This window comes from Sphingomonas sp. FG14, assembly GCF_057809675.1.
Window position 1 is genome coordinate 683,365 of the sequence record NZ_JBMDKK010000001.1, and the last position, 450,782, is coordinate 1,134,146.

Annotated in this window: 448 protein-coding genes, 3 tRNA genes, 1 other RNA gene and 3 pseudogenes (2 of these 455 only partly in view); 233 read left to right on the forward strand and 222 right to left on the reverse strand. The window is 64.3% G+C overall.

Annotated elements, in window-relative coordinates:
• From ACODTA_RS03145 to dapA, 4 genes are all read right to left on the reverse strand, one after another.
• Nucleotides 1-2,072, reverse strand: partial view of a hybrid sensor histidine kinase/response regulator gene (locus tag ACODTA_RS03145; protein WP_489064346.1) — the 5' portion only. It extends 334 nt beyond the left edge of the window; only the first 2,072 of its 2,406 coding nucleotides appear in the window; its start codon is at nt 2,070-2,072; its stop codon lies off the left edge, out of view.
• Nucleotides 2,073-2,137: 65 nt separating this feature from the next.
• The gene (locus ACODTA_RS03150; protein ID WP_489064347.1) at nt 2,138-2,719 is read right to left on the reverse strand and encodes a DUF2062 domain-containing protein; all 582 of its coding nucleotides are present in this window, start codon (nt 2,717-2,719) and stop codon (nt 2,138-2,140) included.
• Entirely contained in the window at nt 2,712-3,194 is a 483-nt protein-coding gene (gene smpB / locus ACODTA_RS03155; protein ID WP_489064348.1) for an SsrA-binding protein SmpB, read from the reverse strand. Before smpB ends, ACODTA_RS03150 begins: the two co-directional genes overlap by 8 nt.
• On the reverse strand, nt 3,194-4,069 hold the full coding sequence (gene dapA, locus ACODTA_RS03160; protein ID WP_489064349.1) for a 4-hydroxy-tetrahydrodipicolinate synthase: 876 nt from the start codon (nt 4,067-4,069) through the stop codon (nt 3,194-3,196). Before dapA ends, smpB begins: the two co-directional genes overlap by 1 nt.
• A gap of 98 nt (nt 4,070-4,167) precedes the next feature.
• Between dapA and ACODTA_RS03165 the strand changes: the two genes are divergently transcribed.
• Nucleotides 4,168-6,183 (forward strand): lytic transglycosylase domain-containing protein, encoded by a 2,016-nt coding sequence (locus ACODTA_RS03165; RefSeq protein WP_489064350.1) that lies wholly within the window; start codon nt 4,168-4,170, stop codon nt 6,181-6,183.
• 57 nt (nt 6,184-6,240) lie between these two features.
• The gene (gene greB, locus ACODTA_RS03170; protein ID WP_489064351.1) at nt 6,241-6,723 is read left to right on the forward strand and encodes a transcription elongation factor GreB; all 483 of its coding nucleotides are present in this window, start codon (nt 6,241-6,243) and stop codon (nt 6,721-6,723) included.
• Nucleotides 6,724-6,738: 15 nt separating this feature from the next.
• On the opposite strand, the gene ACODTA_RS03175 is transcribed toward greB, so the two are convergent.
• Nucleotides 6,739-7,539: a polyphosphate kinase 2 family protein gene (locus ACODTA_RS03175; protein WP_489064352.1), complete on the reverse strand. Its 801-nt coding sequence runs from the start codon at nt 7,537-7,539 to the stop codon at nt 6,739-6,741.
• Nucleotides 7,540-7,629: 90 nt separating this feature from the next.
• Nucleotides 7,630-9,408, reverse strand: coding sequence for an aspartate--tRNA ligase (gene aspS, locus ACODTA_RS03180; RefSeq protein WP_489064353.1), 1,779 nt, complete (start codon nt 9,406-9,408; stop codon nt 7,630-7,632).
• Nucleotides 9,409-9,511: 103 nt separating this feature from the next.
• Here aspS and rnd point away from each other — a divergent pair, with 103 nt between their 5' ends.
• A complete protein-coding gene (rnd, locus tag ACODTA_RS03185; RefSeq protein ID WP_489064354.1) occupies nt 9,512-10,693 on the forward strand; it encodes a ribonuclease D in 1,182 nt (393 codons plus the stop codon).
• A complete protein-coding gene (locus tag ACODTA_RS03190) occupies nt 10,690-10,971 on the forward strand; it encodes an I78 family peptidase inhibitor (RefSeq protein WP_489064355.1) in 282 nt (93 codons plus the stop codon). The genes rnd and ACODTA_RS03190 overlap by 4 nt, the downstream gene beginning before the upstream one ends.
• A gap of 15 nt (nt 10,972-10,986) precedes the next feature.
• Here ACODTA_RS03190 and ACODTA_RS03195 read toward each other — a convergent pair whose 3' ends face one another.
• From ACODTA_RS03195 to ACODTA_RS03210, 4 genes are all read right to left on the reverse strand, one after another.
• Nucleotides 10,987-12,459, reverse strand: a complete 1,473-nt coding sequence (locus ACODTA_RS03195; protein WP_489064356.1) for a Ppx/GppA phosphatase family protein — start codon at nt 12,457-12,459, stop codon at nt 10,987-10,989.
• 123 nt (nt 12,460-12,582) lie between these two features.
• Nucleotides 12,583-14,754, reverse strand: coding sequence for an RNA degradosome polyphosphate kinase (locus tag ACODTA_RS03200; protein WP_489064357.1), 2,172 nt, complete (start codon nt 14,752-14,754; stop codon nt 12,583-12,585).
• Between the two features lie 9 nt (nt 14,755-14,763).
• On the reverse strand, nt 14,764-15,384 hold the full coding sequence (locus tag ACODTA_RS03205; protein ID WP_489064358.1) for a P-loop NTPase family protein: 621 nt from the start codon (nt 15,382-15,384) through the stop codon (nt 14,764-14,766).
• 10 nt (nt 15,385-15,394) lie between these two features.
• The gene (locus tag ACODTA_RS03210; RefSeq protein WP_489064359.1) at nt 15,395-16,657 is read right to left on the reverse strand and encodes a heavy-metal-associated domain-containing protein; all 1,263 of its coding nucleotides are present in this window, start codon (nt 16,655-16,657) and stop codon (nt 15,395-15,397) included.
• A 114-nt stretch (nt 16,658-16,771) separates the two neighbouring features.
• Between ACODTA_RS03210 and purM the strand changes: the two genes are divergently transcribed.
• Nucleotides 16,772-17,863 carry a phosphoribosylformylglycinamidine cyclo-ligase gene (gene purM / locus ACODTA_RS03215; RefSeq protein ID WP_489064360.1) on the forward strand — a complete coding sequence of 364 codons (1,092 nt, stop codon included), beginning with the start codon at nt 16,772-16,774 and terminating at the stop codon, nt 17,861-17,863.
• Nucleotides 17,856-18,818: a phosphoribosylglycinamide formyltransferase gene (purN, locus tag ACODTA_RS03220; protein ID WP_489064361.1), complete on the forward strand. Its 963-nt coding sequence runs from the start codon at nt 17,856-17,858 to the stop codon at nt 18,816-18,818. Before purM ends, purN begins: the two co-directional genes overlap by 8 nt.
• Before the next feature lie 57 nt (nt 18,819-18,875).
• On the opposite strand, the gene ndk is transcribed toward purN, so the two are convergent.
• The 3 genes from ndk to ACODTA_RS03235 all read right to left on the reverse strand — a co-directional run bounded on the left by ndk (nt 18,876) and on the right by ACODTA_RS03235 (nt 21,294).
• Nucleotides 18,876-19,298, reverse strand: a complete 423-nt coding sequence (gene ndk / locus ACODTA_RS03225; RefSeq protein ID WP_222988444.1) for a nucleoside-diphosphate kinase — start codon at nt 19,296-19,298, stop codon at nt 18,876-18,878.
• 80 nt (nt 19,299-19,378) lie between these two features.
• A complete protein-coding gene (locus tag ACODTA_RS03230) occupies nt 19,379-19,819 on the reverse strand; it encodes a DNA polymerase III subunit chi (RefSeq protein ID WP_489064362.1) in 441 nt (146 codons plus the stop codon).
• Nucleotides 19,819-21,294: a leucyl aminopeptidase gene (locus tag ACODTA_RS03235; protein ID WP_489065382.1), complete on the reverse strand. Its 1,476-nt coding sequence runs from the start codon at nt 21,292-21,294 to the stop codon at nt 19,819-19,821. The genes ACODTA_RS03230 and ACODTA_RS03235 overlap by 1 nt, the downstream gene beginning before the upstream one ends.
• A gap of 167 nt (nt 21,295-21,461) precedes the next feature.
• Here ACODTA_RS03235 and ACODTA_RS03240 point away from each other — a divergent pair, with 167 nt between their 5' ends.
• The 4 genes from ACODTA_RS03240 (at nt 21,462) to rsmA (ending at nt 26,972) form a co-directional block, all read left to right on the forward strand.
• Nucleotides 21,462-23,702, forward strand: a complete 2,241-nt coding sequence (locus ACODTA_RS03240; RefSeq protein ID WP_489064363.1) for an LPS-assembly protein LptD — start codon at nt 21,462-21,464, stop codon at nt 23,700-23,702.
• Nucleotides 23,703-23,763: 61 nt separating this feature from the next.
• Nucleotides 23,764-25,125, forward strand: coding sequence for a peptidylprolyl isomerase (locus tag ACODTA_RS03245; protein WP_489064364.1), 1,362 nt, complete (start codon nt 23,764-23,766; stop codon nt 25,123-25,125).
• A gap of 13 nt (nt 25,126-25,138) precedes the next feature.
• Nucleotides 25,139-26,131 (forward strand): 4-hydroxythreonine-4-phosphate dehydrogenase PdxA, encoded by a 993-nt coding sequence (gene pdxA, locus ACODTA_RS03250; protein ID WP_489064365.1) that lies wholly within the window; start codon nt 25,139-25,141, stop codon nt 26,129-26,131.
• A gap of 10 nt (nt 26,132-26,141) precedes the next feature.
• Nucleotides 26,142-26,972 (forward strand): 16S rRNA (adenine(1518)-N(6)/adenine(1519)-N(6))-dimethyltransferase RsmA, encoded by an 831-nt coding sequence (gene rsmA, locus ACODTA_RS03255; RefSeq protein WP_489064366.1) that lies wholly within the window; start codon nt 26,142-26,144, stop codon nt 26,970-26,972.
• Nucleotides 26,973-27,010: 38 nt separating this feature from the next.
• Here the strand turns inward: rsmA and ACODTA_RS03260 are convergent, their stop codons facing one another.
• The 5 genes from ACODTA_RS03260 to ACODTA_RS03280 all read right to left on the reverse strand — a co-directional run bounded on the left by ACODTA_RS03260 (nt 27,011) and on the right by ACODTA_RS03280 (nt 31,738).
• Nucleotides 27,011-27,406: a hypothetical protein gene (locus ACODTA_RS03260; RefSeq protein ID WP_489064367.1), complete on the reverse strand. Its 396-nt coding sequence runs from the start codon at nt 27,404-27,406 to the stop codon at nt 27,011-27,013.
• Nucleotides 27,407-27,581: 175 nt separating this feature from the next.
• A complete protein-coding gene (locus ACODTA_RS03265) occupies nt 27,582-28,100 on the reverse strand; it encodes a tetratricopeptide repeat protein (RefSeq protein ID WP_489064368.1) in 519 nt (172 codons plus the stop codon).
• Nucleotides 28,101-28,126: 26 nt separating this feature from the next.
• The gene (locus ACODTA_RS03270) at nt 28,127-29,299 is read right to left on the reverse strand and encodes an RsmB/NOP family class I SAM-dependent RNA methyltransferase (protein WP_489064369.1); all 1,173 of its coding nucleotides are present in this window, start codon (nt 29,297-29,299) and stop codon (nt 28,127-28,129) included.
• Between the two features lie 48 nt (nt 29,300-29,347).
• Entirely contained in the window at nt 29,348-30,805 is a 1,458-nt protein-coding gene (gene guaB, locus ACODTA_RS03275; RefSeq protein ID WP_489064370.1) for an IMP dehydrogenase, read from the reverse strand.
• Between the two features lie 120 nt (nt 30,806-30,925).
• Nucleotides 30,926-31,738 carry an HpcH/HpaI aldolase/citrate lyase family protein gene (locus ACODTA_RS03280; RefSeq protein WP_489064371.1) on the reverse strand — a complete coding sequence of 271 codons (813 nt, stop codon included), beginning with the start codon at nt 31,736-31,738 and terminating at the stop codon, nt 30,926-30,928.
• A 113-nt stretch (nt 31,739-31,851) separates the two neighbouring features.
• Here ACODTA_RS03280 and ACODTA_RS03285 point away from each other — a divergent pair, with 113 nt between their 5' ends.
• Genes ACODTA_RS03285 through ACODTA_RS03300 form a run of 4 tightly spaced genes read left to right on the forward strand, consistent with a single transcriptional unit; the run spans nt 31,852 to nt 35,443 of the window.
• Nucleotides 31,852-32,799 (forward strand): SPFH domain-containing protein, encoded by a 948-nt coding sequence (locus ACODTA_RS03285; RefSeq protein ID WP_489064372.1) that lies wholly within the window; start codon nt 31,852-31,854, stop codon nt 32,797-32,799.
• Nucleotides 32,800-32,812: 13 nt separating this feature from the next.
• A complete protein-coding gene (locus tag ACODTA_RS03290; RefSeq protein WP_489064373.1) occupies nt 32,813-33,259 on the forward strand; it encodes an NfeD family protein in 447 nt (148 codons plus the stop codon).
• Between the two features lie 46 nt (nt 33,260-33,305).
• Nucleotides 33,306-35,126 (forward strand): DUF885 domain-containing protein, encoded by a 1,821-nt coding sequence (locus ACODTA_RS03295; RefSeq protein ID WP_489064374.1) that lies wholly within the window; start codon nt 33,306-33,308, stop codon nt 35,124-35,126.
• Nucleotides 35,123-35,443 (forward strand): hypothetical protein, encoded by a 321-nt coding sequence (locus tag ACODTA_RS03300; protein WP_489064375.1) that lies wholly within the window; start codon nt 35,123-35,125, stop codon nt 35,441-35,443. The genes ACODTA_RS03295 and ACODTA_RS03300 overlap by 4 nt, the downstream gene beginning before the upstream one ends.
• On the opposite strand, the gene ACODTA_RS03305 is transcribed toward ACODTA_RS03300, so the two are convergent.
• The 5 genes from ACODTA_RS03305 to ACODTA_RS03325 form a co-directional block, all read right to left on the reverse strand.
• Entirely contained in the window at nt 35,444-35,797 is a 354-nt protein-coding gene (locus ACODTA_RS03305) for a hypothetical protein (RefSeq protein ID WP_489064376.1), read from the reverse strand.
• 65 nt (nt 35,798-35,862) lie between these two features.
• Complete coding sequence (locus ACODTA_RS03310; RefSeq protein ID WP_489064377.1) at nt 35,863-36,672, reverse strand: ferredoxin--NADP reductase; 810 nt, start codon at nt 36,670-36,672, stop codon at nt 35,863-35,865.
• Nucleotides 36,669-37,115, reverse strand: a complete 447-nt coding sequence (locus ACODTA_RS03315; RefSeq protein WP_489064378.1) for a hypothetical protein — start codon at nt 37,113-37,115, stop codon at nt 36,669-36,671. The genes ACODTA_RS03310 and ACODTA_RS03315 overlap by 4 nt, the downstream gene beginning before the upstream one ends.
• Before the next feature lie 65 nt (nt 37,116-37,180).
• On the reverse strand, nt 37,181-37,645 hold the full coding sequence (locus tag ACODTA_RS03320) for a hypothetical protein (RefSeq protein WP_489064379.1): 465 nt from the start codon (nt 37,643-37,645) through the stop codon (nt 37,181-37,183).
• Between the two features lie 42 nt (nt 37,646-37,687).
• On the reverse strand, nt 37,688-39,298 hold the full coding sequence (locus ACODTA_RS03325) for a phosphoenolpyruvate carboxykinase (RefSeq protein WP_489064380.1): 1,611 nt from the start codon (nt 39,296-39,298) through the stop codon (nt 37,688-37,690).
• Between the two features lie 204 nt (nt 39,299-39,502).
• On the opposite strand from ACODTA_RS03325, the gene ACODTA_RS03330 reads away from it, so the two are divergent.
• Genes ACODTA_RS03330 through ACODTA_RS03365 form a run of 8 tightly spaced genes read left to right on the forward strand, consistent with a single transcriptional unit; the run spans nt 39,503 to nt 45,417 of the window.
• A complete protein-coding gene (locus ACODTA_RS03330; protein WP_489064381.1) occupies nt 39,503-40,207 on the forward strand; it encodes a response regulator transcription factor in 705 nt (234 codons plus the stop codon).
• Entirely contained in the window at nt 40,182-41,759 is a 1,578-nt protein-coding gene (locus ACODTA_RS03335; protein ID WP_489064382.1) for a sensor histidine kinase, read from the forward strand. Before ACODTA_RS03330 ends, ACODTA_RS03335 begins: the two co-directional genes overlap by 26 nt.
• Nucleotides 41,756-42,190 carry an HPr kinase/phosphorylase gene (locus ACODTA_RS03340; RefSeq protein WP_489064383.1) on the forward strand — a complete coding sequence of 145 codons (435 nt, stop codon included), beginning with the start codon at nt 41,756-41,758 and terminating at the stop codon, nt 42,188-42,190. The genes ACODTA_RS03335 and ACODTA_RS03340 overlap by 4 nt, the downstream gene beginning before the upstream one ends.
• Nucleotides 42,187-43,113 carry an RNase adapter RapZ gene (rapZ, locus tag ACODTA_RS03345; protein WP_489064384.1) on the forward strand — a complete coding sequence of 309 codons (927 nt, stop codon included), beginning with the start codon at nt 42,187-42,189 and terminating at the stop codon, nt 43,111-43,113. The genes ACODTA_RS03340 and rapZ overlap by 4 nt, the downstream gene beginning before the upstream one ends.
• 23 nt (nt 43,114-43,136) lie before the next feature.
• A complete protein-coding gene (locus ACODTA_RS03350; protein WP_222988423.1) occupies nt 43,137-43,541 on the forward strand; it encodes a PTS sugar transporter subunit IIA in 405 nt (134 codons plus the stop codon).
• A complete protein-coding gene (locus ACODTA_RS03355) occupies nt 43,538-43,810 on the forward strand; it encodes an HPr family phosphocarrier protein (RefSeq protein ID WP_222988422.1) in 273 nt (90 codons plus the stop codon). Before ACODTA_RS03350 ends, ACODTA_RS03355 begins: the two co-directional genes overlap by 4 nt.
• A 42-nt stretch (nt 43,811-43,852) precedes the next feature.
• Entirely contained in the window at nt 43,853-44,656 is an 804-nt protein-coding gene (locus tag ACODTA_RS03360; RefSeq protein ID WP_489064385.1) for a TrmH family RNA methyltransferase, read from the forward strand.
• Nucleotides 44,657-44,703: 47 nt separating this feature from the next.
• Entirely contained in the window at nt 44,704-45,417 is a 714-nt protein-coding gene (locus ACODTA_RS03365; protein WP_489064386.1) for an META domain-containing protein, read from the forward strand.
• Between the two features lie 28 nt (nt 45,418-45,445).
• Here the strand turns inward: ACODTA_RS03365 and ACODTA_RS03370 are convergent, their stop codons facing one another.
• Nucleotides 45,446-46,837 carry a DNA recombination protein RmuC gene (locus ACODTA_RS03370; RefSeq protein WP_489064387.1) on the reverse strand — a complete coding sequence of 464 codons (1,392 nt, stop codon included), beginning with the start codon at nt 46,835-46,837 and terminating at the stop codon, nt 45,446-45,448.
• A gap of 110 nt (nt 46,838-46,947) precedes the next feature.
• Between ACODTA_RS03370 and ACODTA_RS03375 the strand changes: the two genes are divergently transcribed.
• Nucleotides 46,948-47,421 (forward strand): hypothetical protein, encoded by a 474-nt coding sequence (locus tag ACODTA_RS03375; protein WP_489064388.1) that lies wholly within the window; start codon nt 46,948-46,950, stop codon nt 47,419-47,421.
• A 13-nt stretch (nt 47,422-47,434) separates the two neighbouring features.
• On the opposite strand, the gene def is transcribed toward ACODTA_RS03375, so the two are convergent.
• Nucleotides 47,435-47,968: a peptide deformylase gene (gene def / locus ACODTA_RS03380; RefSeq protein WP_489064389.1), complete on the reverse strand. Its 534-nt coding sequence runs from the start codon at nt 47,966-47,968 to the stop codon at nt 47,435-47,437.
• Between the two features lie 152 nt (nt 47,969-48,120).
• Nucleotides 48,121-48,717 (reverse strand): recombination mediator RecR, encoded by a 597-nt coding sequence (gene recR / locus ACODTA_RS03385; RefSeq protein ID WP_489064390.1) that lies wholly within the window; start codon nt 48,715-48,717, stop codon nt 48,121-48,123.
• 53 nt (nt 48,718-48,770) lie between these two features.
• Between recR and fmt the strand changes: the two genes are divergently transcribed.
• Together fmt and truA are read left to right on the forward strand one after the other, a co-directional pair.
• Nucleotides 48,771-49,673 (forward strand): methionyl-tRNA formyltransferase, encoded by a 903-nt coding sequence (gene fmt / locus ACODTA_RS03390; RefSeq protein ID WP_489064391.1) that lies wholly within the window; start codon nt 48,771-48,773, stop codon nt 49,671-49,673.
• A complete protein-coding gene (gene truA, locus ACODTA_RS03395) occupies nt 49,670-50,410 on the forward strand; it encodes a tRNA pseudouridine(38-40) synthase TruA (RefSeq protein ID WP_489064392.1) in 741 nt (246 codons plus the stop codon). Before fmt ends, truA begins: the two co-directional genes overlap by 4 nt.
• 42 nt (nt 50,411-50,452) lie before the next feature.
• Here truA and ACODTA_RS03400 read toward each other — a convergent pair whose 3' ends face one another.
• The 12 genes from ACODTA_RS03400 to ACODTA_RS03455 all read right to left on the reverse strand — a co-directional run bounded on the left by ACODTA_RS03400 (nt 50,453) and on the right by ACODTA_RS03455 (nt 65,916).
• The gene (locus tag ACODTA_RS03400) at nt 50,453-52,354 is read right to left on the reverse strand and encodes an XrtA/PEP-CTERM system amidotransferase (protein ID WP_489064393.1); all 1,902 of its coding nucleotides are present in this window, start codon (nt 52,352-52,354) and stop codon (nt 50,453-50,455) included.
• Between the two features lie 9 nt (nt 52,355-52,363).
• Nucleotides 52,364-53,905 carry an exosortase A gene (gene xrtA / locus ACODTA_RS03405; protein ID WP_489064394.1) on the reverse strand — a complete coding sequence of 514 codons (1,542 nt, stop codon included), beginning with the start codon at nt 53,903-53,905 and terminating at the stop codon, nt 52,364-52,366.
• Nucleotides 53,902-55,128, reverse strand: coding sequence for a TIGR03087 family PEP-CTERM/XrtA system glycosyltransferase (locus ACODTA_RS03410; RefSeq protein WP_489064395.1), 1,227 nt, complete (start codon nt 55,126-55,128; stop codon nt 53,902-53,904). Before ACODTA_RS03410 ends, xrtA begins: the two co-directional genes overlap by 4 nt.
• The gene (locus tag ACODTA_RS03415; protein ID WP_489064396.1) at nt 55,125-56,198 is read right to left on the reverse strand and encodes a FemAB family XrtA/PEP-CTERM system-associated protein; all 1,074 of its coding nucleotides are present in this window, start codon (nt 56,196-56,198) and stop codon (nt 55,125-55,127) included. The genes ACODTA_RS03410 and ACODTA_RS03415 overlap by 4 nt, the downstream gene beginning before the upstream one ends.
• The gene (locus tag ACODTA_RS03420) at nt 56,195-57,037 is read right to left on the reverse strand and encodes an XrtA system polysaccharide deacetylase (protein WP_489064397.1); all 843 of its coding nucleotides are present in this window, start codon (nt 57,035-57,037) and stop codon (nt 56,195-56,197) included. Before ACODTA_RS03420 ends, ACODTA_RS03415 begins: the two co-directional genes overlap by 4 nt.
• 26 nt (nt 57,038-57,063) lie before the next feature.
• Complete coding sequence (locus ACODTA_RS03425; protein WP_489064398.1) at nt 57,064-58,092, reverse strand: XrtA/PEP-CTERM system-associated ATPase; 1,029 nt, start codon at nt 58,090-58,092, stop codon at nt 57,064-57,066.
• Between the two features lie 19 nt (nt 58,093-58,111).
• On the reverse strand, nt 58,112-59,722 hold the full coding sequence (locus ACODTA_RS03430; RefSeq protein ID WP_489064399.1) for a hypothetical protein: 1,611 nt from the start codon (nt 59,720-59,722) through the stop codon (nt 58,112-58,114).
• A 2-nt stretch (nt 59,723-59,724) separates the two neighbouring features.
• Nucleotides 59,725-60,762 carry a P-loop NTPase family protein gene (locus ACODTA_RS03435; RefSeq protein WP_489064400.1) on the reverse strand — a complete coding sequence of 346 codons (1,038 nt, stop codon included), beginning with the start codon at nt 60,760-60,762 and terminating at the stop codon, nt 59,725-59,727.
• A 10-nt stretch (nt 60,763-60,772) separates the two neighbouring features.
• Nucleotides 60,773-62,323, reverse strand: coding sequence for an XrtA system polysaccharide chain length determinant (locus ACODTA_RS03440; protein ID WP_489064401.1), 1,551 nt, complete (start codon nt 62,321-62,323; stop codon nt 60,773-60,775).
• A 30-nt stretch (nt 62,324-62,353) separates the two neighbouring features.
• On the reverse strand, nt 62,354-62,959 hold the full coding sequence (locus ACODTA_RS03445; RefSeq protein ID WP_489065383.1) for an XrtA/PEP-CTERM system exopolysaccharide export protein: 606 nt from the start codon (nt 62,957-62,959) through the stop codon (nt 62,354-62,356).
• A gap of 183 nt (nt 62,960-63,142) precedes the next feature.
• The gene (locus ACODTA_RS03450) at nt 63,143-64,375 is read right to left on the reverse strand and encodes a pyridoxal-dependent decarboxylase, exosortase A system-associated (RefSeq protein ID WP_489064402.1); all 1,233 of its coding nucleotides are present in this window, start codon (nt 64,373-64,375) and stop codon (nt 63,143-63,145) included.
• Nucleotides 64,372-65,916 carry an acyl-CoA ligase (AMP-forming), exosortase A system-associated gene (locus ACODTA_RS03455; RefSeq protein WP_489064403.1) on the reverse strand — a complete coding sequence of 515 codons (1,545 nt, stop codon included), beginning with the start codon at nt 65,914-65,916 and terminating at the stop codon, nt 64,372-64,374. Before ACODTA_RS03455 ends, ACODTA_RS03450 begins: the two co-directional genes overlap by 4 nt.
• A 164-nt stretch (nt 65,917-66,080) precedes the next feature.
• On the opposite strand from ACODTA_RS03455, the gene ACODTA_RS03460 reads away from it, so the two are divergent.
• The 4 genes from ACODTA_RS03460 (at nt 66,081) to ACODTA_RS03475 (ending at nt 68,866) form a co-directional block, all read left to right on the forward strand.
• Nucleotides 66,081-66,956, forward strand: a complete 876-nt coding sequence (locus tag ACODTA_RS03460) for a GNAT family N-acetyltransferase (protein ID WP_489064404.1) — start codon at nt 66,081-66,083, stop codon at nt 66,954-66,956.
• A 154-nt stretch (nt 66,957-67,110) separates the two neighbouring features.
• Nucleotides 67,111-67,383: an acyl carrier protein gene (locus ACODTA_RS03465; RefSeq protein ID WP_489064405.1), complete on the forward strand. Its 273-nt coding sequence runs from the start codon at nt 67,111-67,113 to the stop codon at nt 67,381-67,383.
• On the forward strand, nt 67,380-68,099 hold the full coding sequence (locus tag ACODTA_RS03470) for an alpha/beta hydrolase family protein (RefSeq protein ID WP_489064406.1): 720 nt from the start codon (nt 67,380-67,382) through the stop codon (nt 68,097-68,099). Before ACODTA_RS03465 ends, ACODTA_RS03470 begins: the two co-directional genes overlap by 4 nt.
• The gene (locus ACODTA_RS03475; protein ID WP_489064407.1) at nt 68,084-68,866 is read left to right on the forward strand and encodes a hydrolase 1, exosortase A system-associated; all 783 of its coding nucleotides are present in this window, start codon (nt 68,084-68,086) and stop codon (nt 68,864-68,866) included. The genes ACODTA_RS03470 and ACODTA_RS03475 overlap by 16 nt, the downstream gene beginning before the upstream one ends.
• A gap of 15 nt (nt 68,867-68,881) precedes the next feature.
• Here ACODTA_RS03475 and ACODTA_RS03480 read toward each other — a convergent pair whose 3' ends face one another.
• The 8 genes from ACODTA_RS03480 to ACODTA_RS03515 form a co-directional block, all read right to left on the reverse strand.
• Nucleotides 68,882-69,307, reverse strand: a complete 426-nt coding sequence (locus ACODTA_RS03480; protein WP_489064408.1) for a TadE/TadG family type IV pilus assembly protein — start codon at nt 69,305-69,307, stop codon at nt 68,882-68,884.
• Nucleotides 69,304-69,807: a TadE/TadG family type IV pilus assembly protein gene (locus ACODTA_RS03485; RefSeq protein ID WP_489064409.1), complete on the reverse strand. Its 504-nt coding sequence runs from the start codon at nt 69,805-69,807 to the stop codon at nt 69,304-69,306. The genes ACODTA_RS03480 and ACODTA_RS03485 overlap by 4 nt, the downstream gene beginning before the upstream one ends.
• A complete protein-coding gene (locus ACODTA_RS03490) occupies nt 69,804-71,582 on the reverse strand; it encodes a hypothetical protein (RefSeq protein ID WP_489064410.1) in 1,779 nt (592 codons plus the stop codon). The genes ACODTA_RS03485 and ACODTA_RS03490 overlap by 4 nt, the downstream gene beginning before the upstream one ends.
• Nucleotides 71,583-71,785: 203 nt before the next feature.
• Nucleotides 71,786-72,745, reverse strand: a complete 960-nt coding sequence (gene trxB, locus ACODTA_RS03495; protein WP_489064411.1) for a thioredoxin-disulfide reductase — start codon at nt 72,743-72,745, stop codon at nt 71,786-71,788.
• Between the two features lie 97 nt (nt 72,746-72,842).
• Nucleotides 72,843-74,909 carry a TonB-dependent receptor gene (locus tag ACODTA_RS03500; protein WP_489064412.1) on the reverse strand — a complete coding sequence of 689 codons (2,067 nt, stop codon included), beginning with the start codon at nt 74,907-74,909 and terminating at the stop codon, nt 72,843-72,845.
• Between the two features lie 147 nt (nt 74,910-75,056).
• The gene (gene sorB / locus ACODTA_RS03505; protein ID WP_489064413.1) at nt 75,057-75,362 is read right to left on the reverse strand and encodes a SorB family sulfite dehydrogenase c-type cytochrome subunit; all 306 of its coding nucleotides are present in this window, start codon (nt 75,360-75,362) and stop codon (nt 75,057-75,059) included.
• Nucleotides 75,359-76,564, reverse strand: a complete 1,206-nt coding sequence (gene sorA / locus ACODTA_RS03510; protein WP_489064414.1) for a SorA family sulfite dehydrogenase catalytic subunit — start codon at nt 76,562-76,564, stop codon at nt 75,359-75,361. The genes sorB and sorA overlap by 4 nt, the downstream gene beginning before the upstream one ends.
• Before the next feature lie 45 nt (nt 76,565-76,609).
• Nucleotides 76,610-78,892 (reverse strand): ribonuclease R family protein, encoded by a 2,283-nt coding sequence (locus ACODTA_RS03515; RefSeq protein ID WP_489064415.1) that lies wholly within the window; start codon nt 78,890-78,892, stop codon nt 76,610-76,612.
• Between the two features lie 129 nt (nt 78,893-79,021).
• Here ACODTA_RS03515 and glpD point away from each other — a divergent pair, with 129 nt between their 5' ends.
• A complete protein-coding gene (gene glpD, locus ACODTA_RS03520; protein WP_489064416.1) occupies nt 79,022-80,485 on the forward strand; it encodes a glycerol-3-phosphate dehydrogenase in 1,464 nt (487 codons plus the stop codon).
• Between the two features lie 218 nt (nt 80,486-80,703).
• On the opposite strand, the gene ACODTA_RS03525 is transcribed toward glpD, so the two are convergent.
• The 7 genes from ACODTA_RS03525 to ACODTA_RS03555 all read right to left on the reverse strand — a co-directional run bounded on the left by ACODTA_RS03525 (nt 80,704) and on the right by ACODTA_RS03555 (nt 91,222).
• A complete protein-coding gene (locus tag ACODTA_RS03525) occupies nt 80,704-83,601 on the reverse strand; it encodes a TonB-dependent receptor domain-containing protein (protein ID WP_489064417.1) in 2,898 nt (965 codons plus the stop codon).
• Nucleotides 83,602-83,902: 301 nt separating this feature from the next.
• Nucleotides 83,903-85,474, reverse strand: coding sequence for an N-acyl-D-amino-acid deacylase family protein (locus tag ACODTA_RS03530; RefSeq protein ID WP_489064418.1), 1,572 nt, complete (start codon nt 85,472-85,474; stop codon nt 83,903-83,905).
• Nucleotides 85,471-86,457, reverse strand: a complete 987-nt coding sequence (locus ACODTA_RS03535) for a D-cysteine desulfhydrase family protein (RefSeq protein ID WP_489064419.1) — start codon at nt 86,455-86,457, stop codon at nt 85,471-85,473. The genes ACODTA_RS03530 and ACODTA_RS03535 overlap by 4 nt, the downstream gene beginning before the upstream one ends.
• Before the next feature lie 32 nt (nt 86,458-86,489).
• Nucleotides 86,490-87,869 (reverse strand): alanine/glycine:cation symporter family protein, encoded by a 1,380-nt coding sequence (locus ACODTA_RS03540; protein ID WP_489064420.1) that lies wholly within the window; start codon nt 87,867-87,869, stop codon nt 86,490-86,492.
• A 3-nt stretch (nt 87,870-87,872) separates the two neighbouring features.
• Nucleotides 87,873-89,060, reverse strand: a complete 1,188-nt coding sequence (locus tag ACODTA_RS03545; protein ID WP_489064421.1) for a serine hydrolase domain-containing protein — start codon at nt 89,058-89,060, stop codon at nt 87,873-87,875.
• Nucleotides 89,057-90,154: a membrane dipeptidase gene (locus ACODTA_RS03550; RefSeq protein ID WP_489064422.1), complete on the reverse strand. Its 1,098-nt coding sequence runs from the start codon at nt 90,152-90,154 to the stop codon at nt 89,057-89,059. Before ACODTA_RS03550 ends, ACODTA_RS03545 begins: the two co-directional genes overlap by 4 nt.
• A 246-nt stretch (nt 90,155-90,400) precedes the next feature.
• Nucleotides 90,401-91,222, reverse strand: coding sequence for a GntR family transcriptional regulator (locus ACODTA_RS03555; RefSeq protein WP_489064423.1), 822 nt, complete (start codon nt 91,220-91,222; stop codon nt 90,401-90,403).
• Here ACODTA_RS03555 and ACODTA_RS03560 point away from each other — a divergent pair.
• Together ACODTA_RS03560 and pdxY are read left to right on the forward strand one after the other, a co-directional pair.
• Nucleotides 91,221-91,970 (forward strand): MOSC domain-containing protein, encoded by a 750-nt coding sequence (locus ACODTA_RS03560; RefSeq protein ID WP_489064424.1) that lies wholly within the window; start codon nt 91,221-91,223, stop codon nt 91,968-91,970. The genes ACODTA_RS03555 and ACODTA_RS03560 overlap by 2 nt on opposite strands.
• A gap of 25 nt (nt 91,971-91,995) precedes the next feature.
• The gene (gene pdxY, locus ACODTA_RS03565) at nt 91,996-92,850 is read left to right on the forward strand and encodes a pyridoxal kinase (protein ID WP_489064425.1); all 855 of its coding nucleotides are present in this window, start codon (nt 91,996-91,998) and stop codon (nt 92,848-92,850) included.
• Between the two features lie 6 nt (nt 92,851-92,856).
• On the opposite strand, the gene ACODTA_RS03570 is transcribed toward pdxY, so the two are convergent.
• Both ACODTA_RS03570 and ACODTA_RS03575 read right to left on the reverse strand, forming a co-directional pair.
• Nucleotides 92,857-93,585 carry an oxygen-binding di-iron domain-containing protein gene (locus ACODTA_RS03570; protein ID WP_489064426.1) on the reverse strand — a complete coding sequence of 243 codons (729 nt, stop codon included), beginning with the start codon at nt 93,583-93,585 and terminating at the stop codon, nt 92,857-92,859.
• A gap of 79 nt (nt 93,586-93,664) precedes the next feature.
• Entirely contained in the window at nt 93,665-94,636 is a 972-nt protein-coding gene (locus tag ACODTA_RS03575; RefSeq protein WP_489064427.1) for a threo-3-hydroxy-L-aspartate ammonia-lyase, read from the reverse strand.
• Nucleotides 94,637-94,757: 121 nt separating this feature from the next.
• On the opposite strand from ACODTA_RS03575, the gene ACODTA_RS03580 reads away from it, so the two are divergent.
• From ACODTA_RS03580 to dacB, 3 genes are read left to right on the forward strand one after another with little or no spacing between them, the layout of a single operon-like run.
• Complete coding sequence (locus ACODTA_RS03580; RefSeq protein ID WP_489064428.1) at nt 94,758-95,441, forward strand: helix-turn-helix transcriptional regulator; 684 nt, start codon at nt 94,758-94,760, stop codon at nt 95,439-95,441.
• Nucleotides 95,438-95,899, forward strand: coding sequence for a RidA family protein (locus ACODTA_RS03585; RefSeq protein ID WP_489064429.1), 462 nt, complete (start codon nt 95,438-95,440; stop codon nt 95,897-95,899). The genes ACODTA_RS03580 and ACODTA_RS03585 overlap by 4 nt, the downstream gene beginning before the upstream one ends.
• 29 nt (nt 95,900-95,928) lie before the next feature.
• The gene (gene dacB / locus ACODTA_RS03590; protein ID WP_489064430.1) at nt 95,929-97,551 is read left to right on the forward strand and encodes a D-alanyl-D-alanine carboxypeptidase/D-alanyl-D-alanine endopeptidase; all 1,623 of its coding nucleotides are present in this window, start codon (nt 95,929-95,931) and stop codon (nt 97,549-97,551) included.
• Between the two features lie 104 nt (nt 97,552-97,655).
• On the opposite strand, the gene ACODTA_RS03595 is transcribed toward dacB, so the two are convergent.
• Entirely contained in the window at nt 97,656-99,188 is a 1,533-nt protein-coding gene (locus ACODTA_RS03595; protein ID WP_489064431.1) for an aminoacyl--tRNA ligase-related protein, read from the reverse strand.
• 135 nt (nt 99,189-99,323) lie between these two features.
• Here ACODTA_RS03595 and ACODTA_RS03600 point away from each other — a divergent pair, with 135 nt between their 5' ends.
• The 4 genes from ACODTA_RS03600 to rplI all read left to right on the forward strand — a co-directional run bounded on the left by ACODTA_RS03600 (nt 99,324) and on the right by rplI (nt 101,658).
• On the forward strand, nt 99,324-100,241 hold the full coding sequence (locus tag ACODTA_RS03600; RefSeq protein ID WP_489064432.1) for a DMT family transporter: 918 nt from the start codon (nt 99,324-99,326) through the stop codon (nt 100,239-100,241).
• Between the two features lie 155 nt (nt 100,242-100,396).
• Nucleotides 100,397-100,819 carry a 30S ribosomal protein S6 gene (rpsF, locus tag ACODTA_RS03605; RefSeq protein ID WP_489064433.1) on the forward strand — a complete coding sequence of 141 codons (423 nt, stop codon included), beginning with the start codon at nt 100,397-100,399 and terminating at the stop codon, nt 100,817-100,819.
• 12 nt (nt 100,820-100,831) lie between these two features.
• Nucleotides 100,832-101,056 (forward strand): 30S ribosomal protein S18, encoded by a 225-nt coding sequence (gene rpsR / locus ACODTA_RS03610; protein ID WP_010125005.1) that lies wholly within the window; start codon nt 100,832-100,834, stop codon nt 101,054-101,056.
• A gap of 14 nt (nt 101,057-101,070) precedes the next feature.
• On the forward strand, nt 101,071-101,658 hold the full coding sequence (gene rplI, locus ACODTA_RS03615) for a 50S ribosomal protein L9 (RefSeq protein ID WP_489064434.1): 588 nt from the start codon (nt 101,071-101,073) through the stop codon (nt 101,656-101,658).
• Nucleotides 101,659-101,752: 94 nt separating this feature from the next.
• On the opposite strand, the gene yczR is transcribed toward rplI, so the two are convergent.
• Nucleotides 101,753-103,207, reverse strand: coding sequence for a MocR-like transcription factor YczR (gene yczR / locus ACODTA_RS03620; RefSeq protein WP_489064435.1), 1,455 nt, complete (start codon nt 103,205-103,207; stop codon nt 101,753-101,755).
• 63 nt (nt 103,208-103,270) lie between these two features.
• Here yczR and yczE point away from each other — a divergent pair, with 63 nt between their 5' ends.
• Together yczE and ACODTA_RS03630 are read left to right on the forward strand one after the other, a co-directional pair.
• Nucleotides 103,271-103,870, forward strand: coding sequence for a membrane protein YczE (gene yczE / locus ACODTA_RS03625; RefSeq protein ID WP_489064436.1), 600 nt, complete (start codon nt 103,271-103,273; stop codon nt 103,868-103,870).
• 17 nt (nt 103,871-103,887) lie between these two features.
• Entirely contained in the window at nt 103,888-104,727 is an 840-nt protein-coding gene (locus ACODTA_RS03630; RefSeq protein WP_489064437.1) for a PhzF family phenazine biosynthesis protein, read from the forward strand.
• On the opposite strand, the gene folE is transcribed toward ACODTA_RS03630, so the two are convergent.
• Complete coding sequence (gene folE / locus ACODTA_RS03635; RefSeq protein ID WP_222988393.1) at nt 104,724-105,308, reverse strand: GTP cyclohydrolase I FolE; 585 nt, start codon at nt 105,306-105,308, stop codon at nt 104,724-104,726. The genes ACODTA_RS03630 and folE overlap by 4 nt on opposite strands.
• Nucleotides 105,309-105,630: 322 nt before the next feature.
• Between folE and ACODTA_RS03640 the strand changes: the two genes are divergently transcribed.
• Complete coding sequence (locus ACODTA_RS03640; protein WP_489064438.1) at nt 105,631-108,582, forward strand: TonB-dependent receptor; 2,952 nt, start codon at nt 105,631-105,633, stop codon at nt 108,580-108,582.
• Nucleotides 108,583-108,781: 199 nt separating this feature from the next.
• On the opposite strand, the gene ACODTA_RS03645 is transcribed toward ACODTA_RS03640, so the two are convergent.
• Entirely contained in the window at nt 108,782-109,018 is a 237-nt protein-coding gene (locus tag ACODTA_RS03645; RefSeq protein ID WP_489064439.1) for a DUF1488 family protein, read from the reverse strand.
• 394 nt (nt 109,019-109,412) lie between these two features.
• Nucleotides 109,413-109,652 (reverse strand): tyrosine-type recombinase/integrase, encoded by a 240-nt coding sequence (locus ACODTA_RS03650; RefSeq protein WP_489064440.1) that lies wholly within the window; start codon nt 109,650-109,652, stop codon nt 109,413-109,415.
• Here ACODTA_RS03650 and ACODTA_RS03655 point away from each other — a divergent pair.
• On the forward strand, nt 109,651-109,989 hold the full coding sequence (locus ACODTA_RS03655; RefSeq protein ID WP_489064441.1) for a hypothetical protein: 339 nt from the start codon (nt 109,651-109,653) through the stop codon (nt 109,987-109,989). The two genes, ACODTA_RS03650 and ACODTA_RS03655, sit on opposite strands and share 2 nt — an antisense overlap.
• Before the next feature lie 19 nt (nt 109,990-110,008).
• Nucleotides 110,009-111,058: a tyrosine-type recombinase/integrase gene (locus tag ACODTA_RS03660; RefSeq protein ID WP_489064442.1), complete on the forward strand. Its 1,050-nt coding sequence runs from the start codon at nt 110,009-110,011 to the stop codon at nt 111,056-111,058.
• A gap of 185 nt (nt 111,059-111,243) precedes the next feature.
• Here ACODTA_RS03660 and ACODTA_RS03665 read toward each other — a convergent pair.
• From ACODTA_RS03665 to ACODTA_RS03685, 5 genes are all read right to left on the reverse strand, one after another.
• A tRNA-Arg gene (locus ACODTA_RS03665) sits at nt 111,244-111,320 on the reverse strand.
• Nucleotides 111,321-111,383: 63 nt separating this feature from the next.
• Complete coding sequence (locus tag ACODTA_RS03670) at nt 111,384-111,857, reverse strand: DUF1178 family protein (RefSeq protein WP_489064443.1); 474 nt, start codon at nt 111,855-111,857, stop codon at nt 111,384-111,386.
• Nucleotides 111,854-112,684, reverse strand: a complete 831-nt coding sequence (locus tag ACODTA_RS03675; protein ID WP_489064444.1) for a carbon-nitrogen hydrolase family protein — start codon at nt 112,682-112,684, stop codon at nt 111,854-111,856. Before ACODTA_RS03675 ends, ACODTA_RS03670 begins: the two co-directional genes overlap by 4 nt.
• The gene (gene grxC, locus ACODTA_RS03680; protein ID WP_489064445.1) at nt 112,684-112,941 is read right to left on the reverse strand and encodes a glutaredoxin 3; all 258 of its coding nucleotides are present in this window, start codon (nt 112,939-112,941) and stop codon (nt 112,684-112,686) included. Before grxC ends, ACODTA_RS03675 begins: the two co-directional genes overlap by 1 nt.
• A gap of 31 nt (nt 112,942-112,972) precedes the next feature.
• The gene (locus ACODTA_RS03685) at nt 112,973-113,695 is read right to left on the reverse strand and encodes a ComF family protein (protein ID WP_489065384.1); all 723 of its coding nucleotides are present in this window, start codon (nt 113,693-113,695) and stop codon (nt 112,973-112,975) included.
• A gap of 57 nt (nt 113,696-113,752) precedes the next feature.
• On the opposite strand from ACODTA_RS03685, the gene ACODTA_RS03690 reads away from it, so the two are divergent.
• Entirely contained in the window at nt 113,753-114,634 is an 882-nt protein-coding gene (locus ACODTA_RS03690) for a class I SAM-dependent methyltransferase (protein WP_489064446.1), read from the forward strand.
• A 10-nt stretch (nt 114,635-114,644) separates the two neighbouring features.
• Here the strand turns inward: ACODTA_RS03690 and ACODTA_RS03695 are convergent, their stop codons facing one another.
• On the reverse strand, nt 114,645-115,055 hold the full coding sequence (locus ACODTA_RS03695) for a (deoxy)nucleoside triphosphate pyrophosphohydrolase (RefSeq protein ID WP_489065385.1): 411 nt from the start codon (nt 115,053-115,055) through the stop codon (nt 114,645-114,647).
• A 181-nt stretch (nt 115,056-115,236) separates the two neighbouring features.
• On the opposite strand from ACODTA_RS03695, the gene ACODTA_RS03700 reads away from it, so the two are divergent.
• Complete coding sequence (locus tag ACODTA_RS03700; RefSeq protein ID WP_489065386.1) at nt 115,237-115,317, forward strand: hypothetical protein; 81 nt, start codon at nt 115,237-115,239, stop codon at nt 115,315-115,317.
• 120 nt (nt 115,318-115,437) lie between these two features.
• Nucleotides 115,438-115,605 (forward strand): Flp family type IVb pilin, encoded by a 168-nt coding sequence (locus ACODTA_RS03705; protein ID WP_489064447.1) that lies wholly within the window; start codon nt 115,438-115,440, stop codon nt 115,603-115,605.
• A gap of 126 nt (nt 115,606-115,731) precedes the next feature.
• On the opposite strand, the gene ACODTA_RS03710 is transcribed toward ACODTA_RS03705, so the two are convergent.
• From ACODTA_RS03710 to ACODTA_RS03725, 4 genes are read right to left on the reverse strand one after another with little or no spacing between them, the layout of a single operon-like run.
• Nucleotides 115,732-116,679: an acetyl-CoA carboxylase carboxyltransferase subunit alpha gene (locus tag ACODTA_RS03710; protein ID WP_489064448.1), complete on the reverse strand. Its 948-nt coding sequence runs from the start codon at nt 116,677-116,679 to the stop codon at nt 115,732-115,734.
• A gap of 12 nt (nt 116,680-116,691) precedes the next feature.
• Complete coding sequence (locus tag ACODTA_RS03715; protein ID WP_489064449.1) at nt 116,692-117,621, reverse strand: tyrosine-type recombinase/integrase; 930 nt, start codon at nt 117,619-117,621, stop codon at nt 116,692-116,694.
• Nucleotides 117,618-119,444: a hypothetical protein gene (locus ACODTA_RS03720; protein ID WP_489064450.1), complete on the reverse strand. Its 1,827-nt coding sequence runs from the start codon at nt 119,442-119,444 to the stop codon at nt 117,618-117,620. The genes ACODTA_RS03715 and ACODTA_RS03720 overlap by 4 nt, the downstream gene beginning before the upstream one ends.
• Nucleotides 119,425-119,661, reverse strand: coding sequence for a hypothetical protein (locus ACODTA_RS03725; RefSeq protein ID WP_489064451.1), 237 nt, complete (start codon nt 119,659-119,661; stop codon nt 119,425-119,427). The genes ACODTA_RS03720 and ACODTA_RS03725 overlap by 20 nt, the downstream gene beginning before the upstream one ends.
• Here ACODTA_RS03725 and ACODTA_RS03730 point away from each other — a divergent pair.
• The 6 genes from ACODTA_RS03730 (at nt 119,660) to ACODTA_RS03755 (ending at nt 126,490) form a co-directional block, all read left to right on the forward strand.
• Nucleotides 119,660-120,211 carry a shikimate kinase gene (locus tag ACODTA_RS03730; protein WP_489064452.1) on the forward strand — a complete coding sequence of 184 codons (552 nt, stop codon included), beginning with the start codon at nt 119,660-119,662 and terminating at the stop codon, nt 120,209-120,211. The genes ACODTA_RS03725 and ACODTA_RS03730 overlap by 2 nt on opposite strands.
• Nucleotides 120,208-121,314 carry a 3-dehydroquinate synthase gene (gene aroB / locus ACODTA_RS03735; protein WP_489064453.1) on the forward strand — a complete coding sequence of 369 codons (1,107 nt, stop codon included), beginning with the start codon at nt 120,208-120,210 and terminating at the stop codon, nt 121,312-121,314. Before ACODTA_RS03730 ends, aroB begins: the two co-directional genes overlap by 4 nt.
• Nucleotides 121,315-121,407: 93 nt before the next feature.
• Nucleotides 121,408-122,922 (forward strand): flavin-containing monooxygenase, encoded by a 1,515-nt coding sequence (locus ACODTA_RS03740; protein ID WP_489064454.1) that lies wholly within the window; start codon nt 121,408-121,410, stop codon nt 122,920-122,922.
• Nucleotides 122,915-123,706, forward strand: coding sequence for an SDR family oxidoreductase (locus ACODTA_RS03745; protein ID WP_489064455.1), 792 nt, complete (start codon nt 122,915-122,917; stop codon nt 123,704-123,706). Before ACODTA_RS03740 ends, ACODTA_RS03745 begins: the two co-directional genes overlap by 8 nt.
• Nucleotides 123,706-125,298, forward strand: coding sequence for a phytoene desaturase family protein (locus tag ACODTA_RS03750; RefSeq protein WP_489064456.1), 1,593 nt, complete (start codon nt 123,706-123,708; stop codon nt 125,296-125,298). The genes ACODTA_RS03745 and ACODTA_RS03750 overlap by 1 nt, the downstream gene beginning before the upstream one ends.
• 13 nt (nt 125,299-125,311) lie before the next feature.
• Entirely contained in the window at nt 125,312-126,490 is a 1,179-nt protein-coding gene (locus tag ACODTA_RS03755; protein WP_489064457.1) for an MFS transporter, read from the forward strand.
• Here ACODTA_RS03755 and ACODTA_RS03760 read toward each other — a convergent pair.
• From ACODTA_RS03760 to ACODTA_RS03775, 4 genes are all read right to left on the reverse strand, one after another.
• The gene (locus ACODTA_RS03760) at nt 126,487-127,470 is read right to left on the reverse strand and encodes an AraC family transcriptional regulator (protein ID WP_489064458.1); all 984 of its coding nucleotides are present in this window, start codon (nt 127,468-127,470) and stop codon (nt 126,487-126,489) included. The genes ACODTA_RS03755 and ACODTA_RS03760 overlap by 4 nt on opposite strands.
• 84 nt (nt 127,471-127,554) lie before the next feature.
• On the reverse strand, nt 127,555-129,018 hold the full coding sequence (locus ACODTA_RS03765) for a xylulokinase (RefSeq protein WP_489064459.1): 1,464 nt from the start codon (nt 129,016-129,018) through the stop codon (nt 127,555-127,557).
• Nucleotides 129,011-129,775 (reverse strand): tryptophan synthase subunit alpha, encoded by a 765-nt coding sequence (locus ACODTA_RS03770; protein WP_489064460.1) that lies wholly within the window; start codon nt 129,773-129,775, stop codon nt 129,011-129,013. The genes ACODTA_RS03765 and ACODTA_RS03770 overlap by 8 nt, the downstream gene beginning before the upstream one ends.
• 26 nt (nt 129,776-129,801) lie before the next feature.
• Nucleotides 129,802-132,075, reverse strand: a complete 2,274-nt coding sequence (locus tag ACODTA_RS03775) for a TonB-dependent receptor (RefSeq protein WP_489064461.1) — start codon at nt 132,073-132,075, stop codon at nt 129,802-129,804.
• A 209-nt stretch (nt 132,076-132,284) separates the two neighbouring features.
• On the opposite strand from ACODTA_RS03775, the gene ACODTA_RS03780 reads away from it, so the two are divergent.
• The 3 genes from ACODTA_RS03780 (at nt 132,285) to ACODTA_RS03790 (ending at nt 134,565) form a co-directional block, all read left to right on the forward strand.
• Complete coding sequence (locus ACODTA_RS03780) at nt 132,285-132,662, forward strand: BlaI/MecI/CopY family transcriptional regulator (RefSeq protein ID WP_489064462.1); 378 nt, start codon at nt 132,285-132,287, stop codon at nt 132,660-132,662.
• Entirely contained in the window at nt 132,659-134,119 is a 1,461-nt protein-coding gene (locus tag ACODTA_RS03785; protein WP_489064463.1) for a M56 family metallopeptidase, read from the forward strand. Before ACODTA_RS03780 ends, ACODTA_RS03785 begins: the two co-directional genes overlap by 4 nt.
• Before the next feature lie 110 nt (nt 134,120-134,229).
• Complete coding sequence (locus ACODTA_RS03790) at nt 134,230-134,565, forward strand: UrcA family protein (protein ID WP_489064464.1); 336 nt, start codon at nt 134,230-134,232, stop codon at nt 134,563-134,565.
• A gap of 22 nt (nt 134,566-134,587) precedes the next feature.
• Here the strand turns inward: ACODTA_RS03790 and ACODTA_RS03795 are convergent, their stop codons facing one another.
• From ACODTA_RS03795 to ACODTA_RS03815, 5 genes are all read right to left on the reverse strand, one after another.
• Nucleotides 134,588-136,771, reverse strand: coding sequence for a TonB-dependent receptor (locus tag ACODTA_RS03795; protein ID WP_489064465.1), 2,184 nt, complete (start codon nt 136,769-136,771; stop codon nt 134,588-134,590).
• Between the two features lie 110 nt (nt 136,772-136,881).
• Complete coding sequence (locus ACODTA_RS03800) at nt 136,882-138,255, reverse strand: spinster family MFS transporter (RefSeq protein ID WP_489064466.1); 1,374 nt, start codon at nt 138,253-138,255, stop codon at nt 136,882-136,884.
• A gap of 53 nt (nt 138,256-138,308) precedes the next feature.
• Entirely contained in the window at nt 138,309-139,292 is a 984-nt protein-coding gene (locus ACODTA_RS03805; protein WP_489064467.1) for an NAD(P)H-quinone oxidoreductase, read from the reverse strand.
• Nucleotides 139,289-140,932, reverse strand: a complete 1,644-nt coding sequence (locus ACODTA_RS03810) for an AMP-binding protein (RefSeq protein WP_489064468.1) — start codon at nt 140,930-140,932, stop codon at nt 139,289-139,291. Before ACODTA_RS03810 ends, ACODTA_RS03805 begins: the two co-directional genes overlap by 4 nt.
• An 81-nt stretch (nt 140,933-141,013) precedes the next feature.
• Nucleotides 141,014-141,790 (reverse strand): AraC family transcriptional regulator, encoded by a 777-nt coding sequence (locus ACODTA_RS03815; RefSeq protein WP_489064469.1) that lies wholly within the window; start codon nt 141,788-141,790, stop codon nt 141,014-141,016.
• 89 nt (nt 141,791-141,879) lie between these two features.
• Between ACODTA_RS03815 and ACODTA_RS03820 the strand changes: the two genes are divergently transcribed.
• The gene (locus tag ACODTA_RS03820) at nt 141,880-142,494 is read left to right on the forward strand and encodes a pyridoxamine 5'-phosphate oxidase family protein (RefSeq protein WP_489064470.1); all 615 of its coding nucleotides are present in this window, start codon (nt 141,880-141,882) and stop codon (nt 142,492-142,494) included.
• Between the two features lie 40 nt (nt 142,495-142,534).
• Here the strand turns inward: ACODTA_RS03820 and ACODTA_RS03825 are convergent, their stop codons facing one another.
• The 9 genes from ACODTA_RS03825 to radA form a co-directional block, all read right to left on the reverse strand.
• Entirely contained in the window at nt 142,535-144,859 is a 2,325-nt protein-coding gene (locus ACODTA_RS03825; RefSeq protein ID WP_489064471.1) for a TonB-dependent receptor, read from the reverse strand.
• A 79-nt stretch (nt 144,860-144,938) separates the two neighbouring features.
• On the reverse strand, nt 144,939-145,904 hold the full coding sequence (locus ACODTA_RS03830) for a FecR family protein (RefSeq protein ID WP_489064472.1): 966 nt from the start codon (nt 145,902-145,904) through the stop codon (nt 144,939-144,941).
• Nucleotides 145,901-146,473 carry an RNA polymerase sigma factor gene (locus ACODTA_RS03835; RefSeq protein WP_489064473.1) on the reverse strand — a complete coding sequence of 191 codons (573 nt, stop codon included), beginning with the start codon at nt 146,471-146,473 and terminating at the stop codon, nt 145,901-145,903. Before ACODTA_RS03835 ends, ACODTA_RS03830 begins: the two co-directional genes overlap by 4 nt.
• Before the next feature lie 100 nt (nt 146,474-146,573).
• Complete coding sequence (locus ACODTA_RS03840; RefSeq protein ID WP_489064474.1) at nt 146,574-148,640, reverse strand: TonB-dependent receptor plug domain-containing protein; 2,067 nt, start codon at nt 148,638-148,640, stop codon at nt 146,574-146,576.
• A gap of 74 nt (nt 148,641-148,714) precedes the next feature.
• Nucleotides 148,715-149,047 carry a DUF423 domain-containing protein gene (locus ACODTA_RS03845; RefSeq protein WP_489064475.1) on the reverse strand — a complete coding sequence of 111 codons (333 nt, stop codon included), beginning with the start codon at nt 149,045-149,047 and terminating at the stop codon, nt 148,715-148,717.
• A complete protein-coding gene (locus tag ACODTA_RS03850) occupies nt 149,044-150,813 on the reverse strand; it encodes a cation:proton antiporter domain-containing protein (protein WP_489064476.1) in 1,770 nt (589 codons plus the stop codon). Before ACODTA_RS03850 ends, ACODTA_RS03845 begins: the two co-directional genes overlap by 4 nt.
• Nucleotides 150,813-151,241: an iron-sulfur cluster assembly scaffold protein gene (locus ACODTA_RS03855; protein WP_489064477.1), complete on the reverse strand. Its 429-nt coding sequence runs from the start codon at nt 151,239-151,241 to the stop codon at nt 150,813-150,815. Before ACODTA_RS03855 ends, ACODTA_RS03850 begins: the two co-directional genes overlap by 1 nt.
• Nucleotides 151,238-151,789 carry a CvpA family protein gene (locus tag ACODTA_RS03860; RefSeq protein WP_489064478.1) on the reverse strand — a complete coding sequence of 184 codons (552 nt, stop codon included), beginning with the start codon at nt 151,787-151,789 and terminating at the stop codon, nt 151,238-151,240. The genes ACODTA_RS03855 and ACODTA_RS03860 overlap by 4 nt, the downstream gene beginning before the upstream one ends.
• A 159-nt stretch (nt 151,790-151,948) precedes the next feature.
• Nucleotides 151,949-153,328 (reverse strand): DNA repair protein RadA, encoded by a 1,380-nt coding sequence (radA, locus tag ACODTA_RS03865; RefSeq protein ID WP_489064479.1) that lies wholly within the window; start codon nt 153,326-153,328, stop codon nt 151,949-151,951.
• A gap of 115 nt (nt 153,329-153,443) precedes the next feature.
• On the opposite strand from radA, the gene ACODTA_RS03870 reads away from it, so the two are divergent.
• The gene (locus tag ACODTA_RS03870) at nt 153,444-154,142 is read left to right on the forward strand and encodes an endonuclease/exonuclease/phosphatase family protein (RefSeq protein ID WP_489064480.1); all 699 of its coding nucleotides are present in this window, start codon (nt 153,444-153,446) and stop codon (nt 154,140-154,142) included.
• On the opposite strand, the gene ACODTA_RS03875 is transcribed toward ACODTA_RS03870, so the two are convergent.
• From ACODTA_RS03875 to ACODTA_RS03885, 3 genes are all read right to left on the reverse strand, one after another.
• Nucleotides 154,123-155,679, reverse strand: coding sequence for a sensor histidine kinase (locus ACODTA_RS03875; RefSeq protein WP_489064481.1), 1,557 nt, complete (start codon nt 155,677-155,679; stop codon nt 154,123-154,125). The two genes, ACODTA_RS03870 and ACODTA_RS03875, sit on opposite strands and share 20 nt — an antisense overlap.
• A gap of 103 nt (nt 155,680-155,782) precedes the next feature.
• Nucleotides 155,783-156,487: a response regulator transcription factor gene (locus ACODTA_RS03880; protein WP_489064482.1), complete on the reverse strand. Its 705-nt coding sequence runs from the start codon at nt 156,485-156,487 to the stop codon at nt 155,783-155,785.
• A gap of 14 nt (nt 156,488-156,501) precedes the next feature.
• Nucleotides 156,502-158,115, reverse strand: coding sequence for a DUF4153 domain-containing protein (locus ACODTA_RS03885; protein WP_489064483.1), 1,614 nt, complete (start codon nt 158,113-158,115; stop codon nt 156,502-156,504).
• A gap of 523 nt (nt 158,116-158,638) precedes the next feature.
• Here ACODTA_RS03885 and ACODTA_RS03890 point away from each other — a divergent pair.
• The 12 genes from ACODTA_RS03890 to ACODTA_RS03945 all read left to right on the forward strand — a co-directional run bounded on the left by ACODTA_RS03890 (nt 158,639) and on the right by ACODTA_RS03945 (nt 171,465).
• Nucleotides 158,639-159,685 (forward strand): ABC transporter substrate-binding protein, encoded by a 1,047-nt coding sequence (locus ACODTA_RS03890; protein ID WP_489064484.1) that lies wholly within the window; start codon nt 158,639-158,641, stop codon nt 159,683-159,685.
• A gap of 88 nt (nt 159,686-159,773) precedes the next feature.
• On the forward strand, nt 159,774-162,203 hold the full coding sequence (locus ACODTA_RS03895) for a TonB-dependent receptor (RefSeq protein ID WP_489064485.1): 2,430 nt from the start codon (nt 159,774-159,776) through the stop codon (nt 162,201-162,203).
• A 14-nt stretch (nt 162,204-162,217) separates the two neighbouring features.
• Nucleotides 162,218-163,276 (forward strand): ABC transporter substrate-binding protein, encoded by a 1,059-nt coding sequence (locus ACODTA_RS03900; protein ID WP_489064486.1) that lies wholly within the window; start codon nt 162,218-162,220, stop codon nt 163,274-163,276.
• 21 nt (nt 163,277-163,297) lie between these two features.
• Nucleotides 163,298-164,413, forward strand: coding sequence for an ABC transporter substrate-binding protein (locus ACODTA_RS03905; protein ID WP_489064487.1), 1,116 nt, complete (start codon nt 163,298-163,300; stop codon nt 164,411-164,413).
• Complete coding sequence (locus tag ACODTA_RS03910; protein ID WP_489064488.1) at nt 164,410-165,612, forward strand: MFS transporter; 1,203 nt, start codon at nt 164,410-164,412, stop codon at nt 165,610-165,612. The genes ACODTA_RS03905 and ACODTA_RS03910 overlap by 4 nt, the downstream gene beginning before the upstream one ends.
• 2 nt (nt 165,613-165,614) lie before the next feature.
• Nucleotides 165,615-166,373: an ABC transporter permease gene (locus tag ACODTA_RS03915; protein WP_489064489.1), complete on the forward strand. Its 759-nt coding sequence runs from the start codon at nt 165,615-165,617 to the stop codon at nt 166,371-166,373.
• Complete coding sequence (locus tag ACODTA_RS03920) at nt 166,370-167,137, forward strand: ABC transporter permease (protein ID WP_489064490.1); 768 nt, start codon at nt 166,370-166,372, stop codon at nt 167,135-167,137. The genes ACODTA_RS03915 and ACODTA_RS03920 overlap by 4 nt, the downstream gene beginning before the upstream one ends.
• 14 nt (nt 167,138-167,151) lie before the next feature.
• Nucleotides 167,152-168,000: an ABC transporter ATP-binding protein gene (locus ACODTA_RS03925; RefSeq protein WP_489064491.1), complete on the forward strand. Its 849-nt coding sequence runs from the start codon at nt 167,152-167,154 to the stop codon at nt 167,998-168,000.
• Nucleotides 167,997-168,599, forward strand: a complete 603-nt coding sequence (locus ACODTA_RS03930) for a nitroreductase family protein (protein ID WP_489064492.1) — start codon at nt 167,997-167,999, stop codon at nt 168,597-168,599. Before ACODTA_RS03925 ends, ACODTA_RS03930 begins: the two co-directional genes overlap by 4 nt.
• 14 nt (nt 168,600-168,613) lie before the next feature.
• On the forward strand, nt 168,614-169,555 hold the full coding sequence (locus ACODTA_RS03935; RefSeq protein ID WP_489064493.1) for an LLM class flavin-dependent oxidoreductase: 942 nt from the start codon (nt 168,614-168,616) through the stop codon (nt 169,553-169,555).
• A gap of 13 nt (nt 169,556-169,568) precedes the next feature.
• On the forward strand, nt 169,569-170,726 hold the full coding sequence (locus ACODTA_RS03940; RefSeq protein WP_489064494.1) for an LLM class flavin-dependent oxidoreductase: 1,158 nt from the start codon (nt 169,569-169,571) through the stop codon (nt 170,724-170,726).
• Nucleotides 170,727-170,754: 28 nt separating this feature from the next.
• A complete protein-coding gene (locus ACODTA_RS03945; RefSeq protein WP_489064495.1) occupies nt 170,755-171,465 on the forward strand; it encodes a class II aldolase/adducin family protein in 711 nt (236 codons plus the stop codon).
• Between the two features lie 46 nt (nt 171,466-171,511).
• Here ACODTA_RS03945 and ACODTA_RS03950 read toward each other — a convergent pair whose 3' ends face one another.
• A complete protein-coding gene (locus ACODTA_RS03950) occupies nt 171,512-172,726 on the reverse strand; it encodes a hypothetical protein (protein ID WP_489064496.1) in 1,215 nt (404 codons plus the stop codon).
• A gap of 209 nt (nt 172,727-172,935) precedes the next feature.
• Between ACODTA_RS03950 and ACODTA_RS03955 the strand changes: the two genes are divergently transcribed.
• Together ACODTA_RS03955 and ACODTA_RS03960 are read left to right on the forward strand one after the other, a co-directional pair.
• A complete protein-coding gene (locus ACODTA_RS03955; protein WP_489064497.1) occupies nt 172,936-173,865 on the forward strand; it encodes an AraC family transcriptional regulator in 930 nt (309 codons plus the stop codon).
• Between the two features lie 157 nt (nt 173,866-174,022).
• Nucleotides 174,023-174,808 carry a DUF2189 domain-containing protein gene (locus ACODTA_RS03960; protein ID WP_489064498.1) on the forward strand — a complete coding sequence of 262 codons (786 nt, stop codon included), beginning with the start codon at nt 174,023-174,025 and terminating at the stop codon, nt 174,806-174,808.
• Nucleotides 174,809-174,826: 18 nt separating this feature from the next.
• Here ACODTA_RS03960 and ACODTA_RS03965 read toward each other — a convergent pair whose 3' ends face one another.
• Nucleotides 174,827-175,396, reverse strand: a complete 570-nt coding sequence (locus ACODTA_RS03965) for an ArsR/SmtB family transcription factor (RefSeq protein WP_489064499.1) — start codon at nt 175,394-175,396, stop codon at nt 174,827-174,829.
• Nucleotides 175,397-175,573: 177 nt separating this feature from the next.
• On the opposite strand from ACODTA_RS03965, the gene ACODTA_RS03970 reads away from it, so the two are divergent.
• Both ACODTA_RS03970 and ACODTA_RS03975 read left to right on the forward strand, forming a co-directional pair.
• A complete protein-coding gene (locus tag ACODTA_RS03970) occupies nt 175,574-176,674 on the forward strand; it encodes a serine hydrolase domain-containing protein (protein ID WP_489065388.1) in 1,101 nt (366 codons plus the stop codon).
• A 386-nt stretch (nt 176,675-177,060) separates the two neighbouring features.
• The gene (locus ACODTA_RS03975; RefSeq protein ID WP_489064500.1) at nt 177,061-178,176 is read left to right on the forward strand and encodes a diguanylate cyclase domain-containing protein; all 1,116 of its coding nucleotides are present in this window, start codon (nt 177,061-177,063) and stop codon (nt 178,174-178,176) included.
• Between the two features lie 12 nt (nt 178,177-178,188).
• Here ACODTA_RS03975 and ACODTA_RS03980 read toward each other — a convergent pair whose 3' ends face one another.
• Both ACODTA_RS03980 and ACODTA_RS03985 read right to left on the reverse strand, forming a co-directional pair.
• Entirely contained in the window at nt 178,189-178,911 is a 723-nt protein-coding gene (locus ACODTA_RS03980; RefSeq protein ID WP_489064501.1) for an SRPBCC family protein, read from the reverse strand.
• 10 nt (nt 178,912-178,921) lie between these two features.
• The gene (locus ACODTA_RS03985; RefSeq protein ID WP_489064502.1) at nt 178,922-179,545 is read right to left on the reverse strand and encodes an ArsR/SmtB family transcription factor; all 624 of its coding nucleotides are present in this window, start codon (nt 179,543-179,545) and stop codon (nt 178,922-178,924) included.
• A gap of 126 nt (nt 179,546-179,671) precedes the next feature.
• Between ACODTA_RS03985 and ACODTA_RS03990 the strand changes: the two genes are divergently transcribed.
• From ACODTA_RS03990 to ACODTA_RS04020, 7 genes are all read left to right on the forward strand, one after another.
• The gene (locus tag ACODTA_RS03990) at nt 179,672-181,981 is read left to right on the forward strand and encodes a patatin-like protein (protein WP_489064503.1); all 2,310 of its coding nucleotides are present in this window, start codon (nt 179,672-179,674) and stop codon (nt 181,979-181,981) included.
• Between the two features lie 107 nt (nt 181,982-182,088).
• On the forward strand, nt 182,089-182,421 hold the full coding sequence (locus ACODTA_RS03995) for a LapA family protein (RefSeq protein ID WP_489064504.1): 333 nt from the start codon (nt 182,089-182,091) through the stop codon (nt 182,419-182,421).
• Entirely contained in the window at nt 182,418-183,092 is a 675-nt protein-coding gene (gene pyrF, locus ACODTA_RS04000; RefSeq protein WP_489064505.1) for an orotidine-5'-phosphate decarboxylase, read from the forward strand. The genes ACODTA_RS03995 and pyrF overlap by 4 nt, the downstream gene beginning before the upstream one ends.
• Nucleotides 183,093-183,186: 94 nt before the next feature.
• Nucleotides 183,187-183,585 carry a hypothetical protein gene (locus tag ACODTA_RS04005; RefSeq protein ID WP_489064506.1) on the forward strand — a complete coding sequence of 133 codons (399 nt, stop codon included), beginning with the start codon at nt 183,187-183,189 and terminating at the stop codon, nt 183,583-183,585.
• Between the two features lie 106 nt (nt 183,586-183,691).
• Nucleotides 183,692-183,859, forward strand: a complete 168-nt coding sequence (locus ACODTA_RS04010) for a hypothetical protein (RefSeq protein ID WP_489064507.1) — start codon at nt 183,692-183,694, stop codon at nt 183,857-183,859.
• Nucleotides 183,856-184,332, forward strand: a complete 477-nt coding sequence (locus ACODTA_RS04015; RefSeq protein WP_489064508.1) for a copper chaperone PCu(A)C — start codon at nt 183,856-183,858, stop codon at nt 184,330-184,332. The genes ACODTA_RS04010 and ACODTA_RS04015 overlap by 4 nt, the downstream gene beginning before the upstream one ends.
• 55 nt (nt 184,333-184,387) lie before the next feature.
• Nucleotides 184,388-184,972: an SCO family protein gene (locus tag ACODTA_RS04020; RefSeq protein ID WP_489064509.1), complete on the forward strand. Its 585-nt coding sequence runs from the start codon at nt 184,388-184,390 to the stop codon at nt 184,970-184,972.
• A gap of 55 nt (nt 184,973-185,027) precedes the next feature.
• Here the strand turns inward: ACODTA_RS04020 and ACODTA_RS04025 are convergent, their stop codons facing one another.
• Nucleotides 185,028-185,594 (reverse strand): nucleotidyltransferase family protein, encoded by a 567-nt coding sequence (locus ACODTA_RS04025; RefSeq protein WP_489064510.1) that lies wholly within the window; start codon nt 185,592-185,594, stop codon nt 185,028-185,030.
• A 106-nt stretch (nt 185,595-185,700) separates the two neighbouring features.
• Here ACODTA_RS04025 and ACODTA_RS04030 point away from each other — a divergent pair, with 106 nt between their 5' ends.
• The gene (locus ACODTA_RS04030; protein ID WP_489064511.1) at nt 185,701-186,522 is read left to right on the forward strand and encodes an alpha/beta fold hydrolase; all 822 of its coding nucleotides are present in this window, start codon (nt 185,701-185,703) and stop codon (nt 186,520-186,522) included.
• Between the two features lie 34 nt (nt 186,523-186,556).
• Here ACODTA_RS04030 and arr read toward each other — a convergent pair whose 3' ends face one another.
• Together arr and ACODTA_RS04040 are read right to left on the reverse strand one after the other, a co-directional pair.
• The gene (gene arr / locus ACODTA_RS04035) at nt 186,557-186,976 is read right to left on the reverse strand and encodes an NAD(+)--rifampin ADP-ribosyltransferase (RefSeq protein WP_489064512.1); all 420 of its coding nucleotides are present in this window, start codon (nt 186,974-186,976) and stop codon (nt 186,557-186,559) included.
• Between the two features lie 115 nt (nt 186,977-187,091).
• A complete protein-coding gene (locus tag ACODTA_RS04040) occupies nt 187,092-188,195 on the reverse strand; it encodes an alpha/beta fold hydrolase (protein ID WP_489064513.1) in 1,104 nt (367 codons plus the stop codon).
• 136 nt (nt 188,196-188,331) lie between these two features.
• Between ACODTA_RS04040 and ACODTA_RS04045 the strand changes: the two genes are divergently transcribed.
• The 10 genes from ACODTA_RS04045 to ACODTA_RS04090 all read left to right on the forward strand — a co-directional run bounded on the left by ACODTA_RS04045 (nt 188,332) and on the right by ACODTA_RS04090 (nt 196,762).
• A complete protein-coding gene (locus ACODTA_RS04045) occupies nt 188,332-188,847 on the forward strand; it encodes a GNAT family N-acetyltransferase (RefSeq protein ID WP_489064514.1) in 516 nt (171 codons plus the stop codon).
• Nucleotides 188,848-188,854: 7 nt separating this feature from the next.
• The gene (locus ACODTA_RS04050) at nt 188,855-189,493 is read left to right on the forward strand and encodes a phosphoribosylanthranilate isomerase (protein ID WP_489064515.1); all 639 of its coding nucleotides are present in this window, start codon (nt 188,855-188,857) and stop codon (nt 189,491-189,493) included.
• A complete protein-coding gene (trpB, locus tag ACODTA_RS04055) occupies nt 189,490-190,722 on the forward strand; it encodes a tryptophan synthase subunit beta (protein WP_489064516.1) in 1,233 nt (410 codons plus the stop codon). Before ACODTA_RS04050 ends, trpB begins: the two co-directional genes overlap by 4 nt.
• Complete coding sequence (gene trpA, locus ACODTA_RS04060; protein ID WP_489064517.1) at nt 190,719-191,534, forward strand: tryptophan synthase subunit alpha; 816 nt, start codon at nt 190,719-190,721, stop codon at nt 191,532-191,534. Before trpB ends, trpA begins: the two co-directional genes overlap by 4 nt.
• Nucleotides 191,531-192,385 (forward strand): acetyl-CoA carboxylase, carboxyltransferase subunit beta, encoded by an 855-nt coding sequence (accD, locus tag ACODTA_RS04065; RefSeq protein WP_489064518.1) that lies wholly within the window; start codon nt 191,531-191,533, stop codon nt 192,383-192,385. The genes trpA and accD overlap by 4 nt, the downstream gene beginning before the upstream one ends.
• 25 nt (nt 192,386-192,410) lie before the next feature.
• Nucleotides 192,411-193,727: a bifunctional folylpolyglutamate synthase/dihydrofolate synthase gene (locus ACODTA_RS04070; protein WP_489064519.1), complete on the forward strand. Its 1,317-nt coding sequence runs from the start codon at nt 192,411-192,413 to the stop codon at nt 193,725-193,727.
• A gap of 124 nt (nt 193,728-193,851) precedes the next feature.
• Nucleotides 193,852-194,334 carry a DUF6628 family protein gene (locus ACODTA_RS04075; RefSeq protein ID WP_489064520.1) on the forward strand — a complete coding sequence of 161 codons (483 nt, stop codon included), beginning with the start codon at nt 193,852-193,854 and terminating at the stop codon, nt 194,332-194,334.
• Nucleotides 194,335-194,380: 46 nt separating this feature from the next.
• A complete protein-coding gene (locus tag ACODTA_RS04080) occupies nt 194,381-195,388 on the forward strand; it encodes an LLM class flavin-dependent oxidoreductase (RefSeq protein WP_489064521.1) in 1,008 nt (335 codons plus the stop codon).
• Between the two features lie 10 nt (nt 195,389-195,398).
• Nucleotides 195,399-196,403 carry an aldo/keto reductase gene (locus ACODTA_RS04085; protein ID WP_489064522.1) on the forward strand — a complete coding sequence of 335 codons (1,005 nt, stop codon included), beginning with the start codon at nt 195,399-195,401 and terminating at the stop codon, nt 196,401-196,403.
• Entirely contained in the window at nt 196,400-196,762 is a 363-nt protein-coding gene (locus ACODTA_RS04090) for a DUF983 domain-containing protein (protein ID WP_489064523.1), read from the forward strand. Before ACODTA_RS04085 ends, ACODTA_RS04090 begins: the two co-directional genes overlap by 4 nt.
• Nucleotides 196,763-196,772: 10 nt before the next feature.
• Here ACODTA_RS04090 and ACODTA_RS04095 read toward each other — a convergent pair whose 3' ends face one another.
• The 3 genes from ACODTA_RS04095 to ACODTA_RS04105 are packed head-to-tail and all read right to left on the reverse strand — an operon-like array spanning nt 196,773 to nt 199,855.
• A complete protein-coding gene (locus ACODTA_RS04095) occupies nt 196,773-198,269 on the reverse strand; it encodes a serine hydrolase domain-containing protein (protein WP_489064524.1) in 1,497 nt (498 codons plus the stop codon).
• Nucleotides 198,270-198,290: 21 nt separating this feature from the next.
• Nucleotides 198,291-198,683 carry a RidA family protein gene (locus ACODTA_RS04100; RefSeq protein WP_489064525.1) on the reverse strand — a complete coding sequence of 131 codons (393 nt, stop codon included), beginning with the start codon at nt 198,681-198,683 and terminating at the stop codon, nt 198,291-198,293.
• On the reverse strand, nt 198,683-199,855 hold the full coding sequence (locus tag ACODTA_RS04105) for an alanine racemase (RefSeq protein WP_489064526.1): 1,173 nt from the start codon (nt 199,853-199,855) through the stop codon (nt 198,683-198,685). Before ACODTA_RS04105 ends, ACODTA_RS04100 begins: the two co-directional genes overlap by 1 nt.
• Nucleotides 199,856-199,936: 81 nt before the next feature.
• On the opposite strand from ACODTA_RS04105, the gene ACODTA_RS04110 reads away from it, so the two are divergent.
• Nucleotides 199,937-200,851 (forward strand): LysR family transcriptional regulator, encoded by a 915-nt coding sequence (locus ACODTA_RS04110; protein ID WP_489064527.1) that lies wholly within the window; start codon nt 199,937-199,939, stop codon nt 200,849-200,851.
• On the opposite strand, the gene ACODTA_RS04115 is transcribed toward ACODTA_RS04110, so the two are convergent.
• From ACODTA_RS04115 to ACODTA_RS04140, 6 genes and pseudogenes are all read right to left on the reverse strand, one after another.
• Nucleotides 200,841-201,566 carry a DUF4377 domain-containing protein gene (locus tag ACODTA_RS04115; protein WP_489064528.1) on the reverse strand — a complete coding sequence of 242 codons (726 nt, stop codon included), beginning with the start codon at nt 201,564-201,566 and terminating at the stop codon, nt 200,841-200,843. The two genes, ACODTA_RS04110 and ACODTA_RS04115, sit on opposite strands and share 11 nt — an antisense overlap.
• 158 nt (nt 201,567-201,724) lie before the next feature.
• A tRNA-Leu gene (locus ACODTA_RS04120) sits at nt 201,725-201,809 on the reverse strand.
• Nucleotides 201,810-201,851: 42 nt separating this feature from the next.
• Nucleotides 201,852-202,229 (reverse strand): annotated as a pseudogene (locus ACODTA_RS04125) (magnesium chelatase subunit ChlI family protein); the annotation flags it as partial.
• A 39-nt stretch (nt 202,230-202,268) separates the two neighbouring features.
• Nucleotides 202,269-202,733 (reverse strand): hypothetical protein, encoded by a 465-nt coding sequence (locus ACODTA_RS04130; RefSeq protein WP_489064529.1) that lies wholly within the window; start codon nt 202,731-202,733, stop codon nt 202,269-202,271.
• A gap of 76 nt (nt 202,734-202,809) precedes the next feature.
• Nucleotides 202,810-203,286 carry a hypothetical protein gene (locus ACODTA_RS04135; protein ID WP_489064530.1) on the reverse strand — a complete coding sequence of 159 codons (477 nt, stop codon included), beginning with the start codon at nt 203,284-203,286 and terminating at the stop codon, nt 202,810-202,812.
• Entirely contained in the window at nt 203,286-203,561 is a 276-nt protein-coding gene (locus ACODTA_RS04140) for an ECs_2282 family putative zinc-binding protein (RefSeq protein WP_350026472.1), read from the reverse strand. The genes ACODTA_RS04135 and ACODTA_RS04140 overlap by 1 nt, the downstream gene beginning before the upstream one ends.
• A 71-nt stretch (nt 203,562-203,632) precedes the next feature.
• Between ACODTA_RS04140 and ACODTA_RS04145 the strand changes: the two genes are divergently transcribed.
• The 4 genes from ACODTA_RS04145 (at nt 203,633) to ACODTA_RS04160 (ending at nt 205,816) form a co-directional block, all read left to right on the forward strand.
• Complete coding sequence (locus ACODTA_RS04145; protein WP_489064531.1) at nt 203,633-204,115, forward strand: hypothetical protein; 483 nt, start codon at nt 203,633-203,635, stop codon at nt 204,113-204,115.
• On the forward strand, nt 204,115-204,801 hold the full coding sequence (locus tag ACODTA_RS04150) for a hypothetical protein (protein ID WP_489064532.1): 687 nt from the start codon (nt 204,115-204,117) through the stop codon (nt 204,799-204,801). Before ACODTA_RS04145 ends, ACODTA_RS04150 begins: the two co-directional genes overlap by 1 nt.
• Nucleotides 204,801-205,067, forward strand: coding sequence for a hypothetical protein (locus tag ACODTA_RS04155; RefSeq protein WP_489064533.1), 267 nt, complete (start codon nt 204,801-204,803; stop codon nt 205,065-205,067). The genes ACODTA_RS04150 and ACODTA_RS04155 overlap by 1 nt, the downstream gene beginning before the upstream one ends.
• A 257-nt stretch (nt 205,068-205,324) precedes the next feature.
• Nucleotides 205,325-205,816, forward strand: coding sequence for a TIGR02594 family protein (locus ACODTA_RS04160; protein ID WP_489064534.1), 492 nt, complete (start codon nt 205,325-205,327; stop codon nt 205,814-205,816).
• A 46-nt stretch (nt 205,817-205,862) separates the two neighbouring features.
• On the opposite strand, the gene ACODTA_RS04165 is transcribed toward ACODTA_RS04160, so the two are convergent.
• The gene (locus ACODTA_RS04165; RefSeq protein WP_350026477.1) at nt 205,863-206,156 is read right to left on the reverse strand and encodes a hypothetical protein; all 294 of its coding nucleotides are present in this window, start codon (nt 206,154-206,156) and stop codon (nt 205,863-205,865) included.
• 271 nt (nt 206,157-206,427) lie between these two features.
• Here ACODTA_RS04165 and ACODTA_RS04170 point away from each other — a divergent pair, with 271 nt between their 5' ends.
• From ACODTA_RS04170 to ACODTA_RS04195, 6 genes are all read left to right on the forward strand, one after another.
• The gene (locus ACODTA_RS04170) at nt 206,428-207,942 is read left to right on the forward strand and encodes a VapE domain-containing protein (protein ID WP_489064535.1); all 1,515 of its coding nucleotides are present in this window, start codon (nt 206,428-206,430) and stop codon (nt 207,940-207,942) included.
• 281 nt (nt 207,943-208,223) lie between these two features.
• Nucleotides 208,224-208,490: a hypothetical protein gene (locus ACODTA_RS04175; protein WP_489064536.1), complete on the forward strand. Its 267-nt coding sequence runs from the start codon at nt 208,224-208,226 to the stop codon at nt 208,488-208,490.
• The gene (locus ACODTA_RS04180; RefSeq protein ID WP_489064537.1) at nt 208,487-208,723 is read left to right on the forward strand and encodes a hypothetical protein; all 237 of its coding nucleotides are present in this window, start codon (nt 208,487-208,489) and stop codon (nt 208,721-208,723) included. Before ACODTA_RS04175 ends, ACODTA_RS04180 begins: the two co-directional genes overlap by 4 nt.
• A gap of 4 nt (nt 208,724-208,727) precedes the next feature.
• The gene (locus ACODTA_RS04185) at nt 208,728-208,943 is read left to right on the forward strand and encodes a hypothetical protein (RefSeq protein ID WP_489064538.1); all 216 of its coding nucleotides are present in this window, start codon (nt 208,728-208,730) and stop codon (nt 208,941-208,943) included.
• Between the two features lie 4 nt (nt 208,944-208,947).
• The gene (locus ACODTA_RS04190) at nt 208,948-209,271 is read left to right on the forward strand and encodes a hypothetical protein (protein WP_489064539.1); all 324 of its coding nucleotides are present in this window, start codon (nt 208,948-208,950) and stop codon (nt 209,269-209,271) included.
• Between the two features lie 4 nt (nt 209,272-209,275).
• Nucleotides 209,276-210,919 carry a phage tail fiber repeat family protein gene (locus ACODTA_RS04195; protein ID WP_489064540.1) on the forward strand — a complete coding sequence of 548 codons (1,644 nt, stop codon included), beginning with the start codon at nt 209,276-209,278 and terminating at the stop codon, nt 210,917-210,919.
• Here ACODTA_RS04195 and ACODTA_RS04200 read toward each other — a convergent pair.
• Nucleotides 210,906-211,115, reverse strand: coding sequence for a hypothetical protein (locus ACODTA_RS04200; RefSeq protein ID WP_489064541.1), 210 nt, complete (start codon nt 211,113-211,115; stop codon nt 210,906-210,908). The two genes, ACODTA_RS04195 and ACODTA_RS04200, sit on opposite strands and share 14 nt — an antisense overlap.
• A 79-nt stretch (nt 211,116-211,194) precedes the next feature.
• On the opposite strand from ACODTA_RS04200, the gene ACODTA_RS04205 reads away from it, so the two are divergent.
• The 9 genes from ACODTA_RS04205 to ACODTA_RS04245 are packed head-to-tail and all read left to right on the forward strand — an operon-like array spanning nt 211,195 to nt 214,154.
• Nucleotides 211,195-211,944: a hypothetical protein gene (locus tag ACODTA_RS04205; protein ID WP_489064542.1), complete on the forward strand. Its 750-nt coding sequence runs from the start codon at nt 211,195-211,197 to the stop codon at nt 211,942-211,944.
• Between the two features lie 2 nt (nt 211,945-211,946).
• Nucleotides 211,947-212,204, forward strand: a complete 258-nt coding sequence (locus tag ACODTA_RS04210) for a hypothetical protein (protein ID WP_489064543.1) — start codon at nt 211,947-211,949, stop codon at nt 212,202-212,204.
• A complete protein-coding gene (locus ACODTA_RS04215; RefSeq protein ID WP_489064544.1) occupies nt 212,201-212,545 on the forward strand; it encodes a hypothetical protein in 345 nt (114 codons plus the stop codon). The genes ACODTA_RS04210 and ACODTA_RS04215 overlap by 4 nt, the downstream gene beginning before the upstream one ends.
• Nucleotides 212,542-212,886 (forward strand): hypothetical protein, encoded by a 345-nt coding sequence (locus ACODTA_RS04220; protein ID WP_489064545.1) that lies wholly within the window; start codon nt 212,542-212,544, stop codon nt 212,884-212,886. The genes ACODTA_RS04215 and ACODTA_RS04220 overlap by 4 nt, the downstream gene beginning before the upstream one ends.
• Nucleotides 212,883-213,167, forward strand: a complete 285-nt coding sequence (locus ACODTA_RS04225; protein ID WP_489064546.1) for a hypothetical protein — start codon at nt 212,883-212,885, stop codon at nt 213,165-213,167. The genes ACODTA_RS04220 and ACODTA_RS04225 overlap by 4 nt, the downstream gene beginning before the upstream one ends.
• A gap of 39 nt (nt 213,168-213,206) precedes the next feature.
• Complete coding sequence (locus ACODTA_RS04230) at nt 213,207-213,404, forward strand: hypothetical protein (protein WP_489064547.1); 198 nt, start codon at nt 213,207-213,209, stop codon at nt 213,402-213,404.
• Nucleotides 213,401-213,607 carry a hypothetical protein gene (locus ACODTA_RS04235; protein WP_489064548.1) on the forward strand — a complete coding sequence of 69 codons (207 nt, stop codon included), beginning with the start codon at nt 213,401-213,403 and terminating at the stop codon, nt 213,605-213,607. The genes ACODTA_RS04230 and ACODTA_RS04235 overlap by 4 nt, the downstream gene beginning before the upstream one ends.
• Nucleotides 213,607-213,927 carry an HNH endonuclease gene (locus tag ACODTA_RS04240; RefSeq protein WP_489064549.1) on the forward strand — a complete coding sequence of 107 codons (321 nt, stop codon included), beginning with the start codon at nt 213,607-213,609 and terminating at the stop codon, nt 213,925-213,927. The genes ACODTA_RS04235 and ACODTA_RS04240 overlap by 1 nt, the downstream gene beginning before the upstream one ends.
• 29 nt (nt 213,928-213,956) lie before the next feature.
• Nucleotides 213,957-214,154 carry a hypothetical protein gene (locus tag ACODTA_RS04245; RefSeq protein WP_489064550.1) on the forward strand — a complete coding sequence of 66 codons (198 nt, stop codon included), beginning with the start codon at nt 213,957-213,959 and terminating at the stop codon, nt 214,152-214,154.
• A gap of 3 nt (nt 214,155-214,157) precedes the next feature.
• Here ACODTA_RS04245 and ACODTA_RS04250 read toward each other — a convergent pair whose 3' ends face one another.
• Together ACODTA_RS04250 and ACODTA_RS04255 are read right to left on the reverse strand one after the other, a co-directional pair.
• The gene (locus ACODTA_RS04250; RefSeq protein WP_489064551.1) at nt 214,158-214,331 is read right to left on the reverse strand and encodes a hypothetical protein; all 174 of its coding nucleotides are present in this window, start codon (nt 214,329-214,331) and stop codon (nt 214,158-214,160) included.
• Nucleotides 214,331-215,341, reverse strand: a complete 1,011-nt coding sequence (locus tag ACODTA_RS04255; protein WP_489064552.1) for a DNA-methyltransferase — start codon at nt 215,339-215,341, stop codon at nt 214,331-214,333. The genes ACODTA_RS04250 and ACODTA_RS04255 overlap by 1 nt, the downstream gene beginning before the upstream one ends.
• A 68-nt stretch (nt 215,342-215,409) precedes the next feature.
• Here ACODTA_RS04255 and ACODTA_RS04260 point away from each other — a divergent pair, with 68 nt between their 5' ends.
• Both ACODTA_RS04260 and ACODTA_RS04265 read left to right on the forward strand, forming a co-directional pair.
• The gene (locus tag ACODTA_RS04260) at nt 215,410-215,631 is read left to right on the forward strand and encodes a helix-turn-helix domain-containing protein (protein WP_489064553.1); all 222 of its coding nucleotides are present in this window, start codon (nt 215,410-215,412) and stop codon (nt 215,629-215,631) included.
• On the forward strand, nt 215,631-216,278 hold the full coding sequence (locus ACODTA_RS04265; protein ID WP_489064554.1) for a hypothetical protein: 648 nt from the start codon (nt 215,631-215,633) through the stop codon (nt 216,276-216,278). Before ACODTA_RS04260 ends, ACODTA_RS04265 begins: the two co-directional genes overlap by 1 nt.
• On the opposite strand, the gene ACODTA_RS04270 is transcribed toward ACODTA_RS04265, so the two are convergent.
• Entirely contained in the window at nt 216,275-216,766 is a 492-nt protein-coding gene (locus ACODTA_RS04270) for a hypothetical protein (RefSeq protein WP_489064555.1), read from the reverse strand. The genes ACODTA_RS04265 and ACODTA_RS04270 overlap by 4 nt on opposite strands.
• A gap of 130 nt (nt 216,767-216,896) precedes the next feature.
• On the opposite strand from ACODTA_RS04270, the gene ACODTA_RS04275 reads away from it, so the two are divergent.
• Entirely contained in the window at nt 216,897-217,709 is an 813-nt protein-coding gene (locus tag ACODTA_RS04275) for a DNA-methyltransferase (RefSeq protein WP_489064556.1), read from the forward strand.
• Between the two features lie 406 nt (nt 217,710-218,115).
• On the opposite strand, the gene ACODTA_RS04280 is transcribed toward ACODTA_RS04275, so the two are convergent.
• Complete coding sequence (locus ACODTA_RS04280) at nt 218,116-218,775, reverse strand: hypothetical protein (protein WP_489064557.1); 660 nt, start codon at nt 218,773-218,775, stop codon at nt 218,116-218,118.
• Nucleotides 218,776-218,960: 185 nt separating this feature from the next.
• Here ACODTA_RS04280 and ACODTA_RS04285 point away from each other — a divergent pair, with 185 nt between their 5' ends.
• From ACODTA_RS04285 to ACODTA_RS04380, 20 genes are all read left to right on the forward strand, one after another.
• The gene (locus tag ACODTA_RS04285) at nt 218,961-219,476 is read left to right on the forward strand and encodes a hypothetical protein (protein WP_489064558.1); all 516 of its coding nucleotides are present in this window, start codon (nt 218,961-218,963) and stop codon (nt 219,474-219,476) included.
• Between the two features lie 140 nt (nt 219,477-219,616).
• Nucleotides 219,617-219,952, forward strand: a complete 336-nt coding sequence (locus ACODTA_RS04290; protein WP_489064559.1) for a P27 family phage terminase small subunit — start codon at nt 219,617-219,619, stop codon at nt 219,950-219,952.
• Entirely contained in the window at nt 219,952-221,619 is a 1,668-nt protein-coding gene (locus ACODTA_RS04295; protein ID WP_489064560.1) for a terminase large subunit, read from the forward strand. Before ACODTA_RS04290 ends, ACODTA_RS04295 begins: the two co-directional genes overlap by 1 nt.
• A gap of 38 nt (nt 221,620-221,657) precedes the next feature.
• The gene (locus tag ACODTA_RS04300; protein WP_489064561.1) at nt 221,658-222,962 is read left to right on the forward strand and encodes a phage portal protein; all 1,305 of its coding nucleotides are present in this window, start codon (nt 221,658-221,660) and stop codon (nt 222,960-222,962) included.
• Nucleotides 222,943-223,551, forward strand: coding sequence for an HK97 family phage prohead protease (locus tag ACODTA_RS04305; protein WP_489064562.1), 609 nt, complete (start codon nt 222,943-222,945; stop codon nt 223,549-223,551). Before ACODTA_RS04300 ends, ACODTA_RS04305 begins: the two co-directional genes overlap by 20 nt.
• A gap of 83 nt (nt 223,552-223,634) precedes the next feature.
• Nucleotides 223,635-224,798: a phage major capsid protein gene (locus ACODTA_RS04310; RefSeq protein WP_489064563.1), complete on the forward strand. Its 1,164-nt coding sequence runs from the start codon at nt 223,635-223,637 to the stop codon at nt 224,796-224,798.
• 74 nt (nt 224,799-224,872) lie between these two features.
• A complete protein-coding gene (locus ACODTA_RS04315; RefSeq protein WP_489064564.1) occupies nt 224,873-225,076 on the forward strand; it encodes a hypothetical protein in 204 nt (67 codons plus the stop codon).
• 8 nt (nt 225,077-225,084) lie between these two features.
• A complete protein-coding gene (locus tag ACODTA_RS04320; protein WP_489064565.1) occupies nt 225,085-225,648 on the forward strand; it encodes a head-tail connector protein in 564 nt (187 codons plus the stop codon).
• 15 nt (nt 225,649-225,663) lie between these two features.
• A complete protein-coding gene (locus ACODTA_RS04325) occupies nt 225,664-225,945 on the forward strand; it encodes a hypothetical protein (protein ID WP_350026508.1) in 282 nt (93 codons plus the stop codon).
• Nucleotides 225,945-226,307 (forward strand): head-tail adaptor protein, encoded by a 363-nt coding sequence (locus tag ACODTA_RS04330; RefSeq protein ID WP_489064566.1) that lies wholly within the window; start codon nt 225,945-225,947, stop codon nt 226,305-226,307. Before ACODTA_RS04325 ends, ACODTA_RS04330 begins: the two co-directional genes overlap by 1 nt.
• Nucleotides 226,297-226,707, forward strand: a complete 411-nt coding sequence (locus ACODTA_RS04335; RefSeq protein ID WP_489064567.1) for a hypothetical protein — start codon at nt 226,297-226,299, stop codon at nt 226,705-226,707. Before ACODTA_RS04330 ends, ACODTA_RS04335 begins: the two co-directional genes overlap by 11 nt.
• The gene (locus ACODTA_RS04340; protein ID WP_489064568.1) at nt 226,704-227,126 is read left to right on the forward strand and encodes a DUF3168 domain-containing protein; all 423 of its coding nucleotides are present in this window, start codon (nt 226,704-226,706) and stop codon (nt 227,124-227,126) included. Before ACODTA_RS04335 ends, ACODTA_RS04340 begins: the two co-directional genes overlap by 4 nt.
• A 59-nt stretch (nt 227,127-227,185) precedes the next feature.
• Nucleotides 227,186-227,626: a phage tail tube protein gene (locus ACODTA_RS04345; RefSeq protein WP_489064569.1), complete on the forward strand. Its 441-nt coding sequence runs from the start codon at nt 227,186-227,188 to the stop codon at nt 227,624-227,626.
• Nucleotides 227,627-227,661: 35 nt separating this feature from the next.
• Nucleotides 227,662-228,222, forward strand: a complete 561-nt coding sequence (locus ACODTA_RS04350) for a GTA-gp10 family protein (protein WP_489064570.1) — start codon at nt 227,662-227,664, stop codon at nt 228,220-228,222.
• 178 nt (nt 228,223-228,400) lie between these two features.
• Nucleotides 228,401-231,403, forward strand: coding sequence for a tape measure protein (locus ACODTA_RS04355; RefSeq protein WP_489064571.1), 3,003 nt, complete (start codon nt 228,401-228,403; stop codon nt 231,401-231,403).
• Between the two features lie 16 nt (nt 231,404-231,419).
• Nucleotides 231,420-231,989, forward strand: a complete 570-nt coding sequence (locus ACODTA_RS04360; protein WP_489064572.1) for a hypothetical protein — start codon at nt 231,420-231,422, stop codon at nt 231,987-231,989.
• Between the two features lies 1 nt (nt 231,990).
• A complete protein-coding gene (locus tag ACODTA_RS04365; RefSeq protein WP_489064573.1) occupies nt 231,991-232,674 on the forward strand; it encodes a hypothetical protein in 684 nt (227 codons plus the stop codon).
• 21 nt (nt 232,675-232,695) lie between these two features.
• Nucleotides 232,696-233,121: a DUF6950 family protein gene (locus ACODTA_RS04370; RefSeq protein WP_489064574.1), complete on the forward strand. Its 426-nt coding sequence runs from the start codon at nt 232,696-232,698 to the stop codon at nt 233,119-233,121.
• Between the two features lies 1 nt (nt 233,122).
• Nucleotides 233,123-239,587: a hypothetical protein gene (locus tag ACODTA_RS04375; protein WP_489064575.1), complete on the forward strand. Its 6,465-nt coding sequence runs from the start codon at nt 233,123-233,125 to the stop codon at nt 239,585-239,587.
• 34 nt (nt 239,588-239,621) lie between these two features.
• Nucleotides 239,622-240,254 carry a DUF4376 domain-containing protein gene (locus ACODTA_RS04380; protein ID WP_489064576.1) on the forward strand — a complete coding sequence of 211 codons (633 nt, stop codon included), beginning with the start codon at nt 239,622-239,624 and terminating at the stop codon, nt 240,252-240,254.
• On the opposite strand, the gene ACODTA_RS04385 is transcribed toward ACODTA_RS04380, so the two are convergent.
• The 8 genes from ACODTA_RS04385 to ACODTA_RS04420 are packed head-to-tail and all read right to left on the reverse strand — an operon-like array spanning nt 240,244 to nt 245,202.
• A complete protein-coding gene (locus ACODTA_RS04385; RefSeq protein ID WP_350026520.1) occupies nt 240,244-240,438 on the reverse strand; it encodes a hypothetical protein in 195 nt (64 codons plus the stop codon). The genes ACODTA_RS04380 and ACODTA_RS04385 overlap by 11 nt on opposite strands.
• The gene (locus tag ACODTA_RS04390; protein ID WP_350026521.1) at nt 240,438-240,623 is read right to left on the reverse strand and encodes a hypothetical protein; all 186 of its coding nucleotides are present in this window, start codon (nt 240,621-240,623) and stop codon (nt 240,438-240,440) included. Before ACODTA_RS04390 ends, ACODTA_RS04385 begins: the two co-directional genes overlap by 1 nt.
• A gap of 58 nt (nt 240,624-240,681) precedes the next feature.
• Nucleotides 240,682-240,882: a hypothetical protein gene (locus tag ACODTA_RS04395; protein ID WP_489064577.1), complete on the reverse strand. Its 201-nt coding sequence runs from the start codon at nt 240,880-240,882 to the stop codon at nt 240,682-240,684.
• Between the two features lie 17 nt (nt 240,883-240,899).
• Nucleotides 240,900-241,280 carry a hypothetical protein gene (locus ACODTA_RS04400; RefSeq protein WP_489064578.1) on the reverse strand — a complete coding sequence of 127 codons (381 nt, stop codon included), beginning with the start codon at nt 241,278-241,280 and terminating at the stop codon, nt 240,900-240,902.
• Between the two features lie 26 nt (nt 241,281-241,306).
• Nucleotides 241,307-241,645: a hypothetical protein gene (locus ACODTA_RS04405; RefSeq protein ID WP_489064579.1), complete on the reverse strand. Its 339-nt coding sequence runs from the start codon at nt 241,643-241,645 to the stop codon at nt 241,307-241,309.
• Nucleotides 241,646-241,685: 40 nt separating this feature from the next.
• Nucleotides 241,686-241,922 (reverse strand): hypothetical protein, encoded by a 237-nt coding sequence (locus ACODTA_RS04410; RefSeq protein ID WP_489064580.1) that lies wholly within the window; start codon nt 241,920-241,922, stop codon nt 241,686-241,688.
• Nucleotides 241,919-243,736, reverse strand: coding sequence for a recombinase family protein (locus ACODTA_RS04415; RefSeq protein WP_489064581.1), 1,818 nt, complete (start codon nt 243,734-243,736; stop codon nt 241,919-241,921). The genes ACODTA_RS04410 and ACODTA_RS04415 overlap by 4 nt, the downstream gene beginning before the upstream one ends.
• Before the next feature lie 35 nt (nt 243,737-243,771).
• A complete protein-coding gene (locus tag ACODTA_RS04420) occupies nt 243,772-245,202 on the reverse strand; it encodes a YifB family Mg chelatase-like AAA ATPase (protein WP_489064582.1) in 1,431 nt (476 codons plus the stop codon).
• A gap of 110 nt (nt 245,203-245,312) precedes the next feature.
• On the opposite strand from ACODTA_RS04420, the gene ACODTA_RS04425 reads away from it, so the two are divergent.
• From ACODTA_RS04425 to mtgA, 7 genes are all read left to right on the forward strand, one after another.
• Entirely contained in the window at nt 245,313-245,621 is a 309-nt protein-coding gene (locus ACODTA_RS04425; protein ID WP_489064583.1) for a hypothetical protein, read from the forward strand.
• Nucleotides 245,622-245,710: 89 nt separating this feature from the next.
• The gene (gene rpmH / locus ACODTA_RS04430) at nt 245,711-245,845 is read left to right on the forward strand and encodes a 50S ribosomal protein L34 (protein WP_489064584.1); all 135 of its coding nucleotides are present in this window, start codon (nt 245,711-245,713) and stop codon (nt 245,843-245,845) included.
• Between the two features lie 20 nt (nt 245,846-245,865).
• A complete protein-coding gene (gene rnpA / locus ACODTA_RS04435; protein ID WP_489064585.1) occupies nt 245,866-246,183 on the forward strand; it encodes a ribonuclease P protein component in 318 nt (105 codons plus the stop codon).
• On the forward strand, nt 246,180-246,392 hold the full coding sequence (gene yidD / locus ACODTA_RS04440) for a membrane protein insertion efficiency factor YidD (RefSeq protein ID WP_489064586.1): 213 nt from the start codon (nt 246,180-246,182) through the stop codon (nt 246,390-246,392). Before rnpA ends, yidD begins: the two co-directional genes overlap by 4 nt.
• A 33-nt stretch (nt 246,393-246,425) precedes the next feature.
• Nucleotides 246,426-248,135, forward strand: coding sequence for a membrane protein insertase YidC (gene yidC, locus ACODTA_RS04445; RefSeq protein ID WP_489064587.1), 1,710 nt, complete (start codon nt 246,426-246,428; stop codon nt 248,133-248,135).
• Between the two features lie 13 nt (nt 248,136-248,148).
• On the forward strand, nt 248,149-248,790 hold the full coding sequence (yihA, locus tag ACODTA_RS04450) for a ribosome biogenesis GTP-binding protein YihA/YsxC (RefSeq protein WP_489064588.1): 642 nt from the start codon (nt 248,149-248,151) through the stop codon (nt 248,788-248,790).
• 64 nt (nt 248,791-248,854) lie between these two features.
• Nucleotides 248,855-249,562 carry a monofunctional biosynthetic peptidoglycan transglycosylase gene (gene mtgA / locus ACODTA_RS04455; RefSeq protein ID WP_489064589.1) on the forward strand — a complete coding sequence of 236 codons (708 nt, stop codon included), beginning with the start codon at nt 248,855-248,857 and terminating at the stop codon, nt 249,560-249,562.
• Between the two features lie 12 nt (nt 249,563-249,574).
• On the opposite strand, the gene ACODTA_RS04460 is transcribed toward mtgA, so the two are convergent.
• From ACODTA_RS04460 to ACODTA_RS04490, 7 genes are all read right to left on the reverse strand, one after another.
• Entirely contained in the window at nt 249,575-249,880 is a 306-nt protein-coding gene (locus ACODTA_RS04460; RefSeq protein ID WP_489064590.1) for a hypothetical protein, read from the reverse strand.
• Nucleotides 249,881-249,959: 79 nt separating this feature from the next.
• Complete coding sequence (locus ACODTA_RS04465; RefSeq protein ID WP_222988239.1) at nt 249,960-250,283, reverse strand: YbaB/EbfC family nucleoid-associated protein; 324 nt, start codon at nt 250,281-250,283, stop codon at nt 249,960-249,962.
• Nucleotides 250,284-250,356: 73 nt separating this feature from the next.
• Entirely contained in the window at nt 250,357-251,949 is a 1,593-nt protein-coding gene (locus ACODTA_RS04470; protein ID WP_489064591.1) for a DNA polymerase III subunit gamma/tau, read from the reverse strand.
• A 41-nt stretch (nt 251,950-251,990) separates the two neighbouring features.
• An RNA gene (ffs, locus tag ACODTA_RS04475) (signal recognition particle sRNA small type) lies at nt 251,991-252,088 on the reverse strand.
• Between the two features lie 28 nt (nt 252,089-252,116).
• On the reverse strand, nt 252,117-252,452 hold the full coding sequence (locus ACODTA_RS04480) for a 2Fe-2S iron-sulfur cluster-binding protein (RefSeq protein ID WP_489064592.1): 336 nt from the start codon (nt 252,450-252,452) through the stop codon (nt 252,117-252,119).
• Nucleotides 252,449-253,576: a cysteine desulfurase family protein gene (locus ACODTA_RS04485; protein ID WP_489064593.1), complete on the reverse strand. Its 1,128-nt coding sequence runs from the start codon at nt 253,574-253,576 to the stop codon at nt 252,449-252,451. Before ACODTA_RS04485 ends, ACODTA_RS04480 begins: the two co-directional genes overlap by 4 nt.
• Nucleotides 253,573-254,649 carry a cysteine desulfurase family protein gene (locus tag ACODTA_RS04490; RefSeq protein ID WP_489064594.1) on the reverse strand — a complete coding sequence of 359 codons (1,077 nt, stop codon included), beginning with the start codon at nt 254,647-254,649 and terminating at the stop codon, nt 253,573-253,575. The genes ACODTA_RS04485 and ACODTA_RS04490 overlap by 4 nt, the downstream gene beginning before the upstream one ends.
• Before the next feature lie 122 nt (nt 254,650-254,771).
• On the opposite strand from ACODTA_RS04490, the gene ACODTA_RS04495 reads away from it, so the two are divergent.
• On the forward strand, nt 254,772-255,428 hold the full coding sequence (locus ACODTA_RS04495; RefSeq protein WP_489064595.1) for an alpha/beta hydrolase: 657 nt from the start codon (nt 254,772-254,774) through the stop codon (nt 255,426-255,428).
• A gap of 52 nt (nt 255,429-255,480) precedes the next feature.
• Here the strand turns inward: ACODTA_RS04495 and ACODTA_RS04500 are convergent, their stop codons facing one another.
• From ACODTA_RS04500 to ACODTA_RS04510, 3 genes are read right to left on the reverse strand one after another with little or no spacing between them, the layout of a single operon-like run.
• Nucleotides 255,481-256,272, reverse strand: a complete 792-nt coding sequence (locus ACODTA_RS04500; RefSeq protein WP_489064596.1) for a dimethylarginine dimethylaminohydrolase family protein — start codon at nt 256,270-256,272, stop codon at nt 255,481-255,483.
• Nucleotides 256,269-256,457 carry a hypothetical protein gene (locus ACODTA_RS04505; protein WP_489064597.1) on the reverse strand — a complete coding sequence of 63 codons (189 nt, stop codon included), beginning with the start codon at nt 256,455-256,457 and terminating at the stop codon, nt 256,269-256,271. The genes ACODTA_RS04500 and ACODTA_RS04505 overlap by 4 nt, the downstream gene beginning before the upstream one ends.
• Complete coding sequence (locus tag ACODTA_RS04510) at nt 256,454-257,407, reverse strand: threonine ammonia-lyase (protein ID WP_489064598.1); 954 nt, start codon at nt 257,405-257,407, stop codon at nt 256,454-256,456. Before ACODTA_RS04510 ends, ACODTA_RS04505 begins: the two co-directional genes overlap by 4 nt.
• Nucleotides 257,408-257,527: 120 nt before the next feature.
• On the opposite strand from ACODTA_RS04510, the gene ACODTA_RS04515 reads away from it, so the two are divergent.
• From ACODTA_RS04515 to ACODTA_RS04530, 4 genes are all read left to right on the forward strand, one after another.
• On the forward strand, nt 257,528-258,733 hold the full coding sequence (locus ACODTA_RS04515) for a saccharopine dehydrogenase family protein (protein WP_489064599.1): 1,206 nt from the start codon (nt 257,528-257,530) through the stop codon (nt 258,731-258,733).
• Nucleotides 258,734-258,823: 90 nt separating this feature from the next.
• Nucleotides 258,824-259,996, forward strand: coding sequence for a carboxynorspermidine decarboxylase (locus ACODTA_RS04520; RefSeq protein WP_489064600.1), 1,173 nt, complete (start codon nt 258,824-258,826; stop codon nt 259,994-259,996).
• 194 nt (nt 259,997-260,190) lie between these two features.
• Nucleotides 260,191-261,384 carry a type III PLP-dependent enzyme gene (locus ACODTA_RS04525; RefSeq protein ID WP_489064601.1) on the forward strand — a complete coding sequence of 398 codons (1,194 nt, stop codon included), beginning with the start codon at nt 260,191-260,193 and terminating at the stop codon, nt 261,382-261,384.
• A gap of 68 nt (nt 261,385-261,452) precedes the next feature.
• Nucleotides 261,453-261,872, forward strand: a complete 420-nt coding sequence (locus tag ACODTA_RS04530; protein ID WP_489064602.1) for an MAPEG family protein — start codon at nt 261,453-261,455, stop codon at nt 261,870-261,872.
• A gap of 15 nt (nt 261,873-261,887) precedes the next feature.
• Here ACODTA_RS04530 and ACODTA_RS04535 read toward each other — a convergent pair whose 3' ends face one another.
• The 8 genes from ACODTA_RS04535 to ACODTA_RS04570 form a co-directional block, all read right to left on the reverse strand.
• Entirely contained in the window at nt 261,888-263,096 is a 1,209-nt protein-coding gene (locus tag ACODTA_RS04535) for a class I SAM-dependent RNA methyltransferase (protein WP_489064603.1), read from the reverse strand.
• On the reverse strand, nt 263,087-264,481 hold the full coding sequence (locus ACODTA_RS04540; protein ID WP_489064604.1) for an NAD(P)H-hydrate dehydratase: 1,395 nt from the start codon (nt 264,479-264,481) through the stop codon (nt 263,087-263,089). Before ACODTA_RS04540 ends, ACODTA_RS04535 begins: the two co-directional genes overlap by 10 nt.
• Nucleotides 264,478-264,915, reverse strand: a complete 438-nt coding sequence (locus ACODTA_RS04545) for a hypothetical protein (protein ID WP_489064605.1) — start codon at nt 264,913-264,915, stop codon at nt 264,478-264,480. The genes ACODTA_RS04540 and ACODTA_RS04545 overlap by 4 nt, the downstream gene beginning before the upstream one ends.
• An 85-nt stretch (nt 264,916-265,000) precedes the next feature.
• Nucleotides 265,001-265,723 carry an N-formylglutamate amidohydrolase gene (locus ACODTA_RS04550; protein ID WP_489064606.1) on the reverse strand — a complete coding sequence of 241 codons (723 nt, stop codon included), beginning with the start codon at nt 265,721-265,723 and terminating at the stop codon, nt 265,001-265,003.
• Nucleotides 265,720-266,478, reverse strand: coding sequence for an enoyl-CoA hydratase/isomerase family protein (locus ACODTA_RS04555; protein ID WP_489064607.1), 759 nt, complete (start codon nt 266,476-266,478; stop codon nt 265,720-265,722). The genes ACODTA_RS04550 and ACODTA_RS04555 overlap by 4 nt, the downstream gene beginning before the upstream one ends.
• Nucleotides 266,479-266,514: 36 nt before the next feature.
• Nucleotides 266,515-267,351: a 4-(cytidine 5'-diphospho)-2-C-methyl-D-erythritol kinase gene (locus tag ACODTA_RS04560; RefSeq protein ID WP_489064608.1), complete on the reverse strand. Its 837-nt coding sequence runs from the start codon at nt 267,349-267,351 to the stop codon at nt 266,515-266,517.
• Between the two features lie 24 nt (nt 267,352-267,375).
• Nucleotides 267,376-268,980 (reverse strand): tetratricopeptide repeat protein, encoded by a 1,605-nt coding sequence (locus tag ACODTA_RS04565; protein ID WP_489064609.1) that lies wholly within the window; start codon nt 268,978-268,980, stop codon nt 267,376-267,378.
• A gap of 28 nt (nt 268,981-269,008) precedes the next feature.
• Nucleotides 269,009-270,658: an electron transfer flavoprotein-ubiquinone oxidoreductase gene (locus tag ACODTA_RS04570; RefSeq protein ID WP_489064610.1), complete on the reverse strand. Its 1,650-nt coding sequence runs from the start codon at nt 270,656-270,658 to the stop codon at nt 269,009-269,011.
• Between the two features lie 115 nt (nt 270,659-270,773).
• On the opposite strand from ACODTA_RS04570, the gene ACODTA_RS04575 reads away from it, so the two are divergent.
• The 4 genes from ACODTA_RS04575 to ACODTA_RS04590 all read left to right on the forward strand — a co-directional run bounded on the left by ACODTA_RS04575 (nt 270,774) and on the right by ACODTA_RS04590 (nt 274,920).
• Complete coding sequence (locus ACODTA_RS04575) at nt 270,774-271,502, forward strand: uracil-DNA glycosylase family protein (RefSeq protein WP_489064611.1); 729 nt, start codon at nt 270,774-270,776, stop codon at nt 271,500-271,502.
• The gene (locus ACODTA_RS04580; protein ID WP_489064612.1) at nt 271,499-273,262 is read left to right on the forward strand and encodes a lytic transglycosylase domain-containing protein; all 1,764 of its coding nucleotides are present in this window, start codon (nt 271,499-271,501) and stop codon (nt 273,260-273,262) included. Before ACODTA_RS04575 ends, ACODTA_RS04580 begins: the two co-directional genes overlap by 4 nt.
• Nucleotides 273,252-273,779 carry a molybdenum cofactor biosynthesis protein B gene (moaB, locus tag ACODTA_RS04585; protein ID WP_489064613.1) on the forward strand — a complete coding sequence of 176 codons (528 nt, stop codon included), beginning with the start codon at nt 273,252-273,254 and terminating at the stop codon, nt 273,777-273,779. The genes ACODTA_RS04580 and moaB overlap by 11 nt, the downstream gene beginning before the upstream one ends.
• A gap of 64 nt (nt 273,780-273,843) precedes the next feature.
• Nucleotides 273,844-274,920: a PA0069 family radical SAM protein gene (locus tag ACODTA_RS04590; protein WP_489064614.1), complete on the forward strand. Its 1,077-nt coding sequence runs from the start codon at nt 273,844-273,846 to the stop codon at nt 274,918-274,920.
• Between the two features lie 45 nt (nt 274,921-274,965).
• Here ACODTA_RS04590 and ACODTA_RS04595 read toward each other — a convergent pair whose 3' ends face one another.
• Complete coding sequence (locus tag ACODTA_RS04595; RefSeq protein ID WP_489064615.1) at nt 274,966-276,561, reverse strand: long-chain fatty acid--CoA ligase; 1,596 nt, start codon at nt 276,559-276,561, stop codon at nt 274,966-274,968.
• Between the two features lie 102 nt (nt 276,562-276,663).
• On the opposite strand from ACODTA_RS04595, the gene ACODTA_RS04600 reads away from it, so the two are divergent.
• Nucleotides 276,664-276,906, forward strand: coding sequence for a hypothetical protein (locus ACODTA_RS04600; RefSeq protein WP_489064616.1), 243 nt, complete (start codon nt 276,664-276,666; stop codon nt 276,904-276,906).
• Here the strand turns inward: ACODTA_RS04600 and ACODTA_RS04605 are convergent, their stop codons facing one another.
• The 7 genes from ACODTA_RS04605 to ACODTA_RS04635 form a co-directional block, all read right to left on the reverse strand.
• The gene (locus ACODTA_RS04605; RefSeq protein ID WP_489064617.1) at nt 276,907-277,518 is read right to left on the reverse strand and encodes a hypothetical protein; all 612 of its coding nucleotides are present in this window, start codon (nt 277,516-277,518) and stop codon (nt 276,907-276,909) included.
• On the reverse strand, nt 277,518-278,678 hold the full coding sequence (locus ACODTA_RS04610) for a M48 family metallopeptidase (RefSeq protein ID WP_489064618.1): 1,161 nt from the start codon (nt 278,676-278,678) through the stop codon (nt 277,518-277,520). Before ACODTA_RS04610 ends, ACODTA_RS04605 begins: the two co-directional genes overlap by 1 nt.
• Nucleotides 278,675-279,280: a hypothetical protein gene (locus ACODTA_RS04615; RefSeq protein ID WP_489064619.1), complete on the reverse strand. Its 606-nt coding sequence runs from the start codon at nt 279,278-279,280 to the stop codon at nt 278,675-278,677. Before ACODTA_RS04615 ends, ACODTA_RS04610 begins: the two co-directional genes overlap by 4 nt.
• Before the next feature lie 197 nt (nt 279,281-279,477).
• The gene (gene gatB, locus ACODTA_RS04620) at nt 279,478-280,962 is read right to left on the reverse strand and encodes an Asp-tRNA(Asn)/Glu-tRNA(Gln) amidotransferase subunit GatB (protein ID WP_489064620.1); all 1,485 of its coding nucleotides are present in this window, start codon (nt 280,960-280,962) and stop codon (nt 279,478-279,480) included.
• 155 nt (nt 280,963-281,117) lie between these two features.
• Nucleotides 281,118-282,599 carry an Asp-tRNA(Asn)/Glu-tRNA(Gln) amidotransferase subunit GatA gene (gene gatA, locus ACODTA_RS04625; RefSeq protein WP_489064621.1) on the reverse strand — a complete coding sequence of 494 codons (1,482 nt, stop codon included), beginning with the start codon at nt 282,597-282,599 and terminating at the stop codon, nt 281,118-281,120.
• Nucleotides 282,599-282,886, reverse strand: coding sequence for an Asp-tRNA(Asn)/Glu-tRNA(Gln) amidotransferase subunit GatC (gene gatC, locus ACODTA_RS04630; RefSeq protein WP_222988211.1), 288 nt, complete (start codon nt 282,884-282,886; stop codon nt 282,599-282,601). Before gatC ends, gatA begins: the two co-directional genes overlap by 1 nt.
• Before the next feature lie 77 nt (nt 282,887-282,963).
• The gene (locus ACODTA_RS04635; protein ID WP_489064622.1) at nt 282,964-284,700 is read right to left on the reverse strand and encodes a DUF4153 domain-containing protein; all 1,737 of its coding nucleotides are present in this window, start codon (nt 284,698-284,700) and stop codon (nt 282,964-282,966) included.
• Between the two features lie 174 nt (nt 284,701-284,874).
• Between ACODTA_RS04635 and ACODTA_RS04640 the strand changes: the two genes are divergently transcribed.
• Complete coding sequence (locus ACODTA_RS04640) at nt 284,875-285,984, forward strand: DUF3089 domain-containing protein (protein WP_489064623.1); 1,110 nt, start codon at nt 284,875-284,877, stop codon at nt 285,982-285,984.
• Nucleotides 285,981-286,457 (forward strand): Holliday junction resolvase RuvX, encoded by a 477-nt coding sequence (gene ruvX / locus ACODTA_RS04645; RefSeq protein WP_489064624.1) that lies wholly within the window; start codon nt 285,981-285,983, stop codon nt 286,455-286,457. The genes ACODTA_RS04640 and ruvX overlap by 4 nt, the downstream gene beginning before the upstream one ends.
• Nucleotides 286,458-286,463: 6 nt before the next feature.
• Here the strand turns inward: ruvX and ACODTA_RS04650 are convergent, their stop codons facing one another.
• Nucleotides 286,464-286,706: a DUF6894 family protein gene (locus ACODTA_RS04650; protein WP_489064625.1), complete on the reverse strand. Its 243-nt coding sequence runs from the start codon at nt 286,704-286,706 to the stop codon at nt 286,464-286,466.
• A 123-nt stretch (nt 286,707-286,829) separates the two neighbouring features.
• Here ACODTA_RS04650 and ACODTA_RS04655 point away from each other — a divergent pair, with 123 nt between their 5' ends.
• From ACODTA_RS04655 to ACODTA_RS04665, 3 genes are read left to right on the forward strand one after another with little or no spacing between them, the layout of a single operon-like run.
• The gene (locus ACODTA_RS04655) at nt 286,830-287,114 is read left to right on the forward strand and encodes a DUF1294 domain-containing protein (RefSeq protein WP_489064626.1); all 285 of its coding nucleotides are present in this window, start codon (nt 286,830-286,832) and stop codon (nt 287,112-287,114) included.
• 34 nt (nt 287,115-287,148) lie between these two features.
• Nucleotides 287,149-288,138, forward strand: coding sequence for an aspartate carbamoyltransferase catalytic subunit (locus ACODTA_RS04660; protein WP_489064627.1), 990 nt, complete (start codon nt 287,149-287,151; stop codon nt 288,136-288,138).
• Nucleotides 288,135-289,370: a dihydroorotase gene (locus tag ACODTA_RS04665; protein WP_489064628.1), complete on the forward strand. Its 1,236-nt coding sequence runs from the start codon at nt 288,135-288,137 to the stop codon at nt 289,368-289,370. The genes ACODTA_RS04660 and ACODTA_RS04665 overlap by 4 nt, the downstream gene beginning before the upstream one ends.
• A gap of 46 nt (nt 289,371-289,416) precedes the next feature.
• On the opposite strand, the gene ACODTA_RS04670 is transcribed toward ACODTA_RS04665, so the two are convergent.
• From ACODTA_RS04670 to ACODTA_RS04680, 3 genes are read right to left on the reverse strand one after another with little or no spacing between them, the layout of a single operon-like run.
• Nucleotides 289,417-290,730 (reverse strand): SPOR domain-containing protein, encoded by a 1,314-nt coding sequence (locus tag ACODTA_RS04670; RefSeq protein WP_489064629.1) that lies wholly within the window; start codon nt 290,728-290,730, stop codon nt 289,417-289,419.
• Nucleotides 290,731-290,750: 20 nt separating this feature from the next.
• Nucleotides 290,751-291,416 carry a hypothetical protein gene (locus ACODTA_RS04675; protein WP_489064630.1) on the reverse strand — a complete coding sequence of 222 codons (666 nt, stop codon included), beginning with the start codon at nt 291,414-291,416 and terminating at the stop codon, nt 290,751-290,753.
• Nucleotides 291,417-291,426: 10 nt separating this feature from the next.
• Entirely contained in the window at nt 291,427-292,143 is a 717-nt protein-coding gene (locus ACODTA_RS04680) for an AAA family ATPase (RefSeq protein ID WP_489064631.1), read from the reverse strand.
• Between the two features lie 184 nt (nt 292,144-292,327).
• Here ACODTA_RS04680 and ACODTA_RS04685 point away from each other — a divergent pair, with 184 nt between their 5' ends.
• Nucleotides 292,328-293,329: an SPOR domain-containing protein gene (locus ACODTA_RS04685; protein WP_489064632.1), complete on the forward strand. Its 1,002-nt coding sequence runs from the start codon at nt 292,328-292,330 to the stop codon at nt 293,327-293,329.
• A gap of 63 nt (nt 293,330-293,392) precedes the next feature.
• On the opposite strand, the gene serB is transcribed toward ACODTA_RS04685, so the two are convergent.
• On the reverse strand, nt 293,393-294,268 hold the full coding sequence (gene serB / locus ACODTA_RS04690; RefSeq protein ID WP_489064633.1) for a phosphoserine phosphatase SerB: 876 nt from the start codon (nt 294,266-294,268) through the stop codon (nt 293,393-293,395).
• On the opposite strand from serB, the gene miaA reads away from it, so the two are divergent.
• The 7 genes from miaA (at nt 294,261) to ACODTA_RS04725 (ending at nt 302,017) form a co-directional block, all read left to right on the forward strand.
• Complete coding sequence (gene miaA / locus ACODTA_RS04695; protein ID WP_489064634.1) at nt 294,261-295,211, forward strand: tRNA (adenosine(37)-N6)-dimethylallyltransferase MiaA; 951 nt, start codon at nt 294,261-294,263, stop codon at nt 295,209-295,211. The two genes, serB and miaA, sit on opposite strands and share 8 nt — an antisense overlap.
• A 75-nt stretch (nt 295,212-295,286) precedes the next feature.
• Nucleotides 295,287-297,035, forward strand: a complete 1,749-nt coding sequence (locus ACODTA_RS04700) for an acetolactate synthase 3 large subunit (RefSeq protein ID WP_489064635.1) — start codon at nt 295,287-295,289, stop codon at nt 297,033-297,035.
• Nucleotides 297,035-297,550: an acetolactate synthase small subunit gene (gene ilvN, locus ACODTA_RS04705; protein ID WP_489064636.1), complete on the forward strand. Its 516-nt coding sequence runs from the start codon at nt 297,035-297,037 to the stop codon at nt 297,548-297,550. The genes ACODTA_RS04700 and ilvN overlap by 1 nt, the downstream gene beginning before the upstream one ends.
• Nucleotides 297,551-297,646: 96 nt before the next feature.
• The gene (ilvC, locus tag ACODTA_RS04710; RefSeq protein ID WP_222988195.1) at nt 297,647-298,666 is read left to right on the forward strand and encodes a ketol-acid reductoisomerase; all 1,020 of its coding nucleotides are present in this window, start codon (nt 297,647-297,649) and stop codon (nt 298,664-298,666) included.
• A 206-nt stretch (nt 298,667-298,872) separates the two neighbouring features.
• Entirely contained in the window at nt 298,873-300,009 is a 1,137-nt protein-coding gene (locus ACODTA_RS04715) for an 8-amino-7-oxononanoate synthase (protein ID WP_489065389.1), read from the forward strand.
• Nucleotides 300,006-300,773, forward strand: coding sequence for an ATP-dependent dethiobiotin synthetase BioD (bioD, locus tag ACODTA_RS04720; RefSeq protein ID WP_489064637.1), 768 nt, complete (start codon nt 300,006-300,008; stop codon nt 300,771-300,773). The genes ACODTA_RS04715 and bioD overlap by 4 nt, the downstream gene beginning before the upstream one ends.
• The gene (locus ACODTA_RS04725; protein ID WP_489064638.1) at nt 300,770-302,017 is read left to right on the forward strand and encodes an adenosylmethionine--8-amino-7-oxononanoate transaminase; all 1,248 of its coding nucleotides are present in this window, start codon (nt 300,770-300,772) and stop codon (nt 302,015-302,017) included. Before bioD ends, ACODTA_RS04725 begins: the two co-directional genes overlap by 4 nt.
• A 33-nt stretch (nt 302,018-302,050) precedes the next feature.
• Here the strand turns inward: ACODTA_RS04725 and amaB are convergent, their stop codons facing one another.
• The 10 genes from amaB to ACODTA_RS04775 are packed head-to-tail and all read right to left on the reverse strand — an operon-like array spanning nt 302,051 to nt 314,642.
• Nucleotides 302,051-303,568, reverse strand: coding sequence for an L-piperidine-6-carboxylate dehydrogenase (amaB, locus tag ACODTA_RS04730; protein WP_489064639.1), 1,518 nt, complete (start codon nt 303,566-303,568; stop codon nt 302,051-302,053).
• Nucleotides 303,565-304,881 (reverse strand): NAD(P)/FAD-dependent oxidoreductase, encoded by a 1,317-nt coding sequence (locus ACODTA_RS04735; protein WP_489064640.1) that lies wholly within the window; start codon nt 304,879-304,881, stop codon nt 303,565-303,567. Before ACODTA_RS04735 ends, amaB begins: the two co-directional genes overlap by 4 nt.
• Nucleotides 304,866-305,807 carry a hypothetical protein gene (locus ACODTA_RS04740; protein WP_489064641.1) on the reverse strand — a complete coding sequence of 314 codons (942 nt, stop codon included), beginning with the start codon at nt 305,805-305,807 and terminating at the stop codon, nt 304,866-304,868. Before ACODTA_RS04740 ends, ACODTA_RS04735 begins: the two co-directional genes overlap by 16 nt.
• Nucleotides 305,804-306,400: a peptidylprolyl isomerase gene (locus ACODTA_RS04745; RefSeq protein ID WP_489064642.1), complete on the reverse strand. Its 597-nt coding sequence runs from the start codon at nt 306,398-306,400 to the stop codon at nt 305,804-305,806. Before ACODTA_RS04745 ends, ACODTA_RS04740 begins: the two co-directional genes overlap by 4 nt.
• Nucleotides 306,397-307,620: a metal-dependent hydrolase family protein gene (locus tag ACODTA_RS04750; RefSeq protein WP_489064643.1), complete on the reverse strand. Its 1,224-nt coding sequence runs from the start codon at nt 307,618-307,620 to the stop codon at nt 306,397-306,399. Before ACODTA_RS04750 ends, ACODTA_RS04745 begins: the two co-directional genes overlap by 4 nt.
• Nucleotides 307,621-307,631: 11 nt before the next feature.
• Nucleotides 307,632-309,305, reverse strand: coding sequence for a hydantoinase B/oxoprolinase family protein (locus ACODTA_RS04755; protein WP_489064645.1), 1,674 nt, complete (start codon nt 309,303-309,305; stop codon nt 307,632-307,634).
• 11 nt (nt 309,306-309,316) lie between these two features.
• The gene (locus tag ACODTA_RS04760; protein WP_489064647.1) at nt 309,317-311,383 is read right to left on the reverse strand and encodes a hydantoinase/oxoprolinase family protein; all 2,067 of its coding nucleotides are present in this window, start codon (nt 311,381-311,383) and stop codon (nt 309,317-309,319) included.
• A 31-nt stretch (nt 311,384-311,414) separates the two neighbouring features.
• The gene (locus ACODTA_RS04765) at nt 311,415-311,720 is read right to left on the reverse strand and encodes a cupin domain-containing protein (protein ID WP_489064649.1); all 306 of its coding nucleotides are present in this window, start codon (nt 311,718-311,720) and stop codon (nt 311,415-311,417) included.
• The gene (locus ACODTA_RS04770; RefSeq protein WP_489064650.1) at nt 311,717-312,322 is read right to left on the reverse strand and encodes a helix-turn-helix domain-containing protein; all 606 of its coding nucleotides are present in this window, start codon (nt 312,320-312,322) and stop codon (nt 311,717-311,719) included. Before ACODTA_RS04770 ends, ACODTA_RS04765 begins: the two co-directional genes overlap by 4 nt.
• Nucleotides 312,323-312,368: 46 nt before the next feature.
• Entirely contained in the window at nt 312,369-314,642 is a 2,274-nt protein-coding gene (locus tag ACODTA_RS04775) for a TonB-dependent receptor (protein WP_489064651.1), read from the reverse strand.
• A gap of 364 nt (nt 314,643-315,006) precedes the next feature.
• On the opposite strand from ACODTA_RS04775, the gene ACODTA_RS04780 reads away from it, so the two are divergent.
• The gene (locus tag ACODTA_RS04780; RefSeq protein ID WP_489064652.1) at nt 315,007-315,648 is read left to right on the forward strand and encodes a YceI family protein; all 642 of its coding nucleotides are present in this window, start codon (nt 315,007-315,009) and stop codon (nt 315,646-315,648) included.
• Between the two features lie 235 nt (nt 315,649-315,883).
• Nucleotides 315,884-317,548 carry a 2-isopropylmalate synthase gene (gene leuA, locus ACODTA_RS04785; RefSeq protein WP_489064653.1) on the forward strand — a complete coding sequence of 555 codons (1,665 nt, stop codon included), beginning with the start codon at nt 315,884-315,886 and terminating at the stop codon, nt 317,546-317,548.
• A gap of 117 nt (nt 317,549-317,665) precedes the next feature.
• Here the strand turns inward: leuA and ACODTA_RS04790 are convergent, their stop codons facing one another.
• From ACODTA_RS04790 to mutL, 3 genes are all read right to left on the reverse strand, one after another.
• Entirely contained in the window at nt 317,666-319,387 is a 1,722-nt protein-coding gene (locus ACODTA_RS04790; protein ID WP_489064654.1) for a serine hydrolase domain-containing protein, read from the reverse strand.
• Nucleotides 319,388-319,635: 248 nt separating this feature from the next.
• Nucleotides 319,636-320,100, reverse strand: coding sequence for a homogentisate 1,2-dioxygenase (locus ACODTA_RS04795; protein ID WP_489064655.1), 465 nt, complete (start codon nt 320,098-320,100; stop codon nt 319,636-319,638).
• Between the two features lies 1 nt (nt 320,101).
• On the reverse strand, nt 320,102-321,904 hold the full coding sequence (gene mutL, locus ACODTA_RS04800; RefSeq protein ID WP_489064656.1) for a DNA mismatch repair endonuclease MutL: 1,803 nt from the start codon (nt 321,902-321,904) through the stop codon (nt 320,102-320,104).
• A gap of 146 nt (nt 321,905-322,050) precedes the next feature.
• Between mutL and ACODTA_RS04805 the strand changes: the two genes are divergently transcribed.
• The 6 genes from ACODTA_RS04805 (at nt 322,051) to ACODTA_RS04830 (ending at nt 327,929) form a co-directional block, all read left to right on the forward strand.
• Complete coding sequence (locus tag ACODTA_RS04805; protein ID WP_222988187.1) at nt 322,051-323,094, forward strand: rod shape-determining protein; 1,044 nt, start codon at nt 322,051-322,053, stop codon at nt 323,092-323,094.
• A gap of 14 nt (nt 323,095-323,108) precedes the next feature.
• Complete coding sequence (gene mreC / locus ACODTA_RS04810; protein WP_489064657.1) at nt 323,109-323,987, forward strand: rod shape-determining protein MreC; 879 nt, start codon at nt 323,109-323,111, stop codon at nt 323,985-323,987.
• A 10-nt stretch (nt 323,988-323,997) separates the two neighbouring features.
• Nucleotides 323,998-324,510 carry a rod shape-determining protein MreD gene (mreD, locus tag ACODTA_RS04815; protein WP_489064658.1) on the forward strand — a complete coding sequence of 171 codons (513 nt, stop codon included), beginning with the start codon at nt 323,998-324,000 and terminating at the stop codon, nt 324,508-324,510.
• A 76-nt stretch (nt 324,511-324,586) separates the two neighbouring features.
• On the forward strand, nt 324,587-326,572 hold the full coding sequence (gene mrdA, locus ACODTA_RS04820; RefSeq protein WP_489065390.1) for a penicillin-binding protein 2: 1,986 nt from the start codon (nt 324,587-324,589) through the stop codon (nt 326,570-326,572).
• The gene (rodA, locus tag ACODTA_RS04825) at nt 326,569-327,684 is read left to right on the forward strand and encodes a rod shape-determining protein RodA (RefSeq protein ID WP_489064659.1); all 1,116 of its coding nucleotides are present in this window, start codon (nt 326,569-326,571) and stop codon (nt 327,682-327,684) included. Before mrdA ends, rodA begins: the two co-directional genes overlap by 4 nt.
• Nucleotides 327,685-327,853: 169 nt before the next feature.
• Nucleotides 327,854-327,929 (forward strand) — tRNA-Lys (locus ACODTA_RS04830).
• 93 nt (nt 327,930-328,022) lie between these two features.
• Here ACODTA_RS04830 and ACODTA_RS04835 read toward each other — a convergent pair.
• A complete protein-coding gene (locus ACODTA_RS04835) occupies nt 328,023-329,246 on the reverse strand; it encodes a sulfotransferase (protein ID WP_489064660.1) in 1,224 nt (407 codons plus the stop codon).
• Nucleotides 329,247-329,338: 92 nt separating this feature from the next.
• Between ACODTA_RS04835 and ACODTA_RS04840 the strand changes: the two genes are divergently transcribed.
• A complete protein-coding gene (locus ACODTA_RS04840) occupies nt 329,339-329,938 on the forward strand; it encodes an aspartyl/asparaginyl beta-hydroxylase domain-containing protein (protein ID WP_489064661.1) in 600 nt (199 codons plus the stop codon).
• A gap of 6 nt (nt 329,939-329,944) precedes the next feature.
• On the opposite strand, the gene ACODTA_RS04845 is transcribed toward ACODTA_RS04840, so the two are convergent.
• Entirely contained in the window at nt 329,945-331,111 is a 1,167-nt protein-coding gene (locus ACODTA_RS04845) for a hypothetical protein (RefSeq protein ID WP_489064662.1), read from the reverse strand.
• A 22-nt stretch (nt 331,112-331,133) separates the two neighbouring features.
• The gene (locus ACODTA_RS04850) at nt 331,134-331,829 is read right to left on the reverse strand and encodes a helix-turn-helix domain-containing protein (RefSeq protein ID WP_489064663.1); all 696 of its coding nucleotides are present in this window, start codon (nt 331,827-331,829) and stop codon (nt 331,134-331,136) included.
• 125 nt (nt 331,830-331,954) lie between these two features.
• Between ACODTA_RS04850 and acnA the strand changes: the two genes are divergently transcribed.
• The 4 genes from acnA to ACODTA_RS04870 all read left to right on the forward strand — a co-directional run bounded on the left by acnA (nt 331,955) and on the right by ACODTA_RS04870 (nt 339,025).
• A complete protein-coding gene (gene acnA / locus ACODTA_RS04855; RefSeq protein ID WP_489064664.1) occupies nt 331,955-334,504 on the forward strand; it encodes an aconitate hydratase AcnA in 2,550 nt (849 codons plus the stop codon).
• Between the two features lie 77 nt (nt 334,505-334,581).
• Nucleotides 334,582-336,153 (forward strand): serine hydrolase domain-containing protein, encoded by a 1,572-nt coding sequence (locus ACODTA_RS04860; protein ID WP_489064665.1) that lies wholly within the window; start codon nt 334,582-334,584, stop codon nt 336,151-336,153.
• Nucleotides 336,154-336,168: 15 nt separating this feature from the next.
• Complete coding sequence (locus ACODTA_RS04865) at nt 336,169-336,963, forward strand: hypothetical protein (RefSeq protein ID WP_489064666.1); 795 nt, start codon at nt 336,169-336,171, stop codon at nt 336,961-336,963.
• Nucleotides 336,964-336,967: 4 nt separating this feature from the next.
• Nucleotides 336,968-339,025, forward strand: coding sequence for a PepSY domain-containing protein (locus ACODTA_RS04870; protein ID WP_489064667.1), 2,058 nt, complete (start codon nt 336,968-336,970; stop codon nt 339,023-339,025).
• Nucleotides 339,026-339,065: 40 nt separating this feature from the next.
• On the opposite strand, the gene ACODTA_RS04875 is transcribed toward ACODTA_RS04870, so the two are convergent.
• Genes ACODTA_RS04875 through ACODTA_RS04885 form a run of 3 tightly spaced genes read right to left on the reverse strand, consistent with a single transcriptional unit; the run spans nt 339,066 to nt 341,856 of the window.
• On the reverse strand, nt 339,066-339,473 hold the full coding sequence (locus ACODTA_RS04875; protein WP_489064668.1) for a cupin domain-containing protein: 408 nt from the start codon (nt 339,471-339,473) through the stop codon (nt 339,066-339,068).
• Nucleotides 339,470-340,798 (reverse strand): NAD-dependent succinate-semialdehyde dehydrogenase, encoded by a 1,329-nt coding sequence (locus ACODTA_RS04880; protein ID WP_489064669.1) that lies wholly within the window; start codon nt 340,796-340,798, stop codon nt 339,470-339,472. Before ACODTA_RS04880 ends, ACODTA_RS04875 begins: the two co-directional genes overlap by 4 nt.
• Nucleotides 340,799-340,800: 2 nt before the next feature.
• Nucleotides 340,801-341,856: an isocitrate/isopropylmalate dehydrogenase family protein gene (locus ACODTA_RS04885; protein ID WP_489064670.1), complete on the reverse strand. Its 1,056-nt coding sequence runs from the start codon at nt 341,854-341,856 to the stop codon at nt 340,801-340,803.
• A 123-nt stretch (nt 341,857-341,979) separates the two neighbouring features.
• Here ACODTA_RS04885 and ACODTA_RS04890 point away from each other — a divergent pair, with 123 nt between their 5' ends.
• Together ACODTA_RS04890 and ACODTA_RS04895 are read left to right on the forward strand one after the other, a co-directional pair.
• Nucleotides 341,980-342,873 carry a GntR family transcriptional regulator gene (locus tag ACODTA_RS04890; protein ID WP_489064671.1) on the forward strand — a complete coding sequence of 298 codons (894 nt, stop codon included), beginning with the start codon at nt 341,980-341,982 and terminating at the stop codon, nt 342,871-342,873.
• Between the two features lie 106 nt (nt 342,874-342,979).
• Nucleotides 342,980-344,293, forward strand: coding sequence for a CitMHS family transporter (locus ACODTA_RS04895; RefSeq protein WP_489064672.1), 1,314 nt, complete (start codon nt 342,980-342,982; stop codon nt 344,291-344,293).
• Nucleotides 344,294-344,346: 53 nt separating this feature from the next.
• Here the strand turns inward: ACODTA_RS04895 and ACODTA_RS04900 are convergent, their stop codons facing one another.
• The gene (locus ACODTA_RS04900) at nt 344,347-345,441 is read right to left on the reverse strand and encodes an ABC transporter substrate-binding protein (protein WP_489064673.1); all 1,095 of its coding nucleotides are present in this window, start codon (nt 345,439-345,441) and stop codon (nt 344,347-344,349) included.
• A gap of 147 nt (nt 345,442-345,588) precedes the next feature.
• Between ACODTA_RS04900 and ACODTA_RS04905 the strand changes: the two genes are divergently transcribed.
• From ACODTA_RS04905 to ACODTA_RS04915, 3 genes are all read left to right on the forward strand, one after another.
• A complete protein-coding gene (locus ACODTA_RS04905) occupies nt 345,589-346,257 on the forward strand; it encodes a response regulator transcription factor (RefSeq protein WP_489064674.1) in 669 nt (222 codons plus the stop codon).
• 3 nt (nt 346,258-346,260) lie between these two features.
• Nucleotides 346,261-347,655 carry a sensor histidine kinase gene (locus ACODTA_RS04910; protein WP_489064675.1) on the forward strand — a complete coding sequence of 465 codons (1,395 nt, stop codon included), beginning with the start codon at nt 346,261-346,263 and terminating at the stop codon, nt 347,653-347,655.
• A 97-nt stretch (nt 347,656-347,752) separates the two neighbouring features.
• Nucleotides 347,753-348,802: a YncE family protein gene (locus ACODTA_RS04915; protein WP_489064676.1), complete on the forward strand. Its 1,050-nt coding sequence runs from the start codon at nt 347,753-347,755 to the stop codon at nt 348,800-348,802.
• A gap of 31 nt (nt 348,803-348,833) precedes the next feature.
• Here ACODTA_RS04915 and ACODTA_RS04920 read toward each other — a convergent pair whose 3' ends face one another.
• The 7 genes from ACODTA_RS04920 to ACODTA_RS04950 form a co-directional block, all read right to left on the reverse strand.
• Complete coding sequence (locus ACODTA_RS04920) at nt 348,834-349,970, reverse strand: carbohydrate porin (protein ID WP_489064677.1); 1,137 nt, start codon at nt 349,968-349,970, stop codon at nt 348,834-348,836.
• 21 nt (nt 349,971-349,991) lie between these two features.
• Nucleotides 349,992-351,026 carry an arginine N-succinyltransferase gene (locus ACODTA_RS04925; protein ID WP_489064678.1) on the reverse strand — a complete coding sequence of 345 codons (1,035 nt, stop codon included), beginning with the start codon at nt 351,024-351,026 and terminating at the stop codon, nt 349,992-349,994.
• Nucleotides 351,026-352,429, reverse strand: a complete 1,404-nt coding sequence (locus ACODTA_RS04930; protein WP_489064679.1) for a M20/M25/M40 family metallo-hydrolase — start codon at nt 352,427-352,429, stop codon at nt 351,026-351,028. Before ACODTA_RS04930 ends, ACODTA_RS04925 begins: the two co-directional genes overlap by 1 nt.
• A gap of 89 nt (nt 352,430-352,518) precedes the next feature.
• Nucleotides 352,519-353,538, reverse strand: coding sequence for an alpha/beta fold hydrolase (locus ACODTA_RS04935; RefSeq protein ID WP_489064681.1), 1,020 nt, complete (start codon nt 353,536-353,538; stop codon nt 352,519-352,521).
• Between the two features lie 158 nt (nt 353,539-353,696).
• On the reverse strand, nt 353,697-355,049 hold the full coding sequence (locus ACODTA_RS04940; protein ID WP_489064683.1) for an ATP-binding protein: 1,353 nt from the start codon (nt 355,047-355,049) through the stop codon (nt 353,697-353,699).
• Nucleotides 355,046-355,711, reverse strand: coding sequence for a response regulator transcription factor (locus ACODTA_RS04945; RefSeq protein WP_489064685.1), 666 nt, complete (start codon nt 355,709-355,711; stop codon nt 355,046-355,048). The genes ACODTA_RS04940 and ACODTA_RS04945 overlap by 4 nt, the downstream gene beginning before the upstream one ends.
• A complete protein-coding gene (locus tag ACODTA_RS04950) occupies nt 355,711-356,067 on the reverse strand; it encodes a PepSY domain-containing protein (protein WP_489064686.1) in 357 nt (118 codons plus the stop codon). The genes ACODTA_RS04945 and ACODTA_RS04950 overlap by 1 nt, the downstream gene beginning before the upstream one ends.
• Before the next feature lie 108 nt (nt 356,068-356,175).
• On the opposite strand from ACODTA_RS04950, the gene ACODTA_RS04955 reads away from it, so the two are divergent.
• Nucleotides 356,176-358,212 (forward strand): TonB-dependent receptor plug domain-containing protein, encoded by a 2,037-nt coding sequence (locus ACODTA_RS04955; RefSeq protein WP_489064687.1) that lies wholly within the window; start codon nt 356,176-356,178, stop codon nt 358,210-358,212.
• A gap of 77 nt (nt 358,213-358,289) precedes the next feature.
• Nucleotides 358,290-359,327, forward strand: a complete 1,038-nt coding sequence (locus ACODTA_RS04960) for an alpha/beta hydrolase family protein (RefSeq protein ID WP_489064688.1) — start codon at nt 358,290-358,292, stop codon at nt 359,325-359,327.
• 3 nt (nt 359,328-359,330) lie between these two features.
• Here ACODTA_RS04960 and ACODTA_RS04965 read toward each other — a convergent pair whose 3' ends face one another.
• A complete protein-coding gene (locus ACODTA_RS04965; RefSeq protein WP_489064689.1) occupies nt 359,331-360,293 on the reverse strand; it encodes a threonine/serine dehydratase in 963 nt (320 codons plus the stop codon).
• A 69-nt stretch (nt 360,294-360,362) separates the two neighbouring features.
• Between ACODTA_RS04965 and ACODTA_RS04970 the strand changes: the two genes are divergently transcribed.
• On the forward strand, nt 360,363-360,995 hold the full coding sequence (locus tag ACODTA_RS04970) for a helix-turn-helix transcriptional regulator (protein ID WP_489064690.1): 633 nt from the start codon (nt 360,363-360,365) through the stop codon (nt 360,993-360,995).
• Nucleotides 360,992-361,915 (forward strand): Rossmann-fold NAD(P)-binding domain-containing protein, encoded by a 924-nt coding sequence (locus ACODTA_RS04975; protein WP_489064691.1) that lies wholly within the window; start codon nt 360,992-360,994, stop codon nt 361,913-361,915. The genes ACODTA_RS04970 and ACODTA_RS04975 overlap by 4 nt, the downstream gene beginning before the upstream one ends.
• A gap of 64 nt (nt 361,916-361,979) precedes the next feature.
• On the opposite strand, the gene ACODTA_RS04980 is transcribed toward ACODTA_RS04975, so the two are convergent.
• Genes ACODTA_RS04980 through aptA form a run of 4 tightly spaced genes read right to left on the reverse strand, consistent with a single transcriptional unit; the run spans nt 361,980 to nt 366,708 of the window.
• A complete protein-coding gene (locus tag ACODTA_RS04980) occupies nt 361,980-362,999 on the reverse strand; it encodes an alpha/beta hydrolase family protein (protein WP_489064692.1) in 1,020 nt (339 codons plus the stop codon).
• Nucleotides 363,000-363,004: 5 nt separating this feature from the next.
• A complete protein-coding gene (locus ACODTA_RS04985) occupies nt 363,005-363,946 on the reverse strand; it encodes a GntR family transcriptional regulator (RefSeq protein ID WP_489064693.1) in 942 nt (313 codons plus the stop codon).
• Nucleotides 363,947-365,383, reverse strand: a complete 1,437-nt coding sequence (locus ACODTA_RS04990; protein ID WP_489064694.1) for an NAD-dependent succinate-semialdehyde dehydrogenase — start codon at nt 365,381-365,383, stop codon at nt 363,947-363,949.
• Nucleotides 365,384-365,385: 2 nt separating this feature from the next.
• Nucleotides 365,386-366,708, reverse strand: coding sequence for an omega-aminotransferase AptA (aptA, locus tag ACODTA_RS04995; protein ID WP_489064695.1), 1,323 nt, complete (start codon nt 366,706-366,708; stop codon nt 365,386-365,388).
• A gap of 95 nt (nt 366,709-366,803) precedes the next feature.
• Between aptA and ACODTA_RS05000 the strand changes: the two genes are divergently transcribed.
• From ACODTA_RS05000 to ACODTA_RS05035, 8 genes are all read left to right on the forward strand, one after another.
• Nucleotides 366,804-368,555, forward strand: a complete 1,752-nt coding sequence (locus tag ACODTA_RS05000) for an amidohydrolase (protein ID WP_489064696.1) — start codon at nt 366,804-366,806, stop codon at nt 368,553-368,555.
• Nucleotides 368,556-368,620: 65 nt separating this feature from the next.
• Complete coding sequence (locus tag ACODTA_RS05005) at nt 368,621-369,757, forward strand: C45 family autoproteolytic acyltransferase/hydrolase (RefSeq protein WP_489064697.1); 1,137 nt, start codon at nt 368,621-368,623, stop codon at nt 369,755-369,757.
• On the forward strand, nt 369,750-371,306 hold the full coding sequence (locus tag ACODTA_RS05010; RefSeq protein ID WP_489064698.1) for an ABC transporter substrate-binding protein: 1,557 nt from the start codon (nt 369,750-369,752) through the stop codon (nt 371,304-371,306). The genes ACODTA_RS05005 and ACODTA_RS05010 overlap by 8 nt, the downstream gene beginning before the upstream one ends.
• Nucleotides 371,303-372,262 (forward strand): ABC transporter permease, encoded by a 960-nt coding sequence (locus tag ACODTA_RS05015; protein ID WP_489064699.1) that lies wholly within the window; start codon nt 371,303-371,305, stop codon nt 372,260-372,262. Before ACODTA_RS05010 ends, ACODTA_RS05015 begins: the two co-directional genes overlap by 4 nt.
• The gene (locus ACODTA_RS05020; protein WP_489064700.1) at nt 372,259-373,077 is read left to right on the forward strand and encodes an ABC transporter permease; all 819 of its coding nucleotides are present in this window, start codon (nt 372,259-372,261) and stop codon (nt 373,075-373,077) included. Before ACODTA_RS05015 ends, ACODTA_RS05020 begins: the two co-directional genes overlap by 4 nt.
• Nucleotides 373,074-374,660: a dipeptide ABC transporter ATP-binding protein gene (locus tag ACODTA_RS05025; RefSeq protein ID WP_489064701.1), complete on the forward strand. Its 1,587-nt coding sequence runs from the start codon at nt 373,074-373,076 to the stop codon at nt 374,658-374,660. The genes ACODTA_RS05020 and ACODTA_RS05025 overlap by 4 nt, the downstream gene beginning before the upstream one ends.
• Nucleotides 374,657-375,460, forward strand: a complete 804-nt coding sequence (locus tag ACODTA_RS05030; protein ID WP_489064702.1) for a hypothetical protein — start codon at nt 374,657-374,659, stop codon at nt 375,458-375,460. The genes ACODTA_RS05025 and ACODTA_RS05030 overlap by 4 nt, the downstream gene beginning before the upstream one ends.
• A 146-nt stretch (nt 375,461-375,606) precedes the next feature.
• Complete coding sequence (locus ACODTA_RS05035; protein WP_489064703.1) at nt 375,607-377,790, forward strand: TonB-dependent siderophore receptor; 2,184 nt, start codon at nt 375,607-375,609, stop codon at nt 377,788-377,790.
• 56 nt (nt 377,791-377,846) lie between these two features.
• On the opposite strand, the gene ACODTA_RS05040 is transcribed toward ACODTA_RS05035, so the two are convergent.
• Entirely contained in the window at nt 377,847-379,451 is a 1,605-nt protein-coding gene (locus ACODTA_RS05040) for a FadD3 family acyl-CoA ligase (protein ID WP_489064704.1), read from the reverse strand.
• 43 nt (nt 379,452-379,494) lie between these two features.
• Nucleotides 379,495-380,289, reverse strand: coding sequence for an SDR family oxidoreductase (locus tag ACODTA_RS05045; RefSeq protein ID WP_489064705.1), 795 nt, complete (start codon nt 380,287-380,289; stop codon nt 379,495-379,497).
• 95 nt (nt 380,290-380,384) lie between these two features.
• Here ACODTA_RS05045 and ACODTA_RS05050 point away from each other — a divergent pair, with 95 nt between their 5' ends.
• The 13 genes from ACODTA_RS05050 to ACODTA_RS05110 are packed head-to-tail and all read left to right on the forward strand — an operon-like array spanning nt 380,385 to nt 392,496.
• Nucleotides 380,385-381,260, forward strand: a complete 876-nt coding sequence (locus tag ACODTA_RS05050) for a CoA transferase subunit A (RefSeq protein ID WP_489064706.1) — start codon at nt 380,385-380,387, stop codon at nt 381,258-381,260.
• A 13-nt stretch (nt 381,261-381,273) separates the two neighbouring features.
• On the forward strand, nt 381,274-382,074 hold the full coding sequence (locus ACODTA_RS05055) for a CoA-transferase subunit beta (protein ID WP_489064707.1): 801 nt from the start codon (nt 381,274-381,276) through the stop codon (nt 382,072-382,074).
• Nucleotides 382,075-382,076: 2 nt separating this feature from the next.
• Complete coding sequence (locus tag ACODTA_RS05060; protein ID WP_489064708.1) at nt 382,077-382,964, forward strand: enoyl-CoA hydratase; 888 nt, start codon at nt 382,077-382,079, stop codon at nt 382,962-382,964.
• Nucleotides 382,964-384,043 (forward strand): NAD(P)H-dependent flavin oxidoreductase, encoded by a 1,080-nt coding sequence (locus tag ACODTA_RS05065; RefSeq protein WP_489064709.1) that lies wholly within the window; start codon nt 382,964-382,966, stop codon nt 384,041-384,043. The genes ACODTA_RS05060 and ACODTA_RS05065 overlap by 1 nt, the downstream gene beginning before the upstream one ends.
• Nucleotides 384,044-384,046: 3 nt before the next feature.
• Nucleotides 384,047-384,796 carry an enoyl-CoA hydratase family protein gene (locus tag ACODTA_RS05070; RefSeq protein ID WP_489064710.1) on the forward strand — a complete coding sequence of 250 codons (750 nt, stop codon included), beginning with the start codon at nt 384,047-384,049 and terminating at the stop codon, nt 384,794-384,796.
• Nucleotides 384,796-385,947, forward strand: a complete 1,152-nt coding sequence (locus ACODTA_RS05075; protein WP_489064711.1) for an acyl-CoA dehydrogenase family protein — start codon at nt 384,796-384,798, stop codon at nt 385,945-385,947. Before ACODTA_RS05070 ends, ACODTA_RS05075 begins: the two co-directional genes overlap by 1 nt.
• A 5-nt stretch (nt 385,948-385,952) precedes the next feature.
• Nucleotides 385,953-386,966, forward strand: coding sequence for an acyl-CoA dehydrogenase family protein (locus ACODTA_RS05080; RefSeq protein WP_489064712.1), 1,014 nt, complete (start codon nt 385,953-385,955; stop codon nt 386,964-386,966).
• 10 nt (nt 386,967-386,976) lie between these two features.
• A complete protein-coding gene (locus ACODTA_RS05085) occupies nt 386,977-388,128 on the forward strand; it encodes an acetyl-CoA C-acetyltransferase (protein WP_489064713.1) in 1,152 nt (383 codons plus the stop codon).
• A gap of 5 nt (nt 388,129-388,133) precedes the next feature.
• Nucleotides 388,134-389,036: an SDR family oxidoreductase gene (locus ACODTA_RS05090; RefSeq protein WP_489064714.1), complete on the forward strand. Its 903-nt coding sequence runs from the start codon at nt 388,134-388,136 to the stop codon at nt 389,034-389,036.
• 1 nt (nt 389,037) lies between these two features.
• On the forward strand, nt 389,038-390,066 hold the full coding sequence (locus tag ACODTA_RS05095) for an acyl-CoA dehydrogenase family protein (RefSeq protein WP_489064715.1): 1,029 nt from the start codon (nt 389,038-389,040) through the stop codon (nt 390,064-390,066).
• The gene (locus tag ACODTA_RS05100) at nt 390,063-391,244 is read left to right on the forward strand and encodes an acyl-CoA dehydrogenase family protein (protein ID WP_489064716.1); all 1,182 of its coding nucleotides are present in this window, start codon (nt 390,063-390,065) and stop codon (nt 391,242-391,244) included. The genes ACODTA_RS05095 and ACODTA_RS05100 overlap by 4 nt, the downstream gene beginning before the upstream one ends.
• Nucleotides 391,245-391,255: 11 nt before the next feature.
• A complete protein-coding gene (locus tag ACODTA_RS05105) occupies nt 391,256-392,038 on the forward strand; it encodes an SDR family oxidoreductase (RefSeq protein ID WP_489064717.1) in 783 nt (260 codons plus the stop codon).
• Nucleotides 392,035-392,496 carry a MaoC family dehydratase gene (locus ACODTA_RS05110; protein ID WP_489064718.1) on the forward strand — a complete coding sequence of 154 codons (462 nt, stop codon included), beginning with the start codon at nt 392,035-392,037 and terminating at the stop codon, nt 392,494-392,496. Before ACODTA_RS05105 ends, ACODTA_RS05110 begins: the two co-directional genes overlap by 4 nt.
• A 49-nt stretch (nt 392,497-392,545) precedes the next feature.
• Here the strand turns inward: ACODTA_RS05110 and ACODTA_RS05115 are convergent, their stop codons facing one another.
• Both ACODTA_RS05115 and ACODTA_RS05120 read right to left on the reverse strand, forming a co-directional pair.
• Nucleotides 392,546-393,319 carry an SDR family NAD(P)-dependent oxidoreductase gene (locus ACODTA_RS05115; protein ID WP_489064719.1) on the reverse strand — a complete coding sequence of 258 codons (774 nt, stop codon included), beginning with the start codon at nt 393,317-393,319 and terminating at the stop codon, nt 392,546-392,548.
• A gap of 13 nt (nt 393,320-393,332) precedes the next feature.
• Nucleotides 393,333-395,534 carry a TonB-dependent receptor gene (locus tag ACODTA_RS05120; RefSeq protein ID WP_489064720.1) on the reverse strand — a complete coding sequence of 734 codons (2,202 nt, stop codon included), beginning with the start codon at nt 395,532-395,534 and terminating at the stop codon, nt 393,333-393,335.
• Between the two features lie 252 nt (nt 395,535-395,786).
• Between ACODTA_RS05120 and ACODTA_RS05125 the strand changes: the two genes are divergently transcribed.
• From ACODTA_RS05125 to ACODTA_RS05145, 5 genes are all read left to right on the forward strand, one after another.
• Nucleotides 395,787-396,944, forward strand: a complete 1,158-nt coding sequence (locus ACODTA_RS05125; protein ID WP_489064721.1) for an amidohydrolase family protein — start codon at nt 395,787-395,789, stop codon at nt 396,942-396,944.
• Between the two features lie 90 nt (nt 396,945-397,034).
• Entirely contained in the window at nt 397,035-398,213 is a 1,179-nt protein-coding gene (locus ACODTA_RS05130; RefSeq protein ID WP_489064722.1) for an MFS transporter, read from the forward strand.
• Nucleotides 398,210-400,309, forward strand: a complete 2,100-nt coding sequence (locus ACODTA_RS05135) for an acetate--CoA ligase family protein (RefSeq protein ID WP_489064723.1) — start codon at nt 398,210-398,212, stop codon at nt 400,307-400,309. Before ACODTA_RS05130 ends, ACODTA_RS05135 begins: the two co-directional genes overlap by 4 nt.
• A complete protein-coding gene (locus ACODTA_RS05140; protein WP_489064724.1) occupies nt 400,306-401,487 on the forward strand; it encodes a thiolase family protein in 1,182 nt (393 codons plus the stop codon). Before ACODTA_RS05135 ends, ACODTA_RS05140 begins: the two co-directional genes overlap by 4 nt.
• A 2-nt stretch (nt 401,488-401,489) precedes the next feature.
• A complete protein-coding gene (locus ACODTA_RS05145; RefSeq protein WP_489064725.1) occupies nt 401,490-401,897 on the forward strand; it encodes a Zn-ribbon domain-containing OB-fold protein in 408 nt (135 codons plus the stop codon).
• A gap of 71 nt (nt 401,898-401,968) precedes the next feature.
• Here ACODTA_RS05145 and ACODTA_RS05150 read toward each other — a convergent pair whose 3' ends face one another.
• Both ACODTA_RS05150 and ACODTA_RS05155 read right to left on the reverse strand, forming a co-directional pair.
• Nucleotides 401,969-403,204, reverse strand: a complete 1,236-nt coding sequence (locus ACODTA_RS05150; RefSeq protein ID WP_489064726.1) for a CaiB/BaiF CoA transferase family protein — start codon at nt 403,202-403,204, stop codon at nt 401,969-401,971.
• Nucleotides 403,201-404,130 (reverse strand): LysR substrate-binding domain-containing protein, encoded by a 930-nt coding sequence (locus ACODTA_RS05155; protein ID WP_489064727.1) that lies wholly within the window; start codon nt 404,128-404,130, stop codon nt 403,201-403,203. The genes ACODTA_RS05150 and ACODTA_RS05155 overlap by 4 nt, the downstream gene beginning before the upstream one ends.
• Before the next feature lie 151 nt (nt 404,131-404,281).
• Between ACODTA_RS05155 and ACODTA_RS05160 the strand changes: the two genes are divergently transcribed.
• Genes ACODTA_RS05160 through ACODTA_RS05170 form a run of 3 tightly spaced genes read left to right on the forward strand, consistent with a single transcriptional unit; the run spans nt 404,282 to nt 407,083 of the window.
• Nucleotides 404,282-405,442 (forward strand): amidohydrolase family protein, encoded by a 1,161-nt coding sequence (locus ACODTA_RS05160; RefSeq protein ID WP_489064728.1) that lies wholly within the window; start codon nt 404,282-404,284, stop codon nt 405,440-405,442.
• Nucleotides 405,442-406,299, forward strand: coding sequence for an amidohydrolase family protein (locus tag ACODTA_RS05165; RefSeq protein ID WP_489064729.1), 858 nt, complete (start codon nt 405,442-405,444; stop codon nt 406,297-406,299). The genes ACODTA_RS05160 and ACODTA_RS05165 overlap by 1 nt, the downstream gene beginning before the upstream one ends.
• A gap of 4 nt (nt 406,300-406,303) precedes the next feature.
• Entirely contained in the window at nt 406,304-407,083 is a 780-nt protein-coding gene (locus ACODTA_RS05170) for an enoyl-CoA hydratase/isomerase family protein (protein ID WP_489064730.1), read from the forward strand.
• Here ACODTA_RS05170 and ACODTA_RS05175 read toward each other — a convergent pair whose 3' ends face one another.
• Nucleotides 407,084-407,530 carry a MarR family winged helix-turn-helix transcriptional regulator gene (locus tag ACODTA_RS05175; protein ID WP_489064731.1) on the reverse strand — a complete coding sequence of 149 codons (447 nt, stop codon included), beginning with the start codon at nt 407,528-407,530 and terminating at the stop codon, nt 407,084-407,086.
• A 38-nt stretch (nt 407,531-407,568) separates the two neighbouring features.
• On the opposite strand from ACODTA_RS05175, the gene ACODTA_RS05180 reads away from it, so the two are divergent.
• Complete coding sequence (locus tag ACODTA_RS05180; protein WP_489064732.1) at nt 407,569-408,270, forward strand: GNAT family N-acetyltransferase; 702 nt, start codon at nt 407,569-407,571, stop codon at nt 408,268-408,270.
• A 2-nt stretch (nt 408,271-408,272) separates the two neighbouring features.
• On the opposite strand, the gene ACODTA_RS05185 is transcribed toward ACODTA_RS05180, so the two are convergent.
• The 16 genes from ACODTA_RS05185 to ACODTA_RS05260 form a co-directional block, all read right to left on the reverse strand.
• Nucleotides 408,273-408,743, reverse strand: a complete 471-nt coding sequence (locus ACODTA_RS05185) for an EF-hand domain-containing protein (protein WP_489064733.1) — start codon at nt 408,741-408,743, stop codon at nt 408,273-408,275.
• Nucleotides 408,744-408,784: 41 nt separating this feature from the next.
• Nucleotides 408,785-409,810: a tRNA preQ1(34) S-adenosylmethionine ribosyltransferase-isomerase QueA gene (gene queA / locus ACODTA_RS05190; RefSeq protein WP_489064734.1), complete on the reverse strand. Its 1,026-nt coding sequence runs from the start codon at nt 409,808-409,810 to the stop codon at nt 408,785-408,787.
• Entirely contained in the window at nt 409,810-410,559 is a 750-nt protein-coding gene (locus ACODTA_RS05195; protein ID WP_489064735.1) for a peptidylprolyl isomerase, read from the reverse strand. Before ACODTA_RS05195 ends, queA begins: the two co-directional genes overlap by 1 nt.
• A gap of 66 nt (nt 410,560-410,625) precedes the next feature.
• Entirely contained in the window at nt 410,626-411,132 is a 507-nt protein-coding gene (coaD, locus tag ACODTA_RS05200; protein ID WP_222988096.1) for a pantetheine-phosphate adenylyltransferase, read from the reverse strand.
• Nucleotides 411,132-412,031 (reverse strand): polyprenyl synthetase family protein, encoded by a 900-nt coding sequence (locus ACODTA_RS05205; RefSeq protein WP_489064736.1) that lies wholly within the window; start codon nt 412,029-412,031, stop codon nt 411,132-411,134. Before ACODTA_RS05205 ends, coaD begins: the two co-directional genes overlap by 1 nt.
• A 7-nt stretch (nt 412,032-412,038) precedes the next feature.
• A complete protein-coding gene (locus ACODTA_RS05210; RefSeq protein WP_222988095.1) occupies nt 412,039-412,290 on the reverse strand; it encodes an exodeoxyribonuclease VII small subunit in 252 nt (83 codons plus the stop codon).
• A 95-nt stretch (nt 412,291-412,385) separates the two neighbouring features.
• Complete coding sequence (locus tag ACODTA_RS05215; RefSeq protein WP_489064737.1) at nt 412,386-412,682, reverse strand: DUF1330 domain-containing protein; 297 nt, start codon at nt 412,680-412,682, stop codon at nt 412,386-412,388.
• On the reverse strand, nt 412,679-414,364 hold the full coding sequence (locus ACODTA_RS05220; RefSeq protein WP_489064738.1) for a long-chain-fatty-acid--CoA ligase: 1,686 nt from the start codon (nt 414,362-414,364) through the stop codon (nt 412,679-412,681). The genes ACODTA_RS05215 and ACODTA_RS05220 overlap by 4 nt, the downstream gene beginning before the upstream one ends.
• A gap of 31 nt (nt 414,365-414,395) precedes the next feature.
• Complete coding sequence (locus ACODTA_RS05225) at nt 414,396-415,496, reverse strand: MBL fold metallo-hydrolase (protein WP_489064739.1); 1,101 nt, start codon at nt 415,494-415,496, stop codon at nt 414,396-414,398.
• Nucleotides 415,474-416,145 carry a DUF1013 domain-containing protein gene (locus ACODTA_RS05230; RefSeq protein ID WP_489064740.1) on the reverse strand — a complete coding sequence of 224 codons (672 nt, stop codon included), beginning with the start codon at nt 416,143-416,145 and terminating at the stop codon, nt 415,474-415,476. The genes ACODTA_RS05225 and ACODTA_RS05230 overlap by 23 nt, the downstream gene beginning before the upstream one ends.
• Nucleotides 416,146-416,283: 138 nt before the next feature.
• Complete coding sequence (locus tag ACODTA_RS05235; protein WP_489064741.1) at nt 416,284-416,907, reverse strand: LysE family translocator; 624 nt, start codon at nt 416,905-416,907, stop codon at nt 416,284-416,286.
• Nucleotides 416,908-416,955: 48 nt separating this feature from the next.
• Entirely contained in the window at nt 416,956-417,984 is a 1,029-nt protein-coding gene (locus tag ACODTA_RS05240) for a glycosyltransferase family 4 protein (RefSeq protein ID WP_489064742.1), read from the reverse strand.
• Entirely contained in the window at nt 417,981-418,850 is an 870-nt protein-coding gene (locus ACODTA_RS05245) for a UDP-2,3-diacylglucosamine diphosphatase (protein WP_489064743.1), read from the reverse strand. Before ACODTA_RS05245 ends, ACODTA_RS05240 begins: the two co-directional genes overlap by 4 nt.
• Before the next feature lie 74 nt (nt 418,851-418,924).
• Nucleotides 418,925-419,545 (reverse strand): glutathione S-transferase family protein, encoded by a 621-nt coding sequence (locus ACODTA_RS05250; protein ID WP_489064744.1) that lies wholly within the window; start codon nt 419,543-419,545, stop codon nt 418,925-418,927.
• Nucleotides 419,545-420,012 (reverse strand): hypothetical protein, encoded by a 468-nt coding sequence (locus ACODTA_RS05255; RefSeq protein WP_489064745.1) that lies wholly within the window; start codon nt 420,010-420,012, stop codon nt 419,545-419,547. The genes ACODTA_RS05250 and ACODTA_RS05255 overlap by 1 nt, the downstream gene beginning before the upstream one ends.
• A gap of 2 nt (nt 420,013-420,014) precedes the next feature.
• Entirely contained in the window at nt 420,015-421,019 is a 1,005-nt protein-coding gene (locus ACODTA_RS05260) for an NAD(P)H-quinone oxidoreductase (protein WP_489064746.1), read from the reverse strand.
• Between the two features lie 86 nt (nt 421,020-421,105).
• Here ACODTA_RS05260 and ACODTA_RS05265 point away from each other — a divergent pair, with 86 nt between their 5' ends.
• The 3 genes from ACODTA_RS05265 to ACODTA_RS05275 all read left to right on the forward strand — a co-directional run bounded on the left by ACODTA_RS05265 (nt 421,106) and on the right by ACODTA_RS05275 (nt 424,214).
• Nucleotides 421,106-421,303 (forward strand): DUF1192 domain-containing protein, encoded by a 198-nt coding sequence (locus ACODTA_RS05265; RefSeq protein ID WP_489064747.1) that lies wholly within the window; start codon nt 421,106-421,108, stop codon nt 421,301-421,303.
• Nucleotides 421,304-421,395: 92 nt separating this feature from the next.
• On the forward strand, nt 421,396-423,711 hold the full coding sequence (gene clpA / locus ACODTA_RS05270; protein WP_489064748.1) for an ATP-dependent Clp protease ATP-binding subunit ClpA: 2,316 nt from the start codon (nt 421,396-421,398) through the stop codon (nt 423,709-423,711).
• 2 nt (nt 423,712-423,713) lie between these two features.
• Nucleotides 423,714-424,214 carry a SixA phosphatase family protein gene (locus tag ACODTA_RS05275; protein ID WP_489064749.1) on the forward strand — a complete coding sequence of 167 codons (501 nt, stop codon included), beginning with the start codon at nt 423,714-423,716 and terminating at the stop codon, nt 424,212-424,214.
• Between the two features lie 77 nt (nt 424,215-424,291).
• On the opposite strand, the gene ACODTA_RS05280 is transcribed toward ACODTA_RS05275, so the two are convergent.
• Nucleotides 424,292-424,858: an OmpA family protein gene (locus tag ACODTA_RS05280; protein WP_489064750.1), complete on the reverse strand. Its 567-nt coding sequence runs from the start codon at nt 424,856-424,858 to the stop codon at nt 424,292-424,294.
• A gap of 173 nt (nt 424,859-425,031) precedes the next feature.
• Between ACODTA_RS05280 and ACODTA_RS05285 the strand changes: the two genes are divergently transcribed.
• On the forward strand, nt 425,032-427,098 hold the full coding sequence (locus ACODTA_RS05285; RefSeq protein WP_489064751.1) for a S9 family peptidase: 2,067 nt from the start codon (nt 425,032-425,034) through the stop codon (nt 427,096-427,098).
• Between the two features lie 121 nt (nt 427,099-427,219).
• Here the strand turns inward: ACODTA_RS05285 and ACODTA_RS05290 are convergent, their stop codons facing one another.
• The 5 genes from ACODTA_RS05290 to ACODTA_RS05310 are packed head-to-tail and all read right to left on the reverse strand — an operon-like array spanning nt 427,220 to nt 430,631.
• Nucleotides 427,220-429,022 (reverse strand): acyl-CoA dehydrogenase C-terminal domain-containing protein, encoded by a 1,803-nt coding sequence (locus ACODTA_RS05290; RefSeq protein ID WP_489064752.1) that lies wholly within the window; start codon nt 429,020-429,022, stop codon nt 427,220-427,222.
• Between the two features lie 31 nt (nt 429,023-429,053).
• Nucleotides 429,054-429,488, reverse strand: a complete 435-nt coding sequence (locus tag ACODTA_RS05295; protein ID WP_489064753.1) for a MerR family transcriptional regulator — start codon at nt 429,486-429,488, stop codon at nt 429,054-429,056.
• A 32-nt stretch (nt 429,489-429,520) separates the two neighbouring features.
• Nucleotides 429,521-430,042 carry a hypothetical protein gene (locus tag ACODTA_RS05300; protein ID WP_489064754.1) on the reverse strand — a complete coding sequence of 174 codons (522 nt, stop codon included), beginning with the start codon at nt 430,040-430,042 and terminating at the stop codon, nt 429,521-429,523.
• The gene (gene hisI / locus ACODTA_RS05305) at nt 430,039-430,398 is read right to left on the reverse strand and encodes a phosphoribosyl-AMP cyclohydrolase (protein WP_489064755.1); all 360 of its coding nucleotides are present in this window, start codon (nt 430,396-430,398) and stop codon (nt 430,039-430,041) included. The genes ACODTA_RS05300 and hisI overlap by 4 nt, the downstream gene beginning before the upstream one ends.
• A gap of 59 nt (nt 430,399-430,457) precedes the next feature.
• Nucleotides 430,458-430,631 (reverse strand): hypothetical protein, encoded by a 174-nt coding sequence (locus tag ACODTA_RS05310; protein WP_489064756.1) that lies wholly within the window; start codon nt 430,629-430,631, stop codon nt 430,458-430,460.
• Between the two features lie 128 nt (nt 430,632-430,759).
• Here ACODTA_RS05310 and purF point away from each other — a divergent pair, with 128 nt between their 5' ends.
• The 3 genes from purF to ACODTA_RS05325 all read left to right on the forward strand — a co-directional run bounded on the left by purF (nt 430,760) and on the right by ACODTA_RS05325 (nt 433,435).
• Nucleotides 430,760-432,229 (forward strand): amidophosphoribosyltransferase, encoded by a 1,470-nt coding sequence (purF, locus tag ACODTA_RS05315; RefSeq protein WP_489064757.1) that lies wholly within the window; start codon nt 430,760-430,762, stop codon nt 432,227-432,229.
• An 88-nt stretch (nt 432,230-432,317) separates the two neighbouring features.
• Nucleotides 432,318-433,034 (forward strand): SDR family NAD(P)-dependent oxidoreductase, encoded by a 717-nt coding sequence (locus ACODTA_RS05320; protein WP_489064758.1) that lies wholly within the window; start codon nt 432,318-432,320, stop codon nt 433,032-433,034.
• A 68-nt stretch (nt 433,035-433,102) separates the two neighbouring features.
• A complete protein-coding gene (locus ACODTA_RS05325; protein WP_489064759.1) occupies nt 433,103-433,435 on the forward strand; it encodes a PilZ domain-containing protein in 333 nt (110 codons plus the stop codon).
• A gap of 4 nt (nt 433,436-433,439) precedes the next feature.
• Here the strand turns inward: ACODTA_RS05325 and ACODTA_RS05330 are convergent, their stop codons facing one another.
• From ACODTA_RS05330 to ACODTA_RS05355, 6 genes are all read right to left on the reverse strand, one after another.
• Nucleotides 433,440-434,621, reverse strand: coding sequence for a serine hydrolase domain-containing protein (locus ACODTA_RS05330; RefSeq protein ID WP_489064760.1), 1,182 nt, complete (start codon nt 434,619-434,621; stop codon nt 433,440-433,442).
• Between the two features lie 17 nt (nt 434,622-434,638).
• Nucleotides 434,639-435,889, reverse strand: coding sequence for a class I SAM-dependent methyltransferase (locus ACODTA_RS05335; protein ID WP_489064761.1), 1,251 nt, complete (start codon nt 435,887-435,889; stop codon nt 434,639-434,641).
• A 69-nt stretch (nt 435,890-435,958) separates the two neighbouring features.
• Nucleotides 435,959-437,314 carry a cryptochrome/photolyase family protein gene (locus tag ACODTA_RS05340; protein WP_489064762.1) on the reverse strand — a complete coding sequence of 452 codons (1,356 nt, stop codon included), beginning with the start codon at nt 437,312-437,314 and terminating at the stop codon, nt 435,959-435,961.
• A gap of 57 nt (nt 437,315-437,371) precedes the next feature.
• The gene (locus ACODTA_RS05345) at nt 437,372-438,400 is read right to left on the reverse strand and encodes a 2-oxoacid:ferredoxin oxidoreductase subunit beta (RefSeq protein WP_489064763.1); all 1,029 of its coding nucleotides are present in this window, start codon (nt 438,398-438,400) and stop codon (nt 437,372-437,374) included.
• Between the two features lie 22 nt (nt 438,401-438,422).
• Nucleotides 438,423-440,297 (reverse strand): 2-oxoacid:acceptor oxidoreductase subunit alpha, encoded by a 1,875-nt coding sequence (locus ACODTA_RS05350; protein ID WP_489064764.1) that lies wholly within the window; start codon nt 440,295-440,297, stop codon nt 438,423-438,425.
• 133 nt (nt 440,298-440,430) lie between these two features.
• The gene (locus ACODTA_RS05355) at nt 440,431-441,333 is read right to left on the reverse strand and encodes a histone deacetylase family protein (RefSeq protein ID WP_489064765.1); all 903 of its coding nucleotides are present in this window, start codon (nt 441,331-441,333) and stop codon (nt 440,431-440,433) included.
• Nucleotides 441,334-441,432: 99 nt separating this feature from the next.
• Here ACODTA_RS05355 and ACODTA_RS05360 point away from each other — a divergent pair, with 99 nt between their 5' ends.
• The 5 genes and pseudogenes from ACODTA_RS05360 (at nt 441,433) to tuf (ending at nt 446,263) form a co-directional block, all read left to right on the forward strand.
• Nucleotides 441,433-442,362 carry an alpha/beta hydrolase gene (locus ACODTA_RS05360; protein ID WP_489065391.1) on the forward strand — a complete coding sequence of 310 codons (930 nt, stop codon included), beginning with the start codon at nt 441,433-441,435 and terminating at the stop codon, nt 442,360-442,362.
• A gap of 64 nt (nt 442,363-442,426) precedes the next feature.
• Nucleotides 442,427-442,918 (forward strand): RNA pyrophosphohydrolase, encoded by a 492-nt coding sequence (locus tag ACODTA_RS05365; RefSeq protein ID WP_489064766.1) that lies wholly within the window; start codon nt 442,427-442,429, stop codon nt 442,916-442,918.
• 47 nt (nt 442,919-442,965) lie between these two features.
• Entirely contained in the window at nt 442,966-444,501 is a 1,536-nt protein-coding gene (locus tag ACODTA_RS05370) for a PAS domain-containing protein (protein WP_489064767.1), read from the forward strand.
• A 208-nt stretch (nt 444,502-444,709) separates the two neighbouring features.
• On the forward strand, nt 444,710-444,901 hold the full coding sequence (locus ACODTA_RS05375) for a hypothetical protein (RefSeq protein WP_489064768.1): 192 nt from the start codon (nt 444,710-444,712) through the stop codon (nt 444,899-444,901).
• 176 nt (nt 444,902-445,077) lie between these two features.
• A pseudogene (gene tuf, locus ACODTA_RS05380) lies at nt 445,078-446,263 on the forward strand (elongation factor Tu).
• A 105-nt stretch (nt 446,264-446,368) separates the two neighbouring features.
• On the opposite strand, the gene ACODTA_RS05385 reads toward tuf, so the two are convergent.
• The 3 genes and pseudogenes from ACODTA_RS05385 to ACODTA_RS05395 form a co-directional block, all read right to left on the reverse strand.
• Nucleotides 446,369-446,773, reverse strand: a complete 405-nt coding sequence (locus ACODTA_RS05385) for a response regulator (RefSeq protein WP_489064770.1) — start codon at nt 446,771-446,773, stop codon at nt 446,369-446,371.
• Nucleotides 446,774-446,899: 126 nt separating this feature from the next.
• Entirely contained in the window at nt 446,900-447,241 is a 342-nt protein-coding gene (locus ACODTA_RS05390) for a 2-keto-3-deoxygluconate permease (RefSeq protein WP_489064771.1), read from the reverse strand.
• Between the two features lie 52 nt (nt 447,242-447,293).
• Nucleotides 447,294-447,398 (reverse strand): annotated as a pseudogene (locus tag ACODTA_RS05395) (UxaA family hydrolase); the annotation flags it as partial.
• 231 nt (nt 447,399-447,629) lie between these two features.
• Here ACODTA_RS05395 and ACODTA_RS05400 point away from each other — a divergent pair.
• The 4 genes from ACODTA_RS05400 to ACODTA_RS05415 form a co-directional block, all read left to right on the forward strand.
• Nucleotides 447,630-448,838, forward strand: coding sequence for a hydrolase (locus tag ACODTA_RS05400; RefSeq protein WP_489064772.1), 1,209 nt, complete (start codon nt 447,630-447,632; stop codon nt 448,836-448,838).
• On the forward strand, nt 448,835-449,848 hold the full coding sequence (locus tag ACODTA_RS05405; RefSeq protein ID WP_489064773.1) for an arginine N-succinyltransferase: 1,014 nt from the start codon (nt 448,835-448,837) through the stop codon (nt 449,846-449,848). Before ACODTA_RS05400 ends, ACODTA_RS05405 begins: the two co-directional genes overlap by 4 nt.
• Before the next feature lie 123 nt (nt 449,849-449,971).
• Nucleotides 449,972-450,229 carry a hypothetical protein gene (locus ACODTA_RS05410; protein ID WP_489064774.1) on the forward strand — a complete coding sequence of 86 codons (258 nt, stop codon included), beginning with the start codon at nt 449,972-449,974 and terminating at the stop codon, nt 450,227-450,229.
• Nucleotides 450,230-450,281: 52 nt separating this feature from the next.
• On the forward strand, nt 450,282-450,782 hold the 5' portion of the coding sequence (locus ACODTA_RS05415; RefSeq protein ID WP_489064775.1) for an NAD(P)H-dependent flavin oxidoreductase. It continues 474 nt past the right edge of the window; the window shows 501 of its 975 coding nt (coding positions 1-501); the start codon lies at nt 450,282-450,284; its stop codon lies off the right edge, out of view.

Genomic DNA, 450,782 nt, shown 5'->3' on the forward strand with positions numbered 1-450,782 from the left:
TCATCCTCGACGAGCAGGATCGTGCCCGATCCCCAAAGTTCGCCCTGCTTCAACTTCGCGGGCTTCACAGTCTCCACGGCCGGATCGACATGATGGACCGGCAGATAGATTGTGAACCGTGTTCCTTCGCCCGGTTTCGAATCCGCGAAGATGAAGCCGCCGGACTGTTTGACGATTCCGTAGACCGTCGAAAGCCCAAGCCCGGTCCCCTTGCCCACTTCCTTGGTGGTAAAGAAGGGTTCGAAGATCTTGGGCAGGATCTCGGGCGGGATGCCGGTTCCCGTGTCCGAAATGCTGAACGCCGTGTAATCGACGATCGGCAGCAATTCGCTGCCCATCTGCCGCACTTCCGATGCCGGTACGGCGAATGTCTGGATGGTCACGGTGCCACCGCCACGCGCCTGCATCGCGTCGCGCGCATTGACGGCGAGATTGACGATCACCTGTTCGAGCTGACCGGGATCGGCACGCACCGCTCCCAGATCGCGGCCATGGCTGACCTCCAGCACAACGGTTTCGCCCAGCAGCCGCTTGAGCAGGTTCGACACCTCAGAGATCACATCGGGAAGCTGCAGGATCTGAGGGCGGAGCGTCTGCTGCCGCGAAAAGGCGAGGAGTTGGCGTGTCAGGCTTGCCGCGCGATTCGAATTGCTGCGAATCTGCTGGATGTCATCATAGTCGCTATCACCCGGCGCGTGGCGCATCAGCATCAGGTCGCAATGGCCGATGATCGCTGTCAGAATATTGTTGAAGTCATGCGCCACACCGCCGGCAAGCTGGCCGACCGCCTGCATCTTTGTCGCCTGTTCCGCCTGCCGCTTGAGCTTCGATTCCTCGCTGGTGTCCTTCAGGCTCAGCAGCACTGCCGCTTCGCCCAACCCTCGTGCACCCGCGATGGTCAGTGCCACCGGCTCTTCCGGATTGGCGCGCAGCCGGACCGCGATATCGCCCGACAACGCCTGCTGGCCCGTGCCAAAGCGCCGCACCGTATCGGCCACCGCCGCCTTGTCCTCGCGCACGACCAGATCGCCCGGATAGACTGGCATGGTGCCGGGCTCGATCGTCGCGGCGCGCGCGAACGCCTCGTTGATGAACAGGAAGCGCCCGTCGCGATCGGTGAGCGCCAGGCCCAGCGGCAACATCGACAGCAAGGTCTGGAGATGCCGGCCGGTTCCGCTCTTTCCCGCGAAACGCTCGGGCTGCGCCGCATCATCATCGATCAGGAAGATCAATGTCGGGCTCTCGATCATGCCGGCCTCAAGCGGCATCTGCATCAGCCTGAGCGGATTGCCCTTCGGTCCCTCCTCGGCGAAGCGCAGCACGCCTTCGCGGTCGGATGTCAGCATGGTGACGAAGTCGCGCCCCTCGATGGCAGCATCGGGGCGCCCTGCCGCACGGACGATAAAGGCGCGGTTGGCAGTTCGCACGCGCCCTTCCCCGCCGACCAGCGCGACCATGATCCCGGCCTCACCCAACCGATCGCCGCCGTCACCCTCGATCAAGCGGCGTGCCTCTGCGCGCAGGTCGAGCGTGCGATGCCGGGTGAAGCGCCAGAGCAGGTGATCCTCGGCGCGACCGCTGCGGATGACTCGTGCGGCCAGGCGCGCCCCATTGGCTTCGATCAGGTCGACGCTGCCCAACCCGTCGCGCCAGGCCTCACGGCCCGCCGCTGTCAGTTGCGTTACGCCGCCCTGCCCGATCGGCAAGCTCGGCGGCGTCGCGAAACCCTGAAACCATTCTCCATAGAGATTATTGGCGCAGACCAATCGTCCCGCGCGATCGGTGATCGCGATCGCGGCACCGTCATTGTCCGCAGCCTCGCGCGTCAGCGACCAGTCGATTCCCCCCACCTGCGTATCCACGGGCGGGTAGAGCCGGCGGAAAACGATCATCAGCGTACCCGCCGTCACGATCGCGGCGGCGAAAGCGGCCGCCATGACGCTGTTCGCCGCAGCATAGAGGATCAGCAGCGCCGATACGAACGCGCCGCCGCCGATCATCGCCCAGAGCATGCGATCCGGTGCATTGGGCAACGGATCAGGGCGGTTGGTGAGGAGCGGCGGTGCGGACATGCGTGATCTCCGTCTTCGCCGTGGTTCAGCCGGGCGTCAAGCGCTCCGCAAGCGCGCCCCGAAGATCAGGGTGTATGCACCGGCACATCGATATGACCGTGCCCGCGTCTCCGCCATTTCGCGCCGATCCACCAGCGCCAGAACAACGCGGCGATGACATAGCCGAGCGCCGCCGCGATCACCGAGATGATGAAGAGCCCCGCCAGCAGCGCGGGCGCCGCGTCTGAGAAGAACCAGGCAGCCCAATCCGCCAGGCTCGCGCCTTCGGAAAACAGCGTGGACAGCGTCGTCACATCGGCATGCAGCCCGAAGGCGCGGTTGCCGACGAAGATCGACGCCGCCAGCAGGAACGGCGTGGTCGCCGGATTGCTGAGGAACGTCATGGCCGCACCGATCGGAATGTTCGCGCGGCACGGCAGCGCCAGCATTGCGACACCGATAATCTGGATGCCCGGAATCAGCAGGAAGATGCCGACGAACAGCCCCAGCGACACACCGCGCGGCACCGATCGGCGGGTGAAACGCCACAATTCGCTATGCGCGATGCGATGTGCGAACGGGCGCAGCCAGCGGCTTTCAATCAGCTCCTCGCGACGCGGGCTGTTGCGACGCACCCAGGCGCCGAATTTTCCGGGTTCCCTAGCCACGGTCGCGCAATATCCTCGCTTGGTCGCGCTTCCAGTCACGCGCGCGCTCGGTTTCGCGCTTGTCGTGCATCTTCTTGCCCTTGGCGAGCGCGAGTTCGACTTTCGCGCGGCCTCGACCGTTGAAATAGATGGAGAGCGGGATGAGCGTCATGCCCTCACGCTGAACGCCCGCGCGCAGCTTGTTGATCTGGCGTTCGTGCAGCAACAGCTTGCGTGGCCGCTTCGGCTCGTGATTGAAGCGATTACCGTGGCTGAACTCGGGGACATTGGCGTTGACGAGCCAGACCTGGTCGTCACGAACCTCCGCGTAGCTTTCCGCGATCGATCCTTCACCAAATCGCAGCGACTTCACTTCCGTACCGGTCAGCGCGATCCCCGCCTCGAAGAACTCCTCGAGGAAATATTCATATCGCGCCCGCCGATTCTCGGCGACCGTCTTGACCTTGTCGAATTCGGTGGGGCGCGGACGTGCCATCAGGTGAGACCAGCAATCTCCATCGCCGCGTCCACCGCCGCGCGGCTCGCGGCGGACGGAAGCGTCATCGGCAGACGGACATCGGGGGAGAAATCGTTGCGCATCCGGTTGAGCGCGTATTTCACCGGGCCAGGTGAAGCGTCGCTGAACAGCGCGGCGTGGAGCGGATAAAGCCGGTCCTGAAGCTGAAGAGCGATATCCCAGTCACCAGCGGCGCAGGCGGCCTGGAATTCGGCGCACAACCGGGGCGCGACATTGGCGGTGACAGAAATACAGCCGACGCCGCCCATCGCCATGAATCCCAGCGCCATATCGTCATTGCCCGAAAGCTGACAAAAATCGGCACCGCAAGCCAGGCGCTGCGCCGTCACGCGTGCGACATTGCCGCAGGCGTCCTTGACCCCGATCACCGTCGGCAGCTCGGCCAGCCGCGCCATCGTAGGTGTCTCGATATCGGTGATCGTTCGGCTTGGAACATTATAAAGGACCATCGGGAGATCGCAGCGCTCCGCCAGATAGGCGAAATGCGCGTAAACGCCTTCCTGATTGGGCTTGTTGTAATAAGGCGCGACGACCAGTGCGGCAGCGGCGCCCGCAGCCTTCGCGACCTTCATATGCTCGAGCGCGACCACGGTATCGTTCGATCCGCAGCCGGCGATCACGGGCACCCGGCCCGCCGCCTGTTCGATCGTGACTTCGATGACGCGATTATGCTCTTCGATCGTCATCGTCGCGGATTCGCCGGTGGTTCCACAGGGCACGAGTCCCTTGCTTCCCTCGACGATTTGCCAGTCGATAAAGGCACGAAAGGCGTGCTCATCGAACACCCCGTCGCGAAACGGCGTCGCCAGAGCCGGAATCGACCCGGAAAACATGCCTTTGCTCCTTCAATTCGTCGCAGGACCGCGTCTATAGATCGCGCATGCCACATAGGTTTCGTTGTTCAGCGCCTGATAAGGACCGCACTGCCAAAATGTCCAGCATGGTTCTACGATTGATTTCAGCCGGATTGATGCTTTCGGCGTCGAGCATGGCGATGGCGGAGACGCTGAGCCCCGATCAGCGGAGCTGGTACCAGGCGCAGCTCCAGGGCGTGAGCACCGGCGCGCTGCGCCCTGCGCGCACCGATCCGGTGGCCGACGCCGTCGTGACATGGAACAGGTTGCGCCAGTCGGACAATTATTCCTTCTCCGACTATGCAAGTTTTCTTGTCGCCAATCCCGGCTGGCCCGGCGAATCCGCGATGCGGAAAACAGCGGAACGCGCGATCAATCCCAATAATTATTCGCCGCCACAAGTGGCCGCCTATTTCGAGCGCATGCCGGCGCTGACCACGACTGGTGAGGCCCGCCATGCGATTGCATTGCTGGCGATGGGGCGGACCGAGCAGGCCCGCGCCGTGGCGCGCCGCGCCTGGACTGGCGGTACGCTCTCGCCCGAGGATGAAGCGCGGATCATCGGTGCCTTCGGCGGCATATTGACCGGCGCCGACCATGATCTCCGCATGGAGCGCCTGCTCTGGTCGAACGCGAGCAATGCGGCCGTCCGCCAGCTTTCCTTCATTTCTCCCGACAGGCGTCCCTTGTTCGAAGCGCGAATCGCGATGCAGACAAAAGCGGCCGACGCTGCGACCAAGGCTGCAGCGCTCGACGACCGGTTCCGGAACGACCCCGGTTATATCGTCGATCGCGCCGGCTGGCTGCGCACCTCCGGAAACAGTCCGGCGGCGCGCGCCTATCTCGCCGGGCCGCGCAGCCTGACGGTGCCGCCGCTCGATGCCGAGGAATGGTTCGAGACGCTTCTGACCAATGCGCGCGCCGCCGCGAACGATACGCAATGGACGCTCGCCTATAATATCGCGAGCCGGATCGACGATGCCTATGCGCCGGGCGTCGACATCCGCGACCGCCCGATCGGCGAGCGCGACGATTACACCAGCCTGGCATGGCTGGCAGGCACCACCGCGATGCAGAAGCTCGCCCGCCCGGCCGATGCGATCGGCATGTTCGAGCGCTATGCGCTCGCCGCACGTTCGCCGCAGACCCAGTCCAAGGGCTTCTACTGGGCGGGCCGTGCCGCGCTCTCCGCCGGGCAGGCGGAACGCGCCACTGGCTTTTTCCAGCGCGCCTCCGAATTCAACGACCAATTCTACGGACAGCTCGCGCTCGAACGACTTGGCATGCCGATCCCGCCGCCTTCGACCGGGCCGACAATCACGCCGTCCGCCGCAGAACGCTCGGCCTTTTTCGATCGCAGCGTCGTGCGCGCGGCGCGCATGCTCGGCGAAATGGGCGACTGGCGCGACCAGACCCAGTTCCTGCGCACAATCTCGAACGACGCGAAGAGCGATCTCGACCATCATTTCGCCGCCGAACTGGCGAGCCAGATCCGGCGTCCCGATCTGGGGGTGATGATCGCGCGCAGCGCCCGGATCAACGGCCATAACGATTATGTCCGTACCGGCTTTCCGGTGGTGACGCTGCCCAGTGGACACGAATCGAACTTCACGATGGTCCATGCGATCACGCGCCAGGAAAGCCAGTTCGACCGTGAAGCCGTCAGCCATGCCGGCGCGCGTGGCCTGATGCAGCTTATGCCGGGTACTGCGCGCGAAACCGCGGGCAAGATCGGCGAAAGCTATAATCTCGCCAATCTCACCGGCGATCCGCTTTATAACATCCGGCTGGGATCGACCTATTTCCAGTCGATGCTCAACTATTTCGGCGGCAGCTATCCGCTGGCGGTTGCCGCCTATAATGCCGGGCCGGGCAATGTGAACAAATGGCTGCGCGCCAATGGCGACCCGCGCACACCGGGCATCGACATGATCGACTGGATCGAACAGATTCCGATCTTCGAGACACGCAACTATGTTCAGCGCGTACTCGAAAATGCGGTGGTCTACGATGCGATCAACCCGGAGCGCGCTCGTAGCAAGGGGGCTCGCACGCCCCTGTCCTGGTATCTGGGCAAGCGCAGCGCCGGGTAACCGCCGGGACGAGCGGTAGAGATGGTCTATCCTGGCCCGGCAAGCTAATGCCCCGGCATGAGCTTCGATCGCCCGAACTATATCACCCCAACCGGCTATTCCCGGCTGCATGCCGAATATCAGCAATTGCTGTCCGACGAGCGGCCCAAGCTGGTCGAAGTCATCTCATGGGCTGCGGGCAATGGCGACCGATCCGAGAATGGCGACTATATTTACGGGCGCAAGCGCCTGCGCGAGATCGACCGGCGCCTGGGCTGGCTGGCCAAGCGCATGAAGGCCGCGAAAGTGATCGATCCGGCGCAACAGGAGGATCGTGGCCGCATTTTCTTTGGTGCGACGGTGACGATCGCCGACGAAGAGGATCGCTCGCGAACATTCACCCTGGTGGGTGATGACGAAGCGGATGCCGGCAAGGGTCTGGTCGGCTGGAACGCGCCGCTTGCCCGCGCCCTGCGCGGTGCCGCTGTCGGCGACCTGCGGCGCGTGGAATTGCCGGCGGGCACGATCGAATATGAAGTGACCGAGATCGCGTATCCATAAGCGGCCGCGCTTCGATCAATCCTCTTCGACGATCTTGTCGGGCTTATAGCCGAAGGCCTTGTGCGCGAGCTTCACGACCTCCGGATCCAGGGCCGGCGGCTCCATCTTCACGCCCGCTTCGAGCCGGTCGGCGACATGCATCATCGTGGCGATACGCGCGGCCTTCTTGTTGTTGGCGTCGATCGCCTTCCAAGGCGCCCAACGCGTATCGGTGATCGCGAACATGTCGTGCATCGCCTTGAGATAATCCGCCCGGCGCGCGCGATTTCGGAAATCCTCTTCGCCGGTCTTCCAGCGCTTCCAGGGATGGTCGAGCCGGCTGGCCAAACGCTTGTCCTGCTCGTGCTGGGTGATGTGAAGGAACAGCTTCACGATCGTCGTGCCGGCGTCCTTCTGCTGCGCCTCGAACTCGTTGATCTCGTCATAGCCGCGCCGCCATTCGGATTCCCTTGCGAACCCTTCGACACGCTCGACAAGCACGCGACCGTACCAGGAGCGGTCGAAGACGGCGATCTCGCGCGCACGCGGCAGGCGCCGCCAGAAGCGCCAGAGGAAATGGCGCTCCTTCTCCTCGGGCGTGGGCGCCGAAATCGGCCATACCTCGAAGTAACGGGGGTCGAGTTCGGCGGTCATCCGGCTGATCGCCCCGCCCTTGCCCGCCGCGTCCCAGCCTTCGAACAGGATGATCGCGCGAGCGCCATGGCAGATATAGGCGGCCTGCACGCGCGCGAGCCGTTCCTGCGCCGCCTTCAGCGCCTCGTCATAATCGCCTTCGAACTTCTCGCCTTTTTCATAGTCGCTGAGGTCGATGGGCATGGCAGGCTCCTTGATCCCGCACAGAACGGATGCGGGATATCCTGACATGCCCTCCCCCGGCCCCTCCCGCAAGCGGGAGGGGAGATGGGTTCAGTTCTTCGAAGGTTCGACGATCCGGATGTTGAGTTCGCGCAGTTGCTTGGCGGTCACCGCGCTCGGTGCGCCCATCATCAGGTCTTCGGCCTTCTGGTTCATCGGGAAGACGATGACCTCGCGGATATTGGGCTCGTCGGCCAGCAGCATGACGATGCGGTCGATGCCCGGCGCCGATCCGCCATGCGGCGGCGCGCCGAACTTGAACGCGTTGATCATGCCCGCGAAATTGGTGTCGACCTCTTCCTGGCTATAGCCGGCGATCTCGAACGCCTTGTACATGATCTCCGGTCGGTGGTTCCGGATCGCGCCCGAGCTCAATTCTATGCCGTTGCAGACGATGTCGTACTGATAAGCGAGGATATCGAGCGGATCCTTGGTCTCCAACGCTTCCAGTTCGCCCTGCGGCATCGAGAAGGGGTTGTGACTGAAATCGACCTTCTTGTTATCCTCGTCCCACTCGAACATCGGGAAATCGACGATCCAGCAGAATGCGAAGGCGTTGGCGTCGATCAGGCCGAGCTGCTCGCCGGCCCGCGTCCGCGCCAGACCCGCCAGCTTCGCGGCGTCGGCTTCCTTGCCGGCGGCGAAGAACACGCCGTCGTCGGGGCCCAGGCCAAGCGCCTCGATCAGCTTCGCGGTCGCCTCGGGTCCGTGATTCTTGGCGATCGGGCCCCCGGCCTCACCACCCTTGATGTTGATATAGCCGAGCCCCGAATAGCCTTCGGTGCGCGACCAATCGTTCATCTCGTCAAAGAATTTGCGGCTGCGCTCGCCCGCCCTGGGCGCCGGGATCGCACGGATCGTACCGCCACCCGCGACGATACCGGCGAAGATGCCAAAGCCCGAGTCGCGAAAATGCTCGGTGACGTCGACAATCTCGATCGGGTTGCGCAGATCGGGTTTGTCGTTGCCGTATTTCAGCATCGATTCGCGGTAGGGGATACGCGGGAACGGCGCGGGGGTGACACTGCGACCGTTAGCGAATTCCTCGAACACGCCGTGCAGCACCGGTTCGATCGCGGCGAACACATCGTCCTGTGTGACGAAGCTCATCTCGAAATCGAGCTGGTAAAATTCACCCGGGCTGCGATCGGCGCGTGCGTCCTCGTCGCGGAAGCAGGGCGCGATCTGGAAATAGCGATCGAAACCGGCGACCATCAGCAGCTGCTTGAACATCTGCGGCGCCTGCGGCAGCGCGTAGAATTTGCCGGGATGAACACGGCTGGGCACCAGATAGTCCCGCGCGCCCTCGGGGCTCGACGCGGTCAGGATCGGCGTCTGGAACTCGGTGAAGCCCTGGCCGATCATGCGCTGGCGGATCGACGCGATCACCTGGCTGCGCAGCACGATATTGGCGTGGATGCGTTCACGGCGCAGATCGAGGAAGCGATAGCGCAGGCGGATATCCTCGGGATATTCGGCATCTCCGAACACCGGCAGCGGCAATTCCTGCGCCTGCGACTGGATCGCCACGTCGCGGGCGCGGATCTCGATCTCGCCGGTCGGCAGATTGGGGTTCACCGTCTCGGGCGAACGGGCGACCACATCGCCCGTCACCGTGATCACTGATTCGGCGCGCGCCTTATCGATCACCTTGAACGCTTCCGAATCCACGTCGGTCACGATCTGGGTGATGCCGTAATGATCGCGCAGATCGACGAACAGCAATCCGCCGTGATCGCGCTTGCGATGGATCCAGCCTGAGAGGCGAACGCTCTCTCCAACCTGTGCGGCGCGCAATTCCGCGCATTTATGGGTGCGATAGGCGTGCATGATGCTCGTTTTTCCGGTTGTTCGTCGGCTATGCCGGTGAAAGGCCGCTAACACAGGGGCGAAGCGGCTTTGTCAACCCGCGAGACGGGTATAAGGGGGCGCGATGCACGTTCATCCGCTCATCACCGACTCGAAGACCCTCTCCGATCTCTGTTCCCGCCTCGCGCGATCGCCCTTCGTGGCGGTCGATACCGAGTTCATGCGCGAGAACAGCTATTGGCCGGATCTCTGCCTGATCCAGATCGCCGACGAAAGCGAGGCGGCCGCGATCGATCCCAAGGCCGAAGGCATGGATCTGTCGCCGCTGCTCGAATTGCTGGTCTATAACGAGGATGTCCTGAAGGTCTTCCATGCCGGCGGGCAGGATATCGAGATCGTCCATAATCTGACTGGCAAGACACCGCATCCACTGTTCGATACGCAGATCGCGGCGATGGCGCTGGGGCAAGGCGATCAGGTCGGCTATTCCAATCTTGTCGATAGCTGGCTGGGCATCACGCTCGACAAGGGCGCCCGTTTTACTGACTGGAGCCGACGCCCACTCGACCAGCGCCAGATCGACTATGCGATCGGCGACGTCACGCATCTGGTGAAGATCTTTCCCAGGATGCTCGCGAAACTGCGCAAGACCGGTCGCGGCGACTGGCTGGATCAGGAAATGGAACGCATCGCCGATCCCGACAATTATGTCACCATTCCCGAACAGGCATGGCAACGGATCAAGGTTCCCAGCCGCAAGCCGGAAGTGCTTGGCCGGCTGAAGGCGTTGGCCGCATGGCGCGAGCGTGAAGCGCAGAACAAGAATCTGCCGCGCGGGCGCATCGCCAAGGACGAGACGCTGGCCGACATCGCCGCGCATCCGCCGCGCGTCCAGTCCGATCTCGCCAAGGTGCGCGGGCTTTCCGGGAGCTGGGCGGGAAACGATATCGGCGCACGCATGATCGCCGCGCTCGCCGCCGCCACCCCGCTGCCCGCAGCCGAAATGCCAGTCCGTGAAGATCGCACGCCGGGCCTGGGCAAGGACGGAACACTGGTCGCAGATCTTCTCAAGCTGCTGCTCAAGATCCGTGCGCGAGAATCGAGCGTGGCACCGCGTCTGCTGGCGCGGACCGACGAACTCGAATTGCTCGCCGCCGGCCGACGCGATGGTCTGGCGATCCTGGAAGGCTGGCGATTCGAGCAGTTCGGCCGCGATGCCCTGGCGCTCGTCGAAGGGCGGCTTGCCTTCGCCGTACGTGGTGGCAAGCTGATGATGACGATGGCGGATACGGAGGGCACGGCATGATGCGTTTCGGGCTGATCGGATGCGCGCTGCTGGCCGGGTGCGCGACGGTTCCGGCGGAGACTGCCGCGGGCGGCGGCGAATGCCGCAATGACGGGCTGGCCACCTATGTCGGACGGACGGTGAGCGCCGAACTGGGCGCGGAACTGCTCAAGACGTCTGGAGCACGCACCTTGCGCTGGGGGCCGCCAGATAGCGCGATGACGATGGATTTTCGGGTCGACCGGCTGACCGTCAGCTATGATCGCGACAGCAAGATCATTTCGGTGAGTTGCGGCTGAACTGTCGTTTCGAACTCAGACCAGCGTCATCGTGCTGCTGAGCCCCATCGCGACGGCGAGTTGGCGATGGCGGCGCTCGACCGCTTCGCCATAAAGTTCGGCATCCGAAGTCTTGATCGCCAGTTGCAACCGATCACCGATGACCGACAAGCGGCTCTGCCGAAGCGGCGCGGCGACGCCGCCACTGAAACGCTGGCCCAGCCGCATCGCGAGGCCCCAGAGCGCAGCCTTTCTCAAGGCATCGGGGCGAGCCAATGCCGCGAGTTGCGCCAGCGGTGCGCTCCCCGCTCCGAAACTGGTGGCGAGCGCCTGCCCCATCATCGCGCGGCCGGTGGCATCGACGGCGGCCCAATTGCCATGCAGTGCGATCTCCAGTCCGCGTTCCGCCCGAAACTCGGGATTCGCGTGCCAACCCACATCGGCGAGCAGGCAGGCGGCATGTCGCAGCCGCGCCACGGTCGGCGGTTCATCCCCGAACAGGGGTGAAATCCAGCGATCGAGCAAATCGCCATGCTCCGGGAAACGGCTGAGTCGCGCCCCTTCCATCCGCGTCGCCGCGATCAATGGATCGATACGCCGTGTCTCCGCGTCGAGCCTGCCGAACATCAGTCCCTCACGGAGTCCCGAGGCCGAAACGATCAATTCACTTGAGCCGAGATGCGCGACGACGGCAGACAGCAATGCTGCGGCGTCGCCCAATGTGGGTATACGCGATGTCGAAAGGGTCGCGAGGTCCTGCAGTTTCTTGCGATCGACCTTCGCAAGCGATCGCACCAGATGCGCCGCCCTGTCCGGCGGCATGCGATAATGATGAATGATCGGCAGCGGATAGCCGGTAAGATACATGTCGAGCCGTGCGAGTGCGCGCCACGATCCGCCGACCAGATAAAAGGGCAGCCCTTCCGCCTGATCCAGCCAGCGCTGCTTCCGGATCATCTTGCCAAGCGTCGCGCGCAGCACCGATTTGCCTTTGGCGCGGATCGCGCTCAGCCGCAGCACGCCCAGCGGAAGCGAGATCGATTCGTGCGTCACACCATCGCGGACACGAATAAGTTCCAGGCTGCCACCGCCGAGATCGCCAACAATGCCATTTGCGTCCGGAATCGCCGATAGTACGCCGAGTCCCGCCGCTTCGGCCTCCTGTTCGCCGGACAGCAATTCCACGTCCAGGCCGAGTTCGGCGATACGCGCAAGAATCTCCGCTGAATTCGCGGCTTCGCGGATAGCGGCGGTGGCGACGGTGCGCAGTCTCGCCACATCCATCTCGTCCGCCAGACGCCGGAAGCGCCGCAATGCGCGCAGCATGACCTCGATCGAGGCCGAATCGATAACGCCATCGCGCGACAGGTTACGCCCCAGCCCGGCCATCACCTTTTCGTTGAAGTAGATGTCGGGCAACCGTTCGGGACCGTCGAAAACCACCAGGCGGATCGAGTTCGACCCGATATCGATGATGGCGCGGCGCGGGATGCTCGTCTTGCCGCTCACCTCAATCTGAACCCCATTTCCATCGCCCGGACGAAGCCGGGGTCCATCCGATCCATGGCGACGCGATGCGACGCCCGCCTCTGCATAAGCTCCGCGATCCGCCGGATCGACAAAAAAGTGCGGCTATTTGCGCCTGCGCCTGAGGCTGAGCTTGGGCACCGCATCGCTGTTGTGCAGCGACGCACCACGCCCCGAAAGCGACGGGTTCGTCATGAAATAGCGATGAAGATTGAACGGCCGGTCGTCGGGAACGATGCGGTCGTAATCGCCATCGGCGTTCAACTCCCAGCTCTGCTCATTGTCGAGCAGGTTGGCGAGCATCACCTGATCGAGCACCTGATCATGGACGGTGCGGTTCTCGATCGGCAGCATATATTCGACACGCCGGTCGAAATTTCGCGGCATCCAGTCGGCCGAGGAGATGAAGACCTTCGCGCCGTCATTGGGCAGCGCCTTGCCGTTGCCGAATGCCCAGATGCGGCTGTGCTCCAGGAAGCGTCCGATCACCGATTTCACGCGGATATTCTCCGACATACCCGGAACGCCCGGGCGCAGGCAGCAGATGCCGCGCACGATCAGGTCAATCTCGACGCCCGCATTGCTGGCTTCATACAGCTTCTCGATAATGTCCGGATCGACGAGCGAGTTCATCTTCGCCCAAAGCGCACCGGGACGGCCGGCACGGACATGATCGATCTCCGCATCGATCAGCGCGCAGAGCGACGAGCGGAGATTCTTGGGCGACATCGTCACCACTTCCAGCCCCGGCGGATCGACATAGCCGGTGATGTAATTGAAGATCTGCGCGGCATCGCGGCCCACGCGCGGATCGGCGGTGAAGAAGCTGAGATCGGTGTAGATACGCGCGGTGACGGGGTGATAATTGCCCGTCCCGAAATGGCAGTAGGTGCGATAGGTGCCGGCCTCGCGGCGGACCACCATCGAGATCTTGGCGTGCGTCTTCCAGTCGATGAAGCCGTAGACCACCTGGACACCGGCACGTTCGAGCTGCGCCGCCCAGAGCAGATTCTGCTCCTCGTCGAAACGCGCCTTCAGTTCGACCACCGCGGTAACGGACTTGCCCGCTTCCGCCGCGTCGATCAATGCGCGGATCACCGCCGACTGCTTGCCCGCGCGGTACAGCGTCTGCTTGATCGCCACCACGTCCGGATCGTCCGCCGCCTGCTTGAGGAAAGCCAGCACGACATCGAACGTCTCGTAGGGGTGGTGGATGACGATATCCTTGTCGCGGATCGCCGCGAAACAGTCACCCCCATGTTCCCGGATCCGCTCTGGAAAGCGCGGCGCATAGGCGGTGAACTTCAGATCGGGGCGATCCTCGTCGACCAGTTGTTCCAGTTCGCCGATACCCAGGAATCCCGCGGTTTCGGTGATCAGCGCATCCTCGCCGCCCAGTTCCTGCTTCACCAGCTTCTCGACATCGGGCGTCATGCCGCTTTCGAGCTTGAGGCGGATCACCCTGCCCCGCCGCCGGCGCTTGATCGCACTACGGAAATAGCGGACCAGATCCTCCGCTTCTTCCTCGATCTCGATATCGCTGTCACGGATGATGCGGAACGCGCCAGAGCCGACGACGTCGTATCCGGGAAAGAGCTGGCCTGCCGAATGGCGGATCACCGTTTCGAGCGAGACATAGCAGGCCGTGTCCCCGCCAGGCACGCGAACGAAGCGAGGCACCGCCGCTGGCAACATCAGCAGTTCGCGAATCGATTCGCCATCGGAGCGCCGCTTGAGATCGAAGACGACGCTCAGTCCCTTGTTCGGAATGAACGGAAAGGGGTGCGCCGGATCCAGCGCCTGCGGGGTCAGGATGGGGAAAATCTGCTCGCGGAAATGGACGGCGAGCCAATCCGAAACAGCCTCCCCGATTTCATCGACTCCGAGTACGCGAATGCCCGCCTGACGCAATTCACCCCGGATCTCACGCCAGATCGCCTGTTGTTCGGCCATCAGCCGATCCGCCTGTCGCGCGATTTCGGCCAGTTGCTGCGAAATCGTCATGCCATCCGCGGAGCGCTGCTCGACCGCCTGGAGCTGCTGCCCCTTCAACCCAGCGACGCGGACCATGAAGAATTCGTCGAGATTGTTGCCAGAGATCGACAGGAAGCGCAGCCGTTCGAGCAAAGGGTGCGCCCGGTTCGTCGCCTCCTCCAGCACGCGACGATTAAAGGCGAGCCAGCTCAGTTCCCGGTTGAAATAACGAGCGCCGGGCTGGACCGGCACGTCGGGTTCATCGTCATTGCCGAAGGGGATGGGGGCTGGTCTGCTGCTCATGCCACTAGCCTAACCGCTGGAATGTGACTCGTCGATGACACCCATTTCCGAAAGCACCTGTCGTGCGAGCGTGATGTTGATGCGGCGGCGACGGGCGAGTGCCGCCTGATCGATCAGGTCGACGAACCGCAGCACGGCGATGAAGCTGCGTTCGATCCGCGCCACCACGAACGCGCGGAACTCGGGCGTCGTCAGGATGCCCCGCGCGCCAAGCTGCTTTTCGATCAGCATGTCGATCAGCCCGTCGTCCGGATCCTCGAGTCGGATGATCGGCGTCGCCGCCAATCTGGACCGCAAATCCGCCAGTCGTGGACGCCAGTCACTCGGCGTCCGGTCGGTGACGATCAGCAAAGGCTTGCGGATTTCCTGCGCGGCATTCCAGGCGTGGAAGATCTTTTCCTCGGATTGCTCCTCGGCATTGTCGATCAAAATGCCCTTGGATTTCAGCGTGAAGATACGGCCCAACAGGCTACGCCCGGACTTTCGCGGCCCGTTCAGAACCGTCGCCCAGACCGGCCAGGTCCCGACATGCTCCAGATGGCGGACCGCCGCCGCATTGGATGCACTGACAAGGAAATCGGCATCGGTCTCGTCCGCCGGCCAGTCGAGCGGAAGAGCGATCTGGCTCACATGCAAGCCCTCATTGGCGCGCCGTGACCTGATCTTCGGGCGGCGGCGGCGCCGTGGCGCGGCGGATGCGCAGTACTCCGCCTCCTTCGTCGACGCGCCAACCGCGCGCGGCAAGCGCCGTGCGCAACGTCGCGATATCGCCGGCATAGACAACGCGCATCACCGAGATGCCGCCGAGCGCCAGGCTGGTGGTCGATGCGCTCGACACGCCAGGAACGGCGCGGAGCGCACCTTCGGCGCGCGTGACCGAGCCGACATCGGGGGTATCGAACTGGATGGTTACGTTGAGCGCGCCAGTTGGAACTGACAGGTCCGTGGCGGCACCCGCGGCATCCTCCGTCGGCAACGCCTCTTCGAGCGCGCTCGCATCCACGGGTTCCTCGATGATCAGTGTCGGATCCGGCCGGAGCATGCCGAATGCCTGTGCACGCGAATAGACCTGGTCGAGCCGGCGCACGCCTTCGTCGAGCATCTTTTCGAGCGCCGCCGAATTCTCGGCCCGCAAGGTGAACTGGTCAAGAATGCGGCTGTCCGGGCCGAACGCAGCGGTGAAGCGGCCGATCACCGGGCCGCCTGGCCATTGGCGCTCAAGCTTCACGGTCGGAATCAGCACATCCGCCGCGCCATATTGATCGAGCAGCAGGCGCCACCAGTTGCGGTTGCGCCGTCCGGCCTGCGCGGCATTGAGCAGCAGCGGATCGGCACCTGTGCCCGTCGCGCGGACATAGTCGATCGGGCCGGATCCGGTGCGGAAGCGCGCCCAGGCCTTTTGCCATTCGGTGCGATGCTCGAAGCTTTCGGGGCGTCCGCCCGACCATTGCACGGGAATGACCAGCATTGGCAGCGAACGCGCGACACCACCGCTCACGCCCAGGATCTGCCCGGCGCGGGCACGATCGAACAACACGCCCAGCCGCGCGATATAGCGATTGGAGCTGATCTGCTCATCCTCGACGACAATGCTCGAAACCATCGAATCGAGCGTACCGTCCGGCAGCGTCGGCGCACCGGTACCGGGGTGATACTTGCCCCAGAGTTCGCGCCAGGCCTTGCGCTGCGCCAGCCGCCAACCGCCGAGTCGGGCCGCATCGGCGGTCTTGGCGTACACATCCACCGTTACGCCCGGAACCTCCAGGCTACCGCTGGTATCGATGGGAATCACGCCGCGATCGCCGCTCTCGATCTGCGCGAACACCGCCGCCGCAAGCCCGGCCAGCATGAGCAGCGCGAGGAGCAGCGGCAAGGGCTGATAAATGCGATTGGCGAGCGTCACGGCGCTCTTTTGGCGAGTTGAAGAGCGAAATCCAAGTGGGATGGGATCGGTTTCGCAAATTCTTCGGTAAAAACCGGTTCCCACTTGCCCATGAAAATGCTGTAGGCGCGGCCCATGACCGATGAATCCTATACCTACGCCAAGGCAGGCGTTTCGATCGCCGCCGGCAATGCCCTCGTCAAAGCGATCGGTCCGCTCGCGCGCTCGACGCGTCGACCCGGCGCCGACGCAGATCTTGGCGGCTTCGGCGGCTTCTTCGATCCCAAGGCGGCGGGCTATCGCGATCCGCTGCTCGTCGCCGCCAATGACGGGGTCGGCACGAAGCTGAAGCTCGCGATCGACAGTGGCCGGCATGACGGAGTCGGCGTCGATCTGGTCGCGATGTGCGCGAACGACCTGATCGTCCAAGGCGCGGAGCCGCTGTTCTTCCTCGATTATTACGCCTGTGGCCGGCTGGAAAGCGGCGTCGCCGAAACCGTGATCGCTTCCATCGCCGAAGGATGCCGTCAGGCGGGCTGTGCGCTGATCGGTGGCGAGACCGCCGAAATGCCCGGCATGTATGCCGATGGCGATTATGATCTGGCCGGTTTCTGCGTCGGCGCGGTCGAGCGTGGCGAAGCGCTGACCGGCGATCGCGTCGCGGCGGGCCAAGTGCTGCTCGGGCTCGCATCGTCGGGCGTACATTCCAACGGCTTCTCGCTGGTGCGCAGGCTTGCGGCGGACAAGGGCTGGAAGCTCGACCGCCCTGCCCTGTTCGACCAGGAAATGCTGCTGATCGACGCGCTGATGGCGCCGACGCGTATCTATGTACGTTCGCTGCTGCCGCAGATTCGCGCCGGCCGCATCGCCGCGCTCGCGCATATCACGGGCGGCGGCCTGCTTGAGAACATCCCGCGCGTGTTGCCCGAGGGGCTGCACGCGCATGTCGATGCCGATGCCTGGACGCAGCCTCGATTGATGGCGTTCCTGCAAGCGCAGGGCAATATCGAGCCCGAGGAAATGGCGCGCACCTTCAACTGCGGCGTCGGCATGGTCCTGGCCGTCAATGAAGCCGATGTGGTCCAACTGACCGCGGCACTCGAAGCAGCCGGCGAAACCGTATTGCGGATCGGCCGGATCGAAGCGGGCAAGCGCGGCTGCACCGTATCCGGCAGCGCCGAGACATGGAGCGCGCGTGCCGACTGGACCGCGACCCATCATGGCTAAGGCAAGGATCGGCGTCCTGATCTCCGGGCGCGGATCGAACATGGCCGCGCTGGTCTATGCGGCGAAACGCGCCGATTGCCCGTTCGAGATCGTGCTGGTCGCCGCCAACGATCCCGAGGCAGGTGGACTGGCGCTGGCCGAAGCCGAAGGCATCACGACCTGGGCGCAGAGCCACAAGGGCCTAAAACGGGCGGAGTTCGATGCGCTGGTCGACGCCCAGCTTCGCGCCGCGCGCGTCGATTATGTAGCGCTCGCCGGCTATATGCGGCTTCTGTCGCCAGAATTCGTTGCGCGCTGGGCGGGACGGATGCTCAATATCCACCCGTCGCTGCTGCCCAAATACAAGGGGCTCGACATCCATGAACGAGCGATCGAAGCGGGCGATCGGGTGACGGGCTGTTCGGTCCATGTCGTGACCGCCGAACTCGACGACGGCCCCGTGCTGGGCCAGACCGAAGTCGCGATCGTCGCCGATGATACGCCCGACACGCTTGCCGCACGCGTGCTGATCGCCGAGCATCAACTCTATTCGCGCGTGCTCGCTGATTACGTCGCCCGCGAAACCACACCCGAGTGGATCGTCGCCAAGGTCGGCGAACTCGCGCTCGCGCTCCCCGAAACCGATGCGCGCACCTCTCACGGTTCGCCGGGCTGGCGCGTGGGGGGAGACAAGTCGGGCAAATTCTTCGCCTATGTCTCGATCCACCATCATGGTGAGGAGGCGATCGCGCTGCTCGTCAAGACGAGCGGACAGGACGAAATGGCGGCGCTGATCGAAGCCGAGCCCGATCTCTATTATCGTCCGGCCTATTATGGCGCGGCTAGCTGGATCGCGATCCGGCTCGATACCGGCGATACCGACTGGGACCATGTCGCCGAATGGCTGGACAAGAGCTGGCGCGCCGTCGCGCCCAAGCGGCTCACCAAATTGATGGATATCGCCGCGAGCTTCTGAACGAAAAAGGGCCGCCGGATGATCCGGCGGCCCTTCTTGCGTGTCCTGATCGAAGGATCAGCCGACAATCTCTTCGGGCTTGAAGAAATAGGCGATCTCGATCGCGGCATTCTCGTCGCTGTCCGAGCCATGGACCGAATTGGCTTCGATCGACTCGGCCAGTTCCTTGCGGATCGTGCCGGGTTCGGCGTTCTCGGGGTTGGTGGCGCCCATGATGTCGCGGTTGCGCTGGACGGCGTTTTCGCCTTCCAGCACCTGGACCACGACCGGACCGGAAACCATGAAGCTGACCAGGTCGTTGAAGAAGGGGCGTTCCTTGTGGACCGCGTAGAAACCCTCGGCCTGCTCCTGCGTCATCTGGATGCGCTTCGAAGCGACGACGCGCAGGCCGGCCTCCTCGAGCATCTTGGTGACCGCACCGGTCAGGTTGCGGCGGGTTGCGTCGGGCTTGATGATCGAAAAAGTGCGATTTGCGGCCATGGCCGTCACAGCTCCAATAGTCTGTAGAGTGGGAATGCGCGCCCCTTAGCCGCGAGCGCGCATAACCGCAAGCGGAGCCCTTAGGCCATCCGACTCCATTTGCCGGCTTCGTTCTGCACCCAGTAGCGCCGCTCGACGCCGTCCCGGCCATTGAGCCCTCGCCATGCCGCGCGCGCGGCATCAACCGATTCGGTATCGAAGAAGTGAAACACGCGATCGAAGCCCAGTGCCTCGTCGCGCCAGGCGCCATCGGCCAGCGCGACATTGCGTGCCGCATTTGCCGCGTCGATCGCGCCCGAAATCAGGATCGGCTGCACCGCATCCTCGTCCGCGCCCGCACGCGCATGAGGCAGGAAGGAATCTGGCCGCGCCGTCCACAGCGCGACATCGATGCGGCCCTGTTGCGCTTCGTCCGAGGTCACCACCAGCAGGCGCGCGGCCGAGTCGATCAGCCGCTGCGCGATCGCCGGCAGCACCTGTTCGACCGGCCGTCCGCCAAGCTGGTAGAAATCGACCTGCATCAGCCTTCAAGCGTGTCCGCAACGAACCGGTCGAGCAGGCGCACACCATAGCCGGTCGCCCCCTTCTCCCAGGTCGGCCCCGCCTTGTCGGCCCATACCATGCCGGCGATATCGAGATGCGCCCATTTAACGCCGTCATCGACGAAACGCTGGATGAACTGCGCCGCGGTGATCGATCCGGCGCCGCGCGGTCCGACATTCTTCATGTCGGCGATCGGCGAGTCGATCAGCTTGTTGTAGGCATCGCCCAACGGGAAGCGCCACAGCGGATCGCCCGCCGCCTTGCCCGCCGCGATGAGTTGATCGGCGAGGCCGTCGTCGTTCGCGAAGATGCCACCATGCTCGTTGCCCAGCGCGATGATCATCGCGCCGGTCAGCGTGGCGAGGTCGACGATCGTCTTCGGCGCATATTTGCGCTGCACCCAGGTGATGGCGTCGCAAAGCACCAGCCGGCCTTCGGCATCGGTGTTGATCACTTCGATGGTCTGGCCCGACATCGAGGTGACGACGTCGCCCGGCCGCTGCGCCAGCCCGTCGGGCATATTCTCCACCAGCCCACACACGCCGACGACATGCGCCTTCGCCTTGCGCAGCGCCAGCGCCTTCATCGCGCCCGCGACGGCACCGGCGCCGCCCATGTCCCACTTCATGTCCTCCATGCCCGCGGCAGGCTTGATAGAGATGCCGCCGGTGTCGAATGTCACGCCCTTGCCCACCAATGCGGTCGGCTCTTTTTGCGCACCGTTCGTCCCGTCCCAGCGCAGAACCAGCAGTTGCGGCGCCCGGGCCGAACCTTGCGCCACGCCCAGCAGCGCCCCCATGCCCAGTTTTTCCATGGCGGCGCGGTCGAGCACTTCGATCTCGATGCCCAGATCGGCAAGATGCCGGCAGCGTTCGACGAAGCTTTCCGGATAGATGATGTTCGCGGGCTCGGACACGAGCGTACGCGTGAAGGCCACGCCCTCGGCCACGGCTTCCTGCGTGGTCCATGCTGCTTCGGCGCCATCCGCCGCACCGACGATCACGGCTTCACTGAGGGTCGGCTTCGACTTTTCGGGCAGGCGGGTCCGGTATACATCGTGGCGCCAGCTCCGGAGCACGGTGCCAAGCGCCAATGCCGCCGCATCGGATGCGCGCGACACGCTGCCCGACAGATCGATAACGAGTCGCGTTTCACCCGAGGTCAGCAGGCGCGCGGCCAGCGCACCACCGGCGCGTTCCCATGCCACGCTGTCGTCGCGGTCGCCCAGCCCGAACAGCACGACGCGGCGCGCGCCCTGCCCCTGCGCCACCACCAGTTCGGCGGTTGCTCCCACTTCCCCCTCGAAGCGGGCCGCGACGGCGGCCGCCTTGGCAAGCGCCACGCCCGCCGCATCGAGCCCCGGCAGAGCCGCCGGGAAATCGGCGCCCTTGCGAATGGGGAGAGCCAGCGCGTGGTCACCTTCGGGCTGGGCGGCGGCGAAACGGATGCGGATGGACATAGGGGCCTTTCGCTGAGTTGCGGTGATAAGAAACGAAGTGCCTGTTAGGCCAGTCCGCCGCCTCTGGCAAAAGGCGAAGTGGCGGCGCGGGGCGGCCCCGGTTGCAGCGGGCTTCGTCCGGTGCGATATGCGGCACCCTGTCGCCGGATTGTGGAGCCCAAGTGACGCGTAAGACCTTCCTGCTCTCGGCGGCCCTGCCGTGCGCCTTGCTGGCCTCGCCGGCGAGCGCGCAGGATCTCAAGCCACGGCCCGTATCGCCGCCGCCGCTCCCCGCCGCCGGTCAGACGCCGGCCAATGACGAGGAGATCACCTTCACCGCCGGCAATCTGGAATATGATTCCAACACGCAGGTCGTGACCGCGAGCGGCGACGTGCGTATGTTCCGCGAAGGCAACCGGCTGCGCGCGGACAAGATCGTCTGGAATCGCGACACCGGCAAGGTCATGGCCGAAGGCAATGTCGCCGTCGTCAATCCGGGCGGAGACACCGCCTATGGCGACAAGGTGGACCTGACCGACACGCTGCGCGACGGCGTCGTCGAGAATCTGCTGGTCGTTCTGGACGAGGGTGGCCGGCTGGCCGCGGTCAAGGGATCGCGCAGCGGCGACATCTACAAGCTTGACCGGGCCGCCTACTCACCCTGCCCGATCACCGATGCCGAAGGCTGCCCACGCGAACCGACCTGGAAGATCACCGCAGTCAACGTCACCTACGACGCGGGACGAAAGCGCGTCCGCTACAAGGGTGCGCGGCTGGAACTGTTCGGCATGCCGCTCATTCCGCTGCCCGGCCTTACCCACAGCGTTGGCGATCAGCCGGCGTCGGGCATTCTTGTGCCCGACATCCGGTACGACCGGGTCAACGGCTTCGAGATCGCGTTGCCCTACTACATGCGGCTGGCATCCGACCGCGATCTGACGCTGACACCGCATGTCTATACCAACGCGCTGCCGATGATGGAGGCGCAGTTCCGGGCGCTCACCGATCTCGGCGCCTTCCAGATCACGGGATACGGCACCTATGGGCGGCGCCAGCCCATCCTGCCAGCCGTGCCCGGAACCGCCGGACAGAAGGATTTTCGCGGCTATCTGGACGTCAGCGGAAAGCTGCAGTTCGATCCCTATTGGAGCCTGACCGGTTCCGGAAGACTGGCGAGCGACAAGACCTTCCTGCGGCGCTACGACATCACGCGCGAGGACCGGCTGCGGTCCACGATCAACCTCGAACGAATCGATACCGACAGCTATTTCTCGATCGCTGGCTGGGCGACGCAGACTTTGCGCGCCGGCGGCGTACAGGGTCAGCAGCCGATCGCCTTGCCCGTGATCGACTATCGCCAGCGATTCCGCGAGGGCTTGCTGGGCGGCACATTCGAGATCCAGGGCAATACGCTGTTCCTGACCCGGACCGCCGGCCAGGATACGCAGCGCGCCTTCGCGAGTGCGCGATGGGACCTGCGCAAGTTGACCCCACTCGGCCAGGAAGTGACCTTCACTGCCTTTGCGCGCAGCGACGCCTACCATACCGACGAAGTGCTCAGGACGGTGACGCCCGCCTATCGCGGCGATCCCGGCTGGTCGTTCCGATCGGTCGCCTCATTCGCGGTCGACGTCAAATGGCCTTTTGTAGGCGAGGCTTTCGGCGGCACCCAGCGGCTGACCCCGCGCGTGCAGTTCGTCGCCTCTCCCGTCGAGGGGAATCTCGCCATTCCCAACGAGGATGCGCGCGCCGTCGACCTGGAAGACAGCAACCTGTTCGCGATCAATCGTTTTCCGGGTTATGATCGCTATGAGGACGGCACCCGGGTCACCTATGGCGTGGAATGGTCGCTCGATCGTCCAGGGCTCTCGATCAACACCATCGTCGGCCAGAGCTATCGCCTCTCGGCGCGGCCGGGCCTGTTCCCCGACGGAACCGGCCTGACCAACCGCACATCGGATATCGTCGGCCGCACCACCGTCCGCTTCAAGCGCTTCGTCAGCCTGACGCATCGCTATCGGCTGGACAAGGATAGCCTGGCGATCCGTCGCAACGAGATCGACGCCACCATCGGTGGCCGCAACACCTATGCGATGATCGGCTATCTCCGGCTCGACCGGAATATCGGCCCGCAACTGGAAGATCTGCGCGATCGCGAGGAGATCCGGCTGGGCGGCCGCGTCCAGGTCGCGAAATACTGGTCGGTCTTCGGATCGACCACGATCGACCTGACCGGTGCGCGGGAGGATCCGCTGACCACGGCGGACGGATATGAACCCGTCCGCCATCGCCTGGGCCTCTCCTATGAGGACGAATGCCTTGAACTCGGGGTGACGTGGCGACGCGATTATGCGAACACTGGTGACGCACGTCGCGGTAACACCTATCTGTTGCGGGTAGCTTTCAAGCAATTGGGCCTGTAAGCCCTAGTTCATGCGTCCATCTTTATGGACGTTGGCGGGATTCTTTGGAGATAGCCACAGGATGATGGCAGGTTTTTCCGGCATTGGGCGCATTGCGCGAGCCGGCCTTTTGCTTTCGAGCACGATCGCCGCGGGCGTGGCGGTGGCGCAAACGGTGCGTGACGATGCGAGCGTGCCCAGCGCGCCGCTCAACGTGCCCGCAAATCCGCAATTCTTCGGAAAGACCGAGCCGAACGTCTACAAGGCGACTGCGCGTGTGAACGGCGAAGTCATCACCGCGACCGATGTCGATCAACGGTTGGCGCTGGTGCTGCTCGCAAACCAGGGGTCGAAGATTCCCGACGAGGAGAAGCAACGGCTGCGCGTGCAGGTGCTGCGCAACCTGATCGACGAGACGCTCCAGATCCAGGAAGCCAAGGCCGCAGAGGTCGAGGTGAAAGCCGAGGAAGTCAATCAGCGCTACGCTGCAGTCGCGCAGAACTTCAAGCGCACGCCGCAGCAGATGGCGGAATTCCTGAAAGCCAATGGCTCTTCGGAACGCTCCATAAAGCGTCAGATCGAAGGCGAGCTTGCCTGGAATCGTGTTCTCGGCCGCAAGATCACCCCCTTCGTCAACGTCGCGCAGGAAGAGGTCCAGTCGATCATCGACCGGCTCAACGCCACCAAGGGCAGCGCCGAATATCATATGGGCGAGATTTATCTGTCCAGCACGCCCGAGACGATCAACGAAACCGCAGCCAATGCGCAGCGGATCATGGAGCAGATCCAGCAGGGTGGTTCCTTTGCCGCGTATGCGCGGCAGTTCTCCGAAGCGTCGACCGCCGCCGTCGGCGGCGATCTTGGCTGGCTTCGCGCCGAACAGCTTCCCGGGCCGCTGGCCGAGGCGTCGCAGCGCATGACCGTGGGCCAGGTAGCCGGTCCGATCCAGGTGCCGGGCGGTATCTCGATCCTCGTCAAGATCGACCAGCGCCAGGTGCTGACCGCCGATCCGCGCGACGCCGTGATGAGCCTGAAGCAGGTCGCGATCAGCTTCCCCAAGGGCTCTACACAGGCACAGGCGACACCGCAGGTCGAGAAGTTCGCCACGGCGACGCGTGCGATCAGCGGTTGCGGTACGGTGCAGGCTACAGCGGCGCAGTTCGGCGCGGAAGTCGTCGACAATGATCAGGTGAAGGTCCGCGATCTTCCCCCGCAGCTTCAGGATATCCTGCTCAAGCTCCAGATCGGCCAGGCGACACCGCCCTTTGGCTCGCTTGAGGAAGGTGTGCGCGTGCTGGTGCTGTGCGGACGCGACGATCCCCAGAACGCCAGCGGCCCGTCGTTCGACGCGATCATGGCGCAGATCGAAGAGGAACGGATCAACCGTCGTGCCCGACGCTATCTGCGCGATCTGAGGCGCGACGCGGTCGTCGATTATCAGTGAGAGGACGCGACGCGTGACCCCGCTCGCAATCTCGCTTGGTGATCCGGCAGGAATAGGCCCTGAAATCGCAGCCAAAGCCTGGGCGGAACGCCATGCCCACGGGCTGCATCCCTTCTTTGTCGTCGGCGACGCGCGTTCGGTGTGCGCGGTGTGGGATGGACGGATCGAGCGGATCGGCGATCCCGCCGAAGCGATCGCGGCTTTCGATCGCGGCCTGCCGTTACTCAATATCGAGGACGGCGGAACGATCACGCCGGGCGTGCCCGATGTGGAAGGCGCCCGCTGCTCGCTCGATTCGCTCGAACTCGCGTCAGGACTGGCGCGATCGGGTGCGGCCGGCGCGCTGGTGACCGGCCCGGTTTCGAAGGCGCAGCTCTACGCTATCGGTTTCACTCATCCCGGACAGACCGAGTTCGTGGCGGAGCGCTGTGGCATCGCCAAGGAAAACGCGGTGATGCTGCTCGCCGGGCCGACGCTGAAAGTCGTGCCGATCACCACCCACCTGCCGCTGCGCGCGGTTTCAGACTTGCTGTCGATCGATCTGATCGTCACGCGGTCGGTCGCGACCGCGAAGGGCCTGACACGCAACTTCGGCATTGCCAGTCCTCGGCTCGCCTTTGCTGGTTTCAATCCTCATGCCGGAGAAAATGGCGCGCTGGGCCGGGAAGAAATCGATATCCTGATCCCGGCGATCGAACGGCTGCGCGAATTGGGGATCGACGCCAAGGGGCCGCTTGCCGCTGACACGATGTTTCACCCGCGCGCGCGCGCCGAATATGACGTCGCCATGTGCCTGTATCACGATCAGGCGCTGATCCCGCTCAAGACGCTGCATTTCGACGAAGGCGTCAACATGACGCTCGGCCTGCCCTTTGTCCGCACATCGCCCGATCATGGCACCGCGTTCGCGATCGCGGGGAAGGACAAAGCCGAGCCCGGTGCGATGATCGCGGCGATCAGGATGGCGGCGGAAGCGATGCGTCACCGCGAAGTCTCTCCCCTGTGACGTATCGGACATGAGCGAATTACCGCCGCTGCGCACGGTGATCGCGCGGCACGGCCTGGATGCGAGCAAGGCCCTGGGCCAGAATTTCCTGCTCGACGAACAATTGCTCGATCGGATCGCGCGCATCCCCGGGGCGCTGGCCGGTGAAACCGCCTATGAAGTCGGCCCCGGCCCCGGCGGGCTGACGCGCGCGCTGCTGCGCGCGGACGCCAATGTCGTGGCCGTCGAACGTGATCGCCGCTGCATTCCCGCGCTGGCCGAACTCGAAGCCTGGAAGCCCGGCATGCTGCGCGTGATCGAAGGCGACGCACTGGAAATCGACGAACCCCGAACCGTGCCCGGCGCTCATGTCGTCGCCAACCTGCCCTATAATGTCGGCACGGCGCTGCTTGTACGCTGGCTGACGACGGCGGACTGGGCGCCATGGTGGAAATCGCTGACGCTGATGTTCCAGAAGGAAGTGGCGGAGCGCGTCGTCGCCAAGCCCGGCACCAGCGCCTATGGCCGTCTTGCCGTGCTCAGCCAGTGGCGCAGCGACGCCCGGCTGTCGATGACCGTCCATCGCTCCGCCTTCACGCCGCCGCCCAAGGTGATGTCCGCCGTGGTCCATCTGACACCGCGCGAGGCGCCAACGGGCGTTTCGGTCCGCGCGCTTGAGGTGCTGACCGCCGCCGCATTCGGGCAAAGGCGCAAGATGCTGCGCCAGAGCGTTAAGGGGTTGCCGGGCGCGATCGAGGCGCTCTCGTCAGTGGGCATAGAGGCCACGCGACGAGCCGAGACGCTGAGCGTCGATGAATTCGTCGCTGTCGCGCGCGCCATGCGATCCGATCCCGGTTCATAACAGCAGCGGCCTCGCAGTTTCGGCGGGCAGATCGCTCATCAACGCCTGATCCGCTTCTCCAGAGCCGCGCAGATCGCGCCGCCGGTCCACACAACACTCCCGACACACACGCCAACTCCGCCCAATATGAAAAGCATCGTCTGCCGTTGCATCAAGCCGAGATTGTTCAGGCGATCCGGCAGGATATCCGAGCCGGCAAAGGGCGTTTCCAGGCTCGGATCGAAGATGAACGCGGCATACCCCATGACACACAAACCGAGCATAAACATGATGATGCCAAGGCTTCGCATCATTCCGTGGCCTGTGCCTTGATCTGTCTCCAAAGGACGCGAACTGGCGGTACCGTCGGGCACTTTACCCGCAAAACTATATCCACAAGAGCAAGTGGAGGCGCTGTTTTCGGCATCATTGCCGCACATCGGGCAACTCTTCATCGATATCCCCTCCCCGGCGCGGTCAACACACCGCTTGCGCGACCTTAGCCCGAGCGACAGCGACGCTGGAAGCCCAGTTCTGACCAGAATGGATTGAAATCAGCCAGCCATCAACTCGGACCCAAAGGCCAGTGGCTGAACTCTGAGCAGAAAATAATATTCTAAATCAAAATCTTCAGTTCGATTCCTTCGGTGTCACCACCGGCTTTGGCGTCACCGATTTCACCGTCAGCATCGTCGGCGCGGGTCCCTTTTCGATCGCCGCGGCAAGTTGGCTCTGTTCCGCGCAGCGCGCGACGCACAACTTCTCGATCCGCGCCAGATTCTCACGCGCCTTCTCTACCGCCCCTTTGGCGACCATCGCCTCGCCCTGTCCCGCAAGCGCGTTGAGGTCATTCGGATCGATCTTCAGCGCCTCGCGATAGAAACGAATAGCCTTGCCGTTCAGATCCTGCTTCTTCGCCACGTCCGCCAGCGCGACATAGGCCTGCCGATTGCGCGGATCCGCGACGAGCGCACTTTCGAGCGCGTCGTTGGCACCCTGGAGGTTGCCTGCAGCGGCAAGCGCCTGCCCCTCCTGCAGCAGCGCGAGCGATTGCGGCGAAATCTCGGCATCGGGCCGCTGCCCGCTCACCGCGCTGGAAACGCAGGCAAGCACAAGGGCAAGAGCGCACGTTGCAGGCGTGTAACGCATGATCGTCTCCAATATCGGCGATCGGGTCATGGCTGGTCCGCCCGTGTCAGTCTCGCGACGAAAAATCCGTCGGTGCGATCCCTTGCGGGGGTTAGCATGACCCCATCGCCCCTCATCCGCCCAACATGGGGTATCGGGGTTTCCGCCGTCAAGCAGGAATGGCGGGAAAGCGCGGCCGCAACCTGATCCCGCCCTTCGGCGTCGATCAGGGAACACACGGCATAGACAAGCGATCCGCCGGGCTTGAGCAAAGGCATCGCAAGATCGACGATCCGTGCCTGCAACGCCGTGATCGCATCCAGCCGCTGCGGCGTCAGCCGCCAGCGCGCCTCCGGATTGCGCCGCCATGTGCCGCTGCCCGAACAGGGCGCGTCGACGAGCACGATATCCGCCTGTCCGACCAGGTCAGCCAATGCCGCGCTCTCGTGCCCGCCATCCAACAGCCGGCTCTCGATCCCCGCCGCGCCCGCGCGCTCGGCACGTGGGGCCAGACGATCGAGCCGGGCCTTGACCACATCGCAGGCGATCAATCGCCCTCCACCTGCCATGTCGGCTGCCAAAGCGAGCGTCTTGCCTCCAGCCCCCGCGCACAGATCGACCACGGTCATGCCGGGCGCCGCGCGGCAAGCGAGAGCGATGAGCTGGCTGCCCTCGTCCTGAACTTCGACGGCGCCGGATTGCCAGAGCGGATGTGCTTCCACCGCGAACCCTTCCGGAAGCCTGATGCCGTCCGGCGCATGACCGGTCGCTGCCGCCTGCGGCAGCGCGGCCAGCGCCGCGTCCCGGGTCGATTTCAAGCGATTGACGCGCAAGTCGAGCGGTGCGCGTTCGAGCAGCGCCACCAGTTCGGCCAGATCCGATACCGCCAGTCGATCGACGAGCCAGCCAGGAACCGGCGTGGCGCTGGCGATCGCTTCGCCCGGCGCGATCGGCATCGGCCCATGCGCCGATCCATCGAACAATCCGTGGTCCGCAACGCCGAGCATGGCCGCTCGCCCGGTTTCAGGGCGCTCGCCCGAACGGCGGATCGCCGCATAGACAAGATCGCGCACCGCGCGCCGATCCTTGGATCCCGCATAGCGGCGCGACTTGAAATATCGCGCGATCAACGTGTCCGCCGCCGCGCCACCTTCACGTGCTGCGGCGATGATCTCGTCGAGCAGATCGATCGCTGCCTGGACTCTCGCCTGGGGCGTCATCCTTCGACCTCATTCACCCAACCTGAAAGAGCGTCAGCTCAATCAGGTTTACCGTGTCGGATAGTTGGGCGCCTCACGCGTGATGCTCACGTCGTGGACATGGCTTTCGCGCAGACCCGCATTGGTGATGCGTACGAAACGCGCCCGGCTCTGCAACTCCTCGATCGTCTTCGAGCCAGTATAGCCCATCGCCGCCTTCACGCCGCCGACAAGCTGATGGATAACGTCCTTGGCCGGCCCCTTGAACGGTACCTGCCCCTCGATGCCCTCGGGCACGAGTTTGAGCTGATCCTTGATGTCCTGCTGGAAATAGCGGTCGGCCGATCCACGCGCCATCGCGCCGACCGAACCCATGCCGCGATAGGATTTATAGACACGCCCCTGATACAGGAAGCTTTCGCCCGGCGCTTCCTCGGTCCCCGCGAGCAACGACCCGACCATCACGCTCGATGCGCCGCCCGCCAAGGCCTTGGCAATGTCGCCCGAGGTGCGCAGGCCGCCATCGGCGATCACCGGCACGCCCGACTTGGCGGCTTCCTCCGCCGATTCCATCACAGCGGTCAATTGCGGCACGCCGACGCCGGCGACGACGCGGGTGGTGCAGATCGATCCCGGGCCGATGCCGACCTTGATGCCGTCCGCTCCCGCACCGATCAGCGCGCGCGTCGCTTCAGCTGTAGCGACATTGCCGGCGACGATCTGGACCGAATTGGAGAGCCGCTTGATCCGCTCTACCGCGGCCGAGACCATCTTCGAATGACCATGCGCGGTATCGACGACGATCAGGTCGCACTCCGCGTCGATCAGCGCCTCGGTGCGCTCGAAACCCTTGTCGCCCACCGTCGTCGCCGCCGCCACGCGCAGGCGGCCCGAGCCGTCCTTGGTGGCGTTGGGATAGGTCACCGCCTTTTCGATATCCTTGACGGTGATCAGGCCGACGCAATGATAGGAATCGTCCACCACCAGCAGCTTTTCGATGCGGCGCTGGTGCAGCAGCCGGCGTGCTTCCTCCTGGCTGACGCCCAGCTTCACCGTCGCCAGATTTTCGTGCGTCATCAGCTCGGATACGGGCTGATTGGGATTCTCGGCGAAACGCACGTCACGATGGGTGAGGATGCCAACCAGCCGTCCGCCGGCTTCGACCACTGGAATGCCGGAGATGCGATGGCGCGCCATCAGATCCTGTGCCTCGGCCAGCGGCCGATCGGGCGCGATGGTGATCGGGTTGACGACCATGCCCGATTCGAAGCGCTTCACCGCGCGAACGGCGTCCGCCTGTTCCTCGATGCTCAGATTGCGGTGGAGCACGCCGATCCCGCCAAGCTGCGCCATCACGATCGCCATGTCGGCCTCGGTGACCGTATCCATCGCAGAGGACAGGATCGGGATGTTCAGCCCGATATCACGCGTGATCCGGGTCCGCGTATCCGCCTGACTGGGCAGAACGTCGGATTCACCGGGGCGCAGCAGAACGTCGTCGAAAGTGAGGCCGAGGGCGATATCCATGGTCAGCAGCAGGCTCCGTCGCTGGGGCCGCCCGGAATACATTTCGCCCACCCGCGCGAAACGCGGCAGTGACTGGCGATGAAGGAATCGAGCGGCGCTCTCATGGAGAGCCACTGACAGCTAATCGGTCCGGCGTAAACCCTCCGCCTGCCCGATCAGTCGCCGCGCGGCATCCACATGCATGGATTCGATCATCCGATCTCGGAATCGCACGGCCCCACCATCGAACGCGGCGATCAACGCACGCGCATCCTCCAGTTCCGCTGCGTCAGGCCCGAACAGCCGATTGGCGATCTCGATCTGAGCGGGGTGGATCACCGTCTTGCCGTCGAAGCCGAACGCCCTGCCCTGCCGGCACTCCTCTTCCAGCCCCGCAGGATCGTCCAGCCGGTTCCAGACGCCGTCGAGCGCGATGATGCCTGCGCCGCGCGCCGCCAGCACGATCGTCTGCAACGCGAGCACCAGCCCCTCTCGTCCCGCGCCCGATGGGATGCGGAGTTCCGCCTTCAGGTCGTTGGTGCCGGCGATCAGCCCGGCGACGCCCGGCTGACGCGCGATCGTCGCTGCTGCCTGCACACCGTCCGGAGTCTCGATCATCGCCAGCAAGGGCTTGCCGGACGCCGCCAGCGCCTTCGGCGATTCGACCTTGGGCAAGACCATATAGTCGGCGCGCGAGTGCGCCACTGCATCGAGATCGGCGGTGTGCCATTCGCTGCCGATCGCATTGATCCGTATCGCGACCGGACAACCAAAGCCCGTTTCCACGGCGGCGACAGCAGCGGCGCGCGCCTCGTCCTTGCGATCAGGCGGCACGGCATCCTCGAGATCGAGCATGATCATGTCCGCATCGAGCCCCCGCGCCTTCTCGATCGCACGAGCGTTGGAAGCCGGGAGATAAAGCGCGCTGCGCGGAGAAAATGTCGAATGGGTCATGGCCACGCTCTTCGCCCGATTATGCTTGGCGGGCAAGCGCTGGCGGGGCAGTATCCCGCCATTGGCCTTCGGAGGGGGATGCCGTGGAATATTTCCTGCTTTTTCTCATTGTCATGGTCGTCGCGTTCGTCGTCGCGGGCGTCACGGTGGTCCGGCAGGGCTATCAATATACGATCGAGCGGTTCGGCCGCTTCACCCATGTCGCGCATCCCGGCTTCAACCTGATCGTGCCGTTCGTCGATCGGGTCGGCCGCAAGGTCAACATGATGGAACAGGTGCTCGACATTCCGGGCCAGGAGATCATCACGAAGGACAATGCGATGGTCGCGGTCGACGGCGTCGTGTTCTTCCAGGTGCTGGAGCCCGCCAAGGCTGCCTATGAGGTCTCCGAACTCTATGTCGCGATCCTCCAATTGACCACGACCAACCTGCGCACGGTGATGGGATCGATGGACCTGGACGAGCTGCTGTCCAAGCGCGACGAGATCAACGCCCGCCTGCTCAACGTCGTCGATCACGCGACCGGCCCCTGGGGCATCAAGATCACGCGCGTCGAGGTGAAGGATATCCGCCCGCCTCAGGATATTTCGAATGCAATGGCGCGCCAGATGAAGGCTGAGCGCGAGAAACGCGCCGCGATCCTCGAATCCGAAGGACTGCGCGCATCCGAGATCCTGCGCGCCGAAGGCGAGAAACAGGCGCAGATCCTGCAGGCGGAGGGCCGGCGCGAAGCCGCGTTCCGCGATGCCGAGGCGCGCGAGCGCGAGGCGGAGGCCGAAGCCAAGGCGACGCAGATGGTGTCGGATGCGATCGCCAACGGCAATGCGCAGGCGATCAATTATTTCATCGCGCAGAAATATGTCGAGGCTGTGGGGCAATTCGCCACCTCCCCCAATGCCAAGACCATCCTGTTCCCGGTGGAAGCGACGCAGTTGATCGGCACGCTGGGCGGCATCGGCGAACTGGCGAAGGACGCGCTGGGCGGCAATACCACCCCGCCTGCGGCACCGCCCCCGCCGGCGACACGCAAGCGGCCCGGGCCGTTCGAACAACAGGGCTGAAGGGGTCGGCGCGATGATGGACGTCTTTCCGCTGGAACCGCAATGGGTATGGCTGATCCTGGCGGCGATACTCGGCACGGCCGAAATCATACTGCCAGGCTTCTTCCTGTTGTGGATCGGCGGCGCCGCCCTGCTCACCGGCATCGCGACGCTGATCTTCGGCCTGAACGAACCGGCGCAGTTCGCGGCATTCGCGGTGCTCGCGATCGTCGCGGTCTTCGCCGGGCGGCGCTGGTTCGCGCTCAACCCGATCGAAAGCGCCGATCCGTTGCTCAACGATCGCGCCGCCAGGCTGGTCGGAGAGATCGTGACCGCCGTCGAGCCTTTCGAATCGGGTATCGGCCGCGTCCGGGTCGGCGATGGCGTCTGGAGCGCGAAGGGCGGCGATTTCGCACAAGGCGCACGGCTGCGCGTGACCGGGGTGGATCGCGGCATCCTGCTCGTCGAGCCCATCGCCTGACGCCCTATCGTTACCCATCGATATCGAGACCACGGAGTCGCGTACAATGACGACCGAATTTTCCCGCCGCGACATGCTCGCCGGCACCGCCGCCATCGGCGCGCTGGCCATGTTTCCGGCCGATGCACACGCGCAATCCGGCGATGCGGCGGCAAACGCGCTGCTCGATTCGATCGCGGAGAATCTGCTGCGGCTCAATCCCGAGTCCGCGACCTCGTTGGGCATCGACAAAGGCGCGCGCGCCGCGCTCCACTCCCAACTCATGGACAGGTCCCAGGCGGGTCAACAGCGCATCGCGGACCAGGCGCGCGCCGATCTCGCCCGGCTCGACAGGATCGATGCGGCCACACTCTCGCATGGGACGCGCACCAGCATCGACGTCGTGCGCAGCGCGTTCAGGCTCGCATTGGATGGTTTCGCGCAGCCCTATGGCGACGTGGCGGTCGGCGGCTGGCGGAATACGCCTTATGTCGTGATCCAGAATGTCGGCGCCTATCTAGACACCCCCCGGTTCCTCGACAGCGAGCACCAGATCGCCGACGCCGGGGATGCGGAAGCCTATATCGCACGACTGGAAAGCTATCCGAACCAGCTCGACGGCGAACTGGCGCGACTGAAGGCGGCAGGCGCAAAGGGCCTGGTCGCCCCGTCCTTCCTGATCGACAAGGCGCTGGGCCAGCTTCGGCTTGCCGCCAAGGGCGCGCGCGAGGGCGGCGGGCTGGTCGCATCGATCGAACGGCGTACGGGCTCGATCCCGGGGGATTGGGCGGCGCGCGCGCGCCGGATCGCGGTCGAACGCGTAGCCCCCGCGCTCGATCGCCAGATCGCGGAGCTTACCGCACAGCGCGCGCGTGCCACCGCCGACGCCGGCATGTGGGCCCGTCCGGAGGGCGCCGCCTTTTATGCCTGGTCATTGCGTGCGGCGACCACGACACGGATGACACCCGAAGAGGTCCACCAGATGGGCCTCGACGAACTGCGGACATTACAGGGCGAAATGGACGGCATCCTGCGCGGCCTGGGCTACAGCAAGGGCAGTGTGGGCGAGCGCATGACCGCATTGGGCAAGGATCCGCGCTTCCTCTTTCCCGAGGGAGATCCGGGCAGGGCCGAGATCATGGCCTTCATCCAGCAGCATCTCGCCACCATCCGCGCCAGGATGCCTCAGGCATTCAACACATTGGTGCGCGGCAATGTCGAGGTGAAGCGCCTGCCGCCCGAGGAGGAGCCCGGCGCGCCCGGTGCCTATGGCGGCCCCGGATCGATCGACGGCACCGTGCCAGGCAAATTCTGGATCAACCTGCACACGACCGGCCTGCACAATCGCTACAGCCTGCCGACCTTGACGCATCACGAGGCGATCCCCGGCCATGTCTGGCAGGGTGAATATGCCTATAAACTGCCGCTGATCCGCTCGATCCTCGCATTCAACGCCTATTCGGAAGGCTGGGCGCTCTATGCTGAGCAACTGGCGGCCGAACTCGGTGTCTATGCCGATGACCCTGTCGGCCGGCTCGGTTACCTCCAGTCGATCGCTTTCCGCGCCTGCCGGCTGGTCGTCGATACCGGCCTTCACGCCAAGCGCTGGACGCGCGAGCAGGCGGTCAAATGGTTCTCGGAGACCAACGGCTCGTCCATCGACGAAGTGTCGAGCGAAGTCGACCGCTATTGTTCCTGGCCGGGCCAGGCCTGCGGCTACAAGGTTGGGCATAGCGAGATCAACCGCCAGCGCCGCCGCGCCGAAGCAGCGCTCGGCAAGGCCTATGACTTCAAGGCATTCAACGACACCGTGGTGCTGGGTGGCAATGTTCCGCTCGACGTGCTGGCGACCAATGTCGACGCCTATATCAAGGACAAGAGATCATGATCCTGCGCCGCTGGAGGGGCCTGATCCGCACGGCGGAGCGAGACGCCTATCGGACGTATATCGAGGGAACGGGCGGTACCGACTATACCTCGACCCCCGGCAATCTCGGCTTCCAGATGCTGTTTCGCGATCTGGGCGACGGCACCAGCGAAGTGACGACGCTGAGCTGGTGGCGTTCGCTCGACGATATCCGGGGCTTCGCGGGCGACGACATCACCATCGCCCGCTATTATCCCGACGACGATCATTATCTGCTCGATCGCCCCTTGCACGTCGAGCATCACGACGTGGCCGCGAGCAGCCTCTCGCTGCCCTGATCAGCTTTTTCCGCCGAAAAAGCCCTTGGCCAAGTCGGTCAGATCGTCGATCGCGCTGCCGTCGCCATCCTTATCGAGAAAACCGGTGACCTGACCAAACAGGTCGCCATTAGGATCGAGCCCCAGTTTCTCCAGCGCACCGGTGCCGCCCAATTCGGCCAGCACGCCCTGCAGCTTTTCCAGCGACAATCCATGCTCACCGGCCGCGTCGGCAATCGCCTGGGTCTGGCCCACGCCACCCTGCAAATTCGCCCCGATCGTTTCGGTGACCGACCGGATCTGGTCGGGGGAGACCCCGAAACGCGCGCCCAGTTCTTCGAGATTTGCGCCCAGGCCATCCAATATGCCGCTCATCGATCGTCTCCTTATTGGTTGATCGAGGTTAAGCCCGATCGGGAGAGCCGTCACCTGCAAAAGGATCAACCGACAAAGGCGCGCTCGATAACATAATGCCCCGGTGCCGCGTTCGAGCCTTCCGAGAAACCAAGCCCCTCGAAGCGCGCGGCAAGATCGCGGATCATCGCCATCGAACCGCACATCATGATCCGGTCGGTCTGGGGATCGAGTATGCGCGGGCCGGTGCAGCGGCCGCCGAACAGCCCGCCATTGTCGATCAGGGCATCTATGCGGCCCATCGTGTGGAAAGTCTCGCGCGTCACCGTCGGCACATATTCGAGCTGGAGCAGCGCCTGGTCCTGTACGAGCGGATCGCCGGCGAGCTGACTTTCCAGTTCCTGGCGGAATGCAAGATCGCTGATGCTCCGCACCGAATGAACGAGCACGATCTGGCCGAAGCGGTCGTAGAGATCGGGATCGCGGATCAGGCTGAGGAACGGCGCAAGGCCGGTACCGGTCGAAAGCAGGAACAGCCGGCTGCCGGGGAGCAGTGCATCCGCGACGAGGGTGCCAGTCGGCTTTCGCCCAAGGAAAAGTCGATCGCCCGGCTGGATCTGCTGGAGGCGCGAGGTCAACGGGCCATCAAGCACCTTGATCGACAGGAACTCCAGCTCGTCGGCATAAGATGGGCTGGCGATCGAATAGGCACGCAGCAGCGGCCGCCCTTCTCCCGGCAGCCCGATCATAACGAACTCGCCGGAACGGAAGCGGAAGCTGGGCGGGCGCGTGATCGTGAAGCTGAACAGATGCGCGTTCCAATGACGCACCGAACGCACCTCTTCAACGGTCAGCGCTGTCGAAGGTGCCAGCATTTCGGGTTTGCGATCGCTCATCGTGTTTCACTCGCGGTAGAATGGGGTGTTTCAGGGATCAGTCCGGCATCAGCCAGGCGCATGGCGAGCGCGGTCAGGGCAGTCAGCAGCGGCGCCACGCTGTCTTCGTCGACAATCAGGCCGAGCGTTTCGGTGACGCGATCGGGCGTATCGTCTCGCATCGCGCGGAACAGGCCGAGCATCAGCGCTTCGTCCTCGCGCACGCGGCCACAGGGCAACGGCGCGAACGAGATCGGATGATGCGCGTGACGCGCCAGCACTGTCATCGCCATCGCGAAATGCGGCAGCGCTTCGATCATGCCCCATTTGACGAAAGCCGGCCCGAGCGCCGCTGCAGGGCAGCGCCCCTCGCCATAGGTCGCCAGCCAGGACCGCATCGACCAGATCAGGAAGCGGCCGCCACGGTCGAGCGATGTCACGCGCCGATCGACGAAATCATACATGTCCACCTGCCGTTTAATTGCGACTGAATATCAATAGCAGCAGTTAATCGGACGCGGCGGATGCGTCAACCGCCCTTCTCCCATTCCGGCAATGGCTCGAGATCCGGCGCGACGAATGCCCGTCGCGCCGCGACGGAGAACAGCAGATCTCTCGAATAATGGTTGAGCGGCCAATCCCGCATACCGCGCGGCGAGACCAGCAATGCGTTGACCGATTCGACCAGTCGCTCACCCGGCGGGCGTTCGGCGAGATGTACACGGACGGCGGCGATAAAGGCCTGGGTGATGGTCTCGTGATAGCCCTGATGATCGTCATTCACGCCGCCGACGCTTTCATTGTAACGGCGAATGATGACGGGCAGGTCACGTTCGGGCAGCAGATCCGCCCGGTCGCGGACGATATGGAGGCAGGCGGCCAGATGCGCCTCGTGCGTCCATTCCGGACGCGGCAGCGTGCACGCGATCAGGCCGTCGCCCACATGGACGACGGCGGCATCGGTTTCGAACAGTCGGATTTCATGGTCGGTCATTTCGGGCTTCCTTGCGGAATGGCCCGGAATGACCGGGCCGGATCAGGCGGCGGGTTCGAGGGCCAGCGGCGCGGCTTGCCTCACACCGTCATCGACATGGCTTTCGAATTGCTCGAAATTGTCGATGAACTGGCGAACCAGCTTTTGTGCGGTGGCGTCGTAGGCGTCCTTGTCCGCCCAGGTCGAGCGCGGATCGAGGATCGTGCTGTCGACACCCGGCACGGCGATGGGCACCTGGAAACCGAAATTGGGATCGGTGCGGAACTCGGCGTCGTTCAGGCTGCCGTCGAGCGCGGCATTGAGCAGCGCGCGCGTCGCCTTGATCGGCATGCGGTTGCCGGTGCCATAGGACCCGCCGGTCCAGCCGGTGTTGACCAGCCAGCAATCGACATTGCCCTTCGCGATCCGCTCCTTGAGCAGATTGCCGTAGACCGACGGGTGACGCGGCATGAACGGTGCGCCAAAGCAGGTGGAGAAGGTGGCGGTCGGTTCGGTCACGCCGATCTCGGTGCCGGCGACACGCGCGGTATAACCCGACAGGAAGTGGTACATCGCCTGATCGGGCGTCAGCTTCGCGATCGGCGGCAGCACGCCGTAAGCGTCCGCCGTAAGCATCACGATGTTGCGCGGCACCGGCCCCATATTCTGCTCGGACGCATTGGGAATGAATTCGATCGGATACGAACCGCGGCTGTTTTCGGCCAGGCTGTCGTCGTCCAGATCGATCTCACGCGAGACCGGATCTATCACGACATTTTCGAGCACGGTACCGAAACGCTTGGTCGTCGCGAAGATTTCGGGCTCCGCCTCGGGCGAGAGCCGGATCATCTTGGCATAGCAGCCGCCTTCGAAATTGAAGACCGCCGTGTCCGACCAGCCATGCTCGTCGTCGCCGATCAGCGTGCGCGAGGCGTCGGCCGAAAGCGTCGTCTTGCCCGTGCCCGACAGGCCGAAGAACACCGCCGTATCGCCCTTAGGGCCGATATTGGCGGAACAGTGCATCGGCATGATGCCATCGACGGGCAGCTTGTAGTTGAGGATGCCGAACACCGACTTCTTCATCTCACCGGCATAGGCGGTGCCGCCGATCAGGATCAGTTTCTCGGTGAAATTGACCGCGATCACGGTTTCCGAACGGCAGCCATGGCGCTCCGGATCCGCACGGAAGCTCGGCAGGTCGATGATCGTGAATTCGGGCACGAAGCCGCTGAGCGACTCGGCGCCAGGACGCACCAGCAGGGTGCGGATGAACAGGCTGTGCCAGGCGAATTCGGTGACGACGCGCACGTTCACGCGATGTTCGGGCTGCGAACCACCGAACAGATCCTGGACGAACAGCGTTTCCTTGGCGTCGACGGCAGCGAGAAAATCCGCCTTCAGCGCCGCGAAATGCTCGGGCGTCATGCCGCGATTGGTGTCGCCCCACCACACCGTGGCTTCGGTCTCGGCATCCCTGACAATGAACTTGTCCTTGGCCGAACGCCCCGTATGCTTGCCGGTCTCGACGACCAGCGGACCATCCTTGGCAAGAACGCCCTCACCACGGCGGACAGCCAATTCGACCAGCGGCGCGGTACCCAGATTCCAATGGAGTTGGGCGCCCGTCCTGATCCCCTGTGCATCGAGCGAGAATTCGGGGGTGCGGTCGGTCAACGCGTGTCTCCTGATACGATAATGCCGCGCCCGTTATCCGGGCGCCGGCGGTCAATGCCCCGCGCATATCGGCTGTGGATGGCAGGGTCAAACACCGGCCGGCATGACAACGCAGTCATGTGCGATTTGCGGGACGACGCGGCTTGCTCTACACCGCGACCGGCTGAATCCTGACGGGTCAGGGGCCAGGGAGTCTGTTCTGGAATGTCCGCCACGATCGCGCTCGTCGATGACGATCGGAATATCCTGACTTCGGTGTCGATCGCGTTGCAGGCCGAAGGCTTCGTCACGCGCCTCTACACCGATGGTGAGAACGCGTTGAAGGCGCTCACCGAAAACCCGCCGGACCTTTGCGTGTTCGATATCAAGATGCCCAAGATGGACGGGCTCGAACTGCTTCGACGGCTGCGCGAGAAAAGCAATGTTCCGGTAATCTTCCTGACGTCGAAAGATGACGAACTGGATGAAGCGCTGGGCCTTGCGATGGGTGCCGACGATTATATCGCGAAGCCATTCTCTCAGCGTCTGCTGATCGCGCGGATCCGCGCGATCCTGCGGCGGACGGAACTGGCGGCACAGCCACAGGGCGATGAGGAAGAGCCCGCCGAAATGCTCGTGCGCGGCCGGCTGGAGATGGATCCGGCGCGCCACCGTGTCGTCTGGGCCAGCCGCGAAGTCACGCTGACCGTGACCGAGTTCCTGATCCTCGAATCGCTCGCCCGTCGCCCCGGCGTGGTCAAGTCGCGCGACCAGTTGATGGATGCCGCCTATCAGGAAGACATGTATGTCGATGATCGCACCATCGACAGCCATATCAAGCGCCTGCGCCGCAAGTTCCGCCAGGTAGACGACGCATTCGACGCCATCGATACACTCTACGGCCGTGGCTACCGATTTACCGAGGAATAGCGAGGGCGACCTGTCGCTCGTCTGGTCGGGTCGGCTGTCGCTGACCCGCCGGATCCTTGCGGTCAACATCTTCGCGCTCGCCCTGCTCGCGGGCGGCTTCTTCTATCTCGACAGCTATCGCGCCCGGTTGGTCGACAGCCGCCGCGAACAGATCTCGCGAGAGATCGAACTGATGGCGCGCGCGCTCGACATCGCGCGGCCCGCTGATCGCGATAGCCTGCTGCTGTCGTTGGCGCGCGAAGGCAATGGCCGGCTGCGGCTTTACGCGCCAAACGGCGCCTTGGTCGCCGATAGCTGGGCGCTCGGTAGCCCCAATTACACATTGCGCGATCCCGATGCGGAACCATGGGAGCGCCATGCCGCCCGCTTCCTCGATCGCGCGATCGATGCGGTGGCCGGCGCCGACCGCCCCGCCCCCTATGTCGAACCGCGCCCCGACAATGGCCTGGCCTGGCGCGAGATCGCCAGCGCAAACGCCAACCGCGGCGCCGATACGGCGGTGCGACTGGCCCCCGACCGCACGCTGATGATCTCCGCCGCTATCCCCCTGCCCCATGCCGAGCGCGGCACCTTGCTCTATGTCGAGAATGCGCGCGACATCACGCGGATCGTGCGGGCCGAGCGCTTCCGCCTGGGGGTGGTGATCGCGGTGGTCGCGTTGGTATCGGTGCTGCTTTCGTTGTTCCTGGCGCGCACCATCGTTCGGCCACTCAGGCGACTGGCCTGGGCGGCGGTCCGCGTCCGGCTAGGACGTGCGCGCGACGTGGAAGTCCCCCGCCTGCCATCGCGCCGCGACGAGATTGGCATGCTCGCGCGTGCGCTTGCCGATATGAGCCATGCACTCAACATGCGGATCGACGCGATCGAGGCATTCGCCGCCGATGTGACGCATGAGCTCAAGAACCCGCTCGCCTCGCTGCGGTCCGCGGTCGAAGGCTTGCAGACCGTCAAGGATCCCGCGCTCCAGGCCCAATTGCTGGCGATCGTGCAAGACGATGTCCTGCGGCTCGATCGGCTGATCACGGACGTGGCCGAAGCGTCACGGCTTGATGCGCAACTGTCGCGCGCCGCGTTCGAACCCGTGGACCTGGGCATCCTGATCGAAACCATCCTGAAGAGCCGCGAGGCGCGCGGCACTGATGGCGCCATTCCGATCGCCTTCGCACGACCGCGCAAGGGCAGCGCAATCGTGCGCGGCGACGGGTCGAAGCTGGCGCGTGTCGTCGAGAACCTGCTCGACAACGCGGTCTCCTTTTCGCCACCGGGCGGGCTGGTGCGGATCGACGCCACCCATTCGGGCGAACATATCCTGATTTCGGTCGAGGACGAGGGGCCGGGCGTACCTGAAAGCGCGCGCGAGACGATCTTCCGCCGATTCCACAGCGATCGCCCGGAAGATGACGGCTTCGGGCGCCATTCCGGACTTGGGCTCTCGATAGCCAATACGATCGTGGAAGGGCATAGTGGCACGATCATCGTCCAGGACCGGCCCGATTCCGGCCCGGGCGCGCGTTTCGTCGTCACCCTGCCTGCCGTGGAGACTCCGGCTTGACCCCGCTCTCGACCGAATTGCTCCATGCCTCGACCGTCGCGATCGCCGGCCGCGCCGTGCTGATCGAAGGAGTGTCAGGATCGGGGAAATCCGATCTGGCATTACGACTGATCGATCGCGGCGCCGAACTGGTGAGCGACGATTATACGCTGGTGAAGCGGCTGCCGCAGGGCCTGGCCGCGGCCGCCGCACCCAATATAGCGGGCAAGATCGAAGTGCGCGGCATCGGCATCGTCGAGCTGCCCTATCGTGAAGATATGCCGATCGCACTGTTCGTATCCCTGAGCGCACCGCCCGAACGGCTACCGGAGCCGGGGCGCAGTCGCTCGATCATGGGCGTGGAGATACCATGTATGGTTCTCGCAGGGCTGGAAGCATCGGCACCGATCAAGGTGGAACTGGCGCTCCAGCAGATTGGCGCGAACCGATGAACGATCCCGCGCGCCCGAAACGCATATTGCTTGTCACCGGCATGTCCGGCGCGGGCAAATCGACGGTGATGAATTGCCTGGAGGATATGGGCTGGGAAGGCGTCGAGAATCTGCCGCTCGGCCTGCTCGACCGGCTGCTTGCCGCCCCCCAGGCGCTCGACGCTCAGGGCGACGACAGACCGCTGGCGCTGGGCATCGATAGTCGAACGCGCGGTTTCGATCCCGATCGGATCATCATGCGCATCAGGCAATTGCGCGAACTGCACGGCCACGACGTCGAGACGCTTTTCCTCGATTGCGCGGGGACGGAACTGGAACGCCGATTCTCCGAGACGCGCCGCCGACATCCCATGGCGCAGGACCGACCGGTTTCCGACGGAATCGCGCGCGAGCGCGAATTGATGGGGCCGCTGCGCCATTGGGCGGAACATGTCATCGACACGACCGAGACGCTTTCCAACGAACTGCAGCAACAGGTCCGCGCCCGATTCGGCGGCGCCCGACCGGAAGAACCGACGATCACCGTGATGTCCTTCGGCTATTCGCGCGGCGTTCCGCGCAGCGCCGATCTGTTGTTCGACATGCGATTCCTGCGCAATCCGCATTGGGATCTGGCGCTGCGCCCAAAAACCGGCCTGGATGAGGCAGTGGGCGCCTATGTCGCCAAGGATCCGGCATATGATCAGGCGCTGCGGCAGATCGAATCGCTGCTCCTTCTCCTCCTGCCCCGCTATGCGCAGGAAGGAAAATCCTATCTTACCATTGCCTTCGGCTGCACGGGCGGGCGCCATCGTTCCGTTCATGTCGCTGAGCGTGTGGCGGCAAGGTTGCGCTATGCGGGTTTTTCCCTCACGGTCGCCCACCGCGATCTGGCCTCTAAACCGCTGGACGCGATGGAGGGAGCGCCGAAAGCAGGCTCATGAATTTCAGAAGCAGGTCTGGATAGATGATCGGATTGGTGTTGGTTACCCATGGGCTTCTCGCGAAGGAGTTCGTGGTCGCCATGGAGCATGTCGTCGGGCCGCAGGAGGCGATTCAGCCAATCTGCATCGGCCCGGACGATGACATGGATCTGCGCCGCAAGGATATTGCGCGCGCGATCGCGGAGGTCGATCGCGGCCATGGTGTGATCCTGCTGACCGACCTGTTCGGCGGCACGCCATCGAACCTGGCCATTTCGCTGATGAAGACGGGTCACACCGAAGTGATCGCCGGCGTCAACCTGCCGATGCTGATTCGACTCGAGGGGGCAAGACGGACGATGAAGGTCAAGGATGCGGTGGCGGCCGCGCGCGAGGCGGGCCGCAAATATATCAGCGTTGCTTCCGAAGTGCTGGGCGAATCGGTGTGACCGCGATCGCGCGCACGGTGCTGATCACCAACCGTCGCGGACTGCACGCACGCGCCAGCGCCAAGTTCGTAACGCTAGCCAGCCAGCAGAGCGCCTCGGTAGAGGTTGAGAAGGACGGATCGGCCGTCACCGGCACGTCGATCATGGGCCTGATGATGCTGGGCGCCGCCATGGGCGACAGCGTCACCATCCGCGCCAGGGGCGACGGCGCGGAAAAGGCGGTGCAGTTGCTCGCCGAACTCGTCGAAGCGAAGTTCGGCGAAGACTGACGGCCCCGCCCTTTCCCGATAGCGAGGGGTTCAGGAGATAAAATGCCCCGCGAGATCACCGGGTTTTCCAACGAGACCGTCAAGCGCGTCCGTTCGCTTCGCGACAAGAAGCATCGCCGGCAGGAAGGCCTGTTCCTGGCGGAAGGACTGCGCATCCTGGCCGAGGCCGAGGAAGCCGGCTTCCTGCCCGAAATGCTGTTCTACGCGCGCGATTCGGCCAATCATCCTATCGTCATGCGATTGATCGCAGCCACCGAGGCCACGGGTGGCGACGTGATCGAGACGATTCCAGACATCCTCCACAAACTCTCCGGCAAGGAGAATCCGCAGGCGGTGATCGGCGTCTATCGCGAGCGGGCGACGCCGCTCAACGCGATCGATCGCAGCAGCGCGGATATCTGGCTGGTCGCGCAGGCGATGCGCGACCCAGGCAATCTCGGCACCATGCTGCGCACCGGCGACGCCGTGGGCGCCGGCGGACTGATCCTGATCGACGATTGCGTCGATCCCTTCTCTGTCGAAGCGGTGCGGGCAAGCATGGGCGCATTGTTCACGCAGACGATCGCGACGGCGCGCTGGGCGGAATTCATCGCCTGGCTGCGCGCTGGGCCCGGTACGCTGGTCGGCACCAGCCTGAACGCGACCCATGATTATCAGGAACCGCACTATCCTCGCCCGACCTTCATCCTGACCGGCAACGAAGCGCGCGGGCTGCCGGTCGACTACGAAGCCGAATGCGACCTGCTGGTGAAGATGCCGATGTTGGGCAAGGCGGACAGCCTGAATGCGGCGGTCGCAACCGCGGTCATGGCCTATGAGGTGCTCAACCAGCATCGAAAGGCCTGAGTGCGCCGCAAGCGGGAACTTAGGCCGAAGCTTGTTGTTCAAGCGATATGAAACATCTGTTGCCGCTCACCCTCGCCCTCCTCGCGGGCTGCACCGTTATTCCCAGGGCAGAGGCGCCACCGGCACCGCCGCAACCGCCGGGTCCGGACAACTATAGCGCGCTGGGCACCGAGCCCGGCTGGACGCTGAAGGTCACGCCCGGCAGGCTCCATTATGAGGGCGATTATGGCGCGACCAGGATCGACGTCCTGCGGCCTGAACCACGCACGACATTCAACGGACACCGCTACGAAACCGCCCGGCTGACCGTCGATGTGACCCACAGCCAGTGCAGCGACGGGATGAGCGACCGACTTTACGAGGACAGCGTGACCGTGACGGCGGATGGCAAAACGGTGAAGGGTTGTGGTGGCGCGATCCTGTCGCCGCGGACGCTGGAGGGCACCGACTGGACGATCCTGCGCGTCGGCGAGATGGATGCGCTGGCCGATCGACCGGCGAACATCGTGTTTACGAACGGCCGCGTTTCCGGCACCACTGGCTGCAACCGCTTTTCCGGCGGCTATGACGTCAACACCACCGCGCTTACGCTCGGGCCACTTGCCGCGACCAAGATGGCCTGCCCGGGCACCGCGATGGATCAGGAGAACAAACTACTCGCGATCCTCAAGGGCACGATAGGCATGACGTTCCGGAACGGTGATACGTTGATCCTGACTGGTGCGAATGGACGGACAATCGTGCTCCGCCGCAAGATCTGAATCTTCACCAGCGCGGCAGGAGGTCCGTTCACTCCGCCGCTTCCGCCCGATCGTCATTCTCGGGGTTGGGCAGCATGTCGAGCGGCTCGCGCGCCAGCGTGTCGACGCTCTCGATGTCTTCAATCTCGCGAGATCCGGTCTCGATATTCAGGTCGCGGAACTTGCGGCCCGTGACCAGCACCCGCCCCTCGAAGCTGGCGACGAACTTGTTGTAATTATCGACGGCGCTGTTGAGGCCGCCGCCGACCCGGCGGAGGTGCGACGCGGCGATCGAAAGCCGCTCGTACATCTCCTTGCCAAGCGCGCCGATCTGCTGGGCTTCCTCCGCCAGCTTTTCCTGCCGCCAGACGCTGGCAACGGTGCGGGCGATCGCGACGAGGTTGGTGGGCGTCGCCAGTAGCACGCGGCGATCGAACGCCCAGTCCCATAATCCGTCATCCTGTTCGAGCGCGGCCGACAGGAAATGCTCGCCGGGAATATACATCACCACATAATCGGCGGCCTTGCCGAACCGCTCCCAATAGCTCTTTTCGCCGAGCTGGCGAGCATGGTTGCGGATCGATGCGGCGTGCAGTTTCAGATGATGCGCGCGAGCACTCTCATCCACCTCATCGCTCGCGTCGAGATAGGCGTTCAGAGAGCATTTCGCGTCGATCACCAGTTCGCGCCCGCCCGGCAGACTCACGATGACATCGGGCCGGAGACGCCCATCATCGGTATCGATCGAAACCTCTGACCGGAAATCGGCATGCGGCGACAATCCGGCCTGTTCAAGCACGTTGCGCAGCGATTGTTCGCCCCAGCGCCCCCGCGCCTTGGGGCTCGACCGCAGCGCGTTAACCAGCCGCGCCGCTTCGTCCTTCACCTGCCCCTGGCCGACGCGCACCTGCTCGACCGCCTCGCGCAGTTCGCGATAACTGCCAACACGTTCCTTCTCGACCTGCGCCAGCCCGTCCTCATAGCGCTTGAGGGTGGTCTCGACCGGCTGGAGCAATTGCTTCAGACGCTCCTCGCTCTTCTCGCCCGCCTGGTGGAAGCGCTGGTCGGCGCGTTCGAGGAAAACGCGCTGCGCATCCTGCAGCAGCCGGCCACCAACCTCGCTGAACTGCGCGGACAATGCCTCCTTCGCTTCGACCAGCGCCTTGATCTGATCCTGCAATGCGCGTTCGCGGGCATCGCGCTCGGCGCGCAACCCTGCCGCCTCTGCCTGGGCATGCGCCAGCGATTCACGCAATTGGGGTACGTCGCGCGCGCGTTCCTCCATGCCCGCCAGATCGGCGACGGCGCGACGGGAATCCTCAAGATAACGGTCACGCTCAGCGCGCACGGCGGCGCCGCCACGGCTGCCCAGCCACCAGCCGGTCAGCACGCCGATCAGGATCGCGGCGACGATCAGGACCAGAATGACGGCTTCGCTCATATTTGCCTCAACAAGAACATTCAGCGAACTTTGCCCGTTCGTTCCGGCTTTGGCAATGGCCACGCTTGGTGGGTAGAGGAAACAAGATGCGGTTCGACCGTTAAATGCCCATGCGTCCGATAATCCTGCTGCCGATCACCACCACGTTGTTCATGCTTGCCGCTTGCGAACCGGATTCATCACGGCAGGCCGCGTCCAATGACGCCGTCACCGTCGATATAGCCGGCCCATCAGCGCAGGCGCCGTCGATCAACACCTCGACTTCAGCCGAAAAACCGCGCGCTGCGCCGATCGCAACGCCGCAAACCGGTTTTGCGGGCCTATGGGCGATCGATCAGGCGGCCTGCAAATCGCCGCCTTGGCACTTCACCGAACGCGACCTGACGACAAAGGGCGAAGTCTATTGCAGCTTCAAGCAAATCAAGCCCGTCGCGGACGGCTATGATATCGACGCGGTCTGCGCCGCCGAAGGCGACGAAGTGGCGGAAACCATGCGATTAAGGCTCAAGAACGCCGGCAGCACGATGACAGTCTCCAGCGACCAGACCTACAAACCGATCGATCTGATCCGCTGCGAACGCTGAAACCGCAACTCGGTCAAGCCGCGCGACGTTCCTTGCGGGCCTTGGTCAGCTTCTTGAGGATCATGTCGCGCTTCAGCCGCGAAAGATGATCGATGAACAGCACACCCTCGAGATGGTCCATCTCGTGCTGGAGGCATGTGGCCAAAAGGCCCTCCAGCCGCTCCTCATGCGGCTTGCCGTCATAATCGAGCCAGCGCGCGGTGATCGTCGCAGGGCGCTCCACATCGGCATATTGATCGGGAACCGAAAGGCAGCCCTCGGTATAGACCGACAGGTCCGCGCTGGGATCGACGATCTCGGGATTGACGAAAACCATCGGCCGGCGAACCGGCGGCCCCTCTTCCTCCTCTGGCTCCTGCAGGTCGATCACCAGCACGCGCTTGGGCACGCCAACCTGGATCGCGGCCAGGCCGATGCCGGGCGCGTCGTACATCGTCTCGAACATATCGTCGATCAGCGCGCGCAGTTCGTCATCGACCGCCTCGACCGGTTTGGAAACGACACGCAGACGCGGATCGGGCGTCTCTAGGATAGGAAGAATAGCCATTTCGCCGATGTAGAGCCTGATATCGGCATTTTCAATCACCGTGTCGCGGCACCAAGACCGCCAAACAAGCCGCTGATAAGCCGATTGAACCAGACGATAAATCGACTGACAATCAACCCCTTACATCCCAAACATCATAACGAGGAGATCGATCAGCTTACCGGCCGGCGCGCGCGCAGCGCCTGCGCCAATGTCCCCTCGTCAAGATAGTCAAGTTCGCCGCCGACGGGCAGGCCATGGGCAAGCTGGGTCAGCCGGATTGGAAAGCGCTCCAATCGTTCGGCGATATAATGGGCGGTTGTCTGCCCCTCCAGCGTTGCATTCATCGCCAGCACGACCTCGTCGATGCCGCCAGCTTCGACGCGCCGGAGCAGCTTGTCGATCGACAGATCTTCCGGCCGGACTCCCTCCAATGCTGAAAGCCGACCGCCAAGCACATGAAATTTACCGGGAAAAAGTCGCGACCGATCGAGCGCCCAAAGATCCGATACTTCCTCGACGACGCAGAGCGCGCGCACATCGCGGCGCGGATCTGCGCAGACGCTGCATGGATTGCTGGTATCGACATTGCCGCATGTATCGCAGGTCGACAGCCGCTCACTTACCGCTTCCAGCGCACGCAGCAGCGGCAGCATCGCCGCTTCACGCCGCTTCATCAGGTGCAGCACGGCGCGGCGCGCCGAGCGCGGCCCGAAACCGGGAAGCCGTGCCAGCGCCTGCGCCAATGTTTCGATCTCTTGAGAGGCCATGGCGGACACATAAGGGCTTGCGCTGCCAACTGCCAAGCGGTTGAGAGACATTCATGCGTATCGCTTTCATGGGAACTCCCGATTTCGCCGTGCCGACGCTGGACGCGCTGGCTGCGGCCGGCCATCAGGTCGTCGCCGTCTATAGCCAGCCGCCCCGCCCCGCCGGCCGTGGAAAGACGCTGCAGCCCTCCCCCGTGCAGCGCCGCGCCGAGACGCTGGGCATCGAAGTGAGGACGCCGCAGTCGCTGAAAGGCGATGAGGAACAGTCGGCATTCGCGGCGCTAGACCTCGATGTCGCGGTGGTCGCCGCCTATGGCCTGATCCTGCCGCGCGCGATCCTCGCGGCACCCCGGCTTGGCTGCCTGAATGTCCATGGCTCGCTGCTGCCGCGCTGGCGGGGCGCCGCCCCTGTCCAGCGAGCGATCCTGGCCGGCGATACGGTGACCGGCGTCACGATCATGGAGATGGAAGCCGGGCTGGACACGGGGCCGATGCGCGCGACGATCGAAACCATGATCGACGGCAAGACCGCCGGCGCACTGACCGACGAACTCGCCACCAAGGGCGCGGCGCTGATGGTGCGCGTCCTGGCCGACCCCGCCGCATATCCGGCGATCGCCCAGCCCGAAGATGGCGTCACCTATGCCCGGAAGATCGAAAAGGCCGAGGCACGGCTCGATTTCGCCGACGCGGCGGCAGCCGAACGCCAGGTCCGTGCGTTCAATCCCGCGCCCGGTGCATTTTTCGAGCTTGGCGGCGAACGGGTCCGGATCCTCGCGGCGTCGGCCGAGCCAGGATCGGGGGAACCCGGAACGATCATCGACGATGCGCTCGGCATCGCCTGTGCGAACGGCATTCTCCGCCCCCTGCTCGTCCAGCGTGCGGGCAAGGCGGCGATGGCGCCCGTCGAATTGTTGCGCGGCTATCGGATTCCCGCGGGAACGCGGCTCGGATGACGCGTTTCGCGCTCACGGTGGAATTCGACGGCCGCCCGTTCATGGGCTGGCAGCGCCAGGCGCACGGCCCCAGCGTGCAGCAGGCGATCGAGGATGCGGCATTCGCGGTAACGGGCGAGAGCATCGCGGTCCATGCCGCTGGCCGCACCGACGCCGGCGTCCATGCGTTGGCGATGCGGGCGCATCTCGATATCGAAAAGCCGATCACATCCTTTCGCCTGATGGAAGCGCTCAACGCGCGTGTCCGGCCCAATCCGGTGGCGATCCTGGCATGCGAGCCGGTGGCCGACGACTGGCATGCCCGCTTTTCGTGCACCGGGCGGCGCTATGTCTATCGCATCGTCACACGTCGCGCCCAGCTCGCGCTCGATGCCGGGCGGGCTTGGCGAATCGCGCCGCCGCTCGATGCCGAGGCGATGCACGATGCCGCGCAAATCCTGGTGGGACAGCACGATTTCACGACCTTCCGGTCGGTCCATTGCCAGTCCGAAAGCCCGGTCAAGACGCTCGACCGGCTCGATGTGGTGCGCACGGGCGACCGCGTCGAGGTGCACGCGGCGGCGCGCTCCTTCCTGCACCATCAGGTGCGGTCGATGGTTGGCTGCCTGGCGCTGGTCGGCCAGGGCAGATGGACCGCACAGGATCTGCGCGATGCGCTGGAGGCCAAGGATCGTGCGGAATTGGGCCTGAACGCGCCTCCCGACGGGCTTTACTTCGCCGAAGCGGTCTATCCCTAACCTTCGCTGGCATGACGAAGGTTGGGAAGGTCTCAACGCCTGTCAGCGCCCCATGCCAAATAACCGGGTCAGCGACTTGTCGAGCATCATGAGCTGCCACAGCAGCCGGCCGTGATCGCTGCGACCTGACAGATGCGCGCGCACGATGTTTTCCAGTGCGACGCGATCGAACCAACCGGTTTCGGCAAGTGCGGCCCCACGCGCGATCCGTTCCGCCTCACTTGACAAGGCGCCGCGAAACCACGCGCTGATCGGGGTCACAAAACCCATTTTTCGACGATATAGGATATCGTCGGGCAGATAGCGGCGCATCGCCCGTTTCATCAGCCATTTGCCTTCGCCGCCGCGCAGCCGCATCGAGACCGGCAGCGACGCTGCGAACTCGATCAGGCGATGGTCGAGCAATGGCTCGCGCGCTTCCAGGCTCACCGCCATGCTGGTCCGGTCGACCTTGGTCAGGATATCGCCCGGCAACCAGATCTTGAGATCGGCGTACTGCGCACGGTCGAGCGGTTCGCGCGCCGGGGCGCCGCGCATCGCAGCTTCGATTCGCGCCTCCGCGCGGTGGCCGTCCAGCAGACGACGGGTCTCGTCGGCATAGAGGCGCTGGCGCAGCGCGGGCGTGGTGACGCCCACCGCCAGTGCATAGGCCTCCTCGCCTGACCGGGCGAGCCCCAGCAATGTCGATTTGGCGCGCAGCGGGCGCGGTGCCCAATCGGCCTTGGGATAGATCGCCCCCAGCCCGCCAAGGATATGGGTGCGCAACGCACCCGGCAGGAAACCGCGGATCCGTTCCTCGGCATGCTGGAAGCGGTGACGGCGATAACCGGCAAAGGCCTCGTCCGCACCGTCCCCGGACAAGGCGACCGTCACCGTTTCGCGCGCCAGTTCGCAAACGCGGTAGGTCGGCAGCGCCGATGCGTCGGCAAAGGGCTCGTCGAACGCGTCGGCCAAGCGATCCGCCAGCGCGAAATCGTCGGCGGCGACGATCCGCTTGCGGTGATCGGTGGCGAAACGCGCCGCAACCTGATCGGCGTGCCGGGTTTCGTCGAGATCGGCCTGATCGAAGCCGATCGAGCAGGTTTTGACCGCCTGGGTGCTCGCTTCCGCCATCAGCGCCACCACCGAGGAACTGTCGACGCCCCCCGACAGAAAGGCGCCCAGCGGTACGTCCGCGACCATGCGCGACCGCACCGCCTGGCGCAGTCGCTCGGTCAATTCCTCTTCCAGCGCACGCGCGGACCCGCTGGCTCGGCGGCTGAAATCCACATCCCACCAGCATATGGGCGCGGCCATACCCTTGCCGCGTTCGAGCAGCAGATAATGCCCGGCCGGCAGTTTCTCGACCCCGGCGACGATGCAGCTATCGTCGGGCACATAGCCGAGGCCCAGGAAATCCTCGACGGCGCGGACATCCGGCGCACGGCGCAGCAGCGGATGCGCCAGCAATCCCTTGAGTTCGGAAGCGAAGATCAGGCTGCCGTCGGACAGCCGCGCATGGTGGAGCGGCTTCACGCCCAGACGGTCGCGCGCAAGAAACAGGCATTGCCGCCCCGAATCGAACAGCGCGAAAGCGAACATGCCGTGAAACCGCTGAAGGCACTGCGCGCCCCATTGCCGCCAGCCATGCAGGATCACTTCGGTATCGCTGTCGGTGCGGAAGACATGGCCGAGCGCCTGCAATTCGGTGCGCAGCTCCGCGAAATTGTAGATCTCGCCATTATAGGTGACGGCGATCCGGCCATCCTCGCTGATCATCGGCTGTGCGCCGCCACCCAGATCGATGATCGAAAGTCGGCGATGCCCCAGCCCGACACCCGGCGCCGTCCAGACGCCAGATCCGTCGGGGCCCCGATGCGCGAGCACATCGGTCATCATCGTCACCCGCGCCGGATCGACCGGCTTGGGTGTATCGAGATGGAAGATACCGGCAATCCCGCACATAAGGCCCGACTATCGGCCGCGTGCGTCAGCGGCAAGTGCGTCGGTCACACGATCGACCGGCCCGAGATCGGCAAGGAAGCGATCAATGGCGGGCCGCGCGCTACGCCCCTGCCGTTCTTCCGCCGAAACCAGCACGGCAGCCGCGATCTGCGATCCGCCGAACAGGCGCGTTTTCAAGGTTTCGAGCTTGACGCGCATCGCACTGCCGGTGGTGATGCCGCCAAGTCGATAGAAACTGACCACTTCGCGGGTTATCGGCCCCGGCCCGGTGATGCGTTCCGCCATGCCGTCGGCCGGATTGCGCGCCTGTGTCGTCCACGCCCAGCCGCTTTCAGGGCCGACCGCACCCTGGCCATAACCGATCAGTTCACGGCTTTCGTCCTGATGGCCGTAAAGGATGATGGCGAGATCGACGGCATCGCCCCGCGCATTCACATAGCGACCTAGGAGTCGATGATCGGCGCCGGTGAAATGCGGCGTCCAGGGCGTCAACGGCGCATAAGGCACGTGCCGCCAGCCCTCCACCTCGGGCAATTGCACGGCATTGGGCAGCGCTTCCCGCCCGGTCGCGGCAATCGCCGCGGACCAGATCAGCGGCGTCGCCAATATCGCGGCGATCGCGGCCGGAACGACAAGGCTTGTCGCGCGGGGTGGCCCATCTTCGATGAATGGCGTGGGATCGAAGGCGGGATCGTCGATCGAGCGATCGAAAAAGCGCCAGCCAACCGCCGTCACCAGCGCGATCACGATCGCGAAGAAGAACCAGCCGTAGAAGACATGATCGAAGCTCGCCGCGAAATCAATACTGGTCAGGTGCGAGATGTAGATCGTGCCCCAGGCGCGGATACCGTTCGCGACGACCGAACTGGTCACCGCGAACAGCACGAAGGCGATGCGCCGCGACGCACTGCGGAAACAGAGATGCGCCGCCAGCACCGCATAGGCGAACATCGCGATCAGGAAATTGACGCCGGAGCACGCCTCCGCCACCTCGAAATAGCCCGTCGGCGTGGTGATGAAGACGCCGTCTATATGCGCGGGCAGCCCGACCAGACCGAGCAGCGCAATGCACATCTTCGCGGTGAGCGTCTGCAATGGCGGCACAAGTTCCTCACCGAACGGCACCAGGAACAGCGCATAACCGAGCGGGAAGAGCAGCCCGCGAGAAACCGAGGGCCCGAGCAGCGATACCACCGCGCCCTGAAGCATGAAGAGCAGCCCAAGATGCCGCGCCTGCGCGACGCCGGCAGCGTCGCCCAACAGCCATCCCCCCGCCCCCATGCCGACAAGCAGCAGGCCCGGCGCCCAGTTGCGCGGCGTGAGTTGTGCGAGCAAGGCGCGGCGCTGCCAGATCAGCCAGCCGATCATTACCGCCACGATCGGGCAATGTCCGAACGTGTCGCTGCGCCACCAGATATCGGCGATATCGGCGGCATCCCGCCCAAAGGCAATCAGGATCACAGCCGTCGCCAGTCCAAGCAACAGCAACTGACGCCGCCATGGCGTCAGCGCGCCATCGGGCGCAGCCTGGATCGGGACATAGGCGGTCATTCGGCGGCCGCCATCAGTGGCGCATCGGTCAGTCCAACCATGGCGGACAAAGGCGCAAGCCGTGCACCCCAGCCATAGTCCGCCTCGATGCGCGCCCGCGCAGCCATTCCCAACATATGCGCCCATGCCGGATCATCGAGCAGGCGCAGCACCGCATCGGCCTGTGCCTGCGCACCGTCCGCCACCAGCAATTCCTCGCCCGGCCGCGCTTCGATCCCCTCGAATGCCGCGGGTGAGGCGACAACGGGGCGCGCCATCGCCATCGCCTCCAGCACCTTGTTCTGAACGCCGCGTGCAATGCCGAGCGGCGCCACAACCACATCGGCCGCCGCCAGCCAGCCGCGAACGTCTGGAACCTCGCCGGTCACGATCACGCCGGGAAGTTCACCCAGTGTCTGCACCGCCGGGTCAGGGCGGCGGCCGACAATGGCGAAACGCGCGTCCGGCCGGTCCATTCGAATGCGAGGCATAACATCGCGCGCGAACCCCACCACCGCCTCGACGTTGGGGCGATAATCCATCTGGCCGGTGAATATGATCAGCGGTGCGGGCAGATCGGGGCGTTGATGATCGCCCGCCGGATCGAAATAGGCGAGATCCACACCATTGCAGAGCGCGCGTATCCGATCGTCACCCAGACTCACCCGCTCACGAAACAGGCCGGCTTCGGCATCGCTGACGAACAATCCCAGATCGGCGCGGTGCGCGACTGTGCATTCATAGGCGGCCAGCAGCCGTGCTTCGCGCTTATAGATGAAGCGCATCAGCGGATTGCCGCCGCGCGCATAGCTTTCGAACTTGGCCGAATCGACATCGACGAAATCCATGACGAATCGGATGCTGTCGGCGAGATCGGGTACGAACTGCGCCATCTGGATCGAATAGGCCATCACGCAGGTGATCGGCCGGGTTTCGATCAGACTCCGCACTTGATCGCGGAGCACTGCACTGTCGAAAAGGCTTAGCAGCAACGGACGCCCGCCCGCGAGGCCGGATATGGCCGCAGCCGGTTTTCCTATCCGGCGCGGCTCGATACGGCATGAGGCCAGTTCAAGCCCCGGCGGCGGCGGCGTTGCTGCCTCGGCATCGTCATCGGCCAGGCAAACGAGATGGACTGGCGCCAGCCGGGCAAGATGTTCGAGCAGATGCCAGGACCGGATCTTGTCACCCCGATCGGGCGGCCAGGGCGGACGATGCGACAGGAACAATATCTCTCCTGTCATCCGAGCCCCCTGGAAATGAAAGGACCGACCAGATTCGCGATCGGCAAGGGCAGCTTCTGCCATGCCGCGATCTTCAACCGATATTTGGGGTTGAGCGGATTGATCTCGCGCGCCACCGCACCATCGGCGGTGCGCATGGCGTAGCTGAGCGGTTGCGGCTCGAACCCCCAATTCTTCTTGAAGGTGAAGGCGCCGGTGCCCGGCTTCGATCGCCCGAAGTCGAAATGCGAACAGCCGCGCGCGCGCGCATGTTTCATCAGCTCGTAATACATGCGGTCATTGGCGCGCCATGTCCGCGCCGCATGTGTGCCGCCGCCCCAATAAGGCATGACGACACCGTCGTGATAGAGCGACAGCACGGCTGCCACCGGCACGCCCTGCTGCCGCACGACCAATATGTCGGCATCCTCGCCGAAACCGTCAAGGACCGCATCGAACAGGGCACGCGGGAAGACCGGTGTCCCCAGGTTGCGGACGCTCTCGGCATAGACGGTGTAATGCGCCGCACGTTCCCGCGCGCCCTGGCCGACCGTTACATCGAGATCGAAACCGAGCGACCGGCGGACCTCCGCCCGCTGTTTGCGAGGAATGGCGAGCAGATCGGCTTCATCGCTTTGCCCGAGCGGACGGGAGAAATTGGCGTAGCGATCGTCAATAACCTGCCACTCCAGACTTTCGGGTACCGGCCCGCGCAGTTCGACGCTCGGTATGCTCAGCCCTTCAGCCATGGACCATGACGCGTCGACCAACGCGCGCGCCACGCGCTCGTCATCGGCGAGCGGCCCACCGCGCACCGCGAAACCGTTTGAGATCAAGGCTCGACCGAACAGCCGCGATCGCAACTCGGTCAGCGGCAACACACCGGCCAGCACGCCCGAACCGGTCTCCGCGACCAGACAGTGCGCGCGCTGGCCGCAGCCCTTTGCGACCGCCCTGCCCCACGCGGTGAGATGGAAGGGCGAACCATCAGGATGCGCACGGACATAGGCGTCAATGCGTTGCGCTTCCTGGATGTCGGCGAGATCGGCGGATCGGATGCTGGCCGTGGCGATCGAGAACGGTGCATTCATTCCGCGCGCTTCGCTTCGGCGGCGGCGACAGCATCAGTGCGCCCCCAGGGAAATTCGCCGATCAGCCGCTCAAGCTTGCGCTCCATCGCGGCCAGGTTGGTATAGTGGCGCAGCTTCGAACGCAGCGGCGCATCGGCAACGCGCGGCTGGCCGGGATCCATGTCCCAGGGATGGAAATAGAAGATCGCCGGGCGCCCCTCCTTCGCGAAGACACGGCCGATCGCCCAGTGTGTGAGCGCATAAGGCAGGACGCGAAAGAAGCCGCCGCCCAACGCCAGCCGCCGCGCGCCGATCTCAGCGGTCGTCACCGGCAATTCGATCAACTCGCTGCCTTCGACCGGGTGAAAGGCGAAACGCGGCGCTTCGGGCCAGCCATAATGATCGTGGCGCAATGGCGCCACGCTCGACGAATAGGCATAGCCCTGCTCCGCCAGGATCGGATGTGCCCAGGGCGTGCGCTTGTCGATCGAGAAGCTGGGCGCACGATAGCCGGCCACCCGCTGTCCGCTCGCATCCTCCAGCGTCTTGCGCGTACGATCGATATCGGCGCGGAACTGGTCGGCGGTCATCGTGAAGACGCGGATATGATCCCAGCCATGGCTGGCCACCTCGTGCCCCTGTTCGACGATGCGGCGGATCAGTGCAGGATAACGCTCCGCCACCCAGCCCAATGTGAAGAAGGTCGCCTTGACGCCGGTGCGCGCGAAAAGCGCGAGCACCGCGTCGCTGTTGCGCTCGACGCGATGCTCGAGCCGGCCCCAGTCGTCGCGCGAGATGGTGGTCTCGAACGCGCCGACCTGGAACCAGTCCTCGATATCGACCGAAAGCGCATTGTGCATCTGCGGCTCCCTAGGGATGGCAAGCCTCAGGCGGCGCTTTCGCGGATCAGCGACAGATCGGGCGACTGGCGATCGGCCTCCGCCCAGTCGATCAGCAACGTCAGCACGCGCCGGAGCGCCGTTTCCTGCTCTTCCAGCCGCGTCTCGAGCAACGCGATCCGGGCGGAGAGCGATTCATCGACTACAGCCGCGGCCTGCGACGCCGTGGGCACGGCGGTGGGCCTGCGCAGCGTTTCGGTCGGCGTATCGCCTTCCATGTCCGTGATCACGTTGGCCACGTCATCGGCGTCGATGACGCCAAGCTGCTCGACCGCGCCATAGAGCATCACCCGGCTCGCCAGGGCGTTCAGCCGACGCGGCACGCCTTCACTGTGGCGATACATCTCGGCATAGGCCTGAGGCGTGAATTGCGGATTGCCGGTCCAGCCGGCCAATGACAGGCGGTGGACAATGTAGGGCTCGATCTCATCAGCCTGCATGGGTTCCAGATGATGCGTCGCGATCACGCGCTGGCGCAATTGCTCGAGCCGTTCCGATCCGTTGAGCCGCGCCCGGAATTCGGGCTGCCCCAACAGGAAGATCTGGAGAAGCGCCTGGCCCTCGATCTGGAAGTTGGAGAGCATGCGCAGCTCTTCCAGCGCGGAGACCGTCAGGTTCTGCGCCTCATCGACGATCAGCAGCGTGCGCTTGCCTTCCTGCGCCTGGCCGAGCAGAAATCGCTCGATCCGCTCCAGGATCTGCGCCTTTTCCAGCCCGTCGCTGGAAAGCCCCATCGCCTGCGCGGTCATGCGCAGCATGTCGTCGCCTTCGATCTGGGTGGAGACGATCTTGATCGCGGTCAGCCGCGCCGCGTCGATCGTCGCCATCAGATGGCCGACCAGCGTGGTCTTGCCGCTGCCGATCTCGCCGGTGATGGCGATGAAGCCCTCGCCCTGCGCCAGGCCGTAGCCGAGATAGGCCATCGCCTTGCGGTGCGTGGCGCTGTCGAAATAAAAACGCGGGTCCGGCGTAAGCTGGAAAGGCCGGGCGTTCAGGCCGTAATAGTCGCTGTACATCGTCTCAGTCCGCCTTCCGTCAATATTGCAGCCGCATGGCGAGCCAGAGCGAGGCGATCAGCGAATCCTCGAACCCGTTCTGATCGCTCGAATAGAGCTGCCCCGTCGCGCTCGCGCTCAGGTTGCGGCTGAAATTGTGGTAATAAGTGCCCATGACGCCGGTGCCGAGCACGCTCTCCGCATTCGGAATGCCGCTCTTGTAATAGTCGAGATAGGCGTTGAAATCCAAACCGGAGTGATCGGTCAGCGCATAGCCGTAATAGGCCTGGGCGAACCAGCTCTCATCCTTCACGCCGTCGAGCGAGAAGGCGTTGCCGAAGCGCGGCGCGAAATATTTGCGCTGCGCATAACCGGCGCCGAAACCGAGCGAGATCGGGCCACGCGCGGCGGTGTAGATCGCCGTGATCCCGCGATTGCGGAAATTGGCGGTGTTGATCGACTGGAACACATCGTCCAGGCATCCCCCGCCACCGCCGCCATTCGCGCCGAAGACGCAGCCGTTGAAGCCGCCGCCGAAACGGCTGCTCGCCACGTTGAAATTGGTCGGCAGGCGCGAGACATTGTCCTGCAACAGCCGGCCGAAGCTTTCGACGCCGTCATAGACGACCACCGAAACGCCTGATGCTGACGACATCTGATGCGTGAACGAGCCGAAGACGGTGGTGCCGCCATAACGCCGCCCGGCGCGCGCCTCCAACTGCGTGCGCCGGCTTGGCCGCCACATCACGCCCGCATCATAGATCAGTCCATCCTGATCATAAGCCAGTTGGCGTGGCGAAGCGGGATCGGTGATGAAGCGTCCATCGTTTCCAACCACGGGCACGCCGTTCGTATCGCGCAGCGCATCGCGCTGGCTGATCTCGATATCCTCATATCCGACACCGCCGACCAGCGCTAGCGTGGGTGAGACCGGTACCGTCAGGTCACCGCGAACGAACTTGCCCTCGAAACGCTGAGCGAGCTGCCCGACATTCTCTCGCTCGAACGCGCCGCTGATCTGCCAGCCCACTGGGAGTTCGCCAGGCCGCATGCCGATATTCGCGGTCACGAAATGCGCGGTCGCATCGTCATAACCGTCGAGCCGCTGTTGCCCGGTCGGCAGACGCAGCGTCGTCACATCCTCGACCTTGGTATAGCCGAATCGATAGGCCGCGCCGACGTCGAGCGCACCGAGATTGGTGGCGAGCGTCGGCCCGGCATAGGCGGAATAGACTTGCGTCGTGTTGTTCGAACTCGATCCGCCGACCTGTGGCGCCGCGCCGCGAATGTCGACGCGCGAGCGGGTGGCGATGCCGCCTGCGTCGAACGACAACAGGTTGGGCACGAGTTGCTGGCTGATCCGGGCGAGGCCAGTATGCGTATCGTTGACGTCGACGTCGCTGCTATAGTCGAAGCGCCGGTCGTAACGGTAGCTGATCTGCACCTCCGTGCGGGAATTACGCACGCTCGCTTCGATGCCGACCGCCACATTGGTGTAAGTCAGCACGTCGCCGCCATTGTTGAGGTCGGCCTCCACTACCTGGCCGATCTCGATATAGGGCGAAATGCGCTTCTCGGCCTGTGCGGGCGCGGCAATCGCGCCCGAGGCGAGACATGCGACGACGATCAGGGCTTTCTGGTCAGCCCGCATGGTCAGTCTCCATATCCATAATAGGATCCGAAATTCCGCCCGCCCGACGCATAGGTCGTGGCATTGAGCAAAAGCTGGATATTTTCGCAGCCCGAAAGCAAGCCAATCGCGTCGCGCAATTCGGCCTCTCCGGTCTTGTCGGCCTTCACCACGACGAGCGCCTGCCCGACGGTAAGTGCGAGCACCGATGCGGGCGACGCGGCCAGCACCGGCGGCGAATCGAAGATCACGATGCGTGACGGATTGACGTCAAGCAATCCCTGAAGGACCGCGCGGCCATGGGCTGCGGCGAGCAATTCGGTGTCGCTGTGCGTGTGCCGGCCCGCCGGCAGCACCGAGAGCCCCGGAATATCAGTGCGGATCACACAGGTTTCGACGGACAATGACGGGTCCGCAAGCGCGTCGAGCAGACCAGGCCCGGGCTCAAGGCCGAGCGTCGAGATGATCTCGGGTTTCGCGAAATCGCCGTCGATCAGCAGGATCTCCAGATCCTTCTCGGCCGCCATCGACAACGCCAGGTTGAGTGCGCAAAAGGTCTTGCCGTCATTGGGCTGTGCCGAGCAGACGAGGATCATCCGGCCGCGCGGCAGCGGGCGGCCGCTTTCTCCGCCCATCGCCTCGGTCAGCAACTGGCGTTTGACGATGCGGAACTCCTCGCTGAGCTCACTCGCCGGCGCATCGGGCACGATCAATCCCGCCTCGCGCAGCAAGTCCCGATCGACCCGGCCGTAACGGCCGGTAAAGGCGCGCGGCGCCGACGGTGCAGCCACCGGCCGTTCGGGCGGTAAGACGGGATCGACTTCGGACGCCACAAGGCTCTGTGGAGCAACCTTGATCGGCGCATCCGCGATAACCGCGGGAGCCACCGGTGCAAAGACAGGCGCCGCCAGCGGTTCGCTGACCGGCATTGGAGCGGGTCTTGCCACGAAATCCTTGGGCAGCACGGGCGCGGTCTGCTCGATCGCCTTGCGAAAATCGAACTGTTCGGATGCGCGTTCCAGCAGTGAGCCACGCTTCCTGATCGGCGTATGTTCGTTCACCATAGCCTCCTCAGGCGACCATGCCGCGCTGGACGAACTCGACCAGGATCAGCAGCACGAAAGCGCCCGCCAATCCCGCCGTTCCCCCGGCGAACCATTTCATGCGCTTGCGCCGCTCGGCACGCTGCGCGTCAGTAAGCATCTCCGTGATCGATCCCAGCACGGGCAACCCGCTAGCCTTGGCGAGGCGCTCAGCGGTCGTATAGGTCGTCTTGAGCTGACCCAGGGCGAAGGCCGCGCCAAGCCCGCCGCAAATGCCGACAACGAGAATGAGCGCCAGCAGCAGGATACGGTTGGGCGCCACCGGCACACGCGGCTGCACAGGCGGGTCGATCACCTTGAAACTGACGGCGTCGGTCTCGCTCTGCACCTGTCCGCGCAGCTTCACCTGCTCGCGATCAGCCAGCATCTTGTCATATTGCTGCTTCAGCACTTCATAGTCGCGGTTGATCCGCGCCTGTTCGGCGACGACGCCGGGATCGGCATCCTGCCGAGCCAGAAGCTGGTTGATGTCGGACTGGATCTGGTTCTTGCGTGCACTGAGCGCCGCGACGGTCGACTGCTTCTCCGCCTGCATCGCGCGCAAGGAGATATAGAGCGGATTGGCGGCATTGGCCCCACCCCCGCCGCCCGAGCGGCGTTCGGCAGCGGCGGCCGCACGCGCGGAACCGAGCTGGTTCTGCAACGCGACAACGTCAGGATAGGCATCGGTCCAGCCCCGCGCGCGCGCATCGGCAAGTTGCCCTTCGATCTGGGCGAGCCGTGTCGCCGCCGGCCCCGCCATACCGGGCACGCCCGGCACTGCCGTGCTGGCGGCGGTACCGGCGATCTGGGCATTGACCGTGGTCAGCGCGCTCTGCGCCGAGACGAGATCGGCCTCGATCCGCGAGATTTCAGCGCGCGACGCCTGCAGCCGCTCGGCCATCGATCCCGCGCCGGGCAGCAACCCCATGAACTGCTGTTCGAACGCGAGGCGCTTCTGATCGGCGTCCTGAAGCTGCTTTTCGCGTTCGGCGAGCTGCGCATCGAGGAATTTGAGCGACTGGCTGTTGACCGCGCGGTCGCCCGCCAGATTCTCCTCGACGAAGATATCGATCAGCTTCTGGACGATGTCGCGCGCCAGCTTGGCGTTCTGCGCATCCGACATGTCGGTTTGCTTCGCCGTGGCAGTGATCTGGAACGTGCCTTCCTGCAGCGGATCGGCGACGACCTTGATGCTCTTCTGCAAGCCGGATGCGCGCGCGGTGATCGCGGCGTCGTTGGTCGCCTTCAGGCTCAGATCGGTGCCACGGACGACCTTTTCGAGATTGACCGTCGATGTCAGCGTGCCGCGAACCCGATCGATATCCTTCTGGCGCTGGACCGCCTCGATTCCGCCGGCATCCGGCAGGATCGAACGCATCTGAACGAAAACGCGCGCCTGTGATTCATAGCTGTTGGGAATCATCGCGATCACCAGCCAGCCGATCAGGCAGATCGCCCAGGCGACGGCGAGCGCGATCCAGCGACGATGCCACACCCCGTGCAGCAGGATCCGCAATTCCTCGAAAAGCCCGTTCATGAGTGTCTATCGTCCCCCTGGAGACTGCGGTCAGAACGCGCTTTCCGGAATGATGATGACGTCGCCGGGTTCAAGGCGGACGTTGGCGGACGAGTCGCCTTGCTTGAGCAGGCGGCTGATCTTGAGCTGATACTCGCGCTGCTTGCCCGTCGTCTTGTCGAAGCGGACGAGCCGCGCGCGATTGCCGGCCGCGAATTCCGACAGGCCCCCAACCGCGATCATCGCGTCGAGCAGCGTCATATTGGCGCGATATGGCAGCGAAGCCGGCTTCTCCGTCGCGCCGACCACACGGATCTGCTGCGAATAGGTTCCGGAGAAATTATCGACGATGACCGAGACCAGTGGATCCTTGATATATTCGCCGAGCTGGATCTTGAGATCCTGCGCCAGCATCGCCGGCGTCTTGCCGACAGCGGGCATATCGGCGATCAGCGGCGTGGTGATGCGGCCATCGGGGCGAACCTGAACCTTGGCCCCGAGCTCCGGATTGCGCCAGACGAAGATGGTGAGCTGATCGAGCGGGCCGATGATATAATCCTCACCCGGCCCCTCCTGCATCGAAACAAAGGCCGCAGGTGGAAGCTGGCCGCCAGTGGACGGGCCGCCGGCGCATGCGGAGAGCGAGAGCGCGGCCATGCCAGCGCCCAGCATCAGCTTGGAGATCCTGCCCGAACCACGCATCATTATCACCTTTTCGCCCATTCCGAGCCGTTTCCCTGGCGCCCGTCGACGCGCATGGAGAGGCCCGAAGATGCGGTCGCTTGTGCCGGAAAAAGGTGAAAATTCTGTTAGGATCGATAGTTAATCGGCCCAATGACGTCAGTTGCCGAGCAGAATTTCCCTTGCGGGACCGTGGCCTAGGAAGCCCGAGGGGCTCGCACTGGCGCCATAGGCACCGGCCATGAACACCGCGATGATGTCACCAACCTCGGCGCGCGGCAATCCCGTTTGATTGCCCAGCACGTCGAGCGGCGTGCAGAGACAGCCGACAACCGTCACGCTTTCCTCAACCTCCATGCCGAAACGCGTAGCGACGGCCAGCGGATAGTTGCGGCGAACGACAGTCCCGAAATTGCCGCTGGCGGCAAGCTGATGGTGGAGCCCCCCATCGGTGACAAGGAAGGTCTCGCCATGGCTCTGCTTCCGATCGATCACGCGCGCCAGATAGACGCCGCACTCGCCGACCAGCCAGCGGCCGAGTTCGATCGCGAACCCGGTGCTCGCCAACGCCGCTGGTCGCAGGTCCAGCGTTTCGCCCAGCGCCGCGCCGATCCGCGCGATGTCGAGCGGCACCTCGTTGGGGAAATAGGGAATGCCGAATCCGCCGCCGAGATTGACGTACGGCGGCGTCATCCCCGCCTCCTCCGCCAACCGCGCGGCCAGCGCCACGGTTGCGGCCTGGGTTTCGATCAGCGCCTCCGGATCAAGCGCCTGTGAACCGCTATAGATGTGGAAACCGCGCCATTCGGCGCCGCGCTCGATGATCCGACGGACAAGCGCGGGCACGCGCGCGGCATCGACGCCGAAGGCGGTCGGGCGCCCGCCCATGCGCATGCCCGATCCCTTGAGTTCGAAATCGGGATTGACCCGCACCGCCAGGCGCGGCGCGGCACCAATGCGATCGCCGATGGAAAAGGCGCGCTCCGCCTCTCCTTCGGACTCGCAATTGAGCGTGACGCCTGCGCCGATCGCCGCCTCGATCTCCTCATCGCGCTTGCCCGGGCCGGCGAACGACATGTGCTCGGCAACCGCTCCGCCGGACAAGGCGAGACGCATCTCGCCGACCGAGGCAACATCGATCCCATCGACGATCCCGGTCATGGCCGCCAGCAACGACGGATAGGGATTGGCCTTCATCGCGTAATGGAGCGATAGCGCCGACGGCATCGCGGCACGCAGCGCATCGAAGCGTCGGCGGACAATGCCGAGATCGTAGGCGAACAGCGGCGTGCTCCCCGCCTGCGCGACAATATCGCTCACCCGGCGGCCGGCGATCAGCAATTCGCCATCCTCGCCGGTGAAATCGGCGGGCACCTGACCCATCGGCTTCATGCGGCATGCTCCTTGCGGATGGCGGCACGATCGAGCTTCCCATTGGGATTGCGCGGTAATTCCTCGCGCAGCAGGATTTCGCGCGGCTGCATATAGCCGGGCAGTTCGGCCTTGAGCCAGGATCGCAACCGTTCCTCCGGCTCTGCGCCGAACGGACGCACGATCAGCAGGATCGCCTGCCCCAGCCGTTCGTCGGGCACGCCCAGCGCGACCGCCTCGACCGCGGCACCGCTCGAGATCGCGGCTTCCTCCACCTCGGTCGGGCTGATCCGGTTGCCAGCGGACTTGATCATCTCGTCCCCGCGCGCGACGAAGCTGAGCAAGCCGTTGGCGTCACGCACCACGCGATCTCCCGAAAATACGGCGACTCCACCCATTTCCGACTCGGCGGGCGCCGGTTTGTAGCGTTCGGCGGTCCGCTCGGCGTCGCGCCAATAACCCTGCGCCACCAAGGGCCCGGCATGGACCAGTTCGCCCGGCTCTCCATCATCGGCGATGCTGCCGTCGGGGCGGACGACGAGGATCTCGGCGAACGGGATCGCCTTGCCCATCGATCCCGGATGCGAATCGACCAGCGTCGGATCGAGATAGGTTGAGCGGAACGCCTCGGTCAGCCCGTACATCAGATAGAGATCGGCATTGGAGAAGAGCGCCCGCAGCTTCCTGACCAGCGGCACCGGCACCGCACCGCCCGAGTTTGTAAGGCGCCTGAGCAGTTGTGGCACGCCTTCCGGCCAGGGTGTTTCAGCCAGTTGCACCCAGAGCGGCGGCACGCCGGCAAGCGTCGTCACGCCATGTTTCTCGATCGCCTTGATGACGTCACGCGGCGTCAGATAATCGAGCGGGATGGCGACACCGCCCGCCGCCCAGGTGCTGAAAAGCTGATTCTGACCATAATCGAAACTGAAGGGCAGCACGCACAATGTCCGGTCCGCCGCGCCCAGCTTCAGATAGTGGGAGACGCTGATCGCCCCCAGCCAGAGATTGGCGTGGCTGAGCACCACACCCTTCGGCCGCCCTGTCGATCCCGAGGTGTAGAGGATTTCGACAACATCCGATGGATCCGCCGAGGATGGCGGCAGCGCGGCGTCGGCGAAGATCGCGTCTTCGTCAGTTTCGACCGGACAATCGACATCCCCAAGCTGCAAAGTGGCGGCACGACTTTCGTTCGTGATCAAAAGACTGGCCCCGCAATCCGCCATGATATGCGAGATCTGGGCGCGCTTCAGCAGCGGATTGAGCGGTACGTAGATCAGCCCGGCACGGGCGGCCGCCAGCGGCATGATGCAAGCGAGCCTCGTCTTCGCCAACCATGCGGCAACACGATCGCCGGGCGCGAGACCGCGTCCGCGCAAGCCCGCGGCGACGCGACCGACCAACGCGTCAAGCGCCTGATAGTCGATCGTCCCGGAACGAAGCACGAGCGCGGGCGCATGGGCATCGCCTTTGGCGAGAATATGGTCTAGCGGCTGTGGTACGGGATCGGGCTGCAGCACTGTTGCTCCGCATTTTCTGTCATGTTCCGGAGGGACATAGCGCATTGTGGGTTAAGGGCGAGTATTTCGACGATTTCGACGCCGTGGAGGCGGCGGCACGCGGATCGCTGGATCGCGCGTCGCAATCGGCTTTGTTTGACAGGCTCGAATGGTTTCGCAGGATATGGGCGCATTGCCCCCCGGGGATCCGGCCGCTTGTCGTCCGGGCAGTGAGTGAAAAGGCGCAAGCCTGGCTGTTCCTGGCCCGCACCGAATCCGGTTCGCTGACTGCGCTGGCGAGCTGGTACACCCTGTCCTTCCGGCCCGTCTTCACCGGCAATCCGAGCGAAGCGGTCAAACTCAGGCTGCTTATCGCCATCGCCGCCCGTCTCAAGGCCAGGCGGCTCGGCGTCAGCCGGATCACGCTGCGGCCGGTGCCCGTCGAGGACGGCACGGCTGAGTTGATCGCACGCGCGTTTTCGAGACGCGGCTGGGCGGCATCGCGCGCGCCCGCGACGGTCAACTGGATCGCCAACCTGACCGACAAGGATTTCCCGACCTATTGGGCGGAGCGCCCGGGCCAGGTACGCAGCACCGTCCAGCGCAAAGGCAAGAAGGGCGTGGTTTCGGTCGAGATTCTCGACCGGTTCGATGAACGCGCCTGGACCGCCTACGAGGAAATCTATGCGCAAAGCTGGAAAGGCGACGAAGGATCACCCGAATTCCTGCGTGCGATGGCCGAAAGCGAAGGGGCTGCGGGCACGCTCAGAATGGGGCTCGCCTATATAGAGGACCGCGCGGTCGCGGCGCAGCTCTGGACCGTCGAGAACGACACCGCGATCATTCACAAGCTCGCTTATGTGGAAGATGCGGCGGAGCATTCGCCCGGGTCCCTGCTGAGCGCCGCGCTGTTCCAGCACGTCATCGACGGTGGCATATCCACGATCGATTATGGCACAGGCAATGATCGCTACAAGGCGGACTGGATGGATCGGTCACGTCCGCTGGAACAGATTGACCTCCACAATCTGCGGACGTTGCGCGGACTGGCGGGCGCCATGCGTGCGAAGCTCGCCCGGCTTGTCCGGCGCGGCTCCGTCGATTAGAGCATCGCGCGGAAAACCCTGCCCCCGCGAAGGCGGGGGTGGGATCCGGTTTTCCGCAAAAAACGATGTGACAACAAATCAACACAACTGCGCGATTCACATTTCGCACAGCACGCTGTAGTCGCAACGGACACTCTAGAAACGGGAAACTCACGTGGGGTCTGGAGAAGCTGACGAAATCGACGCGGCGATCCGCGGCGTTCTGCACGATATTCTTGGGATCAGCCATGAGCGGCTGGCGGGATTCACCGATTCGACGCCGCTGTTCGGCGCGCTGCCCGAACTCGATTCGATGGCGGTGGCTGGCCTGTTGACCGAGATCGAGGACCGGCTGGGCGTGATCATCGACGATGACGAGGTCGATGGCGAGATGCTCGAAAGCTACGGCAATCTGGTCGCCTTCGCGCGCGCAAAGGCGCTTGGGTGAGCGACTTGCCGGCCGCCTGGCGCAGCTATGAATGGCGCGGCAGGCAGGAACGGATCGCCGAGATCGGGGGGGATGGCCCCGTCGTCCTGTTTCTCGCGCCCTTTTTCGAGGAAGCGAACCGGACGCGGCATTTGCTGATCGAGACGATGCGTGCGCTCGGCCGGCAAAGCTATCGCTGCGCGCTGCCCGACATGCCGGGCACGCTCGAGAGCCTGACGCCCCTCGCTTCACTGGACTGGCCGGACTGGACTGGCGCGACTGCCGCCGCAGCGGCCGCGACGGGGGCCACTCACACCGTATCGCTGCGCGGCGGTGCGCTGCTCGATGGCGCGGTCGACGTCGAAACCCGGTGGCGTCTGGCCCCAGCGGAAGGATCAGCACTACTGCGCGATCTGGTACGAATCCGCATGGCCGCCGACCGAGAGGACGGCGCGACGGCGAGTGCGGCAGAGGTTGAGGCGCAAGCACTCTCCGCCCCCTTCGAGGTTGCCGGATATCGCATCGCGCCAGGCTTTGTTCGTGCCTTGAAATCGGCCACGACCATCAATGCCGCACCGCTGAGGGTTGCGCGCCTAGCAACCGACGTGCAGCCGGCCGATATCAAATTGCCCGGCCAGCCCCTCTGGCGACGCAGCGAACCGGAGCATGATCCCGTTCTTTCAGAGTCGATTGCGACGGATATCGCAGACTGGATCAAAACATGCGCCAATGGCTGAATCTGTCCTGCGAGGGAGTGCCGCTGGCCGCCGCGTTGGATGAGGCGCCGGGCAGGAGCGGATTGCTGATCGTTTCCGGCGGGAATGAAACGCTGAGCGGATCGCACGGCAATATGTCCGCCCTCGCTGCACGGATCGCGGCTGCAGGCCATCCGGTCTTTCGCTATGATAGGCGCGGTGTTGGCGATGCGGCCGGCGAGAATGGCGGTTTCGAGACCGGCGGCCTTGATCTGGCCGCCGCCGTGGCTGCCTTCCGCGCCGCCGCGCCAGGCATGTCACGGATGGTCGGCTTCGGAAATTGCGACGGCGCCAGCACACTTGCGCTGTTCGGCGCGGATCTGGGCATCGACGCGTTCGTCCTCGCCAATCCCTGGGTAATCGAGAATCTCGGCGAAATGCCGCCTGCCGCCGCGATCAAGGCGCGCTATCGCGAAAAACTGCTCGATCCGCGCGAATGGCTGCGGTTAATACGTGGCGGCGTCAACATCGCCAAAGTCTTCAAGGGGCTGCGCGCGGTCGCCGCCAAGGGGCCATCAGGCGGACTGGCCGAACGGATGCGAACCGCGATCACGGCCAGCCCCCACCCCATCCACATTGTCCTTGCCCGGCGCGACGCCACCGCCCTCGCCTTCGCCGATGCTTGGGGCAACCAGAGAGCAACTCACGTGACGACCGTCGAGATCGAAAGCAATTCCCACAGCTTCGCGAAGGCGGCGGATGCCGAGGCATTGACTGGCACTTTGTTGGAGGTCTTGTCCGGAACTTAAGCCGTCAACGGCTGCTCAGGTGATCGCCGGAAAACAGGCGGATGCCTGTAGCTGGCGCGGGACACCGGGGAACAACATTCCAACGACAGTTTGATAGGGCAGGTCGATATCGACGCGGCGCATGCCGGCCACTGCGTTGCAGGTTTGATTGACGCTCGGCGTGATCGTGGCGGCGGCCAGCGACACGCCCCAATCATTGCCGCGCTGCTGCGCATATTGGATGATACCGGGATTGCTGGCGCATTCGTTCTTGCCCACTGCCATGCAGCGCGCTGTGTTTACCGCCACTTCCTGGATCGCCTGCCGCGTCCATTCCATGCGACCGCCCTCTATCAACAACATGATGAAAGCCAATAGAACGGGTGCCACAAGCGCGAATTCCACCACGCTTGCCCCATGCTTATCCGAGAGCAGTGCAAATCCGCCGCGAAGCCCGATCATTGCAGTCGCACCGTCACCGCCCGACTGATCCTGTCACCTTCAAGGAATCTGTTTGGAACCACGGACGCCGAATAGGAACGACTGGCCTGGACTGTCAGATAAAATCCCGGCTTCGAACCATTGGCGCAGGATCCACCGCAACTGATGTTGGAATAGGTCGAAACCCCCGTGACGCAGGCGCATTGCCGCTCCGACTTGCGTGTGCCGCAGGCCGCAGCGCCGCCGTTGCAAACAACAGATGCCGTGACGCCGTTGCCCGATGCCGCGACATAGGCGGTCAATGGCGCGGTATCGATCACGTCCTGATCACGCATGTTGAACGCCAGAATCGATGCCTGTTGCACCGTTGCCGCAAGCCGGCTTCCCGTCAGCAGATAGACGCCAAAATCGAGTGCGGGCACCAGAGCGAGGAAGATCAGCGTGGACCAGAGGGCGAACTCGACCGCAGCCACACCGCGCTTGTCACGACCGAGGCTTTTTATGTGCAGTCCCTGCTTCACCGGATCAGCCGAATGCTTGTGACGCCATTGCTCCCACTGCCCATGCTGTCGCAATAGGTCGCGGCTGAAGGCCCACTGGCGATCGTGATCGTCCGTGCCGCGACCATGAAGCATCGGCCCGTCGCGGTGACTCCGCCAGTCATATCCAGATCCGAATTGGGCAAATGCAGCATGCCACCAAACTGATTCTGCGAACCTCCGGCCAAGCGGGTCGCCGCGCTGCTCGTCGTTGCGAACAGCAGGTCGGGAATTCCCCATTGCGAATTGATAGGAGCCGTCAGCACCACATTGGTCCCACCCGCCATGTTAAGGGTTCCAGCCAGGATGAAGGAGACGTTGCTGCCCGTGATGTTGCCGCCGGTATTGTTCGTGAACGAGCCGTTGATCGTGTAGGTGCCAGCACCGAAAGTCGAACTGCCCTGCAGCGAAAGATTGCCGTTGATCAGATGGTTGGCGGTCGCCCCGAACGTAATGCCGCTGCCACCGCTGGTGGTGATCGAACCATTCGCACTGAAAGTCCCATCGCCAAAGACGAGGGTACTACCGCCCGACAGATTGATCGCGGTCCCTGATCCGTTGCGGCCTATCGCATAATTGCCGGCCCCCACCGTCATCGAACTGCCGCCACCATCGATCAAGATCGCTCCGTTGACGTCCAGATCACCCGCACCGATCTGGGCCTTCGACCCGCCACTGAGCGTGATCTGCCCGATATGATGCCGCCCCGCACCGATGGTCATCGACGTTCCGCCGCCCAGGGTGATGGGTGCATTGATCGTGACAGCGCCGTCACCGATTATCAGCTTTCCGCCACCGCCCACGGTGACACCACCCGAGACAGTGACCGTCGACGGCCCTTCAATCTTCAACGTCAGGCTCTGCGTATTGAGATTGCGGATATTGTAGGTGCCCGCCGGAAAGGTCCAGACGCCGTTGACAAGCGAAGCACTGCGCCCCTGGAAGGTCATTGTCGTCGGATAATAACCGAGCGTTAGGTCTTCGCCTGTCGGCACGCTCGGCACCTGCGGCGCAGTGAAACTCCCAAGCTTGGCCTGTGCCGCCGCGATTGCCGCATTACCGGCCATTGGATCGGGCGTGCTGTTTGATTGCGTCTTTTGCGTCCCGTTGATCGTACTGCCGCCCTGCACGGCGGCCCCGTTTCCGGACGTCACCGTGTCGGCGGTGATGATGCTGCCACCGGAAACCGTCGTCGCCTTCGAAGCGCTTGTAGCCTTGGCGGTGATACCGGAGCCACCGGTCACGGCGATCGCTGCATTCGAATTGACGCCGCAATTCGGGGCATTGATGCGGGTGCCGCCTGAAAGCTGGATTCCAGTTCCGCTCGGCAACAACGCGATGAAGCAAGCCGGGGTCGTGCTGGCGCTCAGCGGCGCCACAGCTTCCGAGAGGACGGTGAAACTCAGGCTCGTCGAGAATATCCGGGCGAAGTAGAGCGGAATATCGCGGCGAACGACAACGCGAACCGCTGAGTCGACCTCCGCGCTGTAGTTGCTCACCTGCGTGACGGTCACGGCCGATGTCGCGATGCCGTTGGCGTTCGCGATGCTATTCGCCGTCGGCGTGAGGATGGCGTCCTGCTTGTTTTGCGAGAACGCGACGGCCGCAGCCAGCGCGGCGCTGTCCGCGACGGCCTGCGTCGTCACCTTGGCCTGATACCCCTGCCCCAGTTCGATCGAGAGGGCGGCGATGCCGATGACCGATACCAGCGAAAACGCCCCGATGATCGAGACGCCACCGCGCCGATCGCGCAACAAATGATTGAATCCGAGCATCATGACTCGACCGGTGTGATGCTTAACAGTTAACGAAATTTGTGCGTCGCACCAATTTCAGATCAAAATGACCAGACAGGAAACATTTTTTTACAATTACCGCGAGGCGATCCGATCAAATCGGACCGCCCATCGCAAACTTCAATCTTTTCAACGCGATTCCACGCGGCTTAATCGCAAGCCGCCTAGGCGACCTCGAGTTCGAAATCAGCCTCCGCAAGGAATTTCTCGGCATCGAGCGCGGCCATGCAGCCCATGCCGGCCGCCGTGACCGCCTGACGATAGATCTTGTCGGTGACATCACCCGCCGCGAACACGCCCGGAACCGCGGTGCGGCTGGTACCCTTTTCGACCACGAGATACCCTTCATCGAGTTCCAGCTTGCCCTCGAACAACTCGGTCGCCGGCTTGTGGCCGATCGCGACAAAGGCGCCATCGGTCTCGATATGGCTTTTCTCGCCCGTGACCGTATCGACCAGATCGACGCCGACCAGTCCCTCGGGATTGCCCCCACCCACGAAGCGCTCGACTCCCTTGTTCCAGAGGATCTTGATGTTGGGATGCGCGAATAGTCGCTGCTGCAGGATCTTCTCGGCGCGCAAGCTGTCACGGCGATGGATCAGCGTGACGTCGTGGCTGTGATTGGTCAGGTACAGCGCTTCCTCGACAGCGGTGTTGCCGCCGCCGATCACGACCACCTTCTTGCCGCGATAGAAGAAGCCATCGCAGGTGGCACAGGCTGAAACACCCTTGCCCTGCAGCAGATGCTCGCTTTCAAGGCCAAGCCACTTGGCCTGGGCGCCGGTCGCGATCACCAGCGTATCCGCGACATAAACCGCGCCGCCGTCGCCATACAGGCGGAACGGACGCTCGGACAGATCGACATCGACGATCTGGTCATAGACGAAATGGGTGCCGACATGTTCGGCCTGCGCCTGCATCTCCTCCATCAGCCACGGGCCCTGGATGACTTCGCGGAAGCCCGGATAATTCTCGACATCGGTGGTGATGGTGAGCTGGCCGCCCGGCTGCATGCCCTGGACGACGATCGGCGACAGGCCGGCGCGCGCACCGTAGATCGCGGCGGAAAGCCCCGCCGGCCCCGAGCCGAGAATGAGCATGCGGGTGGAATGGGTAGCGGTCATGTCTGAAGAGAATCCCCGATTGATCGGTTTCGGAGATAGGGATTCAGCGGGTGACTCGCAATAAGCCCTCCCCGTCTCCGGGAAGGGCTTTTCGGGTTTAGAAGCGGATGCTGGCGCCGACGCGGATGTCCCGCCCAGCCAGCGGCGCATAGTCCGCCAGGAACGAACTGTGGCGACGCGCCTCGACGTCAAAGATGTTGTTGGCGGCCAGGCGAAGCGACAGGAAACCGTCCGGCCCCTTGGGCCGCCATTCGATGCGGGCGTTGGCCATGGTATAGCCGGGCGTGACAGTCTCGAACGCGGCGATACGATCCTGTTTCGCGACACGCTCCACCTCGATCCGGCCAATGATCGGATCGGATTGATATTCGAGGCCGCCGAGCACGCGGAACGGCGGGATGAACGGCGCCGGCCCCTGCCCGTCGATCTTGACCCGGACATAGTCCATCACCGCGTCGCCGACGATTTTGCCCGTGCCCAGATCCGCCAGCGTCACGTTCGCTTCGGCTTCGAAGCCATATTGACGAGCGCCGGCCGACGAGAAGCCATAGACGGGCAGATCATCTTCGAGTTCACCGGTCGGCGCCTGATAGATGAAGTTGGAAAAGTCGTTATAATAGGCGGAGACCTCGATGCTTGCTCCGCCGAAACGAGCGCGGATCAGTCCCTCGACGCCATTGCTCTTTTCCTTGCCGAAGCTCGGATCGCCGACTTCGAATGCCTGGGTGGCCAGGTGCGGGCCGTTGGCGAACAATTCCTCAGCGGTCGGCGCGCGCTCGCTGTGCGTCAGGTTGACGCCCAGCCGCACCCCTTCGACGATCTCGTACAGGCCGCCAACCGATGCAGTGAAGGTGTTGAAGCTGCGCTGCGCCTCCGGCGTGCCGAGCTGTTCGCTGGCCTTCGCCAATACCTTGCTATGTTCGTAGCGGCCGCCGATTTCAGCGCGGAACTTGCCGAAATCGAAATTCTGCACGGTGAAGACACCACCCTGTTCGGTACTCGTCGGCGGCAGGAAGGCCTCTTCGCCGACCACACGGAAATCGCGGGTCAGGATCTGCGCACCGAACGCGCCGCTCCATGCACCCTGCCGGCGCTGCGAGAATTCCAGGCGCCCCTCGATCCCCTTGTTGTAGAAGCGGGTGGCGATGTCCCCGGTATCCTCGATCTCGAAATGGCGATAATCGCCATGGCCGGCGCGCAGCCGGATCGCGTCGAGGAAGCCAGATGCCGGGGTGACCTCCGCGCGCAGATCAAAGCGATATTGGCGGACGTCGAGCGTCGGCGCCTCCGCCTCGACATCGGGATCGAGCGAGAAACGGATCGGCACGCCATAACGATTGTCCAGCCGCGAGGCCGAAATGCCGATATTGCCTCCAGTGCCGACATAGGCGACGCCGAACGCGGCTTCGGTGGATTTGGTCGCGGTGTTAGGAAGCCTGCCCTTCAGATCGGCGAGTTCGCGGATTTCTGCGTTGGGGGATGCGGCAGCCTCCTCACGCAACGCGCGGCTCAGCAGATATCCGCCGGTGCGCAGATCATCCGACTTTGACCAGCTTCCATCGAAATGCGCGACGAAACCGCCGCCCAGAGAGACATCCGTCGCGGCTGCCGCCCTGCGTTCCTCGGCGGCGCTGCCATAATCGGCATCGGCATGGAAATGCACGCCTTCGTCAGGCACCCGGCGGGGAATGCGATTGTCGACCACGCTCACCACGCCACCGATCGCGGACGATCCGTACAGAAGGGCCGACGGCCCCCGCAGCACCTCGATCCGCTCCGCCGTCAGCGGATTGATCGATACGGCATGATCGACCGACGAGGACGATGCGTCGAAGCTGCCGATCCCGTCGATCAGCACGCGGATGCGGTCGGCCTGCAAGCCGCGCAGGATCGGGCGAGACGCAGCGGGGCCGAAGGATGTGGCGGTAACGCCGGGAAGCTTCGCCAGCGTATCGCCCAGGCTGGTGGCGCGCGATGCGGCGAGATCACTTCCAGAAAGCACCGAGGTGCCCGAAAGAAGATCGTCGCGATTGCGCTGAAGCGCGGTAATCACGATCTCCGGCGCATCGGCATGATCGCCATGCTGCTGATCTTCGTCCGCAGCATACGCGGATACCGAGGTGGTGGCGAGAAGGATGGTGAAAAGGGAAAGCGAGGGTTTCATGACGTCTCCTGAGGAGTCGCGCGCCCTCGTAATGTGATCATATATCATGTCAATCACAAAAAGGACATGACCTCATGCCTTTCGGCGAACCGGCTGCCCTGATCGACGAACGGTTTGGTGCGTGTTCGAGAAACCCGGGGTCGGTGATCAGTAATGGACGGCCAGATAGGCGGCGATCACCTCACCATCCTCGGCCGAGACCGGGGCGCCATAAACCTTGACCATCTTGGTCACCGCCGCATCCCAAAAGGCCTTGCCCTTGCCGCGTGGCTGGGTCTGCACATAGTCGAGCGAATGGCAGGCCGCGCACTGCGCGGCCACCAGATCGGCCCCCGGCCCTGGCGGCAGAACCGCCTCACGCTCTTCGGGCAGCGTGTACGTGACCACTTTCGCGACAGCCGCCCCGGAGGCCAGCAGCGCCAGGGCGCCGGCGATGACGAGCACCCGGCTCATGATGCCTTCACCTTCACCCGTTCGACCACGTTGCGCATATAGCCGGGTGGATTCCAGTGCGGCTCCATCGGCTGCGTCTCCCCGCCCCGGCTGGTCGCCCGCACAAGCAGGACATGATCTCCGGCGGCCAGCGGCAAGGAGGTTCGCCATTCGCGAAAGGCATAACGGCCAAGATCCTCGCCAAGCACAGCCTTGTGCCAGTTCGCGCCACCATCGGCCGAAACCGAGACTTCAGCGATGCCGTCGCCACCGTCAAAGGCGATTCCCTTCAACGCGAGATCGCGCCCTGCGGCGACGACGGCGCCATCGGCATGGCTGGTGATGAAAGAGCGGACGTTGAACCGGCCGATCGGAACGGTCTTGTCGGGCTTGCCACCTGGCGGCACGCAGGCGCAGTCATTGTCGGGAATGCGATAGGCCGTCTTCATCCAATAACCGTCGAACGGCTGGTCGAGCACCATGATTTCGCTCAGATGCTTGACCCAATACGTACCGAAACGGCCGGGCACCACCAGCCGCAACGGAAAGCCATTGAGGAAAGGCAGATCCTCACCGTTCATGCCCCAGGCGAGCATCACCTCGCCATCGCGGGCGTGATCCAGATCGAGAGCCTTCACGAAATCGGCGGTTTCCGGCGTCAACGGATTATCCAACCCGTTGAACGTCACCTGGACCGCGCCGGACTTCACGCCGGCGCGTTCGAGCACCGTCTTGAGCGAGACGCCGCGCCAGCGTGCGCACCCCATCGCGCCATTGCCGAGTTGACCGCCGCCGACGCGCGGTTCCAGGAAACCACGGCTGTTGCCGGAGCATTGATTGACCGCGACGAGTTCGACCGTCGGCATGCGCTTGAGTTCGGCCAGAGAGAGCGACAGCGGCGTGCCGACATGTCCGCCCACCTTCAGACGATACGCGTCGAGATCGATCTCCAAGGGGATATCGGCAAGGTGATAGCGCACAAAAAAGGCGTCGTTTGGCGTGATCACCCCTTCACCGAACACAGAGAACGGTGTTTCCAGTTGCGGCGGACGCGCAGTCAACCCAATCATCGGACGTTTGCCGGGATAGGTGACCAGCGGCCTTTCGCCATTGGCGAAAGGCAAGGTGATGGTTTCGGCCGCCCTTAGTGGGTTTCGCGCATATCCGGCAACGAGAGCACCTGCCGCCCCGAGCATGAGTTGTCGCCGTTCCAGCATCGTCATTCCTCGATATCGTCGCACATTGATAGACCCGCTGGCGCGGCGTCGCTAGCGCTTGCGGCCTTGGTGCCGGATATTCGCCGGACGACCACGACGCTTGATCACGCGCGCCGGGCGTTTGGGCGGAAGCGCCCCCCTCCCTTCCGGCAGTTCGAAGCGCAAGGCGCGATTGACGGGATTGGCCTCCGCCAGCCTCAGCTTCAGCCGCATTCCCGACGAATAGATCGTTTCGCTGTCCTCGCCGGTCAGGCTGTGCGTCGCCTCGTCATAGCGGAAATACTCGCCACCAAGGTCGCGGACAGGCACCAGCCCGTCGCCACCCAGTCCCTCCACCGTCGCGAAGAAGCCGAAATTCTGGACGCCGGTGATCCGCACATCGAGTATCTCGCCCACCTTCTCGCTCAGATATGCGGCAACATAGCGATCGACGGTATCGCGTTCCGCCTCCATCGCACGACGTTCGAGCAGGCTGATATGCTCGCCCGTCCGCTCCATCGTCGCCGCCTCGTCACCGCTGAGCGCACCTTCGCCCAGCCCGTAGGCCGCAACCAGCGCGCGATGGACGACAAGATCGGAATAGCGGCGGATCGGTGAAGTGAAATGCGCGTAGCTGCCCAGGGCCAGCCCGAAATGTCCTTGGTTCATCGGGGCATAATAGGCCTGGGTCTGGGTGCGCAGGATCTGCTCCATCACCTGTGGCTTGTGATCGGATTCACCGACGCGACGAATGACATGATTGAAGGTGTCGGGACGGATGACCTGACCGAGCGCGAATTCGAGACCAAAGGTCTTCAGATATTCCTTGAGCGCCACCAGCTTCTCGCGCGCCGGCGGCTCATGGACGCGGTACATGACCGGGTTTTTTTTCGCCTCCAGCGCCTTCGCGGCCGCGACATTGGCGGCGATCATATAATCCTCGATCAGCTTGTGCGCGTCGAGCCGCTCGCGCGGAGCGACCGACAGGATGCGCCCCTTCTCGTCCAACGCGATCTTGCGTTCGGGGAGATCGAGGTCGAGCGGCGCCCGCTTCTCGCGGGCGGCGTAAAGCGCCTTCCAGCACGCCCAAAGCGGCTGGAGCGTGCCGGTCACCAGCGCCTGGCTCACGCCATGCGTCACCAGATCGGCGGGATCGAGGCTGCACGGCGAGGATGCGAGTTCGACGGCTTCCTCCATCGCCGCGTCGATCGCCGTCTGCGCATTCTCATAAGGAATGTTCGCCGCCAAACGGACGACCGCGCGCGTGAAACGCCAGCCCTTGATCTCGCCCTGCTTCGAGATCGTCAGATGGCAGGCCATGGCCGCGCGATCCTCGCCGGCCTTGAGCGAGCAAACGTCCGTCGAAAGGATTTCGGGAAGCATCGGCACCACCCGATCGGGGAAATAGACGCTGTTGCCGCGCCGTTTCGCCTCGCAATCGAGCGCCGAACCGGGGCGGACATAAAAGCTCACATCGGCGATCGCGACGATCGCCTTCCACCCGCCGGGATTCTTCGGGTCATCGTCGGGCGCCGCCCAGACCGCATCGTCATGGTCGCGCGCGTCGGCGGGATCGATCGCCACGATCGGCAGATGACGCAAATCCTCGCGATTTTTGCCGAGATCGAGCTTCGCGACGCGCTTCGCTTCCTCCAGCACCTCGTCGCCGAACACATGGGGGATGCCCAGCTTGTGAATCGCGATAAGCGAGAAGCTGCGTGATTCGAACGGATCGCCCAGCCGTTGCGTCACGCGCGCGGTTATGCGCGGCGGCCGGCCGGTCTTTTCCGCCAGCACCAGATCGCCGGCCTCGGCATCGCCCGCATCGGACACGGGCATGTCGCGCCGCTCCTTCTTGTCGAGCCCCTTGAGCCACAATCGGCCGCCCTCGTCATGGAGCACGCCCATCATCAGTTCGGAGCCCCTGGCGAGCTGCTTGAGCGGATGCGCGATCCAACCCTTGCCCGCTTCCTCGGTGCGCGCGAGCACGCGGTCGCCAACACCGAGCGCACCCTTGCGGCTCTTTTCCTTGACACGGAGCCGGGGTTCCGGCCCTTCGGCCTCCCAGCGTTCAGGTACCGCCCAGGCCTGCCCATCCTCATCGACATCGACGACGCGCAGCACCGTCACCTTGGGGACGCCGCCCATCTTGTGGAATGCGCGGCCGGGGGCACTGTCGATCAACCCTTCATCGCCCATATCCTTGAGCAACGCCTTGAGCAGGATCTTTTCCTGCCCCTTCAGCCCGAACGCCTTGGTGATCTCGCGCTTGCCGGCGGGCTGAGATGAGTCGGTGATGAATTTGAGAATCTGTTCGCGGCTTGGAAGGCCGCCATGGTTTTTTTGTTTTTTCATGGCTCAGAGATAGAGATTGCAAGACGCAGCGTCACCCCGTCACATGCTACCGGACTGAAAAATGGAACTTATGACAGCGCTGCCAGAAACATGCTTCCGTCTGCGGGCCAGCCCGCTATGCTAAAGCCGATGACCTTGGATCTTCTGATCATCGGCGGCGGGATCAATGGCTGCGCGATCGCGCGCGAAGCCGCGCTCAACGGCCTGTCCGTCCTGCTCGTCGAGAAGGACGATCTGGCCGCCTATACCTCATCCGCGTCGACCAAGCTGATCCATGGCGGGCTGCGTTACCTGGAATATTACGAATTCCGCCTAGTCCGCGAGGCGCTGAAGGAACGCGAACTGCTGCTGAAGGCGGCGCCGCACATCATCCGGCCGATGCATTTCGTGCTGCCGCACGAGAATACCGTCCGCCCATGGCTGCTCGTGCGACTGGGGCTGCTGCTCTACGACTGGATCGGCGGCCGGATCAGCCTGCCGCGCTCGCGCGGCCTTTCATCGAACGACACGGCCTATACCGCGCCGCTCAAGCGCAAGGCGAAAGGCTTCGTCTATTCCGATTGCCGCGTCGACGATGCGCGGCTGACCCTTTTCAATGCGATGGATGCCGCCGATGCCGGCGCGGAGATCGCCACGCGCACCGCGCTGCTCTCCGCCCATCGCGACGGCGAAGGCTGGACGGCGACATTGTCCGACGGGCGGACCGTGCAGGCGCGCGCGCTCGTCAACGCCACGGGTCCATGGGTCGCGCAGACGCTGGACACACTCGGCGCCACCACCCAGGCTCATGTTCGCCTGATCAAGGGCAGCCATATCGTCGTCCCGCGTCTGTTCGACGGCGATCATGCCTATATGCTTCAGCAGCCCGATCGCCGGATCGTCTTCGCCATCCCCTATCTGGGCGACTTCACGATGATCGGCACCACCGATATTCCGGTCGAACGGCCCGAGGATACGCGGATCGACGCGGATGAGCGCGCCTATCTAATCGCCGCCGCCAACCGCTATTTCACGCGGGAGATCGCGGAGGCTGATATCGTTTCGACTTGGTCGGGCGTGCGGCCGCTCTATGACGATGGCGCTTCGGAGAGCAAGGCGGTCACGCGCGACTATGTCCTCGAACTCGATGCCGGGGGCGCACCCTTGCTGTCGGTGTTCGGCGGCAAGATTACCACCGCCCGTCACCTGGCAGAGGATGCGCTCGCGAAACTCGCGCCCGCGATGGGCTTCATGGCTCATCCGGTGACGCGCGCGCGGGTTTTCCCGGGCGGCGCCATCCCCGCCCCGACGCAATTCCTGCGCGAGGTTCAGACACGCTGGCCGTTCCTGGGCGGGCAGCGCGCCGCGCGCATGGCCGCGAGCTACGGCCTGCTGCTCCACGAAATGCTCGCCGCAGTGACGGACCAGGCTGGCATGGGCCGTCACTTCGGCGCCGGCTTCACCGAGATCGAGGCGCGCTGGATGCGCGACCGCGAATGGGCGCGCACCCCGGAAGATTGCCTGATGCGGCGAAGCAAGATCGGCCTGCATATGACCGATCAGGAAAGAGACGCGTTTACAATATTTTGGGAAAACAGCGTTAAGACTCGTTAACGCCTTCTCCGCTAGCGTCATGATCCCAGCAAGATCGATGAGGCACCGGCATGAACACCGCGGAAGCAATCGTTATCTTCACCACGCTGATCGTTGCGGCGACCTTTCTTTTCCTCTGGATGCGCCGCGACCGTGGCGCGGATCCTGAGAATAACATCTCCTGACCGGATGTGATCCATCGTCCCCGGCTTTTTTTGCCGGGGACGACATGATCGCCGTCAGAACCTCAGGCGCACACCCGCATAAAAGCGGCGACCATAGGGATCGTAGACATCGGCGGTCTCGACGCCCGTCACGCTCGACGCGAAGCCGGCGGGAATGAGCGGCGGATTGCGATCGAACAGGTTGTTGACGCCAAGATAGGCCTCGTAATTCCGCTTCTCGCCGATCGCGTAGCGGAGTTGCACGTCATGATAGAAGACGTCGCCCACATGGTTCAGACCCTCAAGATACGCCTTGTCCGCGCCGCTTGCGACATAGCCTAGCCGGTCCTGGATCTTGCCCAGATAGGTGACCTGCCAGCTCGCGGTCAGCCCGCCAGAGCGATAGGCAAGGCGCGCGCTCGCCTTGTTCTTGAAGCCCGTGCCCAGCCGGCCTGCCGCATAGAGCTGCCCCAGATTCTCCTCGATAGGCCCGCCGGCGAATGACTGCTTCTCCAGCGCCAGCAAGCGCGTGTAGAGCAGGTTGACGCTGATATTGTCGTCCTCGGCTAGGCCCAATGGACGACTGTAGTTCAGGTTGAAGTCCAGCCCGCACGTCTTGATGCTGGCGACATTCATCAGCGTGGTCGACATGGTGTAGAGCTTGCCGGTCGGGAAGCGCTGGATCTGGCTGCAATAGACCGGATCGCCCGTCTCGACGCACCGGTTGACCAGGATCTGCGCGGGCAGCGAGCCCACCGCGCCATCGATCTTGATGTCGAAATAATCGACCGACAGGCTGAAACCCGGCAATGCGCGCGGCGTCAGCACCGCGCCCACGGTCAGGGTCTTGGCGGTTTCCTCGCGCAGATTGGGATTGCCGCCTTCGGTGATGCCCATCCAGTTGAGATCGAACGAGGTATAGGTGAATGCGCCGCCATTCGCCGCCGCTTCCTGCAGCAGCCCCGGGATAGCGCGGCAAGTCGCATCCTGCGGGCGGGTACTGGTAGCAGTCGTACCGGCGCAGGGATCGATGACCGTCGCGCCGCTCGCCCCGCCCGTGATGCTCGCGTAAAGCTCCGCGACATTGGGCGCGCGGTTGGCCTCGGCATAGTTGGCGCGGAAGCGAAGCCCCCGGATCGGCGCATATTCGACGCCGGCGTTCCAGCTCAGCACCGTGCCCACGGTCGAATAATCCGAATAGCGCGCGGCTGCGGTGACACCCAGATATTCGAAGACCGGGCGGTCCGCGAGGATCGGCACATTGATTTCGCCGAACACTTCCTTGACGTCGAACTGGCCGACAAGATCGTCATAGCGAGTGCCGGTGCCGTCGCCGCGATTGGTGATCGGATCCCAGTCGGTCGAGCTTTTCTCCTTCCGATATTCGGCGCCAAGCGCGACGCCGAGATCGCCGGCAGGTAAGGTCAGCAGGCTGCCGGTCAAGCTGGCCGAGACGACATGCTGGGTGTTCTTGATGTGCGCATAGCGCGGCACCGTCACATAATCGGCGCCCGGCTGCGTCACCGTGTTGAACCCGAACAGGTTGATCGGCACACAGCCTGCCGCGCGCGCGGCGGGATCGCGGCAGACGATCTGCTTGGTCAGGGGATCCACGATCGAATCGAGCGCCGCGCGGTAACGCGGTGCGTCAATATCCTGCGTGGTCGTGCTGTCCTTCATACTGCCGAAGACGTAGGAGAGTTCGTATTTCCAGTTGTTGGCGAAGGATCCGCGAAGGCCGGCGGCAACGCGCCAGGTATCGCGCTCATTCTCGTTGCTCCGATTATAGACCTCGTTCTGACGGCGGCGGAACTGGATCGCCTTGATGTCGTTCGCTGGATCGGCATCCGCATTGCGCGACGCAATCAAGGTCTGGATCGACGCCGGGATATAGGCGTTGGTGATCGGCATGCCGAGCTCGCCATTTTTGTAGATGAAGCTCCAGTCGAACGAATAGGCTTCAAGCAGCGCCGACGACTTGACCTTGCCATAGGTCGGCTCGACGAATGCCGTGACCTTGTCCGCGATTTCATAGGTCAGGTTCGCGGAAGCGATGTAGCGCTCCACGGGCAGCGAGATGCGACGATCCCAGTTGCGGTTGTAGGCGAGAGACTGCGGAAACCCCATGACGAGCGCATTGCTCTGGTCGAAGGTGAAGACCTGGGCGCTGCCCGTTGCCGTGCGCAGGTCGAAACGCCCTTGCGGCGCGTAGGAGCTGTATGCCGGCACACCGACAAGCGCTAGCGAACGGTCCTCGCGCGAGATCGCGCGGTTCCTGGACAGCAACCCCTTGTCCGATTCATGCGTGAAATTGAGCGCGATGCGACCGCGATCGTCGGCCCCCCAACTCGTTCCTCCGGTGACGCTCACGAGATAGCGCGGATTGTCGCCGCGCGAGGTAAGGCCATATTCGGCGCGGGCGGTGATGCCGTCGATCTTGTCCTTAAGCACGAAGTTGACGACGCCCGCGACCGCGTCTGAACCGTAAATGGCGGAGGTGCCGCCCGTCACGACCTCGACGCGCTCGACGAAATCGGTCGGAATGTTGTTCAGATCGACCGCCGACGTGCCCGAGAACCCTGCGACGAAACGGCGTCCGTTGACCAGCACGAGCGTGCGGCTGGGGCCTAGGTTGCGCAGGTCGACCGAAGCTGCGCCATTGCCCGTGGCCGAGAAGTTCGAATTCGAGCGCGTCGTGCCGATGCCGACCTGCGGCATCTCGCGCAGTACGTCTTGGATATTCGACGCACCGTCCTGTTCCAGTGCGGCGGAATTGATCACGGCGATCGGGATATTGGCATCGATGTCGGGCCGCGCGATGCGCGATCCCGTCACCACGATGGCGTCAGCGGATTCCGCGGTATCGGTGGCGCCGACATCGCTCTGCGCGAGCAGCGGGCTCGCCAAGCCGATCGCGACGACCGCCGCCGCGCCATTCGCCAACAACCTGGCCTTGATCAGTTTCGTACGCATAGTCTGAAGTCCCCTTTATTGACCGAGGCGGCGCGCAGCAGGGCTTCCGTCCCGCGCATGCGCACGGAGCCGCCCTCCCCGAAGCTGCCGCCCGGAGCGTTGCAATTCAGATCAGAAGTCGCCCGCGACCGGACGATTGTTTTCCCGTGGAGGCAGACGATCATGCCGGATCGCCGGACGCCCCGGATTTCCTTCAGCTTCAGCGTCTTCGATGCCGCAAGGTGCGCCCACCTGGCCCGAAGATGCTCCAGAAATCACTCTCCGACATGCGTGGTTGACCCACCTCTTCAGCTTGGACTCGTCATCTCGATTGCATGCGGCGCAGAACCTTTCCGTAACGCCCCACGCTCGTTGCCCCATTCTCTCGCGCTACCCGGCCGTTCACGATGACGACATCGAAGCCCTGAGCGAGTTCATAGGGTTTCAGATAATCCGATTTCGCGCGCACCTTGGCGGGATCGAACAGCAGCAGATCGGCCTTGGCCCCCACGCGCACGATACCGCGATCGCCGAAACCCATCGCGGCGGCAGGCAGGCTGCTGCTCTTGCGCACCGCTTCCTGCAGGGTCAGCGCCTTGGTGCCCTCCACATAATGCTCGATCAGCCGGGCATAGGTGCCGGTGCCGCGCGGATGACGGATCGACGGCCCTCCATCGGTCGAGATCGCGGTCAGCGGGCTGGCGACCAGAAGGTCCTGGACGTCCTCATCCATGATGAAATGCGCGCCATGGGCACCGTCCGGGCCGAGATCCAGCAACACCTCTTCGAACGGTTTGCCGCGTTCGGCGGAGACATCGGCCAGGGTCTTGCCCGCAATCGGCGCGGATCCGAACAACAGCGCCCCCGGCCCGCCCCGCTTGGTCATCCGTGCCTTCAAATAGGTGAGAAGCTCCGCCCGGCGCGTCTTCACCACCTGCTTGTAATTGGCGGGCGAAAGCGCCCATTCGGGAAAGATCAGGCCCAGCCCGCCATAGCCGGCGGTATAGGGATAGACGTCCGCCGAAAGCCGCGCGCCGGCACGCTGCTTTTCTTCGATGAAGGACAGCAGGCGATGCGCGGTTTCAGGCCCCTTGCCGAAGACGATCTTGAGATGCGACGCCTGGATGCGGGCATTGGCACCATAATCGACCAATTCCTGGACGGCGCCTTCGACCTGTCCATCATCCTCGGTCCGCATATGGCTGATGATCACGCCATCAGCATCGGCGACGAGCTTCGCGAGCGGCACCAGTTCGGCGGTTTCGGCATAACGGCCTGGCACATATTCAAGGCCCGTCGACAGGCCGAAACTGCCCGCGCTCAATTCGTCGGCGAGTATGGCGTTTATGCGGACCTGCTGTTCCGCCGTCAGGCCCCGCGCGGAGTCGGGGATATCCGCCAGATGCCGGATCGTCCCGTGCCCCGTCAGCACTGCGACGTTGAGTTGGACGCCCTTGGCTTCAACCTTGCGCAGCCACTGGCCGAGATCGCGTTCTGGCGACGAAGGCGCATCGCTCCTGGTAATGTTCGCGCTGCGGCCGTCCTGCCCGAGGATCACGGTGGTCACGCCCATCGCCAGGAAGCCGTCGAGCGAATCCGTCAGCGGATTGGCATGGGTATGTGTGTCGATGAAACCCGGCGAAACCGTCCGTCCGGCCGCAGCGATCGTCCGATCCGCCGTGGCCGCTCCCTTCGGCACATCGCCGATAAAGGCGATCCTGTCGCCTTCCACAAGGATATCGGCCTGCACCGGCGCCGCGCCGGTCCCGTCGACCAGCATCGCATCCTCGATCAACAGGTCGAAACTGCCGCCCGCATCCCTGATCGCGGATGCGAGATCCTGAGCCATCAGGGCGGACGGCGCGGCCGTCAGCAGCGCAAGGATCAGTTTCATGGGCAGGTGGCCTTTGTCAGGGGGAATTCGTCGGCATAGGCGAACAGCGCTGGCGTTCCCCCGGTGTGGATGAACACGACGTCACCGCCGAGCGTGCCGCGACCGAGAAGATCCAGAAGGCCCGCCATGGCTTTCGCGGTGTAGACCGGATCGAGCAGCAACCCCTGGCTGGCGGCAAGCATCCGCAGGGCGTCGTTCGCCTCCACCGTCGGGATGGCGTAGCCCGGTCCCGTATAGTCATCGAGAACAACGATATCCGCGTCCGGAACAACGCTGGACGGCGCGCCGCAGAGAGCCAGCATGGCATCGGCGACGGTACGCACCTTGCCGAACTTGATCTCCTTCGGCTCGCTCACCGAAATGCCGATGACGGGTATCGCCGATCCCAGCAGGCGCAGGCCGGCGAGCAGTCCGGCATGGGTGCCGCCGCTGCCCGTCGCGAGCACGATCGCCGACGGGGAAATCGCCTGCGCCTGGAACTGCGCCAGAAGCTCGCGTGCGCATTCAGCATAGCCGAGCGAACCGATCGCGTCGGAGACGCCGAGCGTCACCACATAGGGTTTTTCGCCGCGCGCCGTCGCTTCGCCCACCAGCCGATCGATCCCCGCCATGGTGGCGTCTCCATCATCGGCGACGAAATGCAGATGCGCACCGAACAGGCTGTGGAGCAGCAGATTGCCGGAGGCGCGATATGCCTCCGTCTCTCGCCCCGCAGCATCGGAGATGACGACCTCGCAGCGCAGCCCGAACCGCGCGGCGGCGGCGGCCGTCTGCCGAACATGGTTGGATTGCCACGCGCCGCTGGTGATCAGCGTGTCCACCCCCATCGCCAGCGCATGGCCGATGGCGAATTCAAGCTTGCGCGTCTTGTTGCCGCCAAAACCAAGTCCAGTGCAATCGTCACGCTTCACGAACAGCCGCGCGTCATGAGGGCTGCCGGTCGAAATGTGCAAAGGTTCGAGCGGCGTCGGCAGATGTGCCAACGGTGCCCGAGGAAAGGCCGAAAAATCCATTGTCATGCAGCCTCTCGAACGCGCTGGAAATAGGCACGCGTCTCCGCCGTCACTTTGCGCGACAGCAGGACGCCCGAAACCATTGTGGGAACCGCCATCAGCGCGAACATGATGTCGATGAAGCCGACGATCAGTGCTGTCGTCGATGCGGCGCCGACCACGATGCTGGCGATATAGATGCCGTTATAGGCCCCCTTCACCCGCGCCCCGAACAGGAAGGAGAAGCACTTCATTCCAAAATAGGAATAGCTGAACAGCGTTGCGAGGCCGAAAGCGAGGATGCAGATCAGCAGCAGCCCACCGCCGAACGCCGGATAGGTGTCGCTGAACGCGCGCGCCGTCATCAGCACGCCGTTTAGCCCCTCCACTTTCCATGCATCGGTCACCAGGATCGCCAGGCCGGTCAGCGTGCAGACGACAAGCGTGTCGACAACCGGTGAAAGCATGGCGACCAGCCCTTCATGAACGGGCTCGGACGTCTTGGCTGCCCCATAGGCCAGGGCGGCTGTGCCGATGCCGGCTTCATTGGAAAAGGACGCACGCCGTGCGCCGAGAACGATCAGTCCCCCAAGAGCCCCGCCGAACATCGCCTCGCCCTCATAATAGTCGGCGCTGAAGGCGTCGGTGACGATCAGCGAAAAATAATGGGGCACGACATCGGCATGCATGATCAATATGCCGAGAACCGCCAGGAAATAGACGCCGACCATCGCGGGAACGAGTGCAGCCGCGACCTGGCTGATCCTTCCGAGCCCGCCGAAGATCACCACCGCCGCCATCCCGGCGAGCACCATTCCGATCACGAGATCGCCGCTGGCGCCCATCGTGATGCCTGCGGGCTCCAGCCCGAGAACCTGGATCGCCTGGGTCAGTTGATTCGCGTTGAAGATCGGCAAACAACCGAACATGCCCGTCACGCAGAACAATGCGGCAAGCGGCCACCAGCGCCGTCCCAGCCCTTCGGTGATCACATACATTGGCCCGCCTTGCAGTTCGCCAAGCGAGTCCCGGCCCCGGTACATCACCGCCAGCGTGCAGGTGAAATAATTGGTCGCCATGCCGACGATCGCCGACACCCACATCCAGAAGATCGTGCCTGGCCCGCCCATCGCGATGGCGACCGCCACGCCCGATACGCTGCCCATGCCGATCGTCGCCGCCAATGTGATCGACAGCGCGTGATAATGATTGATCTGCCCCGGATCGTCGGCGCGGTCGTAGCGCCCGCTAAGCACGCGCAACGACTGCCCGACATGCCGGAACGGCAACAGGCGCGAGACCAGCAGAAAATAGAGACCGCCGCCTGTCAACAATATCAGGAGTGGAAGATCCCACACCCATTCCGCCAAGGCGGCTACCTGACGTTCAAGCGCAAGCAGCATGTCTCAACGGCCGAGCAGCGGCAGGAAGCGCGTGAAGAGCGCCGTTCGCGTCTTGGCGAAAACATCCGACTTTCTTTGCGCATCGGAACTGCGTGTGTTCGATCCGAACACCACCGCGACGTTACTCTCTGGCTGGATATAGACGAACGTCGCGAAACCCATCTGCCCGCCTGTATGACCGACAAAGCGCAGGGTGCGGCCGTCGGGCACCGGCTGATCGATGGTGAAGGTGCTGAGCCCCATCTGCTGTTTGGGCACGCGATCGTCTTCGGCCGCGAACAAGGGCTGGCGCATCTCGAGCAACGATTTCCGGCTGAGCACGGTTTCGTAATTGCCGTTGTCGTTCACGCCCAACAGGAAATGCGCGAACTTCAGCAGGTCCGACAGCGGACCGTTCAACCCGCCATTGCCATTGGTGGCGCCGGTATCGACTTCCAGCCCGTTCGCTTTCACCGCACCCTTGGCGATGTAATAATTGTTCGAACGGTGGGGCAGCAGGAAATAGGGCGTCTTGTCGTAATAGCTGCGCGACATGCCGAGCGGCATCAAGATGTTCTTGGTGACATAGCTTTCGATGTCGTCGCCGGTGATTTCCTCGACCACGCGGCCGAGCATCGAGGTACCGGGATTGGAATAGCTGAACTTCGAGCCCGGCTCGAACTCGATCTCGGTATAGGGCATCATCGCCGCCACCTGAGACCATTTGGCGGGTTCGTGCGGCGCCCAGTCATTGTCGCCGCGCCACGGGAAGGTGGCGCCGCGCAGCCCCGAACTGTGCGTGATCAGATGGCGGAGCGTGATGCCCGACATTGGCCCGAACGGGTTATGAATCTGCTTGGTCTCGGGCAGATAATCGATGATCCTGTCGTCGAGCGACAGCTTGCCGCGATCGCGAAGCTGGAGCACCGCGACCGCGGTGAACATCTTGCTGATCGACGCCCAATGGAACAGCGTATCGGCATCGACCTTGCGGCCGGCATCTCGGTCGGCAAGACCGTAATAAGCCTCTTTCACCAACTTGCCGTTGCGCGTCACCGCCATGCTGGACCCGATCGTGCCCTCAGCCTTCAGATCGGCGTCATAAGCGGCGGCGATATCGGCCCAGGTCCGGTCGATCGACTGGGCAACCGCAGGAACGGGCGCCGCGACCAGGCAGATGGCAGCGGTTAATATGGGCATCCGAGCGATCATCGAAGATTCTCCTTGAAGAAGCGGGTCCAATTGCCGCCCATGATCTTGTCCGCCTCCGACGACTTGAAGCCACCACGCAACAGCGCGCGATGGATCAACGCCATGCGATCGATCGTGTTGAACTCCGGGATCACCGCATGCTGCGGCAGCGGACCGAAGCCCGGGATGCCGCGCTTGCGATTGCTTTCCCACCAGCCGTGATAGCTGCCCGGCATGTCGCGGCTGTTGTCGAACGGGCGCCCTTCCGCCTGCAGCCCCTCCATCGCATAATCGTTGGCGATGCCGACCGCGTCGATGCCCGCAAGTTTCACGGCGTGGCGGATATGCGCGACATAATGGTCCGGCGTCGGCACCGGCGCGTCGGTGAGCCAGAAGCTCATCATGAACACGCCGAACACGCCGCCGCTCTCCGCGACGGCGCGGATCATCCTGTCGGTCGCGGCACGCGGATGATTGAGGAGCGCACGGCAGGCGCCGTGCGACAGGATCGTCGGCGTCTTCGACAATTTCACGGTTTCGAGCGCGGTCGCCTCCGATGCGTGCGAAACATCGGGGATCAGGCCGACGCGGTTCATCTCGCGCACGCCCTCGATGCCGAGCGGAGACAGGCCGACTCCGCTGCGCTCATCGGTATAGGCGGTCGCGAAGGCATTGCTTTCGTTATGCGTGAGTTGAAGGATGCGCAGCGATTTGTCTCGAAAATAGGCGATGCGCGACAGGTCGGTCCCGATCGGCTCGCAGCCCTGGAACTGGAAGATCGCGACGGGCCGGCCGGCAGTCAGATCCGAACCTTTGAGCGCAATGCCCAACCCCGGAAAATCCAACCGGATCCGCGCCGACGCGGCGGCGATGCTTTCGTCGCACAGTTCGAAGGTGCGATGGTAGAAGCTGTTGCCCGCGGCATCCGTGTCCATCTTGCCCTTCGAGACATCGCAGATGAACGCATCGAGCCCAGAGGCACGCAGATCGGCGGGATTGTCGGGCAGGAAGCTCATTCCGTCCACATAGGGGCCGGACTTTTTCGAGGTCGCGCCATGCGCGGTGCCAACACATGCAAATGCCGCGAGCGCGGCAATCGCGTCGCGCCGGCGCATCGGGGCAACCGCCCCCCGGCCGGAACTGAAGCATCCGTACGACATACGCCCCCTTTGACGCCGAATCAGATCATGGATCTTGGATCCATTTTTTCAGATTGTAAATCTACCGAGCAGCATATCAATGTCAAGCTATTTGATTGAGAATTACATCCACCAAGCCGAAAGACAGTCGGGTCTGATTATCGGATTACATACATAGCATTGTAATTATTAGAATTTGTTGGAATTCGTTGGATGTGGCAGTCACCCACCGCCCTCCGCCTTCCGATCATTCGCGCGACGCTCTTCAGCCTCAGAAATCGAACGGGAGATAGAGACCCCGCTATCACCGGCATGCGCGGTGATGATGTTGAACGCCGTTTCGACGTCCCTGCGGCGTGCTGCTTCGATCAGCGCAAGGTGCTCTGCCCTGTCCCGATCGGACACCTCCATCCCCGGGCGCCCGAAACGCAAATGGTAACGCCGCGCGGCATCGAGCTGATCGCTGACCATCTTTTGCAGACGAGGCCCGGCAGCGGCGTACAGCGACAGATGGAACTCGCTATGCCTCGCCTGCTTTTCCGCTGCGTCGGCTTGCTCAAGCGCGTCATGGGCACGCTCGATCGCCACCACCTGCTCATCGGTCAGCGCGGAAAACGAGCGGCGTACCGCCAACCCTTCCAACACCGCGCGGATCTGGAACAGTTCAAGCGCGTCGTCCGCATCGAGCTGCGCGACGACCGCGCCGCGATGCGGCTGCTTCGTAACGAGCCCCTCCGCCTCCAGCAGCCGCATCGCTTCGCGGACTGGCATGCGGCTCACATTGAAGCGTTCAGCGATATCTTCTTGCCGGATCGGCTCGCCACCGGGATAGTCGCCCCTGATAATGGCGGCGCGTAGCTGTTCGAACAGCCAAAGTCCGGTGGATGGCGGGCGAGCGGCGTCGGTGCTGGACATTGGATCCTGGATCTGGAAATGGATGATCCCGGCACTTGGACCGAGCTCAAACGCCGTGTCAACCTGCGCTTCGCCGGCCATTGCCCGTTGCGCTATCACACGCTGTGCGCTGGCATAATCACGCGACATGCAGCATCATACGGATCCCGCCCTTCCCGCCTCGATCGGTCAGGCCATCGTCGAAATTCCAATGATCCCGCTCGAACAGCTCCTTATCGGCACCGTCAGGCCGCTAGGCCCCCGCGCCGCGCCCAGCGCCATCGACAAACAAGCCGTCGAGGGACGCGTACTGCTCGGGCGCGAAGGCCTGTCGGGCGATGCGCAGGGGGACCGGAAGCATCATGGCGGCCCTGAAAAGGCCGTCCATCATTATGCGACCGATCATTATGCCTATTGGCGCGAAACGATCGGCGAACGCGAAATCCTTTCGCGACCGGGCGCGTTCGGCGAGAATCTCGCCACGACCGGCCTGACAGAAGCGGACTTGGCGGTGGGCGACACCTTCCGCCTGGGATCAGCGTTGATCCAGATAAGCCAGGGGCGGCAGCCGTGCTGGAAGCTCAACCTGCGCTTCGGCGTCGCCGATATGGCGCGCAGGCTGCAGGAGAGCGGCCGGACAGGCTGGTACTACCGTGTGATCGAGGAAGGCTCCGTGGCCACCGGCGACACGCTGGTTCTGGTCGATCGCCTTTCGCCCGAATGGACGATCGAGCGACTGTGGCGCGCGCTCTATGTCGATACGCTCAACATGCCGGAGCTTGCCGCCATGTCGCGGCTTTCCCATCTGGCGGAGGGCTGGCGACGTCACGCGGAGAAACGCAGCGCCACGGGCAAGGTGGAAGACTGGGCGCGGCGGCTGAATGGCGAGACCGGATGAGCCAGCCAAGTCGCGGGAGCATCACATGATCATCAGCATCCAGAGCCAGGTCGTCCATGGCAAGGTGGGTAATAGCGCCGCGATGCCCGCACTTCAGGCGCATGGGCTGACGGTCGCGGCCGTGCCGACCACCCTGCTTTCCAATCACCCCCATTATCCGACGATGCGCGGCCGAGTGCTTCCGTGCGGCATGCTCGCCGAGCTCCTGCTGGGCGTCGAGGAACGCGGGCTCACCGAAACCGCCTCGATCCTGATCACCGGCTATCTCGGTTCGGCCGAAAATGGCGAAATCGTTGCGGGCTTCGTCGAACGCGCGAAGGAACGCAATCCGAAGTTGATCCACATCTGCGATCCCGTTTGCGGCGATGACGACCTGGGCGGTTTCGTCGAAACCGCCCTGCAACGCGTCTTCACCCAACGGCTGCTGCCGCTGGCCGATGTCGCGACACCGAATCTGTGGGAAGCACGCGCGCTCACAAATCGCGAGAAGGCCCTCGACGCCGCCCGATCGGTGCAGGCGATCGGCCCGGCCGGGGTGATCATCACGGCCGGAAATCGCGGCACCGGAGAGTTGCAGACACTCGTGCTGGACAAGGGCAAGGCATGGCGCATCCGCTCCCCCCGTCTTCCGGTAAGACCGGCGGGCAGCGGGGACCTTTTCACCGCCTGCCTGGCGGCGAAGCTCGCCCGCGGAGAGCAACTGACCAATGCGGCCGGAAACGCGGTCGCGGCCGTGCACGCGGTTCTCGCATGCACCAATCAAGCACCCTGGTCCGAAATGCCGGTGGAATCGTGCCTGGCGGAGATCGTCATGCCTTCGGTTCGCTTCACCTGCGAACCGATCGATGAAGACAGCCCGCCGGCCGCGAAGCGCCCCTGACCTTCGTCAGCCCTGCGACGCCGTCAGGCGCTGCTCATATCGATCGGCAAGCCTCTGAAGCGCCTTCGCCCCATCGCCGCGAAACGATGATCCGTGCATAAGCGCCAGCACAGTCGGTGACAATTCGGACAGTCTGCGCAGTGTCAGTGCGGTCTGCGGGCCAAGACTGGTCGCCGCGAAGAGATCCTCGGCGGCCATGGCGGCGGGAACGATATCCTCCTCGACCAAGGGCGCGCCATTGCCGACATGCGAGAACAGATCGCCACAGAATAATGTGCCCGTGACTTCCTCGTACAATGCCTGTGCTTCCCAGCCATGAGGCACGTGCGGCGTAGCGATCAGGCGGACGCGCTTGCCGCCAAGATCCAGCACCTCCCCGTCGGCCAATGCCCTGGGTGGACGATCGGCCAGATCGTTCACGGATACATCGCAACCCAGGGGAGTATAGACCACATGCGCATCGGGCGCCGCTGACAGCCACAGGTTCATCGCGCCGCACTCGTCCGCCTCAATATGGCCGAAACTGATCCAGCGCAGGCGTTCGACCGGGAGGATCGACGCGACGGCCGCCGAAACCAGCGGAAACAGCGATCTGGGGCCGCAGTGATAAAGCAGGGGCTCGTCCGCGACGATCAGGAACTGGTTGAAGGTGAAGCCGGCGGGCGGCGCGACATCGGGAAGATAGGTCGACAGCCGGTAGATGCCGGGAGCGATTTCGTCAGCCTGGGTTTCCATGCGAGCCCCCCCGCCCGACGCGCATCGGCGCCGGACAAGAGGATCATCGCCGATGAGCCGCCCCGTGTCGAGGCCGCTATCAGGCCGCCGCCAGCCGCCCCAGCGCCGGCAGGTCGACATTGCCGCCGGAAACGATGATGCCAATCCGCGCGCACTTCTCCGCCTCGGCGAAGGCGGCCGCCGCGCCCAGGCAACCGGTGGGTTCGACGAGCATCTTCATCCGCTGGAGGAAGAAGGACATCTGCCACTCCAGCGCCGCATCGCTCACCGTCGTCATCCTCCGCACATGGCGGCGGATGATATCGAAGGGATATTCGCCCAGGCTGCGGGTCCGCGCGCCATCCGCGATGGTGTCGGGCGTATCGATGGTGACGATCGAACCGCTTTCGAACGAACGGCGCCCATCGTCGCCAGCCTGCGGCTCCACGCCGACGACCTGGCAATCGGGCGAAAGCGCCGCCGCCGCCAGCGCAGATCCCGCGATCAGGCCGCCACCGCCGACAGGGACGAACAGATAGTCGAGCGGCCCCACCGCCTCGATCAGTTCGGCTGTGGCGGTTCCTTGTCCCGCGATCACATGCGGATGATCAAAGGGCGGGATCACCGCCAGCCCGCGCTGATGCGCCAGGTCCGCTGCCATCGCATCGCGATCGCCCGTCGCACGATCATAGAGGATCACCTCGGCGCCATAGTCGCGCGCCGCCGCCATCTTCGCCTGCGGTGCATCGTTCGGCATGATGATCGTGGCCCTGACCCCGAGCAACCGGCAAGCCAACGCCACCGACAATGCATGGTTGCCCGAGGAAAAGGCAACCACCCCCGCCTTGCGCGCCTCCGTCGACAGGCTTGCGACCGCGTTATAGGCGCCACGGAACTTGAACGCCCCGCCCCGCTGAAGATTCTCCATCTTGAAGAAAAGGCTGGCGCCCGTTTGCGCATCCGCCTGGCGGGAGGTCATGACCGGCGTCACATGCGCGACACCGGCGAGCCGGACCGATGCCTGGCGGACATCCTCGAAGCTCGGGCACATCAGCGAATCAGGACTTGTCATCTCGCACCTCCCACCGTTTTCCTCGTCGATCACTTTCCCGACATTGAACTAACTGTCAATATATTGACGGCTTGACAACCAATGCCTATTCGATAGCCATCAAGCCAGATTGCGGGGATGAATGCGAAAGCCAGCCGAAAGCCAGCCGGACAATCAGGTGGACCGTGAACATGCGCTGCTGCTGCGGACCGGCGAAACCATCGCGAAGGCGCTGGCGGACATGTTCGCACCGACCTGCGAAGTCGTGCTGCACGATCTGAAGCAGCCGGCCCACTCGATCGTGGCGATCGAAAACCCGCTCTCGGGCCGGAAGATCGGCGACTCCACCACCGAACTCGGGCTCAGCCGGATCAACGATCCGAATTTCCCGGATGTCCTGCAAAGTTACCCAAACCAGTTTCCAGACGGTCGGCCCGCCAAGAGCACCTCGATCGGCCTGCGCGATTCCGCCGGGCGTTGCGTCGCGGCGATCTGCATAAACATGGATATCTCGCTCCTCTCGTCGGCGAACCGCGTGATCGACCAGTTGATCTCGACCGGCGCGGCATCGCCGGTGAAGGAATCGCTGCGCGGCCGCTCGCTCGACGAGATCACGCGATTGCTTGAGGAATTCGCGGCCCGCCAGGGCGCGCAGCCGCGCGCGCTCTCCGCCGACCAGCGGCGCCAGGCGATCCAGATGCTCGCGGAATCGGGGCTGTTGCGATTACGAGGAGCCCCCTCCTCCGCCGCCGACACGCTCGGCATATCGCGGACCACGCTCTACAATGCACTGAACCAGATCGAGCGGGCGGAGGCAGCGCGATGATCGACATCGCAGCCCGCCTTGCCGCCGCGGGCATCGATCCCTCTATGCCGCGCGCGCCCGGCGGCCATTATGTTCCGTGGCTGATCAACGGCAATCATCTCTATATTTCCGGCCAGGTATCGGTGGATGGAGATAACAGCATCACGGGTGTGGTCGGTGGCGACATCGATCTGGCGCAAGGCGTGGAAGCCGCCCGCCTTTGCGGCATCAACCTGATCCGTCAAATCTCCGCCGCGCTCGACGGCAAGTTCGAACGGGTCGAACGCATCCTTCGGCTGACCGGCTATGTCCAGGCGGCGGACGACTTTACCAAAATCCCGCAGGTGACGAACGGATGTTCGGATCTGCTGGTCGAGATTTTCGGCGAAAAGGGCCGTCACACGCGCTCGAGCGTGGGGGTCAAGAAACTGCCGCGCAACTGCGCGGTCGAGGTGGATGCGATCGTCGCGATCGACTGACGGACATCATTTTTGGAGGAACTGGCCCTATGACGCTTCTCAGACGCACGTTCCTGGGCCTCTCAGGGGTCGCGCTGGTCTTCTCGACCGTATCGCACGGGCAGGATGCGGCCAGCTTCGAGAGCCGCTTCGAGGAAATCCGAAAGGATCCAGCCTTCGCCCATTCGCTGTTTGGCGTCGCTATCTACTCTCTCGACCGCAAGCAGCTCATCTATTCCTGGAACGGTGAAACGCTCATGGATGGCGCATCGACGACGAAGGTCGTCGCGGTCGGCGCCGGCCTGGCTCTGCTCGGCCCAGACTACAGGTTCCGCACGCCCGTCTATCGTACCGGCCCGATCCGGAACGGCGTGTTGCAGGGCGATCTGGTTCTGGTCGGGCGCGGCGATGCAAATCTGTCGAGCCGGGTGCACGATCGCGACACGCTGATCCATGTGGGCGAGGATCATTCCTATGGCGGCTACGACGCCGTTCCTCTGCCGGGGAATCCCGTCCAGCCATTGGCCGATCTCGCCCGGCAGGTGGCGGCCGCCGGCATCAAGCGCATACAGGGTAGGATCATCGTCGATGCCAGCCTGTTTCCGGAGGGGGCGCGCGAAGTCGGATCCGGCGCCACGATCTCGTCGATCACGGTCAACGACAACATGATCGACCTGGTGGTGCGCGCCGGCCAGCCGGGCGCGCCGGCGCAGATCACCGCCTCACTCCAGCTTCCCTATATCAGCTTCGACAACCAGATCCGTACATCGGCGACGGGTTCCCCGCTGATGATCCGCCTGTCGGAAAAACGCGCGCCGGACGGCAATATCCGGGTCATGCTGAGCGGGCAGATCCCCGCCGGCGCAAAGCCCTACCTCCAGCCCTATTTCGTCGCCAGCCCCTCGCGTTTCGCGACCGCGTTGTTCGCACAGGAACTGTCGCGCGCCGGCATCGCCGTTCAAACGACCGCGGCCGCCGACGACGCTGGTACGGGCGGCGGACTCAAGCGCTTCTACACACCGGAAAACCGCGTCGCGGAGTTCGTCTCCCCGCCGTTCAGCGAGGACGCGAAAGTGATCCTCAAGGTCAGCCACAACCTGCACGCGACGCTGATCCCGTTCGTCACCGGCAGCATGGTGAAGGGCGAGCCCGAACTGGCGGACACCAGGGGCCCAGAGGCCAGGGGTTTCACGCTGGCGCATAAATTCATCGCGTCCAAGGGGCTGGACCTGTCCGGCGCCGTGCACTCGCACGGCAATGGCAGCTCGCTCTTTTCTCCCAATTTCCTCGCCGCCTATCTGGCCGCGATGACCGAAATGCCGTTCTTCGAGAAGTTCAGGGACGGCCTGCCGATCTTCGGCAAGGACGGGACATTGGGCGACGCGCTGCCCAATTCGCCCGCCACCGGCCGGATCGTCGCGAAAACGGGCACGTCGGTCGAACCCAATCTGCTCAACGACGGCTATATGCTCAAGGCGAAGGGGCTGGCGGGCTATACGACCACGCCATCGGGCGAGCGCGTTGCCTTCGCGGTGCTGCTCAACCGTGTGCCGATCGACGCGCGTGTCGGCGACAACGTCGCCATGCGCGAGAAGGTTCGCGCCGTCGGCGGCAACACCGTCGCCCGGATCGCCGAGGCCATCAATCTCTATCCGATCCGCGCGGCACGATAGTAGATGGTCCCAGCGCCGGGCCGGCGCGTCATCGCTGGGATACGCTCGCCACGGCCTCCGGCATCTTTCGCCAGAATGACGGTGGTCCGGCCGCCCTCATCGGGTCAATAGGAACGCCCGATCAGGATCCGCTCGACCGCCGGCTCGCCGGTGAAGATGCAGACGCCGTCGGCCGCTACCGCGTCCATCGGCGTGTTGCGGATGGTCAGCTTGAGCGCCTTAAGCCGCTCCACGACACCGTCGAGCGCGGTCCCGGTCGGCCGGCTCCATTGCACTTCGGCCCAGCCCGGGAACTGCGTCTTCTCACTGAAAAAGGCTTCGAGGCCAGCGAAATCGGTGACGCCGCGATCGATGTTGCCTTCGAGCCGCGCGCGCGCCTCGCCGTGAAGCGTCGCCTGGATCTCTTCGATCAACCCAGCCACCTGACCGATGAATTCGCCGCGGGGCACGAAGGCGGAGGCCAGCTTGCCCCCGTCACCATAGAGCCGGTCGCGGCGCAGCACCGCGACATTGCCCGAAGCGACATCGCGCGGCCCGACCTCGACGATCACCGGCGCGCCCTTCTTCACCCAACCCCAGCGCTTGGCGCTCGCTTTCGTCGCCTTGGTATCGACGAGCGCGCGCACGGGTTCGCCGAATGCGGAGAGCGCATTGAGTTCGCCGGCAAGCGAGCGGCAATAGTCGAGGATCGCGACGTCCTCGTCGGTCTCGCGCAGCATCGGCACGATCACGACCTGCCAGGGCGCGACGCGCGGCGGCACGCGCAGGCCGTCGTCATCGCCATGCACCATGATCAGTCCGCCGATCATCCGGGTGGACATGCCCCAGCTGATCGTATTGGCCAGTTCCTGCTCGCCCTGGCTGTTCTGGAAGCGGATATTCTGCGCGGACGCGAAATTGGTGCCCAGGAAATGGCTGGTGCCCGCCTGCAACGCCTTGCCGTCCTGCATCATCGCCTCGATCGAATAGGTCGCGACGGCGCCGGGGAAACGCTCATTCTCGGGCTTCTCGCCCGCGATCACGGGCAGCGCAACGCAATCCTCGGCGAAGCTGCGATACATTTCGAGCGCCTTCAGCGTCTCCTCGCGCGCCTGCTCGGCCGACGCATAAGCCGCATGCCCTTCCTGCCACAGGAATTCGGCGGTGCGCAGGAACATGCGCGTGCGCATCTCCCAGCGGACGATGTTTGCCCACTGGTTGATCTGCACCGGCAGATCACGCCAGCTTTGCACCCAGCGCGAGAATGCGGTGCCGATCACCGTCTCGCTCGTCGGCCGCACCACCAGCGGCTCCTCCAGCTTGGCGGCCGGATCGGGCATCAGCCCGCCCTTGCCGTCGCCGACCAGGCGGTGATGCGTGACGACCGCCATTTCCTTGGCGAAACCCTCGACATGCTCCGCTTCCTTCTCGAAATAGGAAAGCGGGATGAACAGCGGGAAATAGCAATTGTCGTAGCCTGCGGCGCGGATGCGATCGTCGAGCAACCGCTGGATGCGTTCCCAGATGCCATAGCCCCAGGGCCGCATGACCATGCAGCCGCGCACGCCGCTGTCCTCGGCCAGGTCGGCCTCGGCAATGACCGCCTGATACCAGGCGGCGAAATCCTGCGCGCGGGTGACGTTGAGGGCGTGCTTCATCGGTCTCTCAAAGGTTCAGGGTTGTCGCGAAATCGCGTTCCGGTCGGTGCCCCTACCCCAGTTCGGCGTCACGGCGAAAGCATTTCCGGCAATGGCGGTTGTCTTCTTACCGCGAATTGCGCCAAGGCCCATTTCATGGCCGCCACCCAGCATGCCGCGCAACGCCCGCTTTACGCGCTCGGCCTGCGCTTGCTTGCAATCGCCGCGCTCGCGACGATGTCCGCGCTGATCAAGCTGGCGTCGATGCATGGCGTCCAACTGGCCGAGACATTGTTCTTCCGCCAATTCTTCGCCGTTCCGGTCGTGCTTGCCATCGTGCTCGCCGGGCCCGGCATCGGCTCGCTGCGGACGGCACGGATCGGCCGGCACGTCACCCGCACGCTGTTCGGCCTGATCGGCATGGTCGCGAATTTCGGCGCGGTCATCCTGTTGCCGCTCGCCGAAGCGACGACGCTGCAATTCACCGTGCCGATCTTCGCGACGATCCTCTCGACCCTGCTGCTCAAGGAAGTGGCTGGACTGCATCGCTGGTCGGCCGTGCTGATCGGATTCATCGGCGTGCTGCTCGTCGTCCAGCCTGGCAATGGGCATTTCCCGCTGTTCGGCGCGGCGATCGGGCTGTCCGCCGCCTTCATGGTCGCGCTCATCAGCATCCAGATCCGCGAACTGGGCAGGACAGAGAGTCCGACGACGACGGTCTTCTGGTTCTCGGTCCTGTCGATTCCGATCCTCGGCCTCGCCTATCCCTTTTTCGCGCGCGCGCATGACGCCACCACCTGGGCGCTGCTCGTCAGCATCGGGCTGATCGGCGGGATCGGGCAAATGGCGCTGACCTCCGCATTGCGCTGGGCGCCGGTATCGACGGTGGTGCCGATGGACTATTCCAGCCTGATCTGGGCGACGCTCTACGGCTGGCTGCTGTTCGGCGTGCTGCCCACCGCATCGACCTGGCTGGGCGCGCCATTGATCATCGCCAGCGGCCTCTACATCGTCTGGCGCGAGCACAGGCTGGCAAGGCGCAACACCGAAACCGCGATCGCGGCCGCCGACTGACCCATTCCGGACTTGCATTCCGGCCACTTTTGCGCCAATGGCCGCCCATCCGGGGTGGAAAGCACGTCTTTCCGCCCTGGTTTGCTTTTGAGACGATAGCCGGAGGGGCGTCCGCATGGTGCGGCGTCAGCGATCGGCCAACAGAGGAAACGGACATGGCTCTATACGAGCACGTGTTCCTTGCGCGCCAGGATCTGGCACAGGCGCAAGTGGACGCGCTGGCGGAAACCGCCACCAAGATCGTCGAGGACAATCAGGGCAAGGTCGTGAAGACCGAGACCTGGGGCCTTCGCAACATCGCCTACAAGATCGCGAAGAACCGCAAGGCGCACTATGTGATGCTCGAGATCGATGCGCCTGCCGGCGTCGTCGCCGAGCTGGAGCGCCAGACCGCGATCAACGAAGACATCATTCGCTACATGACCATCAAGGTCGAAACGCACGAAGCCGGCCCGTCGGTGATGATGCGCAAGGGCGATCGTGAGCGCACCCGTGGCGAGCGCGGTGATCGTGGCGATCGTGGTGACCGCCCCCGTGGCGACCGCGAAGACCGTCCCCGCCGCGAAGACGCCGAATAAGGAGCACGCATCATGGCACGCCCATTCTTCCGCCGCCGCAAGAGCTGCCCCTTCTCCGCGAAGGACGCGCCCCGGATCGATTACAAGGACGTTCGTCTGCTGCAGGGCTTCGTGTCCGAGCGCGGCAAGATCGTTCCCAGCCGCATCACCGCGGTTTCCGCCAAGAAGCAGCGCGAACTCGCCAAGGCGATCAAGCGCGCCCGTCACATCGGGCTTCTTCCCTATATCGTGAAGTAAGGAGCACCTGAGCAATGCAAGTGATCCTGCTCGAACGCGTCGAAAAGCTCGGTCAGATCGGTGACGTCGTCACCGTCAAGGACGGCTTCGCACGCAATTTCCTCCTCCCCCGCAAGAAGGCGCTTCGCGCCAACGAAGCGAATCGCAAGGTCTTCGAAGCCAATCGCGAGCGCATCGTGGCTGATAACGCCGAGCGCCGCACCGATGCGGAGACCGCGTCGAAGGCCATCGACGGCAAGAGCGTCACGCTCATCCGTCAGGCATCGAACACCGGCCAGCTCTATGGTTCGGTTTCGGTCCGCGACATCGTCGATGCGTTGGAAGCCGACGGCGCCAAGGTCAGCAAGTCGATGGTCGTCCTCGACAAGCCCATCAAATCGATCGGCGTCGAGACCGTGAAGATCGCGCTGCACCCCGAGGTGTCGGTGACCGTCAAGGTCAACGTCGCGCGGTCGCCCGAAGAGGCCGAACTGCAGGCGCAGGGCGTCGACGTCATGGCGGCGATGTTCGAAAAGGACGAATCGGGCTTCACCGAAGAGTTCGATCCGAACGCCGAGCCGGGCGAAATCGCCACGGTCGCCGAGGAGCAGGCGGAAGCCTGATTTCCGGCAAGACGGACAGAGCAAGAGCCGCCTGATCACCCGATCGGGCGGCTTTTTCTTTGCCTGAGGTGGATTTTCCCGCCGTTCGGAAAAGTCAGTAAAGCTGAGCGAGCGCCTGTCGCGCGGCGCCGTCCTGGCGCATCGCGCGTGCACCGGGCCCCAGCGCGTTCCAGGCGCGGGCGAGCCGGACTATCGCGGTTTCGAGCAAATCCTCGGGCAACGCGAAAGGCAGCCTAACGAAGCGTTCGAACGATCCGTCGACACCGAAGCGCGGCCCTGCCCCGATTCTGACACCATGAAGTTCAGACGTCGCCGCCAGCGCGGTGCTCGCCGGCACCGGCAGTTCGGCCCAAAGCGACAAACCGCCGGGGGGCAGCGCGACCGTCCAGTCCGGCAGATGCGTATCAACCAGCGCGGCCAGTGCCGCCCGCTGTGCACGAACCGCCGTTCGGCGACGATCGAGGTCCCCGCCATCGTCAGCCAACAGCATCGTCGCGGCAAGTTGCTCCAGAACCGGCGTGCCGAGATCGAGCGCGGCACGCACGCGCGCGGCGCCTTCAATCAGTCGCGGTTCCGCGCGCATCCAACCCACCCTGAGGCCACCCCAGAAGCTCTTTCCGGTCGATCCCAGCGTCACAACGCGCCCGGCGCGGTCATGCGCCGCGAGCGAAGCCGGCGGCGGCCCGTCGATCCAGAGGTCGACCATGGTCTCGTCCGCGACGATGGTGGTGCGCGTCCGCTCCGCCAGATCGGAGATGCGCGCGCGGGTTTCCTCATCCATGCATCGCCCGGTCGGATTATGGAAATCGGGCAGGAGATAGGCGAGCCGAGGTCCGGTCTGCCGGAAAGCCGCCTCGATCGCCTCCACGTCCCAGCCCCGGCCGGGCAGTCCCACCGGCACCGCGCGGCAAGACGCCTGATGAATGGCATCGATGGCGTGGGGATAGGTCGGATGATCGACGACGACGCGATCGCCCGGCCCGACCAGCAGGCGCAGCAACAGACCGAAACCGTGGAGCGCGCCATGCGTCACCAGGATCTGCTCGGGCACGGTCGGGCAGCCGCGCCGCGTATAGCGCTCAGCGATCACCGCTCTCAATTCGTCGAGGCCGACGCGCTCATAACCATGCCCCGGCAAATGGCGTGGCAGGCTGGCGAGTGCACTGCGGTAGGCGTGATGAACAGTCTCGGTCGCGGGCAGCGCCGCGACTGCCAGATCAACGATCCCCGGCTCCACCTCGCCGGTTTCCGCCGGCGGGCGATCCGCGCGGCGATCCGGCAGGCTCGTGCGACTGCCCGATCCCTGCCGACTGTCGAGATATCCTTCTTCGCGCAACTGCGCGAACGCTGCCGTCACAGTCGTCCGGCTGACATCCAGCGCCGCGGCAAGATCGCGTTCGCCCGGAATACGGACCCCGATGGGCAATCGGCCATCCAAAATCAGCAATCGGACGCCATCGGCAAGCTGACGGTAAGCGGCGCCCCCCGCCTGGCCGCGCCATAACCCGAGCTGGCGAACCAGCGATGCCGTACCGATGCTGCGTATCATCAGGCCAGCATGAAGAAAGTGGCTATTTAAAACAAGGCCAATCTGGCGGAAGAGGCGCCCATCATGAAACGTCGCCTGATCCAGCTCTATGCCGGCCTCCTTCTCTATGGCCTTGCCTCCGCGCTGATGTTGCGGTCCAATCTCGGCCTCGATCCCTGGGGCGTGTTCCATCAGGGCGTGGCGAAGCATACCGGACTGAGTTTCGGAACCGTCGTGCTGATCGTCGGCGTGATCGTCATGCTGCTCTGGATCCCGATGCGGCAGCGGCCGGGCCTGGGCACCATCAGCAACATGCTGCTGATCGGCATCGCCAGCGATGCGGCGCTGGCGCTGATCGGCTCGCCTGTGGGGATGCCGGCGCGCATCGCCATGCTGGTGTCCGGCATCGTGCTGTGCGGTCTTGCCAGCGCCGCCTATATCGGCGCAGGCTTCGGGCCCGGGCCACGCGACGGGCTGATGACCGGGCTGGTCGCGCGCACAGGTCTGTCGGTCCGGCTCATTCGCACCACGATCGAACTGTGCGTGCTTGCCGGCGGCTGGCTGCTCGGCGGCACCGTCGGGCTCGGCACCGTGCTTTTCGCTTTCGGCATCGGCTCGCTGGTGCAGTTCTTTCTCACGATGATGGATCAACGTCCCGCGCCGCTGCGGCCGCGCCTGACCTGAGCCAAGGAGCATATGCCATGACCCGGTCCTTCCAACTCGTCGACGTGTTCGGCGCAGAGCGCTTCAAGGGCAATCCGGTGGCGGTGATCGCCTCCGGAGACGGCCTCTCGACCGAAGAGATGCAGCAGATCACACGCTGGCTCAACCTGTCGGAAACGACGTTCCTACTGCCGCCCTCTTCGCCGGACGCGGACTATCGGGTGCGGATCTTCACGCTCGACCGCGAACTGCCCTTCGCCGGACACCCGACGCTTGGAACCTGCCATGCCTGGCTTCAGGCAGGCGGTATCGCCAGGGGTGAAAAGATCATCCAGCAATGCGAGGCCGGGTTGATCCCAATCCGTCGCACCGACAACGGGCTGGCATTCGCCGCGCCGCCGCTGCTCCGGTCCGGGCCGGTAAACGAAGCCGATATCGAACGCGCCGCCGCCATATTGGGGATCGAGCGAGCGGCGGTGATCGACGCCAATTGGGTAGACAATGGCCCCGGCTGGCTTGGCATCATGCTGCAATCCGCGGACGAGGTGCTGGCGCTGCGCCCGGCACGATCGTGGCCCGAGCGGGCGGATATCGGCATTGTCGGCCCCCACCCCGCCGGCAACCCCGTCGACTGGGAAGTTCGCGCAATCTTCAGCGATCAGTTCGGTGGCCTGATCGAGGATCCGATCACCGGCAGCCTGAACGCGTCGCTTGCGCAATGGCTGATCGGCTCGGGCCGTGCCGGCCCACGCTATCGCGCCGCGCAAGGCACGGCGATCGGCCGCAGCGGGCGGATCTTCGTCGAATGTGACGATGTCGGTGAGATCTGGATCGCGGGCAATACCGAGACTCTGTTCACCGGTACAGCCGGCTTCTAGTAGCCCATCAGGCTGAGCACTTCCTTCCGGCTGCGCTCGTCATCACGGAAGCACCCCATAACCCGGCTGGTCGTCATCGCGACACCGGGGGTACGGACGCCACGCGCCGTCATGCAGGCATGGCTCGCCTCGATCACCACGGCGACGCCCTGGGGATGGAGATGCTCCCAGATGCAGTCGGCGACTTCGGCGGTCAGCCGTTCCTGGACCTGGAGGCGGCGGGCGAAGCCGTGCAGGACACGCGCAAGCTTGGAGATGCCGACCACACGATCATTGGGCAGATAGGCGATCGACGCCTTGCCGATGATCGGCGCCATATGATGCTCGCAATGCGACTGGAACGGAATGTCCTTGAGCAGCACCACTTCGTCATAACCGCCCACTTCCTCAAAGGTGCGAGAGAGGTGGAGCGAGGGATCCTCGCCATAGCCCTGGCAATATTCCTTCCAGGCGCGCGCGACGCGCTGAGGCGTATCGAGCAGCCCTTCGCGCTGCGGATCGTCGCCCGCCCAGCGGATCAGCGTGCGGACGGCCTCCTGAACATGATCGGGCACCGGCAGTTTTGCCGGCGGGGAAACCATGTCGCCATCTTCCGGCGAAGCCGAGTCCGTCACATTCCACTCCTTTGCGTCCAGGCGATACGTGCCAGCGCGGGATAGACGCTCCGTCGCGGTACGCAAGAGGGCTGCCGGAAAAGCAACGCTTTACGCTACGGCAGGCGGGCGCGATCCAGTATCCGCAAAGACCAGCCAAGTCATGGAAGCGACGCAGGATTCATCACGAAATCGCCGGTTGACGCGAAAGTAAGTTGCGCGCAACATTTCCCCTAGATCCCGCAACATAGCGGGACGACCTTAGACGGGTCATCGGTCTTCATCGGACCATCGGAAGAGGGGATACATCATGAAGAAGCTCGATCTGCTTGCTGCGTCGGCAATTGCGCTGGCGCTCGCGACGCCGGCTGCCGCCCAGGTCGCGACACCGGAAGATGAAGCCACCGACGCGATCCCCGATATCGTCGTCACCGCGCAACGCCAGAGCGAGCGGCTGCAGGACGTGCCGATCGCGGTTTCCGCCTTCTCCGCCGACGCGCTCGAGAAACAACAGATCGAGAATGCGTCGGACCTTCAGCTCAGCTTGCCCAACGTCACCTTCACCAAGACCAATTTCACGGCGTCGAGCTTCACCATCCGCGGCATCGGCGACCTGTGCGTCGGCGCGAGCTGCGATTCGGCGACGGGCATCCATGTCAACGACATGCCACTCCTCTCCACCCGTCTCTTCGAAACCGAATATTTCGACCTCGAACGCGTCGAAGTGCTGCGCGGGCCGCAGGGCACCTTGTTCGGCCGCAACGCGACATCGGGCGTCGTCAATTTCATCACCGCCAAGCCCGACCTCACCGCCTTCGGTGCATCAGGCAGCTTCGAATATGGCAATTACGAGAGCTACAAGGTCAACGGCATGATCAACGTGCCGCTTGGCGAAACGCTCGGCGTTCGCGTCGCCGGCTATTATCTCAATCGTGATGGCTATACGAAGAACCTCTTCACCGGAAACCGCATCGACGGGCGCGACCTTTACGCGCTGCGCGGCACGATCCGCTGGGAACCCTCGTCTTCGACGACCCTGGACCTGATCGGCTATTATTTCCACGAGAAGGACGACCGCTCACGCATCCAGAAGCAGCTCTGCCATCGCGACCCGACCGGCATCCTGGGCTGTTCGCCGGACAAGCTCGCCTATGAGACGACGAACGGCAATTCGACGCTCGCCGCGCTGCTGAGTTCGAACGAATTCCTGGGGGTGGCGTCTGCGTCGACCGGCGGTGCGCTCGCGCGCTTCGGACTCGGCAGTATCTACGGGACCGACCCCTTCTCCAACGCAGTGGTGCCGGCAGGCGTGCGCACGGTCAATATCGACTATGAGCCCACATATTTCGCGGAAGAATACCACATCATGGGCCGGCTGCAGCAGCAGCTCGGCGAGCAGCTCAGCCTCACGATGACGGGCGGCTACACCCACAACAAGGTGGATTCGACCAGCGATTACAATCTCGCGATCGAGAATTCGCTCGCCAACAATCCTGGCTTGGTCCAGCTCAATACGCTCGGCCGCACAGGCATCGGCTCGCCCTTCGCCTTTCTCGATCCCGTGCGCCGCGCGCTTATTCCCAACGGCGCCGCGGGTGGCGTCTGCCAGTCGCTGGGTGATACAAACGGCGTCGGCGTCTATGGCGGCAATTCGATCGGCTGCTTCCCGACCAGCCTGGATTTCGACCGATCGAAGCTCACCAATCGCCAATTCTCGGTCGAAGCCCATGTCGACAGCAATTTCGACGGCATGTTCAACTTCCTGCTGGGCGGCATCTATGTCGACAGCAAGACGAGCAACAACAGCTATATGGTGAACGCCTTCGGGCTCGATTACGCGGCGGGCATCCTCGGTGCGGCGAACACCGGCGGTGCCGCCTATTTCGGCTCGCCCTTCTATCATAGCGACACCGCGCAGACCCGGCTCAAATCCTACGGCATCTTCGGCGAAGGCTATTTCGACTTCACCGACAAGCTGAAGCTGACGATCGGCGTCCGCTACAATCACGACGAGAAATATGCGCGCGCGCGCACGACGCTGCTCCAGGATTCCAACGGGCAGTTCGCCGCCGTGCCTTTCGGATCGGACAATCTGACCGATGCGCTCAACTACGCCGCGCTCGACTACGACGCCAATACGCCGGGCATACAGAGCTATGCGGAAGACAATGTCACCTTCGGCCGCCTGACCGGTCGCGCCGTTCTCGATTACAAGATCACCGACGACAATATGGTCTATTTCTCCTATTCGCGCGGCTACAAGTCGGGCGGCATCAATCCGCCGCTCTCGCCGATCTTCGCGGTGCCGAGCACGTTCGGCCCCGAAACGGTGGACGCGTTCGAAATCGGATCGAAGAACAGCTTCCTAAACGGAACGCTGCGCCTCAACCTCACCGGTTTCTATTACAAGTACAAGAATCTGCAGCTCAGCCGCATCGTCGCGCGCACATCGGTCAACGACAATGTCAGCGCGAACATCTACGGCGTCGAGGCGGAAGCCATCATCAGCCCGGTCCGCGCCATCTTGGTCAACCTGAGCGCGAGCTATCTCCACACCAAGGTAGCCGACGACAAGTTCCTCTCCAATCCGCGCGATCCCTCCGGCGGGCGTTCGGACGCGGTGATCATCAAGGATCTGCAGAACGCATCGAACTGCGCGGTCATCCCGACCACGGCGGGCAATGTCGTCGGCGTCAACACCTATGTCGCGGCGGTCAACAGCGGCATTGGCCTACGCGCGCCCGTGCCCGTGCCGGGCACGAACACCACCGGCGCCTATTCGATCTGCAGCGCGCTGGCGGCGACCGCCGCCAACCCGCCGGCCGCGCTCCGCGCGCTCTTCGCGACCCCGACCGGCGCCCTGCCGTTCTCTGTCCTGGGCAGCGGGGTTGAGGTCAATATCAAGGGCAACCAGTTGCCGCAGGCGCCAATGTACAAATTCTCCGCCGGCTTCCAGTATCGGGCGGAATTCCAGAACGGCATGTCGCTCGTTCCGCGCGCGGACCTCACCTACACCGGCGAATCCTATGCGAGCATCTTCGGTGGCAATATCAACCGGATGAAGGGTTATGCGATCATCAACGCCCAGATCCAGCTCAATGGTCGCGACGACCGCTGGTTCCTGCGCGGTTTCGTGTCCAACCTGACGAAGAACAACGCGATCACCGGCGAATATGTAACCGATCAGTCATCGGGCCTGTTCACGAACATCTTCACGCTGGAACCGCGCCGCTATGGCCTGGCCGCCGGCTTCAAATTCTGATCGATGCATCTGGATGCCTCCGGCCTTTCGGCTGGGGGCATTCGCCATCGTGCTGGGGTGAAAAGGTGGGGGCCGGCGTTGTTCGGACACCGACCCCGGGGAGCAACGCCCCGTCTTAATCGACGCTGGATGAACCTCGCCTGTCGATAGGAGGCGAGGTCGATGGAACCGACAATTATTTCGGGGCAACCGTCATGGGTCACGCCTCCATATCGCGTCCGACGATCCGGATCGAACCGTCGGGTTCGAGGTCTTCAAGCTCGACTTTCATCGCCGCCGTCCATTCGATCAGATCGCGATGCTCAGCGATCAGACCCGCTTCGTCTTGCGGCCCCGTGCCGGCGCGGAAAAGCGCATATAATGCCTCGGCCGTCACGAGCACTCGTAACGGGCCGAACGCGCTCTCCACGTCCAGATGTTGGTCCGCGAACTTCATTGCCATCTCCAACCGCCTCAAATACGCGAGGTGCTCGGCCCCCTGTTGTCGGCGGCATCGGCTTCGACCGAGATTTCGCACTGTTCAACCGGTCGAACGACACTCCGCCCCGGGGCTGCGATAGATGCATGCAGGTTCATGTGAGTGTGACGGCATGGCCAGCCGGAAGCCGCAAAGTTCAACAGCCCTTAACCACATTCATCCCCGGCAGCCCTGCGTTTTTGAAGATCCACGGAGCATATCGCGCCTGGATTCGGGCAGTGATTCTTTGGACCGAGTCATGGGGATTTGGTGCGCCCGACGGGATTCGAACCCATGGCCCCCAGATTAGGAAGCTTAATCGAGCCTTACGAAATTAGCCGTTTTTTGGCTCTGTGTTCCAATGGTGTTCCAACTAGGCGAAAAACTCCGCCTGTGCGGCGGCGACGAGAGCCGCATCGCCTGACGCATCGGCCATCAGATGCCCGTACGTGTCGAGGGTGATTTGGACCGATGAATGGCCCATCCAGACGGTGAGCCGCTTCAGGTCGATCCTCTGCTTGATCCAAGCACTTGCCGCAGCGTGGCGGAGATCGTGGAAGCCAGCCCCGCTAGCATTTGGCGGAAGGCAATGTTGCGGAGGGACAGGCAGCATGGGCGGATCCGTGATCGCGAACCTTGACCGGCAGATTTCAAGAGCAATCGAGCGAGGCCGGGGTATCCGGCTCTCGCAGGAGCAGCTCGATATTCTGGTCGCTGTCGGCGCGATCGATCGACTGAAGGACGCCGCTGCGGATGATCTGAGGCGAGTCGCTCGCGAACGAGGAGAGCACCGCCGACGCCAAGATGAGCTGTTGGGCTCGGCAAACAAGGCGGATCAGGCCCAAGGGGTGAGAATGGCCGCAGAGCGCCTCCAGGCGGAGTTGCGGGCGGATCGCAGCGGGTTGGATGACTTGCCATCGAATCGCGCAGGGCGGCCAGATAAGGCGTAGGCAGTGCCGGCAGGAAATCGTGGCGGGCACTGAGCTCAAATATACCTACATCGCCAAGGGCAAATATTGGCGCTTTCGGCACCCGGTCACGGGTGATTGCAAGCTGCCGGGCGTGCCGGGCGAGAAAGAGTTCAACCGCAAATACGAGGAACTGTGCGGGAAGGTCGAGGCCAAGCCCGAACCGGCATCCAAGGATTCCTGGGCATGGCTGATCAAGCGCTACCGCAAGAGCGGTGAGTTTCGCAGCCTCGCGGATTCGACGCAGAAGGATTACAGCAACACGCTCGACCTGATCGTTGAATATCTCGGCGCCGAGCCGTTCCGGCTGACGACACGGGCCATGATCAAAGCCGTCCGCGACAAGTTCGCTGACCAGGCGCGCAAGGCGCACAAGATCAAGCAGATGACGAGCCGGCTCTATAGCTGGGCTGACGAGGAGGAATTGGTCCCGGAGGGCTTCAACCCGGCTGCCAAGCTGAAGCGCATCAAGCGCAAGGGCGGCACCCGCGAATATGTCTGCTGGTCCGGCTACGAGTTCGACACGTTCTTCCCGCGCGCCATGCGCTCGATGAAGACCGCCGTGATGCTGGCCCGCTACACCGGCCAGCGGGCCGAGGACATCGTCACGATGACCTGGGCGGATTTTCAGGGCGATATGATCCGGATCCGGCAGAGCAAGACGCGGATCCAACTGGATATTCCGTGCCATCGTGCACTGCGAAGATACATCGACGCGCTCAAGCGTGATCTCGACAGCGAAGGGGTGACAAGTATCCATATCCTGACGAACAGCGCCAGCGCCCCATACAATGCGAACAGCCTGTCCAGCGCGATCGGCCGCGAGGTCCGTAAGATCGCGAAGAAAATGGAGTTCCCAATCGAGCGCTCCGTCCACGGTCTGCGGTATATGGCAGCATCTGACATGAGCGAGGCGGGTTGCAGTGTGGCCGAGATCGAAGCGGTCCTCGGTCATCGTACCTTTAAGATGGCACTGAAGTATGCATCGCAACGCCTGCGGGCAAAGGCTGCCGCAGGCCGGTTAGTGATGACCGAGCCAGACCATCCGTAGCGAGACAGTCAACGTGGCCTTAAATTTGGCGATGCTGATGTTACACTCATGTTCCATGGACGCGCGGGGACTCGCGCGGAAATGGCAGAAAAGCGTGGCACAAAGCGTGACACAACAGGAACACGAGAACGGCGCGAGCGCTGCTCGAGCACAACGCTAACCATAAGAAATCTTTTAAGAAAAACTGGTGCGCCCGACGGGATTCGAACCCATGGCCCCCAGATTAGGAATCTGGTGCTCTATCCTGCTGAGCTACGGACGCGCCGCCATGCTGGTTAGGGGGTTGTGCGCGTGGGGTCAATCAGGCCCCAGTGTCGGATCGGGATCAGTTCTGCGCCTCAGGCGGAATCACCGGAAACGGCAGCGGCGCCACTGGCACACCCTCGTCGATCAGCGCCTTGGCCTGCTCACCGGAAACCTCGCCATGGATCGCTGCCTTGTCGGTCTCGCCCAGGTGCATGGCACGCGCCTTGTCCGCGAAATCGCGGCCCACCCATTCGGACTGTTCGAGCATCGCCGATTGCGCACGTGCGAGCATCGACAGCATCGCTTTCACCTCTGCGGGGGAATTGTCGGGGGAAGCCTGCGCATTGGCGACCATCGGCACGCTCGACACGTCCGGCCGGCTATTGCCCTTGGCCGCGACATTGGGCGCCATCACTGCCTTCTCAATCGTGGCATCGCCGCACATCGGGCAAGATAGCAGTCCACGCTGCTTCTGATCGGCATAATCACCGCTCGATCCGAACCATGCCTCGAACACATGGCCATGGCCGCAGCGCAAATCGAAGACGATCACGTTCCGTTTTCCAATGCCGGTATCACGCGGCGATGACGCAGAACGGGCACACGCGCACGGACATCCTCGATCCGGGTGGGATCGAGATCGGCGAAGCCGACACCCGTGCCCTCGCCCATGTCGAGCAGCACCTCTCCCCACGGGTCGATCACCAGCGAATGACCATAGGTCTCGCGCCCGTCTTCATGCCGGCCCCATTGCGCTGCAGCGATCACGAAGCAGGCGGATTCGACGGCACGGGCACGCAGGAGCAGATGCCAATGGGCCTGGCCGGTCGGTACGGTGAACGCGGCGGGAACAGTCAGGATCGTGGCGCCACCGTCCGAAAGGGTGCGGTACAGCTCCGCGAAACGCAGATCGTAACAAACCGACATGCCGACGCCGCCCCAAGGCGTCCGCGCCAGAGAGGGGCCATCCCCCGGTGCGTAGACCGCCGACTCGCGCCAACTCTCCCCCGTCGCGAGGTCAACGTCGAACAGGTGCATCTTGTCATAGCGCGCGCGGATCGCACCACTATCATCGATCACGAAGCCGCGATTGACCAGTCGTCCGTCTTCGCGCTCTCCGACCAGCGCCAGCGATCCGATATGGACCCAAAGCCCGGCATCCGCCGCAGCCTCTCGCACCGCCGCAAGGACGATATCGTCCGCCTCGCCGCGCAAATGCGCAGCGGCGCGCTGGCGGTCGCGGTCGAGCAGGCCCGACATTTCGGGCGTGAAGAGCATGTCCGCCCCGCCTGCCTTCGCCTCGCGCACGGCAGCGACGATGGTCGCGGCATTGGCGGCGGGATCGATCCCGCTCGTCATCTGCAACAGGGCGGCGCGCATCAGCCGGCCAGCAAGGGATCGAGCCGGCCGGCTGCATCCAGCGCGGCCAGATCGTCGGAGCCGCCGATATGGCGTCCGTCGATGAAGATCTGCGGCACCGTCAGGCTGCCCGGCGCGCGCGCAAGCATTTCCTGGCGCTTCGGGCCTCCCATCGTGATGTCATATTCCTCGAACGCGACGCCCTTGCGATCGAGCAGCGCCTTCGCCCTCACACAATAGCCGCAAAACGCCTTCGTATAGATTTCAACCTTCGCCATGATCCTCAGGTGTGGCGCGCGGACGCGGAAGTCAATATTCCTCCGCCAATACGCGGGCCCAGCACAGCACGATAACACGGCCCGCACCCGCCCGCTTGAGCGCACGGGCACAAGCGTTGGCGGTGGCGCCGCTTGTATGGACATCGTCGACCAGCCAGACCGTGCGCCCCGTGAGCGCCGCTCTGTGTGAAACCGGGATCCGGAACGCGCCACGCACAGTCCTCGCACGTGCTGCCCGCCCCAGCCCGCGCAGCGCGGGCGTCGCCTTCACCCGATCGAGCGCATCGACAATCAATACGGTTCCCGTCCGCCGCGCCAGCGCGCGAGCGATCAGCGCTGACTGGTTATAACCGCGCCGCCAGATTCGCCAGCGATGCAGCGGCACCGGCACAAGCACACCATCCAACTGGCCATCGATATGCCTCGCAAGCTGCGCGGCGATGATCTCCGCCATCGCGGTCCGGCCCGAATATTTGAGCTTCAGAGCAAGGCCTCGCGCGATTTCGCCATAGGCGACCGCGGCCCGCACGCCGTCATGATACGGCGGATCGGCAAGGCAAGCGCCGCATGTCAGCCCGTCATAACCGTCCATCGGGCGACCGCATGCCGTGCAACCGCCATCAGGCAGGAAATCGAGCCGTTGCCAGCAATCGAGACAGAAACGACCGTCCCCCTCCACCACCGCACCACATCCCGGGCAACGCGGTGGCAGCGCGAAATCGCGGATCATGCGGCCAGCCGCAACCACAGGCATCAACAGGGACGTCACGATCCTCTTGTCGCGCCGAGGGCGGCGATGCACAAGCCGCCCATGTCGTCCGCTTCGCCACCCGAGATCTTCGACCGTCGTATCCGCCGCCTCCGCCGCGATCGCGCCGCGCCAGATTTCGCCGATCACGCGTTCCTGCGCGACCATATGGTTGAGGAACTGCTCGATCGCCTCGATGGCGTGAAGCGTGGCTTCTCGCGCGCGCTCGATCTGGGGGCCGCCAACGGCTCGATCGCCGACGCGCTGCGCGCACGCGGCATGCATGTCACCACACTGGACCCCGGTTACCGATTCGCGGCCCAGGCGCATGGCGTTCAGGCCGATGAGGATCGCCTGCCCTTCGCCGACGCCAGTTTCGATCTGGTGGTGAGCGCGGGTGCGCTCGACAGTGTCAACGACCTGCCCGGCGCATTGGCGCTGATACGGCGTGCCCTGCTTCCCGATGGACTGTTCCTCGGCGCGATGCTTGGCGCCGGCAGCCTGCGCACGCTCAAGTCCACCGCCCTGGCCGCGGATATGGCGACAGAAGCCGGCGCCCGTCCGCGCATCCATCCGCAGATCGATGTCCGCGCGGCGGGCGACCTACTTTCTCGCGCGGGGTTTGCGCTGCCCGTCGCGGATTCCTTTGCGCTCGACGTCCGTTATTCCAGCCTGCTTCGCCTCACGACCGATCTTCGCGGCATGGCGGCGACGAACCTGCTGGCCGGCGAACACGCGGGCATTTCACGCGAATGGCTCGCCCATGCCGCCACCGCCTTCGCGGAGAAGGCCGATCCCGACGGCAAGACGCCTGAACATTTCGAGATCATCTGCCTGACCGGCTGGTCTCCGGATCCGGGCCAGCCCGCGCCGGCACGTCGCGGCAGCGCGACCATGTCGCTCGCGGCAGCGTTGGAACCCGGCAGGAAAAAGGACGAAGCCTGACTCTCCGCGCTTATTCCTGCGCACCGAGCACCTTTTCCAGCAATACCACCAGCGGAACATCCGCAGGCGGCATGGCCAAGGTCCGTAGTTCGCCGGACCGAACCCATTGCAGCCCTTCCGCATCCAGCGCAGCCGGCGTCCCTGCCCATTCGCGGCAGATATAGAGCAGAAGCAACAGATGCGCGTCGCCCAGCGGCTCGCTGGCGAAAGCAGCCGCCGACAGCGAATCGGGCGAAACATCGATCCCCAATTCCTCGTGCAGTTCACGCACCAGTGCATGCTCAGGTGTCTCGCCAGCTTCCACCTTGCCACCTGGAAACTCCCATAATCCCGCCATGCTGCGGGTATGCGAGCGCTGCTGGACGAGGATCCGTCCATCGCCGTCGATAAGCGCGGCCGCACTGACCAGGAGCATCTTCATGAACGCGGCCTCCCGGCGCAGGATTTTGTTAACGGGCGATGGGCTATGCTCGTGAAACCAGGGAACAGGAATTGCAACCATGAAGCGAATTCGGGAGAAATTCGCCTCGCTTCGCGCATGTAGGCGCGGCGCTACGGCGATCGAATATGGGTTGATCGTATCACTGATCGCGCTCGGCGCGATGGGTGGCATTCAGGCATTCGGGGGCGGCCTGTCCAACATGTGGAACTATGTTGCGAACGAAGTGCTCCGCGCGTCGTAAAAGCTGAACGTGATTTCCAGCATCGATTTACCTTTTGGAAATGTTCGGCCTGTAAACCTCTGTTGTCGGTTGGGGGAAATCTAACCGTCCGGGAATGAAGCTTTGAACCAGGAGACCACCATGAAGAATTTTCTTAAGCTGATTCGTAACTCCAAGGGTGCGACCGCGATCGAATACGGTCTGATCGCTGCTCTCATCGCCGTTGCCGGCGTTGCCGCGTTCCAGTCGCTGGGTGGCCAGATCGGCTCCACGATGAACAACGCCGCGAGCAAGATGAAGACCACCTGATTTCGGCACCCTCGCCGATCTAATCGGCGGGAAACGGAACAGAGATGGGCGGCAGGTTTCTGCCGCCCATTTTCTTTGTTTGCTCTATATTCTGACGAGCTCGCGCTTACGCCACGTTTATCTGGGTCAGAATTCGCCGATCGTCAGATATTTCTGCCGCCGTGCGCGACGCAGATCGTCGGGGCTCAATGCGGAAAGCACGTCCAGCTCCTCGCCGATCGCATCGCCAAGCGCGGCAATCGCCACCGAAGGGGTGCGATGCGCACCGCCCACCGGCTCCGGCACGATCCGGTCGATGACGCCCAATTGCCTGAGATGCTGCGCGGTCACACGCATCGCATCCGCCGCTTCGCTGGCCTTGTCCGCCGTCCGCCACAGGATCGAGGCGCACCCCTCGGGCGAGATCACCGAATAGACGGCGTGTTCGAACATCAGCACCCGATCCGCAGCCGCCAGCGCCACCGCACCGCCCGACCCGCCTTCTCCGACGACGGCCGCCACCATGGGCACGCCCAGCGCCAGGCATTGCTCGGTCGATCGGGCGATTGCCTCGGCCTGCCCGCGCTCCTCTGCCTGCACACCCGGAAAGGCGCCTGAGGTATCGACCAAGGTCACCACCGGGATGCCGAACTTGTCCGCAAGCTGCATCAGGCGAATCGCCTTGCGATAGCCTTCGGGCTTGCCCATGCCGAAATTGTGCTTGAGCCGGCTCGCGGTATCGTCACCCTTCTCATGGCCGATAACCATCACCCGGCGACCGCCCAGTCGACCAAGCCCGCCCAGGATTGCCTGATCATCGGCAAAGGCGCGGTCACCCGCCAGCGGCATGAAATCCTGAAACAGGCCAGCCACATAATGTTTGAAATGTGGCCTTTCCGGATGGCGCGCCACCTGCGTCTTCTGCCATGGCGACAGCTTCGCATAAGTGTCCACCAGCAGCTTGTCAGCCTTGGCCTGGATGCGTGAAACCTCCGATTCGATATCGACGGTGCCTGTATCCGCTGTGTCGCGAAGATCGGCGATGCGCGATTCGAGCTCGGCGATCGGTTTTTCGAAGTCGAGAAAGCTAACCATGCGTCGGGCGAGTTAGGCCGAGCCGCGGTTCGCGTCAACGCGCACCGATCGATCAGCCAATGGATGGCGGCTGTTGACGAGTTCCACCAGCCGCCGACTATCGACATGTGTGTAGATCTGCGTCGTCGCGATATCGGCATGACCGAGCATTGCCTGGAGCGCGCGAAGGTCGGCGCCCCCTTCCAGCAGATGCGTCGCAAAGGCGTGGCGCAGAACGTGCGGGCTGATTCGCTCGGGCGGAATGCCCGCTCGCAAACCAAGTTCGCGAACGATCTGATACAGGCGGACACGGCTGAGATGGCTTTTGCCCGACGGGAAAAGCCAGGCAGACTCCGACGGCGCGAAGGCAGCCCAAGCCGCTACCGCTTGCCGCGCGCGGTCCGAGATCGGCACCAGCCTTTCACGCCCTCCCTTGCCGCGGAGGATCAGGAAAGGGCGATCCGGCGCGATGGCGCGACGCGGCAGCGAGACCAGTTCGGTCGCCCGCAGGCCCGACCCGTAGAGAAGCTCGATCAGGGCGGCCAGCCGATAATCCTGCGCGTTCGCGTCAGCCCGCGCCAGTCCCCGCTCGATCTCTGCGAAAAGCCGGTCGACATCGCCATGATCCAGTATCTTGGGCAGCGGCCTGATCGCGGCGGGGCGCGGCAAGGCGGCGGACGGATCGTCAGACCGCAACCCTTCGTCCTGCAGAAATGCGAAAAAGCGGCGAAGCGCCGCCGATTTACGCGCGGCCGTCGCGCGCGCCAGCGGCGCCCATTCGGCCGCCAACCGGCCTAAAGTCGCCGCATCCGCAGCCCCCAGCATACCGCCGAGCACAGAGGACGCGCCGCGCAGATCGGTGCCATAGGCAGCCAGCGTGTTGCGCGCCGCGCCAGCCTCCGCAGCCAGCATCTCGAGGAACCTGTCGATCAGCGCCGAATCCTGTCCGGCCGGCGCGGTCACGAGCGGGTCAGCGCCTCCACCGCGATCATCCGCGCCTCGGGCTCCAGCCCCACGCGACGCAGCGCGGAAACGATATGATAGAGATGGGTCGGCGGCACATAGCGCCAGTCGTTCGTCTGCATGCCGATCGCAGCCAGCAAGACCGTTGTGCCCTTCTGGCCACTGGCCGCCGCGCGATCGAGCAACTGGCTCCAGCGGGTGGGACGATCGAGCGCGAAATCGAGATCGGTAGCCATGCTCCGTGCCTCATCCACGCCAATACGCCCCAGTCCGGCAAGGCCGGCGATCAGGAACTGCCCTTTAAGAGAATCCGCCGACCCGGCATAGCTCCGCGCGCGTGATGCGCTCACCGTAAGGCCGCGCGTGCCAGGCAGGCCCAGCGCGAGCAGCGCCCAGCTTTCGTCCTCCCCGCCCGATTCGACAATACCGGTCCAGCGCGCCGCACGTCGATCCAGCCCGGCGGTGAACATCGCGCGCAGCAACTGGGGAGTGTCGGTCAGATAATCCGCGCTGGGCGAGAAGCGCGCGGCAGCACGTGCCGTCAGGATCAAGCCCGCATAATGATCGTCACGGCTCTCGCCTTCCTCCCAGAGACCACGCATCGCCGCCAGGCGATCGCCCTGATCAGCGGCGGCATAAGCATCGCGCAACCTGAGCGGCGGGGTTCCGGATTGTTCGGACGGGTCGGTGCGATCGAGCACACCGCCATAAAGATCGACCAGCGCCGCGCTGGAGAGCACACCAAGCACCGCCGCGCGGCGACCGGTCGCGATCCGCTCGCCATCCGGAAGCATCGGCGCCCGCGCGCGCCAGCCCATCACCTGAGGGCCGACGGTGCGGAACAAGGCGGCCGGAATATCAACTGCTGTGGCGCTGGCCAGGCCATAGCGCCAAGTGGTCAGTTGATCGACGCCCTGCCATTCGATCGTGATCGAGCGGCGGCCATTGACACCAGCCCCCACAACCTTCTCGGCAAGCAACAGGTCGATCGTATTGCGCCCGGCCAATCGCGTACGGCGCGCCTGCTCGATCGCCGCGCTCGCGGTGCCCGGCTCCCCCGCCATTGCGGCGCACATGGCGCGCGCCAAGATCCATCCAGTCGCGCGGCTGACGGCGGAAGCAGGCTCCACCAGCGGACACAGCCCCGCCGGATCGCCCAGCGCAAGCGACGTCTGCATCGCGACTTCGAACAGTTTTGGGCTATATTGGCTGGCGTCGGGAACCTGCACGAGCAGGCGCGCCGAATCGGCTTCCCCCATGCGCAGCAGCAGCCAGGCGCGTTCCGCGATCCAATCGGGCGCCGAGACACCATGCGGCGTCGGCACGTTCGACAACAGGGTCCGCCGCAGCAGCATCGACGCCCAGCGCGACGGCAAGGGCGCGTCGAGCCGACGCATCAGGTGAGACAGGGTCTGCCCGTCTGTGCCGCCATACGCACCATTGCCCATCCCGCCGTCGATATCGAGCAGAGGCCCGACGCGATCGATCGCGAGCAAGGGTTCGGGCGGCAGGCCCGGCAGCGCGTCTTCTTCAGTCTCGCCTTCGCCTTCCAGCAGTTCGCCCGCCTCAGCACCCGGTGCGGCCGGCTGCCCCGGCAGCGGCTGGATGGTCGGCAACGGTGTAGGCGTCTGGCTAGGCGCGGGCGTTGGCGATGGACGCTGCCCCGGTGGCGGCGCGGGCGGCACGGGGTCGCCGAAGCCGGGCGGCAGCAGCGATTCGGGAGCTTCCTGCCCGATCGCCGGAATCGCGGCGGCCAGCCCCACGCCAGCAAGCGCGGCGCCGATCAGCGCCAGGCGCGAAACCTTATCGCCCAAGCGCTTCATTGGGCACGGACTTCTCGACACGCTTTTGTGGCTGTTCGTGAGCCAGCGTGGAGAGGAAATAGACACCACCCGCCAGCACGACGAGCAGGATGACGAGGTTTCGAATGGCGGGCGACATGCCTGTCCTATGCTGCGCCAGCGCCCGAGCGGCAAGAGCGAAGCGACGCATCGCACCGTTTTGCTCCTTCGATCTGCCTTGTGTATAGCGCGCCGCCATGCCCCGGACCGCTCCTGCCCCCTCCATCAGACCGGACCTGCCGATCGTGCTTATCGGCCTGATGGGCGTTGGCAAATCCACGGTCGGCCGCCGGCTGGCGGCGCGGCTCGGCGTGCCCTTCGTGGATGCGGACAACGAAATCGAGGCCGCAGCCGGGCTTTCGATCTCCGAAATCTTCGAGCGCTATGGCGAACCCTATTTTCGCGATGGTGAACGGCGCGTGATCGCGCGCCTGATCGATGGCCGGCCAAAGGTGATCGCCACCGGCGGCGGCGCCTTCATGCAGGAAGAGACCCGCTCGCTGATCCTGGACCGCGCGATTGCGATCTGGCTCGATGCCGATATCGACGTTCTCGCCGGCCGCGTTTCGCGGCGCGACACCCGCCCCCTTCTTCGCAACAAGGATCCCCGCCAAGTGCTGACCGAACTCGCCGCCGTCCGCAATCCGGTCTATGCGCTGGCGCCTTTCCATGTCCGCAGCCAGACGTCACCGCACGAATTGACGGTCGACGCCATTCTGCGCGCGCTCGCCGAACGGGCCGGGCAATGAATGTGGTTCCCGTCAGCCTCGGCGACCGCAGCTATGAGGTCGCGATCGAAGCCGGCGCCCTCGACAGCGCGGCCGGGCACCTCGCCCCCTGGCTGAAGCGCGGGCGGGCGATCATCATCACCGACGCCAATGTCGCGCATTACCAGCTTCCGCGCCTCGAAGCGTCGCTGGACGGGCTCAAGCGTCATGTCATCACGCTTCCGGCCGGGGAATCGACCAAGAGCTGGGCGCAGCTCGAAGCGCTGACCGATCGGCTGCTCGCGCTCGAAGTCGAACGCGGCGACCATATCATCGCGCTGGGCGGCGGCGTGATCGGCGATCTGGTCGGCTTCGCGGCGGCGATCCTCAAGCGCGGTTGCGGCTTCATCCAGATCCCGACAACCCTGCTCGCCCAGGTCGACAGTTCGGTGGGCGGCAAGACCGCGATCAACACGCGGACGGGCAAGAACCTGATCGGCGCCTTTCACCAGCCAAGCTTCGTGCTGATCGACCCCGACGTGCTCGATACCCTGCCGCGCCGCGAACTGGGCGCTGGCTATGCCGAGGTCGTGAAATACGGCCTGATCGACGACTTCGGCTTTTTCGAATGGTGCGAAGCCAATGCCGCACGGCTGCTGGCGGGTGATGCCGACGTCCGTGTCCATGCGATCGCCACCAGCGTCGCCGCCAAGGCCGTGATCGTCGGCGACGACGAACGCGAAACAAGCGGACGCCGCGCGCTGCTCAACCTGGGCCATACATTCGGCCATGCGCTGGAAGCGGAAACCGGCTTTTCCGATAGGCTCCTTCATGGCGAAGGCGTGGCGGCGGGCATGGCGCTCGCTTTCCGCTATTCGGCGCGGCGCGGCCTGTGCGCATCGCAGGACGCCGAACGCGTCGCCACACATCTGCGCGCCATCGACCTTCCCGATGGGCTGGCGGCCGCAGGCATCGCCGCAAGCGGTGAAACCTTGGTCGCGCATATGCTTCACGACAAGAAGATGTCGGCCGGCACGCTCGCCTTCATTCTTGCTCGCGCGATCGGCGACTCATTCGTAGACAAGAGCGTCGAACTCGCGGATGTCGCAGCGTTCCTGAATGAAGAAGCGCGTGCGCCCAGATAACTGCATAAAATGGACAGACCGCGCGGCCAGCGCACAGCGCCACGCATGACAACCATCTAGATACCGCCCCCATCGAATGTTTTCGGGGGGCATGTGACGGGAACGATTGGCATTATCGGCGCCGGCCTGGCAGGGCTCAGCACCGCGAAGATCCTGCGCCAGTTCGGATTCGACGTAATCCTGTTCGAACGTGAGCCGGACATCGGCGGCGTCTGGGCTGCGTCGCGCCGCTACCCCGGCCTGACCACCCAGAACCCGCGCGAAACCTATGCGTTTTCGGATTTCCCGATGCCGGCCGATTATCCGGAATGGCCGAGCGGCGCGCAAGTCCAGGCCTATCTCGAAACCTATGTCGATCATTTCGGCTTTCGCGACGCGATCCGGCTAGACACAGAGGTTCTTGCCGCTCGACCGACCACGACGGGCTGGAGCATCGAGACCCGGTCCGGCGACGGCCAGAGCGACATCGCCCATGTCGACTATCTGATCGTCTGCAACGGCATTTTCTCGATCCCGGCGATCCCGGATTTCGTGGGCAAGGAAGCCTTCACGGCCGCGGGCGGGCGGATCCTGCACACCAGCCAGTTCACCGACGCGGAGATGGCGCGTGGCCGCCATATGCTCGTGATCGGCTATGGCAAATCCTCGTGCGACGTCGCCAAGGCGAGCCTCGCCTTCACCGCATCGACGACGGTGGTGGCGCGCAGCCTGATCTGGAAGATCCCCAAGAAACTGGCGGGCCGGCTCAACTTCAAGCACCTGTTCCTGAACCGGCTGGGCGAAGGGCTCTTCCGCTATATCCGGGTCAGGGGTTTCGAACGCTTTCTGCATGGCCCGGGCAAGCCGGTCCGAAACGCGATGATGGGCAGTGTGGAGGCGGTGATCGCCCGTCAGCTCCGCCTGCGCCGGATCGGCCTCCATCCCGGGAAACCCCTTGAGACGATCGCGCGCAGCACCGTAAGCCTCGTCACCGATGGCTTTTACGAAGCAATCGGTTCCGGAGCGCTCGGCTTCCGCCGAGGCGTCATCGCGAAGCTCGCTCCCGGTCGGGCGGAGCTCGACACCGGCGAAACGCTGCCCGCGGACCTGATCATCTGCGGCACCGGTTGGCATCAGCGCTGCGATTTCCTGCCATCCGATGTGCTGACCAGGGTGACCGATGGCAACGGCAATTTCCGGCTGTATCGGTCGATGATCCCGACTGGCGTGCCCCGACTGGCGTTCAACGGCTATAATTCGTCATTCTTCAGCCAGTTGAACGCGGAGATCAGCGCGCTCTGGCTCGCCGACCATCTATCGGGCGGAGTCACCCTGCCCCCGGAAGTCGAGCGCGACGCCTATATCGACGAACGCCTCGCCTGGATGGAGGCCCGTACCGACGGCAAGCACAGCAAGGGCACCAACATCATTCCCTTCTCGATCCATCACATGGACGAGTTGCTGCGCGACATCGATCTGCCGCTGCCGCTGGCGACGCGGATAAAGCACTGGTTCGTCGCAATCGACGCCGCTGACTACGCCCCGCTGATCGATCGGCTGCGGCGGCGTTACGACCACGCGGCAGCCCGCCCTCTTCCCACTCAAACAAAGGCGCAACAGCATGGTTGAGCTCGATGGAAAGGTCGCGATCATAACCGGGGGTGCCGCATCGATCGGCGCCGCCATCACCCGCAAGCTGCATGCGCTGGGTGCCTCTGTCGTCATCGCAGCGCGCAGCACCACCAAGGGAAAGGTGATCGCCGCCGAACTGGGCGAGCGCGCATTGTACGTGCCAACCGACATCACCGACGACAATGCCTGCCAGGCGCTCGTCGATGCCGCGATCGCGCGCTTCGGTCAGCTCGACATTCTCGTCAACAATGCCTGTTCTTATGGCGATGAAGGTGCGGCGACGCCCCGCGCGACCTGGCTCGATACGCTGAACGTCAACGCGGTCTCGGCCGCGATCCTCGGCGAGGTCGCGCGGCCTCACCTCGCGCGTGTACGCGGCAACATCGTCAATATCGGGTCGATTTCCGGCCAGATGCCCCATGTCGGCCGCTGGGCCTATCCGGTGGCGAAGGCGGCCATGCGCCATCTGAGCAAAAGCCAAGCGGTCGACTATGCCGCTAACGGCATCCGCGTGAACATGGTTACGCTGGGCCATATCTGGTCCGATCCGTTCGACGGGCTCACCGGCAGTGACCGCGCGCATGCCGATGCCGTTTCCGCCGATCTCAACCTGATCGGCCGCGTCGCCGACGCCGAGGAAGTGGCGAACGTGGTGGCTTTCGTTGCCTCCGATGCCGCATCCTATATGACCGGGGGAGAAATTCCGGTCGATGGCGGCTATGGTGCGCTTGGCCCCGAGCGCCGCATTCCACTGATGCCGCTGCTGAGCGGCGCGCGCTGATGGCAAGGCAGGCGGCATTCGATGTCCTGATCGTCGGCAGCGGCATCAATGCGCTCGTCTGTGGCGCCGCGCTGGCACTGAAAGGCAAACGGGTATGCCTGCTCGAGCGCGAGACGGTCGCCGGGGGATGCATCCGCACTGACGACCTAACCATACCCGGTTTCCGTCACGATACGCTTTCCACGCTCTATCCGCTGTTCGTGACGGCACCGCATTTCCCGATATTCGAACCGCTGCTCGCGGAGGCCGGCACGTATTTCGTCAATAGCGATGCACCCACCGCGGTGCTCATGCCCGACGGCCGTTCGCTGATCTTCCGCCGCGACCGGGCGGCCAATGCGGCGGCGATGGAGGCCCTCTCCCCCGGGGACGGCGCGGCCTATCAACGCGCGATGGCAGCGATCGAAGCCGATGCGCCGCTGATCTTCGGGCTGCTCGGTGGCGAATTGTGGCGGTGGCGGACGCTGGGCCTGCTCTTCGGCGCATGGCGCAGGCATGGGTTGCGCGGTCTCGCTCGCTTCTTTGGAGACGCGATGCGGTCGACGCGTGATTGGCTGGAGGGAGCGTTCACCTCCCCGCTCAGCCGCGCACTGTTCGCACCTTGGGTGCTGCATGTCGGCCTCTCGCCCGAAAGCCCCTTGTCCGCGCTGATGAACAAGCTCGTCCTCTTCTCGCTCGAACAGGCCGGCAGCCCGATGATCGAGGGGGGCAGCAGCCGCATCGTCGACGGCTTTCGCGCGATCATCGAGTCACGCGGCGGCAGCATTCGCACCGGCGCCGAGGTTGCCCGTATCGTGACGCATGACGGCAAGGCGACGGGTGTACGGCTGGCGAACGGAGAAACGATCGAAGCCGCTCAAGCAGTGATGGCTTCGGTGACGCCGAACCAGCTCTACGGCCATCTCCTGAAACAAGAGGACACGCCGCCACAGGCCCGCAGCGATGCCGCCGCCTATCGCCATGGTCGCGGCGAGATGCAGATCCATCTTGCGCTCAGCGAACCGCCACACTGGCCCGATCCTGCGCTGCGCGACGTCGCGATGCTGCACGTCACGCCGGGGCTCGACGGCGTTTCGCGCGCGGTCAATGAAGCGGAACGTGGCCTGCTGCCGGCGGAGGCAACGATCGTCGTCGCGCAACCGGTCGCGATCGATCCCAGCCGCGCGCCCGAAGGTAAATGGATCTTCTGGATCCAGCTCCAGGAATTGCCGCGCGACGGCGCGTTGAAGGGCGACGCGCTCGGTGAGATCGCGATCCCGACGGACGGACGCTGGACGGAGGCGATCCGCGATGCCTATGCCGACCGCATCGTCGCCCGGCTGTGCGCTTTGATCCCGAATCTCGAACGCGCGATCATCGGCCGCCACGTGATCAGCCCCGCCGATCTTGCCCGGCTCAATATCAATCTCGTCGATGGCGACCCCTATGGCGGAGCCTGCGACATCGACCAGTTCATGCTATGGCGCCCGTCACCCGCCGGCCGCAACCACGAAACGCACGTGCGCGAACTCTATCACATCGGTGCCTCGACCCATCCGGGTCCCGGTCTTGGCGGCATGTCCGGCTGGATGGCCGCGGAACATATCCGATGACAGGAGAGGCAGGATGACAAACAGGGATCGCACGGCCGCGGCGATATGCGTCTATCTCGGCGGTTTTGTCATCGGCCTCACGCTCGTCAGCTTCCCGGCGAGCAGCGTCGTCCTGCGCGCCGCGCACGGCTTCTCGAACGCGCAATATGGCGCGATCTATATCCCGCAGTTGGCGGCAGCGGTAATCGGCGCGATCGGGGGAGGCGCGGCTTCGCGCATGGTGAGCCTGCGGACGATGTTCCTCGCGTCGCTCGGCTGCTTCTGTATCGCCGAGATATTGCTGGCGCTTTCACTCGGCGCCGCGCCGACGGTCGCGCTGGCAATGATCATGGCGGCGACAGCGGCGTTCGGCTTTGGCTTTGGCTTCGGCGGCGGGCCGCTCAACGCCTTCGCCGCATTGCTCTTTCCCGAACGCCAGGGCAGCGCCGTCACCGCGCTCCATATGTGCGCCGGCGCTGGATTGACACTGGCCCCCGTCTATTTCGCGGCGCTGGCCGACGAAGGGCTATGGGTGGCAGGCCCGATATCGCTCGCAGCAACAAGCGCGATGCTGCTGGCGCTCGCGCTGGTCACGCGCTTCCCGGCGTCGGCACCTCGATCCGCAGGTGAACCCGCGATGCGCCATCCGGGGCGCTCATTGTTTTTCTGGATGTGCGCGGGCGCGGCGATGCTCTATTCGGTGGCGGAGGGCACGTTCTCCAACTGGGCGATCCTGTTCCTGACGGAAGAGCGCGGCCTGGAGCCGGCACGCGCCGCGCTGGCGCTGACATGTTTCTGGGCCGCGCTCACCGCCGGCCGCCTACTCGCGACCGTGATCGCCGCGCGCATTCCGCCGGCCACATTCCTGTTGACCTTGCCCGTATTCATGATGGGCACGCTCTTCACGCTGCCGTGGATCGACGGCCCCATCACCGCTTATGCAGGCTTCGCCATGGCGGGCCTATCCTGTTCAGCCTTCTTCCCCATGCTCGTCGCCTTCACGGCCGGCCGCTCGCCCGACGCGATCTCCTGGATCGCATCGATGCTCACGGCGGCCATGATGGTCGGTGTCGGGATCGGATCCTATGCCGTGGGCGCCTTGCGTGGAAACGCGCCGATCGCGGCGCTCTATGGAGAGGCGGTGCTTGCGCCGCTCCTCTGCCTTGCCTGTGTGGTCGCAAGCATCGTCTTGATGCGGCGAACGGCGCGTTAACGCCGGAGCGTCTCCGACGGCAATTCGTCGAAGCGGCGGCGATATTCGGACGAGAAACGGCCGAGATGCGTGAAGCCCCATTCCATCGCCAGCTCGCTCACCGTCGTCGGCGCACTCGCTTCCAGCAACGCATCGCGCACGCCTTCCAGTCGGCGATTGCGGATATAAAGGAGCGGCGGCGTACCCACGAAACGCTCGAACCCGGTATAAAGCGCGCGGGCACTGACGGCGGCGGCTTCGACCAGCGCGTCCATGCTGATATCCTCGCGCAGATTATGCTCGATATAGTCGAGCGCGCGCCGCACATGACGCGGCATCGCGCCGGATGAGGCCGCCCGCAGTGAATCGCTGTAATTGTTGGGCTGGCCGAGCAGCAGCAATGTCATCAGCGCGCTTTCGATCTCCGCGGAAACACGGCGTTCACCGAACAGGCCGGGATCGAGCTCATATTGATCGAACAGGAAATTGGAGAGCCGCACGATCGAAACGCCCGGCTCGCTCGACAGGCTGATAAGCGGATCGAAGACGATGGGTTGCGTGATCGCCCGGCCGAGCATGTCTGCGACGCGCCGCTCCATCGCCGCGCGGGAAATCTTGATCATCCGCTGGCCGCAATCCTCGGACCAGATCGAACGGACATGTTCGGTGGGCGAAACGATCGTTGCGGTCCCCACCTGATTGCGGACGGCACGGCCGGCATGTTCGAGCTGCGTCCAGCCGGACAATGGCAATTCCAGCATGAAGAAGGTCTCGAAAAGACCGGCGTCGATCTCCACCTCCGCACCATATTGCAGATAGTTCAGCGAGACGTTGCCGAGCGGCACACGATGATGACGCGCATCGACGAACCGCTGCCGGCCGCGCACCAGGGTGTGATGATTACAGTAGGAACCTGCCAGATAGTGGCTGAATTCGCCGACGTCGCTCGAAACGAGACCGATGCGCGAAGACAAAGGAAGCGTAACAGGATCGTCGAGCATCGTTCTTTCCTTCACGAACGATAATTCACAAATCTGTCTTAAACACCCAGAAAGTTCAAGCTTAAAACAAAGTGGATCCGAATATCAGATCGCTTCAAGCGCCTTGAGCTGGCGATACGCCGCCATGTAGTGCGACATCATGCGCAAATAACGGGACGACTTTTCCGGATCGGGCCGAAATGTCCGTTCCACACGGACAAGCGCGCTCGATGCTTCGGCGATCGAGCGATAATGGCCAATGCCGATCCCGGCCATGATCGCCGCGCCAACCGCGCCTGTATCCAGGCATTCGACGCGGTGGAGCGGAATGCCCAACACGTCCGCACGGATCTGTGCCCAAAGATCCGAACGATTGCCCGTGCCGCCCAGATAGAGAGCCTCGGGACGTCCCCCCACCGCCTTCGCCGCGCCATCGAGCACCAGCCGCGCTGACAGTGCAACGCCTTCGAGCGCGGCGAGCGCCAGTTGTGGCGCCGCGTCATGCGAATTCATGCCTATAAAGGCGCCGCGTGCCCGCGCATCCCACAAAGGTGCGCGCTCACCCTCCAGGTGCGGCAGGAACAGCACGCCATCACCGTTGCCCGATCGATCGGCGAGCGCCGCGCGATCGAGGACGTCCTGATGCGTCATATCGAAAAGCGCGGCCATCCAGCGCAGCGTATCTCCGCCACTTTGCGTTGGTCCGGCCTGGACATGCCAGCCATCGACGGCGGCGAAACTGACGATGCCAGGATAGCCCCCGGGGCGATCGCCGATCAGCGCGATGATCTCGCTGGTACCGCTGATATAGCTGCCCTCCCCCGGCCGCGCAGCGCCCGAACCGAACAGGCAGCCAAAGGCATCCATCGTTCCGTTGACGACAGCGGCGGCGCAATCGGGCCAATGTGGATGACGCAGATGGCCGATCACCGCGCGAAACGGTGCGAGCGGCGCCACGCGCTCACGCGCACCGGGCACCAGCGTCATCAACGCGTCGATATAGGTGCCCGATGTATCGACCAGATCGAACGCGGCCAGCGGATCGGCGGTCCACATGCCGGTCAGATGGCGCAACAGGAAGTCCTTGGGAGACAGGACTTTCACCGTCCGCGCCCAGATGTCGGGCGCGGACGCCGCCATATACGCCATTTGCGGCAGCATATGGCTCGCGCTGACAGCCATGCCCGACGGCCACCAGCGTCGCCGCTGCGGTTCGGAGATCATTGCATCCAGCCGGCAAGCCTGTTCCGCCGCGCGGACATCCTGCCACACGATCGCGGGCGCCAGCGGAACCCCATCCCCGTCCACAAAGACGTAGGTGTTGACCTGACTGCACACGCCAATCGCGCGAATATCCGTCGGCGCACGCCCCGCCATGATCCGATCCGCGACGGACCAGAAGCTCTCCAGCCAGTCCCATGCATCCTGCTCCACACGGCCATCGGCGAAACGATGCGTGGGGTAAACGGTGGCCTCCGCAACCAGAATCTGGCCATTGAGATCGTAGAGCACCCCTTTGAGCGAGGTGGTTCCAAGATCGATGCCCAGGATATAGCCCTGCTCAGCCATCGAGCGCGGACCTCACCCGATCGAGGAAGCGTGCGATCTCGTCAGGCCCCTGCATCGCCTTGCGCACGCACATCGATCCGATCACCGCGCCGTCTGCACCGGCATCGACAGCCGCCCGCGCCTGGTCTGACGTACCGATGCCGAAGCCGGCCAGGATCGGACGAGATACGCCCGCGCGCCGCGCCGCCGCGATCGTGTCCGCCAGCCGCGGATCAAGACGGTCGCGCGGACCGGTGACGCCGGCGGCCGCCTGCACCATCACATATCCATCCCATGCGGCGGCGGCGGCAAGATCCTCATCGGTGAAATCGAGCTTGAGCAGCCCGCATGTCCGCACGCCCGGCGGGAAAGCGCCCGGTGGCGTGCCGACGATCAGCATGCCGTCGAGCCCCGGCCAGCCGGCGATGCGCGAAAGGTCGAGATCGGCATAGGCCATGCAGACCCCAGCGGGCCCGTCGGGCTCGCCCGCCAGCCACGCCGCCATATCAGCCAGCCGGGCATAGGGATCGATCCCGCTCGCCAATGCGCGACGCATCGCCCCGGCGACATCCGCGCCGTCCATGTAGGGATCGGCGGAGGGCAGGCCGAGTTCGAAGAGATCGACCCCCGCTGAACGATAGATCGCGTCGATGCCATTCGCGAAGACCGGATCGCCGAGCGGGAAATAACAGGCGAGGATCGGGTGCCCACGCGCCGCGAGGCGATCGAGCCCGTTGCCACGCAACGCATGCGCGGCCTGGTTGAAGTTGTTCGACATGAAGGGTCCGAGCTGACGGGAACGGATCAGAAGGACCGGCGAACGGACAAGCTCCATTCGCGCGGCCTGGCGTAGACGCCCTCGACATAGCCGAAGCCGCCGAACTCATTGTTGCCGGTCAGTAGATAGCGCTTGTCGGCGATATTCTTGACGCCGGCTGCGACCTGCCAGGCCTTGTCGGCGGTATCGAGGACGATGCCCGCATTGAACAGGCTGAAGCCGGGCTGCGCGATATTCTCGCTGTTCGCCGCGTCGTTGTAGGTCTTCGAACGATAGGCCCAGTCGCCACGCAAGGTGAGATCGCCGAAGTCGCCCAAGGGAATGACATAGCTTGCCGATGCCGCCAGCGACCATCGCGGCGAATTGACGAAACGATTGTCCTTGGTGATGCCCTGCGATGGATCGAAATTGATATCGAACCGCGTATAGCCCGTATCGAGATAGCCTGCGGAGAATTGCAATGTGAGCGGCGATACCGGCTTCAGCGTCAGTTCCGCCTCGGCCCCATAGACGCGGCCGGCGGCGGCATTGCCGGTGCCCGGCGCGATCACGTCGAGGATACGGACCTGGATATCCTGATAGCGCGTGTAGAAACCCGCCAGATCAAAACGCAACGTGCCCGCCGCGTTCGACGTCTTCAGCCCGGCCTCGAACACGTCGGCCTTTTCGGGCTCGAACGATCCGGGCACCGCGCGCGGCGGAAAGACGCGCTGATTGAATCCGCCGGACTTGAACCCCTGCGAGAACGACACATAGGTCATCAGCCGGTCGGTCCATTGATAGTCGGCGCCGAGCAGGACCGAGAAATTGTCGAATTTCCGCCTCGACTGCACCTGCGGCAGGATGCGCTGGCCATTGGTGAAGCCAGCGCCGCCGAACAGCGCCTGCGTATAATCGTAGAACAGCACCTGCTGGTCGGGCGTGAAGCGCTTGGTCTCGTCGGTATAGCGCGCGCCGGCCGTCAGCCGGAGCTTGTCGGTCGCCTTGAAGCTGAGATGCGCGAAACCTGCCAGGCTGTCGTTCTTAACCGCGCCACCGCTCTTGATCAGGATGACCGAGGTGTAGACATTGTTGAGATTGTCGCCCTTCTCGGTGAAATAATAGCCGCCCAGCAGCCAGTCGAGCCGATCGTCGAGCGCGGAGCCGAACAACTGGATTTCCTGGCTGAACTGCTGCTGGCTGATATCGTCATAGGTCTCGACGATCGTATAGGGCGAATTGTCGGTATCGCGACCGAACTGGCTGTCGAACTTGCGGAACGCGGTGATCGATTTGACCGTCAGGCCGCTCAGATCATATTCGGCGGTGCCAGACACGCCCCATAGATCGAGATGCGAGATCGCGTTGGGATTGTCGCCCTGGAAGGTCCGATATGGGCCGCCCTGCGTGAACCGCGCATCATATTGCGGCAGGCTCAGCGCGGGCGCGATCACGCCATTGAAAGGCCCGAAAGTCGGCGCGCCGGCATTGGGATTGAAATCCAGCAGCTTCTGCGCCTGTGCCTGTTCGCGGCGGCGCGTGACATCCGCCGCGAGATCGATGGTCAGGCGATCGGTCGGCTTCCAGCGCAGCGCCACGCGGCCGATCAGCGCATTCACATCGCCCAGACGCGGACCGCCCTGGTTGCGGACATAGCCGTCCTGATTGAGCGTCGCCGCCGAGATCCGGACACCGAGCGTGTCGGAAATCGGCAAGTCGAGAACGCCCTTCACATCGACGCGGTTGCGGCTGCCCGTCTTCGCCTCGATCGATCCGCCCAGCGTATCCCCGGGGGGTTTGGACGTGATGTTGATCGCGCCGCCGATCGTGTTCTTGCCGAACAAGGTGCCCTGCGGTCCGCGCAGCACTTCGACGCGTTGCACATCGACCAGATCAAGCACGCCCCCCACCGAGCGCGCGATATAGACGCCGTCGAGATAGAGGCCGACGCCGGGATCGGTGACGAGCGTGAAGTCGCTCTGGCCGATGCCGCGGATATAGATCGACGCCGCCGTATTGCTGCCGGAGATCGGCGCCGAGGAATTGAAGACGAGATTGGGCGTGGACTGCGCGATCTGCGAGACATTGTCGACCTGCCGCGATTGCAGGTCCGCCGCCGTGAACGCAGTGATCGAGACCGGCACCTTCTGAAGCGATTCCTCGCGGCGGCGGGCGGTGACGACGATATCGCCGATGCTCTCGTCCGCAGCGACCTGAGCGCCGGCATTTTCAGTCTGCGCAAAGGCCGGCATGCCGCACACCGCCAGCCCGCTGGCCGACGCCAGTGCCGCCATCCGCACGAATTTCATCTGATCGATCATCTTATCCCCCCGTCCTTATGGTCTGGACATTCGATGGAGGCGATAAGGCAATGAACCCGTTTCACCGTCTATCCAACGACTGCGCCCGATGTCCACGCCCTGACGGAGTCGCGCATTTGCCCGCGCCACGGGCACTTTCGGCGCGCCTACGATGAGGCTTGCACACCCGCTACATTTGTAACATGCTACAGATGTAGCAGGAGATGATCATGATCGAGTCGTTGCCGCGTCGCGAACGCGAGGTATTCGAAACGCTATGCCGCCTGGGTCAGGCGACCGCCTCGGCCGTTCGCACCGCGATGGACGATCCGCCGAGCGATTCCGCGATACGCACATTGCTCGGCCGGCTCGAAGCCAAGGCGCTGATTTCGCATCACACGGTCAACCAAGCTTATGTTTACACGCCGGCTCGCCAAGCCGTCGGCATTGCCGAAACCGCGCTGGAACGTCTGGTCCAGACCTTTTTCCAGGGTTCGGCGGCGCGGGCAGCGACCGCGCTGCTGGGGATGGAAACCCGGCTCGATCCCAATGAAATCGAGATGCTTCAGCGCGCCATCGACAAGGCACGCGAGGAGTCCGGGCAATGATCGCTTTGCTGATCGACCTCGGCTGGAAATCCGCGCTGATCTGCGGCGTGGCGCTGATGCTCGTCCATATGTTGCGCAATCGCGCCGCTATAGAGCGCGTGACCTTGCTGCGTGTGGCGGCAGCGCTGTTGCTGGCACTTCCGGCGTTCACCCTCATTCTGCCGTCGCTCGAAATCGGCATCCTGCCATCGCAGGAAGCGCCGCCGATCAATGCTCCGGCGATCGCTCATATCGACGGGACTAACGCTCAGCCGGTGGAGGCCCCGGGCATATCGGCCATCGACATGGTCGGCCTTGTCTATGCCATGGGCGTCGCTTGCGTATTGCTGCGCCTATTCGCCGGCCTGTTGACGCTCGGACGGTGGACACGGACCGCGCGTCCCGTCTCTGATCCATATTGGCGTGCCGCTGTAGCCCGGGCGTCCGCCAGGCTGCGCCGGCCCGTCCGGCTGCTGGTATCATCGCAGGTCGGGGCTCCGTTGAGCTGGGGAGCAAGCTGGATCCTGATCGGCCCCGCGATCGAGGCCCGCCCTGAGCAGGCGGACGCCGTGATCGCCCATGAAATGGCGCATATCCGTCGCCTCGATTGGCCGATGCTCGTCATTTCGCGGCTTGCCGCCGCGCTGTTCTGGTTCAATCCGCTGGCTTGGCTGGTCGATCGCGAGCTTGCGCGTCAGGCCGAGCTCGCCGCAGATGAGGAAGCAGTTCGCCACGTCGCACACGCCGATTATGCGCAGACGTTGCTGACGGTTGCCAACATGGCCGCACACCCTGCGGCGTGTGGCATGTCGGCGCCGCGAACAATACTCGCGGTGCGGATCGGCCGGGTACTTGAAGGAACGCCGCGCCCGCCCGCCAACCGCTTGCTCTGCACGGCACTCCTGATTTGCGCGCCCGGCGTCATCGCGCCACTCGCCGCGGCGAAGCTGGTCAGCACGCCACTGGCAAACCACGATGCACCATCGGTGCGGGTACAATTCCAACCGCCGAAAATCCTTCGCGCCGTTCACATCCAGGACCAGCCAAAAGCGACGACACCACAGGCCAAACCACGATCTGTCGCGCGAACCACGGCGATCGCTGTTCCCGCCCCCAGCCCCGTGCCTGTCGTCACCACCCAGAAGCCGGAAAAATCACCAGAGGACGAGACACCTGCGCCCGCGCCGACCATGCGCCATGCGATGCTCACCCCGACGGAAGACGCCACCGAACGGCGGCGGGCCGAACGGCGAGGCCGCGCGATCATCGCGGCGGGCCGGCGTGAATTCGCCAAGGGACTGAGCGATTCCGCGAACGGCATGCGCAGGGAGGCGAACGCCCTGGAGGGCGCCGCCGCGCAAGACCGATTGCCGTCCAAGGATCGCGAGGAACATTTGCGCATGGCGCGATCGCTGCGCGTGCAGGCTGAGCAACTCGATGCGGAGGCCCGGCGGCTGATCCAGGAACCCCGGTCCTAGACATGAAGGCCGAGCTCGGCGGGCCGGCTCGAACCTGAATCCACATCATCCGAAACATCGCGCGATTCCGCGCCACGTGGCCGGCTTGTCCGGCGATCAAGGAGGTCGAAATGAAGTTGACCGGACTGATCCCCCTCGCCCTGCTTTGTGCATCGACGGCCCATGCGAACGACAGGCCGCATTCGACGATCGCACGCGTCCGATATACCGACCTGGCTCTCGATGATCCGTCGGGCCGTGCCGAACTGCGCCTGCGCGTGGCGGACGCGGCACAGCGCTTCTGCCAAATCCGCGGCGAGGACGTAACGCTCTACAAGTTTCGTAAAGATCCCAACGACTGCCCCGATCGACTCCGCAATTCGATCGTCCGCGAAATGCCGGGCGCGGTCTATCGCGCCTATAAACGCGCCCTGCGCGAAGCCGGCGTGAAATGGCGGCGCCTCTGATAAGCGCCGCCAGGAAAACAGATCAGAAACGGAAACTCGCCTCCAGCCCATATTGCCTCGGCGTGGCAGACGCGCAGGGATTGATGCGGTTGGCGTTGCCGATGAAACGGCCGACGAAACAGAAGGCGTCGTACCCCTTGTTGAACAGATTCTCCGCATAGGCGGTGAGCGTCCAGGCATCTCCGCCGATACCGAGCCGGGCATCGACCAGATTGACCGGCGCCTGGTTCTCGACATTGTCGAATCCCCAGTAGATGCGGCCGCGACGGACGAAATCGGTGCGCGCGGTCGCGTCGAGCGATCCGATATTCCAGCCATATTGCGCGGTCAGATTGATGCTGTGATCGGGGGTGAAAAGCAGGCGGTTGCCGTTGATATCGGCCTCGGTCAGGCCGGCGAATGCGTTGAACGGACCAAACTGGGTGATCTTCGAATCGACGACGCTGACGCCAGCGACAAGCTCCAGCCCCCGCATCGGCCGCAACCGCGCCTCCACCTCGATCCCCTTCGCCCGCGATTTCTGCGCGTTGATCAGGGCCTGCGACGCGGCGGCGGTGGAAAAGACGTAGAATTGCTGGTTCGAATAGTCCTGATAATAGATCGCGCCATTGAGGTTCAGCATTCCGTCAAGCGCGCGGGTCTTGAACCCGACTTCGTAGTTGCGCAGTTCCTCGGGTTGATAGACCCGGCCGAACACGGCGGTCGGATTGAAGCCGCCAGAACGGAAGCCTTCCGAATAGGTCGCGTAGATCAGGCTGTGCGCACCCGGCTTGTACGAGAGCGTGACCTTGGGCGAGGTCGCGGTGAACTTCTCCTTGAGCCCGGCGATGCGATCCTCGCGCCGGTCTTCATCGTAGCGAAGCCCGGCCGCCAGCTCGAGCTGGGGCGTGATGTCGAACTCCGCCTGCCCGAAGACCGAGCGCACCTGGTTCGGCTGATCGGTCGGCACGCGCTGCGCCAGCACCAATGTCTTGAGCGCGGGATCCTTGTTGGGGTTGGTGTTCACATACACATTCTGCGCGCGGATACGGTCCTGATCCTGGTAGAAGCCGCCGACCGACCAGCGGAACCGACGATCGTCGGGAGAGGTAAAGCGCAATTCGAACGTGGTCGACTTTGCGGTATCGGGAGAGGTCAGCACCTCGGTCAACGAACGTTGCAGAAAGTCGATATCCACGGTGCGCGGGATCGTCACCTTCTGGTGATTGGCGATCGCTGTGAACGTGCCGATCTCTGTCGCATAGTCGATCTTGCCCGAGAAATCGTTCACGGTCAGATCGGCTTCGGTCAGGTAATCGCTCTGGATGATCCCGGTGGGCAGGCCCAGCGCCGGCGGCACGTTGTCCGCGCGCCAATAGGTCGAACCCGAGTGGTAATCCATGCGGGTATAGGTGAAGTCGGCGGTGAGTTCGGCCGTCGGCGTGAACAGCAGCCGGGCGCGGCCGGCGCCGCCCTTCCGGAAATCGACGGGCTTGTTCAGGAATTCGTTCATGATCAATCCGTCGAACTTCTGCGCGACACCGCTGAAGCCGAAGAAGATCTTGTCCTTGACGATCGGGCCATAGATGCCGCCGCGAACCTTGTAGAGATCGCCATTGCCGATCGTGGCGGTGATATGGCCGGACCAGTCGTTGGTCGGCCGCCGCGTCACGATGTTGATCGCGCCGCCCGTCGAATTGCGGCCGTATAGCGTGCCCTGCGGTCCCTTCAGCACCTCGATCTGCGCGATATCGAACAGATCCTGCCCCATCAGGTAGGAATTGCCGTATACCACGCCGTCGACGACGAAGGCGACCGGCGCATCGGCGTTGGGATTGTTCGAAACGCCCCGGATCGTGAAGGTGCTGACGCTGGGTGACCAGTCTCCCGAGAAATAGACACCGGGAGTCAGATCGGCGAAGTCGGCGACCGACTGGATGCCTGCCGCCTGAATATCGGCGCTGGTGAAGACTGAAACCGACTCCGGAATATCCTCCAGCCGCTCCGCACGCTTGCGGCCGGTGATGATGATATCCTGCGTTTCCGTGGCGTCGGCGCTCGCGGCGGCATCGACCTGATCGGGAGACTGTGCCGATGCGATCGACGGCGCAAGCATCAGCGGCAGCGCGATCCCCGCCAGCAGCCATGCCCGGCATGTATCACGCGCGCCCGCGCTCCGTGCCAGCAGATCGATACTCCGCAGACGCCCCATTTCACGATTGCCCATCCCGCTATCCTCTCGCCCTGGCAGCGCGCCAGCCGCACCGCCCCGACCGGACTGCACTTTCTACAGTTCCGACCGGATGGTATGCATTCACTATGGAATGCTGAGTCTTGTCAATGGGATTCTGCGGAAAGCCTGCGCGGTTGCGCCCGCTGATCGGCGCGAATGCGGCGAAACGGCGCGAAAGCGAGGAATAGCGCGCCAAGCCCGAAGGGTGTGAGAGCGGCGGCGACCAGAGAAAGCGATCGGCCGACAGCGCGTGGATCGGCGAACAGATAATCGGTTGCGAGCGCGACGATGATCGGGCCAAGCCCGGTCCCGATCAGCGCGACGACGAGAAAATAGATCGCGGTCACCTGCGCGCGAAGCCGATTGGGCACCGAGAGTTGGAGCGCCGCCGCCGCCAGGCCGACGGGTGCACTCAACAACAACGTCGCCACCGCGATCCCGGCAAGCGCGAGCCCGGCCGACGGCAGCAATGGCCCAGCCACCGCGAAAGGGAGCGCGATCAGCCCGGCGAAGAAGGCCGTCCGCAACGGCGCGTCGCTGACGCCCGCCGATTGCCGGGCGTCGGCGATCCATCCGCCTCCGAACGCCCCCGCCGCCCCGCAGATCAGCAGCACCAGGCCATAACCAAGCCCCACCTCGCCCGCCGTCCAATCATGCACGCGCATCAGGAACGAGGGCACCCAGGAGATGAAGCCGATGATCACGATGCCGAGCAGCGAGAAACCGGTGGTCATGCCGATCAGCAGCCGGGGATTGGCGCCGAGATAGGCGAAGAGTTCGGCGCGCCCGACGCCCGGCGCCTGATCGGTCGCGACCGCGCCGCCATGATCGCGACGAAGGGGTTCGCGGATCGTGGCGACCAGCAGCGCTGCGGGCAATCCGATCAAGCCGACCAGTACGAAGACCGTCTGCCAGGGCCGCATCTCACCGATGAGCGGCGCGACGAGCGGCGGCATCCGCGCGATCGCCTCGATCACCGCGCCACCGACAAGCAGCGCGATGCCACCCCCGGCATAGACGCCCAGCGAATACAGCCCCGTCGCGCGCGCCAGGCGTTCGGGCGGGAAATAATCGGCCAGGAGCGAATAAGCAGGCGGCGACAACGCCGCCTCCCCCACGCCAACGCCCACCCGTGCAGCGAAAAGCTGCCAGAAACCGCGTGCCGCGCCGCACAAGGCCGTCATCAGACACCAGGTGACGATGCCGGCCAGGATGATGTTGCGCCGCGATTTCCGGTCCGCCAGACGCGCGATCGGAATGCCCAGCACGCAATAGAAAAGCGCGAAAGCGAGCCCCTGGAGCAGGCCGATCTGCGTGTCGCTGATCGAAAGATCGGCCTGGATCGGCGCCACCAACAGCGTCAGGATCTGGCGGTCGATGAACGAGACCATATAGGCCAGCGACAGCACCGACGCGACATACCAGGCATAAGCGGGCGACGGCCATGGCACATCGTTGCTGCTGTCCTCGACTGCCATCCGATTACCCTTTTCGATTGAGAATTCCGCCGGACGGTCACGAAGCGACGCGGTCAGGGCTGGATCACGACCTTTCCGTGATGCCCGCTTTCGTCCATGCGACGTTGCGCCTCCGCCGCCTGGTCGAGCGGGAAGCAGGCATCGACGTGGAGCGGAAAGCCCCCTGCCCGATCGAGCAGCGGCGCGGCATGAGCCCAGCCCCGTGACAGGGCCCTCCCCTTTTCGGCGAGCGTGCGGAAGAACAATGTGGACCCAAGCAGGCTGACGCGCTTCGCCATCAGCGGCAGGATATCGACGGTGCCGGTGCGTCCAGCCATCATCCCGATCATCACGATCCGCCCCTTCGGCGCGGCGAGCGAGACGCTGCGCGACAGCGTCTCGCCCCCGGCCATGTCGAGGATCAAATCATAGCCAGCCCCACCGCTCGCCTCGCGCAACTGCTCCTCGACGTCGCTCACGCGATAATCGATGGCGGAGACCGCCCCTGCCGCCCGCGCGACCGCGCATTTCTCGGCGCCACCGGCGGTGGTGACGACGGTGCAGCCGATATGGCGCGCGATCGCGATCGAGAGCGAACCGATCACGCTGGCGCCACCGTTGATCAGCACGCGCTCGCCGGCGCAAGGGCGCCCGCGATCGATCAGGCTGGTCCAGATGGTCGCCACAGCCTCCGGCACGCCGGCCGCCTGTTCGGCGGACAGGCCGTCGGGCCAGGGAATGACAAGACGCTCATCAACCGCGCAATAGTCGGCATAACCGCCGCCCAGCGACAGCGCCATCACCCGATCCCCCACAGCGAATCCGCGCACGCGACGCCCAACGGCCTCGACCACGCCGGAAACCTCCAGCCCCGGAATGACGCTCCAACCCTCCGGAATCGGCGCCTGTTGCTGCTGGAGCAGCAGGTCCGCACGATTGACTCCCGCCGCGTGAGTGCGGATCAGCACGTCGCGCCCGCCCGGCGCCGGAACCGGCAAATCCTTCAGCGCGAGCACCTCGGGGCCGCCCCGTCCCGTCACGACGATCGCGCGCATCATGCCAGCTTCTGCCGCTTGATGACGATGCCCGCCGCCTCTCGATCCCAAGTGTCCGCCGTCACCCCTTCCTCGCGCAGGAACGGCTTGCGAACCTTGTTCGTCGGCGTCTTGGGCAGCGCCGCCATGAAGCGGATATATCGGGGCACCATGAAGTGTGCCATGCGTGGTTCCAGGAACGCCGTCAGGTCGACTGGATCGATCGTGCGGTCCGGATGCGGCTCTACCACAATCATCACTTCGTGCTCGCCATATTCGCTGTCGGCGCGGATGGCCGCCACATCCTTGACGTCGGGGTGCGCCAGCACCTGCGTTTCCACTTCCAGCGACGAGATATTCTCGCCGCGCCGACGGATCGTATCCTTCATCCGATCGATGAAATAATAGCGGCCCTCCGCATCGCGCCGAAAGGCGTCGCCCGTATGGAACCATCCATTGCGCCAGGCCTCCGCCGTGGCGGCCGGATCCTCATGATAGCCATGGTTCATCGACCAGGGCAGATCCGCGCGGATGATCAGTTCGCCGACTTCGCCATCCGGCACCGGCATGTCATGCGCATCGACGATCCGGCATTCGATGCCGCTGCGCGGCCGCCCGCAATAACCCTGCACCGTCGTGTTGACCTCCGCGATCAGCGGGATCGGCGCCTCCGTCATGCCATAGCCGGTGGTGTAGTCGAAGCCGTGCCGCCGGGCGAGACCGATGGTGACGTCGTTGACGGGCGCGACGAGCACCTGGCGGAGCGGATTGTCGAGATCCCTGGAGGACGGCGGGATCTTGGCCAAGAAGGTCGTCATGCTGCCGACCATGCCGCAGGTGGCGACCGCGTTGGTTTCCCGGACCTGATCCCAAAAGCCGTTGGTGCTGAAGGAATCGAACAATGCGATCGTGCCACGTCGGGCGAGCGTGCCGTATACGCCGCCGGCGGCGCCGATATGAAAAAGCGGCATGTTGACCATCACCGTCTCGCCCGCGTCGATAAATCCCACGGCGGAGACCCCGACAGTGTAGAAATGCAGGCCGCTGCACAGCACGCCCTTGGATGGACCGGTGGTGCCCGATGTGTAGATGATCGAATGCGTGTCCCACGGCTCGACGCCGCAATCCTCTGGTAATGCTCCATCATCAGCGTCGAGCGTATCGAACGCCTGTACGGTGATCTCATGGTTCACGACCGGCGCCGCGTCACCCGCGACGAAGAGGTGCTCGATCCGTCCTATCGATACGGCGTCCAGTCGATCGACGAGCCCGGCATGGGCGATCATCACCCGTGCGCCCGAATTGGCGATGACATGTTCGAGCAGGCCGCCGCGATAGGCGATGTTTATCGGCGAGTAGACCGCGCCCAGGATCGCCGTCGCGAACCATGACTTGAGCAATTCGGGACCGTTCGGCGCCCAGACGAGCACGCGATCGCCCTTGGCGACACCGAGTTCGCGAAGTCCGGCGGCGGCACGGCGGGCATGGCCCAGCGCCTCCGCCCATGTCCAGGTCGCGCCATTTTCGAAGCGCACAAGAATGCGATCGGGATGTTCGGCCGCGCCGCGATCGATGATGCGGCCGAGAACGCAATCGTCCCGTCGCGGCATAGCGGGATCGTACCAGTCAGGATTGTGCGTCATCGCGTCTTCGTCTCTCCGCATCCTGGCCATCATCCGTGGCCTCCGCAGGAGATACTACATACCATCCGGTCGGTATCAATAGATTTTTGCGTCCAACTTGTCTTAGAGGCGTCGGCGGTAAGATGCTGGCGTGTCGCCGAACGTCCGACGGAACACGGCGATGAACGCGCTGGCGGTGGAAAAGCCCAGATCGAGCGCGACGTTGGTGACCGGATGGCCGATCGCGAGCATTTCGAGGGAGCGCAACAGCCGGACACGCTGGCGCCACGCGGTGAATGTGAAGCCCGTCTCCGTGACGAAGCGGCGGCTAACTGTTCTTGCGCTGACCCCGGCCCAATCCGCCCAACCATTCAGGTCGCGCATATCGGCGGGATCGTCGGCCAGCGCACCAGCGATCCGCGCCAGACGGGAATCGCGCGGCATCGGTAAGCCAAGCGCCTCACGTGGCAATGTGCGGATCTCGTCCAGCACCACCGCCGCCAGATGCGCGTGGGCCGGGCCAAGCGGCGACAATGGCCAACCCGCAGCGCGCATGACAGCCTCACGCAACAGGCCCGATATACGGATCGCACAAGGATTGCTCGGCAGATCGACGCAAGCCGCTTCCGAGACATAGGCGGCCCATCCCTCGAACGGACCATGCGATCTCGCCCAATGACGATGATGTGGCGGCAGCCAGACCGCATGGATCGCAGGTACGATCCACACCGCATCCTCCACGCCCACCGTCAAGACTCCCCGACTCGATCCAAACAACTGCCCGCGCGCATGCGCGTGCGCCACCGCCCCCAATTCCCCATCCTCCTTGCCCGCCGCGACAAAGAAAAAGGGTTCGGCGGCGGAATCGAGAAAGGACGGATCGAGCGACAGGTCCACCATGGCGCCATTATGCCATCGAATGGCATCAACACGCTACAGCCGCCATCGATTAACCCGCTATCCTGATACGATCAGCCAGGGAGCCGGCGATGAGTACCGACAATATCCAGCTCGATCTCGACACGCTCTATGCGGCGCCGTCGCCGATGATCGAAAAAGCGATGCTCGACCGGATCGTCGAGTTCCACGAAGCCTATCTGCGTGTGGCGACGTTCTTTTGCCTCGCGACCGGCCGCGGCGATGGGCTCGACGCATCGCCGCGCGGTGGCCCGCCAGGATTTGTTCATGTGCTGGACCCGCGCCAGATCGCCTTTGCCGATTGGCCGGGCAACAACCGCATCGAATCGATGCGCAATATCCAGGCCGACGATCGCATCGCGATGCTGTTCCTGTTTCCCGGGCTGGAGGTGTTCCTGCGCATCAACGGTCATGCGCGCGTCTCGATCGAACCCACCCTGCTCGATCGACTGAAGGAAGGCGGCCGCATGCCCAAGGCCGCAACGGTCGTAGCGGTCGATCAGGTGCTGTTCCACTGCGGCAAGGCGGTCAATCGCGCCGGCCTCTGGTCGCCCGATGCCCATATCGATCGAAACACGCTGCCCACCGTGGGCAAGGTGCTCGTCGCACTGGCCGATCTGCAGGACGCCGATGCCGACGCCTTCGATGCACACTATGATCACGCCGTTCGCCACGAACTCTATTGAAGCACATAACGCCTTCCCTCAGCCGCGTTCGTGAAGCGCGTCAGAAGCTCGCCTTCACCTTGGCGCCGATCACGCGCGGTCGGGGACGGGTGCCGAAACCCAGCGCTTCAAGCGGATCCTGCCGACCATTCTCGCCCAGCAGATTCTCGCCGAACAGCTCGACGCCCCAGCGGCCATGCTCCAGCCCGATCCGCGCGTTGAGCATGTTGAGGGTGTTCGTGCGAAAGGCGACGATGTCCAGGCTGCGATCGGTGACGGTGCCGGGGCCGATCTGGTTATAATCGACGCGAACGAAACCCGGCCTCTCCGCGCTCCAGTCGAAACGATACTCGGCCGAGGCCGCGATCGAATAATCCGGGATATAGTCGAGCCGGTCGCCGGTGATGTTCGACGTCGAGGCAGGCAGCACAAAGACCAGTTCCGTACTGGTGACGTTGCCACTCAGTTGCAGCGTGAGATTCTTCACCGGATCGACAGCGAACGACCAGTCGACACCATAGATCTCGGCATTGCCGGCATTCATCAAACCACCGAACACGCCCTGGCCGAGCACGAAGGCCTGATACCCCTTATACTTGCTGTAAAAGCCGGTAACGTCCCAGCGAAAGCCGCCGGACACCCCCTTCGTGCCCGCCTCGTACGACCAGACATTCTCGGGATCGAAGGTGGTGTTCACCCCGTTGCCCTGAAAGCCACCACTGCGGAACCCCTTGGCGATATTGGCGTAGAGCGTGGCATTTCGGGCAAGATCATAAGACGCGTAGAAGCGCGGATTGACGGATTCAAAGGTCCCGGCCTGATCGGGTGCCCCGTTACGCGCGCGCTTGCGGCTGTCGTGGAAATAGCGAAGCCCGGTGCCCAATTGGAAACGATCGGTGACCGAAAACGAGATGTCGCCGAACACCGAGATCGTTTCCGACTTGTCGCTGGAATCCACCGAATCCACACCCAGGAACTCGCCCTCGGAATAAAGGTCGAGCACCTGCAGCCGGTCGATCGTCTCGTCGGTGTAGAAGGCGCCCACCACCCAGTTCAGCCGGCGCTTGCCGGTCGAGCTGAGGCGCACCTCCTGCGTGAACGACTTGCTGTCGAGCGTATCGCGATTGAAGGTCTCCAGCCCCGGCAGCTTCAGCGCGACACCCGCATTATATTTGTGCGCATCGACATGGCTGGTCGAGCTCATCAGTTGTACGCCGCCGAAATCATAGGTCGCCGTGAGGTTGTAGATCTCGTAATTGTCGACCAGCGCTTCTTGCGCCAGCGGATCGCCATTCGGAAAATCCACGTCATAATGCTTGTCGGCGCCTACTGTCAGGCCATCGCCCTTGTTGCGATGGACGACGACGGTGCCCGCGATGTCCAGTCCATCGGCAGGCCGCCACAGCCCCTTCACGCGGATGTTGCGAATAAGCTGGTCGTTGATATCCTTCCGGCCTGCCGCCGGCTGATCGATCCAGCCGCCGATATTGGCGAGCGTCCCCGAAACGCGGAAACCCAGCACATCGTCGATCACCGGCACGTTGACGAAACCGCTGAACCGCTCGCTGAAATCGCCGTGCCTGGTGGCATAGGCAGACAGGCTGGCTTCGCCCGAAACGCTGTTCAGATCGGGGTTGCGCGTAATGAAGCGAACGGTGCCGCCCGCCGACCCCTGGCCATAAAGCGTGCCCTGCGGCCCACGCAGCACTTCCACCCGTTCCAGGTCGACAAGTTGCAGGTCGAGCTGCCCCAGCGACGCCCCCGTCACCGGGATTTCGTCCATATAGACGCCGACAAGGGAGGCGATGCCGTTGGGATTGGCGACGCCACGCAGGAAGATCTGGTTCTGTCCCGGCCCGGATTCGATCACCACCAACCCCGGCACGCCGCGCGATAGATCGAGCAGCGAAACCGCCCCCCGCCGCTCCAGTTCGGCCTGCGATACGGCGGTGATGCTCATCGGTACGTCGATCAGCTTCTGCTCGCGGCGCGCGGCGGTGACGACAATATCGTCATAAACCTCCTCGCCAGTGCCGTCATCCGTGGTCAACGCGGCTTCATCCGTCATCGACGTGCGCATCTGGTTGCGGACGATCGCGATCGCGCCTGCGGTTCCGGCACGCGCGCTGAAGCCGCTATTCATCAGGATCGCGTCGAGCGCGGCATCGACGGTCGCGGTGCCGCGATACCCCTTCGACCGCGCGCCGCGCACCTCGTCGGCCTTGTAGATGATCGGACGCCCGGCCTGTCGACCATAGGCATCGAGCGCAGATTTCAGGCTCCCCGCCGGAATATTGAACTGGCGCTGCTGCGCATAGGCCGGTGTCGCGAGCGCCGCGATGCAGATGCCCGCCGCCAGCGAAGCATGATGGCCGTTGATCCTCATATCCCATCCCCCTTATCGGTCGCGTCCGCGCGTATCCGTCATGGGAGGGAGACAAGGCTGCGTCGCGAAACTGTAATGATCAGTCCGAAATTTTTATCGCCTCGGGCGTTTCGACCACTTTCACGCCATAGGCATCGCGCAGCAGCCGTGCGAAAACCTCCGGCTTGGAAGCGGGGAACATGCCGCCGATCCGGATCGCGCCTGCCTCCGCGTCGATCACCACCATCGGCTTGCTGTTGTAGCGATTGAACTCCGCCGCCACGTCGGACAGGCTGGTCTGGTCGAAACTCAGCATACCCGTGCGCCACGCCAGCGCGCCTTCGACGCGCGCCTGCGATCGCGCCGTCACGAGCGTCGCATCGCCCTCGGCAAGAGCGATATCGCCGCGCGAGATGATCGCCGAACGCATATCGCGCCCACCATCGACCTCATCGACACGCACACGCCCTTCGAGCACCGACACCGTTACCTTGCTGGCATCGCGGCGAACCGAGAATTTGGTGCCAAGCACGGTGATCTGGCGATCACCGGCATGAACGACGAACGGGCGCCCCTCCAGATGCGCGACCTCGAAATAAGCCTCGCCCTTGTCGAGCCACACTTCACGCGCCCGATCGGTCACGGCGGTCCGCACCGTCGATGCGGTGTTGAGTTGCACCCGGCTGCCATCGGCCAGCCCGATCAACCGTCGTCCGCCAACCGGGGTCTCATAGGCCATGGTCCGGACCGCCGGAGCAGGATCGCGCGCGACCATGTACCCCCCGCCGATCATGATCGCGAGCGACGCAGCGATCGCACCTGGCACCCACCGACGACGCGGTGCCGGTGCCATCGATTCCACCACCTCGACGACGGCAGGTCCGAGCGCCCCGATCCTGTCCGCCTCACGCCAGCTATGCTTCAAACGCCAATAGGCCGCTCGATTGCCGTCCGCCTCGGCGAGCCAGGCATCGAGCGCGGACTGGTCCGCCGCCGACCAGCCGCCATCTTCCTGCGCGATCAGAAAGGCGGCCGCACGGTCGTTCGCCTGCTGCGCGCGGCTCATGCCTCACCGCCTTTCCGGTGGCGGCGGCCGAATTTGGGCCGGATCACCTTGCCGCTGCCCCCCAGCATGAAATCGGCGAGCGCCTTCATTCCCATCATCACCTGATGATTGACCGCGTCCTTGCCGATGCCAAGCCGTTCGGCGGTTTCCTGCACGTTAAGCCCCTCGATCTTGCGCAACCGGACGATCTCGCGCACGCGCGGGCTCAGCCGTTCCAGCCCTTCATGGACGCGGCGCAACGCTTCGCGCGCGTTCAGATGGCGCTCGGCTTCGAACAGATCGACCTCACGGTCGATCGTCTCGAGATCGGCGACCAGATCGAAGGACACGATGCGCGCGCGCTTGGCGCGGTTGATCAGGTGATTGCGCGCGATCGTGAACAGATATTGGCGCGTATTCGCGGGCAAACCGCCGCGCCCGCCCGAGATCGCGAGTTCGTATACGTCATGGCGCAGATCGATCACATCGTCCTCGACCCGCCAGTTGCGCCGGATGAAATGCGTGAGCGACCGTTCGAGAGGCAGCACCTCCCGGCAGAACCAGTCTTCGAGGGCATCGTCGTCGACCATAGGGCCCGTCGGCTCTCCCAGCACGCATCACAAAGTCAGGACAATCGAGCGCGCAGGAACTGTAACGCAAATCGCAAGACACATGCGAGGGGACGAAAAATCAGAGCGTCTTCCGCAGTCTCACAAGGAAGAACGGGTCCATCACCGCGTAGCGGCGTTCGACGGAAATCAACCGCCCGGCACTGCGCGGACCATCATAGAGTTCGCGCTTCCGGCTGCGCGAACGGAAGCCGATATTCTCGAACATGAAGCGCAGCGACAGGCCCGGTTTCACCGTCCAGTCCCAATAGATCTTGGCCAGAGGATCGCTGTTGGCGGCGATCGTGCGGATCTCGTTGATCCTGTATGAGGTTTCGCTGAAGCCCGTGTAGAAATCGGCGGTGATCACCGATTTCAGGCGCGGCAGATCCTTGATGATCGTGATATCGCCCTGGAACGGGCGTTGCAGCGAGATCCGCCGGCGCTCCCCCGTCACCGGATCAGTAACGCGCGAGCGCCGCCAGTTCGCGTTCAGGCGGATCAGGGTGCCGCTCGCACCCAGCCGGTCGAGCGGCAGGCTCAGTGCCAGCTTCGCCTCCTGCCGCATGCCGCTGCCGATGTTGCCCGGTGCGTCGAAGCGCCCCTCGATCGGGATGAGATCGATCACGTCACTCAGTTCGGAATGGCTTGCGGTCAGCGTGATCGCGCCACGATCCCAGAAACGGCGCTCCACCGTTCCTTCGAACAGCCAGGCCTGTTCGGGGGTCAGGTCGGGATTGCCCGCATTCACCGTGCCGGTATCGAGTGCGGCGGTGGTCGCGAAATCGTCAAAATCGAGCTGGCTGATGATCCGTTCGGCGCGCAGGCGCACTTCCCACCCCTTCGCCGGTTCTATCGTCAGGTTGAGCCGGGGCTTCAGGAATTGCAGCGAACGGGACTGACGCGCATCGCCGTCGACACCGATCGTCGAACGTTCATAGCCGATCGCCGCTTCAGCGGTCAGTTGATTCCATATCTGCCAACGCGCGGAGCCCTCGGCGTCGATGCGACGTTCCTCGACACGCACCGTCGCCGATGGCAGCGGCACAGGAATACCACCGCGCGCCAGGCTGCTTTCGGCATCGAGGAAATTGAAGGTCCGCTCGATCCGCCCGTCGATCGTCAGGGTCGGCACAGGCACAAAGGTGCCCGATGCGCGCATGATTGATTCACCAGCAAGCGATCGCTCGCGCGAGACCTGTTCGGGGCCCGTACCGGTCGAACGGGTCAGGATCCTGTCACGTTCCCGGCTTTCGAGCGCCAGCGCGCGCAAGGTCAGCCGCGACGAGACTTCGCGTTCATATTCGATACTGGCGACACCGCGATCGGTCGCGACGTCGGCGGCCACCGTCTCGTGAAATTCCGTGCCCGCCGCGTTAGTCAGGTCGGTCACGTCCCGCCTGTCCTGGCGGTCGCGTTCGCCGTTCAGGCTGAAGCGTATGAAATCCGGGCCATCGCGATATTCCGCAGCGCCGTTACCGCCGATGATGAAGCGATCCCAATCGGCCTCGAAGCGGCCCCAGTCGGTCAACCGGCCATTGCCGTCGCGGCGCGAAATACGGCCGATGCCCGAGATTGTCTGGTCCTTGTCCTCGCGCCAGTGGAGCACGCCTTCGAGCGAGAATTTGCGCCCCTTCCGCGATCCTTCGATGCGCGCGATCCGGGCGGGGGCCGCATTGGTGTAGAACTTCGTCATGAACTCGGCTGCGAGCGATGTCGTCGCGCCCACACGGCGGATGATATTGGCCACCATGGTCTGGCCCCGCATATCGATGCCCGGCGCACCGCCACGGATCAGTTCGATCCGTTCTATGCCCGTGATCGGGATGCGCCGCAGGATATCGTCGAGATTCTGCGATTTGGTCGATGGGCGCTGCCCGTCGATCAGGACATTGCCCCCCGCCCCCGCCAATCCGCGGATAGTGGTATCGCCGCGATCATAGGTGAAGCCCGGGATGCGCGTGATCATCTCCAGCGCCATGGTCGGCTGATATTCGGCGAAGAACTCGGGCGGATAGGAAATCACGCTGCTCCCGCCGCGCACCAGCGGCGCGGGCATCTGGGGCTCCGGATCCTCCTGGGCACGCAACGGCGCCTCGCCCAGCGCCCCGAACGAACAGATCAAGCCGGCAGCCAGCCCTCCGCGCATTTCCGTCTCCCTCGATCGGGAAACCTATCGACGCGCAAGGGGAGCGCAATTTCATAGTCAGGACAGGCGGCGCCCTATCCCCGCAGCGCGGTCCAGCCGAGCCAGAGCCAGCCGATGATCAGCAATGTTCCGCCAATCGGCGTGATTGCGCCCAGCCAGCGCGGTGCGCCGATCGCCATCGCATAAAGCGTCAATGCGAAGATCGCGCCGCCCACCAGGAACAAGGCAGCCGGCGCCTTCGCGCCCAGCCTGTCGACGATCGCCAGTGCCGCCACCGCATGGATCAACTGATAGGTCGCGCCGGTCTTCAACCATTCGGCCGCCTGTGGGGACGCGGCGCCATGCGCGCCGAACGCACCTGCCGCCACCGCGATGGCGCCCGACAGCGCCGCCAGCAACACGATCATCCGCAATCCTCCTTGAGCCCGGCATTGCGCTGGCTGAACATGCGATCCATTCCCGCGCGGATATCGCCGGTCTCGCTCTGCACCTTCAGCCGGGCCTCATCGCGCGCGCGATAATCGGCCTCGGTATGGTCGATCTCCGCATCGTCGATGCCCAAAGCGCGCATCGATTGCCGGGCGAGCGCGATCGCGCTTTCGAACACGTCGCGCACCGCGCCCGCGACAGGCGCGGCGCCGATCCGCATCATGTGACGCCGATCATAGGCGCGCAGCAGGATGGAAGCGTCGGGAAAAGCCTTGGCGATCAATCCGATCGATGCTTCATCGAGCCGGTCACCGTCGAGGCAGAAGATCAGCGCCTGGGCATCCTCGGCACCCGCGCGGCGCAGCAGATCGACGCGCGTGCCGTCGCCATAATAGACCTTCATACCGAAATCGCCCGCGACCGCGATCGTTTCCGGGTCCGAATCGATCAGGGTCACCTGAACGCCCTGGCCGACCAGCATCTGACCGACCGTCTGGCCGAAACGGCCATAGCCGACGATGATCGCCGACGCGCCGTCACTGATCGGCCCATCGAGCTTCGCCGCACCCGCGCGAGGCTCGGCACGGAACCGCCGGGTGAAGGCCATCAGGAACGGCGTGGTCGCCATCGAGATCGTCACGACCGCGCCGAACAGGCTGGCCGCCTCCGGCTCGATCAGCATCGCATCCTGCGCCTGTGCGAACAGGACGAAACCGAATTCGCCGCCCTGGCTGAGCAGCAGGCCCAGCGCCAGCGCCTGGCGCCACGCCATACGGAACAACAACCCCAGTCCCATCACGATCGCGGTCTTGGTCACGATCAGCGCGGCCGCCATCGCGATCACGAACACCGGCCGTTCGGCGATCACGGTCAGATCGAGCATCATGCCGACCGCGAGGAAGAACAGGCCGAGCAATATGGTGCGGAACGGCTCGACATCCGCTTCCAGCTCGTGGCGATACGGGCTTTCGGCGAGCATCACGCCCGCGACGAACGCACCCAGCGCGGTCGACAGACCCAGTGCCTCCATCACGGCCGCGCTGGCGATGACGGTGAACAATCCGGCAAAGACGAACATCTCGCGCTCGCCGAGATTGCCGATCAGCCGGAACAGCGGATTCAGGATGAAGCGCCCGGCAAGCACCAGCCCCACCACCGCGAGCACCGTATAAAGCCCCAGCACCCAGCCCGGCGGCCCCGCCGCATCAGCGGGGTTGCGCGACAGCGCCGCGATGATCGTAATCAATGGGACGATCGAGAGATCCTGGAACAACAGGATCGAAAAGGCCCGTTCGCCGAACGGGGTGCGCAACCGCCCGGCCGATTGCAGCATCGGCAGCACCTGTGCGGTGGAGGACAGGCCGAGCGGCAGGCCCAGCGCCAGCGCCGCGGCCAGGGTGAAGGGCGTACTTCCATAGACGAGCAGCGCCACCGCGAGGCCGCACAGCGCGACCTGAAGCAGGCCGAGCCCGAAAATATCGTTGCGCATCTGCCACAACCGCGTCGGCGACAATTCCAGGCCAACAAGGAACAACAGCAAGGTGATGCCCAGTTCGGCGATGCCGAGCTTTTGTTCGGCATCGCCGACCAGCCCCAGCAGGTGCGGCCCAACCAGCGCGCCGGCGACGAGATAACCAAGCACCGCGCCGAGCCCGAGCTTGCGGAACAGCAGCACGAACGCCATCGCGAAACCGAGCAGGATCACCCCGTCGCGCAGCATCGGCACGCCGCCGCCCTCGTGCATCAGGCGCCCGCGGCGCGCACCGCAGCCTCCGTCACCGCTTCGAACGCCAGCCGGATCGATGGGTGCCGCGCGGCATGCGGCCGCGCCGGCAGGAAGATCTCCAACCCTGGCCAGTCGCCCGGATCATCACGCGTGCCCGCCAGAAACCCGGCCAGCGCGTCGCGCGCCGCCTCCAGCTCGGGCAGCGTCTTGCCGATCGCGGCCGCGCCCATCAGCGATGCAGATGCCTGGCCGAGCGCACAGGCGCGCACCTCCTGGCCAAGCGCCGAAACCCGCCCATCGGCATCGAGCATCACATCGACGGTCACACGACTGCCGCAGACCGGCGAGCGCTTCTCCGAGCTGCCTTGCGGCGCCGGCAGGCGCGCATGATGCGGGATGGTCGCGGCGAGTTTCAGGATCGCGGTGTTGTAGAGCGGCGCATTCATTTCGACGCGTTGCTCGCGGACGCATCATTGTCAGGCGCGCCGCCATCCTCCTGCCGCTCCTCGACAAAATCGACCAGCGCACGGCTCGACGCGTCGAGCAGGGGATAGGTATAGGATTTGGCCATCCATTCGGGGCGCTGGGAACGGCCGCCATAAAGCGTGTCATAGACCAGGCTGACGCCCAGATAGATGACGGTAGCGATGATCAGGCCCTTCAAGGCGCCGAAGCCGATGCCGAGCACGCGATCGAAGCTGCCGAGCGCCGACTGCCGCGTGCGCCGCCCCACCGCGCGCGCGGTCAGCCGGCCGGCGAGGAAGGTCAGGCCGAACACCAGCGCGAAGGCGAGCACCATCGCGCCGCCCTCCGTGCCCACCCAGTCGCGGACGAGCAAGGTCGTCGGCTCGTGGAACATCTTAACCGCGAAAACCGCGACGATCCATGCGAGCAGGGACAGAACTTCGGTCGTGAAGCCGCGCAGGAATCCCAGCACGGCGGCGCCGCCGACGAGCAAGAGAACGATGATGTCGAGAGCGGTGAAGGCAGCCATGGGTTCCAGCTAGAGTATTTTCCAGTCAGGTGGAATCACCTGACGACTCGGAGGATGCCAAAAAGCCTACAGCCCAAGTTCACGTAAATTTGAATCCGCTTTCGGCGACTGTCATCAAATCTCCACCGTTTCTGCACTTGGGGTGTCGAACGCCGCGCTTCAACCGGGGTCGCGCGCCAGCATATGATCGACGAACTGGCGCAGCGTGCGAAAGCCAGACAGCGTCAATCCGCCCTTCTCGCTACCGACCGCAGACGGCACCAGCGCCCGGCCGAAACCCAGCTTGCCCGCTTCCTTCAGGCGCAGGGCGCCATGCGCCACCGGTCGGATCTCGCCGGAGAGCGCGATCTCCCCGAAGGCGACCGCGTCGGACGGCACCGGGCGCTCGCTGAGCGCGGAGACCAGGGCGGCCGCCACCGCAAGATCGGCGGCCGGATCCGACAGGCGATAGCCACCGGCGATATTGAGATAGACCTCGCAGGTCGAAAAGCTGAGCCCGCACCGCGCCTCCAGCACCGCGAGCACCATCGCCAGCCGTCCCGAATCCCAGCCGACCACGGCGCGGCGCGGCGTGGCGCCGCTCGCCAGCCGCACGGTCAGCGCCTGGATCTCGACCAGCACGGGTCGCGTGCCTTCGAGCGCGGGGAACACCGTCGATCCCGTCACGCTTTCGTCGCGATTGGTGAGGAACAGAGCGGACGGGTTCGAGATTTCCTCCAGTCCCTCAGCCGCCATCGAGAAGACCCCGATCTCGTCGGTGCCGCCAAAGCGGTTCTTGATCGCGCGCAGGATGCGATATTGATGGCTGCGCTCGCCTTCGAAGCTGAGCACGGTATCGACCATATGTTCCAGCACGCGCGGCCCGGCGATCGCGCCATCCTTGGTGACATGGCCGACGAGCACCAAGGCCGTGCCGCGTTCCTTGGCGAAGCGGATCAGTTCCTGCGCCGAAGCACGCACCTGGCTGACCGTGCCCGGCGCCCCTTCGATCAGGTCGCTGTGCATGGTCTGGATCGAATCGATCACCAGCAACGCCGGCGGTTTGCCGCTGCCGAAGGTAGTCAGGATATCGCGCACCGAGGTCGCCGCCGCCAGTTGCACCGGCGCGTTGCCAAGGCCAAGCCGGCGTGCGCGCAACCGCACCTGATCGGCGGCCTCCTCGCCCGAGACATAGGCGACGCTCATCCCCGAACAGGCCAGCCGCGCCGCCGCCTGGAGCAACAGCGTCGATTTTCCGATACCCGGGTCGCCGCCGATCAGCGTCGCCGATCCCTCGACGAAACCGCCGCCCAAGGTGCGATCGAGTTCCTTGATCCCCGTCGCCGCCCGCTCCGGCAAGGAGATGTCCGCATCGAGCCCGACCAGCGTGACCGCCCGGCCGCCCGATTGCAGGTTATGCTTGGCGGCAAAAGGCGTAACGACAGCGGCCGCCTCCTCCACCAGCGTGTTCCATTCGCCACAATCGACGCACTGCCCCTGCCATTTTGGGGAAACCGAGCCGCAAAGCTGGCAGACATATCGACGCTGGGGTTTTGCCATGGATGTTCCCTAACTGTTCCAATCGTCGAACGCCAGACGCCTTTGTGCGTTGTCACGCCATGGTCGTACGATTTTCCGCCTGCCCCCATTGCTTCAGTCCGGCTATGGCGTCCGCATGATGCGCGTCGCGAGCTACAATATCCGCAAGGCCATCGGCACCGATCGCCGCCGACGCCCCGAACGGACACTGGAGGTGCTCAACGAGATCGGAGCCGATGTGATCGCGCTGCAGGAAGCGGACCGGCGCTTCGGCGCACGCATCGGCGTCATCCCTCTCCACATGCTCGACGAACATAGCGACTATGCCCATGTCCCCTTCGACATGCGGGCGAACAGCCTGGGCTGGCACGGCAACGCGATCCTCGTGCGCAAGTCGGCAAAGATCATCCGCCGCGAGGTGATTCACCTGCCTGCACTCGAACCGCGCGGCGCGGTACTGGCCGATATCGCGCTCAACGGCGCGACGCTGCGCATCGTCGGCATGCACCTGGACCTGTCCGGGCTATGGCGTCGCCGCCAGGCGCACGCGCTGCTCCATCATCTCGACGCCTGCGCACCGATGCCGACCGTGATGATGGGCGATCTCAACGAGTGGAGCCGCCAATCGGGCTGCCTGCGCGATTTCGGCAAGCATTTCGCGTTCGCCGATTGCGGCAAGAGCTTCCATGCCCGCCGCCCGGTCGCGATGCTCGATCGCATCATGGTTTCACCGCATCTGGAAGTGGCCGACAGCGGCGTCCATCTGAGCGCGGCGGCGCGCAAGGCATCCGATCACCTGCCGATCTGGGCGGATATCACGCACGCCTCAATCTGATCTCGATCAAGGCCCCTATTTCCACGCGCATGCTGCGGATGCCGCCGCCGCTGGCCGCCAGCAACGAACGCGCGATCGCCAGGCCAAGCCCCGATCCTCCCTCGGAACGGCGGCCGGTATGGAAGGGTTCGAAGATGCGCTCGTGATCGGCTGCCGGTACGCCGCGACCATTGTCGGCAACCGAAAGCAACAACCCGCCCTCATCCACGCGCGCTGAAATCCCGATTCGCACAGCCCCCGCCTGGCGGCTGTTCTCGACCAGAGTTTCCAGCACCGCCTCGATCACTTCAGAGGGAACCGCCGCCGCCGGCAGATCCCCCGGAATCGCGATATCGATCGCCAACCCTTCGCCGCGATGCGCGTCGGCCACGCGCCGTGCCGGCCCGGCAAGCCCGGTGGCGGCGTCGTTCGGCATCACCGTCATATCCGCGCGCGCCAGATCGAGCAGCCGCTGGACGAGGTGCGACAGCCGATCTGCATCGGCCATCGCGTTCGACAGGAAGCGCGTCCGTTCGGCCTCGGTCATCTCCGCGCCATGATCGCCGAGCAGTTCGAGTGCACCGCGCAGTCCGGCGATCGGCGTCTTGAACTCGTGGCTCACCGCCGCTGCGAAATCGCGCAGATAACGCGATCTCGCTTCGATCCGCTCCGCCATCAGCGCGAAATTCTCGTAGAGCGTGCGGATCTCGACCGCGGCGGTCGCGGGCGTTTCCGGGACCTCGACCGCACCGCGCGCCACCGACTCGGTGGCCCGGCTCAGCGCCTCGATCGGCCGGGCGATCGCGCGGGAGAGCAGTCCGGCCAGGAACAGCAAGGTCACGAAGATCGCGGACATGCCGAACAGGATCTTGCCGCGATCCTGATAGATGCCGAGGAACAGCCCGCGCGGGCTGCGCGACAGCATCAATCCGCCGATCACCTGGCCATTGGCGATCACCGGCCGCACATAATGGACACGGATCGCCGAAGCCCGGCTGAGCGCCTCCGCCGCATAACGCGCCTCATAGCCGCCGCGCCGGCGGAGCACCGTCATGCTCCGGCCGCCAAGCGCCGCTTTCACCTCCGGCACCTGCGCATAGCTGCGGCCCAGATCGGTGCGCCCGAGGACAACGACGCCCCGATGATCGAGCACACGGATCGATGCGAGCGTGGTCTGGACGGTATCCTCGACAACGGGCTTCAGCCGGCGTCCCGCGATCGCCGCGCGCGGATCCGATCGGTCGGCGACGATCGGAGCATGCATCACCGGCAGGATCGGCATCGCATTGAGATCGACGCGCGGCCGCTCGATTCGGAGCGGTCGCGGTTCCTTCGCGATCGGTTCGGGCCATGACGAGCGATAGGCACCGGCCAGTGCCGCCGCCTGCGCGATCAGCTCGGTTTCGGTCTGCTGGACCAGCGTATTCTCATAGACGCGCAGGAACACCGCGGCGACGCCGGGCAGCGCCGCGACGAACAACAGCACGCCGAACAGGATCGCGCGCAGCCGGATCGGCGGCCAATGCCGCTTGAGCCATTGCTTGAGCGGTTCGATCATCGCCGCTGGATGTCATCCCCGCGAACGCGGGGATCCAGGAGATGCCGGAGATCGCACACTATGCCTCTGGATCCCCGCGTTCGCGGGGATGGCAGCAGGAAACTCACTGAGCGGTCCCTGTACACACCCCGATCCGGTAACCGATGCCCGGACGCGTCTCGATCAGGTCGCCCGCCCCCAGCCCCACGAACTTGGCGCGCAGGTTGCGGATATGGCTGTCGATCGTGCGGTCGGTCACCGCGAAGCCCGGCCCGTGCAGCCGATCGATGATCGCATCTCGGCCAAACACCTTGGACGGCAGCGACGCAAGCAACAGCAGCAACTGGAATTCGGTCGCGGTCAGTTCCACCGGCTCTCCCGCCCAGCGCGCTTCCCAGCCCTCGGGGTCGAGCGACAGGCGATTATGGACCACCTGCCCCTGCGGTCCGGCCGCCGCCAATGCGCGCCCGCCGCGCTTCAGGATGGCGTTGACGCGGGCGACAATCTCGCGCGGCGAGAAAGGCTTCACGACATAATCGTCGGCCCCCAGCTCCAATCCCACGACACGATCGATCTCGTCGTCGCGCGACGACAGGAAGAGCACCGGCACGTCGCCCGTCGCCCTCAGCCGCCTGCAAACCTCGATCCCGTCGAGACGCGGCATATTGATGTCGAGGATGACGAGATCGGGATTCCATTTCTCCACGGCCGCGAGCGCGTCCTCCCCGTCACCCGCCTCGCGCGTTTCCATGCCCGCCTTGCCGAGCGCGAAGGACAGGACATCGCGGATATGCGGGTCGTCATCGACGATCAGGATCAACCGGCTCATATGGTACGCTGTTGTCACCGCTTGGGCTCCGCTGTCAAAGGTTCGGCGCGCTTTTCGCGTGCGATGGCTGAGGATGGCGGCGCAGCGACCACCGCCGGCGCCGTTTCGACGATCACCGCGATTGCCGGTTCGGGCGGCGGGAACGGAACGCCATCGCATCGGCGAGGGCCGACATGCTGCCGTTTCAGGTCCTTTTCGGCGATCAACCGCTCCGCCGTCCGGAAACGCCGGTCGTCGCGCCAGGTCCAGCCGCGCCAGTCGGTCAGCACCGGTTCCATCTCGTCCATCAGCCGGTTGCGCGACCAGGCCAGCTTTTCGCGCAGTGCCGCATCGCGTGTCCGCCCTTCAAGCTCGACGATCGGCAGCAGCGCGGAGGAACCAAGTTCATTCAGGTAGCAAAGATCGAGGTGCACACCCCGTCCCCCCGCCTCGCGCGCATGACGGACGTTCCAGGCGGCCGCCATCCGGCCGAGATCGACGACGCTGCACGCGCCGAGAACCAGCAGCGCCGCGACGGCATTCATCCCGATCAGCCAGCCATCGCTCTTGCCCCGCCACATGCGCAGGCAGATCAGCATCAGGCCCAGTCCGACCAGCCCCATCCAGATCAGCGCGGCGATCCGCAGCCGTGTCAGCGAATAGGCATCGATATAGTCGAAGGTCCGCAACATCGACGATGCAACGAGCAGTATATTCTGCGCCACCCAGATCGTCACCAGCGCGCGGATCGCCGGGCGACCGGCCGTCTCCGATCCCGGACGCATGGTAACGAGCACGAACAACCCGGCAAGCAACGCCGTCGCGATCAGCGGATAAGCGCCCTGATGCGCATAGTCGGCCATGGTCTGCTTGCCAGGCAAAGGCGCGCCGCTCCACAGAAAGGCGATATCGAGTCCGTTCTGCACCGCGAACAACGCGTTGAACGTCACGAGCGACAAAGTGACCGAAGCGGTATTGACGCCAGGCAGCGATAGCGGCGCACCGGCCGTCCGGGGCGGACCGAACGGCACGAAGACGAAGGGCCGCAGCAAGGCCCAGCCAAGTGCGAAGACCATGGCCACGAAAGCGGCGCGGACGGGAAAGGCCCCGTCGATCGCGAGCCCGGCATCGAGTTGCGCCAGTGCGTCGGCGATGACCGGATTGGCGGTGGCGAACAACGCCAGGAACACCAGGCTACCCGCGATCGGCAAAGCGACGAGCGGCAACAGCCGCAGACGCCCGCTCACCCGCCGGCGCGCCCGCGACCAGCGGCCGGCATCGATCACAGGCCCGACGGGAATCGAGAACAGGTGCAGCAAGAGCCGGATGGCCCAGCGCCGCACATCGTCGAACCCCGCCACCCGCGGGCTGATCGCCGCGAAGGCCAGAGCCGTCCAGCACAGGATCGCCGCGAGCAGCGACGGCGCCTCGGCCAGCACGCCGGCAAGCCCCGTCGCGATTGCAATCGCGACGATGGCGAAAGGGTTACGCCGGATCGCGGGGCGCAACGCCAACAGTACGGCGATCATGGCAAGCGCGAAGTAGCCGGTCGTTGCGCCGACATGGTGAAACAGGAAAAGCCAGTTGGCGAAGAGCGCGAGCGCGACCGCCGCGCCGAACTTGGCGGAATAGGAATAGCGAAGCGGCATGACCGGTCCCTCCCAGTGGAGACTGCATCATGGCTTGCGGCCGGGGAGCCATGGTCCGCCCAACGTGCTGCATCGGTGGAACTGTCGTGCAGAAATCGTGCAGGCGATGGCGATCGGGCTAGCCCGACTATCGCACGGAATAGCAAAAGTTGAGTTGCGGACTTTTTTTCTACAATTTAAGTAGACTTTATCGGAACAGAGGGCGCCTGGTCGCCGCCCTCCGGCTTTTCGCTGCCGATAAGACTCGCGGCTTTTGAAGGGATGCAGCTTGCTCCGCGTCAACAACGGCTAAAGCGCGATGCAGGGCAGCGTGACGCCCGGCTTCGTGATCCCCCCAGGTTAAGGGGAAGTGACGAATGCGAAGACACGTTTCCACGACAGACGGACTCCGCTCGCGGCGATGTCGCCGTTGAGTTGAACTGATCGCGGGCCACCACGCCCGCGCCATCCCTTTTGCACATCCATCAGCCGCGCCTGATCGCGCGGCGCCGGGCGCGTGCGCCCATCGAAAAGGCCCTGCGACATGACGACCACCAAAGAGATCAGCGAACTCTGGTATACGCGCTGCCCCGTCCCCACCCCCCTCGGCCTTGCGGTCCAGCTCGACTGGTTCGCCGAGGAATTTGGCCGCGACGGTATCGCCCTGCGCTCGATCCAGGAAACCAGCGATCCCAATGCGCGGGAATCGCATTTCGACCACAACCTGCCGCGCTCCTTTCGCCAGGGCGGCAATATCCCCGCGATCTGGGCACGCGCCAATGGACGCGACACGCGTGTGATCGGCCTGTCCTGGACCGACGAATTCCAGGCGATCCTGACGCTTCCCGGTTCAGGCATCCGCCGGGCACGCGACCTGCGCGGACGGCGGATCGGGCTGCCGGTCAATCCTATCTCGATCGATTTCAATCGCGCCAGCGCGCTTCGGGGTTTCGCCAAGGCACTCGAACTCGACGGGCTTTCGCTCGATGCGGTCGAGCGGGTCGATACCGTCAATGACGTCGCGAACGGTGTCGACGGCATCGCCACGGGCGAAGGGTTTCGCCGCCGCAGCCGTCACGGTTACCGCGCCGAGGCGCTGGCGCTCGTGCGCGGTGAGGTCGATGCAATCTATGTGAAGGGCGCGCTCGGGCTGGAAACCACGCGACTGATCGGCGCGCTGATCATCGCCGATCTCGGTTTCCATCCCGATCCCAAGGTGCGGATCAACAACGGCACACCGCGCACGCTGACCGTCGATGCCGGGCTGATCGAGGAACGCCCCGATCTCGTCACGCGCTTCCTGCGCCGCGTGCTCGACGCCGGTGACTGGGCGGCGGCACATCCCGACGAGGCGGTCGCCTATATCGCGCGCGAGGCGGGATCGTCACCCGACTGGGTGCGCGCCGCCTATGGCGAACATGCCAGCCAGCGGCTCGGCACCTTCCTGACCGAGGACGCGATCAACGCCTTGTCGGACTTCAAGGATTTCCTGTTCGCGCACGGCTTCCTGCCAGACGATTTCGACGCGCGCGCATGGATCGACCCGCGCCCGCTGGCCGAACTCGCCACCGATATCCGGCAGGTTGCCTGACGCTTTCGATCATCTGCCCACAAGCGCGCCGCCACAGAGCACCCCGGCAACGGGAGCAATCGCGCCCACTCGGAGGAATGAAATCTCGATGTTGAAATCCCGTTTCCGTTCGCATCTCGCACTGGCCGGCGCGGTATCGCTCACCGCGCCCGCGGCGCCGATCTGGGCACAAGCACCGGAGACCGAACCGGTCGACGCCGCAGTCGCCGCTGCCGATGACGGTGGCGACGCGATCATCGTCACCGCCAATCGGCGCGAGGAAAAATTGCACGACGTGCCGACCGCGATCACGGCGGTCGGCGGCGAGGCGCTGCAACGGCTGGAGGTCCGCTCGGCAGCCGAGATCATCCGCCTGATCCCCAATGCCTCGGCCGCGCAAACCGAGGGGCGCAATCGGCCGCGCTGGTTCATTCGTGGCGTCGGCAGCAACGACCCGGCGGCGAACGTCGTCAATCCGATCGGCGTCTATTTCGACGAAGTCTATGTCAATTCGCCCTTCTTCCAGGCGTTTCCGGTCTTCGACCTTGAACGCGTCGAGGTACTGCGCGGGCCGCAGGGAACCCTGTGGGGCAAGAACACCGTCGGCGGCGCGATCCACTATATCTCGCGCAAGCCCGAATTCGATCCGTCGGGCTATGTCCGCGCCGGTATCGGTAATTTCGGATCGGTTTTCACCCAGGGCGGCTTCGGCGGCGCGGTGGTCGATGACGTCGTCGCGGCGCGCGGCTCCTTCTTCTACGAGCGGCGCGGCAACGTCTACGACAATGTCGGCAGTGCGGAGAAAGGCACCGGCCGCTTCGACGACTTCGCCGCGCGCGTGCAATTGCTCGTCAGGCCCTCGGACGATCTGAAGATCCTGCTCTCCGGCCGCTTCCGCAATTTCGACGGCACCCCCATCCCGCGCTTCATCGAACCCGCCTTCCCCGACACGGCGGCGCTGAAGGGCGCGTCCGCCCCCGCCGACGATTACGGCAATGTGCCGACGGGCAACCGCGATCTCTACGCATCCAATGTCCCCGGCATTTCGAAGACCAAGCAGCGCGGCGCGACGCTCACGCTCGAATGGACGCCGGGCGACTACACCGTCACCTCGATCACCGCCTGGGACAAGGGCGACAACCTCAGCCAGGGCGATGCGGACTATACCGTGTTCGAGGGCTCACGATCGCGCACGGATCTGTCGAGCGAACAGTTCACGCAGGAATTCCGGATCACCAGCCCCCGTGACGATCGCTTCAACTGGATCCTGGGCGCGCATTATTTCTGGGAGGATTTCTCCTCCGACGCGTCGACCGCGACGATCGCGACGACGGCCTATAAGGATCGCGGCACCGGGCCGGCGCGCTGGCGCCACGCCTATTTCCAGAACGTCCTCTATGACCAGACGGCCAAGAGCTATGCGCTGTTCGGCAGCGGCACCTTCAACTTCACCGACGCGCTCAGCCTGACCGCCGGCATTCGCTACACATCGGAGAAGCGCGCGGCGACGATCGACATTTTGAACGGTGCGGGCGATGCGTCGCGCCGGCTCAACACCGTCGATCCGGCGACTGCCCCCACCGCCGCACGGCCGCTCGTCACCTTCACCGATCCCTCTACCTGGTGGCTCAGAAGCTCGGTGACCGCGAGCACACCCTATGTGCCCTTCACCGCATCCCCGTCGAAGACCTGGAACCGCCTGACCTGGGACGTCACGCCGCAATTCCGGATCAGCGACGACGCCCTGCTCTATGGCCGTTTCGCGCGCGGTTTCCGGTCAGGCACCTTCCAGGCAAGCGCCACCGCCGCCGCCCAGTTCGATCCCGACGGCATCGCGCCCGAGGATCTCTATTCCTACGAAGCGGGGCTCAAGACATCGTGGTTCGGCGGCAAGCTGACCGCCAATCTGGCCGCCTTCTATTACGACTACAAGAAGATCCAGGTGCTGGTGCAGGGCGTTCCCGTCTCTGCGGGCGGCACCACGATCTTCACCGCCCGGCTGATCAATGCCAAGGGCTGGTCGAAGGGCATCGAACTCGACGTCGCCGCGCGCCCGGTGAAGGGGCTGCGCATCGCGGGCAGCGTCGGCCTGCTCGACACCAATTACACCGACGACTTCATCCCCAACAATCCGAACACCGGGCTGCTGTTCGGCAAGGGCAACCAGTTCACCCGCGCCCCGCATTTCACCGGCAATATCGACGCCGAATACAGTTTCCCCATCGGCAACTGGAACATCGCGGTCGGCAGCGACTGGAGCTACCGCACCAGCCAGTATTTCACGGTCAACGCGCAGGAAACCGATCCCGCCGCCAACGACTATCTGGTCAGCCGCTATCAGCAACAGGCGGGCTATGCGCTCGGCAATGCGCGGCTTTCGCTCTCCGCGCCCGGCGACCGGCTGGAATTCCAGCTCTTCGTCCGGAACCTCACCGACAAACGATACAAGATCCTGACCTTCGGCACCCAGCAGGGAGCCCGCCTCACCACCTATGGCGATCCCCGCACCTGGGGCGCGTCGGTCTCCGCGAAATTCTGAAGAGGAACCAGGCCATGCCCAATTACCCCAAGGAAATCTGGTACACGCGCTGCCCCGTGCCGACGCCGCTGGGTATCGCGGTCAATCGCGGGCTGATCGACAGTGCGTTCGCGCCGCTCGGCGTCCAGGTCAATTCGATCCAGGACACCAATGATGCGAGCGCCCGCGCCTCGCATATCGACCATCACCTGCCGCACAGCTTTCGCCAGGGCGGCAGCGTGCCGGCGATCTGGGCACGCGCGGCGGGCGTCGAGACCCGCGTTATCGGCCTGTCGTGGATCGACGAGAGCCAGGCGATCATCGCGCTGCCGCAATCGGGCATCCGCACCGTCGCCGATCTGCGGGGGCGGCGGATCGCACTGCCGCTGCGCAAGGATCAGCGCATCGACATCTTCCGCGCAACCGCCTTGCGCGCGCTGCTCGCGGGCCTGTCGCTCGGCGGCGTTGGTGAGGACGAGGTCGAATGGATCGATATCGATGCAAGCGATCCGATATCGCCAGACGACCAGTCGCCGCTCGGTATCACGGCGCGGCGCGGCTGGAACGGACGCCCGCTCTACACCGCCGAGTTCCAGGCCTTGGTACGCGGAGAGGTTGACGCAATCCATGTGAAGGGATCGCTCGGCCAGGAATTCGCGTTCCTCGGCGGCGCGCATGTGGTGATCGACACCGGCTTCCATCCCGATCCGAAGGTCCGCATCAACAACGGTACACCCCGCCCGCTCACCGTCGATGCGGCGACGCTCGACCAATATCCGGAGATCGCCGAACGATTGCTTGCGCAGGTGATCGCCGCCGGCGATTGGGCAACATATAACCCGCAAGAAACGCTCGCCTATATCTCCCGCGAGACCGGCTCGTCGGAACAGTTCGTCCGCGCCGCCTATGGCGGAGACACGCTGCATCAGCGGCTTGGGACGGACCTGTCGGATGCCTCGATCGACGCGCTCACCGATTTCACGACCTTCCTGTTCGAACGCGGATTCCTGCCGAACCATTTCGACGTGGGCGAATGGATCGACCGGCGCCCGTTCGAGGCGCTGTTCGGCGCCGCCGCACGCGACGCGGCCTGATCGAACCGGAGGATCAGGATCATGTCGCGCAAATCCCTGTCGATCGCGGTGCTCGCGGTCGTCGCCCTTGCGGCGCTTGTCGCTTTCCAGTTCCGGGGCGGTACGCCGGCGCAAACCGCCGGCCTGCCCAGGACGCTGACCATCGCCACGATCGCCTATCCCTATAAGGGCCGGCAGGAATATAGCGGCCTCGCCCAGGTCGTGATCCAGCAGGGCTGGCTGAAGGAACAGCTCGCCAAAAAGGGCGTTGAACTCGCCTGGTTCCCGGTGCCGACCGCGGTCGGCGGCCCGCTGATCAACGAGGGGTTTGCCGGCAAGCGTATCGATTTCGCGGGCTATGGCGACTTCCCCGCGCTCATCGCCAATGCCGGCGGCGTCGAAACCCGGCTGATCGTACCGTCCGGACGCGGCCAGAATGCCTATCTGGTCGTCCGCAAGGGACTGGATGCCAGGAGCATCACCGACCTGAAGGGCAAGAGGATCGCGCTGCATCGCGGCCGCCCCTGGGAACTGCCCTTCGCCAAATTGCTCGATGCCAACGGCCTCAAGCTCGACGATTTCAAGATCCTCAACATCAATCCACCCGCCAGCCATGCAGCCCTTGCATCGGGCGATGTCGATGCGGTCTTCCTGCTCTCCGACGCGATCCTGCTCGAACAAAAAGGTGTCGGCCATATAATCTGGTCGACCAAGGAAGCGCCGACCGACTGGAAGATGCGCGCCGAACTGTTCGCGCGAAAGGATTTCGTCGACCAGCAGCCCGAACTGACGCAACTCGTCGCTGACGCCTATGTCCGCGCCGCGCACTGGGCGGCGCAACCCGAGAACCGCGCCGCCATCGCCGAAATCGCATCGCGCGGCGAAACACCGCTGAGCGTGGTCGAAAAGGAATGGGACGAGCCGCGCATCGCCTGGGCCGATCGCTGGTCGCCGCTGTTCGACGCGCCGGTGATCGAACATTACCGCGCGGCGGCCGACTATATTTTCAAGCAGGGACTGGTGCGTGAGAAGGTCGATGTCGACGCACTGCTCGACCGGCGCTTCGCCGATCAGGCACTCCGCAATCTGAAGCTCAAGACTTTCTGGCAGCCCGCCGCAACCAAGGCCGCCGCCGCACAAGGGGTGCCGGGGTCATGAGCGACCAGAACACCACCCTGTCCGATACGCGGTTCCTTTCCAGCTTCATCGTGCTCGCCGCAATCAGCGGCCTCACCGTCGGCCTCGGAAAGATCCTGACGACGCTCTACGCGATCTCGCTTGGCGCCACGCCGTTCCAGGTCGGCATCGTGTCTGCGATGGAATCGATCGGCATGGTACTCGTGACCGTGCCCGCCGGCTTCATCATCGCCCGCTATGGCGCGCGCGGCGTCTATTTCCTTTCAAGCCTGGGTCCGCTGCTCGTCAATCTCGTCATGCCGCTCAGCGGGTCGTGGATCGCGCTGGCCGCCGGCCGGGGGCTGATCGGCCTGTGCATCCCTTTCCGCATGGTCTCGATGAACTCGTCCTTCCTCGAACGGTTGAAGACGCTCGGCCAGGCGAAGGCGGGCTGGTATCGTGGCGCGCTCACCGGCGGCACCGCGATCATCGGCCCCGCCGCCGCCGCACTGCTCAGCCAGCGTGCCGGCATCGCGATCAGCTTCTGGATTGTCGCCGCCCTGTTCGGCCTGATGGCGCTGTTCAGCCTATCGTTCCTGCCGGTGCGCGATGTGCGCGGCGCGGAAGAGGCGCCTGGCTTCATCGCCGAACTGCAACTGATCTTCGCCAATCCCGGCGTTGCCGAAAGCTGCCTGGTCGAATTCGTCAGCAGCGCGACCAATGCGCTGTTCGGCACCTTCATCATCCTCGTCGCCATGGGATTGCCGCTGCTGACCGAACAGGACGGCATCCATGTCCTGCTGTTCCAGGGCGCGATCTCGGTCGCGATGCTGTTCCTGGGCGGGTCGTTCGTCCAGAGGCTCGCAACGCCTTATGCCTATGGCATCAGCCTTTCCCTCGCTGCGCTGGCGCTCGGGGCGCTCGGGTTGAGCGGCGGTTTCGCCGGACTGGCGATCGGCGCGATGCTGCTGAGTGGCGGCTCGGCGATCGTCCACCTCGTCAACGTCCGCATGCTGGCGAGCGTACCCGGTGGGAAGAGCAAGATCGCCGGCCTCTACAATCTCGCATCGATGACGGGATCGTCGTTCGGCGCGATCGCGGGCGGTTTCGCGAGCAAGATGGTCGCGGTCCAGTCGGTCTTTCTGCTCTGGATCCCGCTGCTGTTCGCCGCGGCATTCCTGATCACGCTGCTCCGCCGACGCAGTGCCACCACCACCTCCGTCGCGCTGGGAGAAGCCTGACCATGTCCGCACGCACCATCGCCCTCGGAACCGCCTTGCTTCCGCCACTGCTGGTTGTCGGCGCGTGGCAGGTCGCGTCGTCCGCCGGCCTGTTCCCGCCCCAGATCCTCGTCTCGCCATCGGAAGTTGCCGGGACCATCGCCGAACTGGTGCGCAACGGCGAGTTGGGCAACCATCTTGGAGACAGCCTGTTCCGGCTTTTCTGGGGGTTTGGCATCGGTGCATCGGCGGGGCTCGCCTTCGGCACCGCGCTCGCGCTGTCGCGGCTGTTCGAGGCACTGTTCCTGCCGCTGTTCCAGGCGGTGCGGCAGGTGCCGATCCTCGCCTTCATCCCGATGCTCGTGCTGCTGCTCGGCATAGAGGAAGGCTTCAAGATCACCGTCGTCGCGGTCGCCGCCTTCTTCCCCGTGGCGCTCGCCGCCTTCGATGGCGTGCGCGGCATTCCCAAGGGATGGCTGGAGGTCGCTCGCGTCTATCGCACGCCCCTGCCCGCGCTGCTCCTGCGCATCCTGATCCCCGCCACCGTTCCGCCCGTGCTCACCGGATTGAGGCTGGGGCTGACGCGCGCATGGTTGGTGCTCGTCGCCGCCGAACTGCTCGCCGCCGACAACGGCATCGGCCAGATGATGGAGATGGGGCGCCAGCTCTTCCGCATAGATGTGGTGCTGGCAGGCGTCATCATCAGCGGACTGATCGGCTTCTCGCTCGATCGCGGCGTCAAGCTGGTCGAACGCCGCTATACGCGCTGGAGGGTGGCATGAACCGCCCCCTGCCCCGTATCGCGCTGGGCCTGATCGTGCCTGCGCTGATCCTCGGCTGGTGGACCATCCAGTCCAATGCCGGTGGCGCGCGTGCACTCGCCTTCGTGCCGCTGGGCATGATCGCCACCACCTTCGCCGAACTGGCGACCGGCGGCCTGCTGCTCGACGATGCGCTCACCACCCTGTCGCGCGCCGTGACCGGGCTGCTGCTCGGCAGCGTCGCCGGCATCGCGCTCGGCGTCGCGATGGCGACGCTGCGTCCGGTCGACCGGCTGATCGGCCCGCTCTACCACGCGATCCGGCAGGTGCCTCTGCTCGGCTGGCTGCCATTGATCGGCCTGTGGCTCGGCAATGGCGAATCCGCGAAATTGCTGATCATCGGGCTCGCCGCCTTCTACCCGACGGTGCTCGGCACCTATGAGGGCATCGCGCATGTCGAACGCCGCTATCTCGATGTCGGCCGCGTCTATGGCTTCAACGCGCTCCAGCGTTTCCGATATGTGCTGCTGCCCGCCGCGCTGCCGCTGATCCTGACCGGCATCACCCAGGCGATCGCCTTTGCCTGGATCGCCACGATCGGCGTCGAGATCCTGCTCGGTGCCGGCGGTGGCCTTGGTGCGACGATGGGCGTCGCGCAAGCGCAGCAACGCATGGACATCATCCTGGTCGCCATCGCCGTCACCGCCCTGCTGGGCTTCACGATCAACCACCTCTTCGCCCGTCTGCGCGGCCATCTGCTGCGCTGGCAGGGCAACCTTGCCTGAAACGGAGACTCGCCATGACCGCTCATCCCCGTATCCTGCCCCAGTCCCCGTCTATCGATACCGCCGGAAAGGGTGCCCTCACCCTTTCAGGTCTTGCCAAGACCTTCGCGATCGACGGCCGCGCACTGCCGGTGCTCGACGGCATCGACCTGTCGATCCGCCCCGGTGAATTCGTCAGTATCGTGGGAGCGAGTGGCTGCGGCAAATCGACCTTGCTGCGGCTGATCGTCGGGCTCGACACCGATTATTCGGGAGAAATCCGGCTCGACGGCAAGCGCATCACCGGCACCAGCCTCGATCGCGGCATCGTCTTCCAGGATCATCGCCTGTTCCCGTGGATGACGCTGGAGGAGAATATCGGGCTCGCCCTGCTCAACAGCGATATCCCCAAGGAACAACGCGCGCGCATCGTCACGGAGCATATCGCGCTGGTGAACCTTACCGGCTTCGAAAAGGCCTATCCGCATCAGCTTTCCGGCGGAATGGCGCAACGCGCGGCGATCGCGCGCGCGCTGGTGACCGAGCCCACCTTGCTACTGCTCGACGAGCCGCTGGGCGCACTCGACGCGCTCACCCGCGTCCATGTCCAGACCGAGCTCCAGCGCATCTGGATGCGACAGCGCTCGACCGTGCTGATGGTGACGCACGATGTCGAGGAAGCGCTGTATCTGGGCGATCGCGTCATCGTGATGGCGCCCAATCCGGGACGGATCCGCCGCATCGTCGATGTCGACCTGCCGCACCCGCGCGATCGCAGCTCGCCCGTGCTGCACCGCCTGCGCGACGAGATCCTGGCCGAACTCACCACCACGCCCGATCCCGAGAACCTTGTCCGCTTTCCGGCGCAGGAACAGCGCGGATGAGCGCCGCATCGCCACGCAAGGCCGATCATCCGATCGAGCCGGTTTTTGTGGACCGCTGGTCGCCGCGCAGCTTTTCCGGAGAACCCGTGCCCGACGCGGTATTGCTGAGCGCTTTCGAAGCCGCACGCTGGGCGCCGTCCGCCTTCAACGCACAGCCCTGGCGCTTCCTGTTCGCGCGGCCCGGCGACGATGCGTGGGCGGATTATGTATCCTTCCTCAATCCGCGTAACAGTCTGTGGGCAAACCGCGCCTCGGCACTGGTCATCGTCGTGTCGGCGCGCGCGTTCGAACGGGACGGCAAGCCGGTCGCAATTTTCAGCCACAGTTTCGACACCGGCGCGGCCTGGGCCAATTTCGCGCATCAGGCGCTGCTACTCGGCTGGCATACCCATGGCATTGGCGGCTTCGATCGCGACGCGGCGCGCGAACGCCTGGGCATTCCTGACGATCATGACGTGCAGGCGATGATCGCGCTCGGCCGTCGCTCCAATCCCCAGGATCTGCATGAGGATTTGCGTGGAGCCGAACTGCCCAGCGGCCGCAGGCCGATCACCGAGACCATCTTCTCCGGGCGCTTCGGCGCGCCCGCTTTTGCATAAAAGGAGGACGCCGCATGACGATCCGTATCTATTGGCAGCTCAACCCGGCGGCCGAGAACAGCCGCTCCGAACCGACCGACCGGCCGCGCTATCAGCCGGTGATCCGCGATATCCGGACCGCATCGATCAACCGCTACGACTATTATGCGCAGATCGCCCGCGCCGCCGCGCTCACCGGGTTCGACGGGCTGTTCGTCGCGCATCGCGCCGATGCCGATGACAGCCAGATCGTCGCGGCCACGGTCGCGCGATCGGCGCCGCGATTGACGATCATTCCCGAATTTCCGGCCTCGGTCGGTTCGGCGGTCTATGCCGCCAAGCAGGCGGTGAGTTTTCAGCGGCTGGCGCATGGCCGGCTCGGCTGGGCGATCGCACCCGACGCCGATGCCGCCACCCGCGCACGCGGCGCCGACCAAGTTGCCGAAGACGATCTGATCGCGCGGACCGAGGAATTCCTGATCGTCGCGCGCGGTGTCCACCGCGAACGGCCATTCAGCCACAAGGGCCGCTTCTTCGAAGTCGAAGGCGGCGGGTTCGAGGCGCCGCTCAACGGCGTCGATTTCCCGCGCGTCTTCCTGCGCGGCACCGACGAGGAAGCGCTGTCGCTGTCGGCACGGCAAGCGGACGTCCATCTGCTCGACGACGCACCGATCGACACGCTGCGCGCCCATATCGAAACGCTCGACCGGCTCGCGCTGAAACAGGGCCGCAATCTGGAATATGGCATCCTGCTGCCGCTCGTCGCGCGCGAAACCGCCGACGAAGCACATGAGGTGCATGAGCCGAGCCTGGCCGGCAGTTATGACGAGATCGCGGACCGTCTCGCCGAACTGGCGGCACTCGGCATCGGTCACTTCGTGCTGACCGCTCAGCCGGGCTTCGAGGAAGCCTATCGCATCGGCCAATTCGTCCTTCCGCGCCTGCGTGCCCGTGTGGCGCCGGCCCGCGCTGCCTGAACAGGAGAGTTCCATGTCCATCGACTTCTACTGGCGCCTGCCCACCCATGGCTGCCACGCCAGCGTCCGTCGCGGCTCCTACGACCGGGGCGACTGGTCACCGCTCGTGCCGGGCAACCAGGCGCCGGGCCTGACCGCCACCGGCGAGGATGACGGCTACCGCTATATCGACCATCTGGCGGAGATCGCGAAGGCGGCAGAGATTTCCGGTTTCATCGGTGGGCTGATCCCGTCCTTTCCCAATACCGACGATCCCTGGGTGATCTCGCCACTGCTCGCGCGCGAAACCAAGAGCTTCCGCTTCATGATCGCGTTCCAGCCCGGCTTCCTCAATCCGGTGCAGGCCGCGCGGTTGTCCGCGAGCCTCCAGCGCGCGACGGGCGGGCGCACCGTCTACAACATCATCACCGGCGGCGGCGGCCCTTCGCAGCTCTGGTGGGGCGACAGCTTCAGCCATGACGACCGCTATGGCCGCACCACCGAATTCCTCGACGTGCTCAAGGGCGTCTGGAGGGATCAGGATTTCAGTTATGACGGCCGCTTCTACAAGGTCGAGCATGGCGGGCTTCCGCCCTTGCTGGGGCGCGAGGAGATTCCAGAGATCTGGTTCTCGGGTTCTTCGGATGCCGCACTGCAGTCGGCCGCCAAGCACGCCGATTATTATCTCTCCTGGCTCGAACCCTTCGACCAGCTCACCGACAAGTTCGCGCGGGTGAAGGAGCGGACGGCCGCGCTCGGCGGCGAACAGAAATGCGCCGTGCGCGTCGATCTGGTCGCACGCGCGACCGAGGAGGAGGCGTGGCGCGACATCCGCATCGGCTTCGAGAATGTCAGCGACGAGACGCGCGCGCGCTGGCGCGGCCAGCCGACCGACTCCGTCGGTGCGGCGCGACAGGCGGCGCTGAAGCCGACCGAGGCGAAACGCTATGACGATCTGATCGTCGCCCCCAATCTCTGGGGCGGATTCAATCTGCTGCGCGGCGGCCCCGCGGTCGGCATCGTCGGCAGCTACGAACAATGCGCCGCGAAGCTCGACGAACTGATCGCGCGCGGGACTGACGCCTTCATTCTCGCGGGCACCCCGCATCTCGAGGAAGCCTATCGCGTCGGCGAGGAAGTTTTGCCGTTGCTCGGCCGCAAGGCGGAGACGCTGCTTCAGGCCGCCGAATGATTTTCAGATCCAACCCAGGAGACCGATCATGACGACACTCAACACCGGCATCACCGATTTCGCCGCGCAGGCGGCGCGCGACGCCGCCATCGCCTTTGCCGGGCTGCGCGACACCCACACCATCTCGCCCAGCGGCACCGTCAATTTCGTCGAGCGCGTGCCCGGCGAGGCCGTGGTCGTCTCGATCGGCTATCCGGGGCCGTTCGCGCCCGATGCCGAACTCAAGCCCACAATCTACACACTGGAAGGCGACGTGCTGCAAGGCCCGCCCAACGCCAATCTCGGCGGCGGCCGCTATCTGCCGATCTTCCGCGCGCATGACGACATCACCACCGTGAGCCATGTCCATACGCCCTATCTGGGCGCCTGGTCGCAAAGCCATCGCGCGCTGCCGATCCGCTATGTTCCCGTCCAGCGCTGGACGCGGGCTCGCGAATTGCCGATCTATATCGACCGCCGGCAGGGCGAAGCCAATTTCATCCTCGAAATCCTTGCCGAGGATCCCCAGGTGCCCGCGATCCTGGAAGCCAATGGCGGCTCGACCGCTTGGGGCCGCAAGGGCCTGCTCGCACTGGCGAACTATATCGTTCTGCTCGAGGAAGGCGCGCGGCTCCAGGCGCTGGCCGAAACCCTTGGCGGATCGCGGGATTACGGCCCGGGCGTGCTGGAACAGCAATGGAAGATGTCTGGCCTGATCCGCGAAACCGACCGGTTCGAGGAAGCGATCGCGGCCGAGTGAAGGCCTGCGCGGGAAGGCCATGGGGTCTTCCCGCGCACCGAAACCATCAGCAGGTCGGCAGAGGGATGCCGAGCGGGCCCCGGCACTTCTTCTTGCGCCCGCCATCACCGGCTGGCCCCTCGCTGGAACGGCGGTTGCCGCCCATGCCGCCACCCATGCCTTCCATATCCGCGCCCACCATCAACATAGTGTAGGAGCGGAAACGCACCTTCGCCGTCCAGTCGATATTCCACACCGCATTGCCGGCGGGCTTGGGCGGATAGGAGAAATGCGCCTCCGGCCCGAAGGCATTCAGATAGCCGATCATCATCTCCCCCGACGCCTTCTTGACCTCGGCCGGGATCTGGCAGCTCGTTTGCGATGGCGGCATCACGATCTTCTTGGCGATCAGATTGGAAACCACCGAAGGCGGCAGCCAATCCCACAGCCCGCCGCCGAACTCGCGCGCGGCGCTGCTCGTCCACCAGACCATGTCTCCGCCCTTGTCGTTGCGGTCCATGCCGCCCATCGTCCAGGCGACATAGCCGGTGGCGGGCTGGACCGAATTCCAGCGGACCATCACCGAACCGTCGGACTGTTCGCTGGTCTGGGCGTTGACGCCGGGCATATAATCCTGCGCCAGGGTAAAATTGATATCCGATCCCGCATTGCTGGCGATGCGGTGCCCGCCCACCAGCGACGAACCGGATGTGGGCTGCTTGCTCGACTTGCCATTGGGCCATTCCATATAGGATCGGCTGTTCGCGGCGGTGATCTCGCGGATGATCGGCACCGCGCTGCTGAACAGCCCCGGCGGCATCTGGCCCGCAGCGACCTTGGCGAAATCGATCACCACGGGCTGGCCCGGTCCCGCCTTTGCCCCGCAACCCCAGTAAAGCAGCAGCCTGCCCCTGGGCCGTTCGAAACCCTCGGGCTCGGTTCCCGGTTTGCGGACGGGGCTGACCAGCGGCACCGATTTGCCGAGCCTTGCCTGTGGCAGGAAGAAATGATCGCCCTGCGGCGGCGGCGCGGTCGGCGCCTGGTTCGATCCCAGCCGCAGATTGAGCTGATAGGCGACCTTGCCGTCCGGACCGCCGCCCAGCATCATGCTGAGCGCCCCGCCCATGCCGCCGCCGCCCGCCATCGCGGCAAAGCCCGACATGGTCGCCACGTCCATCTCGTACCGCTCCTTCGGGCCGGTGGTCTTCTGCGCCGATCCCGGCACGGTGGCGATGATCGCGACGATCGCGGCGATGGAAACGAAACGCAGGCTCGAACGCATGAAACCCTCCCGTTACGGCGTGGGATTCCGCTAGCGCATCGGCGGAATCGCGTCTTGGGCTCAGGATCAGGGTTTTGCGCTAGATCAGAGCCAGCAGGAATTTTCGAACGGCCGGAAATTCCTGATGCATTTTATCCGCAATGGCGCATAACATCCCGAATCTGAAGGCGGCGTGGGGGCGCTTCTGCTGTTCAGGGAGTCGCCGGGCGATGCGGTTTTCCAGTGACGACATTCCGCCCGAAATGCGCGCGCAAGCGATCGAAAGCGCATTCGGCGCGCATGTGCAGGGCATGGTGGATTTTGTGGACGACGAGCCGGTGCGCGTCGACATGGGGCTGCGCGGGCTCGCCAGCATACACATCGCGCGGATCGATGCCTCGCCGCTGCGGCTGATCACCCCGTCGGACGACAATGGCCTGCTCTACCTCAGCATCACCGCATCGGGCGGCGGGCTTATCGACGCCCGGGGCGAAGGCCGCACGGTGAAGGCAGGCGACGTCAATGTGATGCGCCGCGATCGGCAATGCACCACCGTCGTCGCCGAACACAGTACGATATTGAGCATCGCCATGCCCCGCGCGACGCTGGTTCCCCGGCTCGGCAGCATCGACAGCCTCCACGCACCGCAGGTCCACTCATTACCCGCCGCGCGGCTGCTCGAAAGCTATGCCCAAGCGCTGCTCGACGATGGCACCGATCTGAGCATGGAGGAACAATCGGTCTTCGCCGGCCATCTCGTCGATCTCGCCATCCTGACGCTGGGCGCCAGGCGCGACGATGCGCACGAGGCAACCAAGGGCGGCGTACGCGCTGCGCGGCGGCGTGCGGTGAAGGCCGATATCGCGGCACATCTCGATCTGCCCGAGCTTTCGGTGGAATGGATGGCGAAGCGTCACACGGTCAGCCCCGCCACGATCCGCGCGCTCTTCTACGACGAAGGCACCAGCTTCACCGATTATGTGCTGAGCGAGCGGCTCAGCCATGTTCGCGCGCTGCTCACCTCGCCCTATCTCGCGCATCACAATATCGCGACGCTGGCGCTGATGGCGGGCTTCAACGACATCACTTGGTTCAATCAGGCGTTTCGCCGCCGTTTCGGGATGCGGCCGTCGGATTTGCGTGCAGGGCAGACACACTGAGGGCACAAATCCCGGCCACGGGCAAGACCGCTGGCATGTCCTGGCGAATGGGCGTATCATCCGTATCAGCGGTGCCGGCGAGCAAACCGCCGCCGGCATGCATTTTTCGGCAGCCTGACTGAGCACAGCCGAGGCCTGCCTTGTCGGGAGACTCATTATGGTCGCCGCCTCTTCGCTCGCAGTGCCCACATCGGACGTAACCGTGCGCCGTATCGGCGTGGCGGATCTTCACTGGTCGCTCCGGCAGGGCTTGAGCGATTTCCTGGCGCTTCGCGGCGATATCCTGTTCGCCGGGGTGATCTATCCGGTTCTGGCGCTGCTCGCCGCCGCCTTTGCCCTCAATGCCGACATGATCCCGCTCATCTTTCCGATGGCTGCCGCATTCTCGCTGCTGGGCCCGATGATCGCGATCGGCTTCTATGAGCTTGCGAAACGGCGTGAGGAAGGGCTCGATATCGGCTGGAGCCATTTCCTCGATCCGCTGCGCGGCCCTGCGCGGTGGCAGATCCTGGCGCTCGCGGCGATGCTGACGCTGATCGCCATCGCCTGGATGTTCGTCGCGCGCGCCATCTACGACGCGACGCTCGGCACGCTCGCACCCGCCGGTCCGGTCGCCTTCGTCTCCGACCTGTTCGGATCGGCCGAAGGATGGCGCCTGATCATCTTCGGCAACCTCGCCGGCCTGTGCTTCGCGATCGTCACGCTCGCGATCTCGCTCGTCTCCTTCCCGATGCTCGTCGATCGGCGCAACCATGCCAGTGACGCCGTCGAAACCTCTCTTCGCGCCACGCTGCGCAATCCGCTGATGGTCGCGCGCTGGGGATTCTATGTCGCGGTCATTCTCGCTGCAGCCTGCATTCCACTGTTCCTGGGGCTTGCGGTGGCGCTGCCGGTGCTGGGCTATGCGAGCTGGCACCTCTATTCGCGGATCGTCGAGCGGTAGCGATCGCGAAGCGTGCCATCATTCGGGCGCCAGCGCGGCGTGGAGGATGTGGCGGCGGCCATTGGGACGATCGAGCCGGGCATAACGATCGAACAGCTCGAACAATTCGCGCGACAACGCACGAACATCATCGGGCGCCAGCATACAGCGATGCCAAAGGTCAGTGGCGTTGCGCGGCCCATTGCCGTCGGAAATGATCCGCATCCGGGGGCCGCGATCGTGATCGTAAAGTACCCCGCTATATGATCCGGCGAAGCTGCGTTCGAGCGCGGCCTGAAGATGCGCTGTCCGGTCCTGGCGCGGCAGCGCCCCGGTCAGTCGCGCGGGTACGAAGAAGCTTTTCGCGGTCGCGCGATAATGACGGATAGCCCGTCCCGCGCGCGGTGTTTCGTGCTCGACCGCCACCAACCCAAACTCGATCAGGCGTCGAAGATGATAGCTGATCAGGTTCAGCGGCGTGTCCGTGAGTGCCGACAGCTCGGCTGGGGAGCGCGCACGATCGATCAACGCCAGCAAAATCAGCCTCGATCGCTCGTTGGCGAACACGCGCGCCGCCGCTTCGTTCGTGATTTCGATCCGCTCTTGCATCGCCCCCTCCATATTCGCGATGCTTATTCAATATCCCCTCTTTGAATTGAAGTAGAGACTGGGCTGCAATGCCGTGATCGAGTGGGAGGATCTATGCGTATAACGATATTGATCGGATTGGCTTGCACGGCGATGACGGCGAGTGCCTGGCCAGCCATGGCGAGCGCAGGTGCACCAATGGCCGCATGTGTCGCTGCTCGCGCGAATGCGGCTGACTTGAGCGGGGTCGCCCTGGTCATGCGCCAGGGCGTCAGCACGATATTCGCGCGCGGTGAGGTTGGGGAAGCGGGAAGCGCGGCGATCACGGCGGACACGCGTTTCAACATGGGCTCGATGACCAAGATGTTCACCGCGGTCGCGGTCGCGCAATTGATCGAGGCCGGCAAGATCTCGCTCGACGATCCTGTCGGCAAACATGTCGATGGACTGACGCCGGGTACGGCGGCGGTGACGGTGCGCCAATTGCTCACGCATAGCGGCGGGCTCGGCTCGATCTTCCGTCCCGATGCCGAAGCGGTGGTCGCAAATGCCCGTGCGACGCGCGACTATAAGCCGATCGTCGCGGCTGAGACGCCCGCTTTTACGCCCGGTGCACGCCACCAATATTCGAATTCGGGCTTCGTGCTGCTCGGCCTGCTCGTGGAAGCCGCCAGCGGCCAGGACTATGCCGATTATATCGACGCGCATATCCTGCGACCGGCGGGCATGACGGCCACGGGCATGACGCTGGGCGACGCCGCCACGCGCGCGACGCCGATGACTCGGGGCATGGGCTCACGCCTCATGCCGTTACACGGCCCGGGGCCGGGCGGCCCGCCCCGACAAGACGGCGCAGCGCCGCGGACGACTCCCCCGCCCCCGGCGGACGGCCCGCTTCGGCCGGCGCCGGCCAGGGGCAGCTATGCATCACCAGCGGGCGGAGCATATGCCAGCGCCACGGACATGGCGCGCTTCTTCCAGGCATTGCTGGCGGGCAAGCTGATCCGGCCTGATACACTGCGCAGTTTCACCGGGCCGCAGATCGAGGCGATGCCGGCACAGGGAGACCGGCCAGCGATGCATTACGGCTTCGGATTTGGCACCGGCAGCGTCGACGGTCATCGATGGTTCGGCCACAATGGCGGCGCGCCAGGTGTCAATGCCGAGGGTGGTGCGTTTCCGGACGACGACACGATCATCGTGGTGATGAGCAATCGCGATCCCCCCGCCGCCGGCCGGCTATATGGAGATCTTCGACGCATCGTGCTTGATGATGCGAAACTGGCGGGCTGCGCCTGATCGCCCGGCTTCCCCAAAAAAAATCGCCCCGGCGTGGGGGGGCCGGGGCGATACAGGTCCGACTGTGGGGTGTCGGCCGATATTGAGAAACGCAACCCACCACGCAAACATCGGTTCCGTCACTTTCGATATATGCACAAAAAAGCCCCGGGCCCGCGTGAGACCCGGGGCCGAGACGCAGCAGCATGTGCGCGTCTCGAAGCAGGGAAACCGTCGTCCCATACGCTTGACAGGGACGATGGTTGCAAGGCCGCGGACGCTGAGACTGTACGGCCCCTGCCCCTCATGCAAGGGCAGCGCGGAATCGAAACGGTAGCGTTTCGTTAACACACTGAAAATCATTGCAGCTTAATGTGATAGCCAGCGAGGGATTGAGGAAACGAGCGGTGCCGCAGCGAGCGGATGATCTGCGACAGACGATCTATGTCGAACTGGTGCACAGCCTGTTCGCGACGATCGTGCCGACGCTCATCATGTCGGTGGCCTTCACGCTGTCCGCTGCGCTGATCCATGTCAGGCTTGGCGATCCTTTGCTGATGACGCTGGGATTTGCCGGGATCCTCGCCAGCATCGTACGCGTGGCCATCGTGCTCAAATGCAAACGCGATGCCGCGCGGCATCAGGATCGCAGACATGCCCAGGCGATGGAGCGCTGGTTCGGCGCAAGCTATCTCGGGTTCGCGCTGTGCCTGGGGACGTTCGGTGCGCGCGTATTCATGCTTCACTCGGTGGAAGCACATATGCTGACCATCTGTCTGCTCGTCGGCTATTGCGCCGGCGTGGCGGCGGTGGTCGGGCTGCGGCCGCTGATCGCGGTGCCCGCCATGGTGATCGCGATCATGCCCGCGATCATCGTCTCCGCATTCAACCCGGACGAGATATATTGGGTGTTGAGCGGCACGGCGGCATCGCTGCTTGCCGGGGGATCATACAGCGTGCTGGTCCGCCATCGGGCGACCCAGGCGGAGATCGGCAAACGTATCAGCTTCGCGTCGCTGGCCCGCCATGACGGGCTGACCGGCCTGCCCAACCGTCTGGCGCTGCGCGAATGGTTCGATGCCCATGTCGGCCGTGGCCCACGCGAACGCGCGGTCGCCGTCCATTATCTCGATCTGGACGGCTTCAAGCCCGTCAACGACCGTTACGGCCATCCAATCGGCGATGCGCTGCTGTGCGCGGTAGCGGGCCGGCTGGCGCACAGCCTGCGCGCTGGCGACATCGCCGCGCGGCTGGGTGGCGACGAGTTCGCGATCATCCAGCGCGACTTGGGCCGCGTGGAAGAAGCCGAATTGCTGGCCCACCGGCTGTCCAACGCGATGAAACAGCCCTTCAGCATCGGCGAACACGATATCCGTATTTCCGCATGCATCGGCACCGTCACATCCACCAGCCGTACCGACGATCTCGAACGCCTGCTCACCGAAGCTGACGAGGCGCTCTATGTCGCCAAACGCGGCGGCCACATCGTCATGCGCCGGTCGCACAACAGCATGGCGGCATAGGCGAAGGGCACGTCAACCGCAGCCTTGCTCCTTCGCCTCGGCGAAGGTGGCGTTCCACCAGTCGGTCCAGCGCGCTTCGAGAGCATCGAACTCCACTTCATCCAGGCCATAGGTGGTCAGGATCACCATGCCGCGCCCGTCCGGCGACTGGGGCGTCTTAGATTTATCGGTGGCGATCAACAATCCGTCCCCCCATTGCGGAACCGTCAGTCCGAATTGCCAAGGGGTGCGATGCCAGGCGATACCTTCAATCCGGTCCCCGGTCGCCAGCGTCACCGAAATTGGCTGGCCGGGTGACGTGTCGCGTGCATCGGTCAGCCCCAGAGCCTTGCTGGGCACAGCGCCTGAACCGTTGAGATAGATGGTCCGTCGTGGACCGACGCCATGTCTTTCTGCGGCAAGGCGCAATTGCTGAACGAAGCTGATCCAACCTTCGTTCATATCTTCGTAGACATCATCCCAACTCTCGCCGTCGGGGGCGCCGCGCACGACGCGCAGCAATGTACCCCCGCCTTGATCGACAAGTTCGAAGCGATCCTCGGTTCCTTCGAAACGAAGCGTCTTCGTCGCCTCATCGCGTCGGCCATATTTGTAGAAGATGAAGTCGATTTCCTCCTTCAGCGAGTCCGCTTCCCAGCCGAACCAGTTGTAGATCTTCTCGGGGTCGCTCAGCGCATCCCAAACGACATCAGCCGGCGCCGCAATCGTCACTTCCACCAGAACCCGGTCAGCCATCGCGTCCTCCTCAGTTCAATGAACTTCGCTCAGCGTTTTCGGAAAGCGTTCCAACCGCCGGATGACCGGTCGCGGTCAGCCGGAAGCGTCGGCGATCTCCGTTCGCCGGAAAATCGCGCGCCAGATCGACGACGGCACGGGTCAGCCGTGCAGCGAATAGATCGATCTCGGATGGCGCGGCAAAACCGACATCCGCTTCGATCGTGAAGGTCATCAGCCGTCGCCCCTCGCGTTCGGCTTCGCCGCGCATCCGCCCCACCTCGTGAACCATCCGCGCCGCTGTGCGCACCAGATGCTCGGCGGAATGCCGATCCTGCTTATCCCGCCGATCCTGATCGGGCGGCGGCGATCCCAGCAGCATCGGATCGATCATCATCGCTCCGGGCCGAACCGCATAGAGCTTCTCGACAAAGCCTCGTCGCCGGCGTTCCCCGGTTTCGAAGATCAGTCCGGCCTGTTCGAGCACTTTCAGATGATGCCGCACACGCTGGCGCGGCATGCCCAGAATATCGCCAAGCGTCGCGGCGGACGCCGGCTCCTTCAGGTGATCGAGCAATTGCCGTCGCAACGGCGACAGTGCCAGCCGCACCGCCTGCGGATCACCGACCAGATTGAGCGATTCCTGTTGATCCATTCCGGAAAGCTACAATTGACAAATTTTATTGTCAATTAATGCGCGGACCGCTCCAGTCGACTGGATATTGGCGCTTTTCCGCGCAATGCTCGACTTTTAGGCGCGCGCCTGCCATCCATCGCCGCGATGCGTGAAAAGGAACTCAGGCTGGCGCTGGTCTGCTACGGCGGCATCTCGCTGGCGGTCTATATGCACGGCATCACCAAGGAGATCTGGAAACTGGCGCGCGCCAGCCGCAATTTCCTGGAGGGTAAACCCGCCGAAACCGGCACCAAGGCCGTCTATCATCGCCTGCTCGATCTGATCGAGACCGAGGCGGGCGTGCGCATGCGCGTGTTCGCGGATATCATCGCGGGCGCATCCGCCGGCGGCATCAACGGCATTTTCCTGGCCCAGGCGATTTCCACCGGCCAGTCGCTCGAACCGCTCACCAATTTATGGCTCGAATGCGCCGACGTCGAACGACTGCTCGATCCCGACGCGCGGCCGCTCAGCCGGCTCACCAAATTCTGGGCGACGCCGATCGCCTGGATGGCCGCGAACAAACCGGGCGGCACCGTCGACCAGACAGTCGATCCCGAAACCCGCGACGAAGTGAAGAGCAAGCTTTCAAGCTTCGTGCGCGCGCGCTGGTTCGCGCCGCCCTTTGGCGGGCCGGGTTTCACCAATCTGCTGATCGACGCGCTCGACGCGATGGCGGCGTCCGAGCGTGGTCCGCGCCTGTTGCCGGACAATCAGCCGCTCGACCTATTCGTGACCGTCACCGATTTTCATGGCCATCCCGAAAGGTTGCGGCTCAACAGTCCGCCCGAAGTGGTCGAAACCGAGCATCGCCTGGTTATCGGCTTTTCCGATCGCGATCGCGACGCGCGCGGGATAGGCCATGCCGCTGAACTCGCCTTCGCGGCGCGTGCGACCGCGAGCTTTCCAGGCGCCTTCCCGCCCTTCACCGTCGGCGAACTCGACGGGGTGCTAAAGTCCCGTAAACGCGGATGGCCAGGCCGGGCCGCATTCCTCAAACGCGCACTGCCGCGCCAGAGCGCTGCCGAGATGATCGACCGTACCGTGCTGATCGACGGATCCGTGCTCGCCAATGCCCCCTTCAAGCCCGCGATCGACGCATTGAGGAACCGGCCCGCGCGGCGCGAGGTCGACCGTCGTTTCGTCTATATCGATCCCAAACCCGGCATTCGCAGCATCGGCCTGCCAAAAGGCGAGGAAGACGCCCTGCCCGGCTTTTTCGGCACGATCTTCGGCGCGCTTTCGAACCTGCCGCGCACCCAGCCGATCCGCGATAATCTGGAGCAGATCGAACGACGATCCAGTCGCATCCGGCGAATGCGCACGGTGGTCGAGGCGCTGCGGCCCGAAGTCGAGGATTCGATCGAATCGCTGTTCGGCATCACCCTCTTCCTTGATCGGCCGACACCCTCGCGCCTGCGCGCCTGGCGCGCCAAGGCGCAGGATCGCGCGGCAAAATCGGCTGGCCATGCCTATCCGGCCTATGGCCATCTGAAACTCTCCAGCGTCGCCGACGAAGCGGTGTCGATGCTCTTCGCATTGTCGGGCCATCATGGCAGCGTCTCGCGTGGGGCATTGTCGGATGCGGTATGGCGCGCTCTCCAGGCCGGTGGCCTTGATCGCGTGGGTGGCCGCAGCGGTGCCACGCCCGCCGCGATCGACTTCTTCCGATCGCACGACCTGGGTTTTCGCGTCCGCCGCCTGCGACTGCTCGCACGGCGGCTGACCGCGCTGGCCGACGCGGAAACCGCGCCAGCCGTAGCGATCGATGGCATGCGCGACGCGATCTATCACTGCCTGGCACTCTATCTAGACCGCGAGATGGACGATTTCTATTCGGCGGCCGTGCGTGAGGCCGCCGCGAATGCGATCGAAGCTCCCCAAGAAGCGCTTGATGTGCTCGCCGCCGCGCGCAACCTGCGCGCGATCGACGACATGACCGACGAACGCATCGCTGAAGCATTGGCTGAGCTGCCCAAGGATCAGCGGCGGCCAATGCTCCTCGCTTATCTCGGCTTCCCTTATTACGACATTTCGACGCTGCCGCTGCTTCAGGGCGAGGGGCTCGACGAGTTCGAACCGGTCAAGGTGGATCGGATCTCCCCCGACGATGCCGTCGCGATCCGCGCGGGCGGTGCCGAAGCCACGCTGAAGGGTATCCAGTTCAACAGTTTCGGTGCCTTCTTCAGCCGCGCCTATCGCGAGAACGACTATCTCTGGGGCCGGCTGCACGGCGCCGACCGGCTGATCGATATCCTCCTGTCCAGCCTTCCCGCCGGCCGCACGCTGCACCCCGGCGAGGCCGCATCGATCAAGCGCTCAGCCTTTCTCGCGATACTTGACGAAGAGGAATCGCGGCTCACGGCGGTACCCGAACTGTTCAAAACGCTGCGCTCCGAGATTCCTTCGGCTTGAGTCCAAAGAAGTATCCGGCCTAGAGCCCTCCCAACCGAAAAACCGGTTTCCACTTTTTCGGGAAGCGCTCTAGTGTCGAACAGCTCATCACCAGCAGGATCATCGGCATGCAATTTCTGAAGACGATCTTCTGGGTCATTCTGGCCGTGGTCGCCGTCGTCTTTTCACTTGGCAACTGGATACCGGTGACATTGAAGCTTTGGGGTGATGTGGAGGTCGACGCGAAACTCCCGGTGCTGATGATCTGCGCATTCCTGCTCGGCCTGATCCCGATGCTGATCATCCATCGCGCAACGCGATGGCGATTGCGAAAACGGCTGGAAAGTACCGAACGCGCGTTGAACGAAGCACGCGGCATCAACACCACCCCTGCGCCCGAAACCCGCGAATCGATCCCGCCCGCCTCTATCCCCACCGCAGTGCCGCCGGGGGTCGCATGAGCAGCCCGATCTACGTCGCGCTCGACACGCCCGATATCGAACGCGCCAAGGCCATCGCGACCCGCGTCCGCAACCATGTCGGCGGGATCAAGCTGGGCCTGGAGTTCTTCTCCGCCAACGGCCGCGCCGGCGTCCGCGAGATGGCGACGCTCGGCCTGCCGATCTTTCTCGACCTGAAGTTCCATGACATTCCCAACACGGTCGCGAAGGCAGTGCAGGCGCTTCGCCCGCTCGAGCCCGCGATCATCACGATCCACGCTTCGGGTGGCCGCGCGATGATGGAGGATGCCAAGGCGGCGGCGCCCTTGGGTACCAAGGTGGTCGCGGTGACGGTGCTGACCAGCCTCGACGAGAATGACCTCACGTCGATCGGACTGGCCGGAGATCCGCATGAACAGGTGATGCGCCTGACCGAACTGGCGCGCGATGCCGGGCTCGATGGTGTCGTCTGTTCGGGCAATGAAGTGGCGGCCGCCCGGAAACTCTGGCCCGGTGGTTTCTTCGTCGTTCCCGGTGTCCGCCCGGCTGGTGGGCCGATCGGTGACCAGAAGCGCGTGATGACGCCGCGTGCGGCCCTCGACGCCGGGGCGTCTGTGCTTGTCGTCGGCCGACCGATCACCCAGGCCGAGGATCCTGATCTGGCCGCGCGAGAGATCGAAGCGACGCTGTAGCGGCGGAATATGTCGCCGCAATTCTGTGGTGGGACAAGATGACCAATCGACACGTGCCAGTCGGGATGGAACGACTGCCCGTTCAATGATGCCGATGACCGCCCGGATTCGAGAGTCACGCCAGGCGCGGGGCCTGTTCGCCCTGCTGTTGCTCTGCGTGCTCGCGATCCGCGCGATGGTGCCGACAGGATTCATGCCCGTGTCGTCCGCTCAGGGCATCACGGTTTCGCTCTGCACCGGCGAAGGTGCGGCGACGATCCTGCTGCCGATCGAGCGCAAGGATAATCATCCCGGCGATCACAAGTCTGTCGAACCGCCATGCGCGTTCGCGGCGGGGCTTGGCGGCGGACTGGTCGAGCCGCCTTCAGCGCAACTCTTATTCCGTACCGATACCGATTATCGCGCACCGCCCACGCCGGCGGTCGCAGACCTGATTGCCCATCGCCTCGCGGCACCACCGCCGCCCGCACTCGGGCCGCCCACGCACGCCTGACCTGCCGCGCGGCGGGCACGCATCCCGTCTTCGCCGACGAACCGCGCATGGCTCGCCCATGCGTCACGCCGATCCGTGCATGGGTCGGTATGGAAAAGGCATATCGATGGTCACCACATCGGGCGCGCACGGCGCTTTTATCACCGAATTGCGGCGCATCCGCCGGTCGAGCTGGCTCCTGATCGCGGCTTGCGCGCTCTTCCAGCTTGGCGACGCCGCGATCCATTCGGCGCCGGACACGGCGCAACTCCTGCATCAGGAAAGACTCTCATGAAATATCTCCTCACCGCCGTCGCGCTCGCCACGACAGTCAGCACGCCGCTGGCCGCGCAAGGCGCCCGAAAGGCGGGCATCGCGATCGAGCACCCCTGGTCGCGCCAGACCGCACCGGGCCAGAGCAACGGCGCCGGTTTCATGAATGTCGTCAATCACGGCAAGGCGGCGGACCGGCTGCTCGGCGGCACTTCGCCCGCCGCCGCGAAAGTCGAGGTTCACAGCATGACAATGGAAGGCGGCGTGATGCGTATGCGACCGGTAAAGGGCGGCCTGCTCATCCCGGCAGGGGGCGGCGTCGCCCTGAAACCGGGTGGCTATCATATCATGCTGATCGGATTGAAGAAGCCGCTCCCACCGGGCGCGCAGGTGCCGGTGACGCTGCGTTTCGAGAATGCCGGCGGCATCACCGTCCAGTTGAAGGTGCGACCGATCGGTGCGACCGGACCGGAGGTCAGCCATGGACGCCATTGATCCACCCCCACCGCCCGCCTCGTCACAAACCTCATCCGGGTTCGGTCGCCTCCGTGTGGTGCTTTGGGTTCTCGTGCTCCTCGCAGTGCTCGGTGCCGGCGCGTTGTATTTCGTCAGCCGACAAGCGCCGACCAGCGCCGCCAGCGCCTATGCCTCAGCCTATGGCGGCAACTTCGCGATGACCGACCAGACGGACCGCACCGTCACCGACAAGAGCCTGCGCGGGCGGCCTTATGCGATCTTCTTCGGCTTCACCCGCTGCCCCGATGTCTGCCCCACCACGCTCAACCGCATGGCGCAACTCCGCAAGAAGCTCGGCCCCGATGGACACAGGTTCGACATCGTCTTCGTCTCGGTCGATCCCGAGCACGACAAGCGGGAGGATATCGGTCGTTACGTGGAACTGTTCGGCACACCGATCATCGGGTTGACAGGCACGGACGCGCAGATCGAACGCATCGTGAAGGCCTTTCGTATCTATTATGCGAAAGTGCCGATGGAAGACGGCGACTATACGATCGATCACACCGCATCGATCTTCCTGATGGATCGCCAAGGCCGTTTCGTGACGACAATCGACCATCAGGAAGGTGATCAGGTCGCGGTCGAGAAACTCAGGCGTGCGATCTCGGAGACGTGATCCAGCCAAGGGCCGCGCGTTTCCCGCGACAGCAGGGGCGCGCGCGGCCGGCCTGCTAGTCTTGCTCGATCACCGACAGCCACGGCCAGCGCACACGATAGCTCTCCGCCTTTTCGCGGAACAGCGCTGGCCTGGGGTTATTGGGATTCATGCGCAGCTTTCCGCGCGCCAGATCGTCCAGACCATTGGGCGCGTAGAGTTCGCCCGACGCCACCTCGATGCCGACGCAGGTGCACGCGATCAAATAGCGGTTGATTCCGTCCCGCGCCGATCGAAGCTGGGGATAGCCGTCGCCGAAACGCTCAGCATACCAAAGATGCACGCGCGCCTGATTTCGGACCTCCACGGTGACGCCGAGATCCGCGGTCAACGCGTCGACTGCGCGTATAACGCCGTCTTCGGCATCCCAGGACAGATCGTCATCGGCGAAATAGAAAACGTCGTAATCCTTGATGCCCCAATCCGGCGCATTGCCCGAAACCCGGTTCCAGGCCGTCTGGAACAGGCACCCGGCGACCAAGTGGCATTGATCGAGGCGCAAAGGGGCCAAACGCGACATCAGTTCCACATTGACAGTGTTCTCCATTACGCAATCAACGAACTCTGCCGGCGTCATCGGCATTCCTCTCCCGTGATCCGGAACCGGTTGTGGCAGATCGCCCCTCGAATTCCCATCCGGCTCGGACGAGCGGCTGGGAGAGCGCAGGCGAGGCTGATATGGCGCAGCGATGGACGATATCCTTTATACCCCGTCAGGTGTGCGGCTGCGCCGGCGCGGCATGCGACCGGGCGCACTGAACTGGCTGTTGTTGCCCGGCGGCCCCGGCATCGGCTCCGAGAGCCTGGAGGAACTGGCCGCCGCGCTGACGGTTCCCGGCACCGTCTGGCTGGTCGACCTGCCGGGCGACGGATCGAACCGCACCCCGCCGGGCATGGCCGGCGATCCATTCGCAGCCTGGCCGCATGTGGCGGTGGAAGCTGCGCTGGCAGTGCCCAATCCGGTGTTCGTAGGGCATTCGACCGGCGGCATGTATCTGCTGGCCACGCCGGAACTGGAGGGTCACATACGCGGACTTGCACTGCTCGATACCGCCCCCGACGCATCCTGGCATCCCCGTTTCATCGAGATGGCCGATCGCAATCCCCTGCCCGCCGTCACCGTCGCGACCGAGATCTACGAAGGCGAACCTTGCGACGCCAATATCGCGGCCCTCGCCATCGCTTCCGCCGACTGGAACTTCACATCCCAAGGCCTCGCCGCAGGTCGCGCCCTGCTTGCCCGCATGCCCTATAACAACGCTGCCGTGGCCTGGTCAGACGCGCATTTCGATCATGTCTATCGGGCGGCATGGTGGCCGCGATCGGTGCCCGTGCTGATACTTGCCGGCGCGGACGACCGCATCGTCTGGCAAGGCGGCTGGGCCGACGATCGATTTCACACGCCCAACGCACTGTTCCGCACCGTGGCCGGGGCCGGGCATTTCCCATGGATCGAGAACCCCGCCGCCGTCGCCGCCGCCTTTGTCGATCTGAGTGAGCAGATCGGCTGATCAGCATATATCCGCCCAGGCGCCTCTTCCCTGCTTAATCGATCGCCTCCACGCCCTGCGCCTTCAGGCGCTCGAGATGATCCTTCATCTCTCGCAACCGCTCAGGGGCATGGCCCTGCCACTCGGTCACTTCGCCGATGATGCGCAGCGGATCACGCGAGCGATAGGATTGGGTGGGATTGCCGGGGAATTTCTTGTCGGTCAGGTTTGGATCGTCACTGATCGAACCGGTCGGCTCGACGACATAGATTCGCTGGCGGCCGCCGCCGACAGCCAGTTCCGCTCCCCAAATGGCAGCGTCCAGCGTGCCCGTGAGATAGATCCAAGGTGCCCGTTTCCGTGCCCCGTAGTTGGAGCCATGGCCGGCCGCGAGCAGATCCCCCACATTCAGGTCCGCGCGCGTGCCATGATAGAAGCGCGTCGGCAGGTCGGCATTCGTCTCGGTGGCTGTCATGATATTCCGCTCCTTCTCGAACGACTCGAAGGGCAACGTTCATGGGCCAGTCCCCCCGGCTTGCCGCAAGCCCCGGGACGGGTTAGATAATGATAGTGGGGAAGCAGAGCCGCCGCTATCGCAGCGCGCGTTCTTTCGAATCCAGCATATCCAATACTTCAAGAATCGCATCGACCACGGCCTGTGGCGCGTCGATTTCAATGTTGTGACTCGTCTTCGGCACCGTCCGCTGCCGGCCACGGCTTGAGAGGGCGGCGGTTTCGGCATGCATCCACAGATAGGATCGGTAGCTGGCCGCATCGATCGGATCGTCGGCGGCGTCCTCGCCATGCGTCAGCACGATCAGTGGCTTCGCGCCGAACCGCCGCCCGGTGAAGAGCCGACGATAGACCGCGTCACCGCGCGTATCCCCATAAACGCTGTTGGCCAGTTCGGATGCCTGGGTTTCCTGATAGGCAGCCGTTATCTGGATGCGCAGACGCGCGTCGGCAATCGCGGGGCCGAGCGCGCGCCGTACCGGATCGGTGCAACGTCGATAGTCCGCGGATGCGGGATCGAGCGGCCGCGCGCGCGCCACGTCTGCGCATCGTTGATAATGGACGACAAGCCGCTTCATCCAGTCCGCGTCGCTCAGTTCCAGCCTTGCCACGATCCCTTCTCCGAAGTGACGGAGCAGCCGCTCGCGGACTCGCTCGGCCCCGCGATCCTCCGAGGGGTCGACAAGCACCAGACCAGCCACATCCTCCGGATAAAGCGCGGCATATAGCTTCATATTGAATCCACCGAGCGAGTGCCCAACCAGGACCAGCGGCGGCTGCAGGTCCGCGGCGCGGATCAATGCATGCAGATCCTCGGAGATGGCGAAGGGGGAACGAGGGCCGGGCGCGGGATCGCTATGCCCCAGCCCCGCACGATCATAACTGCAGGCGCGCACGCGTTCGGCCACCACGGGCTGAACGAGCCCCCAGATCACGGACCAGTCGCTGCCGCCCGCATCGAACAGCACGGTCCTGGTGCCCGATCCCATGCAGAACAGGTTGATCCGCCGCCCACCGCCGATATCGATCAACCGCTGCGGCCTGGCGAATTCCGCCAGCACCTCCGTTGGAACGCCTTGATCCACCGGCAGGGCCGGCTGCGCACCGCCGGCTTCGAGTGCGACAAGCAGGCCAAGCACACCGGACGAGGCGATGAAGACTTTTCGGACATGGCTGAACATGCCGATCTCATCCGCTTGAAGCGGCTTCTTCCTCAAGTGACGGATTCGACATAATTCGCGGCTTTCTCGCCACGCGGCGATCACCCGACCGATCGGCTGGGCTTGCAGCGATATCCCCGAATGCTAAGGGCGCGCCATGACCGTCACCGCGCTTGCCATCCGGGCCGCAACGCCCGCCGATCTCGAAACGCTGCATCCGGTGATCGAACGCGCCTATCGCGGCGGCGGCGAGCAGCCCGGCTGGACACATGAAGCCGATCTGCTCGACGGCCAGCGTACCGACATCGCCACGCTTCGTACCATTCTCGAGACTTCCGGCACGCAATTGCTGGTCGCCGAGGAGAATGCCGGGATCGTCGGCTGCGTCCAGATCACCGATCGTGGCGCGGCGCGCTGCTATCTCGGTCTGCTCTGTGTCGCCCCCCGACTGCAGGCGGCCGGGCTCGGCCGGCGCCTGCTCGCCGAGGCAGAGGATAAGGCGCGGGCGCTGTTCGGCAGCCTGGTCGTCGAAATGACGGTGATCGAGGCGCGCGCGGAACTGATCGCTTATTATGAACGGCGCGGCTATCGCGCGACAGGCGAGCGCCGCGACTTTCCGATTCCGATGACGCCGCCCCTGTTCATGACCGTGCTCGAAAAGCCGTTGCGCTGAGGATCCGATGCCGACCAAAGCCAAGATCTGCGGACTCTCGACACCCGAAACACTCGATGCCGCGATCTCCAATGGCGCCGCCTATGTCGGCTTCGTCTTCTTTCCACCCAGCCCGCGCAATCTCGATCCGGAACGCGCATCGGCGCTTTCCGCGCGCGCTCCCGGCCATGTCCGCAAGGTGGGGGTGTTCGTTGATCCGGACGATGGCCTGATCGACGCCGCGATCGCCGCCGGTATCGATACGATCCAGCTTCATGGCAAGGAAAGCCCGGCGCGCGCTGCCGCAATCCGCGCGCGCACCGGCCTGGAATTGTGGAAGGCGGTGTCCGTCCGCACGTCCGCCGATCTGGTCCCCGCCACCAGTTTTCGTGGCGCGGTCGATCATATCCTCTACGACGCGAAGACGCCGGACACGGCGTTGTTGCCCGGTGGCATGGGGCTGCGCTTCGACTGGAAACTGCTCCAGGGTTTCGCCCATCCACTGCCCTGGGCACTTTCGGGCGGGCTCGATGCAGCCAATGTCGGCGACGCGATCCGCGCCACCGGTGCGCCCGTGGTCGACACATCGTCCGGCGTCGAAGCCGCGCCCGGCATCAAGGATGTGGACAAGATCGCGGCATTCCTTAAAGCCGTGGCCGCATCATGACCGTTCAATCCACCCCCTCGGGAAGCGCCAATTCCCTTCGCACCCAGCCCGACGAGCGCGGGCATTTCGGCCAGTTCGGCGGCCGCTACGTCGCCGAGACGCTGATGCCGCTGATCCTCGATCTGGAGCGCGAATATCGCGCGGCACAGCAGGATCCGGCATTCCAGGCCGAATTCGACTATCTGCTCAGCCAATATGTCGGGCGTCCGAGCCCGCTCTATTTCGCCGAGCGACTGACCGAGGAACTGGGTGGCGCGAAAGTCTATCTGAAGCGCGAGGAACTCAACCACACCGGCGCGCACAAGATCAACAATTGCATCGGCCAGATTCTGCTTGCCCGCCGCATGGGCAAAACGCGGATCATCGCCGAAACCGGCGCCGGCCAGCATGGCGTCGCCACCGCGACGGTCGCCGCCTTGTTCGGCCTGCCCTGCACCATCTTCATGGGCGCGGTCGACGTCGCCCGACAGCAGCCCAATGTGTTCCGCATGAAGCTGCTCGGCGCTGAGGTGCGTGCGGTCGAATCGGGCGCGAAGACGCTGAAGGATGCGATGAACGAGGCGCTGCGCGACTGGGTCGCCAACGTCCACGACACTTTCTACATCATCGGCACTGTCGCCGGCCCGCACCCCTATCCCGAGCTCGTTCGCGATTTCCAGTCGGTGATCGGCAACGAGGCACGCGCGCAGATCCTGGAGGCCGAAGGCCGCCTTCCCGACATGCTGATCGCACCGGTCGGCGGCGGATCGAACGCGATCGGGCTGTTCCATCCCTTCCTGGACGACAAGGATGTGGAGATCGTCGGCGTCGAAGCGGCGGGTGAAGGGCTCGACACCGTTCGCCACGCCGCCAGCATCGCGGGCGGCGTACCCGGCGTCCTCCACGGCAACCGCACCTTCCTGCTCCAGGACGAGGACGGCCAGATCACCGAGGCCCATTCCATTTCCGCCGGGCTCGATTATCCAGGCATCGGCCCCGAACATGCCTGGCTGCACGATATCGGCCGGGTACGCTACGAACCGGCCACCGACACGGAGGCGCTTGCGAGCTTCCAGCGGCTCTGCAAGCTCGAAGGCATCATCCCCGCGCTCGAATCGGCGCACGCGCTTGCGGTCGCCGAGCGGATCGTGCCGGGCATGGCGAAGGACAAGATCGTGATCGTCAACCTCTCCGGACGCGGCGACAAGGATATCTTCACCGTCGCCCAGGCGCTGGGGGTGGAATTGTGAGCCGCCTTCCCGCAGTCTTCGCGCGCGCCGCGTCGGAAAACCGCGCGGCGCTCGTCACCTTCGTGACTGCCGGCGATCCCTCGCCCGAAGGAACCGCCGCCGTCCTCGATGCGCTCGTTGCCGGGGGCGCCGACGTGATCGAGCTCGGCATGCCATTCACCGATCCGATGGCGGACGGTCCGGCGATCCAGCGCGCCAATCTACGCGCGCTCGGCGCAGGCACGACGACCGCCGCGATCCTGGAAATCGCGCGCGGCTTTCGCGCGCGCCATGCCGATGTACCTCTGGTGCTGATGGGCTATGCCAATCCGATGGTCCGCCGTGGTTCCGACTGGTTCGCCGCCGCCGCGCGCGAGGCCGGTGTCGACGGCGTGATCTGCGTCGACATCCCGAGCGAGGAGGATGACGCGCTCGGCCCGGCGCTGCGTGCCGCCGGCATCGACCTGATCCGCCTCGCCACGCCGACGACCGATGTCGCGCGGCTGCCCGCCGTGCTCGAGAACGCATCGGGCTTTCTCTATTATGTCTCTGTCGCCGGCATCACCGGATTGCAGCAGGCAGCCCAGGCGAGTGTCGAAGCGGCGGTCGCGCATCTGAAAGCCGCGACCGACCTGCCCGTCGCGGTCGGCTTCGGCGTCCGCACGCCAGAACAGGCCGGCGCGATCGGCCGTGTCGCCGACGGCGTGGTCGTCGGCTCGGCCATCGTCGAACTGGTCGAGTCACATGGCCTCGATGCTGCCGGGCCGGTCAAACACTATGTCGCATCGCTGGCGGACGCACTCGCGACCGCACGAAAGGAGCTCGCAGCATGAGCTGGATCAACCGCGTCCGCAACGCCATCCCCTTCATCGCCAAGCGCGAGACGCCTGACAATCTCTGGCACAAATGCCCGGGTTGCTCGCAGATGATCTTCGTCAAGGAATATGAGGAGAATCTGTCGGTCTGCCCCAAATGCGGGCATCATGGCCGTATCGGTCCGAAGGTTCGTTTCGCCCAGCTTTTCGATGATGGTCGCTATCGCGCGATCCCCAATCCGAAAGTAGCCGACGACCCACTGAAATTCCGCGATTCCAAGAAATATACCGATCGCATCAAGGCCGCGCGCGCCACGACCGGAGAGGTCGATGCGCTGCTCAACGCCGTCGGCACGATCCAGGGGCACCGCGCCGTTGTCGGCGTTCAGGATTTCGCGTTCATGGGCGGATCTATGGGGCTGGGCGTCGGCGCCGCTTTCGTCGCAGGCGTTCGCGCCGCGATCGAGGAGCGCGCGCCCTATGTCATCTTCACCGCAGCGGGCGGTGCGCGCATGCAGGAAGGCATTTTGTCGTTGATGCAGATGCCGCGCACGACGGTCGCGATCGCGGAACTCCGCGAAGCCGGCCTGCCTTATATCGTGGTGATGACCGATCCCACCACCGGCGGCGTGACCGCATCCTATGCGATGCTTGGCGACGTGCAGATCGCCGAGCCCAATGCGCTGATCGGTTTCGCGGGCCAGCGCGTGATCGAGAACACCATCCGCGAAAAACTGCCCGAAGGCTTCCAGCGCGCCGAGTATCTGCTCGATCACGGCATGCTCGACATGGTGGTGGAGCGCAAGGAACTACCCGAAACGCTCGGCCGATTGATCGACTATCTTTGCGGGAACAAGCTCGCCGCCTGACACCAGCCGGTCCAAAGGCCTTTCGATGGCAGATTCCGCTCGATCCGCCGATCCCGCCGTGCAGCGCCAGCTCGACCGGCTGACCATGCTTTCGCCTGGCCGCGACGTGCTCGGGCTTGAGCGGATCGCGGCGCTGCTCGATCGGCTCGGCAATCCGCAGCACCGGCTTCCGCCCGTCTTCCATGTCGCGGGCACCAACGGCAAGGGATCGACCTGCGCCTTTCTCCGCGCGGCGATCGAGGCGGCGGGGCTGCGCGCGCATGTCTATAGCTCGCCGCACCTGGTCCGTTTCAACGAACGCATCCGCATCGCCGGCCAACTGATCGACGACGCCGAACTTGCGCCTTTCCTCGCCGAAGTGCTGGACGGTTCGGAAGATATCCATCCGAGCTTCTTCGAAGCGACGACGGCCGCCGCGCTGCTCGCCTTCACGCGTCATCCGGCCGATGCCTGCGTGATCGAGGTCGGGCTTGGCGGGCGGCTCGACGCCACAAACATCCTGCCAACCGCCGCCGCTTGCGGTATCGCGCAGCTCGGCATCGATCATGAAGCGTTCCTGGGCAGCAGCGATGTCGGCATCGCCGGCGAGAAGGCAGGCATCGCCAAGCGCGGCGTTCCCCTCGTCACCATGGATTATCGCCCGGCGCTGGCCGATCGTATCGCTGCGGTCGCCGCCGACGCAGGCGCACCTGTGCTCGCGCGGCGCGATGCCTGGGATGCCGCCATCTATCAGGGCAAGCTCCATTATCGTGACGCGCGTGGCAAGGTTGAAACCTCCCTGCCTCGCCTTCCAGGCGACCATCAGGCCATGAACGCCGCGCTCGCCTTCGCCATGCTGCGGCATCAGGATGCGATCGCGATTCCAGACGCCGCGCTCAAGGCCGCGACCGGCTGGGCCGAATGGCCGGCGCGCATCCAGCGACTGGAGGCCGGACCGGTGCGTGACCTGCTTCCCGCCGGCTCCACGCTCTGGCTGGATGGCGGCCATAATCCAGCCGCCGGCGAGACCATCGCGGCGCATTTCCGCGGCGTCGGCGCAACCGGGCTCCACATCGTTCTGGGCGTGCTCGCCAACAAGGATCCGCACGGGCTGCTGGCCCCCTTTGCCGGCCTCGCGGCCAGCATACAGACGGTGGAGGTCCCGGATCACGACCACCATGCTCCTGCCGATCTCGCCCGCATCGGAATCGCGCTGGGGATTCCATCCGAACCAGCGGGCGACGTCGCGGCCGCGCTTGGCCGGATCGCGACTCATTCGGATGGGCCGGTACAGGTGCTGATCCTCGGTTCGCTTTATCTCGCCGGAGCTGTTCTCGCGGCAAATGATCAGATTCCCGTCTGAAGACAGGCGCTGAGCGCAGCTCTCCATAAAGCCCATATCCATGGCGGACGATCAGCAATCCGCCCCATGGTCTCGTGCGACCAAAAGAGTCTCTATTGATATTGACTTGCAATAAGGTGATGCCATGATGGTGGTCGCCAGCGAGGATAGCGCGATGTCAGACCATAATGCCGATGACCTTTCCGCCCCCACCCGTCCGCTGCCCGGCGGCCGCAGCGACAGGATCCTGCTGTTCGCGGTACGGCGCATCGCCGTCCACGGGCTGGACGACGCGCATGCCGCCCACGCGATCTTCGCGCATTTCGGGCTCGGCTATCGCCGCCCGCTGGTGCTGATCCGCGCCATGATGGCGGAGATCGCGCGCGCGTCCGTGCTGACGGTGATGGTGGCACCTTGCTGCTGCACACGAATGACGAAGCACGAAGCGGTATTGCTCTCGGCGATCGAAGCCGGGCTGGATGACGCGCCGCGCGCCAATGCGATGCTCGGCGAGCTGATGGGCACGCATGATACGCTGGGCGTGCTGACCACTGCACAGGCGGTGGCGCAGTCCTTCTTCGATCTGGGCAAGCCCCTTTCGCTCTACGATCAGAACCTCGACTCCTGACGACAGTCCGCTTGTCGCCCTGCCAGGTGCTTCCCATATGCGCGGCATGACGGCATTTTCGGTTCTCGACCTGTCCTCGATCGTCGAAGGCAGCAATGCGGGCTCTGCGCTCGCCAATTCGCGCGATCTGGCCCGCCATGCCGAGGCATTGGGGTACAAGCGCTTCTGGATGGCCGAGCATCACGGCATGGTGGGAATCGCGAGCGCCGCCACGGCGGTCGCGCTCGCCCATGTCGCGGACGGCACATCGACCATCCGCATCGGCGCGGGCGGGATCATGCTTCCCAATCATTCGCCGCTGGTGATCGCCGAACAGTTCGGCACGCTGGCCGCGCTCCATCCCGGCCGTATCGACCTGGGCCTGGGTCGCGCACCGGGATCCGACATGCGGGTGGCCCAGGCACTGCGCCGCAACCTCAATTCGGATGCGAACCAGTTTCCGCAGGATGTCGTGGAATTGCAGGCCTATTTCGCGGGCGATCCGCGCCTGGGCATCGACGCGGTTCCCGGCAAGGGCGAGGACGTGCCACTCTATATTTTGGGATCCAGCCTGTTCGGCGCGCAGCTCGCGGCGGCGCTCGGCCTGCCCTACGCCTTCGCTTCGCATTTCGCGCCGGGCGACATGGATGCGGCTATCGCGCTTTATCGTCGCAACTTCATGCCCTCCGCGCAGCTCGACAAGCCCTATGTCATGCTCGGCTACAATATCTTCGCGGCCGATACTGACGAAGAGGCCGAACTGCTCGCCAGTTCGATGCAACAGGCCTTTGTCGCCTTGCGAACTGGCAATCCCCGCCAGCTACCGCCGCCCGTACCCGGCTATCGCAATAGTTTGCCGCCCCAGGCGCAAACCATGCTCGACCATGTGCTGCAGGCATCGGCGATCGGGTCGCGCGAGACCGTGCGCGCCAAGGTCGCGGCATTCCTCGATCGCACCGGCGCCGACGAACTGATCGTCGCCTGCCAGATGTTCGATCATGCAGCGCGCAAGCACAGCTTCTCGATCGCCGCCGAAGTCCGCGAAAGCCTTGCCGCCGACGCCCTGGTCTGCTGAAGCGAACCCCATGTCGATGGAAACGCGCCGCATCGGGCCACTCACCGTCTCGGCCATCGGGCTGGGCTGCATGAATCTCAGCCATGGCTATGGCCCGCCGCCCGCCGAAGCGGACGCGACCACGCTGCTCAACCGTGCGCTCGATCTCGGCTGCACCTTTCTCGATACCGCCGCGATCTACGGCGTCGGCGGCAATGAACGGCTGCTCAATCGCGCGGTGATGCACCGCCGATCCGAATTCACACTGGCCAGCAAATGCGTGCTCGATACCATCGATGGCAAACGTGTGCTTGATGCCCGCCCTGAAACGATCCGCAGGTCGCTGGACGATGCGCTTCTCCGGCTCGGCACCGACCGGATCGACCTCTACTATCTCCATCGCCCTGATCCGCAGGTGCCGATCGAGGATTCGGTCGGCGAATTGTCGCGCGCGATCGAGGCGGGCAAGATCCGGTCGATCGGGCTCAGCGAGATGAATGCGCCGACGATCCGGCGCGCGCATGCGGTCCATCCGATCGCGGCCGTGCAAAGCGAATATTCACCGTGGGTGCGCAATCCCGAGATCGCGGTGCTCGATGCCTGCCACGAGCTCGGCATCGGCTTCGTCGCCTTTTCACCGGTCGGTCGCGGCATGCTGACGGGCACGGTACGCACCGCATCCTATGCACCCGGTGATATGCGCAACCAGCTTCCACGCTTCCAGGAACCGCATCTCAGTCACAACCTGGCTGAAGTCGCGCGATTCGAAGCGCTGGCAACCGATGCCGGCGCCACCCCGGCGCAGCTCGCGCTTCGCTGGGTCCTGTCGCGCAGCGAGACGATCGTGGCGATTCCGGGCACGCGCAACATCGCGTATCTCGAGGAGAATCTGGCGGCGGACAGCGTGTCGATCGACGCAGAGATCCTCGGCAAGGTCGATGCCCTGTTTGCGGGAGATACCATCCATGGCGGCCGCTACAGCAGGGAAATGCAGGCGATGGTGACCACCGAGACCTTTCCGGGGGAGCTTGTATGAGCGGCACGCCTCCGTTTCTGGAGCGAATGAAACTCGGTTTCGTGAAGCGCTGCCCGATCTGCGCCGAAGGTCCGCTGTTTCGCGGGTATCTGAAGGTCCATGCCTATTGCCCGCATTGCGGCGAGGAGAATGGCCGTCACCGCGTGGACGATGCCGCTTCCTATTTCACCGTGTTGCTCGTCGGCCATCTGGTTCTCGCGCCGATCCTGCTGATCGAACCGCTCTGGCTGATGCCACTCTGGCAATCGCTCGCGATCGTGCTGCCGGTGATGATCGGCGTCACCCTGGTTGCGCTGCCCCATATCAAGGGCGCTGTGCTGGGCGCGCTCTCGGCGGTCGGCAGCAGCGGATCGGCCTGATCCCGCAGGATCAGGGCTCGCGCACTGCCTCGACCGCCGCGAGATCGTCGCGCAGGATCAGCCGCTCGATCCCGCCATTGTCGCCGGCCACGAACTCGACCCAGCGATCCGCATCGTTCGCATAGACGAAATTGCTGCGATCGGCTGGCACCAGCGCCTCTCCGCCACCGGCCCTGCCGCCGATACGAAGCGTACCATCGACAATTGAGACATGGATGAGCGGATATGGAAGTGACATACGCATCCGTTCGCCAATCGCCCCGGCAAGAGGTTGTATGCGGTAGGCGCCCTGGACCTCCGACATGTTCGCGGCGGACGATGACAGCGCCGGCACTTCGACGACGCCGGTATCGGGCCAACCCTCCGTCACGGCGACCGCGCGCCGGATTTCGGGATAAAGACGCGCGCCATCCGTACCATTGGTGAAGATCACCACGCCGTTCCCGCTCGCCAGATTGCCTTCCATCCAGGCGCGATAGCTGTCGTTCGATCCACCGTGATGGAAACGGCGGGTGGCTCCGCGCCCATCCAGGAATGGGCCCAGGCCGACCGGTCCGGGCGCCACCGCCGCCATCATCTGCCCGGCGAGCGGCGGGCTGAGGAATGCGCCGGGCGTGCCGCGATAGGATGCGATGAACGCCGCGACCATGCGCGCATAGTCGCTGGGCGTCGTCCACAGGCCCGATGCCGCCGTCTCCGGCATGGCTTCATAGCCGCGCGGCAAGGCTCGCGCCTTGCCATCCGCACCATGGGCCCTGGCGATATCGCCGAAGCCCGGATCGAGCGGCTGCGCGAAGGTGCTGCGCCTCATGCCGAGCGGCTCGAACAGATAGCGCCTGGCGGCGGCGTCGAAATCCACGCCCAGCACATCCTCGACGACAAGCTGCTCGACCGTCACTCCACCGCCCGAATACCGAAACTGGGTGCCGGGCGTGTAGACCATCCTGACCGCTTCGGTTCGCGACGGCGCACGCCCCTCAAGCGTGTCGAGAATCGTGGGGAGCGCGTCTCCCGGCTGAAAGTCCGGAAAGCCGTGCACGTTCAGCCCGGCCGTATGCGACAAGAGGCGGCGCAAGGTGACGACATGTCCCTTCGCCAACGGGCTTTCGGGGATCTTCCAGCGCTTCAGATAGGCGTTGACGTCACGATCGAGATCGAGCCGCCCTTCATCCACCATTCGCAACACCACCGCCGCGGTCGCGACCTTGCTGAGCGAGCCGACCGAGAACATCGTCTCGGTCGTCACCACATCGGGTTTGCCGGCCTGGCGCAAGCCATAGCCGCGTGCCCATGCCAGCTTGCCGTCCCGCAGGACCGCCACGCTGGTGCCGGCGACACCGTAAGTCGCAAGACGCTCCGCGACCGTCCAGCGGATGTGCGGTGTGCCGGCGACATGCACCGCCGGCCGCAATTCCTTCGCCACGGCGTCGCCATCCTTGGCGAGAGCCATGCTGCCGAGCGGGGCTGAAACAAGCGCGAGCGCCACAGCGATGGTACGGGTCATCATGTCGTCCCCCCTCGATACCGGTCAGCCCGGTTTGCGCGCGATCGCTTCCACTTCGACCAGATAGCCATGATGCAACGGCCCCGTCGGCACCACGGCGCGCGCAGGACGATGATCGCCGAAAATCTCGGCATAGATCGTGTTGCAATGCCCCCAATGTGCGACATCGGAAACATAGATGGTCGCCTTCACCACATCCTCGATACCCGCGCCCGCCGCGCGCAGCACCGCGATCAGGTTGCGGAACACCTGCCGCGCCTGGGTTTCGAAATCGGCGGTGGCGAGGTCGTGACCGCCATCTTCCGATATCGGAAGCTGACCCGATACGAAGATCAGGTCACCGAACACGATGCCGGGCGAATAATGGCCGCCCGGGGCCGGAAGATCGGACGGAAAAACAGGAACGATATCGGTCATCACCATCCTCCAAAACGCAGCCAGCGATCGACGACGACAGCCCTTGCCTCGTCGGTCGCCAGATAGGCTTCATGCTGACTGCCCGTTGCACAGGCATGATTGGGCAATATGCGCACCAGATCGCCCACCGCCAGTTTCGGCAGTTCGGCATCGCTACCCGGTCGCAGCGCGATCGCGCCATGTTCCTGGTTCGCCTCGGTCATGATCAGGTCCGGATAGACATTGCCCGCAAGATCGCAGACCAGCCCATAGCCCTGATCGACGGGCTGCGACGCGGTGCCGCGATCGCGCGACATCGCGGTCCAGCCGGCATCGACGACATAGCGCCCGCGCTCAGCCTGCACAGTGTTGACGCTGGCCAGCACCGACAGCGCGATATCGTCGACCGCGCAAACGCCAATCCCCGCCATCACCAGATCGAAGAAAACATAGACGCCCGCGCGCGCCTCGGTGACGCCGGTCATGTCCTCCGAAAAGAGCACGCTGGGGGTCGAGCCGATAGAGACGATCTCAACGCCATACCCCAGCGCGCGCAGCGTTTCGGCCGCTCCCACCGCGCCATCGCGCTCCAGAGTCGCGAAACCGCGCAACGCTTCGTCGGATCGCGCCGAGTAGCTCTCGCCGGCATGGGTGAGGACGCCTGAAAGGTGCGCACCGCCGATCAATCGATCGGCGATCACCCCGAGCAGCGCGCCGTCATGCGGCTTCACGCCAGCGCGGTGCCCGTCCGAATCGATCTCGATCAGCACCGGCACGGGGCTGTCATCGGCCGATCCGCTGTCCGCCAGCGCGGCGGCCGTCTCGGCGCTGTCGAGGATGACTTTCAAATCGATCCCATCGCGGCGCAACGCGCGGACGCGATCGAATTTATTGGGCGTGAGGCCTACGGCATAGACGATGTCGGTATAGCCCGCCTCAGCCAGCCGTTCCGCCTCGCGCAACGTCGATACGGTTACCGGACCGCGTACGCCGCCCGTCATCCGCTCGATCACCTCCAGGCACTTGGCGGTCTTCACGTGCGGACGCAGGCTCACGCGAAGCCCGGCCGCCTTGGCGCGCATCCGTTCGATATTGCGTGCCATCCGATCGGGATCGAGCAGCAGCGCCGGCGTCTGCAAAGCCGCAAACCCCTGCCCGCCCGTCTCGTTCACCATCTCGTGCCCTTTCATCATTTCAGTCGATCACGGCTTCTACAAGCAGGGCTCGCCATCGTCATGTGGCCTGTTCTAAATGGTGGATTAAGGAGTATCTTAATGCTGACCGCCGACGATCTGGAACTCTTTGCGGCCATCGGCGCTTCGCCCTCGCTCGCCGCCGCGGCACGGGCGTTGGGCGTCACGCCCCCCGCCGTCAGCCAGCGACTGACGCTGATCGAGCGCCGGCTGGGGCTCAAGCTGGTGGAGCGCGACGGCAAGGGATTGCGGATCACCGCGGACGGCGAGCTTCTGCTCGATCGATCGAACGACATATTGACGCGCCTGTCCGTGCTTCGCGAGGAACTCGCGGAGCGGCGCGGCGGCGCATCGGGCGAACTGCGGCTGGTCGCGCCGTTCGGTTTCGGCCGCCGCCATATCGCGCCGCTCGTCGCCCGCTATCACCTCCATCGCCAGGACGTCCGTGTCGACCTGACCCTGTCCGACCGGCCGGGCCTCGGCATCGCGTCGGCATCGGACATATTGATCCGCATCGGCGAGAGTCGCGACAGCGATCAGTTGGCGACCGTTATCGCTCCCAATCGCAGGCTGTTATGCGCCGCCCCCGCCTATCTTCGGAAACATGGTGCGCCGGCGGATCCATCGATGCTGCGCGAGCATCGATGCATCGCGCTCAGGGAGAATGACGAGGATGTGACGCTCTGGCGCTTCAAGGGGCCGAAAGGCGAGCAGACCAGTGTCCGGATCGCCCCATGCCTGTCCAGCAACGACGGGGAGGTAACCAAGGCACTGGCGCTGGACGGACTCGGCATCACCGTACGATCCGAATGGGACGTCGCCGACGATGTCGCCGCCGGGCGACTCATGCCGTTGATGCCCGATTGGACGCTGCCCGACGCCGATATCACCGCGCTGCTCGGGCGGCGCGGCGCGCGGTCGGCGCGAATCGACGATTTCCTCGACCTGCTGCGGCGGTCGCTCCGGCCGGTGCCTTGGCGACCCGTTAGCGATTGACGACGCGTTGTTCGACGACCTGATCGAGCGTCCAGCGGATTGACGACGCATCCGCCGGCGGATTCGCTATCTTCTCCTCGATGATGCGCAGCCGATACTCGATACCGGGCTGAGGTTCGAAATCGACGATGCCACCATAGTGAAGCGTCCAGGGCGCGCTTTCGTTCTCGCGGATCTGCAGGCAGGTCATCGGTGCGACGCCGGTGCATGGCCTGGTTTCAGCGGAGACATAGATGAACTTGCGCGGCGCATTGGCAGCCGGCTTGTGCGCGGCGCGATAGGTGAGCGTGTCGCCCTTTGCCGTCCGCAGCACCAGTTGATCGCCGGATATCCGGTAACGCGCCACGGTCGACAGGGCCTCGGTATAAGCGCGCTCGGTCGACATGGCGGGCTCGGGGCAGGCCATTTGCGTGCTGACGAAACCGCCCTTGCCTGTACCCAGACGGAGCGTGCTTCCCTTGACCTTGAAGGCACCGCCGGCGCGGTTGCATCCCGTCGCGGTGGAGAAGAATCCCTTCCCCGCATCGAAATCGAGACGCAGAGGCTTGCCCTCCGGCAGATCCCTGCCGCTCCATTCGACAAGATCCCAATGATGCGCGGCGAGCGCGGCCACGTTCTTGCCAGCGGCGGACGGGGCGGCGGCATGGGCCGTGCCCACCGACAATGCGACGGCAAGGCCGATCAGCAATCCGCCCGCCCTGTGATTGAAAACCATGTGTAACTCCATTTCGACAATGCGAGCGCCTTTGGAGTGTGCCGAATGAATGCGGCATGTCCCCATCGTTGTCGATCCGTCAGGATTGCGTCAGCCCGGCGCGTGCGCCCTCACCGGCCGCTTTCGACCGATTCATCTTGCTGACGATCAATGGAAATTGGTGCCCCTGGCCGGAATCGAACCAGCACTCCTTTCGGAACTCGATTTTGAGTCGAGCGCGTCTACCAATTTCACCACAGGGGCTCGGCTGTGGCCATTAGACCGACGAAGCGCAGGCTGCAACCGTCAGTTCCTTGGCGCCTGTCTGCGATAGCTCAACGCCTCGGCAACATGGATGCGTCCTACCCCTTCGCTGCCCGCGAGATCGGCGATGGTGCGGGCAACACGCAGGATTCGGGTATAGCCGCGCGCCGAAAGCCGCATCGCCTCCGCGGCCTGCGCGAGCAATGCGCGTCCGGGTTCGTCGGGTGTGGCCACGACCTCCAGCAGGTCGCCGTCGATCTCGGCATTGGTCCGGGCGCCCTTGCCCGCATAACGATCAGTCTGCACCGCGCGTGCTTCCGCGACGCGCGACGCGACTTCCGCCGATCCTTCGGCGGGCGCGGGCAACAGCAGGTCGGCGGCGCTGACGGGCTGCACCTCGACATGCAAGTCGATACGATCACGGATTGTGCATCTTTCAAGCAAAAAGTTCGCGCCGCGTCATGACGGCTTGCGCGGCTGAAGCTCCTCAATCGCCTTATCGAGCTTACGCTTGTGCGCAGTCCGAATCTTCAGCAAATCCTCGGCAGGCGACCCCGGTTGCGGGTTCGTGGCACGCAGCTTCGCGAGTTCGGCATCGTTGTCCCGGCCGAGCTTCTCCATCTTCTGGCGATAGCCTTCACGCACGCGATCGACAGCCGAGACGCGCTTCATGGCAATCGGCGGGAAAGTGCGAAGGTGCTCCGGCAGGTCCATTTCGGTATCGTGCATCGAGACCCAAATCTGAAGGGGCGTGATCACCACTGACGGCAGGTCGGCCTCTACCGCCCTCTCGATCATGTCGCGAAGCTCCTGCATGGCCTCTGCCGATCCGATCAGGTGAGGTTCTGCTACGATCCGATCATTGAGATTCTGGCACTCGGCCACGAGTTCGAGTTGTTCCTGCGTCGCCTTCCAAACCTGCATCATGCTCTCCTGCTGTGGGTGTCGCGCCTACGCGCCAGCCCCATATAGGCGATCACTGGCAGATCGCCCTCTCTGGTCACCACGTCGGGTGAAGTTCCTTCGTGTGCTCCTGTCCGGTGGCATCGTCCCACGTCAGGCGAATATGCACGCGATTCGGTGAGCCCATGTGGACGGCGGCGATCAACTCGACCGACGCATGTTGCTCCATCGACGGCACGGGAAACTTGCGATCGATATCGTTCGCCATCAGCAACCCGCTGTCGTCGAGCACCTCGATGCGGACGTTCGATGCGATGCCCTTGCCTCGGTTGAACACCTTCAAGCGATAGTTCGACTTCCCGGCCTTGTAGAAGTTTGCCGAGATATCGGCCTGCTTCTGCGCCACCGTCTCTGCTGACTCCTTCTCGACGAGCAGTCGGTTCAGTCGGTCAGCCGTTTCCTGAAAATCAGTCTGTCGCTTGTTGAACCGGGCTGTTGTCCATGCCGAGTAGATGGCGATCACGAGGGCCAGTGCCGCGACGATATCACCGGCATCGATCTGAACCGCAGGCATCAGCGAAACTTGATATGTTTGGAGCCGGAGAATGCCTTCCGCATCGACTCACGAAAATCCTTGGTGATGTCGTCAACGATCTCCTTCTTAACTTCGGAGACCTCCGCTTCAATGATCTCGCCGTTCTCGCGGATCAGTTCCTCTCGGCTGAACACACGATCGCATGACGTGCAGCGGATCGGGCCGCTGTCGGTCTCTTTGTCATACTCAAAGTCAGCGCTGGCGCAGGTTGGGCAGATGAGCCTGATCGACCGGGAATACTTGTTAGCGTCCATAGTAGCCTCCGGCGCACATCCTGCCGTGTCCCTCCGACCAAGGCTATAGGATTGCTGGCCTAAATAGGTGCATGTCGAAGTTTTCCACGTATGACGCAGCAGGCCCGATCGACGCTGCCGCCGATATCCTGATGGTCGGTCAGGGCACTGACGAAAAGGTGCTCAAGCTCGTCAGCCCCAGCAATCTCGTGGCAGCGGGCCTCCCTGCGAATGTCGCGCGCACGACCGATATTGTGAAGCAGTTTGGTGGGATGTGCTCGGGCAAACCCACTGCGTCGGAAGTCATCTTCTCGATGTTTGCGCCCTACGCCGCGACGCTCACGGCGGCGATGTTCAAGGCGACCGCTACCGTTGCGGCCACGGCCTCCACCACATTCGTGATTCGCAACGGTGATACCCAGATCGGCACGATCGTGTTCGCGGCCGGTGCCACTACCGCCACAGTCTCGATCTCCAATGGTGCTATCGCACTCGACGATCGTCTGTCCATCACCGCCCCGGCTACGGCTGATGCGACGCTCGCCAACATCACCTACCGCGTGAAGGTGGCCTGATGGCGGTAGCTGTCCGCGCATCTGCTGGCTATTCGACCAGCCCGACGCTCCCCACCTATCAGGCTAACGATCTTCTGATCCTTCACGTCGTGGCGAAGCAGAGCCTGTCTGGCTATGCCCCGACTGGCTGGACCCAGATGCTCGCCAGTCAGGGCGGCGGTGGATCGCAGGTGGTCTGGTATGAGGCTGTCCTGTGGAAGGTCGCTGGATCGAGCGAGACCGCGCCTGCTGTCCCGGCTGGCGTCGAATATTGCTTCATCACATCGTTCAGCGGGGTCGATTCCGGTCAGCCGATTCGCAAGATGGGCGCGCTCGCTACCGCCATCACATCGAGCGGCACGAATGGGTCGCTGGGTAGCGAGTCGTTTCAGGGTGGCGATCTTCTGTTCACGGCGTTTGCCGGTGCCTCGGGCAATAACGTCAACGGGGCATGGTCGAACGAGCAGATCGGCGGTCGCGCGATGACCGAGACTTACGACCAGACGGCGGTCGATGGCGTCAACTTCAACCGCTACTGCATCGGCGGCGCTTACGCGGCCACCACGGCGGACGGGATCGTGGGCGACCTGACGACGAACTCGTTGCTCGTCGGCACATCCGGCCAGTCTGGATCATGGGGTTCTTACCCGTTCGTCATCGCCGCCCCGGCCTCGCGGAAGCTGCCGCGCCAAGCATATTGGTTCTGATGAAGCTCGACCGGAACGCTTGGGCGATCATCCTGCTCGCAGGGGCTGGTGTGACCTACACCGGTCTCGCGGGCTGGATCATCTATCTGCTGGCGTTTGAGCCGCTGACGCCTGCTGCGCGCATCCACCACCTCGCTACGCTCGGCTACGAGTTGCTCGCGCTCTCCGCCATCCCGACCGTCAGCTATGCGGTCGGTAGCTGGTTGAAAAACCTGAAGCTGAAAGGGTCGAAGCAGGGGTTGGAGATCGACGCCGAGGGCGACTGATCAATCCGACGATCGCCGCTTCTGTGATCGGAGCCAGTCGTAGATTCGTAGCCCCGTCCAAACGATAGACAGCGCTGCCGCAACGCTGGGTAGCCAAGATGCGAGGGTGGCGCACACCACGCCGATCGACACTGCATCGCCGATGTGGCGGATCGCTTCGGGAATAACGTCATCAAGTGTCATGGGCGTCCTTTAAGATGCAAGGACGCAAAATGGCGGCTCATGCCATGTATTTAGGCTCCTTTTTTAAATAGGGGATGACGACCTTTCCTTGGATAGACTTCGCGCGGTCACTTATCGGCACCAAAGAAGTGCCCGGTGCTGGGAACTCCCCCACGATCATGGGCTGGGCCAAGGGTCTGGGCAACAAGGTGCTCGGCATGGCCTACAACGCAGACAGCACACCGTGGTGCGGCCTGTTTGTCGGCCACGTCATGCGCAGCGTCGGTCTGCCTGTTGTGCCGATCTGCGTCCGGGCAAGTGCTTGGGACAAATGGGGCGACGCAACCACCCCCTGCTACGGCGCGCTCGTGCGCTTCCAGCGTGAGGGAGGCGGGCATGTCGGCATCCTGACCGGCCAGACCAAGACGCAGTTTCGAGTTCTCGGCGGCAACCAATCGGATCAGGTGAATGAGACGCTGATCGACAAGAGCCGCGCGGTAGCGTTCCGGTGGCCAACCGGCGTGACGAACCCCAAGCTCGGCTTGCCCATGGTTACGGGCGGGAAATCGTCGAAGAATGAAGCCTAAATAGCCGGGAGGTTCGGTCATGTGAGCGCTTGTCCGAACCTTCTCCTCACACGAAACGCTCCGCACCCAGCCGGTCGGCAAGGTCGTCGGCCCACCGCTTGGTCGAGGGGCGCAGGTTCTGCTCATCGACTTCCCGCATGACGTGGCCGATCAGCCTACGCTCCGGGATGCTCATCTGGTGTCCATGTGCCCGGTAGAAGTCATCCACCGTCTTGCGAGCCGTGCCCGCGTTCCTCGCTCGACGCATCGCGTCGCGCAGGATCATCACCATCTGGTCTGCCTCGCCCGTGCGGATGGCTTCTCCGACCAGTTCAGCGATGATCCGTTCTGCTTGTGTCATGTGCTGAAACTCCTTTCAGCACGGATAGTCTCACGCGGGCAAAGCCGATCGCAATATTCTCGTAGGTCGTCGATGAAGATTGCGAACTGTTTAGATGAATATTGCGGCGGGTATCGCGCTTATATCATTGTCCTCTTGTCGGGCTCCACCTCGACAACGATATTGATTCAGACGGTCTACTTTCGTATAGTGAGTGAGTAGTCATGAATGTCTTGAAACTAGGGTCGTCGAGCGTGGAGGTTCGGCGACCCTTTTTCTTTCAAGGAGCATTATGACTGACTACCCCACCTACCTCCAAGACATCGAACAGGACTTCCGCCGCCTCGTGCGCAGCGGCACCCCGCCGACCATCCGCGAAGTCGTGGACCTTCTCGACCTCGCCGAGAACAACAAGGCCATCCGCGACCTGTGCATCGAGTTGAAGATTGCCACCAAGGTCGAGTTCGACAGGGCCATGCGTCAGCGGCGTGTCCGGGAAGCGATCGGTGTCTGCCCCCAGAACGCGGTCGAGTTGGTTCAGGCGTGGACCAAGGCGCACGACGTGACGATGCGGCTCGATGGAATGTTCACCCGCTCGGTAAGCGCTTATCTCGAAGATGATCAGGGCAACCGGACGCCGATCACGCCCAAGGACCGCGAAGCCAGCGAGGATGTGGACCTCTATGCCTCGTTCCTGTTCGACCGGAAGGGGCAGTTCAACCGCCTCGACTTCGAGCGCGATCTGCGCATCTTCACTGCCGAACATCGTCTGGGGTTCAGCCGGGACGATATCAGCGATGCGGCCGAGAAGTGGTGCGCATGGTCGCGGGATCAGCGTCTCTACGAAATCTTCGGCGCGATCGAAGGCGTGGATGCCTCATTCGACGCTGACGGCGCATGGCTTGAGTTCGCTACCCAGACCTTCGACTGCGATGAGGCGGACGCCCGGTTTGTCGCTGCCGTGTTCCAGAAGTTCATGTGGCAGGTGAAGCGCAAGATGCGCGGGCTCCCGGTGTCGAACCATCTGATGCCTGTGATCCTCGGGCCGCAGGGTATCGGGAAGTCCACGCTGGTGAACGCGATCATGAAACCGGTGGAGGAGATTCGCCTCTACGCCGATTTCAGCATGATCACCGACGAGCGAAATGTCGAAATCTGGTCGAGCTACGTCCTGTTCCTCGACGAGATGAGCCATGCGGCACGGGCGGATATCGAGACGGTGAAGAACGTCATCACGGCGTCGAGCCTGACCCGTCGCCCGATGCGCTCCAACGGCAAGATCACGATCCAGCAGAACGCCACGCTGATCGGCTGCGCCAACAAGGAACTCGCGCAACTGATCCGAGACCCCACCGGCATTCGTCGCTTCGCGGGTGTGCGGATGCGCAGCGATGCTGACCGCGAGTATCTCAACGGGATCGAATGGTCGAAGCTGTGGGGCAGCGTGAAGCTCTACGGTCCCGACCCCATGGCGGAGTTCAACAGCCAGCTTGCCGAGCAGCAGGAGGGGCAGCGTGAGCTTGGCCGGGTCGAGCAGTGGATGGCTGACTTCGACGGCACGAACCACCGCTATCAGGCTGCGCTGTCCACCACCGGCACCATCAAGGCCAGTGATCTCTATCTCGCGTTTCAGGACTACGAGAGCGATTTCTACCCCGGCAACTTCAAGACCAGCAAGACCGATTGGGACTACGAAATGTCGCGGTTGAAGAAGAACCACCCGGAGGCGATGCGCTTCGTCAAGAGGCGCGCTGGCTCGGGCATGGTCTACAAGTGGCTGAACGGGCTCCGGCTCGTGGACTGCTGAACCTCTCGGCTGCGATCAAACAAATGGGGCGGGCCTTCGGGCCTGCCCTTTTTGCGTCGAAACCCTGCACGCCTGCACCAAATCGAGGTGGCACCCTACATTGGCATTTCCCTTATATATCAGTATTATAGGTAGAGAAATGAAGGCTATGTAAGTTATGTATACCTATTTGTTATTGGCAGAAGTTTTTTCGAAATGAATCTGGGGAAATAAAAACAGCCCTTCATCCCTTCATTCCCTGCACTTCCTACACACCTCGATTGCTCGACCTAAATAACGGCATGACTGAAGAACAAGTCCTGCTCGATATGAAGGAAGCCGAGTTCCTCGACGGAGACGGCGATATCACCAACGAAGGCCGCAGTTGGTTTCTCGATGTAGTCGATGGCCGTATCGGCTTGCTCGAAGTGCAGGTGCCTTGGTTCCAGCACATCCTATCCATCCGGGCCGAAGGCCGCTTCTACGATAACCGCACCACCGCGTTCGTGTTCGAGTTTGCACGGGTCCAAGCCGCGTTCGGCGACATGCTGGACGAACTAGGCGAGTGAGCCGCTGCGAGGCGATAGCCGACCTAATCATCGTCGATCAGGTCTACGTCGTCATCGGCCGCAAGGGCGTAGCAGCGGTCGAGTGGTGCGAGGAACATTGCCAGCACCCTTGGTGGGCGCAGCGCGACGGCGCGGAAGTCCAGTTTGGCATTCAGGTCATTTCGATCCCGGTGACCACGATCGCGTTCCAGAGCCCCGAAGATTGGGTGCTGTTCCGCCTCTGGGATAAATAGGGTCATGGACCTGATCGCAGGCTTCCGCCTCCCGGACGGCGAGTTCGAATACTTCGCCACGATCCAGCCGCGCGCTGTGCAGTCGGCCATGCTCGCGATGCGCTACTTCATCGAATGCCACGGGATCATCGGTTGGGTGCCAACGGTCACCTACGACTTTGCGTCGATGCAACTGGTGGATCGCGTCTGCCGTCCGCAGAAGCGCCTACCGCCTAAATAGGTGCATGAGCACCCAACCGATTTCCAGCGACGGAAAGACCATCACACTCTCCCGCCTCGGTGGGGAAACGATCGAGATCAAGTCTCACGACCTCGACCGCCAGCAGATCGACATCAGCGACCGCACGATGAAGTTCATCGTCGGCGACGACCTGTTTGAGACGGTCCTGACCACCGACCCTGCCGACGACAGGGGCCTCCTACTGGTCATCACCATGGAGCAGGTGAACCTGATCCCCGATATCGGCACGACCTTCGCGCTTGTGGATGTGGCCGAGCAGGACAAGACCCAGCCCAAGTGGTCGGGTCGCATCAAGGTGAAGGACTGATCCCATGGCTGGCATCTCCTTCCTCGCAACCACACCGACCTCGGTGAACGTCAACGGCGTCCCGTCGATCATCGTCAGCATCACCAGCGGCCAGCGCGGGCTCCCCGGCGTCGGCCTGCCTGCTGGCGGCTCAACCGGCCAGATTCTCGTCAAGCGGACGGGCTCCGACTTCCAGACAGAATGGGCAGACGCACCAGAGGGCACGGACGGTAGCGCCCGCTGGGGCAAGGTGCTCGGCACTATCGACGACCAGACCGACCTCAAGGCGCTGCTTGACGATCTCCGCGCGCTCATCGCGCTCAAGGAAAGCATCATCGCCACGGGACAGGCAGGCCAATACCTGACCGGCGCGAAGACGTGGGCAGACCTGACCAAGGCGGCTGTCGGCTTGTCGAACGTAGATAATACAGCCGATAGCGCGAAACCGATTTCCGCCGCACAGGCAACCGCCATCGCCGCCAAGCTCGACGCCGCGAAGGTCTCGACAATGGCGCTGACGCTGCTCGACGACGCGACGATTGCAGACATGCGCGCGACGCTGGGGCTGGGATCAGCCGCGACCAGCGCCACCACGGCATTCGCCCCGGCGACCCACACGCACGCCATGTCCGAGATCAGCGGCCTCATTGCCGCACTCGCAGGCAAGGCCGCGACAGTCCACGTCCACGCGATCTCGGATGTATCCGGGCTGCAAACGGCGCTCGACGGCAAGGCTCCGATCAGTGCGCTGTCGAATCTCGCCACCAAGACGGAAGTCGCTGGCAAGGCGAACGCGGTTCACACGCATGCCATCGGCGACGTGGATGGGCTGGAGGCCGCTCTGGACGATCGTGTGACCGAGACGCAGCTTGCGGAAGGTCTCGACACCAAGCAGCCGCTGGGCAGCTACGCGACCCTCGACGGCACGGGCAAGGTGCCACTCTCGCAGCTTCCGCCCCTCGGTGATGGCGGTCAGCTTGGCGTGTTCACGGTCAACGGTCGCGATGGCGACGTGCTGCTCGAACCTATCGATGTTCAACTGGATCAGGTGAACAACACCTCTGACCTCGACAAGCCGGTCAGCCTCGCCATGCAGGACGCGCTCAACGAGAAGCTGAACATCGTGGACCTTCCGCCGCCCGTGGACACCTCGATGTTCGCGACACAGGCGGAGCTATCGCAGAAGGCGGATCAGGGTCACACGCACGGCATCAACGACGTGAACGGCCTCGATGTGGCGCTCGAAAGCAAGCAGGACGTTGGCGACTACGCCACGAACACCCAGCTTACCACTGGTCTGGCGACCAAGGCGGATACGAACCACGCGCACCCGGACAAGCTCGACGCCTCTGCATACGTGAAGGGGCTGTCGATCTTTTGTGGAGGCAAGCCCGTCGCATCGGAAGTCATCGGCGGAAGCGTTGCCCCCTATGCGTTCACGATTTCGGCGAACAGCATCGCCAAGGCAGGCACGAGCGCGACAGCCTCGACCGTCTTCACCATCCGCAAGGGTGGCACGGCGATCGGGACACTGACGTTCAACGCTGGTGCGACAACGGCTGTCCCGTCGATCACCAGCGATGCTGTGGCGATAAACGACTTCATCACGATCACGGCCCCGACCACCCCGGACGCCACGCTCGCGAATATCGCCTTCACCCTGCGTTGAGGTAGGCGTCAGGGCAGAGCCACTTGCTTTTGCCCTGACCCGCCTTGCGAGCTTGTGCGGCGTGCCAGCACTCAATCCAGAACGCCTTCAGGCCAGCGAGATCACCGGCATCGTAGCGACGCATGCACCCGCGCACCTCGACCTTGGTGAAGCCAGCCTCCCGGCAATCGCGTGCAAGTTTCATCCGCTTGAACATCCGGTCCATCTAGTCAAATCGGTCAGCTTGGTCAAGTTTAATACGGCGGGTGAGACGCCCTACCGGTATACTGATCGGCATGTCCCGCTTCACTTCAAACAAGGAACTGCTGAAGGAAATCGACCTCTCCAAGCGCTCCTACTGCTGGTTCAAATCACCAGCCCATGCCGACTACGCGGCGATCGTCCACTTGCTCGACGAGATCACCCCAGACCTGATTGCGCAGCACGGCAAGGACGCAGTGTTTCGGGTGATGACCTCGGATCACATCCCGCCCCTCGACGAAAGCGAGAAGGTTGGTCGAGCCAAGACACGCACCCATGCGCGCACCAACTTCCCACCGTTCAAGCACTACCAGCGCGCAGCCAATGGTCGCCTTGTCGAAGTAGGCCGATCCCATTGGAAAGGTAGCCCGAGCCGGGGAAAGTTTAGCACAGAGCACGGCAAGCCCACCGCGCGCCTCGCCTCGCAATGGATGAAGATGGTGGAGAACTACGGCCGACGCGGAAACTGGCGCGGCTACAGCTATCGCGAGGAAATGGAGGCGGATGCTCTCTGCCAGCTATGCAAGGTCGGGCTACAGTTCGACGAGAGCAAGTCGCAGAACCCGTTCGCGTTCTACACCACCACTATGGCGCACTGCTTCACCCGCGCCCTGAATCTCGAAAAGAAGCAACAGACCATCCGCGACGATCTGCTGTTCGCAGCCGGTGGCGAAGTCTCCCACACTCGAATGACCGATTGGGACATGCACCGCATGGGCCTGTCAGAGCCGAAGCAACTACCAGCCAAGCGCGGCCGACCCAAGGGTTTCAAGGCCGCAGCTTAAATATGAACATGCTCGTCTCTGTAAATGAAATCGAACACGCGAAGAACCTGCCGTCTTTCTGGAAGATGACCAAGGCGGAAGTCGCACGCCAGAAGCGCAACCAGCCTAACGCTTGGTCTATCCGCAACACTCGCGACTACTTCCACGGTTACATCGTCGAGGTCGATGAACGCCTCGCTCACGACTACCAGTGGTGCGATGGCTCGATCCATTCGCCCAAGGACATCGACGAGGTGTTCGCGATGGTGAACGGCCGATGACGATCTCCGTCGCCTCCGCCAAGGCCAAGGGTCGTAAGCTACAACAGATCGTCCGCGACGCTATCCGGGCGGCGTTTCCTGCGCTCGATCCCATCGATGTTCAATCATGCCCGATGGGTTCAGCAGGCGACGATGTGATCCTGTCTGCCGCCGCCCGTGCCGTGTTTCCCTACGCGGTCGAGTGCAAGGCCCGCGCAAAGGGGTTCACCGCCCTCTACGACTATCTGGCGCAAGCCGATCGCAAGGATGGGCGAACTCCCATCGCTGTCGTGAAGCAGGACCGGCGAGAACCTCTGGTCGTGTTGCGCCTCGACACCTTCATCCGTCTGGTGGCGCCATGATTTCGCTGTGGAAGCCAGCCGCGATCATCGGCGTGTTGCTCGCGGCATATCTGTGGGTCAGCCACATTAAGAGCGAAGCCTACGCCAAGGGTAAGGCAGACGCCGAAACCACAGCGCAGAAGCTGCTGTCGGAGACCAACGAAGCGAACGCATACCGCACCGGCCAACTGGAAAAGCAGATCGCCAGCTACGCGGACAAGCTCGCTGCCAAGGACGATGCTCGTCACGAGCAGGAAGCGACGATAAAGGTGCAGATCGAAAAGGAACTCGCGAAAGTCCCCGACTGCGCGATCCCTCAATCGATCATCGACCAGCGCAATGCGGTGAGGGCGCTGCCATGATCCGCACGCTCCCTCTCCTGCTGCTACTCGGTGCCTGCACGCATCAGGTCGCCGTCACGCCCAAGCCGGTTCAGATGCCCGCGCTCCCGGCCAAGCTGGCGAAGAAGGCCGACCCGCTCCCGCCGATCAGCGGCACGGACGTTAAAGACCTGATCCGCGATGGCGTCGAAACTGACAGCAAGTATGCAGACGTGCGCGCTCGCCTGAATGCAATCATCGACGCTTGGTCGTGCGTCAGGAAGTCGATGAACGAAGGGAAAGAGGCGCACAAGTGTTTGTGAATATCGCGGCAGCGAATGTCGTCATGGTATTCTTGCACAATGAAACCGACTGAAAGTCTACTTGCGGCAATCGGCATCTCTGACGGGCTGATCGTCGGTGGTGCCGCCATCGAGAGCTATGCTCACCTGCTGCCGCAGCCGCTTTACGCCGCACTCTTTGGCAGCGCCGCGCTTATGCAGGCCGGTGCCGTCGCCTTCCTCGCACTCTCGATAAAGGAATACCGCAAGACCCTATGACGCCACCCAAGATCAAGGATGTTGTCCAGATGCTGCTCGCTGGCATGGTGGACATGAACAAGGCCGCAGCCACCAACGGAGAAGTGGCGCAGGCGGAAATGACCAAGCTCGCAGAGCGGGTAATCAACTACTTCGCCGTCCACTACGCGGAGAAGCCCTCGGGCATGCTCCCCGGACTCCCCGGTGGTCCGCTCGCGCGCTGATGGGCCGCCATCGTCTCTACAATACCGCTGCATGGCGCAGGAAGCGCGAGGCACAGCTTCGGGATGAGCCCCTGTGCCGGTTCTGCGCCGCACAGGACAAGGTGACTGCCGCCACCATTGCGGATCACGTTGAGCCTCACCGTGGCGACGAGGATGCGTTCTGGAACAACGAGCTACAGAGCCTGTGCCACTACCACCACAACACCGCCAAGCAGCGGCAGGAGGTCTGGGGCTATGACTCGATCACCGATCTGGATGGCTATCCGCTCGACCCCAATCACCCGTCGAATGTCGATCAGGCCAAGCGAGACGCAGGGTGAACGCTCTTGCGCCCCAGATGGACCTACCCATGCTCCTGCTGTCTCGGGAGGAGGTCGTGTTCGCGCTTCGCAACAAGATCAAGGATCGGTTCGCGCTGACATTCGCGCTGCTGACCCACTTCCCCGACCAGATCGTCTACGCCGACTTCGACACGCAGTTTCACCGGTTCCGGGCCTACTTCGCGGACACCCACGAGCTTGTGATGTGGAAGCTGCAATACCTCTGACGTTCAGCGCTTGCGCTTTGGCACGTAGCCGCCTTTACCGGGCTGCACCTTCGCACCCCACGCCTTCATAGCCTCGGCCTTGCTCGGCTTTCGAGGCAAGTGGAAGGGCTTCTTCGGCTTGCTCCGCGTCGCGCGGCCGATGCCGCCTAGCAGTCGTCCCAAGAAGCCCATCATCATCACTCCGCTGCGTCGAACATCTCGACTTGTGGCATATAGGCCGTCAGGTCCACCGTCTCGCCCGTCGATACCGCGTCATATGCGGCTTGGAGCTTGGCGGACGGTGTGGTCTTGGGAAGAAAGCGGAAAGCGCTGGCCGCAAGATAGTCCTGTCGTTCCTCGAACGCGAGCCAACGCCGTCCTTCGGCCTCCGCTACCGCCCCGGTCGTGTTCGAACCGGCAAAAATGTCGAGCACAGTGTCGCCCGGATCGGTCAGGAACCGGATGAAGAACTCGGGCAGCTTGGCCGGGAACCTTGCCGGGTGCCGATCAGCGCCGACGAGCTTACAACCAGCCACGTAGCCACCGTTCGACTCCGTGTTGGGGATTTGAAGCAGGTTCGATGGGATCGCGCCGCCGTTGTCCTTGGCGAAACCCTTCCCGATGTCGTGACCCGATGGGCGCACGGCGGGCTTATAGAACTTGTCTGGGTCTTCCATCAGCTTGAGCATGCGGTCGCTGTAAGGCGCAAGCACCTTGCTCACGTCCGCCTTCGGCCATTCGGTCTTGGAAAACCACCACAGGTTGTTCACCGAGTCCTTGGCCCTGATTTTCCGCTTGTTCACCCATTCGATAGGCGACGGGAGCTTCGCCGGATTGAACCAGTAGAAGTCTTCGGCGAGAAAAAAGCCAACCTCGTCGCAGAAGCGGATCGGCAGACGCAGATGGTAGAGGCTCCGCGCCGGAACCCCCTTCTGATAAGCGCCACCCACGTCCATCACGAAGCTGCCGGTCGGCTTGAGCTTGGCGTAAACGAGGCGCGCAAACTCGATCAGCCAGTCGAGGTATTCCGCCTGATCCAGACCGCCGTAAGCCTTATGGCGCTGGAGCGCGAAGGGCGGCGAGGTCATCACGAGGTCGAGGCTGTCGTCAGGCAGGCGCGCGAGAAGCTCCCGCGAGTCGCCGCAATATGCGGCACCGCCGCTGGTCGTGTAGCTCGGCCGTAGGCCCTCAAGTTCAATAGCAGCCAACGGCTAAACTCCTTCAATCACACCGATAGTGTGTAGACTCATAGTGGTCGGGCGGCAACCTCTTCAGCGTGAAACCCGACGAACCGAATCCTGCGCGCGAGGCCCTCGCGGCCAATCTGCGCAAGATGCGGCACGAGCGCAACTTGAGCCAAGAGGCGCTCGCCGATCTCGCTGGCATTCACAGAAACTATCTTGGCGGCATCGAACGCTGCGAGCGGAACGTCGGCCTCGACAATCTCCAGAAGCTCGCAGGAGCCCTCGGCGTCACCGTAGCGGAGCTTGTGAGCTAATGGCGCGGCATCCCGATTGGGAAAAACTCGAAGGGCTGATGCCCGCAGTGCGAGACTTTCAGAATCTCGCCAGCGAGCACGGTATCGATGACATATTTCAGGATAACGGCGGCAAAATCTTACAGATGCTGCTTGCCCTCAATCTAAAGGGCATTCCCGGTCGTGAGGGCAACGACGCGGTGGACGTTGATGGCCGTGAATATGAACTCAAAAGCGTCAATATCTGGCTGACGGCCAGCTTCTCGACCAATCACCACATCAACATCCCGATCATAAACAAGTATCGGGAAGTGTGCTGGGTGTTCGCCATCTACGAGGGGATCGAGATGCGCCGCGCCTATTTCATGCCCGCAGAGAAGTTGGAGGTTTACTTCGAGGCGTGGGAGGAGAAGTGGCGCGAGAACGAGAAGGATATCAATAACCCCAAGATTCCGCTCAACTTCGTCATGGAGCATGGTGAGCTTCTTTACACAGACCAGAAGAAGCTCGACCTAACTGGCGCAGCCGCCATCCGCAGGCAGCGCAGTAAGGAATCAGCGGATCGCAGGAAGGCCAAAGCGCAGGCAGCAGCGGAGCTTGCGGCAGAAGACCCCGCAGCCGGTGATAACCCGGTCGCCATGATGAAGAAGAAAAAGAAGAAGGGCTAAAAGGGCCGCTCGGGCTTTCTGACCGGCTGATCGTCCATCCGCATGAACCGCCCAAGCTCGATGCCCTCCCGGATCAACTCGTCGCGGGTGATCTCCATCTCCACCCGACGTTGAGGCGTCAACCGATCACCCAGACGCGCCACCTCGCGCTCGAACTCGAACTCGACCCACGCCGTGTTCCTCGGCTCGGTTTCGTAAAGGAGGCGGCTAATGGTCATGGGAGCAAACTTCGATCCCTCGAAGCTCGTGATCGGCACGCCCTCGGGCTGATACTGGTTCAAGAAGTCTGCGACCTTGCGCAGATTGATCTCCCCGCTGCGCTGATCCCGCGTAGCACCTACCGCTGCCCGCACCCATAGCGAGATGCCCTTGGCGTAGAGATAGGCTCGCCGCTTCTTCGACGCCCCTGATGAACGGTTGCCATAGGTCCAATCCTTCTCGGTCAGAAGGTCGTCGGCAATCCCATCGAGGTTGATCTCCAGCGGCATCCGCCGAGACTAACGGTGCGTGGTTAACTATCCCTTGCACCTGTTATGAACAGGCAAGCACCTGTTACGGAAGCTCGACCGGAGCCCGTCATCGCAAGCATATGCTGCTCAACAGCAGACGAGGCCAGCGATGATCTACGAAAACGATAATGATCCTGAACTTCCACCGAGCAGTCCTGCAAGCAACGCTTCTAAATATGGGATGTCAGAACCTGTCCTCCATTTGGGCGATTGCCTCGAAGTAATGCGAACCATGCCTTCCAAGTCGGTAGACATGGTCTTCACCTCACCGCCCTACAACTTGTGCTTGTCGGCCGATGGGAAGGGGAAGAACAACAGCCTGACGAGCGGTAAGTGGAAGTCTGCTGGCCTTGCCAATGGCTATGGCGAATATGACGACGCCCTCGATCCCGCCGATTACAAGGCATGGCAGCATGAAGTGCTGACCGAGTGCTGGCGTCTGCTCAAGGATGACGGCGCTATCTTTTACAACCACAAGCCCCGGATCATGAAGGGCGAGGTCGTGCTGCCGACCATCTACAACCCCGGACTTCCGCTTCGGCAGATCGTCGTATGGAACCGGCGTCGGGGCTTCAACTTCTCGCAGAGCTTTTACCTGCCCTGCCACGAGTGGGTGATGATCCTCGCCAAGCCGGATTTCCGCCTCAAGAGCAAGGCAGCTTCCGGTGTCAAGGATGTGTGGACCATCGACCATGACCGGAAGAACAGCCACCCCGCACCGTTCCCGGTCGAGCTTCCCATGACCGCGATCGAGACCACCAGCGCACAGGTTATCCTCGACCCGTTCTGTGGCTCCGGGACCACTGGTGTGGCCTGCGCCCGCCTCGGTCGTCAGTTCATCGGCATCGAGCTTGAGCCCAAGTTCCACGCCATGGCTACGCAACGCATCGAAGCTGAACGCCTGATCAGCATCGCGGCCTGACCGCCGAAGCCGCCTCACCGATCGTCCCCTCGACCGGGGTGGAGGCCCCCCGGAGGGGGTGGTCCAAGGACGATCGGGCAACCCCTTGGAGACCGCCGCCTGCTCAAACGCACGACGCCGCACTTCACAAGTTTGTTTTCCTCTGGAGCAATATCGTTGCTCCAGCCGAGAACGGAGATCGAACGCCAAGTGCCAACGCTAACCGATTGGACTCGCGGCAAGAGTCCCACAGTCAGTCTTGTCAACTTTTCTTTGACGCTTTCAGCCTACTAGGCTACAAAATGCACAACGCCGCGCTCCTTCTGGAAGGGAGCACGGCGCTACTCCTTAGCCCTTATGGAAGGGGGCAGGCAGGGGCTGGCGGTTTAACGACCGCTAACCGGTAATCTCCGGGTGATGATCCACATCACGCACCTCCTTCCTTTTCTCCATGGCCTTCCGAGCCGGGTGGGAGACTGGAGTTGCCGCCAAGCAACTCCTCGAAATCGTCGGGTTGCAGCCCGCGATTATCTGGGCCGCTGGCGGGATCATCCCCGCTTTGCGGCCCAGATTCGTTTGCGCCATCGCTGCTGGCGCTATCTTCTTCACCGGGCCAAGGACGGTCGGCGAACCACCATCCCTTGCCCCGGCGCCCTTGAAACTTGCTACTGTTCGACAATCGGGCCGACAGCACGTTGAGAGGGTTCTCTTCCGGCAGGTTCAAGCCGCTGTCAGTCCCGAGGAACTCCAACAACTGCCCGGTCTGCATCGGCTCGCCGAGCATCTCCATAATGTTGCTGACCGCATTCTCGGTCGCCTCCATCACGGGCGCAGGGCGGCGCGAACGAGCGCGGATGCGCGGGCGAGGATTGACCTCTTGCCCTGCATCCTGTTCGGAAGTTACTTCCGGCTTGGTCACAACTGGAGCCGGTGCCCCGTCGCCGCCGAAGGCGGTCTCGTAAGCACGAGCCGCCTCAATCAGGCGCTCAAGCGCCTGATCCTTCTCGGACAGCGACCTGATCTGGACGCGGATTGCCTCCTGCTCGGCGAGCATATGCGCGAGGCTAAAGAGGGACGTGTCAGTCATCCCAGCCTACATACGCGCGCAGTTCGCTTGTCACAACTGAAATCGTCAATCGGTTCGTCGCAACGCGGTTCGGCTCGTCGCATATTCAGTTGTGGGAAACTTCCCACCCCCAGCGAAAGGGTCGAACGCGGCCCGCCACGAAGGGAATAATGCGCGCTCACCCCCTCGTGGTTTAGACTTGGCTGATGATTATAGGCTCTCTCAACACCACCGTCACGCTCTCCACTGTCGTGGCCGCTCATACCCCGGAGATGATCGCCGCCGCGCTCTACCTCCTCGAATCTTCCCGGTTTGATCAGACCACTGGCTGCTGGCACTGGACCAAAACCCTAGCCACTGGCGGATACGGCCAAATCACCACGACGGCGGTGTTCGACCTATTCCGCGCAAAGGGGGCGCACCGCGCGTCCAAGATGCTTTTCGATGGCTGGCGTCCCGAGGATCGACACGAGCATCACCGTCATCGCTGCGGGTCGCGCGATTGTATCAACCCCATGCACGCATTGACCGGCTCGGCTTCTGACAACTGGTCCGACCGCGTAGAGGATGGCTCCTATGGTGCGAAGCTAACCGTCTCGAAGGTGCGCGACATAAAGTCTCGAAGCGGTGAATCGAGTCGTCTCCTCGCGATCGAATATGGTGTTCATCGAAGCGTGATTCACCGCATCCGACGCGGCGTTCTTTGGAAGAACGTCAGCTAATCGGCGACTTCCATAAATAGCGGGCGATGCCTGCAACTAAAACCCCAACGCGCGTCAAAGTATTGTCTGGAAACCCCGGCAAGCGCGCGATTAACAAGAAAGAACCGCAGCCCAACGGCCTTCCGAAACAGCCGCCAATCATGAGCGAGGTGGCAAAGAAGTTTTGGGTCGAAATCGTCACGTCGATGCCCCCCGGCGTCTATACGACTGCCGACAGTCATCTGCTCGCCAGCTACTGTGAGACGGCGGCGATGATCCAGCAGCTAACCGCCGCTATCATCGAAGCGCCTCTCGTGACCACCGGCTCCACCGGTCAGGATGTGGTGAACCCGCTGATCAAGCAGCGCGCCGACCAGCAGCGCCTTCTCGTTCAAACCGGCCAGCGCCTTGGTCTTGATCCTATCGCCCGACAGGCCATCGACGGAGCCGCCAGCGGCGGGAACCCTCAAGACGAAGGGTTCGGAGCCTTCCACTAATGCCCCGCCCCAAGAAGCTGTCGCGCGGCGACAAGGTGTGCGGTTGGATCGAGTGTCTCAAGATCACCATCGGCGAGGACGCCGGTAAGAACTTCAAGCTCCGCCCTTGGCAGCGCCGTTTCATCAAGGATGTTTACGATCCGGTCCACCCGAAGGGAAACCGGGTGGTTCGCCGCGCGGTGCTGTCTGTCGCGCGAAAGAACGGCAAGACCGAACTCGCCGCCGCCCTGATCCTTGTTCATCTGATCGGCCCGGAGGCCGAGCTAAACGGGGAAATCTACTCCGCCGCCAACGACCGTGAGCAGGCGTCGATCGTGTTCAACGCCGTCATCAGGATGATTGAGAAGTCGCCTTATCTGTCGGCGAAGCTCAAGGTCGTCCCCTCAACCAAGACCATCTACGTGCGCGAGAGCGGCATCAAAGGTGAGGGCTCGAAGTTTCGCGCATTGTCGGCGGACGCGGGCACCAAGCATGGCCTCAATCCCTCCTTCGTGGTCTACGACGAGCTTGCGCAGACGAAGAACCGCGAGTTGTTCGACACGCTTACCACGTCGCAGGGTGCGCGCGCCGAACCGCTGTTCCTGACCATCTCGACCCAGAACAACGAACCGAGCCACGTCCTTTCGGAGATGATCGACGACGGGATGCGCGTTGATGAGACAACCGGGGCGAAGTGCGATCCGTCGATCGTGGTCCACCTATACGCCGCAGACGACGAATGTGATCTGCTCGACGAGGAACAGTGGTTCAGGGCCAATCCTGCCCTAGGCGACTTCCGCGACATAAACGAGTTTCGAGTCATGGCGCAGCGCGCGAAGCGCCTGCCATCCGAAGAAAACTCATTTCGGCGGCTCTACCTCAACCAGCGCGTGAGCTTGCAAGCGTCGCTGATCGCGCAGTCGGATTGGAAGGCCAGCACCGCCAAAACACCGATCGTTTTTGCCGCCCATCATAACGACCCCAAGACCGGCACGGTGGTCTATGGCGAGCGGGTCTGGCTTGCGCTCGATATGTCGCGCCGGGTGGACTTGACCGCGTTGGTGATGATCAACGCCGATGGCGAAAAGACCAAGGTCGCCTGCTGGTTCTGGAAGCCCTCGGACTACCTTGAAGAGCACACGCGCCGCGACCGTATCCCCTATGATGTGTTCGCTCGCGTCCCCGAGAATGGCGAGCCGAAACTGCTGGCCTCCCCCGGCCGCTCGATCGCCCCCAAGGCCGTGGTGACGAAGGTCGCCGAGCTATGCAGCCAATATGAGGTGATGGGGCTGGTCTACGACCGTTGGGGCATGGACGAGCTTCTCCGCCACTTCGATGAAATCGGTCTGGCCGCACAGGAGGGCGATGGCTACGGCCTGCGACTAATGCCGTGGGGTCAGGGCTTTAAGGACATGAGCCCCGCCGTAACCGCGTTCGAGGATGCGGTGGTGAACGGCAACCTCGAACACCCCAACCATCCGATCCTGAACTGGAACGTGTCGAACGCTCAAGTCACCAGCGACGGTGCTGATGGTCGTAAGCTCGACAAGGAGAAATCACGCACCCGCATCGACGGAGCGGTGGCACTGGCGATGGCACTTGGGGCGAAGTCTCGTGAACGGGAAACAGTAGTAATCAATCCTTGGGCTGATCCCAACTACAAGTTTGCTCCTATTCAAGTTCGCTGATCGGAGGCTGATCAACCACCGACCAGCTAAATAAGCACATGAAGGTGTTTGGTCTATTTGAGAAGCGGTCGGCTAGTCCTCTTGAGAACCCGGAGGTTTCACTCTCCGATGCACGCGCGTGGGCTGACGCATTTGGCCGCTCGACCAATGCGTTCGCCAGCGCGGTCACGGAAGTGTCGGCCTTGTCGATCCCGGCTGTTTGGCAGGCGAACAACGCAATCTCCGGCACCATCGCAAGCCTCCCCGTCCACCTGTTCAAGAAGAATGGCGACAACGCGGAGAAGGACACCACAAACCCGCTCTATTACATCCTGCACGACGCCCCGAACGACACGCAGACCTCGCAGCAGTTCCTCAAGTGGCTGGTCACGCGCCTGCTGCTCGAAGGCCGCGCGACCGTGTTCATCGATCGCAACGGTGCTGGTCGCGTCAAGCGCCTGATCCCGATCAACTCGACCCACCTCAAGGTGAAGCAGGTGGTGATCAAGAATGTCGTCGATCGCCAGTATACCGTCTCGATCCCCGGTCAGCCGGTAATCACCTACAACTCGCGTGATGTGATCGACCTTATCTGGTTCCCCCAGCAGGACGGCGTTCAGCACTACAACCCCATCGATATCAACCGGAACGCGATCGGTCTGATGCTCGCGGTCGAGCAATATGCGGGCACGATGTTCTCGAACGGTGGCGTGCCACCCTTTGTGCTCGAAGCTCCGGCCATGATGAACGCGCAGACGGCTGCGCGGGCGTCGGTGGAAGTCGCCGAGGCGATCAAGGCCACCCAGCAGAACAAGAACAACGTGCTGGTCGCTCCCGCTGGGCATTCGCTCAAGACCATCGGTCTCGATCCGCTCAAGCAGCAGATGGTCGAGGTTCGCAGGTTCCAGATCAGCGAGACCGCACGCATCTGGAACATCGCCCCGGCGCTGCTCCACGACCTGTCCACCGGCACCTACTCGAACGTCGAGCAGCAGATGCTCTCGTTCGTCACGCAGACAATCCACCCGCTCGTCCAGATGATCGAGCAGGAGTTCAACGCCAAGCTGTTCGGTGCTCGCAACAGCAGCAGCTACGTCAAGTTCAACCTTAATGGTCTGCTGCGTGGCGACTTCGCCGCTCGCATGGAGGGCCTGACCAAGGCTGTCAGCGGCGCGATCTACACGCCCAACGAGGCCCGCGCCTTTGAAGACCTGCCGCCGCAACCAGATGGCGACAAGCTCTACATTCAGGGCGCGACCGTCCCACTCGGAACCCAGCCCACCGATGGCTCGGACAACCAACCCCAAGACAACGAACCCGCCGACGCGGACGAGGAGGATGAAAATGGAAATGGAGAAGCGTAACTACGCGATCGTCGATGTGGAGGTGCGCGCCGCCGCCGTTGATGACGAGGGCACCGACAAGAAGGCGCGTGGCTACGCCAGCGTGTTCAACTCGGACAGCCTCGATCTCGGCGGCTTCGTAGAGCGGGTGAAGCCCGGTGCTTTCAAGCGCTCCCTCAAGGAAGCCAGCGACGGCAAGCGCAACATCTTCGCTCTGTGGGCTCACCGCGACGACAGTCCCCTCGGCTCCACCAAGGGCGGCAAGCTCGTGCTCGAAGAGGATGACCACGGTCTCCGCTTCGAGATGGATACCACGCGCATGACCACTGCGCAGCTTGATGCGCTGGCAGATGGCGATCTGCGAATGTCGTTCGGTTTCTCCGTCCGCGAACAGGAGTGGAAGGAAGATGACAAGGGCTACGTGGAGCGCACGCTGATCGACGTAGACCTGTTTGAGGTCTCGTTCGTGATCAACCCAGCATATCCAGACACGGAAGCGGCGCATCGCTCCTTTGAAGCGTGGAAGTCAGAGAAGCGAGCCGACAACATGGAAAGCAAGCACGAGGTGAACAAGTTGATTGCGCGCGCAATACTAAAGCGAATCAAATAATACGGCGGGGTCTCCGCGACAGGTCTTTGGAGTGTCGGACTAAATAAGTCTGAACACCTCTTTGATCATGGAGACCCTCAACAATGAACATTTCTGAACTTCGCAATGAGGCGCAGAAGCTGGCCCATCAGGCCCGCGAAATCCTCACCGGCAAGGAAGTTTCGGCAGAGCAGACGCAGGAAGCGTCGCGCATGCTCGACGACTCCGATGCGTTCGAGGCCCGTGCTGTCGCTCTCGAAAAGATCGAGGCTCGCGACGCCGCTTATGCCGCTTCCGCCAAGCCCGCCCCGGTTGAAACCGTCGAGGTCGAGAACCGCTCGGTCGATAACGCCGTCTCCGCCTTCAATGGCTACATTCGTGGCGACCTTGAGGCCCGTGAAGCTCGCGCGCAGGGCGTTGGCTCTGACGGTGCCGGTGGCTTCCTCGTTCCCGAGGGCTTTGTCGCTACGCTGATCAAGGGCCTCAAGGCTTATGGTCCGCTGAACGAGGGTGGCCCGGTCAACTACCTCGTGACCGCTTCGGGCAACGCTCTGCCGATGCCGACCATGGACGACACCAACAACAAGGGCGCTCTGATTGCGGAGGGCACCGAGGCTGACGAGTCCAGCCTGACCTTCGGCCAGAAGTCGCTCGGCGCTTACAAGTATACCACTGGCGTCGTGAAGGTTTCGAGCGAGCTTCTTCAGGATGCTGCGATCGATCCGCAGGCTGTGGTTGTGGACGCAATGTCCGAGCGCCTCGGCCGTATCCTCAACGAGCACTTCACCAAGGGCACTGGCATCTCGCAGCCTTCGGGCATCGTCACCGGCGCTTCGGCTGGCGTTGCTGCCGCTTCGGCGACTGCGATCAGCTACGAAGACCTCGTGAACGTGCTGCACTCGATCGACCCGGCTTACCGTGGCAACGCTGGCTTCATGTTCAATGACGCCATCTTCAAGGCGATCCGCCTCCTGAAGGACGCCGAAGGTCGCCCGATCTGGCAGGATGGTCTGGTCAACGGTGCTCCGGCGACGATTCTCGGTCGTCCGTTCTACGTGAACAACGACATGGCTGGCACGATGGCCGCTGGCAACGTCACGATGCTCGTTGGTGACTTCAAGAAGTTCACCGTTCGCCGCGTGAAGTCGTTCGCGCTTCGTCGCCTCGACGAGCGTTTCGCGACCTCGGATCAGGTCGGTTTCGTCGGTTTCGGCCGCTACGACTCTATCGTGACCGACGCCCGCGCGATCAAGAAGCTGACCCACTAATCTGGGTCGGACTTCATCGTCCAAGGATTGGCCTCGCCCCGCAAGGGCGGGGCCTTTTCCGTTCTAAATAGGGGATGAAAGTCAAACTCACCTCTGCGCTGGTCGGTAATGACCAGACCCTCAAGGCTGGCACCGTCATCGAGACGGATGAAGCCATTCGCCTGATCAACGCTGGTGTCGCCGTTCCGCACATCGAAGCTGCCACCATCGAGACCGCCTGTGCCAAGCCCGCCGTCGAGCGCGCCATCAAGGCTCGGACGAAGAAGCCCTCGGCCTAAATAGGTTCATGGATCAGACCCGCGCCAAACTCATTTCCAAGTCGAGCGATACCGTCATCGACCTCGTTGAAGCACGTCAGCACCTCAACATTTCGCACGATGACGACAACGACCTGATCCTGTCCTACTGCGAAGCCGCGCATGCGTTCATCGAAGGCGTGATCGGTCGCCCGCTCCTGACTTCCGTCTATCGCTATTCGATGGATGTGCTGCCCAAGCGCTTCATGCTCGGCATTGGCCCGGTCCAGTCGGTGGACAAGATCGAGGTCGGCAGCACCACGATCGACCCGGCACTCTACGCCGTCGATCTGGACAGCGATCCCTGCCGCGTCGAGGGCAAGTGGGTGCCGCGCCATGTTAATCTGGGTGGCGTCAAGGTGACGTTCACTGCTGGCTGGGAGAGCCGGGGTAAGCTGCCCGGCGATCTCAAGCACGCCGCCAAAATGCTGGTCTCCCACTATTACGAGAACCGTGAGGCAGCGACCTCGGGCGGCACCACCATGCAGGTGATGGAAGTGCCGTTTGCGGTGACGGCATTGCTCGACCGCTACAAGACGTTCGGTCTGGTCTAACGCCTAAATAGGTGCATGAGCACCCACGAAGTCCATTTCCTCGCCGATTACGACTACACCCCGTCGAGCAATCGCACGGTGACCTACGCCTATAAGCGGGGAACGCGGTGCATCGTCGATGATGAGTGCGAGTCCATTGTCATCGCTCGCGGCATCGCCGTCTACGCGGACTTCGCCGAGGACGATCTGTTCGACCGCACGCAGATGGTCGAAAGCCAGAAGGACTACGAGGAAGTCGAACAACTCTACCATGATCTCGCCGTCGAGGAAGATCGGGAAGCCAAGGACTACGAGTAATGGCTTACCAGACCCCGCGCGCGGGCGAGCTTCGCCACGTCATCACCATCGAGCGCAAGGCCACTGTGTCGGACGGCATGGGCGGCGTGAAGGAAACGGGTTGGACGCCGTGGCTGACCGTGCGCGCCAAAATCGTAGCGGTGAAGGGCGGTGAAGTCGTCCAGAGCCAGCGCCTCTCCGGCGTGGTCAACTATGACCTGACGGCCCGCTGGTCGCCCGACTTGGACAAGGTGACCCCCGGCGATCGTGCGATCGACGCCAAGGGGCTCGTCTACGACATCCGGGCGATCGTGAACCTCGACAACCGCAGCAAGTATCTCGTCATGACTTGCGAGACCGGGACCGTCAGCAATGGCGGCTAACTGGCGCACGAACACCAGCGCGATCAAGCAGTATGCGGCACGTATCCACCTCGTGGCGCAGGCGCTGCAAGACGCGGCTGCTGACCGCATCAACAAAACGGCCACGGAAACCGCGCGCCGTCTGCGATCGGCCGTGCCCCTGTCGGAGGAAGCCCCTCACATTCGCGATTCCGTCGAGGTCGTGGATGGCAAGACGCTGATGAAGGAGAAGATCATCCGCATTGGCAACTCGGCACTCGTTTACGCGGCACCGCTGGAGTTTGGGCACATGGCAAATGGCAAGCACGTCCCGGCCAATCCGTTCTTCTTCCCGGTGGTCCGCATCATGAACAAGAAGCACCGGAACGGCATGCGCTACGCGCTCCGCAAGGTGCTCAAGCAGATGCGAGGTATGCCATGAGCGCCGATCCCAGCCACAACCTACAGAAAGCGGTCTACGCGGCCCTGACTTCCGCCCCGGTGCTCCCCAAGGTGCCGCTCGCCACCGATGCCCGGACCATGGTCTGGCCGGTGTTCCACCGAGTGCCCGAGAACCAGCCCGTGCCGTTCGTCGTCATCGGCGATGACCAGATTTTGGCGGACTATGACGCGGCCGATTTTTCCGAGTGCCATGTCATCGTCCACGTCTTTGCATCGAGCATGCCCGAGTTGAAGTTGATCGTTGCCAAGGTGCGTGCGGCGCTCGACCTACACATCGAGATCGAAGGTTTTGACACAGCAGAAGCGCAGTTCATGAGCACCCGCTACATGACCGATCCTGACGGCGCGACCGAACATGCAGTGATAGAGTTCCAATACTTGGTGATCGAACGGCAGTAAGCTGGGCCTTCGGCATAAATACTCCTTGAAGCCTTCACTTTCATAGGAGTCCTATTGTCATGGCAACCAACTACCTTGTTCCCGTTCTCGGCGACCAGATTCAGGTCAAGATCGGCGACGGAGCTACCCCGACCGAGGTGTTCACTCACCCGGCAATCATCAACACGTCGCGCGGCATCTCGTTCTCGACCAATACCGAGTCCGACGAGATCATCGACCTGAACGATCAGGCTGCGCCTGCGCAGATGGTCCGTCGCGTCACCTCAACTGACTGCAAGATCGACGGTGCTGGCCGCATCCACAAGACCGCTTCGCTTGAGTGGCTTGAGTGGGCGCAGTCGGGCGAGATCAAGAACATTCAGGTGACTGACGGCAACTGGAAGGTGACCGGCCCCTTCGTGCTGACCTCGTTCCAGATCACTGGTGAGCGTCTCAAGTCGAGCGAATGCCAGATCACCCTTGAGCAGGCTGGTCCTGTCACGGTGGCGGCGGTCGCTTAATGATCCCTTCCAACGTGAGGCCATCGCGATCAGCGATGACCGAAGGTGTGTTCATCTACGACGGCTACTACACCTGTGGCCTTCGGATCGGTGAACTCATCGAGCTACAGGAGAAGTTGGGCGTTGGGCCGTATATTCTGGCCCAACGCCTCCAAGACGGCTCTTGGCTGGTTCAGGATATCAAGGAGACGCTGCGCCTCGGCCTGATCGGTGGCGGCGGCGTTACCCCCAAGCAAGCGCTCGATCTCGCTGAACGCGCCGTCGTTCCGGGACACCTGATCGACATGGCGGGCACTGCTGGCGCGGTCATCATGACCGCGCTGCTGGGCGTCGAGGATGAACCCTTGGAGGACAAGGCGGACCCTCTGATGGCCCCGACGATGACGGACGAGGGCTCATCAAATGGGGAGGTCTCTACCGCTTCGGAGGGGCCAGTGGATTCACCCCCGCCCAAGTCAAAGAAATGTCGCTCTGGGAGTTCGGCCAAGTTTGCCAAGGATGGGGACAAGCCAACGGAAGCAGAAGCCAAGAAGGCTCCGCGCCTACGGAAGGCGACTTCGAAGACGCTCTCTCCAAATGGGAGCACATCTGATTAAAACAGTGAGGCTACCCAGCGCCAAGCTGTGATGACGGGGGCGATGGTGCAGTAGGCCATCGGACCCGCCACGAGACATAGGAAGACCCGCTCGCCGACACTCATCGGCGGTGCGGGCACCTTATCCTCGAAGTCAATCATCATGTCCGCGACGATACCCCCATCGGCCTAAATAGTCGATGGCGCGTCAGGATACACTAGAAACCCGTTTCACAGCATCTATCGTTCAGTTCGAGAATGAGCTTCGCCGACTTCAGCGGCTCAACTCGCAGGCGGCAAACAAGCTCGCGGCCGATCAGGCTCGCGCGGCCAAGCAGGCGGAAGCCGCATGGTCTAAAACGAATATCGGCAAGGCCATGTCGCGCCAGATGGCCGACGCCACCGCCGTCATCAAAAACTACGCCACGGTCATCGCAGGTGCCTTCGCTGGTCGAGAGGCCCTGAATGCCGCCGAAGAATGGACCGCGTTCACCAACACGCTGAAGGTCGCTGGCAAAGCCGGTGGCGATCTGGCGGCGTCGCAAGAGCGCCTGATGGGCATCGCCAACAAGGCTGGTGTCGATATCGGCACGCTCGGCACGCTCTACGGTCGCCTGACCCAATCCCAGCGCGAGCTTGGCGCGACCAACGAACAGGTCATGCGCTTCACCAACGGCGTCGCCACGGCGCTCAAGGTGCAGGGTGGCTCGGCCGAAGCTGCGTCTGGCGCACTTCTCCAGCTATCGCAGGGTCTCGGTGCGGGCATCATCCGCGCGGAGGAATGGAACTCGATCCTTGAGGGCGCGAAGCCGATCCTCGACGCCGTAGCCGCTGGCTGGGGCAAGAATGGCACCTCCATCGCCAAGCTGCGTGCCGAGATGCTGGCGGGCAAGCTCACTTCATCGGCCTTCTTCGAGGCGATGCTGAATGGTTCGGATGTGCTCGAAGCCAAGGCCGCGAAGTCCACCATGACCGTGGGTCAGGCGATGATCGTGCTGCGCAACAACCTCGCGCAATACATCGGTCAGACGGACCAGTCGCTCGGCATCACCCAGCGCATGGCCGAAGGCATCTCGATGCTCGCCAACAACATCGGCACGGTGACGAACGCCCTGCTGATCCTCGGCGGCGCATATGCCGCAACCTATATTCCGGCCCTTGCCCGTGCTTCGGCGGCAGGCGTCTCGTTCGTTGCCGGGACCGTCGCATCCACTGTAGCGTCAGTGCGCGACACCATCGCGCTCTACCAGCGCGCAGCCGCTATGACGAACTTCACGCGGGTGACGGCCGCAGGCGCTATCGCCGCTCGCGGTCTACAGACAGCGCTGGCCTTCTTCGGTGGCCCGATCGGTCTGCTGATCACCGCCGTGTCGGTCGCACTCGGCTACTTCGCCGTGTCGTCGATGAAGGCGGCAGCGGCAGCGGAGGAACTCGGTCGCGCCATCGACGCTCGCGCACAGAGCCTTGAACAGGCCCGCGTCGCGTCGATCGCAAGCCGTGGCGAGCACGGCCTTCTGACTTCCGCCGAGAAGCAGGCAGCGATCGAAGCCGCCAAGCTGACCGGGGAGCAGGATAAGCTCAAGAACAAGTATTACGAGGTGGCCGCTGCTGCGAAGGCCGCGCGTCTGGAACAGGCTCGTGCGGATACATCCGCCGCAGTGCGCGAATACAATCAGGCGGCAACTGCCGCTCGTGGTGTTCGCGACACCGCTGCCGGTCGTGCTCGACGCAACGGCTATATGTTCACCGGACCCGGCGCTCCCCCGGTTCAGTTGAACTCCGAAGCTGACATTCGCCGTGCCGGTCAGGACGCGCTGCGCAACTCACCCGAGTATCGCCAGTTTCTGAAGGCTCGCCAGAACCTACAGGGCACGCGCGCTGCCGAGCAGGCGATCCGCGACGAGAAGCTCGACCCCAAGCCGTATATCCCCACCCCTCCGGTCGTCACGCCGAAGCCCTCGGGCGGCAAGAAAACCAAGACGCCCAAGGTCAACGACATCTCGTCGGCGTCCGAGGACGAGGTGATGCGCGCAGAGCAGGCTTACCGGCAGGCGCTGTGGGCGCAGGCGGAGACGCTCGACCAGCGTCATGCCGCGATGCTTGAGCAGATCGAGTTCGAACGCGCCAATGCGGTCGAGCAGGTTCAGCAGAACATCAAGGACAAGAAGATCACGGCAGCGAAGGGCCAAGAGGCCATCGCCCTGATCAACCAGACGGCGGAAGTCCGTCGCACCACCGCCTCGCGTGAGTATCAGCGGGAGCGTGTCGATCAGGCGAACCGCCTGCTGGCCGAAGAAATCGAGATGCAGAACGACCGCCTCAAGCTGATGGCGGACGCCGAGCAAGACCTTGCCGACCATAGCAAGACGCTCAAAGCATCGCAGTCGCACGAGCGTGAGGCGCTGCGCCTTCGTCAGCAGGCTGACGCCGATGCCTTCAAGGTTCAGCAGGACCAGCTTGCGCTCGACCGTGAGCGGCTCGGTCTCACTGCTGACGAGATCGCGCGACTGCGCGCCATCGCAGAAGGCAACTTCCGCACCGGTCAGCAGCAGGAACGTGATCGTCTCGGCCGCAAGCAGGAGGACGACACGCGCAAGGCGAACCCGTCAATCCGCGACCAGATCAAGGATCAGGCGGAGAGCTTCGGCACGCTGAACACCCAGCTTGGCAACATCGCCAAGGATGGTCTGAACAGCCTGACCAGCGGCCTCACGGACGCGATCATGGGCACCAAGTCGCTCAAGGAAGCCTTCACCGACATGGCGAAGTCGATCATCTCGCAGCTTATCGAGATGGCAATCCGTTTCGCGATCTTCGAGGCGATCGGCATGGCGCTGGGCGTCCCCGGCCTCGGCAAGGCCAGCATTGGTCTCGGCGATGTGAAGAAGAACGCCATGGGCACCAACTTCTTCCCCGGTGGGCTTTCGCTCGTCGGTGAGAAGGGACCGGAGCTTGCCTATCTACCGCGTGGATCACAGGTTGTCCCGAACAACCTGCTGCGCAACGCTATGTCGGCGGACGGCCATCGCGGTGGTGGTGGTCAGAACATCGTTCTGAACACGACCGTCAATGCGAAGGATGCCGTGCTGACCGACAAGGTTCACGAGTGGATTTACACCGCGCAGGTGCAGGCGATCCAGCATTCACAGAAGATGACCATGCAGGCGATCGGCAAGAGGCAGAAGAACTCGCTGTTCCGCTGATTGTGGTAAATAGGGGATGGCGATCCAGTTTCCCCTATTTCCGCAAGGCAGTTCTACCGAAATCTCGCTCATTTCTTCGAGCGTCGATCTGAAGCCCTACATGGGTGGACCTCAACAGCGCTACGCGCGCCTTGGCGACCGTTGGAAGCTCAAGGTCGAGATGCGCAAGATGCACGCAGCGCAGGCGGGGCCAATCCTCGCCACGCTGGTGCAGGGTGTGGGCTCGAAGCTCCTTGTCCCGGTCCACCAGCCCGGTCTCGATACCAGCGTCTGGTCGGACGGTCAGGTGGCACAGGCTGTGTCCGGTGGTCGAGTGGTCAAGCACAATGGCGGCGGCGCAGCCAAACAGGTCGGGCAGTTTGTCTCGATCATCGTCAACGGCGTCCGCTTCCTCCACCAGATCACGCTCGTCTCGGGCCAAGACCTGACCCTCTACCCCATGCTCAAGAAGCCGCTCGTCGGCGGCGAGGTCATGGAGTTTGGACTTCCGAAGATCGAAGGCTTCCTGTCGGGCAACGAACAGGGCTGGACCATCGGTCTGGCGCTGTCTGTCGGCATCTCCTTCGAGATCGTGGAGGCGCAGTAAGATGGCGCTCCATCCCGCATTGCTGTCGGCGCTGACCGATGGATCGGCGCTGCGCGTGTTCATCGCGGTTCGCTTCGATCTCCTGAATGATACCACCATCAACCTGATCGATGGCTCGGGCTTCATCTCCTTCGCCGTGGACGGCGTGATGACCAACTTCGATGGCGATAACCCCACCTACGGCACGCTGGCCGCTGTCACGAGCATCAAGGAGCAGGTGGCGTCGGAAGCCCCCACCGTGGCGATTACGCTGTTCCCGCCCTCTGCTGCCGCAACCGGCGAGATCAATCAGCCCGAGCTTCAAGGTTCGATGTGCCGCATCTGGTTCGGCCTCGTCGATGAGATGACAGGCTCGGTCTATGGCGAGCCCGAGCTTCTCTGGACCGGCAGGCTCGACACGGTGAAAACCAACCTGTCCGGGAATGTGAAAACGGTCGAGATCGAAGTGGCGTCGGCATTCGATCGCCTGTTCGCGGTCGAGGAAGGTGATCGCCTCAACAAGACGTGGCACCAGAATATCTGGCCCGGTGAGACTGGCTTGAACCAGAATATCAAAGCAACGATCGATCCGTTCTGGGGAACGGAAGCAACTCGCCCAAGTGTCACGCCTACCGGTTATTATGGCGGCAATAGCTCTACTGGTGTGGGTGGCCTGATCGAAAGGTTGCTCAACCGCGAGCGGTGAGGGTCTGACCTAAATAGGTTCATGAACCTCATCGAGCGCGTGAATCTTACACAGGAAACAATCAACGAGTTTCAAGGCCAAGACTTTAAGTGGGGCGAATATGACTGTGGTCTACTTGCCGCACGACACCTCGACCGCCTCGGCTTCAAGACCCCCTATCACAACGAGGATGGCGAGATCGCCGTCAGCTACCGTTCGGAGAGCGGAGCCAAGAAGTTCCTGATCAAGACCGGCCACCGGTCAATGGAAGCCGTTATCGACGGTCTCGGGTTCGAGCGCATCGCTCCGGCGTCTGTGCTCCCCGGCGACCTCGTTGCCCTACCCGGTGAAGGCGACTGGATGGCGCTCGGCGTAGCGCTGTCGAACGGCAAGGCGCTCGCGTTTGCGTTTGGCGTCTGTCAGGCGGGCGCGGCTTCCGCGTGCGAGATCGCGTGGAGGGTCGGCTAACATGCCGATGGTCCTCCCCGTCGTTGCCGCAGCGTTCATCGCCGCAGGCACCATCGCCACCGCTGTCGGCCTGACCGCTGTCGCTGTCACGATCGCGGGCGTCGCCATCACTTGGGCGGCTGCTGCGACGATTATCGGCGTCGTCCTGCTCGCCGCTTCCGTGCTCATGATGAAAACGCCCAAGGTGGCGTCGGCTGCGAACCAGCTTGATCTAAAACTCGATCCACAAGCCCCGGTGCCGATCGCCTTCGGTCGCACCGCGACGGGCGGCTACATGGTTCATCGCGAAAGCGGCGGCTCGAAGAACAAGTATCTCTGGCTCACCACCGTGCTGTCGGCCGGTGGCCCTATCGCTGGCATCGAGCGCGTCTACGGCTCGGATTACCTGCTTCAGTTTTCAGGCAACCCGCAGGCGCAGGTTGCGACCGTCAGCAGCGTCCTGCCCTACACCAAGAAGCTCTACCAGAGCGGGAAACTCCAGTTCCGCCACCTCCTCGGCAACACCCCCGAGATGGCCGTCAGCGCGGCTATGCCGGGTATTCCGTCCGGGCTTGGTGCTATGTCGGGTCTGGCGACCTCGACCTTGCGTGCCGAATACGACACGGACAACTTCCCCTCTGGCCTGCCCAAGCTCCTGTGGGTCGTGCAGGGCGTCAAGCTCTACGACCCCCGCAAGGACTCCACCTATCCGGGCGGCAATGGCTCGCACCGCCTCGATGCGGCTTCGACGTGGGAGTATTCCGAGAACCCGTATCTCGCCGCGCTCCACTGGGCGCTCGGCAAATGGGAGAACGGCAAGAAGGTCTACGGCATTGGTGCCAAGTGGCAGGAGGTCGATGTTGCGGCCTTTGTGCAGGGCGCGAATGTCGCGGACGCGAACGGCTGGAAGGTCGGCGGCGTCGTCACGACCGCCGACGACAAGTTCGCTGTTCTCACCACGATCCTGCAATCGGGCGGCGGCGTTCCGATCGCGCGTGGCGCGCAGATCAGCGTGCTGGTCAATGCCCCCCTGACCACGGTTGCCACGATCACCCACGAGGATGTGATCGGTGATCTGGAAATCCTGAACACGAACGCATGGCGCGACCGGCACAACACCGTCGTGCCCTCGTATCGCGAGGAGACGCAGTTCTGGAACATGATCGAGGGCGAACGTGTCTCGGCTCCGATCTACGTCGAGGAAGATGCCAATCAGGCCAAGTCGTTCGAGATCGAATACTCGATGGTTCAGCAGGCTGCGCAGGCTCACCAGCTTGCCACCTACGAACTGGTCAACAGCCGCGAGTTCCTGACCTTCACAGTGGCCGTGAAGCCGCGCCTGCTCAACGTGCGCGTTGGCGAGGCGGTCGTCGTCACGATCCCGGAAGTCGGCGCGAACCAGAAGTGCCTCGTCGTCAACCGTGAGTTCAATCCCGCCGACCTCACCGTTACGCTCACGCTCAAGAGCGAGACGGACGCCAAGCATGCCTTCGCGCTCGGTCAGTCGCAGGAAGCGCCGCCGTCCCCTTCGCTAAACGGTTATGATCCGACCAATCCGCCGCCTCCGGGCGAGACGGCGTGGGCGATCACCGGCACCGCAATCTCGGCAAACGGACACACCATTCCCATCCTGCTGATCGACGGTGAGAACGACGATCCCTACACCTCGGTGATCATCGTGGAATACCGACCGCTCGGCCAGACCAACTGGTTCGCGGCGGGCGAATATCCCAAGAGCACCCAGCACATCGAGATTGCCTCGGTTACCTCGGGGACCGCCTACGAAGTCGCGATCAGCTACCGCACAGTCAAAAACGCCGTCTCCGATCGCCTGATCCTCGGGCCGGTTACGGCTGGCGAGCTTGTGATCGATTGGGAGAACATCGGCGGCAAGCCGACGCTCATCACCAACACGGGTCCGTGGCAGGTTGGCTATGCCTACAAGGTCAACGACCTGTTCCAGTTCGGCAACGACACATACATCGTCATCGCGGATCACACCGCCAGCGCGGACAATCCGCCGCCGAACGAGTTTGTCGCGGTGTTCGCTGGTGGCGGCTCTGCGTCGATCACCGGCTACCTGACCAACGAAGCGCACCTCATCGCCTCCAACGCGAATGGCGATGTATCGTCTGGCGATTTGGCGGCGGCTGGTGGCCGCTTCATGGTCCAGCACGGCCTCGACGACGTGACCGGGCAGGCCACTTTCTCCGTGTTCTCCGCTACCGCCGGTCTGTCGATCAGCATCGATGCACAGGGCAACTATGTCGTGTCTGCGCTCTCCGCCGACACCGGCAAGGCCATCCTGCGTGCCGAGTATCAGGGCTTCGTTACCGAGCGCACCTTCACTATCGCGAAGGTCAAGGACGGCCGACTGATCCAACTTTCCGTGAACCACCAGACCTTCACCTTCGACGGTGCTGGACTTCCATCCCCGGTTTCGCAGATCGCGACCTTCACGGCTCGTAAGACTGGCACCGCGAGCGCCACCGTCTGGACGGTCAAGGATGCAGGCGGCGTCAACAAGGCGCCTGTGTCGAGCTACCTGACCGTCAGCGGCGATACCGCGACGATGGACCTTGCGCAGTTTGGTCTGGCGCGTGGATCGTCGAACGGCGTGATCATCACAGCCAGCGTCACCGACGCCACCACGATCTCGGACAGCGTGAGCCTGATCCGGGTGAAGGACGGTAAGGACGGCACGAGCCCGTTGACCGCCTATCTCACGAATGAGGCACACACGATCGCCGCGAACGACGATGGCACACTGGTCGGCAACCTCGCCGAGGCGGGCGGTCAGATGCGCGTGTTCAACGGCTCTGCCGATATCACCAGCCAGTGCCAGTTTCAGGTCGAGAGCGAAGTCGGCGTTGACGTGTCGATCGGCACCAACGGCGCATATGTTGTGCTCGGCATGTCGGCTGACGGCGGCAAGGCCGTGTTTTCGGCGCAGTATCAGGATTTCGAGATCACCAAGGAGTTCTCGATCTCCAAGTCGAAGGGCGGCAAGAACGCGCGGCTCCTGTTCATCACGTCCGACCGGCAGACGATCTCCTATCTTGGCGACGGCTCGCTTGACGATGACCCCCAGCTAATCACGTTCCGCGCCTACAAGCAGAACACGACCGCGACGGTGAACTGGTCGGCAACGACCATGACCGGTGGCCCGGTCTCTGCGTCGGCTCTGTCCGGGACTTCCGGCGATAGCGTCACCATGACCGGCGAGCAGTTCGAGGCGGCGCGTCAGGGCACCAAGGGCGTGATCGTCAAGGGCACGATCACCGATGGAGGCCAGACGATCTCCGACACCATCTCCGTGATCATGGTCATGGACGGCGTTCGCGGTCAGGATGGCAAGGACGGCCAGCCCGGTGCCCCCGGCGCTCCAGCACCGCATGCCAAGTTTCAGTTCAGTGTCGATGGCTCGACCAACTGGCACGATACCGTCGTTCCCGGCGTCGATGTTTTCATGCGCGTTTCCAGCGATGGCGGCGCGACGTGGGGGCCTGCGATGCGCTTCGCAGGTGAGGATGGCGCGGACGGCGACGATGGCGTGAACGCCAAGTGGCTGATGCTTACGACCGATCGTCAGGGCGTCACCTACCAGAACGGCGCGCTGACCCCGAACCCGGCCTCACAGGACATTCACTTCACGGTGCAGCGCCAGAACACGAACACGGCATTGACGTGGACCGTTCGCAACATGGCAGGCGTCTCTGTGGCGAACCCGATGGCGATCGTCGGCGGTGCGGCCACCATGACGGCTGCGCAGTTCGACACCGCGCGCGGTGGCACCGAAGGTGTGATCGTCGAAGTCAGCACGACCGACGGCGGACAGACGCTCTCGGACTCGATCTCGATCTACCGCATCACCAGCGGCACCACGTCGTTCGTCCTCCAGACTGACACGCAGAGCACCACGAATGTCGGCGTCAACTCGGCTATCCGCTTCTCGGGCACTGGCTGGGATACGGCGACCGTCTACACCAAGGAGGCGTTTACCGGATCGCTGCGCATCGGGTTCTCGATCCCGGTGGTGTCGAGCCAGTGGACCATCGGCTTCCATCGCCCTGACCTTGCCAACATCACCTACCAGAACATCAGCTATCGCATGGAGGGTATCGGCGATGGTGCGGTGGCGTGCATCGTCCGCAACGCGGAGAAGGCCCGCTTCAACAACCTGCTGGCGACCGATCGTCTGGAAGTCGTGCTTCAGGATGGCGTGGCGAAGTTCCTGCGCAACGGCACGGTGGTCTATACCGAGCGCATGATCGAAGCGCCTGCGCTGACGTGGCGCATGCGTTTGTCGCTGAACAGCAACGGCGCGATCATCCGCGATATCGCCTTCGGCTCGCTACAGACGCCCGGTCTCATCGGCTACCTGTCGAACGAAGCCCATACGGTCGCGGCCGATAGCGCTGGCGTGGTGTCGAACTACAACGGCGCAGGCGGCACCTTCCGCGTCTATCAGGGCTCGCAGGAGCTTACCGCCACCGGCATGATCACCTTTGCCACGGTCAGCACTTCGAACGTCACGGCGTCGATCGCGGCAACCGGCGTCTACACCATTTCGAACCTGACCGCCGATAGCGGCACGGTGACCTTCCGTGCGTCGATCTCCGGCGCGGGATCGGCCTACGCCGAGGTCACCCGCATCTACACGATTTCGAAGTCGAAGGCGGGCAAGAACGGCAACCGTTCGCAGTATGTGTTCATCCGCTCCGCCGCGCAGCCGACCAAGCCTTCGGGCAACGGTGTCCCCGCTGGGTGGTTTGATGGCCCGCCTGTCAGCGACGGCAACCCTGTCTGGACTTCCGTCGCAACGCAGGACTCGACCGGCGTCACGCTGAACAGCACTGGCGTCGCTGATCCGGCCGCATGGTCTGTCCCGGTGAAGATGGAAGGCGTGGATGGCGTCGATGGTTCGGACGGCACGAGCGGTTCCTACACCGACCTCAAGTTCCGTCGCGATCTGATCTACCCGGACACGCCCCCGAAAATCAAAGACACCGCTGGCTTCGGTGGTCCGCAGCCTGTCGGTTGGTCTGATGCGCCTCCGGGCGGGGCGAATACGCTCTACGTTATCCGCGCTACCAAGGCGTTCGACGGTTCGATGATCACTGGATGGTCGAGCCCTGTTGCCATGAACCCGCAGGTAAACCGTGGCGGCTGGGCCGTGGGTCAAGTCTACAAGGTCTACGATGTCGTTTTCTATAACGGCGGGCAATACATGGCGACCGTCAACCACACGGCGGTTAACGAGAACCGGCCGAGCGGCACGGCGAATGCCAACTCGTTCTGGGATGTGCTCTCGGCTCCGGGTGGCACTGGCAACAATGCGACCCCGCCGCCGAGCCTCAACACAGTCATCACCATCCCGGGTGGCGAGGGCATGGTGAACCTGCGCTCGCTGGCTGACGCCCTTGGCTACACGGGTCAGCAGGACGCCGACCTGCGTTTCCGGGTAAACCCTGCTGCGCAGAATGTGCGCTACGGCATGCGCGGCGAGGAAGGTCAGCCCGGAGGCATCGCGATCGATACCGGCGTGTGGCCGACCAACTGGAGCACCAAGCTCACCCTCGAAATCAACGGCGTAGTCTACGGCGGCGGCGGCGGCGGCGGTAAGGGCGGCTCCTATGGTGCGGGTCAGGATGGCGGTGCGGGCGGCGACTGCATTGTCATGCGGCATGATCTCTACCTGACCGGCACGAAATCGGGCATTGGTCGCATCTATGCTGGCATGGGCGGCGGCGGTGGCGGCGGCGCTGGCTTCATCAAGGAGGGCCAGAACGTCCGCGACCTGACCGGCTACTGGAACCCCCAAACGGGTTCTCCGGGGCCGACCGACGCACCGGGCTGGATGGAATCTGATGATCCCCGTCGTGTGTTCGCAGCCAGCGGCAACTACTACATCGGCGGTGGCGGTGGTGGCGGTGGTGCGCCCAATGGTCGAGGGGGCTCTGGCGGTGACGGCGTTCAGCCTAACGGCCAGCGCGCCAACGGCGAGATGGGCACTGAAGGTGCGACCGCTTACAACACGGGCCAGATTCCGCTTCGTGGTTTGGCTGGTGGCGCATTCACTCGCGACAAGCGTTTCGACAGTATCCCGGATAACCGCCCGCCACCGGGAGGATTTTACCTGCGTGGTTGGAATGTTTGGCAGCTTGTCGGCGCTCCGAACGAGAACCAGCACTATGGACCGTCTGTTCTCAACGATGGTCAGGGCGTCGGTGGTTCTGGCGGACACGGGCAGGACTCAAATACGGGTTACCCGGCGCAGCCCGGTGACTCGGCCGCTTATGCCGCTGGTGCTGGTGGTCGCGAGGGTTTCGCCATTCGTCGCAACGGTTTCAAGCTGATGCTGGATATCGGCACGCCGAGCACCGAGCAGTATATCGAGATCAAGACTGCTGACGGCAGCGTCTACGATCAGGCGCTGATCGGCGGCGGCACCCCGCGCGTCAACATCTACGGCAATATCCGGTAAATAGGGTATGCTAGATTTTGACACCGCATGGTTTTTGGAAGTCGGGACCGAACTGCTCGTGTTCGGTCCCCACGACCTTTCCGGCACTCTGACCGACAAGCAGGTAATCGACGGCACCCGCGAACTGTGGATTACCACTGCCGGTTCAGAGTTCGTCGTCGGTAGCGAGACGTTTCAAACCGAGGGCGTGACGTGGCGGGTGAAAGAGGGCGACCCCTACACCTTCCGCCTAGCAGACGCCGTGTTGCAGAACGCCGCCGAGGATAAGTGGGCAGAGATCAAGGCGCGGCGCGATGTGGTCGAGTATGCGGGCTGTATGACCCCGATGGGCCGGGTTCAGACCGATCTCGCCAGTCAGTCACGCATCACGTCCACCAAGGCGTTCGCCGATCTTGGCAACGCCTATTGGTCCACGGGCTGGACGATGGAGAACAACACCGTCGTGCGGCACAACCGGGACGAGTTCTTCGCGCTGGTAAAGGCGGTGGGCCTGCACATCGCAGATACCCACTCGCGATCACAGAGCCTTCGCGAGTTCGTGTTCTCGCGCTCGACCGTGGAGGCCATTGAGGCGATCGACGTGGTGGCGCTGTGGGACGGGCTGGCTCTGACGGACAGCGAGGACGATTTCATTCTCGATCACACCGGGGCGCAGATCACCGCGTAAGAAGCGTGAGCAGGAGATTGCCTTGGCCGATCCACCGGCCGTTAGCGTCCTGCGTCACGTTGCTGTCGCTGTCATATTGTCCGAGACGCTTGCCGCCCATCGTCCAGAGATAGACGATGTGGCGACCGTTCCGGGTGAAGTAGGCGATGGGTTCGCCGCGCTGATTGCGCACATACTCGCGCATCAGAGCAGGGTCATAAGCAGCTTGCCGTTGCCAACCAGCTTACCCTTGGCATCGCGAGTCTTGTTCTCGAACGCATGATAGACGCCGAGCAGTTCACCGCGCGCGTTGCGCAGCTTCACGTCATTACCCGACTGCTCGGTGTAGCCGATGAGAGTGCCCCGACCGTCGCGAAGATTGGCGCGCATAAGACTTTCTCCTTCATCGTGGCTGATGAAGTCTGTCTAGTCAGATTGGTCAGTTTGGTCAAACTTTATCGTAGTTAACATACGATTCCGGTCGAAGCCACTTGTTTGCGCGCACCCGGCGATCGTGCTTGATCAGGTGCTCGACCCTCGGGGCACGCAAGAATGTCTCGAAGGCGTCGAGATCACCCGTGGCGTAGATGCGCATCGCGTCGCGAACCTTGCGCATGGTGAACTGGTCGGCGAGCAGCGCCTTCTCCATGCGGCGCTCACGAGGGCTCATTGGTTGTCCAGCCAGAGCATGAACTGGTCGGCGGTCATCGGCTGGCCCTCCACCACTTCAACGATCGGACATTCCAGCGACTGCTCACGCACGAAGCGGTCGAGGGGCTCGAACACGTCTCGGATCAGGGTCTCGCGCGTGGGACAGGGAGGAAGCCGATCGTGATAGATCACGGAGCCCGAGATCAGCACGATCTCGCAAGGGTCGATCTGGCCCTCTGCGTCGAACGCTCCGTCCATGAGCTTTACATCGAGGCCCCCGTTCAGGTCGCAGACGATGTAAGGGTTCCGGTTCCACGACCAGAACTCCCACAGGAGGTCGTGCTTGAACTCGGGCTGGTAGAACAGCGATCCGCGACCGCGACGATATGCAGCCATGCGGCTGCGCCACCGGCCACCGGGCGTCAAACGGCGCGAGCCTTGGCGTAGTAGGCTTCAACTTCCGGCGTAGGGTTATCGACGAGCGCGTAGCGGACGGGCTCAAGGTGTCCGACACGGCGCAGCAGCCCGTCCTCCACCATCCTGCTCACGAGGTAATAGGCACGCGACTTGTCCTTGGTGCTGCCGATATCGGCAAACTCCTTGACCTCCATCCCCTTCTCGGGCGCGCTATCCAGCGTCTTGATCATCATGGCGACGGCCTCCGTCATGCGGGTGCGAACTCTCGACCCCTGACCGCGCAGGCGCGCGACCTCGGCTTCAAGCTCTGCAATCCGGGCTTTGAGGGCGGCAACGTCGTCCATGCCGCCCCATTATTTCATCTGGTCAGACTGGTCAACTTGGTCAGACTGACTTGTGGTCTGGGAAGCGGATGCGGAAAAGCGGATCAGCATCGATCGCGTCCGTCGTATCTTCGACGCCTTGCTCCCGCCGCCAGATCACTCTCTGCCACGAGCGCGCTTCCGCCTTTTCGGCTTCAAGCTGCCGCTCCAAGTCCGCAATGCGGTCCTGCGCGCTTCGCAGCTTCTGCAACGCTCCTTCGAGGGAAATCGGCCTCTTACGCCTGACGGGAACGCTCATAGTGCCCTCCTGCGGCGATAGCCCGCCATGGCTTCGGCCTGATCGCTGTTGAGCGTTTCGTCGTCCACCAGCTTGCCCGGTTCGCTGATCGAGTGATTGCCATGCTCATCGACAGCGAGCGTGCCACCTTCGTAGACGCGAACCTTGCCGATGCGGCCATGCTCGTCGAACGCCTCGGGAAACTTCTCGCGGAAGTCCCAATCCTCGATCACCTTGCCATCGTTGATGACGAACATTCGCTCGTTGTCCCCGAGCAGCACCGCGACATTCCCGGTGCGGGCGGCGAACTTGATCTCCTTCACGAGGCTGGCGAGCGCCGTCTTGACCAGCATCCGCGCCTCGTATCGCTCTTGCGGATCATCGCTCTCCATGCGGCTGCGGACCTCGCTGACGCGAATGATATGCTCCTGCGGGGACACCTTGCCCTGTGCGTCCGCCAGTGCCTGCTGCGCCTCTGCAAGCTCCGCCTTGGTGGCAACGATATCGGCACGGATCGAGTCGTATTCCTCCGCCGCGAGTTCGTCGTCAGCGCGCACCAGCTTGAGGACGCGCTTACCCTCGGTGTTGAGGTTCGTGAGCTTGCGCTGAAGGCGGAACACTTCGCCTTCGAGCTTGAGGCTCTCGCCTTCGTTGGAGAAGTGCTGGTCGTCGATCGCGAGCGTCAGCAGCTTGTCAATGATCGCCTGCTCGATCGGACGGTAGGGCCAACCGCGCGCGTTGTCGCAATCCTTGCCGTGGCTCATTTTGTTGGCGGAGCAGTAGAGGAAGTAGTGTTGGCTCGTGGAGCCGTCCTTGTTCACGCGCATGCGGCTCGACCCGAGCGCCGAGATCGCACCACCACACGCCCCGCACCGGCTGATCCGGCCGATGAGGTTGCTGACTGCGCGACCGCGACCCTGATAGCGCAACTGTTCGGTGTGCCGCCGCTGGTTCGCCCGGTTGAACACGTCCTCGTCGATAACGGCCGGGTAGACCTTCACCGGGGAGCCGATCGGCACGCGCTTGGTCGCGCCACGCGGGAAGCGGCTGTATTGCAGATAACCAATCACCGCTTCGTCCTGAACGATGCGGGCGATCGCCGAGGGGGTCCACTGCGTCGGGGCGCGCTTGGTCGAGGTCCACACGCGATAGCGCTCGTCGCCTCCCGCTGCCCGCTCGTTGAACAGCTTGGCGATACCCGACTTCCCCCACCCCGCGATGCGGAGGTCGAACATTTCGCGGATCACCGCCACGCGATCGGGGATCGGGTCATACTCCTTGGTCGCGGCATTCCATTCGAGCCACTTTCGGGCACGATGGCGAGACAGGACTTCCCCGCCCTTCGCTGCCTTGCGCCGCTTTTCCCACGACGCCTCGCCACGATCCCGCTGCTTGCGCGAGAAATCGTGGGCGGAGAACGCCCCGGACATGAGGTTCACGAACGCACCGAAGTCGCGATCCATCGCATCGCCGGTCAGCACCTGCGAGGTCTTGGCGACATGGATCGTCAGGCCCTTGCGCAGAAGCGGCATGATCCACGTCACCATCTCACCCGGAGGGCGGCGCGAGAGACGGTCGAGTTCTTCGATGAGCAGGATCGTCTCGCGAGGGTCAAACGCCCCGGCATCGAGCCGCTTGGCAAACTTGCCCAACTCGCCCTTGGTCAGGTTCTCGCCGGAGAAAGCCGACCGGCCGCGATCGATCAGCGTTTCGTCGATCATCCAACCCATGCGCTTGGCATAGGCGTCAGTCTCGCCGCGCTGCCGATCCTCGGACGAACGGTCGCTGTTGCCCTGTTCGAGGCTCGACCAGCGGATGTAGCGAATCACCTGCATGGACAAACCCTTACGACCACCGCGCGATGAAAAGGTTAGCGTGCTCGATGCTCGCGAACTCGACAGTCACGGTCGAGAGCAGCCAGTTGTTCGGAAGGGTGTCGTCGTAGAACGCCATCTCGCCCGTCGATTGGTAGCGCATGGGCGAAATGTTGATGCGCATCCGGTTCTCGGCGAGCCAGTCGCCCATGCCGATCTCGTCGCGACCACCACCCACGGCGAGGAATGCCAGCGTCTGCGCGATGACCGGGTGGGTGTCCTCGTTGATGATGACTTGCGGTGCGGTGAAAAGGTTCATGAGCAGGCTCCGACTTGAAAGCGTGCTCATTCCTATCGAGCATCGGCCCCGAAACCTTTGCCTGATAATCGGCGGCGCAACGCGGCGCACGCGCGCAGGCCAGCGCCGGATCGCCGAGATGGCCGCAGCGGCAGGGATTCATCGCGGCGACGAGCTGGACGCGGGCGGGGAAAGTGACATGCGCATTGGCGCGCGCCACCGTCACCGTGCCCGTTTCCAGCGGCTGACGCAGCGAATCGAGCACCGCGCGCTGGAATTCGGGCAATTCATCGAGAAACAGCACGCCGAGATGCGCGAGGCTGACCTCGCCCGGCCGCACCTTCAGTCCACCACCGGTAAGCGCGGCCATCGAGGCGCTGTGATGCGGACTGCGAAAGGGACGCGCGCGTACCAGCCGGCCATCGGTGAGTTCGCCGGCGACCGACGCAACCATCGAGACCTCCAGCGCCTCCACCGGCGTCAGATCGGGCAGGATTCCCGGCAAGCACGCAGCCATCAGCGACTTGCCCGCACCCGGCGGGCCGATCATCAACAGATTATGTCCGCCCGCCGCCGCGATCTCGAGCGCACGTTTCGCCGTTTCCTGCCCCTTCACCTGACGCAGATCCGGCCCCGAACGTGCATCTGAGACCACGCCAGGCTCGGGCGGCGGCAACGCGCGGCTCCCCTTGAAATGATTGAGCAGCGACAGAAGATCGGGCGCGGCGATCACTTCCACCTCTCCCGCCCAGGCCGCCTCCGGCCCCTGCGCGGCGGGGCAGACCAGTCCCAGGCCGCGCTCGGCCGCGTGAAGCGCGGCGAGCAGAACGCCCGAGGAATTCGCAACGCGGCCATCGAGCCCCAGTTCGCCGACCACCAGATAAGATGACAGCGTCTCGGCATCGATCACGCCCATCGCGCCGAGCAGCGCCAGCGCGATGGGCAGATCGTAGTGCGATCCTTCCTTGGGGAGATCGGCGGGCGATAGATTGACGGTGATGCGCTTGGGCGGCAACGCTAGGCCGATCGCGGCGATGGCAGCGCGCACACGTTCGCGGCTTTCGGCGACCGCCTTGTCGGGCAGCCCGACGACGATGAAGGCCGGCACGCCCGCCGCCACCTGAACCTGCGTCTCGACGCTGCGCGCCTCCAGCCCCAGATAGGCCACGGTCGAAACGATCGAGACCACGAACACCCCCCTTTTGTTCCGTTTCTTCTACGGCCTAATGCTCGTGAGTCGAGACGAAATATCGTGCAGGTGTCTTGCACCCCTAGAACAGCGCCCCCACATCGCTTGCCATGACGTTGAGACACCGGATCAGGCTGTTCATGGCCAGCGAACCGATGCGCTGGACGATGCTCGGCATCGGCTGGCTGTTCATCGCCGTCACACCTCTGGTCGGACCTATTCCCGGCCCCGGCGGCGTCGTCACCTTCGCGATCGGCGCTGGACTGGTGCTCAAGAATTCACGCTGGGCGAAGCGCCGCTATGTTCGCTTCAAACAACGGCATCCCAAATGGGGAAGCTGGTCCGACTGGAGCCTGAGGCGTGAGAGCGCGAAGCGGCGCGAGGCGATCGCGCGGGACACGTCGAGCGAGAGTGATTGACTTGAGAGACGCTTTTGCCTATCGGCCCCGCAACAGCGGCCGCTCGCAGAGGCGGCCCTTTTCCGTTTTGACGAATGAGGACATGAGCGATGAAGCGCACCTTTCAGCCGAGCAATCTCGTGCGCGCGCGCCGGCACGGCTTCCGGTCGCGGATGGCGACCCCGGGCGGGCGCAATGTGATCCGCGCGCGCCGCGCACGCGGCCGCAAGTCGCTGTCGGCCTGAATCCACCCAGCTTCGGCATATTGGGTCGCCGCGCGGACTTTCTCGCGGCGAATTCGGGTAAGCGCGTGGCAATGCCGGGCTTCGTCCTGCTGGTGAAAGATCGGCAAGACGGTGATCCGGCGATGCGGATCGGTTTCACCGTTACCAAGAAGATCGGCGGCGCTGTCGTCCGGAACCGGATAAAGCGCCGTTTTCGTGCGCTCGCACGCGAAATGCTGCCTGAGCGCGGCATCGCCGGCGCCGATCATGTGCTGATCGGCCGCGCCGGCGGCGTGGAGCGCGATTTTTCCGCGCTGCGCCAGGAACTGGGCAAGGCGCTGGACCGTGCCGCGCGATGATCGCGAAGCTTCTGATCGGCGTCGCCAGACTGTGGCAGATCGGCCCTTCGCGCATCCTGCCGCCCAGTTGCCGCTACTCGCCATCCTGTTCGGCCTATGCAATCACCGCACTGGGGCGCTATGGAGCGCTCAAGGGAGGCTGGCTTTCCGCCAGACGGCTCGCCCGTTGCCATCCCTGGGGCGGCTCCGGCCACGATCCGGTTCCTTGATCCGGCTGTTTCCATGACCTTGGGGGAAGACACTTGACCGATAACCGCAACATGATCCTCGCGATCGTGCTGTCGCTGGCGGTACTGCTCGGCTGGAGCGCGCTTTCGAGCCATTTCTTCCCGACCGCGAATCCGCCGGCGACCAAGACCGTCGACGGCAAGCAGGTGCCCGTCGCCAATCCGACGGCCAGCCCCGCCTCCAACGCGCCCAAGGCGTTGCGCGAACGCGCCCTTGTGCTGGCGGAGTCGCCACGCGTCCGCATTGACACGCCCGCGCTCAAGGGTTCGATCAACCTGAAGGGCGCGCGCGTCGACGATTTGACGCTGACGCGCTTCAACGAAACGATCGCCAAGGATTCGCCGCCGATCCGCCTGCTCTCGCCCGGCGGCGCGAAGGACAGCCAATATGCCGGATTCGGCTGGACCGGCCAGAACATCGCGCTTCCGACCGGCGACACGGTCTGGACGCCGAGCGCTTCGGCGCTGACCCCTGCCACGCCCGTCACGCTTTCATGGGACAATGGCCAGGGCCAGCGCTTCCAGATCACCTATCGCGTCGATCCGGACTATATGTTCACCGTCGAACAGTCGGTCGCCAACACCGCCGGCGGCGCGATCGCCGTCCAGCCCTATGGTTTCATCAGCCGCGACGGCGTCTCCAAGGATCCCGATAGCTGGACGATCCACACCGGCCCGATCGGCGTGTTCAACAAGCTGGTCGATTACGACATCAATTTCTCGACCGTCGACGAGGCGGGCAATGCCGGCGTTGCGCGCAGTTCGACCGGCGGCTGGATGGGTTTCACCGACAAATATTGGCTGACCGCGCTGATTCCCGATCAAGCGGCGACGCTCCAGGCCTATTTCCGCGTCGGCGCCGATCGCCATTACCAGGCCGATTTCACGCTGCCCGCCACCGTCGTCCAGCCCGGCAAGGCGGTGCGTACCACCGCCAGGCTCTTCTCCGGCGCCAAGGAGGTGAATCACCTCGATCGCTATGAGGACACGCTCGGCATCCCCAATTTCGGCAAGGCGATCGACTGGGGCTGGTTCGAAGTGTTCGAAAAGCCGATTTTCAAGCTGCTCGACTTCCTGTTCAAGCTGTTCGGCAATTTCGGTGTCGCGATCATCGGCCTGACAGTGATCATCCGCGGCCTGATGTTCCCGATCGCGCAGAAGCAGTTCAAGTCGATGGCCGGCATGCGCGCCGTTCAGCCCAAGATGAAGGCGCTGCAGGAACGCTGGAAGGACGACAAGCAGAAGCTGCAGGCGGAAATGCTGAACCTGTACAAGCAGGAAAAGGTGAATCCGCTGGCCGGCTGCCTGCCGATCCTGCTGCAGATTCCGATCTTCTACGCGCTCTACAAGGTGCTTCTGCTCACCATCGAAATGCGTCACCAGCCCTTCGTGCTGTGGATCAAGGATTTGTCGGCGCCCGATCCGCTGACCCCGGTCAACCTGTTCGGTCTGCTCGATTTCACCCCGCCGCATATCATCGCGCTGGGCGTGCTGCCGATCCTGCTCGGCGTTTCGATGTGGCTGCAATTCAAGCTGAACCCGCAGGCGACCGATCCGGTGCAGCAGCAGATGTTCTCGATCATGCCCTGGGTGCTGATGTTCGTGATGGCGCCGTTCGCCGCCGGCCTCCAGCTCTACTGGCTGACCAACAACATCCTCTCGATCGCTCAGCAGAAATGGCTCTACAGCCGCCATCCCTCGCTGAAACAGATCGAGGCGAAGTGAGTTCGCGCCCGTCATGAATGAGATCGATCCGGAAGCGATCGAGGCCGCGCGAAAGATCTTCGCCGGCCCCATCGCCTTCCTGAAATCAGCGCCCGCGCTCAAGTTCCTGCCGAACATGGACGCGCCCGAGATCGCCTTTGCCGGACGTTCGAACGTCGGCAAATCGTCGCTGCTCAACGCGCTGACGGGGCGCAATGCGCTTGCACGCACGTCGAACACGCCAGGTCGCACCCAGGAACTCAATTTCTTCGATATCGGCGATCCGCTGATCTTCCGTCTGGTCGATATGCCCGGTTACGGCTTCGCCAAGGCACCCAAGGACGTCGTCAAACAGTGGCGCTTCCTGATCAACGATTTCCTGCGCGGCCGCGCGGTGCTCAAGCGGACGCTGGTGCTGATCGATTCGCGCCACGGCATCAAGGATGTCGACCGCGACGTCATGAAGATGCTCGACGATGCCGCCGTGAGCTACCGTTTGGTGTTGACCAAGGCCGACAAGATCAAGCCGACCGAACTGGCCGACACGATGTCGCGCACCACCGAGGAAGCCCGCAAGCGCCCCGCCGCGCATCCGGAAATCATCGCGACATCGAGCGAAACCGGGCTGGGAATCCCGGAATTGCGCGCGGCGGTGATCGAGGCGGTGACCGACTGAGGCCGGGTGTCGACCGATGCGCGAACCTCTTCACCATCCCCGCCCCGCTTGCTAACAAATCTCCATGAAAGCCCGATCGCCGAAGACGCGCCCCCTTCCCTATAGAATCGGCTGGTGGATCGGGCGGGCCATAGTCTTCTTCGTTGCAGGTTCGGTACTATGGGTACTGGTCTACAAATTCGTGCCGCCGCCGATCACCGCAACGATGATCGGTGATGTCGTCGCCGGGCGCGGCCTCTCCAAGGACTGGATGAGCCTGTCCGAAATGGATCCGAACATGGCGCGCGCGGCAATCGCCGGGGAAGATGGCAAATTCTGCGCGCATAGCGGCTTCGACCGGGACGCCATCGAGGATGCCATGAAGCGCAACGCCAAGGGCGGGCGCATCCGGGGCGGCTCGACCATCAGCCAGCAGACCGCCAAGAACGCGTTCCTGTGGCAGGGCGGTGGCTATTTCCGCAAGGGCCTGGAAGCATGGTTCACCGTCTTGATCGAAGCGATCTGGGGCAAGAAACGGATCATGGAAGTCTATCTGAACGTCGCGGAAACCGGCATCGGCACCTATGGCGCCAATGCCGGCGCGATGCGCTACTTCCGGCACGACGCCAGCAAGCTGACCCCCGAGGAAGCCGCGCGGATCGCAGCGGTGCTGCCGTTGCCCAAGAAGCGCGAGGCGATCGACCCTTCAGGCTTTACGCGCCGGCACGGCAACCGGCTGGCGCGCTGGATCGGTGTCGTGCGCCGCGACGGGCTGGACAGCTGCCTTAAGTAGCCGCGATCGGGATTATTTCTTTTCGTCGCCGGTCAGCTTGTCCGCCGCCTTTTCGGCCGCGTCGCCGATCTTCTTGGCACTGTCGCCCACCTTGCCCGCCGCTTCGGCGACGGCATCGTCCTTGCGGGTCTCACCCTTGTTCATGTCGAGCATGAAAAAGGCAACCACGGCGATCATCGCGACCACGATGATCCCGATGATCACGCCGCCGCCGCCGCGGCGCTCGACCACGGTCGTGCCCGGCGTGCCGCGCTCGATGATGCGTTCGGTGACATTGCCCGCCGCATCGGTGCGCTCGGTGATTCTCTCTTCGGACATCACAACCTCCTCAAAGCCTCAGGCGAACAAACGCCGCGAGGCTTGAGGACGTTCCGACTGCGTTACGTGAACACGTCGATCAGAACGGCAGCTTGAAGCCCGGCGGCAGCGGCAGGCCGCTCGTCATCTTGCCCATTTCCGCGCTCGATGCGGCATCCGCCTTGGCGCGCGCGTCGTTGAAAGCGGCGGCGACCAGATCCTCCAGCATCTGCTTTTCCGACGGCGCCAGCAGGCTTTCATCGATATCCACGGCGATGATCCGGCCCTTGGCGGTCGCCCGCACCTTGACCATGCCGCCGCCCGACACACCTTCCACCTCGATCGTATCGAGATTGGCCTGCGCCTTTTGCAGCTCGTCCTGGACATTCTTCGCCATGTTCAGGATTTCGTCGAGGGATTTCATGTCTTTACTCCAGTCATACCCGGTCGGGCGGATGCTCGCGCATCCGGGACCGGTTCACCCGTAAGCCGGCTATTTAGCCAGCCCGTTTCCATTCGACCAGTTCGGCCTCCGGAAAAGCATCGAACGCGGCCTTGACGAGCGGCGTCGCCAATATGGCGTCGCGCGCGCGGTTTTCCTCCATCCGCTCCTGTTCGAGCAAGGTCGGCTCCGCCGGGCCATCGGGCGAGGAGACCTCCCAGATCTCTCCCGTGATCGTCTTGAGCGCCGCCGCCAGGTCACGGTTGAACTCGCTCGCCATCGGCTTTGCCGGGCGAATGGCCAGCTCCGGCGGCGCATAGCGGATCAGCCCGATATAATCGTGCAGTTGCTGCGCGATATGCGCCTTGCCGTTATTCGCCAGGAGCGAGATCATCGCGGGGAAATCCGCGGGCAGACGCTGCGCCGGCGCCTGCGGCGCGGGATCATGGGCCGGCATGGCGGCCGGTGCCGCCACTGCCTCGCCATTGGCAAGCCGCTTCATCAATTCGCCAGGATCGGGAAGCTGCGCGGCATGGATCACGCGCAGAAGCGCCATTTCCGCCGATTCGATCGGCAGCGCCGCGCGCACCGTCTCGTCATGCCCTTTCAGCAGAAGCTGCCAGAGCCGATGGAGCGCGGCGAAGCCGAGTCGGCTCGCCCAATCGGCCAGCGCCTCACGCTCCTCGATCGAGAGCGCAGGATCGTCTCCGCCGCCGACCTTCGCCAGCGTCACCCCATGAACGGTCTCGAGCAGGGCGCGCAGCACCCCCACGGGATCGACACCCAGATCATGCTGTTCCCTGAGCGCCGTCAGCGTCGCGGGCGCATCGCCCGACAGGAGATACCCGAACAGGCGACGAATCGCTCCACGATCGGACAGTCCAAGCATATCACGGACTTGGGCTGCAGTGACGCCATGACTGCCTTCCATATCGGCATGAGCGATCGCCTGATCGAGGATCGAGAGGCCGTCGCGCGCCGATCCTTCGGCCGCGCGCGCGACGAGCGCGAGCGCCTCGGGTTCCGCTGTCACGCCCTCGGCGCGCGCGACACGGTCGAAATGGGCGGCCAGCGTTTCGGCGGAAATCCTGCGCAGATCGAAACGCTGACAGCGCGACAGCACGGTCACGGGCACCTTGTTCACCTCTGTGGTGGCGAACAGGAACTTCACATGCGGCGGCGGCTCCTCCAGTGTCTTCAACAGCGCGTTGAACGCGTTCTTCGACAGCATATGGACTTCGTCGACGATATAGACCTTGTAGCGCGCCGAAACCGCCGCATAGCGCACCGCCTCGATGATCTCACGCACATCGTCCACGCCGGTATGGCTGGCCGCGTCCATTTCCACCACGTCGATATGCCGGCCTTCGGCGATCGCCACGCAGGGTTCGCATACGCCGCACGGCGTGATTGTCGGGCCGCCCTGCCCGTCCGGACCGATACAGTTGAGCGCCTTGGCGATCAGCCGCGCGGTGGAGGTCTTGCCGACACCGCGGACGCCGGTCAGCAGGAAGGCGTGCGCCAGCCGATCACGCTTGATCGCGTTGCCGAGCGTCGTGACCATCGCATCCTGGCCGATCAGTTCGGCAAATGTCTGCGGCCGGTATTTGCGTGCAAGGACGCGATAGGGTTGTGGAGATTCGGACATCGCGGGGCAATCTAGGGACTGCGGCCCGGCTTGTCGAAGGAGAAGGTGGGAGCCGGAACGACCCGGGGCGAATTCGTTACGGCTGCTTCCTTCCGGACCTGACCGGGTTGGCGAGAGCACCGTCCGCCCGACTCCCGCCGCGCATATGGGGGAAAGCGTCGGTTAAATCAACGCCCCTGCATATTGCGCACTTCACCGGGGATTCGAACGGTCAGACTTTCGAGATCATCGGTCAGCCAGATCTGGCAGGCGAGCCGGCTATGGCGTGTCGCGCCGGCCGCGAGATCGAGCATATCCTCCTCCATCTCGGACGCGCGCGGCAGCTTCGCGAAATCTCCGGCATCGACGATGACATGGCATGTCGAGCAAGCCATCTGCCCCTCACACGTCCCTTCGAGCGGTTGGCCGTCATTCTGTCCGAGCGTCAGCAGATTCTCGCCGGCGGCGCCGACGACCTCGCTGACGGTCTCGCCATCGGGACTAACGAAGCGAACGCGGGTCACGCGGCCAGCGCCCGCTGGCGGTCGGCCGCCTCGCCGATCAGCGCCGCCGCACGCTCGATATCGGCGATGCTCGTATAGCGGCCGAAACCCAGCCGGATACTTGCGCGCGCTTCCGCGTCGGTGAGCCCCAGCGCGGAGAGCACATGGCTGGGGCGCCCGGAACCGCTGGCGCAGGCCGATCCGGCGGAAAATGCGACGCTGCGTACCTCCGAGATCAATCTCGCCGCATCGACACCATTACGACGAAGATTTAGGTTTCCAGCATAACGATCTGAAATCGATCCGTTGATTTCCCAATCTCCAAAACCACTCCTGGCCGCTTCCGCCAACGTCGCGACATGGGCCGCATCTGCCGTCCGGCGCTCGACCATCAGTGCCGCGGCCGCGCCGAAACCCGCGCACAACGCCGGGGACAATGTTCCGGACCGCAGCCCACCTTCCTGTGCGCCGCCATGGACGATCGGCTCGACCTCGATGCCATCCGCCAGCCACAGCGCACCCACGCCCTTGGGCCCATACAGCTTGTGCGCAGAGACCGCGACCATGTCGCAGGCGCCTGCCGGCAAGTCCACACGGCCGAATCCCTGGACAGCATCGCAGAAAAAGGCCGCGCCGGCTGCACGTGCCAGCGCCGAAAGCGCCGAGATCGGCTGGATCACGCCGATTTCGTTGTTGACCAGCATCGCGGCGACGAGTGCCGTCTTGTCGTCGATCTCCGCCGCTGCCGCATCGAGATCGACCAGCCCGTCGCCATGGACAGGGAGCAACACGCATTCGAAGCCGTGGCTGCCCAGCCACAGCGCGGTATCGCGGACACAAGTATGTTCGGTTGCGATGGTGACGATCTTCCGCCGTCTGGCAGGCGCCGCGATCATCAGGCCCTGGATCGCCATATTGGCGGCCTCGGTCGCGCCCGATGTGAAGATCAGCCCCCCCCCATCCAGACCGAGCGCCGCAGTGACCCGGTCACGCGCCAATTCCACCGCCGCGCGTGCAGCCCTGCCGGGCACATGGGGGGAGTGTGGATTGGCGAAGCCAGGCTCCAGCCAGGGCGTCATGGCCGCCAGCGCCTCGGGCGCGATCGGAGTCGTCGCCTGATAATCGAGATAGATGGCGCCGGTCATGCCGCGCGCGCCTTGGCCTCGCCTGCCAGCCTCTTCCATTGATCGACGAATCGATAAACGTCGGAGCGCGTCGTATCGGACCCGAAGCTGACACGGATCACCTCGGCAACATCGCGCTCGTCCCAGCCCATCGCCGCCAGCACATGGCTGGGCTTCAAGGTACCGGATGAACAGGCGCTGCCTGCCGACACCGCGATTCCCGCCATATCGAACTGGATAAGCTGTGCCGACGCCGCCATGCCGGGCATGCGATAGGACGCGATGGTCGGGATCCGCGCACTGCGCCGGGCGACGACCTGGCCGCCCGCCCCCTCGATCGCGCCATCGAGATGCGCGCGCAGATCCTCCGCACGCTTGAGCCAGGCGCGCGACGCCTCAAGCGCGGCGGCGAAGGCGATCGCACCGGGCACATTCTCCGTGCCGCCACGATAGCCCTTTTCCTGCCCACCCTCGGGTGTCAGATCGCCGAGATCGCGGACCAGCAGCGCACCGATTCCCGGCGGGCCGCCCAGCTTGTGCGCCGAAATCGAAATCAGGTCCGCATCCGGCAAGGGCAGCTTGCCCGCCGACTGCGCGCAATCGGCGAAGATCAGCCCGCCCTTGCCGCGCACGATCGGGATCAGCGAATCGAGTGGCTGCAACACGCCGCTTTCATTGTTGGCGGACTGGATGGCGACAAGCGGCCGCTCCGCGCCCAGCGCGCCCAGCCTGCCGGTCAGCGCATGATCCGCGACCGTGCCGTCACCCTGCACCGGCAGAAAAAACGCCTTCGGCGCGGCGCGATGGACGGCGTCATGCTCGGTTCCGCCGACCAGCACCGCATCCGCCTTGGCCCGCGTGAGCCCGATGCGGATCGCCTCGGTCGCGCCGCTGGTGAAGATCAATTCGCCGGTCCAGCCGAGCGCCGCGGCGACGCGCGCACGCGCATCCTCCAGCGCTGCGCGCGCGGCACGGCCCTCCGCATGGGGCGAAGACGGGTTCGCCCAGCGTTCGATAGCGTCGTTCATCGCGGCGCGTGCAGCCGCGAGCATGGGCGTCGTCGCCGCGTGATCCAGATAAAGGCGGCCGCTCACCCGCTAAAGCTCCCCGACGATTGCGAAACCGTGAGGCGCATCTATATAGGCTGGCGCGACGGCGCACAGCCCCATCCCGCATGGAGCCACGCACCAATCCATCTTTTCAGCACGAAGGTGCCATGCCCGAAGTCATCATTCCCGGCCCCGAAGGCCGCCTCGAAGGGCGGTTCAGCCCGCCGCCCCGCCCCCGCGCACCCGTCGCGATGATCCTGCACCCGCACCCACAGGGCGGCGGCACGATGAACGACCGGATCACCCAGTCGCTCTACAAAACCTTCCAACGCCGTGGTTTCGCCACGCTGCGGTTCAACTTCCGTGGCGTCGGCAAGAGCCAGGGCACGTTCGACAATGGCGTCGGCGAACTTTCCGACGCGGCTGCCGCGCTGGACTGGGTGCAGAGCTTTCATCCTGAAGCGCAGACCACCTGGATCGCCGGCTTCAGCTTCGGTGCCTGGATCGGCATGCAGTTGCTGATGCGCCGCCCCGAAGTGCGCGGTTTCATCTCGATCGCGCCGCCGGCGAACATGTACGACTTCACCTTCCTGGCGCCCTGCCCGGCCTCCGGCATCATCGTGCAGGGAACCGGCGACGAGGTGGTCACGCCCGGCGCCGTGCAGAAGCTGGTCGACAAGTTGCGCACGCAGAAGCACATCACCATCCATCACGACGAGATTCCGCGCGCAAATCACTTCTTCGAGCATGAACTCGACGAGATGATGCGCGCCGTCGACAATTATCTCGACATGCGGCTGGATCCGAACTCGCCGATCAAGTGACCGGCCAGACCTCGATCGCTTCGGGCCGGCACGGCCTGAAGCGATCGAGGCTCTAACTCGCCCGCCAGCGCAGCGACATGCACGACAGGCCGGCATCGATCTTCGCGATCTCCGAAACCGCGAGCGGAACGACGCTCAAGCCACGCGCCGCGACAAGCGCGGCCGTCGTGGGATAACCTGCGCCGACCAGCACCACATCGTTGACGCGAAGCAGGTTCGCCGCCGCTTCCTCGCCTTCCGGCGTCACGATGACATCGAGATCGCCGAACAGGCCGGCATCGGCCAGCGCGGGTGTCGTGATCACCGCCATCTCATCGATCAGCGACGACGCGGTCTTCAGATGTAGCGTGCCCGCCGGCGGCGCGACGACCCGAACCGTGCGGCCCAACCCGGCCATCAGTTCAGCGAAGCGCTCTGCGCCTTCACGATCAGTACGCGCGGACAATCCGACCAGGATCTCATCCGGCAGGATCAGGATGTCGCCGCCATCTGCATAGCCGCGATCGAGCGTCTTCACCGTCGCGAATCGCCGCTCGAGCACGGCCGCCAATTCGGCGCTCTCGCCAAGCCGGCTCGGCGTGCCCGGCCGCAGCAGGATCGCCCCCTCGGGCACGACAAAGGCCGGATCCTCGACGAAGATCGAATCGGGATAATCGTCGAGCGGCGGCAGGACTTCGACCGCGACGTCCGCAGCGCGAAGCGCATCGACATAAGCCGCATGCTCGGCAAGCACGATACGATGATCGGGATCGCCCTGCTCAACGGCGCGCAGCCCGTTGACGACGCTAGGCGCCGGCGTGCGGACCAGCGCATCGGTGAAGTCGAAAATGCGGTTCCTGGTCATGCCGTCAGGATCACGACATTTGCGACGAACACGACGGCGCAGACGATCATCAACACCCCCTTTTGCCGGTTGCCCCTGCGAATCAGCTTGAAGCCGCCGATCGCCAGAGCAAAGGCGGCGATCATCAGGATCGCAGGACCGGCCGCAACCGCGAAGGATGCGACCGAACCGAAAACGCCGCTCACGCCGAAAGCACCGCCGCGAACCTGGCGTCATCGACATTGCCGCCGGAAATGATGACCAGCGTCCGTTCGCTGGCATCGACCTTGCCGGCGAGGACCGCCGCCAATGCCGCGGCGCCGCCGGGCTCCACCACCAGCCGCAATTTGTCGAACGCGAAACGCATCGCTTCGGCGACCTCAGCCTCGCTGACGGCGACACCCGTCGCGCCGCGTCCGCTGAGCACTTCGAAGGTCAGCGGCGAGACAAGCGTGGTCTGAAGCGCGTCGCACGCCGTGGGCGGCGGATTGGAGCCGACGGGCACGATCTCTCCACCCTCAAGCGACTGGCGCATATCGTCCCAGCCCTCCGGCTCGGCGATGACGATCTCGGCATCGGGGCAGGCGAGCGCGATGCCGGCCGAAAGACCGCCACCGCCGCAGGGGATGACGATGCGATCGGGCGCGCCCCCAGCCCATTCCTCCATCTGCGCCGTCGCCTCGATGCCCGCGCTCCCCTGCCCTTCGATCACCCAGGCGTCGTCGAAACTGGGGACGAGCGTGGCGCCACGCTCGGCAGCCAATGCCGCGCCGATCGCCGCGCGATCCTCGGTCATGCGATCATACAGGATGATCTCGGCGCCAAGCGCACGGGTATTCTCCAGCTTCTTGCGCGGCGCATCCGACGGCATGACGATCGTCGACGGCATGCCGAGCCGCTTTGCCGACCAGGCAACGCCCTGCGCGTGGTTGCCCGACGAAAAGGCGACGACGCCGTCCGCACGTTGCTGGGCATCCAGATCGGTCAGCCGGTGCCATGCCCCCCGCAGCTTGAATGCACCCATGGGCTGGAGCGATTCGGCCTTGCACCAGATCGTCTTGCCGTCGCGCTCGAAGGACAGCAGCGGCGTTGCGGGAAGGATTTCAGCGATCTTCGCGGCGGCGGCGAGAACGCCGTCTCGGTTGGGCTTGCGCATCAGGGGGGCTCCAGGGGTTCGCTTCGACTCGATCGTTCCAGCGCATCGTCATGTCGTACTTTGCCCTGTCACGAAGCATCCCTATATAGCCGCACTTTCCCCCGGCAAATGGAGATGGGCGTGAGCAAGGTTCTGGTGATCGGCGCAGGCGGCGTCGGGTCGGTCGCGGTGCACAAGATGGCGATGAACCCCGGCATCTTCTCTCACATCACGCTGGCGAGCCGCCGCAAGGCGAAATGCGACGCGATCGCCGAATCGGTGAAGGCGCGCACCGGCGTCGTCATCGACACCGCCGAAGTCGATGCCGACGATGTCGAGGCGACCGCCGCGCTGATCGAGCGCGTTCAGCCCAAGCTGGTCGTGCATCTGGCGCTTCCCTATCAGGACCTCTCGATCATGGACGCGTGCCTGAAGGCCGGCGTCGATTATCTCGACACCGCCAATTACGAACCGCGCGACGAAGCCAAGTTCGAATATGGCTGGCAATGGGCCTATCATGACCGCTTCAAGGAAGCCGGACTGATGGCATTGCTCGGTTCGGGCTTCGATCCGGGCGTCACCTCGGTATTCGCAAGCTATATCAAGAAGCACCTGCTCGACCGGATCGACACGCTCGACATCCTCGACTGCAACGGCGGCGACCATGGCCAGCATTTCGCCACCAACTTCAATCCGGAGATCAACATCCGCGAAGTCACCGCGCCGTCGCGTCACTGGGCGAACGGCAAATGGGTCGAGGGGCCGGCGCTCAGCCACAAGCAGGTGTTCGACTTCGAGGCCGTCGGCGAGAAGAACATGTACCTCATGTATCATGAGGAACTGGAATCGCTGGCGAAGCACTATCCCGAGATCAAGCGCATCCGTTTCTGGATGACGTTCGGAGATGCGTACCTCAAGCACCTGGAAGTGCTGCAGAATGTCGGCATGACCCGGATCGACCCGGTGATCTACGAAGGCCGCGAGATCATCCCGCTACAGTTCCTGAAGGCGGTGCTGCCCGAACCGTCGAGCCTGGGCCCGACGACGCACGGCAAGACCAATATCGGAGACATCGCGACGGGCGAGAAGGATGGCGCGGCGAAGACGGTCTATGTCTACAATATCTGCGACCATGAGGACGCGTATGAGGAAACCGGCAACCAGGCGGTAAGCTACACCACCGGCGTTCCCGCGATGATCGGCGCCGCGATGATGCTGACCGGCAAGTGGCGCGGGGATGGCGTGTTCAACATGGAACAGTTCGATCCCGATCCGTTCATGGACATGCTGAACGACCATGGCCTGCCCTGGCAGGTCAAGGAGTTGGATGGACCTCTTCAGTTCTGAACTCAGCTTTGTAGACCCGTTCGCCTTGAGCCTTTCGAAGCGCTGCCCTTCGACAAGCTCAGGTCGATCGGGTTTCGAGGGACCGTAAAAATGGAAACCAGAGCCGGCGATCCAGGAGCCTTTGCGCATTTCGACCTGAGCCGCGTGCCCAGCCCCTGTTTCGTCGTTGACGAGGCGGCAGTGCGGCGCAATCTCGCGGTGCTCAAGGATGTGCGCGACCGTTCGGGCGCTAAGGTGCTGCTCGCGCTCAAGGCCTTCTCGATGTGGTCGCTGGGCGACGTGGTCGGCGAATATCTCGACGGCGTCTGCGCGTCAGGCCTGTGGGAAGCGCTGCTGGGGCGCGAGAAATATCACGGCGAAGTCGCGACCTATTGCGCGGGCTACAAGGCGGAGGACATGCCGGAGATCCTGCGCCTGTCCGATCACGTCATCTTCAACAGCCCCGCCCAGCACCGACGCTTCCTGCCGCAGATCGAGGCTGCGCGTGCGGCCGGCGACGTTTTCGACGTGGGATTGCGTATCAACCCCGAACATAGCGAAGGCGAAGTCCCAAAATATGATCCGTGCCAGCCGGGATCGCGACTGGGTTTCCCCGTATCGCAACTGCGCGCCGAGCATCTCGAGGGCATCGACGGACTGCATTTCCACAGCCTGTGCGAACAGGATTTCGAGCCGCTGCGCCGGACCTGGCAATCACTCGAAGCCAAGCTAAAGCCATATTTCAATACATTGAAATGGCTAAATTTTGGTGGCGGCCATCATATTACGCGCGCGGACTATCAGCGCGACGACCTGGTCGCGTTCATCTGCAGCGTACGCGCATCAATCGGCCTCGACATCTTTCTGGAGCCCGGCGAAGCGACCGCGCTCGACGCCGGCATCCTGGTCGGCGAGATTCTGGACACGTTCGAGAATGGGGTGCCGATCGGCATCACCGACATCTCGGCCACCTGCCATATGCCCGACGTGATCGAAGCCCCCTATCGCCCGGCGCTGCTCGGCGAGGCGGAGGACGGCGTTGCCGTCCGCCTGGGCGGGCCATCCTGTCTGGCGGGCGACATCATCGGCGACTATCGATTCGCCACCCCGCCTCAGGTGGGAGACCGCATCGCCTTTCTCGACCAGGCGCATTATTCGATGGTCAAGACCAACAGTTTCAACGGCGTTCCGCTGCCCGCGATCGCCCTTTGGAACAGCGAAAACGACTCACTCAGGCTCGTGAAGCGCTTCTCCTACGAGAATTTCCGCGATCGCCTGTCGTAACGGCGGGACGATTCCGTCCCGCCCATTTCCCGTTTCACCCTGAAAATACGCCATTTCCAGCGGGTGCGCGCAATAATCGCGCAAACGGTCTTTACACCCCCCTCCCCCCCACATATATCGCGCTTCCTCGCTGCCCCATGGGACTTCCACCGCAAGGCAGCTCTTCGTGAACTACCCACTGGAGGTCCCTTGAGTTGCACAAGCATCATAGCGCGCTGGGGCTAGCGACCGCCCTTCGTCCGGTTCAGCCGGTCACGCTCATTCGTCCGCACGCCGCCGAGCGTGCCGCCCGCTTCTTCGTTGAGAAGTTTCCGGGGCGGTCACTCTATGCGGTCAAGGCGAACCCCTCACCCGATCTGCTGCAGATCCTGTGGGCCAGCGGAATCACGCATTATGACGTCGCCTCGATCACCGAGGTGCGCATGGTCGCGAAGACGCTGCCGGACGCCGAATTGTGCTTCATGCACCCGGTGAAGGCCGAGGAAGCGATCCGCGAGGCCTATTTCACCCATGGCGTGAAGACCTTCTCGCTCGATTCGATCGAGGAACTGGAGAAGATCATGCGCGCGACGCGGCATGCGAGCGACCTGACGCTGGCGGTGCGGCTGCGGGTATCGTCGGATCATTCGAAGCTCAGCCTGGCCTCCAAATTCGGCGCTGCACCACACGAGGTGTCGGATCTGCTGATGGCGACCCGTCAGGCGGCCGACACGCTGGGCATCTGCTTCCATGTCGGCAGCCAGGCGATGACGCCGCGCGCCTATACCGAAGCGATGGAACAGGTTCGCGCCGCCATCGTGCAGGCTGCGGTCACGGTCGATCTCGTCGATGTCGGCGGCGGTTTCCCCTCGGTCTATCCGGGGATGGAGCCGCCTGCGCTGGAGGCGTATTTCGCCGCGATCCACGCCGCGTTCGAGGATTTGCCGATCAGCTATTCGGCCGAACTGTGGTGCGAGCCGGGCCGCGCGCTGTGCGCGGAATATGCGAGCCTGCTGGTCCGCGTCGAGCGGCGCCGCGGTGACGAGCTTTACATCAACGACGGCGCTTATGGCGCATTGTTCGATGCGGCGCATGTCGGCTGGCGCTTTCCGGTAAAGCTGATCCGCGAGGACGAAAGCGACACGCGCGACATGGCGTTCAGCTTCTACGGGCCGACCTGCGACGATCTCGATCACATGACCGGACCGTTCATGCTGCCCGCCGATACGCGTGCAGGCGACTATATCGAGATCGGCATGCTGGGCGCCTATGGCTGCGCAATGCGGACCGCATTCAACGGTTTCGGCGACGTCGGCACGGTAATCGCCGAGGACGAACCGATGGCGAGCGTCTACACACATGTCGAGGAACCGCGCCGCAATTCGGTGGTGACGCTGAAGCGGAACTGAGTTTCGTTTGACGACTGAAATGGACTGAAGCACCCTCTCCTTCACAACGAAGGAGGGGGTGTTTTCTTATGAAAGGCGAAATCCTTGCGCCCGTGGTGGCGCTGGTGCTGTGGACGCTTGTGATGTGGTTCTGGATGTACGCCACCCGCATCCCTGCCATGCAACGGCTGAACGTCAGGCTCGACCCGACCGTGCCGCCTGGCACGCTGACGGCGGTGCTCCCGCCCGAAGTTCGCTGGAAGGCGGACAACTACAATCACCTGATGGAACAGCCGACGATCTTCTACGCAACCGCGCTGACACTGGCGCTGCTCGGCGCAGGTGATGGCCTGAACGCGCAGATCGCCTGGGCCTATGTCGGCCTGCGCGTGCTCCACAGCCTGGTTCAGGTCACCGTCAACCGGATCATGATCCGCTTTATCGTCTTCGTGCTCTCGACGATCGCGCTGACGATGCTGGCGATCCACGCAGCGCTGATCGTCTTTTGACGACCAGGCGCCGCCTCACTGTTCGAACGCGGCGGCCAGTTCGACATGGGTCGACCAGCGGAACTGGCCGACCGGCGTGATCCGCACCAGCCGGTAACCGCCGGCGACCAGTATCCGGGCATCGCGCGCGAAAGTCGCGGGATTGCATGAGACATAGGCGATGCGCGGCACCTTCGCGGCGGCGAGCGCCTTCACCTGCTCCTCCGCCCCCGATCGCGGTGGATCGAGGACGATCGCGCCGAACCGATCGAGTTCCGCTGTGGTGAGCGGGCGGCGATACAGGTCGCGATGCTCCACGAAAACAGGCCGCTGCGCGCGGCCGGCTGCCGCCTTGAGCGCGCCCGCAACATCGCGCGCAGCCTCCGCCGCATAGATTTTGCGCGGCCCGGCCAATGCGAGCGCGAACGTGCCCAGACCTGAGAACAGATCGGCTGCGGTCGACACATCGCCGACCGCTTCCTTGACCGCCGCGACCAGCGCAGCCTCTCCATCCGAAGTTGCCTGGAGGAAATTATCATGCGGCAACGGCACGGCGACGCCGCCGAGCGTGACGGTGACCGGATCGGGTTCGCAGCGCGTCTGCGGGCCATAGCCATCATCGATCGAAAGCCGCGCGAGGCCGTGCGTGATCGCGAAATCGGTGAGTGCCTCCGACGCAGCGAGCCCATCCGCCTCGATACCGTCGATCAGCAGATCGATACCCTGATCCGCCAGCGTCATCCTGATATTGGCGACGCGCTTCTCGCGCAGCATCGTCCCCAGCAAGCGCCGCAACGGAGCGATCAACGCGAACAATGCCGGATCGAGGATCGCGCAATCGGCCATGTCGACGATGCGATGGCTGGCCCCGGCGTTGAAGCCTATCAGCACGCGCCGCCCCCGGCGCTCCGCCTTCAGGCTGGCGCGGCGGCGCGACTGTGGCGGCGAGAGATGAACCGGCATGATTTCGGGTATGGCCAGTTCCTGCGCCGCCAGCCCGATCGTGATCCGGTCGCGCACAAAATCGGCATAGCTCTCGTCGTCAAGATGCTGGAGCTGGCAGCCGCCGCATTCGGGATAGTGCGAGCATTGCGGCGGATTATGGTGCTTTCCCGGCAGGATAGCGCCATCCGGCGTCACGGCGTCACCCGGCGCCGCCAGCGGCACGAAGCGCCCGTCGGCGGTCACGCCGTCACCGCGCCCGGCGACACGCACGATTTCGGAGACCTCGGCAGTTACAGACATTGAGCGAGCGCTCCTGGAAGATGTATCGTCAGATCGTCGGCGATGAAGGCTGGTCCTGCCCGGCGTGCGGCTTCGGCGTGCAACCAGACACCGGCGCTGGCGGCGGCGAAAGCATCCAGCCCCCGCGCGCGCATCGCGGCGATGATGCCCGCAAGCACATCGCCCGTCCCGCCGGTCGACAGCCAGGCCGAATTGGGTGGGGCGATAGCGACCTGCCCGTCGGGCGCAGCGATCACCGTATCCGCCCCCTTGTGCACGATCACCGCGCCGCAGCGCTCGGCCGCCGCCAATGCCCGATCGACCTTGCTACCGCCAGGCATGGGCGCATCGCCGAACAATCCCTCGAACTCGCCGTCATGCGGGGTCAGGATCGCCATGGCGGGCAGGTCCGCCAGCCGCTCGACCCCGATCTCCCCGATCAGCCGCAGCGCGCCGGCATCGAGCACGAGCGGATGCCCCGCCGCCAACGCCGGTTCGAGCAGAGCGCGTCCGCACGCATCGGGCGGCATGCCGGGGCCGATGAGCACGGCGTTGACACGCGCATCGGCAAGGCCGGCGGGGACATCCTCGATCGTACGGCAGATCAGCGCATCGGCGCCACCTTGCGCACCATAGAGCCGGACCATGCCGGCGCCCGCGCGAAATGCGGCCATGGCGGAAAGCCGGGCCGCGCCCGGCATGCCGCCACCGATCACCATCACCATGCCGCGCGTGTATTTATGATCTCGAGGTCCGGGCGCGGGGAGCAGCGGGCGGGCGCTCTCGTGCCAATGCGTCGATACAGGCACACCGATATCGGCGAGCAGCACCGCTCCACAGCGTTCGGCGGCGGGCTGGAGCCTGTGCGCGGGCTTGAGCGCGCCAAGCGCGAGCGTCGCGGAAAAGCGCGGCACCGGCGCCAGCAGCGCACCCGTATCGGTCTGGAGGCCGCTCGGCAGGTCGGCGGCAAGGCTGAAATGCGCGGCCTCCACCAAGCGCGCCAGCGGATCGCTCGCCGCCACGTCGAGCGGTCGCGTCACCCCGGTACCGAACAAAGCATCGATCAGGACGGGCGCGGCCTCAGCCTCGGCGAGTTGTTCGACCGGACCGTCCCATGCGGTCCGCGCGCGATGTGCCGCATCGCTGCGCGGATCGGCCAGCGCCGCGACCCGCACCCGCACACCGCGTGCGGCCAGATGGCGCGCGGCGACATAACCGTCGCCGCCATTGTTACCCGGTCCGCAGACGATCAGCACCGGGCGGCCACCACCGAAGCGCCAGGCGGCCTCCGCGATCGCGCGGCCCGCGCGATCCATCAATTCGTCGACAGAGATTCCTGCACGCATGACGCGTTCTTCCGCTGCGCGCATCATCGCCGCGGTCAGGATGGGTCGTTGTCGGGTCATTGGCCGGCCGTAGCGGCGCCCGGCTTGACGGTGGCAGGCAGGCGATAGCGGTTTCCGCCCAGCGCCACTTCGATCTCGCGTGGCGAAATCGTGGTCACAACGGCTTGCTCCGCGCCATCCGCGGCAATGACGCCACGGCCGTCGCCGGTGACGAGCAAACGACGAAATCCGCCGTCGGGATGGCGGATCGTCAAGGTCACATTGTTTTCGCGGTCACGGCTGCGTTCGATCTCGCAGGCGCGCTGGAAAGCGGTTTCTCCCGCCGGTGCGCAATCGATCTTGCCGTCATCCGCCGCTTCCGAACGGGCTTGCGCCTCAACCTTCGCAAGCGCGGACTGATCGGTGGTCCGATTGCCGTCACATCCGGCAAGGACAGCCGCCATCACCGCCAGCACAGCCAAGCTGGCCGCCCGATCGAATATCCGCCTGGACATGGGTTTCTGCGCTCGCTCCAATAGGTTCACCGCTCCCTTATAGGCCGAGCCGCAATTGTGGGAAGAGCGTGGAAAGTTTGATGGCCTATCCAAGCCTGTCGCGCGTCAGGGCGATGATCGGCGCCAATTTACGGCCCCAGCGCGCAACTCCGTCGGCGTCGGATATCAGATCCTGCCGCACTTCCAGCCCCAGATAGGGCAGCCCCCTGCCCTCACCATGGCGGTTCATCGTCGCGTTCAGGATCTTGCCCGAATAGGGGAAATTATCGCCCGTCGCGATACCGGCCGCCTCCAGGAGTGGTATCGCCGCGCGCGCCGCGCGTTCGTCCTGATTGTAGAGAACGCCGATCTCCCAAGGCCGCTGCTGATCGGGATCGCTGGTCAGGCGCGGCGTGAAGCTGTGGAGCGACACCAGCAGGCGCGGTTTCAGTTCAGCGATCATCCGGTCGATCGCCGCGTGATAGGGTCGCCAGAAGCGTTCGATCCGCCCCGAACGCGCTTCGGTGGAGATACCCGCATTGCCGGGAATAGCGTGGCCGTCACTCGCATGAGGGATCAGGCCTGGAGCATCCTCCTCGCGATTGAGGTCGATGACGAGGCGTGAAACCGTCGCGAGCAGCGCCGAGGCGGAGAGTTCCGCCGCAAGCAGGCCGCAAAGCGCCTCGGTGCCGATGTCGATCGCCATATGCTGGGTCAACAGCGCCGCATCGATGCCGAGCGCGATATCGTCGGGCACGTGGTTGGAAGCATGGTCGACGATGATGAACAGGCCGGAGTTCGCATCCCCGGCAATGAATTTGGGATTCATGCGCCGAAATCCGGTGCCCGTCGCTCGCGCATCGCGAGTATCCCCTCGGCGAAATCAGCGCCGTCAAAGGCGCGCTCGAACGCCTCGTCGAACACGGCGCCCGATCGCTCGCCGGCGGCCGCGGCGGCGATGGCACGCTTGAGCATCACGACGCTGGCGGGCGAGGATTCAGAGCAAAGCGCCGCCAGATTGTTCACCGCGCCATGCGCGCTGTGCGCGACTGCCTCGATCAATCCGATACGATGCGCCTCATCGGCACCGATACGTTCCCCCGTCAGCATCAGTCGGGCGGCCTGGCCGGGCCCGACCAGCGCGACCAGCCGCGCAATATCCTCCTGCGGATATCCGATGCCCAGCCGTGCCGGCGGAATCGCGAACTGCGCCATATGGCCGCCGATCCGAAGATCGCACGCCATGACGAGCGCAACACCCGCGCCGAAACAGCCGCCATCGATCGCCGCGATGGTGGCGACGGGAAGCCGCGCCAGCCGATCGAGCGCGCCACACATCGCGGTGCGCATGCGTCGCTGCCCGACCGCATCGCCTGGCAACGCCTCCAGTTCGACCAGATCCGCGCCCGCCGAAAAAATGCCGGTGACGGCGGAACGTATGATCACGGTCCGCGCGCCCTCCGCCACGGCACGTTCGGCGATATCCGCTAGATCCGCCCAGTCGGCGATCCGAATGGCGTTACGTGCGCCCGAGCGGTTGAGGCTGATGCGGGCGATGCGCCCGTCCTGTGCGAGATCGAACATGCACCATCTCTGCCGCCCCGCGCGGCGAATGTCACGCTATCGCAGCACGGAGGCGAGTTGCCAGTAGCCCGGCCAGCGATCGGCGACAGCAGCAGCGGCGCGGTCGCGCGTTTCGGCGTCGTCGAATAACGCGAAACAAGTGGCCCCCGATCCCGACATGCGCGCAAGGCGCGCGCCGGGCATCGCCGCCAGAGCGGAAACGATACCGCCAATCTCGGGCACCAGCGCGGCGGCCGGCGCCTCCAGATCATTGCGGCCCGCCACAGCGGCGCCAAGCGGCGCGTCATGTGCGAGCGGGCCGCGATCTTCACCGTCCCAACCCTTGAAGACCGGGCCGGTGGCAAGCGGGATGCGCGGATTGACCAGCAGAACCGGCATGCCGGCAAGGGTGGCGTCATCGATCGGGTCAAGCCGGTCGCCACGCCCCTCTCCCCGCAAGGTCCGGCTCTGGACACAGGCCGGAACATCGGCGCCGAGCGACATGGCGATCCGCATGAGCAGCGGTTCATCGTCGACCTGCCACAACCGCGCCAGCAGCCGAAGCGCGGCCGCGGCATCCGCCGAACCGCCACCGATCCCCGCAGCGACAGGCAATCGCTTGTCGAGCGCGATCCGGGCACCACGTCCAGGAGCCGCAGCATCGCGCAGCGCCTGGGCGGCGCGGATCACGAGATTGTCCGCACCGTCCGACAACCCATCCGCAAAGGGGCCGGTGATCGTTAGCGACAGCAGGTTGTCGCCTGCGGCCGAAAGCAAGTCGCCCGCATCGGCGAACGCGAACAGGCTCTCGATCTCGTGATAGCCATCTGCACGGCGTGCACGGACATGCAGCGCAAGGTTGATCTTGGCCCAGGCGATTTCATGAAGGGTCACGCGCGTCTCGAATGCAGCAATGGGTCAGGGTTTGGATTGCGGGCCGATATCGATCTTGTCGCGCAGCCGCTCGGCAACCTGCCCTTCCGCGCCGAGCAGCGCGGCTCGCCAGGCATAGCGGGCATCAATCCGCCGCCCCGCGGCCCAATAGGCGTCGCCCAGATGCTCGTTGATCGTCGGCTCGTCGGGCTGCCCCGCGACGGCGCGCTCCAGCGTCTCGATCGCCTTGGGCAGATTGCCGCGAATATAATAGGCCCAACCGAGCGAATCGGTGATCGCGCTGTCCTTGGGGCGCAATTCGCTCGCCCTGCGGATCAGGCGTTCGGCCTCCTCCAGATTTTCGCGGCGTTCCAGTTGGGCATAACCCAGATAATTGAGCACGGCCGCCTGATCCGGCGCCAGGGCGGCTGCCTTTCTTAGCGCAGGCAGCGCATTGGCCCAATCGCCCGCCTGCTCATAGGCCCCGCCCTTGAGCAGCCAGAGCGTCCAGCCCGGATCGACGCCGGCCGCCTGGCTCAGGTCGATCGCGCGCGCATAGGCGTGAGCCGCCTCGCCATGATGCGCCATCGCGCTCTGCACACCGCCGAGCCTGATCCAGTCCTGTACCGTCGCCGTCTTGGCTCTCGTCGCGCGGGTGGCGAAGACCAGCGCCGCATCGGCTTCGCCACGCTGGACCAGCAATTGCGCGCGCGCGTCACCGACCCGCGAAACCCAGGGCCCTTTCGGATCGACCAGATCGAGCGCGCCAATCGCGCTCGCGCTCCGCCCGTCCGCCGCCAGGATCGACGCGGCGAGGAGATGCGCGGCATCACTGCGCGGATCGAGCATTCCGGCGATCCGGGTCAGCGAAAGCGCGATCGGCGTCGGTTGCTGGCGCTGGATATCCTCGGCCAGCCGCACCAACAGCAGCGACACCCCGGCTGGCGCCGTCGTCACAGCGCCCGGCAAGCGGCGGCGGGAGACGAGCGCACGCGCCGCCGCCAGGTCGACATCATTTTCGTTCAGCAGCGACAGCGCGGCCGCGCGCTCGCCAAGACCGGTCAGGCGGGCGGCGGCCGCGATGCGGACGGCATCGCGTGCGATGCTGGATCCGTTGCCGCCCATCGCACGCAATATCTCGACACCTTCGTCGGCCTTGCCGTCGACCAGCAGCAGCAGCGCACGCTGCTCGTTGCCATAAGCGGCCGTCAGCCCGGGCAGGCGCCCTTGCAGTCGTGCAGCCGACGGCCCGTCGCCTGCGCCCAGATCGACCCAGGCGCGCATGATTGGCGCCAGAAATTCAAAAGCCTGCTCTTCCTCGATGCGATCGATGGCCAGGCGTGCCTTTGCCCAGTCGCGCATCGCCATGGCTTCGGCGGCGAACAGGATCCGCCCCTCGGCGGGCAGTACGCCACGCGCGTCGAGCAGCCTGGCCGCGCGCACGGCCAGCGCCATGTCGCCGGCCGCCATCGCGCCGCGCCAGGCGCGCAGCGCAATGGCTGAATCGTCGGGCTGCTGCGCCAGCAACGCGGCATAGCCGGTGATGGCCTGTTCGGGCACGCCCGCCGAATCGGCGAGGCGCGCCCGCACATAGTTGCCGATCGCCGCCGCATCACCGAGCGTCGCCGCCGCCGGAGCGACCGCGCACAAGCTCAGCAGCAGCGCTGCGACAAGGCGGCTACATGTTCGGATAATTGGGGCCCCCGCCGCCTTCGGGCACCACCCAGTTGATGTTCTGCGTGGGGTCCTTGATGTCGCAGGTCTTGCAGTGGACGCAGTTCTGCGCGTTGATCTGGAAACGCGGATTGCCATCATCCTGCCCGACCACCTCATAGACGCCGGCCGGGCAGTAACGCTGCGCCGGTTCGTCATAAAGCGGCAGATTGTAGGAGATCGGGACGTCCGCATCCTTCAGCGTCAGATGGATCGGCTGATCCTCCTCATGATTGGTGTTCGACAGGAACACCGAGGAGAGCCGGTCGAAGCTGATGACGCCATCGGGCTTGGGATAGTCGATCTTCTCGCACTGGTCCGCACGCCACAATTTCTCATTGTCCGGCGTATGGCCCAAGGTGAACGGCAGACCGATGCCCAGTTGGCGCATCCACATATCGGCGCCCGCAATCAACGTGCCAGCCGTACCGCCGAACTTGGCGACCGCCGGCTCGACATTGCGGACCATCTTGAGTTCCTTGGCGATCCAGCTCTGGTTGAGCGCATCCGGATAGGCGCTCAGTTCGTCACTGGTTCGCTCCGCCACGATCGCATCGAAGGCAGCTTCAGCCGCGAGCATGCCGGATTTCATCGCGGTATGGCTGCCCTTGATCCGGGGCACGTTCACGAAGCCGGCCGAACAACCGATCAGCGCGCCGCCAGGGAAGGTCAGCTTGGGCACCGATTGCCAGCCGCCTTCGTTGATCGCGCGCGCGCCGTAGGACACGCGCTTGCCCCCTTCCAGGATTGCGCGGATCGCCGGATGCGTCTTCCAGCGCTGAAATTCGTGGAAAGGCGAAAGGTGCGGATTCTTGTAGGACAGCGCGACGACGAAGCCGAGCGCGACCTGCCCGTTCGCCTGATGATAGAGGAAACCGCCACCCCAGGCATCGCCAAGCGGCCAGCCCTGGGTGTGGATCACGCGGCCCGCCTCGTGCTTGGCCGGATCGATATCCCACAGTTCTTTCAACCCAATTCCATAGACTTGTGGCTGGCAGTTCGCTTCCAGATCGAAGATCCGCTTGAGCTCCTTGGTCAGGTGCCCTCGCGCGCCCTCGGCGAAGAAGGTGTATTTGGCGTGAAGCTCCAGCCCCGGCTGGTAATCGGGCTTGCGCGTGCCGTCTCGCGCGACGCCCATGTCGCCGGTCGCCACGCCCTTCACCGATCCGTCCTCGTTGAACAGGATTTCAGCGGCGGCGAAGCCCGGAAAAATCTCTACGCCCAGGCCTTCGGCCTGCTCGGCCAGCCAACGGCAGAGATTGCCGAGCGAGCCGGTATAGGTGCCCTTGTTATTCATGAAGGGTGGCATCAGGATGTGCGGAAATTCGTACTTTCCGTTGGCCGTCAGCACCCAGTGATGATTCTCGGTGACCGGAGTCTGCGCCAGCGCGCAGCTCGATTTCCAGTCGGGCAGCAATTCGTCGAGCGCCTTGGGATCGACGACAGCCCCCGACAGGATATGCGCACCGATTTCCGAACCCTTTTCGAGCACGCAGACCGAAATCTCGGTGCCGGTTTCCGCCGCGCGCTGCTTCAGACGGATCGCCGCGGCCAGACCAGCAGGCCCCCCGCCGACGATCACCACGTCATAAGGCATCGATTCACGTTCGCTCATTCCCGTCCCTCCAGGCGCCCCGCGCGATTCCTGTCATCGCAAGCGTGACACGCCTTGCCAGAACTGCGGTGCATGAAGATTGACCGCCTCGTCAACCTTGGACTCTAAGGAACGAATGATGGCGGGGGATGATATTCTAGACATAGCGGGTGCGCTGAGCGCGCTCGACTGGTGGCGCGAGGCGGGGTTCGACACCCCCATAGCTGATGCGCCGCGCAACTGGCTGGCGGAGCCGCCGGCCGGCGCGCCGATGCATGCACCCGCCCTGCTCCGGCCAGAGAAAGCCGCCATGCCGGCGACGATCGCGGAATTCCGGGCCTGGGCTGAAGCCGCTCCCTCGCTGCCTGACGGTTCGTTGCCCGGCCGGCGCCTGCTGGCGGAAGGCGATCCGGCATCGAACCTGATGATCATGATCGAGATGCCCGAACCGGCCGATGCCGCCGCCGGACGTCTGTTGTCGGACGAGACCGGACGGCTGCTCGATCGCATGCTCGCCGCGATCGGCCGTGATCGCGGATCGGTCTATCTCGCCTCTTTGTGCCTGGCGCGCCCGGCGGGCGGGCGGATCGCACCGTCCTCATTGCCGGCGATCGCCGATATAGCGCGCCGACACATCTCACTTGCCGCGCCCAAAAGGCTGCTTGTGATGGGTCAGGCGGCGAGCCGTGCAATTCTCGGGACCGAACTGGTCGAGATGCGCGGAAAGTTACGTATTATTAACCACGAAGGCGTCAATGTGGAGACGATCGCAAGCTTCGCGCCGCGTTTCCTGATCCAGAATCCCGCCCGCAAGGCGGACGTGTGGAAGGATCTTAGGCTCCTCATCGGGGGTATCGAGAATTGAAGTCGAAGTTTCTGCTTGGCGCCGTGCTGCTGCTTGCGCCCATCGCGCCCGCGATGGCCGCCAGCGAGACGCTGCAGCGCACGCCCGCGAAATCCGCGCGCGCTGCGCTCCCCACCCAGTTGAGCCCCGAGGAGCGCGAGGGCTATCGCGCGATATTCACAGCCATTCGCGGCCAGAAATGGGTCGATGCCGCGACCAGGCTCGACGCCATGAAGCCCGGCCCACTCCACACGGTCGCGCGCGCCGAACTCTATCTGGCCAAAGGCTCGCCCAAGGTCGAACTCGACCCGCTGGTGATGCTGCTCAACCAGGCCCCGGATATGCCGCAATCGGCACAGCTCGCACGCCTCGCGACGACGCGGGGCGCGACCGAACTGCCCGCCATCCCGACAGCGCAACGCCTGATCTGGCTCGGCAGCCGCCCCCTCCGCCAACGCGCCTCGACGATCAAGGATGACGCGGCGGCGGCGGCGCTCGGCCAGAAGATCCTGCCGCTCATCAAGAATGACGACCCAGCCGCCTGCGAAGCGCTGATCGACACCGCAGCGGCGACACTGAGCCCTGCGGCGCTCACCGAATGGCAGCAGCGCGTTGCCTGGTCCTATTATCTGACGGGCAACGATCGCGCGGCGCGCGCGCTCGCCGCCAAGGCGCAGACCGGCACCGGCGAATGGGCGGTGCATGCCGATTGGGTCGCCGGGCTCGCCGCCTGGCGCGACAAGGATTTCCAGGCGGCGCGCGCCGCATTCGAATCAGTCGCCGCACGCGGCGAGGACAGCGAGATGCGCGCGGCCGGTCTTTACTGGGCATCGCGCGCCGATGTGGCGCTGGGCGAGCCCCAAAAGGTGCAGGGCCGCCTGCGCAATGCCGCGCGGATGGACGAGACTTTTTACGGTCTGCTCGCCTCCGAAACGCTGGGCATCAAGCGGCGTGACCAGTCGGGCCCCGATCTCATAACCGCCGATTGGGGACGCCTGTCGCGCAAGACCAATATCGCCACTGCCGTGGCGCTTTCCGAGATTGGCGAATTCAAGCTCGCCGACGAAGCGCTGCGCCATCAGGCGCGCATCGGTGGACGTGACGATCACGCCGCACTGGTCACGCTGGCGGAACGGCTGAACCTGCCCGAAACCCAGCTCTGGCTCGCGCATAACGGCCCCGCCGGCGCCAATCCCGGTCCGCGCGCGCGCTATCCCGCGCCCGACTGGACGCCTGATGGCGGCTGGCGCGTCGATCGATCGCTGCTGTTTGCCCATGCACTGCAGGAATCGAATTTCCGGCGCGACGCGATCAGCCCTGCCGGCGCCTATGGCCTGATGCAGATCATGCCCGCTGCGGCGCAGGATATTTCGCGCCGCAAGGGCACGAACTGGTCGCGCGAATCGCTCACCAGTCCATCGACCAACATGGAATATGGGCAGGCCCATCTGGAGGCGTTGCGCGATTTTTCTGGCACCGAAGGGCTGCTGCCCAAGGTGATCGCCGCCTATAATGCCGGGCCGGCGCCGGTGCGCGACTGGAATGCGCGCAACATCGATCGCGGTGATCCGCTGCTCTACATCGAATCCATCCCCTATTGGGAAACGCGCGGCTATGTGACGATCGTTCTGCGCAACTATTGGATGTACGAGCGCAATGCGGGCGAACGCGCTGCCAGCATGACGGCATTGGCGCAGGGATTGTGGCCCCGCTTCCCGGGGCTTCCGGGCGCGACCGCTGTCCGGATGGATGCGGGTTCGAGGGCGCCCAGTGCCGATTGACGAGAGCGCGCCATTCCTGCCCGTCAGGATCGCCGTCCTCACCATTTCCGATAGCCGCACCGTCTCCGACGACCGGTCCGGCGACACGCTGGTCGGGCGACTGGAAGCGGCCGGCCATATCCTGGCCGAGCGCGCGATCATCCGCGATGAGATCGATCTGATCGTCGCCAGGCTGCATGCCTGGGTGGAGGACGAGCAGGTCGATTGCATCATCACCACCGGCGGAACCGGGGTCACCGGACGCGACGTTACGCCGGAAGCGCTCGACCGGCTCGGCGGCAAGGCGATTCCGGGTTTCGGCGAACTGTTCCGCTGGCTGAGCTATCAGTCGATCGGCACCTCTACGATCCAGTCCCGCGCCGCCGCCACGGTGGTACGCGGCACCTATATCTTCGCGCTTCCCGGTTCGACCGGCGCGGTGAAGGATGGGTGGGATGGCATATTGGCCAGCCAGCTCGACAGCCGGCACCGCCCCTGCAACTTCGTCGAACTGATGCCGAGACTGACCGAACGCTGACGAAGGCGAGTCATCAAGGACATTTGTTCTTGATATGTTCCCATTGACGGCGCATCCTGAACCAATGGATGCCAAGGTTCGCCCCGCTCGCGGCGCGACGCTCAATCACGAGAGTGCGCGCTTCAACTTGCCATCGACGCAGGTCGATGGCGACTGGCTCGATGCGCGTGATACCATCGATGGAGAAGCGCCCAAAACCCGCACGACAGTGATGGTCGAAAAACCGAAGACGATCATAGCGCGCAATCAATCGCCGGACATCGGCTTCGACCGGTCGATCAACGCATATCGCGGGTGCGAGCATGGATGCATCTATTGCTTCGCTCGCCCGACCCATGCCTATCACGATCTGTCGCCCGGGCTGGACTTCGAAACGAAACTGTTCGCCAAACCAGATGCGGCGACGCTGCTGCGCGCGGAACTCTCAAAGCCTCGTTACGCGGTGGCCCCGATCGCGATGGGCACGAATACCGACCCCTATCAGCCGATAGAAAGCGACTGGCGGATCACACGGCAATGCATCGAGGTGCTGGCCGAAACACGCCACCCGCTGATGATAACGACCAAATCGGATCGGGTGACGCGCGACATCGATCTGCTTTCCAGCATGGCGAAAGACGGTCTGGTCTCGGTGATGGTATCGGTCACCTCGCTCGATCCGAAAGTGGCGATGACGGTAGAACCACGAGCACCACGACCGGCCAGACGGCTCGCCGCGATCAAGGCGCTCAGCGAAGCCGGCATCCCGACCATCGTCTCGATCGCACCGGTGATCCCGGCAATCACCGATCATGAAATGGAACATATACTGGAGGCGGCGGCGGATGCGGGCGCCGCGCATGCCTCCTACATCCTTGTCCGGCTGCCTTTCGAGGTCGCACCGCTGTTCCGTGCCTGGCTCGACGAGCATTTTCCCGATCGTGCTGGCAAGGTGATGGCGATCATCCGCGAGATACGCGGCGGACGCGACAATGATCCCAACTTCCACACACGCATGCGACCGCAAGGCGCCTGGGCGGACCTGTTGCGGACTCGCTTCAGGATCGCGTGCCGCAAGACCGGCCTCAACGAGCGGCAATGGCTTAATCTCAGGACCGACCTGTTCAGGCCCCCCGAAGGCGCGCAGATGCGTCTGTTTTAGCCACGATGCGTCATTCCCGCTTTCGCGGGAATGACGCTGAAGGGGTTAAGCTGCCGCGAGCTTATAGTCGCGATACTGCTCTCTCAGCGCAGTCTTGAGCAGCTTGCCGGTCGCCGTATGCGGTAGGCTGTCGACGAACAGGATTTCGTCGGGAAGCCACCATTTCGCGACATGGCTGGACAGATATCCGAGAATCTCCTCGGCCGTCACATGGCTGTCAGGCTTGCGTACGATCAGCAACAGCGGACGCTCATCCCATTTCGGATGATAGATGCCGATCGCCGCCGCCTCCTGCACGCCAGGACAGCCGACCGCCGCATTTTCCAGCTCGACCGAACTGATCCACTCGCCGCCGGACTTGATGACGTCCTTCGAACGATCGGTGATCTGCATCGTGCCACAAGGATGGATGACCGCGACGTCGCCGGTATCGAACCAGCCGTCGGCATCGACGCAATCGCCGCCTTCGTCCTGGAAATAGCGCTTGATGATCCAGGGGCCGCGCACCTGCAGCCGTCCGGAACTGGCGCCATCGCGCGGCTGGACGGCGCCTTCGTCATCGACCACGCGCAATTCGACGCCGAAGGGCACCCTGCCCTGCTTGCAGACCTGGTCGAGCTGCTGTTCGAAGCTCAGATCTTCCCAATCGTGTGGCGGAGCGCCCATGGTGCCGATAGGCGAGGTTTCGGTCATGCCCCAGGCATGGCCGACGCGAATACCCATCCTCATCAGTCGATCAACCATTGCGCGGGGCGCAGCCGATCCACCGATCGTGACGAGCTGGAGATGTTCCGGCTTATGCCCGGTGCTGTCGATATGCTGGAACATCGCCAGCCACACGGTCGGCACGCCGGCCGAATGCGTTACCTTCTCCTCGTTCATCAGCCGGCAGAGCACCGCCGCATCATTGACCGCCGAAAAGACGAACTTGATACCCGCCAGCGCGCCCGCGAAGGGCAGCCCCCAGGCTGCGGCATGGAACATCGGCACGATCGGCAAGGCGACGGAACGCGGATCCAGGTCGAAAACCGACGGAGAGACTTCCGCCAGCGCATGGATCATCGTCGAGCGATGTTCGTAGAGCACACCCTTGGGATTGCCCGTCGTGCCGCTGGTATAGCAGAGCATGCATGGCTCGCGCTCCGGCCCTTCGACCCAGGCATAGTCGCCATCCTCTTCCTCGATCAGCGCCTCGAAGCCGTCGGCGCCATCCGAATCGAAGCAGACATAATGTTTGATGCTCGTCCATTGCGGCTTCAACCGGTCGACGATCGGCTGGAAGGCCTTGTCGTAAAGGAGGACACGATCCTCCGCATGGTTGCAGATATAGACGAGTTGTTCGTCGAACAGACGCGGATTGACGGTGTGGATCACTCCGCCCATGCCGATCACGCCGTACCAGGCGGCCAGATGCCGGCCATGATTCATCGCGAGGGTACCGACCCGGTCGCCACGCTTCACGCCGAGCTTTTCCAGCGCCTGCGCCAGCCGCCGCGCATCATGCGCGATCCCGGCCCAGTTGCTGCGCGTGGTGGTGCCGTCCGCCCAGTAGCTGACAATCTCGCGCGTGCCGTGTTCGCGTGCGGCATGATCGATCAGCCGGGGCACGCGCAGCTCGAAATCCTGCATTCCGCCGAGCATCCATCTCTCCCGAATCTTCTACACGCCCCGTTATCACGATTTTCTGCGATCGCGGGAAGCATCTTGCGGTTTCACGCGTTGAGGTGGGCAAGGAGACAATTGATGGCGACACATCCCCCCGACCCGCATCCCGACAGTCCGCCGCCCGAGGAACCCGTGCGAAATCCGGACGAGATCGTGCCGGGACAAGGCGATGTCGATCACCCCGATTCAGTACCCCGGGAAGATCCCGGCTCGCCTGCCGAGGCGCCCGACGAAATCACGCCTGACCAGGGCGATACCGATGCGCCCGATGCCGTGCCGCCGGAGGAACCGGGCGCCCCCGGCGCAAATCCGGCGGCTTGATCAGCGCGGTTTTGCCGCCGGGGTGATCCGTGCCGTGGCGATCAGCGATCGAAAACTTTCGATATCGCGGTCATAATAGTGGATCACCGGCGCTTCGAAGGTCGCCATGTACAGCTTGCCATCGACGATCGCGCCATAGGCTTCACCCTTGCGCCGCACTTCGTCCGACTGCAGCGTGAAACTATAGGTGAAACGGAATCCGTCCTGCCCGGCGAAGGTGCCGGGCTCCATCGAATCGATCGAGAAGATCGAAGTGCCGTTGGCCACCCGATAGCTTCCCTCGAACAACCCCGCGACGTCCGGCATCAACATGGTCGAGGAAAAACGCGGCAGCGGCTTTTCCTTCTTGTTGACCTCCCGAAACAATGTTTCGTCGTTCAGGACGCCGCCATAAAAGGTCACATCGTTGAGCGACAGTCCGTCGAGCGTCCAGGATTCGGCATTACGCCCGATGCGGCTTCCCAGGCGATTCCAGTCGCGCGGCGGCGTAACCATCAGGGTCGTCTTGCGAATCTGCACCGGCTTGCCGGAAGGCATCAGCTTGAACCCCGCCAGCGCCGGGCTCGCCACCAGCATCGTCGCGACCACCGCCGCCACAAGCTTCCCACGCATCAATTTCCTCCCTTCGCCATGGCCGCGATCATCGCATGATCGGGCGCATCAGGCTTTCTAGACAGATATTCCCTGAGGCTGGCGCGGCCCTCGTCATGCGCCCCGGCACGCAGCAACGCGAGCCCCAGTCCACGCCACGCCTCAACCGGCGCCGCGGGATCGGCAACCGCCTCACGATAAAATTCGGCTGCCTTGACGAGATCCGCCGGCGTACCGCGCGCCCGGTATAATTCCCCCCTGGCGAAACGCAGTTCGGGCGTCCAGCCATCACGGGCCAGTTCGGCAAGCAGCAATTCCGTCCCGCCAAAATCATTGAGCTTGACCTGATCGTCGACAAAGCTTGCCCACCAGCCACCAAGGGCCGCGCGATATGCATCGCGATTGGTCTTCGCTTCCCCGGATACCGGCTGAGCGGCGGCGAGCGCGGCCAGTGCCGTCATCCGCTCGGCCGATGGCGGATGGGTTCCGAACATGCCGCCATTCTTGTCCTTGCGACTCTTCGTGCCGCGCGCGAGCGCGGTCGCATCCATCTCCAGCCGCAATTGTTCCCAGATCTTCGACGCTGAAACAGGCGCGTAACCGGCACCGCCGAGCAACACCACCGATCCGGCATCGGCCTCGCTCTCCATGTCGCGGCTATAGCTGAAAAGCGACCCGGCTACGCCAATCTGGGCGATGAAGCCGAATGGAACGAATCCAAGAAAGGCCATCGCGCCGGTCTTGGATTTGACCTCCCGAAACATCTTCAGGGAATGCTGGTTGGCATAATGGACATATTCATGCCCCAGCACGGCCGCGAGCTGCGCTTCATCCCGAACGCGCAGGAACAGCCCCGACCAGACCTGCATCACACCGTTCGGCGCCATGTTCGCGTTGAAATAAGGTGTGCGCATCACATAGATGCGGATGGGCTTGCATTGCGCCTCTCCCACCGTGCGGCAGAAGACGTCGCGCACATAGGCGTTGAGCGCCGGATCGCGGATCACGAAGTTGGAATTGACCAGCCGACGCTCATATTCCTCGGCCTGCATCCACAGGCCGCGCTCATCCTGATCCTTGGGTTGATAATCCGGTGCGACCGTCTGGATCTGCGACTGTGCCGCACTCGGCAGCATCATCGCCATCGCGGATGCCGCCAGCAGCCTGGCGACGCCGATCATTTTCCGGCCGCCACCGCTGGAGCCGCGGTTCCCGGCAGCCCCGCGAGAAGCTGGCCGACCCGCTTGTCAGCGCCTTCGACCGTCCGCACATCACCACCCATCTGTGGATCGGCGTTGAACCAGACGACGTCACCGGTCCTCAGATCGACCAGCCCGGCATAGCCGATATGGATGCCGGCGGGCACATAAGCCCCAAGCATCGCGCCCAGGATCTGTGCGGTCTTGCGCCCGGAGGTGCCGTAAGCATCATGGGTGAACAGGAACAGGGCATAGTCGCTGCCGCCAAGCTCGCGCAGCCGTTGGGCGCCGGCACCAAGTGTCCAGTCGAACGCCTCCTTCTTGGTCGGCAACCGATTTCCGGGAAACAGCTTGTGAATCATGATCGCATCAGCGACCGCACGGAAAAGCGAACGATATTCCGCCAGATAGGCGCCATCGTCGCCAGCCGGTTCTTCGGGAAAGGCGAATTTCGCCTCGGCCATGTTGCCGTTGCGCTGGAGGGCATCACCGATCAGCTTGCGCGCCTCGGCAGTCCAGTCGGCATTGGGTTCGTCCACGCCGCCTGCCGTCAGCGAGCCGACATGCACGTCCGGCCTGAACACCGCGATAGTGACCTGCTGGTCCTTTGGAAAAGCAAACCCGTCCTTGAGCGCGGAGCGCTCCTGAGCCGAAGCGGCAACGGGAAATAAAAGAAAGACCGCCGCAAAAGCGGCGAATAAGCGCGACCCCATTTACGCCCCCCCGATCCACTGCGAAGCAATGCCGTGGATCAGGAGCCATTTAATCGATCAGTACGGAATCAGGCAAGCGCCTTCCGCAGAAGTTCATTCACCACCTGCGGATTGGCCTTGCCCGCCATCGCCTTCATCGTCTGGCCGACGAAGAAACCGAACAACGCTTCCTTGCCGCCCTTATACTGTTCGACCTTGTCGGCGTTGTCGGCGAGAACCTTGGCGATCACTTCCTCGATCGCGCCGGTGTCGCTGGTCTGCTTCAGCCCCTTCTCCTCGACGATCTTCGCGGGATCGTCGCCGGTTTCGAGCATGATCTCGAAAACCTGCTTGGCGAGGCTGCCCGAAAGCGTGCCGTCGGCCACCAGCTTGAGCAGTTCGGCGCCCTGCTTCGGTGAAACCGGGCTGTCCTCGACATCCTTGCCCAGGCGGTTGAGCGCGCCGAACAGATCGGAAATCAGCCAGTTCGACGCGGCCTTCGCCATATTGGCGTCACCGCATGCGTCGAGCAGCGCTTCGTACCAGCGCGCCGTTTCAGCTTCCGCGGTCAGCACGGCGGCGGCATAGGCGGTCAGGCCCAGTTCGCCCTCGTAGCGCTTGCGCTTCGCATCGGGCAACTCAGGCAGGCTGGCCCGGCATTCCTCGAGAAACGCATCGTCGAGTTCCAGCGGCAACAGGTCCGGATCGGGGAAATAGCGATAGTCGTGCGCATCTTCCTTGGAGCGCATCGAGCGCGTCTCGTTCCGATCGGGATCGTAAAGCCGCGTTTCCTGCACGACCTTGCCGCCATCCTCGATCACATCGACCTGGCGCCTGGCTTCGATCTCGACCACAGCCATCACGAAGCGGACCGAGTTGACATTCTTGGTCTCGGTGCGCGTGCCGAACGGCTCGCCCGGCTTGCGGACGGAGACGTTGACATCGGCGCGCATCGAGCCTTCCTCCATGTTGCCGTCGCAAGAGCCGACATAGCGCAGGATCGAACGCAGCTTCTTGACATAGGCGCCAGCCTCGGCCGGTGAACGCATGTCCGGCCGCGAGACGATCTCCATCAGCGCGACACCCGAACGATTGAGGTCGACATAGGAGCGCGTCGGATGCTGGTCGTGCATCAGCTTCCCGGCATCCTGCTCGACATGAATACGTTCGATGCCGATCGTCTTGACCGCACTGTCGGGATCTTTCTCGTCCAGCGTGACCTCGATCGCGCCCTCCCCGACCAGCGGATGATAGAGCTGCGAAATCTGATAACCCTGTGGCAGATCGGCGTAGAAATAATTCTTGCGGTCGAAACGGGACCATTTGTTGATCTGCGCGTCGATCGCCATGCCGGTGCGCACCGCCTGGCGAATGCATTCCTTGTTGGGCACAGGCAGCATGCCGGGCATCGCGGCGTCGATGAACGACACCTGCGTATTGGGTTCCGCCCCGAACGCGGTCGCCGCGCCCGAGAAGAGCTTGGCCTGGCTGGTGACCTGGGCGTGAACCTCCAGGCCGATAACGACCTCCCACTCGCCCGTCGCGCCCTGGATTCGATATGTGCTCTCAGTCATGTCTTCGCCGTCTTCCCGTTCGCTTGCGCAGTGGCTGTTCGGGGATGGGCTCCTTGCCCGTCATTTCCCGCCAGATACGCCGCGATCCACGCCAGATACCTTCGATCACCACCTCGCCGACAAAGTCCCAGACGATGTCGAAGAGGAAATTCACCTTACCACCATTGCTCCGGCCGCGCGGAGAAGCCCGCGCGCTGCTCGATCGCAAGCCCCGCATCGAGCACGCTCTGCTCATCGAGCGGCTTGCCGATGATCTGCAGGCCAAGCGGCAATCCCTGCGCGTCGAGCCCACCGGGCACCGACATGGCGGGCAACCCCGCCAGCGACGCCGGCACCGTGAACACATCGTTGAGATACATCGCCAGCGGATCCGCCTGCTTCTCGCCCAGCGCGAACGCGGCCGAAGGCGCGGTCGGGGTCAGCAGCAGGTCGCAACGTTCCCAAGCCGCCTCGAAATCGCGGGCGATCAAGGCACGGACCTTCTGCGCCTGATTATAGTAGGCATCGTAGAAACCGGCCGAAAGCACATAGGTGCCGATCATGATCCGACGCTTCACCTCTGGACCGAAACCGGCAGCCCTGGTTGCGGCGTACATATCCTGAAGGCCGGCACCATCGGGCAGATCGCGCAAGCCATAACGCACGCCGTCATAGCGGGCGAGGTTGGACGACGCTTCCGCCGGCGCGATGATGTAATAGGCGGGCAGCGCATATTTCGTATGCGGCAGCGACACCTCGACCACTTCAGCGCCGGCATCCTTGAGCCAGGCGATGCCCTGTTCCCACAGCATCTCGATCTCGGCAGGCATGCCGTCGACGCGATATTCCTTCGGAATGCCGACGGTCTTGCCCTTCAGGCTGCCCGACAGGCTGCCGGCCCAATCGGGCACCGCCAGGTCGAGCGACGTTGAATCCTTGGGATCGAAACCAGCCATTGCGCCCAGCATGATCGCGCAATCCTTGACGTCATGCGCCATCGCACCCGCCTGATCGAGCGAGCTGGCGAATGCGACGACACCCCAGCGCGAGCAGCGGCCATAGGTTGGCTTGATGCCAGAAATGCCGACGAACGCCGCAGGCTGGCGGATCGATCCGCCGGTGTCGGTGCCCGTCGCCGCCGGGCAGAGCCGCGCCGAGATCGCCGAGGAACTGCCGCCCGACGAGCCGCCGGGTGCAAGCGCCGCGTTGCCGCCGTCATTGCGCCGCCAGGGCGAGATGACATTGCCGAACGCGCTGGTCTCGTTCGACGATCCCATCGCGAACTGATCGAGATTGAGCTTGCCGAGCATGCCCGCGCCCGCCGCCCAGAGATTGGCGGAGACCGTCGATTCATAAGTGGGGGTGAAGCCCGCCAGGATCCCGCTGGCCGCCGTGGTCGGCACACCTTCGGTGCAGAACAGGTCCTTCATGCCGATCGGCACGCCGGACATCGGCTTGAGATCGCCCGACGCACGCGCCGCATCGGCGGCGTCCGCCGCCTTCAGCGCATGATCGGGGGTTTCGACGAGAAAGGCGTTGAGCGCCTTCGCCCCGGCGACGCGGTCGATGAACGCCTGCGCCACTTCCCGCGCGGAAAATTCGCCGTCGCGCACGCCGTCGCGGATGGCGGCAATGCCAAGATCGGTCAGTTCGGCCATTATTCGATCACCTTCGGAACCGCGAAAAAGCCATGTTCGGCCTGGGGCGCATTCGCGAGCACGCGATCGCGGACATTGCCGTCGGTCACGATATCCTCGCGCAGGCGCAGATGATTGGGGATGACGGCGGTCATCGGCTCGACATTCGCGGTGTCGACCTCTCCGAGCTGTTCGATCCAGCCTAGGATGTTGTTGAGCTCGGGCGCAAGCGCCTCGGCTTCCTGATCGGTCATCGCGATGCGCGCGAGGCTCGCGATCTTCTTCACGGTTGGGATATCGACTGACATGGCGTTCCTGATGTTCGGATCGGCTGACGATCCGAAGCGCGGCTAGCATCCACGCCGCACCGCATCAAGCGAAGAGGCTATTCGAAGACTTCGCCGACCGGATTTCCGTTCACGAAGACCTGCCGTCGCGCGACGCTGCGGATTTCGATCGCGCCGCGTGCGATCGCTTCTCCGTCCAACCGGCTTTGGGCCTTCAGTTCGTCACCCGACTTGCCGTGATCATAACCCGAGGACGGTTGCTCCCAATTGCCATTCGCGGAAAGGCGGCGGATATCGACATCGGGAATGCACCCCTCGCAGGTGTAGGATACGAGAATCGCGATGGTGTCGCCGGGTTTGTAGAACAAGGCATAAGCCCGTTTGTCGGCCTGATCCGCATAGCGATCGAAACGACTGAAGGATTCGAGAAGACCGTTCGGCAGCGCTACTTTTGCCGGAATGATGCGCAGTTCACGAGCCACACGCTCGGTCCTCCCCCTGCTTTCCTGGTCTCGCGAAAGCGCCCAGCGATTCTCCGCCTTCAATGCCTGAACCGCCGCTACCCGGATTGCCGTGTCATGGTTCCTGACGAGTTGCGCGACCGACGCCTTGCCAGGCTCACCGAAGTCGAAACGCAGCGCCGCCCAATCGAACTTGTCCGGCGCGATCCGCCCGCTCTGTAGCCGGGAGACCTGATCGCGGGCCGAAATCGCGTTGAAGCTCAGGATCGGCAGCGCCAGGAACAACGCCAGCCCGCACAGGCCGAAGGCAAGCCTGAGATTGGCGGGCCGCACATGCCTGGCCCAATCCATCCGCCCACGCACCAGCGCGACCAGATAGGCAAGGCCGAAAGCGCAAGCGACGATCACGAAGGTCAACGCCCAGAGCCGATCGGGCGTGAAGCCATATTGCTGGATGCGCGCGCCCGTCGAGACCGCCGCGATCACCGCGAGCGGCAGCATCGTCACCGCTAGCGCCATCGCACCCCAGCGCAACGGCGGGTAACGATTCTCGTCGTCCTCGCTGTCACCGATCACGACGTTGGCGAGAACCAGCGCTCCAATCACGCAGGATAGCAGGATCGGCGTCGTCGCCTTCGTGGCATCCCACAGAGCCGAAAGGCCCGTGAACGGCAGGCTGGCCAGAAACAGCAGCAAAGCGGCACCCAGCACCGGCGCCAACACGCCGAGCAAGGCCACCACGACCTTCAGCAACATGCGGGTGATCCCGTCGCGCTTGCGGAACACGCCGGTCGCCGCGCCGAACCCGGTGCCGATGAGCAGAAGAACGAACCATTGCTCGTCGAGAGCCTGTTTGATCAGGCGGATACCGATCAACGAGAACAATTCCGACAGCAGCAGCGTCAAAAGGAAGACCACGCCGACAAACGCCACCGAAGCGCACCACATGACCACATTGGTCCAGGCATGGCCGTGGACGTCGACATAGGGAAAGCGCCATTCGCCGCGATCTCGCGCGGTCTGGAACAAGGGGGCTGCGATCGCAACCGAAAGGAAGGCGCAGACCATCCGCCAACTCTCCGCGGCACTCCAGTCGTCAGGTGCGCCGTTCCACCAGCATATCGCGGCGAGGATCGCAGCGGCTGTCACCGAGAAGGCAAGCGACCATTGCCAGCGTGTGCGCTCGAGCGTGTAGCCCAGCAACACGCCAAAGCAGCCGACGAACATCGCGGCCGACATCTGCCAGACGGATGTAGCCCCGCTTCGATCCTCGCCCAGTATCAAGTGGACGAGCAGCCCGGAGATCGCGCCCAACCCGGCCAGCAGCCAGGGCCGCCATGCCCAGTCGTCATTCCGTTCGATCGCCTCGGTCATCGCGAACCCTCCCGTCTCCCCTGAACCTAACCCGGCAGACGCGGAACGCGTCATGGATTTTCGGTGAGGGATCGGTGCAGCCCGCCGCGATTGCATCCTTCGCACCCGGCATTATGGGAAATCGCATTGCCCGGCGGCGCAATCTATGTTGCACTGCACAATGGAGATCCCCGTTTGGCCCGGAAATTCCTCTATGTCTTTGCGACCCTGATCGTGCTCGCGATCGCAGCCACTTTCGCCTATCGCCTGTTCGGCGTGCAGATGATGCGCACCGCGATGGTGCCGAGCGCGGAGTTCAGGGCACTGCCCGCCGCCAATGCCGGCGCCTATGCCGATCCGAAACTTTGGCTGGCCCGGCCGGATATCACGCAAGGCAATCCTGCCTTATGGGCGCCAACGGGCTTTGCGCCCTCGCCCGCACCGCGAGCCGCCGTCTTCTTCGTTCACCCGACATCCTATCTGAACCGCGCCGCATGGAACGCCCCGCTCGACGATGCGGAGGCCAATGACCGCGCCGCCCTGTTCCTGCGCGGACAGGCCAGCGCCTTCAACGAAGCGGGCGCGATCTGGGCGCCGCGTTATCGCCAGGCGACGTTCGGCGCGTTCCTCACCGGCCAGGCCGAGGCCGAAAAGGCGCTTGCGCTGGCCTATGGTGACGTTCTCGCGGCGTTCGACCATTTCGTATCCGCGATTCCGGCCGGCCAGCCCATCATCCTCGCCGGTCACAGCCAGGGTGCGCTGCATCTGACCCGGCTGCTGCGCGAGCGGATAGCGGGCAAGCCGCTCGCGGCGCGGATCGTCGCGGCCTATGTCGTGGGCTGGCCGGTCTCGCGCATCACCGATCTGCCAGCCATTGGCCTGCCCGAATGCGCCGCGCCCGAGCAGACGGGCTGCCTGCTGAGTTGGCAGAGTTTCGCCGAACCCGCGGAATTCGATTCGGTGCTGGAAACCTATGACGGCTCGACCGGCTTCGACGGCAAACCACGTGCGGGCACACCGATGGTCTGCACGAATCCGCTGACCGGCATGCAAGGCGGCATGGCGCCGATGAGCGCCAATCTCGGCACGCTCGTGCCCTCGGCCGATCTCAAGACCGCGACGCTCACGCCGGGCGCGGTGCCCGCGCGCTGCGACGCGCGCGGCTTCCTGCTGATCGGCGATCCACCTGCGATGGGGCCTTACGTGCTGCCGGGCAACAACTACCATGTCTACGACTTCAGCCTGTTCTGGGCGAACGTCCGGGCCGATGCGGCGCGGCGGCTGGCGGCGTACAACGCCCCATGATCACCGCCGATTCGCGCACCTTCCACGACGCCCTGCCCGATGGTGGCCGGCTGATCGGGCTGGACCTGGGCACCAAGACCATCGGCACCGCCCTGTGCGATGCGGGATGGAGCTTCGCCAGCCCGTCGGGCACGATCCGTCGAACCAAATTCTCGGCCGACAAGGCCGCGCTCGCCAGGCTGATCGCGGACCAGCATGTGACCGGCATCGTGCTCGGCCTGCCGCTCAACCTGGACGGCAGCGAAAGCCCGCGCAGCCAGTCGACGCGCGCCTTCGCGCGTAATATCGACGATCTCGGCCTGCCCATCCTGCTGTGGGATGAACGCTGGTCCACCCAGGCGGTGGAGCGCGCGATGATCGAGGCGGACCTCAGCCGGGCGAAGCGCGCCGAACGCGTCGACACGCTGGCCGCCGCCCATATCCTGCAAGGCGCGATCGACGGACTGGCAAGCGGTGGCGGATCGCTGATCTGAATATGCTCAGAGCCCGGTGACGACCACCGTATCCCTGAACGGAACCTCCATCACCACCGCGCCGGCTTCATCGGCCACCTCGATCCGGCAGAGCAGGCAAAGGCGCCCCGCCGTGATCTCCCCGGCCATGATTCCACGCGCCAGCCGAATCGCGGTTTCGCGTACAGCATCGAGATCGTCGAATTCCTCGCCCTCGACATCGGGTGTCAGCGCGCCGCATTCGTAGAGATTGAAGAAATATCGAGCCATGCGAACCCCGAACGATAATGAACCGATTCACGCCTGCCCACGGCGCTTGAACAATTGGCCCTACGGACACAAATGCGCTCTTAAGCGCGGACCCATGCGCCCGCAAAGCCCGATCGATCCGATATGCTTCTGATCCTGGCGATCGCAGCCCTGGTGTTGATCAACCTGCTCGCATTCGCCCAGTTCGGCGTGGACAAGGCCCGCGCCCGGGCCGCCCGGCGGCGCATCCCCGAATCGACTTTGCTGCTCACGGCGGCGATAGGCGGGACGATCGGCGCATATGCCGGCCGCGCGCGGTTCCGCCACAAGACAAAAAAGGCGAGCTTTTCCATCAAGCTGCACCTGATCGCACTGATGCAGGCGGGCATTCTCGCGGCACTTCTCAACGCTTATGCCGGAGCGCCTTGAACTCCCCCCGTAATCCGCCTAATCGCGGCCTTTAATGTCGATCTCCATACCCTTTCCGCCCACCGGCCTGACCGGTGCGGCGCAATTTCCGCACAGGCATCTCACCGGTATTTCGGGCCTCCAGCCGCACGAGATCGCTTTCCTGCTCGACGAGGCCGAACAATGGGTCGATCTCAACCGGCGTGCGTCGAAACATGACGACCGGCTGGCGGGCCTGACGCTGATCAACGCCTTTTTCGAGAACTCCACGCGGACGCTGCTGAGCTTCGAAATAGCGGGCAAAAGGCTGGGCGCGGACGTCGTCAACATGCACGCCGCCCAGTCGAGCGTGAAGAAGGGCGAAACGCTGATCGATACGGCGATGACGCTCAACGCGATGCGCGCCGACATCATCGTCATCCGCCATTCCAGCTCGGGCGCGGTCCAGTTGATCGCCGACAAGGTCGACTGCCCCGTACTCAACGCCGGCGACGGCTGGCACGAGCATCCCACCCAGGCGCTGCTCGACGCGCTGACCATCCGCCGCCGCAAGGGCCGGATCGCAAATCTGCGCGTCGCGATCTGTGGAGACCTGCTGCACAGCCGCGTCGCCCGGTCCAATATCCTGGCGCTGACCGCGCTCGCCGCCGAAGTTCGCGTGATCGCGCCGCCCACGCTGATGCCGCCCGCGATCGAGCGCATGGGCGTCACGCCCTTCACCGATTTCGATGCCGGCATCGAGGGCGCGGATGTCGTGATGATGCTGCGCCTGCAGAACGAGCGCATGGCCGGTGGCTTCATCCCATCGCCGCGCGAATATCATGCGCTTTACGGGCTGACGTCCGAGCGGCTGGAACGCGCGGCCCCTGACGCACTGGTGATGCACCCCGGCCCGATGAACCGGGGTATCGAAATCGACAGCAACGTCGCCGACGATCCCGTCCGTTCCGCGATCACCGAACAGGTCGAAATGGGCGTGGCGGTGCGCATGGCCTGCCTCGACGTGCTGACGCGCCGTCGGCGCGGCGTGGAGGGTTGGGCATGACCAGCGCCGCGACCAGGGAAAGCAAGATGGCCAACAGCCTGCGCGCCGTCGTCAACGGGGCGGACAACCAGGCCGTGCTGATGCGCGGCGACACGATCGAGGCCGTGGGCGCAATTGATATCCCCTCCGATGCGGCGGTGATCGACGCGAAGGGCGCGCTGATCGCTCCCGGCATCGTCGATCTGGGCGTGTTCGCGATCGACAAGCCGGCGTTCCGCGCGGGCGGCATCGTTCGCGCCGCGCTGATGCCTGATCAGTCACGCCCGCTCGACGATCCCGGTCTGATTCAGCGGGCGGCGGACAGCGGCAAACCCGATCTATGGGTCCATCCGATCGCCGCAGCGACACGCGGTCTGGCCGGGCTCGATCTCGCGGAATTCGCGACCATGCGCGACAGCGGTGCGCTTGCCGTTGCCACGGGGCGTGACTGGATCGCCGATTCAGGCGTGATGCATCGGGTCCTCGCCTATGCGGCGCCGCTCGGCCTGACGGTGATCGCCCATGCGGAAGATGGCGGCCTGACCGGCAATGCCGTCGCGACCGCAGGGGAAACAGCGACACGTCTTGGGCTCGCCAGCGCGCCTGCGGCGGCAGAGGCGATGGCGATCGCACGCGATCTGGCGCTGGTAGAGCAGACCCGCGCGGCGATCCATTTCCGACAAGTGACGACGGCGGCGGGCTTCGCGCTGGTTCGCGCTGCCAAGGCCAGGGGCTTGCCCGTCACCTGCGGCATCACGCCGGCGCATCTTTATCTGTCCGACAATGCCGTCTCCGATTTCCGGACCTTCGCTCGCCTTTCGCCGCCGCTCCGCGCGGAAAGCGATCGTCAGGCGGCACTCGCCGCACTGACCGACGGCACGATCGACATATTGTGCTCAGGTCACGATCCGCGCGGGCCGGAGGATAAGCGGCTGCCCTTCGCCGATGCGGCACCGGGCATGGCGGGCGCGGAGACGCTGCTGGCGCTCGGCCTTGGCCTGGTTCGCGACGGCCACATCGCCCTGCCCCGCCTGTTTGAGATGCTGGCGGCCAATCCGGCACGTATCCTGGGGCTGGAAACCGGCATCATCGCTGCCGGCGCGCCCGCCGACCTCATCCTGATCGAGCCCGACCGGCCCTGGAAGGTCGACACCGCCCGCATGACCGCGCGCGCCGGCAACACACCGTTCGACGGTATGCCCGTTCAGGGCCGGGTCGCCATGATGATCAAGGGCGGCCAGCCTATCGGCTGACCGCCCTCTCACGTCCGGGAACGGACTTTGAAACTGTTCGGGCCGGTCAGCGGGCCGCGATGCGCATCCCGCCGGCGGCCCGCATCGCCCATTGTGCCTGGGGCTGATTGCCGTCCTCGCGCACGAAGCAGGCTCCGCCGTTCGTCCGCAATTGCGCGCAGATCGCGTTGGCCGCGCTGCGGGAGGCGAAGCCGCCGGCCGCGACGCGATGAAGCGTCGCCGATCCCGAACGGATGGTTTCGCCGTCCGGCGCATAACCGCCCAACGCCGCATAGCGACCGACCGCCTTTTTCCAGGCCGCTTCGGCCTTGGCAGGGGTCGAAAAAGCACCGAGTTGGACGACGAAGCGCCCACCCGGAACCGCGCGCGTCGCCATCGCCTGCCGAAGAGGCCCGTTGTTCGCGCGAATAAGCCCGGCCGGAATGGCCTGCACGATTTCCTGACGCGGCGCGAACACGACCTGTCGAAGCGTCGGCGCCTGCGGGACTTCCGCCACCTGCACCGGCGCGGGTTCCGACACCGACGCCACATCGCCGCTCTCCGTCGCGGTGGGCGCGAACATCTGCTCTGGCGTCGCGGCGGCAAGCGCCTGACGTTCAGGCACCGCATCGGGCGCAAGCGCCAGCCGTTCAGGCTGGCCGCGATCGAGCACGGCCTTCACGCCCAGCAGCGTCGCGACCTGATCCCAGCTATTGCGGGGCTGGGCGAAGCTGGCCCAACTCGATAGCCGGCGGTCAACCTCATCGGCGGGGACATCCTGCGCGGCGATGGCGCGTGCGCGCGTCCAGTCGCCGGCAAGCGCATAGGTGAGAGCCAGATTCTGACGGGTCTTGCCCGATGCGCCTTCCGCCCGTGCCGCAGGCTCCAGCAGATCCACCGCACCGTGGATATCGCCGGCGAGCGCAAGCGCCAGGCCACGATCGGCGACGGGTACGTTGATCGCCGTCTTGTCCAGCGTGTCACGGGCGATATCAGGGCGACCGAGCGCGACCTGCGCCAGCGCAAGGCTAAGCCCGGCGCGGTCATTGCCGGGATCGAGCCGCAGCGTATCCAGAAACGCCGTCTCCGCCGAGATGAAACGGCCGCCGGCCAGATAGGCCTGGCCGAGCAGCATGCGATAGGACGCCTGGCGCGGTTGCGCTGCGACAGCCGCTTCGGCGGATGCGATCGCGGTCGCGGCATCATTCGCCTTCAGCGCCTTTTCCGCCTTGGCTGCGGCGGACGAGGCCGTTCTGGCTGAGCCGCCGGCATCGGACGCAGATGCGATCGCCGATTGCTTCGCCGCCGGATTACAGCCGACCAGCGTGGTGCCCAGTACCGCAGCCGAACCGGCCAGCTTGAGGACGAGAATCTTGTTCATCTCAGTAACCCCTATTTGCCTTAGCGGGTCGTGCCCGGAACCTTGCGGGCGAGTTCGTCGATGTCCGGCAGGCTGGCGAGATAGCGATCGAGCGCCTCGGTGACGATCGACTGCGCTGATTCGCGACCGATCGCGCATGCCAAGCGCAGTTTCAGGTGGCGCTCGGGATCGAGCCGCAGCGTGAAGGCGGCCTTGCCCTTTCGGCCTTTCGCCGCCTTATGCGCGCGCTTGATCGCCACGATCGGCACCTTGCGTGCGACTGGGGCGATCGCCGGCACCTCCGGCTCCGCCGGGGCGGGCTCGATCGCAGCTTCCTCATAGGCAGGTTCGTCATAGGCCGGCTCGGCTTCCTCGAAACCGAAATCGGGCTGCGCGGTCGCCTTGCCGATGGGCGCCAGGATCTCGGGCGCGTGGAAGTCCTGCGGAACCAGGTTCAGTTCCTCGGCCAGTTCCTCGCGCTGAAGCATCACGGGCGGCAGTTCGTGAACGGGTTCGGGATGAACATCCTGATGGATCGGAACGGGATGACGCACATCGTGCCCCATATCGTTCCAGCCAAGATCGTCATGCCCGTTGAACGGATTGCCGAAGCTGCCGAAGCCCTGGGGGCGCATGGCAGGCTTGGCCTGCCCCTTGCGGGCCAGAAGGCTGGAGGACAGCGATGCGAGCGGCTTTGGTTCGCCCATGATACCCCCCTTACTGGCCGACGACGCGGCGGCCGAAACCACCTGCGGGACGGGGAGCGTTATAAGGCTGGCCGAGCGACGGCGCGCTGAACACGGTGCGGCGGAAATTCTTCTCAAGTCTGTCGGACACATAGGTCCAGAGCTCAACAACCTCATTCGCGGATCGACTCTTGGGATCGACTTCCATCACGGTGCGGCCGTCGATCATCGACGCCGCGAAATCGGTGCGGTGGTGCAGCGTCACCGGCGCGACGGTTCCATGCTGCGACAGCGCGACAGCCGCCTCGTAGGTGATCTTGGCCTTCGGCGTCGCGCCATTGACCACGAAGATCAGCGGCTTCCCGGCGCGTTCGCACAGATCAACGGTGGCGCCGACGGCGCGCAAGTCATGCGGACTCGGGCGTGTGGGCACGACAATCAGTTCGGCTACGGCGATGACGCTCTGGATAGCCATTGTGATGGCGGGCGGCGTATCGATCACCGCCAGGCGGAACCCCTGCTGCCGCAGAACCTCAAGATCCGACGCGAGCCGCGCGACGGTGGTCTGGGCGAAGGCGGGATATTCTTCCTCGCGCTCGTTCCACCAGTCGGCAAGCGAGCCCTGCGGATCGATATCGATCAGCACCACCGGGCCGGCACCGGCGCGTTGCGCCTGCACGGCGAGGTGACCGGACAAGGTGGTCTTGCCGGATCCTCCCTTCTGCGATGCAAGTGCCAGAACGCGCATAGATTCCCCTCGGCTCGAATTCCCGGATGGGGCAATCGCATGAAGCGGGCTAAAATCTGGTTAACGACGCGAAAGCCGTTCCCTAGCGTTTCCGGCATCAGGACATGCTGAATTTTCTGCTAATAACCGCTTAGGAAATTGTGCTTACAATGATCCACCGTCACGATTTTCGGGGATTCGAGCGATGCGGTTGGTGGGGATGATGGGATTGGGCGTGGTGCTGGCGAGCATGGCGGCGCCAGCGCTGGCCGACGTCAAGGCGGGCGTCGATGCCTGGCAACGCGGCGATTATGCCGCCGCCATAAAGGAATGGCGCCCCGCCGCGATCGCCGGCGATCCCGATGCACAGTTCAATCTTGCACAGGCCTATAAGCTTGGTCGCGGCGTACCGATCGACCTGAAACAGGCGGAGAGCTGGTACCAGAAAGCGGCGGCGCAGGGGCATATCCAGGCTGCGGACAATTATGGACTGATCGTGTTTCAGAACGGCAACCGCCAGGCGGCATTGCCCTGGATCCAGAAATCGGCGGATCGGGGAGAACCCCGCGCGCAATATGTACTGGGCACCGCGCTGTTCAATGGCGACCTGATCGAGAAAGACTGGATTCGCGCCTATGCGCTGATGACGCGGGCATCGTCCGCCGGCCTGTCCCAGGCATCGACCACGCTTGCGCAGATGGATCAATATATTCCGCTCGACCAGCGGCAGAAGGGCACCGCCCTCGCCCGCGATCTCGAGCTGAAATCGGCCAGGCCGCAAAGCACCGCGATCGCGGCGGCGGAATTGCCGCCGTCGCAGCCGGCGATGAAGGGGCCCGGCACCAGCTATCCGCCGCCGGGCCAGCCAGTCCCCGCAACACGCACGGCCGCTTCGCCGCCAGTACGGACACCGGTTGCTGCCGCCCAGCCCCCTGCGCCAAAGCCCGCGATCACCGCCGCAGCACCCGCCCGCAGCGGTCCGTGGCGCATCCAGCTTGGCGCGTTCAGCGAAGCCGGTCGTGCCAAGGCACTATGGAGTTCGCTCGAACGCAGCGTCTCGGGTCTTGGCGGGCTTCAGCCATTCATGGTGAAGGCCGGCGCGATCACCAAGCTGCAGGCGGGCCCGTTCCCGACCAAGGCGCAGGCGGAAAGCCAGTGCGCCGCAGTCAAACGCAACGGCCAGGCTTGCCTGGCGGTCAAGGCCTGAGCCCGGAGTTTCCCGCCGTTCCGGCGTTCGCCGAAGGCTCGGGATATCGGGTTTCAGCCCCTATCAGTTGACCCAATCGCGCCGCGCGATGCCCTGCGCATAAAGCAGCGCGGTCAGGTCACCGTGCATAACCCGCGCATCGGCGGCGGCGGCGGCCTTCTCCTTTGCGTGATAGGCGATGCCGAGTCCGGCCGCCTCGATCATCGGGATGTCGTTCGCGCCATCGCCCACCGCGAGCGTCCTTTCAAGCGGAACGCCATGTTCGGCCATGGCTGCCAGCAGGGCTTCACGCTTCGCTTCCGCACCGACGATCGGGCGACCGACCGTGCCGTCGAGCTTGCCGTCCGCCATGCCCAGGCGGTTCGAGATTGCGCGATCGAAGCCGATCGCCGCCGCCACCGGATCGGCGAAATGGGTGAAACCGCCAGAAACCAGCACCGCAGTAGCGCCGCGTGCCCTCATCGTCCGCACCAGAGCCTCGGCGCCCGGCATGATGCGGACGCGCTCGCGATAACAGGTTTCCAGGATCGCGACGTCCATGCCCTTGAGCAACGCGACCCGCGCATCGAGCGCAGCCTCAAAATCGAGCTCCCCCTGCATCGCCCGTTCGGTCACGGCCGAAATCTCGGCGCGCAGCCCCGCATAATCAGCGAGTTCGTCGATGCATTCGACGGTGATCATCGTTGAATCCATGTCGGAAACGATCAGCGCCTTTTCGCGGGCGACTTCGCGCTGGACGATCGCGTCGGCGCGAGCGATCTGTCCCTCAACCGCGCGCCGTGCCGACACCGGATCGCCGGCGAAGTTCAGGTCGAACGCGACGCCTTCGTCGATCCAGCGCCCCTCGCCGGGTGCACAGCCTGCCGCACGGAGTCGATCGGCGGCATCGCTGGTGTCGCCTGCGGAAAGACCGTCGGCTATCAATGTGAGGATGAACAAGACTCGGCTCCCGCGCCCAAAACCGGTCGCGCTCATTGCAGGACCGACCGCAAGCGGCAAGTCGGCATTGGCGGTCCGCCTGGGCCATTTGCAACCTTCGGTGGTGATCAACGCGGATTCGATGCAGGTCTATCGCGACCTGCGCGTCCTGAGCGCACGTCCTGACGCAGCCGATATGGAGGGCATATCCCATCGGCTGTTCGGCCATATCGATGGAGCGGAGGCCTGTTCGGCCGCGCGGTGGGCGGAGGATGCACGCATCGAGATCGACCGTGCTCATGCGGCGGGTCTCTTGCCGATCGTCACCGGCGGAACCGGACTCTATTTGCGGACCCTGCTCGACGGCATCGCTCCGGTGCCGGATATCGCCCCCGATATCCGCGCCCAGGTGCGCGCACTGCCAGTGGCCGAAGCCCATGCGGCGCTGACGATCGAGGATCCCGATGCCGCGGCGCGCCTCTCTCCGGCCGACAGCAGCCGCGTCGCCCGCGCGCTGGAAACCGTCCGTTCAACGGGCAGACCGCTCGCGCACTGGCAGGCGTCGCTAAGCGGCGGGATCGGTGAGCGGGTCCGATTGCTGCCGGTCGTGCTGCTGCCGCCACGCGACTGGCTGTTCGACCGGATCGATCGCCGGTTCGACACGATGATCGAACACGGCGCCATCGAGGAAGTCGAAGCGCTGCTGGCGCGCGGGCTCGATCCCGCGCTGCCGGTGATGCGCGCGATCGGCGTGCCGGAGATCGCCGCCTGGCTGCGCGGTGCCAGCGATCGAGCGATGATGGCTGAACGTGGGCGCATCGCCACGCGACAATATGGAAAACGCCAGTATACTTGGTTTTCGCGCCAGTCGCCGGCCGATTGGGCCCGATTCGACGCGCAACCAGACAACAAAATGATCGATCAAATAGCAATTAAATTACGCAACTATGCGTTGACAGATTAATTTCTTGCCTCTAGCCAGCCCGCCTTGCCTTCGCTGCGCTGCGGCGCAACGAGGTGCGTCAAACGGAGAAGAAGGATGACTGCGGAAAAGTCCGGCGCGGATATATTGGTCGAGGCACTCAGCGATCTGGGTGTCGAGGTCGTATTCGGCTATCCGGGTGGTGCCGTCCTTCCGATCTACGACGCCATTTTCAAGCAGAAGCGGATCAAGCACATCCTGGTCCGCCACGAGCAGGCGGCAACGCATGCGGCTGAGGGTTATGCCCGTTCGACCGGCAAACCCGGCGTCGTGCTCGTCACGTCCGGCCCCGGCGCGACCAACGCCGTCACCGGCATCACCGATGCGCTGATGGATTCGATCCCGATGGTCGTCATCACCGGCCAGGTGGCGACCCATCTGATTGGCAGCGACGCCTTCCAGGAAGCCGACACCATCGGCATCACCCGCCACTGCACCAAGCATAATTATCTGGTGAAGTCGCCGGAGCGGCTGGGCGAAGTGGTGCACGAGGCCTTCCATATCGCGACCTCGGGCCGTCCGGGCCCGGTGGTGATCGACATACCCAAGGACGTGCAGGTCGCCACCGCGAAATATCGCAAGCCGGCGGCGATCCAGCACAAGACCTATCGCCCCGCACTGAAGGCCGAGCAGTCGCTGATCGAAGCGGCGGTGGAAATGTTGGCGGCGGCCGAGCGGCCGATCTTGTACACCGGCGGCGGCGTCATCAATTCCGGCCCGGCGGCATCGCAACTGCTACGCGAACTGGCGAAGATCACGGGCGCGCCCGTCACCTCGACGCTGATGGGCCTGGGCGCCTTCCCGGCATCGTCCGACCAGTGGCTGGGCATGCTGGGCATGCACGGCACCTATGAAGCCAATTTCGCGATGAACCAGGCTGACCTGATCATCGCGCTCGGCAGCCGTTTCGACGATCGCGTGACCGGCCGGCTCGACGCCTTCGCGCCGCATGCGAAGAAGATCCACATCGATATCGACCGGTCGTCGGTCAACAAGACCGTCGCCGTCGACCTGCCGATCATCGCCGATGTCGGCCGCGCGATGGAAGACATGATCCGCGTCTGGAAGGCGCGTCAGCACCGCAAGAACGATCTGTCGGCCTGGTGGTCGCGGATCGCCGAATGGCGCGCGAAGAAGTGCCTCGAATTTCCGGCCTCGGCCAAGGAAATCATGCCCCAGCAGGCGATCCGCAGCCTGTGGGAAGCAACCAGGCACGTCAATCCGATCATCACCACCGAAGTCGGCCAGCACCAGATGTGGGCCGCCCAGCATTTCCATTTCGAGCATCCCAACAAATGGCTGACCTCGGGTGGGCTCGGGACGATGGGCTATGGCCTGCCTGCCGCGATCGGCGCGCAGCTCGGCAATCCCAACGCGCTGGTGATCGACATCGCTGGCGAAGCCTCGATCCAGATGAACATCCAGGAACTGGGCACGGCGACGCAATATCGCCTGCCGGTAAAGCTGTTCATCCTGAACAACGAATATATGGGCATGGTGCGCCAGTGGCAGCAGCTCACCTATTCCAGCCGCTATTCGGAAAGCTATTCGGATGCGCTCCCCGATTTCGTGAAGCTCGCCGAAGCCTATGGCTGGACGGGCATCCGCATCGAGGGTCAGCAGGAACTTGAGCCGGGCATTCGCCAGATGCTCGACACGCCCGGCCCCGTGCTGGTCGATTGCCGTGTCGCGAAACTGGCCAACTGCTTCCCGATGATCCCTTCGGGCGCATCGCATACCGAAATGATCCTCCAGTCCGACGATGTTTCGGGCGAAATGGACGACGAGGCGAAGGCGCTGGTCTGATGCATATCAAGGAAGAAAAGAAAGAGCGGCACACGCTGGCCGTGATCGTGGACAATGAAGCGGGCGTGCTCGCACGCATCGCCGGCCTGTTCACCGCGCGTGGCTACAATATCGAGAGCCTGACGGTGACCGATATCAGCGACGACGACCTGATCAGCCGCATCACCATCGTCACCTCCGCTTCGGCACCGGTGATGGACCAGATCATCGCACAGCTCGAACGGCTGGTGCCCGTGCACAAGGTGGTCGATCTCACCGTGCTCGGTCCGCATGTCGAACGCGAACTGGCGCTGGTGAAAGTGGCCGGCACCGGCGATCACCGGATCGAGGCGTTGCGCCTGGCCGAGGTCTATCGCGCCCGCGTCGTCGATGCGACGATCAGCAGCTTCGTCTTCGAGGTGACCGGCACGAGCGACAAGATCGACAAGTTCGTCGAGTTGATGGGCGAAGTTGGTCTGGTCGAAGTCGCCCGTACCGGCATCGTCGCCATTTCCAGAGGGAAAGAGGCGGCCTGAGTTCATAAACCCGATTTCGTCCGGCGGGCGAAATCCGAAATCTCAACACCGTTCGTCCCGAGCGCAGCCGAGGGACGCCTGACTAGGGGAAGAAGAATGCGCGTTTATTACGATCGCGACGCCGATCCGAAGCTGATCGCCACCAAGAAGATCGCCATTGTCGGCTATGGCAGCCAGGGCCACGCCCATGCGCAGAATCTGCGTGATTCGGGCGTTCAGGAGGTCGCGATCGCTCTCCGTCCCGGTTCGGCGACCGCCAAGAAGGCCGAAGGCGCCGGCTTCAAGGTGATGTCGAACGCGGAAGCAGCCGCCTGGGCCGATATCGTCATGGTCCTCGCGCCCGACGAGCATCAGGCCGCGATCTATGCCGACGATCTCCATGCCAATATGCGCCAGGGCGCGGCACTCGCCTTCGCGCACGGCCTCAACGTCCATTTCAACCTGATCGAGCCGCGCGAGGATCTGGACGTGATCATGATCGCGCCCAAGGGCCCCGGCCACACCGTGCGGTCCGAATATGTCCGTGGCGGCGGCGTGCCCTGCCTGATCGCGGTCGCGCAGGACAAGAGCGGCAACGCCCATGACATCGCGCTCGCCTATGCCTCGGGTGTCGGCGGCGGCCGTTCGGGCATCATCGAGACCAATTTCCGCGAGGAATGCGAAACCGACCTGTTCGGCGAGCAGGCGGTGCTCTGCGGTGGCCTGACCCACCTGATCCAGGCGGGCTTCGAAACGCTGGTCGAAGCGGGCTACGCGCCCGAAATGGCCTATTTCGAGTGTCTCCACGAAGTGAAGCTGATCGTCGATCTGATGTATGAAGGCGGTATCGCCAACATGCGTTACTCGATCTCGAACACCGCCGAATATGGCGACATCACCACCGGCCCGCGCATCATCACCGACGAGACCAAGGCCGAGATGAAGCGCGTCCTGGCGGACATCCAGGGCGGCCGCTTCGTCAAGAATTTCGTGCTCGACAACCGTGCCGGCCAGCCCGAGCTGAAGGCGGCGCGCAAGCAGGCCGCGGCGCATCCGATCGAGCAGGTCGGTGCGGAACTGCGCGCGATGATGCCCTGGATCGGCGCCAACAAGCTGGTCGACAAGGAAAAGAACTGAGGAACCGGCGCGTCCCGGCAAGGCCGGAGGCGCGCACCTCATAAAAGCGATCACGGCGGCGGGTGCCCATCATCCGCCGCCGTTTTCATGCCTGCGACATCGGCGCGAGCGAAACACAGTGATTCCAGTCACATCGCACTTCTGGATTGCTTCGCCGCGCCGCCGCTCGCAATGACGGCCGCGTGACGACGAACGGGAGCGCGATCATTTCGATATTTGCCACACATCAGGCGCAACTCGACGCACTGAAAGCAGCGGATCGTCTCCGCGCGCTTCGCCCCCGCGACGGGCTCGACTTCTCGTCCAACGACTATCTGGGCCTCGCGAATTCGGACGCGCTGCGCACCGCGCTGGCGGACGGGATCGCGCTGGGCCTGCCGATGGGTTCAGGCGGATCGCGCCTGCTGCGCGGCAATCATGAAGCGCATGAAGCGCTCGAAGTCGAGGCAGCGCGCCATTATCGCAGCGAAGCGGCTTTGTTCCTCTCGACGGGTTTCGCGGCCAATGCCGGGCTGTTCGCGACCCTGCCGCAGCGCGGCGACCTGATCGTCCACGACGCGTTGATTCATGCCAGCGCGCACGACGGAATGCGCATCGGCCGCGCCGAGCGCGTCGCCGCCACGCACAATGACGCCTCCGCGTTCGAGGATGCGATCTCGGCCTGGCGCGCGTCGGGCGGCACCGGACGCGCCTGGATCGCAGTGGAAAGCCTCTACAGCATGGACGGCGACCGTGCCCCTCTTGCCGACCTCGCCGCCATCGCCAGGGCACATGATGCCATACTGGTCGTCGACGAGGCACACGCGACTGGCGTATTCGGCGCCGATGGGCGTGGCCTGGCCGACGATCTCGAACTCGGCGAGCAGCTCATCACGCTCCACACCTGCGGCAAGGCGCTGGGCTGCGAGGGTGCCCTCATCTGCGCCTCGCGCACCGTGATCAATTTCCTGATCAATCGCGGCCGCCCCTTCATCTTCTCGACGGCGCCCTCGCCGCTCGTCGCACATTGCGTCCGCCATGCGATCGGCATCGCCGCCGCCGATCCCGAACGGCGGACGCGGCTCGCCCGGCTGGTCGATCATGCCGCGAATCTCCTCGCCCCGCTCGGCATCCCGGCCACGGGATCGCAGATCGTGCCCGTCGTGATCGGTGAGGACGACCGGACGATGGCGATCGCCGCGATGCTTCAGGAACGCGGCTTTGACATTCGCGGCATCCGTCCGCCCACCGTGCCCGAAGGCACCGCAAGGCTGCGCCTGTCGCTGACGCTCAATGTGACCGAAGCGGACATCGACGCGATGGCCGGCATTCTTGCCGACGCGATGGCGCCGATACCGGCATGAGCGCGCAATTCGTCATCACCGGCACCGACACCGGCATCGGCAAGACGGTGTTCGCGGCTGCGCTCGTCCAGGCGCTCGGCGCGACTTACTGGAAACCGATCCAGGCAGGACTCGACGAAGAGACGGACAGCGACACCATCGCACGACTGACCAATCTTCCCCGTCCCGGGGAGGGGGACCAGCCGCAGGCTGGTGGAGGGGCCGCCGCGTCAGCAGCGGTTGCTCGAAATTCGACCCCAGATCCCCATCCGACACCGCAATCCCCTCCACCGCCCTTCGGACGGTCCCCCTCCCCGGGACGGCGAGGATTGGTCCTTCGCGAAGCCTATCGCCTCAACACGCCCGCCTCACCTCACCTCTCCGCCGAACTCGACGACGTGACGATCGATGTCGAGATGCTGACCCCGCCGAAAATCGCCGCCCCGCTCGTGATCGAGGGTGCCGGCGGTGTACTTGTGCCAGTCACCCGGAACATCGTGTTCGCCGATATCTTCGCGCGCTGGGCGCTGCCGGTGATCGTCTGCGCACGCACCAGCCTCGGCACGATCAATCACAGCCTGCTGACGATCGAGGCGCTGCGCAGCCGCGGCGTGCCGATCCACGGGATCGCATTCATCGGCGATCCCATGCCCGACAACGAGGCGATCATTCCCGCGCTCTCGGGCATTCGCCGTCTGGGCCGCCTACCCCGGATCGATCCGCTGACGCCCCAAACGCTTGCCGCAGCCTTTGCCGCCAATTTCGACATGGGCGATTTTCGATGACAGGCTCTCCCGTCTGGCACCCCTTCACGCAGCATGGCCTGGGTGAGCCGATCCCGCGGATCGCACGCGCTGAGGGTGCGGCGATCTTCGCCGAAGACGGCACGCGCTGGATCGACGCGATCTCATCCTGGTGGGTGGTGACGCATGGCCATTGCCATCCGCGGATCATGGCGGCCGCGCGCGCGCAGACCGAGCAGCTCGATCAGCTCATCTTCGCCGGCTGGACGCACGAACCCGCCGAAACGCTGGCGCGCGAACTGGTGGCTATCACGCCCGAGCCCCTGACGCGCGTCTTCTTTTCGGATAGCGGATCGACCAGCGTCGAAGTCGCGCTCAAGATGGCGCTCGGATACTGGGCCAATATCGGCGAACCGCGCCACCGCATCCTGGTGATGGAGCACAGCTATCATGGCGATACGATCGGCGCGATGTCGATCGGCGCGCGCGGCGTGTTCAATCGGGCCTATGAACCGCTGCTGTTCGACGTCGGCACGATCCCCTTCCCCGCCGCCGGCAACGAACAGGCCACGCTCGACGCACTCGAAGCCGCCTGCAGCGACCATCCCGCCGCCTTCATCGTCGAGCCGCTGATCCTGGGTGCCGGCGGAATGCTGATCTATCCACCGCATATACTGGCGCAAATGCGCGCGATCTGCGCGGCGCACGGCGTGCTGTTCATCGCCGACGAAGTCATGACCGGCTGGGGCCGCACTGGCACGATGTTCGCGTGCCAGCAGGCGGATGTCGCCCCCGACATCATGTGCCTGTCGAAAGGGCTGACCGGCGGATCGCTACCACTTGCGGTCACGCTCTGCGCGGAGCCGATCTTCGCCGCGCATTGGTCGGAGGATCGCGGCAAGACCTTCTATCATTCGAGTTCCTACACCGCGAACCCGATCGCCTGCGCGGCGGCAAACGCCAATCTCGCCATCTGGCGCGAGGAACCGGTGCAGGCGCGGATCGACGCGCTGTGCGTGAGGCAGGCCGATCATATCGCCCGCTTGTCCGGTCACCCGCGCCTCACCGGACAACGCCGACTGGGCACGATCGCCGCGATGGACGTCCAGGTTCCGGATGGCGGCTATCTGTCGGACCTTGCACCGCGCCTTGCCGCGCGCTTCCGCGAAGGCGGCGCACTGCTTCGTCCGCTCGGCAACACCATCTACGTCATGCCGCCCTACTGCACCGACGCCGACGATCTGGCACTGGTCTATGACCTCATCGGGAAAACACTTGATATGTGACCGCCCCGGCGCAGATCGCTCGACCGACGTCGATCAACAGTCGAACGTCACCCCCTGGGCGAGCGGCAGGGCATTGCCATAGTTGATCGTGTTGGTGGCGCGCCGCATATAGGATTTCCACGCGTCGCTGCCGGATTCCCGTCCGCCGCCCGTTTCCTTCTCGCCACCGAAAGCGCCACCGATCTCCGCACCGGAGGTGCCGATATTCACATTCGCGATACCGCAATCGGAACCGCTCGCTGACACGAACAACTCAGCCTCGCGCAGATCAGTCGTAAAGATCGACGACGACAAGCCCTGGCCGACGGCGTTGTTGAGCGCGACGGCATCCTCGATCCGCTCGTAGCGCACGACATAAAGGATGGGTGCGAACGTCTCCTCCAGCACCGGGCCTTCGTGAGTGGCCATCTCGACCAGCGCGGGGCGGACATAGACGGCATTGGGCGCGCCAGGCACATCGACCATGTCGCCGCCCGTTATCGTGGCGCCGCTCGCTTGCGCAGCCTCTAGCGCGGCGACCATCGCCGTTCCTGCGGCTTTATCGATCAGCGGACCGACGAGATTGGTCTCGATCAGCGGGTTGCCGACACTGACCGAGGCATAGGCGGATTTCAGCCGCTCGATAAAATCGGCATAGATCGTCTGGTGCACGAACAATCGGCGCAACGTCGTGCAGCGCTGCCCCGCCGTTCCCATCGCCGCGAACGCCACGCCCCGAAGCGCGAGGTCCAGATCCGCGCTCGGCGCCACGATCGCGGCATTATTACCCCCGAGTTCCAGGATGGCGCGCGCGAAACGGCGGGCCAGCCGCTGACCTACGATCCGGCCCATCGCGGTCGAACCGGTCGCCGAAACGAGCGGTACGCGCGGATGTTCGACCAGCGCCTCGCCGAGCTCACGGCCACCGACGATCAGTGCCGTCAGCCCATCAGGCACGTCGGCGTGGCGTGTCGACACGCGATCGAGCAAGGCCTGCACCGCCAATGCGGTGAGCGGCGCCTTTTCGGACGGCTTCCAGATAACGGCATTGCCGCACACCAGCGCCAGCGCGGCGTTCCACGCCCATACCGCAACGGGAAAGTTGAAGGCGGAGATGACGCCGGCAACACCGAGCGGATGCCATGTCTCCATCATGCGATGATCCTTGCGCTCGCTGGCAATGGTGAGGCCATAGAGTTGGCGCGAAAGGCCAACCGCGAAATCGCAGATGTCGATCATCTCCTGGACTTCGCCGAGCCCTTCGGAAACGCTCTTGCCCACTTCGATCGATACCAACCAGCCGAGCGTACGTTTATGCGCGCGCAGTTCGTCGCCGAGCAGGCGGACGAGTTCGCCGCGGCGGGGCGCCGGGACCGTGCGCCATTGGAGAAAGGCGGCATGCGCGGCATCGACGATGCCATCCACATCGGCGGGATCAGTGGTGCCGATCGCCGCAATCTCCTCGCCGGAGATCGGAGATCGCACGCTGACCGCACCTTTCGGGGCGTTCACGCCGAGCGCTGCGAGCAAATCCCGGACATCGTTCTGCAAATCGGGCATGCTGGTCATCATTGCTGCGTCCTTCCGGAAATGCGTTCGCCGAAAACATGCGCCAGGCCGGCGCCATGCTCGTAAAGATGTTCGCGGAACCGGCGCGCCGGCATTCGTTCGATCGGGCGTTGCGCCATGGGAACGGGCTCGCCATGCGCCAGGTACCTGGCAAGCGCCCGCCCAAACACCGTACCCGGCGCGATACCGCGTCCATTATATCCGGAAATGCTCAATATCTCCGGCGCCGGCCGGTGAAGGCGTGGCACCGCATCGGTGGTCATCCCGATCATTCCGAACCATTCGCTTTCGAAGCCGACGTCGCCGAGTTGTGGAAAGATCCGCGCGAGCGACCGCCGCGCCCAGCGCAGATGCGCCATCCGCGCAGCGCCGCGCAGCGCCCCCACGCTACCGAAGATCAGCCGCCCTGCCCGATCGAGCCTGAACGAACTCAGGATCTGGCGGGTATCCCACGCCCCTTGCCGTCCAGGCAGGATGCTCGCCAACAGCGCCTCGGGAAGCGGAGCGGTCGCGAGGTTGAAATAGGGCAGATGCGCAAGCTCGGTCCTGAGCGCCGGCAAGGGCCCGGCCGTATAGGCATTGCCCGCCCAGATGACCTGTTCGGCCCGTACCGATGCGGACGATGTCGTCACCCGCAATCCCTGCCCGTCAGCGATGCAAGCCAAAACCGGGCTATCCTCGTGGATCGTCGCGCCGGCGGCGAGCGCAGCGCGAGCAAGGCCGCGCGCATAGGCAAGCGGCTGGATGGTGCCTGCGCGTTCGTCGAGCAACGCGCCGCGATAGGCATGGCTGCCGATCGCGGCCGTCGCGGCCGCGTGATCAAGCAACCGTACTGGTGCGCCGCGCCGCGCCCATTGATCGTGGCGCCGCTCGAGATCGTTCAGGCCGCCGTTACCGACGGCACAGTGCAAGGTGCCCGAACGCACCGCTTCGCAGGCGATGCCATGGCGAGCGATCAGATCGTAGACAAGGGCAGGCCCCTCCCCCAGCGCGTGGACGAGCGCCGCGCCCGCATCGCCGCCAAGCACACGCTCGACATCGTCGGGCGGGAGCCACAGTCCCGCATTGACCAGACCCACATTACGGCCCGATCCACCGAAACCGATGCAACGCCCTTCCAGGACCAACACGCGCACGCCGGCTTCGGCGAGATGGAGCGCCGCCGACAGCCCGGTATAACCTGCTCCCACGATCACGATATCCGCCCGCACATCCCCCTCGGGCGGCGGCGATGTCGACGGCGCGGCAGGGGCGCTCTCCGCCCACAACCCGTGCGATCGGCGATCCTGATCGGCGCCGGTCATGGGCGTGGCCATCGCGCAAGCAGCAATTCAGCGGCGGCAAGATCCTCGAGTGCGACACCGACCGATTTGAACAGGGTGATATCGTCGGGTGCCCCGCGCCCCTCCGCGCGACCGGCGAGCACATCGGCCAGCAGGACGACATCGTCGGCACGCAATATCCCTGCTGCGATCGGCCGAGTGAGATCTCCCGCCGTCTCCAGTGCACCGGGACCGTCGATCGCGACACGCGCGCGCGCCATCAGCATGTCGTCGGCTTCGCGCATCGCCGGCGTGAACCCGCCGACCAGATCGATATGCGTGCCCGGACGGACATCGGCGCCGCGGATCAACGGCTCTTCTGACAATGTCGCAACACTGACGATGTCTGCGGTGCGCACCGCGGCGCCAAGATCGCGCGCTGCCGTCATCCGGATCCCTTCCGCACCGAACCGGGCAACCATGGCGTCGACGGCCTCGTCGCGCCGCCCACATACCATGATATCCGCCGGGCGCAGCATTTCCTGGTAGCAGCGGCACAGGGCATGGGCGATCTGACCGGTGCCCACGATCAAAAGCCGCGCAGCATCGGGTCGGGCGAACGTTCGGGCGGCCAGCACCGACGCGGCAGCCGTGCGACGATGGGTCAGCGCCGCTCCGTCGATCAAGGCCCGCGGTTCGCCGGTGGCCGCATCGATCGCGACATAGAGCGCCCGCACCGCCCCGCCCGGCCGTTCGGCAAGCGCGGCATGAACGCTGACCAGTTTTATCCCGATCAGTCCCTCCGGATTGACCGCGGGCATCACGAGCAAATGCCTGTCGCCCTGCGCACTATAGCCGATAGAGATGCGCTCAGCGGTGATCGGCGGATCGATGAAGGCGGTACGCAAGGCCTCGATCAAGGCCGGATAGTCCAGCAGCCGATCGACAGATGCGGCATCGATATGCGGGATCGCGCTCATGATCCCTTTGCTTTCCCGGATTTCCGAGCGGGCAGGCCAGCCCAATTGCCTTGGAATCCCTCCAGCAATTCGATCCGTTCGATCAGGATTTCGCGCGAAAGCCGTTCGCGCATCTCGGCGGCATCGAAAAGCCGGTCGAGCACGTCGAAGCCGCTGATGACGCCGCCGAATGCAGGAAATCCCTGTCCGTCGGGTTGGCGGCCGCCACCAAAGTCGAGCGAAGGTTCGTCGCGCCCGCAGAGGAAGAAGCTGTGATAGACCGCGCCGGGCTCGAAGCGGGCAAGCGAGATGGTCCCTCGCCGATGCCGCAGCCCCGTAACCGCCGTCGATTCATGGCGTAGGCTGGGCGCGGGCGCGATCGCGGGTTGCCGATCGCCGCCCTGGATCACCTCGATCGTCACTGATTGATCCTCGTCGCGATTGGCGCCGGTCGCGATCCGATAGAAGCTGGTGCCGTCGAAACGGCCGGCGACGACATCGTCGAGAAAATAGCCCGCCGTCGCCGGTGCCCGGTGCAGATCGATGCCCAGCACCATTTCGCCCAGCGCCGTGACGATGCGAACACGGGGATCATCGGCCGGATGCCAGTTCATGCCGGCAGGGTATTCTTGTGCACGACGCCGCCCTTCATCACCATCATCAGCGCTTCGGGACGCGCCAGCAACTCAATGTCAGCCAGCGGATCGCCATCGATCACGATGAGATCGGCCAAGAAGCCGGGACGGACGGCGCCGAGGTCGTCCGTCATGTTGATCAGTGCGGCGTTGACCGATGTCGCCGAACGGAGAATGTCGATAGCGGGCATCACTTCCCGCCGCAGCCGGAACTCCGCCGATTGCCGTATCATCAATGGCCCGAGCAGATCGGTGCCGAAACCGATCCGAGCCTTGCAACCGTATAATAGGTCGAGCGACCGCAGCGCATGCCGCTCGACCTCGATCGTCTTGGCGAGACTAACCGGGGAGAGGCCGAGCGCCGCGCCGTCCTCGACCAGTGCGCGAAGGGTGATCAGCGTCGGCACGACATAGACATCGTCGGCGGTGGCGATGGCACCCGCGGTCTCGCCATCGATCAATGTCGCATGCTCGATCGATCTTACGCCGGATCGGATGCAACGCATCGCCGCGTCCGAAGTATGGGCATGCGCCATCACATAGCTGCGCCGCGTGCGCGCCTCGTGAACCGCGGCCGCGATCTCCTCGTCGCAATATTGCGCCATCCAATAGGGATCGGAGGGCGACGCCACACCGCCCGACAGAAACAGCTTCACCTGCGTCGCACCCAGACGAAGCTGTTCGCGGGCCGCCTTGCGCACTTCGTCGACGCCGTCGGCGAGCACGGTCAGCGACCCGCAATAGGCACAGCCGCATTCGATGCCCGACCCGCGCATATCGCCATGCCCGCCCGTCTGGCTGAGAGCCAGACCGGAATAGAAGAAGCGCGGTCCCTGGATCAGCCCGCGCTCGATGCCGATGGCCAGCGCGATATCGCCCCCCGCCGCATCGCGAACCGAGGTGAAGCCGCGTTGCAGCGCCTCTTCGAGCGCACGCCGTGCATAGAGCGCCCGCACCCCCGGCCGCATGCGATCGAGCGCGCCGATATTCACCTCTGCGGCATAGGCATGGAAATGCGCGTCGATCAGCCCGGGCATGATCGTCCTGCCGTCCAGATCGATCACGGTCGCCGCCTCGGCGTGCTGCGCCCGATCATGGATCTCGGCGATCCGTCCGTCACGGATCACCAGGCTGCGGCCGGGCAGCAGGCCATCGTCCACACCGTCGAAAACGGCGCAGTTGTTGAGGATGAGAGTCACGCGTGCTCCGTTCAGCCGGTCAGGCCGCCATAATGGAGATCGATCTGCTCCTGGGTCAGGAAACCGTTGCGCAGATCTTCCGCCAGTGCGGCTTTGGAGCGCTTCTTCGGATCACCCCAGCCTCCGCCGGTCGCCGTCACCATGCGCACTACATCGCCCTTGGCGAGCCTGGTGCCGGTCACCTTGCCATGGACCTCGCGCGTCCCGTCGGCGCGGATGATGTCGAGATGGTTGGGCGATCCGTCGAGCCCGCCGGCCATGCCCCAGGGCGGAAATTTGAAGCGTCCGAAGCTGCCCGTCGCCACGAAATCGTCGGTCCGCATGCGATAGTCGAGCACGACGCCCTTGCCGCCGCGGAATTCGCCATGGCCGCCATCCTCGTTGTGGAAGGCATATTGATCGACCTGCACGCCGTAGCGGGCCTCGGTGATCTCGATCGGCACATTATAGGTTTCGCCATCGGCCGCCGCGAACTGGCCGGACTCGCCGTCCTTCTCCTCGCTGCCGCCCCAGCCGCCGACCAGCGGCTGCACCAGGATCGTGCTCTTGCCGGTATCAGCATGCGTGCCGGCGAACACCACCGAGCAGACCGACAGCATATGCCCTGCCCCCAGCCGCTCGGTCACATGCGGCGCCAGTGCGCGCCAGATCAGGTCGACGCCGTACATCAGCGTTTCCCAATAGGTCGATACCGGTGCCGGCCGCTCGGCAGTGAAGACCGTCCGGTCGGGGCAGATGATCTCGACCGGGCGGAAGGATCCGCTGTTCGCCGGAATCTGGGGATTGGTGATCGCCTTGAAGATCAGGCGGACGGCGGAGGTCAGGCCGGTACGCGAATTGTTGATCGGACCCAGGGTCTGCGGCGCGCTGCCCGTGAAATCGGCGACGAACTTGTCGTCGGTGATCGTCACCTTCACCATCACCTTGAGCGGGGTGTCGCTGAGGCCGTCGTCATCGATCAGATCCTCGGCGAAGAACTCCCCCTTCATCAGGCCGGCAAGCTCGTGCTTCGCCATCGTCTCACCATAGTCGAGCAGTTCCTCCTTCGCGGCGAGCACGGCGTCGTGCCCGTATTTGTCGAACAGTTCGCGCACGCGGCGCTCGGCGACGCCGTTCGCAGCGACGCCCGCCCACATGTCGCCCGCGCTTTCCTGCGGCAGGCGGATATTGGCCATGATGATATCGAGAATGTCCTGGCGCAGTTCGCCGCCCTCGACGATCTTGCAGATCGGCATCTGGATGCCTTCCTGGAAAATCTCGGTCGCATTGGTCGAAAAGCTGCCCGGCACTGCGCCGCCGACGTCCAGCCAGTGCGCCTTGTTCACCGCAAATGCGACCAGAACGTCGTCATGGAAGATCGGCGTAGCGATGCCGAAATCGGACAGATGGGTGCCGCCGCCGCGATAGGGGTCGTTGCCGATGAAGACATCGCCTTCGCAGATCCGGCCTTCGCCGAATTTTTCGAGGATATCGCGGACGAAACTGTCGATCATCGCGAGCAGGACGGTGGTCCCCTGCCCCTGCGCGATCAGTTCGCCCTTCGCATCGGTGATGCCGACGGAGAAATCGAGCGCCTCGTAGATGATCGGGCTCATGCTGGTCCGCGCCATGGTGAGGAACATCTCGTCGCCGATAGCGACCAGCGCGCTCTTGATGATCTCGAGCGTATAGGGATCGGTTTTCATGAAATGACCCTTCATCCGTTCAGATGGACATGGAGGTTGCCGTAATCGTCGACGATGACGCGACGGCCGGGCGTGACCACCAAGGTCGCGGCAGCCTCCTCGACGATGCACGGGCCGGTGAACACCATGCCCGGCTCGAGCCGTTCGCGATCGTAGATGTCGGCGTCGTGCACGCCATGCTCGTCGAAATCGACGGTGCGCCGGCCGACAATCGCCGTATCAGGCGCCTTGCCGGTGACGGCCAGCTTCTCGGGTTGGTGCTTGGGCACGTCACCCAGGGCGACCAAATGGAAATTGACGATCTCGACGGGCAGTTCAAGGCGGAAGGTATATTCCCGAGCATGGGTGGCGTGGAACCGTTCCGCCGCCTCCGCCACCGTCGCCTCGTCGAACGCGATATCGGGCAGTTCCACCTTCACCGTATGCTCCTGGCCGAGATAGCGCATGTCCGCGAAGCGCTGCAGCCGCAGCGGCAGCTTGCCCGCACTCGCCTCCGCCGCGAAGCTCGCCCTGGCCACGCCGGCCATCTCGACGAACAGCGCCTCGATCCGCGCGCTGTTCTGGACGGCCAGCGACACGACCTGGGTTTGCACGAAATCGCGCCGCATATCGGTCATCAGCATGCCCCAGGCCGAGAAGACCGACGAGTTGGTGGGAATGATCACCTTGGGGATCTGGAGTTCCTCGGCCAGCATCACGGCATGCATCGCGCCGCCGCCGCCATAGGCGACCAATGTGAATTCGCGCGGATCATAGCCTTTGTTGAGCGAGACCAGTTTGAGCGCATTGACCATATTGGCGTTGGCGATCCGGATGATGCCGCGCGCCACGTCGGAGATATCGCCGCCCAGCGCCTCGACAAGCGGCGCGAAGGCCTGTTTCACATTCGCCATATCGGGCTCGATCTCTCCGCCCAGGAAATTGGCGGGATTGATCCGGCCGGTGACCAGATTGGCATCAGTCGTGGTCGGGCGCGTGCCGCCGCGCCCGTAGGCCGCCGGCCCGGGCGAAGCACCGGCGCTCTCCGGCCCCACATAAAGCCGTCCGCCCTTGTCGATGCCGGCGATGGATCCGCCGCCATTGCCGATCTCGACGATCTCGATCACCGGGGTGCGGATCGGATAGCCGGGATTGGTGCGGGTCCACTCAATCCGATATTCGGTGGTGATCCGTGTCTGCGCATTCTCGATGAGCGAGCATTTGGCGGTGGTGCCGCCGATATCGAGCGCGATGATCCTGTTTTCACTGAGCAGCCGGCCGAGCGCCGCCGCGCCGAGAACGCCGCTGGCGGGCCCCGATTCCACCATGGCGATCGGATTGCGCACCGCGCCCTGGACGGTATCGATGCCGCCGTTCGACTGCATGATATAGGGCGGATGGGGATAGCCGGTATCCGCCAGGCTATGCTCGAGCGTTTCCAGATAGCGCTTGGCGGCGGGATGGACATAGGCAGTCAGCACCGCCGTCGACGTCCGTTCATATTCGCGCCATTCGCGCGAGATCTCATGCGAGGCGATCACCGAAACCTCGGGCCAATTGGCCCGGATGTAATCGCGCGCGATGATCTCGTTTTCGGGGGAGACATAGGCATGGAGGAAGCAGAGCGCGATGGCCTCCACCCCTTCCCTGCGGAAACCCTCCAGGATCGGATCGAGCCCGGCGGGATCGAGCCGCACCGTCACCTCGCCCTGATAGGTGCTGCGCTCATCGACTTCGCGGCGCAAATAGCGGGGCACGAACGGCTCCGGTTTCTGGAACGCCAGGTTGAACAGGTCGGGGCGGTTGCCGCGCGCGATTTCGAGCACGTCGCGAAACCCCTTGGTGGTGATCAGCGCGGTCTTCGCTCCCTTGCGCGACAGCAGCGCATTGATCACCACCGTGGTGCCGTGCGCGAAGAAATCGAAACCTGCCGGATCCAGCCCCGCCTTGGCGATCGCATTCATCACACCCTGGTCGAACTGGGGATAGGTCGTGTCGGTCTTGGCGGTCCGGAGCCCCACCACGCGCCCGCTCGACGTATCGACGTCGTAACAGACGAGATCGGTGAAGGTGCCTCCAACGTCGGTGGCCACGCGCATGCTAAAACTCCCGAACTTGCGAGCGCGCTGGTCAGGCGTCGCCGATGGTCAAAGTGAAGATCCGTGTGTCGGCACGGACGTGGAAGAAATGCGCCTCGCCAGGCGGGACAATGACGAGATCGCCCGCACTCAGTCGCGCGCTTTCACCACCGCTTTCGAGATCGAACGCGCCCGACAGGATCAGCGAGATCTCGGTCACGTCGTGGGTGCTGAAACCGGTCTCTGGGATGCGAAGCCCGGCCGCAAAGCTCGATATGATCGTGCGACAGCGCGCCGCGCCATGATCGGCTACATCCGCATCGCCATCCTTTTCCAGGATCGCGGGAAACACCTTCACGCCGAAGGCTCCGCATCCTCGCTGAGTGGGAATAGTACTGGGGTGCCGACCCAAAGGACCTTCACCGGCTGTTCGCCGCGATTCTGCATCGTGTAGCTGTGACGCGCGTCGAAATGCAGATTGTCGCCCGGACCGAGATCGAAGCTGTCGTCTCCCACCTCGAAATGCAGTTCGCCCTCGAGCACATAATAGAAGGATTCGCCGTCGCGGTGTACGCGTGGAAAGATCGGCCCCGGCGGAATGATGAAGATGAAACTGTCCATCTTCTGATTGGCGTGCCCGGCGCTGAGCCGGATGTACGTCACCGGGGAATCGAGCGGATAATATTCCGGCTCCACCGCCCGGTGCATGATGTTGTTGGTCTGCGGCGGCGCCAGGAAATAGCTGATGTTGACGTCCAGCGCCTGGGCGATCCGCGACAGCGATACGATCGACGGTGTCGCCTTGCCACGTTCGGCCAGCGATATAAACGATACCGACAGGCCCGACTGCAGAGCCACCTCGTTGAGCGTGAGGCGCAGCTTCTTGCGGCGGTTCCTCAACAGCTCTCCGAACGACATCATCGGATCGCTTGTCGGCGCCAACGCGCTTGCTTTCACCATCGTCTTACGGCCTTTCAACTGTTCCTGCTCCGAATACGGCATGTGATCAGAACGTCTTGATGACATCGATGCCGAAGCTGCGTGGGCGCGCCTGAAAATTATAGTCGGGCACCACCACCTTGTCGTAATACCTCTTGTTCGACAGATTCTTGCCCCAGAGCGACGCGCTCCAGCCGCCGTCGAGGTTGAGGCGGATCTGGCCGTTGAACAGATCGAGCGCATCCCGCACCGGCACGCCGATCGCTGTGCCGCCTTCATGGAAATAAGTCTTGCCGCGATGTTCCCAGTCGCCGCGAACCAGCAGATCCAGCCCGCCGCCGAGATCGGCCGAATATTGCAGAGATACGTTGCTCTTGAACTTGGTGATGTTGGGCAATTGATTGCCCTCGGTGATCGGGCTCGCATCGTAGCGCAATATCTCTGAGTCGAGATAGCCGACGCCGCCGATCAGTTCGAAGCCGGCGGGCAACAAGGCCCGGAACTCGAGTTCGGCGCCGGTGATCCGCGCCTTGTCGATATTGTTGACGATCTGCGCGTTGACCGCGCCGTTGAAGTTGAAGACCTGCAGATCGTCGGCTTCGGTGCGGAAGACCGCGCCGCTGATCGATAATGCCCGGCCGAACGGCTGCGCCTTGAAGCCGGCCTCGTAATTCTCCGAGATTTCCTTGCGAAAGATGGGATCGGCGATGCGGCTGCCGCTATACGGATCAAACTCGGTTCCCGCAGCATTGAAGCCGCCCGAACGAAAGCCCTTCGCGTAGCTCATATAGAAGGACAAAGTCCGCATCGGCCGATAATTGACGGTGAGTTTCGGCTGCCAGGAATCGAACTTCTGCGATCGGGTGCGCGGATCGGTGATCGGACGGCCTAGCCCGTCGAGCCGGTAGATGTCCGGGCGCGGATCGGTCTGTTTGCGGTGATCGGTATCGTAGCGCATCGCCGCCGACAGTTCGATCGTATCGGTGACGTCGTAATTCGCCTGCGCGAAAACCGCATAGGCTTTGTCGTCGTTTCGTTCCTCGAAATAAGCACGGGTCTGGTTCGGCGTCGCCGGATTGAAATCGAGTTGCGGAATGATGCCAAAACCCTTGTCCTCCTGCGTCGCGGTGATCAGGCTGCGCTTGCGCTTCAGGAAATAGGCCCCGACGATATAGCGGAACGGCTTGTCCGACGGACTGGTGAAGCGGATTTCCTGGCTAAAATTCTTCTGGCCATAGGTTTGGAACGTCGTGTTGAACGGCGCGACGAAGAATGGCGTGCCACCACCCAGCCCGCCGAATGTGATCCGCGGCACGGCGCAGCGATAGGGCGTCGACAATGGCGCGGTCAGTTCGAAGCAGTTCTGATTGTCCGAATAATCATAGCCGTCGAACGTCGTCAGCATCGCGATCTCGTCATAGGACGTGATCGACGAGAGCATGCCAATGCCCGTGTCATATTCCGCTTTCAGCGAGACGTTCTTCAAGGTGCGGCGGTTATAGCCGAGATTGTTGCTGGTCGGCGCGATCACCGTGTTGGCGACGCCATGCGCATCGGAGATCACGGCGCCGTCCAGATTAGCGTTGCTCGACCGCACGAAATAGGCGGCTCCGCCCGTCGTGCGACCGTAATGGCCGCGCAGATCGAAACTCAGCACATCGCTGGGCTTGAACAGCAGTTTCAGGTCGCCGGTGAAATTGCGGAAATCGTCGACCTTCTTGTCGATGAAAGTGTTGGTGATCCAGCCATCGGCCTGACGGTGCGAGACGGCGGCGCGGAACAGCAGCTTGTCCTTGACGATCGGCCCGGAAACCGATGCCTCGGCGCGCGTCGCATTGCCGTTGCCGTAACCGAATGCCACGCGACCTTCATAGTCGTTGGTGACCGGCTTGGTGGTGATGTTGATCGCGCCGGCAATGGCGTTGCGCCCGTAAAGCGCACCCTGCGGCCCCTTGAGCACCTCGATCTGCTGGATATCGAAAAGTTCCTGATTGAACTGGAACGCGCTAGTCTGCAGCACGCCGTCGACGGATACCGCGACGGGCGTCTCGCCATTGGGCACCTGCGTCACACCGCGCACGACCAGATAGGTCGTTCCGGCATCCTGCGCTGTATTGAAGGTCACATTGGGCGTCAGCGCGACGAAATCGGCGGGGCGATCAATCTTGGCGTTCTCGATTTCCTTAGCGCCGAAGACAGAGATCGACGCCGGCACATCCTGGAGCGATTCCGACCGCAGCCGCGCAGTGACGATGATCTCTCCGTCGTCGGAGGGCTGCTCCTGAGCGATGGCGATGTGCGAAGCGCCGCAAAGCATGGCGGTCACGGCGGAACGGCTCATGACCCGGATCAATGGCTTCATTTAACCCCCCTTTGTCGATGATTCTTGATCTTCTGGGCGCCAAAGTCACAAACTCAAACATTCACGTCAACTCAAATTTTGAGTCTTGTAAAAAATCTTATTATTCAATTCGTTTGGCGCGGCGCCTCTCCTCGTCGACGCAAAGGCGCGCAAAATTTGAGGAGAAATAACTGCCGCCGGGCTCAGATTTCGCGCAGCGAGTCGAGCAGCGAGTCGAGCAGCGACAACAGAGCGACACGTCAGCGCCGGCGGAAACGGATCGTTTCACGCTTTCCGATGGAACTTCGCTCGGTTTTCGCAGATTGTCCGTGTCGAACAGCCAATAAACGGAGTCCCTATTCCGATGCGCAAGATCATGATCGCGACCGGCCTTACCGTCATCGCCGCAGTCGCCGTCCCCGTGATCGCCCAGATGCCGTCCAGCCCGCCGGGCAGCAAGGATCGGAGCAAGGTCGCCGCCGGCACCTATGCGGCGGATCCCGGCCACAGCCTGATCGCCTGGGAAGTCAATCATTTCGGCTTCAGCCCGTATCATGGCCTGATCACCGGGGTCAGCGGCACGCTGAAGATCGATCCCGCCAATCTGGCCGCCTCCTCGGTCGAGGTCACCATTCCGATCAAGCCCGCCGCGCCGTTCGCAGGTGTCGCGAGCGGAAACGCGCAACTCGATGCGCATCTACAAAAGGCCGATTTCTTCGATGCAGAGAAATTCCCGACCGCCAGCTTCAAATCGACGCGCGTGATTCTGGACGATGACGGCGACGAGGCCAAGATCGAAGGCAATCTCACCATCCGCGGCGTAACGAAGCCTGTAGTGCTCGATGCCGAATTCATCGGCGCGGGCATCAATCCGTTCGTCAAGAAGCTGACGGTCGGTTTCAAGGCCGAAACCACGATCAAGCGCAGCGATTTCGGCATCAGCTACGGCATCCCGCTCGTCACCGACGCGGTGAAGATCGACATCGCGGCGGCCTTCGAAAAATGACGCCGAAAGACCCGTCCGGATGACTCTGGACGGGTTTTCGCTGGACACGCGACCGGTTCCGCGTCATTCAGCCGGTCATGTCAGCGCATCGCGCCCTGCTTCTTCTTCGACTTACGCGCCCTTAGGCGCGACGTTTCCGTGCGGCCTGCGGGCTGCCGCGACCGCCTAAGGGCAGATCACCGGAACCCGACAGTCCACCCGCGCAAACGCGCGGATGAAAGAAGAAAGCTTAGCCATGTTGCGCGATCCCTCGACCAAATACCGCCCCTTCCCCCAGATCGACCTGTCCAACCGCCAATGGCCGTCGAAAACGATCACCCAGGCGCCGCGCTGGCTGTCGACAGATATGCGCGACGGCAACCAGGCACTGATCGATCCGATGGACGGCGAGAAGAAGACCCGCTTCTTCGACCTGCTGCTCAAGGTGGGTGTGAAGGAGATCGAGGTCGGCTTCCCTTCGGCCGGCGCCACCGAATTCGACTTCATCTCCGGCCTCGTCCAGGGCGGCCATATTCCCGACGACGTCGTCATCCAGGTACTCACCCAGTCGCGCCGTGACCTCATCGAAACCAGCTTCCAGAGCCTGAAGGGCGCGCGCCAGGCGATCGTCCATCTCTACAACGCCGTCTCGCCCGCATGGCGCAAGATCGTGTTCGGCATGACCCGCGACGAAGTGCGCGAGATCGCGATCACCGGCGCCAAGATCCTGCGCGACGAGGCCGCCAAGCAGCCCGATACCGACTGGATCTTCGAATACAGCCCCGAAACCTTCTCGACGGCGGAGATCGATTTCAGCGTCGAGGTCTGCGCGGCGGTGATGGATATCCTCAAGCCCACGCCCGAAAAGCCGATCATCTTCAACCTGCCCGCCACCGTCGAGTGCGCGACGCCCAATATCTACGCCGACCAGATCGAGTATTTCTGCCGCGCCATCCCCAATCGCGACAGCGTTGTGGTGAGCCTGCACACCCATAACGATCGCGGCACCGGCGTCGCCGCGACCGAGCTCGGGCTGATGGCCGGCGCCGACCGCGTCGAAGGCTGCCTGTTCGGCAATGGCGAACGCACCGGCAATGTCGATCTCGTCACCGTCGCGCTCAACATGTACACGCAGGGCATCGATCCGGGCCTCGACTTCTCGGATATCGACGAGGTCATCAAGACCGTCGAATATTGCAACGCGATCCCCGTCCATCCACGCCACCCCTATGCCGGCGACCTTGTCTTCACCGCCTTTTCCGGAAGCCATCAGGACGCGATCAAGAAGGGTTTCGCGGCGCAGGACGCGCGCAACGACGAGTATTGGGAAGTCCCCTATCTGCCGATCGACCCCGCCGATCTCGGCCGCAGCTACGAAGCGGTGATCCGGGTCAATTCGCAATCGGGCAAGGGCGGCGTCGCCTGGGTGCTCGAACAGGACAAGGGATTGAAGCTGCCCAAGCGGCTCCAGGCCGATTTCAGCCGCCATGTCCAGGCGATGGCGGACGAGACCAGCCGCGAGCTCAATGCCGCCGATATCTGGGACTCGTTCCGCAGCGCCTATCGCCTCGAAGGGCCGCACCGCTTCACCCTGGAGGCCTATGACGAGACCCGAGCACCCAATGGCGACCGCATCTTCGCCGGGCATATCGGCATCGACGGCGAAAGCCGGTCGGTCAGTGGGCGCGGCAACGGCCTGATCTCCAGCGTCGTGGCGGCGCTGCGCGACCAATGCGGTGTCGAGTTCGACATCGCGGACTATAGCGAGCACGCGATCGGTACGGGCGCGACCGTTCAGGCAGCGGCCTATGTCGAATGCCGGACACCCGACGGCCGCACCGTCTGGGGCGTGGGCATCGACGAGGATGTGGCCACCGCCAGCGTCCGCGCGGTTCTGGGAGCTGCGAACGGGCTGGGTTGAGATCACAAACCGGTCGCTCCAGCGAAAGCTGGAGCCCATGCGGTATCTTCAACGTCGTTGCGGTTGATAGATGGCATGGGCCCAGCTTTCGCTGGAGCGGCACCGCGGAGAAGCGGCCTATCGCCGTTCGAATGAGATCGCCTTCATCCGCGACGAGCTGAGCCCGAAGCCGCTGATCCGGCCTGCCGCGTCACGCTTGAAGGCGAGGAAGCCGAGCGGGCCATCGAAGCTGTCGGCCATCGCCGGGCTGAGCGGCCCGGCCAGTTCGGCATAGGCAAAACGGATGCTGCGGAAAGCCAGTTTACCGTCCTCGACAGTCAGCGTCAGCGTCGCATCCAGTTCCGGACTGTAATAGTTGCCCGCATAGGCACTCAACACATCAGGCGCGAGCGTGAGCGGTTCGAAGCGAGCCGCCTTCTGTTCGGGCTCGCCGCCGATGCTGAAGCCGAAACCGGTCGCCCGTTTTCCGGCCACGGCGAACGACACCGTCGCAGGATAACCCTTCACGGAAAACCGGGCCGGACCATCTGCGACAAGCGGCAGCGCCCGGCCCGACATGTCGAGCACGACGCCGCCGTCCTTCTCCGCGATCCTGTAGACTGTATCGGTCGTGGCATCGAAATAGCTGCCGACATAGGGGGCAGCATCGACGGGCTTTGCGGCGGCATCCTTGCCCGCTCCAGTCTTGCCCGGCTTGCTCTCGGTCGTCAGCACGTCGGCCAGCACGATATCGGCGATAGCGCGCGAAAGCGTGCCCGGAGAAGCTGAGTCCGAATTGCAGAATACCGCCATCGCGGTTTTCTGCTGGGGAAAGCGTTCGAACATCGCGCGATAACCCTGCCATGCGCCGCCATGACCGATATGTGGCTGACCACGATAGATGCCGCCGCTGAGACCCCGCGCATAGCTGATCGGCTTGCCGTCATCGAGCGCACCCGGCGTCTGCAGCGCTTCGATCATCACGGCACCACCGACCTTGGGATCGAGGAAATTGCCTTCCCAGTGCAGCATGTCGTTCACCGAGACCTGCACCGCGCCGTCGCCGAGCTGCTCCCAGTTGGAGAGGTGATTGACGAAGCCGCCCTTGCCGTCCGGTGCATAACCCAGGGCGCGATTGGGGATCAGCATCGCATGATTGTCCCGGATCAGCGTGTGGCTCATCCCCAGCGGCGCGAAGATGCGCTCGCGCGCGAATGCCGCCAGGTTCTTGCCGCTGATGCGCTGCACGATCACCGAGAGCAGGAAATAGCCGGTGTTGGAATATTCGTAGCGCGATCCGGTCGGGAAATTGAGAGCGCGCTGCTTCGAAAGCAGCGAAAGCACCTGGGCATCACCAGTTACGTCCTCGAGCGAGAAACCGGCGAGCATCAGCAGCCCGATATAGTCGCGCAGGCCGCTGGTGTGGTGGATCAGATGATCGATCGTGATCGTCTTCCCGAAATCGGGCACTTCCGGCACATATTTGCGGACGTCATCGGTCAGCTTCAGCTTGCCGTCCGCCTGGAGCAGCAGGATCGAGGCGGCCGCGAACTGTTTGGAGGTCGATCCGATGTCGAACACGCTGGCCGGCGAGTTCGGCACGCCGCGCTCGATATCGGCCATGCCATAACCCTTCGCATAAAGCATGCGCCCGTCACGCATCACGCCCGCCGCGCACCCGGCAGAATCCGGCTTCGCATACTCAGCGAACAACGCATCGATTTTTGCGGTCTGTTCGGCGCTGAGTCCGGTGTCTTGGGCCACTGCCGGCAGCGCCAGCGAGCATCCCAACATTGCCGCCATTGCAGTTGCGGTCGCACGACGGTTGGCCGGCCGCACGGCACGAGATCTGATCGACATTCCACTCTCCCTGACACCAGCTTCGGCGCGATCGGCCGTTTCGGCTCAGGCCCATGCTACCCCGGACAAATGACGCATGGAAGATCATTTTATAACATTATTGCCACTATGAATAATTTCTACCTTAACAAACCCCATTCTACGGACCTGCGGCCACAACGAGACACGCAAAAACCCCTTTGACAGTCGCCAAAAGGGAGAACCCCGCTTCCGATCTGAAATTAATGCGCGGTAACGCGCGCCGTTCGTTACGGCAGAAGCGCCATGACGCCGATCCGGTCTTTTGGCGCGTTGACGATCTGGATGCCGTACCGCCCCGGCGTCAGCTCGAAATCCACGATCTTGCGAATGCCCGAGCATTTGGGGCCGTGACCATGGCCGGTCGACGACACCGCTGCACCGTCCTTCACCAGATCGATCCACGCCCCCTGATCGAGCGCGATCCGAACCTTGCCGGCGGTGGCGACATTGAACCAGGCGACGCCGACGTACAGGCCCGTCACCGCTTCCTTGCCCGGCGTCGTGGCAAGTTTCAGGCTCCCGGCCGGCGCCAGCACCATCTCGCTGCGCGCGCCAGGTTCGAGATCGCCGGTCATCGCCATGCTCGCCGACCAACCTGCCCATTCCGCCGGCACCGGCTCACATCCCTCCTGCGCCGCGACGGGCGCGGACAGGACGATCAGCGCGAGCAAGGACAGTCGAAAAGACTTCATCTCATTTCCTTCCGAACAGCTTCTCGATATCGCCATGCGCCAGCTTCACCCAGGTCGGGCGGCCATGATTGCACTGGCCAGAATGCGGCGTCACTTCCATCTCGCGCAGCAGTGCGTTCATTTCCGCGACCGAAAGCACACGGCCCGCACGAACCGAACCGTGGCACGCCATGGTCGCCGCGACATGATCGAGCCGCTCCTTGAGCGACAGTGCTTCGTCATAAGCTGCGAGTTCGTCGGCCAGGTCGGTGACGAGCCCGGTGACGTCACCCGCGCCGAGCATCGCCGGGGTCGCGCGGACCAGCATCGCGGCAGGGCCGAAGCGCTCGAGTTCCAGCCCGAATTCGGCGAGCTCGGATGCGCGCGCCTCCAGCCGGTCACAGGCATTCTCGTCGAGTTCGACGACTTCAGGCAGCAGCAGCGCCTGCCGCGCAACGCCGCCATCCGCCACCGCGCGCCGCATCCGTTCGAGCACCAGCCGTTCGTGTGCGGCATGCTGATCGACAATGACGAGCCCGTCCTCCGCCTCCGCGACGATATAGGTCTTGGCGACTTGCCCACGCGCGACCCCGAGTGGATGGCTCACCGTTTCTGGCGGTGGCGTATAGGCCGGTTCGGCCCGCGCCATCGGTGGAGCGATGAAGGACGCGCGCCGATCCCAGAGCCGCGAGTCCGCGCGAGGTGCAGGGGGAAAATCGAAGGCCGGTGTGGTGGCTGCGGTCGAGGGCGGCATGGTCCATCCCGCCCTCTCTGGCGTGGCAGGGATATTTTCGGTCTGCCACATGCTCAGCGCGGCTTCGGCGGGGCGCTGGGCACTGCGGTGACCGGCCTCGTCGAGCGCGCGGCGCAGGCCGCTGACGATCATGCCGCGCACCAGGGCCGGATCGCGAAAGCGGACCTCGGTCTTCGCGGGATGGACATTCACATCGACCGCATCGACCGGCACGTCCAGGAACAGCGCGACGACGGGATGGCGATCGCGCGCGAGCACATCGGCATAGGCGCCGCGCACCGCACCCGCGAGCAGCCGATCCTTTACCGGGCGGCCGTTGACGAACAGATATTGATGATCCGCGACGCCGCGGTTGAAGGTCGGCAGGCCGGCGACACCGCCAAGACGAACGCCTTCGCGGACGAAATCGATCGCGACGCTGTTGTCGACGAGCGCGCGATCGGTCAGCGCCGCGACGCGCGCCGGCCCATCTTCTCCGCCCTGCACCGCGATCGCGCGGCGCCCTTCATGCTCGAGCGTGAAGGCGATATCGGGCCGCGCCATGGCGAGACGGCGCACAACGTCGACGCAGGCGGCATATTCCGCGCGTGTCGAGCGCATGAACTTTCGCCGCGCCGGCACCTTCTCGAACAACCTTTCGACGCGGATCCGCGTGCCCGGCGGAAGGGCGGCCGGCCCCTCCCCGTCCACCCGGCCATTGTCGACGATGCGCGACCAGCCATCGGCACCACGCACCCGGCTTTCAATGGTGAATCGCGAGACGCTGGCGATCGACGGCAGCGCCTCTCCACGAAAACCGAGCGTCGAAACCGCCTCTATGACGTCATCGGGCAGCTTGGACGTGGCGTGACGCTCCAATGCGAGCGCCATTTCGTCGCGTTCCATGCCGCATCCGTCGTCGGTTACATCGATCAGATCGATGCCGCCGCCCTCGATCCGGACGCTGATTCGCGTCGCTCCCGCGTCGATGGCGTTCTCGACCAGCTCTTTCAGCGCGCTGGCGGGGCGTTCCACCACCTCGCCGGCCGCGATTCGATTGACCAGATGCTCCGGAAGACGGCGTATTGACATGGAGGCGGGTCTAGCCCAATCGACCGCTTTCCGCGACCCGGCGTTCAAAGAAATTCGGTGCCGAAAGAGCTTCTCGGGCGCCTGCGTGGAAGCCATATCAGCGGAGCCGGAAACGGCCGGCTCCAAGCAATGTCTGGACGGTGAGAATGTTTCTGTCGCGCTTCTTCAAGATGATGTCGCATGACATGGCGATCGACCTGGGGACCGCCAACACCGTCGTCTATCTGCGCGGTCGCGGCATCGTGCTCAACGAGCCTTCGGTGGTCGCCATCGAGACGATCAATGGCGTCAAGAAGGTGAAGGCCGTCGGTGACGACGCGAAGATGATGATGGGCAAGACCCCAGGCAGCATCGAGGCGATCCGTCCTTTGCGCGACGGCGTCATCGCCGACATCGACGTCGCCGAACAGATGATCAAGCACTTCATCCACAAGGTACATGGCGGCAAGGCGCGCGCCTGGCGCTTTCCGGAGATCGTGATCTGCGTGCCCAGCGGCTCCACCTCGGTCGAGCGACGCGCGATCCGCGACGCAGCGTCGAACGCGGGCGCCAGCCAGGTCTTCCTGATCGAGGAACCGATGGCCGCCGCGATCGGCGCCGACATGCCGGTGACCGAACCGATCGGGTCGATGGTCGTCGATATCGGCGGCGGCACCACTGAGGTCGCGGTGCTTTCGCTGCGCGGCCTGGCCTATACCACCTCGGTACGAGTCGGCGGCGACAAGATGGACGAGGCCATCGTCTCGTACGTCCGCCGCAATCATAACCTGCTGATCGGCGAAGCCACCGCCGAGCGGATCAAGCAGGAAGTGGGTGTCGCCAAGACCCCGCTCGATGGCGTCGGCAAGACGCTGCACATCAAGGGCCGCGACCTTGTGAACGGCGTGCCCAAGGAAATCACGATCAACCAGGGTCAGATCGCCGAAGCGCTGTCCGAACCTGTCGGCACCATCGTCGAAGGCGTGCGCATCGCGCTCGAGAACACCGCGCCGGAGCTCGCGGCCGATATCGTCGACCAGGGAATCGTTCTCACCGGCGGCGGCGCGCTGCTCCAGGGGCTCGATGAAGTTCTGCGCGACGAGACCGGCCTGCCCGTCACCGTGGCGGACGATCCGCTGACCTGCGTCGCGCTCGGCACCGGCCGCGCGCTGGAGGATCCGATGTTCCGCGGCGTGCTGCAAACCGCCTGACCGGCGAAGCGGCCATGCCCCCGCAAAACAAGCGGCGCCCCGGATTCTCCCGGAAGGCGCAATACGGCCTGTTCGCAAGCTATGTCGTCGCGGTCACCGGCGCGCTCGTCGGACTGCTGCTGATCATAACCGCGTGGGTCGATCCGAGCGGCAGCAATGCGGTGCGCGCGGCGATCACCGATCTGACCAGCCCGATATCCGGCGCGATCCGTGCGGTCGTGCGCGGCGCGGGATCGGCAGGTACCGCCGTCTCGGACTATTTCGACGCGGCCAACAAGAATGCGGCGATGCGCCACGAACTTGAAGGCGCGCGCGCGAAACTGATCGCGGCCCGCTCCGCCGAATATGAGAACCGGCGCCTGAAGCGCCTGCTCGCTATATCCGAGACCAATCCGACGGTGACTGCCGCGCGGCTCGTCAGTTCGTCTGCATCGAGCACGCGGCGTTTCGCGATTCTGAGCGCCGGCAGCACAAGCGGGGTGCGCCATGGCCAGCCGGTACGCGGCGCCGTTGGCTTGGTCGGAACCGTCGTGGAAGTGGGCCTGGCAAGTGCCCGTGTGCTGCTGATCACCGATGCCGGCACCGTCGTTCCGGTCATCCGCATTTCAGACGGACTGCCCGCCATCGCCAGCGGCACCGGCGACGGGCGTCTCGAGATCCGCAGCCTCAACGCTGGCGCCAATGTCTTCAAGGCCGGAGACATCTTCGTCACCTCGGGCACGGGCGGCGTCTATCCTCCGCAAATCCCTGTCGGCATTGCGATCCGTGCGGCGGGAGATACCGCGACAGCGCGGCCGCTGGCCGACCCCGCCAAGCTCGATTTCGCGCTCGTCCAGCCCATCTATCAGCCACTGGCAGCCGCACCGCCAGCCGCCGAAACGCCAGCCGAATGAGCGCGATACGATGAGGCAGGCGATCCGCTCCGACCGCGAGGAGCGTGTCGCGCGGCTGCGCGGCCAGGTCTTACCCGCGATCTCCACCGTGCTGGGATCGGCGGTAACGCTGCTGCCGATCGTCGCCGCCGCACCGATCCTGCCACCTTTCGGCTTGCTCATGCTGCTGTCCTGGCGGCTGATCCGCCCGGAGCTCTGGCCGATCTGGGTCGGCATTCCGTTGGGACTGGTGGACGATCTGCTGAGCGGCCAGCCGATCGGCAGCGCGGTGCTGCTCTGGACACTGGTGCTGCTCGGTATCGATCAACTCGACCGGCGCACGATGTTCCGTGATTATTGGCAAGACTGGCTCATCGCCGCCGTGGCGATTATAGTCTGTCTGGCCGGGGGGCTCCTTACCGCCAATCTAACAGGCGGGCATACCGAGTTCGCAGTCATCGTGCCGCAGATATTGTTTTCCGTACTAGCCTATCCGATCGTCGCTCGCTTCTGCGCGCTGCTGGATCGCTGGCGCTTGTCCTGACCGCCGCGTGCCCAACAGAAAACCGCCCCGTATCCTGTCGGAAGCGCAGCAATCGCTGAGTTTCACACGTCGCGCCATGTTCCTTGGCGCGGCGCAGGCCGGCGTCGGCCTGGTTCTGGCAGGACGAATGGCCTGGCTGTCGATTGCCGAAAACGAACGCTATTCGCTGCTGTCCGAAAGCAACCGCGTCAACCTGACGCTGATCCCGCCGCGCCGCGGCTGGATCGTCGATCGCTATGGCAAGCCGATCGCGATCAACCGCACCGACTTTCGCGTGGATCTCATTCCCGACCGTGTCACCGACGAAGCACGCGTCGTCGGCACGCTCGGCGATCTTCTCGGCCTCGATCAGGACGAGCGCGAACGTATCCTGACAGAGTTGAAGGATGCGGCGGGATATCAGCCGGTCCAGGTTTCGGGCGGGCTCACCTACGAACAATATGCCGCGATCAGCGTGCGCATGCCGGAGCTGGCGGGCGCGGCGCCGGCGCGCGGCTTTTCCCGCTTCTATCCCGACGGTGCCGCGGTCGGCCATCTTGTCGGCTATGTCGGAGCGGCATCAGCCGCCGATTACGAGAAGACGCGCGATACGCTGCTGATCACGCCCGGTTTCAAGGTAGGCAAGGCCGGTATCGAAAAGGTGCTCGATGCCGAAATGCGTGGCAAGCCGGGTGCCCGGCGCACCGAGGTCACCGCGCGCGGCAAGCTGGTGCGCGAACTCGCGACACGGTCGGACATCGCCGGCCAGACCATCAAGCTGACAATCGACGCCGGGCTCCAGGCCTTCGCCGCGCGCCGCATCGGCGTCCAATCGGGTTCGGCTGTGGTGATCGATTGCACCAATGGCGACATCCTCGCCCTCACCTCGATACCCAGCTACGATCCCAACAGCTTTTCCGACGGCATCAGCCAGAGTGAATGGGCGATGCTGTCGGATAATGATCACCTGCCTCTGCTGAACAAGGCGATGCAGGGACTTTATCCACCGGGCTCCACCTTCAAACCGATCACCGCGCTTGCGCTGCAGGGCGCCGGGGTCAATCCCGAGGAAGTCGTCTACTGCAATGGCGGTTACCAGCTTGGCAATCGGCGTTTCGCCTGCCTCGGTCGCCATGGCCCGATGAACCTGCACCGCGCCATCGCGAAAAGCTGCAATACCTATTTCTATACGATGGGCCGCCGCATCGGCATCGAGAAGATCGCCGAGGTCGCGGGCATCATGGGGCTGGGCAAGGAATTCCCGCTGCCGATGCCCTCGCAGAAGTACGGCACCGTGCCCGATGCCGAATGGAAGCAGCGCCGCCATAAGCAGCAATGGAGCCAGTCGGACACGCTCAACACCTCGATCGGTCAGGGTTATCTTCAGGTCACGCCTTTGCAGCTTGCCGTAATGGCTTCGCGCGTCGCATCCGGGCGTGCGCTGGAACCACGATTGATCGCCAGGCGCGGGGACGCGGCGGCGCCCCCCCCCCTTCCCTTTCTCCCAGAGCATGTCGCAGCCGTGCGATCGGGCATGGACGAAGTGGTGAACGGCAACGGTACCGCCGGCCGCAGCCGGCTCCAGCTCGACGGGATCAGGCTCGGCGGCAAGACCGGCACCGCACAGGTCCGCAACTTCAAGGGCGGCGCACGCAGCGGCTACGGCATTCCTTGGAAATTCCGCGACCACGGTCTGTTCATCGGCTTCGCGCCGGTCGACAATCCGCGCTACGCTGTCGCGGTGGTGATCGAACACGGCATGTCGGGATCAGGCGCGGCCGCGCCGATCGCGAGCGATTGCATGCTGTATCTCTTCGATCCGGCCAAGGCGATGGAGAAGCTGACCGGACTGGAAGCCGGCTGGGGCGGTGACATCAGCACGCGCATGACGGCGGAGGCCCAGGCTTATCGCGCCGCACGCGCCGCCGCCGCCGATCCGACGACAGCAGCCGCACAGGCGGAAGCCGCGGCAGCAACCGCAGCTAATGCAGCCAACGCCACAAACGCGACGACGCCACCCACCGCGCCCGCATCACCGCCAGCCGACAATGCCGCGCACAATGTGATCGAGGAAGCAGAATGAGCGGCCCTTCCTTCGTTCCGGCACCGCTTGCCCAATTGCCCTGGCGGTTGCTCATGCTGGTCGGCTTCATCGCCATTTTCGGGTTGGTCGTGCTTTATTCGGCGGCCGGCGGTCATCTGAAACCATGGGCCTTTTCGCAGGGGCTGCGCTTCATGGTCTTTGTCGGCATGGCGATCGTCCTGTCGCGCATTCCAGAGCGATTGTGGAAAGCGGCCGCCTTCCCGCTCTATATCGGCATATTGGTTCTGTTGATCCTGGTCGAACTGCTCGGCTTTGTCGGCGGCGGCAGCCAGCGATGGCTCGATCTCGGTATCATCCGCATCCAGCCATCGGAAATGATGAAGCTGGCGATCGTGCTGGCGCTGGCGCGCTTCTACGATCTGCTGCCCGTCGGCGATATCCGCCGATGGCGCGCCATCTGGCCGCCCGCGGTTGCGATCGGCGTGCCCGCATTCCTGGTGATGCTCCAGCCCGATCTCGGCACCGCGCTGATGATCGTCGCGGGCGGGCTCACCATCATGTTCCTGGCCGGGCTGCCCTTGCGTCTGTTCGTCGGCGGTGCGGCGGCACTGGCGGTGATCGCGCCGATCGCCTTCTTCTTCCTTCTCCACGATTATCAGCGCAATCGCGTGCTGATCTTCCTCGATCCGGAAAGCGATCCGCTGGGCGCCGGCTACCATATCAGCCAGTCGAAGATCGCGATCGGTTCAGGCGGAATATTCGGCAAGGGCTTCCTCAACGGTAGTCAGAGCCACCTCGACTATCTGCCAGAAGGCCATACCGATTTCGTCTTCGCCACCATGGCGGAAGAATGGGGCCTGCTCGGCGGGCTATTGCTGATCGCCGCCTTCATCTTCCTGGTACGCTGGGGCGTGACGCTGTCGCAGCGCGTCGAGGGCAAGTTCGCCCGGCTCGTCTCGGCGGGCCTCGCGACGACGATCTTCTTCTATGTCGCGATCAACCTGATGATGGTGATGGGCCTCGCCCCCGTCGTCGGCATCCCCCTGCCCCTGTTCAGCTTCGGCGGATCGGCGATGATGACGGTGATGATCTGCGTCGGCATCCTGATGGGAATCGAACGAGGCAACCGGACGCGGAGCCGATTCGGGTGACCCCGCATTTGCCGGGCACAAAAAAGACCCGGCAAAGGCCGATATTCCGGGGTCTGAGAGGAAGAACGAAAAAAGTCGCAACTTCCCATTTGCATCCCTGAAAAACCGGTGCTAACGGGCTGCCTCCCAACCGGCGGTGCTCACAAGCACCTGCCACCAAGGCCGGTACGGACGCATAGCTCAGTTGGTAGAGCAGCTGACTCTTAATCAGCGGGTCCTAGGTTCGAGCCCTAGTGCGTCCACCATCCTTTTCCTCATGATATCAAATATCTACGGAGCGGCCTGACGCCCGCATTCCGGTTTCGGACCGCGTCGCGGCTTGCAACTCATCAGGTCGATCAAGCCACAGCCACGCCCGCCGACAGCCGCGCCTCTTCAAGTCGACGATAGGGCTCAGCAAGATACGCCTCCGCCGCGGCGCGGACCTCCGGCGTCGCCGCTTTGTGTTTGCTTTCGATGTCGCTGCTGAACGCCTGAACCGGCGCCTTGGCATCCCTCCCGCCGGCCGCCCGCAACGACGCGCGTGCGTCGCCGTCCGGATCGATCCCAAAATGAGAGAGTATCTGCGCTTCCACCGCCCCCGGCAAAGCGTCGTAATTGATCAGCATTCCACCGCCGAGCGCTTGGTGCTCGATCGCCGCTTCCGCGATCTTCGCCAGCACGCGCGCCGCATAGTCCTCGACGGGCATAGCCTGGCCATCGGCGATCCCGAAATCGTCGATGAACGCTCCGGCGACAGTCTGCACGCCCCGCATGCGCATATGCGACACCAGGATCTCGACCGGATCCCGGTAGAGAAAAATCCATGGCGTGTCAGGAAAGGCGTGTCGCAGCAGCGGCAGTTGCAGCGTGTGCCAGCAGTCGAGCTTGACGACATAGTGCCGCGAGCCACCGATCCGATCCCGACCAAGCGCGCCGGCCATCGCCCGCAACACCTCAGCGCGAAGCTCGATCGGCACATCTGCGCGTAAACGAGCCCATTGGATCAGGTCATCGAGCGGCGGCGGCTCCGAAGCGACGATCGTGTCGTCCATCGCCGCCAGCATCTGCGCGACCAGCGTCGAGCCGCAGCGAGACTGATGGAATATGAAACCGTTTGGAACCGGCAACCCTTCCGACGGCATGCCTTGGGCAAAGCTCGACAACAATGTCCGATAACGCATCAACCGGTTGATCGGCCGCGGGCGAGCGCGCTGCAGCGAATCCATGAAGAAGGATTCGGTCAGGCGCCGGCCGGCAAAATGCACCCATTCCACGACGAGTTCGGCACCGCCCGCGATCACCGCCGACGGCAACCATTGCGGATCGGGCCAGCCACTCCAGCGCGGCGGTGTCGCATCGAACCGTGCCAGATCGATGGGCCCGGAAAACAGCGCGCTACGAACATCGGCAGCCGAAAGTGGAATGCCCTGCCCCATGGCAACCTCAGCGACGACGTCAGCAAAGGGGCCATCTTCGCAGATCGGTGCCAGGCGTCGTAGCAGTTCGGCATCATTCATCGCAAAATCACGAAAATGATCAAGCGCAGCAGCGACGTCGAGGGATTCAATACTGGTTGACATGGATGGTGAGCGCCGTCTTTCCAAGCGCCCCGCCAGCCGATAGTCTGGCCGAATATCGGGGCGTCGATCCCGGTCAGGGATATTCGACTATCATGCTCATCATGTCGCAACAATCCGATCACAGCTATGCTGATCGTTTGCGTCTGCCCCTGTCATTCGATCCGGTTCGGCTGCGCCAGGATCTTGAACGACTGGAGCGCGATTTGTGGACCCGGCATTATGTACCGCAGAATTACGAGGGTGACTGGAGCGTGCTGCCGCTGCGCTTCGCAAAAGGCGAAACTCATCCGGTGAGGATGATCTATTCCGATCCGACTGCGACCGAATTCGTCGACGGTCCCAATCTCGCCGCCTCCCCCTATCTGACGGAAGTGCTGGCCTCCTTCGACTGCCCCTTGAACGCGGCGCGGCTGATGCGGCTGACGCCAGGCTCGGTGATCAAGGAACATGACGACCATGATCTGGCCGCCGACTGGGGGAAAGCGCGCATCCACATACCGATCACCACCAATCCCGGCGTCGAATTCATGCTCAACGGCACGCCCGTCACAATGTTGCCCGGCACCGTCTGGTATCTGCGGCTCTCCGACCCGCACCGCGTTGCCAATCGCGGTACCGAGGATCGCGTTCATCTCGTCATCGATTGCCGGATGAGCGACTGGCTGGAACGGATGCTGCGCGGCAGCGCCTGAACCGCGTCAGCGCTCCACCCGATCGGGCGGCAATGGCCACAGCCGATCGACTGGACGTTCGAGCACGCGCGACGCCGCGGCATGCAGCACGGCGGGCGCTAGCCGGCCGGAGCGCGCAGCGCTTGCGATCCATTGCTCCAGGTTGCCGCCGGTCTCGACCCAGCGATCCTCGCGCAACAACCCGTACAGTCCGCCGGCAAGGACATGGATGCCGTCGTCGGCCTTGCGCCAGCGGTCCGCCGGATTGCGCGCGACGCCAAGCGCTTCGCTGATCAACTGGTCGACCGCCTCGCAGACATCCTCGTTCAGCATGCCGTCCAGCGTCGTATATCCCCATTTCGGATCATGTTCGCGAACGATACGCGGGATCAGCGGATCCTTCGCAAGCACGGCCAGCACCGCCTTCGCCGCGTCGCCGTCCATCGGAAACGGCGGATGCAACATTTCATGTGCCGCGATCCTCACCGTCGTCGCGGTGTCGTAATCGGCGGCCTGGAGGAATGTCTGGTCGAGCATCTTCGCGCCATGCGGCTTGGAAAAAGCAAGAAGCACGACATTGATCGTCGGATCGAAGCTGCGTCCGGTCAGCTTCTCCTGCCATTTGACGACGTCGTAGCCGGCCAGCGCGGAGGACACTTCCGCGATCCGCCCGGCAAACGCGACGCCGAGTTTCTTGCGCCGGAAGGCCGCGAAATCCGCGCGCTGCATCGCCTGGAAAACAGCGATCAACCTCGCCCCATGCCCCTTGAGCCAAGTGAAAGCCTCCACCTCCAGGTTTGGATTCCTGCGGAACGCCGGCGCAACGCGGCCATCAAGGTCGGACAGGGCGTCGATCACCGACTGGAGCGAGGTGATGCCAGCACCGCTGAGGATATTAGCGAGCGTCGGCCAGAGCAGCCCGAAGGACTGCTTCTGGGCCTCATCGGCCAGGCGCGGAATGTCAGCCCGGATATCCGCCGGAAGGCCCGGCGCGAAAGCGCCGACATCGTCCGCGTAGAATTGCAGGTAAAGCTCTTCTCCAGACAACGCTCCGAGAAAGGCGATCGCATCATATCCTTCGGATTCGATCACGTTCCAGCGCGTGCGCTTCGGGGTTGGCGATACCGCGAATGCGGGAATCGCGGGCAGAGCGAGCAGCGTCATGGCGCTGGCGATGAAATGGCGTCGGTTCATGCCGACACCATTAGCCCGGCCGTCAGGCAGCCGATTGAACGGACTTTGCCCTGAGTTCCGCCGGCGTGGTTCCCGCGATACCGCGAAGTGCGCGCGTCATATGCGCCTGATCGGCAAAACCGCTCTCCACCGCGATCTGTGCCAGCGGCCCCAGCGTCTCGGCGATCACACGCATCGCATGGCGGGTCCGCGCCTCCAGCCGAAAGCGTTTGGGGCTGACGCCGAAGGCACGGGAAAAACCGCGGCTGACCGACGCGGGGGAAAGTCCCATCATGTCGGCCCAAAGCCTGATCGAAAGCCCTGAATCGTCGTCGATCGCATCGGCCAGAAGATCCGGCCAGTCCGCGAGACGATGCGCGCCGGGCCTGATCTGCGCCGTCACGAAGGCGAGCGCCGCGACCGGATCGCGCGCCGACAGCTTCACGATGGTATCGACATCGTCGATCAACCCGGCGCGCTGGCCAAATAGCATGCGCGGCATTGGGAGGTTCAGAACGACGGTTTCGGGGGCGTCGAACGCATCGCGATGCGCCTCATGCGCACCATGGACGATGACGGTGCCCGGCCCTGCCCGCCAGCGCCCGCCATCCCCCGCTTCGATATATCCGCCCGCCACGACGATGGAGACATAGCCCGTGGCATGACGATGGCGCGGCAACGCACCGCGCTCATGACGGGTCAGGTGGCACGGTATTCCGTCCGGTCTTTGCGATTTCACAGGACAATAGGGATTGCGGCGACCCGTCATCCCAATCCTCTTACGGCAAAACATGGTGGCCAGCCTAGCCAACTTCGCATTATTGCATTATGAAATTCCATAATACAAAATACCATTGGGCCACCATGCAAAGCGCACATTCGACACATTGGCGTTTCGACGCCATCAGCAAACGATTGCCTCACCTGCCCTGGATCCACCGTATCCTCGTCGAAAACATCGTCCGCACCGATCCGGCAGCGGCTGAGTCGATCCTGCCGGACTGGATCGCGAACGGCGGCAGCGATGCCGAAATCGCCTTCTACCCCCGTCGCATCATGATGCACGACACCACGTGCGGTCCGGCGCTTGTCGACATCGCGGCGGCGCGCAGCGCGCTGGCGGAGCGCGGCGGCGACCCACGCCGGCTGAGCCCGGTGCTTCCCGTCGACGTCTCGACCGATCATTCGATCGCGATGGATCAGTTCGGCGTGCCCGATGCGCTGGCCCGTAATCTGGCGCAGGAAATGGCGCGCAACGAGGAACGCTATCGTTTCATGAAATGGGCGACGCGCGCGCTGGGCAACGTCACCGTGCACCCGCCAGGCACGGGCATCATGCATACGATCAACCTCGAGCGGCTGGCCACGGTCGTGAGCGAGATCGATCGAGACGGTTATGCCGAGCGCATTCCGGACACGCTGATCGGCACCGACAGCCATACGCCGATGGTGAACGGCATCGGCGTGCTCGGCTGGGGCGTCGGCGGGCTGGAGGCCGAAGCCGTGATGATGGGCATGCCGGTGATGATGCGCGTGCCGCGCGTCGTCGGCGTCTGCCTGTCCGGGCATCTGCGCACCGGCGTACTGGCGACCGATCTGGCGCTGCACGTCACCCATGTGCTGCGTGGCCGCCGGCTGGACAATCGCTTCGTCGAATTCTTCGGCTCCGGCGTTGCCACGCTCTCGGCGGGAACACGCGCCGTGGTCGCCAACATGGCGCCGGAATTCGGCGGCGCCACCGGCTATTTCCCAATCGACCAGGCGACGCTCGACTATCTGGCCGCGACCGGCCGATCCCCTGCCCATGTCGCGATGGTGCGGGACTATGCGCAAGCCAACGCGCTCTGGTTCGATCCGCAGGCCCGGCCAATCTATGACGAGACCATCGAAATCGATCTTGCCGAAGTCGCCACAGGCCTGGCCGGGCCCCACCGTCCGCAGGATCTGGTGATGCCGGCCGAAGTGCCGGGTTCGCTGCCCGACAACGCAAGCGCGGCCCGCGAGTTGCCGGACGGCGCCGTCGCGATCGCCGCGATCACGAGTTGTACCAATACTTCCGATCCCGCGCTGTTGATCGCGGCGGGGCTGCTCGCGCGCAAGGCCCGCGCCCTTGGGCTCACAGTGCCGCACTGGGTCAAGACCGTGCTGGCGCCGGGTTCGCCCGCCGCCGGGCGCTATCTGGAACGCGCCGGCCTACTCGGCGATCTCGAAGCCCTCGGGTTCGCGATCGCCGGCTATGGCTGCGCGGTCTGTATCGGTAATTCGGGTGCGCTCACTCCGCCGGCCCAGGCCGCGATCGACCGGGAGGCGCACCCCGTAGCCGTGATCTCAGGCAACCGCAATTTCCCGGGCCGGATCCATCCCGCGATCGAGCGCGGATTCCTGGCATCTCCGCCGCTCGTCATCGCCTTTGCGATCGCCGGTGACGTGAAGCGGGACATCATGACCGATCCGATCGGCGTCGATCGTGGCGGCAGGGCCGTGCATCTCGCCGATCTCTGGCCGTCGGAGGCGGAGATCGCGCACGCCCTGCGCGATGCGGCCGATGTCGCGGACTATGATACGGCCTATGCCGCCGCAGCACGCAATCCGGCATGGGCCGCGATCGACGCGCCGGAAAGCGCACTCTATCCCTGGGATCCGACATCGACCTATCTGCGGCGTCCACCCTTCGCCACGGCCGAGGGGCGGCGTAACCTGGAACGCTATCTCGCGCATCCGCTGATCGTGCTGGGCGACGACATCACCACCGATCATATCTCTCCGGCAGGCGCCATCCCCACCGGCAGCGCCGCCGCGCATTGGCTGGTCGCGCATGGCGAAGATCCGGCGGATCTGAACGTCTTCTCCTCACGCAGGGGCAATTGGGAAGTGATGCTCAGAGGCCTTTTCACCAACCGGACGGTGCGCAACCTGCTGGGCGACGCGATCCCACCCGGCGCGACGGTCCACGCCCCCAGCGCCGAGACACTGCCACTCAGCGACGCCGCCGAGCGTTACCGGCGGGACGGTGCCAGTGTCGTGATCGTCGCCGGTGAACGCTATGGCATGGGCTCGTCGCGCGATTGGGCTGCCAAGGGCGCAGCGCTGCTCGGCGTCCGCGCGGTGCTCGCATCCAGCTTCGAACGCATCCATCGCTCGAATCTGATCAATATGGGGATCGTGCCGCTTCGCCTGCCTGCTGACCGGCATCCTACCATGCTTCAGCTTGCCCCGGGCGACACGATCGAGCTCGATGCGACATCGATGGCGCCGCGCGCGGTGATCGCCGTCACGCTTCACCGCCGGAACGGCACTGACGAAAGCTTCACGGTCATGGCGGAAGTCGAGACCGCACTGGAGGTTGCGGTTCTGCGGAGCGGTGGCATCATTCCGAAAATCCTTGAGGGCGCGACGGCTGAAATCGTGATGTGACAGCTTGGCGACAGCAAGCCCTCCTAACCATTCGCGAAAGGCCGGATCGGATCGCGGCCGGGGGAGGCATTGCTGGAATGAGAAGTTCGCAATCCCAGACATTCTCTCGCCGCGGCTTTAGCGGGCTGCTGCTCGGCGGCGGCGCGACGATGCTCATCCTGCCAGGCCTTGGTGGCTGCCGGTCTCGGCAAGCGAGCATGGTTTCGGCGATCGACGGACTGCCGCGCGTCCGGCCGGAGATCGAAGGTGTCGATCCGCAGGCGATCATCGGCTTTCTGGATGATGTGAAGGCGGCCGGGCTCGAACTGCACAGTTTCATGCTCGCCCGCCACGGCAATGTGATCGCCGAAGGATGGTGGTCACCCTATCGCGCTGATCGGCCGCATATGATGCATTCGCTGACCAAGAGCGTCGCGGTCTCAGGCGTGGCCCTCGCGCTCAAGGAAGGGCGCTTCAAGCTCGACGACAAGGTGATCTCGTTCTTCCCGGACGAATTGCCGCCACAGGTGAGCGACAATCTGGCCGCGATGCGCGTACGCGACCTGCTGACCATGCAGACCGGCCATGAAAAGGAGATTTCGGGTTCGGTCTGGCGCCAGATCAAGACAAGCTGGGTCGCCGAATTCCTGAAGGTGCCGGTGGTCTACAAGCCGGGCACCAAATTCGTCTATACCAGCGCCGCGAGCTTCATGCTCTCCGCGATCGTCACCAAGGTGACGGGGCAGACGCTGCGCGACTATATGGAACCGCGCTTCTTCAAGCCACTGGGCATCACCGGCCTCACCTGGGACGTCGGCCCCGGCGGGATCAATCCCGGCGGCAACGGCCTGACCTGGAAAACGGCGGATTCGCTGAAGCTCGCGATGCTCTACGCGCAGAAGGGGCAGTGGAACGGCCAGCAGATCCTTTCGCCCGAATGGGTGGAGGCCGCAAGCACGCTCCAGGCCGGGAACCAGGACGATCCCGACGATCGCTACGGCTATCAATGGTGGATCGGGCCCGGCAAAGCCTATTACGCGCTTGGCCTGTTCACGCAGATGGCGATCGTCTTCCCCGAGCATGACGCAGTGCTCGCGATCACCGCCGCGATCGACGGCAGCAAAAAGCTGAAGCCGCTCATCTGGAAGCATTTCCCAACCGCGTTCGGCGAACTCGATCGCGCCGACAACGACAATGGCTATGCCGCGCTCAAGGGCCGGACCGACAATCTCTCGCTGCTGCCCGTGCTCGGCGCCCCATCCTCGCCGATCGCGGCCGAGATTTCAGGCAAAACCTTCACAGCCGCGCCCAATGCCGAGGGCATCACGGCGATGAGCCTCAGCTTCGACGGCGATCATTGCATCTTCAAGCTGACCGACGCACGCGGCGAGCATCAGGTCAATGTCGGCCTCGGGCGCTGGGTCGAGGGGCGGACAAGCATGACCGGCAACAAGTTGCATCACCAATATCAGCCGGATTCGATGGTCGTCGTGGCAGGCGGGCAATGGACTGCGCCCGACACGTTCGAAATGACCTGGCAATTCGCCGAAACCGCGTTTCGAGACACCGTCACCTGCCGTTTTGCAGGCAATGCGATGACCTTCGATCGCAAGGTCAACATCAATTCCGCAGATCTCTTCCTGCCCACCGTGCGCGTCACGCGCGCCTGATTTTCGGGGATCATCATGACGATTGTCCGCTCCAGCCGACCGGGCACCACGCGCCCGTGGCTGTTCGCCCTTGCCCTGCTCGCCCTGCTGATCGCGGCCATGCCGGCGCGCGCCAGCGAGGATACCGGCCCGACCAGCCTGCTCATCACCTATCGCAGCACGCCGGCGAACCGCCCCGCCTTTCGCGATTACCTCAAAGGGGCGGGTGCCGCGCGCTTCGAAGCGCTCAAGCGCGAAGGCGCGATCAAGAGCTACGAATTGCTGTTCAACTGGTACACTGACGCCTCGACCTGGGATGCGATGGCGGTGATCCGCTTCAATTCCTATGCCGATGTCGCGCGCTGGAAGACGCTGGAGCGTTCCAATCCCGGCGGCCTCGACGCACAGGGCCTGGCGCTCGCCCAGCCGCTGCTGACCGCGTCGGCCGATCTCGACTGGGAAGAAGGCACGGCCTCCGCCCCCGGCGGCAGCCGCGTCTTCTATGTCATTCCCTATGAATATCGCGCCGCCGACGAGTATCGCAAATATGTCGACGGCTATGTGATCCCACAGGTAAAGGGCTGGATGCGCGAAGGCATATTATCGCGCTACCGCATCTTCATGAACCGCTATCCCGTGGGCGATCGCTGGGATGCGCTGTTCATCTATGAATATAAGGACCTCGATTCCTTCGGCCGCCGTGAGCCCACCATCGCCAAGGTGCGCGAGCCACTGCGCAAGGAACCGGCCTGGGCCGCGCTCAACGCGATCAAGACGCAGATCCGTAGCGAAACGGAAAATGTGATCGCGGACGATCTCGCCGGTCGCTGATCCGATGACCGATATCCGCCCCGCCCTGCTTTCCATCCATCGCTGGATCGGCCTGGCATTCGGCCTGCTGCTGATCGTCCAGGCGCTCACCGGCGTCGCGATCGTCTTCCGCGAGGAGTTGAACCGGACGATCCACGCCGACGCGCTGACCGTTGTGCCCGGCGGCCCGGCGATGCCGGTCCAGCAGATGCTCGACATGGTGCGCGAAGCGCACAGCGATGCGCCGGTGGCGCGGATCGAATATCCGACGACGGCGGACGAAGCATTCCTGTTCCGGATCGAGCCCAAGGACGGTTCGCATCGCCGGATGGTCGCGGTCGATCCCTATCGTGGAGTCATCACGCGCGACGGCGAGTTGGGCGACTGGCCGATCGAATGGCTGTTCGAACTGCATCACGAACTGCTCGCCGGCGATACCGGCGCGATGTTGGTCGGCATCGGCGGGATCGCGCTGCTGTTCATGGCGCTGACAGGGCCCTTCTTGTGGTGGCCCGGCCGTGGCCGCATCCGTCAGGGCTTCTCTGTCACTTTCAGGGGCGGCGGCTATCGCGGCGCACGCGACCTGCACCGCGTCGTCGGTATCATCTTTGCGCTGCTGCTCGCGGTCTCCGCCTTCACCGGGATCGTGATGGTCTGGAAAGCCCCGCTCCAGCCGGTGATCAACCTGGTGGTGCCCACCATTTCCAAGCCGTCGGTCAAGGTGAAGGAACGCAGCGACGCTGCGCTGCTGCCGCTCGATCGCGTCGTCGCGGCCGCGATTGGCCATTATGACGGTGCGAAGGTGCGCAATGTCCGCTTTCCGGGCGGAACCGGTCGCGTCGTCAACGTCTTCCTGGAGGCGGACGACTATCCGCGCCCGCGTGCCAGCAACCAGATCTGGCTCGACGGCTACACCGCGAAGCCGCTCGGCACCTATGAAGCCGCCGCCAATCCGGCGGGCAACGGCTTTATCGACTGGATGCTGCCCATCCATAGCGGCGAATTCCTCGGCACGCCGGGGCGCTGGCTGTTCCTGTTCGAAGCGCTGGCGCTGGCCGGTTTCGGGCTGACCGGCTTCTGGATGTGGGTGGCGCGGCGGCGGCTTCAGGCGGCCACCCTCCCCGCCCTGCCGTTGCGCGAGACCATCCAGGTCCGCATTGCCCGGGTCTGGGACGAAACCGACATGGTACGCGCGATCGAATTGCACGCTGTCGATGGCGGGCCGCTTCCGTCCTTCACCGCCGGCGCGCATATCGATGTCATGCTCGGCGAAGGGCTGATGCGCCAATACAGCCTTTGGAACGACCCGGCGGACCGGACGCGCTATTGCATTGCCGTGCTGCGCGAACCGGCATCGCGCGGCGGTTCCGCCGCAATCCATGCGCTGGAACAAGGAACGACGCTCAGCGTCGGCATGCCGCGCAACAGCTTCCCGCTGGTCGGGGACATGGCGGAAACGCTGCTCGTCGCGGGCGGTATCGGGATCACGCCCTTGCTTGCCATGGCCGCGCACCTGCATGCGACAGGCCGGCGCTTCACGCTTCACTACGCCGCGCGCAGCCGGACGCACGCCGCCTTACTGAAGCAGATCGAACAGGCGCCCTGGGCCGACCGGCTGCGCGCCCATTTCGCCGGGCAACCGCGCTTTGACAGTCGCGCGGCACTGGACGCCGCGGGTCCGGATGCGCAGCTCTATGTCTGCGGCCCGGCGCGGCTGATCGACGATGTGATGGCGAATGCCCGCATGCTCGGCTGGGCGGAGGATCGGCTGCATGTCGAGCTGTTCGACGCGACCCACGCCCCCGACCCCGATGCCCGCCCCTTCGATATCGAACTGGCGCGCAGCGGACGGACATTGCACGTGCCGCCCGATCGCACCGCCGTCGATGTGCTCGCGGAAAACGGCGTCCGGATCGTTACCTCATGCAACCAGGGCCTGTGCGGTAGCTGCGCGACCCCGATACTGTCGGGCGAGCCAGAACATCATGATCGTTTCCTGACGCAGGCGGAACGCGAAAGTGGCAAAGTCTTCACGCCATGCTGCTCGCGTGCACGCACGGCGAAGCTGGTGCTGGATCTCTAAGCTCCCATCATTCCGCGCTCGCGATAATGAAATTCGTGGCTCAGCCCGGCCGGTGCTCCTCATCGATCCGGGTGGTGACGCCAGTCGCCACGATGGTGCGCGTCGCGTCGATGGAGGCATAGGTCCAGAAGATCGACATAGGGTCCGATGCGGAGACGTTGCGGAAGAAATGCGGCACCCCCGCCGGGATCCAGCTCGTATCGCCAGGCGACAGCCGGTGCTCGATCCCGTCGATCGTCGCCACCGCGTCGCCCGACAGCAACAGCACGCTTTCCTCGCAATTGTGGACGTGCAGCGGCACCGCCACGCCCGGATCGAGCATGGTGATGCCGTTGAGCATCTGCGTCGATCCCACGCCGGCGGTCACCAACGGGGTGGTGCGGATGCCGCCGCCGCGATCCTTCACCGGCAACGCGGCGGGATGGAGAATGGCAGGCAATGCGATCATGGTAGTTCGCTCCACACGGTTTTCATGTTGGTGAATTCGCGCAGGCCCGCCTCGCCCAGCTCCCGGCCATAGCCGGACTTGCGGATGCCACCGAAAGGCAGTCGCGGATCGGAGGCGACGATCGCATTGACGAACACCGCGCCTGCATCGATCCGACGCACCAGCGCCTCCGCCCGCTCTGCATCGCGAGTCCACAACGAAGCGCCCAGACCGAATTCCGTGGCGTTCGCCAGCCGGATCGCCGCATCCTCATCAGGCACGCGCATGATCGCCGCGAGCGGACCGAAGGTCTCCTCGCGACCGGCCGCCATGTCCGGGGTCACATGATCGATCACCGTTGGCGGATAATGAAAGCCGGGGCCGGGATCGGGAATACCGCCCAGCCGCAGCATGCCCCCCGCCGCGATCGTCCGCTCGACCTGATCGTGCAACGCGTCACGCAGATTTGCGCGCGCCATCGGCCCGATCTCGATCTCGCGGCACGCCACGACGAAGCGCTCGACGAATGCGTCGGCGATCGCGTCGACCAGGATGAAACGCTTGGCGTTGACACAGCTCTGCCCGGCATTGATGAAACGCGCCCTGACCGCCGCCTGCGCGGCGCGTTCGAGATCGGCATCGGCAAGCACGAGGAAGGGATCGGATCCGCCGAGTTCGAGCACCAGCTTCTTGATAGAGCGCCCCGCCTGCGCGGCGACAATCGCGCCCACCTGGGTCGATCCGGTCAGCGTGACCGCCGCGATGCGATCGTCCGCTATCAACGTCTCCACCTGAGCCGGATCGATCAGCAGCGCATGGAATAGGCCTTCAGGGCAGCCCGCGTCCGCCATCACATCGGCGATGGCGAGCGCGCATTGCGGCACATTGGCGGCATGCTTCAGGATCGCGGCATTGCCAGAGGCAAGCGCCGGCGCCAGGAAACGAAAGACCTGCCAAAATGGGTAGTTCCAGGGCATGATCGCCAGGATCGTGCCGAGCGGCTCGAACACCACCCGGCCCATGTCAGTCACCGACTGGTCGGCGAGCATCACCGGCGCCGAACGCGCGTAGAAATCGCAATTGATCGCGCATTTCTCGACCTCGGCTTCCGCCTCGGCAGCCGGCTTTCCCATTTCGAGCGTGATCAACCGTGCCAGTGCCGGCTTGCGCGCGCGCAGCACCGCCGCCATCGCTTCCAGCAACTTGACCCGTTCGGCAATCGCGACGAAGCGCCAATCCGCCTGCGCCGAGGCGGCACGATCGAGCGCCCGTTCCACATCGAGGGACTCGTGCCGGGAAAAACGGGCCAGTTCCATGCCCGTCGCGGGATCGATCGAAACGAACATCGTCAGAGCACCGCGCAAACCGCATGGGTGAAATCCCGCGTACCGAGCGTGCCGCCGATATCGCGCGTCCGGCTTGCCGGATCGGCCAGCGCAGCTTCGACCGCCGTCTCGATCCGACGTGCCGCATCGGCCAGATCGGCCCGTTCGTGGCGGCGCGCCAGCCAGTCAAGCAGCATCACCGCTGACAGGATCAGCGATGTTGGATTCGCGATCCCCTCTCCCGCAATGTCCGGCGCAGATCCGTGCTGCGCCTGCGCGACGCAGACATCATCGCCCGCATTGATCGATCCGCCCAGCCCGAGGCTGCCGGTCAGTTCGGAGGCCTCGTCGGACAATATGTCGCCGAACATGTTGGTGGTGACGATCACGTCGAACATATCCGGCGTGCGGATCAGCAGCGCCGCGGCGGCGTCGACGATCGTCTCGTTCAGCGTCACATCGGGAAATTCTTCCGCCACCTTGCGCACCTCGCGCAGGAACAGGCCGTCGGTGAGCTTGAGCACATTGGCCTTGTGCACTGCATGCACCGACCGCCGCCGCTCTCGCGCCAATGCAAAGGCGGCGCGCGCGACGCGGTTCGAGCCGCGCGCCGTGATCTTGCGGATCGCCAGGGCCGTATCGGCATCGGGCATGAATTCACCCGGCCCGGCATACATGTTACGGTCGGCATAGAAGCCTTCGGTATTTTCGCGGACGATCACCAGATCCATCGGCTTGCGCAGGATCGAAAGATCGGGCCGCGAACGGCACGGCCGGATGTTCGCGTACAGTTCGAACACGGTACGCAATTCCGCCGACGGATTGATTCCGCCTTCCGCACGCGCGGGATAATCATAATGCGAAACCGGCCCCAAGATGACGCCCGCCACCTCGCGAATGCGCTCCAGCACCGCCTTGGGCAGCGTCGTCCCCTGGTCCGCGAGACTGCTCAGGCCGATATCGCGCACCTCAAACTCCAGCCCGAGGCCGAGCGACGCATTGATCGTACGGAGCACCATCAACGTCGCTTGCGAGATTTCGGGACCGATTCCATCGCCCGGCAGAATGAGCAGTTGCATGAGACTATCCCTTCGTGATCACGGGCTCACTGACATATTGCATTTTGCATTACAAGTGAGCAATTTTGGAAGATCGCCCCGGATATGCCATGGCGTATCCATGATAACCGCGCAGGACACCGAATGAAGGAAAGCCTATCCACGCGGATCGCGCGCCAGATCACCGGGCATATCCGCGAGACCGGCCTTGCGGGGGGGCATCATCTCGTCGCCCAGGAACTGGCGGACCTCTTCAAGGTGTCACGTGCACCAGTGACCGCTGCGCTCAAGCAACTCGCCACAGCCGGCACCGTCACATTCCATCCCAATCGCGGTTTCTTCGTCGCAGAAGACGCAGCCGTGCTTTCCGCTCCCCCTGCCCAACCCGGCGACGAAGCACAGGAAGACCAGCTCTATTTCTCCATCGCGGAGGACTGGCTCTCCGGCCGGCTACCGGCGCGGGTGAGTGAGAACGAACTGATCCGGCTTTACGGCGCGACGCGGATCAGGTTGCAGGTACTATTGGGCCAGATCGCCGAAGAAGGCTGGGTCGCGCGCCTCCCCGGCCATGGCTGGGAATTTCAGCCTATCATCTCCAGCACCGGCGATTACGAGGCAATCTATCGCTTCCGCGCATCGATCGAAGCCGAAGCCTTGCGCCAGCCCGGATACCTGCCCGATCCCGACGCCCTGCAGGCCGCGCGCCAGCAGCAATACGATCTGCTCGACGGGCAGATGATGACTTTGCCCCGCGACCGCCTGTTCCAGATCAATTCGCATTTCCACGAACTGATCGTCGCCTGGTCGGGCAACAGCTTCTTCCTCGATGCGATTCGGCGGGTGACCCGCATGCGCCGGCTGATCGAATATCGCGCGATCGTCGATCGCGGTCGTGTCGGGCAGCAATGCCGCGACCATCTGGCATTGCTCGATATGATCGAGCGCGGCGATAACGAAGCCGCCGCACGCTTCGCGCATGATCATATCGCTGGCGCATGGCTCGCGAAGAAATCGCTGCCGCCAGCCGATGATAGCTGACCTATCTTTCTTGACAGGCTGATGACAGGCGAGCCGCCCTAAGCCTCAAAGACAAGGCGGGGCGGTCGTCGCACGCGCCAGCCGCCCTCGGGGGAAAAAGAGAGAGATGCTGGCAATATTGGCCTTCACCATGGTCGCGACGTTCATGACGCTGATCATGACCAAGCGGCTATCGGCGGTCGTCGCGCTCATCCTGGTGCCGACGCTCTTCGCGATCGCGGCCGGATTCACCCAGGGCCTGGGTGATATGATGCTCGCGGGCGTGCGTGAACTCGCGCCGACCGGCGTCATGCTGATCTTCGGCATTCTCTATTTCGGGCTGATGATCGATGTGGGTCTGTTCGATCCGCTCATCAAGACCATCGTCCGCATCGTGCATGGCGATCCGCTGCGCATCACCATCGGTACAGCGGTGCTGGCATTGCTCGTCTCGCTCGATGGCGATGGCACCACCACCTATATGATCACCGCGTCCGCGCTGCTGCCGCTCTACCGGCACATGAAGATGGACGTACGGATGATGGCCTGCCTCATCATCATGTCTGGCGCGGTAATGAACGTTCTGCCCTGGGGCGGCCCCACCGCACGCGCCGCCACCGCGCTGCGCCTCGATCCGCGCGACGTGTTCGTCGGGCTGATCCCGGCAATGCTGGTCACCGCACTCTGGGTCTTCTTCGTCGCCTATCGCTTCGGCATTCGCGAACGCCGCCGACTGGCCCAGCTCCCCGCCGATACCGTCGACGAGAATGCGACCGGCGAAGAGGTGGTGGCGCACGACGTCGGCGATCCGAGCGCCCGGCGCCCTCATCTGATGTGGGTCAATTTCCTGCTCACCGCCATCCTGATGGTCTGCCTGGTCGCCGGAGTGTTGCCGCTCGGCATCCTGTTCATGCTGGGATTCGCGGTCGCGATCATGATCAACTATCCGACGTTGCAGCAGCAGAAGGATCGGATCAACGCACATGCCGGCAATGCGCTGGCGGTGGCGAGCCTGGTGTTCGCCGCAGGCATCTTCACCGGCATCCTGTCAGGCACGAAAATGATCGATGCGATGGCAGCGACGATCATCGATTGCCTGCCACCGTCACTCGGCCCCTATATGGCGCCGATCGCCGCGATCCTCAGCCTGCCCTTCACCTTCCTGATTTCCAACGACGCCTTTTATTTCGGCATGCTGCCGATCCTGGCAGAAACCGGCGCGCGCTACGGTCTGTCGCCGATGGACATGGCGCAGGCGTCGCTCGTCGGCCAGCAGATCCATTTGCTGAGCCCGCTGGTGCCCTCCACCTATCTGCTCGTCGGCATCGCGGGCATCGAGTTCGGCGAGCATCAGCGCTTCACGCTGAAATGGGCGCTCGGTTCATGCGCGGTGTTCATGGCGGCCTGCTTGCTGCTCGGCATCTTTCCGCTGGCGGCGTGAACGGACACCGTCCGGCAATCGCGGTCGCCGGCGCCCTCAGCCCGGCATTCGCCTCACTTGGCCTTGCCGACCCCGGTGGACAGCGTACCGGCCTGCGCCATGCTGTTGTTCCATTCCTGCAGGAAGCGGCGGCGCTTGAGCTGGTCGAGATAGACCAGCAGCATCGGACCGACCCTGATCGCGCGCGCCGCCTTGCTGTCGGCACGCGTGCCCGCAGGCGTTGGAACGTCCGGACGCACCGGCGTCATGTATCGATCGGCGAGCAACGACTGTCCCTGGCGCGACAGCATGAAATCCAGGAACAGCTTCGCCGCGTCAGGGTGTGGAGCACTGCGCGGAATCACAGCGATGCGCGACATCACCAGCGTATAATCCTCCGGCATCACCACGCCGACGGCAGGATCGCGCGACTGACGCTCCAGCGCATAGGATCCGATGATATTATAGGTCATCAGGCTGCGTCCGTCGGACACGCGATCGAGCATTTCGCGGCTGGTGGCATGTTCGGTGGGACGCGCGCGACCCAGCGTCTCTACGAATTTCCACAAGTCGCGATTGGTATGCAGATCCCAGGTCAAATAGAGGAAGCCAGTTCCCGAAAGCTCCGGATCGTAACAGGCGATCCGACCGCGATAATGGTCGGGCGCATTGGCCAACAGCGCCGCGAAATCGGCATGGCTGCGCGGCACCGCGGCCGCAGGCATCAGCGCCTTGTTATAGGTGAAGACGATCGGCTCGGCCGTCACGCCATAGGCTTCATTCTTCCACACCGCCCAATCGGGCAACGCCGCCTTTTCCCGCGAGACATAGGGCTGGGCATAGCCGTCGTTCACCAGCTTGATCTGCAGATCCATGCCCGCGCTCCAAAGCAGGTCGGCACGCGGTGTGCCCGCATTGCTTTCGCGCATGAAGCGCTCGTAGAGTTCGCCGGCGGTGATATCGACATAGTCGACCTTCAGGAACGGATATTCGCGGCTGAACGCCGCCAGCAACGGCGCGACTTCCTGCGTGTCGGCCGTCGAGTAAATGGTGAGCCGCCCATCCTCCCGCGCCCTTTCCTCGACGCGGGCATAGGGCGCTTCATAGGCGGGCACGGAGACGATTGCGGCCCCGAGCAGCAGCAGAAAACGAAGCGGCTTGCCGATCATCCGTGTCTGTGTTCCGATTGCACGCGCTTCTTTCCCAAAAGGCGGTTCCAGATGCTATATTAGGGACTGATCGACGGGGGCGAAAGCGCTTCGCGCACGAGGGATACAGGACAGAAATGGTTCGACGCCGATCAAGGGGACGGGATCTTGGCGAGGGTTTTGCTGGTAGAGGACGACAAGGCGCTGTCGCGCGGGCTGGTGGCGGCACTGGGCGCGGAAGGCTATTCGATCGACCCCGCCTACGACGGGGCGTCGGCGCTGATGATGGCACGTGACGAGCCCTATGCGATCATCACTCTCGACGTCGGCCTGCCCGACATGTCCGGCTTCGAGGTGCTGCGTCAGTTGCGGCGCGAAGGCTGCAAGACCCCGATCCTGTTCCTCACAGCGCGCGATACGGTCGCCGATCGCGTCAAGGGCCTGGATCTCGGCGCCGACGACTATCTGCTCAAGCCGTTCGAGCCCCTCGAACTGGCCGCGAGACTACGCGCCCTGCTCCGCCGTCCGCCCGGCGACCCTTCGCCGGTGATCCGGATCGGCCGGCTGGAGATCGACCGTACCCGTTGCGTCGCATCGATCGACGGAGAGGCGATCGAACTGCGCCGGCGCGAATGGGTGGTGCTGGAACGTCTCGTCGCCCGGCTCGGCCAGGTCGTGACCAAGGACCGGCTGGCGTCAGAGGTCTTCAGCTATGACGAGCCCGTCGCGCCCAATGCGATCGAGGTGTACATCGCGCGATTGCGCAAGAAGCTCACGCCCCACGGCCCGGCGATCCGGACGTTGCGTGGCCTGGGCTACATGATGGAAGCCGACTGACCGTTGGCGTCCGCGCGGCGCACGTCCCTGACCCGGCGACTGTTGTTCGCGCTGGTCGTGCCGATGGCGGGGCTCGCGGTCGCGCTCGGCGTCGGCGGATCGCTGCTGATCGACGATATCGTCGAACGCGTGAACGATCGACTGCTGGCAGCATCGGTGCGTTCAATCGCGGAGACCCTATCCATCGAGGACGGTCAACCTTCGGTCGACCTGCCGCCCTTCTCGCTCGGCATGCTGGAGAATGATTCCCGCGACAATGTCTATTACAGCGTCCGCCTCGGCCAGCGGCTGATCACCGGCTATGGCGACCTGCCGTCGATCGCGGCGATCAAGCCCGACGAAGGCGACGCCAGCTTCGGCTATGCCGATTATCGCGGCATGCGGGTCCGCATCTCCGCGATCAAGCGCAGCCTGCCCAGCTTTTCCGAACCGATCGTCATCGAAGTGGCGGAAACGCTAGAGGCGCGCCGGCAACTGCGTGAACGGATGATGACGGGATTGGTCGTGCTCGAAATCATGCTGCTCGGGCTGGTCATGCTCATCCTGCCCCAGGCGGTGCGCCTGGGGCTGCATCCGCTGGAGCCCATGCGCGCGCATATGGAGACGCGCCGGCCCGACGACTTCGCACCTTTGCCCATGGCGTACGTGCCCAACGAACTTGGCACGCTGGTCAGCGCCTTCAACAGCCTGCTCGCGCGGCTCGATCTGGCGGTCGAGGGCATGCGGCGTTTCACTGCCGACGCATCGCACCAGATGCGGACGCCGCTCTCGATCCTGCGTGCGCATATCGCGGTGTTGCGCAGCGCGGGAACCGACAGCGAACAGGGCAAGGCATCGCTGGTCGATATCGAGGCGGCGACCGACCGGCTGCAGCGCCTTCTCGTCCAGCTTCTGGCGCTCGCGAGGGCCGACAGCATGCATCCCGCGCGCGGCATCGCGGCGGAGTCCGTCGATATCATCGCGCTGACGCGGCGCGTCGCGGCCGAACAGGCGCCGCAGGCACTGAAGGATGATGTGGAGTTGATCTTCGAATGCGATGCCGAGGAGCTTTTCGTGCGAACTTCCGAGGGCCTCGCGACCGAACTGATCGCAAACCTTGTCGACAATGCCGTTCATTACAATGAGCCCGGTGGCGAAGTGCTGATCGAAGTGCGTCGCACCGCCGACGCCGTTCTCGTCAGCATCGAGGACGATGGCCCCGGTATCGCAGCCTCCGATCGGGAAACGGTGTTCACCCGCTTCCGCAGGCTCGATCGCGACCAGTCTCGCGCGGGTAGCGGCTTGGGGCTCGCGATCGTGAAATCGCTGAGCGACGCGATCGGCGCCCAGGTGACGCTGGAAGATCCCCAACGCCGCAAGGGATTGCGTGTCCAGATCCTGTTCCCCGGCCAAGACTGAGCCTTGCCGCGACAGCATGATGTCAGCCGCCCTGGCTAAAGCTTGCCGCGCAAGCGGCGGATAAGCCGTCGCGGCCGCATTGGTTGGGGATGCCTCTTTGAAACTGCTTCTTCAGATCTGCGCCGGAGCGGCGGCCCTGCTGGCCGCCCCTGCCGTCGCCAACGGCCCGCTTTACAGCCTAGACCACGAAACGACGCTGCCAAGCACCGATACAGATTGGGATTACAGCAAGCTCGATCCAGGTGGCTCGCGTCTGTTCATGGCGCGCCGCAAGGACGGGCTGGTCGTCTATGACGTCGACAGCCATCGCCAGATCGCCGTCATCGAGAACTCGGTCGGCGCCAACGGCCCGCTGCTGTTGCCCGCGCATAATCGAGGCTATGTCGCGATGACCGACGGCAGCCTGCTCAGCTTCGATCTGAAAACGCTCAAGGCGATCGACCGGATAAAGCTGGCGCAGGACGGCGGACTGAACGGTGCGATGTACGATCCCGCGACCGGCCAGATAATCGTGGTGACGGGCCAGCGACCGCAGACGTCAACCTGGTACCGGATCGATCCCGCGAGCGGGCGTCTGCTGGGTACAAAGAGCTTTCCCTTCACCAAGATGGACGACCCGGCGAGCGACGGACGTGGCAACCTGTTCGCTCCGGCGCGCTACGACAACGTCATCCTGAAGCTCGACGCCAAGACGCTGGAAGAAAAGGCGCGCTGGACCGTCGGCGACTGCATCCAGCCCACAGCCGTCGAATACCAGGCACATGGCAACCGGCTGCTTGTTGGATGCCGTGGTGACAAACCGGTATTGCTGGCGATCGACGCAGACACCGGCCGGATCGTCGCGACCGTGCCGATCGGCCGTGGGATCGACGGGCTGGCCGTCGACGAGCGCCGCCACCGCATTCTCACCTCGAACGGAGTCGACGCCAACCTCTCGGTGATCGAACAGAGTGGCGCGGACGGTTACCGCCTGCTTGGCAATGTGATGACGCGGCCGAACGCGAAGATCATGCAGATCGACGAACGCGATGGTCGGCTGTTCATCGTCACGGCCGACCACAGTCTGATCGCCAGCGACAAAGGTGGAACGCCCGTTCCCTATTACCACCCCGATCGATTCACCGTGCTCACTTACGCACCCCGGTGAATCCATGCCGAACCGGGCGGCCGATCATCGATCAGTCGCCCGGAAACGCAAATTTCAGGCGCAAGCCGAGGACCAGCGCGTCGCGCCGCAGCGGCTCCCAGCCTGGGTTGATCACATATTGCACGTCGGGCTGGATCGAGAAACTGGGGCTGATCTCGCGATCATAACTCAGTTCGATCGCGGTTTCAGCGCGGTCCAGCACCGCCGTGCCATAGGCATCGTCGCCAAGCCGGGCATGGGCAACAGCCAGGCCGACACGCGATCCATCGCGTCCCCAGGTCACACCGCCCCCCACATAACGATCGATCGGATTGACGCGGCCATCCGCGATACCGACACGGATCCACGCATCTAGCTTGTCAGTGACGGAGCCCTCGATCAGCGCATAAGCGCCGCGACTGGCGCGCAGCCTCTCCGGGGTTCCGCTCAGCGTGTCGAAACGCGAGGTATAGGTCCACAGCCCGAGTTGGGCATTGGCGCTCTCTCCGAGCTTCACGTCTGCCTCGGCGACGATCAGCGCGCCACGCTGGCCGGGAAAGCGGATCACCACATCACGTGGGTCGACATGCGATCCGGCAATCGCGTCGAACACGCCGAGCCGCAATGTCCGGCCGGGCCGTTCCGACTTGATCATGAAGCCGATCGACGTGGCGGGGAAGATCGACGGGCCATTGACACCCGATTGCGAGAATTCCGGTCCCACGCCGTGCGAGCTGTTGATGAAGAAGGCGCCGACATCCTGAACATCGAACTCAGTGTTCAGGTCGATCAGGCCGCCCTTCACCGACGTGCCACCATTACCCACCGGCACTGACAACCAGGCTTCGAGCAGGCGCAGGCCGCGCCGCGCCTCGACATTGCTGACAACCTGGCCATCGCCGACATGCCGGCCGGAAAATTCCGGTCCCTGGGTGAACATGAGATCGGCGAACCCGGTTACGCCGTCGAGACCCGCCTTGCCGCCGTCGAACTCGGCAATCAGATCGGCACGCCCCATCCAGTCGACGCCACGATCCTCGCCGCCATCGACCAGCCCGAATATGTCGGTGACATAGCTGCCCCTCACCGTGACGGGCTTCTCCTCGCCTTCCTTGGCCTTCACCACCTCGGCGCTCAGCGCGAGCCCCGCGGCGCACAGGCAATGCTGCAACCCAAATCCGCGAAGCATCAGTATCCGTCCTTCCACATGTCAGATCGCTCCCGCCAGCGACCCAGGCGACCAGCGGACATTGTCTTCGACCATGACGTCGAGCGCGCGCGCCGCATCCTCGGAAAGCGCGATTTCGCCATCGGAAACCCTACCCGGAGCCATGACCACCCGAAAACGGTCAAGTATGGTGTTGCACACCAGATAATCCGGCGCATCGGGTTCGGCCGCGGGAGAAAGTGCCGTCAGCGGCCCCTCTCGGCTAAGCCGGACGGTGGCGATCGATTCGCGATCACAATGGACTTGCGGCCCTGCATCGAACACATCGACATAGCCCTCGAAACGGAAACCCTCGCGCTTGAGCATCGCCATCGCAGGTGCGCTGTCCTGATGCGGTTTACCGATCACCTCGCGCGCGCTTTCGGGCAGCAGGTTGATGTAGATCGGGTGCTTGGGCATCAGGTCCGCTATGAAATCGGATCCGCGCAGCGCACTGATGCGATCGGCGGTCGCGAAATCCATGCTGAGGAAGCGCGCGCCCACCGCGTCCCAGAAAGGACTATGCCCTTCGGCATCCTGCCAGCCACGCATTTCCGCCATCAGCAGCGGCGAGAACAGGTCGGGAAAGGCGGCCGCCAGCATATAGCGACTGCGCGCGAGCAAGCGCCCCGCCCCCGTCCCCTTGAGTTCGGGGCGCACCGCAAGCGTGCCCACTTCGGTCGTGCCGGTGTAATCATTGGCAAGCGACAGCATCTCCACCGTGCTGTCGATTCCGAGCGCCTGCGAGCGCTGAACCAGCTTCAGCCGCTTATACGAGAAGAAGCCATAAGGCGCGCCGACATGCGGATAGAGCGCGGCAGTGCCGAGCAACGCGCCGCTCGCCGGATCCTCCAGCACGAGCAGGAAGTGCGCCTCGGCACGCTCCACCGATCCCCTGAAACTCGCGACTGATCCCTCGACTTTCGCCGCCAGGCTTTCGCGATCGGCGGGCAAGGTCGTCATGCCCGGCCCCAGGCTTTCCGCAAGATCGACCAGCGCGTCGAGATCCCGCGTCTCTATCGGCCTAACCGCCCACATCAGCGTCCACCCTTTCCATTCGCATAGCTTTTTACGAGGCGGTACAGGAAGGCCCGCGCATCGAGCAACGACTTGACGCGAACACGCTCATCCAGGCCGTGCACGCCATTGCCATCCGGATCGACGAACACCGCCGATATGCCATAGGTGGGAATGCCGGCGGCGAGCAGGAAACGGCCATCGGTCGCCCCCGTGGAGATGCTGGGAATCACGGGCACGCCCGGCCAGATATCCTTCACGATCGCCTCGACAGGGGCCATGATCTCACGCGTCAACGGCGGCGCGGGCGAAACAGGCCCGGGTTCTCCATCCAATGCGATCTCGACCGAAGGGTCCGCGCCCGCCTGAGCCAGCACCCTGCGAATGTCTTCAACCGACTGGCCCGGCAGGATCCGGCAATTGACATTCGCCTGGGCATGTTGGGCCAATGCGTTGGGGGCATGACCGGCGTTGACCATCGTCGAAACGCAAGTGGTCCTGAGCGTCGCGTTCCAGACCGGCGAGGCGTCGGAAATGCGTGCATAGGCGGCGGCATCAGCCGTGCCCGCCCCGATCGCCTGCATGTCTGCGCGCTGCTGCCCTTCGTAAAGCGCGGCGGATTGCGCGAAGAAGTTGCGGGCGACCTCGCCCGGCGCGACGGGGAAGGCGAATGCACCGATACGGCCGAGCACATTGGAGAGCCGGGTGATCGCATTGTCCTTGCCCGGACGCGAGCTGTGCCCGCCCGGGCTCGTCGCCACCAGCTTGTAATCCTGATAGATTTTCTCGCCCGCCTGCACGCCGAACAGCACGGGCTTCCCTGCAGCATCCAGAAAGCCCTTGCCGCCCTCGTTGACGGCGAAGCCGGCCTTGAGCGCATCCGGCCGGGTCTTGAGCAGATATTGCACGCCGTTGAAGACCGAATCTGTCTCCTCTCCGCACGTCAGCGCAAGCTTGATCGTACGTCGGGGCTTGAATCCTTCTTCACGGTATCGGACGAGCGCGTCGACAAAGGCCGACGCCATCGCCTTGTCGTCGATCGCGCCGCGCGCGTAGAAATAGCCATTCCCCTCGACCAGCTTGAACGGATCGCGTTTCCAGTCGGATCGTTTCGCCTCGACCACGTCGATATGCGCGACCAGCAGGATCGCGGGCGCTTTCGCATCGCTACCGGGCAAGCGTGCGATCAGGTTGCCCTGTTTCGGAAAGTCAGGCGAGACGACCACCTCCGTATCGGCACGCGGCACGCCGGCCGCGATCAACCGGGCCTGCATCTTTTCCGAGGCAGCGGTGCAGCTTCCTTCAGAGAGCGTCGTGTTGGTTTCGATGAGTTCACGATAGAGATCGCGGAAGCGCGCCTCGTCATCGGTCGCGAACGCCGGCACGGCGGCCGCCAGTCCAGCGATCGCTGTCAATCCGCGCATGATCCTGGACGTTCGGTGCACGATTATCCCCCTCTTCATTCGTTCGTTCGCGATGACGGCCAGTCTGACCGTTCTAGACGTGAATCCCTTCATCGCGCTGTTGCATCCGGGCCAGTCACTTGCGCGATCGTGTCCATGAAGGCGAAGCTCTTACGGAGCGCGACCAGATGCGCATCGCGCGTCCCTTCCGGAGTGCCGCGCATCCAGCCATGATCGGCACCGGGAATGAACAGCGTTTCGACACGATTGCCCGTGGCGCGCAGCCGTTCCGCCATCTTCATCGACTGCGCGGCCGCGATCGTGGTGTCGCCCGTACCATGGACCAGCAGCATCGGCGGCGCGCCTTTGGGAATATGCGCGATCGGGCTGGCCGCCCTGGCGGACACGGCGCACTCCCCTTCGCATCCGAGCAACGCCGCCACATTGGCCGATCGATACTCCGACAGGTCGAACGGACCGTACCATGCGACGATGCCCTGAACGCAGTCGGCCTCGCCCGACGCCTTCGTCACGTCGCCACGCTCGGTGCGTCCGGTCGACGGCTCGGGTGCGAAGGCGGGATCGCCGCAGGCCAGCCCCGCCATCGTCGCCAGATAGGCCCCGGCCGATCCGCCCCAAAGAATCACGCGGACCGGATCGATGCCATAGGCACCCGCATTGGCGCGCAGATGACGAACCGCCGCGCGAACATCCTTGATCGCGGCGGGATAACGCGCTTCGCCGCTCAACCGGTAATTGACCGAGGCGACGACATAACCTCGCGCCGCGAGCGAACCCAAAACGCCCGGCCAATCGGCAAAGGCGGCGGAGGTCCGTGCATCACCGCGGCTCCAGCCGCCGCCATGCACCCAGATCACCAGTGGACGACGCCTGTCATTACCGCGTGCGGCGTGACGGTAGAGATCGAGCGTCAGCGGGCGATAGCCGACGAGATTGGCATATTCGACATTGGGCAGCGCGACGATCCCATCCGGGAAACGCGCCGGCGTGTCGGGGAAACGATCGTCCCGCACCGTCGCCGCTGCGATTTTGGTCGTGATATCGCGCCCGACAGGCGCGGCGGATGCCGCCGTGGCAGTCACCGCCATCGCCAAGACAAACCCGCGCATCGTTCCTCCTGCTCCTAGAGACGATCCAGCCCATACCGAACCGGACCGCCTCCCAATTTTTCCGTCCTCGCGGCAATTCCCGTGCCGTCAGGAGATTCCCCACGCATCGAAACCGCTCCGTTGGGAACATCATCGCCATCGAGCCTGTCACCCGCCTGTCAGCGCAGCCCGCTCGGCCAGACGAGCGCGACCAGCAGCCCGCCCATCGGCGACCGACCGAGCGCGATACGTCCCTGCGTCGCCTCAACCAGATCGCGGACGATCGAAAGGCCCAGGCCATGCCCCGGCCCCGCCTCGTCCAGCCGCCCGCCCCGCACGAGCGCGGCGGCGGCATGATCTTCCGCGATGCCGGGGCCGTCATCCTCCACCGACAGCGTCACGCCATCTGCGTCGGCGCTCCCGGAAACCTTCACCACCCGCCGGGCATGGCGCGCGGCATTCTCGATCAGCGCGCCGAGCAGTTCGGCAAGATCCTCGGCGGCGACCGGCGCGCGCAGCCCTTCGGGAAAGTCGCTATCGAACACGATGCGCTCGCCATGTTCGGTGCGCTCAATGACGCTGATCACGCCGTCGGTCACTGTTGCCGGACAGGAATCGGCGATTTCCGCCGCACCGCGCGCGGCGGAAGCGCGCGAGCGGGCAAGCTCGGCCTCCAGCGCGGCGCCAACCGCCGCGATCGCGCGATCGAGGCCATCGGCCGCCTCTTCGGCCCCGGCTGCACGCGCACGCCGGCTTTGCGCCACCAGCACCGCGAGCGGAGTCTTCAGGCTATGCGCCAGATCCGCCGCGCGCTTCCGCGCGCGCACCAGGTCGGCCTCGCGCGTGCCCGCCAGCGCGTTGATGCCGCGCGTCAACGGGCTCACCTCGCGCGGATAATCGTCTGAAAGGCGGGCCGCCGGACTACGGCGCAACCGGTCGATCTCCTCCTGGATACGCGCGAGCGGGCGCAGGCCGAGCCCGACCTGCGCATAGGCCGCGACCGACAGCGCCAGCCAGAGCAAGGCCAACGATCCGGCCATTTCGCGTCCGAATTCGGAATAGGCGATTTCGATCTCGCGATTGTCCTGCGCGACCTGCACCAGGACCGGAGGCCCGGTTCGATCGGGCCGGATCATCCGGCTGACGATCAGCAGCCCCTCTCGGAACGGCCCCATTTCGTGATCGGTGGTCCAGTTCGTCGCAGAGGGCCGTGATGGCTTGGGCAGCGATTGATCCCAAAGCGAGAAAGACCGCTGCGCACCCGTCGGGGTGGCAAGCTGCCAGTAGAGTCCGCTCGCCAGGCTCTCGAAACGGCTATCCTGTGGGGGGGAGTCGGCCACAGGCACTCCGTCCGATCCGATCCTGAGATCGGCGACCAGCATTTCGGCGGACCGGATCAATGCCTGGGTTTCGCGCCGCTCGACATGGCGCTGGAACAGCCAAGTCATGCCGAGCCAGGCGAGTGTCAGTGCGGCGAACAGGCCGATCGCCGCGCCCAGCAAAAGGCGCAGGCGCAGCGAGGCCAACTTCAAGGCCCGAACTCTTGCAGCATGTAACCAAACCCACGCCGCGTCTCGATCAACTCCGCGCCCACCTTGCGCCTCAGGCGCGCAACCAGTGCCTCGACCGCGTTGGCGTCGCCCGCATCCTCCACGCCATACAGCGCTTCGGCGATCTCGCCGGCGGAGACCGGCTGGCCCGGCCGATGCGCCAATATGTCCAGGAAGCGGAATTCGAGCGGCGACAGGCGCACCGGGCGGCCGTTGACCGTCGCCATCATGCGGCTGGTATCGAGCGCGAGCCCACCGACATTGAGCACAGGCGACAGATGGCCGGCGGTCCGCCGGATCAGTCCGCGCACGCGCGCGATCAGTTCGCCGGTGGCGAATGGCTTGGCGAGATAATCGTCGGCGCCCGCCTCGATCCCCTCGACCTTCTCGGTCCAGTCGCTGCGTGCCGTGAGGATGATGACGGGGAAGCTCCGACCGGCGGCGCGCCAGCGCTTGAGCACCGTGAGCCCGTCGAGCCGTGGCAAGCCGAGATCGAGCACCGCGACCGCATAATCCTCAACGTCGCCCTTGAACCAGGCGTCCTCGCCTTCGACGGCATGATCGACGAGGAAGCCGGCCGCACTCAGCGCGTCGACCAGATCGGCGCCGACATCGGGATCATCCTCGACGAGCAGAAGGCGCATCAGTCGTCCTCGATCTTGATCAGCGCGCCGGTGCGGGCGTTCAGCTCGACCTCGCGCACGCGACCGCTCGGGGCCAATATCTTGACCTCATATTTTATCCCCCATTTTTCAAGCTCGAGGTCGACCTTGATGACGTCGCCGGGCACCAGCTTTCGCGCGATCGCGATCGCCTTGGGCAGCGGCATCAGTTCGCGACGCTTCATCGCGGCGCGGATGATCGCCTGCTCCTCCTTCTTGCCTTCTATCCGTGGTCGATCAGTCGTCTTGCCCGCCAGCGACGGGGCCGCAAGCAAGCCGCCACCCGCCATAAGGACGGACGCGATTCCGATGCAGCGCAGAAGGGCATGGGTCTTCATATCGCCCTGCTAGCACGAATTTGCTGACGCGCCGCTGACGGCGCGTGCCGGGCGTGCGTCAGCAAGCATCAGGCAAAGGGCGACGAGCATCGAACAGGGAGTATCGACATGTCGTCCACATCGCGCGCCGCTATCGGAACCATGGCCTTCATGGCTGTGGCCGCGATCTCCACGGGATCGGCGCTCGCGCAAACCGCGGAACAGGCGGGCGTCACCGCCTTCGACGCCGATTATTTCGCGCGTTCGCAACCAGCCTCGGCGCTCGACATGGTCAACCTCCTCCCTGGATTTCGTCTTGCCGAAGGCAATGCCGAGCTTCGCGGCTATTCCGGCGCCGGCGGCAACGTCCTGATCGATGGCCAGCGGCCAGCCAGCAAGCAGGATACGCTCGAGACCATATTGAAGCGCATCCCGGCGCGCAGCATCGTCCGGATCGAACTGATCCGCAGCGGATCGGGTTTCGACATGCAGGGCCATGCAATCCTCGCCAATGTCGTGCGCAATCGCTCGGCGTCGCTCAACGGCCGCGTCGAGGCCGAATATGCCAATTACCGGCATGGCTATGACGCGCCACGCGTTGCGGGCGAACTGCGCTATGTGAACGGCGACCGCATCATCGACCTGTCGGGTGCGATCTATCGCGAGATCGACGACGAGCATGGCTTCGGCATCCGCAACCGCTATGCGGCGGACGGCGCGCCCGTCCGCCTCGCCACCTATGGCCAGCCGGAAGGCAACAATATCCGCGAGGCGGCCGCGAGCTATCAGCAGGGGCTGGCCGGCGGCACGGTGCGCCTGAACGGTCTCTACAAGATGAAGAAGATGTTCGCGAACATCAGCGACGCGGTCACCTTGCCCAGCCGCTTCGACGCATCGGGCACCGAGCGGGTGAACACAGAGGCCACCGAGCTCGGCCTGCATTACGACCGCGCACTCGGCGCGCGCACCCAGCTCGAATTCCTGGCGCTGCGCCGGACCACCGGGGTCGACGGCACCGACAAATCCTTCTCCCCCGGAGGCAGCGACGTGACGCGCGAGAATTCCGACGCGACCGAAACCATCGTCCGCACCGTGATCCGCCATCAGGCGGGCAGCCTTTCCTTCGAAGGCGGCGTCGAAGGCGCGCTCAACACGCTCGACAGCCGCAATGTGCTGGAAGAGGACGGGGTGGATATCCCCCTCCCCGCCGCGAACGTCCGTGTCGAGGAAAAGCGCGCCGAAGCCTTCATCATCACGACGTGGCGCGCAGCTCCCAGCCTGACCGTCGAGGCGGGCACGCGGTTCGAGATGTCCCGGCTGACGCAGAGCGGAGACAGCACGCTCAGCAAGTCGCTGTCCTTCCTGAAGCCGCGCATGCTGGTGCGCTGGACGCCGTCCAAGCGCGACGAGGTGCGCGCGCTGGTCGAGCGCGTGGTCGGCCAGCTCGATTTCGGCGATTTCGTCAGCTCCGCCTCGCTCACGGGCGGGAACGTCACCGCCGGCAACAAGGATCTGGAGCCCGACAGCCTGTGGCGGAGCGAGCTCGCTTGGGAACATCATATCGGCAACGGATCGGTGGTACTGAAAGCCCGTCACGAGGAGATCAGCGACGTCGTCGACCGCGTGCCGGTTTTCGACGGAGCCAGCGTGTTCGACGCGGTCGGCAATATCGGCGACGGCAAGCGCGACCAGCTCCAGATCGATCTGAACATGCCGCTCGATCAATGGGGCCTCAAGGGCTTCACCGTGCAGGCCAACGGCGTCTATACCCGCAGTCGCGTCACCGATCCCGTCACGGGCGAACGACGCGGCATTTCCGAAGACAAGCCGATCGACGCCAAGGTCAGCCTGACCCACGACCTGACCGCACTGCGCCTGCGCTGGGGCATCAACTATGTCCTGGCGGGCAAGGAAACCAGCTACAAGATCAACGAGATCGAGGTCGATCGCGTCTCCGACCGCGTCGACCTGTTCGTCGAATACAAGCCCGACGACAAATGGACGCTCCGCGCCTTCGCCAAGAATGTCACCGGCAGCCCGGTGGTGCGTACGCGGACGATCTATACCGGCCTGCGCGACACCTCACCGCTTAAATATCTCGAATTGCGGCGGCTCAACAGCGGTCCTTATTTCGGCCTGACCGTGCAGCGCGCGTTCGGCGACTGAAGATGCGCGTGCAAGGCTGGTGACAGCTAGTCCCGTCTAGCCTCCCCCCGGCGGACCATGCCGAGGGGGAGAGTGAGATGAAGATCAGGTCGTTTGCCGCGCCGGCATTGTTGGTGGCCACACAGCTTTGCTGCGCAGGCGTCCAGGCCGCACCCGCCAAACCCAGAGAAGGACGTCTGGACGCCTCGATCGACACCGAGGCGCAGGATCTGCAGACCCGGCTGGAAGCGATGCGCCACGATCAATATGCGATCCAGCAGCAACTCTACGCCGTGCAGTTTAATCAGAGCTATGGCGATCGCGTCAGGATGCAGCAACTACTCTACCCCAATCGCGACGGAGACATCACGCCCGCCTATATTTTCACTGCGCGGAACCAGCCTGAAACCGGCGCGCCAGCCCGCAGCAAGCCCGGCCTCGTGATCGTCCATGGCGGCTATCATGGCAATCTGGACAACAATATGTTCGTGCTGATCGCCAACGCCGTCGAGCGTGGATATGTGGTGATCTTCCCCGAATATCGCGGCAGCCGCGGCTATGGAAAGGCGCATTACGACGCGGTCGATTTCGGCGGCAAGGAAGTCGATGATGTCGTCGCAGCGGGCGAGCATCTGCTCAAGACCCATCCGGAGGTCGATCCGGCGCGGCTGGGCATCTATGGCCGCAGCAAGGGCGGCATGATCACGCTGCTCGCGATCGAGCGATTTCCCAAGCTGTTCGCCGCCGCCGTGCACAATGTCGGACTGGCCGACATGGTCGCGTACATGGCCTATAAGCCTGCCTTTCGCGGCGACGATATCGCCAAGCAACCGCGTTTCGGCGGCAAGGGTCCATCCGAGGATCTGGTTCCCTATATCGACGTCTCGCCGATCAACCATGTCGACCTGATCGAAACGCCCTTGCTCGTGCAGTCGACGACGGGCGACAGGACCGCGCCCGTCCAGCTCCACGCCGGGCGACTGATTGATGCGCTCAAGGCACGCGGCAAGGTCTTCGAGTCCAAAATCTACGACATGGCGCCGGGCGGCCATCTCTTCGCCCAGGCGGACAGCGACGCGGCGCGCGATGCGCAGGCGGCGGTATTCGATTTCCTTGGGCGATATCTCAAGCGCTGAACATCAGCGCCCGGCGATGGCCGACAGGAACGTCTCGAGCCCGATATTGCGGCCGCACAGAACGATCGCGACCTTCGCGCCGCGATAGCGTTCGGCCGCTGCGATGAAGCCCGCAAGCGCCACTCCGGCCGCACCTTCGACGATCCAGCGTTCGGTGCGCGCGATCCGTGCCATCGCATCGGCGATCGCAGCCTCGCCCACCGTCACCATGTCGTCGATCACCGCCTTGCAGATCGGATAGGTGACCGAACCGGCCTCGATCGCACCCGCCGTTCCGTCCGAAAGCGTCGGCCCTTCCTCGACATCGACAATCCCGCCCGCCTCGATCGCACGCAGCATACAGGGCGAATTTTCGGGCCAGCAGCCGACGATACGGAGGTCGGGCCGCAGCGCCTTCAATGCCGTGCCGGTGCCGCCGATCAGCCCGCCGCCGCCGACGGCGATGAACACCGCGTCGAGGTCGGGCGCCTGGTCGAACAGCTCCATGCCCAGCGTGCCCTGCCCCGCGACGATATCGAGATCGTTATAGGGGGAGACATAGGTCAGCCCTTCGGCAGCGGCCGCCTCGCGTGCACCGGTTTCGGCCAGGATCGGCGGCCCGTCGACCAGTACCAGTTCGGCACCCAGGGCCCGTATCGCATCGAGCTTCGACGGCACCGTCGAAGCCGCGACATGGACACGCACGGGAATACCCGCCAACCGCCCCGCCCGCGCCGCCGCCTGGCCATGATTACCCGTCGATGCGGTGACGATACCGCGCGTGTCGCCGGCTTCGGCCAGCAGCCGCAGCTTGTTGGTCGCGCCGCGCAGCTTGAACGATCCGGTCGGCTGATGGTGCTCGCATTTCAGCCAGACATCGGCGCCGAATTCGGCGGACAAGGCATGGCTCCGCTCCAGCGGCGTCACCGGCACCTGGGGACGGATCGCCGCATGCGCCTCGCGGATCCGGTCCAGCAAATCGGTCATCGACATACTCCCTTGCCTCGCAACAGTCCGCCTACTAGACATATCAGTCTAATTTGGACAATACAGAATATGCCAATATCTCCTGACTGCCCGGTGCTGGCGAATGCGATCGGAACCGCCGACGCCATCGCCGCGCTGTTTCGCCCCTTCGTCGAAGCGGTCGTCCATGATCTGCGATCGGATGCGGTCACGCACGTCGCCAATCCCTTTTCGCCAAGGACGATCGGCGACCCGTCCGATCTCGGCGAAATCCGCTTCGCGCCCGATGCCGTGGTGATCGGCCCCTATGACAAGGTGAATTTCGACGGCCGCCGCCTGCGTTCGATCTCGGTGGTGCAGCGCGACGCCGCCGGTACGCCCCGCGCGATGCTTTGCATCAATGCGGACGTCACCGAGTTCGATGCGCTCCGCCGCCTGCTCGGCACGATGCTCGGCGGCGAAGATGTCGGCACGTCGATCGACACGGCATTCCATGAGGATTGGCACGAACGGATCAACCGCTTCGTCGCTGCCTGGACGGCGCAGCATGGCCTGACCATCGCCCGGCTCGATCGCGAGCAGCGCCGCGCATTGATCGCCGCGATCCGTGATTCCGGCGGGTTGGAGCGCAAGCACGCCGCCGCCTATGTCGCCCGCATGCTCGGGGTTAGCCGAGCGACGCTCTACAACGAACTGGCCCGCTTGCGGGACCACGCGGCATGAGGGTTGCGGCACTTCCCGAGATCATGGCCGCGCTCGACGAGGATGACGCGATCGCCGCGATCGAGGACGGCTTCCGCCGTCTCGCGCGCGGCGAGGCGATGATCACACCGGTCGGCCATCTCGAATTTCCCCAGGCGCCCGGCGATTGCCATGTCAAGAGCGCGCATATCGCGGGCGACGACGCCTTCGTCGTCAAGGTCGCGACGGGATTCTACGCCAATCCCCGCCTCGGGCTCGAATCGAGCAACGGCTTCATGGCGCTGATGAGCGCGCGGACGGGCGAGATGCTCTGCCTGCTCTACGACCAGGGGCGGCTGACCGACCAGCGCACCGCCATGACCGGCACGATCGCGGCACGGCTGATCGCGCGTCCGGGTTCGTCGACTTTGGGTATCGTTGGTGCCGGCATCCAGGCACGCCTCCAGGGCGAGATGATCGCGCGGCGGCTCGGCCTGCCCGACATCCTCGTCCATGCGCGCAATCCCCAGGCGGCCGAAGCGCTCGCCGCCGACCTTGGCGGACGCGCGGCCGATCTGGAGTCGCTTTGCACTCACGCCGACCTGATCGTCACCACCACGCCCGCGCGCGCGCCGATCATCGACGACGCACTGGTCCGGCCCGGGACGCGGATCGTCGCTGTCGGCGCGGACACGCCGGGCAAGCAGGAACTCGATGCCCGCATCCTCGGCCGGGCACGCGTCGTGGTCGATGCGATCGAACAATGCGTTGATCATGGCGAGACCGGCTGGGCGGTGCGCGCCGGGCTGGTCGATCCGGCGTCGCTGCTCACCCTGGGTGATCTGCTCGACGCTCCGGTCAGCTTCGCCGAAGACGAGATCGTCGTCGCCGACCTCACCGGCGTAGCCATCCAGGACCATGCGATCGCCAGTTCGGTATGGCGTGCGATGGAGCGGCGCTGATCCGGAATCTCGAACTCTATATCACAGAAGATTCCGGCTTTCGCCGGAATGACCTGATAAGTGGCTATTTCACATATTTGTCCAGCCAGGCGAAGATCCGGGCATAGGCGTCGTCCCGCTCGGGCTGGTCGCCATGCATGAAGACATGGCCACCCGGCGCATTCTCGTAGATCTTGGCTTCATGCACCTTGTTGCGCGCCTTGAGCGCATCAAGCAGGCGCCCGGTATGGAGCGTGATCGGCGCGATCGTATCGCCCGTGCTCGCCATCACCAGCAAGGGCGTCTGGATCTTGTCGACATGGTTGATCGGCGAGACCGCCATATAGGCGGCAAGATTCTCGTTGGGCAGCTTGCCGCCGAAGCTTGGATTCTCGCGCGCGACCTCCTGCCGGCGATAATCGGGCTTATAGGCCATGTAAGCGACGAAATCGGTCAGCCCGACGACATCGACCGCCGCCTTGAATTTGGTCGGCTGCTGCTGGATCGCGAGCAAGGTGACCATGCCGCCACGGCTTTCGCCGACGATCGCGAGCCGGGCCGGATCGACAAAGGGCTTGCGCGCCACATAGTCCGCCGCCGCCAGCACGTCCGCCGTATCGGTCACGCCATAATCGTTGCGGAAATGGTTGGAGCCATAACCACGGCTGCCACGATATTCGGGAAAGATCACGACATAGCCGCGCTTGACCAGGCTGGTGATCAGCGGAAACCATTCGACATTGAACCGCTCGTGGAAACCGCCATGGACGAGAACCACCGCCGGGCGGCGCTCGCCGGCGGGAACGCCGTTCGCAGGCGTGAAGACATAGCCGGGAATGAGTTCGTTGCCCGAGGGATATTGGACGAAGTCGAGATTGGTCGTGCGACCATGCTTCAGCATGAATTCGATGCGGATATTCTGTTGCTGCGCCTCGAACACCTCGTGCTGGATGATCTCCAGCTTGGTCTCCGCATCCTTGGCATCGAGATTGATATAGCGGGTGAGCATCCCTTCCGCGGGTTCGGCGCCCTTGGCCGGTTTCTGCGCCATTGCGGGCATCGTGCAGGCCAGGATCGCCAAAGCGGCCAGAGTGGGACGGGTCATGCGCCTCATGCGGACTGGCTCCTTTCGCTGGCATCGGGTGACGGTTTCAATCGGCTGGCGAGTTCGAGATGGCGGCGCATCAACGTCGCAGCCCAGGCCTGGTCGCCGGCTTCGAGCGCATCCAGGATCTCGATATGCTCATGGCAGCAGGCGGCGATGCGATCATTGCCATAGGTCCAGCTATAGTTCTGGAAGCGGCGGATCTGGTTCTGCTGCTGCACCGCCTGATGGAAGAATGCGTTGCCCGAACACAAAGCCAGCGTCTCGTGGAAGTCCGCGTTCATCGCGAAGAAGCGCACCATCGACAATTGCCCCGGCGGGGTCGCCAATGTCTGCTCGTGATCGCGGCGGGATCGCGCGGCCCAGCGCCGATCGAGTTCGTATCCCGGCTGCTCCAGCGCGGCCGGCTCGACCACCAGGCGGAAGCGATAGCTTTCGTCATGGCTCTCGACCGAACGCAGCAGCGGCGCGAACCGCCAGCCATAGCCCGGGTTGCGCTCGATCACCCGGTCGCTCGCCATGCGCTGGAGCACGCGCAACAAAGTGCTGCGGCCGACGGGATAGTGCCGCAGCATATCGGCTTCCGAGAAATTCTCCTCGAGCCGGTGGTTCAGGAAATCCTGCGCGATCGCGACATAGAGCTCCTCTTCCTCGTCGGACGAGATCGGTGCCTGGGTGAGCGCGCGGATGCGTTCTGCCGATGCGATGACGTGATGGCCGCGGCGCGGCCCGGCGGGCGCAACCACCTTGAGTTCGGTCAATTGTTCCAGGGCCGATCGCACCGGCGTGCGCGAAACGTTGAGCGCCTCGGCCAGCCCGGATTCGGTCAGATGGCCGCCATCGTGCAGCGCGTGATCGCGGATATGCTCCAGGATCTGCGTAACGACCTTGCGCGAAAGCTTGCCGGGCTCCCCACGGGCATCGTCCTTGACCACATGCAGCGTCATTCAAGCCTCGCTCACGAATTTGGTGACCAGATAGGCGTCCAGTCCCTCGCTGCCGCCTTCGCTGCCATAGCCGCTATCCTTGATCCCGCCGAACGGCGTTTCGGGCCAGGTGATGCTGAAGCTATTGAGGCCGATCATCCCGCTTTCGACCTGATGACGGATCTGCGCCGCGCGGTCACGATTCTGGGTGAAGGCATAGGCGGCGAGGCCGTAGGGGAGCCGATTGGCTTCACCGATCGCATCCTCGATCGTGGTAAAGCGTCGGGTGAACGCGACCGGCCCGAACGGCTCGTCATGCATGGCCTGCGCCGTCAGCGGCACATCCGCCACCAGCGCAGGCGCGCGGAAATGCCCGGCATTGAACAGACGTTCGCCACCGGCGACCAGCCGTGCCCCCTGCGCCACCGCATCGTCGATCAGCGCGCCCACCGCCTGTTCGCGGCGGGCATTCACCAGCGGCCCCATATCGTTCGCGGCATCTAACCCGTTGCCGATCCGCATCACCGCCATCGCCTGCGCGAAGCGTTCGACGAACCGATCGTGGACACCGTCCTGGACGAGGAAACGAGTCGGCGATGTGCAGACCTGGCCGGCATTGCGGAACTTGGCGAGCACGCTCGCCTTCGCCACGCGCTCGATATCGGCATCGTCGCAGATGATGACGGGCGCATGGCCCCCCAGTTCGAGCGTGACGCGCTTCAACTGTTCGCCCGCCTGGCGCGCGATCAGCCGGCCCACCACGGTCGATCCAGTGAAGGAGAGCTTGCGGATCTCCGGATGGGCAATCAGCCGCGCGGAAATATCGGCGGGCACGCCGAACACGATACTGAGCACACCCTTTGGCAATCCGGCATCGTCGAGCGCGCGCGCAAGCGCAAGCGCGGTGCCGGGGGTATCTTCGGAAGGCTTGACCACGCAGGGGCAGCCTGCCGCCAGCGCCGGTGCCAGCTTGCGCGCGACCTGGCTGGCCGGGAAATTCCACGGCGCGAACGCGGCGACCGCACCCACGGGTTCGCGCAGCGCGGCCAGCATCGTCATGCCGGGGCGCGTCGGAATGACGCGGCCATAGGCGCGACGCGCCTCCTCCGCATACCAGTCGAAATAATCGGCGGACGCCGAAAGCTCGACGCGTGACTGGGCGATCGGCTTGCCCTGCTCGCGCGTCAGGATATGGGCGTTCTCCTCGATCCGTTCGCGCATCAGTTCCGCCGCACGACGCAGGATCGCGTAGCGTTCCATCACCGGTGTATCGCGCCACGAGCGAAATGCCTGCGCGGCGGTGTCCGCCGCGCGATCCAGATCGGCGCTGGTCGCCATCGGAAGCGCGCCCAGCGTTTCGCCGGTCGCGGGATCGAGCACGGGCGCGGTTTCGCGCGCATCCGCGCCGATCCATTCGCCGGCGACGAACAGGTGCAGCGCGGGATAGTCGTCGGCCATGCTCAATCGACCGTACCGAGCGCGGTACGGATCGTGTCGACGAGCACCCCGATCTGCTCCCGCGTGATGATCAGCGGCGGCGACAGCATCATCGTCTCGCCCGCGGTGCGAACGAGCACGCCCGCGTCGAAACAGGCCTGGTTGACGGCGGCACCGCGCGCGCCCGGCGCGCCGTCGCGCGGCGCGATATCGATCCCCGCGAGCAGGCCGAAGGTGCGGATGTCCACGACGTTCGGCGCATCGCGCAGCGAATGGATCGCATCCTCCCAGACCGGCATGATCGCGGCGCCCTGATCGAGCAGCCCATCCTGATAGACGTCGAGCGCGGCCAATGCCGCCGCGCAAGCGAGCGGATGCGCGGAATAGGTATAGCCGTGCGAAAGCTCGATCTGTTCTGCCGGCTTGGTCATGAACGCGTCATAGACCGCGCCGCTGACCAGCACGCCGCCCATCGGCACCGCACCGTTGGTCATGCCCTTGGCGCAGGTGATCAGATCGGGCGTAACGGCTAGCCGATCCGCCCCGAACATCGGCCCGGTGCGGCCGAAACCGGTGATCACCTCGTCGAAGATCAGCAATATGCCATGCTGGGTGCATAGCGCGCGCAGCCGTTCCAGATAGCCGATCGGTGGCGGATAGACCCCGCCCGAGCCGGTGATCGGCTCAACGATCACCGCCGCGATCGTCGCGGGATCGTGGAGCGTGATGAGTTGCGCCAGCTCCTCGGCATAATGCACGCCCTCCGCCGGCTGGCCGCGAGAAAAGGCGGAAACCGCAGGATCATAGGGCAGCGAGAGATGGTCGATATCGGGCAGCAGCGGCCCGAATTCGCGTTTGTGCCGGGCGATGCCGCCCACCGACAATCCGCCGAAATTGACGCCGTGATAGCTTTTGTGCCGGCCGATCAACCGCGTGCGATCGGGTTCGCCGCGCGCACGATGATAGCCGCGCGCGATCTTGAGCGCGGTATCGACCGATTCCGATCCGGAATTGGTGAAGAACACATGATCGATGCCCTCGGGGGCGGCCGCCGTCAGCCGGCTGGCCAGCTCGAACGCCGCTGGATGGCTCATCGTGAAGGACGAGACGAAATCGAGGCCAGCGGCCTGGCGCTGGATCGCCTGAACGATATGCGGCTGGCTGTGGCCGGCATTGACGCACCAGAGCCCGGCGATCCCATCGAGCACCTGCCGGCCATCGTCCGTCACGTAATGGACGCCGGATGCCCCCACGAACATGCGCTTCGCCTTTCGGAAAGCGCGCTGCGCCGTGAACGGCATCCAGAAGGATTCGAGCGAATTGGGCAGGGTCGCGGTCGCGTGCATCATCGATTCCACTTGCAGATGACAGTTGTATTTTTAATCCAATAAGTACATTGCTATCGCGATTGCCGCGCCATGGCAAGCTGGGGAGGAAAAATATGCGTCGCATGGTCCGGACAATGCTGGGCGCGACGGCCGGGCTGCTGCTCGCCGCCAATACCGGCCCGACGCCCGCCGACCTCATCCTGCGCAATGCCGCGATATGGACGGTCGATCCCGCGCGACCGACGGCGAAGGCGGTGGCGATCGCCGGCGAGCACATCGTCGCAGTGGGCGCCGAAGACGATATCGAGCGGCATCATGGCGCCAATACCCGCGTCATCGACCTGCGCGGCGCGATACTGCTCCCTGGATTCACCGACGCGCACACCCATTTCGGCAATGCCGTGGACGCCTTCTTCACCGCGCGCGTCGTCGATATCGGCACCGATGCAGCATTGGCAGAACGGCTGCGCGCCGCAGCCGCGCACATCCCCAAGGGGTTCTGGATCACCGCATTCGACCTTCAAGCCTTTGCAGCGGGCGCCGCGGCAAAACGGCGCGATACGGCATTCACCCCCTTCACGCCCTCGCTCGCCGCACTCGACGCCGCCACCCCCGACCACCCAGTGCTGATCCGCGGCCATGACGGGCGGGCTTTCGTCAATTCGCTCGCGCTGCGCCTCGCACGGATCGAGCGGAACACACCCAATCCGCTGAACGGCGAATATGTGCACGACCGATCGGGCGCGCTGACCGGCGAGCTCAGGGGATCCGCCGCCACCCGCATGGCGGCGACATTGCCGTCGCCCACGCGCGCCCGCGCGCTGATTGCCGCGCGTGCGCTGATCCGAACGCTCAACGCGCAAGGGATCACCGGCATCCACGACGTCGCGCGGATCGACGCGCTGTCGCAGGAACGCACGCCATCGGTCGATGTCGAGCGCAGCTACACCAATCTCGATCTCTTCCGCGATCTTCAGAAATCGGGCGATCTGGACGTCCGTGTCGATGCATTGCTGCCGCTCGCCGGCTGGCGCAATTATGCGCAGCTCGGCATCCGGCCCGGCACCCGCGAAGGGCGAATCCGCTTCGGCACGCTCAAGGCGTTCATGGATGCATCCTATATGTCGGCACCGTTCGCCAACGCGCCGAACTGGCGCGGCGGACTAAGCTACCGCGTCGACGATCCCTCCAGACTCCGCGCCGACGTGATCGGCGCCGATGCGGCGGGCTTCGACATCGCAATCCACGTGATGGGCGATGCCGGCCATGCCATCGTGCTCGACGACTACGCCGCCGCGATCGCCGTCAACCCGCCACGCGACCGGCGATTTCGTTTGATCCATATGTGGTATCCAAGCGCCACCCAGATCGCGCGCGCCGGCGCGATGCGGCTGATCGCGGACATTACGCCATCGCAGCTGATCGAACAGCTCGGCTCCATCGACGACGCCCTGGGCCCGGCGCGCGCAGCCGGCGCCTTTCCCTGGGCAAGTGCCGCAGCGGCGGGCATGACGATCGACATCGGATCGGACTGGCCCGGCAGCTTCGACGGCATTTCGGTTTCGCCCAACAATCCGCTCGAAAATATCTTCTACGCCGTCACCCGCCGCCATATCGGCGACAAGACGGCTGGCTGGTACACGCGCGAGGCCCTGACCATCGACCAGGCGATCGCCGCCTACACCGCCAATCCGGCCTGGGCCGCGCGCGAGAACGGCGAACGCGGAACGGTCTCTCCAGGCAAGCTCGCCGATCTGGTCGTGCTGTCGCAGGATATCCGCAAAATCCCGCCGGAGCGCATTCCAGACACCCGCGTGCTGATGACACTTGTCGGCGGCCGGGTCGTCTATCGAGCTGATCCTTGAACTTTGTTCTTTTCGATTGAAAAGGACAATGATAGCGTCATGGAAAGAATATAGGGAATCGGTCGATGACTCGACAATGCCGGCTGATCGAGATTGCAGGCGCGCCCTATGAGCGCGGCCGGCAATATGGCGCCCAGGCGCAGCCGGAGATCCATGCCGGCATTTCGCACTATGCCGCCCAGGTTCGCGACCTGAAGCTCGACGATGCTGAATTACAGCAGGTGGTCGCCGCCTATCTTCCGAAGATCGAGGCATTCGAACCCAGCTATGTCGAGGAGATGCACGGTATCGCCGCCGGCGCGGACGTGCCCTTTCATCAGATCGTCATGCTCAATGCGCGTACCGAAATCCTCAAGCTCGCGCTCAATAGCGACTTGCGCGACCGGCTGCTGGCCGATGTCGAACCCGATGGCTGCACCGCGCTCGTCGCCGCCCCCGAGGCGACAGCCGATGGCCGGCTGATCCATGCCCATAACTGGGACTGGAAGATGGAAAGCGCCGATGCGTCCATCGTCCTGCGCATCCGCAATGACGACCGGCCCGACATATTGATGTTCGCGGAGGCCGGTGCGCTCGGGCGGTTCGGCTTCAATTCGGTTGGGATCGGCGTGACCGCCAATTATCTCGAGAGCGAGCGCGATTATCGGAATATCGGCGTACCGCTCGCGCTACTGCGCCGCCACGCGCTGGAACAGGCGCACTTCGCGCTGGCATTGCGTTCGGCCTACACCACGCCGAAATCGGGCTCGAACAATATGGTGCTGACGCATCGCGACGGGCTGATCTACAACTTCGAATGCGCGCCCGACGAAAGCTTCCAGGTCGAGCCGCGCGATGGCGTGCTGGTCCATGCCAATCACTGGCAGAGCGCCGTCGCATTGGCGAAGCTGCAGGAGCGCGGCCTGCTGTCCATGCCAGACAGCCTGTATCGCGACCGCCGACTGCGTGCGCTGGTCGCGCCGAAGATCGGCACGCTGACCGTCGACGACATCAAGGCCGCCTTGCTCGACGACTGGGCATCGCCCTGGTCGATCTGCCGCCCGCCCCGCCCCTCTGCGATGAGCAACCTCTCCGCCACCGTTATCACTTTGGTGATGCAGCCGGCGATGGGATTGATGGAGATCGCGGTGCTGCCGGCGATCGATCCCAACTTCACCAGCTACACGCTGGAGATGGACGGTAGCGCCGCCCGATATGGCTAAAGCATTCTGCCTTGGATTGCTTGCCGTGCTGCCGCTTACGGCCAGCGCGGTCGCACCGGTTGCAAAACCGAGCCTGTTGCGCGCGCGCCTCAATTCGGACATCGCGTCCACCAATCCCGGCGTGACCCGCGACGAAAATACCGACGCGGTGCTGATGCACATGGTCGAGGGGCTCGTCGCCTATCGCGAGGATGCCAGTATCGGCCCGATGCTGGCGCAGCGCTGGGACGTATCGCCTGACGGGCGCAGCTATACCTTCCATCTGCGTCCCGGCATCCGATTCCACAACAATGCGCCGATGACGAGCGCCGATGTGCTTTGGTCGTTCCGGCGCTATCTCGATCCTAGGACGCATTGGCGCTGCCTGCGCGAATTCACCGGCGGCGGTTTCGCGAAGATCGTCGATGTCCGCGCAGTCGACCCGCTGACCGTGCGCATCGCGCTCGATCGCGCCTCCCCCACATTCCTCCAGACACTGGCACGCGTTGATTGCGGCGCGACCGCGATCCTCCATCGCAATTCGGTCGGCGCCGACGGCACATGGCGCGTGCCGATCGGCACCGGCCCATTCCGCTTCGCCGGCTGGAAACGAAACCAATATGTCGAGCTGACCCGGTTCGCGCGCTATCGTCCGCTGCCGGGCCCGCGCAACGGCAATGGCGGCGGCAAACATGCGCTCGTCGATCGCGTGCGGTTCCTGGTCATTCCCGACATCGTCTCCGCCCAGGCGGCATTGCTGCGCGGCGACCTCGATGTGCTCGACAATGTCCAGCCGCTCGACGCGCTGCAGCTCAAGGCGCGACGCGATATCCGCCTGTCGGTCGCGCCGGCGATGGATATCTTCGCCCTGCTGTTCCAGACCGCCGATGGACGCATGGCCGATGTCCGGCTGCGCCAGGCGATCGCGATGACTTTGGACGTGCCCGCGCTGGTCAATACGATCAGCGAAGGTACGTCGCGCGCCAACCGGTCGATCGTCCCGGCGTCGAGCGCCTATCATGGCCCCATCCAGGCGGCGATGCCGCGCCCGAACCTCGCGGCCGCCAGGCGGCTGGCCGCGGCGGCCGGCTATCGCGGCGAACCGATCCGCCTCGTCACCAATCGCCGTTATCCCGAATTGTTCGACGCCGCGATTCTCGTCCAGGCCATGGCGCTCGAAGCCGGGATCGATATCCGGATCGAGACGCTCGACTGGGCGGCGCAGCTCGATCGCTATTATAGCGGCAGATATCAAGCGATGATGTTCGCCTATTCGGCGCGGCTCGATCCCTCGCTGAGCTATGAATCCTTCATCGGCGACAAGGCAGCCGACCCGCGCAAAGTGTGGGGTGATGCCGGCGCGCAGGCACTCCTCCTGCAATCGCGCGCGACTGGCGATCGTGCGGCCCGCCAGGCCGTGCTCGACCGGCTCCATACGCGCTTCATGCATCAGGTGCCGGCGGTGATCCTGTTCAACCAGGGGCATATTGCCGCGGTCCGCGCCAATGTCGTCGGGTACAGAGGATGGGCAGCCGCGCAGATTCGGCTGTGGGGGGTGGCGATCAAATGAGCCGCGCTACCACTCTCTATCTCGGCCGCCGGCTGTTGCTGACGGTGCCGACCCTGCTGATCGTCGCGATCCTGGTCTTCACTTTGGTCCGCCTGATTCCCGGCGATCCCGCACAGGTGATGCTGGGCGATGCCGCCGACCCGGACGCGATCGCGGCCCTGCGCGAGCGCATGGGGCTCGACCGGCCGCTCTGGGCGCAGTTCCTTCACTGGCTCGGCCAGGTCGCGCAGGGCGATCTCGGATCGTCGATCATCACCGGAGAGCCGGTGCGCGCGCTGGTGCTCGATCGCTTCATGGTGACGGCCTCGATCGTGGTGACGGCAGTGGGGCTGGCGACTTTGGTCGCCATCCTGTTCGGCCTGACCGCGGCAGCGCGCCGCGGCAGCGCAACCGACAATGCCATCGTCACCACGGCGACGCTGACCATGGCGATCCCCAGCTTCTGGCTGGGATTGATGCTGATCCTGATCTTCGGGGTGAAGCTCGGCTGGTTGCCGGTCGTCGGCTACGTCCCGCTCAGTGACGGTCTCGCCGCTGGATTGCCCTATCTCGTGCTGCCGGTGGTGACACTGGCCACCGTCGAAAGCGGCGTGCTGATCAGGATGATGCGCGCCAGCGCGCTCGACGTGCTGCGGTTCGACTATGTCACCCATGCTCGCGCCAAGGGCCTGTCCGAGCGCCGCGTGCTTGTTCGCCACGTCCTTCCCAACGCCTTCGCCCCCACCATGACCCTGGTCGGGCTGACGCTCGGCCACCTGCTCGGCGGCGCAGCGGTGGTCGAGACATTGTTCACCCTGCCCGGCCTCGGCCGATTGATGGTCGATGGCGTACTGTCGCGCGACTATCCGGTGGTGCAGGGCTGCCTGCTCTTCACGGCCCTCGTCTATGTGATCGTCAACCTGGTCACCGACCTGCTTTATCCCCTGCTCGATCCGCGCGTGGCGCCGGGCGAATGAAGATCTTCGGCTCGTCCTGGTCCGAACGGATCGGCGCATTCCTCATCGCGGGGCTGGTGCTAACCGTGCTCCTCGCTTGTGTCTGGACGCCGTTCAATCCGCTATCGATCGATCTGGATGCGCGCTTCGCGAGCCCGTCGGCAGCGCATTGGCTCGGCACCGACCAGTTCGGCCGCGACATATTGAGCCGCGCCATGGCCGGCGCCCGGATCAGCGTGCCGATCGCGCTGATCACCGTCGCCTGTGCGACGACGCTCGGCATGGCGATCGGCACGCTCGCGGGTTTCCTGCGCGGCCCCGTCGAGGCCGTGCTGATGACGGTGAACGACGCGCTGATGGCGCTCCCCGGCATCCTGCTCGCATTGACCTTGATCGCGATATTGGGCGAAGGGGCGACCAGCATCATCATCGCGCTGACCATCGCCTATATGCCTTCGGTCGTGCGTGTCGTACGCGCCAGCGTGCTCTCCATCCGCACGCGCGAATATCTCGAAGCGTCAAAAGTGATGGGCAACAGCGCCGGCTATGCGATGCTCCGCCACGTCGCCCCCAACACCCTGCCCCAGGTCGCGGTGCTCGCCACCAGCATGTTCGGCTGGGTGCTGCTGTCCGAAAGCGCGCTAAGCTTTCTCGGTGTCGGCATCCCCGCGCCCGCGCCGAGCTGGGGCAACATGCTCTCCTCCGCCCGTCCCTATCTCAACACCGCCGGCTGGCTGGCGATCGTGCCCGGCCTGTGCATCGCCGCGACCTTGCTCGGCACCAATTTGCTGAGCGACGCGCTGCGCGATCGTTTCGACCGGCGGGGCCGGCCATGACCGCTCCCCTGCTCTGCATCGACGACCTAAAAGTGGCGGCCGGCAACCGCGTGCTGCTCGACGATTTCTCGATGCGCGTGAATACCGGTGAATGTGTCGCGATCGTCGGCGAGTCCGGCAGCGGCAAGACGATGGCGACCCGCGCGATCCTGGGCCTGCTGCCGGCCGAAGTGGCGCGTATCGCCGGCAACATCGCGTTCAAGGGGCGTTCGATCGTCGATCTGCCGCCCGGCGAGATGCGGAGCATCCGCGGCGGCGAGATCGGCATGGTCTTCCAGGAGCCGATGACCTCGCTCAATCCGTCGATGACAGTGGGAAAGCAGATCGAGGAAGCGTTGCGCCTGCACCGACCGATGACCGCGATCGAGCGCCGCGCGGCGTGCATCGCGATGCTGCGCCGCGTCCGCATCGCCGATCCGGAAGCCTGCATGGCATCCTATCCGCACGAATTCTCCGGCGGTATGCGCCAGCGGATCATGCTCGCCTCGGTGATGCTGCTCAAACCCCGGCTGTTGATCGCCGACGAGCCGACCACTGCGCTCGACACGCTCAGCCAGCGCGAGGTGATGGATGTGATGGCGGAACTCGCCGCCGAATGCGGCACTGCCGTTATCCTGATCACGCACAATCTTGGCCTGGTCGCACGCTATGCGACGCGCGCCATCGTGCTGGAAAAAGGCAGAACAGTCGAGCAAGGCAGCGCCCGGCAAATCCTGAATGCGCCAGAGCATCCCTATACGCGGCGGCTTGTTTCGTCGCTGCCCCGCCGCGCACCGGCACGGCCGCTTCCAAGCGGCACGATGCTCGCCATCGACGATCTGGTTGTCTCTTTCCGCCGGCGCGGCCGGCGCGAGAGCTTTCGCGCTGTCGATGGCGTCAGCCTGACCGTAGCACCGGGCGAGACCGTGGCGGTGGTCGGCGGCAGCGGATCGGGCAAGAGCACGCTCGGCCGCGCGGCGCTGGGCTTGACGGGGATTTCGGGGGGCACCATCCGCTTCGACGGCATCGATCCCTTCACCCGCGACAGGAACGCTCAGGCGGCGCTCAGGCGCGCGACGCAACTGGTGTTTCAGGATCCTTATTCATCACTCGACCCGCGCATGCGCGTACGCGACATCGTCGGCCAGCCGCTGCGCCATCATCCGGAACTGTCGGCCGAGGCACGCCACGCCCGTATCGACGAGATCCTCGCCGAAACCGGCCTGACCGAACTGGCAGACCGTTATCCCCATCAGATGTCAGGCGGCCAGCGCCAGCGCGTCGCCATCGGCCGTGCGGTGGTCACCCATCCCCGCTTCGTCGTCGCCGACGAACCGGTCTCCGCGCTCGATGCCACCATCCAGGCACAGGTGCTTCGGCTGTTCGCCTCGCTGCAACAGCGTCACGGCTTTGCGTGTCTGTTCATCTCGCACGATCTCGGCGTGGTCGAACAGATCGCCGATCGCGTGCTGGTGATGCATGCCGGCCGCATCGTCGAACAGGGCGCGCGCGACGCGATCTTCGATCACCCGGCCCATGAATTCACGCGCGAGATGCTGGCGGCAACGCCGACGCTCGACGCCGCAACAGGGAGTCATCGATGAAAACCACGCTTCGCGCCATGCTGGTCGCCGCTTCGGTCACGACCGGCGCCATGTTCGTGCCGGCGGTATCGGCGCAGGACAGCGTTCGCGTTGCCGACTGGCGCGCGGACGGCCCAAAGGGGCTGGTCCTGACCTACAAGGTCGCACCGGCCGCCCGCGCCGGTTTCCGGGCTGCAGCGCGGGCGACATTGCTTCCCCGTCTCGAAATACTGCGCACCGGGGGTGACCTGCTGTCCTATCGCGTGCTCGCCAATCGCTATATCGATTCCGCCGCCTGGGACATGATGGTGATCCTCGATTTCAAGGGCCCCGCCGAACTCGCGCGTTGGCGGACGATCGAAGAACAGACGCCGGGCGGCCTGCCTTCGGATATGCTGCGTCTCGTCGCATCGGCGGAAACCGCGCCAGGATCGATGGTGCGCGGGCGCGGGGCTGCGGTGAAGGCAGGAGATCCGGCTGCGGTCTATCTCGTCATTCCCTATGACTATCTCGTCTCCACCGACGAATATCTTCGCTATGTCGACGGTTATCTGCTGCCGCAGGTCGATGGCTGGCTGAGTGAAGGCGCGCTGTCGAGCTACGGTATGTATCTGCCGCGCTATGCCGCGGGTCGAAGCTGGTCCTCGCTGCTTCTGCTCGCCTATCGCGGCGATGCCGGCCTAGCCCGGCGGGACAAGGTGACGCAGACCGTCCGCGCGCGCCTGACCGCCACCTCACCCGAATGGAAAAGCTTTTCGGACAACAAGACCAATATCCGCGTCGAAAAGCAGCCGATCGTCGCCGACGAAATCCGGCCCTGACGCGCGGTCGTCCACGAAAAGCGTGACAGGCTCGTGACAGAAAGACGGTCTATCGAATGATCGAGGCTTGGTGATCCTTCACGGAAACCAGCGCACGCCCGCGGGCAAAAACGGGGCGGCGAAATCAAGAATAAGGGGGGTAGATGATGAAACACGCGAACTTCAAGAAACTGATCCAGCTTTCGGCCAGCACCGCCGCGCTGATCGCGGTCGCACCTGCCTTCGCACAGGATGCGCCGAACGATCGCTCGGAACCGGTACTCGAGGATATCGTCGTCACCGCCGACCGCAAGGACAGCTATGGCGCGGACTATGTGCAGGCCGGCAGCTTCCGTGGTGCGCTCCAGATCGATACGCCGCTCACCGTCAGCGTCATCAGCGAGCAGCTTCTGAAATCGCAACAGGCGCAGGGCCTGCTCGACGCGCTGCGCAACACGCCGGGCGTCACCAGTTCGCAGACCAGCCCGACCGTCTACAACAATCTTTCGATCCGCGGCATTCCCGTTGAGAATCGCGGCAATTACCGCCTCAACGGATCGCTGCCGATCGTCAACCTGATCGACCTTCCGCTTGAGAACAAGCTACGCGTCGAAGCCCTGAAGGGCGCCTCCGCGCTCTATTACGGCTTCACAACACCTTCGGGCATCATCAACCTGACGACCAAGCGGCCGACCCAGGACCCGATGCTCTACGTCAATCTGTCGGGCAACGATCACGGCCAGATGATCGCGCATCTCGATGCCAGCGCGACCGTCGGCATCTTCGGTGCGCGCATCAACGTCGCCGGCGGCGGCGTGGATTCGGGCATCGACCGCACCCAGGGCAGCCGCACCTTCATCTCGGGCGCCTTCCAGCTCGACCCGACCGACGACATCCAGATCAACCTCGACGTCGAGCGTATCTACAAGAAGGTGACCGAACCGACGGTACTCTCCGGCCCCACCGCCGTCGCCAGCCTGCTCACGATCGTCCCGAAGCTGCCATCGGCAAGTAACAATGCGGGCGGCCAGGGCTTCTACAACGTCGCCAAGGCAACCAATATCCTCGGCCGCATCTCCTGGGACATCTCTCCCGCCTGGAACGCGATCGTCGAGGGCGGCATCTCCTATCTCGACCGGGATCGCCGCTTCAGCCGTCTCAACAATTTCAATTCGGTGACAGGCAACGGCACGCTCAATCTGACGGCTGCCGACGGCCAGCTCTATCGCAATCGCAATATGCGCGCGGAGATCGCCGGCACCTTCGCCACCGGCCCGATCGTCCACGAATTGCTGCTCGGCGCGTCGAAGAACTATCGTCGCCAATATTCGGCGCCGGCGCTCACGATTACCAACGCAACCAATTGCGTCGCGCTTGGCCTGGCGGCCAATTGCGTCCAGAACGCCTATAACCCGGTGGCACTACGCCCGCTCACCTTCTCGGGCACATCAGCCTACGACCCGACGCGCGACACCGCGATCCACGATACCGGCTTCTATATCTTCGATCGCGCGAAGTTCGGCGGTCCGAATGGCGACCTGATCAGCGTCCTCGTCGGCGCGCGCAAGTCGATCTACAAGGAAACCGCCGAGACCGCGAACGCGGGCACGCGCACGACCTTCGAAGACAAGCCGCTCGCGCTTTCCGGCGGCCTCGTCGTCAAGCCGGTCAAATGGGTCAGCGTCTACGGCACCTATATCGAGGGCCTGGAATCGACGCCGGGCGCGCCGCAAACCGCGAACAATGCGGGAGAAATCCTGCCGGCCAGCGATTCCAAGCAATATGAAGGCGGCATCAAGATCGAACCGAAAAAGGGCCTGCTGTTCACCGCCGCCTATTTCGATATCACGCGCCAGCTCACCTACACCAACGCCGCCAATTTCTTCGTGAAGGACGGCCGCGCGAAATATCGCGGCACCGAACTCAGCCTGACCGGCGAAGTGACCGAAGATTTCTCGATCTACGCCTCGGCGCTGTTCCTGCGTGCCAAGCAGGGGCTGACGGCGGATGCTACTCTGGTCGGCAAGCTGATCGAGAACACCGCCAAGACCCAATGGTCGATCTCGGGCGAATATCGCCTCGACGACGTGATCCCCGGCCTGGCGATCAACGGCGGCGCCTATTACACCGGCAAGCGCGCGATCAACCCGCAGAACTCGCTCTTCCTGCCGGGTTATACGCTTTACGATCTCGGCGCATCGTACAGCTTCACCTTCCATGGCACCGACATGGTTGCCCGGGTGAATGCCCAGAACATCACCGGCGAACGCTATTTCGCGTCCACCGGCGGCAACTTCATTGCCTATGGTGCGCCGCCCTCGGTCAAATTCGCCTTGTCCTTCGGCTTCTGATCAGAAGGTTGCAGCCATCGATGGCGGTGGGGTTCCCGGCCCCGCCCCCATCATTTTTAATTGCGAAGCAGGAATTTCTGCACCTTGCCCGACGCATTCATCGGCAAGGCGTCCAGGATTTCCACCTGACGCGGCACCTTGTAGTTCGCCATGTTCTCCCGGCACCAGGCGATGATCTCATCCGGTGACGCGCTCGCGCCCGGGCGAAGCACCACATAAGCCTTCGGCACCTCACCCAGCCGTTCGTCGGGAACGCCGATCACAGCGGAGTGCATCACCGCCGGATTGGCAGCGAGCAGGCCCTCGATCTCAGCGGGATAGGCATTGAAGCCGCCGACGATGAAGATGTCCTTGGCGCGATCGGTGATCTTCACATTGCCGGCCGCATCGAGCACCGCGACATCGCCGGTCCTTAGCCAGCCATCACCATCGATCGCGGCGGCGGTCGCCTCCGGATTGTTGAAATAACCCAACATCACATTGGGTCCGCGCACAAGCAATTCGCCCGCCTGCCCCGCCGGCAATTCCGCGCCATCGCCATCGACGATGCGAAGTTCGACGCCGTCAAGCGGGCGGCCCGCCGTATTGGCGATCGTCTCGACCCCATCCTCCTTGCGGCACATGGTGACGACGCCGCAGGTTTCGGTGAGGCCATAGGCCGTCAGCACGATATCGATGCCGAGATCGGTCCACATCGCCTCGATCAGCGAAACCGGCACCGACGCTGCGCCGGTGATCGAGAGCCGAAGCGAGGACAGGTCGTAGCTGCGATAATCCGCCGCCAGCATGCTCTGGTAAAGCGTCGGCGGTCCGGGGAGCACGGTCACCTTTTCGCGCTCGATCCGCCGCAATGCCGCCTTTGCGTCGAACACCGCGTGCGGCAACACCGTGCATCCGGTCAGGAATGCCGCCAGCCAGCCCGCCTTGTAGCCGAAGCTATGGAAGAAGGGATTGATGATCAGGAAACGATCGCCGGCACACAGGCCATAGGTTTCCGAATAGCGCAGATAGACCCAGATATTCTGGCCATGCGTCGTCACCGCCCCCTTTGGATGGCCGGTCGTGCCGGAGGTGAACAGGATGTCGCACACGTGATCCTCTTCGATCGCAGCAAGCCGCGCATCGATCTCAGATGGTGCGACCGACGCAGCTTCGGCGAGGAAATCGCTCCAGTTCACTCCGCCCCTGTCGCCCGCCAGCAATATCGTTCGCTCCAGATCCGGCAGATCCTCGCCGTCGAGCATCTCGGGATAATCGGCGCCCAGGAACTCGGAAACGGTCAGCAGCATCCGCGCGCCGCTGGTGCGCAGGATATAACCGGCTTCGCGCCCCTTCAGCCGGGTGTTGAGCGGCACGATCGCCGCGCCCGCGGATTGCACGCCAAGCGCGGCGATGATCCATTCGACCGAATTGGGCGCCCAGATCGCCACACGATCGCCTGCGACGATTCCAGCCGCGATAAAGGCGGCGGCGGCCTGACGCGCGCGCGCTTCCAGGTCGCGATAGAGCAACGAGCTGCCATCCTCTCCACGGATCGCCTCGATATCGGCGAAGCGCCGGGCGGATGCGAAAACCATGTGCGGAATCGTCCGCTTGCCATCTGTCACGATCGGGGCCGTCCGTTCTGCTGTTCCGCGATCGGGCGTGATCGACGCCCCCATGCATCGCAACCCCTATTCGGGGAGGGCATGACGACGCCCGAGATCACTCGCCCCGGGCCAGGCCCAGGAAGATCGGCCGTTCGCCGCCCCCATGAACCGCAAGCCGCGCGCCGCTGACATAAGCGGAATCGGGTGACGCGAGGAAGGCAACGGCATTGGCGACATCCTCGCCGCGCGCCATCCGGCCCGCCGGCAGCATGGCGTCGATGCGCTTCATGCCATCCTCGCCGCCATAATGTTCGATCGCAGCCTCGGTCGCGACCAGGCCGACGATCACGGCATTGACGCGGACCAGCGGCCCCCACTCCATCGCCAGCGTTTCCGTCAGGTTGAGCAATCCAGCCTTGGCCGCGCCATAGATGGCCGTGCCAGGCGATGGCCGCGTGCCGGACACGCTCGCGATATTGACGATGGCGCCGCCCTTTGCCTGCGCCTGCATGATCCGGTTCGCCGCCTGCGCGACATGGAGCGGGCCGAGCAGGTTGAGCGCCAGCACGCGTTCGGAAAAGCGCGGCGATGCGGTCGCTGCCGGCGCCTCGGGCGATCCGCCCGCATTGTTGACCGCGAGATCGAGCCGCCCGTGCCGCGCGACGATCCGGTCGATCATCGCATCGACATCCTCGGCCGAACGCACATCGCACGTCTCGAATGCCGCAACGGCATCGCCGTGGTTCGGCAGATCGTCGGGGGCGTTGCGGCCGCAGATCACGACGGTCATGCCATCCGCCAGCAACCGCTCCGCGATCGCGCGGCCGATACCGCGCGCGCCGCCCGTCACCAGCGCCACGCGCCGCTCATTTTCCGCCATGGCCACCTCCAGATCCTTCACCACATCCATTCTACCGGCCGCCGCGAATGTCTCTCTCCATATGGTGGTAGCGGAGGTTCCGCCCGCCCGCCATGCAACACCTGTCTGCAGGACGGGAGAGCGGGTTGAACAAGCAATTGACCATCGAGCAGTTCGTCGCATCGCTGAAAAGCGGGATGACGATCGGGATCGCGGGCTGGGGCCCGCGCCGCAAGCCGATGGCGCTTGTCCGCGCCATCCTGCGATCGGACCTGACCGACCTGACGATCGTCGCCTATGGCGGGCCGGACGTCGGCATGCTGTGCGCGGCGGGCAAGGTGAAGAAGCTGATCTTCGGCTTCGTCTCGATGGACGCGATCCCGCTCGAACCCTATTTCCGCAAGAGCCGCGAGGCCGGCGCGCTCGATGTGCTCGAGCTGGACGAAGGCATGCTGCAATGGGGGCTGAAGGCTGCGGCGTTCCGCCTGCCCTTCCTGCCCACCCATGTCGGGCTCGGCACCGATGTGATGACGCATGGCGGCTTCCGGACGGTGCAATCACCCTATGACGATGGCGAAGTGCTGCTGGCGATGCCCGCGCTCAGGCTCGACGCCGCGCTGCTCCACGTCCATCGCGCCGACCGGCTCGGCAATATCCAGGCGCTTGGCCCGGACACTTATTATGACGAATGGTTCGCGCGCGCGGCGGGGAAGACCTTCGTTTCGGCGGAGGAAGTGGTCGACCGCATGGATCACAGCTATCCGGAAGACGCCCGCTCCAACATCGTCGAGCGCTGCTTCGTCCACGGCGTGATCGAAGCGCCGCTGGGCGCGCATCCGACCTCGATGCCGCCGCTCTACGGCTGGGACATGAAGCATCTGAAGGCCTATGCCGACAGTGCGCGCGAGGATGGCGGCTGGGACTCGTTCGCCGCCGGCACGATCGGCGCCGACGAGGCCGGTTATCTCGACCGCGTCGGCGGCAGCGCCGCCGTCTCCGCCCTTCCCCTGCCCATTTTCTGAGGGGATGACGGTCATGCCCATCTCACCCGAATTCACGCTCTGCGAACAGTTGATCGTCGCCGCCTCCGAGGCCTGGCGCGGCAATGGCGAACTCGTCGCGACCGGCATCGGCCCGGCGCCGCGCCTGGCCGCCTCGCTCGCCAAAGTGACGCATACGCCCGAACTGATGATGACCGATGGCGAGGCCTGGCTGGTCGAGGATCCGGTGCCGATCGGGCCGCGCGGCTATGACGACCGCAAGCCCGCCGGCTACCTGCCCTTCTCGCGCTTTTTCGATGCGGCGGTCTGGCCCGGCAAGCGCCACGCCATGGTCACGCCCAGCCAGATCGACCGGTTCGGGCAGACGAACATATCGTATCTCGGCGGGAGCTATGACCGGCCCAAGGTGCAGATGCTCGGCGCACGCGGCTTTCCGGGCAATTCGATCTGTCACATCAATTCGATGTTCGTGCCCCAGCATTCGAAGCGCGTCTTCGTCGAGGGCGAGGTCGATATGGTGTCGAGCGTCGGCTATAATCCGGCCCGGCGCGTGCCCGGCGCCCGGTTCGATTTCGTCGATCTGCGGCTGATCGTCACCGATCTCTGCATCATGGATTTCGGCGGCGCCGACAATGCGATCCGCGTGATCTCACTCCACCCCGGCATCAGCTTCGATCAGGTGCAGGCGGCGACCGGCTTCGCGCTCGAGGCTGCCGCCGAGATCGCAACGACGCCGGCGCCCAGCGCCGAACAGCTCGCGATCATCGCGCGTTTCGATCCGCACAATCTCCGCGCGAACGTGCTCAAGGACAATCCCGCAGGCCGGAGGCACTGACCATGGCCGATATCGTCTACGAAACCGACGAACCCGTTCTCTACCGCGTCGAGAATGCCGTGGCTTGGATCACGATGAACCGGCCGAGCTTCAACAACGCGCAGAACAGCCAGATGACCTATGCGCTCGACGACGCGTTCCGCCGCGCCGTCGATGACGACGAGGTAAAGGCGATCGTACTGGCGGGCGCGGGCAAGCATTTCTCGGCCGGCCACGACATCGGCACGCCGGGCCGCGACGTCACCAGGACGTTCGACCGCAAATTGCTCTGGCCCGATCACACCAACAAGCCCGGCGCCGAATTCCTCTACACGCGCGAACAGGAAGTCTATCTGGGCATGTGCCGGCGCTGGCGCGACGTGCCCAAGCCGACCGTCGCCATGGTGCAGGGCGCGTGCATTGCCGGCGGGCTGATGCTGGCCTGGATCTGCGATCTGACGATCGCGTCGGACGACGCCTTCTTCCAGGATCCCGTCGTCCGCATGGGGATTCCCGGCGTCGAATATTTCGCCCATGCCTTCGAACTGCCGCCGCGCGTCGCCAAGGAATTCCTGCTGCTCGGCGAGCGCATGCCCGCTGCCCGCGCCTATGAACTGGGCATGGTCAACCGCATCGTCGCGCGCGCCGAATTGGAGGCGGAGACGCGCAGGGTGGCGGAGAAGCTCGCCGAGATGCCGCGCCTCGGCCTGTCGCTCACCAAGCAGGCGGTGAACCATGTCGAGGATCTGCGCGGCAAGCGCACGGCGATGGATGCCGTTTTCCACATGCACCATTTCGCGCACGCCCAGAATGATCTGACCACCGGCAACAGCCTGGCCGGGCTCACCGGCAAGTCGATGGCCGAAGCCAACAAGAAGGATGCCGCCGCGAAGGACGGAGACGCCGGCTGATGGCCGATCCGCTCAACACCGTCCTGACTGAACGGCTCGGCTGCCGCGTACCGGTGATCCAGACCGCGATGGGCTGGATCGCGACGCCCTCGCTCGTCATCGCGTCGAGCGAGGCCGGCGCCGTCGGTTTCCTGGCCGGCGCGGTGATGCAGCCGGCCGAACTCGAAACCGCGATCCTCGCGGTCAAGCAAGGCACCAGCCGGCCCTTCGGCGTCAATTTTCACATGTTCCAGCCGGGCGCGGCGGAGATCGTCGAGATCATCCTGAAGCATCGCGACCAGATCCGCGCTGTCAGCTTCGGGCGCGGTCCCGATGCCAGGATGATCGGCCGCTTCAAGGATGCCGGTATCCTCTGCGTGCCCACCGTCGGTGCGGTCAAGCATGCGCAGAAGATGGTGCAACTGGGCGTCGACATGGTGACGGTCCAAGGCGGCGAAGGCGGCGGCCATACCGGCTCGGTCGCATCGACCGTGCTGCTGCCGCAGGTGCTCGACAGCGTGAAGATACCGGTGATCGCGGCGGGCGGCTTCGGCGACGGGCGCGGGCTTGCCGCAGCCCTTGCCTATGGCGCGGTCGGCATCGCGATGGGCACGCGCTTCCTGATGACGCGCGAAAGCCCGATCCCCGAGGCTACCAAGGCACGCTACACTGCCGCCGGCACCGACGACATCCTCGTCTCGACCAAGGTCGACGGCCTGCCCCAGCGCATGATCCGTAACGCACTGCTCAACCGGATCGAACGCTCGACCGGGATCGGCATCTGGCGGCGCGCGATCGAAAGCGGACTGCAGATGAAACGCCAGACCGGCGCATCGTTCGGCGATCTGTTCAGGGCGGCCAAGGGCATGACCAGCCATGGCGGGCTCACTTTGCCCCAGGCGATGATGGCGGCATCCGCGCCGATGCTGATCCAGAAGGCCGTGGTCGAGGGCGATCCCGATCACGGGCTGATGGCAACCGGGCTCGTCGCCGGGCGGCTCGGCGACCTGCCAAGCTGCGCGGACCTCGTCGCGAGCATCGAGGCAGAGGCGCGCGCACGCCTCGCCGCCCTTTCCCCTCCCTCGCAAACGGTGGCCTGAACCATGCCGATCCATACCCAGATCAAAGACCGTATCGCGGAGATCGTCTTCGATCAGCCGCCGGTCAACGCGTTCGACAGCGCAACCTGGAACAGCTTGCCGGCGATCATCCGCGAGGCGGGCAGCAACCCGAACGTCAATGTCGTGCTGATCCGCGCCGAGGGACGCGGCTTTTGCGGCGGCGTCGACATCAAGGAGATGCAGGCGCATCCCGAGCGTATCACCCTGCTCAATCGCGGCAATTTCCTGACGTTCAAGGCGGTGCGCGACTGCGAGGTGCCCGTCGTCACCGCCGTCCATAAATTCGTGATCGGCGGCGGCATCGGCATCTGTGGCGCGAGCGACACGATCATCGCCGCCGACGATGCCTATTTCTCGCTGCCGGAGGTCGATCGCGGCGCGATGGGCGGCGCTTCGCACCTGTCGCGCATGCTGCCGCTGCACAAGGTGCGCGCCGCCTTCTTCACCGGTGGCAATATCCCGGCCGAGGAAGCCTATCGCCTGGGCGCCGTCGAGAAGATCGTCCCGCGTGAGGCGCTGGTGGACGAAGCGCGCGCCTTCGCCGCGATCATCGCGGGCAAGTCGCGCAAGGCGCTGGTCCTCGCCAAGGAAGCGCTCAACGGCCTCGAACCACGCGACGTCGATCATGGCTATCGCTTCGAGCAGGGCTTCACGCTCGAGATGTACATGCACGAGGACAGCCAGAAGGCGCGCGACGCCTTTGTCGAGAGCGGCACGGCGGCGAAATTCTGATGGATCTCGCCTATACACCCGAACAACAGGCCTTCCGCGCGGAAGTCCGCGCGTGGATGGAGGCGAACGTTCCCCGCGAACCGCTCCTCACACTGGAGTGCGAGCAAGGCTATCGCCAGCACGTCGAATGGGAGCGCAAGCTCGCCTCCGGCAATTGGGGCATGGTCACCTGGCCGGAGGCCTATGGCGGGCGCGGGCTCGACCTGATCCAGTGGCTGATCTTCGAAGAGGAATATTATCGTGCCGGCGCGCCGCTGCGCGCCAACCAGAACGGCATCTTCCTGCTCGGCCCCACCATCATGGAGTTCGGCACGGATGAACAGAAGGCCCGCTTCCTGACGCCCATGGCCAGGGGCGAGGTGATCTGGGCGCAGGCCTGGTCCGAACCCAATGCCGGATCGGACATGGCGGCGATCACCAGCAAGGCCATCCGGGACGGCGATCATTATGTGATCACGGGGCAAAAGACCTGGTCGAGCCGCGCGAGCTTCGCCGACTGGGGTTTCGGCCTGTTCCGCACCGATCCGGACTCGAAGCGCCACAAGGGGCTGAGCTTCATCCTGTTCGATCTCAACGCGCCCGGCGTCACCCGCCGTCCGATCCGCCAGCTTCATGGCGATCCCGGTTTCGCCGAGCTGTTCTTCGACGAGGTGCGCGTGCCCGTCGCGAACCGCATCGCCGGCGAAGGCGAAGGCTGGAACGTCGCGATGGCGACCGCCGGCTTCGAACGCGGGCTGATGCTGCGCTCCCCCGCCCGCTTCCAGGCGGCGGCGGCACGGCTGGTGGCGCTGTTCCGCAAGCATGAGGCCAAGGCATCGCCCGCCGCACGCGAGCAGGTGATGCAGGCATGGATGGATGCGCAGGCCTATGCCTACAACACCTATGCCGTCGCCTCGCAGATCATAGTGGGCGGCCATATCGGCGCCGAAGCCAGCCTCAACAAGATCTTCTGGTCCGAACTGGACCGGGCGATGCACCGCACCGCGATGCAATTGCTCGGTGCCGCCGCCGAGTTGCGCCACCTGGACGATGGCGGGCTCAATAGCTGGCTCGAAGGCTATATCTTCTCGCTCTCCGGCCCGATCTATGCCGGATCGAACGAAATCCAGCGCAACATCATCGCCGAGCGCCTGCTCGGCCTGCCGAGGTAACGGCCATGGATTTCAGGATTTCGGACGATCAGGCGACGCTGACGCAAGGCGTCCGCGACTATCTGGCGGGCATGCACGGTGCTGAAGTGTTGCGCAGCCTCGATGCCGATGACAGCCGCCGTTCCGATGCGGTCTGGCAGGGGCTGGTCGAGATGGGGCTGCCGGGCCTGCTGGTTCCGGAAGCGCAGGGCGGGCTCGGCCTGTCGTTGCTCGACGGCGTCGGCATCGCGATCGAGTTCGGCCGCGCCGGCGTCGCCGAACCCGTTGCCGATACCGCGCTTGTCGCCGCACCGCTGCTCGCGGCGGCCGGTGGACAGGACGCACTGCTCGAACGCATCGCCGCCGGCTGCGCGAAGCTGGCGCTCCAGCATCCGCTCAATCCCTGGACCGCCGATCTCGACGCTGCGAGCCATGTCCTGTCAGCGGATGGCGACGTCCTGCTGCTCGCCGAACGCACCGGCGCGGCACAGCCGCTCGACAGCGTCGATCCGCTGCGCCGCCTGTTCGTGCCGGCATCGGTCGATGGTGTCGCGATCGGCTCGGCGGATGCGCTGCTCGATCACGCCGCGCTGATCGCCGCCGCTCAGCAGATCGGCATTGCGGATGCGATGCTCGGCCAAGCGACCGACTATGCCAAGACGCGCAGCCAGTTCGGCCAGCCCATCGGCAGCTTCCAGGCAGTGAAGCATCATCTGGCGAGCGCGGCGGTGAAGATCGCCTTCGCGCGGCCCGTGGTGCAGCGCGCGGCGGTCGCGCTCGGCGAAGGCGCGGCCCATGCCGCGGTCCATGTCAGCCATGCCAAGCTCGCCGCGTCCGACGCCGCCTGGGCGACCGCCGAGACCGCGATCCAGATCCATGGCGCGATGGGCTACACCTATGAGGTCGACCTGCATTTTTGGATGAAGCGCGCCTGGGCGCTCGCATCCGCGTGGGGTGATCGCGCCTTCCATCTGGGCCGGATCGACGCCGCCGTGATCGGCGGCACACTTCCGATCGGCCCCGGCCACAGTTTTACCTGAGGAACAATGAATGGCTGAAGCCTATATCATCGACGCCGTCCGCACCCCGATCGGGCGCAAGAAAGGCAGCCTGGCGCAGGTGCATCCCGCCGATCTGGGCGCGCATCCGATCAAGGCGCTCATCGCCCGCACCGGCATCGACGCCGCTCTGGTCGACGACGTGATCTGGGGCTGCTGCGACACGATCGGGCCGCAGGCGGGCGATATCGGCCGCACCGCGTGGCTGGTGGCCGGGCTGCCCGAGCATGTCCCCGGCGTGACGATCGACCGGCAATGCGGATCCTCGCAACAGGCCGTCCATTTCGCGGCGCAGGGGGTGATGAGCGGCACCCAGGACCTGGTCGTCGCGGGCGGCAGCCAGGCGATGAACGCGATCCCGATCTCGGCGGCGATGTATGCTGGCCAGCCCTATGGCTTCGACAGCCCCTTTCTCGGCTCGCCCGGCTGGCTGGCGCGCTATGGCGATGAAGAGGTCAACCAGATCCGCTCGGCCGAGATGATCGCCGAGAAATGGGGCATCGCGCGCGATGCGATGGAAGCGTTCGCGGTGGAATCCCACGCCCGTGCGCAGCGCGCGATCGACAATGGCTGGTTCAAGGCGGAGATCGCGCCGCTCGACGGGCTCGACGCCGACGAGACCGTCCGCCCCGGCACGACCCTGGAAGGGCTCGCCGCGCTCAGGACGGTGCGCGAGGGCGGCGCGATCACCGCCGGCATCGCCAGCCAGAATTGCGACGGCGCGGCCGCGCTGCTCATCGCCAGCGAAGCCGCGGTGAAGGCGCATGGCCTGAAGCCGCGCGCGCGCATCCACCATATCTCGGTGCGGGCCGACAACCCCGTCTGGATGCTGACCGGCCCGATCCCGGCGACCCGATATGCGCTGCAGAAAGCCGGCATGTCCGTCGACGATATCGACCTGTTCGAATGCAACGAGGCCTTCGCGTCGATCCCTATGGCCTGGATGCAGGAACTCGGCGTGCCGCATGAGAAGGTCAATGTGCAGGGTGGCGCGATCGCGCTCGGCCATCCGATCGGCGCCACCGGCGCGCGGCTGATGACCACATTGCTCGGCGCGCTCGAACGTACCGGCGGCCGTTATGGCCTGCAGACCATGTGCGAAGGCGGCGGCCAGGCCAACGTCACCATCATCGAAAGGCTCTAGGACCGATGGGTATCTGCGACGGACGCACCGTCATCATCACCGGCGCGGCACGCGGTCTCGGCCGCGCCTATGCGCTTGCCTTCGCGGCCGAAGGCGCGAATGTCGTCGTCAACGATATCGGCACCAGCCTGTCGGGCGAAGGCCGCGACACCTCCGCCGCCGACGGCGTCGTCGCGGAGATCGTGGCGGCAGGCGGCAATGCCGTCGCCAATTACGAGGACATTACCGATTGGGAGGCGGCGAAGCGTATCGTCGATGCCGCGGTGGCGGCGTTCGGCGACCTGCATGTCGTCGTCAACAATGCCGGCATCGTGCGCGACCGCATGTTCGTCTCCGCCACGCCCGAGGAATGGGACGCGACGATGCACGTTCATCTGCGCGGCCATTTCTGCGTCAGCCGCCACGCGGTCGATTATTGGCGCGCGCAGCAAAAGGCGGGCAATGCCGTCGATGCGCGCATCATCAACACCACCAGCGGCGCCGGCCTGCAGGGCTCGATCGCCCAGGCGGCCTATTCGACCGCCAAGGGCGGCATCGCGGCGCTGACGCTCGTCCAGGCCGCCGAACTCGGCCGCTATGGCATCACCGCCAACGCGCTAGCGCCCGCCGCGCGCACGCGGATGACCGAACAGGCCTTTGCCGACAAGATGGCCGCCGTCGAAAGCGGGTTCGACGTTCAGGATCCCGCCAATATCGCGCCAACCGTCGTCTGGCTCGGATCGGAACGGTCGCGCCACGTCACCGGCTGCGTCTTCGAACTCGAGGGCGGCCGCATCACGATCGAGGATGGCTGGAACCTCGGCCCCACCGTCGAGCAGCAGGCCAGATGGGCGCCGGCCGATGTGGGCACCGCGGTCGACGGGCTGCTCGCCGCACGCGCCGCGCCGCGCAAGGTGTGGGGCAGCTGAGATGCATTTCGCCTTCACCGACGAACAGGCGATGATCGCCGAAACGGCGAAGGCGTTCTTCGTCGAGAACGCGACGAGCGACCGCACGCGTGCGGCAATGGCGGCCGACGGTGTCGATCGCGCCCTGTGGCAGGGCTTTACCGGCGAACTGGGACTGGCCGGGGTCGCGCTGCCCGAGGAGCGCGGCGGCGCCGGGCTCGGCATGGTCGAGTTCGCGATCCTGGCCGAGCAGGCGGGCGCGCAGGTCGCCGCCCTGCCCCTGCTGGCAAGCCTCGGCCTCGCCGCACCCGCGATCCTGGCAGGCGGCACCGAGGAACAGAAAGGCTGGCTGCCCCGGCTCGCCGCCGGCGAACTCGTTGCCAGCGTCGCGATCGCCGATGACGGCAACCTGATCGCACCGCATGGCGCGGCCGCCGACCTGTTCGTCATCGCCACGGGCGACCGCGCCGCTATCGTCCGCCGGGATGCGCCGGGGCTGACGGTGACGCCGCTCACGTCGATGGACCAGACCAGGCCCTATGCGCGGATCGAAACCGGCCATGCCGTGCTAGAACCGCTCGCCGATCCGCACGCCGCTGTTGCGGCGGCACTGACCATGGGCTGGCTCGCCATCGCCGCCGACGCGCTGGGCGGCGCACAGGCCTGTCTCGACCGGACCGTCGCCTATGTGGGCGAGCGTATTCAGTTCGGGCGCGCGATCGGCAGCTTCCAGGCGGTCAAGCATCGGCTCGCCGACATGATGGTGATGGTCGAGCAGGCGCGCTCGGCGGTCTATTGGGCGGCCTGCGCGATCGACGAAGGATCGGACGAAGCGACCTTCGCCGTCCATGCCGCCAAGGCCTTTGCCTGCGACACCTACCGCCACTGCGCGGGCGAGATGATCCAGCTCCATGGCGGCATCGGCTTCACCTGGGAGCATGACGCGCATCTCTATTTCAAGCGCGCGCGCAGCGATGCCAGCCTGCTGGGGACGCCCGACTGGCACCGCGAGCAGATCGCGCAACTCGCCGGACTGGACGAAGCGGCATGAAGCTCGGTTTCTCCCCCGAAGAAGAGGCGTTCCGCGCGGAAGCCGCCGCGTGGCTCAAGACCGAACTGGAAGGCTCCTTTGCCGACGTCCATGGTCTTACCAGCCTGACCGACGCGCCCGAGCGTCGACGTGACTGGGAAAAACGGCTGGGTGAAGCCGGCTGGAGCTGTGTCGGCTGGCCGGGCGCCTATGGCGGCCGCAACGCGACCCTGGCGCAACAGGTGATTTTCGCCGAGGAATATGCGCGCGCCGGCGCCCCGCCCCGGCTCAACCATATCGGCATCGAGCTTGCCGGGCCGACGATCCTCGCTTTCGGCACCGAGGCGCAAAAGGCCCGTTTCCTGCCCGCGATCGCGCGCGGCGAGGAGATCTGGTGCCAGGGCTATTCGGAACCCAATGCCGGATCCGATCTTGCTAATGTCCGCACCAAGGCGTGGCGGGACGGCGACGACTGGGTGATCGAGGGCCAGAAGGTCTGGACCAGCCTCGCGCAATTCTCCGACTGGATCTTCGTGATCGCGCGGACAGAAGAGGGATCGAAAGGGCCGAGGGGCCTGTCCTTCCTGCTCGTGCCCGTCGATCAGCCGGGCGTTACCGTCCGCCCGATCCACCAGATCACCGGCGAGGCCGAGTTCAACGAGACATTCTTCGACGAGGCACGCACCCCGGCCGCCAATATCCTGGGCGAGCCCGGCAATGGCTGGGCGGTGGCGATGGCGCTCCTTGGTTTCGAGCGCGGCGTCTCGACGCTTGCGCAGCAAATGGGTTTCCGCAACGAGCTGGACGCGGTGATCGCCGCCGCACGCGCCAATGGCGAGGCCCGCAACCCGCTGATCCGCCAGCGCATCGCCCGGGCCGAGATCGGGCTGAAGCTGATGCGCTATGGCGCGCTGCGCATGTTGAGCGATGCCGAAGGCGGAACGCTCGGCGCCTCCGCGCTCACCTACAAGATCCAATGGGCGACCTGGCGGCGCGACCTGGGCGAACTGGCGATGGATGTGCTCGGCCTGTCCGGCGAGATCGCCGCGGGGCATGATTATGCCTTTCCGATGCTGCCCAATTTGTTTCTCTATTCGCGCGCCGACACCATCTATGGCGGCACGAACGAGATCCAGCGCAACATCATCGCTGAGCGCGCGCTCGGCCTGCCGCGCGAGCCGCGCGGCGACCTCAAGTGAAGGAGCCGATCGTGGCAAGACCCGCCCCCCAATATCCGAAGCCGACCGGCCTGCTGAAGGGCAAGACCATGTTGATCACCGCCGCCGCCGGAAGCGGCATCGGTGGTGCGGTGGCGCAGCGCGCGGCGGAGGAAGGCGCGATCCTGTTCCTGTCCGACATGCACGAACGCCGGCTGGGTGAAACCGCCAACCGGATCGCGGCACTGGGCTTCGCCCGCCCCGGCACATTGGTCTGCGACGTCACCGACGAAGCGCAGGTGCAGGCGCTGGTCGCCGCCGCGATCACGGGCATGGGCCATGTCGATATCCTGATCAACAATGCCGGGCTCGGCGGCGCCGCGCCGGTGGTCGAGATGACCGACGATCAATGGCACAAGGTGCTCGACGTCACGCTGACCAGCGTGTTCCGGATGACGCGCGCGATCCTGCCCCACATGTATGCGCGCCAGGCGGGGGTGATCGTCAACAATGCGTCGGTGCTCGGCTGGCGCGCGCAGAAGCTGCAGGCGCATTATGCCGCGGCCAAGGCCGGTGTGATGGCCTTCACCCGCTGCTCGGCGCTCGAAGCCGCCGAACAGGGCGTGCGCATCAACGCGGTGTCGCCGAGCCTCGCCATGCATGCCTCGCTGTCCAAGGTCACGCCCCCCGGCCTGCTCGAGGAACTGACCGAGAAAGAGGCGTTCGGCCGCTATGCCGAGCCCTGGGAGGTGGCGAATGTCATGCTGTTCCTCGCCAGCGATCTTTCCTCCTACATGACCGGCGAAATCGTCTCAGTCTCGAGCCAGCAGGCATGAGCGCGCGCATCTTCGACACACCTACCGATCTGCCCGGCGCGGTGGGCGAGCGTTTCGGCCCAACCGAATGGGTGACGATCGAACAGGAGCGCATCGACCAGTTCGCACGGGCCACCGACGATCATCAGTGGATCCATGTCGATCCCGAACGCGCGAAGGACGGCCCGTTCGGCGCGACGATCGCGCATGGCTATCTGACGATGAGCCTGGTCAACCGCTTCTTGCCCGAACTGATCGAGGTGCGCGGCGTCTCTATGGGTATCAATATCGGGACGGACGCGCTGCGTTTCCTCAACCCCGTCCGCGTCGGCAGCCGCATTCGCGGGGTCGGCGAACTGGTCAGGGCCGAGGCAGCCAAGGGCGGCATCCAGGCGGTGGTTCGCGTGACCGTCGAGATCGAGGGTGTCGAGAAGCCGGCCTGCGTCGTCGATACGATCAGCCGTTTCTACCCGGCCTGATGTCCTCCCCTGTCATTCCTGCACACGCGGGAATGACAGGGAAACGCCTTCAAATCCCGTATCCCCCGGACACCGCGATCTGCTGTCCGGTGACGTACGCCGCCCGCTCCGACGCCAGGAAGACCGCCGCATGGCCGACCTCCCCAGGCTGCCCCCAGCGCTTGATCGCGAGGTTGCGCAGCGCGTCCTTCGCCCAGACCTCGTCGAAAGCGCCCTGTTTCGAGAGTTCGAGAAACATGCCTGCTTCGATCACGCCGATCAGCACGCTGTTGGCGCGGATGCCGTATCGCCCCTCCTCGCGCGCGATGCCCTTCACCAGTGCCTCGTTCGCGGCCTTGGGCACCACCGAAAGCCCGTCCTTAGGTGGCCAGCGCAGATCGCCCGCCGATCCCAGATGGACGATCGAACCACCACCCGTTCCACGCATATGCGCGATCGCGGCGCGAGCGGCATTGAAGAAGCCGTGGGTTTCGATATCGACCGCGCGACGCCATTGGTCGACCGTGACATCGGCCAGATAGGCCTGGTCGACCAGCGGCCCGGCGGCCCACACCATCGTATGGATCCGCCCATGTGCCGCGACCGCGTCGGCCACGGCCGCGGCCGCATCCGACACTTCGGTCACGTCGCAGCGATGCAGGCTGGCCCTGCGGCCCATCGCCGAGATCGCATCGTGCAGATCGTCGGCGCGTGCCTGGTTGGACCGATAGCCGATCGCGACATCGCTTCCGGCGCGAGCGAAGGTGGCGGCGACAGCGCTGCCGATCCCGCCTGTCGCCCCGAAGATCAGCGCGGCGCCGTCGCCGAAATCACGATCGTCCAATTCAGCTCTCCGGTCAGAAGGAATAGCCTGCCGAAACACCGAACCAGCGCGGCTTCTGATAGGAGACGTTATCGGCGAAATTGGTGATGATCGCACCAGCATAATATTTCTGGTTGGTGAGATTCTGGCCGAACACCGACAGGCGCCAATGCGTATCAGGCGAGCGCCACGCCACCGACGCATTGACCACTTCATAGGCCGGCTGCTTCACGCGATTGGTGAGTTCGACGAAATAGCGACCGCTGAAAAAGGCGGATGCGTTGACGGTCAGCACGCCGCCCGCCAGCGACGTATCGTAGTTGACGCCGAAATTGAGCGTCCAGCGCGGTGCACGGATCAGATCGTTGCCCGAAACATCGACCGGCCCGACCGTGGAATTGCCCCCCGGCAGCCCGCTGACGAGGACGGGCACGTTGACCGACGCGTTGACGAAATCGACGATCTTCGGCTTCAGCAGCGACACACCGGCATTGAAGCGCAGCCCCTCGGCCACGCGCGCACTGACATCCATCTCGAAGCCGTCGACCTCCGCCTTGGGCGCATTCTGGAGCAGCGTCGCGATCTGGTTGTTGACGGTGGTGACCAGGCTCACCTGCAGATCGGTGTAGTTATAGTGGAAAGCGGCGGCGTTGACGGTGATGCCAGGCGCCGGCTGGGTCTTCACACCCACTTCGAACGCTTCGATCCGCTCCGGATTGGCGGGGATCAGCGTGCCGTTGACCGTGGTCGCGTTGAAGGTGCCGGCCTTGTAGCCCTGGGTGTACGACGCATAGACGTTCGAACCCCGGCCGAATTCGTAGCGGATCACCGCGCGCGGCGACCAGTCCTTCCAGCTTTCCTTGCCTTGCGTCACGACATTGGTTGCGAGCGGCCGGTTGTAGGACTGCTTCTGATCCCAGCTATAGCGGATGCCCGCCGTCAGGAAGAGATCGTCGATCGCTTCATAGGTCGCCTCGGCGAAGCCGGCGATCGCCTTGGATTTCTGGCCATAAACCAGCCGCGTCGTGGTGGTCGGCGAAATGCTGGTCAGCGGGTCGTACAGCGTGCGGCTTTGGAAGCCGGTCGCGCCGATCAGCCAAGAAAGCCGGCCGTCGGTGTCGCTGGTGAGCGTGATTTCCTGATTATAGGCGCGCCCACGCTGCCGGAAATCGTTGATCGACAGGCTGAGCGGCGAGATGTCGGTCACCGAATGCGAGAAGCCGTGCGTTTCCGACCAGGATGCGAGCCCGGCGAGCACCGCGCCGCCCAGATCGATCGAGACATGGCCGTCGACCAGATACTGGTTGAGCCGGAAGAACGGCACCGTCGCCTCGGAGGTCGTATAGGGCTTGCCAGGCACCCGGACGTCGATCGGCAGGTTCAGCGGATTCTGCGCCGCCGTTGCCCGCCGCGCCTGCGAATTGCCGTTCAGCGGCTGGCCCGAATAGGTGACGTTGTCCCAGCTGTAATTATAGAGGCCGTTGAGCTGGATCTCGACGGTGTCGCTCGGCACGAACAACAGCTTCGCACGGATGATCGCCGCCTTGCGCACGCCCTGCTCGGTATCGAGATAGATATTGTGGATATAGCCGTCGTCGCGCAGGCCGGTCGCCGCAAAGCTGGCGGCCAGCTTGTCGGTGACGATGGGACCGCTCAGATAAGCCGTCGCCTTCATGAAATCATAGCGCCCATAGGTCAGGCTCGCATCGCCGGTGGTCTCGAAGCTCGGCTTCTTGGTGACGATGTTGATCGCACCGCCCGTGGCGTTGCGGCCGAACAAGGTGCCCTGCGGCCCCTTCAGCACCTCGATCCGCTCGACATTGGAGAGTTCCTGCGCCGTCGTCGCCTGTTCGGGCTGGTAGACGCCGTCGATGAAGGTCGCGACATTGGGTTCATCGCCCGCACTGGCGTTGCGACTGCCGATGCCACGGATGGTGGGCTGCGAATTGTTGCTCGATTTCGCCCAGAGCAGGCCGGGCGTGGCGAGCGTCAGATCCTGGGTGGACGCGACACCAGCGGACGCAAGCTGGTCGGCGGTCAGCGCGGTGATCGAGATCGGCACATTCTGCAGCGATTCCGAACGGCGCTGCGCGGTGACGACGATCTCGCCATCGTTCATCGCCTGGTCTTCCGGCGCCGCTGCCGCGTCCACCGTCGCCTCGGTCGACTGCGCAAGAACCTGCGTCGGCACGAGCACCGACAGGCCAACCGATACGAGCAGAGCCGTTTTCGACATCGTCATCCCTCCCCCATGCGTCACGATCGGGAATCGACCGTTTCGTGCATGTCAGCCGCGCTCCCGCACCCTGTGTCCCGGATGCTCGTGCACGTCATGTGGCTGGAGACTAGCCAGCACCCCATCGCACAGAAAATTGGAACTTCTGACGAGCTACTGCGGAAAAACCGTCGATGCTCCTGACGCCGGATCATGCATGAACGGGGTCTGCACTGCAGCGCCGGCACCCGGCGCGTCGATGGAAGGACCCCGATGAACGCCCCCGTCACCCTCACCCGCAGCAGCCTGGAAGGCGCGCTGCTCGATTGCGATGCCCATCTCTACATGGAGCCCGATGTGATGGAGGACATCGTCCGCGATGTCGGCGCTGGCTTCGTCATGGATTTCCTCAAGCGCTTCTCCGGCTCCCCCGACGACGTCGCCGGCCGGGCACGCAATCGCGATAATGTCTGGGCAGTCAAGGGCATCAGCGCGCTCGGCGCGACCGAAGCCGGAGACCGGCTGGAGGCGATGGACCGCACCGGCATCGCCGCACAGCTCGTCTTCCCCAACACCGCGCTGATCGAACTGCGCGTGAACTCCGCCGCCGCGCGCGAGGCATGCCGCCGCTACAATGATTTCGCGATCGCCTGGACCCGCCAGGCCGGCGGACGGGCGCGCGTCGTCTGCCAGATCAACATGGGCGACCCCGAATGGGCGATCGCCGAACTGGCGCGCGTGCTGAAGCTGGGCGCCAAGGGCGTGCTGCTGCCCTGCGCCGCGCCGCCAGGCGGGGTTTCGCCCGCCAACGAGATCTGGGATCCCTTCTGGGCGATGCTCCAGGATGCAAACGTGCCCGCGCTGATCCACATCGCGGCAGGCGGCGTCGTCAATGGCGGCGGCCCCGACGATCCGATGCTGCCGCCGCGCGAATTCGCCTATGCCAAATCGCTGCGGATGAATTTCGACGGCCGGGCGGGCGGCGAGGAGGCGATCGGCCCCTATTTCGTGCTCGTCGCGCATATGGCGGCGGAAGTGTTCCTGCTCACAATGGTGATGGGCGGCGTCTTCGAACGTTTCCCCCACCTCGCGCTCGGTATCATCGAGGTCGGCGCCGGCTGGCTCGGTCCCCTTTGCGAACGCATGGACCAGCATGCCGATCTGATGGCGAAAGTGGGCATCACCTATCCGCTCAAGCCCAGCGAATATGTCCGCCGCAACGTACGGGTGACGCCGATGTGGGCGGAGAATCTGGAGGCGATGGTGCAGCGCTACGGCCTTGCCGAAACCTATGTCTTTTCCAGCGACTATCCGCATATCGAAGGCAGCAAGGATCCGATCGGGAAGTTCCGCAAATGGACCGACCGGCTGGATCCGAGTTTCGAGCGGGCATTTTATGTCGACAACGCGGCCATCCTGTTTCCGGACTGAAGCCGCACGACTGGAGCCCGCGCGGCGTTTGAACGAAGCGATCCGGATGCGGCGACATCGTCGAGATCGCGATAACGGGATGAGGTGAGGATGAGTGACCGGCGCACCCATTGGTCGACCGAGGCATTGCTGCTCGGTTCGGGCATGTTCGCACCGCTGGCGATGAGCGCGCTCTCGCCGGTGCTGCCCAAGATCCAGCAGGCGTTCGGCGGCACCACCGACGCGGCGTTCATGACCAAGGCGACCGTCATGGTGGTCGGAATCGCGATGATCGTCGCGTCGCCGCTCAGCGGTGCGCTGATGCGGCGGCTGGGTGCGCGCAGGCTGCTGGCCGGCTGCTATGCGCTGTTCCTCTTCGCAGGCGTCATCGGCATGATGATGCCGACGCTTCAGGGCATCGTCGCGACGCGCCTGTTCGTGGGCGCGGCCGCCGCCGTGATCGTGGCGCTCGCCATTTCGTTGATCGGCACATTGTACGAAGGTCGCGCGCGCGAACGGCGCATCGGCGCGATCCACGGATTGGGCGCAGCACTGCTCGCCATGCTGGTGCCGACCTCCGGCCTGCTCGGCGATCTTGGTGGATGGCGCATGGCATTCCTCGTTCATCTGGTCGCCCTCCCCTTCCTGATCCTGACACTGATCAGCCCCGATCTTGCGACCATCCAGAAGGACCCGCCACATGGTGAGCGCGCATCCTCATCGATCCGTCCGGTGCTCGGCATCGCGCTCGTGGCGATCCTGGCGGGATCGATCACCTTCAGCATCCCTGTCTTCGAACCCTTTCGCCTCGTCGAGATCGGCGTGCACAGTTCCGCGGTCGCGGGCGCGATGTTCTCGATCACCGTCGGCTTCTCGGTCGCCAGCAGCCTCGCCTTCGGCGAACTGCGGCGTTTCGCGCCCAACGCGGTCCTGTTCCTGCTCGCCTTCGGCTTCTGGGCGACCGGCCTGACCGTTGTCGGGTTCGCCACCACCATCCAGGGCGTGGCATCGGGCATGGTGCTAATCGGGCTGGGCGGCGGGCTGGTCGGCCCGACGATCTTCTCGCTCGTCGCATCATTGAGCAGCGACGCCGATCGCGCACGCAATACCGGGCTGGTCAAGGGCGTCTATTATGCGGGCCCATTCCTTGGGCCGAGCGCGCTCCACCTCGCCTTTCCGCACGAACCGGCGTCCACCAGCCTGTTCGCCCTCGCCTCGCTCGCCGGGCTGCTCGCCGTTGCGGCGTGCATGATGGCGACACGCAGCAGGACAATAGAGCCCACCACATGACATATGAAAACCATCGTGCGTCGGTGACGCGCGGCGCGAACGACCTGTGCGATTTCTTCGCACCGGGACGCGGCATCGCGATTATCGGCCGTACCGACAATGACGCAGGCGTCGCCCGGCTGATCGCGCGCTATGGCGCGGATGTGAAGCTGTGCTTCGTCAATCCCAAAGGCGGCGAGGTCGCGGGCGTACCCGTGTATCGCGCGATCGGGGGCGTTCCCGACGAGTTCGGCGTCGCGCTGCTGCGCGTCGGCCCCACCAATGTCGTCCAGGTCGTGCGCGACTGCGCCGCGCATGGCATTCGCCGCATCGTCATCTTCAGCTCGGGTTTTTCCGAAACCGGCACCGACGGCTTGGAACAGGAAAGACAGTTGGCCACCGCCATCGCCGGGACCGGCGTGCGCGTCATCGGCCCCAACACAGCCGACAATATGTTCGAGCAATTCACCGTACCCGACGGGCATCGCGGCGGCCTGATCGGGCTGGTGACGCAGAGCGGCGCGATGGGGCGGCCGATCGTAGAGGGCATCGCGATGGGCGCGGCGTTCAGCCGCTGGATCACCGTCGGCAACGAAGTCGATCTCGAGATCGCCGACGTGATCGGTCATTTCACGCATCACGATCCGGCGCGCGTGATCGCCGGTTATGTCGAGGGGTTCAAATCGCTGCCGCGCCTGCGCGCCGCGCTTTCCGAAGCCAATCGCGCCGACAAGCCGGTGATCATGCTCAAGATCGGCGAAAGCGAACGCGGCGCGCGCATGGCGGCGTCGCATACCGGACATCTTTCGGGCAATGATGCGATCGTCCAGGGCCTGTTCGACCAGCATGGCGTGACGCGCGTGCGCGATCTCGACGAGTTGCTCGAAACCGCCAATCTCTTCGCGAAGCTGCCGCCGGAAACGGGATCGCGCACCGCGCTCTATTCGGTCTCCGGCGGTACGGCGACGCTGATGGCGGAGATCGCCGGACGCTACGATGTCGATGTGCCGGCACTGGCGCCGGCAACGCAGGACCGGCTTGCACAATTGCTGCCGGGCTATGTCGCCATGACCAATCCGATCGACAATGGCGGCCAATTCACGATGAACGCGACGCCCGCGGACCGGCGTGCGGTGTTCGACGCCATCGCGGCAGATCCCGCGATCGATGTGATCATCGTGGGTTTCAATGCGGCGTTCGGCATGCTCTCCGACAATATGGCGGCCGATGTCCGCGGCTGGGTGGAGGACGGCGGCTGCAAGCCCGTCATTGCTGTCTGGAGTTCGGTGGTCACCGACGGCGCAGGCTATGCCGATCTCGTCGCCTCGGGCGTGCCGATCTTCCGGTCGCTCGACAAGGCATTCCGGGCGATCAGGGCGTTCGACGCCTATCGCGATGCACGCCGGCATTTCCGCGATCGGTCGCCCGTCGCACCCTCGATTCCACTGGACGCGCTCGCGCGACCGGGCGTGGTCGAGGATGACAGGGCCTCGGCCCTGTTGCGCAGCGCAGGCGTACCGCTGACCCGGCAGAGCCTTGCAACCTCCGCTTCGGCAGCCGCCAGTGCACATGCCGAGATGCCTTTTCCGCACGTGCTCAAAATCTCGTCGCCGGATTTTCCACATCGCTCCGATCTCGGTCTCGTCATGCTCGGCATCGATTCCGCCGACGCGGCGCGTGAAGCGTTCGAAACGATCATTGCCCGCGCGACGGCCGCCAGGCCCGATGGCCGGATCGAGGGCGTGCTGGTTCAGGAACAGATCATCGGCGGCGTCGAGATGCTGGTCGGACTGACTTGCGACCCGCATCTCGGCCCCGCGATCACGATCGGCGCGGGCGGCATCCATGCGGAAATCCTGCGCGACGTCGCCGTCCGGCCATTGCCGGTGGACGATCGGGACATCCGCGAGATGATCGCCAGCCTCAGGATCGCGCCGCTGCTCGCCGGCGCGCGCGGACGGCCCGCGGCCGATCTCGACGCGCTTGTCGCGCTGGCGCTCGCGGTCGCAGGGCTGGGGCTGGCGGCAGGCCCGAAACTCGCGGAACTCGACCTGAACCCCGTCGTCGCCCTGCCCGACCGCGCCGTCGCGGTCGATGCATTGGTGGTCGCCGGATGAACGGCGCGCGGGACATCGCGATCGTCGGGATCGGCGTCACCGCGCAAAGCCGCGGATCGGGCCGTTCGGCGATTTCCCTGCTGATGGAATCGATCGGGCTCGCGCTCGACGATGCCGGCCTCTCGATGCGCGACGTCGATGGTTATGTCGGCTTCACCTTCCCCGCCGGCAACGGCCAGGGCATGAGCGACGCCAATGTCGCGCGCCAGTTCGGCCAGCCGATGACATTGGTCGCCGAAACATCGGGCGCGCAGGCGGTGCTGCTTGCCGGTGCGGCGATCCGCGCGGGCCTGGCCGAAGTGGTGGTGATCCCGGCCGGCGGATCGCAATCCGCAGGCGCCGAAATGGCGACCTATACGCGGCCGACCTACGAGTTCACTGAATGGACGGGGTCGATGACGCCCGCGCAGTTCGCACTCATTGCGCGGCGCCATATGCATGAATTCGGCACGACGCCCGAACAGCTTGCAGCGGTTGCCGCCACCGCCCACCGGCACGGCCGGCTCAACCCCGAAGCGGTCGCCTTCGGCCGGCCGGCGCTCGACGCGGACGCGATCCTCTCGGCACGGATGATCGCCGATCCCTTCACCCAGCCGATGTGCTCGCTCGTCAATGACGGCGCATCGTGCATCGTCGTCACGTCCGCCGAACGGGCGCGCGATTGCCGTCATGCCCCGGTCTGGGTGCTGGGTGGCGCGTTCGAGACGCGATCCAACAGTTATTTCGAGGCACCGTCGCTGGGCATGATGGAGAGCCGCCCGCGCATGATCGACGGCTTCGCGCGTGCGGGTGTGGCGCATGACGATGTCGATATCGTCATGTGCTACGATCATTTCGCGCACGGCCCGATCATCCAGTTCGAGACCCTGGGCTTCTGCGCACCGGGCGAGGGCGGCGATTACGTGCCCCGCGCGATGCAGCTCGACAGTGTACATCCGGGTTCGCTCGACGGCGGCAACCTCGCCTATAGCCACAATGGCGTCCCGTATAATTTCAAGCCGATCGAGATCGTCCGCCAGTTCCGCGGCGATACGCCCGATCTCTGCCCGGGCTGGCGCGAAGGCATCCACACATATGACCGCAATCTGTGCCGCAAGGTGCGCGATCCCAAGCTCGCCATCGGCTGTGCGCCGATGACCGACGGCCGCCACGGCTTTGCGATCCTTGCGAAGGACTGATGATGGACGCCGCTTTCCCCATCCCACGGCCGACACCGCTCTCCGCGCCCTTCTGGGAAGGCACGCGCGCCGAAGAACTGCGGTTGCAGCAATGCGACGATTGCAGCGCATGGCGGTGGACGCCGCAGATCCTGTGCACCAATTGCCACTCGGCCAAATATGCCTGGAGGGTGGTGAGCGGACGCGGCAAGGTCTACAGCTTCACGACGGTTCATCGCCCACCCACCCCGGCTTTCGCCGCGCCCTATGTGATCGCAGTTGTCGAGCTGGACGAAGGCCCTTTGATGCTGACCCAGATCGTCGACGTTCCGCCCGAGGAGATCGCGGTGGAAATGCGCGTGAAGGTCAGGCTGACAGTGCTCGACGAGACGATCACGCTCTATCCCTTCACTGCGGATCGAAGCGGATGATCATCACTTAGAAACAAACCCCTCGCACGTCATTCCCGCGAAAGAGCGAATGACGTGAAGAAGTTTGAACCTCAGACGATATTCGCAGCCCGCAATGCCTCGCGGGCCTCGGTATCGCGGCCAAGCTCCGCAAGCAGCTCATCATTGTCCTGCCCCAGCCGTGGCGGCGGCATATCCGCCATCGCTCGTGAACCGCCATAGACCAACGGACTTGCCACCTGCGGCACGACCTGCCCGTCCTGACCAGCCATCCCGGCGAACAGCCCGCGCGCCACCACCTGCGGATCCGCTTCCACTTGGGCGAGATCGTTGACCGGGCCGGAGGGGACGTCCGCGGCCAATAGCGCCGCATAGAGATCGGCGACCGTCCAGCTCGCGAAGATCGGCTCCAATATGCCGAGCAACAGTGCACGGTGCGCCAGCCGGTCGCGATTGGTGCGGAAACGCGGATCGGTCGCAAGATCGCTCCGTCCGATCGCACCGCACATCCGTGCATAACCCGCGTCATTGCCCGGGGCGATCATGATATGGCCGTCGGCGCAGACATAGCCGCCGCCAGGCACGCCGCCATTGGCGCCGGTACCGATCGGCCGGGGCGGAACGCCGGTCAGCGCATAATGCATCGCCTGCTGCGCCATCACGGCAACGCCGCAGTCCATCAGAGACAAATCCAGGTCGACGCCCGGCCCGTCCTTGCCGCGTTCGATCAGCGCGGCCTGGATCGCGATGACGGCATAAAGCCCGGTGATGATGTCCACCAGGCTCGGCCCAGTCTTCATCGGCCCACCGCCCGGCATCTCCGGCGGATTGCCGGTGACGCTCATCAGCCCGCACAATCCCTGGATCACGGGATCATAGCCGCCGCGCCCGGCATAGGGGCCGGTCTGGCCATAGCCTGTGATCGAACAGACGATCAGTCCGGGATTGATCGCGCGCAGCGCCTGCCCGTCCAGCCCCATTCGCGCAAGCGTGCCGACCTTGAAATTCTCGACGAGCACGTCGGCGGTCGCGACAAGGTCCCGCAGCAGCGCCCGCCCTTCCTCACGCCCGAGATCGAGCGTCAGCGAACGCTTGCCGCGATTGGCGGCCAGGAACATCGCCGACGCGCCGGTCCATTCGCCGTCCTCGGCCGGCAGAAATGGCGGGCCGAAGCTGCGGCTGTCGTCACCGCGCGCCGGCCGCTCGATCTTGATCACCTCGGCACCGAGATCGGCGAGCAACTGCGTCGCCCAGGGGCCGGCGAGCACGCGGCTGAGATCGACGATCCGGAATCCGGCTAGCGGGCGCGGCGATGGCTGGCCACTCATCCCTCTATGGCTCCGACGAAATCGAGGAACGCGCTCTGGAGCTGTCCCTGGTAACTGTCCTTCTTCCAGATGATCGTCGCGCGCCGGGGAACGTCGAGATCGGGAACCTCAAGATCGATCAGTTCGCCGCGCGCGAATTCGCCCGTCAGCGTGCGACGCGAGAGACAACCGATCATGCCGCCGGCGCGCACCGCGGCCTTCACGGCATCGATGCTGTCGGATTCGAAGACGATGCGGATCGAACTCAGATGCTTCAGCGCCTCCATGGTCAGCGAGATGCGTTCGCTCGACATCGCCTTTTCCAGCGCCCAGTCCTCGGCGAGCAACTTGGTCAGGCAGGCGCCGATCCGGCGCGCGCAGGGATGATCGGGTGCGCAGAATATGGCGAGCCGGTCGTCGATCCAGTCGCGCGTCTCCAGATCGCTGCGATTGGTCGGCGATCCGATGAAACCCATGTCGAGCGACATGCGGTGGACCTTGGCGATCACGTCGATCGACGCGGCGACGCTGAGGTCGATCACCACGCCCGGATGCACCCGGGTAAAGCGCCCGCAGGCCTCCGACAGCGCCGAATGCGCGAGTGCAGGCGTGGCACCCAGCCGCAGCCGGCCGACCAGTTCGTCACCGGCGGTCAGTTTCTCGAGTTCTTCGGCCTGGCGCAGCAGCGACGAGGCGCGCGCCTGAACCTGGCGGCCATAATCGGACAGCAACAGCCTTTTGCCCTCGCGCGCGAACAGGTCGACGCCCAGATGCGCCTCCAGGTCGCGCAGCGCCATGCTTGCCGCCGACTGGCTCAGGGCGATCTCGTCGGCCGCCTTGGCGATGCTGCCGCAACGCGCGATTGCCTCGAAAACAGCGAGTTGCCTCAGCGTGATACGAATGCGTCTTCTCCCGCTCCGTCGGCCTTGACGCACCCGGTTGAGCACGCGGCCGATCTTGTGACCGCATCAAGGCTATGGGGCGTTCGTCGCTTCCGCCATCAAATTTTGCTGAGGATCATCCTCAAAAGAACCGTTTTTGCGCTCGCGCGGTGCTGGATCAGGGTGGGCGCCGGATAACGATCGGGAGAGGCCCTGAATGACGGCCCGGATTACAAAAACGCGGAGCAAGCTGGAGGGGCGGCTGCTCGACTGCGATTCCCATCTCTACATGGCGCCGGATGTGATGCGCGAGGTGCTGGGCGAGGTCGACGGCGATTTCGTGCTCGATTTCCTCGAGGAATTTCACGGCTCGAAGGCCGATCTGACGGCGCGCGCGGGCAATCGCGACGATGTCTGGGGCACCAAGGGGATCAGCGCATTGGGCGCCTGCGATCCCGACGACCGGCTGGCCGCGATGGACGCGACCGGGATCGAGGCGGCGCTGCTCTTTCCGAACACCGCGCTGCGCGAACTGCGCATGGCGGGCAAACCGTCGATCGACGCCTGCCGCCGCTACAATGATTATGCGCTGGACTGGACACGACGGACGCAAGGCCGCGCCCGCGCCGTCTGCCAGATCAACCTGTCCGATCCGGAAGCCGCGCTGGCGGAGCTCCGCCGCGTCATCGCCGGCGGCGCGCGCGGCGTGCTGCTGTCATGCGCGACGCCGCCCGCCGGCGTCTCGCCCGCGCACCGCATCTGGGATCCCTTCTGGGCGGCGCTTGCCGAAGCAGACGTGCCGGCCTTTCTCCACATCGCATCGGGCGGCGTGGTGTCCAGCGCCGAACCCGATCCGATGCTGCCGCCCCGCGCCTTCGCCGACGCCGATGCGCTGCGCATCAGCTTCGACGGGCGCGCGGGCGGGGAAGAGGCGATCGGCCCCTATTATATCCTGGTCTGCCACGTCGCACCCGAGGTGTTCCTGCTCACCATGGTGATGGGCGGCGTGTTCGAACGCCATCCCGCGCTGCGTTTCGGGATCATCGAATGCGGCGCCGCCTGGCTGGGGCCGCTCTGCGAAAGGATGGACCAGCATGCCGATCTGATGGCGAAGGTCGGCATCACCTATCCGCTCAAGCCCAGCGATTATGTCCGCCGCAACGTTCGCGTGACGCCCTTCTGGCACGAGGATCTCGTGCGCATCATCGATCGCTATGGATTGTCCGAAGTCTACACCTTCAACAGCGACTATCCGCATATCGAGGGCAGCCGCGATCCCGTCGGCAAGTTCCGCAAATGGACCGACCAGCTCGGCGCCAATTTCGAGCGCGCCTTTTATCGCGACAATGCGATCCTGCTTTTTCCGGGGATAAACTGATGGCGATGCCCACCAATATCGGCGTGATCGATACCATGCTCGACCTGCCCTATGCCAATCGCGACTGGTCCAGCCAGTTCGGCGACCGCCTGCGCGACGAGGACAGCCGCAACCAGCGCTTCGTCCATCCTGCCGGCTTCCTGTTCAAGGATCCGCCGCAGGTCGAACGCGGGCCCGACGCGATCGGCGACACGCTGCGCGAAATGGATCGTTTCGGCATCGACAAGGCGCTGATCGGCGTCGGCGACGCCGTCACGATCGAAGCGATCACCAGGCATCGCGACCGGTTCCTGGGCCATGTCATGATCGATCCCGCCGGCGGCATGCCCGAACTCGCCCGGCTGACCAAGATGTACGAGACGCATGGCGTCGCCGCCGCCAGCTTCTTTCCCTGCGGATGCGGCGTGCCGATCAACGACAAGCGCGCCTATCCGCTCTACGCCAAATGCGTCGAACTCAGCCTGCCGATCTTCGTCAATGCCGGCGTGCCCGGTCCGCGCATGCCCTTCGCGCCCCAGCACGTCGAACTGATCGACGAAGTCTGCTGGTTCTTCCCCGATCTCGTCTTCGTGATGCGCCATGGCGCCGAACCCTGGGTGGACCTGGCGGTCAAGCTGCTGCTGAAATGGCCCAACCTTTATTATTCGACCAGCGCCTTCGCCCCCAGATATTTCCCCAAGGCGATCATCGACTATGCCAATACGCGGGGCGCCGACAAGGTGATCTATGCGGGCTACTACCCGTCCGGCCTGTCGCTGGAGCGCAGCTTCGCCGAGCTCCCAGCCGTGCCGCTGCGCGACGAGGTCTGGCCCAAATTCCTGCGCGAGAATGCGCTGCGCGTGCTGAAGGCGGGCTGAGCCGATGACGAGCATAGAACCCGGCGTCGCGCTCGATCGCGACGATGCGATCGCGATCCTGACCCTGTCCAATCCGGCGCGTCACAACGCCTTCACGCCGGATATGCGGCGCAGCCTCACCGCCCATCTCGTTACCCTCGCCAGGGACGATGGCTGCCGCGCGATCATCCTGGCGGGCGAAGGCGCGCACTTCTGCTCGGGCGCCGATCTGTCGCGCATCGACCCCGATATGCCGCCGCCGTCCGCCAATGCGACGCGCGAGAATATGAAGGAAGTCCACGGCCTTGTCCGCGCGATCGCGGCCGGCCCCAAGCCGGTGATCGCGGCGGTCGAGGGGATAGCGGCCGGTGGCGGACTTTCGATCGCGCTTGCCTGCGATCATCTGGTCGTTGCCGGGAACGCGCGGCTGATCACCGCCTTCGGAAAGATCGGCCTGATCGGCGACCTCGGCATCATGTGGAGCCTGCAGCAACGGATCAGCCCGATCGCGGCGCGACGGATGCTGATGATACCCACCGAAGTCAGCGGCACCGCCGCCGTCGATCAGGGGCTTGCCGACGAACTCTGTGCGCCCGGTTTTGCGCTCGAATCAGCGCGCGCGGTCGCCAGGGGTTTCGCCGCGCTCGCGCCGCTCAGCGTCGCGCTGACCAAATCGGTCTATGCCGAGGGTGCACAATCCCTGGAACAGGTGCTGCAACGCGAACTCGATCTGGTCCCGGTGGTCAACCAGTCCGACTATTTCAAGCAAGCGGTCGCCGCGTTCGCAAAGCCGAAGAGTACCTGATCACACCGTCTCAAGATCGCCCCCGAGAAGGTCGACGACGGTATTGAGCGCCTGCGACAATGCCGTGCGTCCGGCCGCGTCGAGATGTGCGATGCTGTCCGAGACCTGCCGATAGACATCGCTGTCGATCGACCGGAACAGGGCCTGGCCGGCATCGGTCAAGGTGATCGGTCGCTGCCGGGCGTCATCCCCCCGCCCCCGCACGATCAGTCCGCGCGTTTCGAACCGCGCGACGATCCGGCTGAGATAGCCCGCGTCGATGCCCAGCGCCGCCCTGATGTCGGAAGCCAGCACGGGCGCCTTGCGTGCGACTTCATAAACGACTCGCGCCTCGACGAGCGACAGGCCGCTGCCCATGAAGGATGCGTCGAGCACCCCGAAGGTTTGGGTGTGGAACCGATTGAACGCCCTGAGCGCCGTTATCGTATCCTGATGGCTTTCAGTCATGGGATTGACTGTGGCAAAATAGTTGCCATTGTCAACTAATGAGTCGTCATCAATCCATCGCGGAAGCACATCCGCTCGATCGCCCCATCTGGTCCTCGCTCACCACCGGCTGGGCGCATGTCGCGGAGGGCGACGATCGCGCGCGCCGCCTGAATCCCCTTTACGGGCCGTTCGGCGCTCCGGCCGATGCGACACCTGAAAACGCGGAGGCGCTGGCCGCGCTGATCCCGCCCGGAGGGGAACTCTGGCTGGTCGGTGAGAAGAATGTCGCGCCGCCGCCCGGCACCGTCATCCGCCGCACCGCCCTGCTGCACCAGATGGTGGCCGATATCGTCGCGCCGCCCGCTCACCCGATAGATTTCGCGCCACTCGACGAGTCCGATGCGGAGGAGATGCTGGCGCTTGCCCTGCTCACAAAGCCGGGGCCGTTCTTCGAACGCACCCACAGGCTCGGCGCGTTCATCGGCGTGCGTATTGATGGACGCCTGGTCGCAATGGCCGGCGAACGGATGCGGATCAACGAATTCACCGAGGTCAGCGGCGTCTGCACCCATCCGGATCATCGCGGAAAGGGCTATGCGGGCGCACTAATGCGGATCGTCTCGGCACGGATACTGGCGCGCGGAGAACGACCATTTCTCCACACCTATGCCGACAATGTGACGGCCATCGCGCTTTACGAAACCCTGGGCTTCAGCCTGCGCACACCACTCGACATGACCGTCCTCGCGCGCAGCTAGCGCTATTGCCGAGGCGGCTGGGGTGTTGGCGCCTGGGACTTGCCCTTCCGATCGCGCGGATCCAGGCGTGGCATCGTCAGCACGATCAGCTCAGATCGGACAAGAACGCCGTCCCTGTCCTTGTCCATGGCATCGAAGCGCCTGGCGAATTCGGCACGGAACTCCGCTGGCGAGATCTTGTCGTCGCCGTCGCTATCCAGATCATACTGCCCTGGCAGCGCATAAGCGTTGCCTAGCCATGCTTCGGACCAGGGCCCGAGTTCGAGCAGCGAAATCAGCCCGTCGCCATTGCGATCGCCCGATTTGAAGGAGCGCTCCACCCCCGCTTCGAATTCAGCACGTGTCACGCGTGTGTCACCATCGCTGTCGAAGCCCGCGATCATCACCGCGACTGGCGTTGCCGACAATGTGGGGCGTGTCGGCTGTGTCGGCTCTGGCTCTTTCTTCGCGCCCGCCATGGTCGCCAACGCCATCAGTGGGACGAGGAGGACAAGCGCGCGCATCGGCAATCCTTTCACGGCAGCAACAGGCTGGCGTCACCATAGGAATAGAAGCGATAGCCGGTCTCGATCGCATGCGCATAGGCCGCCTGCATCCGATCGAGCCCCATCAGCGCGGAAACGAGCATGAACAAGGTCGAGCGCGGCAGATGGAAATTGGTCATCAGACCATCGATTCCCCGGAAGCGATAACCGGGTGTGATGAAGATCGCGGTGTCGCCTTCGAAGGGCCGGATGATCCCGTCCTCGCCAGCCGCGCTTTCGATCAGACGCAGCGAGGTCGTGCCGACCGCGATCAGCCGGCCGCCGGCCGCGCGTACCGCGTTCAACCGATCGGCGGTCGCCGCATCGATCCGCCCCCATTCGGCATGCATCGCATGATCGCCGGTGTCGTCCACCTTCACCGGCAGGAAGGTTCCGGCACCGACATGCAGCGTCAGCGTCGCCGTCGCGATCCCCGCCGCCGCCAGCGAGTCGATCAGGCCGGGCGTGAAATGAAGCGCTGCGGTGGGCGCTGCGACGGCCCCGGCCTCGCGCGCGAACATCGTCTGATAATCCTCGGCATCGCGCGCATCGGCGGCGCGGCGCGCGGCGATGTAGGGCGGCAAGGGCATCCGCCCAGCCCGCTCCAGCAGCAGCTCGACCGGCTCGTCACCCGCGAAGTCGAGCGCGAAACTGCCATCGGTCGCGCGTACCGATGCTGTCGCGGACACGCCGGCACCGAAATCGATCGCATCACCTTCGCGAAGCCGCTTGGCATTGCGGATGAAGGCGCGCCAGCGGCGCGGCCCTTCGCGCTTATGCAAAGTCGCGCCGATCCGTGCTTCGCCGCGCATGCCCTCGAGCTGGGCGGGTATCACGCGCGTGTCGTTGAACACCAGCATGTCGCCGGCGCGGAGCAGGCCAGGCAGGCCGCTCACCCGCGCATCGGCCATGCCCTGGTCACTCACCACCAGCATGCGCGCGCTGTCACGCGGTTCCGCCGGGCGCAGCGCGATGCGCTCCGCCGGCAGCACGAAATCGAACAGGTCGACGCGCATTATTTGGGCGGGGTCTGCGCCTCTTGGGCGGCAGGCGCTGCGGCGACGGGCGCCGGTGCGGGCACGCCCTGCGACGCCATCGACGCACGCACGATCTTGCTGGGGTTTTCGGGCGGTTCGCCACGCTCGATCGCATCGACATATTCCATGCCCGCGATCACACGCCCCAAGGCGGTATATTTGCGATCGAGCGCCCCGCGCGGCATGAACATGATGAAGAACTGGCTGTTTGCGCTGTCCGGACTCTCCGCCCGCGCCGCCGACACCGTGCCGCGCAGGTGCGGATAGAGGCTGAATTCAGATTTGATGTCCGGCAGATCGGAACCGCCCATGCCGGTTCCCGTCGGATCGCCGGTTTGCGCCATGAAGCCGTCGATCACGCGGTGAAAGACGATGCCGTTGTAGAAGCCGCGATTGACCAAAGTCTTGATCCGCTCGACATGCGCCGGTGCGATATCGGGGCGGAGCTGGATCGTCACGCGCCCGCCGGTCGACAGATCGAGATACAGGATGTTCTCCTGATCAGTCTCGGGTGCGGGCGCAGGCTTTGGCACGGTCAGGTTGACCGGTGGAGGCGCCGGCGGTGCGGGCGGCGCCTTCGGAGCCGCTTCAGCGGGTGCCGCGGGCGGAGCTTCGGCCGCTGGCGACGCGCTCTCGGCGGCCGGCGGCGCTTCGGGAGGCTGCTGCGCCATCGCCGGGGCGATCACCGCGCACCCGGCGAGCGCAATCAGAAAAAGCTTCGAACGCATGTCTACCTCGATCCCAAAATCAGTTCCGGTCCATGAAAGCGCGTGGCTGAGCGGCGGCTGAACGCGTCAGCTGCCCTTGCGCCCGATCTGCTCCACACGTGCACGCACTTCGCTCTCGACCGACGACGTCACGAAACGCGAAATATTGCCGCCATAGATCGCGATCTCCTTCACCAGCCGCGAAGCAATCGGCTGCAGCGAGACATCGGCCATCAGGAAGACTGTCTCGATGCGATCGTTCAACTGCTGGTTCATGCCCGCCATCTGATATTCATACTCGAAATCGGCCACGGCGCGCAGCCCCCGCACGATCATCGACGCCCCCTCGCGCTCGGCGAAATCCATGAGCAGCGAATCGAAGGAGACCACGGTCACCGCACCACCGATCCCCGCCACTTCTCGCTGGACCATCGCCATGCGCTCCTCGACCGAGAACATCGGCGATTTCGATGGGTTGGTGGTGACGCCGATCACCAGCCGGTCGACCAGCTTCGCCCCGCGCCGGATGATGTCCATATGGCCCAGCGTGATGGGATCAAACGTTCCCGGATAGACTCCAACACGGTCTGCCATCAGCGATCCCTTTCAACCACATAATGCGCCAGCGCACGAAGCAGATCGGCCTCCGCGCCATAGCTGCGCAGATGCGCGACCGCCTGCGTCACCAGCGCTGCCGCCTGTTCGCGCGCCCGATCGACGCCCAGCAACGACAGGAAAGTCGCTTTGCCGGCCGCCGCATCCTTGTTGAGAGCCTTGCCGGCCACCGCCTCGTCGCCCTCGACGTCGAGCAGATCGTCGGCGATCTGGAAGGCTAGGCCCAGGTCGCGCGCATAGCCGCGCAGCCCCGTTCGTCCCTCGGGCGAGACCCTGCCCAGGATCGCCCCGGCCTCCACCGCGATGCCGATCAGCGCCCCGGTCTTCATCTGCTGCAGGCGCGTCACCGTCGGCAGGTCAAAATCGCCATGTTCGGCGGCAAGATCCATCATCTGGCCGCCGGCCATGCCGGTTGGCCCGCTGGCGCGCGCCAGTTCGAGCATCAGTTCGGAACGGACGAACGGATCCGGACTCGTCGCATCATCGCCCAGTATCTCGAAGGCAAGCGCATGGAGCGAATCCCCGGCCAGGATCGCCGTCGCCTCGTCGAACGCCTTGTGGACCGTCGGCTTGCCCCGGCGCATGTCATCATCGTCCATCGCGGGCAGATCGTCATGCACCAGCGAATAGACATGGATGCATTCGATCGCGGTCGCCGCTCGGATTGCGCGCTGGCGGTCGACATTGAACAGTCCCGCGGTCGCCACCGTCAGAAACGGACGAACGCGCTTGCCCCCGCCGATCGCGGCATGACGCATAGCCTCGTAGAGCGGCTTGCGCGGATCGTCAGGCACGCGCAGCAGCAAGTCGAACTGGCGATCGATATCGGCCGCCACACGCTCCATCGCCGGCTTCAGGCTGAGCTTGGCGGCAGCCATCGGCGAATCAGCCAGCATCGAAGGGCGCGGTTCCAGCCGGCCGGCCGTCGCCCCCCAAGCTGATCTTCTCGATCCGGGCCTGCGCGTCGGACAGCCGCTTCTCGCATTGCGCGCGCAATCGATCCCCCTCTGCATAGAGGGTGATCGATTCGTCGAGCGACGCCTCGCCACTTTCGAGCCGCGAGACGATGGTCTCCAGCCGTTTCAGCGCATCTTCGAAAGAGAGGCCAGCAAGGTCCTCGGTGCTCGTTTCGCCCATGCCGCCGCTATGGCTGAGAGGGCCGGGCGGGGTCAAGCAAAGCCGCTACGATAGGCAACGGAACCTGCTCAAGCGCTGCCCGGCGCGTGGCCAGATCAGGACCAGGGATGGCCGTCGACCAGCAATACCGGGCCTGCGGTCGATGAAAATCGATCGCCCACGATCTCCAGATATTCGGGGGAAAGGCGCCATTCCTCGAAGGCCTTTTCGCTGGGAAAGGCCATGATGACGACCTTGTCGCCCACCCATTCGCCCTCGACGACGCGGGGCTTGTCCCGCATCGCCAGAACTTTTCCCTGAAACTTCTCAAAAACGGCGCCGAAGTTTCTTTGATAGCGCTTGTAAGTGACACGGTCTTCGATGGTGATCAACGCAACGGCGTAAACGGTCATGCTCCACCCGATCGCTTCGCCCGCTCCTCCTCCACCAGCTCCTTGCGGCTGAGCTTGCCAACCAGCGTCTTGGGCAGGCTCACCCGCACCTCGACCGCGGCCACGCGCTCATGCTTGCCGAGCTGCGGATTCAGCCAGGCCTTCAAGTCTTCTCCGCTTATCCCCACCGTACCGTCGAGCACCACAAACGCCTTCGGTACCTCACCGTGATATTCGTCCGGGATTCCGATCACAAGCGCCTCTTTTACGCCTGGGTAACGATAAAGCACGTCCTCCACCTGGCTCGGAAACACCTTGAATCCGCCGACCGCGATCATATCCTTCAAACGGTCGACGATGCGGATATAGCCGTCCGCGTCAATTTCCCCGACATCGCCGGTGCGAAGATAGCCATCCACGAACACCTCGGCATCGGCGTCGGGCCGCAGCCAATATCCCTTCATCACCTGCGGCCCGGCAAAGACGATCTCGCCCGGTTCGCCCGCCGCCGGGGGCTTTCTCGGATCCTCCTTGTCGACCAGCTTCACATAGGTGCCCGGAATCGGCTGGCCGATCGTGCCGGGCTTGCCGGCCCCGTCATAGGGATTGGTCGAGACCACGCCCGCGCTTTCGGTGAGGCCATAGCCCTCCACGACGCGAGCGCCCGTCCGCGCCTCGAATCGTTCCTTGAGCGATTCGGGCAGCGGCGCGCCGCCCGAGATGCAGACGCGAAGCGACGAGAAATCGGTCCGCTCGACATGCGGATGATCGAGCAGCGCCTGATACATGGTCGGCACGCCGGGCAACGCGGTCGCCTTGATCCGTTCGATCAGCGCCAGGGTCTGCGCCGCGTCGAAACGCGGAAGCATCGCGATCATCCCGCCGCGCTGGACCGTGCGGTTGAGCACGCAGGTATTGGCGAAGACATGGAAGAAGGGCAGCACGCCGACGATGCGGTCCTCATGATCGTGCCAGGGGTCGATCGCATCCACCTGGCGCGCATTCGCCGTCAGATTCTGGTGCGTCAGCATCGCGCCCTTGGGCGTACCGGTGGTTCCGCCGGTATATTGGATCAGCGCGACATCGCGCACCGGATCGATCGACGGCGTCTCGCAGACGCCATCATTGGCGATAAGCGCCGAAAAGCTTGTGATGCGCGGATCCGAGGGACGCGCCGCCACGTCGCTGCGGCGGAACATGCGATATAGCAGCGACTTGCCTGCCGGCAGCGCCCCCGCCACCGATCCCACGACGATCCGTTCTAGCCCCGATCGCTCCATCACCTTGAGCGCGGTCGGCAACAAGGCGGTGGCGGACAGGGTGAACAGCAGCCGGATGCCCGAATCCTCGACCTGATGCGCGAGTTCATCCGCAGTATAGAGCGGCGAGAAATTGACGACCGTAGCGCCAAGCTTCAACGCGCCGTAATAGGCGGCCAGATAGTGCGGCACATTGGGCAGGAACAGCCCCACACGATCGCCCGGCACGATGCCAAGCTTCGCCAGCCCGCATGCCACCCGGTTCGCGCCATCCAGCGTCTCGGCATAGCTGTAGCGGCGCCCCATGAAGTCGATCAGCGGCGCATCGGGCCAGCGCACCGCGCTCGCCTCCAGCATGGCCGGCAGGGACAGCGGCGCGAAGCTGCGATCCCAAGTGCCGGGGTGATCATAATGGGTGGTCCAGATCGGGCTATCAGCGCTCATTGACAGAAGTGTAAGCGGCGAACCCTAGGCGTCAAGCAGCCTGAAACCACCAAACGCCATCCCGCACCTCGCGCACCGCGCGCCCCGTCACCTCCAGATGGCGCAGATGCGACAGCGCCTCCCCGGTGGCGAGGCCGAGCACGCTCTGGTCGATCACGCGACGGAACAGCTTGGTGAAGCAATCCACGGCCCGGCGCGGCGTCTCAAGGAAATCGGCCAGCTCGTCCAGACGCTCCTCATGTTCGCGGCGCAATGCGCTCAACCGCGTGTGCAGGCCGTGAAAGGGCTCGCCATGAGCGGGCAGCACCAGCAGATCGTCGGGCAGGCCAAGCAGCTTGTCGATCGAGGCCAGCCAGTCGCCCAACGGATCGGCTTCAGGCTCGCTCGCCCCCAGCGAGACGTTCGAACTGATCCGCGGCAGCACCTGATCGCCCGAGATCATCAGGCCCTGCGCATCGTTCACCAGACAGGCATGTTCCGGACTATGGCCGCATCCGGTGACGACGCGCCATTCGGCATCGCCGATCGCGATCACGTCGCCATCCTGGACGCGATGAAATCCGATCGGCAGCGGCGAAACCATCTGCCGCATCCGCCCCCAGCCTTCCTCGCGAGAAATGTCGATCTGCTCGTCATTCCAGCCCGCCGCGCGGCGCATCGCGATCACGTCTTCAGGTACGGTGTCGCGCGCGTCTGCACAGGCAAGCTGTGCCGTCAGCCATTCGCCGCGCGTCATCCAGACCCGCGCGCCATCGCGCGCCGAGAGCCAGCCGGCCAGGCCGATGTGATCGGGGTGAAAATGGGTGCCGATCACGCGCGTGACTGCCGTTCCGCCCAACGCGCCGGCAAAGATCGCGTCCCAGTCCTCGCGGCAGATCGGGATATCCACACCGGTGTCGCAGATCGCGACGCCGACGCCGTCGTCGAGCACCCAGCTATTGATATGGCCGAGCGAGCCCGGAAAACGGATGCGCGCCCAGCGCACACCCCTGGCAAGTTCATGGAGCGTCCCGGGCTCGGGCGCGAAACGCCCGAGCGGATAGGTCAGCCCCCGGAAACTGGTTCCGACGAAGCTTTCGTCCTGCGTCAGCGACGCATCGGGCGAACTGTTACCGCTTGAAGAGCGAGTCACGCGTCAGCTCGACGGGCGCGGCGGGCGCCTCCTCGGCATTCAGCGCGGCTTCCGCGTCGCGCGCGGCCGCTTCGCGCTCGGCACGAAGCTCTTCGATCAGCGCGGCGCGATCACCGTCAATGCGGTTATCGGTCGGCGCCTCGATCCCAGCCTTCTTCGCGGCACGCGCCACGAGCGCGTCGAGCTCGCGCTGTGAACACAGGCCCAGCGTGACGGGGTCCTTGGGAATGATATTCGCGATGTTCCAGTGCGAACGCTCGCGGATCGCCTGGATCGTCGTGCGCGTCGTACCGATCAGCTTGCCGATCGCGCCATCCGAGATTTCGGGATGGTTGCGGATGATCCAGGCGATTCCGTCGGGCTTGTCCTGACGCTTGGAAACCGGCGTGTAGCGCGGCCCCTTGGTACGGCGGACCTGCTCGGGGCCCTTCTGCATCTTGAGCGTGTAGTTGGAATCCAGCTGGCCCTTCTCGATCTCTTCCATCGTGAGCTCATGCGCGCGAACCGGATCGCGGCCGGTCAGCTTGGTCGCGGCGGTGTCGTCGGCGATCGCCTGCACCTCAAGGATATGGAGCCCGCAGAATTCGGCGATCTGCTCGAAGCTGAGGGACGTATTGTCGACCAGCCAGGACGCGGTCGCGTGGGGCATAAGCGGCTGAACCACGGCGAAATTCTCCAGATAAAATAAGGGCCGCCCCATACGGAGCGGCCGGAAACATATAATCGATCTAGTGCCGAAACCCGGCAAGGGCAAGTTTCATCGCCAAGCGGCGCGCAACGCCCGAAATCAGGGCTGTCGCGCGAATGCCAGCCTGAGCCCGAAAGCGATGAAAAGCCCGCCGGTCATGCGATCGAGCGCACGCACCACGCCCCCTCGAGCCAGGAACCGCCCGAACGGAACCGCAGCGGCGATCAGGATGCCAAACCAGAGCCATCCAAGCAGAACATGAATGCAGGCGAGCAGGAACGAGAATGCGACCATATCGGCGCCTACGGGCACAAATTGCGGCAGGAAGGTGATGTAGAAGATGCCGACCTTGGGATTGAGCAGATTGGTCAGGAAACCACGCCGCAACGCCTGACGCGCGTCGATATCCGCCGCCCCCTCGACCGACAGGCGATCGCGCGGCCACAGGATCAGCCTTACGCCCAGCCAGGCCAGATAGGCGGCGCCCGCGAGCTTGAGCATCGTGAAGGCCAGTTCGGACGCGGCAAGCACCACGCCAAGCCCCAGCGCCGCCGCGGCGCCCCATGCCAGACACCCAAAACCGATCCCGATCGCGGCATAAACGCCCTGACGCGCATCGCCGCCCGCCACGCTCCGCAGCACCATCACCGTGTCGATGCCCGGCGTCACCGTCAGCAGAGCCGCCGCAGCGGTGAAGGCGATAATCGAGTGCGCGGCGTCCATGCCCTCGTCCTGTAACGCCGGAAGCGGGCAAGAATATGGTGCCGCCAATCAGGCCGCGACAGCGAATCCCTCTTCAGCGATCGGAACGAGCGCATCGCGAAACTCGGCCGCGCTCGCTGCCCAGCTAAAGCGTCCGCCATAAGCGGCGCAGTCTGCGCGATCGCGCGTCAGCGCGCGCCGGATCGCGTCATCCAGATCCTCGTCCATCGCCCCGATGGTTTCGTCGATCACATCGATCGGCCCGGTGACCGGATAGGCCGCAACTGGCGTTCCGCAGGCCAGCGCCTCGATCATCACCAGCCCGAACGTGTCCGTACGGCTAGGAAAGACGAACACGTCCGCCCCGGCATAGGCCCCTGCAAGAGCCTCACCGGATTGCGCGCCAAGGAATATCGCGTCGGGATAGGCGGCCTCCAGTGCAGCACGCGCCGGGCCGTCGCCCACCACCACCTTGGTGCCCTGAACATCGCTGGCGAGGAACGCCTCGATATTCTTCTCGACCGCGACCCGCCCGACATAGAGCTGGATCGGACAGGGCAAGCCTGCCAGCGCGTCGAGCGGTGCAGCATCCGGGCGAAAGCACGCCAGATCGACACCCCGTCCCCAATGGCGTAGACGATCGATCCCGTGCGCGCGGAGTGTCGCGCGGACCGAGGCGGTCGAAACCAGAACCGCGCTCGACGGTGCATGGAACCACTGGATGTAACGCCAGAACCATCCGGCGGGCATGCCCGTCCGCTTGGCCGCATAATCGGGAAACTGGGTGTGATAGGCTGTGGTGAAGGGAATGGCGCGCCTAAGGCACCAACGCCGCGCCGCGACGCACAGCGGCCCCTCGGTCGCCAGATGGATCGCGTCGGGTGCAAAATCGGCGATCATCGAGCCCACCGTCATGGTGCGCGCCATGGCGAGCCGGATCTCCGGATAGGTTGGGCAAGGCAGCGAATAAAAGAGATCGGGCGAGATCACGCGGATGATATGCCCCTGCCCCTCCAGTTCCTCGCGCACCGCCTTCAGTGTCCGGACGACGCCGTTGACCTGGGGCTCCCAGGCATCGGTGACGATCGCGATCCTCATGCCGCGATCCGCACGACATCTCGACTGTTACGCGCCGCGATCTCGTCGGCCCAATGGAGCACCTCCATGCGACCGTCGAAATGCTCGACCAGCGCAGTGCAGCCCTCCACCCAATCACCGTCGTTATAATAGGCAACCCCTGAGATATCGCGGATCTCGGCGGTGTGGATATGGCCGCAGACGACCCCATCGACGCCCCGTTGCCCCGCCTCATGCGCCACGATCTCCTCGAACTTCGAGATGAATTCGACCGCATTCTTCACCTTGTGCTTCGCCATTTTCGAAAGCGACCAATAGGGAAGCCCGAGCGCCGTGCGCACCCGGTTCACGACATAGTTGAGCTTCATCATCAGCTCATAGGCAAAGTCGCCGATATGGGCGAGCCAGCGATGCGCCAGCATGATCGTGTCGAACTCATCGCCATGCAGCACCAGAAGACGGCGGCCATCGGCGGTTTCATGGATCGCGTCGCGGCGAACCTCGACGCCGCCGAAGTTCAGTCCCGCATAGGGGCGGAGCATTTCGTCATGATTGCCGGGCACATAGATGATCCGCGTACCCCGCTTGGCGCGCTTCAGGATGCGCCAGACGATGTCGTTGTGCGCCGCCGGCCAGTAGAAGCGCTTCTTCAGCCGCCAGCCGTCGATGATGTCGCCGACCAGAAACAGCGTCTCGCTGTCGGTGCTGTCGAGAAAGTCGATGAGCATATCGGCATTGCAGCCGCGCGTTCCCAGATGGATGTCCGAAATCCAGATCGTGCGGAAACGACGACGGGTCCGGCTCTGGCAAGGTTCCGGGATCGTCGGCTCGGAACGATGAAAGTCGAATATTTCGCCATCAACGGCAAGGCGGGTGACCGCGTCCATGAATTCTTCCCCCGGACGTTGACCTTGCCCGGGAGCAATCGCGATTTTTGGTTACAGTTTGAACGCCGGAGCGATTACGCTTCCATGACAATATGGCCGGGAAGATCCGCCATCCGATCGAGCCAGGCACGGACATGCGGATAGAGCGAGAGGTCGAACCCACCCTCTTCCGCGACATGGCTATAGGCGTAGAGGCAGATATCGGCGAGCGTCGGCGCCTCGCCCACGAACCAGTTCCTGAGCGCCAGATGATCGTCCATCTGCTGCAATGCCGCTTCGCCCGCCAGCCGCTTGGCCGGAAGCTGGGCACGCTGAACCTCGCTCAGCGCGTCGCCGCCGACGAACATGACCCAGAAGCGCACCGTGGCGATATTGGGTTCGTGATGATATTGTTCGAAGAACATCCAGCGCAACATGTCGGCACGCGCGAAACGATCCTCGGGAACGAGCGCCGATCCGTCAGCCAGATAGAAGCAGGCGGCATTGCTTTCAGGCAGGAAACGTTGCCCCACCTGCAGCACGGGAATGCGGCCGACCGAATTGATGTTGGTCAGAAATTCAGGTGTCCGCGTCTCGCCCTTCATGATGTCGTATTCGACGCGCTCTATCCGCCGCCGCAGATGCGCGGCTGTCAGCCGGATCTTGTAGCAATTGCCCGACTGGGCATATTCATGGAGGATCAGCTTTTCGTCCATCACATGATCCCTTCGGCATCCTTTCGCTTCTGCTCCTGCCGCCGCCGCCACAGGATCAGTCCGATCACGAGCGCCAGCGGGCTCCAGCCCCAATAATATTGCCAATAGGGAAAGGCGTAATCGGCCTCATAGTCGATGCCGGTGAGTTGCTTGATCGCGGCCAGCTCGCGGCCTGTCGCCGGTGCCAGATGGGTCTGGCCGTCCGTTCCGCGCGAATAGAAAACGAACCCCTCCTCTCTCCAGGCGGCGAACGGCATCCATAACGCACTGAATTCACGATAGGACCAGCCTAGGTCGAGCGTCACCGTCTCGCCGTTGGCGCCATAGGCCTCGAAACGCGAATCATTTGGCAGATCCGCGACCAGCGCGATTTCCGGCGTGTTCGACATCGCCGAACGTCGCGCCTCCGCCGGCCCCGCGACCATCAGCGCGGTCGCGATCGCCAGCAGCATCCCCCCAAAACGCATATTTACCCCCCGGTCAACAACACGATCTTTCCTACATGATCGCCGGCTTCCATTCTTTCGTGTGCCTTCGCCGCCTCCGCAAGCGGAAAGGTCATGTCGATCACCGGCTTCAACCGCCCCTCTGCGACATGCGGCCAAACGCTTCGCGACAATTCGTCCGCGACCAGCGATTTGAATTCGACCGAACGGGCGCGCAGGGTCGAGCCGCTCAAGGTCAGTCGCTTGAGCATCACCTGCATGATCGGCACCTGCGCCGTCCCGCCGCCCAGCGTCGCGATCGAGACATGGCGGCCGTCATCAGCAAGACATTGCAGGTTGCGCGGCAGATAGTCCCCGCCGACCATATCGAGCACAGCATTGCAGCCGCGGCCATCGGTCACCTCACGCACCCGCGTGACGAAGTCCTCGGTCTTGTAGTTGATCGCGACATCGGCGCCGAGCGCGCGCGCGGCTTCACACTTCTCGTCCGAACCGCAGGTCACGATCATGGTGAGACCGAACAGCTTGCCGAGCGCGATCGCCATGGTGCCGATCCCGCTGGTGCCGCCATGAACCAGCACCCTGTCTCCCTCGACCGCATAGGCGCGTTCGAACAAATTGGTCCAGACGGTGAACAGCGTTTCCGGAATCGCCGCCGCCTCGATCATCGTGATCGCGGGCGGCACCGGCAGGCATTGCCCAACCGGCGCCAGCGCATATTCGGCATAGCCGCCGCCCGCGACAAGCGCGCAGACCGGCTGGCCGATCATGTCGGCACCGGTCGCGTCGCCCACGGCGACCACGCGGCCGGCGATCTCGAGACCGGGAATGCTCGGCGCGCCCTTGGGCGGCGGATAATTGCCAAGGCGCTGAACGATATCGGGCCGATTGACGCCGGCTGCTTCCACCTTGACGAGCACTTCGCCGATGCCCGGTCTCGGCACGGGACGTGATACGGGCTGGAGCACCTCCGGTCCGCCGGGTCCGGCCGGATCGATCGCGGTCATCATCTCGGGCAGCGCGGTCATCCTGGTCCCCCTCGCTTACGGCGTCTTTTACCATGAAAAGCGCGCGCTTTATTGACAGTCGGACGGTTTCGGTCAACGCTTGCCGCATGGACCTCGACGAAGTTTTTTCGAAGCGGCCGGGCGATCCGCTGACCCTGCTCGCCAAAGAGGACCTCGATCCATTGTCGGTCGAGGAACTGGACCTGCGCGTCGAAGCCCTGAAACGGGAAATCGCACGGGTCGAAGCGAAGCGGTCCAGCGCATCCGTCCATCGCGCCAATGCCGAATCGCTGTTCAAGCGATGAGTGTCGCGGCCATTCTTGATGAAGGCGGCCGCAATCCCGACATAGGGTATTACCGGGGCGGCGTCCCTCGCCCCGCATCGGAGTGAAATATCATGCCATCCTTCGCCAGCGCGCTTGAGAAGACGCTTCACAAGGCGCTCGAGGCCGCGTCAAACCGGCGTCACGAATATGCCACGCTGGAGCATCTCCTGCTCGCGTTGATCGACGACGAGCATGCCGGGCAGGTGATGAGCGCCTGCGGCGTCGACCTGGGTGAACTGCGCGATGCCGTCGCCACCTATCTCGACAATGAGCTCGAGGCGTTGAAGGTCGAGGGTGAGACCGACCCCTCCCCCACCAGCGGTTTCCAGCGCGTCGTCCAGCGCGCCATCCTGCATGTCCAGTCCTCGGGCCGCGACGAAGTGACCGGCGCGAACGTCCTCGTCGCGCTCTTTTCCGAGCGCGAAAGCTATGCCGTCTATTTCCTCCAGCAGCAGGATATGAGCCGGCTCGACGCGGTCAGCTTCATCAGCCACGGCGTCGGCAAGGGCAACGCCGCGCCCGAGCCACGCGAAGTGAAGGGCGCCGAGGAGGAAAAGGCCACCAAGGCGGACGGCAAACAGAAGGGCGAAAGCGCGCTCAAGCAGTTCTGCGTCGACCTCAATGAAAAGGCCAAGAACGGCAAGGTCGATCCGCTGATCGGGCGTTCGGCCGAGGTAGACCGCACCGTGCAGATCCTGTGCCGGCGCTCCAAGAACAACCCGCTTTATGTGGGTGATCCCGGCGTGGGCAAGACCGCGATCGCCGAAGGCCTGGCGCGCAAGATCGTCGAAGGCGACGTGCCCGACGTGCTGCGCCCTGCCGTCATCTATTCGCTCGACATGGGCGCACTGCTCGCCGGCACGCGCTATCGCGGCGATTTCGAGGAACGGCTGAAGCAGGTGGTGAACGAGCTCGAGAAGCTTCCTCACGCCATCCTCTTCATCGACGAGATCCACACGGTGATCGGTGCCGGTGCCACATCCGGCGGCGCGATGGATGCATCGAACCTGCTCAAGCCGGCCTTGTCGGGCGGCACGATCCGTTGCATCGGATCGACCACCTACAAGGAATTCCGCAATCACTTCGAGAAGGACCGCGCGCTGCTGCGCCGGTTCCAGAAGATCGACGTCAACGAACCGACGATCGAGGATACGGTGAAGATCCTGGCCGGCCTGCGCTCGGCGTTCGAGGAGCACCACAACGTCAAATACACGCCCGACGCGATCAAGGCGGCGGTGGATCTGTCGGCACGCTACATCAACGACCGCAAGCTGCCCGACAAGGCGATCGACGTGATCGACGAAGTCGGCGCCATGCAGATGCTGGTACCGCCGAGCAAGCGCAAGAAGACGATCACGCCCAAAGAGATCGAGGCGGTGGTCGCGACGATGGCGCGCATCCCCCCCAAATCGGTCTCGACCGACGACAAGGCGACGCTCGCGAATCTAGAGACCGACCTGAAGCGCGTCGTGTTCGGGCAGAATCTGGCGATCGAAACGCTGGCGTCGGCGATCAAGCTCAGCCGTGCCGGCCTGCGCGATCCCGACAAGCCGATCGGCAACTACCTCTTCTCCGGCCCCACGGGCGTCGGCAAGACGGAGGTCGCGCGCCAGCTTGCCAGCATCATGGGCATTCCGCTCCAGCGCTTCGACATGTCGGAGTATATGGAACGGCACAGCGTCTCGCGGCTGATCGGCGCTCCCCCGGGCTATGTCGGCTATGATCAGGGCGGACTGCTGACCGACGCGGTCGACCAGCAGCCGCACAGCGTGCTCCTGCTCGACGAGATCGAGAAGGCGCACCCAGACCTGTTCAACATCCTGTTGCAGGTGATGGACAACGGCAAGCTGACCGATCACCACGGCAAGACCGTCGATTTCCGTAACATCGTGCTGATCATGACGACCAATGCCGGCGCGTCCGACATGGCGAGCGAGGGCATCGGCTTCGGCAATGTTAGTCGCGAGGATGCGAGCGAGGAAGCGGTAAAGCGGATGTTCACGCCCGAGTTCCGCAACCGTCTCGATGCGATCGTGCCCTTCGGCTACCTGCCGACCGAGGTCGTGAGCCGCGTGGTCGAGAAATTCATCCTGCAGCTCGAACTGCAACTGGCCGATCGCAACGTCCACATCACGCTCGACGACGACGCCAAGAAATGGCTCACCGCGCGCGGTTACGACAAGCTCTATGGCGCTCGCCCGATGGGCAGGTTGATCCAGGAGAAGATCAAGCAGCCGCTCGCGGAGGAACTGCTGTTCGGCAAGCTCGTCCATGGGGGCGAGGTCAGCGTGCACCTGAAGGACGACGCGCTCGCCTTCGAGGTGACGCCAGCGGCGCCGAAAAAGCCCAAAAAGGGCGGCAAAACGAAGTCGGAAGCCAAGGCGTAACAATGCGGCGGCGCACGGCATCATTGCTGCTGCTCGCCGCGCTGGCGATGTTACCCGCCGGCGCGGCGGCGCAGTCGGCCGATGATGTCTATATCATGCGCCATCTGGAGCAACAGAGCGGTGCCGGGGCCGGCGACGACCCCGGCCTGTCGCCCGCCGGCAAGCGCCAGGCCGATCGCCTGGCCACCTGGTTCCGCGATCGTCCGCGCGCGGTGTTCGCCAGCACGACGCGCCGCGCGATGGAAACGGCAGGGCCGCTTGCCCGCCGCCTGGGCGTCCCGCTTGAAACCTATGACGCCGCCGATCCGGACCGGCTGCTCGACCGCGTCAAGCGTACGCGAGGCGTGGTGCTGATCGTCGGCCACAGCAACACGGTGCCCGATCTGATCCGCCGCATGGGTGCGATCGGGCCACGCGAGATCCCGCATACCCGTTACGGCCAGATCTGGCGTGTGCCAAGGCGTGGAGGTGTCGCGACGGAGTCCGTACTGCCCTTCCCGTGAAGCAGGCCTGCGCGCTGACCGGCCAAATTCCAACACGTCGTCATTGCTTCGCTACGCTCGCAAAGACGGAATAGGATCTATTTCGCGATCACGATCAGCTCGACCCGGCGATTGCGCGCACGCCCCTCGACGGTGGCATTATCGGCGATCGGCTGGGTCAGCCCCTTCCCCTCCACCTCGATCCGGCCCTCTGAAATGCCGGCATCGACCAGATGCTGCCTCGCCATCCTCGCGCGATCCTCGGAGAGCTTCAAGTTCGCCGCTGGCTCGCCGACATTGTCTGTATGGCCGACCAGGCGCAGGCGGACAGCGGGGTAGGATTTGAGCAATTCGACGAGTCCCGGCACCATGGCACGCACTTCAGGCCGGGCGGTGGCGGACCAATCCGCGAACTGGTCGCCGCCGATCTGAAAACTGCGCGGCGCCGGATCGGTCGATGCCAGATAGACCGCGAGTTGCTGCCCCACCGATCCCTGTTCGACCGTGATCGTCGCGCCATTGGGCAGGCCGATCAATTGGGTGCGCGATTCCACCTGCCGTGCAGCCTGCGCATTCGCGTCGGGCGCCTTTTCGCCGCGCCCGCATGCGGACAAGGCCAGAATAGACGCCGGAAGAACCAGCCAGCGGAACGAAAGCAACATCATCGCCCTAGACCCCCGAAACGGACACGCGCAGCCCTTCCAGACTATGGGTTTTGCGGCGATGCTGACAAGCGCTTTCGCATCGGTATCCGATCCATTTCGGCCACCTCTCCCTCTTGCTTCCGTGCCGGAAAGTCGCATTGTGCCGGCATCCTCGTTCCTGCCGGAGTCCATCGATGATCCGCCGCGCGCTCTGCCTTTCGCTTCTCCTTTCCGCCGCCGCCGTTCCGGCATTCGCCGCGCCTGCCGATGGTCCCGCCCGGACGCTCCAGGGCGGCGACCTGTTCGGCCTGGAGGCCGCGAGCGATCCGCAGATCAGTCCGGACGGAACCCGTATCGCCTATGTCCGCCGATCGAACGACGTGATGACCGATCGAGCCCGGCCCTCGATATGGCTGATCGACGTGCGCACCGGCGCCCAGGCGCCGCTGATCGCCGGCCCCGGTGCGCACAGCCAGCCGCGCTGGTCGCCCGACGGCAAGCGTCTGGCCTATGTTTCGACGGGTGAAGGCGGCGGCGCGCAATTGTTCGTGCGCTGGATGGAAACCGGCGCGTCGGCGCGCGTGACCGGCCTGCCCGACAGCCCGAACGCCATCTCCTGGTCGCCCGACGGCAGCCGCATCGCCTATGTAATGACGGTGCCCGATGACGGCATGAAACTGGGCAAGGCGCCCGTGAAACCCGAAGGCGCCAATTGGGCGCCGCCGCTCGAAGTGATCGACAAGGTCGTCTATCGCCAGGACGGCGGCGGTTATGTGAAACCCGGCTTCGATCATATCTTCATGGTTTCGGCCGAAGGCGGCGCGCCGCGCCAGCTCAGCTTCGGCGCCTGGCATGACAATGGTCCGCTCGCATGGACGCCGGACGGCAAGACCCTGTTGTTCAGCGCGGTGCGCACGGGCGACTGGCAGCGCAATCCGATCAACAGCGAAATCCAGGCGCTCGACATCGCGACCGGTACGATCCGCGCGCTCACCAGCCGCGACGGCCCCGATACCGATCCCGCCGTCTCGCCCGATGGCAGCCGCGTCGCCTATCTGGGTTTCGACGACAAGGGCTATAGCTACCGCGACACCCAGCTCTATGTGATGAACCGCGACGGCAGCGGCGTACGATCGCTTACCGCCTCGCTCGATCGCAGCATCGACAGGATTGCCTGGGCCGCGGACGGCCGCTCGCTCTACGCGCTCTACGACGATCGTGGATCCAACCGCGTCGCCCGCATCACGCTCGACGGCGCGGTCACGCCCGTCGCCACGGGCCTGGCGGGTTCCGGGCTCGACCGCCCCTATAGCGGCGGCGAATTCAGCGTGTCGAAGGGCGGCGCGGTCGCCTTCACCAGCGGCACCGCGCTTCGCCCGTCCGACGTTTCGGTCGCAAGCGGCGGCAATACGCGGCGGCTGACCCGGCTGAACGACGATTTCCTGGGTGCGAAGACACTGGCGGAGGTGCGCGAACTGGCGGTCACCGCGCCCGATGGCCGCACCGTGCCGGCGTGGCTTGCATTGCCCCCCGGCCATGTCGCGGGCAAGCGCGTGCCGCTGATCCTGGAAATCCATGGCGGCCCGCACAGCGCCTATGGCCCGGCCTTCTCGACCGACGTCCAGCTCTATGCGGCCGCGGGCTATGCCGTGCTCTATACCAATCCGCGCGGCTCCACCTCCTATGGGGAGGAATTCGCGCGGCTGATCGACAAGAGCTATCCCGCCGACGATTATGGTGACCTGATCGCGGCAGTCGATGCCGCGATCGCTTCGGGCGTGGCGGATCCCGACAATCTGTTCGTGACGGGCGGATCGGGCGGCGGCGTGCTCACCGCCTGGATCGTCGGCAAGACCGACCGGTTCAAGGCGGCAGCGACGCAAAAGCCGGTGATCGACTGGGCCAGCTTCGTGCTCACCGCCGACAACACGCCCTATTTCGCGAAATACTGGTTCGGCAAACTGCCCTGGGAAGATCCGCAGGGCTATTGGAAGCGTTCGCCGCTGTCACTGGTCGGCAACGTCAAGACGCCGACGCTCGTCGTCGTCGGCAGCCAGGATTATCGCACCCCCGTCAGCGAATCCGAACAATATTATGCGGCGCTCCAGCTTCGCGGCGTGCCGACCGCGCTGGTGAAGGTGCCCGAGGCCAGCCATGGCGGCATCGCCGCGCGCCCGTCGCAAGCGGCCGCCAAGGCGTCCGCGATCCTGTCCTGGTTCGACCGATATCGCACCGACAAGCCGGCACAGACGGGCAATTGATCAAAAACCCAGATTCCCGTTGGGGCTGAGCCTGTCGAAGCCTTGTCCTCCTTCAACGCCAAAGCGCAAGAAAAGGACAGGACTTCGACAGGCTCAGCCCCAACGGAGCCCGGTAGGCAAATCACCCCCGCGCGAAGGCTTCAACCGGTAGCGCCATCAGGCTTTCCGCACCGCCCTCGATCTTGCGGCGCAGCGCGCCCGCATCGGGCATGATCCGTTCGGCGAAGAAGCGCGCGGTGACCAGCTTGGCTTCCATGAAGCCGGCGTCGCCGCTGCCCGCCTCAAGCGCGGCATCGGCCGCCGTTGCCATGCGCAGCCACATCAGGCCCACCGCGACGATCCCCATCAGGTGGAGATAGGGAACGGCGGCAGCACCGGCATTGTTGGGATTGGCCAGTCCGTTTTGCATCAGCCACATCGTTGCCGCCTGCAACTGGCCCAGCGCCTTCTCGAGCCCCCCCGCCAGATCGGCGAGCTTGGCGTTGCCCTTGGCCGCCGCCGCTTCCTCACCGACGATCTTGAAGAAAAGCTGGATCGCACGGCCGCCATTCTGCGCAAGCTTGCGGCCGACCAGATCCATCGCCTGCACGCCGTTGGTGCCTTCGTAGATCATCGCGATCCGCGCATCGCGGACATATTGCTCCATCCCCCATTCGACGATGTAGCCGTGCCCGCCATAGACCTGCTGGCTGGTGGTCGCGATGTCATAGCCCTTATCGGTGCCATAGCCCTTGATCACCGGGGTCAGCAGTGAGATCAGGTCATCCGCCGCCTGGCGTTCTTCCTCGGTCGCGGCCTTGTGCGCCAGATCGACCTGGAGCGCCCCCCACAGGCACAGCGCACGCAGCCCTTCGGTCAGCGCCTTGCCTTCCATGAGCATGCGGCGGACATCGGGGTGGACGAACAGTGTGTCCGCTTTTTCGCCGGGTTCGACCGGGCCGGTCAGCGCGCGCCCCTGGCGACGGTCATGCGCATATTGCACGGCATTCTGATATGCGACCTCGCCCTGCGAGAGCCCTTGCAGGCCGACGCCGAGCCGCGCCGCGTTCATCATGATGAACATGGCGGCAAGCCCCTTGTTCTCCTCGCCGATCAGCCAGCCGGTCGCGCCGTCATAGTTCATCACGCAGGTCGAATTGGCGTGGATGCCCATCTTGTGCTCGATCGATCCGCAGCTCACCGCGTTGCGTTCACCGAGCGATCCATCGTCGTTGACCAGGAACTTGGGCACGATGAACAGGCTGATGCCCTTGCTGCTCTCCGGCGCGCCTGGGGTCTTGGCGAGCACCAGATGGATGATGTTCTCGGTCAGGTCGTGCTCGCCCGAAGAGATGAAGATCTTGGTGCCCGTGATCGCATAGCTGCCATCTGCCTGCGGCTCCGCGCGCGTCCGGATCAGCCCCAGATCGGTGCCGCATTGCGGCTCCGTCAGGTTCATCGTACCGCCCCACTCGCCGGCGACCATCTTGGGAACGTATTTCGCCTTCTGCTCGGGAGATCCCTTGACCAGGATGGCGGAGACGGCGCCCATGGTGAGGCCGTTATACATGGCGAACGCCATGTTGGCGCTGATCAGATATTCCTCGAACGCGGTCGAAATCACGTGCGGCAGCGCCTGCCCGCCAAACTCTTCGGGGGCGGACAGCGTCGTCCAGCCGCCGGCGACGAACTGGTCATAGGCCTGCTTGAAACCCGCAGGAGTCGTCACCGAACCGTCGGCATGGCGCGTGCAGCCTTCCGCGTCGCCCGACTGGTTGAGCGGAAACAGCACGTCCTCGACGAACTTCGCACCCTCGCTCAACACCGCCTCCACCATGTCGGCGCCGGCATTCTCGAAGCCGGGCAGATTGGTGTGGCGATCGAGCCCGATCACCGAATCCAGAACGAAACGCGTGTCGCGCACCGGCGCGGAATAGATCGGCATTCAAACTCTCCAAAAATGGTTTCAGCCCGGCTCAGGCCTTTGTTTCGCTTTGTGCGTCCGCTTTCTCGACCATTCCAACGAAGCGCGTCAGCTCGTCGATCTGTGCGTCGATATCGATACGCTGACGCTTGAGCAGCGCGATCCGGTCGTTGCACTTCTCCACCGTCACGCGACGCTGAACATGCCGCCCGTCGCCAAGATCGTAGAGATCGATCATCTCCCGGATTTCCGACAGGCTGAACCCCACCCGCTTGGCGCGAAGGATCCAGGCGAGGCGCGCCCGATCACGCTTGGTATAGATGCGCGTGGTGCCGCGCCGCATCGGCGCGATCAGCCCCTCGTCCTCGTAGAAGCGCAGCGCACGCGCGGTGACGCCGAATTCCTCGGACAGGTCGGAAATGCTATAGACATGCCGGTCGCGAATGTCCGGCGTTTCGAGCGTTGCATGAGTCGAAGCATAAGCCATGCACCACACATTATTTTACGTTCACGTTAACGTCAAGCCGGCGCCTCGCACAGCAAACGGCCATCGCGCGCCACCACCGACGCGGCATCGGCGCGCAAAGCGCTCGATTGACCGAGAGCGAATCCGGCAAGTGATCCACGTTTCGTGCAATAGGCGGCACACCCATCAGGCACCGATCCGGGCAGGGCGATCTCCCGTCCGTCGAAACGCGCCTCGATCCGGCATTCCCCCTTGCCCGCCAGCGTGATCACCACCTGTTCGCCTTTGCGAACGGCACTCCCCCGCGCCATACACTCCGTCTCGTCGCCGAACATGACGTCGATGCCGATGCGATAGGCTTCACCACCATCGCGCAACAGGCAGACGCGATCGGGGCCGCCGTCACCACTACGTTCGTAGAGTCCCTCTATCGGCGCCGTCCTGGGATCGGGGATCGCGCCCGCGGCGATCGCGGCGGTCTCCAGATCGCTGGTGGCGCCAACGGCTGCGTTGTCGGCCGGTTTCTGGGCCGAGCAGCCCATGAGCAACAGGCAGAGCGCCAGGGCCGTTCTCAATCCACCCTCTCCAGCCGCCCATCGACGATCCGGCGATAGAAACAGCTCGGCTCGCCGGTGTGGCAGGCGGGACCGGCAGGATCGGCGACGATCCAGATCGCATCCTGATCGCAATCCACGCGCATTTCGACGACGCGGAGCACATGACCCGAGGTTTCGCCCTTTTTCCAAAGCCGACCACGGCTGCGCGACCAAAAATGGGCCTCGCCGGTCGACTGGGTCAGCGCCAGCGCCTCTTCATTCATATGCGCGACCATCAGCAATGCACCGTCACGCGCGGTGACCACCCCGGTCACCAGCCCGTTGACGTCATATTTCGGATCGAGCGTCGCGCCGCTCTCGCGTTCACTGGTCATATGCCTGATCTAGTCCGGCGCGCGCTCAAATTCAAAGCGCCGATCGCGCGACCCGTGGTTCAATGCCGCGTGGTCGGAATATCACCCTTGTCGACACCCCACGACATGCGCCGCGTGCGGCGAACCTCTCCGGCGCGCACGATGCGCTCCGCCGCCTCGACCGAGCAACCCTGCGAAATCAGCGCTTCCATGAGCATTTCGCTCTCAGTCAGCGCCTCTTGTTTCTTCACCATATCCAGCGTCTCCAGCCGACCAACGCACGGGTCGGCGATCGGCTCCGCGCAAAATTGCGGGCAAAGGGCGACAAATCGGCTTTGCGGTCCTATATGCCGCTCGACCCCTTCACCGTGCAGACGAATCGATGCTCACCACACACCCATTTGAATCCCTGGACGACGGGGACAAGCTCCGCGAGGAATGCGGCATTTTCGGCATCGCCGGAGCTGAAACCGCCTCGGCGATGGTCGCTCTCGGCCTGCATGCATTGCAGCATCGCGGGCAGGAAGCCGCCGGCATCACCAGCTTCGACGGCGATCACTTCCATACGCACCGCGCGATGGGCCATGTCGCGGGCAATTTCGACCGCGACGACGTCATCCGTAGCCTGCCGGGCCACAATGCCTGCGGACATGTCCGCTATTCGACCACGGGTGAGACGGCGCTCCGCAACGTACAGCCGCTTTATGCCGATCTCGCCTCAGGTGGTTTCGCGGTGGCGCATAACGGCAACATTTCCAACGCGATGAAGCTGAAGCGCGATCTGGTGCGCCGTGGCTCGATCTTCCAGTCCACTTCGGACACCGAGGTGATCATCCATCTGGTCGCCACGTCCACCTACCGGACGCTGCTCGACAAGTTCATCGATGCGCTCCGCCATCTGGAAGGCGCCTATTCGCTCATCTGCATGACGCCCGAAGGCATGATCGCCTGCCGCGATCCGCTGGGCATCCGTCCGCTCGTCATGGGCAAGCTGGGCAATTCGTTCATCTTCGCCTCCGAAACCGTCGCGCTCGACGTGGTCGGCGCGGACTATATCCGCAGCATCGAGCCGGGCGAGTTGGTGCTGGTGCGCGAGGGCGAGATCGAATCGGTCCATCCATTCGGCAAGCGCGCCGCCCGCCCCTGCATCTTCGAGCACGTCTATTTCTCGCGCCCCGATTCGATCGTCGATGGTTCGTCGGTCTATTCGGTGCGCAAGGCGATCGGCGCGCAGCTCGCGATCGAGGCGCCGGTCGACGCCGATCTGGTGATTCCGGTGCCGGATTCGGGCGTTCCCGCCGCGATCGGCTATGCGCAGGAATCGGGCATCCCCTTCGAACTCGGCATCATCCGCTCCCACTATGTCGGGCGCACCTTCATCCAGCCGGGCGACAAGGTGCGCCACCTGGGCGTCAAGCTGAAGCATAATGCCAATCGGGCGCTGATCGACGGCAAGCGCATCGTGCTGATCGACGATTCGATCGTGCGCGGCACCACCAGCCTCAAGATCGTCCAGATGATGCGCGATGCCGGCGCCAAGGAGGTGCATATGCGCATCGCCAGCCCGCCAACCCGGCATAGCTGCTTCTACGGCGTCGACACACCCGAACGCGCCAAGCTGCTCGCCGCCAAGCTCGACATTCCGGGGATGACCGATTTCATCCATGCCGACAGCCTGGCCTTCGTTTCGATCGACGGCCTGTATCGCGCATTGGGCGAGACGCAGCGCGCCGATATCGGGCCGCAATATTGCGACGCCTGCTTCACCGGCGACTATCCGACGACGCTGACCGACCAGGACGATCTCGCCCCGGAAGACCAGTTCTCGCTGCTCGCCGAACGGGTCAATTAACCCCGACATCAAGGCCCGTTGGTCCCGAGCGAAGTCGAGGGACGCGTGCCGGCGTGTCTCGACTTCGCTCGACATGAACGGACTTGTGATGACTGGACCAACAACGGACCTCTCCGGAAAGCTCGCCCTGATCACGGGCGCCAGCCGCGGCATCGGCGCCGCGACCGCCGAGGCCCTGGCCGCGCGCGGCGCGCATGTGGTGCTCACCGCCCGCACCGCCGATGCGCTGGAAGCCGTTGAGGAACGCATTCATGCGGCCGGCGGCAGCGCCACGATCGCGCCGCTCGATCTGACCGACGGCGACAGCATCGCCCGGCTCGCCAGCGCGATCTCCAGCCGCTGGGATGCGCTCGACATGCTGATGATCAACGCGGCCATGCTGGGGTCGCTCGGCCCGGTGACGACGATCGACGCCAAGGAATTCAACAAGCTGCTGACGCTCAATCTGCTGGCATCGCAGGCCTTGCTCGCCAATTTCGATCCGCTGCTGAAGCGCAGCACTGCGGGCCGCGTGATCGCGGTCACCTCCAGCGTCGGCCGTACCCCGCGCGCTTTCTGGGGCGCCTATGGCGCGTCCAAGTCGGCGCTCGAAACGCTGGTCGGCGCCTATGGCGAGGAAGTGAAGAACCTGTCGCCGATCCGCGTCGCGATCGTCGATCCCGGCGCCACCGCTACAGCGATGCGCGCGCTGGCGTTTCCCGGCGAGGATCCTTCGACAATCAAGTCGCCCAAGGTCGTCGCCGAGCGGATCGCGGCGCTGGCCGATGAGGATTTCGAGACCGGACTGTGGGAAAGAATTAACTGACTTCCTCAATCCGATCAAAGGACTTGCGTGCGATTCTCCCCGGCACGTTAAGCAAGGGGGGTCTTGCGATGATTTCACAATCCGACGCTGCCGGCCCATATGCCTTCGCCGCGCAGGAAGATCGTTGCGCGCCGCGCGTCAGGGTCTGCATCCCATCGATGCTGCGCCCTTCAGGGGCAAGCGCCTTTTCGGTCACCGTCACCAATCTCTCGATCTCGGGCTTCGCCTGCGAAACCTTCAATGGGTTGCGGCCGGGTACATTATGCTGGCTGACATTGCCGGGGTTGGGCAGCCAGCAGGCCGAGGTGGTCTGGGCGCAGGGCGCGAATATCGGCTGCGCCTTCGCCAACCTGCTCAATCAGGCGGTGCTCGACCTGATCCTGTCGCGCCATCGGTACTGAACGCTCAACGCGCAGTCGCGGCGACGATCGACTGCACGAACGTCATCCGTGCGGAGCCCAGCGCCAGATCGGTCGCTTTCGGCCAGGCGCTCGACATCGCGATCACCAGCTTGCGTGCCGGATCGACATAGATGAGCTGGCCGAAAATGCCCTGCGCCTGGAAACTGCCATTCGGGTTGGTCCACCATTGATAGCCATAGCCGAAACCGGGGCGGCCGGTTGACGCCTGGGCATGCGTCGCCGCGGCGAACCAGCCTTTCGGGACAACGCGCTTTCCACCTGCGATGCCATCTGCCAGCACGAATGCGCCGATCCGCGCATAGTCGCGCAGCGAAACCGAAATGCAGCAGCCGCCGATATCCTGACCACCGGCATCGACCATCCAGAACAGATCGCGCTCCATGCCGAACGGACGCCAGATCTTCTCCTCGGCATATCGGGCGAGCGTCTTGCCCGTCGCCTTGCTGACGAGCACGCCGATCAGATTGGTCTCACCGGTCTTGTAAACCCATTTGCTGCCTGGCGCCGCTTCGCGCGGCAATGTGCGCAGATAGGCGATGGTCGCATCCTCGCCCGGCCCGGGCGGCACCTTGTACATTGATGCTACGTCCGAATTGGGATCGGTATAGTCCTCGTTCCACCGCACACCGGAGGTCATCGTCAATATCTGGCGTACCGTGACGCCGTCATAGCCACTTCCCGCCAGTTCGGGGATATAGCGCGTCACCGGATCATCGATCGACTTGATAAAGCCATCCTGCACCGCCGCACCAACCAGCGTGGAGGTCAGCGACTTGGCGACCGAGAAGCTGGTATAACGGCCGTCGCGAGAATGCCCTCGCGTATAACGTTCCAGCCGCACCTTGCCGTCCTGAACCACGATCAGCCCCGCGACATTGTTCGCCGCCATATAGGCGCCGGCTGGATCGCCAGGCCCCAGGTCGAGTGGCTTGCCATCGGGCAGGGGATAGGGCTTGCGCGAATGCCCGGCGACGTCGCCGGGAAACTGCGTCTCCATATGCGGGAAACGCGCATCCCGCTCGGCCTGATTCCAGAACAGTATCTCGGCGCCCGCTTGCCGCAACCGATCGGCATTCGCGGCCGTCACCTTCACCGGCGCTTCCGCGCGCGACGCGTCGCCGCCAAGCAGCGCCAGCAACAGCGCCGCCCCAAAGCCCATCCTCATGCCTTCCCCCTCTTCCTTTATCGCGCCTTGACCAGCGTGACTTGTGCGACGTCGATCCCGCCCCCGCGGAACCCACCTTCGCAATACATGAGATAATATCTCCACAATCCAATGAATTCATTATCAAAATTGTCAGACAATCGACCCGCACTCACGGCGGCATCGAAACCCTCGCGCCAGCGGCGCAGCGTCTCTGCATAATGAAGGCCGAAGCCGCTGCGGTCGCGCCATTCAAAACCTGTCCGCTCGGCGATCGCACGGAAAATCCGTTCGGACAGCAGCAGTCCGCCTGGAAAAACATAGCGCTGGATGAAATCGACGCCGTTCGCATAGGCATCGAAAATCTCGTCGGCGATCGCGATATACTGAATCGCGGCCCGGCCGCCCGGCTTGAGCAGACGGTGGATCGCCGCGAGATAATCGTCCCAATATTCGCGCCCAACCGCCTCCACCATCTCGACACTCGCCACGCCGTCATAGCGGCCCAACGCATCGCGATAGTCGACCAGTTCGAAACGCGCCTGTCCTGCCAGCCCGGCATCGGCGATCCTTATCTCGGCAAAGTGCTTCTGACTGGGTGACAGGGTGATGCTCGTCACATCCAGGGCATGGTCGCGCGCCGCGACTTCGGCGAGCCCGCCCCAGCCCGATCCGATCTCGAACAATGTTTCGCCCGGCTTCAAGTCAAGGCGCGCCAGCATAGCCTCGATCTTGCGGGTCTGGGCGCTTTCGAGCGGTTCATCGGCATCAATCGGCTCGGCGAAGATCGCGCTCGAATATGTCATCGTAGGATCGAGCCATAAACGATAGAAATCATTACCGAGATCATAGTGAAACTCGATATTGCGGCGCGCGCCTCGGCGATGGTTTCGTCGCAGCATATGACCGATCCGTTTGGCCAGACGGGAAAGGCCACGCGCACGGCCCACTTCACCCAGCGGCACGCGATTGCGCATGAACAGATCGAACAACGGCACCGGATCGGGGCTGTTCCACTCGCCGCGACGCCAGGCTTCGTACCAGCCGACGGAGCCCGAACGCACCAGTCGCAGCAGCGCGCGCCAGCTCGTCAGGGAAACGATCGCGGTCGGCCCCGGCTGTCGTCCGCCCAATATCCTGCATGTGCCGTCTGGCAGCGACGCTTCGATCGCACCGGCCTCCAGCCCCTGGTCGATCCGATCGAGGATGCGGTGATAGAGCGGCGCGACCAATCGGTTCGCGGCCGTCCCCCCGGCATTACCGCCATTCCGTTCCGGCGCCCCATCCATTCGTCGCAGCATGAAGCCGATGGAGCGGCAATTCAATCGCCGAGCGCGCCGATGCGCCGCGCGAGAGTGTCAGCCGCGCATTTTCGCGGCTGCGGCCAGAGCACGCTCACGCCCCTCACGGTGCTCGACGATCTTCGCGGGATAGTCTTCAAGCGTTACTCCGGCCGACTCGGGATCATGGATCACGTCATCGTCCAGATGCCGCAATTGCGGCACCCATTCGCGGATATAGTCCCCTGCGTCGAACTTCGCCGATTGGACGAGCGGCGCCATGATCCGTCCGAACATGTTGGAATCGGTGCCGGTGCCGGCGACCCATTGCCAATTGACCGCGTTGTTGCCGAGATCGGCGTCGATCAGCGTATCCCAGAACCAGCGTTCGCCCCGGCGCCAGTCGATCAACAGATGCTTCACCAGGAAGGATGCCGTGATCATCCGCACGCGATTGTGCATCCAGCCGGTTTTCCAGAGCTGCCGCATACCGGCATCGACGATGGGATAACCCGTCTCACCTCTTGTCCAGGCCCGGAAATCGTCATCGGCCGCCCCGCCCGTCCGCCAGGCCAGACGATCGAAGGCGGGCCGGCCATTGCGCATCGCATAGTCGGGCGACGCCATGATCGTACCGGTCGCGAAATCGCGCCAGGCCAGTTCGCGCAGGAATTCGGCATGGCGCCCCAGGCGATGCCAGATTGTCGCCGGCGAGATTTCCCCGAAATGAAGATGCGGCGACAGGCGTGACGTGCCCTCGACCGCCGGCAAATCGCGACGCTGCGCATAATCCTCCGCCTCCGCGACGAAATCCGCGAGCGCCGCCTGTGCACCATCCTCGCCCGGCGCCCAATCGGCGAAGCCCCCCGCCCAATCGGGCGATGTGGGGCGCAGTGCCCAATCGGCCAGTTCCTCGCTTGTCGGCCAAGCATCAGGTGCGGCAATCGCCCCAGGCGCAGCCAGTGGAGCTGGCGGGGGCATATGAACCCTCAATGCCCCCCAAAAAGCCGAGAAAATCTTATAGCGCCCGCCCGAACCCGTCGAAATGCTGTCCGGTGGCGCGAGCTGATTGCCGTCATGCACGCAGAGTGCGAGTCGGTCGGCCAACTGGGCTTCCGCCGCCATCCACCAGGGTTCGTAATGCCGGATGGCGTGCACCCGTTCGACGCCGCTTTCGCGCGCCAGCCTGGCAACTTCCGCCACTGCCCTGCCGCGCCGCAGGATCAGCCGCGACCCCAGGCCACGCAGCGCGGTATCGAGCTTTCCGAGGCTTTGATGGAGCCACCAGCGCTGCGCGCCGCCGATCCGCCAGTCGCCCGGCCCGTCATCGTCGAGCACATAGACCGGGATGACCGGCCCTTCCGCCACGGCGGCGCATAGCGCCGCCTGATCCGATAAACGTAGATCTTGCCTGAACCAGACGATGCTCGTCATATGCCCCACCTGTCGCGCGATCGGTCCGGAAAAGCCGGCCGATACCCGGATATCGCGTCAGATGACGTGCGGTTCCTTCTCGACCTGCCAAGTCTGGCCCTTGCTGACCAGCTTCTGCAGGTCTGCGACCTTGCCCTTGGCGGCTTCGGCATTCTGAGCGACGACCGCCCGCTCGAAGGTCGGTCGGGGATGATCATAGATCACGCCCAGCGCCACCGGGAAGCCATGCTCGATCGTCATTTCGACGAGCATCTGCGCCAGCCCCTTGTTGGTCTGGTCATGGACGATGACGCCGGCGGCCTGCCAGTCGCCATCGACCACATCGACGACGCGCAGGCGCAGCGCCTCGCGGTCGAGCGTCAGCCCCTTGGCACTGCCCGCGAACAGCATCGGCTCGCCCTGCGTCAGCCAGATCTGGTTCGCCGGCGCATTCGCCTTGTCGGTGAAGCCCGCGAAGACATCGTCATTATAGACGATGCAGTTCTGGAAGATCTCGACAAAGCTCGCGCCCTTGTGGGCATGCGCCGCCTTCAGCACCTGGGGCAGGTTCTTGTGCGTATCGATGCCGCGCGCCACGAAACGCGCGCCCGATCCGATCGCGAAGCTGCACGGGCTCGCCGGCCGGTCGACCGATCCGAACGGCGTCGATGGGCTACGCGTGCCGACGCGGCTGGTGGGAGAATATTGGCCTTTTGTAAGGCCATAGATCTCGTTGTTGAAAAGCAGGATCTGGCAATCGAGATTGCGGCGCAGCAGGTGCATCGTATGATTGCCGCCGATCGACAGCGCATCGCCGTCGCCCGTGATGATCCACACGTCGAGTTCGGGGTTGGCCAGCTTCACGCCGGTCGCGATCGCTGGCGCGCGGCCGTGGATCGTGTGAAAGCCGTAGGTTTCCATATAATAGGGGAAGCGGCTGGAGCAGCCGATGCCGGAGATGAACACGGTGTTCTCCGGCCTCACACCCAGTTCGGGCATCGTCCGCTGCACCGCCTTCAGGATCGCATAGTCGCCGCAGCCCGGGCACCAGCGCACTTCCTGGTCGGTCTCGAAATCCTTGATGGTGAGCTTGGTCATCTCGTTCATGGTAGATCCTCTGTCGCCCGGCTCAGCCGAGCGCGCTTTCGATGGCCGCTTCGATCTCGGCGATGCGGAAGGGTTGGCCGGAGACCTTATTGAGCGGCCGTGCATCGACCAGATACTGGTCGCGCAGCACCGTCTTGAGCTGCCCCGTGTTCATTTCCGGCACCAGGATCTTCTCATAACTCTTTAGAAGATCACCAAGATTTTTCGGCAACGGCCAGATGTGTCGAATATGGATATGATGCACGTCATGCCCGCGCGCGCGCATGCGGCGAACGGCCTGGTGAATGGGGCCGAAGGTCGATCCCCAGCCGACGATCGCCAGCTTGCCACCCGCTTCGCCCAGCGTCACATCCTGATCCGGAATATGATCGGCAATCCCCAGAACCTTGTTCTGGCGGATATCGGTCATCGCCTGATGGTTGGCGGCCTCGTAATTGATATGGCCGGTGTCGATCTGCTTCTCGATGCCGCCGATCCGATGCATCATGCCGGGCGTGCCGGGCTTGATCCAGGGGCGCTTGAGCTTCTCGTCGCGGCTATAGGGCAGCAGCTTGCCGTCGGGCGCCTCGTCCTGGAAGGCGACGGGGAACGGTTCGTAACCGCTCATGTCGGGCACTTTCCATGGCTCGGCGGCATTGGCGATATAGCCGTCGGTCAGCAGCATCACCGGCGTCATGAACTGGGTCGACAGCCGCACCGCCTCGATCGCGCAATCGAACGCGTCGGCGGGGCTGCGTGCCGCGATCACCGGCATCGGCGCATCGCCGTTACGGCCATAGACCGCCTGATAGAGATCCGACTGCTCGGTCTTTGTCGGCAGGCCCGTCGAGGGGCCGCCACGCTGCGAATTGACGATGACCAGCGGCAGCTCGGTCATGATCGCCAAGCCGATCGCCTCGGTCTTGAGCGCGATTCCCGGCCCCGACGAAGATGTGACCCCCAACGAACCGGCATAGGACGCGCCAATCGCGCTCGCGATCGCGGCGATCTCGTCCTCCGCCTGGAAGGTGGTGACGTCATATTCCTTCAGCCGCGACAGGTGGTGCAGGATCGCGGAGGCCGGCGTGATCGGATAGCCGCCGAAGAACATCGGCAGCCCGGCAAGCTGCGCGCCGGCGACCAGCCCGAGCGAAATAGATTCCGCGCCCGTCACCGTACGGTACAGCCCCGGTGCGGCAGGGGCTGGCGCGATGAAATGCTGCTGCATCGGGCCGGAAAGCTCGGCGGTCTCGCCATAGGCATGGCCAGCATTGAGCGCGGCGATGTTCGCCTCCGCCAGCGTCGGCGCCTTGGCGAACTTGGAATTGAGCCAGTCGACGATCGGCTTGCGATCGCGGCCGAACATCCACAGCGCCAGCCCCAGCGTCCACATATTCTTGCAGCGCAGCGCTTCCTTGTTGCCGAGCCCGAACGGCTTCACGGCTTCCAGTGTCAGTTGCGAGATATTGAGCTTCATCACCTGCCAGCGGGCAAGGCTCTCGTCCTCGAGCGGATTGACCTCGTAATTGGCCTTGGCAAGGTTGCGCGCGCCGAACTCGCCCTCATCGGCGATGATCAGCCCGCCGTCCTTCAATTGCCCGACATTGGTCTTGAGCGCTGCCGGGTTCATCGCGATCAGCACGTCTGGCGCATCGCCCGCGGTCTCGACCTCGGTCGATCCGAAGTTGATCTGGAACGCCGAAACGCCGAACAGCGTGCCCTGCGGCGCGCGGATCTCGGCAGGAAAATCGGGAAAAGTCGCCAGGTCGTTCCCGGCGAGCGCGGTGGAAAGCGTGAACTGACCACCGGTCAGCTGCATCCCGTCTCCACTATCGCCTGCGAAACGTACCACGACAGCTTCGGGTACTGGATGAGAGGCGGCCTCACGCGGGGTCACCTCATGTGCGGCGGATGCCATATCTGCGAACGTCCTGCTTGTTTTTCTTGAGCTTCGATCGGCAGTCTAGGCCGCTCGAAGCATTGTCGCAAAGTAGAAATAATGGCGGGGCCGGCAATCAGGACTTCGCGACAGGGACTCCGCGACGATCCGATCACGTTCGGGAGAGCATCGCCGACATGACGATCATCGTTTGCGCATGACGGCGCGCGATCGCCATCCGGTCCGCGCCATAGCCGCCGCCCAGCGCGCTGGCGAGCGGAATGCCCCGCTTCCGCGCCAGTTCGGCCACGAAGCGGTCGCGCGCCGCCAGCCCGGCATCGCTCAGCGCCAGTCGCCCCAGCCGGTCCTCCGCATGCGGATCGACGCCCGCCTGATAGAGAATGATATCGGGCGCGAAATCCGCGACCAAAGGTGGCAGATGGTGCGACAGGGCATCGAGATAGGCGGCGTCGCCGGTGCCGTCGGGCAAGGCGATGTCGAGCGTGGATCTCGCCTTGCGCACCGGGAAATTCTTTTCGGCATGAATGGAAAATGTCATGAATTCAGGGTTCTTGGCCAGGAGTGACGCCGTGCCGTCACCCTGATGGACGTCGCAATCGACGATCATGATCCGTCGCGCATCGCCATCGGCCACCAGCCGGTTCGCGGCGACCGCCAGATCGTTGAAAACGCAATAGCCCGCGCCGGTATCGTACAACGCGTGATGGCTGCCGCCCGCCGCATTCGCGGCATAGCCATGGACGAGCGCCAGCCGCGCCGCGGCCCAGGTTCCCCCCGGCGTCGTCCGCGCGCGCCGCGCCACCCGTTCGGTCACCGGAAAGCCGATCCGCCGCGCCTTGGCGGCCGGCACGCGCAGTTCGGCCACTTCCGCCACATAGTCGGGATCATGGACGTCGGCGATCCGCGCCAGCGGCATCGGTTCCGGGCGATGAACCCGATAAGCGACGCCGCTTTCGGCGAGCGCATCCATCACCAGCCCATATTTGTCCCAGGGGAATTGCCCGCCCGGCGTCGCCGGCGTCACATAATCGGGGTGATGGACGACATGGAGCACAGTGCCTAACTACAGCAAGCTGCGCGAAAAAGGAGAGCCGCTTTGTCCGATGCCACCGACACCCCCTTTGTCCGCCCGGATACGCGTGCATTCCTAGACATGCTCAACAATTTCCCCGGCCCCAAGACGCACGAACTGCCGCCTGAAGCGGCACGCGAGATGACCCGCGCGATGCGCGACCTTACCGACGTCGCCGTCGGCGAACTCGCATTGATCCGTGATCTCGAAATTCCGGGCCCTGGCGGGACCATCCCCGCGCGCCTCTACGACGCGAGGGACAGTCGCGCGCCGGGACCGATGCTACTCTACTTCCATGGTGGCGGCTTCGTCATAGGAGACCTTCACACCCACGAACCCTTTTGCGCCGAGGCTGCGCGCCTGCTCGACATGCCGGTGATCGCGGTCGATTATCGGCTGGCACCCGAGAACCCATGGCCAGCCGCCCCCGACGATTGCGAGGCGGCGGCGCGCTGGGTGGCGGGCAATCCCGGCCAACTGGGTCGCGTCGCGACCGGGCTCGTCCTGGCGGGCGACAGCGCGGGCGGCAACCTGACCATCGTGACAACGATGGCGTTGCGCGATGTGCCGGCCGCCATTCCCGTGCTCGCGCAATTCCCGATCTATCCCGTCGTCGATCAGGTCGCGAAATACGAATCGTTCGGCCAGTTCGGCGAAGGTTTTCTGCTGACCAAGGACAGTATGGCATGGTTTACCGGCGCCTATGCCGCCACGGCCGGTCATGCCCGCACCGACCCCTTGCTCCACAGTCAGGCCGGCATGCCGGCGACATTGGTGCTCACCGCCAGCCTCGACCCGCTGCGCGACCAGGGCCGCGCCTATGCCGGCGCGCTCGCTGCCGCCGGCGTCGCGGTCTCGTTCCGCGAGGCACTTGGCAACATCCATGGCTTCGTCAACCTGACGAAGGCGATCCCCTCGACCAAGGGAGATATAGCCGGCGCACTCGCAGTGCTGAAGGACATTGTCGTCGAGGCCGAGGCCCAGCGCGTGATGGCGCAGGCGGCGGGGTGACGCCCGGATTCATGACCTCTTCAACCCTGAACGTTCCAGCGAGAGAATATTGATGGCCGAAACCATGAAGACCATCGACCCGGCATCCCTGCCCTATCGCTCCTGCGCAGGGGTCATGCTTGTCAATCGCACGGGCAAGGTGTTCGTGGGTCAGAGGATCGATAATGCGCTGGAGGCCTGGCAGATGCCTCAAGGCGGGATCGATGAGGGAGAGGAAGCAGAGGCAGCCGCGATCCGCGAGGTCGGCGAAGAAACCGGCGTCGCACCGCACCTGATCGAAGTGCTCGCGCGCTCCTCGGAAGATCTGTTCTACGATCTCCCGGCGGATTTGATCGGCAAGGTATGGAAGGGTCGCTACCGTGGACAGCGCCAGACCTGGTTCCTGATGCGTTTTCTGGGTGAGGACGGCGACGTCAGGATCGAAACCGAGCATCCCGAATTCCGCGCCTGGAAATGGGCTGATCCCGCCGATCTTCCCGCAATGATCGTGCCGTTCAAGCGAACGCTCTACGAAGCGGTCCTGCGGGAATTCGCACCGCACCTCCGTCCGACCTAAGCCGCACATTCCGCCCCTTTAGGAACCGTTGTGATCGGCCGGCGGTTATGTCATCCGATCAACCCACTTCGCAATTTTCGAAAGACGGTATCATCGCCGACCTCAACGAAGCCCGACGCGATGCGCTCTTCGCCGAATATGGAGTTCTGGATACCCAGCCCGAGTCTGCCTTCGACGATATCGTCCAGTTCGCGGGCGCCTTGTGCGGAACCCCCATCTCACTGATCAGCCTGGTCGAACGGGATCGGCAATGGTTCAAGGCCCGGACGGGCCTCGATGCCGAACAGACATCGCGAGAAGTGTCGTTCTGCAAGCATGCCATGCTCGGTCCCGATATCATGGTGATCCCCGATGCGACGCTGGATCCACGCTTCGCGCGGAATCCCCTCGTCACTGGCGCCCCGCATATCCGCTTCTATGCCGGCGCCCCGCTGACATCGCCCGAAGGTATCCCGCTCGGTTCGCTGTGCGTGATCGACTCCGCCCCGCGCGACGGTCTCACGCCGCTTCAAACGCAGGGCCTCACCGTCCTCGCCGCGCAGGTGATGAACCTGCTGGAAGCGCGGCGGCATCTGCATGCCATGGAGCGCTACGACGCGATCCTCGCGGAGAATGTCGAGAAATTCCGCATCCTCGCAGACACGATGCCCCAGATGGTATGGTCCACCCTGCCCGACGGCTATCACGATTATTACAACAGGCGCTGGTACAATTTCACCGGCATGCCCGAGGGATCAACAGACGGCGAGGCCTGGAACGGCATGTTCCATCCGGACGACCAGGGACGCGCATGGGAACGCTGGCGCCATTCGCTGGCGACGGGCGAACCTTATGAGATCGAATATCGGCTGCGCCACCATAGCGGCGAATATCGCTGGACGCTGGGGCGCGCACTGCCGATGCGCGACCCGAGCGGCCGGATCACGCGCTGGTTCGGCACCTGTACCGATATCCACGACCATAAAAGAACGCTGGAAGAGCGTGAGCTCGTCGCCCACGAACTAAGCCACCGGATCAAGAACATCTTCGCGGTCATTGCCGGGCTGATCGCGCTATCCGCGCGCAGCAGGCCGGAGATCAAGCCGATCGCGGAGGATCTGCGCAACCGCGTGATGGCGCTGGGCCGCGCGCATGATTTCGTGCGGCCGCACAGCGACGCCTCGCGCTCGGATCTCGGCCAGGCCAGCCTGCGCGGCATGCTGGGCCAGCTCTTCGCGCCTTATGGCGGATCCGAAGGCCGCGTCGTCATCGCCGGTGACGACACCGATATCGACGATCGCGCGGCGACGCCGCTTGCCCTACTCTTCCACGAACTGGCGACCAATGCCGCAAAATATGGCGGCCTTTCGACAAGCGAGGGCAGCATCCGGGTCGAGATCTCCGCCGACGACACGCATTGTACGATCCACTGGCAGGAAAATGGCGGCCCGCCCGTGACCCAGCCGCCCCAGCTCAACGGTTTCGGCTCCCGGCTCGTCCAGCTCAGCGTGGTGACGCAGCTCAAGGGCGAGATCGACAAACGCTGGCAGCCGCATGGGCTGGACGCGCGGATCAGCATCCCTCTGGAGTCCTTGCACAGGTAGCTGAAGCGCTTATCTTGCAATCATTACCGGCCAGTGATATCGGCCACTGCAATATTCGAAGGAAAGACTCGTGACGGATGTAGAATTGAACATGGAAGCGATCGACACGACGGCAGCAGCCGGCGTCGAAACGCTAGATATGATCCTGATCTGACCCGTCTCTTGTTTACAGGAGGCGCTGGCCTCCCCTTGCGTTGCAAGACTCTGGATGGCCATCGCCCTCCGGGGTTTTTTATTGCGCGCGGGCTCTGCTTGCGCCGATCTTGCCAAGGAGCGGAGCGATGACGCTTTTGCTGACGATCAGTGCTGGCTTGAACGCGTGCGATCTGGCGTCGCGCGCCGAAGCCGCATGGCATTTCGCAACCTGATTTTCCGGGCCGTTTCCGCCCGGGTCCGCTGAAGGACATCCGGGCACCGAGTTCTCAAAAGGCTCGCCGGGTTCCGCCCGGCGGGCCTTTTGCTTTCCGGGAATGCCATCCGGGCACCCCAACATCGAATTGGCGCGCCAATGCCAATGGCCGTTCGGCCCGGTCCGGCCAGCCGGGTTCGAACGGCGTCCTAAAGTGAGTGAAGACGATGACGAACAAGATCCATGTGAATGTCGGCACGATCGGCCATGTCGATCACGGCAAGACCACACTGACCTCCGCGATCACGCGGGTTCAGGCGGCGCGGCTGGGCGGCAATGCCCTGTCGTTCGACCAGATCGACAAGGCGCCCGAAGAAAAGGCCCGCGGCATCACCATCAACACCAGCCATGTCGAATATGAGTCGGAGAACCGGCACTATGCGCACATCGACTGCCCCGGACATGCCGATTACGTGAAGAACATGATCACCGGCGCCTCGCAGATGGATGGCGCGATCCTGCTGGTCGACGCCACCAAGGGCGCGGCGAAGCAGACGATCGAGCACATCCTGCTCGCGCGGCAGGTGAATGTCCGCCACATCGTCGTGTTCGTGAACAAGATGGACATGATCGCCGCAGGCGACCGTGCCGACATGATGGCGCTGATCCAGCTCGAGACCAGCGAGTTGCTGGCCTCGCAGGGCTATGAGGACGCCGTTCATCTTCGGCAGCGCGCTGCGCGCGACCGAAGCCGTGGAGCGCGGTGAAGCCGATGGGTCGGACGCGGCCGCGATCGTCGAACTGGTGCGGGCACTGGATGCGCATATCCCGGATCCGATCCGGGACTATGACGGCCCGTTCCTGATGCCGATCGAGGGCGTGCACACCATTCCCGGCAGGGGCACCGTGGTGTCCGGCCGGGTCGAGCGCGGCACGCTCCGGATCGGGGACAGCGTGGAGATCGTCGGCCTCGACATTGGCGGCGCGGAGGTGATCGTGACCGGCACCCAGGCGTTCCGGAAGGATATCCCGGAGGCACGGGCTGGCATGAATGTCGGGCTGCTGTTGCGCGGCCTGAAGCGCGACGACGTCGATCGCGGCCAGGTGCTGAGCGCTCCCGGCGCGATCCGGGCCCGCACGACCGGCCGGGCGCAGATCTTCGTCCTGACCGGCGAGGAAGGCGGCCGCCACACGCCGTTTGCGAGCGGATACCGCCCGCAATTCTTCTTCGGCGTGACCGATGTGACCGGCGTGGTCGATATCGATGGCGACGCTTCGGTGTCGCCGGGCGATCAGGCAGAGATCGGCTTCACGCTGAACAAGCCGGTTGGGATCGAGCCGGGCGTGCGCTTCGCGATCCGTGAAGGCGGCAAGACCGTCGGCGCAGGGGTCGTGACCCGGGTCGATGCCTGAAAGCGCGAGCCGCAGATAAACTCCCGGCCCCGGGATACTACCCCGGGGCCGGGCTTTTTACGCGACCATTTACTGCCTCAGAAACGAACGATGGCGCGCCGCGCCTCAATTGAGCTGGAACAGCTTCAATTCGCGCGGGGGCGCAACATCGTCCTTGGCGTCGTTCGCGGTCAGGAACGCGACGGTGGCGGAGATCGATTCATCGGAGAAGGGCTTGCACATCACGCCCATCGTTCCCTCGATACCTTCGCCCAGTTGCGATGGGTTGGCGGTCACGAAGATCACCTTGACGCCATGTTCCATCGCCAGCGCACGGCCGATCGACGGCCCGGTCTGCCCGTCGCGCAGATTGACGTCGACCAGCGCGAAGTCGACATCCTCGGCCATGCGCAGCGCAGAAGCGCGATCGGCGGCTATTCCGACGACGTCGATTCCAATTTCCATCAGGGCGCTTTCAAGGTCCAGCGCCACCAGGATTTCGTCTTCGACAATGAGGGCTCTGACAGTCATCTTGATCTATGTTTAGTTGATCCTTTCGCCGCATAATGCGCGAGCGCCGCATTGGTTTCCTCAGTTTTGCGTTTTTGTGACCAAAGGTGTCGGATTTCGAAACCGATTTTCAGGATAGTTCGATTTTCACCGCGTCAAATGCCGAGCCACCTCATCGACGGCGCCTGGCTCCGCTACGGTGAGCGAGATCGTAGCTGAAGCCGCCAGCGGGCGCGGCCCTGCAATCGACTCTTCCCGAGTCCCGTCAATGCCTCTCCGGCGCTGCCATCTGTCTATGGATGCAACCGCGAGCGGCACCGGAAGCGCCGTGACAATGACCGCCACCGAGATCTGCAGCGTCGCGACGGGCACGATCGCCTGATAGGTGCCCGCCATTTCCTCGCTCATCAGGCCTGAAGTGGTGGCGGCCCCTGCGACGGCACCGATTGCGGCCGGCGTCGTCACCGCATTGCCGGCGGTGGTGATCAATGCAGCAGCCGAGACTATGGGTCAGCGGCACGCACCCGTCGACATTGGGATAACCGCCCATGATCGCCGGATCGTCGAAATGGCGAACAACTTTCTTCACCACGGTGGCGGAACAATTCACGGTGCTGATGACCGCGATGTAGTTACGCGTCGCCACCCGGCCATCGGCACGCCTTATGCCCTTGATGGTCGATAGGCGTGGATCGCTTCGACATCCTTCTTCGAAAGGATATCGGAGAAGGATGCCATGCCGGCATAAGAATACGCGCCCTCAAGGACGATCGAGTTGAATGCTTCGTGCGTTCCGGGCGTCAGTGTGCGCCGCAAGACCGGCTACCTCCAGTGCGCGACGCTTCCACCCCGGCCATTCAGACACTAGAAGCGCAGGATGACCCGCCTGTCTCCAGCCGAATCCGCCATCGTCGAAACCGCCAGGGCCGCCCCCATGCTCGACCAGGTCGAGCGCTGGGCGACGGTGAACAGCGGATCGCGCAATCTGGCGGGGCTGGAGATGACGGCGGGCCTGCTTGCCGACGCCTTCTCGGCGCTGCCTGGCGACATCGCGCTGATCGCGCCCGATATGGTCGAGACGGTCGCTGCCGACGGCAGTGTCAGCGAGCCCGAGCATGGCCGGCATCTGCATCTGAGCGTCCGCCCCGATGCGCCCGTACGCCTGCTCTTTACGGGGCATATGGATACCGTCTTTCCCGTCGACCACACATTCCAGTCGCTGCGCTGGCTCGAACCCGGGATCCTCAACGGCCCCGGCGTCGCCGACATGAAGGGCGGCATCGCCGTCATGCTCGCCGCCCTCCGCGCCGTCGAGGCATCGTCCGCCGCCAGCCTTTTCGGTTATGACGTGCTAATCAACTCGGACGAGGAGATCGGTTCCGGTTCCTCGGCTGCGCTCATCGCGCGGCTCGCTCGGAACAAGGTCGCGGCCCTCACCTACGAGCCCGCCCTGCCCGACGGCACTTTGGCCGGCGCGCGCGCGGGCAGCGGCAATTTCTCGATCATCATCACCGGCCGCAGCGCGCATGCCGGCCGCAACCCGGAAGACGGGCGCAACGCGCTTGTCGCCGCCGCCGATCTCGCCGTCCGGCTCAAGGCCGCGCACGGGCCGGGCTTGAAGGTCAATCCTGCCAAAATCGATGGCGGCGGCCCCAACAATGTCGTGCCCGACCATGCGGTGCTCCGCGTCAATTTCCGTCCAGCCTCCCCCGCCGACGAAGCGCGTGCCCGCGCGCTGGTCGATACGCTGACCACCGCCATCACGGCCGAGCATGACGTCCATGTCCATGTCCATGGCGGTTTCAATCGACCGCCCAAGCCGCTCGATCCGGCCGCCGAGCGCCTGTTCGGGCTGGTCAGGCAGGCCGGTGCCGATCTCGGTATCGGCGTGACATGGAAAGCGACCGGCGGGGTGTGCGACGGCAACAATATCGCGGCCTGCGGCGTGCCCGTGGTCGATACGATGGGCGCGCGCGGCGGCGCCATCCATTCCTCCGACGAATTCCTGATCACCGACTCGCTGCCTGAGCGTGCGGCGCTCTCCGCGCTCACCATAATGCGGATTGCCGAAAGGGGGGCCGTTTGAGTTTCAGGATGCGCGCGGCGCGGGGGAAGGATCTCCAGGCGCTTTACGAAATGGCGAAGCTCACCGGTGGCGGATTCACCAACCTGCCCGCCGATCGGGCCTCGCTCGCGGCCAAGCTGAAGCGCTCCGAAGACGCGCTCGCCCGCGACGATGATGCCCTTGGCGACGACCTATTCGTGATGGTCCTCGAAAATGCCGAGACCGGCGAAGTGCGTGGCACCTGCCAGCTCTTCAGCCAGGTGGGACGAAAATGGCCCTTCTATTCCTATCGGATCGGAACGCTCACCCAGCATAGCCAGGAACTCGATCGCACCTTCCGCGCGGACATGCTCTCGCTCTCCACCGATCTGGAAGGGTGCAGCGAGGTCGGCGGACTGTTCCTTCACCCCGGCGAACGCGCTGGCGGGCTCGGCCTGCTGATCGCACGCAGCCGCTATCTGTTCATCCGCGCCCATCGCGCACGTTTCGCCGACCGGACGCTCGCCGAACTACGCGGCGTGATCGACGAAGCCGGCGGATCCCCGTTCTGGGACGGGCTCGCCGGCAAGTTCTTCGGCATGAACTTCCAGGAAGCCGACGCATTCAATGCGATCCACGGCAACCAGTTCATCGCCGATCTGATGCCCAAGCATCCGATCTACACCGCGATGCTTCCGGAAAATGCGCGCGCGGTGATCGGCGCGCCACACCCCAGCGGCCGTGCGGCGATGCGGATGCTCGAGAATGAAGGCTTCCGCTTCGAGAATTATATCGACATCTTCGACGGCGGCCCCACCATGACGGCGGAGACCGATCGTATCCGCAGCCTGGCCGATGCGCGCGATGATCGGATCGTCGCCATCGCCGAGGGGGAGACCAAGGCGCTGGTTGCGACGGGCAGACTCGCCGACTTCACCGCCTGCTATGCGCAGATCGACGAGCGCGACGGCGGCATCACCATCGATGCGCGTGCAGCGGAGCGACTGGGCGTCAACGTCGGAGACAATGTCAGCCACGTACCCAGATGGTGATGGTTCGTCGCGGGCGCGTGCGAACCGATCGCCCGGTGTCGGCTTAACTTACAATTTACCCTTTCGACATGTCGAAGATCGGCGGAAATTCGCGAGCGGCACGCCCCTTGCTTAGCAGGAGTCATGTTCAGACGGATCAAGCGCCTCTTCGTCATCAAGACCCGGTTCGAGGCCTGCCTGATCATCTACGCGCTCGCGACAGGCGCGATGCAACGCGGCAAGGCCTATCTCGTCGAATATCCCGGCTATGGCGGCTGGCTGCTCTGCCTGGCTTGCACCGGCGCGGTTTTCATGGCCGGCGCGATGATCTTCGACGCGCTCGCGCTCAAGCGTGCCGCCGAGTCGGTCGGAAGCGCCCCACCCGAGCCAGCCATGCCGTAACGTCAGTGGAGCCTTGCTGGACAGGCCCGATCGTTTCGGTAAGAAATCGGGCATGACCCTGCCCTCCCCGCTCTTCGATCGTCTGCGGCTTCCCGTCATCGGCTCGCCGCTCTTCATCGTTTCCGGCCCTGAACTGGTGATAGCGCAGTGCAAGGCGGGCATCGTTGGCTCCTTTCCCGCGCTCAATGCGCGACCCCAGTCTCAGCTCGACGAATGGCTGCATCGCATCACTGAAGAACTTGCAACCTGGAACCGCGACAATCCCGATCGCCCGGCCGCTCCCTATGCGGTCAACCAGATCGTCCACAAATCCAACGATCGCCTGGAAAGCGACCTCGCGACCTGCGCCAAATGGCAGGTGCCGATCACCATCACCTCATTGGGTGCGCGCGAGGACCTGAACGCCGCCGTACATGGTTGGGGCGGGATCACGCTGCATGACGTGATCAACGACCGGTTCGCGCGCAAGGCGATCGAAAAGGGCGCGGACGGGCTGATACCTGTCGCAGCCGGTGCGGGCGGGCATGCCGGTGTCACCTCCCCCTTCGCGCTC

Excerpts from the sequence above, each read along its gene's own strand:
- ACODTA_RS05045 (WP_489064705.1), bottom strand. The coding sequence starts at position 380,289 with ATGGATGTGGTGAAGGATCTGGAGGTGGCCATGGCGGAAAATGAGCGG.
- ACODTA_RS04520 (WP_489064600.1), top strand. The coding sequence starts at position 258,824 with ATGGAAACCAGAGCCGGCGATCCAGGAGCCTTTGCGCATTTCGACCTG.
- ACODTA_RS04330 (WP_489064566.1), top strand. The coding sequence starts at position 225,945 with ATGGCTTACCAGACCCCGCGCGCGGGCGAGCTTCGCCACGTCATCACC.
- ACODTA_RS04650 (WP_489064625.1), bottom strand. The coding sequence starts at position 286,706 with ATGGCTCGATATTTCTTCAATCTCTACGAATGCGGCGCGCTGACACCC.
- ACODTA_RS03305 (WP_489064376.1), bottom strand. The coding sequence starts at position 35,797 with ATGAGCGGCATATTGGATGGCCTGGGCGCAAATCTCGAAGAACTGGGC.
- ACODTA_RS04220 (WP_489064545.1), top strand. The coding sequence starts at position 212,542 with ATGATTTCGCTGTGGAAGCCAGCCGCGATCATCGGCGTGTTGCTCGCG.
- ACODTA_RS05055 (WP_489064707.1), top strand. The coding sequence starts at position 381,274 with ATGCCCATCTCACCCGAATTCACGCTCTGCGAACAGTTGATCGTCGCC.
- rpsR (WP_010125005.1), top strand. The coding sequence starts at position 100,832 with ATGGCACGCCCATTCTTCCGCCGCCGCAAGAGCTGCCCCTTCTCCGCG.
- ACODTA_RS03555 (WP_489064423.1), bottom strand. The coding sequence starts at position 91,222 with ATGTCGCGTGATTATGCCAGCGCACAGCGTGTGATAGCGCAACGGGCA.
- ACODTA_RS04900 (WP_489064673.1), bottom strand. The coding sequence starts at position 345,441 with ATGATCGGCAAGCCGCTTCGTTTTCTGCTGCTGCTCGGGGCCGCAATC.
- ACODTA_RS03800 (WP_489064466.1), bottom strand. The coding sequence starts at position 138,255 with ATGGCAGTCGAGGACAGCAGCAACGATGTGCCATGGCCGTCGCCCGCT.
- ACODTA_RS03860 (WP_489064478.1), bottom strand. The coding sequence starts at position 151,789 with ATGGCTGCCTTCACCGCTCTCGACATCATCGTTCTCTTGCTCGTCGGC.
- ACODTA_RS05160 (WP_489064728.1), top strand. The coding sequence starts at position 404,282 with ATGACGGCCCGGATTACAAAAACGCGGAGCAAGCTGGAGGGGCGGCTG.
- ACODTA_RS03770 (WP_489064460.1), bottom strand. The coding sequence starts at position 129,775 with ATGTCGAACAACTTCAACCAGGCCGCGCATGCGTTGCGTGGCAACGGG.
- ACODTA_RS03475 (WP_489064407.1), top strand. The coding sequence starts at position 68,084 with ATGCGCCAATGGCTGAATCTGTCCTGCGAGGGAGTGCCGCTGGCCGCC.
- ACODTA_RS03875 (WP_489064481.1), bottom strand. The coding sequence starts at position 155,679 with ATGATCGAACCGCTCAAGCAATGGCTCAAGCGGCATTGGCCGCCGATC.
- ACODTA_RS04340 (WP_489064568.1), top strand. The coding sequence starts at position 226,704 with ATGAGCGCCGATCCCAGCCACAACCTACAGAAAGCGGTCTACGCGGCC.
- rplI (WP_489064434.1), top strand. The coding sequence starts at position 101,071 with ATGCAAGTGATCCTGCTCGAACGCGTCGAAAAGCTCGGTCAGATCGGT.
- ACODTA_RS04465 (WP_222988239.1), bottom strand. The coding sequence starts at position 250,283 with ATGAAATCCCTCGACGAAATCCTGAACATGGCGAAGAATGTCCAGGAC.
- ACODTA_RS03230 (WP_489064362.1), bottom strand. The coding sequence starts at position 19,819 with ATGCAGGTCGATTTCTACCAGCTTGGCGGACGGCCGGTCGAACAGGTG.
- recR (WP_489064390.1), bottom strand. The coding sequence starts at position 48,717 with ATGGCCTCTCAAGAGATCGAAACATTGGCGCAGGCGCTGGCACGGCTT.
- ACODTA_RS03265 (WP_489064368.1), bottom strand. The coding sequence starts at position 28,100 with ATGCGTTACACGCCTGCAACGTGCGCTCTTGCCCTTGTGCTTGCCTGC.
- ACODTA_RS03805 (WP_489064467.1), bottom strand. The coding sequence starts at position 139,292 with ATGATGCGCGCGATCGTCGTGACGGGACGGGGCGGCCCCGAGGTGCTC.
- truA (WP_489064392.1), top strand. The coding sequence starts at position 49,670 with ATGACGCGTTTCGCGCTCACGGTGGAATTCGACGGCCGCCCGTTCATG.
- ACODTA_RS04200 (WP_489064541.1), bottom strand. The coding sequence starts at position 211,115 with ATGTTCAAGCGGATGAAACTTGCACGCGATTGCCGGGAGGCTGGCTTC.
- ACODTA_RS04245 (WP_489064550.1), top strand. The coding sequence starts at position 213,957 with ATGCTCCTGCTGTCTCGGGAGGAGGTCGTGTTCGCGCTTCGCAACAAG.
- ACODTA_RS04510 (WP_489064598.1), bottom strand. The coding sequence starts at position 257,407 with ATGCGCAAGCCCAACCGAGACGGCGTTCTCGCCGCCGCCGCGAAGATC.
- ACODTA_RS04105 (WP_489064526.1), bottom strand. The coding sequence starts at position 199,855 with ATGATGAAAGGGCACGAGATGGTGAACGAGACGGGCGGGCAGGGGTTT.
- ACODTA_RS03280 (WP_489064371.1), bottom strand. The coding sequence starts at position 31,738 with ATGACCCATTCGACATTTTCTCCGCGCAGCGCGCTTTATCTCCCGGCT.
- ACODTA_RS05325 (WP_489064759.1), top strand. The coding sequence starts at position 433,103 with ATGATTTCACAATCCGACGCTGCCGGCCCATATGCCTTCGCCGCGCAG.
- ACODTA_RS03370 (WP_489064387.1), bottom strand. The coding sequence starts at position 46,837 with ATGAGCGAAGCCGTCATTCTGGTCCTGATCGTCGCCGCGATCCTGATC.
- ACODTA_RS03880 (WP_489064482.1), bottom strand. The coding sequence starts at position 156,487 with ATGAGCCGGTTGATCCTGATCGTCGATGACGACCCGCATATCCGCGAT.
- rnd (WP_489064354.1), top strand. The coding sequence starts at position 9,512 with ATGCACGTTCATCCGCTCATCACCGACTCGAAGACCCTCTCCGATCTC.
- rpsF (WP_489064433.1), top strand. The coding sequence starts at position 100,397 with ATGGCTCTATACGAGCACGTGTTCCTTGCGCGCCAGGATCTGGCACAG.
- ACODTA_RS03545 (WP_489064421.1), bottom strand. The coding sequence starts at position 89,060 with ATGATCGCTCGGATGCCCATATTAACCGCTGCCATCTGCCTGGTCGCG.
- ACODTA_RS04885 (WP_489064670.1), bottom strand. The coding sequence starts at position 341,856 with ATGCAACTGCTCATTCTGCCGGGCGATGGAATCGGTCCCGAAATCTCG.
- ACODTA_RS03260 (WP_489064367.1), bottom strand. The coding sequence starts at position 27,406 with ATGAAGAGTTGCCCGATGTGCGGCAATGATGCCGAAAACAGCGCCTCC.
- ACODTA_RS04085 (WP_489064522.1), top strand. The coding sequence starts at position 195,399 with ATGTCGATGGAAACGCGCCGCATCGGGCCACTCACCGTCTCGGCCATC.
- ACODTA_RS03945 (WP_489064495.1), top strand. The coding sequence starts at position 170,755 with ATGACGACACTCAACACCGGCATCACCGATTTCGCCGCGCAGGCGGCG.
- ACODTA_RS05235 (WP_489064741.1), bottom strand. The coding sequence starts at position 416,907 with ATGGACGCCGCGCACTCGATTATCGCCTTCACCGCTGCGGCGGCTCTG.
- ACODTA_RS03825 (WP_489064471.1), bottom strand. The coding sequence starts at position 144,859 with ATGAGGATCAACGGCCATCATGCTTCGCTGGCGGCGGGCATCTGCATC.
- ACODTA_RS04740 (WP_489064641.1), bottom strand. The coding sequence starts at position 305,807 with ATGAGCGCGATCCCGCATATCGATGCCGCATCTGTCGATCGGCTGCTG.
- ACODTA_RS03415 (WP_489064396.1), bottom strand. The coding sequence starts at position 56,198 with ATGAATGCACCGTTCTCGATCGCCACGGCCAGCATCCGATCCGCCGAT.
- ACODTA_RS04160 (WP_489064534.1), top strand. The coding sequence starts at position 205,325 with ATGACGACCTTTCCTTGGATAGACTTCGCGCGGTCACTTATCGGCACC.
- ACODTA_RS04150 (WP_489064532.1), top strand. The coding sequence starts at position 204,115 with ATGGCGGTAGCTGTCCGCGCATCTGCTGGCTATTCGACCAGCCCGACG.
- ACODTA_RS05085 (WP_489064713.1), top strand. The coding sequence starts at position 386,977 with ATGGCTGAAGCCTATATCATCGACGCCGTCCGCACCCCGATCGGGCGC.
- mutL (WP_489064656.1), bottom strand. The coding sequence starts at position 321,904 with ATGTCAATACGCCGTCTTCCGGAGCATCTGGTCAATCGAATCGCGGCC.
- ACODTA_RS05130 (WP_489064722.1), top strand. The coding sequence starts at position 397,035 with ATGAGTGACCGGCGCACCCATTGGTCGACCGAGGCATTGCTGCTCGGT.
- ACODTA_RS03295 (WP_489064374.1), top strand. The coding sequence starts at position 33,306 with ATGACGACCGAATTTTCCCGCCGCGACATGCTCGCCGGCACCGCCGCC.
- yczE (WP_489064436.1), top strand. The coding sequence starts at position 103,271 with ATGAAACGTCGCCTGATCCAGCTCTATGCCGGCCTCCTTCTCTATGGC.
- rsmA (WP_489064366.1), top strand. The coding sequence starts at position 26,142 with ATGAGCGAATTACCGCCGCTGCGCACGGTGATCGCGCGGCACGGCCTG.
- ACODTA_RS04305 (WP_489064562.1), top strand. The coding sequence starts at position 222,943 with ATGGAAATGGAGAAGCGTAACTACGCGATCGTCGATGTGGAGGTGCGC.
- ACODTA_RS03980 (WP_489064501.1), bottom strand. The coding sequence starts at position 178,911 with ATGGCTGACCGGGTTCTGGTGGAAGTGACGATTGCGGCGCCGGCTGAT.
- ACODTA_RS05025 (WP_489064701.1), top strand. The coding sequence starts at position 373,074 with ATGACCGCTCCCCTGCTCTGCATCGACGACCTAAAAGTGGCGGCCGGC.
- ACODTA_RS03425 (WP_489064398.1), bottom strand. The coding sequence starts at position 58,092 with ATGTACAGCGACTATTACGGCCTGAACGCCCGGCCTTTCCAGCTTACG.
- trxB (WP_489064411.1), bottom strand. The coding sequence starts at position 72,745 with ATGACCGCTACCCATTCCACCCGCATGCTCATTCTCGGCTCGGGGCCG.
- ACODTA_RS03720 (WP_489064450.1), bottom strand. The coding sequence starts at position 119,444 with ATGAAGCGCTTGGGCGATAAGGTTTCGCGCCTGGCGCTGATCGGCGCC.
- ACODTA_RS04535 (WP_489064603.1), bottom strand. The coding sequence starts at position 263,096 with ATGTCTGTAACTGCCGAGGTCTCCGAAATCGTGCGTGTCGCCGGGCGC.
- ACODTA_RS04185 (WP_489064538.1), top strand. The coding sequence starts at position 208,728 with ATGGACCTGATCGCAGGCTTCCGCCTCCCGGACGGCGAGTTCGAATAC.
- ACODTA_RS04935 (WP_489064681.1), bottom strand. The coding sequence starts at position 353,538 with ATGCGCGGGTTTGTCTTGGCGATGGCGGTGACTGCCACGGCGGCATCC.
- ACODTA_RS03655 (WP_489064441.1), top strand. The coding sequence starts at position 109,651 with ATGGGCGGATCCGTGATCGCGAACCTTGACCGGCAGATTTCAAGAGCA.
- ACODTA_RS03310 (WP_489064377.1), bottom strand. The coding sequence starts at position 36,672 with ATGAGCGATCGCAAACCCGAAATGCTGGCACCTTCGACAGCGCTGACC.
- bioD (WP_489064637.1), top strand. The coding sequence starts at position 300,006 with ATGAGCGCGCAATTCGTCATCACCGGCACCGACACCGGCATCGGCAAG.
- ACODTA_RS03960 (WP_489064498.1), top strand. The coding sequence starts at position 174,023 with ATGGTCGCCGCCTCTTCGCTCGCAGTGCCCACATCGGACGTAACCGTG.
- ACODTA_RS04395 (WP_489064577.1), bottom strand. The coding sequence starts at position 240,882 with ATGGAGAAGGCGCTGCTCGCCGACCAGTTCACCATGCGCAAGGTTCGC.
- ACODTA_RS04870 (WP_489064667.1), top strand. The coding sequence starts at position 336,968 with ATGACCGATATCCGCCCCGCCCTGCTTTCCATCCATCGCTGGATCGGC.
- ACODTA_RS03190 (WP_489064355.1), top strand. The coding sequence starts at position 10,690 with ATGATGCGTTTCGGGCTGATCGGATGCGCGCTGCTGGCCGGGTGCGCG.
- aptA (WP_489064695.1), bottom strand. The coding sequence starts at position 366,708 with ATGCACGCGACCGCGACCCTGCCCAATTCGCTCGAATCCTTCTGGATG.
- ACODTA_RS04090 (WP_489064523.1), top strand. The coding sequence starts at position 196,400 with ATGAGCGGCACGCCTCCGTTTCTGGAGCGAATGAAACTCGGTTTCGTG.
- ACODTA_RS05095 (WP_489064715.1), top strand. The coding sequence starts at position 389,038 with ATGCATTTCGCCTTCACCGACGAACAGGCGATGATCGCCGAAACGGCG.
- pdxY (WP_489064425.1), top strand. The coding sequence starts at position 91,996 with ATGATCATCAGCATCCAGAGCCAGGTCGTCCATGGCAAGGTGGGTAAT.
- ACODTA_RS03780 (WP_489064462.1), top strand. The coding sequence starts at position 132,285 with ATGATCGAGTCGTTGCCGCGTCGCGAACGCGAGGTATTCGAAACGCTA.
- ACODTA_RS03630 (WP_489064437.1), top strand. The coding sequence starts at position 103,888 with ATGACCCGGTCCTTCCAACTCGTCGACGTGTTCGGCGCAGAGCGCTTC.
- ACODTA_RS05290 (WP_489064752.1), bottom strand. The coding sequence starts at position 429,022 with ATGCCGATCTATTCCGCGCCGGTGCGCGACACGCGTTTCGTTCTGGAT.
- ACODTA_RS04845 (WP_489064662.1), bottom strand. The coding sequence starts at position 331,111 with ATGAACCGACGCCATTTCATCGCCAGCGCCATGACGCTGCTCGCTCTG.
- ACODTA_RS04145 (WP_489064531.1), top strand. The coding sequence starts at position 203,633 with ATGTCGAAGTTTTCCACGTATGACGCAGCAGGCCCGATCGACGCTGCC.
- ACODTA_RS04070 (WP_489064519.1), top strand. The coding sequence starts at position 192,411 with ATGGCAGATTCCGCTCGATCCGCCGATCCCGCCGTGCAGCGCCAGCTC.
- ACODTA_RS05175 (WP_489064731.1), bottom strand. The coding sequence starts at position 407,530 with ATGACTGAAAGCCATCAGGATACGATAACGGCGCTCAGGGCGTTCAAT.
- ACODTA_RS03285 (WP_489064372.1), top strand. The coding sequence starts at position 31,852 with ATGGTCGTCGCGTTCGTCGTCGCGGGCGTCACGGTGGTCCGGCAGGGC.
- ACODTA_RS03365 (WP_489064386.1), top strand. The coding sequence starts at position 44,704 with ATGAAACATCTGTTGCCGCTCACCCTCGCCCTCCTCGCGGGCTGCACC.
- def (WP_489064389.1), bottom strand. The coding sequence starts at position 47,968 with ATGGCTATTCTTCCTATCCTAGAGACGCCCGATCCGCGTCTGCGTGTC.
- ACODTA_RS04610 (WP_489064618.1), bottom strand. The coding sequence starts at position 278,678 with ATGATCGGCGTCGCCAGGCTGCTGGCGGCATCCGCGATGGCGATGATG.
- ACODTA_RS04320 (WP_489064565.1), top strand. The coding sequence starts at position 225,085 with ATGGATCAGACCCGCGCCAAACTCATTTCCAAGTCGAGCGATACCGTC.
- ACODTA_RS05250 (WP_489064744.1), bottom strand. The coding sequence starts at position 419,545 with ATGGACGAAAAGCTGATCCTCCATGAATATGCCCAGTCGGGCAATTGC.
- ACODTA_RS04920 (WP_489064677.1), bottom strand. The coding sequence starts at position 349,970 with ATGCTTCGCGGATTTGGGTTGCAGCATTGCCTGTGCGCCGCGGGGCTC.
- ACODTA_RS04595 (WP_489064615.1), bottom strand. The coding sequence starts at position 276,561 with ATGCTCGGCGGAATGCAGGATTTCGAGCTGCGCGTGCCCCGGCTGATC.
- ACODTA_RS03500 (WP_489064412.1), bottom strand. The coding sequence starts at position 74,909 with ATGAAACCCTCGCTTTCCCTTTTCACCATCCTTCTCGCCACCACCTCG.
- arr (WP_489064512.1), bottom strand. The coding sequence starts at position 186,976 with ATGACAGCCACCGAGACGAATGCCGACCTGCCGACGCGCTTCTATCAT.
- ACODTA_RS05165 (WP_489064729.1), top strand. The coding sequence starts at position 405,442 with ATGGCGATGCCCACCAATATCGGCGTGATCGATACCATGCTCGACCTG.
- ACODTA_RS05090 (WP_489064714.1), top strand. The coding sequence starts at position 388,134 with ATGGGTATCTGCGACGGACGCACCGTCATCATCACCGGCGCGGCACGC.
- ACODTA_RS05285 (WP_489064751.1), top strand. The coding sequence starts at position 425,032 with ATGATCCGCCGCGCGCTCTGCCTTTCGCTTCTCCTTTCCGCCGCCGCC.
- ACODTA_RS04865 (WP_489064666.1), top strand. The coding sequence starts at position 336,169 with ATGACGATTGTCCGCTCCAGCCGACCGGGCACCACGCGCCCGTGGCTG.
- ACODTA_RS04130 (WP_489064529.1), bottom strand. The coding sequence starts at position 202,733 with ATGCAGGTTTGGAAGGCGACGCAGGAACAACTCGAACTCGTGGCCGAG.
- ACODTA_RS04010 (WP_489064507.1), top strand. The coding sequence starts at position 183,692 with ATGGTCACCACATCGGGCGCGCACGGCGCTTTTATCACCGAATTGCGG.
- purN (WP_489064361.1), top strand. The coding sequence starts at position 17,856 with ATGGCTAAGGCAAGGATCGGCGTCCTGATCTCCGGGCGCGGATCGAAC.
- ACODTA_RS03350 (WP_222988423.1), top strand. The coding sequence starts at position 43,137 with ATGATCGGATTGGTGTTGGTTACCCATGGGCTTCTCGCGAAGGAGTTC.
- ACODTA_RS04290 (WP_489064559.1), top strand. The coding sequence starts at position 219,617 with ATGAGCGAGGTGGCAAAGAAGTTTTGGGTCGAAATCGTCACGTCGATG.
- ACODTA_RS04925 (WP_489064678.1), bottom strand. The coding sequence starts at position 351,026 with ATGTGGGCGGTTAGGCCGATAGAGACGCGGGATCTCGACGCGCTGGTC.
- ACODTA_RS04655 (WP_489064626.1), top strand. The coding sequence starts at position 286,830 with ATGCTTCTGATCCTGGCGATCGCAGCCCTGGTGTTGATCAACCTGCTC.
- ACODTA_RS03970 (WP_489065388.1), top strand. The coding sequence starts at position 175,574 with ATGGCCGCATGTGTCGCTGCTCGCGCGAATGCGGCTGACTTGAGCGGG.
- aroB (WP_489064453.1), top strand. The coding sequence starts at position 120,208 with ATGAATGTGGTTCCCGTCAGCCTCGGCGACCGCAGCTATGAGGTCGCG.
- ACODTA_RS03575 (WP_489064427.1), bottom strand. The coding sequence starts at position 94,636 with ATGACAAGTCCTGATTCGCTGATGTGCCCGAGCTTCGAGGATGTCCGC.
- ACODTA_RS04675 (WP_489064630.1), bottom strand. The coding sequence starts at position 291,416 with ATGGGCGAACCAAAGCCGCTCGCATCGCTGTCCTCCAGCCTTCTGGCC.
- ACODTA_RS04360 (WP_489064572.1), top strand. The coding sequence starts at position 231,420 with ATGGCGATCCAGTTTCCCCTATTTCCGCAAGGCAGTTCTACCGAAATC.
- ACODTA_RS05265 (WP_489064747.1), top strand. The coding sequence starts at position 421,106 with ATGGACCTCGACGAAGTTTTTTCGAAGCGGCCGGGCGATCCGCTGACC.
- ACODTA_RS03775 (WP_489064461.1), bottom strand. The coding sequence starts at position 132,075 with ATGATCGATCAGATGAAATTCGTGCGGATGGCGGCACTGGCGTCGGCC.
- ACODTA_RS03540 (WP_489064420.1), bottom strand. The coding sequence starts at position 87,869 with ATGCTGCTTGCGCTTGAACGTCAGGTAGCCGCCTTGGCGGAATGGGTG.
- ACODTA_RS04270 (WP_489064555.1), bottom strand. The coding sequence starts at position 216,766 with ATGCCGCTGGAGATCAACCTCGATGGGATTGCCGACGACCTTCTGACC.
- ACODTA_RS03930 (WP_489064492.1), top strand. The coding sequence starts at position 167,997 with ATGAGCGCCGCATCGCCACGCAAGGCCGATCATCCGATCGAGCCGGTT.
- ACODTA_RS04990 (WP_489064694.1), bottom strand. The coding sequence starts at position 365,383 with ATGGCCGACGACTATCCCGCGCTGCACCTGTTCGTCGCCGGCGAATGG.
- ACODTA_RS04005 (WP_489064506.1), top strand. The coding sequence starts at position 183,187 with ATGACCGCCCGGATTCGAGAGTCACGCCAGGCGCGGGGCCTGTTCGCC.
- gatC (WP_222988211.1), bottom strand. The coding sequence starts at position 282,886 with ATGTCAGTCGATATCCCAACCGTGAAGAAGATCGCGAGCCTCGCGCGC.
- ACODTA_RS04335 (WP_489064567.1), top strand. The coding sequence starts at position 226,297 with ATGGCGGCTAACTGGCGCACGAACACCAGCGCGATCAAGCAGTATGCG.
- purF (WP_489064757.1), top strand. The coding sequence starts at position 430,760 with ATGCTCACCACACACCCATTTGAATCCCTGGACGACGGGGACAAGCTC.
- ACODTA_RS04680 (WP_489064631.1), bottom strand. The coding sequence starts at position 292,143 with ATGCGCGTTCTGGCACTTGCATCGCAGAAGGGAGGATCCGGCAAGACC.
- ACODTA_RS03690 (WP_489064446.1), top strand. The coding sequence starts at position 113,753 with ATGTCGTCCGCTTCGCCACCCGAGATCTTCGACCGTCGTATCCGCCGC.
- miaA (WP_489064634.1), top strand. The coding sequence starts at position 294,261 with ATGAACAAGACTCGGCTCCCGCGCCCAAAACCGGTCGCGCTCATTGCA.
- folE (WP_222988393.1), bottom strand. The coding sequence starts at position 105,308 with ATGGTTTCCCCGCCGGCAAAACTGCCGGTGCCCGATCATGTTCAGGAG.
- ACODTA_RS03600 (WP_489064432.1), top strand. The coding sequence starts at position 99,324 with ATGGCCGCCACCCAGCATGCCGCGCAACGCCCGCTTTACGCGCTCGGC.
- ACODTA_RS04325 (WP_350026508.1), top strand. The coding sequence starts at position 225,664 with ATGAGCACCCACGAAGTCCATTTCCTCGCCGATTACGACTACACCCCG.
- ACODTA_RS04075 (WP_489064520.1), top strand. The coding sequence starts at position 193,852 with ATGATGGTGGTCGCCAGCGAGGATAGCGCGATGTCAGACCATAATGCC.
- ACODTA_RS05035 (WP_489064703.1), top strand. The coding sequence starts at position 375,607 with ATGAAACACGCGAACTTCAAGAAACTGATCCAGCTTTCGGCCAGCACC.
- ACODTA_RS04555 (WP_489064607.1), bottom strand. The coding sequence starts at position 266,478 with ATGTTCGATCTCGCACAGGACGGGCGCATCGCCCGCATCAGCCTCAAC.
- smpB (WP_489064348.1), bottom strand. The coding sequence starts at position 3,194 with ATGGCACGTCCGCGCCCCACCGAATTCGACAAGGTCAAGACGGTCGCC.
- ACODTA_RS04755 (WP_489064645.1), bottom strand. The coding sequence starts at position 309,305 with ATGAAAACCGATCCCTATACGCTCGAGATCATCAAGAGCGCGCTGGTC.
- ACODTA_RS04985 (WP_489064693.1), bottom strand. The coding sequence starts at position 363,946 with ATGACGCTGCATGTGGTCAAGGACGATGCCCGTGGGGAGCCCGGCAAG.
- amaB (WP_489064639.1), bottom strand. The coding sequence starts at position 303,568 with ATGATGACCAGCATGCCCGATTTGCAGAACGATGTCCGGGATTTGCTC.
- ACODTA_RS05210 (WP_222988095.1), bottom strand. The coding sequence starts at position 412,290 with ATGGGCGAAACGAGCACCGAGGACCTTGCTGGCCTCTCTTTCGAAGAT.
- ACODTA_RS04410 (WP_489064580.1), bottom strand. The coding sequence starts at position 241,922 with ATGAGCGTTCCCGTCAGGCGTAAGAGGCCGATTTCCCTCGAAGGAGCG.
- ACODTA_RS05345 (WP_489064763.1), bottom strand. The coding sequence starts at position 438,400 with ATGAACGAGATGACCAAGCTCACCATCAAGGATTTCGAGACCGACCAG.
- ACODTA_RS03515 (WP_489064415.1), bottom strand. The coding sequence starts at position 78,892 with ATGAAAAAACAAAAAAACCATGGCGGCCTTCCAAGCCGCGAACAGATT.
- ACODTA_RS04890 (WP_489064671.1), top strand. The coding sequence starts at position 341,980 with ATGAAGGAAAGCCTATCCACGCGGATCGCGCGCCAGATCACCGGGCAT.
- ACODTA_RS03530 (WP_489064418.1), bottom strand. The coding sequence starts at position 85,474 with ATGAAACTGATCCTTGCGCTGCTGACGGCCGCGCCGTCCGCCCTGATG.
- ACODTA_RS04795 (WP_489064655.1), bottom strand. The coding sequence starts at position 320,100 with ATGAAGTCTTTTCGACTGTCCTTGCTCGCGCTGATCGTCCTGTCCGCG.
- ACODTA_RS05195 (WP_489064735.1), bottom strand. The coding sequence starts at position 410,559 with ATGCGTTCGAAGCTTTTTCTGATTGCGCTCGCCGGGTGCGCGGTGATC.
- ACODTA_RS04355 (WP_489064571.1), top strand. The coding sequence starts at position 228,401 with ATGGCGCGTCAGGATACACTAGAAACCCGTTTCACAGCATCTATCGTT.
- ndk (WP_222988444.1), bottom strand. The coding sequence starts at position 19,298 with ATGGCCGCAAATCGCACTTTTTCGATCATCAAGCCCGACGCAACCCGC.
- ACODTA_RS03200 (WP_489064357.1), bottom strand. The coding sequence starts at position 14,754 with ATGAGCAGCAGACCAGCCCCCATCCCCTTCGGCAATGACGATGAACCC.
- ACODTA_RS03710 (WP_489064448.1), bottom strand. The coding sequence starts at position 116,679 with ATGGTTAGCTTTCTCGACTTCGAAAAACCGATCGCCGAGCTCGAATCG.
- ACODTA_RS05135 (WP_489064723.1), top strand. The coding sequence starts at position 398,210 with ATGACATATGAAAACCATCGTGCGTCGGTGACGCGCGGCGCGAACGAC.
- ACODTA_RS03790 (WP_489064464.1), top strand. The coding sequence starts at position 134,230 with ATGAAGTTGACCGGACTGATCCCCCTCGCCCTGCTTTGTGCATCGACG.
- ACODTA_RS03290 (WP_489064373.1), top strand. The coding sequence starts at position 32,813 with ATGATGGACGTCTTTCCGCTGGAACCGCAATGGGTATGGCTGATCCTG.
- ACODTA_RS04425 (WP_489064583.1), top strand. The coding sequence starts at position 245,313 with ATGACGTTGAGACACCGGATCAGGCTGTTCATGGCCAGCGAACCGATG.
- radA (WP_489064479.1), bottom strand. The coding sequence starts at position 153,328 with ATGGCAAAACCCCAGCGTCGATATGTCTGCCAGCTTTGCGGCTCGGTT.
- ACODTA_RS03580 (WP_489064428.1), top strand. The coding sequence starts at position 94,758 with ATGCGAAAGCCAGCCGAAAGCCAGCCGGACAATCAGGTGGACCGTGAA.
- ACODTA_RS03910 (WP_489064488.1), top strand. The coding sequence starts at position 164,410 with ATGAGCGACCAGAACACCACCCTGTCCGATACGCGGTTCCTTTCCAGC.
- ACODTA_RS03835 (WP_489064473.1), bottom strand. The coding sequence starts at position 146,473 with ATGGTCGACGACGATGCCCTCGAAGACTGGTTCTGCCGGGAGGTGCTG.
- ACODTA_RS03940 (WP_489064494.1), top strand. The coding sequence starts at position 169,569 with ATGTCCATCGACTTCTACTGGCGCCTGCCCACCCATGGCTGCCACGCC.
- ACODTA_RS03320 (WP_489064379.1), bottom strand. The coding sequence starts at position 37,645 with ATGACCGACCATGAAATCCGACTGTTCGAAACCGATGCCGCCGTCGTC.
- ACODTA_RS04345 (WP_489064569.1), top strand. The coding sequence starts at position 227,186 with ATGGCAACCAACTACCTTGTTCCCGTTCTCGGCGACCAGATTCAGGTC.
- ACODTA_RS03175 (WP_489064352.1), bottom strand. The coding sequence starts at position 7,539 with ATGCCCATCGACCTCAGCGACTATGAAAAAGGCGAGAAGTTCGAAGGC.
- ACODTA_RS04805 (WP_222988187.1), top strand. The coding sequence starts at position 322,051 with ATGTTTCTGTCGCGCTTCTTCAAGATGATGTCGCATGACATGGCGATC.
- ACODTA_RS03685 (WP_489065384.1), bottom strand. The coding sequence starts at position 113,695 with ATGCCTGTGGTTGCGGCTGGCCGCATGATCCGCGATTTCGCGCTGCCA.
- ACODTA_RS03820 (WP_489064470.1), top strand. The coding sequence starts at position 141,880 with ATGAGTACCGACAATATCCAGCTCGATCTCGACACGCTCTATGCGGCG.
- ACODTA_RS03570 (WP_489064426.1), bottom strand. The coding sequence starts at position 93,585 with ATGGAAACCCAGGCTGACGAAATCGCTCCCGGCATCTACCGGCTGTCG.
- ACODTA_RS04285 (WP_489064558.1), top strand. The coding sequence starts at position 218,961 with ATGATTATAGGCTCTCTCAACACCACCGTCACGCTCTCCACTGTCGTG.
- ACODTA_RS05080 (WP_489064712.1), top strand. The coding sequence starts at position 385,953 with ATGGATTTCAGGATTTCGGACGATCAGGCGACGCTGACGCAAGGCGTC.
- ACODTA_RS03400 (WP_489064393.1), bottom strand. The coding sequence starts at position 52,354 with ATGTGCGGGATTGCCGGTATCTTCCATCTCGATACACCCAAGCCGGTC.
- ACODTA_RS04175 (WP_489064536.1), top strand. The coding sequence starts at position 208,224 with ATGACTGAAGAACAAGTCCTGCTCGATATGAAGGAAGCCGAGTTCCTC.
- ACODTA_RS03870 (WP_489064480.1), top strand. The coding sequence starts at position 153,444 with ATGATGCGCGTCGCGAGCTACAATATCCGCAAGGCCATCGGCACCGAT.
- ACODTA_RS03450 (WP_489064402.1), bottom strand. The coding sequence starts at position 64,375 with ATGAAGCCGATGGGTCAGGTGCCCGCCGATTTCACCGGCGAGGATGGC.
- ACODTA_RS03935 (WP_489064493.1), top strand. The coding sequence starts at position 168,614 with ATGACGATCCGTATCTATTGGCAGCTCAACCCGGCGGCCGAGAACAGC.
- ACODTA_RS04575 (WP_489064611.1), top strand. The coding sequence starts at position 270,774 with ATGATGGCGGGGGATGATATTCTAGACATAGCGGGTGCGCTGAGCGCG.
- ACODTA_RS05350 (WP_489064764.1), bottom strand. The coding sequence starts at position 440,297 with ATGGCATCCGCCGCACATGAGGTGACCCCGCGTGAGGCCGCCTCTCAT.
- ACODTA_RS04230 (WP_489064547.1), top strand. The coding sequence starts at position 213,207 with ATGAAACCGACTGAAAGTCTACTTGCGGCAATCGGCATCTCTGACGGG.
- ACODTA_RS05205 (WP_489064736.1), bottom strand. The coding sequence starts at position 412,031 with ATGGCTGCCGCCAAGCTCAGCCTGAAGCCGGCGATGGAGCGTGTGGCG.
- ACODTA_RS05060 (WP_489064708.1), top strand. The coding sequence starts at position 382,077 with ATGGCCGATATCGTCTACGAAACCGACGAACCCGTTCTCTACCGCGTC.
- ruvX (WP_489064624.1), top strand. The coding sequence starts at position 285,981 with ATGATCACCGCCGATTCGCGCACCTTCCACGACGCCCTGCCCGATGGT.
- ilvC (WP_222988195.1), top strand. The coding sequence starts at position 297,647 with ATGCGCGTTTATTACGATCGCGACGCCGATCCGAAGCTGATCGCCACC.
- ACODTA_RS05020 (WP_489064700.1), top strand. The coding sequence starts at position 372,259 with ATGAAGATCTTCGGCTCGTCCTGGTCCGAACGGATCGGCGCATTCCTC.
- ACODTA_RS04295 (WP_489064560.1), top strand. The coding sequence starts at position 219,952 with ATGCCCCGCCCCAAGAAGCTGTCGCGCGGCGACAAGGTGTGCGGTTGG.
- ACODTA_RS05120 (WP_489064720.1), bottom strand. The coding sequence starts at position 395,534 with ATGTCGAAAACGGCTCTGCTCGTATCGGTTGGCCTGTCGGTGCTCGTG.
- ACODTA_RS03925 (WP_489064491.1), top strand. The coding sequence starts at position 167,152 with ATGACCGCTCATCCCCGTATCCTGCCCCAGTCCCCGTCTATCGATACC.
- ACODTA_RS04665 (WP_489064628.1), top strand. The coding sequence starts at position 288,135 with ATGACCAGCGCCGCGACCAGGGAAAGCAAGATGGCCAACAGCCTGCGC.
- ACODTA_RS04950 (WP_489064686.1), bottom strand. The coding sequence starts at position 356,067 with ATGAAGACCCATGCCCTTCTGCGCTGCATCGGAATCGCGTCCGTCCTT.
- ACODTA_RS04530 (WP_489064602.1), top strand. The coding sequence starts at position 261,453 with ATGAAAGGCGAAATCCTTGCGCCCGTGGTGGCGCTGGTGCTGTGGACG.
- ACODTA_RS05255 (WP_489064745.1), bottom strand. The coding sequence starts at position 420,012 with ATGCGTTTTGGGGGGATGCTGCTGGCGATCGCGACCGCGCTGATGGTC.
- ACODTA_RS05385 (WP_489064770.1), bottom strand. The coding sequence starts at position 446,773 with ATGACTGTCAGAGCCCTCATTGTCGAAGACGAAATCCTGGTGGCGCTG.
- ACODTA_RS05360 (WP_489065391.1), top strand. The coding sequence starts at position 441,433 with ATGCTCAACAATTTCCCCGGCCCCAAGACGCACGAACTGCCGCCTGAA.
- ACODTA_RS04485 (WP_489064593.1), bottom strand. The coding sequence starts at position 253,576 with ATGACCGGCGCCATCTATCTCGATTATCAGGCGACGACTCCGATCGCG.
- ACODTA_RS05070 (WP_489064710.1), top strand. The coding sequence starts at position 384,047 with ATGCCGATCCATACCCAGATCAAAGACCGTATCGCGGAGATCGTCTTC.
- trpB (WP_489064516.1), top strand. The coding sequence starts at position 189,490 with ATGACCGTTCAATCCACCCCCTCGGGAAGCGCCAATTCCCTTCGCACC.
- ACODTA_RS03745 (WP_489064455.1), top strand. The coding sequence starts at position 122,915 with ATGGTTGAGCTCGATGGAAAGGTCGCGATCATAACCGGGGGTGCCGCA.
- ACODTA_RS04780 (WP_489064652.1), top strand. The coding sequence starts at position 315,007 with ATGCGCAAGATCATGATCGCGACCGGCCTTACCGTCATCGCCGCAGTC.
- ACODTA_RS05005 (WP_489064697.1), top strand. The coding sequence starts at position 368,621 with ATGACTCGACAATGCCGGCTGATCGAGATTGCAGGCGCGCCCTATGAG.
- ACODTA_RS04100 (WP_489064525.1), bottom strand. The coding sequence starts at position 198,683 with ATGACCGATATCGTTCCTGTTTTTCCGTCCGATCTTCCGGCCCCGGGC.
- acnA (WP_489064664.1), top strand. The coding sequence starts at position 331,955 with ATGCAAAGCGCACATTCGACACATTGGCGTTTCGACGCCATCAGCAAA.
- ACODTA_RS05370 (WP_489064767.1), top strand. The coding sequence starts at position 442,966 with ATGTCATCCGATCAACCCACTTCGCAATTTTCGAAAGACGGTATCATC.
- ACODTA_RS05125 (WP_489064721.1), top strand. The coding sequence starts at position 395,787 with ATGAACGCCCCCGTCACCCTCACCCGCAGCAGCCTGGAAGGCGCGCTG.
- ACODTA_RS05100 (WP_489064716.1), top strand. The coding sequence starts at position 390,063 with ATGAAGCTCGGTTTCTCCCCCGAAGAAGAGGCGTTCCGCGCGGAAGCC.
- ACODTA_RS03750 (WP_489064456.1), top strand. The coding sequence starts at position 123,706 with ATGGCAAGGCAGGCGGCATTCGATGTCCTGATCGTCGGCAGCGGCATC.
- ACODTA_RS04945 (WP_489064685.1), bottom strand. The coding sequence starts at position 355,711 with ATGCGCCTTCTGCTCGTCGAGGATGATCCCGATGTCGGCGCCGATCTG.
- ACODTA_RS05310 (WP_489064756.1), bottom strand. The coding sequence starts at position 430,631 with ATGGTGAAGAAACAAGAGGCGCTGACTGAGAGCGAAATGCTCATGGAA.
- ACODTA_RS03915 (WP_489064489.1), top strand. The coding sequence starts at position 165,615 with ATGTCCGCACGCACCATCGCCCTCGGAACCGCCTTGCTTCCGCCACTG.
- ACODTA_RS05335 (WP_489064761.1), bottom strand. The coding sequence starts at position 435,889 with ATGGATGGGGCGCCGGAACGGAATGGCGGTAATGCCGGGGGGACGGCC.
- ACODTA_RS03525 (WP_489064417.1), bottom strand. The coding sequence starts at position 83,601 with ATGCGTACGAAACTGATCAAGGCCAGGTTGTTGGCGAATGGCGCGGCG.
- ACODTA_RS03705 (WP_489064447.1), top strand. The coding sequence starts at position 115,438 with ATGAAGAATTTTCTTAAGCTGATTCGTAACTCCAAGGGTGCGACCGCG.
- ACODTA_RS05230 (WP_489064740.1), bottom strand. The coding sequence starts at position 416,145 with ATGCCCCACGCGACCGCGTCCTGGCTGGTCGACAATACGTCCCTCAGC.
- ACODTA_RS05180 (WP_489064732.1), top strand. The coding sequence starts at position 407,569 with ATGAGTCGTCATCAATCCATCGCGGAAGCACATCCGCTCGATCGCCCC.
- ACODTA_RS03700 (WP_489065386.1), top strand. The coding sequence starts at position 115,237 with ATGGGTGGCATTCAGGCATTCGGGGGCGGCCTGTCCAACATGTGGAAC.
- ACODTA_RS04955 (WP_489064687.1), top strand. The coding sequence starts at position 356,176 with ATGTCGTCCACATCGCGCGCCGCTATCGGAACCATGGCCTTCATGGCT.
- ACODTA_RS03900 (WP_489064486.1), top strand. The coding sequence starts at position 162,218 with ATGCCCAATTACCCCAAGGAAATCTGGTACACGCGCTGCCCCGTGCCG.
- ACODTA_RS05075 (WP_489064711.1), top strand. The coding sequence starts at position 384,796 with ATGGATCTCGCCTATACACCCGAACAACAGGCCTTCCGCGCGGAAGTC.
- ACODTA_RS05110 (WP_489064718.1), top strand. The coding sequence starts at position 392,035 with ATGAGCGCGCGCATCTTCGACACACCTACCGATCTGCCCGGCGCGGTG.
- rodA (WP_489064659.1), top strand. The coding sequence starts at position 326,569 with ATGAGCGGCCCTTCCTTCGTTCCGGCACCGCTTGCCCAATTGCCCTGG.
- mreD (WP_489064658.1), top strand. The coding sequence starts at position 323,998 with ATGAGGCAGGCGATCCGCTCCGACCGCGAGGAGCGTGTCGCGCGGCTG.
- ACODTA_RS04095 (WP_489064524.1), bottom strand. The coding sequence starts at position 198,269 with ATGATGACCCGTACCATCGCTGTGGCGCTCGCGCTTGTTTCAGCCCCG.
- ACODTA_RS05280 (WP_489064750.1), bottom strand. The coding sequence starts at position 424,858 with ATGATGTTGCTTTCGTTCCGCTGGCTGGTTCTTCCGGCGTCTATTCTG.
- glpD (WP_489064416.1), top strand. The coding sequence starts at position 79,022 with ATGACCTTGGATCTTCTGATCATCGGCGGCGGGATCAATGGCTGCGCG.
- ACODTA_RS04045 (WP_489064514.1), top strand. The coding sequence starts at position 188,332 with ATGACCGTCACCGCGCTTGCCATCCGGGCCGCAACGCCCGCCGATCTC.
- ACODTA_RS03850 (WP_489064476.1), bottom strand. The coding sequence starts at position 150,813 with ATGCACGAGGGCGGCGGCGTGCCGATGCTGCGCGACGGGGTGATCCTG.
- ACODTA_RS03430 (WP_489064399.1), bottom strand. The coding sequence starts at position 59,722 with ATGCGGGCTGACCAGAAAGCCCTGATCGTCGTCGCATGTCTCGCCTCG.
- ACODTA_RS04725 (WP_489064638.1), top strand. The coding sequence starts at position 300,770 with ATGACAGGCTCTCCCGTCTGGCACCCCTTCACGCAGCATGGCCTGGGT.
- ACODTA_RS04930 (WP_489064679.1), bottom strand. The coding sequence starts at position 352,429 with ATGCGCGGATTGACAGCGATCGCTGGACTGGCGGCCGCCGTGCCGGCG.
- ACODTA_RS03375 (WP_489064388.1), top strand. The coding sequence starts at position 46,948 with ATGCGTCCGATAATCCTGCTGCCGATCACCACCACGTTGTTCATGCTT.
- mrdA (WP_489065390.1), top strand. The coding sequence starts at position 324,587 with ATGTTCCTTGGCGCGGCGCAGGCCGGCGTCGGCCTGGTTCTGGCAGGA.
- ACODTA_RS04400 (WP_489064578.1), bottom strand. The coding sequence starts at position 241,280 with ATGGCTGCATATCGTCGCGGTCGCGGATCGCTGTTCTACCAGCCCGAG.
- ACODTA_RS03840 (WP_489064474.1), bottom strand. The coding sequence starts at position 148,640 with ATGCGCGGAGGGCTGGCTGCCGGCTTGATCTGTTCGTTCGGGGCGCTG.
- ACODTA_RS05295 (WP_489064753.1), bottom strand. The coding sequence starts at position 429,488 with ATGGCTTATGCTTCGACTCATGCAACGCTCGAAACGCCGGACATTCGC.
- ACODTA_RS05220 (WP_489064738.1), bottom strand. The coding sequence starts at position 414,364 with ATGAGCGCTGATAGCCCGATCTGGACCACCCATTATGATCACCCCGGC.
- ACODTA_RS05245 (WP_489064743.1), bottom strand. The coding sequence starts at position 418,850 with ATGGACGCGGTCACCCGCCTTGCCGTTGATGGCGAAATATTCGACTTT.
- ACODTA_RS03905 (WP_489064487.1), top strand. The coding sequence starts at position 163,298 with ATGTCGCGCAAATCCCTGTCGATCGCGGTGCTCGCGGTCGTCGCCCTT.
- ACODTA_RS04225 (WP_489064546.1), top strand. The coding sequence starts at position 212,883 with ATGATCCGCACGCTCCCTCTCCTGCTGCTACTCGGTGCCTGCACGCAT.
- ACODTA_RS04140 (WP_350026472.1), bottom strand. The coding sequence starts at position 203,561 with ATGGACGCTAACAAGTATTCCCGGTCGATCAGGCTCATCTGCCCAACC.
- ACODTA_RS04770 (WP_489064650.1), bottom strand. The coding sequence starts at position 312,322 with ATGGTGAAAGCAAGCGCGTTGGCGCCGACAAGCGATCCGATGATGTCG.
- fmt (WP_489064391.1), top strand. The coding sequence starts at position 48,771 with ATGCGTATCGCTTTCATGGGAACTCCCGATTTCGCCGTGCCGACGCTG.
- ACODTA_RS05015 (WP_489064699.1), top strand. The coding sequence starts at position 371,303 with ATGAGCCGCGCTACCACTCTCTATCTCGGCCGCCGGCTGTTGCTGACG.
- ACODTA_RS03995 (WP_489064504.1), top strand. The coding sequence starts at position 182,089 with ATGCAATTTCTGAAGACGATCTTCTGGGTCATTCTGGCCGTGGTCGCC.
- ACODTA_RS03730 (WP_489064452.1), top strand. The coding sequence starts at position 119,660 with ATGCCCCGGACCGCTCCTGCCCCCTCCATCAGACCGGACCTGCCGATC.
- ACODTA_RS04265 (WP_489064554.1), top strand. The coding sequence starts at position 215,631 with ATGGCGCGGCATCCCGATTGGGAAAAACTCGAAGGGCTGATGCCCGCA.
- gatB (WP_489064620.1), bottom strand. The coding sequence starts at position 280,962 with ATGACTGAGAGCACATATCGAATCCAGGGCGCGACGGGCGAGTGGGAG.
- ACODTA_RS05040 (WP_489064704.1), bottom strand. The coding sequence starts at position 379,451 with ATGGGGGCGTCGATCACGCCCGATCGCGGAACAGCAGAACGGACGGCC.
- ACODTA_RS04635 (WP_489064622.1), bottom strand. The coding sequence starts at position 284,700 with ATGACCGAGGCGATCGAACGGAATGACGACTGGGCATGGCGGCCCTGG.
- ACODTA_RS05000 (WP_489064696.1), top strand. The coding sequence starts at position 366,804 with ATGCGTCGCATGGTCCGGACAATGCTGGGCGCGACGGCCGGGCTGCTG.
- ACODTA_RS03760 (WP_489064458.1), bottom strand. The coding sequence starts at position 127,470 with ATGCTCGACGATCCTGTTACGCTTCCTTTGTCTTCGCGCATCGGTCTC.
- rpmH (WP_489064584.1), top strand. The coding sequence starts at position 245,711 with ATGAAGCGCACCTTTCAGCCGAGCAATCTCGTGCGCGCGCGCCGGCAC.
- ACODTA_RS03420 (WP_489064397.1), bottom strand. The coding sequence starts at position 57,037 with ATGCACAATGCGCTTTCGGTCGATATCGAGGACTGGTTCCAGGTCGGC.
- ACODTA_RS03755 (WP_489064457.1), top strand. The coding sequence starts at position 125,312 with ATGACAAACAGGGATCGCACGGCCGCGGCGATATGCGTCTATCTCGGC.
- pyrF (WP_489064505.1), top strand. The coding sequence starts at position 182,418 with ATGAGCAGCCCGATCTACGTCGCGCTCGACACGCCCGATATCGAACGC.
- ACODTA_RS03985 (WP_489064502.1), bottom strand. The coding sequence starts at position 179,545 with ATGGATCAACAGGAATCGCTCAATCTGGTCGGTGATCCGCAGGCGGTG.
- ACODTA_RS04240 (WP_489064549.1), top strand. The coding sequence starts at position 213,607 with ATGGGCCGCCATCGTCTCTACAATACCGCTGCATGGCGCAGGAAGCGC.
- sorB (WP_489064413.1), bottom strand. The coding sequence starts at position 75,362 with ATGAGCCGGGTGCTCGTCATCGCCGGCGCCCTGGCGCTGCTGGCCTCC.
- ACODTA_RS04500 (WP_489064596.1), bottom strand. The coding sequence starts at position 256,272 with ATGACCAGGAACCGCATTTTCGACTTCACCGATGCGCTGGTCCGCACG.
- ACODTA_RS03645 (WP_489064439.1), bottom strand. The coding sequence starts at position 109,018 with ATGAAGTTCGCGGACCAACATCTGGACGTGGAGAGCGCGTTCGGCCCG.
- ACODTA_RS05275 (WP_489064749.1), top strand. The coding sequence starts at position 423,714 with ATGCGGCGGCGCACGGCATCATTGCTGCTGCTCGCCGCGCTGGCGATG.
- ACODTA_RS03965 (WP_489064499.1), bottom strand. The coding sequence starts at position 175,396 with ATGCAAGAGCGGATCGAAATCACGAACGAAGCGGCGGCGCGCGTGTTC.
- ACODTA_RS04190 (WP_489064539.1), top strand. The coding sequence starts at position 208,948 with ATGAGCACCCAACCGATTTCCAGCGACGGAAAGACCATCACACTCTCC.
- ACODTA_RS04670 (WP_489064629.1), bottom strand. The coding sequence starts at position 290,730 with ATGAACAAGATTCTCGTCCTCAAGCTGGCCGGTTCGGCTGCGGTACTG.
- ACODTA_RS04390 (WP_350026521.1), bottom strand. The coding sequence starts at position 240,623 with ATGCGCGCCAATCTTCGCGACGGTCGGGGCACTCTCATCGGCTACACC.
- ACODTA_RS05340 (WP_489064762.1), bottom strand. The coding sequence starts at position 437,314 with ATGACGAGCATCGTCTGGTTCAGGCAAGATCTACGTTTATCGGATCAG.
- ACODTA_RS04660 (WP_489064627.1), top strand. The coding sequence starts at position 287,149 with ATGTCGATCTCCATACCCTTTCCGCCCACCGGCCTGACCGGTGCGGCG.
- ACODTA_RS04080 (WP_489064521.1), top strand. The coding sequence starts at position 194,381 with ATGACGGCATTTTCGGTTCTCGACCTGTCCTCGATCGTCGAAGGCAGC.
- ACODTA_RS05140 (WP_489064724.1), top strand. The coding sequence starts at position 400,306 with ATGAACGGCGCGCGGGACATCGCGATCGTCGGGATCGGCGTCACCGCG.
- ACODTA_RS03855 (WP_489064477.1), bottom strand. The coding sequence starts at position 151,241 with ATGAATGCGCCGCTCTACAACACCGCGATCCTGAAACTCGCCGCGACC.
- ACODTA_RS04550 (WP_489064606.1), bottom strand. The coding sequence starts at position 265,723 with ATGAATCCCAAATTCATTGCCGGGGATGCGAACTCCGGCCTGTTCATC.
- ACODTA_RS05320 (WP_489064758.1), top strand. The coding sequence starts at position 432,318 with ATGACTGGACCAACAACGGACCTCTCCGGAAAGCTCGCCCTGATCACG.
- purM (WP_489064360.1), top strand. The coding sequence starts at position 16,772 with ATGACCGATGAATCCTATACCTACGCCAAGGCAGGCGTTTCGATCGCC.
- ACODTA_RS04840 (WP_489064661.1), top strand. The coding sequence starts at position 329,339 with ATGCTCATCATGTCGCAACAATCCGATCACAGCTATGCTGATCGTTTG.
- ACODTA_RS04210 (WP_489064543.1), top strand. The coding sequence starts at position 211,947 with ATGAACATGCTCGTCTCTGTAAATGAAATCGAACACGCGAAGAACCTG.
- ACODTA_RS03640 (WP_489064438.1), top strand. The coding sequence starts at position 105,631 with ATGAAGAAGCTCGATCTGCTTGCTGCGTCGGCAATTGCGCTGGCGCTC.
- ACODTA_RS04025 (WP_489064510.1), bottom strand. The coding sequence starts at position 185,594 with ATGCCGATGACGCCGGCAGAGTTCGTTGATTGCGTAATGGAGAACACT.
- ACODTA_RS03785 (WP_489064463.1), top strand. The coding sequence starts at position 132,659 with ATGATCGCTTTGCTGATCGACCTCGGCTGGAAATCCGCGCTGATCTGC.
- greB (WP_489064351.1), top strand. The coding sequence starts at position 6,241 with ATGAGCTTCGATCGCCCGAACTATATCACCCCAACCGGCTATTCCCGG.
- ACODTA_RS03650 (WP_489064440.1), bottom strand. The coding sequence starts at position 109,652 with ATGCTGCCTGTCCCTCCGCAACATTGCCTTCCGCCAAATGCTAGCGGG.
- ACODTA_RS05410 (WP_489064774.1), top strand. The coding sequence starts at position 449,972 with ATGTTCAGACGGATCAAGCGCCTCTTCGTCATCAAGACCCGGTTCGAG.
- ACODTA_RS05010 (WP_489064698.1), top strand. The coding sequence starts at position 369,750 with ATGGCTAAAGCATTCTGCCTTGGATTGCTTGCCGTGCTGCCGCTTACG.
- ACODTA_RS04170 (WP_489064535.1), top strand. The coding sequence starts at position 206,428 with ATGACTGACTACCCCACCTACCTCCAAGACATCGAACAGGACTTCCGC.
- ACODTA_RS04860 (WP_489064665.1), top strand. The coding sequence starts at position 334,582 with ATGAGAAGTTCGCAATCCCAGACATTCTCTCGCCGCGGCTTTAGCGGG.
- guaB (WP_489064370.1), bottom strand. The coding sequence starts at position 30,805 with ATGGATATCGCCCTCGGCCTCACTTTCGACGACGTTCTGCTGCGCCCC.
- gatA (WP_489064621.1), bottom strand. The coding sequence starts at position 282,599 with ATGGCCGAACTGACCGATCTTGGCATTGCCGCCATCCGCGACGGCGTG.
- ACODTA_RS04875 (WP_489064668.1), bottom strand. The coding sequence starts at position 339,473 with ATGATCGCATTGCCTGCCATTCTCCATCCCGCCGCGTTGCCGGTGAAG.
- ACODTA_RS04590 (WP_489064614.1), top strand. The coding sequence starts at position 273,844 with ATGGATGCCAAGGTTCGCCCCGCTCGCGGCGCGACGCTCAATCACGAG.
- ACODTA_RS04970 (WP_489064690.1), top strand. The coding sequence starts at position 360,363 with ATGCCAATATCTCCTGACTGCCCGGTGCTGGCGAATGCGATCGGAACC.
- ACODTA_RS04965 (WP_489064689.1), bottom strand. The coding sequence starts at position 360,293 with ATGACCGATTTGCTGGACCGGATCCGCGAGGCGCATGCGGCGATCCGT.
- sorA (WP_489064414.1), bottom strand. The coding sequence starts at position 76,564 with ATGACGATGCTGGAACGGCGACAACTCATGCTCGGGGCGGCAGGTGCT.
- ACODTA_RS03950 (WP_489064496.1), bottom strand. The coding sequence starts at position 172,726 with ATGCGTTCGAGCCTGCGTTTCGTTTCCATCGCCGCGATCGTCGCGATC.
- ACODTA_RS05170 (WP_489064730.1), top strand. The coding sequence starts at position 406,304 with ATGACGAGCATAGAACCCGGCGTCGCGCTCGATCGCGACGATGCGATC.
- accD (WP_489064518.1), top strand. The coding sequence starts at position 191,531 with ATGAGCTGGATCAACCGCGTCCGCAACGCCATCCCCTTCATCGCCAAG.
- mtgA (WP_489064589.1), top strand. The coding sequence starts at position 248,855 with ATGAAAGCCCGATCGCCGAAGACGCGCCCCCTTCCCTATAGAATCGGC.
- ACODTA_RS05400 (WP_489064772.1), top strand. The coding sequence starts at position 447,630 with ATGACCCGCCTGTCTCCAGCCGAATCCGCCATCGTCGAAACCGCCAGG.
- ACODTA_RS03440 (WP_489064401.1), bottom strand. The coding sequence starts at position 62,323 with ATGAACGGGCTTTTCGAGGAATTGCGGATCCTGCTGCACGGGGTGTGG.
- aspS (WP_489064353.1), bottom strand. The coding sequence starts at position 9,408 with ATGCACGCCTATCGCACCCATAAATGCGCGGAATTGCGCGCCGCACAG.
- ACODTA_RS04370 (WP_489064574.1), top strand. The coding sequence starts at position 232,696 with ATGAACCTCATCGAGCGCGTGAATCTTACACAGGAAACAATCAACGAG.
- ACODTA_RS04015 (WP_489064508.1), top strand. The coding sequence starts at position 183,856 with ATGAAATATCTCCTCACCGCCGTCGCGCTCGCCACGACAGTCAGCACG.
- ACODTA_RS03165 (WP_489064350.1), top strand. The coding sequence starts at position 4,168 with ATGTCCAGCATGGTTCTACGATTGATTTCAGCCGGATTGATGCTTTCG.
- ACODTA_RS04540 (WP_489064604.1), bottom strand. The coding sequence starts at position 264,481 with ATGACCCGACAACGACCCATCCTGACCGCGGCGATGATGCGCGCAGCG.
- ACODTA_RS03920 (WP_489064490.1), top strand. The coding sequence starts at position 166,370 with ATGAACCGCCCCCTGCCCCGTATCGCGCTGGGCCTGATCGTGCCTGCG.
- ACODTA_RS04600 (WP_489064616.1), top strand. The coding sequence starts at position 276,664 with ATGGCGACACATCCCCCCGACCCGCATCCCGACAGTCCGCCGCCCGAG.
- ACODTA_RS04495 (WP_489064595.1), top strand. The coding sequence starts at position 254,772 with ATGCCCGAAGTCATCATTCCCGGCCCCGAAGGCCGCCTCGAAGGGCGG.
- ACODTA_RS03815 (WP_489064469.1), bottom strand. The coding sequence starts at position 141,790 with ATGGTGGACCTGTCGCTCGATCCGTCCTTTCTCGATTCCGCCGCCGAA.
- ACODTA_RS03410 (WP_489064395.1), bottom strand. The coding sequence starts at position 55,128 with ATGACAGGAGAGATATTGTTCCTGTCGCATCGTCCGCCCTGGCCGCCC.
- yihA (WP_489064588.1), top strand. The coding sequence starts at position 248,149 with ATGAATGAGATCGATCCGGAAGCGATCGAGGCCGCGCGAAAGATCTTC.
- ACODTA_RS03455 (WP_489064403.1), bottom strand. The coding sequence starts at position 65,916 with ATGCGCTATGTCCCTCCGGAACATGACAGAAAATGCGGAGCAACAGTG.
- ACODTA_RS03955 (WP_489064497.1), top strand. The coding sequence starts at position 172,936 with ATGCGGTTTTCCAGTGACGACATTCCGCCCGAAATGCGCGCGCAAGCG.
- ilvN (WP_489064636.1), top strand. The coding sequence starts at position 297,035 with ATGCATATCAAGGAAGAAAAGAAAGAGCGGCACACGCTGGCCGTGATC.
- ACODTA_RS03830 (WP_489064472.1), bottom strand. The coding sequence starts at position 145,904 with ATGAGCCGCGCGCAGCAGGCGAACGACCGTGCGGCCGCCTTTCTGATC.
- ACODTA_RS03360 (WP_489064385.1), top strand. The coding sequence starts at position 43,853 with ATGCCCCGCGAGATCACCGGGTTTTCCAACGAGACCGTCAAGCGCGTC.
- ACODTA_RS03895 (WP_489064485.1), top strand. The coding sequence starts at position 159,774 with ATGTTGAAATCCCGTTTCCGTTCGCATCTCGCACTGGCCGGCGCGGTA.
- ACODTA_RS03560 (WP_489064424.1), top strand. The coding sequence starts at position 91,221 with ATGCAGCATCATACGGATCCCGCCCTTCCCGCCTCGATCGGTCAGGCC.
- ACODTA_RS03550 (WP_489064422.1), bottom strand. The coding sequence starts at position 90,154 with ATGCGCCGGCGCGACGCGATTGCCGCGCTCGCGGCATTTGCATGTGTT.
- ACODTA_RS03315 (WP_489064378.1), bottom strand. The coding sequence starts at position 37,115 with ATGTATGATTTCGTCGATCGGCGCGTGACATCGCTCGACCGTGGCGGC.
- ACODTA_RS05065 (WP_489064709.1), top strand. The coding sequence starts at position 382,964 with ATGGCCGATCCGCTCAACACCGTCCTGACTGAACGGCTCGGCTGCCGC.
- ACODTA_RS03675 (WP_489064444.1), bottom strand. The coding sequence starts at position 112,684 with ATGCGCGCCGCCCTGTTGCAGATGACGAGCGGGATCGATCCCGCCGCC.
- ACODTA_RS05240 (WP_489064742.1), bottom strand. The coding sequence starts at position 417,984 with ATGAGGATCGCGATCGTCACCGATGCCTGGGAGCCCCAGGTCAACGGC.
- ACODTA_RS04835 (WP_489064660.1), bottom strand. The coding sequence starts at position 329,246 with ATGTCAACCAGTATTGAATCCCTCGACGTCGCTGCTGCGCTTGATCAT.
- ACODTA_RS04385 (WP_350026520.1), bottom strand. The coding sequence starts at position 240,438 with ATGCGCGAGTATGTGCGCAATCAGCGCGGCGAACCCATCGCCTACTTC.
- ACODTA_RS04545 (WP_489064605.1), bottom strand. The coding sequence starts at position 264,915 with ATGTCCAGGCGGATATTCGATCGGGCGGCCAGCTTGGCTGTGCTGGCG.
- ACODTA_RS04375 (WP_489064575.1), top strand. The coding sequence starts at position 233,123 with ATGCCGATGGTCCTCCCCGTCGTTGCCGCAGCGTTCATCGCCGCAGGC.
- ACODTA_RS04415 (WP_489064581.1), bottom strand. The coding sequence starts at position 243,736 with ATGCAGGTGATTCGCTACATCCGCTGGTCGAGCCTCGAACAGGGCAAC.
- ACODTA_RS04110 (WP_489064527.1), top strand. The coding sequence starts at position 199,937 with ATGCTGACCGCCGACGATCTGGAACTCTTTGCGGCCATCGGCGCTTCG.
- ACODTA_RS04115 (WP_489064528.1), bottom strand. The coding sequence starts at position 201,566 with ATGGTTTTCAATCACAGGGCGGGCGGATTGCTGATCGGCCTTGCCGTC.
- ACODTA_RS04775 (WP_489064651.1), bottom strand. The coding sequence starts at position 314,642 with ATGAGCCGTTCCGCCGTGACCGCCATGCTTTGCGGCGCTTCGCACATC.
- ACODTA_RS04605 (WP_489064617.1), bottom strand. The coding sequence starts at position 277,518 with ATGCGTGGGAAGCTTGTGGCGGCGGTGGTCGCGACGATGCTGGTGGCG.
- ACODTA_RS04460 (WP_489064590.1), bottom strand. The coding sequence starts at position 249,880 with ATGTCCGAAGAGAGAATCACCGAGCGCACCGATGCGGCGGGCAATGTC.
- ACODTA_RS03725 (WP_489064451.1), bottom strand. The coding sequence starts at position 119,661 with ATGGCGGCGCGCTATACACAAGGCAGATCGAAGGAGCAAAACGGTGCG.
- ACODTA_RS03300 (WP_489064375.1), top strand. The coding sequence starts at position 35,123 with ATGATCCTGCGCCGCTGGAGGGGCCTGATCCGCACGGCGGAGCGAGAC.
- ACODTA_RS04980 (WP_489064692.1), bottom strand. The coding sequence starts at position 362,999 with ATGACCCGTCCCACTCTGGCCGCTTTGGCGATCCTGGCCTGCACGATG.
- ACODTA_RS04365 (WP_489064573.1), top strand. The coding sequence starts at position 231,991 with ATGGCGCTCCATCCCGCATTGCTGTCGGCGCTGACCGATGGATCGGCG.
- ACODTA_RS04735 (WP_489064640.1), bottom strand. The coding sequence starts at position 304,881 with ATGGCCACGCCCATGACCGGCGCCGATCAGGATCGCCGATCGCACGGG.
- ACODTA_RS04165 (WP_350026477.1), bottom strand. The coding sequence starts at position 206,156 with ATGACACAAGCAGAACGGATCATCGCTGAACTGGTCGGAGAAGCCATC.
- ACODTA_RS04195 (WP_489064540.1), top strand. The coding sequence starts at position 209,276 with ATGGCTGGCATCTCCTTCCTCGCAACCACACCGACCTCGGTGAACGTC.
- mreC (WP_489064657.1), top strand. The coding sequence starts at position 323,109 with ATGCCCCCGCAAAACAAGCGGCGCCCCGGATTCTCCCGGAAGGCGCAA.
- ACODTA_RS04880 (WP_489064669.1), bottom strand. The coding sequence starts at position 340,798 with ATGTTCGTTTCGATCGATCCCGCGACGGGCATGGAACTGGCCCGTTTT.
- rapZ (WP_489064384.1), top strand. The coding sequence starts at position 42,187 with ATGAACGATCCCGCGCGCCCGAAACGCATATTGCTTGTCACCGGCATG.
- ACODTA_RS04155 (WP_489064533.1), top strand. The coding sequence starts at position 204,801 with ATGAAGCTCGACCGGAACGCTTGGGCGATCATCCTGCTCGCAGGGGCT.
- ACODTA_RS04235 (WP_489064548.1), top strand. The coding sequence starts at position 213,401 with ATGACGCCACCCAAGATCAAGGATGTTGTCCAGATGCTGCTCGCTGGC.
- yidD (WP_489064586.1), top strand. The coding sequence starts at position 246,180 with ATGATCGCGAAGCTTCTGATCGGCGTCGCCAGACTGTGGCAGATCGGC.
- clpA (WP_489064748.1), top strand. The coding sequence starts at position 421,396 with ATGCCATCCTTCGCCAGCGCGCTTGAGAAGACGCTTCACAAGGCGCTC.
- ACODTA_RS04760 (WP_489064647.1), bottom strand. The coding sequence starts at position 311,383 with ATGCGCGTGGCCACCGACGTTGGAGGCACCTTCACCGATCTCGTCTGT.
- ACODTA_RS05185 (WP_489064733.1), bottom strand. The coding sequence starts at position 408,743 with ATGGCGTTGGCGACCATGGCGGGCGCGAAGAAAGAGCCAGAGCCGACA.
- ACODTA_RS04350 (WP_489064570.1), top strand. The coding sequence starts at position 227,662 with ATGACCGAAGGTGTGTTCATCTACGACGGCTACTACACCTGTGGCCTT.
- ACODTA_RS04275 (WP_489064556.1), top strand. The coding sequence starts at position 216,897 with ATGATCTACGAAAACGATAATGATCCTGAACTTCCACCGAGCAGTCCT.
- ACODTA_RS03595 (WP_489064431.1), bottom strand. The coding sequence starts at position 99,188 with ATGAAGCACGCCCTCAACGTCACCCGCGCGCAGGATTTCGCCGCCTGG.
- ACODTA_RS04790 (WP_489064654.1), bottom strand. The coding sequence starts at position 319,387 with ATGTCGATCAGATCTCGTGCCGTGCGGCCGGCCAACCGTCGTGCGACC.
- ACODTA_RS03990 (WP_489064503.1), top strand. The coding sequence starts at position 179,672 with ATGCGTGAAAAGGAACTCAGGCTGGCGCTGGTCTGCTACGGCGGCATC.
- ACODTA_RS04470 (WP_489064591.1), bottom strand. The coding sequence starts at position 251,949 with ATGTCCGAATCTCCACAACCCTATCGCGTCCTTGCACGCAAATACCGG.
- ACODTA_RS03795 (WP_489064465.1), bottom strand. The coding sequence starts at position 136,771 with ATGGGCAATCGTGAAATGGGGCGTCTGCGGAGTATCGATCTGCTGGCA.
- ACODTA_RS04685 (WP_489064632.1), top strand. The coding sequence starts at position 292,328 with ATGCGGTTGGTGGGGATGATGGGATTGGGCGTGGTGCTGGCGAGCATG.
- ACODTA_RS03445 (WP_489065383.1), bottom strand. The coding sequence starts at position 62,959 with ATGGCCGCGCTCTCGCTCTCCGCATGCGCCGGCGGCCCGTCCACTGGC.
- ACODTA_RS04205 (WP_489064542.1), top strand. The coding sequence starts at position 211,195 with ATGTCCCGCTTCACTTCAAACAAGGAACTGCTGAAGGAAATCGACCTC.
- ACODTA_RS04570 (WP_489064610.1), bottom strand. The coding sequence starts at position 270,658 with ATGAGCGAACGTGAATCGATGCCTTATGACGTGGTGATCGTCGGCGGG.
- dacB (WP_489064430.1), top strand. The coding sequence starts at position 95,929 with ATGACGCTTCTCAGACGCACGTTCCTGGGCCTCTCAGGGGTCGCGCTG.
- ACODTA_RS04135 (WP_489064530.1), bottom strand. The coding sequence starts at position 203,286 with ATGCCTGCGGTTCAGATCGATGCCGGTGATATCGTCGCGGCACTGGCC.
- ACODTA_RS04745 (WP_489064642.1), bottom strand. The coding sequence starts at position 306,400 with ATGAACTGGCATCCGGCCGATGATCCCCGTGTTCGCATCGTCACGGCG.
- ACODTA_RS03270 (WP_489064369.1), bottom strand. The coding sequence starts at position 29,299 with ATGACGCCCCAGGCGAGAGTCCAGGCAGCGATCGATCTGCTCGACGAG.
- ACODTA_RS03695 (WP_489065385.1), bottom strand. The coding sequence starts at position 115,055 with ATGAAGATGCTCCTGGTCAGTGCGGCCGCGCTTATCGACGGCGATGGA.
- yczR (WP_489064435.1), bottom strand. The coding sequence starts at position 103,207 with ATGATACGCAGCATCGGTACGGCATCGCTGGTTCGCCAGCTCGGGTTA.
- ACODTA_RS04315 (WP_489064564.1), top strand. The coding sequence starts at position 224,873 with ATGAAAGTCAAACTCACCTCTGCGCTGGTCGGTAATGACCAGACCCTC.
- ACODTA_RS05215 (WP_489064737.1), bottom strand. The coding sequence starts at position 412,682 with ATGACCGTTTACGCCGTTGCGTTGATCACCATCGAAGACCGTGTCACT.
- ACODTA_RS04700 (WP_489064635.1), top strand. The coding sequence starts at position 295,287 with ATGACTGCGGAAAAGTCCGGCGCGGATATATTGGTCGAGGCACTCAGC.
- ACODTA_RS04280 (WP_489064557.1), bottom strand. The coding sequence starts at position 218,775 with ATGACTGACACGTCCCTCTTTAGCCTCGCGCATATGCTCGCCGAGCAG.
- ACODTA_RS03845 (WP_489064475.1), bottom strand. The coding sequence starts at position 149,047 with ATGATCGTGTTGCTGGCGGCGCTGTCGGGCGCCATCGCGGTGGCGGCA.
- ACODTA_RS05365 (WP_489064766.1), top strand. The coding sequence starts at position 442,427 with ATGAAGACCATCGACCCGGCATCCCTGCCCTATCGCTCCTGCGCAGGG.
- grxC (WP_489064445.1), bottom strand. The coding sequence starts at position 112,941 with ATGGCGAAGGTTGAAATCTATACGAAGGCGTTTTGCGGCTATTGTGTG.
- ACODTA_RS04895 (WP_489064672.1), top strand. The coding sequence starts at position 342,980 with ATGCTGGCAATATTGGCCTTCACCATGGTCGCGACGTTCATGACGCTG.
- ACODTA_RS03330 (WP_489064381.1), top strand. The coding sequence starts at position 39,503 with ATGTCCGCCACGATCGCGCTCGTCGATGACGATCGGAATATCCTGACT.
- ACODTA_RS03585 (WP_489064429.1), top strand. The coding sequence starts at position 95,438 with ATGATCGACATCGCAGCCCGCCTTGCCGCCGCGGGCATCGATCCCTCT.
- ACODTA_RS05150 (WP_489064726.1), bottom strand. The coding sequence starts at position 403,204 with ATGAGTGGCCAGCCATCGCCGCGCCCGCTAGCCGGATTCCGGATCGTC.
- coaD (WP_222988096.1), bottom strand. The coding sequence starts at position 411,132 with ATGGCAGACCGTGTTGGAGTCTATCCGGGAACGTTTGATCCCATCACG.
- ACODTA_RS04960 (WP_489064688.1), top strand. The coding sequence starts at position 358,290 with ATGAAGATCAGGTCGTTTGCCGCGCCGGCATTGTTGGTGGCCACACAG.
- ACODTA_RS03765 (WP_489064459.1), bottom strand. The coding sequence starts at position 129,018 with ATGGCTGAGCAGGGCTATATCCTGGGCATCGATCTTGGAACCACCTCG.
- ACODTA_RS04300 (WP_489064561.1), top strand. The coding sequence starts at position 221,658 with ATGAAGGTGTTTGGTCTATTTGAGAAGCGGTCGGCTAGTCCTCTTGAG.
- ACODTA_RS03480 (WP_489064408.1), bottom strand. The coding sequence starts at position 69,307 with ATGATCGGGCTTCGCGGCGGATTTGCACTGCTCTCGGATAAGCATGGG.
- ACODTA_RS04040 (WP_489064513.1), bottom strand. The coding sequence starts at position 188,195 with ATGTTCAGCCATGTCCGAAAAGTCTTCATCGCCTCGTCCGGTGTGCTT.
- ACODTA_RS03885 (WP_489064483.1), bottom strand. The coding sequence starts at position 158,115 with ATGCCGCTTCGCTATTCCTATTCCGCCAAGTTCGGCGCGGCGGTCGCG.
- ACODTA_RS03245 (WP_489064364.1), top strand. The coding sequence starts at position 23,764 with ATGATGGCAGGTTTTTCCGGCATTGGGCGCATTGCGCGAGCCGGCCTT.
- ACODTA_RS04975 (WP_489064691.1), top strand. The coding sequence starts at position 360,992 with ATGAGGGTTGCGGCACTTCCCGAGATCATGGCCGCGCTCGACGAGGAT.
- dapA (WP_489064349.1), bottom strand. The coding sequence starts at position 4,069 with ATGTTTTCCGGGTCGATTCCGGCTCTGGCGACGCCGTTTCGCGACGGG.
- queA (WP_489064734.1), bottom strand. The coding sequence starts at position 409,810 with ATGCGCGTCGACCTGTTCGATTTCGTGCTGCCGGCGGAGCGCATCGCG.
- ACODTA_RS04050 (WP_489064515.1), top strand. The coding sequence starts at position 188,855 with ATGCCGACCAAAGCCAAGATCTGCGGACTCTCGACACCCGAAACACTC.
- ACODTA_RS04405 (WP_489064579.1), bottom strand. The coding sequence starts at position 241,645 with ATGGACGACGTTGCCGCCCTCAAAGCCCGGATTGCAGAGCTTGAAGCC.
- ACODTA_RS03890 (WP_489064484.1), top strand. The coding sequence starts at position 158,639 with ATGACGACCACCAAAGAGATCAGCGAACTCTGGTATACGCGCTGCCCC.
- leuA (WP_489064653.1), top strand. The coding sequence starts at position 315,884 with ATGTTGCGCGATCCCTCGACCAAATACCGCCCCTTCCCCCAGATCGAC.
- ACODTA_RS04030 (WP_489064511.1), top strand. The coding sequence starts at position 185,701 with ATGGACGATATCCTTTATACCCCGTCAGGTGTGCGGCTGCGCCGGCGC.
- hisI (WP_489064755.1), bottom strand. The coding sequence starts at position 430,398 with ATGACCAGTGAACGCGAGAGCGGCGCGACGCTCGATCCGAAATATGAC.
- ACODTA_RS05145 (WP_489064725.1), top strand. The coding sequence starts at position 401,490 with ATGGACGCCGCTTTCCCCATCCCACGGCCGACACCGCTCTCCGCGCCC.
- ACODTA_RS05375 (WP_489064768.1), top strand. The coding sequence starts at position 444,710 with ATGGCCATCGCCCTCCGGGGTTTTTTATTGCGCGCGGGCTCTGCTTGC.
- xrtA (WP_489064394.1), bottom strand. The coding sequence starts at position 53,905 with ATGACCGCCTATGTCCCGATCCAGGCTGCGCCCGATGGCGCGCTGACG.
- ACODTA_RS04310 (WP_489064563.1), top strand. The coding sequence starts at position 223,635 with ATGAACATTTCTGAACTTCGCAATGAGGCGCAGAAGCTGGCCCATCAG.
- ACODTA_RS05030 (WP_489064702.1), top strand. The coding sequence starts at position 374,657 with ATGAAAACCACGCTTCGCGCCATGCTGGTCGCCGCTTCGGTCACGACC.
- ACODTA_RS03810 (WP_489064468.1), bottom strand. The coding sequence starts at position 140,932 with ATGCGGAGAGACGAAGACGCGATGACGCACAATCCTGACTGGTACGAT.
- ACODTA_RS05330 (WP_489064760.1), bottom strand. The coding sequence starts at position 434,621 with ATGAGGATGGGCTTTGGGGCGGCGCTGTTGCTGGCGCTGCTTGGCGGC.
- ACODTA_RS04250 (WP_489064551.1), bottom strand. The coding sequence starts at position 214,331 with ATGATGATGGGCTTCTTGGGACGACTGCTAGGCGGCATCGGCCGCGCG.
- ACODTA_RS05260 (WP_489064746.1), bottom strand. The coding sequence starts at position 421,019 with ATGACCGCGCTGCCCGAGATGATGACCGCGATCGATCCGGCCGGACCC.
- ACODTA_RS04215 (WP_489064544.1), top strand. The coding sequence starts at position 212,201 with ATGACGATCTCCGTCGCCTCCGCCAAGGCCAAGGGTCGTAAGCTACAA.